The organism is Bradyrhizobium sp. STM 3562, assembly GCF_045571435.1.
In the GTDB taxonomy this organism is placed as follows: domain Bacteria; phylum Pseudomonadota; class Alphaproteobacteria; order Rhizobiales; family Xanthobacteraceae; genus Bradyrhizobium.
Map to the genome: position 1 here is coordinate 568,684 of NZ_CP120694.1, position 338,817 is coordinate 907,500.

The window sequence follows — 338,817 nt, forward strand, 5'->3', positions numbered from 1 at the left end:
GCTCCCGGTCACGCGTGCGCCGGCGCGTCGGAGTTCGCTTTCGAAGTCGATCGCAGCCAAGCAAAACTCCTAGGTTAGGATGAGATCAGGTTGAACTGGCGTGCTCGATTCACCTCTGCCCACTGGGGAGAGGTGGACCGAGTTCGCGAACGGTCTGATCTGGCCGAATTCATCCCTTCAGTCCGAATAGCGGATGCGCGGGTCGAACACGGCGTAGAGCATGTCGACCGTGAAGTTTGCCAACACGACCACGACGGCGATGAACATCACGAGATTCTGCACGATCGGATAGTCGCGCCAGCGGATCGCCTCGACCAGGAAGCGGGCGACGCCGGGAATGTTGAACACCGTCTCGGTGACGATGAGCCCGCCGATCAGGAATGCCGCCTCGATGCCGACCACGGTGATCACGGGCAGGATCGCATTCTTCAACGCATGATGGAAATTGACGGAAGCATCGGAGGCACCCTTGGCGCGCGCGGTGCGGATATAGTCCTGCCGCAACACCTCCAGCATCGAGGAACGGGTGATGCGCATGGTCAGGGCCGAACTGCGGAAGCCGACGGCCATGGCCGGGATGCAATAGGTCGCGAACAGCTCACCCCAGGTCTTGGGGTTGGGGTTGAAGATCGGGATGTCGCCGAACATTGCGACCGATGCGGTGAGGATCAGGAGCCCTAGCCAGAACGAGGGCAGCGACAATCCGCTCAGGCTGACCACGCGCAAGACGTAGTCGAGCCGCGACCCCTGCTTCACCGCGCTGATCACACCGAGCGGAATGCCGACGGACGCCGAAAACAACAGCGCCATCCCTGCGAGGCGCGCGGTGATCGGAATCCGTGGCAGGATTTCGTCCAGCGCGGGCTTTTCGGAGACGTAGGAATAGCCGAGGTCGCCATGCAGCAGCCCGCCGATCCAGTGCAGATATTGCAGGATCAACGGCTGGTCGACGCCGAGCTGACGCTCCAGCTCGACCTTGTCGGAGGGATCGACATAGCCGGCCGCGGCGAACAGGATGTCCACGATGTTGCCGGGAACGATCCGCAGCAGGAAGAAGATGACGATCGATATCCCGAGCAGGGTCACGAGCATCAACGCAAGGCGTCGCACGATGTAAGCGAACAATTGGGCCTACTCCTGTTGACCGATGGCGGCGGCGGGGAGGGTGGCTTCCTGTTTCAAATCAGCTCCGATCTTGATCCGTCATCCTGAGGAGGCCGCGAAGCGGTCGTCTCGAAGGGCGACGGCCCGGCTGCTGCAGCGGGGCCGTGCATCCTTCGAGGCTCGCTTCGCTCGCACCTCAGGATGACTGCGATGGCGCGCGCGTTGCGGCAATCGGCTCGTCATGCTCTGTGCCTTTGCCTGCCGCCGCTCACTTATCCAGCCACACGTCCTCGTAGCGGTAGCCGTTGTAGGAACTGTTCACCATCACGGTGACGCCCTTGACATAAGGCTGCCAGCAGGTGCCGGTGCGGGCGTAAAAGATGATCGGCCGTGCCACGTCCTCCTGCAGCTTCTTGTCGATCTCCCAGACCAGCTTCTTGCGCTTGTTGATGTCGGTCTCCTGCGACTGCACGTCGAACAGCTTCTCGATATCCTTGTTGCAGTAATTGGTGTAGTTGCGCTCGGAGCCGCAGGAATAGTTTTCGTAGAAGGACTGGTCGGGATCGTCGACGGCGTTGCCGGTGAGGTTCAGTCCCAGCGCGTAATCCTTGCGCGCGATCTTCGGGAACCAGTTGGCGGTCTCGACCACGTCGAGTTCGCCGTCGATGTAGATGCTCTTGAGCTGGTCGATCAGGATCACCGCAGGATCGCGATAGACCGGAATGTTGCGGGTGGAAACCCTGACCGCGAGATGCTTGTCCGGGCCGTAGCCGGCCTTCTGCATCAGCTTGCGCGCCTCTTCGCGGTTGGCGTTGATGTCGGGCCCGTAGCCCGGGATCTGCTCCATCATGTCCTTCGGCATCGACCACAGGCCGGCCGGGGCCGGCAGCATGGAACCGCCGACGTCGCCCTGGCCCTCGAACAGGATGTCGATGAACGCCTTGCGGTCCAGCGCCAGCGCCAGCGCGCGGCGAATATCGGGATTATCGAAGGGCGGGCTGGTCGAGTTGACGATGATGTTGGTCGAGACGTTGTTGGGCTCGACCTTGCAGACCGCGTTCGGCGCCTGCGACTTGACGTCCTTGAGCAGCGGGATCGATACCTCCGTCGGGAAGGTCATGTCGAATTTGCCGGCAACGAAGGCGAGGATCGCGGTCGAGCGGTTGGGGATGATGGTGAACTCGATGCCGTCGAGATGCGGCAGGCCCTTCTTCCAATAATCCGGGTTGCGCGTCAGCTTGATCGACTCATTGGCTTTGAATTCGACGAATTTGAACGGCCCGGTGCCGATCGGGTGCGTGCGCATTTCCGCCGGCGATACATGGCAGGGATAGATCGGCGTGTAGCCGGAGGCGAGCAACGCCAGCAACGAGGGTTGCGGCCGTTTGAGGTGGAAGGAGGCCTCATAGTCGCCGTTGGTGGTGACATCGTTGACCTGCTCGTACCAGGCCTTGCGCGGGTTCTGACGGAATTTCTGCGGCGACTTGCCCATCAGCATGTCGAAGGTGCATTTGACGTCGGCCGAGGTGAAGGGCTTGCCGTCATGCCATTTGACGCCCTGCCGCAATTTGAAGGTGAGCGTCTTGTTGTCCGCGCTCCATGCCCAGCTTTCGGCGAGGTCAGGAACGATGGAGTCCATGCTGTTCTGCGGTACGTCCTGCTTGTAGATGACGAGATTGTTGAAGACCGGCATGAACGGGACGTTGACCGAATAGGTCGCGCCCTCATGGATGGAGGCGCTGCCGGGGCTGTCGCGATGGTAGATCCGCAGGATACCGCCTTGCTTCGGCTCCTGCGCATGCACGCCTGCCGTCATCGCCAACAAGGACAAAGCCGCCGTGACGGCCAGCGTGCAGACGCTCCGCATGCATTCCTCCCTGAACTCTCAGCCTTTTTGGCAGGCCGATGAGGCCGCGACGATAGCCAGCGCCGCCTGCATAGGCAACCGGGTGAGGCGTGAGGTCACATCGGCAATTTGGATGAATGCAGATGCGTCCAGGTCACACTGAGCCAACGTGCATTGGTCCCGCCGGACGCGTAATCGTCTTCCACGATGTGCAATGCGATTATCCCGCAGTGCATCGTGCAGCGACATCACCCGCGCTCATGGCGGTGTCATTTTCTTTATGCGTTCTTTTTGATAGGTGCCGGGTTCCCCGGAGCCCTATCGGCTACGCCCCGGCCGCTTCCATCTCCGACATCAGGCCGCACGCTTTTGCTGAGGCATCGAGGCAAGCAGCGTGCGCAATGCGAGCACCGAGGGGGAAATCTCGCCGCGGCGCCAGACCAACGGCGTCGTGATCTGGGCCTGCGCTTTGGGGATCGCATGCCGCTGCACCTTGGCCTGCGGGATGACGTCAAGCACCGATTCCGGCATCAGCGCGATGCCGGCGCCGGCCGTCACGCAGGCGATGATGGCATGATAGGATGACAATTCCAGCACGCGGAAGGTCACAAGACTGTCACGACCGAGCCAGCGTTGCAGCACGCGCCGGTAGGCGCAACCTTCCGGAAACGCGATCAGGGAGGCCCCCTCGACGTCGCTTGCGCGCCTGATCGGCGGGTGATCCAGGCTGGAAATCAGCGTCAGCCGCTCGGCAAAGACCGGAAGATGTTCGAACGCCTTCGTCGGCGGGGATTCCGCGATGAAGGCCGCATCGAGCTGCCGCTCCGCGAGCTGCTTCAACAGGGCATCATTCGTGCCGGTGATGAGCTCGAGCCGCACGTCCTTGTAGCGGGCGTGAAAGCCGGCAAGGATCGGCGGCAGCCGGCTTGCCGTCGTGCTTTCCAGCGCGCCCAGCCTGAGCACGCCGCGCGGCTTCGTTCCGGAGACGACGTCGCGCGCCTCATCCGAGAGGCGGATCAGCCGGTCGGCATAGTCCAGCAGCAACTCGCCGGCGGGCGAGAGGTGCAGCCGCTGCTTGTCGCGATGAAACAGCTTCACGCCCATGGACGCCTCGAGCTGCTTGATCCGCGTGGTGACGGCGGAGGGTACGCGGTGCAGCTTGCTGGCAGCCCGGATCACGCCGCCCTCCTCGACGACGCTCTTGAACACTTGCAGGTCGGCGAAGTTCATCACGGCTCCATATTCTATTTTCACAAACAAGTTTGGTTAGAATTTTCAATATCATAGAATATATGCGTGCGCTAATCGAGGGGCATGACTGGAAAAAAGCTCGAGCCTTCCGCCGCGGCCGCCGCCCTGATCGGGCTCGTGGCGCTGGCCAGCGCCATGGGCATCGGGCGCTTCTCGCTGACGCCGATTCTGCCCCTGATGCAGCAGGACGCGGGGCTGACGCTGACCGCGGGCGGTTGGCTCGCCACGGGCAATTATGTCGGCTATCTCATCGGTGCGCTCATTTGCATTGTGCTGACGCCCGCACCCGCCTTCGCCATCCGTTGGGGTCTCTTGTGCGTCGGCCTGTTCACGCTCGCGATGGGGCTTTGCGACTCCGAGCCGGTGTGGCTTGCCTTGCGATTTCTGGCCGGTATCGCCAGCGCCTTCGTGCTGGTCGGCACGTCCGCCTGGGCGATGCCGATTCTCGCGCGCCACCGCCGGGAGGAATGGTCCGGTCACGTTTTCTCCGGCGTCGGGATCGGCATCGCCTTTGCCGGCCTGTTCGGTCTCGCGGCCGGCCTCGATGCGTGGGGCTCGCGCGCGACCTGGATCGCGCTCGGCGTGGTCGCGCTTGTGCTCGCGGGCCTGCTGTGGCGGAAGCTTGGTGCCGATATTGCGGCTCTATCGCGCCCCGCTGCAGAGCAACGTCCGGCGCTGCCGCGTCGGGCGCTTGTTGCCGCGGCCTGCTACGCCACCTTCGGCTTCGGCTACATCATCCCGGCGACGTTCCTGCCGGCCTTGGCGCGCGGTTATGTCGATGATCCCGCGATGTTTGGCTTGATCTGGCCGGTGTTCGGTCTGGCCGCCGCGGTTTCGACGATCGTCAGTGCCTGGCTGTTTCGTGGGCTCGCGCCGCGACAATTATGGGTCCGGGCGAAATGGGTGCTCGCCGCCGGCGTGCTGGCGCCCGCGCTGTGGCTGAACCTCTCGACCCTTTTGATCTCGGCCGTCTGCGTCGGCGGCACGTTTGTCGTCATAACCATGGCCGGCATCAAGGAAGCCTTGCGGCTTGGCGGCGCACCGGCCTCGCTTGCGGTCGGCGTCATGACCGCGGCGTTCGGCGCCGGCCAGATCGCGGGTCCTTTGACGGTGAGCCTGTTCGGCCGATCGGATCATGCCTTTGCCTGGGCCAGCGTGATCGCGGCGGCCATGCTGATCCTGGGAAATGTCGGGCTGTTGTTCCTTGGCCGGCCGAGCGGTGACGCGAAGGCGTGAGCCGCGGATGTCATTCCGGGGCGTTCGCATCGCGAGCGAACCCGGAATCTAGAGGTTGTGGCGCGAGATTCCGGGTTCCGCCCTGTCGGGCGGCCCCGGAATGACGGCGTCCTCGCTCACACGATCCGCGAGCTCTTGTTGCCCCAATAGCGGTCTCGCAGCAGCCTCTTGTAGAGTTTCCCGGTCGGCAGCCGCGGCAGCTCCTTCTCGAAATCGATCGAGCGCGGCACCTTCTGCCGCGCCAGCGACTGCTTGCAGAAGGCGATCAACTCTTCCTCGAGCTCGGCACAGGCGTTTATGCCCGGCATCGGCTGCACCACCGCCTTCACTTCCTCGCCGAGATCGGCATTGGGCACGCCGAACACCGCGGCGTCCGCGATCTTGGGATGAGTGATGAGCAAATTCTCGCATTCCTGCGGATAGATGTTCACCCCGCCCGAGATGATCATGAAGGTGCGGCGGTCGGTGAGATAGAGATAGCCATCGGCATCGACATAGCCGACATCGCCGACCGTGCTCATGGCCCCGTCCGGCGAGCGCGCTTCCCTGGTCTTTTCAGGATCGTTGAAATATTCGAACGGCGAGGCCGTCTTGAACCATACCGTGCCTTCCGTTCCCGTCGGGCATTCCCGCATATTTTCATCGAGAATATGCAATTCGCCGAGCAGCACCTTGCCGACCGTGCCCTTGTGCTTGAGCCATTCCGCGCTGTTGCAGGCGGTGAAGCCGAGGCCTTCCGTTGCGCCATAATATTCCTGGATGATCGGCCCCCACCATCGGATCATCTCCTCCTTGACCTGCACCGGGCAGGGCGCCGCGGCATGGATTGCGATCTCCAGGGTTGAGGTGTCGTAGCGCCGGCGCACCTGCTCCGGCAGTTTCAGCATGCGGGAGAACATCGTCGGCACCAACTGGCTGTGCGTCACGCCCCACCGCTCGACGAGTTCGAGGTAACGCTCGGGATCGAAGCTCTCCATGATGATCGCGGTGCCACCTGCCCGGATGGTCAGGTTGACGGCAGCCTGCGGCGCGGAATGATAGAGCGGCGCCGGGGACAGATAGATCATGCCTTCGCGGTACTGCCAGAGTTTCTCCAGAAAATCGAACAGCGGCAACTGCCGCGCTGGCGGCTGCTCTGGCAGGGGGCGCAGAATGCCCTTCGGCCGCCCTGTCGTGCCAGAGGAGTAAAGCATCGCCGTGCCGACGCATTCATCAGGGATTGGCGTTGCGGGCAGCGTCGCCGTCGCGGCTTCAAGGCCCACGATGCGCGCGCTTTCGCCGGCGCCGTCGGCGACGATGCAGAGCTCGATCCTCGGGCATTGCTTGATGGCCTCGCGCGCGACGTCGAGCTTTGCCCGCGACGTGATGAGGATGCGCGATTGGCTGTTGTCCAGAATATAGGCGAGCTCGCCCGCCGTGAGGTACGAGTTCACGCAGGTGAAATAGAGCCCGGACCGCTCGCCCGCGCCGCAGGCCTCGATGTAGCGGCTGTTGTTCTCCATGAAGATCGCATAGTGATCGTGGCGCTTGAGCCCGTGCTGGCGAAACAGATGCGCGAGCCGGTTGGCGCGCGCTTCGAGCTCCCGATAGGTCACGGCCTCGCCGGTGGATGCCATGATGAAGGCCGGTTGCAGCGGCCGCAGACGCGCATGCTTGCCGGTGTACATTCGCCTCGTTCCCCCTTTGCGTTTGCTCCCACAGAGATTTTTGTGTCGCTTTATTGTTTGAAGAACAATCTAGCGGAGCGATGTGGCCGCGTCATGTGTGAAGACGCCGTCTTCCGGTCGCAGGATGCGGGGCCCGCCCTTGCTGACGGCGCGTCATTCCGGGAGACGATGAGGCGGTTCCATACGCGGCCCCGAATGGCCGCCGACGCGAATAAATTCGCGCCACAAAACTCGCGTATGGAAATAGCCGACGAGCTGTCTTAGTCTTGACGGCTCGCGGGTCGGTCGCGGCATGTGAGCGAGGGGGGCGTTGCAAACGATGCTACCATCGAAGCCTTTCATCAAGACCCTGCCCGGCATGCTGCGGTTTGGCGCCTTGGGCGCGGCGGTCGTTTTGCTCGGCTGCGCGCTGGCGGGCTGCGAGCAAAAGCCCTCCGCCGCCGCAGCGGCGACACCGCCTCCATCGGTCACCGTCGCCCAGCCGGTCCAGCGCACGGTCACCGATTGGGATGAATTCACCGGCCGCTTCGAGGCGGTCGAGGAGGTGCAGGTGCGCCCCCGGGTCGGTGGCTATGTCACGAGCGTCCAATTCAAGGACGGCGACATGGTCCATGCCGGCGACCTGCTCTACGTCATCGACTCCCGTCCATTCGAGGCCGTCGCGGCCCAGGCGGACGGCCAGCTCGCGGACGCACGGGCGAAAGCCGAGCTTGCCAAACGTGAGCTCGACCGCGGATTGGTCCTGAATCAGACGCAGGCCGTGTCGGACCAGATCGTGGACCAGCGCCGGCAGGCGCTGCAGGCGGCGCATGCCGCGGAAATACAGGCCGAGGGCGCGCTCAAGGCCGCGCAGCTCAACGTCGAGTTCACCCATGTGCTGGCGCCGATCACGGGCCGGGTCAGCCGTCATCTCGTCAGCGTCGGCAACCTCGTGCAGGGCAGCGACACCGGCGCCTCGACGCTGCTGACCACCATCGTCTCGCTCGATCCCATCTACATCTATTTCGACATGGACGAGGCGACGTATCTGAAGAACAACAAGCTCTGGTTCGAGGGCAAGCGGCCGAGCTCGCGCGACACGCCCAATCCGGTGCAGGTGGCTCTCACCGGAGAGACCAAACCCTCGCATGAGGGGCACATGGATTTCGTCGATAACCGGCTCGACGTGTCCACCGGCACGCTGCGCGGCCGCGCGATCATCCCGAATCACGATCTGTCCGTTCTGCCGGGACAATTCGGCCGGGTGCGACTGATCGGCAGCTCGCCCTATCAGGCGCTGCTCATTCCGGATACCGCGATCGCGACCGATCAGTCGCGCAAGATCGTGTTCGTGGTGAAGGATGACGACACCGTCGACGCAAAACCGGTCGAGCTTGGTCCGCTCGATGCAGGCTTGCGTGTCATCCGCGACGGGCTCAAGCCCGAGGACCGCGTCATCGTCGATGGCATTCAGCGCGCCCGCGTCGGCGCCAAGGTCAGCCCGCATGCGGCCGCGAGCGATGGCGGCAAGAACGGCGGCAAGACATGAATCTCGGCCGCCTCTCCGTCGAACAGCCGATTCTCGCGATGGTGCTGTCCATCGTGCTCCTGATCGTGGGGGCGATCGCCTACACCACGCTGCCGGTCGCGGAATATCCGCAAGTCGTGCCGCCGACCGTGGTGGTGACCGCACAATATCCCGGCGCTTCGGCCCAGACCATTGCGGACACGGTCGCCGCTCCGATCGAGCAGCAAATCAACGGCGTGGAGGACATGCTCTACCTCTACAGCCAGGCCACCTCGAACGGCCAGCTCACCATCACCGTTACGTTCAAGCTCGGCACGGATCTCGATAAGGCACAGGTGCTGGTGCAGAACCGCGTCGCCATCGCCCAGCCGCAACTGCCGGAGGAAGTGCAGCGCAACGGCGTCGTCACGCGCAAGAACAGCCCGGACATTCTGATGGTCGTGTTCATGCTGTCGCCGGACGACACCTTCGACCAGCTCTATATCTCCAACTACGCGCTGTTGCAGGTGCGCGACCAGTTGCTTCGGCTTGACGGCATCGGCGACATCCAGATTTTCGGCGCACGCGATTATTCGATGCGGCTGTGGCTCGATCCCGACAAGATCGCAACGCTCGGCATGACCGCAGACGATGTGCTCGCCGCGATCCGCGCCCAGAACCTGCAGATCACCGGCGGCCAGCTCGCCAGTCCTCCTATCGCCGACCGCGCTTTCCAGCCCAACCTGACCTTCACCGGGCGGCTGAAGGATGTCGCGCAGTTCGAGGACATCGTCGTCAAGGCCGGCGAGGACGGCCGCACGGTGCGCTTACGCGACGTCGCGCGGGTCGAATTGGGCGCGCTGGACTATACCACCAACAGCTTTCTGCTGCGCAAATCCGCCGTCGCCATGCTGGTGACGCAGCGGCCGGGCTCGAACGCGCTTGCGACCGCCAAGGGCATTTCCGATGCGATGGCCCGCCTCAAGCAAAGCTTCCCGAAGGGGCTCGACTACAACATCGGCTACAACCCGACCGAGTTCATCGCCAAATCCGTGAGTGAGCTGATCAAGACCATCTACGAGGCGATGCTGCTCGTCGTCATCGTCGTGCTCGTGTTCCTGCAGGGGTGGCGGCCGGCGATCATCCCGATCGTGGCGATCCCGGTGTCGCTGGTCGGCACCTTCGCAGCGATGGCCGCGCTCGGCTTTGCCGTCAACAACCTCACTCTGTTCGGCCTGGTGTTGGCGGTCGGCATCGTCGTCGACGATGCCATCGTCGTGGTGGAAAACGTCGAACGCCATCTACGCGACGGCAAGAGCCGGCGCGATGCCGCCTTGCGCACCATGGAAGAGGTGGGCGGCGCGCTGGTCTCGATTGCGCTCGTGCTGTGCGCGGTCTTCGTGCCCACCGCGTTTTTGGGCGGCATATCCGGGCAGTTCTTCCAGCAATTCGCCGTCACCATCGCGGTCGCGACCGCGATCTCCTGTTTCTGCTCGCTGACACTGTCGCCGGCATTGGCCTCGCAGATTCTGGTGCCGCATGAGGAGAAGCGGCCGGCCGCGCGCTGGAACCTGCTCGGGCGGGCCTGGGAGAAATTCACGGCCGGCTTCAACCTCGTCTTCGACCGCCTGTCGCATGGTTACGGCAACGCCGCCGATTTCGTGATCCGGCACCGCATGGTCATGCTGCTAATCTATGTTGCGCTGATCGGCAGCGCCGGATGGCTGCTTGCCACCACGCCGCAAGGGTTCATTCCGGCACAGGACCGCGGCTATGTCATCGTCTCCGTGCAGTTGCCCGGCGCCGCTTCGCTGGCGCGCACCACCGAGGTCGTCCGCGAGATCGAGCGCATCGCGCTCGATGTGCCCGGCATTGTCCGCGTGCCGGCCTTTGCCGGCCTGTCAGGCGCGACACGCACGCAGGCGAGCAATTCTGCCGCGCTATTTCCGGTGTTCGACGAGCCGGAAGTGCGGATCAAGAAGGGGCTGACCGCCACCAAGATCACCGCGGAATTGCGCAAGCGGCTGGCGGCGATCGAGGGTGCGTTCATCATCGTCATTCCGCCGCCTTCGGTGCCCGGCATCGGCACCGGCGGCGGTTTTGCCATGCGTATCCAGGACCGCCAGGGTCGCGGTCCGCAACTTCTGGCCGCGGCAACCGACGAGCTCGTTGCGGCGGCGCGGAAAGTGCAGGGGCTGACGGCGGTCTTTTCGCCCTACACGGCGAACACGCCGCAGGTGTTCGTTAATATCGACCGCGTCAAGGCGCAGAAGCTCGGCGTGCCGATCCAGAACGTCACCGATGCGATCGAGACCTATTTCGGCTCGGCCTATGTCAACGACTTCAACCTGTTCGGGCGCACCTACCACGTCACAGCGCAGGCCGACTTGCGCTTCCGAAAAGAGACCGCCGATCTGGCGCGGTTGCGTACGCGCAACGCCGCCGGCGACATGGTGATGCTCGGCAGCGTGGTGGATTTCAAGGACGTCTCGGGGCCGGACCGCGTCGCGCGCTACAATCTCTATCCCGCGGCGGAAGTGCAGGGCGACACGCTGCCCGGCGTCAGCTCGGCGACCGCCATCAACATCATGAAGCGGCTCGCGGACGAAATGCTGCCGAGCGGCTTCGCCTATGAATGGACGGACCTCTCCTATCAGCAGGTCACCGGCGGCAATGCCGGCCTCTACGTATTCCCGATCTGCGTGCTGTTCGTTTACCTGGTGCTGGCCGCGCAGTATGGAAGTTGGAGCCTGCCGTTCGCCGTGATCCTGATCGTGCCGATGTGCCTGCTCGCCGCAACGCTTGGCGTGCGCATCATGGGGCAGGACGTGAACATCTTGACCCAGATCGGCTTCGTGGTGCTGGTCGGATTGGCCGCCAAGAACGCGATCCTGATCGTGGAGTTCGCGCGCGACATCGAGCGCGAGGGTCACAAGCGGCTCGATGCCGTGATCGAAGCATGCCGGTTGCGATTGCGGCCGATCCTGATGACCTCGTTCGCCTTCATCCTCGGCGTGCTGCCGCTGGTCGTCTCCACCGGAAGCGGATCGGAGATGCGACAGGCGGTCGGGGTCGCCGTGTTCTTCGGCATGCTGGGCGTGACGCTGTTCGGCCTGATCTTCACGCCGATCTTCTACATCGTCGTGCGCAATTTGGCCGACCGTAGCCAGCGCAAGGAGGCGGCGCCCGCTGCCTGAAGCGCTCTTTTCAATCCCCGCGGCTGCAATACTTTTGGCTGACGTGAAATGGGTGGGCAGGCGCGGGGTTCTTCAATATCATTGCGCAATAGAAACTGCTGGGAGGCTTGTATGAAATTGGGATTTTGGGCGGCTGTCGCCGGGTGTGTGGTGTTGCTCGCGCAGCCGGCCTCGGCGCAGGTGAAGATCGGTATCCTGAACGACCAGTCCGGCGTCTACGCTGATTATGGCGGCAAATATTCGCTGGAAGCCGCCCGAATGGCGATCGAGGATTTCGGCGGCGAAGTGCTGGGACAGAAGGTCGAGCTGGTCACGGCCGATCACCAGAACAAGCCGGATCTTGCGGTGGCCATTGCGCGGCGCTGGTATGATACCGAAGGCGTCGACATGATCACCGAGCTGACGACCTCCTCGGTCGCGCTCGCGGTGCAGGAGCTGTCGAAGGAGAAGAAGAAGATCGACATCGTGGTCGGCGCCGCGACCTCGCGCATCACCGGCGATGCTTGTACGCCCTACAGCTTCCACTGGGCTTACGACACCCGCGCGCTCGCGGTCGGCACCGGCGGCGCACTGGTGAAGGCGGGTGGCGATACCTGGTTCTTCCTGACTGCCGACTATGCGTTCGGCTACGCGCTCGAGAAGGACACCACCGACATCGTCACGCAGAATGGCGGCAAGGTGGTGGGCTCGGTTCGCGTTCCTCTCAACTCGTCCGACTTCTCCTCCTTCCTGCTGCAGGCGCAGAGCTCGAAGGCGAAAATCGTCGGTCTTGCCAATGCCGGCCTCGACACCACCAACTCCATCAAGCAGGCGGCGGAATTCGGCATCGTCAAGGGCGGCCAGAAGCTGGCGGGCCTGTTGATGACGATTTCGGAAGTCAATGGGCTCGGGCTCGATGCGGCGCAAGGCCTGGTCCTGACCGAAGGCTTCTACTGGGATCACGACGACCGCTCGCGCGCCTTCTCCGAGCGCTTCTTCAAGCGCACCGGGCACATGCCGAGCATGATCCATGCCGGCACCTATTCGGCAACGCTCAGCTATTTGAAGGCAGTGAAGGCCGCCGGCACCAAGGATTCCGATGCGGTCGCCAAGAAGCTGAAGGAGCTGCCGGTCGACGACGCCTTTGCCAAGGGCAAGGTGCTGGCCAATGGCCGCATGGTCCACGACATGTACCTGTTCGAGGTCAAGAAGCCCTCGGAGTCCAAGAAGCCGTGGGACTATTACAAGCTGATCTCGACAGTGCCGGGGGACCAGGCCTTCTTCACGGCCAAGGAGAGCGGCTGTCCGCTGACGAAGTAAGCTGTGTTGGTAGCCCAATTTGTGGTCGTCCTGGCAAAAGCCAGGACCCATAACCCCGGGCGGTCATAGATCAGGGAATGGTGGCCAAACACGTCATGGCCGGGCTTGTCCCGGCCATCTACGCCTCTCCTCCCCCGGAACGAAGACGTGGATGCCCGGGACAAGCCGGACAAGCCCGGGCATGACGGAGGAGCGCCGTAGCTGATGACCGCAGTTGCTGCTTGAAAACGTCACCCCTGCACCAATCGCCACACGATCGTGCCGAGCGACCCGAGCAGCAGCACGAAACAGGCAAGTGCCTGGATGAAGAAGCCCGGGCTGCGCCGTGCCACGGCCTGGGTATAGCCGATCATGTAGATGATGCGGCCAACGATCCAGGCCAGGCCGACCAAGGCGGCGCTCTTGTCGCCGACATAAACGGCAAACAGCCACAGCGATGGCAGGAAGATCGGCATCCATTCCAGCGCGTTCATCTGCACGCGAAACACGCGCTCGAAATCGGGATGGCCTGATATGGCCGGCAATTTGACACCGTATTTCGCACGCGCGCGGGCCACCGAAGCACTGGTGAAGAAGTAAAACAGGATCGCCAGGCACGTGACGAGTGCAGTGAAGTGATACATTGCTTATTACCTCTGACAGGGGGGCAAGATTCTGGAGCATGGGGTGTTGATCGAAACGAGCTCCCAACCAACACCGTCACCCTGAAGGAGGCGCACAAGCGCCGTCTCGAAGGGCGACGGTGTCGGTTGCACCAGCGGGGCGTTCATCCTTCGAGGCTTGCTTTGCGAGCACCTCCAGCGACAAACGGCAAGGCCGTTTGCGCGGGGATAACGGTTGAAACGCGGATTTCACATGATCCCCTAGTACCCCGTCAATTCGAGATAGCCCACTCCGGTGTGCGTGCCATGAAAGCTGATCGGGCCCTCCCAATAGGAAACGCTCGTGCCCATCCAGGCGCGCGGGTTGAGCGGGACCGTGTCGATCGCAAGCTGCAGCGTAGGAATCGCGATCTGCCATTGCACCGGCAGCCTGTGGCGATCGATCTCGACGATGTCTTTCGGCGTCATGGTGACGTCAGCGGGAGTGAGTTGCCGCTTGTCGCCCGCAGGCGAAACGAACGTTCCGGAGATGTAGTCGCGGCCATCCTTCTGCCGCATCCGGTAGAGCATCAGCTTCTCGCCCGAGGTCAGGTGCAGCGCGAACCAGTCCCACCCGGTTTGATCGGAGGCGAGCGGCTGACTGCTCCATTCCCGGTCCATCCAGGCCTGACCGGTGACGTCGACCGGCTTGTCGTCGATCGTGAGGCGGCCGGCCACCTTGAAGAACGGCTGGCTGTAGTAATAGGAGGCCTGCTCGCGATCTGATTTCTTGCTGTAGCCGGCATCGCCCTGCAGCACCAGCGGCCGGTCCGTCTCGAGCTGAAGAGCGTAGGAGAAATCCTTCGCGGTGGCGCGGAGCGTGAGCGGCGCAATGGTGTTGGGATCGGTGCGATCGGAGCCGCGCATCTCCCAGGAATCGATCCAGGCCCGGAATGGTTCTGTCTCGACGCCGGCCTGTCCGACCCCGCCGCGTGCGACGGTTTGGCTGAAGCGGTGGGTATCGGCGCGCGTCACTGCCGCATGCGCCATCCAGAGCTGCTGGTTCGCCCATCCCTCGCGTTGCGAGCCCGGCTGCAGCGCGTGGCGAAACAACGTCCATTGCAGGCCATAAGGCGTGCCGCCGCGATCTGCGAGATTGGCGGTCAGATACCACCACTCGATGCGGAAGTCAGGATGCGGGCCGTGATCGGCGGGAAACGAGAATGTCTTGCCCGGCGTGACCTGCGCAAAGCCCTTGGGATTCGAGCTAAGTCCCGCAAGACCCTGCGCAAGCGTGCGTTGAGGAGCAAGGGCGAGCATCCCAAGACTGCTTGCGACGGCGCGTCGCGTCAGTTTCGTTTCAGCGCTCATTGACAAACACCTTCACGAGACTTGCCGGCTGCATACGCGCGAGCCTTGCGACCGGCAACAGTGCTGCCGCCAGCGAAGCCGCCATCGCGACGCCCAGGAGCTTTATGAGCTGCAGCGGGAACACATGAAACGGCAGCCGCCAGCCGAACGCTTTGACGTTGACGATCGCTATCAAACACCAGGCCACCAACAAGCCGAGGGGCAGCGCCAGCACGGCGGTGATGAGTGCGACCGACAGCGTCTTGGTGAGTTCGATCCCGGCAAGCCGGCGGCGGGTGATGCCGACCGCCCAGAGCGGTGCAAGCTGCGGCAGGCGGGAATTGGCCAGCGTCAACAGGCTGGTCAGGAGCGCAATGCCGGCAACGCCAAGCGTGAACGTATTGAGCGCGGCGGTCACCGCAAAGGTCCGGTTGAAGATCCGCAAGGATTCGGCCTTCAATGCGGTCTGGTCCATGAGATTGCGGCCATCGAGGCCGAATCGATCCGATAAAGCGGAGATCAGCGCGGCCGTGCCGCCGGGCTTGACGCGCAGCGCAAGCCGCGTTCGCGGTGTTTGCGGAAAATGCGCCATCAGGGCGGCGGTATCCACGGCAAGCTGGCTCTTGGGGTTGCCATAGTCGGCATAGATGCCAACGACGCGAAGCTTCCAGTCTCCGGTCGGTGTTGGCACCTCGATCGTTTGGCCGAGGCTGAGATTGGCGCGCTCCGCCAGTTGCTCGCTGATGAAGGCCGCATCCGCATCGCGAAGCCGGCTCCAGGCGTTTGGAGAGGACTGCAACAGCGGCCAGTGCGCCTGATACGTCGCATCGTCGGGCAGGCCGAACACCTCCAGCGGCGCGCCGTTCAGTTGGGCGTCGGCGCGACCGCCCTGCAGCACGGCTTCGACCTCGGACCGTTCGCGCAGCCATGCCTTGATCGCCTCCGCTTGCGCGTCATCGGTGGCAGAGAGATAGATGTCGGCGGTCAGCCGTCCGTTGAGCCAGGTGACAAAGGTTCGGCTGAACGTCTCGACCATGGTGCCGACGCCGACATTGACAGCGAGCGCGAGCAGCAGTGCCATCAGCGCCAGCGACAGTCCCGAAAGCTGCTGGCGGCTATCGGCCCAGAACCATGCGACGAGCGCGCCGGCGGCGCTGCGCTCGCCGGCCGTCAGCGCCGCTTCAAGCAGGGCAGGCAGGATCAGCGCGGCGCCGAGCAGAAGTGCCGCGAGCACGCCAAATCCCGCGAGCAGCGAATTGCCGTACCACACCAGCCAGCCGGCACCGGCCAGAATGGCAAGGGCGGCCGCGCTCTGCAGAATCAGCCAGCGGCGCTGCGCCTGATGCCAGGCATAGGGCTGCGCCGCGGCAAGGATGGGAAGCCGAATCGCTTTGGCAAGGCTGGTGGCCGCCGCGACCAGCGCGCCGGCGATGCTGATCACGAGCCCTGCCAGCCACCATTCCGGCTTTAAGCTCAACTCGCCCGGAATATCCGCGCCGTAGAGCCCGCGCAGCGATGCCGCGACATCGGGCAGCAGCGCCGCTGCGATGAAATAGCCGCAGACAAGGCCGATGAGGCCCCCGATCAGCGCCAGTGACACGAGCTCAATCACCAGCACGGCGTTGAGCATGAGGCTCGAGGCGCCGCAGGCGCGCAAGGTGCGGAGCATCGGCAGCCGCTGCTCGAACGCGAGCCCGATCGCCGAATTGACGATGAACAGTCCGACCACGAAGGACAGCAGGCCGAATGCCGTGAGGTTTAAATGAAAGCTGTCGGTCAGGCGCTCGAGCTCGGTCTCGGCATCCGCCTGCACGAGGTGGAGCTGGTCGCCGACGACGCTTTCGAGCGCGAGCGCAGGGCCCTTCGGCTTGCCGACCAGCAGGCGCGAGAGCTGCCCCGGCTTGTTCAGCAGTTTTTGCGCGATCCCGATGTCGACCACCAGCACGTTACCGACGAGCTGCGGCTGCGCGTGCAGCGGCGGCAATGGTGCGCCGCCGCTGATGTCGGGCGTCGCCCCTTGGGAAAGGCCGAGATCGGATAGAGTCTCCGGCGCGACCAGGGTCTGCCCGGGCGGCGTGATGAAGGCCAGGAGGTCCTCGCGTCCAATCGTCGGGGCATTGCCGACTTCGGCCGGCAGGGTCACCGGCTCGATGCCGAGCAGACGATAGGAATGTCCCTCGATCTGCACGCGGCCCTCCAGCACCGGCGATACTTGCCATCCGGCGCGGCGCAGTTTTGCAAACAGCGCCTGCGGGAAGGTCCCGCCATTGCGTGCAACGAGCGCGGCAGTGCGTGCGCCGCCGAATACGGCTGCCGCGCGGTCGTAGGATTCGCGCGCCTGCTGGTTCAGCGCCTGCACGCCGCTCCAGAGCGCGGTCGCCGAGATCAAGCCGATCAGCAGTGTGGCGAGCTGCATCCTGTGCCGCCGCCAATGACTCAAGAGCACGGCGAGGATCCACAGCGCGCGCCTCATGCAACGACCCCGTTGTGCAGCGTGACCCGCCGGTCGAGCGTCGCGGCGAGCCGCAGGCTATGGGTCACCATCAGGAAGGCGCAGCCGGTGCGCGCGACCAAGTCACGCGCCAATGCCAGCACGTCATCGGCGGTGGCCTCGTCGAGATTGCCGGTCGGCTCGTCCGCAAGCAGCAGCACCGGCTTGATGGCCAGTGCCCGCCCGATCGCCACCCTTTGCTGCTGGCCGCCAGACAATTCCTCGGGGTAGCGCCTGAGCAGGTCGCGAAGTCCGAGCCGCTCGATCAGCTCGCTTTGCCAGGCCGGATCGTGGCGTCCGGCAAGCCGCGCCTGAAAGGCGAGATTATCGGCGACGTTCAGGCTCGGCACCAGATTGAACTGCTGGAACACCAGGCCCAGCCGGTCGCGTCGCAACGCGGCGCGGCCGGTGTCGGACAGTTTGGTGACGCAATCCTGGCCGATCCAGATTTCGCCGCCGTCGGCGGCATCGAGCCCCGCAATCAGATGGAGGAGCGTGCTCTTGCCGGAGCCGGACTCTCCCGTCAGCGCCACGCGCTCGCCGGCGGCGATCGCGAGATCGACCCCGCGCAGCACCGCGACCTCTTCGCCGGCCGAAGGATAGGATTTTGTCAGATTGCGAACGCTCAGCACGATGTCCTTGCCCGTTTGCGGTAGCGGGCGCGAGCGGAGCCCTTCACGATGGTTGCGGCACCATATAGCAAGGTCGGCCGTGGAGATCACGGCATCTGCCCGCGTCTGGTCATGTAATCCTGTCGTGTGGCCGGTTGCGCCGCACACGCCCTGATCACGAAGGCGAGGGTTGCGTTGCCGGCGATGCCGCCTGTAGCATCGGAACTCGCCGGCTCGAAGGGGCCAATCAAGAAACAAACCAAAGATACGACGGGGAGGGATCGCATGGCCGCGCAGCCGACGCCCAAGGAGCCGACATCAAAGGAGCCGACACCAAAGGGCGCCTGGAAGATCACCTTTCTGCTGTTCCTGTTCATGCTGGTGAATTTCGCGGACAAGATCGTGGTCGGCCTCGCCGGGGTGCCGATCATGACCGATCTGAAGCTCGAGCCTGAGCAGTTCGGGCTGCTCGGGTCCTCCTTCTTCTTCCTGTTCTCGATCTCGGCGATCGTGGTCGGCTTCATCGTCAATCGTGTCGAGACGCGCTGGGTATTGTTGGCGCTGGCGCTCATTTGGGCGTTGGCACAATTTCCCATGGTCGGAACCGTCGGCTTCGCGACGCTGCTGATCTGCCGCGTCATTCTCGGTGCGGGCGAGGGACCGGCATTCTCGGTGGCGGCGCATGCCGTCTACAAATGGTTCCCTGACGAGAAGCGGGGATTGCCGACCGCCATCCTCTCGCAAGGTTCGGCCTTCGGCGTGATCGTCGCGGTGCCCGCGTTGAACTGGGTGATTGTGAACTATAACTGGCATTACGCTTTCGGCGCGCTTGGCATCGCCGGGCTGTTGTGGGCGCTCGCTTGGCTGGTGCTGGGCAAGGAGGGACCGCTTGTCGAAGCCTCGAGCACGCAGGCCGCCGAGCCAAAAATACCTTACGCGCAACTGCTCACCTCGCGCACCTTCATCGGCTGCATCGCGGCGACCTTTGGGGCCTATTGGGCGCTGTCGCTGGGGCTCACCTGGTTCACGCCTTTCATCATCAAGGGGCTCGGCTACTCCCAGCAGCAGGCGGGTTTCATCTCGATCTTGCCGTGGATCTTCGGCGCAGCCATCGTGCTGCTCGCCGGCTGGCTCTCGCAGGTCCTGATGGCGCGGGGCGTCTCGACCCGCATCGCGCGCGGCGTGCTGGGCGCGGCACCGCTGGCAGCCGGCGGTGCAATCCTGGCGATAATGCCGCATGTGCAGGGAACGGGCCTGCAGATCGCACTGCTCGTGGTCGGCACCGGCCTGTGCGGCGCGATCTATGTGGTCTGCCCGCCGATGATCAGCGAGTTCACGCCGGCGTCGCAGCGCGGCGCCGCGATCGCGATTTACGGCGCGCTCTATACGCTCGCCGGCATCGTTGCGCCGGCGGTGATGGGCAGCGTGATCCAGCACTCCCCGACGTTGCTTGACGGTTATTTCACCGGCTTCACCATCAACGCCGTGATCATGGTCGTCTCCGGCCTGCTCGGCCTGCTCCTGCTCTGGCCCAACACCGAGCGTGCGCGGCTGGCGGGGCAGGCAGTCGCCACACATTCCCCCGTCGTTCCGGCCAAAGCCGGGACTCATCCGGCGTGATGTCGCGACAGGGGCGTGGTGAGCGGACCGCGGTCTTGATTTTGCGGCTCCCCGCCTCGCCCCTCCTCCTTCGTTTGGAGCCTACTGCGTCGTCCGTGAAAATGAGCCGAGGCCGTTGAGCGGGAATCGGTTTTTGGCGCCGGTTGCGGTTTTGAGATTGCAAGCTTTCGAGGGTTGAGGCCTCGAAAGCTTGCAATTTCGTTTTGGAGATTCCCTCGAATCGCCGGGCATGATTCCGTGGTCGCAGCGGAGGGGACCGATGCGACCGAAAAAGTCGGAACCGACAGCGGAAGGCGATCTGTTTCGCGCCAGGCTGGATCAGATCATCAATCTGAAGCACGAGCTGGTGCAGCTCGGCGCCAAGATCGACTGGGATTGGATCGATCGCGAGATCGCACCGCTCTACAGCGACAAGGGCCGGCCGGGCGTGGCGAGCCGCTTCCTGATCGGGCTGCTGCTGCTCAAGCACATCTACGGCTTGTCCGACGAAGGCGTCTGCGAGCGCTGGGTCTACGACCCGTATTTCCAGCACTTCACCGGCTTTGAATTTTTCCAGCATGAGTTCCCGCACGAGCGTTCCGGCCTCAGCCATTGGCGCAAGCGGCTTGGTAGCAAACTGGAGCTGTTGCTGGCCGAGAGCCTGAGGGTAGCGCATGAGACTGGCGCGTTGCGGACGCGCGATCTGAAGCGGGTGACGGTGGACACCACCGTTCAGCCCAAGGCCATCACCTTCCCGACCGACGCCAAGCTCGTCCATGCGGCGATCAAGGGCCTCAATCGGCTGGCACGCGCGCACGGCGTGCGGCTGCGGCAGTCCTATCTGCGTATCGCCAAGCGGGCGGCGATGATGGCCGGGCGCTATGCCCACGCCAAGCAGTTCAAGCGCCATCGTCGGCAGTTGCGCAGCTTGCGAACCTGGCTCGGCCGGCTTATCCGCGACATCCGCCGTAAGATCGGAGGTCAGTCGGAGCTTGAGGCTGCCTTCGAGCAGGCGCTTTTGCGCGCCGCGCAAATCCGCTCCCAGGAGCAGCGCCAGCGTGGCTGGAAGCTCTATTCCTTCCACGCGCCCGAGGTCGAATGCATCGGCAAGGGCAAGGCCTCGGCGCCTTATGAGTTCGGCGTCAAAGCCTCGATCGTGACCACTAACGCCCGCGCTCCGGGCGGCGGCCAGTTTGTGCTGCACGCCCAGGCGCTGCCGGGCAACCCATATGACGGCCACACGCTCGGTGACGTCATCGAGGCCACCGAGAAGCTCACCGGTTGCGCGATCGAGCGCGGCTATGTCGACAAGGGCTATCGCGGCCACAAAACCGAAAACCCGCGCCGCGTCTTCATCTCCGGCCAGAAGCGGGGCGTCTTCGGCGCAATCAAACGCGAACTCAAGCGCCGCTCAGCCATCGAGCCCGTGATCGGACACATGAAGACCGACGGTCAACTCGGCCGCTGCTATCTCAAGGGCCGCGAGGGCGATGCGGCCAACGTCATCCTCTCTGCCGTCGGCCACAATCTCCGCCTCGTCCTCGCCTGGCTTAGCCTTCTGCTACGCTTGATCTTGAACGCCTTGATGCGACTGCTCGCCGCCCCAACCGCGCTCAATTGGGCTTCTTAACGGACGACTACTGCAACTTTCTCTGCACGCCGCGCACCAGCTTTCCCGGCCGCGCGCCGGTGGGCGCTCCTGCGCGCTGCGTCACCACGCCGGAGACGATGGTGGCGTCATAACCGTCGACCTGCTGCAGCAGGCGCCGGCCGCGCATGGGGAGATCGTAATGCACCTTCGGCGGATGCAGGTGCAGGCGGTCGTAGTCGATCACATTGATGTCGGCCTTGTAGCCCGGCGCGATCAGGCCGCGGTCGTTGAGCCCGACCGAGAGCGCGGTCTTGCGCGACTGCGCTGCTACGACGAAGGGGATCGATAGTTTCTCGCCGCGTTTGCGGTCGCGCGTCCAGTGCGTCAGCAGATAAGTCGGAAAGCTCGCATCGCAGATGATCCCGCAATGCGCCCCGCCGTCGCTGAGGCCCGGCACGGATCGCGGATCGCACAGCATCTCGCGCGTCGCATCGAGATTGCCCTCGGCATAGTTGAGGAACGGCACATAGAGCATGCCGCGGCCGTCGTCGGAAAGCATGGCATCGTAGGCGAGCTCTTCCGGCCGCTTGCCGAGCTTGCGCGCCCGCGGTCCCAGCGCATTCTCCGGCGGCTGCTCGTAGTCAGGCGGATCGCCGAGCAGGAACATCTTGTCGTAGTTCGGCCGGAAGAACAGCGGGTCATCAGTTGCGCTTGGCGTCTCGCTGAGGATCGCCGCGCGCATCTCCGGCTGCTTTAGCCGCAGCAGCCGCTCCGCGAGCGGCAGATGCGCGATCGCCCTGTAGCTCGGATGGGTCTGGAACGGATTGCGCGACAACTCCAGCCCCAGCAGCAGCCCGACCGGACGGGCGGCGATCTGCGCGGTGACCGACAGTCCCCTCGTCGTTGCCGCATTGATCTCATCCAGCGTCTGGCGCCAGCGGCGCGGCGCCTTGTCGTTCTGGGTGACGGAGAAAGAGATCGGGCATTTGGTCCGCTCCGCGACCCGCAGCATCATCGGCAGATCTTCGTGGAGCGTGGAAGGGTCGAGCACGAATTGCAGCACGCTGCGGCCTCGTTCGTGCATGGCGCCGGCGATGGCGGTGAGCTCGTCCTCGCCCGCTTTCAAGGTCGGGGTGAAATCGCCGGTCGAGGTGCGGTGATTGAGCGTGCGCGAGGTGGAGAAGCCGAGCGCGCCGGCGCGCACCGCTTCGCCCGCGAGTTTCGCCATCGCCCCGTTGTCTTCCGCCGTGGAGGGATCGCGGCGTGCGCCGCGCTCGCCCATTACATAGACGCGAAGCGCCGCGTGCGGGAGCTGCGCGCCGATGTCGATGTCGAATGCGCGCCTCGACAGCCAATTCATATAGTCGGGAAAACTTTCCCACTCCCAGGGAATGCCGGCGCTCAGCACCGGCTCCGGAATGTCCTCGACGCCTTCCATCAACTGGATCAGCCGCTGGTGATCGTCCGGCCGGCACGGCGCGAAGCCGACGCCGCAATTGCCCATGATCGCCGTGGTGACGCCGTTCTGCGACGAGGGCGAGATGTCCTGGCTCCAGGTCACCTGGCCGTCATAATGGGTGTGAATGTCGACAAAGCCCGGCGTCACCAGCCTGCCGCGCGCGTCGATCTCTTCGGTGCCTTTGCTTGAGACCTTGCCGACCTCGGCGATGCGGCCGTCCTTGATCGCAATGTCGGCTTGGAATAATTCGGCGCCGGTTCCGTCGGCAATGGTGCCTCCGCGGATGACGAGGTCTGGATTGGCGGTCATGGCGTTCCGTCCTCGATGCTTGTTTTCGTTGGGCCGTATCATCGGCCCGCACCGGGGACTGTCAACCGCCGCGAACAGGCGTCAGCAATGCGTCAAGCGCCCTCAAGCGCTCGCCAGGCGCTGCTCGCGCTTGCGCTCGGTGAAGGGTGCGAGCACGACGGTGAGCACCATGAAGGCGGCGGAGAGGCCGAACACCCAGCGCGGCAGGCTCTGGTCCATGATCCAGCCGAACAGGAGCGGGCTCAGGATGCCGCTGAAATTGAACCCGGTGGAGACGATGCCGAAGGCGCGGCCTGCGGCGCCCGCCGGCGCGGCATTGCGGACCAGCATGTCGCGCGAGGGCGCGATCACACCGCCGAGAAAGCCCGCGGCGGTCATTGCGGCTGTCAGCACGGCCGGCGGCAGGGCCAGCATCGCGATCAGCAGCACGATTCCCGCATTGACGCCGAAACAGATCGCCGCAACCTGCCCGTGACGGTGGGTGTGATCGGCCAGAAAGCCGCCGGCGAGCACGCCGACGGCGCTCGCGCCGAGATAGGCGGTCAGGGCGACATTGGCGGTTGAAAATGCGGCGCCATAGCCGTTCATCAGCGCCACCACGCCGAAATTGCTGATGCCGGCATTGGAGAGGCCGAGCAGCATGAAGAAGATGGTCAGCACCATCAGGGCCGGCGTGACGATGTTCTGCTTCGATGCCGGGCCGCCGGCACCCCGCTGATGCTTCGCGCTCGCCTCGGGCACGCCGAACACGAGCAGCGCGAGCGCCACCATAGGGCCGATCGCACCCGAAACGATCAAGGCGCCGACGCCGCCCACGGACGTGACCAGCGCCGCAACGATCGCCGGCGCCACCGCGCCGCCGAGATAGCCGGCGAAAGTATGGACCGAAAAGGCACGGCCCATCCGCGCTTCGTCCATATGCGCCGACAGGATGGCGTAATCTGCTGGATGATAGACGCTATTGGCAAGGCCGAGCAGCACGGCGCATGCAATCAAGGCGGAATAGCTCAAGTGCAGCCCGATCAGGACCAGCGAAAGCCCGCCGAGGCAAAGGCCCAGCAGCAGGATTTTGCGCGCGCCAAAATGGTCGACCAGATAGCCGGTCGGCGCCTGCGTTAGCGCGGAGACGACCGCGAATATGGTCAGCGCGAAGCCGAGCTCGATATAACCGACGCCGAGCGTCGTTTTCAGGAACGGAAACAGCATCGGCAGCACCAGCATATGGAAGTGGCTGACCCAATGCGCCGCTGAAATCAGGGTGAGTGTACGCAGCCCAGTATCCGCCTTGCTTTGCTGCGGTGCGGCGAGAACGTCGGCCATTGCTGATGCAGGTTCCGTCTGTTTTCCAGGCAGCCAAACTATGGGCAGAGACGGTTATTTGTCCATGAACGGCGCCGCATGGCAGCTCCATCGCGCGCCAACACCGCCGTCATTCCGGGGCGCGCGCAATGCGCGCGAAGCCGGAAATCCAGAGATTATGGCGCGGAGATTTCGGGTTCGCGCTACGGCGCGTCCCGGAATGACGGAAAGCAGCTAATACGGCTCCTCGTCCGGGCCGTAGCGGTCTCGCTTTGGCGTGGCGATGTCGCCGTCTTGATAGAGTTCGTCCCACTCCGGAGGCGTTGGCTTCTTCTTTTTGTTTTTCTCCGCCTTCGTCGCGGGCTCGTCCTTTTTGCCGGCGCCGCCGGCCTTGTCGCCTGGCATGGTCAGGTCCCTTTCACGCCGCCATCACCGGCCCTCCGGCTTTCTTCCAGGCATCCATGCCACCGGCGATATGGGCGGTGTTGAGCAGGCCGGCCTGCTTGGCGGCGCACACCGCCATGGCCGAGCGTTCGCCGAAGGCGCAGAAGAACACGATGCGCCGGCCGGTCGCGGCCGCGACTTCGCGCAACATGCCGCCCGGTTTGAGACTCTCTTCGATCGAGGGGTAGGGCGCATGCAGCGCGCCGGCCAGCGTGCCATGTTTGGCGCGCTCGCCGCTCTCGCGCAGATCCACCAGGAGGATGTCGGGCCGGCCGAGGGTTTCGATCGCCTCGCGCGGAGAAAGCACCCGGCCCTCCTTGGCAAGATCCTCCTGGTGCCAGCCGACATGCATGTTGGCGGGCACGGCGACGTCCATCATCTTCGGGTTCGGCAGTTTCAGATTGTTCATCAGCTCGACATATTCATCGGCCGATCGCACCTGTAGCCGCGGATTGTAGCGCTTCTCCTCGCCGATGGTGGAGACGGTGTCGCCCTTGTAGTCATGCGCGGGATAGACCAGCGTCTCCTCTGGCAGCTTGAGCAGCCGGTTGAAGATGGAGTCGTATTGCTCCCGCGCGCTGCCGTTCTGGAAATCGGTGCGGCCGGTGCCGCGGATCAAAAGCGTGTCGCCGGTAAAGACGCGATCGCCCATCAGGAAACTGTAGGAGTCGTCGGTGTGGCCAGGCGTGTACATTACGTCGAGCGAAATGCCCTCGATCGTCACCTTGTCCCCATCGGCGACTCGCATCGACACCACGTCGGCCTTGCTCTGATCGCCCATGATGGTGATGCAGTGGGTGCGATCGCGCAGCTCGCCGAGGCCGGTGACGTGATCGGCATGCAGATGGGTATCGACGGCCTTGACCAGCTTGAGGTCGAGCTCGCGCAGAAGCTGGCAGTAGCGATCGGCCTTCTCCAGGACGGGATCGAGGATCATCGCCTCGCCGCCGGAGCGGCTTGCGATCAGGTAGCTGTAGGTTCCAGAGACGCTGTCGAAGAGCTGCCGAAAGATCATGGCCGGCCTCCCAAGAAAATGATTCTAAATATTAGCGCATGACGAGAAAAATTGTGTAGCGGCTTTCGGTCGCGATCAGGCTCAAGTGAGAGTGGCGTGAGGATTCCGGCTGTGGCGGCGCACCGTCATTCCGGGATGGTGCGGAAGCACCAGACCCGGAATCTCGAGATTCCGGGTTCGGCTCGGAGCCTGTCATCGTGCCGCGCTTGCGCGGGCCCGTTGGAGCCGCCCAGGAATAACGGCGGGAGCCTCACGGCCTCACCAGAGTATACCCGTTTTCGGTGAGCAGCAGTATCTGCGCGACCCCGACCTGGACCGGCGTGGCAGCGGGAATAATGTCAGGACGCTTGCCGGTTTCGCGCTCGATCGTCTCGACGGTATTGAGGCAGACGTCGAAGCGCACGCCTTGCGCGATCAGGCTTTCGACCAGCTTGCGGCTGGTACTTTCGCTGCGCAGCAAATCGATGCCCGGACCGAAGGCCACCACCTCGATGGCGACCTTGTCCGGATCGTAGAACTTCAGAAGGTTGTTGGCGACGCTGATCACGAGCGCCTGTTTTTTCGGGTCCTTGTCCGAGAGCTGCAGCACGAGCTTGTGCTCGGCAAATGGCTTGTCCTGCAACGGCGCCTGCTGGGCGCGCGCCGGCGGCGGGCTTGCCGGCGCCAATGCGACGAGCAGCGCGCAAATGATTAGCTGATGGCGCGAACGTCGTTTCATTGCTGGCCCACGATGCCCGGATTGCCGTCGATGCCCTTCAAGGTCACGCCGCTGCCGTGTGCGCTCAGTGTCTTGCCCGCGCGCAGATGGTTCGCGAAAACGTCCCACACGGGCTTGCCCGCTTGCGCATTCATCGAGGCCCAGCCCGCAACCTTGTAGCTTTTTTGAGCTTCGATCGCCCGGCCATTATCGAGCCTGAGCTCGGAAATGCGCTGGCCCACGCTTTGGGCGGGCGTGCAGACATAGGACAGGCCGCCGGTGCGAACCATGTCGCCGCCCTGCTGGTAGTAGGGATCGGGGTTGAAGAGATTGTCGCAGACGTCTTCGAGCACGGCCTTGATCTCGGCGCCGGTCATGCTCTGCACATAGGTTTCGGGATAGGTGATCGCGGTCTCGCCGAGCACATCTTCCATCGTCAATGCCTGGCCGGCGAGCGCCGTGGTGCCCCAACGAAAGCCCGGTGACAGCGCGATCTCGGCATCGAGCTCGCCGCGCAGCGCGTCGCAGATCAACTGGTCCATGGGGCCGGAGAAATTGCCGCGGCGGTAGAGCAGCCGGTCGGTCGTTGCGATCTTGTCGAACCAGGCCGCATGCGGCTCGCGCAGCTTGTCGATCAACGCGGTCATCGCCGGGTCGGGTTTCAACAGCTCCGAGAACACCGGCAGCAGCCGATAGCGCACGCCACTGACCTTGCCCTTGCCAAGCTCGAGATCGAGCACACCCAAGAACTTTCCGTTCGAGCCGGCATTGGTGACCAGCGTGGTGCCGCCGGCGTTCTTCACCGGGACCGGTTGCGGCACGGCGTCATGGGTGTGGCCACCAAGGATGACATCAATGCCCGTAACGCGGCTCGCGAGCTTCAAATCGACATCCATGCCGTTGTGCGACAGCAGGATCACAGCATCGACCTTCTCGCGTTCCCGCAAGTCGTTGACGAGCGTCGAGAGCTTGTCGTCGTGAATGCCGAAGGTCCAGTCCGGCGTGAAGCGCTTGGGGTGCGCGACCGGTACGTAGGGAAAAGCCTGGCCGATCACCGCCACGCGATAGCCGCCGAGCTCCTTGATCGTGGCAGGCTTGAAGACGCGGCGGGAGGCGGGATCGAACGCCTTGGCGTCGTTGAACGCGGCTTCTTCCGTGAGGAAAACGTTCTGGGCCAGGAACTCGCCCTTGAAGCGGGCGAGATTGTCGCGCAATACGGCCTCGCCATAGGTGAACTCCCAATGCCCGGTCATTGCCTCGATGCCGAGCAGGTTCGCCGCTTCCACCATGTCGGCGCCCTGCATGGCGTTGGCAAGTCCCGTGCCCTGCCAGAGGTCGCCGCCGTCCAGAAGCAGCGAACGCGCCTCGCCGACATCAGCGCGCAAGCGGTCGATCAGCGTCTTCAATTGCGCAAAGCCGCCGAGCTTGCCGAAGCGGGGCGCGGATTTCTCAAAATCGACACAGGTGAAGGCATAGGCGTCGGCACTATCTGGCTTGATGCCAAAGCGGTCGAGAAAGGCCCCGCCGACCAGATGTGGCGGCTGGCCGGCCATTGCCCCTAACCCGATATTGACGCTGGGCTCGCGAAAATAGACCGGCTTGAGCTGCGCATGGGTATCGGTGAGATGCAGGATGCGCGCGTTGCCGAAGCGCTCGAGGTCGTAAATGCTCGCCACGTCCGCCGCGCGCGCCAAGCGCGGAAGAGCGGACAGCGCCGCGGCACCCGACAGTTTAAGGAATTCCCGTCGGCGAATTGGCATCGCGCCTGATCTCCGCGCCCGCAAGAAGAGTCTGGAGCATGATCCGGAAAAGTGGACGCCGGTTTTCCGGAAAGATCATGCTCAAATGAAAATCCAGAGCGGGATGACGATTCAAAGAAGCGTGATCCCGCTCTAATGAATTTCGGCATCCTTCCAGCGTTGTTTCTCGCTGGTCGCCTGAAAGATCGAAGCCTTCGCCAGCGCCTCGGCTTCGTTGGCCGAGGCGGTTGCGGTATCGAAATCGCCTTTGTCAGCGGCCTGTTTGGCCGCCTTGAGCTTGGCTTCGGTCGTGATCCATTGATTGCGCAAGGCGCCTGCTTCTTTTTCCGCGGCTTCGGCCGCGGCATAGGCGGTCTTGAAATCGGCTTCCGAGGCCGCCCGCGCGGGCGCGGCAACGGCGGTCAGCAAGCATGCCGCGAGCACCGCGCCCCTGATGGCCGTCCGCGTCATGGCCTTGCTCCCGGACCGGCGACAGGCAGGCCGTTGCTGACATAAGAGAGGAAATATTCGAGGTCGCGATAGTCATCCGATTGCGGCTCCTCGGGAACGGCGCGGGTCTGGCTGTTGCAGGTCACGAAGCGGCGGCTGATCGTACCCATGCCGGCCCATTCGGAGCGGTAGATCGGCATGGCGTTGAGAATGCCGAGTGCGGGCGCCAGCGTCTCGGCGCGGAGGCGTTCGCCCGGGCTTTGCACATGGCAGCTCGCGCAGGAGAAGTTGAGCTGCCCGCGGCGGGTATAGAAATAGCGCTTGCCGTTCTCATAGGCCGCCAGTGCGCGCGGATCGTTCGGGATCTTGATGTCGAAAGGCTTGCCGCGCGAAGTGAAAGCCATGTAGGCGGTGAGCGAGGCCATATCGTCCTTCACATAAGAGAGCGGCGCTTCGCCATTGGCTTCGCGGCAGCGATTGAGCGCGAGCTCCAGCGTGATGACCTCGCCTTCCTTCGCATCGAAATAAGGATAGTTCTGGCGGATGCCGATGCCGCCGTTCTCAAAGCAATCGGCATAGCTCTTGCCGTTCTTGAACGGCTTCGAAAACATCTCCTTGCCGGCCTCGAGCGCGAATTCGTAAGGCGGGAATTCCTCCTTCTCCTGCCATTGCCGGCGCATGTCCTCATTCATCGAATAGGGACCGTTGACGAAATCCTCCTGCTTGACCTGCGGGAATCTCTTCACGAAATAGTCGCGGAACGCCCTGGCGTCGGCTGCGGGATCGATGGCATCGGCGGCGGGCGCCGCGCGCACGATCACGGCGAAGACGCCAAGCGCCAGCACGGCCGAAGCGAGCGAAATGGCAAAACGCGCGCGCATCCTATTGGATCTTGGCCGTGGTTGAGTCGCTCGTACCCTTGTTGTCGACCCAGCTAATCTTCAGCTCGTCGCCCTTGCTGGCGCCCTTGAAGGCGAACTTGATGTAGGGGTCTTTCGACACGGCAGGCCCCCAATTGGCGACGAAGACGGATTTGCCGTTGTGCTCGAAGGTCAGCCGCTGGATGAAATGCGCCGGAATGAGCTGGCCCTGTGCGTCCTTGACGAAGCCGGAATCCATCGGATGCTGGATCAGCGCCTGCACCTCGGTGGTCTCGCCATTGGCGGTCGCACGCACACGAATTGTCGATGCCATGGGATCCTCTGTTCTGCTCGTTAGCCGCCGCAACCGCCGACGGTGACCTTCACTTCCTTGGTCGCGCTGTAAAGCTTGCCGCCGGCTTCCACGACCGCGATCACATTGCTGGTCTGCTGCATCTTCAGGCGGTTGGCGACGACAGGCAGCGTGCCTTCCGGAATCTGATAGGAAGCGGCAAGCGCATTCGGGTTGCCGCTGACTAAAAACGAGATCGAGGTGACGTTTTCGAGCGTGGTGGTCACCGAGATCGGGACCACCGCGCCGTTCTCGGCAATCTCCGGCGCATCGAGCTTGACCTTGTCGGAAGCCTCGGCGCTCCTGCCGTAGAGGGCCTGGATCGCGTCCTTGTCGCCCTTCTGCTTGAAGGCATCTTCAGGGTATTTATCGTTCGCCGCCGCGAGCGCCGGCAGCGCGATCAGATTGCCCAATCCGGCCAGCGCGACAGCTCCCGCGCCCTGCAGGATCAGGCGTCGCGTCGCCGAAAACCGCTCAAAAGAAAAAGTCATCCTGGTCTCCAAATAGAGGCGCCGTCACAACGTCTCGAGAAAATCAACGATCGCGTCGATCTCCTGCTCGGTCAAAATCCGGTTCCGGCCGAACGGCGGCATCATGGTCTGCGGATTGCGCATGGTCTCGTCATTGAGGATCGCGACCAGCTCGTTCCGATCGGGATATTTGCTTTTGATGTCCTTCAACGCGGGTCCGATCGTGCCCGCAAGGTCGCCGCCCCTGATCTCGTGACAGGTCAGGCAATTGCCCTTGCCCCGGTCGAAGGCGAGCTTTTGTCCCTCGGCCGCACCCGATTGGGCTCGCGCGATGGCGGTCGGACCCGCCAGCAGCAGGAGCACGAGGGAGGCGGCAATCGCGGATTTTCGGCAGGACGGCGCGATCAAGGGCGGTTCCTAGGGGAGCGCTATGTCGATGATCTCTTTGGGAATATAGGCGGTGAAAAGCACAAAGGCGATTGTCTGGCAATGCCGGTGATAAATGAGGCGAAAAGAGGTTAAAATACTTTCGCACTGCACCCAGACAGGCTGACTGTCCATTGCGGGCGGGACTTGGGCTGGGCCTGGGCTGGGCTTTGGGCTGGTTCTGCGGATCAGGCCTTTATCGGAGCACGCCGTGGCGGACTATGTGGTGGAATTCGGCAAGGATGGCCGGCGGATCGAGGCGGACGGACGGCTGGATGCGGCGGCCTTCCATCGCAATCACGAGCCGATCTGGGCTGTGCTCGAGCAGTTCCTGGCGGGGAAGTCCGGCGATGTCCTGGAGGTCGGCAGCGGCACCGGGCAGCATGTGGTGCATTTCGCCCGGCATAGTCCTGGCATCACCTGGTGGCCGAGCGATCTCAACGAACAGCATTTGAAGAGCATCAGCGCGTGGCGCGCGCATGCGCAGGCGCCGAATATTCGCCCGCCGCTGCGGATCGATCTGTCCGATCCGGACTGGGTGCGGCTGATGCAGGCCGCCGGCGGTCCGCCCGAGGTGCTGGCGGTATTTTGCGCCAATGTGATCCACGTTGCACCCTGGCGCGTGGCGCAGGGCCTGTTCGCCGGGATGGCGAGCCTGCTGCGCGCCGACGGCCGGCTGTTTCTCTATGGACCGTTCAAGCGCGACGGCAAGCACACCGCGCTCTCCAACGCCGTGTTCGATACGTCCCTGCGCGAGGGCAATCCGGAATGGGGCGTCCGCGACATCGCCGATCTGGCCAAGCTTGCCGACAGCGCCGGCATTGCCTTGAGCGAGATCATTGAAATGCCCGCCAATAACCTGATCCTGGTGTTCGCGCGCGCTTAGCGCGTCACGCATTCGCCGAGCTTACCGCTGCCCTCGCGCGGGGCGAGGGAACGGCCCCGTTCGTCGTACGACTTACAGATGATGCCTTGCATCCGTCCGCAACGCATAGCCTCGGCCCGGCCGCGGCGGTTGATCGCTCACTTCCCGCTCTCCATAGTGGGTGCATGTGAATCGGGCCCGCACGGGCCGGAAGGGCCCCATGCTTGACGTGACCGCGCGCGAAGAGATCGACGACGACGTGCGGGCGCGTACGAACGTAGCCAGACTCGCTGCGGCGCAGGCGCTGACCGGCGCCAATTCCGCTGTCATCTTTGCCACGGGCTCGATCGTCGGAGCCACTCTCGCGCCCGACATGTCGCTCGCGACCGTTCCGATTTCGATGTACGTGCTGGGTTTGGCTGCCGGCACCCTGCCGACCGGCGCGATCTCGCGCGCCTACGGGCGCCGTGTCGCCTTCATCATCGGCACCGGCTGCGGCACGCTCACGGGCCTGATCGGCGCTTATGCGATTTTGCACGGCCTGTTCTGGCTGTTCTGCGGCGCGACCTTTCTCGGCGGTCTCTATGGTGCGGTGGCGCAATCCTACCGTTTCGCCGCCGCCGATGGCGCAAGCGCCGGGTTTCGGCCCAAAGCGGTGTCGCTGGTGATGGCGGGCGGAATCTTTGCAGGCGTACTCGGTCCGCAGCTCGTGCAATGGACCATGGACGTCTGGCCGCCTTATCTGTTCGCCTTCAGCTATCTGGTGCAGGCCGCCGTCGCGCTCCTCGCCATGGCAATCGTGGCCGGCGTCGATCTTCCGAAGCCCGCGGTGGCCGACATGCATGCGGGGCGTCCGCTCGCCAGCATCGTGCGCCAGCCGCGTTTCGTCGCGGCCGCGCTCTGCGGCATCATCGCCTATCCCATGATGAACCTCGTGATGACCTCGGCGCCGCTCGCCATGAAGCTCTGCGGCCTCACGGTGGGCGACTCCAATTTCGGCCTGCAGTGGCACATCGTCGCGATGTATGCACCGAGCTTCTTTACGGGCTCGCTGATCGCGCGCTTTGGCGCGCCGGTCGTGGTCGCGCTGGGGCTGGCCTTGGAGGCGGTGGCGGCGACCATCGGTCTTTCCGGCATCACGGCGATGCATTTCTGGGCGACATTGATGGTGCTGGGCCTGGGCTGGAATTTCGGCTTCGTCGGCGCCTCCGCGCTCGTGCTGGAGACGCACCGCCCGCAGGAGCGCAACAAGGTTCAGGCGTTCAACGATTTCCTGGTGTTCGGGACCATGGCAATCGGCTCGTTTTCATCGGGTGCATTGCTCGCCAATTACGGCTGGTCGGCCGTGAACCTGGTGGTCTACCCGCCGGTCGTACTCGGCCTCGTCGTGCTCGCGCTGACCTCGATCGCCAAGAGACGGCGGACGCGGCTCGAGGCGATCGACGAATTTCCCGAACCGAGCATCTGATGCCAACTGCTGACAGTTCGGCGGCAGTCGAAGCTTTGCTCTTTGCCGATCGGCTAGTTTTGGTCGTCATGGCCGCGCTTCGTCCCGGTAATCCATCTACTCCGTCATTCCGGAGCGATGCGGAGCATCGAACTCTGATGTGCAGTTGCACATCTGAGAATCTCGAGATTCCGGATCTGGTGCTGACACACCATCCCGGAATGGCGGTGCAACAATTGGAGACCGGTTGAGCCCGGTCGTGACGGCGTGGGTGGCAACGAGATTCGAAATGGACGCAACCAGCCAGATCTCCATCGACGAAACCTCTATCCGCTATGACGGCTGGCGCATCGTCGTGGTTTGCTTTCTGGTCGCGACCTTCGGCTGGGGCTTCGGCTTTTACGGCCAGAGCGTCTATCTCGCCGAATTGCATCGCGCGCGAGCCTGGCCGGCCTCGCTGATCTCGGGCGCGACCACCTTCTTCTATCTGTTCGGCGCGGTCATCGTCGCCTTCGTCGCCGAGGCGGTGCGCGCCTTCGGTCCGCGCAACTGTCTGTTGGCCGGCATCATGGCGATGGCCGTGGCTGTCATTGCGATCGGTCAGGTGACATCGCTCTGGCAGCTCTATGCCGCGAACGCCCTGCTTGCCTTCGGCTGGGCCGGCACTAGTCTGGCGATCATCACCAATACGCTGAGCCTCTGGTTCGACAAGCGGCGCGGCATGGCGATCAGCCTGGCGCTGAACGGTGCGAGTTTCGGTGGCATCGCCGGCGTGCCGCTCCTGGTGCTCCTGATCGGCGCTTTCGGCTTTTCCCGCGCGATGATGGTATCCGCGCTTGTCATGCTCGCCGTGCTGGTGCCGATCGTGTTTGGCCTTATCGGCCAGCCGCCGCTCGCGGGCACCGCAACGATGAATGCTGTGCGCGACGCACCCTCATCGGCGCAAATCCGCGCCCGGGCGTTGCGCGACATCGGCTTTCTCTCGATCGCCATCGCCTTTGCGCTGGTGCTGTTCGCACAAGTCGGGTTCATCGTGCATCTGATCTCGTTCCTTGATCCGGTGATCGGTCGGGAGTCGGCGGCGGTGGCGGTCGCGGTGCTGACCGCCATGGCCATGGCCGGTCGCATCCTGTTCTCGACCGTGATCGACCGCCTCAACCAGCGGCTGGCGTCGGCGCTATCGTTCCTGAGCCAGGCCGTCGCGCTCGCGATCGTCATCAATTCACGAAGCGAGATATTGCTGATCGCGGCCTGTGCGCTGTTCGGCTTCTCGGTCGGCAATCTGATCACGCTGCCGTCGCTGATCGTGCAGCGCGAATTCGACCCACGGGCGTTCGGCGTGCTCATCAGCCTTAGCACCGCAATCAACCAGGTCACCTATGCCTTCGGCCCCGGCGTGATCGGCCTCTTGCGCGATCTCTCCGGCAGCTACACGCTGCCGTTCTACGGCTGCATCGCACTGGAGGTGATCGCGGCCGGGCTGATCATGCTGCGCGGGGGAGGGGCGCCATTGCGAGCCGACGGGTCCGTGCAAAGCGCGGCCCGCCCCTGAAGGCTCTCGATTGCTTCGTCGCTTTCGCTCCTCGCAAAGACAGCGGAATGCTGGCGATGGGCCTAAGCAAGCTCCGACACTTCCCCCTCAGGCAGTCCGAACTCGAACGTGTTCAGCGTCATCGATACCAGCGTGTAATAGCCGCACAGGCCGATGATCTCGACCAGGCCGCGTTCGCCGAGCATGTCGATCGCGGCATCGTACAGCGACTTCGACAGCCCGTGGCCGTCATGCAGCGATTTTGCCACGTCATAAATCATCTGCGCCTTCGCATCGTCGAACTGCGGCGTCCGGCGATCACGGATGGCGTCGACAATGTCAGCCTTCAAGCCGCCCTTGAGCGCGAGACGCTTATGCGCCCACCATTCGTAATGCGCCGTAAAATGCCGCGCCGTGACCAGGATCGCGATCTCCGATAGCTTTGGCGGAAAGATCGTGTTGAAGCGCAGCATCTCGCCAAGTCGCGTGGCGTGGCGCGCCATCTCCGGGCTGCTCAGCCAGGCCAGCATCGGCGCCGGCGCCGCGCCGCGCTTGCCGGCGACCGCCTCGTCATGAGTAGCCTTCTGGTCCGGGCTCATTTCATCAGGCGAAATCAGCTTCAGCCTCATGTCCGTTTCCTCTGGTTCTTGTTGGGCCTGCAATCGATAGCGCCGATCGCTCCCTTTGGCCACGGCCGGAGTGACCCCGCTCCGGGGCAGCCCCCAGGGCTCGCTTCGCGGGCCCTGGGATGACACCCAGTGAATCAGATGTCAGAGACACACCACTAGCGCGGCGGCTCGGCCGTATGCGTGAGTCGCTTCATGTCGGTTAAACTGTCGCCGGTGCCCTCAATTCCCGAGGAGGGACGGACTTCGAATGAAATGCCGCCCGGAAGAACGTAGATCAGATCTGGACCGGCGCGGCGTGGTGTATCGTCCGTTGCCGAGCTGCCTGCTGCCTCCGAGGCGGGAAGTGTCTCGTCGACACGTCCGCGAGGATCGGTCTGAGGCGTGGGAGATGGCGGGTTTACTGCGCTTCCACCGGTGACGGTGCGAACACTCATACTCATACTACAACTCCAACAAGGGCCCGTAGGCATGCCAGTGCTCGCAATATGCGTGCCACTGTCACTGTTTTTCCGATCAAGGGCTTAGGGGCGGTGCGCTTGCGTGCTCAGGTGTTGCCGGGCAGAAACGGCCAGGCAAGATCTGCCTGCCTCGCCCAAACGATAAAGAAGAATTAACACTGGCGTCTTAGCCTGACTGCTCATGAGCGATCAGGTCATCCGCAGCGCGGCCGAGCCATTCGCAGCGCGAGCGGCGCTGCCCTGGCTGGTGGGCGCGGGCGTCTATGCTCTGGTGCTGGCGCTCGGCCCGCACCTGCTGAACGATCCGGACACCTATTCTCACATCGCGGTCGGGCGCTGGATCATCGCCCATCGCGCCGTGCCGGCGAGCGACCCATTTTCCTTTTCCATGCACGGTCAGCCCTGGGTCGCGTTCGAGTGGTTGTCGGAACTCCTGTACGCCGTGACTTACGCGCTCTCCGGCTGGCCCGGCGTGGTGGTGCTGGCGGCGGCGGCGATCGCCCTCGCCGTCGGTCTCTTGATGCGCTTTCTGCTGCGCGAGCTTCCGCCGACGCCTGCGCTGCTCCTTGTCGTCGCGGCGGTCGTCCTGTTGGCGCCGCACATGCTGGCCCGGCCGCATGTGCTGACGCTGCCGGTCATGGTGATCTGGGCGGCGGCGCTCGTGTCCTGCATGGACCGGCGTGCGCCTCCGCCCTATTGGGCGCTGCCGCTCCTGGTGCTATGGGCCAATCTGCACGGCAGCGTGGTGTTGGCGCTGGGGCTGATTGGGCCGGCCGGGCTCGAGGCCCTGCTGAACGAGAAGCGCAGCGAATGGCCGCGCGTGCTCTCGCGCTGGCTGCCGTTCACAGCCCTGGCCGTTGCGGCGTGCTGCCTCACGCCGTATGGACCGCAGCCGCTGCTGATGCCGCTGACGACGCTCAGCGCCGGCCATGCGCTCAATTATATCATGGAATGGCGGCCGCAGGAGTTCGGCCATTTCGGCGGTTTCGAGTTCCTGCTGCTGGCGGGCATCTTGGCGCTATCGCGTGGCGTGACGCTGCCGATAGTGCGGGTCATGGTGGTGCTGGGCCTGCTCCACTTCGCGCTGGCACAGGTGCGCAATGCGGACCTCTTGGCGATGCTGGCGCCGCTCTATCTGGCTGCGCCGCTGGCACGGCAGCTTGGCGCGCGGGCCGAAGACGACACGGTCGCCTCGGCGCGCGGCGTGAGCCTGATGGCCTTTGTGCCGATGATCTCGGGCCTGATGATCGCGGCAACGGGGCTCGCGCTGGTGCGCGACGTGCGCCCGGCGCTCAACAACACACCTGAGGCGGCTGTAGCCAATGCCGGTCTTGCCAAGGCAGGACCCGTGCTCAACGACTATGGGTTCGGTGGTTATTTGATCTTCGCCGGCATTCCTACGTTCATTGACGGCCGCAGCGAGTTGTATGGCGGTGCGTTCATCGCGCGCTACAATCGTGATGTGGCGCTAAGCGACCTGCGCGATTTTCTTGCGCTGCTCGACGAATACAAATTCAGAGCAACGCTGCTCACGCCGGAGACGCCGGCGGTCGCGCTGCTCGATCGCTTGCCGGAGTGGCAGCGCGTCTATAGCGACGACGTTGCGGTGGTGCACAAGCGGCGGGAATAATTCAGGCCGTGCCATAAGCGGCGTATTGCGCGCCGAGCGGCAGGTCGCCGAGACCGCGCTCGATACGGCGCGCGGGTGACGTCTCCCACGGCAGCAGCAGGAAATGGCGCGCGCCGATCTTACGCAAGCCGCCGGTGGCCAGCAGTTTCCGCACCTTGCCGGCGCCGAGCAAGGCCGCGTCGCGGTCGAATTCGCAGCGCGCGACCGCGAGCCGGGTCAGCGGATTGAGCGGATTGTGCTCGATGACGCAGACGAGTCCCCCGGGTCGCGTGACGCGGCGCATCTCGTGGATGAACTGCGTCCATTCTTCGGGCGCGACGTGGTGCAGGACGCAGATCGCGGTCACCAGATCGAAGCCGGCGTCGGCGAACGGAAAGCGGCGGCCGTCGAAGGCGCGGTAGTCGACGTCGCGGTTATCGGCGCGCGCCTGTGCGATGCTGTCTGCTGAGACGTCGATACCGCTGAGGCGCCCGACCATGCCGCGCAGCAGCGGGTGAAGGCTGCCGACGCCGCAGCCGACGTCGAGCATGGCGGGCTTGTCCTGCCCGAGGCGGTCCGCGATCAGCTCGCGCAGCAGGTCGGCCTTGGCGCGCATGAAGAAGCTGTGCGGCAGGCCGGAGAAATCGATCGAGGACTGGACGACGTCCCGGTAGTTGCTGCGGTAACCGTCGAAGAGCTCGGCCATATCAGGGGTGCGCCTACTCGTGTATGGCGCGGAGCGCGCCTTGCGCCGGCATCGACTGGCCGCTTTCGAAGCCGAGACGCGTCTGCACCACATAGAGCGGGCGCCGCTTCACCTCGGCATGGATGCGGCCGACATAAAGTCCGACGATGCCCGTCATCAGCATGTTGATGCCGCACAAGAGGGACATGATCACGATCGTCGAAGACCAGCCCGCGACCAGATGAGGGTCGTTGCTCATCCACAACACCATGACCCAGCCGCCGTAGAGCAGTGCCAGGCCTGACACCACGAGCCCGCACCAGATCGCGAGCCGCAACGGCGCGTCGGAAAAGCCGAGCGCAGCGCTCATGGCGAGCCGTGCCATCTTGAACAGCGGATATTTGGTTTCGCCGGCCTCGCGCGCGAGGCGATGGAACGCGACCTCGGTCTGCCGGAAGCCGAGCCAGGCGATCATGCCGCGCACGAAGCGGTCCTGCTCCGGCATCTGGCGCAGGGCGTCGAGCACCTTGCGGTCGATCAGGCGGAAGTCGCCGACGTCGGCCGGAATGGGGACCGAGGACATGCCTCCGAGCAGCCGATAGAAGAGATGCGCGGTCGTGCGCTTGAACGGGCTTTCGCCTGCGCGCGACAGCCTGCGCGCATAGACGACGTCAAAGCCTTCCTTCCACTTCGCGATGAGCTGGTCGACCACTTCCGGCGGGTCCTGCAGGTCGGCATCCATGACGATGATCGCTTCGCCCTGCGCCGCATCCATGCCGGCCGTGATGGCGATCTGGTGGCCGAAATTGCGCGACAGGCCGATATAGCGATAGCGGGGGTCCCGCTTGGCAAGCGCCTGCAGCACGATCGGTCCGGAATCGCGGCTGCCGTCGTCGACGAAGATCACCTCCGCGCCCTCCTGCAGCCGGGCGAGCATCAGGTCGAGCCGGCGCAGCAGGACCGGCAGCACGGCTTCCTCGTTGTACACGGGGATCACGATGCTGTAGCTGATCGTCGTGGGATCGGCCGCCATTCGAGAGGTCCACTTCCGCTGAAATCGCCGAAGTCTAGACCACCGATCGTTAAGGTGGCCTTGCCGCAATTTGTGAAAGGCGGCCCGGTCTCGAGTCGCTTGCAGCGATCACCGGTCCCACAGGGGATCGGGTGGCGCCGTCGCGCTTAGAGCAGTCGGGCCCAACCTCAGTCGTCATTGCGAGCGAAGCGAGGCAATCCAGACTTTCTCAGCGGGTGCAGGCTGGATTGCTCCGTCGCTTCGCTCCTCGCAATGACGCGCCTGATGAAGGCGCTCGTCCGGCTCTGCACTTGATCGTCGAATGCTCAAGGCGCGCGGCGGATCCTGTAGAGGACAAAGCGCGCGGACCTGTCCACTTCCTCAAGCAGGTCTGGCAGAGGGTTCACCACGGTCGGGCCTAACAGGTAAAGATAGTCGTAATCCCGATACCAGGTGCGGATGAAGGGCGGGGCGTCGGACGGTGCGAGCTGGCCCGCGGCGATCGCGCTCAAGAGGCGAAGCGGCACCGGCCCGCCATAGGGGATATCGAGCCGGCGCACGGCGGCGCGCGGCTGGATCGGTTGCTTGCCTGCCTCTGTGAAGACGTTCGGCACGAAGGCATTGGCGTAGTGGACCGCCAGCGTCGGCGCATAATACATCGGATATTGCGTGAGGTCGTTGAACGGCGGGTCTGCCTCCTCACCGCGGCTGCCGATCAGCACCATCGCGCCATGGTCGATCTTTCCAAAGGATTCGATGATCGCCGCGTAGTCCGCGCGATAGGACAGCCAGACCGCCAGCACCACGGCCAGATTGGCCAGCGTGATGCCGCTGGTGATCGTGAGGCCGGCCATCGTCGATCGTCGGTCGGGCAGCGACAGCGAGCAGAACGAGGGGAGGATCAAGGCCGCCGCGGGGATAAGGCGAAGGTCGGCAAATGACGTACCGAGCAGCTTGGACGGAATCGCGAGATAAAGCAGCGCGAAGCCGATCGCGAGCCAGATGCCGGCCGGTTCAAGCCTGAGAAAGCCGCGCTTGACCGCGACGTAGAGCGCGGCCGCCAGCGTCAGCGCAGTCGCCGCCGAAACCGTCATGTTGTAGCCGTTCATGATGCGAAACGGCCAGATCGGCTTGAATGCAAAAAACCAGGCGTTGCCCTCGCTTCCGATCGAGCCGGCAGTCGATCGCATAACGATTAACAATGCCAGCGCCGGTATCGCGAGGATCACGAGCCGCAGTGCGGCGTCGCGGTAACGCAGTTTCCGGTCGAAGCTGCGCCACAGCTCGTACAACCCAAGCGTTGCGCCATAGACGCCGAGCGCAAAGAAGTGCGCCGTAAACAGTGCCGTCACGAAAGCCGCATTGATCGCGAAACGTAGCGGCCATCGCCGCTCCGCCAGCATCAGGTAGGCGGCGATGCCCCAGAGCGCGATGCCGAGACCGCATTCGAAATTAACGAAGCCCCAACTGAACGGCAGGCAGTAGAGGAACATCAGTGCCGCGAAGCCTGCGAGATGGACGCGCCGCTTCACCGCCCATTCGAGTGCAAGTGCGCCGCTGATGATCGAGAGCTGGCTCAAGAGGAGAAACAGCCGCGCGGCACCTTCGACACTCATCACGCGCGCCAGCCGCGGGATCACCAGATCCATCGCCAGATTGGGATAAAGCGCCCAGGCCGCCTGGTAGTACGGATTGGCATTCGCCGTGCCGTCCCGGGTCAGAATGTACATGCGGGTGAGGTGATTGACGTAATCGACCATCGCCGGAATGGGCGTGAGCAGCGTCGGGAGAAGCGAGGAGGCGGTCAGGAGGGCGAAAACAACCATCGCCACGGACCGGACCGAGCCATACCGCGCCGGAGCCGTTACGCCCTGCCAAGCGCCCGAGACCATGTTACCGGATTGCTGCATCTGGCTTAATGCATGGCCGAGCGGACATCGGCTCGGGCGTGGTACAAGGTTATCAGCAAGATGCCCCCATTCTCGATCGTTCGCGCCGTGCAACCGGTCGAGAAGTCTAGGCGGCCTTCGTGAACGAAGAGGTAAGGGTGCCTGGTGGCATGCTTAACGAGGACCTAAGAAGGCTTGCTGCGAGTGATTTTCCGCCTCGAAATCGCGCAGCCCACGAGTCCTGATCGGAGTTCATTTCCATGGATATGCTGGTGAAATTGTATGACCTGCCGGACTCCGCTCAGAGCTTGAGCCGCCTTGCCGCTGCCGGAATATCGATCCGCCGCGCTTTGCCGCCAGAGAAACATAGGGTCCTTGACTGGGTCCGAAGCAGTTTCAGCCAGGTATGGGCCAGCGAGGCCGACGTTGCCTTTGCACGCGAGCCCGTGTCCTGCTTCGTCGCGATCCAGGCAAAGAGTTTGCTGGGCTTTGCGTGCCATGATGCGACATGCCGCAATTTTTTCGGTCCCACCGGCGTCGATGCGAACGCCCGCGGCAAGGGAATCGGCGCCGCGCTGCTGCTGGCGTGCCTCGAAGCCATGAGGCACCAGGGCTTCGGCTACGCCATTATCGGCGGCGTAGGTCCCGCCGATTTCTACGCGAAAACTGTCGGCGCTATTCCGATCGCGGGATCCGGGCCCGGCATCTATCGGGGGCTGCTTTGACGGATGTTGCTTGTAAGGTGGACGGGCCAGCCTAGGTGCATCATTGCTATCGAGGCTACCATAATGCGAACTCATGCGCTGCCAACCGTCACGCGTGCTGCCCTCGCCTTAGGCAGAAACGTGATGAGAAGGTCGACCGAGAACGCGCCCGCGCCATCTCTTGTTATCCCTGCCGGGGCCCGCGCTGCGCGAGCTACGAGGTAGGACCCGCATCGACGGGGCGGCGAAGCCGGCTACGCACGCTGAGCGTCTACGCTCTCTTCAATCGCGAAGCCCAGAACGGAAAAATAGAAAAAAGAATCAAAATCCCAAATTTTCAAACGAATCATTCATCGGTACTTTTTACCTCCCCCCTCTGATTCTGGGTCATTCCCTGAGCGACATTGCCGATCAAGTCTTACGCGCCGCAGATGCCATTATGAGCGCTGCTCCTGAGAACCTTGTCGCGAGTGTGAGAGACGCCCTACGATCGTTCCTCAGCTCCGACTTTGTAGTTGGTTCGGGCTCTATCCACGATGCATTTGGGAAATTGACGCCGACCTACCCAATTGTCATCTATCGTGCCAGTAATGAGCCCGCACCAGGGGCAGACGAACAGATCGCAATCTCTGCTGATCAGACGGCCGTGGTAATCGAGGTATGTAACGAGCTCAACGTCGATCGCTTGCGCAATGCCTATGCAAGAGTATCGCAAGCGAAGCAGCTCGGCAAAACGCCGGTGCCCGTGGGCGAAGCGCGCACCAACATAATTTTGGACCTCGTCCTTGCAGCCAAGTCGGCCGTCTCGCTCGATTCATTGGCGGACGAACTGTATCAGCTCAACATAGCGGATGCGGTGGACGCGAAGGTGCTGTCTGACGAGCGGCACAAGCGCGGACGGTGAAGTCGTGTGATTCTGGCGCCCCATGGCTGGCGCTAAGGTCGCGACGATGCTTCTCGCATCGCGCGGGTGACGGTGGCAACAAAGTGTGGTTCACCGGGAAAGAGCGCGAAGTAAGCCGTAAACCACTCGCGCAGGGAAGGCCGGCGTGACTGCGGCTGTACCTGTGGTTATGACCCGTGTGCGCTTTTGCGCAATTTTTTGCACACGGGGCCATGGGTGCGGCGGGCACCCGGTCTCCCTGCGCCCTCTGTTGTCGAGAGGGTCGAGGTTCGCAGCACAGCTCGGGCGCAGTGCGTCGCGGGAACGCGCACGCGCATCTTCATCGTTGTTTGAAAATTGAATCGAGAAATCGGGCAGACGCCCACACTCACCGGTCATCGCCCGGCTTGGCCGGGCGGATCCTGTCCGCCGCGGCCTCGCCGTGTAAGTCGAGCGTCTCTGGAATACTGGATCACCCGTCTCCGCGGGTGATGACAGCAGCCCGTGAGGCCCGTCCCGCCGGCTAAATCATCTGATTGGCGGCGCGTATTGGATCCCGCCGGCATTCCAGAGCTGGTTCAGGCCGCGCGGAATGTGCAACTTCGATTCCGCCCCGATGTTGCGGTCGTAGACCTCGCCGTAATTGCCGACGTGGCGGATGATGCGCACGGCCCAGTCCTTGGTGAGGCCGAGGTCTTCGCCGAAGCTGCCTTCAGTGCCGACCAGCCGCATCACATCAGGCTTCTTCGACTTCAGGGCCTCGTCGATGTTCTTCGAGGTGACGCCGAGCTCCTCGGCGTTGATCATGGCATAGAGCGTCCACTTGACGATCATCATCCAGTCGTCGTCGCGCTGGCGCACCACGGGCGCGAGCGGCTCCTTGGAGATGACGTCGGGCAGGATCATGTGATCGTTCGGCTTGGAGAGATTGAGCCGCAAGGCGTAGAGCTGGGAGACGTCGGCGGTCAACGTGTCGCACTGGCCGCTGTCATAGGCCTTGACCACATCGTCCAGCTTGTCGAACTTCATCTCCTGATATTTCATGTTGTTGACGTGGAAATAGTCGGCGAGGTTGAGCGCCGTCGTCGTGCCCGACTGCACGCAGACCTTGCTGCCGTTGAGGTCGAGCGCGGACTCGATGTTGCGCGAGCGCGGCAGCATGAAGCCCTGGCCGTCATAATAGGCGACTGCCGGGAAATAGAGGTCGTAATTCTCCTCGCGCGACATGTTCCAGGTGGAGTTGCGCGAGAGGATGTCCACCTTGCGGTTCTGCAGCTCCTTGAAGCGCTCATTGGCGTCGAGCGGGATGAACTTCGCCTTGCTCGGATCGTCGAAGATCGCGGATGCGACCGCGCGGCAGAAGTCCACGTCAAAGCCGGTCCAGTTGCCCTTCTCGTCGGGAATCGAGAAGCCAGGCAGGCCCTTGTTGACGCCGCAATAAACCTCGCCGCGGCGGATCGTGCGTTTCAGCGTGCGGGTATCGTAGATCTCATAAGCGGCGGCACCGGCCGCGACCAGGACGGCGACCGCGAGCCCGATCGTCAGGCCGCCTCGGAATGTGCGCTTCATTTGCCCCTCGCAGTATCAGGAGACGAAACAGCAGAAAACGGAAATGGAAGCCCGCGCCTTACAATTCGGGCTTCTGCCTGACGATGACCTTGGTGCCAACGGGCACGCGGTCGTAGAGATCGGTGACATCGGCATTGACAAGGCGGAAGCAGCCTGAGGAGATCTTGGTGCCGATGGTCCAGGGCTGATTGGTGCCATGGATGCGGTAGACGGTCGTGCCGAGATACATTGCCCGCGCGCCGAGCGGGTTGCCGGGCCCGCCGGCCATGAAGCGCGGCAGATAAGGCTGGCGCGCGATCATTTCCGGCGGCGGCGTCCAGTCCGGCCACTCCGCCTTCCTGGTGATGTTGAGCAGACCCTGCCACTGAAAGCCGTCGCGGCCGACGCCGATGCCGTAGCGCACCGCGCGTCCGCCGGGCTGCACCAGATACAGATGTCGCTCGGCCGTGGAGATGATGATGGTGCCAGGCGGTTCGGTGGTTCGATAATACACCACCTGCTTCTGCCACTCCGGATCGAGCTGATAGGAATCGTCCGCCACAAGTCCGGGCTGGTCGCCGGGATCGTTCTGCTGCTGCGCGAAGCCCGGTGCAGCCGAAACGACCAGGCCGAGCGCCGCGATCATCATCCAGCTCAAGTGACGAAACGTCGTCATCAAGGACTCTCCTTGTGGGATGCCAGCCAAATCAACGCAACCATCAAATCTCAGCGGCAGCTTGATGGCAAGTTGATGATGGTGCCCGCGCAGAGACCTCTCCAAGCCCTTGAATCTTTCGTGACAATTGTAACGCGCGGCGGGGCTTGCCCTGATGCGCTTAGTTCGCCCCCAGCCAGAGGTGCAGGATCAACGCGACCGTCGCGACCGCGCCGACCCCCGCCAGCCACAGCGCCACGAACCAGAGGAGCCGTCGCGCCAGCGGTGTGGTCGGGTGCTCCGGAGCCATCAGTGATAGCCGCTGTCCGGCTTCACCTTGCCGCGAAAGACCCAATAGGCCCACGCTGTATAGCCGAGGATCAGCGGAATCAGCACGGCGACGCCGACCAGCATGAAGAGCTGACTGTTCTCGGGCGCAGCCGCCTGCCAGATGGTGATGCTCTGCGGCACGATATAGGGGTACATGCTGATGCCCAGTCCCGCATAGGACAACAGGAATAAAAGGAGCGACAGCACGAAGGGTTGCCGGTCCTGCTTGTCGGCGAGGCTCTTCAGGAGAGCCACCGTTACGACGGCCACCGCCAGCGGCACCGGCGCGGTGAGGACGACATTGGGCCAGGTGAACCAGCGCTGCGCATAATGGATGGTCAAAAGCGGCGTCGCCAGGCTGACCGCGGCGATCGCGGCGAGCATGCCGAACAGAAGATACCAGCTAATGTGGTAGGCCTTCTCGCGCAGTTCGCCCTCCGTCTTCAGGATCAGCCAGGTCGCGCCCAGCAGCGCGTAGCCGACAACCAGCGACGCGCCGGTCAAGAGGCTGAACGGCGTCAGCCAGTCCCACCAGCCGCCGGCATATTGCCGCCCTTCGACATGCACCCCCTGCAGGATCGCGCCGAGCGCAACGCCCTGCGCCAATGCCGCTAGCCACGATCCGCCGCAGAAGGCGATGTCCCAGCGGTTGCTCTGGGAACGCGTGCGCCAGCGGAATTCGAAGGCGACGCCGCGAAAGATCAGGCCGATCAGCATGGCGATGATGGGTGTGTAGAGCGCGGGCAGCAGCACGGCATAGGCGAGCGGAAACGCTGCCATCAGCCCGCCGCCGCCGAGCACGAGCCAGGTCTCGTTGCCGTCCCACACCGGCGCCACGGTGTTGGTGATGACGTCGCGATCCGCCTTCGCCGGAAACAGCGGAAACAGGATGCCGAGCCCGAGATCGAACCCGTCCATCACCACATAGACAAACACCGCAAAAGCGATGATGAAGGCCCAGATGGTTGCGAGATCGACGGTCGCACTCATGACGCGCCGACCTCCGTAGGGATGCCCGCGGCTGGCGTGATGCCGGCGCTGCGGACCGGGCTCTCGGTGCCGGGCCCTTCTTCGCCCGGATGCGGCGGCTGCGCCATCAACCGCAACAGATAGAGAATGCCGGCCGCGTAGACCGCGAAGTAGACGATCACGAAGGCAAGCAGGGACGAGCCGACCGCGGGTACCGCCAGCGGCGAGACGGAGTCGGCGGTGCGCAACAGGCCGTAGATGGTGAACGGCTGGCGTCCGGTTTCGGTGGTGACCCAGCCTGCGATCACGGCGAGGAAGCCGGCGGGCCCCATCAGCAGCGCGAAGCGGTGCAAGAGCTGCGACTGGTACAGCCGCCCGCGCGAGCGCTCCCAGAGGCTGAGCAGGCCGAGGGCGAACATCAGAAAGCCGAGGCCCACCATGATGCGGAACGCCCAGAAGGTGATCGGCACCGGCGGCCAGTTCTCGCGCGGCACGGTGTCTAGTCCATCCATCGGCGCATCGGGGGAATGTTTGAGGATCAGCGATCCGAGCTTCGGAATATCGATGGCATACTTGACCTTGGCGGCCGCCTCATCCGGCAGACCGAAGAGATAGAGTGGCGCGCCGTCCTTATGGCTTTGGAAATGGCCCTCCATGGCCATGATCTTCACCGGCTGATGTTCCAGCGTGTTGAGGCCGTGTTGGTCCCCGGCCAGGATCTGGAGCGGCGCCACCAGTGTCGCCATCCACATCGCCATCGAGAACATCACCCGGGGACCCGCGAGATGCTGGTCGCGCAACAGGTGAAAGGCGCCGACAGCGCCGACCACCAGTGCCGTGGTGAGGTAGGCCGCCAGCACCATATGCACCAGGCGGTAGGGAAAGGACGGATTGAAGATCACCTTGAACCAGTCGGCCGCGACGAATTGGCCATCGGCGTTGACCGCAAATCCGCTGGGCGTCTGCATCCAGGAATTGGCGGAAAGAATCCAGAAGGCGGAGATCAGGGTGCCGATCGCCACCATCAGCGTCGCGAGGAAATGCAGCCTCGGCCCGACGCGCCTTAAGCCGAACAGCATGACGCCGAGAAAGCCCGCTTCGAGAAAGAACGCGGTGAGCACCTCATAGGCCATCAGCGGTCCGATCACGGGGCCGGTCCTGTCGGCAAAGACCGACCAGTTGGTCCCGAACTGGTAGGACATCACGATCCCGGACACGACGCCCATGCCGAAGGCGACGGCGAAGATCTTCAGCCAGTAATTGAACAGGTTGATGAAGACGTCGCGCCCGGTCCAAAGCCACAGCGCTTCCAGCACCGCAAGATAGCTCGCAAGCCCGATCGAGAAGGCGGGAAAGACGATGTGAAACGTCATGGTGAATGCAAATTGCGCACGGGCCAAAACAACTGCATCCAAGCCGAGCATGCACGCCACCATCGTTATTTGCGCGGCTGATTTATCACGCCTGCAGTGGCGAGGAAATTGGACGTTGCGTCCCACTTTGGCGGCAGCGTGCAAAATAAGAACGACCCGGGAGGGGGCATCCCGTCCGGGTCGTTGGAGGTCCTGGGAGGTTAAAGCGGTAAGCTAGCTGACGACTAAATCGATTGCGTACTGAAATAGCAGATCAATCTTTCAACGTGATTTCGCCGATTGTTTCAATTGCTTCGTCATCCTTCAATTTCATTAAGCCGCAAGGCTGTCGACGCCCGCGCCCCTCAAGAGATCGGCGAGCTGCTTGCGGGCGTAGAACATACGTGTCTTCACCGTGCTCTGAGGAATGCCGATGATCGCGCCCACCTCCTCCACGGACTTCTCGTGGTAGTAGACGAGATTGATGATCTCACGGTGCGCCGGCGACAGTTTAGCGACGCAGGCGCGCAGGATCTCGCTGGTGGTTGCGCGATCGAGCGAGGCTTCCGGCGTGTCGGCATCGTCGGCGATCTCGCGCACGTCGTCCTGATCGATGTCCTCGAAGCGCCGCTGGCGCAGGGAGGTCAGCGCCTTGAAGCGTGCGATCGACAGCAGCCAGGTGGATACCTGCGAGCGGCCCTCGAATTGGGCCGCCGTGCGCCAGACATCGAGGAACACCTGGCTGACCAAGTCTTCCGCCACGCTGGCATCGCGGACGATGCGCAGGATGAAACGATAAACCCTCACATTGTGCCGGGCGTAAAGGATGTGCATTGCGGTCCGGTTGCCATCGGCAATGCCCTCCAGCAGCATCTCGTCCGAGGCAGCCTGAGCGGCGTCGATGCTCTGGCGGGCTGCCGCGTTGATAGCGACGACGTTCTGCATGACACTCTCCCCATGTGCCGCCTATGCCGCGGCGCTTCCTTGGGAAGAAAGTGTTAATCAGGCAAAGTTTCCGGACGTCTGCACCGCAAGCTCAAAATGGTTTCGTCGGTAAGAGAATTGTTTCGTCGGACGCCCCGCGACGAAACATTCGGGACAAAATTGTGAATGTTTTCAATGCATGGAAAATTGCCGCGGGAGATCGAAACAGACCGAAACAGGAAGCTGTCGCTGTCGCGCAAGCCCGGGACCGATAGGCCCGAGGCGTGGCTTTGTGGAAGCTGACCTCGCCCCGCTCGCGGGGGAGAGGGCGCGCAGCGCGGAAGGCTACGCCTTCTCCTCGGTCGGCGAGAACAGGTAGCCGCCGCCGCGAATGGTGCGGATCACCGCGGGCTTGGTCGGGTCCGGTTCGATCTTGCGGCGGATGCGCATGATCCGCAGGTCAACGGCGCGGTCGAACGCCTCGCTGTCGCGGGCATTGGCGAGTTCCAAAAGCCGCTCTCGCGACAGCACCCGCTTGGGATTGGCGGCGAACACTTTCAGGAGTCCGAATTCGGATGCGGTGAGTGGATGCTCGTTGCCCTCCTCGTCGCGCAGGGCCTGTGCCTCGAGATCGAGCCATTTGGTGCCGAACCGCACCAACTGCTCTTTGCCGCTCTTGGCCGCCGCCGAGGCGTCCGCGGCGGCCTTGGGTGGTCCGCTCCGCCGCAGAACCGAGCGGATACGCGCCATCAATTCGCGCAGCTCGCAGGGTTTGGCGACGTAATCGTCGGCCCCCAGCTCGAGCCCGACCACGCGATCGATCGGGCTCGCAGTGGCGGTCAGCATGATGATCGGAATGTTGGAGCGGCTCTTGAGATCGCGGATGACGGACAATCCGTCCTCCTCGGGCATGTTGAGGTCGAGCACCACAAGGTCGGGTGCGCTGGTTTCGATCGCGCTGCGCAGGCTCTTGCCGCCGTCGCACAGCGTCACGGTGAAGCCGTGCATCTTGAGATAATCGCCGACCATCTCGCGCGCCGGCGCCTCGTCATCGACGATGATGATGTGCTGGCTCTGGCTCATGACATCTCGGTCGCAGGTAGAGTGATGGTGAAGGTTGATCCCTTGCCGGGACCGGCGCTGTTGGCGGTGACTTCGCCGCCATGCATGTCGATAATCCGCTTCACGATCGACAGCCCGAGCCCCGTCGAGCTTTCGCCCGCGGTGGGCTTGGCCGAAAGCCGCTGAAAGCGGCCGAACAGCCGCCCCAGATCTTCCGGCGACAATCCGGCCCCCTCGTCGGTCACCCGAATCGCCGTATTGTTGTCCTCGCGGGTCACGACGACCGAGATCTTGCCCCCGATCGGGCTGTATTTGATGGCGTTGGAGACCAGATTGTCGATCGATTCGCGAATGCGGTCGGTGTCGCACATGGTCAAGATGTTCGGCGGCGCGGATACCGTGATCGCCTGCTGCTTGTTGACGGCAAGCGGCTGGTTCGCTTCCACGACTTCGCCGACCAGGGCGGCAATATCGACCGGCTCGCGGCGGATGGTGATGTCGAAAGCATCGGCCATCGCGTCGGTGATCAAATGGTCGACCATCGAGGTCAACCGCTTGGTGGCATCGCGGACGTGCTCGATCTGAGCGGTGATGCTCTCGCGCGAGGCGCCGGTCGAGATCAGCTCGGTGAGCATTTCGGTGCGCCCGAGGATGACGCCGAGCGGATTCTTCAGGTCATGGGCCACCGTGCCCAGGATCTCGTTCTTGAAGGCATTGGCGCGCTGCAGCCGCAGCCACTGCGCCGAGAGCCGCCGGTTGGCCTGCATCAGCGCCCGCGTCCGCTGCGCGACGCGGTCCTCGAGCTGGGTATTGGCTTCGTGGAGCTGCTGATAGAGGATCACGTTGTCGAAGGCGATGGAGAGCCGGCTGCCGAAAATCTCCACCAACGAGCGGTCGGTTTCCGAGAGAGGGCGCTCGGCCTGCAGCAGCACGACGACTTCGCGCCCGCTTCCCGTGCGGATGTAGAGCACCGTGCGCTGATCGGCAAACTCGTGCTTGCGGCGCTTGAAGGCCGCCTCCACCATGGTCCGCAAATCCGGATCCAGCGATTTGGACCCGGCGGAGCCGATAAAGCGGCTGTAGCAGCCAGAGCCGGCCAGCACCGCAAAATCATCGCCGGCCTTGCTGCCGTCGTCGCGCAGCACGAGAATGCCGGCGCAGTCGACGTTGAGCAGCGATGCGAGCTGGGTCAGCACGCCCTCCGCCAGCCGCTGCATCGACTTGAAGTCGTAGAGCGTGGAGGCGGCATCGATGATGATCTCCAGCCCGCGCCGGGTCTGCACCATGCGCTCGAGCTGTTGATAGCTGCGCAGCGCCGCCGTCAGGGAGGTGAACAGCTTGTCGGCGGTAAGCTCGGTCTTCGCCTTGTAGTCGTTGATGTCGTACTGGACGATGACGCGCCGCTCCGGCGCCTGGCCCGGTTGGCCGGTGCGCAGGATGATGCGGACCGTCTCGTTCCTGATCTCGTTGCGGATGTACTCGACGAGCTCGAGCCCGGCGACGTCCGTCTCCATGATGACGTCCAGCAGCACCGCGGCAATATCGGGATGAGCCCGCATCAAGGCGCGCCCTTCGGCCGCGGAATAGGCGGAGAGGATTTCAAGCCCCTGGCCATTGAGGCTGTAGTCGGAGAGCGCAAAGCGGGTGCCCTCGTGCACGGCCTGATCATCGTCGATGACGGCGATCTTCCATTTGCGCGCGGACGTATCCTCCGGAGCGGCTCCGGTGTCGTCGATCAGGTGGAGGACATCGTCCTGTTCGGCCATTGCGCCCCGTCTGTTTCTTCTGTTGCCCCGCCACCCTTGGCGATCCGGGGCATGATAATGCGAAAAGTGGTGCCTTGTCCCGGTCTTGACTCCAGCATCATGCGGCCGCCGAGCTGCTGGGTCACGAGATTATAGACGATATGCAGCCCGAGTCCGGTGCCGCCCTCGTTGCGGCGGGTCGTAAAGAAGGGATCGAAGGCCTGGCGCTGCACTTCGGGGGTCATTCCGGCCCCGTCATCGGCAAAAATGATCTCGACATCGTCCGCCCCGCGCGGCCGCGCTGCTATCGAGATTGTTCCGGAACGGCCGTCGGCAAAGGCGTGATTGACAGCATTGAGGAACAGATTGGTTAAAATCTGGCCGTAAAAGCCGGGATAGCCGTCGATTACGAGGTTTTCCGGCACGTCGGTCTGAAGCGTGATCGGCGCCCGCTTCAGGACCGGCCGCAAGCTTGCGATGATCTGGTCCGTCGCCTCTCTGAGCGGGAACTGGCGGCGTTCCGCGTGTGAACGGTCAACCGCGACTTGTTTGAAGGACTGAATCAGCTCGCCGGCACGGTGAAGATTGGCGACCAACTGTTCGGAGGCGTCGCGCGAGGAGCGCACGAATTCCTCCAACTGGGAGCGACGCAACTGGCCCTCGCTCTTCAGCTCGGCCTCGAAGATTTGCGTTCGCCGCGCGAGGCTGGAAGCGACCGTGAGGCTGATGCCGATCGGGTTGTTGACCTCGTGGGCGACGCCGGCGACGAGCCCGCCCAATGCGGCCAGGCGCTCGGCATCGATCAGGTTCTGCTGCGCGGTGTTGAGCTCGAGCAGCGCGCTTTCGGCCCTTTCCTTGGAAGCACGCAGCTCGTCCTCGGCCTTGCGTTTGGCAATGGCGTTCTCGCGAAACACCTCCACCGCACGCGCCATGGCGCCAACCTCATCGCGCGCATTGATGCCCTGCACCTCGCGCTCGAAGTCGCCCATGGTGATGGCGCCCATCGCCGTCATGATTTGCTGCAGTGGCAGGCGGATCGAGAGCGCGATCAGAACGCCGGCGCTCAAGATGATGCCTAAGAAAATCACGGCGATCGACAATACGCGGCGCGAGATATCCGACAACGCGCGGTCGAAGGTCGCCTGCGCGCTCTGTTCACGTACGCGCATCCTGGCCGACAATTCATCGACCGCGCCGGTGGCCTCGGCCTGGGTCGCATCGATGGTGTTGCGCAGCAATTCTGTGCGGTTGGAGAGTTGCTCGGTCAGCTTGGAAAGCCCGTCGCGCAGCGCCGCCGTGCGCGCCTGCAACCGCTGCAGCGCCGTGCGCTGCTGGTCGTTATCGGCGAGGCCGCTCATGAGCGGAATGGTCTTTTCGATCGTATCGGTGTTGCGGCGGGCTTCTTCCGCAGATGCGGTTGCCAGCGACAGATAATAGGAATTGGCGGCGACCAGCATCGCCGTGAACGCCTCGCGGGATTTGCCGAGCGAGGGCCAGATCTGCGCGTCGCGATGACCGGTGGCGCCCTCGATCGCCGTATAGAGTCCCGCCATATCCTTGGCGGGCCCCAGCACCTGCTCCTCATAGGTCTTGGCGATCTTGGTCTGCACGGCGCGCAATTGGCCGAAGCCGTCGAGCAGGCGTTCGGTCGCGTGTTCGAGTTCGTCCACCGAGCCCGACAACATCGGATCGGTGGACGCGCGCGTCGTCAGCGTGCCGAGCACGGCCTCGCGCACCAAAAGGATCTCGGCGAAAAGTTCGGGGCTCGGTTGATTGATATAGCGGTGGATCAGGTTCTGCAGACGGCTGGTCTCGCTTTCCAGCCTCGCCAGGATCTTCTCGGACTCGCGCGCCTGCCGCACGTCCTTCCAGGCCGAGCCGAGTACGTTGGCCCCGTTCCAGATCATCACTGCGAGCACCAGCACGACCGCCGAGTTCAGCGCCGCGATCGACAGGATACGCCAGCGGATCGGGACCGCCCGCAACAGAGTGAGCATGCGCAGGCGGACCGCCGCGGCGATGCCAGACGACCGCTTCGCAGATTTGCTCCGCCGGGAGGTCGCCACCACCAGTTCACTCCACCTTGCGGCTGCGTGTCATGAGTTGTGAGATCATCTCGATCAGACCGCCCGTTCGGCTCGGCGCCTGGAGGTGGAATCGACCCGGTGGGCACCGTGGCGAAGCTCGCACACGGCATCGCTCGTGCGGGCGCGCGGATGGGCGCCCACGAGTGCAACAGCCCGCCAAAGCTCGGCGCGGTAGTCTGCCAACTTCCAATCCCTCATGATGATGTCGACAGAGGTGGGAAAAGGTTCAACGGTCTTTGCATCTAAAGGCAGGATCAGTCTATTGTGCCGACCCTTATAGGGCCGTCAATGGCCTGATGGATCATTGCTTTCTTGAATTTGCCCGACGCTACCGGCGCGCGAGATATTGCCAGAATACACGCCGAGGCGCTTAGTTGCGGGAGCAGTTATTGTGAATCTCCTCTTCAGATCGCTGCCGATCGCTTGCGCGGCCTTGGCGGCCGGCCTTGCTTCTCCGGCCTGCGCCGTCACCGAAATCCAGTGGTGGCATGCGATGTCCGGACAGCTCGGCCGGCAGGTGGAAAAGCTCGCCGCGGATTTCAATGCCTCGCAATCCGACTACCGGATCGTGCCGACCTATAAGGGCAATTACGCCGAGACCGTCACCGCCGCGGTTTTCGCGTTTCGCTCGAAGAGTCAGCCGGCGATCGTTCAGGTGAGCGAGATCGTCACCGCGACCATGATCGCCGCGCGCGGCGCGATCTATCCCGTCTATGAATTGATGCGGGACGAACATGAGGCGTTTCCGCCTTCCGTCTATCTTCCCGCTATTGCCAGCTACTACGCCGACGCGAGCGGCAACCTGCTGTCGTTTCCGTTCAACGCCTCGACCCCGATCCTCTATTACAACAAGAACATGTTCCGCGATGCCGGGCTCGACCCGCAAGCCGCGCCAAAGACCTGGCCCGAACTGGGAACGGATGCGAAGCGGCTGCGCGAGTGGGGCGCGCCTTGCGGCTTCACCACCTCCTGGCCCTCCTGGATCAATGTCGAGAATTTCTCCGCCTTCCACAATCTGCCGATTGCGACCCGCACCAACGGCTTCGGCGGCCTGGATGCGGTATTGATCTTCAACAATCCGCTTCTCGTGCGCCACATCGCGCAGCTTGCCGAATGGCAGAAAACCAAGGTGTTCGACTATGGCGGCCGCGCGCAATCGGCCGAGCCGCGCTTTCAGAGCGGTGAATGCGGCATCTTCCTGGGCTCTTCCGCAACGCGCGCCGACATCATCACCAATTCGAAGTTCGAGGTCGGCTACGGCATGCTGCCTTATTGGCCTGATGTCGAAGGCGCGCCGCAAAACACAATTATCGGGGGCGGTACCTTATGGGTGCTGCGCGACCGCCCGCGCGAGGAATACAAGGGCGTCGCAAAGTTCTTTGCGTTTCTGTCGCGGTCCGAAGTGCAGGCCGCCTGGCACCAGAACACGGGTTATTTGCCGATCACCCGTGCTGCCCTCGAGCTCACCCGCAACTCGGGCTTTTATGCGCGCAACCCGGGGGCGGCAATCTCGACCGAAGAGACCAGCTTGAAGCCGCCGACCGACAATTCGAAAGGCATCCGGCTCGGATCGTTCGTGCTGATCCGCGACGTGATCGAGGATGAGCTGGAACAGGCGTTCAGCGGGAAAAAGTCGGCGAAGGAGGCGCTCGATTCGGCGGTCGAGCGCGGCAATCGACTGCTCCGCCAGTTCGAACGCGCAAACCCGGATCGGTGAGGCTCGAGCCGAACAGGCGCACCTGAGATCATTCTGCTTATTTGGAGAGCAAAAGCGAGGCTCTGTATGCAGCTTTGCTGGGCGCTCAGTCCCGCGCGACCGAGTATTCGCCAATGAGATCAGATGTTTGGTGTCCGATCAGGCGACGGGTGCGCTTGGCACGAAGCTTGCGATCCCTTGCTCCAAACCAGCTCTCGAACATCGGAGCACCATGAAGCATCGCGCCTTTCGCAAATCCGTCTCGGATTTGCCGCGGGGCCAGGATCGAGGCTCGAAGATTTCGCTTTCCCTGGGGAGCTGGGGGAAGGGTGGGCGAGTATCGCAGCCGCGATACGCGTCCGGGTGGGGCATGTCTGGAGCGGCCCTGGCATGCCCCACCACGACCTGGCGCGCGCGATTTGAACCGGTGGCAAGCCCCCAGCACTCGCCTGGCATGAGCAATTTGGTCGTCTCCAATGTTCGGAGAGCCGTGCACGCGTTGCGTGATCGTGTCATTGTGATGCGAAAGGCCGCGAGCCGTCGAGCGGCAGGCGGCGAGCGCCGCCAGCGAGCTCGCGATGCGACGGTGCGGTGGGCAAGCAGGAGAAGAGGAGAAACATGGCTGATCCGCTTGACGAATACATCGACGCGGTCGCAAAGGCGCTGGCGCTGCCCCTCGAGGAGGCCTGGCGACCCGCGGTCAAGGCCAATCTCGAAGTTTCGCTAAGATTGGCGCGAATGGTCGACGAGTTCGCGCTGCCCGACGAGGCCGAGCCTGCCAGCATCTTCACCGCCTGATTCCGCAATGCCTGAAAACCTGAACCGACTATCGGCTGCGCAGATCGCCAAGGCCGTCATCGAGCGCAAGACGACCGCGCTGGCCGCAACCGAAGCGGCGCTTGCGCGCATCAAGCAGCATGACCCGATCCTCAATTCCTTCACCGACGTCACCGCCGAGCGCGCGCTGGAGAGAGCGCGCGCGGTCGACGCCGCGATCCTTTCGGGCGAAAAAATCGGCCCGCTCGCCGGCGTGCCCTTCGCGGTGAAGAATCTGTTCGACGTCAAAGGCCTTCCAACCCGTGCCGGCTCCAAGATCAACCGCGATCGCCCACCGGCGCCGCGCGATGCGACCTTGATCGAGCGGATGGAGGCCGCCGGCGCCGTGCTTGTCGGCGCGCTGAACATGGGCGAATACGCCTATGACTTCACGGGCGAGAATGTTCATGACGGCCCCTCGCGCAATCCGCACGATGTCACGCGGATGAGCGGCGGCTCCTCCGGCGGCTCGGGCAGCGCTGTCGGCGGGGCGCTGGTGCCGATCGCGCTCGGCTCCGACACCAATGGTTCGATCCGCGTGCCGTCCTCCTTCTGCGGGATTTTCGGGTTGAAGCCGACCTATGGCCGGCTGTCGCGGGCGCGCTCCTTTCCGTTTGTCGCGAGCCTCGACCATCTCGGTCCGCTTGCACGCAGCGTCACCGATCTCGCACTCGCCTATGATGCGATGCAAGGACCTGATCCCGACGATGCGGCCTGCGTCGCGCGCGGGATCGACGAGGTCGCACCGCTATTGTCGCAGGATATCGGCGATCTGCGCATCGCGCTGGCCGGCGGCTACTTCCAGAAGAACCTGTTTGCGGAGGCCGAGGAAGCGGTCGCCCGCGTTGCCAAAGCGCTGGGCGTCACGCGAACCGTCGAACTCCCCGAAGCCGCACGCGCCCGGGCGGCGGCTTACGTGATCTCTACGGTCGAAGGCGCCTCGCTTCATCTCGATAGGTTGCGCAAACGCCCCGATGATTTCGATTCCGCGGTACGCGACCGCCTGATCGCCGGCGCCATGGTGCCGGGATCTCTGGTCGAACGCGCGCAAAAATTCCGCCGCTGGTATCGCGCGCAAGTCGCCGAGCTGTTCAAAACCGTCGACGTCATCATTGCGCCGGCAACACCCTGCATCGCCCCAAAACTCGGTCAGGCGACCTTCGTGCTCGATGGCGTCGAACTGCCGGTGCGTGCCAATATCGGCATCCACACGCAGCCGATTTCCTTTATCGGGCTCCCGGTGGTCGCGGCGCCCATTCCGCTGGAGCCGATGCCGGTCGGCGTGCAGATCATCGCGCCGCCCTGGCGCGAAGATATCGCGCTGCGTGTGGCTTTTGCGCTGGAGACAAGCGGCGTCGCGCTGGCGCCGCAGCCAACGGGATTTTGAAACGCATGGAAATCGATCTGCCTGAGGTCGTCGCGGAAGTGACGGTGCAATTCGAGCGTTATGAGAAGGCGCTGGTCAACAACGACGTCGCAGTGCTCGGCGAATTGTTCCGCAACGACCCCCGCACCCTGCGCTACGGTATGGGCGAGAACCTCTATGGCTATGCCGAGATCAACGCATTCCGCGCGGCGCGCTCGCCGCTCGGGCTCATGCGCAAGACCGCGAAGACGCTGATCACAACCTACGGCCGGGACACCGCGGTGGCCTCGACGCTGTTCTATCGTGACAGCGCGCCGGGGAAGGTGGGTCGGCAGATGCAGACCTGGATCCGCTTCCCGGAAGGCTGGAGAATCGTCGCGGCTCATGTCAGCATCATCGACGAACCGAAGGTTACGACCATATGAGCCTTGACGATCTTCCGGCCAACAGTCCGTCGCGTCCGAAAGCCGCGCGCGCGACGGCGGTCTGGCGTGTCGATCGCACGTCCAGCGTGGCCGAGAAGATCACCCGGGCAGAAGAGCTGCGCTTGCAGCTTGCGGACGAGATCGTGCGCGGCACCTTGCGGCCGGGCGCGCCGCTCGATGAAACCGAGCTCGCGCGGCGCTTCAACGTGTCCCGCACGCCGGTACGCGAAGCGCTGCGCCAACTCGCAGCAAGCGGGCTGATTGAGGCGCGGGCCCATCGTGGCGCAGTGGTGGCGCGTCCCTCGATCGAACGTTTGACCGGAATGTTCGAAGCCATGGCGGAGCTGGAGGCGATCTGCGCGGGCCTCGCCGCCGAGCGCATGACGCCCACTGAGCGGCATGGTCTGGAAGCGGTTCACGAGGAATTGCGGGTCTTGAGCCATGCCGGCAACCCCGAGCGCTTTCACGAGGTCAATGAGCGCTTCCACAACACCATCTACGCCGGATCGCAAAACGCGTACATCGCCGAAATGACGCTCGCGACGCGGGTGCGGGTGCAGCCGTTCCGCCGCGCCCAGTTCCGCAATCTCGGACGGCTGGCCAAATCGCATGCCGAGCATGATCGTGTGGTCGTCGCGATCATGCGCGGCGACAAAGCGGGGGCCGCGGTCGCCATGCGCGCCCATATCGAGCTGGTCCGCGACGAATACGAGATCTACGCGGTGTCGGTGTAACCTCCTTCTCCGCCGTTCTTTCGCACCATTCTTTCACGGTCATTCCGGGGCGGTCCGAAGGATCGAACGCGGAATCTCGGGTTCCGGGTTCGATGCCGTCGTATCGCGCCGGAATGACGTGGAGAGAGGTAGACGTCTCTACACCGCCGCCGCTTCCGCCATGTATGCGCGCCAGCCGCCGAAGACGGAGATATCGCGGGCGCCGTCGAGCGCGGCGGATTCGACGAGAAAGCCCTTCACATTGCGTCCGTCGGCGAGCCTGACCGTGCCGATCGAGAGCGGCGGAGGGATCGCGGCGACGAACTTGCCGAAGCCGGCGGCCGATAGCGACCAGATCTCCAGCTCGATCGCAGTGCCCGCGCCGGCTTCCACGCGCAGCATGCCGGGCCGCGGCGGCACCGTCTCGAGCGCGTAGAGCTTATAGTCTGGCGCGGTAACGGCGGTCTCGACCAATCGCGCGCCGAATGCCTTCAGTTCCCCGTTCAGTCCCATGCCCGACATGTGCGCGCCGACCACCGCGATCGCGAGATCGTCGTGGGCCGCTGACGCCGGCAATGGCGCAAGCGGCGGCTGCGCCACGCTCTTCGCGCCGAGGGGGAGTTTGGTATCGGCATGAAAGATGCGCCCGATGCTGGCAAGCAATGCGTCGTGCCCGCCCGGCGCGAGCAGTGTCATGCCGAACGGTGCGCCGTCGGCTCTGAAGGAGGCCGGCACCGCCAGCGCGCAGAGATCGAGCAGATTGACAAAATTGGTATAGGTGCCGAGCCGGCTGTTGAGCAGGACCGGATCGGCCAGCACCTGCGCGGTCGAATAGACCGTTGGCGTGGTCGGCAGCACCATCGCGTCGAAATCGGCAAGGATACGTTCGGCGATCTTGCGCAGAGCCTGCAGGCGATACAATGCGGAAAATGTCTCGGCCGCGGTGAGCCGCGCGCCTGGGGCGACGATGTCCCGCGTCACCGGATGGATGGCATCAGGCGATGATGCCAGTAGATTGCGGATCGCGACATAGCGCTCCGCGACCCATGGTCCCTCATAGAGCAGCCGCGCGGTCTCGTAAAACGGCTCCATGTCGAATTCGACGAGCTCGGCGCCGAGCGCGGTGAAGCGCTTCAGCGCCTCTCGATAGGCCGCCTCCTGCGCCTTGTCGCCAAAGAAGATCAATTGCCCTTCGTGCGGTACGCCGAGGCGGAGATTGGCGGGCATTGTCGTGATGTCGCCGAGCGGCCGGTCGCGCGAGAACGGATCGGCGGCATCCGGGGCCGCCATCACCGCAAGCGCAGTGACCGCATCGTCGACCGTGAGCGAAAAGATCGAGACGCAGTCGAGCGTTCTGCAGGCCGGGATCACGCCGGCGGTCGAGATCATGCCGAGGCTCGGCTTCAAGCCGACGACATTGTTGAGCAGCGCCGGCACGCGGCCAGAGCCGGCGGTGTCGGTGCCGAGCGCAAGCGGTACCAGGCCCGCGGCGACGGCCACCGCCGATCCCGAGCTCGATCCGCCCGGCAAGAGATCGCCGCGCACCGGATTCTTCGGAATGCCATAAGGCGAGCGCACGCCGACGAGTCCGGTGGCGAACTGATCGAGATTGGTCTTGCCGATGATGATGGCGCCCGCCGCGCGCAGCCGCGCCACCGCGGTTGCGTCGCGGGTCGGCGAATAGGAGAAGGCCGGGCAGGCGGCGGTGGTCGGCAGGCCCAGCACGTCGATATTGTCCTTCACCGCGACGGGCACGCCGTAGAGCGGCAGCTCCGCGGCATCCTTGCCGGCCATCAGGCGTTCGGCCTCGGCGATCGCTTCCTTCTCGTCGCGCAGCGAGATGAAGATCGCGGGATCATCGTGCGCGCGGATACGGGCAAAGCTGCGCGCGACCGTTTGCGCAGGCGTGAGGTGGCCCGCGCGATGCGCGGCAACGATCGCAGCAACGGTTTCGGTCACGCAACACTCCGAAAGAGGCCGGGCGGCATTGCCATCGCTCTCGGCTGCCCGACTAAAACGCTCTCCGGCAAGCAAGGGATGTGCCATGTGTACAATGCGATCGCCGGGGCGGCTGCGAAAATTCCGCTTTGGCCTCAGATGCTTGGCCAGCGTTTACGGACGCAGCCTCGCCTGGGCGTCAGGCCACAGCCCTGCCATTGCTCATTCCGCAAGCAGCTTTACGTCGTCACCTTGCTGCTGCCCTGAGTGATCAGACGCGCCGCGCGCTGGTCGCGGACGTAGATCCAGAGCCAGCTCAGCGCGACGGCAAGCCGGTGCCGCAGGCCGATCAGGAAGTAGATGTGCGCGACGCCCCAGATCCACCAGGCAATCGCGCCGCGCAGCTTGATGCGGCCGAAATCGATCACCGCGAGCCGCTTGCCGATCTGCGCGAGGCTGCCGGCATGTTTGTAGTGGAATGCCCCCATCTTGTCGCCGCGCAAGCGCGCCTTGATCAGTTCGGCAACGTAGCGTCCCTCCTGCTTGGCGGCGGGCGCGATGCCGGGCACCGGCTTGCCGTCCCACGCATTGATGGTCACGGTGTCGCCAATGGCGAAGATCTCGGGATCACCGGGCACCGTGAGGTCGGGGTCGACTTGCACGCGTCCGGCACGGTCGGCCGGCGCCCCCAGCCATTCGGCGGCGGGCGAGGCGCGCACGCCGGCGGCCCAGATGATGGTCTTGGCTTTCAACTGCTGGCCGCCATAGACCACGCCGTCGCGTGTGCATTCGGTCACGGGCTGGTTCAGCACCACTTCGACGCCGATGCGCTCCAGCGACGCTTTCGCATAGGCCGATAGGTCGTCGGCAAAGCCGGCGAGCACGCGCGGCCCGGCTTCGATCAGCACGACGCGCGCCTTGCGCGTATCGATATTGCGGAAATCCCCCGGCAGCGTGTGCTGCGCGAGTTCGGCGATGGTGCCGGCAAGCTCGACACCGGTCGGGCCGGCGCCGACGATCACGAAGGTCAGGCGTGCCGCGCGCCGGTCCGGATCCGGCTCGCGTTCGGCGCGCTCGAACGCGACCAGGATGCGGCGTCGGATCGTGGTAGCGTCCTCGAGCGTTTTCAGGCCGGGCGCATAGGTCTCCCATTCGTCATGGCCGAAATAGGCGTGGCGCGCGCCGGTCGCGAGAACGAGCGTGTCGTACGGCACAGCGGCGCCGTCCTCGAGCAGCACGCGACGGTTAGCCGCATCCACGCCGCTGACGGTAGCGAACAATGTCGTGACCTCACGCCGCTCGTGCATGAGATAGCGTATCGGCCAGGCGATGTCCGAGGTCGCGAGCGAGGCGGTGGCGACCTGGTACAGCAGCGGTTGAAACAGATGGTGGTTGCGGCGGTCGATCATGGTGATCGCAACCGGCGCGCCCTTGAGCCGATAGGCCGTCTCCAGCCCGCCAAAACCGGCGCCGACGATGACCACCCGATGCGGATTTTGCGGTGTCGATGCCATGGCGATGGCCTTTAATCTGGGAGTTGCTGACTGCCTTTATTTAAGGACGCGCCGCCACCTTCGGTCCATGCCGGTTTTGCGAATTCACCCGACGAGCCCCGAGGAGGCATCGCCTCGCCCGCGGCGGCGCTGCACCGCATCGCAACCAGCACTATAATTCTTGCCATCGGCCGCTAGCACGAATTATGGTGCAGGCGGTGCTGAGCCGAAGGTGTAACACAAGACCTTCGCTTGGTGCTTGCTGCCGGAGCGAGATTTCGCGCACAAAACAACAAGGGATCCGCCGGCCAGCGGCAGACTGCCGCTCGCGATCAGGCGGGAGCCGGTGGTAGCTTGAGGTCCATAGAGGGAGGGGAAGTCACCATGAAAACGGCATTTTGGCTGGCGGGCGCGGCAGCGCTCCTGCTGGCGAGCCCGGCGCTGGCCGGCGATACCATCAAGATCGGCTTCGTCTCGACCTTCAGCGGTCCGACCGCCGTGATCGGCAACGATATGCGCAATTCCTTCGAGCTCGCGCTCGATCATCTGGGGCGCAAGATGGCCGGCAAGCCGGTCGAAGTCATCTACGAGGACGACCAGCAGAAGCCGGATGTCGGCAAACAGAAGACGGAAAAGCTGGTGCAGTCCGACAAGGTCGACTTCATCGCCGGCTACATCTGGTCGAACGTGCTGCTCGCCTCGCTGAAGAGCGCGGTCGACTCGCAGACCTTCCTGATCTCGGCCAATGCCGGGCCCTCGCAGCTCGCAGGCGAATTGTGTTCGCCTTATGTGTTCTCGACCTCCTGGCAGAACGACCAGACGCCCGCGGCCATGGGCCTCTACATGAATCAGAAGGGCGTGAAATCGGTCTTCCTGATCGGCCCGAACTACGCCGCCGGCAAGGACATGCTCGCCGGCGTGAAGAGCACCTTCAAGGGCGAGGTGGTCGGCGAGGAATATACGGTCTGGCCGAGCCAGCTCGACTTCTCCGCCGAACTGAGCAAAGCGCGCAACTCCAAGGCCGAATCGATCTTCGTGTTCTATCCCGGTGCATCGGGCGTGCAATTCCTCAACCAATATGTGCAGTCGGGTTTGAAGCAGCAGATACCGCTCTATACCGCCTTCACCATCGACGAATTGTCGCTGCCGCTGCAGAAGGACAACGCGTTGGGGGTGCCGGGCGCGCAGGAATGGGTCAACGATCTGCCCAATGAGCAGAACAAGCGCTTCGTCGAGGACTATCGCAAGAAATATCCGAACCTGCGCCCGACCTATTACGGCGCGCAGGCCTATGACGCGGCGCAGCTCATCAACAGCGCCGTGGTCGCGGTGAACGGCGACACCTCCAAGAAGGACGCCATGAAGGCGGAGATGGAGAAGGCAAACTTCAAGTCGCTGCGCGGCTCCTTCAAATACGGCAACAACCACATCCCGATCCAGAATTTCTACCTGCAGGACGTGGTCAAGGACGCCAATGGCGAATTGTCGCTGAAAACGGTCGCCACCATCGTCAAGGACGACCAGGACCGCTTCCACGACAAGTGTCCGATGAAGTGAGCACGGATTTTGCTTGGGGCCGTTTGCTAGCGCATGATGAGATTAGGTTCGGTTGGCTGCCCCGGACGTGCATTGACCTCTCCCCTTGGGAGAGGTGAGCAGAGCCGGCCGCTCGCACTGGTCCACCCCAAAGATCATCTCGCTCTGGAAACCGCGGCAGCGTGACATTCGCTGCCGTTTTCTTCAATTGGCATGTGAGCCGATGCTGCTGCTCGTCGAACAGATCCTGAATGGCCTGCAGTTCGGCCTCTTGCTCTTCCTGCTTGCGGCCGGATTGACGCTGGTGTTCGGCATCATGGACCTCGTCAATCTCGCCCATGGCTCGCTCTATATGATGGGCGCCTATTTCGCCGCGACCTTCGTCGCCTGGACCGGCAGTTTCGTGCTCGGCGCCGTGCTTGCGCTCGGCGCGACGCTCTTGCTCGGCATGGCGCTGGAATTTACCGCGCTGCGCCATCTCTATGGCCGCGATCATCTCGACCATGTGCTCGCAACCTTCGGCCTGATCCTGTTCTTCAATGAGGCGGTGCGGCTGATCTGGGGGCCGGCGGGGCTGGCGCTGCCACTGCCGCCCTGGCTGACCGTGCCGGTGCAGATCCTGCCCGGCATCTATTATCCCGCCTATCGGCTGGCCATCATCGTCGTCGCGCTCCTGGTGGCGCTCTTGCTCTATCTCGGCGTGATGCGCACCCGCATCGGCATGCTGATCCGCGCCGGCGCCTCCAATCGTGAGATGATCGGCGCGCTCGGCATCAACATCAAGCTGCTCTACACCCTGGTGTTCGGCCTGGGTGCGGCGCTCGCCGGCCTGGCAGGACTGATGCAGGCGCCAATTCTTACCGTGCAGATCGGCATGGGCGAGAACATCCTGATTCTCGCCTTCGTCGTCATCGTGATCGGCGGCATCGGCTCGATCCGCGGCGCGTTCCTGGCCGCGATCTTCGTTGGCCTGATCGATACGCTCGGGCGCGCCTTTCTGCCCAACCTGTTGCGCCAGGTGTTGAGCTCGGCCGCCGCGTCCACGGCCGCGCCGGCGCTGTCCTCGATGCTGATCTATCTGTTGATGGCGATCGTGCTGGTCCTGCGGCCGGAGGGGCTGTTCCCAGCCAGCCGCAGATGAAGTCCGCCCTCAATGTCCGTCACGCTATCTCGGTCCTGCTGGTCGCGGGACTCCTGCTGCTGCCGCTCTATTCGCACCTGACCGGCAACATCTTCGTGCTGACGCTGTTCACCCGCATCGTGATCCTGGCGCTGGCAGCGGCGAGCCTCAATCTGATCATGGGCTATGGCGGCATGATGAGCTTTGGCCATGCCGCCTATCTCGGCATCGGCGGTTATGCCGTGGGCATCCTGGCACAGGAGGGCATCGGCTCCGGCTTCGTGCAGTTTCCGGTGGCGCTCGCCGTCTCGGCCTTCTACGCCCTCGTCATCGGCGCGCTATCCTTGCGAACCCGCGGCGTCTATTTCATCATGATCACGCTCGCCTTTGCCCAGATGGCCTATTACGTCGCCTCGGGCCTTGCGCGCTATGGCGGCGACGATGGTCTCACCATCTACAAGCGCAGCGATTTCGCCGGCCTGATCAATCTCGGCAATCGCGTGCAGTTCTACTATCTCTGCCTCGCCTGCCTGCTCCTTGTGGTGTTCCTGATCTGGCGTATCGTCAATTCGCGCTTTGGGCTCGTTGTGCAGGGCTTGCGCTCCAACGAGCAGCGCATGCAGGCGATCGGCTTTCCCGGCACGCGCTACCGCCTGGTCTGCTTCGTCATCGCCGGAACCATGTGCGGGCTTGCCGGCGCGCTGCTCGCCAACAACACCGATTTCGTCAGTCCCGCCGTGATGTACTGGACCCGCTCGGGCGATCTCATGGTGATGGTCATCCTGGGCGGCATGGGCATGCTGTTCGGCCCCGTCATCGGCGCGGTGGCCTATCTCGTGCTGGAGGAGTTGCTGTCGCAGGTCACCGAATATTGGGCGCTGATCATGGGGCCGCTGCTCCTGTTGATCGTGCTGTTCGGCCGCGGCGGCATCATGGGCCTGCTCGGGAGGTTTTCGCGTGGCTGAACCGTTGCTCCGGGTCGACAAGCTAGTGCGCCGGTTCGGCGGCATCGTCGCCACCGATCATGTCACGCTGGAGGTGCCGCGCGGCGAATTGCATGCAATCATCGGCCCGAACGGCGCCGGCAAGACCACGCTGATCAGCCAGCTCACCGGGCATCTGATGCCGCATTCGGGCAGCATCCATCTTGCCGGTCGCGACATCTCGCGATTGCCCGCCTATCGCCGCAGCGCACTGGGGCTCGCGCGCTCGTTCCAGATCACCTGCCTGCTGGCCGACTTCACCGCCGCCGATAACGTCGCGCTCGCCGCGCAAGCGCGCGCCGGCCACTCGTTCCGCTTCTTCGGCGATGCGCGCAAGGAGCGCGGCTTACGCAAGGCTGCGATGAGCGCGCTGGAGCGCGTGGGCCTTGCGGATCGCGCCGGTGTGCTGGTGTCGCGCCTGAGCCATGGCGAGCAGCGCGAGCTCGAGCTTGCGGTGGCGCTCGCCACAAAGCCGCAACTGCTGCTCCTGGACGAGCCGATGGCCGGGCTCGGCGTCACCGAATCCGCCCGCATGGTGCGGCTGCTCTCGGATCTGCGGAAAGAGGTCACGATCGTTCTGGTCGAGCATGACATGGAAGCGGTGTTCGCGCTGGCCGACCGCATTTCGGTCCTGGTCTATGGCCGCGTGATCGCATCGGGCACGCCCGATGCCATCCGGCAGAACGAAGAGGTCAAGCGCGCCTATCTCGGCGATCAGCATGTGGTGGTCCGTCATGGCTGATGCCGCGCCGCTGCTCGAAATCGACTCGATCGAGACCTGTTACGGCTTGAGCCAGGTGCTGTTCGGCTTGTCGCTGTCCATCCGGCGCGGTGAGATGGTGTCGCTGATGGGCCGCAACGGCATGGGTAAGACCACCACCATCCGCTCGATCATGGGCCTGACGCCCGCGCGCGCGGGCGCGATCCGCTTCGCCGGCACCGAGGTCCGCAGCCTGCCGTCCTACAGGATCGCAAAGCTCGGCATCGGCCTCGTGCCCGAGGGGCGCCAGATTTTCCCCAACCTTACGGTGCGTGAAAACCTGGTCGCGGCGGCCGCCAATCGGCTGGGTAGCCCTGATCCCTGGAGCCTTGAAAAGATCCACGCGCTGTTTCCGCGCCTCGCCGAGCGTGGTTCCAACATGGGCAACCAGCTCTCCGGCGGCGAGCAGCAGATGCTTGCCATCGGCCGCGCGCTGATGACCAATCCGCATCTGTTGATCCTGGACGAGGCGACGGAGGGGCTGGCGCCGTTGATCCGCGAGGAAATCTGGAACTGCCTGTCCATGCTGAAAGCGCGCGGGCAGTCGATCCTGGTGATCGACAAGAACGTCGAGCACCTCAGTCGCATTTGCGACCGCCATTACATCATCGAGCGTGGCCGCACGGTGTGGAGCGGCACCTCGGCGCAACTCACGGCCAAGCCTGATCTGCAGCATCGCTATTTGGGTATTTGAGGCCGATATTTGCCTCATCGTCATTGTGGCCCATTGGCTCCTCGCAATGACGGGGAGGAGTATGGCGTAGAAATCGGCAGTGTGTACCGAACATCGACCGCTCTCCCCTTTTCAAAGCCAGCTTGCCTCGGCTAAGATCGCAACGCGGCGGCAGGGCGGCCGCGGAATGCAACATTCGGCGGCGGATGCGCTGGGTTCGGGATAATGTCAGGCATGGTTCATGGCTTGCGCTGGTCGCGCTTGCCATCAACTTTGCTTTGTCCTTCGGCCATATTCACGCCATCGCCGGACGAGGTTCGCCCGGCGTCGTCGTCGCGGCGCTCGCCTCGCCCGACCAGAGCAAGAAAGGCCACTCCGACGAGGGCCAGGCGGACTATCTCTGTCCGATCTGCATCGCGACCAGCGCGATCGCCAACGCGCTCGCCTCCTCGCCGCCTGCGATCCTGCTGCAACTGACCACGACGGCGGTCGATCGCACCATCGAACCTGTCCGATTTGTCGTAGAGCCGCAGCGCGCGGCCTTTCAATCGCGCGGCCCACCCACTTCCTGACGTCGCCGCTTCGTTTCCTGCTCTAGCACTGCGTGCTGGGCCACGCTGCTGGCAGCGGGGGCGGAGTTCCGTTCGTGCATATGGGTCCTGGCACATTTGAGCGCCGTTGGACCCGCTGAATTGGGGTCAGGAATCTCTTATGGGTCTCTCGTCTACGCATCTGCGCCGCAACGCTCTCGTTTCGGTGTCATCATTGGCCTTGCTCGCTGCCACGGGGACGGCAGCGCTGGCGCAAAACGACAACGCGTCTCAACCGCCGCCGACCGCCGCGACACCGCAGGCGCCGGCTGCTACGCCCGCGCCGTCCGCTTCGCCGTCGCCCGAAGCGCCGCGGCAGAATGCGGCCCCCGCGCCGGCGCAAACGCCAACGCCTGCCGCGCCGCAGCAAGCCGGTCGAGGCAATGTGCTGCCGGAAACGCGTGTCGCCGCTCCGGTGGAGCGGCGCCGTCCGCGCACCACGCCGCCGCCCCGGGTGGTCGCCACGCAGCCACCGGCCCCGGCGCCGACCCAGGCCCAGGTGGTGATGCAGCAAAACCGGGTCTTCGATTCCGGGCGCCAGACCATCTATGCGCCGGTCGGAACCGCACCCTACCGGATGAGCGAGCAGCAGATCGAGGCGCTGCCGCAGGGCGAGAACACTTCGCTCGATCGCGTGCTGTTGCAGACGCCGGGCGTGACGCAGGATTCAGCCGCGAGCGGCGATTTCCACATCCGCAACGAGCACGGCAATGTGCAGTACCGTGTTAACGGCATCATGCTGCCCGATGGCGTCGGCGCCTTCGGCCAAATTCTCGACACCGGCATCATCGGCAGCCTCGCGCTGATCACCGGCGCGCTGCCGGCGCAGTACGGTCTGCGCACCGCGGGCGTCGTCGACATCCAGACCAAGGCGAGCGCCTTCGACAATACCGGCAAGGTTTCCATCTATGGCGGTAGTCACGACACCATCACGCCCTACGCAGAATGGGGCGGCACGGTGGGCAACACCCAATACTTCGTCTCGGGGCGATATTTCGGCAGCAATCTCGGTCTGGAAAACCCGACGCCCTCCAACAATGCGATCCACGATCACACCGATCAGGGCAAGGGTTTTGCGTATGTCTCGACTGTGATCGACCCGACGCTGCGGCTGACCTACATCGGCGCCGCGGCCTACAGCCATTTCCAGATCCCGAACAATCCCGGGCAGACGCCACAGTTCACTGCTTTCGGCGTCTCCAATTTCAACTCGGCCAATCTCGACGAGACGCAGAACGAGTTCAATCAGTTCAACGTGCTCGCGCTGCAATATTCGAGTAACGGGCTGGATGTACAGGCCTCCTACTATAATCGCCTCAGCACGCTGCATTTCATGCCCGACGTGATCGGCGATCTCGTCTTCAACGGCGTCGCCTCCGACGTCTATCGCCGCAGCCTCACCAACGGCATCCAGACCGATGCGTCCTATCGGCTGACGGACGCCCACACGCTCCATGCAGGCTTCACGGTCAGCACCGAGAATGCGCTGGTGACCAATTCCTCGGTTCTGCTGCCGCTGGATGCCACGGGTTCGCCGATCGATGCGCCATTCAATGTGGTCGACCAGAGCGCCAAGACCGGCTTCCTGTTCGGCACCTATATCGCGGACGAATGGAAGATCACGAACCAGGTCACTCTGAACTACGGGCTGCGCTTCGACCAGATGATGCAGTACACCAATGCCAACCAGTTCAGCCCGCGGGTCAGCGTGACCTACACGCCGTGGGACGGCACCGTCTTCCACGCCGGCTACGCCCGCTATTTCACCCCGCCGCAGCTCGTGCTGGCGGCGCCGCCCAATCTGGCGCTCGTGCAGAACACCACGCAGCAGCCGGAGGTCAATCAGGCCGATCCGGTGCTCCCCGAACGCTCCCATGTCTTCGACGTCGGCGTCACGCAGAAGCTGATGCCCGGCCTCGAGATCGGCGTTGACGGCTACTACAAGATCGCAAAGGATCTCCTGGACGATGGCCAGTTCGGCGCCGCCTACGTGTTGACCGCATTCAATTACGAGAAGGGCAATAATTACGGCGTCGAGCTGACGGCGAAATATACCGACGGCCATTTCACCGCCTATAACAACCTGGCCTATGCGCGCCAGATCGCGACCAATGTGGTCTCCAATCAGTTTCTGTTCGGTGCGGACGAGCTGGCCTATATCGCGACGCATTATATCTATACCGATCACTCGCAATGGATTTCGGGATCGGCAGGCGCATCCTATAAATGGGATGACGGAACCCGTGTCTCGGTGGACCTGCTCTACGGCAGCGGTTTGCGCAGCGGCTTTGCCAACACCGACAGCGTGCCGTGGTATTCCCAGGTCAATCTCGGCATTTCGCACGAGTTCAAATGGCTCAACGACATGAAGCCGACAACTTTGCGGTTTGACGTCGTCAACCTGTTCGACACAAGCTATGTCATCCGGGATGGATCAGGCATCGGCGTGTTCGCCCCGCAATATGGGCCGCGGCGGGGATTTTTCTTCGGTATTTCACAAAAGCTTTGAGTGGGGGCAATGCAAACCACAACGGAAAACGAGAGGCAGATGCATCACCCTTCTCCTGAACCGGCGGCGGCTTCACGAAAGTTCGCTCGCATCGTCACGCTGATCATCGCGAGCGTTTCACCGCTCGCGATGTCGAGCGCCGCGCTGGCGCAAGGTGACGCCGCAAATCCCCTGCTGCCGCGGAATCTCTCGCCGTGGGGCATGTTCCTGAACGCGGACATCGTGGTGAAGGCGGTCATGATCGGGCTCGCCATCGCCTCGCTCGCGACCTGGACGATCTGGCTGGCCAAGAGCATCGAGCTGCGCGTTGCAAAAAGCCGCGCGCGGCGGCGGATGAAGATGCTGGAAAGCGGCCGGCATCTGACCGACGCCGTTCACGCGTGCAAGGGCGAGCGCGACGCGGTGGCCCAGTTGATCCTCTCGGTCGCCAAGGAAGCCGAACTCTCCGACGGCATCATCGATGACGGCTTCAAGGAGCGCGTCGCCTTGCGCCTCGATCGCGTCGAGGCGGCGATGATCCGGCAGGTCTCCCACGGCATCGGCATCCTCGCCACGATCGGCGCCACCGCGCCGTTCGTTGGCCTGTTCGGCACCGTGTGGGGGATCATGAACTCCTTCATCGGCATCTCGGAGGCCCACACCACCAATCTTGCGGTGGTGGCGCCCGGCATCGCCGAAGCCCTGCTGACCACGGCCATCGGGCTCGTCGCCGCGATTCCCGCGGTCGTGATCTACAACCATCTCGCCCGCGTCATCAGCGGCTACAAGACGCTGCTGACCGATGCTTCGGCGCAACTGCTGTTGATGATCAGCCGCGGCTATCGGATGACGGCGGCGACGCTGCCGCGGGCGGCGGAGTAGGGCCATGTCGCTGCGACTCGGTTCATCTTCGGGCGACGATTTCGAGGTCCAGCACGAGATCAACGTCACCCCGTTCATCGACGTCATCCTGGTGCTGCTCATCATCTTCATGGTGGCGGCGCCGCTTGCCACCGTCGATATCGGCGTCAATCTGCCGGCGAGCACCGCGCCGGAGCAGCCGCGCCCCGACAAGCCGGTGTTCGTCACCATCAAGCCGGACGCAACCATCGCGATCGGCGAAACGACCGTCACACGCGAGGAATTGGCGGGCGCGCTCGATACCGCGACCAACAGCCACAAGGATGAAACGATCTTCATCCGCGCCGACAAGGCGCTGAGCTATGGCGAGCTGATGGGCGTGATGAACGTCCTGCGCGACAACGGCTATCTCAAGCTCGCGCTGGTCGGGCTGGAAGCACCGGCGACCAAACCATGAATGCGTTCGCGCTGCATATTCCGGAACGGCCCGCCTTTTCCCGCTGGATACTCGCCGCGGCGGTGATCATCGCCGCGCATGCGGGGATCATCGCGTCCATCGCGCTGTGGTACGTGCACCAAGCGCCGGAACCGAATATCCTTCCGGCCATTGCCGTGTCGCTCGCGCCGGTCGATGCGAGTTCGCCCGAGATCCAGGACCAGGACATTGCGGTCGGTCCGACCATGCAGCAAGCCGAGGAGCAGCCGAAGGAGCAGCCCAAGGTCGAGGACAAGCCGATCGAGCCGGTGGTGCAGCCGCCGCCACCTCAACAGCAGGCTGAGGTCACGCTGCCGGCCGAGCAGCCCAAGGAAGTTGAAAAGCCGAAGCAGGAATATACACCGCCCGCGCCGGAGACGCGGGCGCCACCGAAGACCGAACATATCGGCCAGTTCAGTCAGGCCGCATCGAACAAGTACAACGCCCTGGTGTTTGGCCATCTACAGCGCTTCAAGCGCTATCCGGCAGCGGCGCACGGCGCCGCCGGCACCGCGGTGGTGCGCTTTGTCCTGGACCGGAGGGGCCAAGTGCTGAGGAGCGAGGTGACGAAATCATCCGGCAGCACCGTGCTGGATCAGGAGGCCATCGCCATTCTGCATCGCGCCAGCCCCTTCCCGGCATTTCCCGCTGCCAAGCCGGGCGAGCAGGACGTCTACATCGCGCCGGTGAATTTCGGGCACTGATTCGTGGCGTGCTGTGTTTCCGGTCGTCATGGCCGGGCTTGTCCCACGGCTGTCCGGTTTAGAATTTGTGGACAAGGGGCATGGCGTTGATTCTAGTCTGTTCTGGACGTCTGCAAGCGTTCCGGGACACGACAGGAGATCAGCGCCATGCCGCATCACAATACAGTATTCCGCGAGGTTCTGAAGCTCGTGCCGTGGCATCGGTTTGAAGCGCTTGTGGAAGGAGATGATGCGGATGCGCGCGTGCGGCGGCTGCCGACCAAGGTGCAGTTCCTGGCATTGCTGTACGGCCAACTTTCGGGGGCGGCGGGGCTGCGCGAGATTGTGACGGCTCTTTCGAGCCATGAGGCGCGGCTCTACCACCTTGGCGCAGCGCCGGTCCGGCGATCAACTTTGTCCGACGCCAACGCCAACCGGCCTTTCACGGTGTTTACCGGGCTGCTGGAGTTGATGATGAAGCAGGCCCACCGTGGCTTGCGCCGCAAGGTGGCCGAGGCGGTCTATCTGATCGATGCCACCAGCGTGCGGCTGAACAGATATAGTGCCGACTGGGCGCAGTTTTCGGCCGGCGTCTGCGGCGCCAAGGTGCATGTGATCTACGACGCCGACGCCGATCAGCCGATCTATGCGGCGGTCACCGCGGCCAATGTCAACGATATCACGGCAGCCCATCAGATGCCGGTCGAGCCGGGTGCGACCTATGTCTTCGATCTCGGCTATTACGACTATCTTTGGTGGGCCGCGCTTGATGCCGCCGGATGCCGGATCGTCACCCGCTTCAAATCCAATACGCCGCTGGACGTCATCGAGGAGCTTGCGGTCGTTCCCACCAGCAACATTCTCTCCGACCGTATCGGCTTCTTGCCCGCGCGCCAGGCCAAGAGCCGCCGCAATCCGATGCAGGATGCCGTGCGCGAGGTGCGGGTCAGGACCGACACCGGCAAGATCCTGCGCATCCTGTCGAACGATCTCGATGCCCCCGCCGAGGAAATCGCCGAGCTCTATCGCCGGCGCTGGGCCATCGAGCTGTTCTTCCGCTGGGTCAAGCAAACCTTGAAGATCACCCGCTTCGTCGGCACCTCCGAGAATGCGGTGCGCATCCAGATCGCCGTTGCTCTGATCGCCTTCCTGCTGCTACGTCTGGCTCAAGCTGCCCAAAAAGCCGTCCGAAGCCCGCTCGTCTTCGCCAGGTTGGTCCGCGCCAACCTCTTGCACCGCAGATCAATCCACAATCTGCTCGATCCGCCACCGATCCTTCAAGATCAGCAACAGATGAGCCTTGCTCTATGCTAACTCTCAACCGGACAGCCGTGGGCTTGTCCCGGCCATCCACGACTTCTTTCCGCATTCGGTTGGTAAAGACGTGGATGCCCGGGTCAAGCCCGGGCATGACGACGGAGAGAGGAGTGCAGGCCCTCAAAACATCTCGAAGTATTCCCTGTGCTCCCAGTCGGACACTTCCGCCTGGAAGCGCTCGATCTCCGCGTTCTTGATGTGGACGTAATAGTCCACGAACTCCGCGCCGAATGCATTGCGGAAGAAGCTGTCCTCCTGCAGCGCGAACACCGCCTCGCGCAGCGATTTCGGCAAGAACTCCGCCTTGGTCTCGTAGGGCGCGTCGGCGGAAGGAGGCGGGGTGAGCTTGCGGTCGACGCCGTCGAGGCCTGCGAGGATCTGCGAGGCCATGTAGAGATAGGGGTTGGCGGCGGGCTCGCCGATGCGGTTCTCCAGCCGCGTCGCGCCATCGCCGGGCGCGCCGAGCACGCGGATCATCACGCCGCGATTGTCGCGGCCCCAGATCGCGCGATCCGGCGCCAGCGAATAGGAGCGGTAACGCTTGTAGCCGTTGATGGTCGGCGTCGAGAACACGGTGGACGCGCGCGCATGCTGCAAGAGGCCTGCGAGATAGGAGCGACCGTAGGCGGACAGCGGCTCGCCGTCTTCCTTGGCCATGAAAGCGTTCTCGCCGCTGCCGCGTGCAGCGATCGACTGGTGCAGGTGCCAGCCGGACGCGAATACATTCGGCAGCTTGGGCCGGCACATGAAGGTGGCGTGATAGCCATGGCGGCGCGCGATCTGTTTCACGGCCGAGCGGAACAGCACCATGTTGTCCGCGGGTGCGAGGCCCTTTCTCGGCGCGAAGGTGAACTCGCACTGGCTCGGGCCGAACTCGACCTCCACCGAACGCAGCGGCAGCCCAAGCGCCATGACATCGCGCCGGATGATGTCCAGCGCCGGCTCCATCAGGTCGTAGCGCTGCTCGGTGAGATATTGGTAGCCATGCGAGAGCAGGCTGACGGACGGCGGCTGCCCCGGTTGGCCGGCGTCCTCGGGCGCCATGCGCGCGTCCTCGAGCTTGAAGAGGTGAAATTCGACCTCCAGCCCCGCGACAAAATCGTAGCCGCGCGCGCCCAACTGGTCGAGCACCCCGCGAAAGAGCTGGCGCGTCGCGAACGGGACCGGCCGCCCGTCGGCGAAATAGATGTCACACAACAGCCAGCCCGTGGCCGGCGCCCATGGTAGCACGCGGAACGTCGTGGGGTCGGGCACCATCAAGATGTCGGCGGCGCCTTCCATCTCCTTCATGCCGAAGCCGCCGCCGGACGTGAACACGGGAAACACCGTGCGGTGCGAGGTATCCTTCGCCAGCATGGTGGTGGTGATGCTGCAGCCGCTTTCCAGCGAAGCCAGCGCCTCCGCCGCGACCAGCGTCTTGCCGCGCAGGATACCGTGCTGGTCGGGAAAGGAGAGACGGATGGTCTCTAACTTTTGCTCCTCGACAATGCGGCGCAGCCGCGTCGCCGCTTCCTTCTGCTCGTCCGACCAGAGCGCGTGCCGCGCGACGAAAGTCACTCCGTTACTCCTTTGGTAATTTGACGGTGTTGCGTCTTCCGTCATTGCGAGGAGCGAAAGCGACGAGGCAATCCAGACTGAATCCGCGGAGAAAGTCTGGATTGCTTCGCTTCGCTCGCAATGACGGGGGAGGCATTTTCACTCCGCCGCCGAGAGATGGACCTTCGCCGCGATCTCTTCCGGCACCGGCGCTACCCATGGCGCGCCGCGGCGCCGTTTCACATCGACTTCCATCCAGAACGTCTCCCAGCCCTGCGTTGGCCCGATGCCGTCCATCGTGGCAGGGCCCTGGATGCTACGCGCGTTGCTCGCGTCCAGGAATAGCATCGGCGGCTCGCCGGAGGCGACCTTTTCGATCTCCTGCCGCAGCAGGCGGCGATATTGCACGATCGCCTTATCGCTCTGGCCGAGATGCTCCTTGGTGCGGTCCTGGATCGCTCCCATCGATTCCACCGCCCACTGGTCGTGCACGTTGATGTCGGTGCCCATGCCGGTATAGGTCGAACTCAACTGCTCCTGCGCATCGAAGCCGTAGTCGTTCGACCTGTTCTTGCGCGATTTGTAGTCCGGCAGCTCGTAGAGCTGGAGCCGCTGCTCGCGCATCTTCTTCTTGTCGACCGGTGTCGTGTAACTGGTGAAGATCGCATACCAGTAGCAGTTCTCGTCATCGATCGGCACGTGCCACTGCGTGATAGTCATCTCCGTGCTCATGGGAATGACGAAGCCATGCGGGAAGAGCTGGTTGGTGACACGCACATGCGTGCGCTCTGCATCGAGCTCGCGCAGCGCGATCAGGCGCAGCCCATATTCGGTCTGCTCGACGTTGATGATCGGGCGATCATATTCGCGCAGGATCTTGGTCATCGGCATGTCGCTGCCGGCGGAGGCGCCGCGAAACTGCTTGCCGTAAGCGGTCGAGGTGTCCTCATCCTCGAAGAAGCGGTGCAGATAGGAGGCGTGGCTCGGATCGATGCCGACTTCCAGCGCCTGCAGCCAGTTGCAGTTCATATGGCCCTTGAACGCGAAAGTGTGGCTGTCAGGCGCGACGAAGCAGTCGATCTCGGCAAAGGCCGGCGGTTCGCCTTCGCCGAGATAAGCCCAGAGAATGCCGCTCCTCTCCACCACGGGATAAGAGCGCTGCTTGATGTTTTTGCAGAGATTCGAGCCCTTCGGCTCGGCCGGCGTTTCCAGGCATTGGCCTGACGCATCGAACAGCCAGCCATGGAAGGCGCAGCGCAAGCCGCCATGCTCCAGCCGTCCGAAGGCGAGATCGGCGCCGCGATGCGCGCAATGGCGATCGATCAGGCCGCAGCGGCCCTGCTCGTCGCGAAACAGTACCAGGTTCTCGCCGAGCAGCTTGACCGGGCGCACGGGGCGCGCGCCCTGCAGTTCGTCCGCCAAGGCCGCGGGCTGCCAATACTTCCGCATCAGCCTGCCGCAGGGGTCTTTTGGCCCGGTGCGGGTGATCAGATCGTTCTGCTCCTGGCTCATCATGGCGCGTCACCTCTCACGGCTTGCGGCTTATAGTTCGTTTTTGTTCGCCTATTGAACGAATGGTCAAATTATGCCATGGATATGAACGGCAGCAAGCTCTTTTTGGCGGCGCCGAGAGATCGAAAATCATGCCGAAGCTGAAGCGCGAGGGGCGGGAAGAGCGCGCCACCGACTTTGTCGAGAGTCTGGATCGTGGCCTGCGCCTGCTGCAGGGCTTTGCCGCTTCACGTGAGCCGATGACCTTGAGCGATCTTGCCCGCTCCGCCGAGCTGCCGCGCGCCACCGCCCGCCGCATCCTGTTCACGCTGGAGCGCGGCGGCTATGTCGCCTCCGACGGCAAGCTCTTCACGCTGACGCCCCACATCCTGACGCTGGCTGCGTCGTACTTACGATCGAGCCAGCTCGCGACCGTGCTGCAGCCGGTGCTCGACCGCGTCGCGACCGGTGCGCAGGAGATCAGTTCGCTCGCCGTGCTCGATCGTGATGAGGTCGTGTTCATCGCGCGGGCGAGCCCTACGCGAGTGTTTTCCGGCGGCATCGATATCGGCTATCGCCTGCCGGCGTTCTGCACTTCGGTGGGGCGCGCGATGCTCGGCCAATTCGGCGATGATGAGCTCGCAAACCGGCTGCGCGCCATGCCGCGCCAGGCGATGACGCCGCAGACCGTCACCGATCCCGATCGGGTGCTGGCCTCGATCATCAGGGACCGCGCGCAAGGTTATTCGCTGGTCGACCGCGAGGCCGAGCCGCATTTCCGCTCGATCTCGGTCCCCGTGCGCCGCTATGACAACGTCATCATCGCCGCGATCAACATCGGCGCGCATGTCGATCGTATCTCGACCAAGGAGATGATCGAGCGCTTCCTGCCGCTGCTGCGTGAAGGCGCCGGGTCAGTCCGCTCGCAGTTGTTGTGATGCACGCGCAACGCTCTCCGCTGTCGTCCTGGTGAAAGCCAGGACCCATAACCACAGGCGGTAATTGTTCGCGAACGGCGTCTGCCAATGTGCCCCATGATAGTATCCGCGGTATGGGTCCCGGCTCGCGCTTCGCTTGGCCGGGACGACGGGTTTGGCGCTACACCGCCACCGTTCGCAGCCCGAACGCGCGGGCCTGGTTCTGCAGCACGGGCCGCACCGTATCGATCAGCTTCGCCGCTGCGGCATCGACGGAAAGCCCTGCGGTGTCGACCACGGCGGCGGCGCGGGCGTAGAGCGGCTCGCGGCTCCGCAGGATGTTGCGCAACTCCGCCATGGCCGAGCGATCGTCGGCCATGGGGCGCAAATCGCCTTGCTTGCGCACGCGGCCCATATGCTCTTCCGGCTCGGCCTTCAGCCAGACCGTGTAGAAGGACGACAGGATGAGGTCGAACGTCAGCGGCTCCGAAACGATGCCGCCGCCGGTCGCCAGCACCATCGGCTCGCTGCGCGCGAGCAGGTGCTGAAGCGCGGTCTGCTCCAGGCGGCGAAAGCCTTCCTGGCCGTAGAGCGCGATGATCTCGGCCACTGATAGGCCGTTCTCGCGCTCGATCTCCTTGTTCAGCTCGACAAAATTCCAGCCGATCTTCTTGGCGAGCATCCTGCCGAGGGTGGATTTGCCGGCGCCGCGCAGGCCGATCAGCGCGATGCCGGAGAACGACGGCCGGTGTGCCGCGCCGCTGCCGCCGGCGAGCACGTCCTTCGCCTGCGCGATCTGGCTGGGCGAGGCCTTGCGCAGGAGATCGCGGATCATCTGCCAGTCCGGCGCCGGATCGGCCGAGGGGATCAGGTCCTCCAGATGCGCGCCCATGGCGTTGGAGACGCGGCGCAACAGCACGATCGAGACATTGCCCTTGCCGCTTTCAAGCTGGGCGATATAGCGCTCCGAAATCCCTGAAACCTTGGCGAGCACCTTGCGCGACATGCCGCGCAGCGCGCGCATGGTGCGCACGCGCTGCCCGAGCTGCTCAAGGAAGGCTTTCTCCGGATCGGATTCGTCACTCATCGTCGGACTGGGACCGCAATTCAGGAAGGATAGTGCCGATAAGGATTGACAGCAAGCGCGGCGGGTGGCTTTCTCTATGCATTATAATTCAAGGCCGGGGAGGGACGTCATGGCACGCTTGGCCGCCTCAGAACACGACACCAGCTCTGGGTCTAGTTCGTCTGATTCGAACGGTTCCTACAATGCGGTGAGTTTTTTGCTCGACCGCAATATCGAGCAGGGGCGCGGCAACAAGCTCGCCTATACCGACACCGTTTCGGAATTGACTTACGGCGAGCTGCAGCGGCAGACGCGCAAGCTCGCCAATCTCCTGCGCCGGCTTTCCGTGCGCCGCGAAGAGCGCGTCGCCATGATCATGCTGGATACGATCGATTTCCCGATCGTGTTTCTTGGCGCGTTGCGGGCCGGCGTGGTGCCGGTGCCGCTCAATACGCTGCTGACGGCCGAGCAATATGCCTATGTGCTGGCGGATTGCCGGGCGCGCGTGCTGTTTGTGTCCGAGGCGCTCTATCCCGTGGTGAAGGATATCGTCGGCCGCATGCCGGACCTCGAGCATGTGGTCGTCTCCGGCAACAATGCCTTTGGCCACAAGAAGCTCTCCGAAGAGCTGGCGCGCGAAAGCGACAGCTTCGCCACGGTTGCCACCCATGCGGACGAGCCGGCGTTCTGGCTCTATTCCTCCGGCTCGACCGGGAGCCCCAAGGGCGTGCGGCACCTGCACGCCAATCTGGAGGCCACCGCGAGCACCTATGCAAAACAGGTGCTCGGTATTCGCGAGGACGATGTCTGCCTGTCCGCGGCAAAGCTGTTTTTCGCCTATGGCCTCGGCAACGCGCTGACCTTCCCGCTGTCGGTCGGCGCCACCACGGTCCTCAATCCTGAGCGGCCGACGCCGGCGCTCATGTTCAAGCTGATGAACAAATACAACCCGACCATCTTCTACGGCGTGCCGACGTTGTTCGCCGCAATGCTGCACGATGACTCGTTGAAGGACGAGCGTTGCGGCAGCCGCCTGCGCGTCTGCACCTCCGCCGGCGAGGCGCTGCCCGAATCTGTCGGCAATGCCTGGCGTGCGCGCTTTAACGTCGACATTCTCGACGGCGTCGGCTCGACCGAGCTGTTGCACATCTTTCTCTCCAACGCGCCCGGCGACATCAAATACGGCTCATCCGGCCGCCCGGTGCCCGGCTACAAGGTGCGATTGGTCAATGAAGCCGGAGAGGACGTCGCCGATGGCGAGGTCGGCGAGATGCTGGTGCACGCGCCCTCGGCCGGCGAGGGCTACTGGAATCAACGTCACAAGAGCCGCTCCACCTTCGAAGGCTATTGGACGCGCACCGGCGATAAATACATTCGCGATGCGGAGGGCCGTTACACCTTCTGCGGCCGCTCGGATGACATGTTCAAGGTCTCCGGCATCTGGGTCTCTCCCTTCGAGGTCGAAAGCGCGCTGATCACCCATCCCGCCGTGCTCGAAGCGGCCGTTGTGCCCGAGGCCGATCCGGAGGGACTGCTGAAACCCAAGGCCTTCATCGTGCTCCGCGCCGATGCCGCGCGTGATCGGCTCGACGAGGTGCTCAAGGAACACGTGAAGCAGAAGATCGGGGCTTGGAAATATCCGCGCTGGATCGAGGTGGTGGAGAGCCTGCCCAAGACGGCGACGGGGAAGATTCAAAGGTTCAAGCTGCGCGAACGCGCGTCCTAGTTCGTTCGTCATTCCGGGGCTCGCGGAGCGAGAACCCGGAATCTTGAGCGGCATACGACAATCTCGAGATTCCGGATCAGCTCGCTTTGCGAGCTGTCCGGAAATGACGGAGTGAGAGTGAGTGACGGAATGATCCTTCAACCCTCAGGCTTCCTGCGTATCGGCGATTCCGAGCTCGAATACCGCATGATCGGCCCTGCGCCCGATCAAGCGCCAACCATCGTCGTGCTGCACGAAGGTCTCGGCTCCGCCGCGCTGTGGGGCGATTTTCCGGCAAACCTGCAGGCCGCGACCGGCGCAGGCGTGTTCGTCTATTCGCGCGCGGGCTATGGCGCCTCGTCGCCGGTCAGCTTGCCGCGGCCGCTCGACTACATGCAGCGCGAAGCGCTGGAGGTCCTGCCGAAACTGCTCGACCAAATCGGCTTTCGCCGCGGGCTGCTCGTCGGCCATTCCGACGGCGCTTCGATCGCGGCGATCTATGCCGGCGGCGTACAGGATCACCGTCTGTCGGGGCTCGCGCTGATCGCGCCGCATTTCATGGTGGAGGACGTTTCGGTCGCCTCCATCGCCGAGATCAGGACATCCTATGAGACGACCGAACTGAGGACCAAACTGGCGCGCTGGCACAAGGACGTCGACAACGCTTTCTACGGCTGGAACGGCGCCTGGCTCGATCCGAAATTCCGTAACTGGGATATCTCGGACTATCTCGCCTATATCCGCGTGCCCGTCGCGATCGTGCAGGGCGAGGCCGACCAGTACGGCACTGTCAGGCAGATCGAGATTGCGCAAGAGGAATGCTACTGCCCGGTCGAGGTGACGCTCCTCGACGATGCCGGACATTCACCGCACCGCGAAGCGCCGGCGGCGACGGTCAGTGCGATCTCGGAATTTGCCAAGGCTGTCTTGCGGCCGGCGGGGAGCTCGCAGGGGCAGGCCGCCTAGCGCCTTACCTTGGACGGCTCGGTAATCCGCATTCGCTCAGATGAAAGAAAATGCATGTTCTGGCCGTACGGGCTGGACTTTTGCTATTTCATGCATTATATTGCATGCAACGATAACACCTGATCATTCTGCAAAGGGTGGCTCATGGCCGGGGAAGACCGCGTTCTCGCGAGCGGCGCGAAATACATCGATTTCCAGACCGATCCCTCCCGCTACCGGCACTGGAAGCTGGACGTGAACGGCGACATCGCGACGCTGACCATGGACGTCGACGAGGAGGGCGGCCTGTTCGAGGGTTACCAGCTCAAGCTCAACTCCTACGATCTCGGCGTCGACATCGAGCTTGCCGATGCCGTGCAGCGGCTGCGTTTCGAGCACCCGCAAGTGAAGGTCGTGGTGCTGCGCTCGGCCAAGAACCGCGTGTTCTGCGCCGGCGCCAACATCCGTATGCTCGCCGGCGCCACCCACGCGCACAAGGTGAACTTCTGCAAGTTCACCAATGAGACGCGCAACGGCATGGAAGACTCCTCGGAGAATTCCGGCCAGCGCTACATCACGGTGGTGAACGGCACCGCGGCGGGCGGCGGCTATGAGCTTGCCCTTGCAACCGATCACATCATCCTCGCCGATGACGGCTCGTCCTCGGTGGCACTGCCGGAAGTGCCCCTGCTGGCGGTGCTGCCCGGCACCGGCGGGCTCACCCGCGTCGTCGACAAGCGCAAGGTGCGCCGCGACCACGCCGACGTTTTCTGCACCATCGAGGAGGGCATCAAGGGCAAGCGTGCCGTCGCATGGCGGCTGGTTGACGAGATCGCGCCCAACAGCAAGCTGGAAGCCAAGATCGCCGAACGTGCCAAGGCGTTTGCCGAAGCCTCACCGCGTAGAGGCGATGGCAAGGGCGTCGCGCTGACGCCGCTCAAGCGCAGCATCGACGACAACAGCATCCGCTACGGTTTTGTCGCCGTCGATATCGATCGCGCTGCGCGCATGGCCACCATCTCGATCCAGGCTCCGGACGCAGGCCCGCCCCCGGACATCGACGGCATGCTCGCGCAAGGCGCTTCGTTCTGGCCGCTGCAGGTCGCGCGCGAGCTCGATGATGCGATCCTGCACCTGCGCGTCAACGAGCTCGAGATCGCGCTCATCGTCTTCAAGTCGCATGGCGATCCCGCCAATGTGCAGGCTTACGATGCCTTTCTCGAGACCAACAAGGCGCATTGGCTGGTCAACGAGATCAGGCATTTCTGGAAGCGCGTCCTGAAGCGCATCGACGTCACCTCGCGCACGCTGGTGACCCTGGTCGAGCCCGGCTCCTGCTTCGTCGGCACGCTTGCCGAACTCGTGTTCGCCGCCGACCGCTCCTACATGCTGATCGGCTCGCGCGAGGGCGATAACCGTCCGCCACCAGTGCTGCAACTGACCGCGCTCAATTTCGGCCCCTATCCCATGAGCCACGGATTGACGCGACTTGAATCGCGCTTCCAGGCCGATCCGTCCGATCTGACACGTGTGCGCGAAAGGATCGGCGAGGGGCTCGATGCCGAGCAGGCCGAAGAGCTCGGCCTCGTCACCTTCGCCCTCGACGACATCGATTGGGACGACGAGATCCGCGTGTTCCTGGAGGAGCGCGCGAGCTTCTCGCCCGACAGCCTCACCGGCATGGAAGCGAATTTGCGGTTCGCCGGACCTGAAACCATGGAATCGAAAATCTTCGCGCGCCTGACCGCCTGGCAGAACTGGATCTTCCAGCGTCCCAATGCGGTCGGCGAAGAGGGCGCGCTGCGGCGCTATGGCAGCGGCCAGAAGCCGCGGTTCGATATGACACGAGTGTAACTGTTTCCGTCATGCCCGGGCTTGACCCGGGCATCCACGCCTTGGATGGCCGTGGACAAACCCGGCCGTGACGGCGGAGAGAGACCAAGGAGCACGCCATGAACATGAACGTCATGAACGTCGATTACTCCACCAAGATTCCCAACAACGTGAATCTCGCGGCGGACCGCCAGGTGCTCAAAGCACTCGAGGGTTGGCATCCCGGCTATATCGATTGGTGGCACGACATGGGGCCGGACGGCTTCCAGCAGTCGCTGGTCTATTTGCGCACCGCCTATTCGGTCGATCCGCGCGGCTGGGCCAAGTTCGACTATGTGAAAATGCCCGACTATCGCTGGGGCATTCTGCTCGCGCCACAGGAAGAGAACCGCAAGATTCCCTTCGGCGAGCATTATGGCGAGCCGGCCTGGCAGGAGGTGCCGGGCGAACATCGCGCGATGCTGCGCCGGCTGATCGTGATCCAGGGCGACACCGAGCCGGCTTCGGTCGAGCAGCAGCGCCATCTGGGCAAGACCGCACCCTCGCTCTACGACATGCGCAACCTGTTCCAGGTCAATGTCGAGGAAGGCCGCCATCTCTGGGCGATGGTGTATCTGTTGCAGAAATATTTCGGCCGCGACGGGCGTGAGGAAGCCGACGAGTTGTTGCGGCGGCGTTCGGGCGATGCCGATTCACCGCGCATGCTTGGCGCCTTCAACGAGAAGACGCCGGACTGGCTGTCCTTCTTCATGTTCACCTACTTCACCGATCGCGACGGCAAGATGCAGTTGCATAGCCTCGCGCAATCCGGCTTCGATCCGTTGTCGCGCACCTGCCGCTTCATGCTGACGGAAGAGGCCCATCACATGTTCGTCGGCGAGACCGGCATCACCCGCGTGGTGCAGCGGACCTGCGACGCCATGAAGGCCGCCGGCATCGACGATCCGACCGACGTCAACAAGGTGCGTGCCCTCGGCGTCATCGATCTGCCGACCATCCAGAAGAAGCTGAACCTCCACTATTCGCTCTCGCTCGATCTGTTCGGCTCGGAGGTCTCGACCAACGCGGCGAATGCCTTCAACGCCGGCATCAAGGGGCGCTATCACGAGACCCAGATCCAGGACGACCATCAGCTTAAGAACGCGACCTATCCGGTGCTGAAGCTCATCGATGGCGAGATCAAGCGGGTCGACGAGCCGGCGCTGACCGCGCTCAACATGCGGCTGCGCGACGACTACACCCAGGACTGCGTCAAGGGCATGCTTCGCTGGAACAAGGTGATCGCGACCGCCGGCTATGACTACAGGCTGTCGCTGCCGCACACCGCCTTCCACCGCGCCATCGGCGAGTTCAAGGACGTGCACGCGACGCCGGAAGGCGTGCTGATCGACGATGCCACCTGGAACAAGCGCAAGCACGAATGGCTGCCGTCGCAAAGCGATGGCGACTTCATCGCCTCGCTGATGCAGCCGGTCACCGAGATCGGCCAGTTCGCGCCGTGGATTTCGCCGCCCAAGGTCGGCATCGACAACAAGCCGGGCGATTTCGAGTACGTGAAGATCGAGACGTGAAGATTAGAGCATGATCCGGAAAAGTGCGTAGCGGTTTTCCGACAAGACCATGCTCAATAAAAGAGCTAAAGCGCGATGACGATTCAACTCAATCTCGTCGCGCTTGAGTGTCGTCCCGGCCGAGCGAAGCGTGAGCCGGGACCACCGCGTTCTTGGGCGCGCCTATGAATCCCACCCGTTGCCCTTGATGCCCGCGCTGGCGAATGCCACGCCGCCGTCGACCGTGAGCGTGGTCCCCACCACATAATCGCCGGCGCGCGAGGCGAGATAGATCGCGGCCCCCGCCATGTCCTCATCCGTGCCGATGCGCCCTGCGGGCACGCGCCTTGCGACCTCTTCTTCATGATCGCGCGCGGCGCGGTTCAAGTCGGATGCGAACGGCCCCGGCGCGATTGCCGTGACCACGACATGGTCCTTGATCAGCTTCACCGCCATGCGCCGGGTCAGATGAATCAGCCCGGCCTTGCTCGCGGCATAGGAATAGGTCTCCAGCGGATTGACGAAGATGCCGTCGATGGAAGCGATGTTGATGACCTTGGCGGGGCGCTCGCGGATTGCGGCCGCGCGCAAGGGCGCGGCGAGCGCCTTGGTGAGAAAGAACGGCGTCTTGAGATTGAGGTTCATCACCTTGTCCCAGCCGCTTTCCGGGAATTCGTCGAAATCCGCGCCCCAGGCCGCGCCGGCATTGTTGACGAGAATGTCGAGCTTTGGTTCGCGCTTCTTGATCTCGGCGGCCAGCATGTCGATGCCTGCAAGCGTGGAGATATCGATCGGCAGCGCGATGCATTCTCCGGCAAACTGCGCCGAGAGTTCCTGTGCGGTCGCTTCGCAGGGCCCCGCCTTGCGCGCGGTGATGTAGACCTTCGCCGCATCCTGGGCGAGAAGACCCGCCGCGATCATCTTGCCGATGCCGCGCGAGCCGCCGGTTACCAGCGCGATGCGGCCGGCGAGCGAGAATAGATCCTTCAACATGGTGCCCTCCCTAGCTTCGCTTACGTGTCTGAGGCTGAGAGGCGAGTGAGTCAAGGCGCGCTCCGCCAATCAACGCGCACTCCGCTGTCGTCCCGGCGAAAGCCGGGACGACGAGATTATGCAGCTTGCTTGACGTAAAGGACGAAATCACGCCGCATCGACGCGGCGAAAGCCGTTCCACATCGCGGTGGCGGCGCCTGAGGTCAGCACCGGCAAGATCCGCGCGTCCTGGTAATTGCCGTTGAGCGAGATGCGCGGCAGCGCGGTGAGATGATCGGCGCTTTCCGGGAAGATCATGCCCGGCCGGGTCGTCACCGCGGTCCTGTAGCCGGCGGCGCGCGCCAGCGCGAATTCGCGCGCGCCCGCGGCGATCTTGTCGCCGTAGGGATAGGCGAGATGCAGGACCGGGCGCGCGAGCGCGCTTTCGATTCTGGCGCGGCTCGCGCTCAACTCATACCCGGCCACCGTCTCGCTTTGCTTGGCGAGATTGCAGTGGGTGATGGAATGAGCCCCGATCGTCACCAGCGGATCCTGCGCGAGCTGTCTCAGTTCGTCCCAGGACATGCAGAGATCGCGGCAAATCGCCGCGTCGTCGACGCCATGGCGCGCGCAGAGCGCTTCGATCTCGCGCCGCAGCTCCAGCTCGGCGAGGCTGCGCAGCCAGTCATGCAGCCGGTCGAACGCAGCCTGCTTGGCGGGCGCGGTCTCGGTGTCGAATCGGGTCGGCATACCCTCGATCGTCACCTCGACCGAGGAGGCCTTCGCGAGCACCATTTCCAGCGCGATCCACCACAGCCGCCCGCAGCCTTCGGCGAAATCGCTCGTGACATAAATCGTGAACGGGGCGTTGAACTCGCGCATCACGGGAAGCGCGAAATCACGGTTGTCGCGATAGCCGTCGTCGAAGCTGAAGCAGGCGAAGCGGTGGGAAAAGTTCCGGCATGCCAGGCGCTCATGCGCCTCGTCGATCGGAATGATCTCGACGGCTCGCGAATGGAGGTGCGCCAGCATCGCGCGCAGGAATTCGGGCGCAACTTCGAGATGGCGGTTGGGCGCAAATTCGCTCTCGCGCGGTGGCCGCACATGATGCAGCATGAAAATGGCGCCGACGCCGGAATAGATCGGCCGCAGCAAATGATGCATCCCGCTGAAATAGAGCGCACCGAGGCCGGCGCGGATCATGCTATTGCGGAACTGCTTCATTAATAATGATGACTGGCCGGTTGCAATGTGTTTCGGACGTTAGCGAAGAACCGCTGAACAAACTATTAGCCGGACCAGTCGCCGCAGTCCTCCTATGCGGGTTCGATTTCCGGTTTGACAGCCCTGCAACGGTTTGATTTCTCTCTGTTTCCCGGACTCTGTGGGATCTCGAATGCGCGGACTTTTCAGGTGGAGCGGCAAATGGTGGCCGGGCGTCGTGCCGCTCGTCTTGTTCTGGGCGGTTGCCGCCTGGAATAATACTGCGTCCGTCGAGGCGGACCTCGGCGGAAAAAGTGCGGCCGCGGTGAAGGACATCGTGCTCGACAAGACGCGGATTTCCGTCGACGGCCGCGATGTCACCTTCGGCGCGGACGCGTTTTCGGAAGACGGCCGCCATGGCGCCCTGATCGCCGTGGAGAGCGTGCCGGGCGTGCGGCTGGTCAATGACGAGAGCCGCCTGGTGCCGGAAGCAAAGCCCTTCGTCTGGTCGGCCCAGCGCGAGGTGGCCAAGATCACGCTGGCCGGCAACGCGCCATTGCCCTCGGTGCGAGCCAAGCTGATGGATGTGGCGCGCGACGAGGTGAAGGGCATCGAGATATCAGATCAGATGAATCTCGCGCGCGGGGCGCCAGTGCATTTCGAGGACGCGGCCGTGCTCCTGATCGGCCAGATCAGCAAGCTGAAAGACGGCAAGGTCGCGATCTCGGATTCAGGCGTGACGCTCTCCGGCATGGCGCGCGAGCTCGGCGGCAGGGAGGCGATCGCGGCGGCGTTGAAGAACCTGCCGCAGGGTTTCTCCGTCAGCGCCAACGACGTCAGGGCGCCGCCTTATGTGTTCCAGGCCAACAAGGACCCGGTTGCGGTCACGCTGACCCTCTCGGGCTATGTGCCCGACGAGAACGTCCATGCCGCAATTCTCGGCTCGGCGTCGCGAAAATTCTTCAGCGAGAAGGTGGTCGACAACCTCAAGACGAGCGTCGGCGCACCCTCCGGATTCGTCAACGCCGTGATCCCGGCGCTCGGCGTGCTGTCGCGCCTTTCCACCGGCACGCTGGTGGTTTCCGATCGCGAGGTGAAGATCTCGGGCGACGCGCTCTATGAAGCCGCCGCCGCCCAGATCAAGGCCGGCTTGCCGAAGGATTTCCCGAGGGATTTCCAGGTCCAGGCGGATATTTCGGTCAAGCCCGCCTCCGCGCCGGTCGATGCCACGGTCTGCCAGCAGTTGTTCAACGATCTCCTGTCCAAGGCCAAGGTCCGCTTCCTGACCGGGCGCGCCACGATCGATTCGGATTCCGCCGGCCTGCTCGATCACCTGATCGAAACTGCGCTGCGCTGCCCGAACGCCAATATCGAGATTGCCGGACATACCGATTCCGACGGCGAGGATGCCGCCAACCAGGCGCTTTCGGAAAGGCGAGCGCAGGCCGTGCTGGATTATTTCGTCAAGGCCGGGCTGCCGGCCGACCGGTTCACCGCCACCGGCTATGGCAGCAGTCAGCCGATTGCCTCCAACGACACCGATGATGGCCGGGCGCAGAACCGCCGCATCGAGTTTCTGGTGAGATAGGTCAATGGCTTACCTGATCGCCTTTCATTGGGGCTGGCTACTCGCCTCGCTACTTCTCGGGTTTGGCATGGGCTGGATCGCCGTGGTGAGCCGCGTCCGCCCCGTCTCCAGCCGTTGGATGCTGATCCTCTCGGCGCTGGCGGCGATCCTCGTTGCGCTGGCGCTTGCCCGCATCATCCCCGGCCGCTTCGGCTATTGGCTCGACCTGCTGCTCTTGATGTTCGTGCCCTACCTCGTCGGCTGCGCCATCGGCTCGCAGCTCCGCGACTGGGTCGTCCGGCGAACGATGCCGCCGGTGTAAGGCGCGGTCTCACCCACCTGTTTGAACTCGTCATGCCCGGCCTTGTGCCGGGCATCCACGTCTTGGTTCCAGCTTGAAGAAACGTAGATGGCCGGCCTTTTGGCTCGCCGAAGGGGCTTCGGCCCCGGAGGTGGGTCAACTCCGTCGATGACGATGATGCCGATCGATACGCTTGACGTAATACGTACGTGCGTATTATTGGGCTCATGCCAAAACCCTCGCTCCGAGATGCCATCCTCGATGCCGGCCTGAAGGCGATGTTCCGCAGCGGCTATAACGGCACCAGCGTGCGCGACATCACCGCGGCGGCAGGCGCGCCGCAGGGCTCCTTCACCAATCATTTCCGTTCCAAAGAGGCATTCGCTTCCGAAGTGCTCGACCGCTATTTCGCACACACGCGGACCCTGGTCGCCGCTGCGCTCGAAGACGTCTCGCTGACGCCGCGCCAGCGCTTGCGGCGTTATCTCGACATCATCACCGGCAGGCTGGAGCGCGACCACTTCGACCGCGGCTGCCTGATCGGCGACCTCAGCCTGGAAGCCTCAGGCGTGAGCGAATTGTTGCGCACGCAGCTTGCGCGGATCTTTCAGGAATGGCGCGCGCCATTCGCCGCCTGCATCGCCGAGGCACAGAAGGCCGGCGAGATCGTTTCGGACTTCGAGCCGGTCGACCTAGCCGAATTTCTGCTCGCGTCCTGGCAGGGTGCGATGCTGCGGATGAAAGTGGAGCGTACCGCCGCGCCGCTCGAACGCTTCAAACGGATCGTCTTCCAAACTGTCCTCAAGGAGCCGTCGCCATGAACTCCGATACGACCAAGTTTGACATGGCCTTGCCGAAGCTTCCCGTGCTCGATTCGGAAATGGCCTACCGGGAGGCCGGCAAGAGCGGCGCGCCCGTCGCGCTGTTTCTGCACGGCAATCCCACCTCATCCTACATCTGGCGCAATATCCTGCCGCTGGTGGCCCCGGTCGCGCATTGCATCGCGCCCGATTTGATCGGCTTCGGCCAATCCGGCAAGCCCGACATCGCTTATCGGTTCATTGACCATGTGCGCTATCTGGATGCGCTGATCGAGAAGCTCGGCATCCGCTCCGCCTACCTGGTGGCGCAGGATTGGGGCACTGCGCTCGCGTTCCACCTCGCCGCGCGCCGGCCGGATTTCGTGCGCGGGCTCGCCTTCATGGAGTTCATTCGCCCGATGCCGCGCTGGGCCGATTTCGATCCTGCCCACGGCGTGCGCGAACAGATCTTCCGCAAGTTCAGAACGGCAGGCGAGGGCGAGGCGATGATCCTGCAAGCCAATGCCTTCGTCGAGCGCGTCCTGCCGGGCGGGATGTTGCGCCAATTGAGCGATGAGGAGATGGCGGCCTACCGCGCGCCGTTCCCGACGCCCGAGAGCCGGCGCCCGACACTTGCTTTCCCCCGCGAATTGCCGATCGAGGGCGAGCCGGCCGATGTCTGGCAGGTGTTGGGATCGGCCCATGCGGCGCTCGCGGCCTCCACCTGTCCGAAGCTGCTCTTCGTCGGCGACCCCGGTGCGCTCGTATCGCCGGCGTATGGAGCCGCCTTTGCCGCTTCGTTGCAGAACTGCGCTTTGATGCCGTTAGGGCCGGGCCGGCACTTCCTGCAGGAGGATCATCCGGAGGCAATCGGCCGCTCGGTGGCGGGCTGGATCGCGGGGATCGAAGCGGCATCGTTCGCCGCCAAACAGGCCGCGTGAACGCCATGGCAGCGCCACTCACCTGGACAGACGACCTCGCGCGCCTCGATTGGGAGGAGCTTTCGGCGCTCTATCGCGCGGCGCCGCTCGGCGATAAACCGCCGGCCGATCTCGAGCTCGTCTTCACCAACAGCATGTTTCGCGTATTCGCCTTCGAATCCAGCCGCCTCGTCGGCGCCGGCCGCGCCTTGGCGGACGGACGGGATTGCGCCTATCTCTGCGACATCGCGGTGGCGCCGAGCCATCAGGGGCACGGTCTCGGCAAGGAGATTGTCGCGCGCCTGGTGCGGCTCGCGGCCGGTCACAAGAAGATCATCCTCTATGCCGTGCCAGGCAAGGAAGCCTTCTACGAACAGTTCGGCTTTCGGCGCATGAAAACTGCGATGGCGATCTTTGAGGACCCCGCCAAAGCCCATGCGAACGGGTATCTGGATCGTGCCTGAAACGGCCGTTGCGCCCTCGGGGCTCGGATATTCGTGGTCAATATGCCGCATCCTTACCACCGGATTCTTGCGGGTTCAGCGCCGCAGGTGGAAGGAATGCAGCGAAACTGTGCATTGTGCTGCCGTTAATCTCTCCTAAAATATTGAAACAGCGAGTTTTTATTCAGGGAGCCGATTTCACTCCGCGCCAAAACGCGCTACCAACTCTGCGGAAGTACGATCCGGACCCTGAAAGGGCTACATTAGCGCAAAGTTGATATCGGTTTTCCGGTAGGATCATGCTCAACCCAAAATTAGAGCGGGATGACCAAAAGTGATCGCGCTCTAACGAGACGCGGCGCTCGATGCCGGCTCGGCCGGAAGCCGGTGCTGCGCCATCCTGTTCGAGGTTTAGATGCTGGAAGCCATACGCAGGACGATCTCGTTTCTGCGCCAGAAGCAAATCCTGCACAGGCTGGGAGTTGCGATCAGCGTCACGGTCATTGGGATCGCGTGCTATGTGCTCTACCACATGCTGCGCGGGATCAATGTCGATGACGTCATGGAGGCCATCAGGGATACCGAGCCGCGGCAGATTGCGCTGGCCGCGCTGTTCGTCGCCGCCGGCTATTTCACGCTGACCTTCTATGATCTGTTCGCGGTGCGCGCGATCGGCCACAGCAACATTCCCTACCGCATCAACGCGCTTGCGGGCTTCACCAGCTATTCGATCGGTCACAATGTCGGAGCCAGCGTCTTCACCGGCGGCGCGGTGCGTTATCGCATCTATTCCGCCTGGGGGCTGAATGCGATCGATGTCGCCAAGATCTGCTTTCTGGCCGGCCTCACCTTCTGGCTCGGCAATGCCGCGGTGCTGGGACTGGGCATCGCCTATCACCCAGAGGCGGCCGCCAATATCGACCAGTTGCCGCCCTGGGTGAACCGCACGTTCGCGATTGCGATCATCTGCGCCCTGGTCGGGTACGTGGTCTGGGTCTCGACCCAGCCGCGCGCCGTCGGCCGGGGTCCATGGACGGTGGTGCTGCCCGGGGGCTCGCTGACGCTGTTGCAGATCGCGATCGGGATCGTCGATCTCTCGTTCTGCGCGCTCGCCATGTACGTGCTGGTGCCCGACGAGCCCAATCTCGGCTTCATCGTGGTTGCGGTGATCTTCGTCTCGGCCACGCTGTTGGGCTTCGCCAGCCATTCCCCCGGGGGACTCGGGGTGTTCGATGCCGCCATGCTGGTCGGCCTCTGGCAGATGGACCGAGAAGACCTCCTGGCCGGCATGCTGCTGTTCCGCCTGCTCTATTATATTGCTCCATTTGTCATATCTGTAATCTTGCTGACGTTTCGGGAGCTTATCCTGGGAGCCCGGTCGAAGCGCCTGCGTCAGGCAGCCGCGCGCGGTCTGGAGGCTCGCTTGGAGGCGGGACCCCCGCGCGAGGCAGCCTATGTGAGAGAGCGTGGCGATAGCGGAGCCTAACGAGGACTCAAGCGGAGAAGCCTTGCCGATGGCAGTCGAAGCGCCTCCTTCATCCTCCTCAATTTTTTCCCCCTGGCCTGATCGTTTGCGCCATTCGGCCATCGTGCTTCTGGTGGCGGGTCTCGCATTGTTGGTGCTGGTCGCCTTGGGCGAACTGTCGCCGCTGCGTGCCGGCGTGGTGTTCGCTCTCATGGCCGCGGCTGCGCTCGTGCCCTGGCGGTTGCACCATGCGGCGATCTCGCGCGAGGACAGAGGCGGCACGGTCCCCGTCGAGGCGCCGGCGGTTGCCGCCGTCGTCGCCGGCATGCCGGACCCCGCGGTGCTGCTCGACCGCGCCGGCCGCGTCATTCATCTCAATGCCGCCGCGGCGCAGCTTGCGCCGGCGCTGCGCAAGAACGAGCTCGCGCAATTCGCGCTGCGCTCGCCCGAGATCATCACCGCGCTGCGCGAGGCCATCGCGACTACCGAGCCGCGGCGCGCGACCTATCTGGACCACGTCCCCGTGGATCGCTGGATGGAGCTGATGATCACGCCGGTGCCGGTGCCCACCGCGTTCGGCGGCACCGAAAAATGCATGCTGATGACCTTCCATGACCAGACGCCGCTGCGCCGGGTCGAGGAGATGCGCGCCGATTTCGTCGCCAATGCCAGCCATGAATTGCGCACGCCGCTGGCCGCACTGTCCGGCTTCATCGACACGCTGCAGGGACCGGCCAAGGACGATCCGAAAGCGCGCGACCGCTTTCTCACCATCATGCACGCGCAGGCGACCCGCATGGCGCGGCTGATCGACGATCTGTTGTCGCTGTCGCGGGTCGAGCTGTCGGCGCATGTGCGGCCCGACACCCTGGTCGACCTCGTCCCCATCATCCGGCAGGTCGCCGACGGGCTCGAGCCCTTGGCGCGCGAGCGCCAGGTGGTGGTCGAGATCAACCTGCCGGAGACGCTCGTGATGATCGCGGGCGACCGCGAGGAGCTGCTCCGGCTGTTCGAAAACCTGATCGAGAACGCGCTGAAATATGGCGCCTCCGGCGGCAAGGTCATCGTCTCCTTGAGCTGGGCCGCAACGGGCGAGGGCGCGCCCGAAATTCGCGTCATGGTGCGCGATTTCGGCCCCGGCATCGCCCCCGAGCATCTGCCGCGGCTGACCGAGCGCTTCTACCGGGTAGATGTCGGCGACAGCCGCTCCCAGGGCGGAACCGGGCTTGGGCTGTCGCTCGTCAAACATATTCTTAATCGTCATCGGGGTCGGCTCTTGATCGAGAGCGTGCCCAAAAACGGGGCGACCTTCACCGCCTGTTTCCCTCAGCCAAAAAGCGCGCAATCGACGCAAAGCTGAGAAAAATCAATCGCTTGTGCTGTCATCCAACTGTCATCCAACTGTCGTAAAAGCGGTACCGACCGCTCTTAAAGGGGCGGCCGTGAGCGCGATCGGGCGCTAAGCGGCGCTTCGCTCACAACAGGGAGACCAGCATGAATTTCGTTAAAGCGATCGTCGCTGCCGGCCTCGTCGCCGCATCGACGTCGGCCTACGCAGCCGATATCACCGGCGCCGGTTCCAGCTTCATCTACCCGGTCCTGTCCAAGTGGGCTGATGCCTACAAAAAGGACACCGGCGGTGTGGTGAACTATCAGTCGATCGGATCGGGCGCCGGCATCAAGCAGGTCCAGGCCAAGACCGTGACCTTCGGCGCCACCGACGCTCCGTTGAAGTCGGATCAGCTCGAGAAGGATGGGCTCGCTCAGTGGCCGATGATCATGGGTGCCATCGTTCCGGTGGTGAACATCGAGGGCGTGAAGCCCGGCGACATCACGCTCGATGGCCAGACCCTTGCCGACATTTTCCAGGGCAAGATCACCAAGTGGGACGATCCGGCGATCAAGAAGCTCAATTCGAAGCTCAACCTTCCCTCGGCGGCGATTTCGGTCGTGCATCGTTCGGACGCCTCGGGCACGACCTTCAACTTCACCGACTATCTCTCGAAGGTCAGCGCGGATTGGAAGTCCAAGATCGGGTCCGGTACGGTCGTCGAATGGCCGGCGGGCGTCGGCGCCAAGGGCAACGAGGGCGTGTCGGCCAATGTCGGCCAGACCAAGAACTCGATCGGCTATGTCGAATATGCCTACGCCAAGCAGAACAAGCTGACCTACACCGGGTTGGTCAACAAGGCCGGCAAGCCGGTGCAGCCGACCAACGAAGGGTTCCAGGCTGCCGCTTCCAACGCCGACTGGGCGCATGCTCCGGGTTATTACCTGATCCTGACCGACCAGCCCGGCGAGAAGTCCTGGCCGATCGTGGCCTCGACCTTCATCCTGCTCCACAAGGATGCGGCGGATAAGGCGGCGACCCAGGACGCGCTCAAGTTCTTCAAGTTCTCGTTCGAGAAGGGCGCCAAGATGGCTGAAGAGCTCGACTACATCCCGATGCCGGAGTCGGTGATCAAGCAGATCGAGAAGACCTGGTCGTCCGAGATCAAGAGCTGAATTCTCTGACGCAAGGCGAAGTCTCCTCCCTCCCCCGCGACGGGGGAGGGGTTTGAGGCTTCCGAAGCACCAGGTCGGTTGTACGGCCAAGGCGTGTTGAAAGCCCGCCGTGGGGCCCCTTCCTCCGGGGGAGGCAGGCAAGAAGCGCGGGTCCTTGCGAATGCGACTGGGATGGCGCAACAAAAATTAGGGGATTGGCGTGGCAGAGATGGCCGTTGAAACCGACGTGAGCGACGCACTCGAAGCCGCCGGACCTTACGATCGCGCCAAGGCGCTCAGCGCCTTCAAGGTGGGCGATCTCACTTTCTACTGGATCACGCGCCTGAGCGCGATTTCGGTGCTGCTGATCCTCGGTGGCATCATCATCTCGCTGATTGTCGGCGCCTGGCCCGCGATGAAGGAATATGGCATCCCGTTCCTGTGGACGGAGCGCTGGGCGCCCTCGGCCGATCCGCCGATCCTCGGCGCGCTCTCGCCGATGTACGGCACGCTGGTCACCTCGTTCATCGCAATGCTGATCGCAATCCCCGTCGGGCTCGGGATTGCAATCTTCCTCACCGAGCTTTGCCCGCAATGGCTGCGACGGCCGATCGGCATCGCCATCGAACTGCTGGCCGGCATTCCCTCGATCATCTACGGCATGTGGGGCTTCTTCGTGCTGGGCCCGTTCCTGGCCTACACGTTCCAGCCGTTCATGATCGACACGTTCGGTTCGGTTCCCGTGCTGGGCGCGATCTTCGCCGGGCCGCCGTCCTATCTTTCGCTGTTCAATGCGTCGCTGATCCTGGCGATCATGGTGCTGCCCTTCATCACCGCGATCTCGGTTGACGTGTTCAAGACCGTGCCGCCGGTCCTGAAAGAGGCTGCCTACGGCGTTGGCTGCACCACCTGGGAAGTGGTGCGCAACGTGGTGATCCCCTATACGCGGGTCGGCGTCATTGGCGGCGTGATGCTGGCGCTCGGCCGCGCGCTTGGTGAGACCATGGCGGTCACCTTCATCATCGGCAACTCCTTCCGCATCTCCACTTCGATCTTTGCGCCGGGCACCACGATCTCGGCGGCGATCGCCTCCGAATTCGCCGAGAGCGACGGGCTGCATCAGTCCGCCCTGATCCTGCTCGGCCTTCTTCTGTTCGTGCTGACCTTCTTCGTGCTTGCGGCCGCGCGGCTCATGCTGCTGCGCCTGGAAAAGAAGGCGGGGAAATAACATGGGTGACGTCATCAATCCGATTTACGCGCGTCGCCGCCGCCGCGACATCATTGTCCGCGCGCTTTGCGTTGCCGCGGCGCTGTTCGGGGTCACCTGGCTGGCGCTGATCCTGATCACGCTGCTCTACAACGGCCTGACCGGGCTCAACCTGCAGGTCTTCACCCAGAGTACGCCGCCGCCCGGCTCGACCTCCGGCGGCCTGCTCAATGCCATCGTCGGCTCGGTCATCATGACCGTGATCGGGGTGGGCATCGGCGCTCCGCTCGGCCTGTTCGCGGGCACCTATCTCGCCGAATACGGCCGGCACGACCGCCTGACCTCGGTGATCCGTTTCATCAACGACATTCTGCTTTCCGCGCCCTCGATCATCATCGGCCTGTTCATCTATGGCGCGGTGGTGGTACCGATGGGCGGCTTTTCGGCGATCGCAGGCGCGCTCGCGCTCGCGGTGATCGTCATCCCCGTGGTGCTGCGCACCACCGAGGACATGCTGCTGCTCGTGCCCAACCCGCTGCGCGAGGCGGCATCCGCGCTCGGCCTGCCGCGCTCGCTGGTGATCAAGAAGATCGCCTATCGCGCCGCGCGCTCGGGGCTCATCACCGGCGTGCTGCTGGCGACCGCGCGCGTTGCCGGCGAAACCGCGCCGCTCCTGTTCACCGCGCTGTCGAACCAGTTCTTCAGCCTCGACCTGACCAAGACCATGGCCAACCTGCCGGTGACCATCAACAACTTCGTGCAGAGCCCCTACGACTATTGGAAGCAGCTCGCCTGGAGCGGGGCGCTGCTGATCACCCTGACCGTGCTCGCCTTGAACATTGGCGCGCGCATCCTTGGCGCCGAGAGGAGCGCAAAATGAACGATCTGTCCGTATCCGTGAGTACCAAGGCCAATCCGGCGGCCTCGGGGCATCTGCCGGAGGCTCCGGCGAAGGTGACGGCGCGCAATCTCAACTTCTACTACGGCGAGCACCACGCGCTGAAGAACATCAATCTGACGCTCGGCACCAACCGCGTCACTGCCTTCATCGGCCCGTCCGGCTGCGGCAAGTCCACGCTGCTGCGCATTTTCAACCGGATGTACGATCTCTATCCAGGACAGCGCGCCGCCGGTGAACTGAAGCTCGACGACACCGACATTCTCGATCCGAAGCTTGATCTCAATCTGCTGCGGGCGCGCGTCGGCATGGTGTTCCAGAAGCCGACGCCGTTCCCGATGACCATCTACGAGAACATCGCCTTCGGTATCCGCCTCTACGAGAAGCTGGCGAAGTCCGAGATGGACGACCGCGTCGAGAAGGCGCTGCGCGGCGGCGCGCTGTGGAACGAGGTCAAGGACAAGCTGAACGCCTCCGGCCTCAGCCTTTCCGGCGGCCAGCAGCAGCGGCTCTGCATTGCCCGCACCGTGGCGGTGCGCCCGGAAGTCATCCTGTTCGACGAACCGTGCTCGGCGCTGGACCCGATCTCGACCGCCAAGGTCGAGGAGCTGATCCAGGAATTGTCGGAGAATTACACCATCGCCATCGTCACCCACAACATGCAGCAGGCGGCGCGCGTCTCCGACAAGACCGCCTTCATGTATCTCGGCGAACTGATCGAGTTCGACGATACCAGCAAGATCTTCACGTCGCCGGGTGACCGCCGCACCCAGGACTACATCACCGGCCGCTTCGGCTGAGGAGAACGAATATGGGTTCCGAACATACAGCCAAGGCGTTCGACAGTGACCTGCAGGAGCTGACCCGTCTGGTTGCGGAGATGGGCGGCCTTGCCGAGCGCATGATCGTCGAGTCCGTGGATGCGCTGGTTCGCCACGACGTTGCGCTCGGCCAGCGCGTGGTCGCCGCCGATCTCGAGATCGACAACATGCAGCGCATGATCGAGGAGCGGGCGGTGCTCACCATCGCGCGGCGCCAGCCGATGGCGGTGGATCTGCGCGAGATCGTCGGCGCCATGCGGGTGGCGATCGATCTGGAGCGGATCGGCGACCTCGCCAAGAATATGGGCAAGCGCGTCGCGGCGCTGGAGAGCGATTTCCATCCGCTAAAGCTGATCCGCGGGCTCGAGCACATGACCGATCTGGTGCAGCAGCAGGTCAAGAGCGTGCTCGACGCCTATGCGGCCCACGACCTGCCGGCGGCGATGAGCGTGTGGAAGGGCGATGAGGAGGTCGACGCCATCTGCACCTCGCTGTTCCGCGAGCTCCTGACCTACATGATGGAGGACCCGCGCAACATCTCCTTCTGTATCCATCTGATGTTCTGCGCCAAAAACATCGAGCGGATCGGCGATCACGCGACCAACATCGCGGAAACGGTGTTCTACATGATCGAAGGTCAACAAATTCTCGACAAGCGCCCGAAGGGCGACACGACGGCCTTTGCCGTCCCGGGTAATTAGAGCACGATCCGAAAAAGTGGAAACCGCTTTTCGGATCAGATCATGCTGAAGCAAATGGAGAACTCCAAGCCATGAGCGCACGCATTCTGGTGGTGGAAGACGAGGAAGCGCTGACCACGCTGTTGCGCTATAATCTCGAGGCCGAAGGCTATGAAGTCGAAACGGTCGCACGCGGCGACGATGCCGACACGCGGCTGAAGGAGCGCGTCCCCGACCTGATCGTGCTGGACTGGATGCTGCCGGGCCTGTCGGGCATCGAACTGTGTCGGCGCTTGCGGGCGCGCCCCGAGACCAAGCAATTGCCGATCATCATGCTCACGGCGCGCGGCGAGGAGAGCGAGCGGGTGAGGGGCCTTGCGACCGGCGCCGACGACTACATCGTCAAGCCGTTCTCGGTGCCGGAACTGCTTGCCCGCGTGAAGGGCCTGCTCCGCCGCGCGAGCCCCGAGCGGCTAGCCACCGTGCTCGCCTACGGCGACATCGAGCTCGATCGCGAGAAGCGCCGCGTCGCCCGCTCGGGCCGGCCGATCGATCTCGGCCCGACTGAGTATCGCCTGCTCGAATTTTTCCTGGAGCATCCCGGCCGGGTGTTCTCGCGCGAGCAACTGCTCGACAGCGTCTGGGGCCGCGACATCTATATCGATGAGCGCACCGTCGACGTCCATATCGGCCGCCTGCGCAAACTGCTCAACCCCGGCCGCGAGCAGGATCCCATCCGCACCGTGCGCGGCGCCGGCTACGCGCTGGACGACCGCTTCGCGAAGGCGGAGTCGTAAGCGGTTCGGTAGTCGTCGCGGCGAGAGCGCTGCCAATCACTCGGCATCGTCCTGGCGAAAGCCAGGACCCATAATCACAGGCCCTTGTTGTCGCGATAGCTCAGCTCGTCGTGCCGCCGTGCGTGACAATGGCCGCCTGTGGTTATGGGTCCCGGCTCGGCGCTCGCTTTGCTCACTTGGCCGGGACGACAGCGGATACTTTGCCGCGACAGTCGTTACCTCGTCGGCTTATGCGCCGGCGTCCGCCGCCGGTCCGCCGCCGGCTGATAGGCGACGCGCGAGTGATGCGCGCAGTAGGGCAGGCCTGTAAGCGCCTTGCCGCCGCAGAAGAAGAAATCCGGGCTTGCGGGATCGCCAACCGGCCAGTGGCAGGTGGCCTCGTTCAATTCCAAGAGCGACAGGCGCTGGCTCATCGGCACGACGTTGTCGTAGGCGATGGGGTCGGGCTCGAGCTCCACCTCGAAGGCGTGGGCCAGCGCCGTGTTGCCGCGCGAGACCGGGCGCGACACCCGCATCATGTGCTGGGCCGGACGCGGCTTGCGCTGGCGCGGCGCAGCCGCCGCCGGGGCCTTGGCGCGGCCGGAGAGCCCAAGCCGATGCACTTTGCCGATCACAGCGTTGCGTGTCACGTTTCCGAGTTCTGCGGCGATCTGGCTGGCTGAAAGCCCGGCTTCCCAGAGCTTCTTTAGCTGTTCGACGCGCTCGTCTGACCAGGTCAATACTGTCATCGACTCCATCCTCCGCCTCACGCCGGCCGAACCTGTTCTTCCGGCGCTGCGATGCCCAATCCCAAAAACCCTTGCGGTCAGAATCCCTTAAGGCTCGCCGGGAGCGAAAAGCGCGCCCGGACGTGTACGCCAAACAGCCTAACTCTTGGGATCAAAACTGCCGCACGAGATGTCGTATCCGACGAAAAAGACGCTACAATATGCCGTGACTCCGGCGCAAGAGTCCGCAAGCGCCTTCCACATGTTCCGTGTTGTCAGAAACCCTTGTGCCATGCGGGATTCCTGCTGCATCCCACCGGAATCCTACGGAATCCCTGCGCTCGCATCAGGCGTGCTGATAAGGTTGACACTTATCCCCATGTGCATAAAATGCCCTCACGTGCCGCCCTGAAAAGGCGGCACGTTTCGTTTCCGGATCGGGTCGTTGATGCGACCATGTTAATTGCGCGCATCACGCCGGCCGCAACCCATCAGTGACTGCCAAGTGATCGTCATGACCAACAGCGCCGCGTCGCATCTGCTTCCCGTCTTCGCCAGGGTCGATCTCGCCTTCGAGCGAGGCGAGGGCGCATGGCTGATCGCAACCGACGGCGAGCGCTATCTCGATTTCACCTCGGGCGTCGCGGTGAATGCGCTCGGGCACGCGCACCCGCATCTCGTCAAGGCGCTGCAAGAGCAGGCGACGAAACTCTGGCACATGTCGAACCTGTTCAGGAGCCCGGACGGCGAGCGTCTCGCCGCTCGCCTCTGCGAGCAGAGCTTTGCGGATTATGTCTTCTTCTGCAATTCGGGCGCCGAGGCGATGGAAGGCGTGATCAAGGTCACGCGCAAGCATCACGCCGCCAAGGGGCATCCCGAGCGCTATCGTCTCGTCACCTTTGAGGGTGCATTCCACGGCCGCACGCTGGCGACGCTCGCCGCGACGGGCTCTGCCAAATATCTCGACGGCTTCGGTCCGCCGATGGACGGTTTTGATCAGGTGCCGCATGGCGACCTCGATGCCGTGAAAAAGGCGATCGGGCCGCATACGGCCGGAATCCTGATCGAGCCCATCCAGGGCGAGGGCGGCGTGCGCACCGCGCCCCATGCTTTCTTCAAGGGCTTGCGCGAACTCTGCGACACGCACGGCCTGCTGCTCGCATTCGACGAGGTGCAGACCGGCATGGGCCGCACCGGCGAGCTCTTCGCCTACAAGCGCCTCGGCGTGATCCCTGACGTGATGTCGCTTGCCAAGGCGCTCGGCGGCGGTTTTCCGATCGGCGCCGTGCTTGCGACCGCGGAGGCCGCGGCCGGCATGACGCCAGGCTCGCATGGCTCGACCTTTGGCGGCAATCCGCTCGCGGTCGCCGCGGCCGGCGCGGTGCTCGACGTCATGCTGCAGCCGGGCTTCTTCGAGCGCGTGCAAAGGATATCGTTGCTCTTGAAACAGAAGCTGGCCTCGGTGGTGGATCGCCACAAGAACATCATCTCGGAAGTGCGCGGCGAAGGCCTGCTGGTCGGCGTGAAGGCGGTGGTGCCCTCGGCCGATCTGGTGACGGCGTTGCGGGCGCAAAAACTGCTCACCGTCAGCGCCGGCGACAATGTGGTCCGCTTCCTGCCGCCCTTGATCGTGACCGAGGCGGAGATCGAACAATCCGTCGACATGCTCGAGCGCGCCTGCGTCGCGCTGTCGAGCGGTCCGTCGAAGCAGGCGGTAAGCCAATGAGCAAGCCGCGGCATTTCCTTGATATCAACGCGCTGCCGCTGGCGGAGTTGCGCCGCATGCTGGCCGCCGGCAACGCGATGAAGACGAAGCTGAAGGCGCACGAGAAGCCGCAAAAGCCGCTCGAAGGCAAGACACTCGCGATGATTTTCGAGCGGCCCTCGACGCGCACGCGGGTGTCGTTCGACGTCGGCATGCGCCAGCTCGGTGGTGAATCCATCATGCTGACAGGCGCGGAGATGCAGCTCGGCCGCGGCGAGACCATCGCCGATACCGCGCGCGTGCTGTCGCGCTATGTCGATGCCATCATGATCCGCATCCTCAATCACGAGGCGCTGCTGGAGCTTGCCGCCCACGCTACCGTCCCCGTGATCAACGGGCTGACGCGGCGCTCGCATCCCTGCCAGGTGATGGCGGACCTGATGACCTTCGAGGAACATCGCGGGCCGATCCAGGGCAAGACGGTCGCCTGGACCGGCGACGACAACAACGTGCTGGCCTCGTGGGCGCATGCGGCGGAACGCTTCAAGTTCACGCTCAATGTCGCCACCCCGCCGGAGCTCGCGCCGAAGAAGGCGATGCGTGACTGGATCAAGGCGACCAACGCCTCGATCGTGCTCGGCAACGATCCGGAAGAGGCCGTACGCGGCGCCGATTGTGTCGTCACCGACACCTGGGTGTCGATGGGCGACAAGGACGGCGAGCATCGTCACAATCTGCTCAAGCCCTATCAGGTCAACGCCAAGCTGATGTCGCTCGCCAAACCCGATGCGCTGTTCATGCACTGTCTGCCCGCGCATCGCGGCGAGGAGGTCACCGACGAGGTGATCGACGGGCCGCAGTCCGTGGTGTTCGACGAGGCCGAAAACCGCCTGCATGCGCAAAAGGGCATTTTGGCCTGGTGCTTCGACGCGGTGTAGACCCGCCGCAAGTACACTGTCGTCCCGGCGAAAGCCGGGACCCCCAGCGCGAGCGCTTGCGCTCGTCGCGATACTGCGTGATCTATCGAGAGAGCAGAATGGCAGACGCCTTTCTGCCGCAACTAAAGCCTGGGGTTATGGGTCCTGGCTTTCGCCAGGACGACGGCCCTGCTTGGGACGGCTGCTTGCCCGCGACCACAGGTCAACCCCTTTCGTTTCGCGCGTTCCGACCCCAGATAGAGCGCCATGACCTCTCAATCCCCCGACAGCAAAATCACTCGCGAGCCCCCCGTTCGGGCGCCATCCTCCGTTCCAGTCGACGACGCGATCCTGCCATTTGAGGTCGGCGCGCTCGATTTGCGCGGCCGGCTGAGCCGGCTCGGGCCGACGCTCGACGACATCCTGACCAAGCACGATTATCCCGCGCCCGTCGGCAAGCTGCTGGGCGAGGCGATCGTGCTGACGACGCTGCTCGGTTCATCGCTGAAATTCGACGGCCGCTTTATCCTGCAGACCCAGACCGACGGGCCGGTCTCCTTCATGGTGGTCGATTTCCAGGCGCCGGACCGTTTGCGCGCCTATGCGCGGTTCGATGCCGACCGGCTCACGCCGGGAGCGGATTCCGCTGCGCTGCTCGGGAAGGGCCATCTCGCCATGACCATCGACCAGGGTCCGGACATGAGCCGCTATCAGGGGCTGGTGGCGCTGCATGGCGGCAGCCTGGAAGATGCCGCGCATGAATATTTTCTGCGCTCGGAACAGATTCCGACGCGCGTGCGGCTCGCGGTGGGCGAGGAATGGCGCGGCGGCGATGGGCGCGCCACGCATCGCTGGCGCGCCGGCGGGTTGTTGATGCAGTTCCTGCCGAAGGCGCCGGAGCGTGCGCGCCAGGCCGATTTGCATCCGGGCGATGCGCCCGAAGGCACCGCCCCGCACGAAGTGAAGGAAGATGATGCCTGGATCGAGGGACAGTCGCTGATGGCGACGGTGGAGGACGTCGAGCTGATCGATCCCGATCTCTCCGGCGAGCGGCTGCTGTATCGCCTGTTTCACGAGCGCGGCGTACGGGTATTTTCGTCACAGCGGCTGCAGGCGCGATGCTCCTGCTCGCGCGACGCCGTCGCATCGATGCTGAAGAGCTTTGCGGCGAAAGACCGCGCCGAGATGGTGCAGGACGGCAAGGTCGAGGTGACCTGCGAGTTCTGCAGCTCGGTCTATCAATTCACGCCGCACGAAGCCGGCGTGGAAGAAGGCGCGGTGTAGAACCTCCGGTTTGCAAGATCGCTTGAACGACGTGAAACCCATCATTGCGGCTGCGCTGCTTTTGACCGGTTTCGCTACGCTCAACCGCTCCTACGAGGCGAGCTTGCCCGTCGCGTTAATCTGTCGCATGCCGGTGCGCTTGTGCCGTCGGGCAAATCACCTGCACTTCTTGGCGCGTCCCGCCTCGATGAAGAGGGCGTATCGCGATCGTCACGAAACGTGAGGCGGGATGCGGTGGCCGCTGATGTGTTGAAGACGAACGACACGTGAAGCGGACGGCGAAGTCGTGTGGTCCTGGCGCCCCAAGGCTGGCGCTAAATTGGCGAGGATGCATTCGCATCGCGCCGATGACGGTGACAACAAAGTCTGGCTCACCGGGGAGAGCGCGAAGTAAGCCGTAAAACCACTCGCGCAGGGAAGGCCGGAGTGTCTCCGCCTGTACCTGTGGTCAACGCGCGCTTCGCGCAATTTTTTGCGCGGAGACCCCGGGTGCGGCGGCCACCCGGCCTTCCCTGCGCCCTCTGATTTTCGGGAGGGGCCTCGATGATGCAAAACTCGCGCGAACTTCGCTGCGAGAACGCGGCTGCTTGGCAGCGGTCTTCGCGTGGCCCATCCTTCGAGACGCCGCGGAGCCTCATCGGGCCGCTCCTTACGCGGACCGGTTGGCGGCTCGTCAGGATGAGGTTCATGCGTGGCGCGCGGTTAGCCCTCATGGTGAGGAGGCGCGCAGCGCCGTCTCGAACCATGAGGCCCGGATGCGTTATGATGCCGGTGCAGGGATGCTAGTTCAACACCCGCCTGCTGTCGGGGCTGTCGAGCGAGAAGGTCGGCACGTCGATTTCGAAGCGCTCGCCGGTTTCACTGACCATCTGGTAGCGGCCGGTCATGAAGCCGGACGCGGTGGAGAGCGGGACGCCGCTGGTATATTCGAAGCGCTCGCCGGGTGCGAGCACGGGCTGTTCGCCGACAACACCTTCGCCGCGGACCTCCTGTTGCTTTCCGGAGGCGTCGGTGATGATCCAGTGCCGGGTGCGGAGCTGCACCGTCTCATCGCCGGTATTCGTGATCACGATGGTGTAGGACCAGAAATAGCGGGACTGCTCCACGGAGGAGCGTTCAGGCATGAAGTTCGGCTCGACGGTGACTTCGATTCGGCGGGTAACGGCGCGATACATGGTCTCATCATAGCCAAAACCCGCCACGGAACCAATCGTGCAGCTTGCGGAAAACGGCTAGGATCCTCAAATGCAAACCGCGCTTTGACCATAGTTCCGATTTATCCGGTGTGCGCTGGCCGTCCGGCGGCCTCGAACCCCGGTATCTGACCTGCGATTTGGCCTGCGGGCGACCGGATATATTATTCGTTTCATTGCGCCGGCGTGCTTTGCCGCCGGCCTGCCTGAACGGTGATTGATGGCATCCGTTGTCGACCGAGTGACCGGGCTACCCGTACCCGCTGCCGCGGAGGCGCCGGCGCGCGACGCCGCGGCCGTTGCGAGCTCGCGCTCGATTGCGCTGCCTGCGGTCGGCGAGCGCGAGCTGCGGCTCGACCTGTTTCGCGGACTCGCGCTGTGGCTGATCTTCGTCGATCATTTGCCGCCGAGCCTTTTGACCTGGCTCACCATCCGCAATTACGGCTTCTCCGACGCTACCGAGATCTTCATTTTCATCTCCGGCTACACCGCGGCCTTCGTCTATGGCCGCGCGCTGCTGGAGTCCGGCTTCATCGTCGCCACCGCCCGCATCCTGCGGCGCGCGTGGCAGATCTATGTCGCGCACGTCTTCCTCTTCACCATCTTCCTGGCGGAAATCTCCTACGTCGCAACCTCCTTCGAGAACCCGCTCTATTCGGAAGAAATGGGCATCATGGATTTTCTCAAGCAGCCCGATGTCACCATCATCCAGGCGCTGCTGCTGCGTTTTCGTCCCGTCAACATGGACGTGCTGCCGCTCTACATCGTGCTGATGCTGTCGCTGCCCTTGATCCTGGTGCTGATGCGCTGGAGGGCCGATCTGACACTGGCGCTGTCGGTGCTGCTCTACGCCGTCACCTGGGAATATGACCTTTCCTTCTCGGCCTATCCGAACGGGGTCTGGATGTTCAACCCGCTCGCCTGGCAATTGCTGTTCGTGTTCGGCGCCTGGTGTGCGCTCGGCGGAGCGCAGCGCATGTCGAGGATCCTGTCGTCGAACATCACCCTATGGGTTTGCATCGTCTATTTGATCGCGGCCTTCTTTGTGACGCTGACCTGGTACGTGCCGCAGCTTGGTCATGTGTTGCCGCGCTGGATCGAGCAATGGATGTATCCGATCGACAAGACCGATCTCGACGTGCTGCGTTTCGCGCATTTTCTGGCGCTGGCCGCGATCACGGTGCGCTTCTTGCCGCGCCACTGGTCGGGGCTGAAATCGCCCTGGCTGAAGCCCATGATCCTGTGCGGTCAGCATTCCCTGGAGATATTCTGTCTCGGTGTGTTCCTCGCTTTCGCTGGACACTTCATCCTGGCCGAAGGGGCCGGCGGTGCTGCGCTGCACGCGCTCATCAGCATTTGCGGGATCGTCATCATGTCGTGCGTGGCCTGGCTGATTTCATGGTACAAACACTCCGCCGACAAGAGCGCGAAAAAGGGCGCCCGCGGCAACGCCGATTTGGCGGGAGGGGGTTAATGCGATCGGGATTGATCCTGGGACTGGCTTTGTTCGCGTGCGTCGCGGTCGCACCGGCTGCGCGTGCCGAGGAAGCCGAAGCGTGCCAGGTGCCGGCTTCGCTGCTGTCGACCGAAAGCTCGCTGCCCAAGGTGGCGGACGCAGTCAGGAACAGCCGGCCGCTGGAGATTCTGGTCGTGGGCAGCCGCTCCTCGACGATCTCCGGCTCGCAGGATGCGGCCTACCCGGCACGCTTGCAGGCTGCGCTGAAGGACAAGCTTCCGGGCGCAACCGTTAACGTCTCGGTAGAGATCGCGCCGAAGCAGACCGCGGAAGAGGCCGCCGGCAGCTTTGTTAAGCTTCTGGAAGCAAAAAGCCCTACTTTGGTGGTCTGGCAGACGGGAACCGTGGATGCTATGCGATCGACGGATCCCGACGATTTTCGTGCCGCCGTCGGCAACGGCGTCACTGCGCTGCAAAATGCGGGAGCCGACGTGGTGCTGATGAACCTCCAATATAGTCCGCGCACCGAGACCATGATCTCGGGCTCGCCCTATCTGGACAATATCCGCGCGGTGGCACAGGAGCACGATATCCCGTTGTTTGACCGCTTCTCGATCATGCGCCAATGGAACGAGCAGGGCGATTTCGATCTCTACAGCGCCGTGCATGGCACTGACCTTGCCAAGCGCGTGCACGACTGTATCGGGCGCGCGCTGTCGAACTTCATTTTCGATGCGGCCCATCTCGGCCCGGCGCAGCAGAATTAGGACGTTCGTGTTGATGAGTTTGTTGCGTTCGCGTTCTTCCTGCCCTTTTTGCGTAACGGCATCGCTGTCGATCGCAACGCTCGCGGCGGCGCTCATGCTGTTTGCGCCGATCTCCGCGGGTGCTCAGGGTGTCCAGGCCGCGCCTTCGTCGCAACCGGCGGCGGCTTCTGACCATCCCGGCACGCCGGCGCCGGCGGACACGGGCAGTGCCGCAACGGCGGCAGCCGGCGACCAGGGCCAAGCCTCCCAGCAATCCGCGGCTGCGCAGAACAAGAGCCCCGACAAGAGCCTTGCCGCGAAAGCGCTCGACAAGGTCAAGCAGGTCGCAAAATCGGCCGGTGATATCTTCAGCCGCGTGCCCTGCCTGCCGCCGAAGGGCGGCGCCAAGCCGATGGGGACGTTGCCGCATGTGGCGGCCAAGCTGGCCTCAGGTAAGCCCGTCGTCATTATCGCCTTCGGCTCGTCCTCGACGGAGGGCTACGGCAGCAGCTCGCCCGAATATACCTACCCGAACCGCTTGGCGGCGCGGTTGCGCCGGCAATATCCGTCCGCGAATATCACCGTCATCAATGCGGGGCGCGGGGGCGAGGATGCGCCGGAAATGATGAAGCGGTTGCAGAGCTCGGTGATCGACCTGCATCCCGATCTCGTCATCTGGCAGGTCGGCACCAATGCCGTGCTGCGCAATCTCGATCCCGACGCTACAGCAAAGACGGTTGACGACGGGGTTGCGCGAATTCAGGCCGCCGGCAGCGACGTCGTGCTGGTCGATTTGCAATACTCACCGCGCGTCACCGAGCACCCGGAAAGCGCGAGCAAGATGATCCGCTTGCTCGACAAGGTCGCGCAGCTTCATCACATCGGCATCTTCCCGCGCTTTGAGGTGATGCGGGAGTGGCACGAGCAGCAGGCGTTGCCGATCGACAGTTTTGTCATCGCCGACGGCCTGCACATGAACGATTGGGGCTATGCCTGCTTCGCGCAACTGCTCGGCGACGACATCATCCACTCGGTCGGCCAGCTCAAGATCGGCGTCAACGTGCCCGCGACGGTGCAGACCTATCGGCCGATGTGACTTTGCGCGTTGAGTTGGTCACTGTTGTCCGGGCCGATCAACCCTCTGCCGTCGTCCCGGACAAACGAGCGAAGCGAGTGCAGATCCGGGACCCATAACCCAGGCGGCAGTTATTGGGCGAATTGGAACGACGAGCCATCGCAACAACTACCGCCTGGGTTATGAGTCCCCGCTTTCGCGGGGACGACAACGAGAGTGTGGGCGCGGGCTTACGCCTTCGCCAGCGCAGCGGTGACATCCTCGATCAGATCGTCCGGATGCTCGAGCCCCGCCGAGAAGCGGATGAAGCCCTCGCTGATGCCGAGCTCGGCGCGGGCTTCCGGTGAAAGCCGCTGATGGGTGGTGGTCGCGGGATGCGTGACCAGGCTCTTGGCATCGCCGAGATTGTTGGAGATGCGCGCGAGCTTGAGGCCATTGAGGAAGCGGAAAGCGCCCGCCTTGCCGCCCTTCACCTCGAAGCCGACCAGCGTCGAGCCTGCGCGCATCTGCTTCTTCACGAGCGCGGCCTGCGGATGATCCTCGCGCCCGGGATAGACCAGCCGCGCAATCTTCGGATGCTTGGCAAGTGTGTCGGTAACGCGCGCCGCATTGTCCGTCTGCGCGCGCACGCGCACTGCGAGCGTCTCGAGGCCCTTGAGCAGCACCCAGGCATTGAACGGCGAGATGGAAGGGCCGGTCTGCCGCATGAAATTGTGCAGATGCTCGTTCACGAACGCTTCCGAGGACAGGATCATGCCGCCGAGGCAGCGGCCCTGGCCGTCGATGTGCTTGGTCGCGGAATAGACCACGACGTCGGCCCCGAGCGCGAGTGGGCTCTGCCAGATCGGGGTCGCGAACACATTGTCGACGATCAGCCGGGCGCCGGCGGCGTGGGCGATCTCGGCGATCGCGGGAATGTCGAGCACGTCGAGCGTCGGATTGGTCGGGCTCTCCAGGAAGAAGCTCTTGGTGTTCGGCCGCACCGCGCGCTGCCAGTCGTCGAGGTCGAGGCCGTTGACCAGCGTCGACTGGATGCCATAGCGCGGCAGCAGATCCTCCACCACATAACGGCAGGAGCCGAACACCTGCTTGGAGGCCACCACGTGGTCGCCCGCCTTCAGCGGTGCCAGGATGGCGGTGGTCACCGCGGCCATGCCGGTCGCGGCGGCGCGCCCGGCTTCGGCACCCTCCAGCTCGATCATCCGACGCTCGAACATCGCAATGGTCGGGTTGGAATAGCGCGAATAGATGTAGCCGGGGTCCTCGCCCTTGAACCGCGCCTCGCACAGTTCCGCGGTCTCGTAGACATAGCCTTGGGTCAGGAACAGCCCTTCCGACGTCTCCCCGAATTCGGAGCGCAGCGTGCCGGAATGGACCAGGCGGGTCTCGGGACGAAGGTGGGCCGTGTGGGACGGAGCGGTAGACTTGGACATGTGACCTCCAACATGGCCATCCTTTCAAATGGCCATAAAAAAACCGGCCTGGGAAACTCCTCAGGGCCGGGATCACAACTGTCCCCGGCCTGTTTAGCGATTTATTTAACGTGGCTGCAAGCCGGCCGGCTCAAATCACCACGGGATAAGTCATGCTCTTATTCGCACCCGACCTTTCCGTCAAGGCGGGGTTCGGCTAACCGATAAAAGGCCTGCTTTTGAGGAATTATGGAGAAGAGGCTTACCGCGGGGAATCCCGACGTGTCGTTCACGCTTGCAAGAGACGCCAACGGCATCCTGCCCGACCGCATGATCGCGGCGATGGCGGATTCCGGCCTGATCCTGCCGGCCTATCCTTTTGTCGAAAGCCAAATCCAGCCGGCCAGCCTCGATCTGCGGCTCGGCGACATCGCCTACCGGGTGCGCGCCAGCTTCTTGCCCGGTCCCGGCGCCACGGTGGCCGAACGGATCGACGAATTGAAGCTGCATGAGTTCAGCCTCGCCGACGGCGCCGTGCTGGAGACGAACTGCGTCTACATCGTGCCGCTGATCGAGAGCCTGGCGCTGCCGCCGGAGATCGTCGCGGCTGCCAACCCGAAAAGCTCCACCGGGCGGCTCGACGTCTTCACGCGCGTGATCGCCGACGGCACGCGTCGCTTCGACATGATCGGCGCCGGCTATCACGGTCCGCTCTATGCCGAGATCAGCCCGAAGACGTTTCCGGTGCTGCTGCGCGAGGGCTCGCGGCTGTCGCAGGTGCGCTTCCGCACCGGTGATGCCATTCTGGATGCGGACGAGCTCGACGCGGTGCATGCGAAGGAACGGCTCGTCGATATCGATGACGCCGATCTCTCCGGCGGCGTTGCGCTGTCGGTCGATCTTTCCGGCGAGAATTCGGGCGGCTTCGTCGGCTACCGCGCCAAGCGCCACACCGGCGTGGTCGATGTCGATCGCCGCAGCGGCTATCCCGTCGAGGAGTTCTGGGAAGCGATCCCGGCGCGCTCCGATCGCAGCCTCATTCTCGATCCCGGCGAGTTCTATATTCTCGCCTCGAAAGAAGCCGTGCAGGTGCCGCCGGACTATGCCGCCGAGATGGTGCCGTTCGATCCGCTGGTCGGCGAGTTCCGGGTGCACTATGCCGGCTTCTTCGATCCCGGTTTCGGCTATGCCGGCGCCGGCGGGCAGGGCGCCCGCGCGGTGTTAGAGGTGCGTTCGCGCGAAGTGCCCTTCATCCTCGAGCATGGCCAGATCGTCGGCCGACTGGTCTATGAAAAAATGCTGGCGCGTCCCGATGCGCTCTACGGTCAGCGCATCGGTTCGAACTACCAGGCGCAGGGCCTGAAGCTTTCCAAACATTTTCGCCTGTAGCAGGGGCTACGGAGAGCCCTATGTACAAACCGCCTCGACGTTGTTGCCATCGGGGTCGATCAGGAACGCGGCGTAGTAGGTCGGGCTGTAATCGGCCCTGATTCCGGCCGCGCCATTGTCCCGGCCGCCCGCTTTCAGACCCTCGGCGTGGAACTTCTTGATCGCATCGTGGCTCGGCGCGCGGAACGCGATGTGGGCACCTTCGCTCTTCAGTCCCCTGTGCAGATAGAGCCATAGTGCCGGCTCGCCCTTCGGACCAAAGCCGGCGCCGTTCTCGTCCTTGGAACAAAGGATATAGCCGAGCGGCGCCAGCACCGCGGTGTAAAACCGGACGCTGGCATCGAGATTGCCAACTTTCAGACCGATATGGTCGTACATGCTTGTCTCCCAATGCTTGTTGTTGCGCGCACTCCGCGCGGCATGGAGACGAGCCTAATCAGCCGAGCCGCAGGCGTTCTTGGAAAATCTTGCGCATCCCGCGCGAGGCCTGTCGGAACTTGAGCGGCGGGACGCCGGCGGCGCGATGGAAGGTACGGACGAAGTTGGAGAGGTCGGCAAAGCCGACGTCATAGGCGATGTCGGTGACAGCCCGCTCTTCATCGGCCAGGAGCCGCGCGGCATGCCGCAGCCGTGAGCGCACCAGGTACTGATGCGGCGTAACGCCGAGCACGGACGAGAAGAGCCTTAAGAAATGGAAGGGGCTGACGCCGGCCTGCGCGGCGGAGTTCTCCAGCTCGATCTCCCGATGCGAGTTCGCGTCGATCCACAACGCTGTCTCGACCGCGCGGCGACGGTCCCGTGCGCTGATTCTTGCAGCTTTTCGCGTGCGTCCCGACACCACTTCGACGAAGCGGCTGGCGAAAATCTGCCCGGCCTCGTCGAGACCGATATCGCTTCTGCCTTCCGCGGCGGCCTGCGCGAACTCGCCGAGAACCATCAGCTCGGGTAGCGGCGGCGCGGCACCGACCTGCCAGGCATCGGCGTGGCCCCCGATCGCGTCCACGAGCTCGGGCTCCAGAAAGAACGACAGGCACTCGTCGCCGCAGACATGATCATGGGTGCAGAAAAATTCGGTGTCGGGATAGCCGACCAGTACGCTTCCCGTCACCAGCTCATGGGCGCGCCCACGGCTGCAATAGCCGAAGCTGCCCTTGCGTACATAGGAAATCGAATGGCGGCGGTGCTGCTCCACGAACGGCTTCTCGCCCGGAACCGCCGTGCAGCGGAAATCCGAGACCGTAATCGACCGGCGCTGGAGCAGCCTGGTGGAGCTCATGCCGTAAATCTAGTGAGGCAGCCGCAACGGGGCAATCGGTGGGGCACGTTCAGCAGGTCGCGCCGATGAGCGGGCTCCGTTCGCGCGGCGGGACTCGCATCACTTGGTCTCACCGGGATGCTTGGGAAGCAAAGCCAATGTCCTCATGAGGCGTTCGCGCCAGTCGGGGTGTTTGATGCTGATCATCTGAACTGCCAGCATCGCGCATTCGTCGCAGATCGCGACCGGTGGCGAGGCGACGAGCTGCATCACTTCGCTTTGCGTCTTGCCGCAGAATGAGCAGGCCGGGCCCGACATGGCTCCCCCGCTCTAGCCTTGGGAATGATGATCGGAGCCGTCCGAACTGGACCGGCCTGTCCACGGCTCGGAATTGTCTCGGTTCGATATCATCCTGGTCTCCCGTCGGAGCGCAAAGCCGATTGACCCGGCAAAGAGCATCAACAACGTCTCGTCTTTGATGGCAACAACGGGCAATGTACTTTCGGCCGCCGCAGCGCCGGACAATCCCATGCGGTACGTGAAGATAGCCATGCACCGCGCGTCCGCGCGATGCCGCCGGGGCTTTATTTCGGCCGCTGGTTAACGTAGGTTGGAGACCTTCATGTGGCGACGCAAAGCCTGTGATCGACGCGCGAAGTCGACATAAGTGATTGATTTTGCGGGCGTAGTTCAATGGTAGAACGGCAGCTTCCCAAGCTGCATACGAGGGTTCGATTCCCTTCGCCCGCTCCAGCCTTTCTCTCCCTTTCGATCAGGAGCTTACGCCTAACAGGGTTGATTTGCCCGCTGTTGCGCGGACCAGTCATGCAATGTTCGTGCAAGGCAGGGCGAGGTTTCGACTTCCGCGCGCTGGATGCAGGCAGTCACTCCGGATGCCACTTTCGCGGCCAAGCAGTCTCCCCGTAGCGACACAAGGTATCCGACCAGATTTGGCGCGCTCGCGACCGTGCCGTACAGACTGCCGCCGTCCGCCATCACTGTAGCGCGGTCAGGGCCGCTGAGGCGCTTCGGCTGCGGTGGTGCCGGCTCGTAGGTCACCAAAACAAGAGGATGGGTTGATCACCGCGACCGCAAAGGGCTGCCGTCTCCCGCGACGGTGATGGTCCCACAAGAAAAGATATATTTTATATATGACGATGTCGGAAAGCAAATTCGGGCGCCTGCTGATGCTCAAGATTGCACTCGCCGGCGTCGTCCTCGCTTGCTTCGTCAGCGCCATGACGCTGCATTCTCTGAACAGGAAGAATCCGGCGATCTTCAAGGCCATTCACCTCATCGTCTTCACATGCATCGTCGCCATCGTGGTCCTGGCCAAGGCGATGTTCTACGCCTAGCGAAGCGGCTTGCTGTGCCGTGGCGAAGCGATGCGAAGAGCGAACGCCGGTTCAACACCTTGCTTCATCGCCTGACATGCAGGCTGAACCGATCGAGCAGGGGGATGGCTGTGAATGAACCAGCACAGCATCCGGTCAGAGCAAAGCCCGGAGAACTTGCAAAACATACAGGCGACGCGTATCTTTAGCCCTCTGGACACTTATGTTGCGCCGCTAAATCGATGGCGTCGGCGGGATGTTTCATGCGACTGACGAACTTTACCGATTTCGCGCTACGGCTGCTGATGTATGCGGCAGCCCACGAAGACCGGCTGATCACCATCGAAGAGGCGTCCGAGGTCTACAACATCTCGCGCGCGCATCTGATGAAGATCACAAACACCCTGACCAGGGCAGGCTTTTTGAAAGCGGTGCGTGGACGCTCCGGCGGGCTGACGCTGGCGAAGCCGCCGCGCAAGATCCGGCTTGGCGACGTGGTCCGAACGACAGAGCCTGATTTCGCTCTGGTCGAATGCTTCGCCAGCGGCAATCAATGCCTCATCACGCGGAGCTGCCGGCTCCGCGGCATCCTGCACGAGGGCCTCGATGCGTTCAATGCAGTCCTCGACAAGTACACGCTCGCCGACCTGATGCTGGGGCCGAAGGATTTTGGTGTGCGGCCTGCGGCGTGATCGGCAAGGCGGAACGCGCGGTCAGGCGGCCGAGCGCAGACGGCGTCTTGACGCAACCGGCCGCGGCTCGGCTTGCCGCGACCGCCGTCCAATCGCCAAGCAGTCCCTTGTCTCCCCTCGAAAACAACGCCCGGCATTTGATATCCTAAACGTTTCGCCCGGATGACAGCGCTCAAAATCCTCGCGGATCAGCGACTCGAAATGGGCTCGCTCGGCCGGCTTCAGATAGTCGCGCTGGGCTCCCGGCGGGGGTAGCGATTCTGCTCGGCCTTCCAGCCGGAACGGAATGGTCATGGTTGACCTCTTGCCGATAAGATGAATTATAAATGTTTCTTTGTTGAAATGCCTCGACAAGGAGAAATGCGATGATCGAGAGCTGCCAAAACGCCGAACCTTCAACATCGTCCGAACGCGCCATAGAGTTCGGCGACAACACATTCCTGGTCGATGCTGTGCTGATCGGCGAGCTTCTGCACATACCTGCACCACGGGTGCCGGCTTTGATGCGCGAAGGCAAAATCACGAGCGCCTGCGAACGCGGCGTCGATGAGCATGCCGGAGAATTCCGCCTGACCTTTTTCTACCGGAACCGCCGCGCGCGGCTGGCGACTGATCCGACGGGCCGCATCCTTCGCAAATCGGTTATCGACTTCGGCGATCAGCCCCTTCCCGATGCGCTCCACCGGCCCGGCGACTGATTTGGGCATGAACTGGCAGCCCATAGCATTCGCTCCCTTCGCTCGGGATCTCGAGCTTGCCGTTATTGATGCGGAGGGGCCGCACGCGCTGGTGTTTCCGTGCCGTCGCATTCTTCGTGGCTGGATCAAGTCGGAGACCGACGAACAGATCGATGTTCACCCGACGCATTGGCGGGAGTGGACCCATCCTGCGTCAGCGGATCTTTCGTTCGTCTCGACGTTTGAGCGCGGCAGCAAGCTTTAATTCTTCATCTGCCAGCAGGCGCTTTAGGGTACCACGCTTCTTCTCGTCGGTCTCGGATCCCAGCAGCCTGGCAAATTGCGCGATGTTCGCCTTGCAATTGCCAGGTCCATCGCTTACGCCCGCTATTCCTTTCCGCGGCAAACTTACCCGCGAGCGACGAAAACAAGACTTAAGCGCGGAGCTGACGGTTCTATTCCCGCTCCAAGTCTGACCGTTCAAGGACCCTTGATATAGCCTTGGACTTCCACGATCCGCCCATCGCGCACGCGCATCAGGTTGACGCCGCGCACGGAGTCCAGGCGATCCGGCCCCCAGATCAGCCGCCACCGGATTTCGCCGCGGTCGCCGCGGGCGATGATGCTTTCCGGTTCGAAATGGACGCCTGAGGTGGTCGCAATTCGTGTCCAGAGGTCGACGCAGGCATCCTTGCCTTCGTGCCGCGAGCCGTCGGGCGCGGGCTGCGTATTTTCGATGATGCAGTCGTCGGCGACCAGCTCGGCCAGCGCCGCGGGATCGTGAGTTATGAAAACCTGGTTGAAGCGGCGTAAAACCGCCTCCGTCTGCCTGCTCTCAGCGTCGTTGAAGCTAGCCCGTGCCATTACTATCTCCGTTGCCACGCAGTCTTGCGACCGGCATATCGCGTTTTGCTGATTAATATGCGATTTGGTACAAAAAATTGGTCACATGCTCGTGTACTGGAATGATCCGCCGCGGTGATGTCGCGGCAGATCGGCGGTTGGCCTCGCCGCACCGTGAAGGTCAGCGCCGTTCGCTGGCTTCAGCTCCATGCCGTGGCGCTGCTCCAACCGCCGGGCGAGGGTAGCGCTCACGAAGCTGCGATTTCCTGGCCGGCTTGCATGGACACGCGCAGCTTTATGGAGGCAAGATGCCAAACCTGAGGCTGAGCTGACGCCGCATTGAGGACATCGAAATAGCGGGGACATCCATGTGATTTGAGCGACCGATGAATGATCCCACACCAGGACAGGATCGAATTCGCGACGCTGCCTCAGGCGACAATCCAGCCGATGAAGCGGCGCGTGCTGGTCGTCTCAACTTACTAACGGCTGGTCTCACCTTGCTCGCCGCCGGCGTCTGCCTGTTCCTGGCCTGGAAGGCGGTTTCCAGCCTGCTCGTCATTTTCGCAGGCGTGCTGTTCGCATCGTTCCTGGATGCCTGCGCCCTCGCGCTTGCTCCCGTCCTTCCGGTCAATCGTCCCTGGCGGCTGACGCTGGTCGTCCTGCTGTTGACGGCGCTTCTTGCCTTCGCCCTCGTATGGGGAGCGGGCAAGCTGCCCGAGCAGACGCGTCTTCTCCTGAAAGTCATGGATACGCAGCTCGACGTGTTACAGGCGCATCTGCTGTCGTTCGGCGTGGACCTGTTCGGCCCCGAAGGCGGCCGCGACTTCACGCGCTGGTTCTTTTCCGATCAGGGCAGGTTCTTCAGTCACGCACAAATGGTGATCGGGACCGCATCGAATTTTCTGACGGATGCTCTCGTCATCCTCTTCCTCGGCATCCTCTTCGCCTTCGATCCCGCAAGCTACCGCGAAAGCCTGGTCCTGCTCATACGGCGGCCGTACCGCGCCCGCGTGCGGGACGTGATGAACGAGATGGGGAACGTCCTGCGCCTGTGGTTCGTCGGACAGGTGATCCGCATCGTTCTCATGACCCTGTGCGTGTGGCCAATCCTCTATCTGATCGGGCTACCGGGTCCCTTCGTGCTCGGGCTGCAAGCGGGCCTCTCGAATTTCATTCCCTATCTGGGGCCGATCGTCGCCGCGGTCCCGATTGGCCTGGTGGCGATGCCTCTCGGTCTTTCAGTGATGGTCTGGGCGGTCGGCATCTATACGGCGGTGCAGTCGCTCGAAGGTTATGTGATCGGCCCGCTGATCCAGCGTCAGGCGGTCGAGCTTCCGCCGGCCTGGACGCTGGTGGCCATCGTGCTGCTGGGTGCCTTGTTCGGCGTCATGGGAATTGCGCTTGCCATGCCGCTGGTCGCGATCGGCCGCGTCGCCGTTCTTCGATTCTATGTCGAGGACTGCCTCGGGGACAGGCTGGGCGCGCCCGTGGAGGGCATGCCGGTGAAGTCGGGCGGCATCGCATGGACGCTTTGGCCGGGCCGCCACCAGAGATAGGAGTCCGGGACGTGGAGCCTTTCAGCGTTGCGAAAGCGTCCGGTTTGAGATGTGATTGGGTGGCCCATGAGCGACCTTGATGTGCATCGGAATGAGACCGCGTCCTCGACCCATTCGGGCTTGATCAAGCTGCTGTGGCGGCAGCTTCCCTTCATTGTCGCGCTGGTGCTTGCGATCGCGGGCGTCGCCTACACGAATATCTCGCACCAGCCGCTGGTCGGCTATTGGGAGTTTCTGGCGCTTGCCATCGGCGTGGTCTGCGTCGTGACCAAATGGCCAGAGCTCCACAGCAGAGACGCGCGCTTTCACCTGATCTGGACCCAGGCCGTTCATTGGGTAGCGGTCCTCATCGCCATGAACATCGTGCTGGTGTCGCGCGTCCAGCAATTGTTGCCGACCCCCGCGACCAGCCTGGTGCTTCTGACCCTGCTTGCGCTCGGCACGGTCCTGGCGGGCGTCAGCCTGCTCTCGCTTCGAATCTGCTTTCTCGGCATTGCCATGGCGGTCACGGTGCCGGCCATTTCCTGGCTGCAGCAATCCGTCATTTTCTTCGTGCTGGCGGCGGTCTTGCTGATCGGGCTTGGCCTTGCCTTTTGGCTGAGCCAGGGCGACGACCGCGCTTCGACGCCGCCGAACTGATGGCAACGGATCATCTCAGAACGATCCAAACACCGAGCCGAGAAGCATCACCGCGACAAGGCCGATGATCGGTCCGACAATGCCGACGATGACGATATCGCGGTAAGCTTCGCGATGGCTCGATCCGCAGACGGCGAGCAATGTGATCACCGCGCCATTGTGCGGGAGGCTGTCGAGCGTTCCGGCGCCGATCACGGCCACGCGATGCAACAGGGCAGGCGACATGCCGATGTCCGCCGCGCGCTCGAGATAGGTTCGCGCCAGCGCGTCGAGCGCGATGGTCAGGCCGCCCGACGCCGAGCCGGTCAGTGCCGCCAGCAGGTTGGTCGAGATTGCGAGCGACACCAAGGGGCCGCCTTCGATCCCCAGCACCGCGTCGCGCACGACCGCAAAGGCCGGCACCGCCGCCACTACGGCGCCGAACCCGACCAGGCTCGCCACGCTCATGGCGGGAAGCACCGATGCATTCGCGCCCGCGTCGATCGACTCGCGGATCGTGGGCAGGCGGCGATAGTTGATCGCGAGCACCGTCACAATCGCACAGGCCAGGGCCGTCACCACCGACCAGACGCCCCCGATGGCCGCAAGCGACGTCTCGCCCCAGCGGGCCTCGGCAAGAAAGGACGTATCAAGCCACGGCAGCACCAGTGTCGACATCAAGAGATTGACCGACACCACCACGAGGATCGGCAGTGCCGCCGGCAGAATGCTCAGCGATGCCTCGCTCGGCTTGCCGCGCGTGATCTCCGGCGGGTCAAATTCGCGCGCCGTCGTGGCGCGCTCGCGGAGCTGCAGGTCGGTCGCCAGCCGTTCGCCTGAAGGCGGTTCGCCATCCCCGAATCCCTCGCGCCCCTGAGCGCGCGCTTCTTCCCGGCCAAGCCACCAGACTCCGAAGCCGAGCATGATCAGCGAGGCGATAATGCCAAGCCCGGGCGCCGCGAACGGCGTGGTCCCGAAGAACGGCATCGGGATCGCGTTCTGGATCGACGGCGTTCCTGGAAGCGCCGACATGGTGAAGGTGGATGTGCCCAGCACGATGGCCGCGGGCATCAGGCGCCTCGGAATGCCGGCGGACCGAAACAGCTCTTGCGCCATCGGGGCAAGCACGAAGAAGGCGACGAACAGGCTGACGCCGCCATAGGTCACGAATGCGCCGGCAAGCACCACCGCAAGCACGGTGCGCCGCGTACCGAGCCGTTCCGTGACATAGCGCCCGATCACCGCGACCGAGCCGCTGTCCTCCATCAGCTTGCCGAACAGCGCGCCGAGCAGGAACAGCGGAAAGAATTGGGCGACGAAGCCGGCGGCGCTGGCCATGAAGGTCTGCGTCAGGTGCGCGAGCAGCGGTTCTCCAGAGAAAAGCGCGGCGATCATGCCCGCGAGCGGCGCCAGGATCAGCACACTCCAGCCGCGATAGGAGAGCCAGATCAGAAGGCCGAGACCGATCAGGATGCCAACCAGGCCAAAGGCGATCATGGGTTCAGCACTCTTGCAGGAGAATATCGAGATCGGCGGTCGATCGCGTCCCGACGTCCGCGGCGTGATGGTCGAGGAATTGATCGGCGCTGCGGCGTCCGACGTCCTTGAGCATGGAAACAAAGGCCCATTCCGCATTCAGCTTCGATGACGCGCCGAACACGGCGAGCTTGTCGGTCCAGATCCGATGGATGCGCATCTCTGCCCAGCGCGCGCCTTCGCCGTGACCGGGATCGGCGACCTGCCGAAGCAGCGCGATCATCCGCAGTTCCTTCATCAGTGGTGAATTGAACGAGATTTCGTTGAGCCGATTGAGCACGTCGTGCGCGGTGCGCGGGACATCGGTCCGCTCGCGCGGATTGATCTGCACCAGGATGGTGTCATGCGCGTCGCTTTCGCGCACCAGCGGCGTGATGGTCGGATTGCCGGCATAGCCGCCATCCCAGTAATACTCGCCCTCGATCTCGACGGCCTGGAACATGGTCGGCAAGCACGCCGACGCCAGAAGCACGTCGGCGGAGATCTCGGCATTGCGGAAAATGCGTCCGCGGCCCGTTCGCACGCTGGTGGCGGTGACGAAGAGCTTTATCGGCGAGCGGATCAGGCGATCAAAATCGATACTCTCGGCGAGAATGCCGCGGAGCGGGTTGAGATCGAGCGGATTGAGATGATAGGGCGAGAACAGCCGCGTCATCAAATCGAACGCCAGATAGGCCGGCGAGTTTTCGAGCGACCACCGGCCGAACAGCCGATCCACCGGCGAACGCTGCAACGGGCTGAATGCCGCCGCGCGCGAGACCCTGCGCCAATATGCGTCGAGCGCTGCCCTTGCGCCCGCCGCGCCGCCAGCGGTCCAGCCATCGGCGAGCACGGCGGCATTCATCGCGCCGGCCGATGTCCCCGAAATGGCTTCGATGCGAAGCCAGGGCTCCTCAAGCAGGCGGTCGAGCACGCCCCAGGTGAAGGCGCCGTGTGAGCCGCCGCCCTGCAGCGCAAGATCGATCAGAACCGGAGGCCGTGTCGTGGCATGGCCACTCTCCTGCGACATCGCAATTCTCCGCGGGACCCTTGTCGGCCATCTTGCGCGCCCGGCTTGTTCCTCTTGCGCGGGCCGTCCGCCATCGATCGGACGTCGTAAGTGTAACCGGATTTGCCGGGGCGGCGGAGACGCGTAGCTGCAGTTCCTCCTGATCCCGGCGGCGAGCTTGCCGGCGTATCGTTCGCAATCCCTGTGACGCGCGGATGTCGGCGCCGGTGAGCGACATCATAGGACAGCATTGCTCACTGATTGAATCGAATAAGTGCACTCATCTCCTAATTGTGAATGTGCGTGGCGGCAATTGGCGAAGTCGCTGCCGTGGCCCGTGTTAACTTCGCCGCGCGAAGGGCACGGAGGTTGTTGTTCGGGGGGAGCCAATCAGGGGAAGCAAATCGAAATCGTCACGGGAGCGTAGACATGTCAGACCTTGTTGCGATTGTGTACCCGTCCGAAGCCAAGGCCGAAGAAGTTCGGCAGAAACTGCTCAAGCTGCAGCGCGAATATCTGATCTCGATCGGTGACGCCGTCATCGCGGTGAAGACGGATGCGGATTCCGTCAAGCTCAATCAGATGGTCAACACGACCGCGATGGGCGCCGCCACGGGAAGCTTCTGGGGCCTGTTGGTCGGATTGTTGTTCATGAATCCGCTCATTGGCGTCGCTCTTGGCGCTGCGGGCGGCGCAATCGGCGGCGCGCTCACCGATTTCGGCATCCAGGATCAATTCATGAAGGAACTTGCATCCAGCGTGAAGCCGGGAGATGCGGTTCTGTTCGTGCTGATCAAGCAAATGACCGCAGACAAGGTGTTGAACGAAATCAAGGATGACGGGGGCGTGGTGCTGAAGACGTCGCTCGACGAGAAGAAAGAGCAGATGCTTCGCGACACGCTTGCGAAAGCGGCCGGACCCGCTGCTTCCCCTTCGGCAGCGGCCTGAAAATCTCGCTTCGCGCCGGCGCCCGGGAGCTTGAGACTTTCGGGCGGGGATGGCGCGTTGCGCTCCGCGTGGACGCGGTGCGGCGGGCGCGCGGCCGCCCGCTGATGCGCGGACAGCCGCTCGCTTCTCCGCCTCACGCGCTCTGCGGCACCTGATCCAAAAAGCCGGTGATGCTCTGGATGCGGCCGTCCTTCAGCACGGCGAAGTCGGTTCCCTTGATCGGGCTATCGACGCCGTCGGGTCCGAGCCCCCAACAAAAGCGCAAGCGATCGCCATAACCGTTCGGCTCCCCGATCAGCTTGAACCTGAACTCCGGAAAGCGCTGCTGAACGCCCGCGATCAGCGCGTCGACGCCCTCATGCCCCTCGCCGCTCATCAAGGGATCGACGTAAGTGGCGTCAGCCGTCCAGGTGGTCGCCAGCATCTCCCGCCTGCGGCTCGGCGTCCGCTCGTTCCAAAGCTCGATATAGCCCTTCGCGATGTTGTTGATGTCGGTCATTCGGTCCTCCTTCTGACATAGCCGATGCAACGGCGAGACCGACTATCGAAGCTTAAGCCCAGCAAATCGATTACCCCGGAGGTCATGCGTTTGGATCGGGTGACTTGGCCTCCCATGAGCCTGGTTCCATGCCCTGCCATGCGTTGTCTCTGCACCGGATCATGGAACTGGCGTCCGGCGCCTCGAATTATCGCGCGGGCAGTTACCGGAGGATCAGACATGAGATTGGCAGTTGCATTGGCCGCGACCGCCTGCATCGCGCTTGCAGCCCCAGCGGCAATGGCAGACGACGCGCAGGTCGGTGTCGGTGTGACACCCCCGGATCCCGGCGTGACGGTCGGCGAGTCGCATGATCGCGACCGCACCACCGTAATTAAACGGGAAGACGAACCGGGCGAGCGGACGACCATCATCAAAAAGGAGCATGAGGAGCCCGACCGGAAGGTGATCATTCACGAGCACGATCACGATTAAGGCGCAGGCAAGCCGCCCCGCCGGTCGTTTCTTCGAATGCAAAGAAAAAGCCCTGGAGCGAGACTCCGGGGCTTTTTTTTGCCGTGTTGTTCTGCACAACCTCCCGCTGTCCTGGAAATGGTCGCACCGGAATGTTCCGGCGAACGTGGTTGCGATCCCTGCGCTGGCGCAGCGCTTTGGGGAACCGCTAACTCGTTCCTTTTTCGGGACGTTTGAATGGCTGAGTGCAGCGCGCGTGCAACACCCGATTTGAATTTCCTTTGGCGAGATGGGCCCGCCTAGACAAAACCGCGAAGTCGCATGACGCTAGCCTCAATTTTGCATCACTGAAGACGAAAAGATTCGGCTTCAACTCAAATCGTGAACCGGGGCAGGGACATGAAAATTGTGACGGGGTTGCTTGCGGCCGTTCTCTTGCTGGCGGCCATGGGGGCAAGCCATGCGGCGGTCCGTATCGCTGATGACCGCGGGGGGCGCATTGGAACTTACGTCGACAGGTATCAGGACCTGCGGTCCTCGGGTGAGACCGTGGTCATTGACGGTCTCTGCGCCTCCGCTTGCACCATCGTGCTCGGCGCCATTCCCCACGACAGGATTTGCGTCACCTCCCACGCGACACTGGGCTTCCACGCGGCCTGGGACTTCGGTTCCGGCGGCCGGGCGATCACCAACCCCGAAGCCACCCAGATGCTCTACTCCATGTATCCGACGCAGATCCGGCGCTGGATTGCCCGCCGCGGCGGGCTGACGCCGCGGATGATTTTCCTGCGCGGCCGGGAACTGCAGACCATGTACCGGCCCTGCTACATGGATGCGCAGGCCGCGTCGGGCAGGGCGGTACCGGCGCCGGCACCGGCGACGCCTGCAGCGCTGCGCTCGAACTCCCTCTCTCGCTACTGACTCCTGCTCGCGACCAGATCATGATCCGATTGGACGAAATCGGATCATGATCTCATCCTCTTGCTCGAGCATGATCTGCGCGCAAGCGCGTCGTGTTTGTTAGCTGACGCAGCCATTTCCACGCGACGCTAACGCGGCCCTCCGGCTCTGGAGCATGCCTTAAAGTGATCGGCGTCGCTTCAAGCAGCGCTTGCCGTCTCGGCGGGCGGGGCCTATGTCCTCGCCATGGCCCTGCCACTTTCCAGCCCCGATGAGCTCCCCGCCGCGCTGTCCGCCCGCCGAGGCGGGCGTCTTGCGGTGGTTGCGGGCGGCGCAATTGCCGTCCTTGTTCTCGTTGCCGCGCTGGCGCTGTGGTTCCGCTATGGGACCGCGGTGTTCTTCGAGACAATCGCGGCCGGTATCGCCGGCTGTTTCTGAGCGGGGTTCAGGGGAAAATTCAAGATGGATCGGACAAAGCGCCCGCTGGTGATTGCCTCCGCCTTCGGCGGAAGCCTCGTGATCGGACTTCTTTTGATGTTCTGGGCCCTTGGGGGCGTTCGCGGCGTGGCCACGCCGGTTGCGATCGGCGGCCCCTTCCAGTTGACCGACCAGAGCGGCGCGACCGTGACCGAAAAGAGCCTGCAGGGCCGCCCCTCCCTGATCTTCTTCGGCTTCACCCATTGTCCCGACGTCTGCCCCACCTCGCTGTTTGAGATTTCCGAGGTGCTGCGCGCCATGGGCAAGGACGCCGACCGGGTTAACGCCTATTTCATCTCGGTCGATCCCGAGCGCGACAACGTCCAGGCCATGAAGGACTACCTGTCGAGCTTCGATCCGCACCTCAAGGGCCTCACCGGCGAGCCGCAGGCAGTGGCGAAGGTCACCTCCGAATACCGCGTCTACGCCAAAAAGGTCCCGCTCAAGGACGGCGATTACACCATGGATCACACCGCGCTGGTCTATCTGATGGACCGCGACGGCAAGTTCGTCGGCCCCTTCAACCTGAAGCGGACGCCGGAAGAGGCGGCCGCCGACCTGAAGCGCTATCTTTAGCGATCTTTTTAGCCCGTTGCCCGGGTACAAACGGCGCTCGAATTAGCCGCAAGGCAGGTCTATAAGCCCACCCCAACCGCAATGTTTTTGGCCAATCCTGGTGCAGACCGCTCCTTTATCCCCTCGAGCACTAGCTGCCAGCCGGCCTAGCCGGTGGGCGGTGCTGACCGTGTTGGCCTTGCTCCTGTCCGGCGGGGCCCAGGCCGCCCAGCCCGCGCCGGCCACGACACCGCCCAAGCCTGGAACCGCGGCCGCGCCCCAAGCCGTGCCCGGCTTCTGGGACCCGCGGCGTCGCCCGGAGCGGCCCGACCTGTCCCGCATCTCGGTGATCCGCTTTCTGACCGAAACCGACTATCCGCCGTTCAACTTCACCGGGGCCGACGGCAATCCCGCCGGCTTCAATGTCGATCTCGCCCGCTCGCTGTGCGAGGAGATCAAAGTCACCTGCACCATCCAGATGCGGCGGTTCGACACCCTGCTTGACGCGCTCGCCAGCAACCGGGGCGACGCCATCATCGCCTCCATCGCGGTCACGCCGGAGACGCGCGCCCGGGTCGACTTCACCGATCCCTATTACCGCGCGCCGGCGCGCTTCGTCTCGCGCAAGGATCAGGTGCTGTCGGAAATCCGCCCCGAATATCTCGAGGGCCGGAAGGTTGGCGTCGTCGCCGGCACGGCGCACGAAGCCTATCTGAAGGCGATGTTCACCGACGCCGAACTGCACACCTATCCGAACGACGAGGCGCTGCGCGCGGGCTTGCGGCGCGGCGAGGTCGATTTCATCTTCGGCGACGCCATCTCGCTCGCCTTCTGGATCAACGGCACTGATTCCGCCGATTGCTGCGCGTTTTCGGGCGGTCCCTTCGTCGAAAGCCGCTATTTCGGCGAGGGCATCGGCATTGCGGTGCGCAAGGGCAACGATCTGCTCAGGCAGGCGTTGAACTGGGCGCTATTCCGGGTCTGGGAGAAAGGCCGCTACACCGACCTGTGGCTGCGCTATTTTTCGATCAGCCCGTTTTAGATTCTTTCACCGTCATTCCGGGGCGCGCCGTAGTCTTGTAGGGTGGGCAAATCAAAGTGTGCCCACCACACCCGGAAATGGTGGGCACGGCGCAAATGCGCCTTTGCCCACCCTACAAATTCGGGCTGACTGAAAGTTACACCGTCATTCCGGGGGCGCGTCGAAGACGCGAGCCCGGAATCTGGAGATTCCGGGGTTCGATGCTGGCGCATCGCCCCGGAATGCTACAGGCCGTCATTTTGCATTTTGGCGCGGAACGGCTAATTTCCGCGGCCTTTGGAGAACCGTACTCAAAATGTCCACGATCGATCTTGCCGCCCCAATCAGCGCGGGTGACCTGCGCGCGGTTGCCGAACAATCCACCGCCTGGCCGTTCGAACAGGCGAAAGCGATTGTCGCGCGGCTGAAAAAGACGCCGAAGGACGAGGTGCTGTTCGAGACCGGCTATGGTCCCTCCGGCCTGCCGCATATCGGCACGTTCGGCGAGGTCGCGCGTACCACCATGGTGCGCCACGCCTTCCGCGTGCTCACCGAGGACAAGATCAAGACGCGCCTGCTCGCGTTCTCCGATGACATGGACGGCCTGCGCAAGGTGCCGGACAATGTGCCGAACAAGGAGATGCTGGAGAAGAATCTCGGCAAGCCGTTGACGCGCGTGCCCGATCCGTTCGGCACTCATGCCAGCTTCGGCGCGCACAACAATGCACGGCTGCGCGCATTCCTCGATCAGTTCGGCTTCGACTACGAGTTCGCGAGCTCGACCGATTACTACACCTCGGGCCGCTTCGACGCGGCGCTGCTGCGCATGCTGGAGCGGATCGACAAGGTGATGGCGATCATGCTGCCGTCATTGCGCGAGGAGCGCGCGGCGAGCTATTCGCCGTTCCTGCCGATCTGCCCGCGCACCGGCGCGGTGCTTTACGTGCCGATCATCGCGCATGATGCGAAGGCCGGCACCATCTCCTACGACGATCCGGAGACCAAGGAGCGCGTTACGCTGCCGGTGACCGGCGGGCATTGCAAGCTGCAATGGAAGCCGGACTGGGCGATGCGCTGGTACGCGCTCGGTGTCGACTATGAAATGGCCGGCAAGGACCTGATCGACTCGGTCAAGCTGTCGGGCAAGATCTGCGGTGCGCTCGGCGGCACGCCGCCGGAGGGTTTCAACTACGAGCTGTTCCTGGACGAGAAGGGCCAGAAGATCTCGAAGTCGAAGGGCAATGGCCTGACGATCGAGGAATGGCTGCGCTATGCGCCGCCGGAATCCCTGTCGCTGTTCATGTATCGCGAGCCGAAGGCGGCGAAGCGGCTCTATTTCGACGTCATCCCGCGCAATGTCGATGAGTATTACCAGTTCCTGGAGGCCTTTCCCAAGCAGGAGGTGAAGCAACGGCTCGGCAATCCGGTCTGGCACATCCATGCCGGTCGTCCGCCCAAGGCGGATATGCCCGTCACTTTCCAGCTCCTGCTGACGCTGGTGTCGTCCTCGAATGCGGAGAATGCGGAGACGCTGTGGGGCTTCATCGGCCGTTATCGCCCGGGCGTGACGCCGCAGACGCATCCCAGGCTCGATGCCATGGTGGGCTATGCCATCAACTACTATCGCGACTTCGTCGCACCCGCGAAGAAGTTCCGCGAGCCGACCGAGAGCGAGCGCGCAGCATTGCAGGACCTGCGCGATGCGCTGTCGAACCTGCCGGCAGACTCGTCCGCGGAAGACATCCAGAACGTCGTCTACGAGATCGGCCGTCGCGAGCCGTTCCTCGATCCCGTGAAAAAGGGCAAGGACGGCCGGCCCGGCGTGTCGCTCGACTGGTTCAACATGCTCTACCAGGTGCTGCTCGGCCAGGAGAAGGGCCCGCGCTTCGGCTCCTTTGTCGCTGTCTACGGGATTGGCAACGCCGTCAACATGATCGACGGCGCACTGGCAAGATCGGCGTAATTCACTCCGCCGTCGTCCCGGCCAAGCGACTTGTCCGCCGTAGCTCGAAGAGCGAAGGCGGAAGCGCGAGCCGGGACGACCACGTTAGGACTACGATACTGCCGGCATGCCTCCGCTCGCCGCGCGCGTCAGCGTGAGCAGCATGCGCAATAGCGGCGTCGGCACGCCGTGCCGCTCGCCGAGCGCGACAACGGCGCCCGTGAGCGCTTCCACCTCCAGCGGTCGTCCCGCGACGCGATCGAAATACATCGAGGAGCCGGCGTCCGGCGGAATGGCGAGCAAGCGCGCGATCGATTGCGCCGGCTCGTCCGCGGCGAGTTGCGCGCCGTCGGCCCGCCCGACGGCGGCAGCCTCTTCAAGCAGCGCCAGGCACAGCGATTGCACGTCCTCGCGCCGAAACACCGCATTGCGCTGCACGGCGAGCGCTGAGACAGGGTTGGCCACCGCGTTCACCAGGAGCTTCCGCCACGCCAGCGTTTTGAAGTCGCCGCTGCAGAGCACTCGCATCGACGTGCCGTCCAGGAGCGCGGCGAACGATTGGCCGGCGGCATCGTCGCTGACCGCGAAATCGTAATCGCCGCCGCGCCGGTACCGGACACGGTCAGGCGCGAGCCGCTCGCCATTGTAATAGACGATGGTCGGAACGACGGTCGCATCGCCGACGAAGGGCGCGAGACGCTCGGCATGGCCGATGCCGTTCTGCAACGCCGCAACCCGTGTCCTCTCGCCGCAAAGTCGCGTCAGCCACGCACCGCTCGCTGCCGTGTCCTGCGTCTTGGTGCACAAGAGGACCCAGTCCACCGGTCTCGCCAGGGCCGGATCGGTCAGCGTGGAGATGGGTACCTCGATGCCGCCCTCCGGTCGCTCGACAGTCAAGCGCTCGATCGGATGCCTGACGCAGGCGATGATGTCATAGCGATCGACCACGCTGAGCACGCCGGCGATGACGCCGCCGATGCTGCCGAGACCGACGATGGCAATGCTCTTACGCTCGATATTGGCAACGTTTGGCGGCATGAAACCATCCTCGCTGGAAGATTAATCGAAGTCGCGCCGCGGACTGAAACTGCAAAGCGAGATGGGCGATCTGCGGCAATTTCAACGGCCCGCTGTCCGGACTGAGCTACAATACCGCCACAAGGATAGTCGTCCACCGGCTCATTTGAACCGGCAAAGGAGGCGACAGCCATATCAACAGGAGAGGACGCCATGCAGTTCAGGGTTTCGCCGCAGACGCTTGCCGATTGCAGCGCCGAGGAGTGGCAGGCGCGGGTCGATCTGGCGGCGGCGCATCGGCTCGCCTTTATCCACGGCTTCAGTGAGGGGATCTTCAATCATCTCACACTGGTCGTGCCGGGCCGCAGCGACCGCTATTATCAGATCCCGTTCGGCATGCATTGGTCGGAGGTCACGGCGTCCTCCTTCATGGAGGTCGGCATCGAGGACGGCCAGGTCAAGCGCGGCGAGGGCGATGTCGAGCGCTCCTGCTATTGCATTCATGCGCCGATCCACAAGGCCCTGCCGCAGGCCAAGGCCGTGTTCCACACCCACATGCCCTTTGCGAGCGCGCTGACGCGGCTGGAGGACCCGCGCATCAAGGAGATCGGGCAGACCGAAGTCGGGATGATGGGTCAGATCGCGTATGACGACGCCTACGCGGGCCCGGCCTTCGAGCCCGAAGAAGGCGAGCGTCTGGCGAAAGTGATCGGCGACAAGACCGTGCTGTTCATGGCCAATCACGGCATCAGCACCATCGGCGAGACGGTCGCGGAAGCCTATGACCGGCTCTATTACATCGAGCGCGCGGCGCAGGTTCAGATCTACGCGATGTGGACCGGCGAGAAGCTGAAGAAGCTTCCCGAGCAGGTGATCGAGAAGACCAGGCGGACTTTTGCCGGCGAGCGACGATACAATCCAGGACCGGCGCAGCGGCATTTCGACGCCCTCAAGCGCATGCTGGACCGCAAGGAGCCGGACTACGCCTCTTGAAGACCGGCGGCGCCGCCGGCTGGCGCGATCGACGTTTTGCCTCTCGAGCTGGGCGCGTCTCTTGACGTGTGGCCCAGTTCGCTCGGCGCTTAACTCGCCGGATTGACTTGCGCGTGCGCGGCTGCCACGCGCAAGCGGGGCCGCCGAGACCCGTCACTCCCTCCACACACACCGGCATTCCGATTTCGCGGGAGCGTCCCGAACGCCGCCCCTTGAGTTGTGCCGAGGCCGTCGATACGGTCGAAAATCACCAACAGATTCAGGCGAGAGGCTCCGGCAGAGCTCGTGGTCAAAATTTATAAGATTTGTTCCGTTTCGGCCTGGCGCGAGGCCGAGGCAAGCGGGGTGTACCGGGGAAGCGCCGACGATGCGCGTGACGGTTTCATTCACTTCTCCACCGCCGCCCAGGTCGCCGAGACCGCGCGAAAACATTTTGCCGGGCAGAAGGACCTGTTGCTGGTCGAGGTCGATGGCGATGCTCTGGGTGCTGCGCTGCGCTGGGAGCGTTCGCGCAATGACGAGCTGTTTCCGCATCTCTATGGCGAGCTCCGGCTTGGCGCGGTCCGCGGCGTCCGCGAGCTGCCCGCGCGGGCGGACGGCTCTCACGCAATACCGGAGCTCGAGCCGTGATCCGCGCCTTCGATGCCTTCTCACTGCCGCTGCTCCGCTGGTTCGATCCGGAAGATGCCCATCGCCTGGCGATCCAGGGCTTGAAACTGCTGCCGCCGACGCGGCCGCGCACTGACGATCCGAAGCTCGCCGTGCGCGCTTTCGGCCTCAATTTCCCCAATCCGATCGGGATAGCCGCGGGCTTCGACAAGAACGCCGAGGCGCCGGATGCGCTGTTGCGGCTCGGTTTCGGCTTCGTCGAGGTCGGCACGGTGACGCCGAAGCCGCAGGACGGCAACCCGCGGCCACGGCTGTTCCGGCTCGATCGCGACGAAGCCGTGATCAACCGCATGGGCTTCAACAATGATGGCGCGCCGGCGGTGCTGCGCCGGCTTGCTTCGCGCGCCCATCACGGAGGCATTGTCGGGGTCAATGTCGGGGCCAACAAGGATTCACCCGATCGTGTCGCCGATTATGTGCGCCTGATCGAGACCTTCGCGCCGGTCGCAAGCTATTTCACCATCAACGTCTCTTCGCCCAATACGCCGGGCCTGCGCAATCTGCAGCAGGCGGCGATCCTCGACGACCTGCTTGCGCGGGTGATCGACGCGCGCGAGCGCGTGCGGCAGAAGGCGGGCGACACCCCGGTGCTCCTGAAGATCGCGCCGGATTTGAGCCTCGCCCAGCTTGACGAGGTGGTTCAGGTCGCGCGCTCGCGCCGCGTCGACGGCATGATCGTGGCCAACACCACGGTGGCGCGGCCGAAGAGCCTGCGCGACAAGGCGCGCGGGGAGGAGATCGGCGGCTTGTCCGGCCGGCCGCTGTTCCGCCTGTCGACGCGCATGGTCGCGGAAACCTATGTGCGTGCGGAAGGCGCGTTTCCGCTGATCGGGGTGGGTGGCATCGATTCCGGCGGCGCGGCGCTGACCAAGATCCGCGCCGGCGCCAGCCTGATCCAGCTTTATTCCTCGCTGATCTACAAGGGCCTCGGCCTGATCGACGACATCAAGAACGATCTCGCCGCGACGCTGCTGCGCACCGGGCGCGACTCGCTCGCCGAAATCGTCGGCGCCGACGCCGCGACGATCACCGCCGAGGACTGGCCGGTGTAGGGCTTGTCTTCCCTTCATCGTCTCTCGCGCAGGCGGGGTATCCAGTGCGCAGCGCTTTTTCAGCTCAATCGCAACGTTCTGGAATACTGGATCGTCCGCTTTCGCGGACGATGACGGCGGCGCATAAGGAGCGGCCCGTAGGATGGGTAGCTACCCACCCTACGGGCGCTGAACCCGTCCTATGACGGCTTGAAGGATGCCTTCAGCAGCGCCGGATAGCGCAGCGCTTCCAGGCCGCCGCGTGCGGCGTAAAACGCGAGCAGCGCGCACCACAGGCCGGCATTGCCGTAACCACGCAATGCGAGCCACGTGCCAAGAAAGATCACCAGCGAGGCCAGCATCAAATTGCGCATGTCGCGCGCCCAGGTCGCGCCGATATAGACTCCGTCAAAGGCGAAGGCGAAAACGGCGAACAGCGGCGAGGCAATGACGAAGACGAGATAGTCGCGCGCCATGCTGCGGACACCCGGGCTCGCACTCATCATGTCGATCAGCGCCGGGCCGAACAGCACGAATACGACCATCACGACCAGCGCAAACGCAAATCCCCATGATACGACCAGCCGCGTTGCCGTGGAGAAGGCGCCCTTGTCCCGCGCGCCGAACGCCTGTCCGCAGAGTTGTTCGGCGGCATTGGCGAGACCGTCGAGGAAGAAGGCGCTCATCAAGAGAAAGTTGTTCAACACCGAATTGGCCGCGAGCGTGACGTCGCCGGCGCGGGCGCCTTGGGCGGTGAAAAACAGGAAAGCGGTGATCAGCGAGGCAGTGCGCAGCATGATGTCCCGGTTGACGGCGAGCATGCGCATCAGCTTGTCGCGATCGAACAGCATCTTGCTCGGCACGGTGAGCCGCCCACGCATCAGGCGCCGCGCAACCAGAATCCCGAGCAGCAGGCCGGAGCCCTCCGCGATGACCGCGGCCAGCGCAGCGCCCGCGATGCCGAAATTGAATCCGAGAACCAACAGCGCGGTCGCCGCCATGTTGACCAAGTTTATGACGATCTGCACCGCCAGCGCCAGCCTGGCGCGGGCCTGTCCGACCAGCCAGCCGAGCACGACGTAATTGCCGAGCGCCAGCGGCGAGGACCAGATGCGAACGCTGAAATAAGTTCTTGCGGCATCCGTTACGTCGCGGCTGCCGCCCATAGCATCCAGCAGCAGGGCCGCGAGCGGCACCTGCAGCGCGATCAATGCTGACCCAATCAAAGCTGCCAGAACAAGACCGCGAGCGAACAGCGCCGGCAGTTCCTCGATTTCGCCTGATCCCAGCGACTGCGCCGTGAAGGCGACCGTGGACAGGCGCAGGAATGCGAACAGCCAGAACATGCAGTCGAAGATGACCGAGGCCATCGCCACCCCGCCGAGCAGTGCGGGCTCGCCGAGCCTGCCGATCGCGGTGGTCGAGACGATGCCGATCAGCGGCGTCGTCAAATTGGCCAGCATCGAGGGTCCCGCGATGGCAAAGACCCGCGCGGTGGTGACCTTGGTCGACAGATGTAGCTGACGCAGTTCCACCGCCCCGCGCGCCCTCTACAGCTCGACGGTCAAGCCGTCATGGGCGGCCGCGTGCGTGAGCGCATCGAGACGGGCGAGCATGTCGTCGCTCATATGTGTGAGGAGCAGCCGCTTCGGCCTGATCTCTTGGAGATGCGCCTCCAGGGCCTTGAGGCTGAGATGGTTCTTGACGGCCTTCTCGTAAGTATAAGCTTCCGCGATGAACAGGTCCGCATCGCGCGCCAGCGGAATCAGCGTGTTGGTCCATTCGGTGTCCGCGCTATAGGCGATCACGCGGCCCTCCGCCTCGATCCGGTAGCCGAGAAACGGCCCGCCGGATTCGCCATGCACCACCGGAAATGGCGTCACGGTGACCCCGCCGAAGGCGCGCGTTTGGTCCGGGCTCAAGGCGACCAGAGAAAGCTCGAACTTCTGCTTTGTCTTCGAGGAGTTTTCGAACAGCGCTTCCATCACCTGCGTCAGGCGCATCTCGAGGCCTTGCGGACCCGCGATCACGAGCGGGCGCGTCCGCCGCGAGAACTGCGCATCGAGCAGAAAGAACGGCAGCCCGGCAAAATGATCGCCGTGGAAATGGGTAATCAGGATCAGGTGGATCGCTTCACGCGAGACGCCGGCGCGCTTGAGCGCCGGCAGCGACGAGGCGCCGCAATCGATCAGGAAGTTGACCGCCTCGCCCGTGACATGAAAGCAGGTGTTGTTGCGGCCGCCCGAGCCGAAGGCGTCGCCGCAGCCGATGAACTGCAGTTGCACGGGCTTGTCCGCCTAGTAGCGACGGCGCGGCGGCGAGGAGAAGATGCGCGACAGCAGCCAGATCGGCACCACGACCACAGCGCCGAGCAGGAAATAGCGCCACAGCCAGTTGACGGCGTCAAAGCCGAGGTCCCACAGCCGGCGAAACAGCAGGCGAATGCTCTCGATGATGTTCCAGGGATCGAAGCCGATCGCGGCCAGGACCACGCCGACCAGGATCGACAGCAGAATCAGCCGGAACGCGACGTTGAGCGGCGAGCCGCCCAGAAAACGGGACAGGCCGTCAGGAGCTGCCGGCAATTCCCTGCTGTCGTGTGACATCTTCATCTCCCGCGGATTCGCGCCGCGCATTTTACTATGGCGACACGCAGATGGGGAACCCTTAAAGCCGCGTCAACGGTTTTCGGATGTTACCAAAACTTTATTTGTCTCGTCGGCTTTGAGCATGCGCTCCAGCGTTTCCAGCCGGTCGGCCTCGCGCGGCGGCTTGTCCCAGCGCAGGCGGTTGATGCGGGGAAATCGCATGGCGACGCCCGATTTGTGCCGCGAGGATCGCTGCAGACCCTCGAAGGCGACCTCCAGCACCAGGCCCTGGTCGGGTTCATGAACGACATGGCGGACGGGGCCGAATTTTTCTTTGGTGTTGCGGCGGACAAAGCGGTCGATCTGCAGGAGCTCCTCGTCGGTGAAGCCGAAATAGGCCTTGCCGACCGGCACAAGCTCGTCGCCGCTTTCGCCTGCAGTCCAGACCCCAAAGGTGTAGTCCGAATAATAGGAGGAGCGCTTGCCGTGGCCGCGCTGGGCGTACATCAGCACGGCGTCGATGATATGCGGGTCGCGCTTCCATTTCCACCATTGCCCCCTGGGGCGGCCGGGCAGATAGGGTGCATCGCGCCGCTTGAGCATCACGCCTTCGACGGCATCCGCGTCCTCGCCCGCGCCGGCCGACACGGGATGGGCGCGCGCGAGGCGAAGCGCGTACCAGCTATCGAAGGCGATGGTCGGCGACAAATCGACGCGAGCATCATTCAGCCGCCGGACGAAACTCTCCAGCCGCTCGCGCCGCTCGGCGAACGGCAATTCGCGCAAATCGTTCTCGTCATCGCCAAGCAGGTCGTAGGCGCGCAGATGGATCGGATAATCCTTGGTTAGTTTCGGCGAGACCACTTTGCGGTTGACGCGCTGTTGCAGCACGTTGAAGCTCTGCACGCGGCCCCCGCGCATCACCAGCAGCTCGCCATCGATGGCCCCCGGCAGATGCAGCGAGGGCAACAGATCCGGAAAACTCTTGGTGATGTCCTCGCCGGTGCGCGAATAGAGCCGCGCCACGCAGTGGCCGTGCGTGTCGCGGCCGGTGACCGCCTGCACGCGGATGCCATCCCATTTCCATTCCGCGATGTAGTCGGCGGGATCGAGACCGGCGAAATCCTCATCCTCGATGGCATGCGCCAGCATCACCGGGCGGAAGGGCGCGGGATCGCGGTTGACCGGCTTATCGCCGCGGCCCTCGAGCCAGGCGAACAGGTCGAGATAGGGCGGCGACAGCCCCGGCCAGATCAGCTCGATTTCATGCGGATCCCTGTCGCCAAGATTGGCGGCCGCGGTCTTGGCAAGCCGCGCCGAGATGCCGATGCGCATCGCGCCGGTGACCAGTTTCAACAAGGCCCAGCGGCCGGTCTCGTCCAACTCGTCCAGCCAGCGCGCAAGCTGCGCCGGCAGCTCCAGCTTGCCGAGCGTGCGCAAGGTGGTGACGACATCGGTGAGCGTCGGCGGCGGCGGATTGTTGTGGCCCGCGTTCGCGGACAAGAGCGCCGATTTCGGCCACATCAGCGCCACCGTCTCGGAGAGGTCGCCGACGTAATCGTAGGACAGGCCGAACAGCACGGGATCAGTGCGCGCGGCGATCAGGTCGCGAATCAGGCCGGGCTTCGCATGCTTGAATGACAAGGCGCCCGTCAGCGCCGCCAGCGCATAGCCGCGATCGGGATCGCCGACCTCACGGAAATAGGCGGTGATGAGCCGCAGCTTGTTGTTGCGCCCGGGCTCATAGGCGAGGCGATCGAGCAGCTCTGCGAAGCGATTCATGCCTCGATATCCTGGGCTTCGGTCAGCGTTTCGCTCTCTTCCTCATCGCCATAGCCGACGAGATCTAGCGGCCGCGCCGCGAGCCCCTTCGTCCTGCACCAATGCACCAGCGCGTCTTCCTGGCCGTGGGTGACCCAGACCTCACCCGCGCCGGTCGCGGCAATGGTCGCGGTCAGTCCGTCCCAATCGGCGTGATCGGAAATCACGAGTGGCAGCTCGACGCCGCGCTGGCGTGCGCGGGCACGCACCCGCATCCAGCCCGAGGCGAAGGCAGTGACCGGATCGGGAAAGCGCCGCGTCCAGATGTCCGAGGTGGCGGTCGGCGGCGCCAGCGTGATCGTGCCGGCAAGCTCGGCCTTCTTCATGCCGCGCACCGGGCGCAGCTCGCCGAGGCGCACGCCCCGGCTTTCATAATAGCGCGTGATCTTGTCCATCGCGCCATGCAGATAGATCGGCGCGTCGTAACCGGCCTCGCGCAACAGTGCGATCACGCGCTGCGCCTTGCCGAGCGAATAGGCGCCGACCAGATGGGCGCGCTCCGGAAACAGCGCGACCGAAGCCAGGAGCTTCTTCACCTCTTCCGCCGCATCGCCATGGCAAAACACCGGCAGGCCGAAGGTTGCTTCGGTGATGAACACGTCGCAAGGCACCAGCTCGAACGGCGCGCAGGTCGGATCGCGGGCGTCCTTGTAATCGCCGGATGCGACGATGCAGAGATTCCCGCAGGAGACGGCGATCTGCGCCGAGCCCAGCACATGGCCGGCGGGATGGAATTTGATCCTGACGTCGCCGAGCGTGATCTCTTCGCCATAGGCCATGGCCTGTGTCGAACGAGCAAAATTATCGCCATAGCGCAGCCGCATCATGTCGAGCGTTTCCTGTGTCGCCAGCACCGCGCCATGGCCGGCGCGGGCGTGGTCGGAATGGCCGTGGGTAACCACGGCCCGCTCCACCGGACGCACGGGGTCGATGTAAAAGCCTCCGGGCTTGCAGCAAAGGCCGGCGGGAGTTGGCAGCAGGATGTCTTCCGGACGCATGCTTTCCATATAGGCCCGGCTGCGACCTATTATCAGGTGTCACGCGCGGGCTTGACCCGCGCATCCATCTTTCTAGAAAAGTCTCTTTTGATCGATGGATTTGCCGGATTAAGCCCGGCCATGACGAGCTTGGTTCCCGAGAGATGCCCGTGCGCCTGTTCCTGTCCTCCGGCGATCTGATTGCCGACCGCCGCTTCGAATTCGCGCGCGACCTGCAACTGAAGGGCGACTTGCCGGCTGCGGCCGATCTGCTCGAACAGGCAATCGAGCTCGCGCCAAACTTCGCCACCGCCTGGTTCACCCTGGGCGAAATCCGCCAGCGGCTTGGCGAGCATGACAAAGCGATTGCCGCGTTCCGCAAGGTGCGCGAGTCCGATCCGGACGACCGCCACGGTGCCTCCATCCGGCTGATGCGGCTGGGCGCGGAAGAACTGTCGGCGATGCCGCGCGGCTATGTGCAGGCGCTGTTCGATCAATACGCACCGCGCTTCGAGGCCGCGCTGCTTGGGGATCTCAACTATCGCGCCCCGCAGCTCCTGTTCAAGGCGGTGGTCGCGGTGCGCGCGGCCGCGCGCAAACCCGCCCTCTTCGAGCGCGCCATCGATCTCGGCTGCGGCACGGGCCTGGCGGCGGCAGCGTTTGCCGAGCAGGTCGATCATTTCATCGGCATCGATCTGTCGCCCGGCATGATCGCGCAGGCCCGCGCCACCGCCCTGTACGAACAGCTCGAGGTCGAGGACATGGTCGCGGGCTTGCGCAGTAAGCCGGACGCCAGCGCCGATCTCGTGCTGGCCGCGGACGCCTTTGTCTATGTGGCTGATCTCGCGCCGGTGCTGAGCGAGGTTCAGCGCGTGCTCGCCTCGGGCGGTCTGCTGGCCTTCACCGCCGAGACCCATGGCGGCGAGGGGGTCGTGATTGGCGAGGGTCTGCGTTATGCCCATGCCGCGGAGTATCTGCGGGCGGCGATCGCGGCCGCCGGCCTCGAAGTTATCCATCTCCAAGAAGCGAGCCCGCGCACCGAGAACGATAAGCCGGTGCGGGGCCTGGTGGTCGTTGCCGCGAAGATGTGAACCCATCTCGATCTTCAACGGCAAGGAGGAGCATATCTCGGACAAGTCGACGGAGTGAGGATTCCCTCTCGCCGCGAGCGCGCCATCACTCTCGACGAAACGGCGCAGACTGCATACGTTCTCCCCCGTGCCGCCCCGCGCCCAACCAGCCGTCGTCGACCCTGCGGCCGCGCTATTGCCCGACCGTTTCCAAAAATGGTTCGCGGCGCGCGGCTGGTCGCCGCGTGCGCATCAGCTCGCACTGTTGGAAAAGGCGCGCGATAACCGCTCGGCGCTCTTGATCGCGCCGACCGGCGCCGGCAAGACGCTGGCTGGATTTTTGCCGACCTTGGTTGAACTAAGCGCGGCGCCGCTTGTCCGGTCACCTCTCCCCTTGTGGGAGAGGTCGACGCCCGAAGGGCGGCGGGTGAGGAGTGAGCCCCAGGCACCCGAGGCCATGGCTTACCCTCCTTCTCAGCCCTCACTCGCAAGTGGGGAGGGAGCCGCTGGGCGTGCGACCCCAGCCCTCGTTTCCACCGGCCGCGGCGTGAAACGCACGGGCGGTCTCCACACCCTCTACATCTCGCCCTTGAAAGCGCTCGCCGTCGACATCGCGCGCAACCTGGAAACACCGATCGCGGAGATGAGCCTGCCGGTGAAGGTCGAAACCCGCACCGGCGATACGCCGCTGTCGCGGCGCCAGCGTCAGCGTCGCTATCCGCCGGACATTCTGCTCACCACGCCCGAGCAGGTGGCGCTGCTGCTGGCCTCCGACGACGCGCCCTATCTCTTCGGCTCGCTCAAGCGCATCGTGCTTGACGAATTGCACGCGCTCGTCACCTCCAAGCGCGGCGATCTGTTGTCGCTCGGCCTGTCGCGGCTGTGGCGGCTTGCGCCTGATCTGCGCGCGATCGGTCTGTCGGCGACGGTCGCAGAGCCAGAGGAGCTCGCGCGCTTTTTGGTGCCGCAGGTGGGCGGCACAAGCGCAGCGGCCGACATCGTGGTGGCCGGCGGCGCGGCGCCGCCCGTCGTCGAGATGCTCGATACAAGCGAACGCCTGCCCTGGGCCGGCCACAGCGCGCGCCACGCGCTTGGCGAGGTCTACGAGCTGATCAAGGCCAACACCACGACGCTCGTCTTCGTCAACACGCGCAGCCAGGCCGAGATGCTGTTTCAGGATCTCTGGCGCATGAACGATGATGGGCTCGCGGTCGCGCTGCATCACGGCTCGCTCGATGTCGCGCAGCGCCGCAAGGTCGAGGACGCGATGGCGGCGGGGAAATTGCGCGCCGTGGTCTGCACCTCCTCGCTCGATCTCGGCGTCGACTGGGGCGATGTCGATCTGGTCATCAATATCGGCGCGCCGAAGGGGGCTTCCCGCCTGATGCAGCGGATCGGCCGCGCCAATCATCGCTTCGATGAGCCCTCGCGCGCGGTGCTGGTGCCGGCTAATCGGTTCGAGGTGTTGGAATGCAGCGTGGCGATCGACGCCATAGCGGAGAATGCGCAGGATACGCCGCCCTTGCGAACCGGCGCGCTGGACGTGCTGGCACAGCATGTGCTGGGCCGCGCCTGCGGCGAGCCGTTTCTCTCCGATGAGCTCTATGACGAGGTGCGCACGGCGGCGCCTTACACGAGCCTCTCGCGGGCCGATTTCGACGACGTCGTCGATTTCGTCGCCACCGGCGGTTATGCGCTCAAGACCTATGAGCGCTTTGCCCGCATCAAGCAGGACAAGCAGGGACACTGGCGCGTTGCCAATCCGGCGGTGCGGCAAACCTATCGCCTCAACGTCGGCACCATCGTCCAGGATCCGATGCTGAAGGTGCGCCTGGTGCGCTCGCGTGCCGGCGGGTCCGGACTGACGGGCGCGATCGCGCGGGGCGGGCGCATGCTCGGCGAAATCGAGGAGGATTTCATCGATGGTCTCGTCGTCGGCGACACTTTCGTGTTCGCCGGCGAGGTGGTGCGCTACGAGGCTTTGACCGAGGACCAGGTGTATGTGTCGCGCGCCCATGACAGGGATGCCAAGGTGCCTTCCTACATGGGAGGCAAATTCCCGCTCTCGACCTATCTTGCCGAGCGCGTGCGCAAGTTGCTCGATAGCGGACGCGCCTGGGGCGCCTTGCCTGAGCAAGTGCGGGATTGGCTCGTCCTGCAGCGGGAATTTTCGCGCGTGCCCGCGTTGCGAGAGCTTTTGGTCGAAACCTTCCCGCGTGCGAACAAGCACTATCTCGTCTGCTATCCCTTCGAAGGCCGGCTCGCGCACCAGACGCTCGGCATGCTCCTGACGCGCCGGCTCGAGCGCGCCCGCGCCCGCCCGCTCGGCTTCGTCGCCAATGAATATGCGGTCGCGATCTGGGGCCTCGGCGACCTCTCCTTCATGGTGCGCCAGGGCATGCTCGATCTCGACGCGCTGTTCGATCCGGACATGCTGGGCGATGATCTCGAGGCGTGGCTCGCCGAATCGGCGTTGATGAAACGTACCTTTCGCAATTGCGCGATCATTTCCGGCCTGATCGCGCGCCGGCATACCGGCGAAGAGAAGAAAAAGCGGCAGGTCCTGTTCTCCACCGACCTCGTCTACGACGTGCTGCGCAAGCACCAGCCCGACCACGTGCTGCTGCGCGCCGCCCGCGCCGATGCCGCGACCGGTCTGCTCGACCTGCGCCGTCTGTCCGACATGCTCGCGCGTATCCATGGGCGCATCACCCACCGGGAACTCGACCACGTCTCCCCGCTCGCCGTGCCCGTGCTGCTGGAAATCGGGCGCGAGTCGGTTTATGGCGAGGCATCGGATGAGTTGTTGGCGGAAGCCGCCGACGATCTCATCAGGGAAGCGATGTCGTAAGAATGGGACTATTGTTGCTCCAGCCGATGAGGTCGTCATGCCCGGGCTTGTCCCGGGCATCCACGTCTTTCTTGCCACTGGCGAGGCGTGGATGGCCGGGACAGGCCCGGCCATGACGGAGAACTTGGCTCTATCCGTCAACTTTCGAAGCGTGTTGGATGTCGCGGGCGTCTCGCTCCACGCCGATCTCTCCGGCGCGCTGTTCTGGGAGGAGCAGCGGCTGCTCGTCGTCTCCGACCTGCATCTGGAAAAAGGCTCGAGCTTCGCCGCTCGCGGCACGCTGCTGCCCCCTTACGACACCGCGGCGACGCTCGGCCGGCTATCGTCGGTGATCGCGAGGCACGATCCGCGGATGGTAATCGCGCTCGGTGACAGCTTTCATGATCGCAACGCCCATGAGCGCCTCGCGGGCAGCGACCGTGACGCAATCGGCGCGCTACAGGCGGGTCGCGACTGGATCTGGATTTCCGGCAACCACGATCCGGCCATCCCGTCCGAACTCGGCGGCGAGGTCGCGGGCGAAATCGCGATCGGTCCGATCACCTTCCGCCATGAGCCGACCGGTGCGTTCGGCGAAATCGCCGGCCATCTGCATCCCAAAGCGCGTGTCTCGACCCGCGGCCGTTCGTTCGAGCGGCGCTGCTTTGCCTCCGACGGCGAGCGCGCGGTCATGCCAGCGTTCGGCGCCTATGCCGGTGGCCTGAGCATTCGCGATGAAGCGTTTGCGAAGATCTTCCCCGCCGCGGGCTTTATCGCGCATCTGCTCGGCGACCGCCGCGTCCACAGCATCGCCGCTGCACGGTGTTACTGAATGGCTAGGCCGCTTTCGCCTGCACCTCGTCGCAGAACTCGGCGAGCCGGTCCGCAAGCCGCAGCGTGGCGGGGCTGGCGTTGGGCGAGGCCATCAACGCGACCTCGGTCTTCTCGATCGGCTTGAAGCCTTCCCTTCCCGTGAGCACGCGATGATCGGCCTGGATCGCTATCTCCGACATGATGCTCAGCCCCATGCCGGCGGCAACGGCCGCTTGAATGCCGGCAAGACTCGAGGACGTATAAGCCATGTGCCAAGAGCGCCCGGCGCTTTCCAGCGCATGGATCGCGCGGGCCCGGTAAAGGCAACCGGCGGGAAAGCCGATCAGCGGTACCGAGCCTGAGCCGATATCGCAGGGATGGTGCTTGCTCGTCACCCAGTGCACGCGCTCCGGCCACACGGCGATGCCGCCTTTTTCGCCGGCGACACGCTTGAACAGCGCGAGATCAAGCTCGCCGCGGTCGAGATCGCGCTTTAAGTAGATGCTCTGGTCGGCGCGGACGTCGAGCCGCAGCGTCGGATGGCTGCGCGCAAACGCCGCCAGCAATTTCGCCAGCCGATAGGCGGCAAAATCCTCGGGGATGCCCAGCCTGATCGCGCCTTCCTCCGCTGGCCGCGCCACGACATCGCGCGCTTCTTCCGCGAGCGACAGCAGCCGCCGCGCATAGGAGAGCAACTTCTCGCCGGCTTCCGTGGGCGTCACGTCCTTGCCGTTGCGGTGAAGCAGCGGCTGACCGATGTCCTCCTCCAGCCGCTTGATCTGCTGGCTGACCGTGGACTGGGTGCGGTGAACGCGCTCGCTGGCCCGGGTGAAGCCGCCGGCTTCGACCACCGAGACGAAACTGCGCAGCAATTCGAGATCGAGCATTTCGGACTCCATTAAGAAATCCACTGGAGTCCAGTTAATGATTTAATTTCCAAATAGCAAGGGACGCCCTAGATCAATGGCGCGAAAGGAGAGTTTCCATGCTCGCGCCGTCCGTTCCCGCCCCGACCACCGCCACCAGAAACCGCCTCAACACGCTTCCGCTAGCTATTGGCCTGTTCTGCCTGCTGTGGAGCTTCGCCTTCGTCGCCGGCAAGATCGGCGTCACCGATTGCCCGCCGCTGATTCTTTTGACCGCACGCTTCTCGCTTGCGGGCATCCTGATCCTCGGCTTTTTTGGCCTGCGCGGCGAGGCCTGGCAGCTTGGCTGGCGCGAGGCTGCCATGTTTGCCGTGCTCGGCGTCGCCAACAACGCGCTTTATCTCGGTCTCGGCTATACCGGGCTGAAATATATCTCGGCCGGGCTCGGCGGCCTGATCGTCTCGGCCAATCCGGTGTTCACGGCGGCGTTGGCGGCGCTGTTCCTTGGCGAGGCGCTGACATGGCGCAAGGTCGCCGGCCTGCTGCTCGGCATCGCCGGCGTCGCGCTGATCGTCTGGCATCGCATGTCGATCGGCACCGACAGCCCGCACGGCATCCTCTTCACGTTGGCCTCGCTCGCGTCCATCGTTGCCGGCACCATCCTGTTCAAGGTGTTCGCGCCGAAGGGAAGCCTTTGGATCGGCAATGGCATCCAGAATCTCGCGGCCGGCATCGTGCTGGCCCCGTTCGCGCTCGCTTTTGCCGATGTCCATGAGATCGTGCCCAGCGCGCGGCTTGTCGGGGCCTTTGCCTTCCTGGTGCTGGGCGGCTCGATCCTGGCCTATGTGCTGTGGTTCCATCTCTTGAAGGTTTGCGGGGCGACTGCTGCCAGCGCCTATCACTTCCTGATGCCGCCGCTCGGCATGCTGTTCGCCTGGATCGTGCTCGGCGAGCATGTCGCCCTCCAGGACCTGCTCGGCATTGTCCCGGTTGCGCTCGGTATCTATCTCGTGACCCGTCCGGCTGCGGCGGCTAGCGTTCAAGCAAAGAGGAGCTGATCATGAGCTTGTCCATCACCCTGGTCGGCGGTCCGACCGCGCTGCTCGACATCGACGGGTTCCGGATCGTGACCGATCCCACCTTCGACGCCCCTGGCGCCTATCAACTGCCGCATGTGAAGCTGGAGAAGCTGTCAGGGCCTGCGCTGAGCGCCGAATCCATCGGCGAGGTCGATGCCGTGCTGCTCAGCCACGACCAGCATTCGGATAATCTCGATCGTTCGGGCAAGGATTTTCTGGCCAAGGCGCGCCGCGTGCTGACCACTGAAGCCGGCGCAAAACGGCTCGGCAATCACGCCGAGGGGCTGGCGCCGTGGGCGACCACCGAGCTGACGGCCAAGAACGGCGTGTCGCTGACGGTGACCGCGACGCCGGCGCGGCACGGCCCCGCTGGAATCGAGCCGCTGTCCGGCGACGTGATCGGCTTCGTCATCAGCCGCCGGGGCGGCCGCCCGATCTATATCAGCGGCGATACCGTCTGGTTCGACGGTGTGGCCGAAGTGGCGCGGCGCTTCAATGCTTCGGTGGTGCTGCCGTTTGCGGGCGCCGCGCAAACCCGCGGTCCGTTCCATCTCACCATGGACACCAACGATACGATCGAGACCGCCCGCGCGTTTCCCGACGCGATGATCGTGCCGGTGCACACCGACGGCTGGGCTCACTTCCGCCAAAGCGCCGCGGATTTGCGCGCAACGTTCGACGTACTGGGTTTTGGGAAGCGGTTGAAGCTGCTGGAGCCGGGCGTGAGGACGGTGATCGAGGAATAGTGTTCGCTCTCACTCCTTCGCAAACACCAGCGAGGCGATCCACCCCGTCATCAGCGCCATTGCCGCGGTGACCAGGCCGTAGATGAATCCGTTCTGCCGCGCGCTGGTGGCGACGAACTGTTCGAAGCCGACCTTGACGATCTCGAAGGCCGTCTCGGTATGCGTCACCAGCGCGCCGTCGGAGAACAGTTTTATCTCGATATCGTAGGTCCCGATCGGCACCTGCGCGGGCAGCGGAATGCCGCTACGGAACAAGGTCGGCGTGATGAAGGTGACCGCGGATGTATCCTCGCGATAGAGCCCGCGCTGGCGCTGCAGCCGCACGAAGGCGCGGCGGAAGGGATCGTTCGGCACCACGTCGGCAAAGTCGGGGCCGATGCGCTGGGTGAGCAGCACGTTGGTGAGCCCGAGCTGCTGGCGCCGCTGCACGTCGGTTGAGGCGATATCGTCGAACGGGCGATTGGCGAACAGCGCGAGATAGGCCGGCACTTTGACGAACTGGCGATAGTCGGTGTTCATCCAGATGCCGAAGCGCCGCTCCTTGCGGCGGGTCATCATGTCGGCGCGTGGGCCGCTGACGGTCACCACCAGGTCATAATTGATGGCGCCAGCGGGCGTCGCGGCATCCTTTTCCACCGCGCCGAACAGCACGAGCTCTTCGCCGGAATAGTTCGGCGTCACGGTGACGCGGTGGTTGGAGACCGAGACAATCAGCCGCTCGGCGCGCGCCTGCACCGCGGCGGACATCGCCATGCAAATCGCGCCAATTGTGATGAGACGGCGCGCGCTCATTCCGTCACCCCGATTTCCCTGATGGTGTAGAGCTCGCCGGGCCGGATCACGAGTTCGACCGCAAAGCGGATGCCGACCGCGAGGATCAGCAGTCCGAGTAAGAGGCGCAGTTGCTCGCTGCGGATTTTCTGCCCTGCGCGTGCGCCGAATTGCGCGCCGGTGACGCCGCCGACCATCAGGATCAGCGCCAGCACCGCGTCGACCAGATGATTGGTCATCGCGTGCAGCATGGTCGCAAACAGCATGGTGACGAGCGTGAGCACCATCGAGGTGCCGATCACGGTCGTGGTCGGCACCCGCAACAGGTAGATCATGATCGGCACCAGGATGAAGCCCCCGCCGATCCCCATCACCGCACCGAGGAAGCCGATGATCATCCCGATCACGACGACGGGAATCACCGACAGATAGATCTTGGAGCGCTTGAAGCGCAGCTTCAGCGGCAGCGCGTGCACCCAGTTGTGGCTGCGGCGCGGCGCGACCACGCCGCGGCGCACGCGCATGATCGCACGCATGCCCTCCCAGAACATCAAGGCGCCGACCGTGGTGAGCAGCGCGACATAGGACAGCGCGATGGTGAGGTCGAGCTGGCCGAGCGAGCGCAGGTAAGTGAAGGTGAAGACGCCGAGCGTCGTACCGATGCTGCCGCCGACGAGCAGCACGGCCGCCAGCATGGGATCGATGGCGCGGCGGCGCCAATAGGCGATCGCGCCGGAAAAGGACGAGGCGGCGATGTGGCTGGCGACGGACGCGACAGCCACCGCCGGCGCGATGCCGATGAAGATGAGCAGCGGCGTCATCAGGAAGCCGCCGCCGATGCCGAACATGCCCGAGACGAAGCCGACCGCCGCACCCATCGCCAGGATGAGGAAGATGTTGACCGGGATGTCGGCAATCGGCAGGTAAAGCTGCATCGCGCGGTCGCCTGGTGACTGCGCCGCAAGGCGAGCCTTCCGCCGCTTACGGCACGGATTCCTGATCGGGCTTCCCCGGCCGCAAGGTCCGCAATCCCCGCGCGCAAGGAGGCGGGCGGTGCACCTTGAGGCCGCACTCTTGCATAGCCGAAATCGCTTCCAAGCGGGACAGGAGAATCCGCTGCCTGCGGCGTTTTTCCGCCGCAGGGAACGGATCGAATCAGCGCGATGCGCGCTTGATCACCGCCGGCTTGGCGGTTGCGGTGGACTTCGCGGCGGCAGGAGCCGGCGCGGCATCCCAGCCGCCCGGCGGGGTCGGCACATTCACCGCATCGTCCGGCTGCGGCTCGGCCGCAAACGTCTGGACCGCGAGCTTGGCGGCCGCGAGCGACTGCGCATCCAGCCGCTTGGCGACGTCGTCGCGCTTGTGGCCGGCATCGGCGTCGCCCTGCGCCGCCGCCAGGCTGAACCACTTGAAGGATTCTGCGAGGTTCTGGTCGACGCCAATGCCGCGGGCATAGAGAATGCCGAGATTGAACTGGCTGTCGGCGACGCCGTGCTCGGCCGCCTTGCGGAACCATTGCGCCGCGCTCTTGTAGTTGGGGCCTTTGCCGCCGCCGTCCGCGTCCAGCACCGCGAGATTATGCATCGCCTTGGCATTGCCGCGCTCAGCGGCCTGCACGTAATAGCGCCGCGCGATGTCGGCGTCCTTGGTCACGCCCAGCCCTTTTTCGTAGAGCGTGCCGAGCCTGAAAACCGCTGGAATGAGACCGGCCTGCGCGGCGCGATCGTACCATTTCGCGGCCTCCTGGTAGTTCGAGGCGACGCCTTTGCCCTCGGCAAACCGCACGGCCACCTCATAGGCCGCGCTCGGATCGCCGCTGAGCGCGGCTTGCCGCAGCACGGGGCCGCCGATCGTATCAGGCAGATGCTCGCTCGGCGGGATCGCGATCATGCCGAGCTTGCGGCCTGTTGCCGGGGGCTGCGCCGTCGGAATGCTTCCGGTGATATCGGGATCCGGCGCCGATGCGGCGCTGGCAGCGGGGCCTCGCGGAATCTCGACCGACGCGGCCGGCCCGCTTGCGGGCGGCGCGGCAGTGTTGAAGGACTGCCGGCCGATCGGCGTCGGCGATGTCATTTGCGGGGTGACCTGCTCCGGTGCGGACGCGGCCGGCTTCGCGGCGTTGTCCGCGGGGATCTGTGCCGGCGCCGGCTGCTCGCTCGCGCTCTCGCTGGTCGGCAATTGCGACTGCAGCACGCTGCCGCCGTCGAGCAGCGTCATGCCCATCTTGAAAGTGCCGAGGACGATCACCACGACGCTCGCGGCCACCAGCAGCGAGCGGATCTTCGAGGTGATGCTCGAGGGCTCGTTCTTCGCGGCATCGCCGTTTGCGGTCTTGGCGGCCTTGCCGTTCGACCGCCCCTTCTCGGGAGCGGCCTGGGCTGCGGCGGCGGCTTGGGCGGCGCGGCGCGCGGCCGCGATGAAACTCGACGATGATACCGGCTGCTTTGGCGGCGCCGGAATTTCGCTGATCGCATTCTCGGATGCGGCAATGCGCTCGGAGGGCGAGGCGGCGCGGCCGCTCGGCCGGGTGCCCGGCTCGAGCGGATGGTCGGGCGGCAGCTCCGGCGCAATCGGCCCGCGCGAGGGCCCCTGGGTGTGCGGCAGCAGGATCTCGCTGATCGCAAGCGGCGGCGCCGGGGGGACGACGGCGGCAGGCGGCGCTGCCACAGCGGGCGTCGCGGCGTGAAAATCGCGCGGCGCGGCAACGAAGGCGGCCTGTGCCGCGGCGGGATTGGGCAATTCGGGCTTTGGCTGCGGCGGCATGGCCGCGCGCGGCGCAGGCACGTCCGGCGCGAGGGGCGGAGCGACAGGGGATGCAACCGGCGGCGGCGGCGCGCTGCGCGCGGTGCGCAGATCGCTTTCGATCGTGGTGAGACGGTCGACCACATGGCCGAGCGCGTTATGCACGGCGTCCAGCGAGTCCTGGGTGTGACGGCTGGTTTCGTTCTGGTTGAAGCGGATGTCGGACAGTTCGCGCTTGACGAGGTCGGCGAGCCCGCCGTCCTGCGGCTCGGCGGTGCGTTGCGTGCTGTCGGCCAGCCGCACGAAGGCTGCATGCTGGCGTTCGAGATGGCCCAGAATGTCGTGCAGCGCATCCTCGACGCGCGACAGATTGGCACCGCCGCCACGCTGCTCGCTGGACGCCTCGATGCGCTCCAACAGATACGACACGCGCTGTTCGAGGTGGGCGAAAGTGGCGGCATTGTCATTGCCGACCTGCAGGCGGTCGATGCGGTCGGACAGCGCGCGCAGCGCGTCTTCTAGCTGCGCGGAGCGATCATCGAAGACCGGCCGCTCGCGCTCGCGGCTTTCCAGCGCGGAGGTGAGCGCGGCGATGCGCTGCTCGAGCGCGGCAAAGGAATCTCCGTAGTCGGCGCCGCGGGTGATCTGATCGACCTTGACGGACAATAGCCGCACGTCCTCGGCGAGGCGCGCCAGCGCGTCGGTGGAGGCGACGTTGGAGACGATGCCGCGCAGCGCCGCGATCGCGCTTTCGAGCTGCTGCACCGTGCTCGGATCGTCATTGGCGCGCAGGATCGTATCGAGCTTGGCGCCGAGATTGTGGATCGCCTCGTCGTAGCCGCGGAGCTGCTCGGCCGGCATCAGCGAGCGCAAGACCTCGCGGATTTCAGCGAGCGCGCGCTCGATATTGTTGAGCGCGTTTGCGTCGGCCGTGCTTTGGCGGTTGTCGTCGATGCGGCGGGACAGCGAGCGGATCTCGCCTTCCAGCTTGTCGATCGCGCGCCGCGGCATCGCTTCCAGAATGGCGTTGCGGATCTCCGCAAGCTCGCTGCGGAAGGCGGCGATCGATTGCTCGATCCCGCTTGGACGCTGCAGCGCCTCGATCTGGCTCGTGATCTGGATCAGGTGCCGCTCGAGCGACGAAAAATCCGGCCCGCTTGGCGCAGGGGCTGGCGGTGCCGGAGCTTGCGGCGCGATCGGCGGCGCCTGCCGCGGCGGCTTGACGCGTGCTGCCGTCGGCGGTGCATCGAGCTCGCTCTGGCGCGCGGCGATTTCCGCGATCGCGGAATCGAACGAGGAGGGCGAGAGCGGCGGGGAGCTGCGATAGACCTGTGCCGCGGCCCGCTCGACGGCTTCGGTCTGGCGCTCCCGCTCCTCGCGAGCATGCTTTGGCGCTTGCGCGCTGGAAATCTGCGCGAGCCGCGCATCCAGCCGCGAGATCGCGTCGTTGAGCTGGCGCGCGACGCCGCCCTGTTCGCGCGCTGGATCGCTGCGGCGGGGCGCCTGCGAAATCTGCTCGATCTGCCGCGTGATCGAATCGAGCCTCTGATGGATGTCGGCAACGTCCCGGCTGAGTTGTGGCCGCGGCTCGGCAGCGCTGCGGAAATTCGGCGGGGTCGTCTCGCCAAGCGTCGAACTGAGCCAGTCGTTGAGCGTCATGCCGGCACGCCGCGCCGCGGCTTCGGCCCTCTCGCGGACGGATGGATCGATGCCGTCAACACTCCACACGCGCGAATTCATGCTACCGTCCGGTTTCGACTCCGGCGCTCCCACCCGGCGCCTCCAGCCTCCCCACGCGTCCCAGAAGAAAGACAATCGAATTCCGCGCGGGTCGTCTGCCTCAGCAGCCCACTTTTTCCGCTTACGGTAAATAACGGGTTAAGGACTGCGGCTTAGGGCGGAAAAGTTATCCGGCTCAGTCGGATAGGGCGCAAAAAAGCGTTCTATTGCTTGCCGTCGCGCTGGACCTCGCCGATCGGCGTGACGTTGCCGGCGCCGGCCGTGGGCTGCAGCGTTTGCAGCGCCTCTTCGCACCATTCCACCACCGCCCGTTCATGGCGCAGGCCCAGATGGAGCGCGAGCAGCTTGCCGGTGTCGTCAAGCGACTCCGCACCGTTGGGAAAGCGTTTCTTGAGCACGCGTTCGTAGCGGGAGAGACGATCGCGGTGATGCTCCAGCCGCGCCATCAGGTCGGCGCGCATCGGCTCCATGTCGACGGCATCGAGCGCGCAGAGCCGCACCAGCATGTCGTCCTTGATCGACGGCGGGCTCGAGGGGCGCGCCGCCCAGTGCCGCAGCGCAGCTCGGCCCTCCGGAGTCAGGGTGTAGACCAGCTTGTTGGGCTTGCCCGACTGCACGACTTCGCGAGCCTGAACGTGGCCGCGTTCGCGCAAGCGCGTCAGCTCGCGATAGATCTGCTGGTGGTCGGCCTTCCAGAAGAACCCGATCGACGAATCGAAGGTCTTGGCGAGCTCGTATCCCGTCATCGGGCGTTCCGTCAGGCAGACCAGGATTGCATCGCCGAGCGCCACCAGAGCCTTCCTTGATTTCCCGCCATCCGCAGCCGTATTGACTTTATGCATACAGTTGCATATGCGTCAATGTGCATAAAATAAAATCCGTGGAGGGCAGCGCCAAGCTGACGCGCCTCCGCGCTCCTCTTTTGTACCGCCAGCGCAACGCCTGCGAAGCTCAGGAGACGTCCGTGACGATGACCGCGCTCGAAAAATGGTACGCCTTCACCAAATCGCACGATCGCGCGGCGTTGTGGGAGTTGCTCCATCCCGACGCGGTGTTCGAAAGCCCGATCGTCCACACGCCGCAGCGCGGGCGCGACATCACCTTCAAGTATCTATCGAGCGCAATGCAGGTGCTGGGCGGCCCCGGCTTCGCTTACGTCGACGAATGGCGCAACGCGAGCGGGGTGGTGCTTGAATTCGAGACGGTGATCGACGGCATCAAGATCAACGGCGTCGATATCATCGGCTTCGCCGATGATGACCGGATCGCCCATTTCAAGGTCATGGCGCGGCCGCTCAAGGCCATCAACCTGCTCCACCAGCTCATGGGGGAGCAATTGGCTAGGCCGTGAGACGACAAGCCGCGAGACCATTTGACCCGCGTCGTCGCAAAGCCGTGTCTTGATCTTGTATCTTGGTCCTTCGCGACAGGTTAAGGTCCAGTGGGCACAATGAGCGAGCGCCGCGCCGCGAGATAGTCCTTAAACACAGGCCGAGAGGCCCGCCGGGAGATCAAGAAATGCCCATCTACAAAGCCCCCGTGGAAGACGTGAGTTTTTTGCTCAACGATGTCTTCCAGATCGACCGTTACGACAATCTGCCCGGCTTCTCCGATGCGTCCGCCGACGTGCGTGAGGCCATCCTCTCGGAGGCCGCCAAGCTCGCGGAGGAGGTGCTGCAGCCGCTGAACCGTGTCGGCGATCTCGAAGGCTGCAAACGCCACGACGACGGCAGCGTCACCACGCCGAAGGGATTCAAGGAAGCCTATAAGCAGGTCGCCGAAGGCGGCTGGCTCGGGCTTTCCGCGCCGACCGAATATGGCGGGCAAGGTCTGCCCGTGACGCTCTCGCAGGCCGTCAACGAGTTCCAGATCTCCGCCAACATGGCCTTCTCCATGTATGGCGGCCTCACCATGGGCGCGACCGCCGCGCTTTTGGTGCACGGTTCGCCCGAGCAGAAGCAGACCTATGTGCCGAAGATGATCGCGGGGCAGTGGACCGGCACCATGAACCTGACCGAGCCGCATTGCGGCACCGACCTTGGCATGTTGCGCACCAAGGCGGTCCCGCAAGCTGACGGCAGCTACAAGATCACGGGGACGAAGATCTTCATCTCGGCCGGCGAACACGACCTGACCGAGAACATCATCCATCTCGTGCTCGCGCGCATCGAGGGCGCGCCCGCCGGCATCAAGGGCATCTCGCTGTTCGTGGTGCCGAAATTCCTGGTCAATGCCGACGGCTCGCTCGGCGCGCGCAATGGCGTTGTCTGCGGCTCCATCGAGCACAAGATGGGTATCCATGGCAATTCCACCTGCGTGATGAATTACGACAACGCCACCGGCTGGCTGGTCGGGGCGGAGAACAAGGGCATGCAGGCCATGTTCGTGATGATGAACGAGGCCCGGCTCGGCGTCGGCGTGCAGGGGCTCGCGCAGTCCGAAGTCGCCTACCAGAATGCGGCGGCCTATGCGCGCGAGCGGTTGCAGGGCCGCGCGCTGACGGGCGCGAAGGCGCCGGACAAGCCGGCCGATCCGATCATCGTGCATCCGGATGTCCGCCGTACGCTGCTCACCATCCGCGCCTTCAACGAGGCGGCGCGCGCCATGGTGGTGTGGACCGGGCTCAAGAGCGACGTTGCGCATCGCTCGGAAGACGCCAGGGACCGCCAGGCGGCCGATGATCACATGGGCCTGATGACGCCGGTGCTGAAAGGCTTTCTCACCGATACCGGGTTCGCCAACACGGTCATGGCGCAGCAGATGTATGGCGGCCATGGCTATATCGCCGAGCAGGGCATGGAGCAGTTCGTGCGCGATGCGCGCATCGCCATGATCTATGAGGGCGCCAACGGCATCCAGGCGCTCGACCTGATCGGCCGCAAGCTGCCGCGCGACGGCGGCCGCGCGGTGATGGCGTTCTTTGCGGAGGTCGGCGGCTTTGCCAGGGAGCACAGCGCGGATGAGAGCATGAAGCCCTACGTCGCGCCTCTGAGTACCGCGCTTACCCATCTGCAGCAGGCCACGACCTGGCTGATGCAGAATGCGTTGACGAAGCCGGACAATGCGGGTGCCGCCGCCACCGATTACCTGCATCTGTTCGGCCTCGTCACGCTCGGCTACATGTGGGCGCGGATGGTGAAGGTGGCGCTGGACAAGATTGCCGCCTCCGGCTCCACGCCCCATCTCTCGACCAAGCTGGTGACCGGCCGCTTCTTCATGGAGCGGATGCTGCCGGAAACCGCAGCCCACCTCGCGCGCATCGAGAGCGGCTGTACGACGGTCATGGAATTGCCGGCGGAAGCGTTCTGATGGAAGGTCATCTTCCGCCGCTCGGCTCAATCCGCTATTATATGATGAACATCATTTCGGGAGAGCGTTATGCCTGAGGCCTATATCTACGATCACGTTCGCACCCCGCGCGGCCGCGGCAAGCCGGACGGCGCGCTGCACGAAGTCACCGCGCTGCGGCTCGCCACCGTGCCGCTGCAGGCGCTGAAGGAGCGCAACAATCTGCCGGAGGACGCGGTCGATGACGTCGTCCTCGGCGTGGTCGATCCGGTCGGCGAAGCCGGTTCGGACATCGCGCGCTTCGCCGCGCTGAAGGCTGGCCTGGGCGAGGCGGTGCCGGGCGTGCAGATCAGCCGGTTCTGCGCTTCGGGCCTGGATGCAGTGAACTTCGCCGCGGCCCAGATCATGAGCGGCCAGCACGAGCTCGTGATCGGCGGCGGCGCCGAATCCATGAGCCGCGTCGGTATTGGCGCCTCCGGTGGCGCCTGGCCGATGGACCCTTCCATTGCCGTGCCCGCTTATTTCATGCCGCAGGGCGTCTCCGCCGATCTGATCGCCACGAAGTACGGCTTCTCGCGTGATGACGTCGATGCCTATGCGGTGCAGAGCCAGCAGCGCGCCGGCAAAGCCTGGGACGAAGGCCGCTTCAACAAGTCCGTGGTGCCGGTCAAGGACATCAACGGCCTGACCATCCTGGCCAAGGATGAACACATGCGCCCGAACACGACCATGCAGTCGCTGGCGCAGCTCAAGCCGTCCTTCGTGGAAGTCGGACAGATGGGCGGCTTCGATGCGGTCGCGATCCAGTCGCACCCGGAGGTCGAGCGCATCAACTATGTGCACCACGCCGGCAACTCGTCAGGGATCGTCGACGGTGCCGGCGCCGTGCTGCTCGGCAGCAAGGAAGCGGGCGCGAAATACGGCTTGAAGGCGCGCGCCAAGATCCGCGCCTTCGCCAATATCGGCTCGGAGCCCGCGATGATGCTGACCGGTCCGGTCGACGTCACCAACAAGCTGTTCGAGCGCTCCGGCATGAAGAAGTCGGACATCGATCTGTTCGAGCTCAACGAGGCCTTCGCTTCGGTGGTGCTGCGCTACATCCAGGCGTTCGAGATCGACAATGACAGGATCAACGTCAATGGCGGCGCGATCGCGCTCGGCCATCCGTTGGGGGCCACCGGCGCGATGATTCTGGGCACCGTGCTTGACGAGCTCGAGCGCTCCAACAAGGTCACTGCGCTGGTGACGCTCTGCATCGGCGGCGGCATGGGCACCGCCACGATCATCGAGCGAGTCTGACTGCCGTAGGGTGGGCAAAGCGAAGCGTGCCCACCACCGGCGTTCGGAAGAAAAAAGGTGGGCACGGCGCAACGCGCCTTTGCCCACCCTACAATCGAGACAACGCCGCGCCTATCCTGGCGCCGGCATCGAGGGAACAACACATGGCCTTCAAGAATTTCAAAGTCGAACTAGATGCCGACGGCATTGCGCTGGTCACCTGGGACATTCCGGGACGTTCGATGAACGTGCTGGACGAGACCACGGTCACCGAGCTCGAGCAGATCGTGAAAGAGACCACCGCCGACGCCGCCGTGAAGGGCGTCGTCATCACCTCCGGCAAGGAGGCGCTCTCCGCCGGCGCCGATCTCTCGATGCTGGAAGGCATGAGCCGGGCTTACGCGCAAGTGCTGAAAGAGAAGGGCGAGGTCGCGGCCAACCAGGTCCTGTTCGATCAGAGTCGCCGCTTCTCGCTGGTGTTCCGCTCGATCGAAACGTCGGGCAAGCCGTGGGTCGCCGCGATCAACGGCCTCGCGCTCGGCGGCGGCTTCGAGCTGACGCTTGCCTGCCACCATCGGGTTGCGGCCGAGAATCCGAAGACGCGGCTTGGCTTGCCGGAGATCAAGGTCGGCCTGTTCCCCGGCGCCGGCGGCACCCAGCGCGTGCCGCGCATCGTCTCGCCGCAAGATGCGATGACGATCCTGCTCAAGGGTGAGGCCATGGATCTTGCGCGCGCCAAGGCCTTGAGGCTGGTCGATGCCATCGTGCCGCCGGGTGATCTCATCAAGGCGGCGAAGGACTGGATCAAGGGCGGCGGCAAGGCGGTCGCGCCCTGGGACGAGAAGGGGTTCAAGCTGCCCGGCGGCCCGGTGTTTTCGAAGATGGGCATGATGATGTTCCCGGCCGGCAACGCCATCTACCGCCGCGAGACCTACGACAACTATCCCGCCGCCCGCGCTGTGATGAGCTGCGTCTATGAGGGCCTGCAGCTACCGATGGACGCGGCGCTGCGGGTGGAGTCGCGCTATTTCGCGAACATCCTGCGCTCCAAGGAAGCGCAGGCCATGATCCGCAGCCTGTTCCTGTCGATGCAGGAACTGAACAAGGGTGCGCGACGTCCGCAAAACGTGCCGCCGACGAAAGTGAAAAAGCTCGCCGTCATCGGCGCCGGTTTCATGGGCGCGAGTGTCGGCTACGTCTCGGCGCGCGCCGGCATCGAGGTCGTGCTGATCGACCGCGACCAGGAGAGCGCCGACAAGGGCAAGGCGCACGCGAGGGGCGTGTTCGATGATCTCATCAAGAAGGGCCGCGCCAAGGAAAGCGATCGCGACGCGACGCTGGCGCGCATCACCGCAACGGCGGATTATGCGGCGATCAAGGATTGCGACCTCGTCATCGAGGCGGTGTTCGAGGACCGCAAGGTCAAGTCGGACACTTATGCCAAGGCGCAGCCGCTGTTGAAGGAGGGCGCGATCTTCGCCTCCAACACCTCGACCTTGCCGATCAATTCGCTCGCCGAGGAGTTCAAGGATCAGGGCAAGTTCATCGGCATCCATTTCTTCTCGCCGGTCGAGAAGATGATGCTGGTGGAGATCATCCTTGGTAAGAACACCGGCGATCTCGCGCTCGCGACCGCGCTCGACTATGTCAGGCAGATCGGCAAGACGCCAATTGTCGTCAACGACTCCCGCGGCTTCTTCGCCAACCGCTGCGTGCTGCGCTACATTTCGGAAGGAAACGAGATGTTCCTCGAGGGCGTGCCGCCGGCGATGATCGAGAATTGCGCCAAGATGGCGGGCATGCCGGTCGGTCCCCTGTCGCTGTCGGATGAAGTCGCGCTCGATCTCGGTCTCAAGATCATGAAGGCCACGGAGGCCGATCTTGGTCCCAACGCCATCGATCAGGCGCACAAGAAGCTGATGGTCGAGCTGGTGGAGAAGCAGGGCCGCCTGGGACGCAAGAACGGCAAGGGCTTTTACGATTATCCCGAGAAGGGCAAGGGCCAGAAGAGCCTCTGGCCCGGGCTTTCGGAGTTGCAGCCGAAGCATCTCGATCCTGACGCGCTCGATGTCGAGGAACTGAAGCAGCGCTTCTTGGTGGTGCAGGCGGTGGAGGCCGCGCGCACGGTCGAGGATCACGTGATCGTCGATCCGCGCGAGGCCGACGTCGGATCGATCCTCGGCTTCGGCTTTGCCCCGTTCACCGGCGGCACGCTGTCCTATATCGATTTCATGGGCACCAAAAAATTCGTCGAGCTCTGCCACAGGCTCGCCGCCAAATACGGCCCGCACTTCACCCCGCCGAAGCTTCTCGAGGAGATGGCGGCGAAGGGCGAAACTTTCTATGGCCGTTTCCCGCCGTAGAAGCAGGCGGCATAGGACGATCTTGGGAAGGCATGCTGCCCCAAAAGAAAAAGGCCGGACGCTGGTCCGGCCTTTGTTGTTTCCCGCGGAACTTCTCAGGCCGCCTTGGCGAGCCCTTCCTTCGTCAAGGCTTCCTGCACCTTCGGGCGAGCGGCGATGCGCCCCTTAAAGGCCATCAGGTTCGGCAGACCCGAGAGATCGACGTTCAGCCGCTCGGCCCAGGCCAGCATCACGAATAGATAGCCGTCGGCGACGGTGAACTCCTTGCCCATCAGGTAGTCTCGCCCCGAGAGCTGGCTCTCGATATATTTGAACTTGGTCATCAGCCGGTCCTTGAAGAAGGACTTGGTGTCGTCGGGCAAGACCGGTGAGAACAGCGGGCTGAAGTTCTTGTGCAGCTCTGTCGTAATGAAGTTCAGCCATTCCTGCAGTTTATAGCGCTCGGCGGTACCGCGGGCGGGCGCCAGGTTCTTGCCCTTGGCCTGATCGGCGATCATCTGCACGATGACCGGCCCTTCGGTCACAATCTCGCCGGAGGACAGCGCCAGGGCAGGGACCTGGCCCTTGGGGTTGATCTTCAAGTAATCGTCGCCGTTTTCCAGCTTCTTGGCGCGGACGTCGACCTTCACCAGATCGTAAGGCAGACCTGCTTCCAGGAGTGCGATATGGGGCGACAGCGAGCAGGCGCCGGGTGAGTAGTAGAGCTTCATGGCGGGTTTCCTCCTGTTAAAACCTTTGGGAGTGCCGGGACGATGACTACATGCAGTTGCATGGAATAGTCAAGATTGATGCAGATGCATCGAGTGCTGTACACTGCGCAAAAGGATATGAACGAACCGATGAAGCGCAAACCATCAACTGAGGCGACCGCCGCCTGGATCCGCCTGATGCGGGTGCAGAGCCGCGTGCTGGACGCCGTCGAGCAGGATTTGAAGAAGGCGGGTTTCCCGCCGCTCGCCTGGTATGATGCGTTGCTCGAACTGTCGCGTGCGCCCTCGGGCGAGTTGCGCCCGGTCGAATTGGAGCGGCAGATGCTGATCCCGCAATATTCGACCTCGCGGCTGATCGATCGGCTGGTGGAGGAGGGGCTCGCCGTGCGGCGTGAGTGCAAGGTCGACAAGCGCGGCCAGTTCGTGGAGATTACCGAGGCCGGGCGCGAGCTGCAGAAACGGATGTGGGGCGCCTATTCGGCCGCGATCGAGAAACATGTCGGTTCGAAACTGTCGGATGCGGATGCCATGAAGCTTTGCGGCCTGCTCGACCGGCTCGGTTGCTCCTGCGGAGAGATGGCCTTGCCCGCGATAGGCGAGGGCGCGTCCGCGCGATGAGTTTGATTAGAAAGATTGTCGTCCGCGAAGACAAGCCTTCGCGGACATTCCCGACACCGTGCGCATCGATCGAAGCGCCCTTGACCCGGACATAGCATGGCGCGAGACCAGATCGACATGACGCCGCTGCACTCACGCGACGAACTCGTCGCGTGGCTGGAAGCTGGCGTGAAATCTCCTTCCGAATTCAAGATCGGCACCGAGCACGAGAAGACGCCGTTCACGCTCGAAGGCCACCGTCCCGTGCCTTACGAGGGCGCGCGCGGCATCGGCGCGCTGCTCGAGGGCATGCAGCTCCTGCTCGGCTGGGAGCCGATCGTGGAGCAGGGCAACATCATCGGGCTCTATGACGTGACCGGCGGCGGCGCGATTTCGCTGGAGCCGGGCGGACAATTCGAACTGTCGGGTGCGCCGGTCGAGACCGTGCACCAGACGCAGGCGGAGCTGATGGCGCATCTGGCGCAGGTGCGCGAGATCGCAACGCCCTTGGGCATCGGCTTTCTCGGCCTCGGCATGACCCCGTCCTGGGCGCGCTCGGAGATCCCGGTCATGCCCAAAGGCCGCTACAAGATCATGACCGGGTACATGCCCAAGGTCGGCCAATACGGCATCGACATGATGTACCGGACCTGTACGGTCCAGACCAATCTCGATTTTTCTTCCGAAGCCGACATGGTCAAAAAGCTGCGGGTGTCGCTGGCGCTGCAGCCGGTCGCGACCGCGCTGTTTGCCAACTCGCCTTTCACCGAAGGCCGGCCCAACGGCTTTCTCTCCTTCCGCTCCGAGATCTGGCGTCATACCGACGGTGCACGCTCCGGCATGTTGCCTTGGGCGTTCGAGGACGGCATGGGCTTCGAGCGTTGGGTCGATTACGCGCTGGACGTGCCGATGTATTTCGTCAAGCGCGGCGAGGCTTATATCGACGTCTCCGGCACCTCGTTCCGCGATTTCTTCGTGGGCAAGAATGCAGCGCTGCCCGGCGAGCGGCCGACGCTGTCGGACTGGGCCAACCATCTCTCGACGATTTTCCCGGAAGTGCGGCTGAAGCGTTATCTGGAAATGCGCGGCGCGGACGGGGCGCCCTGGGTCCGGCTGCCGGCCCTGCCGGCATTCTGGGTCGGGCTGCTCTATGACGACACCAGCCTTGATGCGGCCTGGGACATCGCCAAGAGCTGGAGCGCCGAGGAGCGCCAATCGCTGCGCGACCAGGTGCCGCGGCTCGGCTTCAAGGCGAAGATCGGGGATCGCTATCTGTTCGAGATCGCCAAGGAATGCCTCGTGCTCGCGCATGCGGGCTTGCGCCGTCGCAATCGCGTGGACCACGTCGGCCGCGACGAGAGCCGTCATCTCGAACCGCTCGACCGCATCATCGATTGCGGCCACACGCCGGCCGAAGAGCTGCTCGACAAGTTCAACGGCCCCTGGCGCGGCTCGGTCGAGCCGGCCTATGAGGAGTGTGCGTTTTAGGTAAAGGCGGCCGCGATCCGCAATTGACGCCATAATTCGGGGCGCGCCTCGAAGAGGCGAACCTCAGATGCGCAACTTTGCCCCCGTTCATGCGCCGTACAGGTTCATGGCGATCAAATGGCGGATCGACTGAATTTGAGGCGAGGGCCCATCTCGACCCGTCGCCCTTCGAGGTTCGCGGAGCCTGTCATCGGGCCGCGCTTTGCGTGGACCCGGTGGCGAGCACCTCGCGGTGACGGTGATGGTAAGGAACGCGCTTCGGTCCAAGGCGATCATGGTCTAAAACACGCTGGCGCGTTCAATAACTCGGAAGTAAATCGCGTATGGGGATCCGCCATTGGCTCGGGGCGTGGGTGGTGACGCTCGCCTGTTTGGCGGCGACGGTCGAGGCGTGGCCCGTGGTCGCGCAGGCCAATTTCGATCGGCCGGGCGGCGACTACGTCAGCCTGCCAATTCCCTCCGGCGATCCCGCCGATTGCGCAATGCTCTGCGAGCGCGATCGGCGCTGCCGGGCCTGGAGCTTCAATTATCCCAACGATGTCACGCCCGGCGCGGTGTGCTGGCTGAAAAACAGCGTGCCGCCGCGGGTGGCCGATGATTGCTGCGTGTCGGGCGTACGGGGCGCCGGGGTGGTCGAGCCGCGCAACCGTTCGATGGAGACCTCGATCGATCGCGCCGGCGGGGATTATCGCACCTTCGAAATGAAGAGCGGCGATGGCGAGGAGGCCTGCCATGCCGCCTGCACCGCCGACAAGCAATGCCGCGCCTGGACCTTTGCGAGGCCCGGCTATGTCGGCAAGCAAGCCCATTGCTTCCTGAAAAAAGAAATCAAGCCGCCGCGGCGTAGGGCGGGGTTTTATTCGGGGGTGGTGAGGTAACTCCACTGTCGTCCCCGGCGAAGGCCGGGACCCATAACCCCAGGATAAAGTTCTTGCGAAGCCTGGAGCCGCATCTCTGCACCACAACAGCCGCCTGTGGTTATGGGCCGCGCTTTCGCGGGGACGACACGGAGCAAGATTAGACGCCGTCCACCTCCACCACGGTCAGCTCCGGCCATAGCGCCTTCCAGCGCTGTGCCTTCGCGGCATAGTTGGCGGCGGAAAAATTCGGCGTGTGGTTGGGCCGCACGATGAGACCCGCGATCTCATCAAAGCCGTTAGGCGCGTACACCTCATAGCCATCCGCGGTGTGCCGGATGCCGATTTGCGTGTTCTTGGTGAGAAAGCGATCGATGCCCTCGCACGAACAGGCGAGCGGCTGGTAGGGCCGGCCGTGCTTTTGCGGATACCACAGGTGCACCCGCGCCTGGTTGCGCACCTCGATCGCAGTGTCTTGCACGCCGAGACGATCCTGCAGCTTGCGGATCACCGCGTCCTCAGCCTCCCAGGACGTGTCGGGATCGAAATAGAAGACGTCGTAATCGAGAATGCCGTGATCGACCGGCCGTCCCGTCAGCACATTCCACAGCGTCTGCGTCAGGCAGCCTGAGACCAGCCAGGCATCGGGCAGCGCGAGCGCAGCAAGCTCGCGCAGGATGTGCCCGTTGATGGGATTTTGTAAGGCTGCGGCGAGGAATTCGTCTTGCGTCATCGCAGATTGTAGGGTGGGCAAAGGCGCGTCCGCGCCGTGCCCACCAACCTCACTCAACCACCTGGCAAGATGGTGGGCACGCTTCCGCCTTCGCTCTTCGAGCTACGGCGGACAAGTCGCTTTGCCCACCCTACGATCTACAAGATCTCAATTGATCGAGGTGAAAAACCGCGCCAGGCGGAAGCCGGAGAGCCAGGTCCACATCGGCTGATGGCGGATGCCGAGATCCCAGGAGCCGACCACCGCGTCGGCGCGCCCGACCAGATTGTCCACCGGCAACAGCCCGACGCCGCCATCGCGCACCGGCACGCGGCTATCGGCCGAATTGTCGCGGTTGTCGCCGAGCACGAACAGATGTCCTGAAGGCACGGTGACCTCGGGCGTGTTGTCGAGGCGGCCGTTGTCGCGCAGCTTGAAGATCTCGTGGCTGACGCCATTCGGCAGCGTCTCGACATAGCGGTAGGCGGGCTCCTTGCCGCCATCATCATCTTCCGCTTCGCCGATGCCATCAGGCTTCAGCGAGGCCGGGTGGTCGTTGATGAAGAGCTGACCCTGGCGCATCTGAATGCGGTCGCCGGGCAGGCCCACGACGCGCTTGACCCAGGCCTGCGAGGTATCGCCGGGCCAACGGAACACCACGACGTCGCCGCGCTTGGGCATTTCGCCGAACAGCCGCTTGCTCTCGGGCAGGTTGATCTGCATCGGCAGCGAGGCGGTGCCGTAGCCATAGGGGAATTTCGAGGCGAGCAGCGCATCGCCGATCATCAGCGTCGGCTCCATCGAGCCCGACGGCACGTAGAACGGCTCGGCAATGGCGCCCTTGGCCAGGAACACCGCCAGCACGATGCCGACGAGTTGCACCGCCTGGCCGCGCCAAGTGTTGCCCTTGGAAGTATTGCCCTTGGACGCGCCGTTCTTCGACACGTTGCTCTTTGCGCTATCCTCGCCGTCGGTGGACAGTTTTTCCACGCTCATCGGCCGGTACCTCCAACTGTAATACGATCCATTCTCAGCGTCGGCTGGCCGACGCCGACCGGCACGCCCTGGCCGTTCTTGCCGCAGGTGCCGATCCCGGTGTCGAGCGACAGATCGTTGCCGATCATCGAGATACGGTGCAGGTCCGTCGGCCCGTTGCCGATCAGCATCGCGCCTTTCAACGGCGCGCCGATCTTGCCGTTCTCGATCTTGTAGGCCTCGGTGCACTGAAACACGTATTTGCCCGAGGTGATGTCGACCTGGCCGCCACCGAAATTGGCGGCATAGACGCCGTTCTTTACCGAGGCGATGATCTCCGCCGGATCGCGATTCCCCGCGAGCATGCAAGTGTTGGTCATACGCGGCATCGGCACATGGGCATAGCCCTGGCGACGGCCATTGCCGGTCGGCTTCATGTTCATCAGCCGCGCGTTCTGCCGGTCCTGCATGTAACCGACCAGAATGCCGTCCTCGATCAGCACGGTACGGTTGGTCGGCGTGCCCTCGTCGTCGATCGACAGCGAACCGCGGCGCGAGGCGATGGTGCCGTCGTCGACCACGGTGACGCCCTTGGCCGCGACCTGCTGGCCCATCAGGCCGGCGAAAGCCGAGGTCTTCTTGCGGTTGAAGTCGCCTTCCAGCCCATGGCCGACCGCCTCGTGCAGCATGACGCCGGGCCAGCCCGCGCCGAGCACGACGTCCATCTCGCCCGCCGGCGCCGGCACAGATTCCAGGTTGATCAGCGCCTCGCGCAGCGCGCCGTCGGCGGCCTCGCGCCAGGACTTGGTTTCGATGAAGCGCGCATAGGGTTCGCGGCCGCCATAGCCTTTGCTGCCGCTCTCCTGCCGGTCGCCTTGACCGGCCACCACGGAAATGTTGACCCGCACCAGGGGACGGATGTCGCGATAGCTCTCGCCATCGGGCCGCAGGATTTCCACCACCTGCCAGGTCGCACCTAAGCTGACCGTGACCTGGCGCACCCGCGGATCCTTGTCGCGGATATAGGCGTCGATCTCGCCGAGCAGCTTCACCTTGGTCTCGAAATTGGGCGCATCCAGCGGATTGTCGTCGCCATAGAGCCGCACATTCGTATGCGCCGGCGCCGCCGCGAAGCTGCCCGAATAGCCGCCGCGGACCGCTGCGACCGCGTCGGCAGCGCGAATCAGCGCAGGGATCGAGACGTCGGAGGAATGCGCATAGCCGACCGCATCGTCCTTCACCGCGCGCAGGCCGAAGCCCTGGCTGGTGTCGTAGGTCGCCTGCTTCAGCCGGCCATTGTCGAACATCAAGGCTTCGGTCTGGCTGTATTCCAGGAACAGCTCGCCGTCGTCGGACCCGGCAAGCCCGCGCGCGACCTCATGGCGGACGGTGTCGCGGTCCAGATTGGCGCGGTCGATCAGGGAGCTTGTGGCGGGGCTGCTCATGCGGACTCCGGCGGGGTTATTCGTACAATCGTCATTCGTACAATCGTCCCGGCGCAAGCCGGGACCCATCACCACAGGACCGCATTCTAGACGGCAACTCGCGGACCCGTCGTCTTACAACGGCGTAATCCTGATCCTGGGATTTATGGGTTCCGGCTTGCGCCGGAACGACCAGAGTAAACATAGGCATTGGCGGACAAAAAGGGAGATGATCTCCCTAGGGCAACTTGTCGTACCCCTCGGCGAGCCCATTCAGGCTAAGCGGGAAGCCAATGCCCTCTTCCGGGGTCTCGAAGATGATGAATGTCGCCGTTTTCGCCGTTTTGAGCTGATTGAGCAGCTTGTCGTCCATCACGACCTCGGCAACGCAGCCGTTGGGCAGGCAGCGGACAAAACCGGCGCGGCCGACGTCGACATTGTCGAGTTTCAAACCCAGTCCTGAAGGCAACAGCACCCCGAGCGGCGCCACCACCCGCATCAGCCGGCTCTTCTGGTCGGCGGTCTTCAGCACGATCACGGTCAAACCGGCATTGGAGCGGTCTTCGGCCACGACGCTCTGGATCAGCGCGCATTGTTCATTCTGCGCGCCGGGCGGGGTATCGCAGCGGATCTGCCAGTCGCCATGCACCGAGCGCACCGCGCCCTGCGCATTCGCGCTGGCGGTCAAGCCAAGCAGCGAGAGTGCGGCGAGGGCCGCGCAGGCAAGCCGGCGGATGCTTGCGACGCCGCCTTTGAAAAAGTGTTGCGAAGGCCCCATCCGGGTCGATCCCTTCAGATTTTAATGGCTTTGTTGCCCCGCGCCGCCGACAGATACAGCAATAACGGCGCCTTGAAGGCGGTGGCCACCGGCCGATTCCCGAAGCTCCTTCACGCGAATCAGCGCGTCATCGAGGAGCAACTGATTGTGGGTACAACGGGTGAAACATCTGTCAAGCACAGAAGCTGCAGGAACGCGCGTTTTCGGCTCGTTTTCACGCTGAAATGTGGCCGGGCGCTGCGAGCCGCAGGGCCGGATCGGCAAATCGGGGCGCGCTGGCATATGCCCCCTACGACTGCATTGCGATGCCTCAAAAATTATGATTTGAAATGATTGATTTCGGCGTTCTAACGATCTGGCCTGGGTATCCCTTGCAGGTGCGACCCTCGGCCGTTTGTCAGAGGGCGGATCGTTAAAGCACCCTGCGGCAGACGGGGTGATTTGGGGATGATTTCGAAGGGAGCGGAGCGACATGAAGATGTCGAAGGGCCGGGTGGGCCGGGGCGTGCTCGCGTTGGTGGTGGCGGGTGCGGCGTTGGTCGCCAGCAGGGCGGCATTCGCCGAGTTGGGACAACCATCGCCGTGGGAGTGGTCCCTGCAGCCTGCGGGCTCGCCGGTGATGGACCAGATCCACTGGTTCCATGGCGTGCTTCTGACCATCATCACCTGCATTACGCTGTTCGTGCTGGCGCTCCTGATCGCCGTCATGGTGAAGTTCAACGCCAGGTCCAATCCGGTCCCCTCGCGGACCACGCACAACACCTTGATCGAGGTGGCCTGGACCCTGATCCCGGTCCTGATCCTGGTCAGCATCGCGGTGCCGTCGTTCCGCCTGCTGTTCCTGCAGCTCGATATCCCCAAGGCTGATTTGACGGTGAAGGCGACCGGCAAGCAGTGGTATTGGAGCTATGCCTATCCCGATAACGGCAAGTTCGAATTCGATTCGCTGATGGCGCAGGACAAGCAGCCACGTCTGCTCGGCGTCGACAATGAGATGGTGGTGCCGGTCAACAAGGTGATCCGGGTGCAGACCACCGGCGCCGACGTCATCCATTCCTTCGCGGTGCCCGCCTTCGGCATCAAGATCGACGCCATTCCCGGCCGCCTGAACGAGACCTGGTTCAAGGCCGAGAAGACCGGCATGTATTATGGGCAATGCTCCGAGCTCTGCGGCAAGGATCACGCCTTCATGCCGATCGCAGTGAGAGTGGTGAGCGATCAGGAATTCGCGGCCTGGGTCGAGGACGCGAAGAAGAAGTTTGCGAGCGCAAAGACCAACACCTACGCTTCGGCGGCGGACGCGGCGCAGTAGAGCGCCGCGATCGAACTTAGGGCGACAAGGGCCTGACAAAGGTCCGACCAGGGGACAGCAAGGCTAGGATTTCAAGATGGCAACGAACGTAGCGACGCATGACGATCACGCCCATGACCATCCGACGGGATGGCGGCGCTGGCTGTTCTCGACCAACCACAAGGACATCGGCACGATGTACCTCGTGTTCGCGGTCATCGCGGGCATCATCGGCGCGGCCATGTCGATCGCGATCCGCGCCGAGCTGATGTATCCTGGCGTGCAGATCTTCCACGAGACCCACACCTACAATGTGTTCGTGACCTCGCACGGCCTGATCATGATCTTCTTCATGGTCATGCCGGCCATGATCGGCGGCTTCGGCAACTGGTTCGTGCCGCTGATGATCGGGGCGCCGGACATGGCGTTCCCGCGCATGAACAACATCTCGTTCTGGCTGCTGCCGGCCTCTTTCTCTCTGTTGCTGATTTCGAGCTTCGTCGAAGGCGAGCCGGGCGCCAACGGCGTCGGCGCGGGCTGGACCATGTATGCGCCGCTATCGACTTCGGGCCATCCGGGGCCGGCGGTCGATTTCGCGATCCTGTCGCTGCATCTGGCCGGCGCGTCCTCGATCCTGGGCGCCATCAACTTCATCACCACGATCTTCAACATGCGCGCACCGGGCATGACGCTGCACAAGATGCCGCTGTTCGTGTGGTCGATCCTGGTGACGGTGTTCCTGCTGCTGTTGTCGCTGCCGGTGCTGGCGGGCGCCATCACCATGCTGCTCACCGACCGCAATTTCGGCACCACCTTCTTCTCGGCCGACGGCGGCGGCGATCCCGTGCTGTTCCAGCACCTGTTCTGGTTCTTCGGCCACCCCGAGGTGTACATCCTGATCCTGCCGGGCTTCGGCATGATCAGCCAGATCGTCTCGACCTTCTCGCGCAAGCCGGTGTTCGGCTATCTCGGCATGGCCTACGCGATGGTCGCGATCGGCGGCATCGGCTTCGTGGTGTGGGCGCACCACATGTACACGGTCGGCATGAGCTCGGCGACGCAGGCCTATTTCGTCGCCGCGACGATGGTCATTGCGGTGCCCACCGGCGTGAAGATCTTCTCCTGGATCGCCACGATGTGGGGCGGCTCGATCGAGTTCCGCGCGCCGATGCTGTGGGCGATCGGCTTCATCTTCCTGTTCACGGTCGGCGGCGTCACCGGCGTCGTGCTCGCCAATGCCGGCGTCGACCGCGTGCTGCAGGATACCTATTACGTGGTGGCGCACTTCCACTACGTGCTCTCGCTCGGCGCGGTGTTCGCGATCTTCGCCGGCTGGTACTATTGGTTCCCGAAAATGTCGGGCTACATGTACAACGAGACTATCGCGAAGGCGCATTTCTGGGTCACCTTCATCGGCGTCAACATGGTGTTCTTCCCGCAGCACTTCCTCGGGCTGTCGGGCATGCCGCGCCGCTATGTCGACTATCCGGATGCGTTCGCCGGCTGGAACTTCATTTCCTCGATCGGCTCCTATATCTCCGGCTTCGGCGTCCTGATCTTCATCTACGGCGTGATCGACGCCTTCCTGCGCAAGCAGCAGGCCGCCAATAACCCGTGGGGGGCCGGCGCCACCACCCTGGAATGGACGCTGTCGTCGCCGCCTCCGTTCCACCAGTTCGAAGTGCTGCCGCGCGTGCAGTAAGGTCAAAGCTTAGCGCGGCGCCGTCAAACGGCGCCGTGCCGTTTAAAGGAAGCGAGTTCTCTCTTGTCCGTTGTCGATCAGAACACGATCGCTCTCGCGCCCCGGATCTCCGAGGCCGAGGTTTCCGATTACATCGCGCTGCTCAAACCGCGGGTGATGTCGCTCGTGATCTTCACGGCGCTGGTCGGGCTCGTGATGGCGCCCGGCCATTTCCACCCCGTGCTGGCCTTCACCTCGTTGCTCTGCATCGCGGTCGGCGCCGGCGCCTCGGGCGCGCTCAACATGGCGTTTGAGGGCGATCTTGACGCCAAGATGACGCGGACCGCCAACCGGCCGATTCCGCGCGGGCGCATCACGCGCGCGGAAGCGACCGCCTTCGGCATGACGCTGGCCTTCTTCTCGGTGCTGACGCTCGGCATCCTGGTGAACTGGTACGCGGGCGCCCTGCTCGCCTTCACCATCTTCTTCTATGTCGTGATCTACACGCTGGGCCTGAAACGGCGCACCGCGCAGAACATCGTGATCGGCGGCGCCGCCGGCTCGCTGCCGCCGGTGGTGGCCTGGGTCGCGGCGACCGGCTCGCTCTCGGTCGAGCCGCTGCTTCTGTTCCTGATCATCTTCTTCTGGACGCCCCCGCATTTCTGGGCGCTTGCGCTGTTCCGCTCCGACGACTACGCGCGCGCCGGCGTGCCGATGCTGCCCGTCGTCGCCGGTCCCGACGTGACGCGGCTGCAGATCCTGCTCTACACGGTTGTGCTGGTCGTGGTCGCCGCTGCGCCCTGGCCCCTCGGCTATTTCGACGCAATCTACGGCGTGACCTCGCTCGTGCTGGGCGCCGTGATGCTGGCGCTGGCGGTCAATGTCTATCGCCGCCGCGAGCGCGGCGAATCGCTGCGCGCGACGCGAAAGCTGTTCGCGTTCTCGATCCTTTATCTGTTTGCGCTGTTCGCGACCCTGCTTCTCGAGGTCGTCGTTCGCGCCGTGCTGCCTGTCGTCTGGTAGGGGGCGCATGCCACAATGTCCGACGAGCGGCCGCCAGATGATGGTATCGTCCTCACCGAGGCGCAGAAGCGCAGCCGTCGGAACAGATCGATTGCGACCGCGCTCGCGCTCGGGATCCTGGTGCTGTTGTTTTTCGCGGTCACGCTCGTCAAGGGGCCGGCCGTGCTGAACAGGCCGTTGTGACCGCTATGGAGAGCCAGCCCACCAAGAGAACCAAGCCAGGCCGGCGGCTCAGCCGGGACGCACTGGTCGCGTCGATCGCGGGCTTTGTGGTGGTGCTGATGGTCGGCGCGTCCTATGCGGCGGTGCCGTTCTACAACTGGTTCTGCCGCACCACGGGCTTCAACGGCACCACGCAGGTCGCCAAATCGGCGCCGATCTCAAAGCCGCTGGCGCGGACCGTCGCGGTGCGTTTCGATTCCAACGTCGCGGGTGGATTGCCCTGGAAGTTCGAGCCGGAAAAGACCGAGATCGACGTCCATATCGGCGAGGTCGTGACCGTCTATTACACCGTCACCAACCAGTCCGCGCGGACCACGACCGGGCAGGCGGCCTATAATGTGACCCCGCTGACGGTCGGTGCCTATTTCCAGAAGATCAACTGCTTCTGCTTCACCGAGCAGACATTTGCCCCGGGCGAGAAGCGCGAGATGGCGGTGGTCTTCTATGTCGATCCGTCGATCGTCGAGGACCACGAAAACGACGGCCTGAACACCATCACGCTGTCCTACACCTTCTATCCCGTGCGCGAGCCGGCCGACCAGCCGATCGCTGCCGGAGAGCCGGACAAGCGCGCGCGACCGCCGGGATAGGCAGTGCAAAGGATTTGATTTTTGAAGTGAATATGTGCCGAATGAAACGGCATTGTTAAGGGAGAAAGACGACAAAATGGCTACGGCGCAAGTCAAGCATCACGATTACCACTTGGTGAATCCGAGCCCGTGGCCTGTGGTCGGCTCGCTCTCCGCTTTCATCATGGCGCTCGGCGCGATCGCCTGGATGCATCACATGTTCTCCGCGGCGCCGATCGTGTTCGGCGTCGGCACCATCGGCGTGCTCTACACCATGGCGAGCTGGTGGGGCGACGTCATCAACGAGGCCGAGCACAGGGGCGATCATACCCGCGTCGTGCAGATCAGCCACCGCTACGGCATGATCCTGTTCATCGCCTCGGAGGTGATGTTCTTCGTCGCCTGGTTCTGGGCCTTCTTCAACTCCGCGCTGTTTCCGGCCGATGCCGTCCATGCCACGCGCGACGCCATCTTCGGCTGTGGCCCGGGCACTGAGCCCGGTGCCTGCGCGGTGCCCGGCACCTGGCCGCCCAAGGGCATCGAGGCCTTCAATCCCTGGCACTTACCGCTTCTGAACACGTTGATCCTGCTGACCTCGGGCACCACCGTCACCTGGGCGCATCACGCGCTGCTCGAGAACGATCGGCAGGGCCTGAAATACGGGCTGATCCTGACCATCCTGCTGGGCGCGAGCTTCACCTGCGTGCAGGCCTGGGAATATGCCCATGCCGCTTTCGGCTTCTCAGGCAACGTCTATGGCGCCACCTTCTTCATGGCGACCGGTTTCCACGGCTTCCATGTGCTGGTCGGCACCATCTTCCTGATCGTCTGCCTGGTGCGCGCCTATCTCGGCCATTTCAACCCGAAGCAGCACCTCGGTTTCGAATTCGCCGCCTGGTACTGGCATTTCGTCGACGTGGTCTGGCTGTTCCTGTTCGTCTGCATCTACGTCTGGGGCACCGGCGGCGGCCGGATCGGCGTGGCCGGCGAGTAGATCAGGCTCGGATGTGCTACAAGGGGCGGCCGCGCGGCCGCCCTTTTTGTTTTCGAAAGCGCGTCCGCATGTTCGGTCCACCTCTTCCCGGCGAGGAGAGTCGGATTGCTCCTGGCGATGCGAAGCATCGTCCAGTGCAATCCGGGTGAGGGGCGCAGGTCTCACGAGGGACCGCAATCCCTCACCCGGATCGCATCGGTCGATGCGATCCGACCTCTCCCTCCGGAAGAGGTGAGCCGAGTTCGCGGATAGCTCAGTGCGTTTCCTGCTAAAGCTGCTCTCAGATCTCAGATGAACGAACTTACCGGCACGCCCCACGAACAACCCACCGTCTGGCAGAGCGCGCTGCGCGGCATCGCCTGCCGCTGCCCGCGTTGCGGCAGGGGCAAGCTGTTCGCGGGTTTCCTCACGCTGCGCCCGCATTGCGAGAATTGCGGGCTCGACTACGCCTTCATCGACAGCGGCGACGGGCCTGCCGTCTTCATCATCATGCTCGCGGGCGCCATTGTGGTGGCTTGCGCGCTGATCGTGGAGGTGAAATACCAGCCGCCGTTCTGGGTGCATGCGGCGCTCTGGCTGCCGCTGATCCTGGTGACCACCCTGCTGCCGTTGCGCTCCATGAAATCGCTTCTGATCGCGCTGCAATTCCACCACAAGGCGGCCGAAGGCCGGCTGATCGAACGCACGCCGAAATGACGGCGCGTTCCTTGCGGCGGCCGGGCGCCGGCTTTGCCGTCTTCACGCTGCTCATGGTGGCTGTGTTCGTCGGCCTCGGGATCTGGCAGTTGCAGCGCCGGGTCGAAAAGCATGCGCTGATCGCAGCCTTAACCGGGCGCGTTGCGGCGCCGCCGGTGCCATTGCCGCAAGCCTCGCAATGGCACGCGCTGAGTGCGGACCGTGACGAATTCCGCCGCGTCACCTTCACTGCTGCTTACGCGCGCGCGCCTGACGCCATGGTCTATTCCTCCGGCTCCGCCGTGCGCGAGGACATTTCCGGCCCCGGCACCTGGGCGTTCCTGCCGGCGCGCCTGCCATCCGGCGAAATGGTGGTGGTCAATGCCGGCTTCGTCCCGAATACGATGCAGGATCGCGACGTGCAGGACCGCGCGGTGACAAAGCTGGTCACGGGCCAGCCGGTGACGCTCTCAGGCTATTTGCGCTTTCCCGAAGCCCCCGGCCTGTTCACGCCGGCGGAAAACCGCGACAAGCGCCTGTGGTTCGTCCGCGACCATCTCGCGATGGCAAGCCGGCTCGGCTGGGGTACGGTGGCGCCGTTCTACATCGACCTGGAAACGCCGGTGCCGGCGAACGGCATTCCGAAGCCTGGCCCGCTCACGCCGCACCTGCGTGACGACCACATGCAATACGCCATTACCTGGTTTTCGCTCGCGGCCATGGTGCTGATCGCGTTCGCCGTCTGGCTGCGCGGCCGGCGGGGCATCGAGAATCGATAGGACGGATCAGCGAGCACGCGCCCCGCGCGCCGGTGCGGCATACGCCCGGGCGGTCCCATTGCGTCAGGAAACGAGGGAAAAACGGCGTTTGGTGACCTCGCGCCGCCATCGCATACTCGGTCCTTGGCTCGCTTCCGGAATTTTTGCCCATGGACAGTCTGCAACCCCGCACCGCCCTCATCGTTGTCGATGTCCAGCGCGCGTTCGACGAATGGGAAGCGGCAGGCCGCCGGCGCAACAATCCTGCCGCCGTCGCGCGCATCGCCGACCTCTTGCGGGCTTTCAGGAATCGCGCTGCGCCGGTTTTCCACATTCGCCACGAAGGCACGCACCCGAGATCGTCGTTCCTGCCTGGCAGCACCGGCTATGCCGTCAAGGATGAGGCGCGCGAACTCCCCGGCGAGCCCGTCATCGTGAAGCGCGTGAACAGCGCTTTCATCGGCACGGACCTCGAGAGCCGCCTTCGCGCGGCTGGTATTACGACCCTGGTCATCTGCGGCGCCACCACCAATCATTGCGTCGAGACCACGACGCGGATGGCGGGCAATCTCGGCTTTCACGCAAGGCTCGTCCGCGATGCGACCTGGACCTTCGACCGCGTCGGTCCCGATGGCGACGCGCATTCGGCGGAGGACATCCATGCAATGACCCTGGCCAACCTCAATGGCGAGTTCGCGCAGATCGTAACCACTGCCGAGGCCATCGCCGCGCTGGCGTGAGGCCTTTAACGTTATCTGCGGCCCGGGATGAGGTCGGGATAGGCGACAACCAGGTAGACCCTCATGGTGAGGAGCGCGGTAAGCCGCGCGTCTCGAACCAAGCAGTCCCGCGCCGGTGCCGCGGCGAGAGCGCCAATAGGCCACGGGATGCCAACAAGCCGTTTCCTCTTCTCGCCAAAACGCATTAATGTGCGACCCCACCTTGCCCAAGCGCAAATGGAATTTGAGTAAAATCAAGCACTTAATGCCCCGGCCGAGGGGCTGGAGACGACTTTGCCGCGCTATATTTCCACCCGGGGGGAGGCTCCGGGGCTAGGCTTCTGCGACGTGATGCTGGCCGGGCTCGCCCGCGACGGCGGCCTATATGTGCCCGAAAGCTGGCCGCAGCTTCAGCCCGAGGCCATCGCGTCCTTCTTCGGCCGGCCCTATTGGGAAGTCGCCGTCGAGGTGATTCGCCCGTTCACGGGCGGCGAGATTTCCGATGCCGATCTCGGCCGCATGGCGAACGAGGCCTATGCTACTTTCCGCCACCCCGCGGTGGTGCCGCTGAAGCAGATGGCGCCGCATCTGTTCCTGCTCGAACTGTTCCACGGCCCGACGCTCGCGTTCAAGGACGTGGCCATGCAGCTCATCTCGCGGCTGATGGACCACGTGCTCGCCCAGCGCGGCCAACGCACCACGATCGCGGTCGCGACATCCGGCGACACCGGCGGCGCCGCGGTGGAAGCATTCGCCAATCTGGAAAATGTCGATCTTATCGTGCTGTTTCCGCACGGCCGCATCTCCGAGGTGCAGCGGCGGATGATGACGACGACCGCCGCCAGTAACGTCCATGCGCTCGCGATCGAAGGCACGTTTGACGACTGCCAGGCGATCGTGAAGGCCATGTTCAACCACCATCGGTTCCGCGATCAGGTGGCGCTGTCGGCCGTCAACTCCATCAACTGGGCGCGGATCGTCGCCCAGGTCGTGTATTATTTCACGTCCGCGGTCGCGCTCGGCGCGCCGGCCCGCGCCGTCAGTTTCACCGTGCCGACCGGCAATTTCGGCGACATCTTTGCGGGCTATGTCGCCAAGCGCATGGGGCTGCCGGTGCGCACCCTGCGCATCGCAGCCAACATCAACGACATCCTGGCGCGCACGCTGAAGACGGGCATTTATGAGGTCCGCGAGGTGCACGCGACGGCCTCGCCCTCGATGGACATCCAGGTGTCCTCGAATTTCGAGCGGCTGCTGTTCGAGGCGAGCCGGCGCGATGCGCACCTCGTGCGCCGCCTGATGGAGCAGCTCAAGCAGTCGGGACGTTTCGTGCTTCCCGATGCCATGCTAGCCGCCATCCGCGAAGAGTTCGATGCCGGCCGCGCCGACGAGACCGAGACCTCGGCCGCGATCCGCGCCGCCTGGCGCGAGGCCGGCGAACTCGTCGATCCCCACACCGCGGTGGCGCTTGCGGTCGCGGAGCGCGACAGTTCCGAATCCGCGATCCCCACCATCGTGCTGTCGACCGCGCATCCAGCCAAATTTCCCGATGCGGTCGAGGCCGCCTGCGGGGTACGGCCGCAATTGCCGGCCTGGCTCGACGGGTTGATGACGAGGAGCGAGCAAGTCACGATCATGAAAAACGACCAGGCCGAGGTCGAGCGCTTCGTTCGCTCGGTGAGCCGCGCCGCCAAACAAGGGGCCGACACGCAAGGAGTCACCGGATGAGCGTTGAAGTCACAAAACTCCCCTCCGGCCTCACGGTCGTGACCGACACCATGCCGCAGGTGGAAACCGCGGCGCTTGGCGTGTGGGCCGGGGTCGGCGGTCGCGACGAGAAGCCGAACGAGCACGGCATCTCGCATCTGCTGGAGCACATGGCCTTCAAAGGCACCACGCGGCGCAGCGCGCGCGAGATCGTGGAAGAGATCGAGGCGGTGGGCGGCGATCTCAATGCCGGCACCTCGACCGAGACCACCGCCTATTATGCGCGGGTGATGAAGGCCGACGTGCCGCTCGCCCTCGACGTGCTCGCCGACATCCTCGCCAACCCCTCCTTCGTGCCGGACGAATTGGAGCGCGAGAAGAACGTCATCGTGCAGGAGATCGGCGCCGCGCAGGATACGCCCGACGACGTGGTCTTCGAGCATCTCAACGAGCTCTGCTATCCCGATCAGCCGATGGGGCGATCGCTGCTGGGTACGGCGAAGACGCTGAGGCAGTTCGACCGCGACATGTTGCGCGGCTATCTCGCCACCCACTATCGCGCGCCCGATATGGTGGTCGCCGCCGCTGGCGCGGTTGATCACAAGCAGGTGGTCGCGGATGTCGAAGCCCGCTTTGCAAGCTTCGATCCGACGCCGGCGCCGAAGCCCGAGCCTGCGATGTTCGGCAAGGGCGGCTCGCGCGTGGTGCATCGCGACCTCGAGCAGGCGCATCTGACGCTGGCGCTGGAAGGCGTGCCGCAGACCGATCTGTCGCTGTTTTCGCTGCAGGTCTTCACCAATGCGCTCGGCGGCGGCATGTCGTCGCGACTGTTCCAGGAGGTGCGCGAGAAGCGCGGTCTGTGCTACTCGATCTACACCTTCCACGCGCCCTATACCGACACCGGCTTCTTCGGTCTCTACACCGGCACCGATCCGGCCGATGCGCCGGAGATGATGGAGGTGGTGGTCGATGTCATCAACGAGGCGGTGGAAACCTTGACCGAGCCCGAGGTCGCCCGCGCCAAGGCGCAGATGAAAGCCGGACTGCTGATGGCGCTGGAGAGCTGTTCGGCGCGCGCCGAGCAGCTTGCGCGGCATGTCCTGGCCTATGGCCGACCGCAAACTCTGGAAGAGCTGATCGGGCGCATCGACGCGGTCAGCGTCGAATCGACGCGAGACGCCGCGCGTGCCCTGCTGGCGCGCAGTCACCCGGCCGTGGTCGCGCTCGGCAGCGGCAGGGGTCTGGACACGGCGGTCAATTTTGCGGAAGGATTGGTGAGATCGAAGGCGAGGGCGCGGCTGCATTGAGGCGCGTTCGCTTCGGAGGGCATCACAATGGCGCTGTTCCGATTGCCAACCGGCGGACCACCCGCGCTAGCCCCGCGGGGCAATGGTCTGCTGTTGCGCATGCCACAGATGTCCGACTACCTGCAGTGGGCGCATTTACGGGACATCAGCCGCGACTATCTCACGCCGTGGGAGCCGATCTGGCCCTCCGACGACCTTACCCGTTCCGGGTTTCGGCGGCGGCTGCGCCGCTATGCCGAGGACATCGCCGCGGATCGTTCCTATCCCTTCCTCATTTTCCGAGAGTTGGACGGCGCGATGATCGGCGGGATCACGGTCGCCAATGTGCGGCGCGGGATCGTGCAGGCGGGCACCATCGGCTATTGGGTCGGCCAGCCGCATGCCCATCGCGGCTATATGACGGCGGCCCTGCGCGTGCTGTTGCCGACGCTGTTCGGGGAGCTCAATTTGCACCGGGTCGAGGCCGCCTGCATTCCTTCCAACGTTGCCTCGGTTCGCGTGCTGGAGAAATGCGGCTTTTCCCGCGAGGGCTTGGCGCGGCGCTATCTCTGCATCAACGGCGTGTGGCAGGATCATCTGCTGTTCGGCCTGTTGAGCGACGACTTCCGCGGCTAGGGAATGGCGGGCCGATCGAGGCGAAGAACGAAGTTCTTCCCTCTCCGCAAGCGGGGCGAGGCCGATGGAGTTCGCGGGCGAAACGAATTTCAATTGCAAGTACCGACGATTGAACGATGGTCAGCGCCTTGGGTTCGCCGTGATCACGCTGATATAACTTTCGCGGGAACCGACGACCTGATGCACTCGAAAATCATCGATCATGGGTAAAATCTCTCTCAGAATCACCAGCAGCGCGATCGTGCTTGCGATCGGCATCGCGGTTTGCGCAACGCCGGCGGCGTCGCAGTCGCTGACCGATCGTTTCAAGAGCCTCTTCGGTGGCAAGTCGGACGAGCCCGCGCAACAGCCGCCGATCGTCGACCCTAGCCAGGACCAGCAACCCGATCTGAATTGTCCGCCGGTGACAATTCGCTCTGGCGCCTCGACCTATGCAGTGGCGGCGCCAGGCAAGCAGCCGATCGGCAATGACGTGCGCTTCCAGGCCACCATCACCAAGACCGCGCGCGAATGCATCAAGAACGGCGGCGACATCACCGCGCGTATCGGGATTCAGGGCCGTGTCATCGTCGGTCCATCCGGGGCGCCGCCGACGGTCGAGATTCCAATGCGCATCGCCGTGGTGCAGGGCGGCGTCAGCGAGAAGGTGATCGCCACCAAGGCCTACCGCACCACCGTGGAATTGGGTGAGCAGGACAGCGTGCCGTTCAGCCTGGTCGCGGACGATCTGGTCTATCCGGTCCCGCCGGGTGCCACGGGGGACAATTACGTCTTCTACATCGGCTTCGACCCGCAGGCGCTGGCGCCCGAGCCGAAGCCGAGGTCGGCGAAACGGAAGAGGTGAGGCGCGCGCTGTGCGGTCATCGTCCGCGAAAGCGGACGATGACGTATTCCAGAGGCGATCGTCGTTTCCTTGAGAACGCGCGGCTTACCGGCTCACTTGGTCGAGCCGGGCGATGACAGTGAGACAAAAGCAAAAGCCGGCGCGATCATCTCGCGCCGGCTTTGGCAACTCTTGGGAATAGGAGCTGGCTCAGTTCAGCTTCTGCCGAACCTCCGCAATGCCCTTGCTCAGGAGATCGTCGGCGAGCTGGCCCTTCACCGTCTGCGACAGGATGTTGGATGCTGCGGCGACCGCCGCTTCCGCTGCCGCGGCGCGGACGTCGGCCAGCGCCTGGGCTTCCGCGAGGGCGATCTTGCCTTCGGCCGCCTTGGTGCGGCGCGCGACAAAGTCTTCCATCTTGGCTTTCGCCTCGGCCGCGATGCGCTCGGCTTCCGCCTTTGCGCTGGCGACGATGTCCTGGGCCTCGGCTTCCGCGCTGGCGCGACGGGCCTTGTAATCCGCCAGCACCTTGGCCGCTTCTTCCTTCAGCCGCCGCGCATCGTCCAGCTCGGCCTTGATGCGCTCGCCGCGATGGTCGAGCGCCTTCAGGACGGTCTTGTGCACGCCGACATAGGCGAACAAGCCCATCAGGATCACGAAGGCAACGGCAACCCAGAATTCCGGATCGGAGAACATCTGGTCTTATCCCTTCAACGATGCGTCGACCGCGGAGTCGATCGCCTTTTTGTCGGGCGCGATCCCCGTCAGCCGCTGCACGATGCTCGTGGCCGCATCCGCCGCGATGCCGCGGACATTGCGCATTGCCGAGGCGCGGGTCGCGGCGATGGTCTTCTCCGCATCCGCGAGCTTGTGCGCCAGCCGCTCTTCGAGGGTCTTGCGCTCGGCCTCGGACTGCGCGTTGAGCTTCTCGCGGGTTTCGTTGCTGATCGCCTGCGCGCGCGAACGGGCGCCCGCAAGCTCGGCCTCGTAGGCCTTCATCGCGGCATCCGACTCGTCCCGGCATTTCTGGGCTTCGGCGAGATCACCGTCAATCTTGTTCTGCCGTGCGTCGAGCACGCTGCCGACGCGCGGCAGCGCGATGCGCGACACAACCACGTAAAGCGCGACGAAGGCGATCGCCAGCGACACCAGTTGCGAAGCAAAGGTGCTGCTCTGGAACGGCGGGAACGGACGTGCGCCGCCGTCGGCTTCGGTGTGGGCGGTTGCGCCCTTGGCCTCGCCATGACCTTCAGCCATGGGCTACTCCTTCAAGGCTTGGCCGATCCTTACAGTGCGAACAGCAGCAACAACGCGATCAGCAGCGAAAAGATGCCGAGCGCTTCGGTCACCGCGAAACCGAAGATCAGGTTGCCGAACTGGCCCTGGGCAGCCGACGGGTTGCGCACGGCGGCGGCGAGATAGTTGCCGAAAATGATGCCCACGCCGGCGCCAGCGCCACCGAGGCCCATGCAGGCAAGACCAGCGCCAATGTACTTCGCGGCAATCGGATCCATGAAACGAACTCCTTCCAGAGGTTTGATGAGATGGGCCGGATCAGTGGCCCGGATGGATAGCATCGTTGAGATAGATGCAGGTGAGGATGGCGAAGACGTAGGCCTGCAGGAACGCAATCAGCAGCTCGAGTGCGGTCAGGGCCACCGTCAGTCCGAGCGGCAGAACGGCGCCAAGCCAGCCAAGAAAGCCGAAGGCGCCGAGCGTGGCAACGAAGCTTGCAAACACCTTAAGCGTGATGTGACCCGCCAGCATGTTGGCAAACAGTCGCACGCTGTGCGAGACCGGGCGTACGAAAAACGAGAAGACTTCGATCGCGACGACCAGCGGCAGGATGTAGATCGGAACGCCGCTCGGCACGAAGATCTTCAGGAACTTCAAGCCGTTCTTGTAGAAGCCGTAGATCACGACCGTGAAGAACACAAGCAGCGCCAGCGCGGCGGTGACGATGATGTGGCTGGCAATCGTGAATGCGTAGGGGATGATGCCGACGAGGTTGGAAACGGCGAGCAGCATGAAGATCGAAAACACCAGCGGGAAGAACCGCATGCCTTCGCGCCCGGCCGTCGAGCGGATGGTGTTGGCGACGAATTCGTAGCACAGCTCCGCCATCGACTGGAGGCGGCCCGGCACGAGCTGCCGCTGCGAGACGCCGCCGATCATCAACAGCGAGATGATCGCGACCGCGCCGAACATGTAGGCCGAGGAATTGGTGAACGCGATCTCCTGATTGCCGATATGGCCGATCGTGAAGATCTTTTCGATATGGAACTGTTCGATCGGATCGATCATCCGCGCGGAGTCTCTTGCTGCGCCGGCGAGGCCGACGTTTTGGAATTCACTTCGCCGACTGCCGTCGTCAACGGTCGGTTCTTTCCGGGGGCGCGCTCGCCGATCTCACCACATTGACCACGCCGGCCACAAAGCCAAGCAGGAAGAACACGATGAGCCCGAAAGGCGACGTCGACAGCAGGCGGTCGATACCCCAGCCAATCGCCGCCCCAACAAGGACACTGGCGATCAACTCCGACGAAAGCCGAAGACCGCGCGCCATGGCCGATGCCCTGGCCGCTCCGTCTCCGCTTTCGCTGGCGGGTTGGTCGGTCCTGATTTTGCGGGTGTCACGGACTTCGGACAACCGCTGGTCGAGACTTCCGAGCCTTGCGGAAAGCGCAGCCTCGTCAGGCGATTTATCGCGACTTCCATCTCTGCTGCCGTCCGTGCCTTCCGCCATGTGTGGAGACCCGCACGATGTTGCAGGAAACAGAAATTACGCCCCGTCACCCTCCAAAGCCGCGCGGACCATACTGACGGCACCTACCCGAGTCAAGATTACGTGTTCATTGCTTAGTGCATTGATTCGCCTGCAATTCTCGGGTCAGCATCACGGCCATCGTGATGTCGATGCCGCACCGCCGATGTGGAGGCATGTTTGCGCGGCCGACCCGTTCCGGCGCGCGGAAATCCCGCGCAGCGACGAGGTCATGACGCGTCCAACCGGATCATGGTCTGGAACCCGCCGCGGCCTGCCGTATCGGTTGATTTCGAAGCGCCCCGGCTGCTTGCGCCTGTTCACCGGGTCTGTTGGGATGATGAGCGAAACGCGCAAAGCCGCAGGGAGCCAAAATGTCGCGCCGGGTCGACTATTATTTCTCGCTGTCATCGCCCTGGGCCTATGTCGGCCACAAGGCCTTTCGCGACGTGGTTGCGACTTATGGTCTTGAGGTGAATCACAAGCCGGTATTGCTGGTCGACCTGTTCTCGCAGACCGGTGGACTGCCACTGGTCAAGCGGCATCCGGTGCGCCAGCGCTACCGCATGGTGGAGCTGCAGCGCTGGCGCGACAAGCGCGGCTTGAACTTCAATCTGCAGCCAAGATACTCCCCGTTCAATGCACGGCTGGCGGATGGGCTCGTCATCGCCGCAATCGAGGCCGGCCACGATCCCGACCCGTTGCTGCGGCGTGCTTTCCCGGCCGTGTGGGAGGATGAACTCGATCTGGCCGATCCCGATACCCTCGCTGGGATCGCCGATCGTGTCGGATTGCCAGGCCGGCAACTGGTCGAGCACTCAAGCTCGGATGCGATCAGTGCGGCCTATGAGAAGAACCGCCAGGACGCGATCGCGGCCGACGTGTTCGGCTCGCCGGCCTATGTGCTCGACGGCGAGGTGTTTTGGGGACAGGATCGTATCGAACTGCTTGCGGATGCGTTGAAATCCGGACGCCGGCCCTATAGCTCTCAAGTCTAGAGTGTGTTCCGGCAGATGCCGGAAGACGATGCGCGATCAACGGAGCGGCACGCGCGTCTCGCGAGGCGGAGCAATCGACATGAGCCCGATCACGTCACCCCATTTCCTGACGAGCCTGACGGTGATGGCTTTTTCGGTGGTCGGCCTGGGCGCCGCAGTGGCGGAGCCGGGACCCGATACCGAGAACGGTCGCTATACGCTGTCGCAGACCGCCGACGGATTCATTCGCCTCGATACCCGAACCGGCGCGGTCTCCACCTGCGGCAACAACGGCAATGGCTGGGCCTGCTATGAGGTGCCGGACGAGCGCAAGGCGATGGACGAGGCGATCGGCCGGCTCCAGGCCGAGAATGAAAAGCTGAAGGCGGAGCTCGCCTCGCGCGAGCCCGCCCCATCCGCCAAGACCGAGGAGGCGCTGCCGAAATCCGACAAGCAGGTCACGCCCAAGGCGGAAGGCGAGCGGAAGATCGAAATTCCGCTGCCGAGCGACGCGGACGTCGACCGCGTGATGTCGTTTCTGGAGCGTGCCTGGCGGCGGCTCGTCGACATGGCCAACCAGATGCAACGGGATGCTTCGGGAAAGATTTGAGATGCGAAGGATGTAGGCTGGGCAGAGGCGCATCGCGCCGTGCCCGCCAAATCCATTCTTGAACAAGCTGGTGGGTACGCTTCGCTTTGCCCGCCCTACATCTCCATCGAGAGTCGATCGTGACGCCCCACAAATCCACATCGCGCACTCCGCCACCGGTCGTCACCGCAAACAGCATCGTCACCTCACGGCTCGAGGTGCAAACGACCGGCACGGGATTTTTCGATATCACGACGGAGGTCGCAGCCTTCCTGCGCGAGGCCGGCGCAAGAGAGGGAACAGCAACCCTGTTCATCCGCCACACCTCGGCCTCGCTGACCATTCAGGAAAACGCCGATCCGTCCGTGCTCGACGACCTCGCCACGGCGCTCGATCGGCTCGCGCCGGCGAATGCCGGATGGACACACGACACGGAAGGCCCCGACGACATGCCGGGCCACGTCAAGACCATGCTGACATCGGTCTCGCTCACGATTCCCGTGCTTGCCGGCAAGCTCGCGCTCGGCACCTGGCAGGCGATCTATCTGGTCGAGCATCGCAGCGCTCCGCATCGGCGCCAGATCGTGCTGCAGTTTTCCGGTCAGGTGGGCTGACAAAAACGGCCGCGGGATGATCCCGCGGCCGGTCTTTTGATCGACACCCGTCTCGTGTGTCAGGTCTTGGTTATATCGACATCCTTGGTCTCGGGCAGGAAGAGGAAGCCGATGATCAGGCTCATCACGGCGACACCGACCGGATACCAGAGACCGGAATAGATGTTCCCGGTCGCGGCGACGATCGCGAACACCGTGGCCGGCAGGAAGCCGCCGAACCAGCCGTTGCCGATATGGTAGGGCAGCGACATGCCGCTGTAGCGGATGCGGCTCGGGAACAGCTCGACCAGCCAGGCCGCGATCGGCGCGTAGACCAGCGTCACGTAGATCACCAGGATCCAGAGCAGCACCGTCGTCATGACGTAGTTGATCTCGTTGGGATCCGCGGTCGCCGGATAGCCGTGGCTCTTGATCGCCGCGGCCAGCGACTTGGCGAAGTCAGCCGCGGTTGCCGTCAGCGTGGTATCGCCAACCTTGACCTGGGCCGGCGTGCCTTTCGGCGCGTCTTGGTTGGTGTAGTTCACCGACAGGTTCACCAGCGCCGATTTGGCGATGTCGCAACCGGTGGTGAATTTTTCCGTACCCGTTGCCTTGAACTGGAACGAGCATTCGCCGGGATCGGCGATCACGGTCACAGGCGCCGAGGCCAGCGCCGCTTCGAGGCGCGGGTTGGCGAAGTGGGTGATTCCCTTGAAGATCGGGAAATAGGTCACGGCCGCGAGCAGGAAGCCCGCCAGGATGATGGGCTTGCGGCCGATCTTGTCCGAGAGCCAGCCGAACAGAACGAAGAAGGGCGTGCCGAGCGCGAGCGCAACCACGATCATGATCTGCGCGGGCACGCCGGGCACCTTGAGCGTCTGGGTCAGGAAGAACAGCGCATAGAACTGTCCGCCGTACCACACCACCGCCTCGCCGGCCGTGGCGCCGAGCAGCGCCAGGATGGCGATCTTGGCGTTCGTCCATTCGCCGAAAGCTTCGGTCAGCGGACGCTTCGACGTCTTGCCCTCATCCTTCATCCGCTGGAACACCGGCGATTCGCTGAGGCTCAGCCGGATCCAGATCGACACGATCAGCAGGAGGCCGGACGCGAGGAAGGGAATGCGCCAGCCCCAGCTCCCGAAGGAATCCTCGCCCATCGCGGTCCGGATGCCGAGGATCAGCAGCAGCGCCATGAACAGGCCGAGCGTTGCCGTGGTCTGGATCCAGGAGGTGTAGTAACCGCGCTTGTTCTTGGGCGCGTGCTCGGCGACGTAGGTCGCCGCGCCGCCATACTCGCCGCCGAGCGCCAGGCCCTGCACGAGGCGCAGCGCGATCAGCACGATCGGCGCGGCAAGGCCCCAGGTCTGATAGCCCGGCAACAGGCCGATGAAGAAGGTTCCGACGCCCATCAGGGTCATCGTGATCAGGAAGGTGTATTTGCGGCCGATCATGTCGCCGAGGCGGCCGAAGATCAGCGCGCCGAACGGACGGACCGCAAAGCCCGCCGCAAAGGCGAGCAGCGCGAAGATGAACCCGACGGCCGGTGGCACGTTGGAGAAGAAGTATTTCGCCAGGAAGGCACCCAGCGTACCGTAGATGTAGAAGTCGTACCACTCGAAGACGGTACCGAGCGAGGAAGCGAAAATAACCTTTCGCTCTTCAGCCGTCATTCCTCCCGAGCGGACGCTGCCGCCCGCGGTCGCAGTTATCGTCATGCTTCGCTCCCCGAAAAAGTTAAGTGCAGTATTGCTCCCCATGCGCCAATGCCGGCGTTCGCCCTGGGGCTTGTCCTCACGGTAACATCGCGCGGAAACCCAGCCCATAAGACTTTAGACTTTTGGCCATGACCCGGCCGCTCCGCGCGCGGCTTTGCTGTGGATGAGCTGCCGCCCGCCTGCTGCGTCGCACAAGGCCGTAATTAACTGCTTTTCATCAGAGGCTTATTGTGGGCTTGCATGCGAAATACCAACTAAAGAATATAGCGAGGCGAGAATTCGAAGGAGTGGGCCTCGGACCGCAAGAGGCCGTCTTTGCAACGAGCGCCCAGACAGATGACGTCCAGAAAACATAATCACGTCCAGAAAACATAATGGCAGCATCCCCAACCCGTCTTGTCATCGCCGACGATCATCCGTTGTTCCGCGCCGCGCTTCGGCAGGCGGTTGCGAGCGTGGTCGCATCGGCGCGGATCGACGAGGCGGGATCGTTCGAGGATCTCACTGCGCTGCTCGAACAGGATGCCGACGTCGACCTCATCCTGCTCGATCTGAGCATGCCGGGCATTTCCGGCTTTTCCGGCCTGATCTATTTGCGTGCGCAATATCCGGCTATTCCGGTGGTCATCGTCTCCGCGAGCGACGACGTCGCCACCATCCGTCGCTCGCTGGATTTCGGCGCCTCCGGATTCATTCCCAAACGGTTCGGGGTCGAAACCCTGCGCGATGCCATCCTCAAGGTGATGGAGGGCGACGTCTGGGTGCCGCCGGACACCGATTTGTCGGCGGCCGCCGATCCCGAGATGACGCGGCTGCGTGATCGCCTGGTGACGCTGACGCCGCAGCAGGTGCGGGTCTTGATGATGTTGTCCGAGGGCCTGCTCAACAAGCAGATCGCCTATGAGCTCGGCGTCTCCGAGGCGACCATCAAGGCGCATGTCTCGGCGATCCTGCAAAAGCTCGGCGTCGAGAGCCGGACCCAAGCCGTGATCGCCGCGGCCAAGATCGCCGGCAGCCAATGGCGCCAGGGCACGCCGTCGGAGCAGTAGCTATACCCAAGCTCTGTCATTCCGGGATGGTGCGCAGCACCGGACCCGGACTCTGGAAATTCCGGGTTCGATGCTTTGCATCGCCCCGGAATGACGGAGCGTAGGTCACATCGCGGTCGCTTTCTGTTGCGTCTACTCCGCCGCAATCATCTGCTGGATGCGCCATTGCCCGAGCAAGGCGCGGAGCGAGGCCGGCTTGACCGGCTTGTTCAGCACCGCGATCCGTTCCTCGCGCGCGGCGGCGCGGACGTGGGGGCTGCGGTCGGCCGTGATCAGGATGGCGGGGATCGACTCGCCGAAGCGGCGGCGCATCTCGCGGATCGCGGCGACGCCGTTGCCGCGATCGAGATGATAGTCGACCAGAAGACCGGTCACGCTGCGGCCCGCCTTCTCGATGGCTTCGATGGCGGCCTCCGGATCGGCCACCGCGATCACCTCGGCGCTCCAGGCGGTGAGCAGCGTTTTCATGCCGTCCAGAATCGCAGGATCGTTCTCGATGCAGGCGATCAGGGCGCCGCTCATCGGCGTCTTGACGAGCGGGGTGGCGCTCGTGACCGCCGCGGTGTGATTGACCGCCTTGGCGACCGGCGCGGTCACTGAAAACATCGAGCCGCCGCCCGCATTGGCGTCGAGCGCGATGCCGTGCTTGAGCACGCGCGCCAGCCGTTCGACGATGGACAATCCAAGTCCGAGGCCGCGCGCGATCCGCGCGCCCTGTTCGAGGCGATGAAATTCCTTGAAGATCTCGCCGCGCTTGAGCGGGGGAATGCCCACCCCGGTATCGTAGACGCAGATCTTGAGGGAGTCGCCGCGCCGCCGGCACCCGACCAGCACGCGGCCATGGGGGGTGTATTTGATCGCGTTGGAGATGAGATTCTGCAGCAGGCGGCGCAGCAGCAGGCGATCGGATTCGACCGGCAGCGAGCAGGGCACGAAGCTCAGCTTCAATCCTTTGGCGCGCGCGATCGGAGCAAACTCGATTTCCAGCGAGCGCATCAGGTCGCCGATCTTGAAGCTCGAGATCGAGGGTGTCATCGCGCCGGCATCCAGCCGCGAAATGTCGAGCAGCGCGCTTAAGATCTCCTCGATCGCCTCCAGGGAATCGTCGATGTTCTCGACCAGGCGCGCGGTCTCGCCGCCGCTCTGGCGCTCGACCAGGCTCGTGACGTAGAGCCGCGCGGCATTCAGCGGCTGCAGGATGTCATGGCTCGCCGCCGCCAGGAACCGCGTCTTCGAAATGTTGGCATCCTCCGCCGCGCTCTTGGCGAGCGCGAGCTCGGAATTGAGCCGCGTCAGCTCCTCGGTGCGCTCGCGTACGCGCCTTTCCAGCGTCGCGTTGGCGCGCTCCAGCGCCTCCGCCGCTTCGAAGGACGGGGTGACGTCGGTGAATGTGATGACGAGCCCGCCATCGGGCATGCGGTTGGAGCGCACCTCGACGACCATGTGGCGGTCGGGAAGGCGCTCCAGGTGCGGTTGGCCCTCCGCGGTATAGGCAGCAAGCCGTTGTTCGATGAAGGTCTCGCCGTCGTCGACGTCGGGCGGGTTGATCTCCGCCATGAAGGCAAGGATCTCGCGCAAGGGAATGCCGATCTGCTCCAGATGCGGCGGCAGGCCGAGGATCTCGCCAAACTGGCGATTGGAGCAGATCAGATGCAGGTCCGCGTCGAACACGGCAATCCCCTGCCGCACGTGGTCCAGCGCGGCCTGCATGATCTCTCGGTTGAAGTGGAATGCGGCATGGGAGTCGTCGAGCAGTTTCAGCGCGGCCTTGGCGGAGACGGTGCGCTTCTTCAGCAGCAGCGACATGACGAGGCGCGAGGACGCCGCCCCGATCGAGGAGGCGATCAGGTGTTCGGCATGCTGCAGCAGTTCGAAATCAGCGGGCGCGGCCGGATCGAGCCGCATATGTCGGGTCAGGGCAAAAGCCTCGAACGACTGACGGGCGCGTTCGGTGCCGACATATTGCGCCACCGTGTTCCTGATGTCCTGCACGGTGACAGTGGTGCGCCAGCGGCGGAAGCTCGGCGCCATTGGCGCCAGTTCGCTGGGCACGAACAGGTCGGCTTGCAGCCGTTCGATCGAGGAGGGCTGGCGCCAGAGCGAGAGCACGACAAAGGTCAGCACATTGAGCGAAAGGCTCCAGAGTATGCCATGCATCAGCGGCGGCAGGTCGGTGCCGAGCAGCGCCTGGGGCCGCAACGCCTCGATGCCGAACGGGCCGTGCTGCAACAAAAGGATGCCCGCCGTGCTGGTGTCGAGGAAGCTCGGCAGAAACAGCGTGTAGATCCACACGGCGCAGCCGACCAGCATGCCGCCGATGGCGCCGCGCGCGGTGCCGCGTCGCCAGATCAGGCCGCCGAAAAAGGCCGGCGCAAGCTGGGCGATGGCCGCGAACGACAACAGCCCGATGGCGGCGAGATGCGTGTGGCCGAGCGCACGGTAATAGAGATAGGCCATCGCCATGATGGCGAAGATCGCAAAGCGCCGCACCTTCAAGAGGAAGTCGCCGAAATCGGCGGCGGCGCGCGAGCGCGGCGCACGCTGCAACACCAGCGGCACCACCATGTCGTTCGACACCATGATCGACAGTGCCACGCATTCCACGATCACCATCGCGGTTCCGGCCGATAGTCCTCCGACGAAGACCCCGATGGACAGCAGCGAGGCGTTGCCCTCGATCGGCAGCGCCAGCACGTAGACGTCGCTATCGACCGCGCCGAAGGGGAACGTGATCAGGCCCGCCAGCGCGATCGGGATGACGAACAGGTTGATGGCGAGGAGGTAGAGCGGAAACAGCCAGCGCGCGCGCCGGACCTCGGCGTCGCTGGAATTTTCCACCACGCTGACATGGAACTGCCGCGGCAGCAGCATGATCGCGCAGAACGACAGAAGCGTGGTGATCAGGAAATTGCCGATCGAGGGCACGTAGTCGATCGCGCGCACCGCCTCCGGCGTCTTCATGGCGCGTTCGATGAGCTCGAGAGGGGTAAACATCCAGAAGGTCACGAAGGCGCCGGCGGCGAGAAAGGCGACCAGCTTGACGATGGATTCAGTCGCGACCGCCAGCATCAGGCCGTGCTGATGTTCGGTGGCATCGGTCTGCCGCGTGCCGAACAGCACGGCAAAGGTGGCCATCGCCAGCGTCACCAGGAGTGGGATGTCGCCGAGAATCGGAATCCGCGAAATGAAGTGGTCTTCGCTCAGGATGGTCTCGAGCGAGGACGCCACGGCCTTGAGCTGCAGCGCGATGTAGGGAACCGATCCGATGATGGCGATCAGGGCCACGGTGACGGCGACCGCCTGGCTCTTGCCGTAGCGCGCGCCGATGAAATCGGCGATTGACGTGATGTTCTGGCCCTTGGCGAGCTGGATGACGCGGCGCAGGAGCGGCGTGAACAGCGCGATCATCAGCACCGGGCCGACATAGATCGCGAGGAAATCGATGCTGGTGCGGGTGGCCGAGCCGACCGAGCCGAAATAGGTCCAGGAGGTGCAATAGATCGCGAGCGACAGCGGATAGATCAGCCCGCTGGCGCGGCCGCGCTGATCCGCCGACAGCCGGTCGCCATAGCTTGCGACCAGGAACAGAAACCCGATGTAGCCGAAGGCGGCTGCGATGACGCCCCAGTCGTGCAACATCGCTGGTTAGTCCTCCTCTCAAGCGACTTCGGCTGGGCCGAGCTTCCTCCCGCTGTCATCGCCCGGCTTGGCCCGGACGATCCAGTACGCCGAGACGCCGCAGGCTCATCGTCGGCGCTTCCGAGTACTGGATGCCCCGCGAGGGCCTGTCACCAGAGGCGAGACCCGGTGGCGGGGCACGACGGAAAGAGGTGCGGGTCCGTCATACCGAAATCTGAGGAAATGTAGCCCCTTGAGATGCCGCAGGCGACAGCAATTCCTGAATTATTTCAGGAACAAGCATCATCGTTAAAGGCCAGCCCCGGGGGAGGGGCGCCCGACTTGCCGCTATTCCGCCGCCAGCGACTTCTGGTTCAACGGCAGGCCGAGCCGTTCCCAGACCTGGAGCAGGCTTTCGGCGAGCTGATCGATCAGGCCGTCGTCGTGATAGGGCGACGGGGTGATCCGCAGCCGTTCCGTGCCCTTGGCGACAGTGGGATAATTGATCGGCTGAATGTAGATGCCGTGCTCTTCCAGCAGGATGTCGGAGGCCATCTTGCAGCGTTCGGGGTCGCCCACGAACAGCGGCACGATATGGGTCTGGCTCGACATCACGGGCAGGCCGGCGGCGGAAAGGATCGCCTTGACCCGGGCGGCGCGGTCCTGGTGGCGCTCGCGTTCCCAGTTCGAGGTCTTCAGGTGCCGGATCGCGGCGGTCGCGGCGGAACAGATCGCCGGCGGCAGCGCCGTGGTGAAGATGAAGCCCGGCGCATAGGAGCGGACCGCGTCGATGATCTCGCCCTTGGCGGCGATATATCCCCCGAGGCACCCGAACGCCTTGGCCAGCGTGCCTTCCAGGATGTCGATCCGGTCCATGACACCGTCACGTTCGGCGATGCCGCCGCCGCGCGGGCCGTACATGCCGACCGCATGGACCTCGTCAACATAGGTCATGGCATTGTAGCGCTCGGCGAGGTCGCAGATCTTCGCCAGCGGCGCAACATCGCCGTCCATCGAATACAGGCTCTCGCAGGCGATCAGCTTCGGGCGTTTCTCGCCCGCCGCCTGCAGGAGTTCCTCAAGATGCGCGAGGTCGCTGTGGCGGAACACCACCCGCTCGCAGCCCGACTGGCGGATGCCCTCGATCATCGAATTGTGGTTGAGCGCGTCCGACAGGATCAGGCAGTTGGGGATCAGCTTGCCGATGGTCGCGATCCCGGTCTGGTTGGAGACGTAGCCCGAGGTGAACAGGAGCGCCGCTTCCTTGCCATGGAGATCGGCGAGTTCCGCCTCGAGCTGCACCAGCGGGTGATGGGTGCCGGCGATATTGCGGGTGCCCCCCGCGCCGGTGCCGAAACGCGTCGCGGTCTCGACCATCGCGCCGACCACCTTCGGATGCTGGCCCATGCCGAGATAGTCGTTGGAGCACCAGATCACGACATTGCGCGCGCCCTTGGGCGAATGCCAGATCGCATGCGGGAAGCGGCCGGCGATGCGCTCGAGGTCGGCAAAAACCCGGTAACGCCGTTCATCATGGAGGCGACCGAGGGCGGCACTGAAAAACTGGTTATAGTCCATCGCAAGACCTGGAGCGGGAGCTGAAGACCGGGCGGGTTCAGACCCATTTTTAGAGCGTTTCCAGCTTTGCTGTCGAGAGCCGGAATTGCCTACGAGATAGGGCGAATTGTCCATCAGATGACGCATTCGCGGGTGGGAGTCTTATAAGAAAGCCCGATCACCGGGTTGATGCGGATCAATCCCGCGTGAGACGCGCGGCCGGTCACCCCTCGCGCCTCAAGTCGTCCTGAAACGCAGCACGCCGTCGCTTTCCTGCGCCGTCAGGCGCCCCTCCACCAGCATGTAATTGACGTGGGCGATCAGTTCACCGGCGGCAAACCCCATCTGGTGCGCGTCCAGCACATGCTTATGGAACACCACCGGGACCAGCTCGGCGGAGGTCTGCGGGACGTCCCGGCAGGCTTCGGCGATCAGCCGGCAGCGCTCCTCGTGATGATCGGCGAGCTGCTTGATGCGGGTCTTCAAGCCGTAAAACGGCACGCCATGGCCGGGCAGGACCATGGCGTCGTAGGGCAGGGTCGTGGTGAGGCTGGCCAGCGACGCCAGATATTCGCCGAGCGAGTTCTGGTCCGGCTCGACCGCCCAGACGCTGACATTGGGCGAGATCTTGCTCAGGACCTGGTCGGCCGAGAGAAACAGCTTGTCGGCGGCGCAGTACAACATCACCTGGTCGAGGGCGTGACCGCCTCCGGTGATCACCTTGAAGCGGCGGCTTCCGATCGTCACCTCGTCGCCATGCGAGATCCGCCGGTAGGACGCCGGCAGCACGGAGACGCGCTTCAGATACTCCTGGCCGCGGCCGAGCAATTGGTCGGTCAGACTCTCGTCCATGCCGTGGCGGCGGAAGAACAGCCGCTGCGCATTGCGCCGCTCCTCGGTGCCGCGGTTCTGGTGATAGACCGACTGCAGATACTCCACCTGCGACATCTGCAGCGGGCAGCCGAAGCGTTCGACGATCCAGCCCGCCAGCCCGACATGGTCGGGATGCGAATGGGTGACGATGAGCCGCGTGACCTTCACGTGGCGAAGCGGGCCATCGAACAGCGCGGTCCAGGCCGCGATCGATTCCTCATTGCCGAAGCCGGAATCGACCATCGCAAAACCGTCGCCGTCGGCGATCAGGTAAATGTTCACATGGTTGAGGCGGAACGGCAGCTTGAGCCGCACCCACAGCACGCCCGGCATCACCTCCACGACCTGATCCGGTCCAGGGTGCGCTTCCCAGGGGTATCTTAGTGCCTCGGCCGAGGATTGAATCTTGTCGGTCTTGGAATGCATCACATCGACTTACCCGTACAAGCAGTACGGCGCCAGCCGAAAAGCTGTCGCGTACTGAGCGATATTGCCGCCGCGCGCAATATTGCGGGAAAATCTGTGCGGAAGCCGTCCTCGCATGGCTGTCATTCCGGGTTCGCGACTTTGTCGTGCCCCGGAATGACTGTGCTCTTAAGCCGCCCGGATATTGCCGAGGAAGGCGTCGATCTCCGCGCGCAGCATGTCGGCCTCGCGGCGAAGCGCGGCGGAGGCGTCCAGCACCTGGCCCGCCGCCGCACCGGCTTCCGCGGACGCGGTGGAGACGCCGACGATGTTGCTGGAGACCTCGCTGGTGCCGCCGGCCGCGTGCTGGATGTTGCGGGCGATCTCGCGGGTCGCCGCGCCCTGTTCCTCGATCGCGGACGCAATCGCGGTCGTGACCTCGTTGATCTTGCCGATGGTCCCGCCGATCTTGCGGATCGCGCCGACCGCTGACGTCGTCACCTGCTGCATGCTGGCGATCTGGGCGCGGATCTCGTCGGTTGCCTTCGCGGTCTGGCTCGCGAGGTTCTTCACCTCGGCGGCAACCACGGCAAAGCCGCGGCCGGCCTCCCCGGCGCGCGCCGCTTCGATGGTGGCGTTGAGCGCCAGCAGATTGGTCTGAGACGCGATCACCTGGATCAGATCGACCACCACGCTGATGCGGCTGGCATTGTCGGCCAGCCCCTGCACGGTCGAATCGGTCGCGGTGGCCTCGTCCACCGCCTTGCGGGCGATCTCGGCCGACGTGACCACCTGGCGGCTGATCTCGGCGATCGAGGAGGACAATTCTTCGGTCCCGGCGGACACGGTCTGCACATTGACCGAGGTTTCCTCGGCCGCGGACGCCACCGCGTTCACCAGCGCGCTCGATTGGTCCGCGCTACTCGCCATGCTCTGCGCCGTCGCCTGCATGGAATTGGCCGCGTCCTGCAGATTGTCGAGCGCGCCGCGCACCGTCGCCTCGAATTCGGCAATGCGCGCTTCCATGCGCGAGGCGCGTTCCGCCTTGGCGAGGCGGTCCTTGTCCTGGTCGGCGGAGAGCGTGCGCGCCTCGATCATGCTCTGGCGAAATACCTGCAGCGCGTCCGCCATCGACGCGATCTCATCGTTCTGGTGGCTGTGATAGATCGCCGAATCGAGATCGCCAGCGGACAGGCGCTGCATCGAGCGTTGCAGATCGCCGATCCGCCGCAGGATGTTGCGCCCGACATAGAACCAGACGAACAGCACCGAGCCGAACAGGGTCGCCGCCCCGAGCCCGAGCATCACGGTGGTGGAGAGCGAAATCTCCTGCCGCGCCTGCAAGGTCGAGGCATTGGTCTCTGCTCGCACGTCATCGACGAGCTGCTGCACGCTTATGCCGAGCCCGACATTGAGCTTGCGCGTCTCGTCCAGCACGGTCTGGCCGTAGTCCTCGGAATCGAGCTCCTTCTGCCGCACCTTGAACACGCCGGTCTTGCCCTGGCCGAGCGCCAGTAGTTTCTCCGCCGCCTCCTTCAGCGTCTTGGTCCCGCCGGTGTCCGGCAGGAGCTCGAGATTGGCGCGGACCTTGTCCTGCGTCGCCTTGAACTCCTTCTGGATGTCATCCAGCGTGTCGCTGCTGTTCGCCGACAGCGCGGCGCCCATATCGGAGGCGGCGAGATTGCCGCTGCCCACGACGTTGCCGAGCTGCTCCACCGTGCGCGAGGCCTGCGTCGCGTCATCGACGGAAATTTCGGCGGCGCTGAGAATGGCGTTGGTCTGGGCCTGCGCATCCAGCATCACGGGACCCGCGGCGGCGACGAAGGCGGCTTGCGCGCGGCGCAGCGCATCGTAGGTCTTGTTGTGCTGGGCGCTCGCATCGAGCCGCTCGCGCGCGGCCGAGCCGAGGCTCGCGGTGGCCTCATTGATGTTCTTGACCGTCTGGCGCAGCTCATCGACCACGGCCTTGTCGGCGCCGAGTTCGATGATCTCGCCAAGCTTGTCCATGGTCAGCTTCTGGATTTCAGCGAGCTTCCTGGTGTGCTCCTGCAGCGCGTCCTCGTTTTGCGAGGCCAGCAGCGCCGGTCCCTGCGCGGCCAGCGTCGCGCTTTGCGCCTGAAGCTGCAGGCTCGCGGCAAGCCGCGGAATGTCGCGCCCGGAGAAGTCTTCCATGATGCCGCCCAGATGCCGGAACACCAGCGCCGCGCCCGCGGAGATGAGGATCGCCATGCCGGCGATGACGGCGAAAGCGGCGAACAGACTGCCCCTGACGCCAAGGCGCGGTCGCAGCACGCGAAAAAATTTGCCGATCCCCGATCGTAACGCCATGCCCAATGCCCCGAGCTAGCTACTTGAAGACGAACAAGGGCGCAGTATTGCGTCACCCGGTTAATAAACTCGGGAATTTTGCATCGTTTTGCTCGCTTCTTGAGCAACAAACGCAAAAGAGGCCGGCAAGCTGCCGGCCTCTTTCCGATTCGTTAATGAGCCGCCGCTCAGTACCGGGCCGCGACGGGGGCACCCCAGTTGAAGCGGTAGTTGACGCCGGCCTTCACCGTGTGGTCGTCGGTGGTGAAGCTGCCGACTCCCACCAGTCCCACCGGCGCGGTGAAGCGGGCATCGCCGAAGTTGTAGTACTGGTATTCGATGTTGGCCGACCAGTTGGGCGCGAACATGTATTCGAGACCGGCGCCGACCGTCCAGCCGTTGGTGTGGTCGCCGCTGGTGGCAAACGCAACCGGAATGCCGCCGAACGTCACGCTCTCGTTGTTGTCGGAATAGGCGTAGCCGCCCTTCACGTAGAGAAGGCCTGGACCCCAGCTATAGCCGACGCGGCCGGTGATTGAGCCGAGCCCGCGCTGCTTGTTGGTATAGGCGAGACCGCCCGGGAACACCGCGCCGACATTGCCGGACAGCCAGCTATACTGGCCCTGGAGGCCGACCACGAAGACCGGGCTGAGCTGCCAGTCGTAGCCGAGCTGCACGCCGCCGAGGAAGCGGCCGTTCGAGTTGTTGCCGGTCGACAGGCCGGAGAAATTATTGTCGCTCGAGAAGGCGCCGCCGATGTGGCCGCCGATATAGAAGCCGGTCCAGTTGTAGATCGGCGCCGGCACATAGGCGGGAGCCTTTTGGTAATAGGGCGCGCGGGCGCCGAGGTCGGCGGCAAGTGCTGGCGCGGCCGCGCCGACGGCTGCGAGCGCCACAGTGGCCAGGAATACTTTCTTCATTTTGGTCTCCGAACAAAACACGCGAAGAGACGCCGCCTGCGGGCGCCATCGATGGAGGCCAGATAGACTGCTTTTGAATAAAATGCTGTCACCGCCGGAACACACCGGCTCCTGATCTAACCTATTGTAAGATAAACAATTTCTTGTGATTAATGGACCCCTAACGAAGGCTGAAGAAACCGTTAAAGGTGAGAAGTGCTGTCCCTCTCCGGAACAATTCGGTTAAGGCTTGGTGAGCGCTATTCGGCTGCGAGAATCGCAACGCCCGCGCCGCCGTCACATCGCTCCGGCGCCTGCTCGCCCTTGGCGGCGCAGAAGCGAGATACGGCACGCCCGCCGAAATAAAGCGTGCCGCCATAAAGATTGCCCAGCACCACGCCATCGAACACATAGGGCAGGTCATCCTGCCGCAGGGTCATGCGCGCGCCCTCGCGGCTCCAATGCCCGGAGAGGGTGGGTTGAATCGAAAGTCCGCTCGAGACATCGCGTCCGTCTTCGCGGTAGCTGCCGCCCGGTCCCATGTGCCAGGTGAACACGTTATCCGGAAAGGCATCGGGAATGATTGCGGTCCAGACCGTGCCTGGCTGATCCTGAATTGCTTCGCGCGAAAACGTTGCGGTCGCGGCGAGACTTAAGAGTCCGACACACAAGACCAGCCGGTTGAATAGAGGCCGGATCATGCTTGCTGGTCGAGCCGGCGGCGCACCTCGTCGCGCATGCCCTCGCGGAATTGGGCGCGGCGCGCCGGGCGCTCCTTCTCCGGCACGTCCCAGCGGTCGAATACGTTGAAATTCTCCAGGATCGGGTAGCGATCGCTGGCCATCGCGAGGATGCGCAAGAGCTCCGCCGCCGATCCGCTCGGCCCGCCCACCTCCCATCGGAGGATGGTGTCCGTGCGCCCCGCCGGCAGACCGCACAGTCTGGCCATGTCGGCAAGGGAGAGCTCCCGGCCGATCGCCTCGCCGAGATCCTTGCGGAGTTGTTTGAACTCAGAGCCGGTCACAGTGCGGGTCCCGCGCGCGAAAGATGCTGCGCCATTTTATGGCGCACGCAGGTTTCGCGATTGATAAGGCGAGATGATGATGTGCCGCACGGTGCCTCGTGCGCGGCCAGATACCGTCACTCGGTCTTGCCGACATAAGGGCATCCGCCTTCGGCGAGCGGCCGGAACGCCTGGTCGCCGGGGACGGTCGCAAGATATTCGTACACGTCCCACTTGCCCTTGGATTCCTCCGGCTTCTTGATCCGCATCAGGTACATGTCGTGGACCATGCGGCCGTCCTCACGCACCACGCCGCCTTGCGCGAAGAAGTCATTGACCGGCGTCTTGCGCATCTGCGCGATCACCGTGGCCGCATCGACCGAGTTGGTCGCGGCAACAGCCTTGAAATAGTGCCGCAGCGCCGAGTTGACCCCGGCCTGATACGCCGTCGGCATGGCGCCATGTCGCTTGAAGAACTCCTCGCCGAAAGCGCGGGTCTCGGGCGTGCGGTCCCAGTAGAAGGAATCGGTGAACAGAAGGTCGTGCGCGTGCGCAAGGCCGAGCGCCGGAACGTCGGTCAACGTGACCTGCAGCGCCACCACCTGCATGCTCTGGCGGATGTTGAACTCGTCGGCCTGCGCCACCGCGTTACGGAAATCCGAGCCCGCATTCGCAAGCGCCAGGATCTTGGCGCCGGAGGATTGCGCCTGCAGCAGGAAGGAGGAAAAATCCGCGGTGTCGAACGGATGCCGCACGGCACCCAGCACCTTGCCGCCGGACGCTGTGACCGCCTTGCTCGCATCCCGCTCCAACGCCTGGCCGAAGGCATAGTCCGCGGTGAGGAAAAACCAGGGCGTGCCGCCGCGTGCGACCACGGCCTTGGCGGTCGCGTGGGAGGAGCCGTAAGTGTCGTAGGTCCAGTGCACGCTGGTCGGCGAGCATTGCTTGCCGGTGAGATCGGACGATCCGGAGCCCGAGATCAGAAACAGCTTCTTGCGCTCGCGCGTCACGTTCTGGATCGCGAGTGCCACCGCCGAGTTGACGCCTTCGGCGACGACGTCGACGCCTTTGTTGTCGATCCAGTTGCGCACGATGGCGGTGGCGACGTCAGGCTTGTTCTGGTGATCGGCGGAAATGATCTCGATCCGCCGGCCGGCGACGGTGCCGCCGATTTCCTCCGCGGCCATCTGCGCGGCCACCACGGAGCCGGTGCCGTTGCCGTCCGCATATTGGCCGCTCATGTCGGTGATGATGCCGACACGCAACACGCCATCTTCCGCGCGGGCGGCGCCTGCGCTCAGCAAGGCCGCCGCACCGAGCGCAATCAGCAATCTGCAAGGCGAAACTGAAGTCCTGGTCATTTCCAATCCCGAATTATTGAATTTGTCGGGAATGTGATGGCAGGAACTGCGGGTGTGCGGCAACACCCGCTTGGGCATGGCCATCTGTCCCATGGGCGGGTCTGAAGCACGCGGGCATCGGGCGGAACGATGGGGTCATCGGATGGGCGCAGCGCGTGAGCCGCCGGGGTATCGCGCAATCCCCGGCGGCCCCTGCCAACCACTTCCAATCGCCCTGCCCCAACGGTCAGAAGCGATGGCCAGCATTGGCTACACGGTATCTGGAGAAGCGCCAGGATCAAGCCGTGCGGATTACGGGTGTTCCGCGCGCAGAGGCGCAGGATTCGCATTCGGGCCGGCAATGTCTTAGCCTCCAAGGTGATGCGTATGCGTCAGGCAGATTGTTCTCGCCGATCGGTTGGATCATCTTGCCCGCTTGATCGTTTTGCTGCGCACACGCTCCGTCGACGGACGTCAGCCGCTCACCGCCTCGGTGACATGCCATGCATATGCGCTCCTCATGGATCAGATGTGCCGTGCAGCTAGGTTTGGCGGCCGCGCTGACGTTTGTATCCGCGCCACTTCGTGCCGGCGCGGAGGAAGACAAGCCTGCGGTACCCGGCGAGGCGAGCAAGGCCGCCGAGACACCTTCGCCCGGAGCTAGCGAGCCGTTTCCGGCGCGGGCGGCCGTGCGTGCGATGATCGAGAAGGAAACGGCGACAACCGAATTGCCGGCCGACATTGCCGAGGCCGTGGTCTTCGTCGAAAGCGGCTATGATCCAGGCGTGATCGGCCGTCTCGGCGAGGTCGGCCTGATGCAGGTGCGGCCCGAGACCGCCGCCATGCTTGGCTTCCAGGGCACCACGGCCGAACTCGCCGAGCCCGAGATCAACATCCATTACGGCGTTGCTTATCTCGCGCAGGCCTGGCGGCTCGCGCAAGGCGATCTGTGCCGCGCCCTGATGAAATACCGCGCCGGCCATGGCGAGGAAGCGATGACGGCGCGCTCCGTCACCTACTGCAACCGGGCGCGCAACCGGCTCATTGCCATGAATTCCCCGTTCGCCACCCCAGGAGCCGTTGTCGCAGTGACGGCGGCTTCAACGCCGGCGAGCGCGCCGGCCACGGCGAAGGCGGAAGCGCCGAGAGTGGTCCGCCCGACCGATGCCTACGCGGTCTACAAGCACGGAACAGAGGCGGCGAGCCGCGCCTTCTGGGCCATGCACGAAGCGCGCATCCGAGCGATCAACGCCGGCATCGAAGCCAAATGGCGGCGCGTGGCGTCGCGATGAGCAGATCCGTTCACATTTCGACACATGGCGTTTGATCCCGCAGATGGACGACGACTAAGATGTTCCGGAGCTATCGAGGCGTTCTTTGAGGCTACGACCGAATAACCAGAAAGATGAGCGAGGGAGCGGGAAAAGCTCCGATCGTTTTCGGGAGACGCGACATGGCCATCCATTTCAACCACACGATCTTGTCCGCTCACGACAGTAAGGCCTCGGCGAAATTTCTGGCCGAGATGCTGAATCTTCCAGCCCCGAAGCAATGGGGACCATTTCAGATGGTCGTCACCGAAAACGGGGCCAATCTCGACTACATGGAGACCGGCGGCGAGATCACGCCGCAGCATTACGCGTTCCTGGTGAGTGAAGCCGAATTCGACGAGATTTTCGGCCGGATTCGGGACCGAAAGCTTTCCTACTGGGCCGATCCCGCGCGGAGGCAACCAGGTGAGATCAATCACCACGACGGCGGACGCGGTGTCTACTTCGAGGACCTGAACGGCCACTTCCTTGAAATCATCACCCGCCCGTACGGGAGCGGCGATGGAATCCATAAGTCCCGGCTCGCCGTCAAATAGGTGAACACCGTCGCGACGGATGATGGTTTATGTGGATGTTGCGTGAAAGCGAGAAGGGCCGGTATGGGGTTGTCTAAGGTCGCCGCTTTCGGGCTCATGGTTGCAGCGCCAAACTTAATGTCAGCGTCGTTGGCGCGGGCCGCCGCTTCTGATTGCTCAATGTCCGTGACACTGGCGGATTGGGGCGAGAATTCGACCGGCTACATCGACCTCACGTCCGGGCAAAGTTGCCAGTTTCCAATCAGGATGCGTGGCACCGTGAGCAACTCGGCCATTTCACAAAAGCCGGCACACGGCAAGTTAAAGAGGCTCAATACATCCACGTTCGAATACAGCGCCAAGGCCAGGTACAAGGGAAGCGATACGTTTGCCATCAAAGCAACGGGGCAGGGGCCGACGGCTTCCGGCACGTCGATCATTACCGTGTACGCGACGATCAAATAGCGTTACTCACGTCGGTTGCGTGGAGTCTTGCGGCGGAGCCCGGAACAGCTCGCGCCAAGGCAAGACAGGTGGCCAGAGGTTCCGTGCAGGCTCACCCCTTCCACCCGGCCTTGCGCAAACCGTCGACGAGGTGGGCGTGGTCTTCCGGCCGAAACCACGGGGCTCTGTTGCGGACGTACATGTCGAATGCCCCCGGTGCGCGCGAAATGGCCTTCTCCAATTCGTCCGCCGCTTCCGCTGCGCGGCCAAGCTGGCCGAGAGCCGCCGCGGACCAGCGATAGATCATCGGGAAATCGGGATAGGTCCGGATCAGCCGTTTTGCTGCTTCGACCGAGGCCCCGTAGTCGCCGCTCAAATACAGTCCGGATGCTCTGTGCAGCAAGCGGACCGCCAGATAGGGGTCGCGGGGATCGAGCCTGAGACATGCCTCGAGCGCCGCGACTCCGTCCTTGGGCCTGCCCGCGAAGATCAGCGTGGCGCCTCTGTGACCATGCGCGATCGCGAGATTTGGGCTCATCGAGAGGGCCCGTTCGATCTCCGCCAACGCATCGTCGGCCTCGCCGCGCGCCTGCAGGGCCCAGCCGAGGCATGAGCGGGCTTCCGCATCCGCGCCATCGAGCGCGACCGCCCGGCGGGCCAGCGTTTCGGCCGAGCGTTGCGCGTCTCGCAGGTCCATCTTCTGGTAGAGCGCGGCCGCCTGTAGCTGGTAGAGCGCCAGGGCGCTGTAGCTGCCGCCGAAGGTCGGATCGAGTCCGATCGCCTGTCTGAAGAATTTCTCCGCGGTATCGTCGTCGTCCGCGGTGGCTTTGCTTAAGTGCCACAGGCCGCGCTGATAGGCTGCCCAGGCATCGAGGCTTCCCGGCGGCTTGCGCATCGCGCGTCGAAGCTCAGCGTCTGCGATGGCGGGGGCCAGCGCTGTGGTCAGCGCTTCCGTAAGCTCGTCTTGCACGGCGAAAACATCGGCGAGATCGCGGTCGTAGCGCTCGGCCCACACGTGAGTGCTGGTCGCCGCTTCTATGAGCTGCGCAGTCACACGGATCCGCTTGCCGGCCTTGCGCACGCTACCTTCAAGCACATAGCGGACGCCGAGCTCGCGCCCGACCTGCCTCACATCGACCGCTCGGCCCTTGTAGGTGAAGGACGAGTTCCTGGCGATGACGAACAACGAGGGATAGCGCGATAGCGCAGTGATCACATCTTCGGCGATTCCGTCGGAGACGAATTCCTGCTCGGGGTCGCCGCTCATGTTGGTGAGCGGCAGCACGGCGACGGAGGGTTTGTCGGGCAAGGCGAGCGCCGGCCTCTCGGTTTTGGGCGCCGCAGTCCGCCGGCCGCCATCGATGACGATGCGGTAAACGTGGACGGGGCGGGCGATATTCTTCAAAATCTGCTCGCCCGCTTCCTCGACGTCAAAATTCACCTTATCGCGTGCGTGATTCAACACCGACTGGGAGATGCATATGCCGCCGGGCTCGGCGATGCTCTCGAGCCGCGCCGCGATGTTGACGCCGTCCCCGAAGATGTCGTGGGCCTCGACGATGATGTCCCCGATGTTGAGGCCAACGCGGAAGAGAATGCGCCTGTCTTCCGCATCGTCGGTCGCCAGTTCGTTGATGCGGGACTGAAACTGCATGGCGGCCCGGACCGCCTCGACCGCGCTGGGAAACTCCGCGAGGAACCCATCCCCGGTGCACTTCACGATCCGGCCGCCGTGCTCGGCGATCGCGGGCTCGACGCCGCGCGCGAGAAGCCCGGTCAGCTTGGTGTGCGTGGCCTCTTCGTCGTCGTGCATGAGCCGGGAATAGCCAGCCACGTCGGCGGCCAAGATCGCCGACAACCTGCGCTCGACTCGGACTGGTCGGTCTTGCACCATGGCCCGCGATCCAACGGCCGGCGATCCAACCCACTGGAAGTGTACATGGATCGCGCCGCAGCGCCAACACGGCAATTGCCGGTCACGGGAAAAGCTCGGACCGCTGGGGGGTCGTGCGGCCCACAGGCAGCACGAAACTCACCAAAACTAAGTGCAATGTTCTCTATTGGACCGAATGCGAAATCCAGACGGCGTTCTGACTCTCGGCTCGCCGGGTAAGACCGGAAGCTGGCAACGGACGTTCCGCACGGCCCTGCCAAGTTTCGCATTGGCCCGTGGACAAGAAGCCAGGATCTTGCGGAAAGCCTGGTGCTGCCGGACAGGATTGAACTGTCGACCTCTCCCTTACCAAGGGAGTGCTCTACCACTGAGCTACGGCAGCATGTCTGCTTAAAGAGAATCGGCTCCAGATCCGCCGACCGACGGCCGGATGTCTGCCACAAGCCCCCCGCATGTGCAAGCGCGGCGCACGGCTGGCGGCCGGCAAAAACGCCGCTTCCGCCGGCGCGGCTGCGGCCGTTTTAGGTCGCGGGTTCCCGATTTCCGTGCCTTGCGGCAAAAAATCAGGATGTCACGAAAGCCAAACTTTTCGTCCATGGTATGGGCGGGAGGTCAGGCCTTATGATCCCCTCGGCGAGAGGTCCATAGGCAAACAGGCCGCGATGACGGGCGAAAAGGACAAGGACGGACAGAGGCAGGCCGCGGGCGGCGAGGGTGCGCGGCAGGAGCGGCTGAAGCTCAAGCTGCGGGAAAATCTGAAGCGGCGAAAAAGCCAGGCGAAGGAGCGCGCGCGAACGGCCGATGCGCCATCAGGGAGCCATCAAGCCTCCCCAGATGGGGAGGTTGGCAAGCGCGGCACCTGACGGCAATTTGCGCGCGCTAAAGGGGAAGCGGGATGGCGGACAACGGGTCGGTCAATCGAACTGGAGACGGCGGCCCGGTGGCGGCGCTGTTTCCGCGTCATGAGCAGACGTTTCCGGCGCTGACCGCGCAGGAAATCGCGCGGATGCGCCGCTTCGGCGCGGTCAGGGTCTATAAAGACGGCGAGCGGCTATTCGAGACCGGCAAGCCCGGACCCGGCATGTTCGTGATCCTCTCCGGCCATGTCGCGATCACCCAGCGCGACGGGTTTGGCCATGTCACCCCCGTGATCGAGCAGGGGCCCGGGCAGTTCCTCGCCGAAGTCGGCCAGCTTTCCGGGCGTGCCGCCCTGGTCGACGGTCACGCCGAAGGCGATGTCGAGACGCTGCTGATTCCGCCGGCGAATTTGCGGGCACTGCTGGTGGCGGAAGCCGATCTCGGCGAGCGCATCATGCGGGCGCTGATCCTGCGCCGGGTCAACCTGATCCAGGGTGGGGTGGGCGGTCCCGTGCTGATCGGGCCGTCCAATTCCCCTGCTGTTGCGCATCTGCAGAACTTTCTCGCCCGCAACGGCTATCCGCATCATCTGCTCGACGCCGAACACGATAGCGATGCGGCCGAGGTGATAGCGCGCTACTCGCCCTCGCCCTCGGACTGGCCGCTGGTCGTCATCGCCGACGGCACGGTGCTGCGCAATCCCAGCGAAAACGCGCTGGCGCGCGCGATCGGCATGATCGGCGGTCCGCGCGGCGACAAGATCTATGACGTCGCCATCGTCGGCTGCGGCCCGGCCGGGCTTGCGACCGCGGTCTATGCGGCGTCCGAAGGCCTGACGGTTGCGGTGCTGGATTCGCGCGCGTTCGGCGGCCAGGCCGGCGCGAGCGCCCGCATCGAGAATTATCTCGGCTTTCCCACCGGCATTTCCGGCCAGGCGCTGGCCGGGCGCGCCTTCACCCAGGCGCAGAAATTCGGCGCCGACATCATGATCCCGATGAGCGTGCGTTCGCTCGATTGTTCGCGCAACGACGGCTCGTTTGCGCTGTCGCTGGATTGCGGCGATACCTTGCGGGCGCGTTCGATCGTGGTCGCGAGCGGCGCGCGCTATCGCCGGCCGCGAATCGAGAATCTGGCGAAGTTCGAGGGACGCGGCGTCTGGTATTGGGCCTCTCCCGTCGAAGCGAGGCTCTGCGCCGAGCAGGAGGTGGTGCTGGTCGGCGGCGGCAATTCGGCCGGCCAGGCTGCGGTGTTTCTGTCGGGCCATGCGCGAAAGGTGCTGATGATCATTCGCGGCGGCGGTCTCGGCGCCAGCATGTCGCGCTATCTGATCGAGCGCATCGAGGCGACGCCGAACATCGAATTGATGTTCAATGCCGAGGTGGTCGCCCTCGAAGGCAGCGAGGACGGTTCGCTCGAGCGCATCCGCTGGAAGAGCCGCTTGTCGAGCGACGAGATTACGGAAGATATCCGCAACCTCTTTCTGTTCGTCGGCGCCGATCCTGCGACCTCCTGGCTCGACGGCTGCGGTGTCACGCTCGACCGCGGCGGCTTTGTCGTGACCGGCGCGCAGTCCGAACTCAACCAGGGCAAATTGGTGCCGCAGCTCGAGACCTCGGTCCCCGGCGTGTTCGCGGTCGGCGACGTGCGCTCGGGTTCCGTCAAACGCGTCGGCGGCGCGATCGGCGAGGGCGCGCAGGTGGTGGCGGCTTTGCACGGCTTTTTAGGCGACGTCGCGAAACCGGCACTCTAGATCATGGTCCGATTAGACGGAATCGGATCATGATCTCATCTCGTTGTTTGAGCATGATCTTTTCGGAAAGCCGGTTTCCACTTTTCCGGATCATGGCTTACTGCGCGATGAGTTTTGGCGGCGTCGGTGCCGACCGCGGACTCGCTTCACCTCTCCCACAGGGAGAGGTCGGATCGCATCGAAAGATGCGATCCGGGTGAGGGGTTACGGTCCGTCGAGAGAGCTGCGGCCCCTCACCCGGATTGCTCTGGACGATGCTTCGCATCGCCAGTTGCAATCCGACCTCTCCCCGCTGGGGAGAGGTGAAGCGCCCAGGCAACGAGCTGAACCTGATCCCATCGCGTCTAGCGGACACAATTTCACCGCCTCACCCGGCTCTGTTCTTTTTTCTCAGAGCATGATCTCCTCGGAAAAGCCGAGACCGGCTTTGTTTTGCGCCAACACGGTTTCGGGTCCGGATCATGCTTCAAGACGCCAAGCCCGGCTCAGGAAAAATGGGAGGAATTGCAATGGCCGACGTCATCGTGACCTACAAGACGCCGAAAGATCCCGCTGCCTTCGACAAATATTATGCGGAGACCCACATTCCGATCGCCAAGAAAATGCCGGGACTGCGCAAGTATCAGATCAGCCGCGGGCCGGTGGTCAGCCCGGCCGGGCCCTCGGGCATTCATCTGATCGCCACGCTGACCTTCGACAATATGGATGCCGTCAAGGCCGCTTTCGGCAGCCCGGAAGGAAAGGCCGCCGCATCGGACGTTGCGAATTTCGCGACCGGCGGCGCCGACATTGTGTTCTACGACACGCGCGAGGTGTAAGCGCGCCGCATCCCTTTGACCAGGTCCCAAACGCCGCCTGGATCAACATACGATAGCTGTTCTTGCCGCTCCGCATCTTGCGGCGCATCAAGGAACGGGGTACGCGGCCCATTAAATCGCCGCAAAGGTGGGAGCTTTTGGGCTCTCACCTTTCCCTATACTTCCCGGCCAGTTTCAGGACATTCGTATGGATCGCATTCGCATCGTCGGCGGCAAGCAGCTCAACGGCACCATTCCGATTTCGGGAGCGAAGAATGCCGCGCTGCCGCTGATGATCGCTGCGCTTCTGACCGAGGACACGCTGGTCCTCGACAATGTCCCGCGGCTTGCGGATGTCGCGCTCCTGCAGCGCATTCTCGGCAATCACGGCGTCGATATCACTGCGGTCGGCAAGCGCGTGGGTGACCGCGAATATCAGGGCCAGACCTTGCGCATCTCCGCAGCCAACATCATCGACACCACCGCGCCCTACGAGCTGGTGTCGCGCATGCGCGCGAGCTTTTGGGTGGTCGCGCCGCTCGTGGCGCGGATGCGGGAGGCACGGGTCTCGCTGCCAGGCGGCTGTGCCATCGGCACGCGGCCCGTCGACCTCCTGATGATGGCGCTGGAGCGGCTGGGCGCGCAGCTCTCGATCGACGGCGGCTATGTGATCGCGAAGGCCCCCGGCGGGCTGCGCGGCGCGACAATCGAATTTCCCAAGGTGACGGTCGGCGGCACCCATGTCGCCGTCATGGCGGCGGCGCTCGCGAAGGGCACCAGCGTGATCTCCAACGCCGCCTGCGAGCCGGAGATTGCCGATCTCGCTGCTTGTCTGAACAAGATGGGCGCGCGCATTGCAGGCGCCGGCACGCCGCGCATCACCATCGAAGGCGTCGAGGCCCTGCACGGCGCGCAGCACACCGTGCTTTCGGACCGGATCGAGGCCGGCACCTATGCCATTGCCGTGGCAACGACCGGCGGCGACGTGCAGCTTGCGGGCGCGCAGGCCGAGCTCTTGCAGTCCCCGCTCGAGGTGCTGCGCCAGACCGGCGCGGAGATTTCGGTCAATGCCGAGGGCATCCGCGTCGTCCGCAACGGCGCCGGCATCCGCCCGGTGAGCGTCTCGACCGCGCCGTTCCCCGGCTTTCCCACCGATCTGCAGGCGCAGCTCATGGCGCTGATGATCTGCGCGCAAGGCTCGTCCGAGATCACCGAGACCATCTTCGAGAACCGCTTCATGCATGTGCAGGAACTGGCGCGGTTCGGTGCGCGTATTAATCTCGACGGCGAGACCGCCAGGATCGAAGGCATCGCGCGTCTGCGCGGCGCCCCCGTGATGGCGACCGATCTGCGCGCCTCGGTGTCGCTGGTGATCGCCGGTCTTGCCGCCGAGGGCGAGACCATGGTCAATCGCGTCTATCACCTCGATCGCGGCTTCGAGCGGCTCGAGGAAAAATTGAAGGGATGCGGCGCCTCGATCAGCCGCATCAGCGATTAGGGCATGATCCGGGGACGTGTGCAGCCGTCTCCGAAGAAGACCATGCCCGGAGCATGAACGGATTCTCATGGGAGCGATACCGTGTCTCCCCAGCTCAAGCTGATCGCGCTGGATGAAGACGATCTCGCCGTCATCTCGGCGCATGTGCAGGATGCGCGCGTGCAGCTTTCCGACATCATCTGGCGCCAGGGCGAAAAACGGCTGGTGATCGGCATGAGCCGGCTGGATTGGGACCAGACGCTGGAGGGCGAAACCGCGCCGCGTCGCCTGGTCGCCGCGTTGCGTTTCGACCGGGTGCTGGCCTGCAAGTCGCGCAATATCGATCTTGCCGCACCCGGCGCTGTGCTCGACCTGATTGGGATCGAGTTTCACCCCGCTGAGCCGCCCTCGGGCTGCGCGCTGCTCTTGTTTGCCGACGGCAAGGCGCTGCGGCTCGAGCTCGAATGCCTGGAATGCGAGCTGACCGACCTCGGTGCCGATGATCTCGGCACCAGCGCGATAGGGGAGGGTGGGCTGTAGGGCGGATCTTTGCTGTCGTCCCGGGCAAAGCGCGACCCGGGATCCATACCGCGGAATCCATCCGCCGAGGTGCGGTGGTCGACGTCCTTCGCCAAACGAAGGCCGGTGGTTATGGGTCCCGGCTTTTCGCCGGGACGACGACGGTCTTTAGAGCCCGCCGAGGGTTGACGCGGCGCACCCGCCGCGCCATTGAGCGGAGGGTTATTTGACCGAATCCCGCCCGGAAAGCCGCAAAATGCCCATCAGACTGGATCGCAGCAGCGCCGATTTCGACCAGCGATTTCGCGAATTCCTCGCCGCCAAGCGCGAGGTCTCCGCCGACGTCGAAGCGGCCGCGCGCGCCATCGTCACCGATGTCGCCGCGCGCGGTGACGCCGCGCTGATCGAGGCGACGAAGAAATTCGACCGGCTCGATCTCGATGCCGGCGGCTTGCGCGTGACCGCTGCCGAGATCGAGGCCGCCGTGAAGGCCTGCGATCCGGCCACGCTGGACGCGCTCAAATTCGCCCGCGACCGCATCGAGGTCTTTCATTCGCGGCAACTGCCGAAGGACGAGCGCTTTACCGATGCCGTCGGCGTCGAACTCGGCTGGCGCTGGAGCGCGATCGAATCGGCCGGGCTCTATGTTCCCGGCGGCACCGCCGCCTATCCGTCCTCGGTGCTGATGAATGCAGTGCCGGCCAAGGTTGCGGGCGTGTCGCGCCTCGTGATGGTGGTGCCGGCGCCGGGCGGCAAGCTCAACCCGCTGGTGCTGGCGGCCGCGCATCTTGGCGGGGTTTCCGAAATCTACCGCGTCGGCGGCGCGCAGGCGATCGCGGCGCTCGCCTATGGCACCGCGACGATTGCACCTGTGGCGAAGATCGTCGGGCCCGGCAACGCCTATGTCGCCGCGGCGAAACGGCTGGTGTTCGGCAAGGTCGGCATCGACATGATCGCCGGTCCCTCCGAGGTCCTGATCGTCGCCGACGACACCGGCAATGCGGACTGGATCGCCGCCGATCTCCTGGCGCAGGCCGAGCATGACGAAAGCGCGCAGTCGATCCTGATCACCTGCTCGCGGCAGCTTGCCGATGACGTCGCGCGCGCGGTGGAGGCGCAGCTTGCGACCCTGCCGCGCGCAAAAATCGCGGGCCGCTCCTGGGAGGACTTTGGCGCCATTATCCTGGTGAGCAATCTCGCCGATGTGGTGCCGCTGGCGGACGCGATTGCGGCCGAGCATCTGGAGATCATGACCGCGGATCCGGAAGGGTTTGCCGCGAGCATTCGCAACGCGGGCGCGATCTTCTTAGGGCTCCATACGCCGGAGGCGATCGGCGATTACGTCGGCGGCTCCAACCATGTGCTCCCCACGGCGCGCTCGGCGCGCTTCTCCTCGGGGCTTTCCGTGCTCGATTTCATGAAGCGGACCTCGCTTCTGAAATGCGGCCCGGACCAGTTGCGCGCCCTGGGGCCGGCGGCGATGACGCTGGGCGAGGCCGAGGGGCTTCACGCGCATGCGCGCTCGGTTGGCTTGCGTCTCAATCTGCCATGAACCCGTCATGACCACGTCGACGCCCAAGGACGATTCCAAAAATTGCGTCGTCGCGGTGACGCTCGATGAGGAATCGATCGGGCGTTCGGGCCCCGACATCGAGCATGAGCGCGCGATCGCGATCTACGACCTGATCGAGCAGAACCTGTTCGCGCCCGACGGCGCTGAGGGCAAGGGGCCGTTCAAGCTGCATATCGGCATCACCGGCAACCGGTTGATGTTCGACATCCGCCAGGTGGACGATACGCCCGTCGTGGCGCATCTGCTGTCGCTGACGCCGTTCCGCCGCATCGTCAAAGATTATTTCATGATCTGCGACAGCTACTATCAGGCGATCCGCACCGCGACGCCGGACAAGATCGAGGCCATCGACATGGGCCGTCGCGGCATCCATGACGAGGGCTCGCGCACGCTGCAGGAGCGCTTGAAGGGCAAGGTGCGCATCGATTTCGAGACCGCGCGGCGGCTGTTCACGCTGATCACCGTGCTGCATTGGAAGGGATAACCTTCGATGGCGCCGCCGCGCGCGCGCAATCCGCAGTCCGTCTTGTTCGCATGCGGGCAGAACAGCGTGCGTTCGCCGATGGCCGCGAGCCTGTTGCACCAGATGTTCCCGCAGGCGATTTACGTCCGCTCCGCCGGCGTCAAGAAGGGCGAGCTCGATCCGTTCGCGGTCGCCGTGATGGCCGAGCTGGATCAGGATATCTCGGGTCACAAGCCCATGACCTTCGAGGAGCTGGAGGACTGGGAAGGGCTCAATTTCGACCTCATCATCACGCTCTCGCCCGAGGCGCATCACAGGGCGCTGGAGCTGACGCGCACGCTCGCCGCCGATGTCGAATATTGGCCGACGCAGGATCCGACCGGCGCGGAAGGCAGTCGCGAGCAGAAGCTCGCCGCCTATCGCGAGGTGATGGATTCGCTGCTCGCGCGCATTCGCAAGCGCTTTGCGCGGGGCGGGCCGGCGAACTTGTAGGTTTTCTCTCTTCCCGCAAGCGGGGCGAGCTGAGTTGCGTCCGCGCTGGCGCTCGTAACAACGCCGTCACAGACAGCGGGCAAACGCTTCTTAAGCCAGCAAGCAGCCTGATTCGCGCCCGAGCTTGCCGGGTTGTGAATCCCGCCCCCTTCCGATACGGTCCGCGCGCAATCCTCCTCGAGCTCAATCCCCGCACAGCACAATCCGAGAATGCTTGGCCGTCCCAAACTCGTTCTTGCTTCCGGTTCGCCGCGGCGCCTGGCGCTGCTCAATCAGGCTGGCATCGAGCCGGATGCCCTGCGTCCCGCCGATGTCGACGAGACGCCGCGGCGGGGCGAGCTGCCGCGCGCCTGCGCCAATCGCCTGGCGCGGGCGAAGGCGGAGGCGGCGCTGAAATCGGTGCAGCTCGATGACGAGCTGCGCGGCTCGTTCGTCCTCGCGGCCGACACCGTGGTGGCGGTCGGCCGCCGCATCCTGCCGAAGGCGAATCTGGTGGACGAGGCCGCGCAATGCCTGCGGCTGCTCTCGGGGCGCAACCACCGCGTCTATACCGCGATCTGCCTGGTGACGCCGCGGGAGGGGTTCCGCCAGCGCCTGGTTGAAACCCGCGTGCGCTTCAAGCGGTTGAGCGAGGAGGACATCCAGGCCTATATCGGGAGCGGCGAATGGCGCGGCAAAGCCGGCGGCTATGCCGTGCAGGGGATCGCCGGTTCCTTCGTGGTCAAGATGGTCGGTTCCTACTCCAATGTGGTCGGACTGCCGCTCTATGAATCCGTTACTCTGCTCGCCGGGGAAGGCTTCCCGATCCGCTTCGGCTGGCTCAACACCGCAGCCGTCTGACGTGGAAGGCGGCGCCAAGGGCCGCGCCAAGGCGCGGCCGTGCCCGATCTGCGGCAAGCCCGCCCAAGAGGCCACCCGCCCGTTCTGCTCCAAACGCTGCCGGGACGTCGACCTGAACCGCTGGCTGTCCGGCGCCTATGTCGTGCCCGGCGCCCCCAGTGAGGACGAGGGCGGGGAATAGAGGTGATTTCCCAATAATTTAGGAGAAAAGCAGAGCCGGGCTGCGCCATTTCGGGGGAAAACAAGGAAGCGAGGCGGCGCCTCGCGAAGCCGAAGGCGCAGCGAGGTTTACAGACCCGGCGCGGGCCACTATAAGCGGCCCGCTCGGTGGCCCTCCTTCTTCTCCTTGGGCCCGTTCGAGACGCCCAGGTAGCTCAGTTGGTAGAGCATGCGACTGAAAATCGCAGTGTCGGTGGTTCGATTCCGCCCCTGGGCACCATTCCCCCGCTCAGTCGAACCCGATCTGCGCGCCCGCTGATCAAAGGCGCGAAGGACCGCTTGGGCTCCGGCACATTTCCAGTAATATAACCGGAAACGCCAGGCCGATCCGCAGCAGGAGATATGACCACAAAATCCCAGCGTAAGGCCACCCGTGCGCATCGTCGCCGCGCGGCCGCGCGAGGCCTTGTGCGGGTCGAGGTTCAGACGGCAAAGAAAGATGCCAGCCTTATCCGCGCATTGGCTGAGACGTTGCGTGGCCAGACCGAGCAAGCCGACGCGCTTCGATCCACGCTGGCCAACGCGCTGTTGCATCCCGAGGTCAAGACTGCATTCGACGTCTTTGGCTCGGATCTTCCCGATGAGGCCTTCGCCGGCGTTTTTGACCAGCCGCGCCAGGGGGAGTGGCGCGAGGTTGACTTGTGAAATTCCTGCTCGATACGAATGTGATTTCCGAGATACGCAAGCGCGACCGATCTCACCCGAATGTTGCGCTTTGGGTCAGCCGTACCCCTGTCGAGGAAATCGGGACAAGTGTCCTCGTGCTTGCCGAAATCCGGCGCGGCATCGAATTGAAACGGCGGCGCGACCCGCAGCAGGCGAAAGCTCTCGATCTATGGTTTTCGCAAATGCGGACGCGCCTTGTGGATCGCGTCCTGCCCGTCGACGAAGCGGTCGCCGAATCGTGGGCGCTGCTCGGTGTTCCGAATCCCTTGCCCCTGATCGACGGACTTCTTTGCAGCGACGGCCAAGGTGCACGGATTGACGCTCGTTACCCGCAATATCGCAGATATTGCCGCGACCGGTGTGTCGCTGCTCGATCCGTTTTCCGGATGACGATGGCGAGTCCTTTCAACGCACGTAACCCGCAGGGTGTCCTGTAGGATCGCTGAGGGGTGACGGGCGACGCCGCGCTAACCCGCCCGGCCCGCACTCAATAAAGTGCTTCCACCAGATCGGCGCTTATCGGCAATTTATCGGCCACGCCAATTATCGAGAGCCGCCTTCATAGACTCGCGGATGATACGGTAGAACTCCGCCATCTCTTCCAGCCGTGCGCGGGCTGGTCCGGCGTCGGCAACGGCTCTCCCCGTTTGCAGCAGACTCGACAACGCCTCCAGCATCCGCTCCTGCTCGACGAGCATGCCTTCGTAATTGTCGGACGCATCGTACAAGACGCGCTTGCTGCCGCGCTCGCCCTGGCAGCGGACCAGGCGGTACTTTTCCAGGAGCCGCGCGGCCACGCTGGCGCTGCTCTTGCTCATTTCGAGGTCGGCGGCAATGCGATCGAGCCCCATCGGCTCGGCGCTGAGCAGCAGATAAGCGTAGAGCCGCGCGGCCGTCTGCGGCACACCCCAGGCCATCATGAGGCGGGCCACATCTTCGATGAAGCGCCGCTTGAGTTCCGTCTGCTTCTTATTTGACATGTTCGAGATGTATCGAATATTCTGATCATAAGCAACGATCCTAAACCGCGCCGGCAGAGATGCCGGCACGAACAGGAGGCGGCGATGAAGACCTCACTCATGATGGCAGCTCTGGTCATCGTGCTCACGCTGCTCTATCTCGCCCTTGCTGTCGTAGGCGCCGGCGGCCTGGGCGTCTTTCTCGCACGTCCACAATTCGTGGCGCTCGCGGTCGTCACCCTCGCCCTTGCCGTCGCGGGGCTCGCCAGCCAGGCCGGCATCAGGCGCGGGATGCGCGAAGATCGCGGCAATCGCTGGGTGCTTGCGGTCTTCACGGTGATCGGCCTGCTCCACGGCTATCTTCCCGCCTACACGGACCGGATCGGCTTTTGGACCTTCGGCGGTGATGGCGTTCGCTGGTTCGGCCTGGTGCTCTTCGTCGCGGGCGGCGTGCTGCGTTTATGGCCGGTCTTCGTGCTCGGCCGCCGCTTCAGCGGCCTGGTCGCAATTCAGCCCGGACATTCGCTGGTCACCAGCGGCATCTACAGCAGGATCCGTCACCCGAGCTATCTGGGCGCGCTGGTGTTCATGATTGGCTGGGCGCTGGTTTTCCGCTCGGGAGTCGGCATCCTGCTCACGGCGGTCATGCTCGTGCCGCTCCTCGCCCGCATCGTCTCGGAAGAGCGGTTGTTGCAGTCCCAATTCGGTGCCGAATACGACGCCTTTCGTGCACGCACCTGGCGCCTGGTCCCGTTCGTTTACTGAAAGCGCTCGTCCGGCGGATGCGCTAATCGGTCAGCGGGATTTCATTCACCTCGCACCAGTCGCGCAGGGCCTTCGCGATCGCTTTCGCCTCGAAATCATACCACTTCTCGCGAACGCCTCGGCGATTGAGCAGGGCCTTGAAGCTCTGATAAGCGCCCCTCCCGCCGAAGATGGATCTGACCTCATCGACATCATCGGGCAGGAGCTCGCGGGCGAAGTCGAACGCCAGTTGGCTGCCCAAATCAAGCTTCCGCCGGTCCGGCAGGGTGATGTACTTGTCCTCGTCGTCGATGTCGTCGGGCAGTTCCTCGTCGGGCGTGGCGATCTCCTCGAGATCGGACCGATAACAGATCTTGCCCGTCTCCTTGCATAAAACCATCTCGCACGTACCGGGCGGGCCGGCCATGCCGAAGAGTTCATAGGCGTCGAGCAGTTCCTTGAAGTTGACGGGCATTTGCCAAGACCCTCAAGTCTCTTGTGGGTGGGCGGCTCTCAGATCGTGTCCGGCCGCTCATGATATCAAGCGAAGCTATCGCCTGTCCGTAACTTGCATTATTCCCGCGAGAGCGCTCACGCGGCGAGCGGATTGAGCCACGTGAGCCCCGGAAATCGCGCGAAGTCGCCATCAGTGGAGCACAGCGTGAGCCCGTGCTCGATGGCTAGCGCCGCGAGATGTGCATCCGGTACGAGATTGCCATAAACGCCCGGCAGCGCCAGGAGCTTTGCGAGCACGTCGGCGTGGCGGTCGGTCGGCTCGGGCGCCCACGCCGTTTCCGCCGATAACCAACTTGATACCTGCTCCCACGCCGCGGCCATGGTCAAAGGACTGCGAAACGCCCTTGGGTTCGTTGCAATGCGCAGGAATGCGAGCAGGCTCGACCAGGGGAGCCCGACCGGGGCCGCCCCGTTCAGCTTCTCGTCGAGCCAATCGCGGCTTTGCGCGTGAAGATCAGATGCGGAGTTGCAGGCGTAGAGAAGGATGTTGGCATCGACAAGGATCACTTGAAGCCTTCGCCTTCGAGATGCGCCAGTGCCTCAGCCACGTTGTCGATATTGATGAGAGGTTTGCCCATATCGAATACGCGGGTGCGCAACGCTTTGCGTCTTTGCGGTGCTGCGCTCATGTCCCGCAGGCCGCGCCGCAGCGCTTCATTGACGAGCTCGCGGAAATTTACATCGCGTTCCCGACGGAGGCGCTTGAGCTGCACCGCTACGTCGTCGTCGATGGTCAATGTTGTCCTCATGCATCAAGACATATAAGAATTGATGCTTTGATGTCAATCATGAGACGGAGCTTAGAACGCGGTGGGCGCGCCTAGGCGGGGATTCTCATTCATATTGAAGTCGGACACGAAAGCTGGTTTCGCCCCGTCGGGCCCACCGGTTCAATTTTCCTGCTGCCGCTGCGACTGGCGCCACCTGCAAGGCGCCGAAACGGCTTGCGCCTAAACCTGAAATTTACCGAGCAGAATCAGGCCGATCAGTATCGTCCAGATTGCCGAGGAAAAATAAATCGCTTTGCGAACACCCCAAATCAGTCGCATCTTTCCGCCCGTTCCGCTGCCGATGAAGAGGGGCGTTACGCGTCGTCACGAACGTGGTGCGGAATGCGGTGGACGCTGAGGTGCCGTGAGACGAGCGGCACTGATGCGGACGGCGAAGTCGTGTGGTTCTGGCGCGCCCATGCAGGCGCCAAGTTGGCGACGATGCTTAGGCGTCGCGCCGATGACGGTGGCAACAAGCTCGGTTCACCGGGGAGAGCGCGAAGTAAGCCGTAAAACCACTGCGCAGGGAAGGCCGGTGTGTATCCGCCTGTACCTGTGGTCACGCGCCCTTTGCGCAAGTTTCTTGGCGCGAGGGCCCCGGGTGCAGCGGCCACCCGGCCTTCCCTGCGCCCTCTTTATTTCTGGAGGGACAAGGACGATGCAAGCCTCGGGCGCGAAGCGCGTCGCGAGAATGCCGGTGCCTGGATTGCATGCTGGAGTGGGCCATTCTCAGGTGGTCGCGATCGAGCTGAGCTGCCTGAATAGCCGCGGTCGTCCGTTTAACTCCCATCTGCGAGGTTTTGTGAAGAGGGACGTTGTGGGGCAAGCAGCGGTCGATCGGAAACTGCGAGAGGCGGTCGAACATTATGACGCGGGCCGGGCGGAGCAAGCCGGTGCGCTCTGCGCCGACATTCTCGACCTGCATCCGGACCACGTCCCGGCGCTGCACCTCTCCGCCGTCATCGCTTTCGTCAGCGATCGCGCGGCCGAGGGCGCAAAGCTGCTCGCCCGCGTCTTCAGTCTCGCGCCCGACCATGCGCCGGCGCTTGCCACGCTCGGCGATGCGCTGGCGGTGAAAGGCGAGCAGGAGGGCGCGGCGGCGGCGTTCGAGCGCGCTGTGCTGATGCAGCCGCAGGATGCAGGCCTGCACGCCAAGCTCGGCGCGTCCTTATGCGACCTGTCGCGCTTTGAGGAAGCCGAAGGCAGTTTGCGTCGCGCGCTTGCGCTCGATCCCGAACTGACCCGCGCAGGTTTCAATCTCGCCGTCGCGCTCGCCGGCCAAGGCCGGTTCTCCGAGGCCGAGCAAGCCTACCGCGCCGTACTCGCGCGCGATCCACTCTACCGCGGCGCCTGGCTCAATCTCGGCAACGTTCTCTCCGATCAGAATAAGCTCGAGGAGGCGGTTGCCGCCTATCGCCGGGCGCTATCGGCCGATCCCGGCGATGCCGGCCTGGAGCGCAATCTCGGCGCGGCGCTCTATCAGCAAGGCCGGCTCGAGGACGCGATCGGCCATTACCGCCGCGCGATCGAGCTGGCGCCGGACGATGTCGACGCGCTGCGGCTGCTCGGCCTGACGCTGCATGAGGCGGGACGGCTAGAAGAGGCGGCGCAGGTCTATCGGCAGACGGCTCTCGATCCCGGCGACCACGTCATCCTGAGCAACCTTGCGGCCTGTCTTTGCGAGCTCGGTGAGCTCGACGAGGCCATGATGGCGGTCGAGCTCGCGATCGCACTCAAGCCCGACTATGCAATGGCGCACACCAATCGCGGCATCATCCTGGAGGCGAGGGGCGATATCGACGCAGCGGTCGCCGCGCATCGGCGCGCCATCGAGGTCGACCCCGCCTATGCCAAGGGCCACGCCAATCTGGCGGTTTCGCTGCGCAGCGCGGGCGAGCTCGATGAGGCGCTCCGGGTCTCGCATGTGGCGATTACGCTCGATCCGGATCAGCCGCTGGCGCGATATAATCATGCGCATTTCCTCCTGATGAACGGCGACCTCAGGAACGGCTTCGAAGAGTTTCAGTGGGGCCGTAAATGCAAGCTGTGGTCTCACCACTATCCCGCGTTCAGCGAGGCGGAATGGCAGGGCGAGCCGCTCGACGGCCGCACGCTTTTGTTGTTCTCCGAATATGGGCTGGGCGACGCGCTGCAGCTCGTGCGCTACCTGCCGATCGTGATGGCGATGGGCGGTCCGGTCGTGCTGCAGGTCCAGCCCGCGCTGGTGCCGCTGTTGCGCGACATGCGAGGTGTGACCGTCGTCTCCCGCGGCGAGGCGCTGCCGCCATTCGATCTGCAACTGCCGCTAATGGATCTGCCGCGCGTGTTCGGCACGGAGCTCGACACGATCCCGGCCGCCGTGCCCTATCTGCATCCCGATGCGGACAGGCTTGCCAAGTGGCGCCAGGCGCTTGGCTGCTCGGCGTCGTTGAAAGTCGGCGTGGTCTGGGCCGGCAATCCGCTGCACAAGGGCGATCGGCAGCGTTCGCTGCCGGCGGATGTGCTGCTGCCGCGGCTGGTGACGCCGGGCGTGCAGCTCTTCAGCCTGCAGAAGGAGACGCGCCCCGCGGATGCGCCGGCCATGGCGGCGCTTGGCGGCGATGTTGTTGATCTCGCGCCGGCGCTTGACGATTTCGCCGATACCGCGGCCGCGGTCGCGGCGCTCGATCTCGTCATCGCCGTCGATACGTCGGTTGCGCATCTCGCGGGCGCGCTCGGCCGCCCGGTCTGGCTGCTGCTGCCCTATGCGCTCGATTGGCGTTGGCTGCGGGACCGCGAGGATAGCCCCTGGTATCCGACCATGCGGCTCTTCCGCCAGGAGAGGCCGCGGGCGTGGGAGGGCGTCATCGCGCGCGCCTCCGCCGACCTCGCTCGGGTCGCGGCCGGCGAGCGTCAATTGTTGTGGCCGCCGTCCTCGAGATCCTGAGGGCGCGGCATCGATTTGGAAGAGTATGCAAGAAAGGCTAAGGAGGGCTCATCCCTCAGCGATACGGGTCCTGCCTGATTGTCGGCGCGGACTGCCTGACGCGCCGTATCGTGATCGGCGAGCCGTCGGATTCGAATTGCAGTTGATAGGTCTTGCCGGCTTCGTCGGTGGCCGAGCAGGAGATGCTGGAGACCTGTCCGGCCGCGAAATTGCCGACCTGCTTGCACAGGCCCGAAGAGGACTGCACCACCGGCACCGGCAGCCCATCGACCTTCGGCCGTTCCTTGGATTTCAGCAGCATGCGGTCGATCGCCAGCAGGTAAAGATTTGCCTGCGTGCGGTGGCCGTTCTCGCCGGAGAACGAGATCACGTGGCTCTCGTCGGCGGGATCATCGAGCGGCACGGTAAAATCAGCGCGCCCCTTCTCGCTATGAAAATAGGCGACGGTCTTGCACGTGAAATCGTGCCCGCCGATTTTCAGCGTGCTGCACGAGCCGGACATGAGCGCGTAAAGATCGATGTCCGGGTCGACTTCATCGGGCAACGACTGAGCAAAGGATGTCGTAACAAAGCAAATGCTCGCGATCGCCAAAGCCCGCCGGCAGAGGACCGCGACGATGCCGCTGCGAGTGGGCCGAAGCTTGAACAAGCGCAGTCCAATACGCTTATCAGTCATGTATGGATCAAATACCCCACCTACCGCCCGTACCACCCCGCCCGGGGACCGCGGGCAAATCATGCCTTCAATAGCACGACTTTGGGCAAATCCGGGACAGTAATCATGATCCTTCCCCGTTTACGCCGCTTCTCTCATCGACGGCGCAAGGGAGAGGTAAGTCTCGGTAATCTCTTCCAAAATGTGCCCGCGCAAGGGCGAATTCCTCACTCCGTCCAGGCCCGGCGTCGTCGGCAGGGGTATCGCTCAGCCCGTGCGCGCCCGCCGTCCCTCGATCGGATAGGCCGGATCGTTGTAGCCGGGCGTCGAGGGATGGCCTGTCACCACGAGGCGATCGATCAGCGCCTCGTCGTCCGCCGTGAAACTGTAATCGAGCGCGCGGATGTAGTCGTCCCATTGCTGTTCGGTGCGCGGGCCGGCGATCACCGAGTTCACGAATGCCGAGTTCAGCACCCAGGCGACTGCGAATTGGCCGGCGGTGATGCCTTTGCCCTCCGCGTGCTGCTTGATCTCCTGCGCGAGCTTCAAGGATTCCGGCCGCCATTCCGTCTGCATCATGCGGGTATCGTTGCGCCCCGCGCGCGTGTCCTTGTCGGGCGCGGCGTCAGGCTTGTATTTGCCGGTCAACACGCCGCGCGCGAGCGGGCTATAGGCCACGATGCCGAGCCCGTAATAGCCGCAGGCCGGAAAGTGCTCCACCTCCGGCATGCGGTTCATCGCGTTGTAATAGGGCTGGCTTGCGACGGGGCGGTCGATGCCGAGCCGGTCGCAGATGTTGCAGATTTCGGCGACGCGCCAGGCGCGATAGTTGGAGACGCCGAAATAGCGCACCTTGCCGGCGCGCATGAGTTCGCCCATCGCCCGCACGGTCTCTTCCAGCGGCGTCGCGTGATCTTCCTTATGCAGGTAGTAGATGTCGATATAGTCGGTGCCGAGCCGCTTGAGGCTCTCGTCCGCCGCCTGCAACACCCAGCGCCGCGACAGTCCCCCACGATTTGGATCGTCGCCCATGGGGTTGGCGAGCTTGGTGGCGAGGACCCAGCCTTGCCGGTTATTGGCGATGGCGCGGCCGACCACGTCTTCGGAAGCGCCCTTGTTGTAGGCATCCGCCGTGTCGATGAAGTTGACGCCGGCCTCGCGCGCCTTCGCGATGATCCGCTGCGATGTTGCCTCGTCCGTGGGCCCGCCGAACATCATGGTGCCCAGGCAAATCGGCGAAACCTTCAGGCCGCTGCGGCCGAGCTGGCGGTATTGCATGAGATATCCTCACAACTGCTGAACGGCAGCATAACGGCGCGGCACCGTTGTTGCGAGTGCGCCCCAGGCAGGGCCGCCATTCCGGGGCGGTGCGAAGCACCGAACCCGGAATCTCGAGGTTCCGGGCTCGATGCTTGCGCATCGCCCCGGAACGACGCCCGTACCCTTCACTCGCTCTTCAAAACCTTGAACACGCCATTGGCCGTGGCGATGCAACGGTCATCGACCGTGACCTCCGTCCGGATGAAGATCAGGCTGCGGGTCGAGCGCACCACGCGGGGCCGGGAGATCAGGATTTCGCCGATCTTGCCGGCCTCGACAAAATGCACGTCGAGTTGCACCGTGGCGAGCATCGGCTTGCCGGTGACAAAGCGCGCGGTCATGCCGCAGGTGCGATCGGCAAACGTCATCAGCACGCCGCCCTGCACGAGGCCGCGGCGGTTGTGATGCTTGTCTTCGGTGTGGAGCGCGTATTCATACTCGCCGTCGACGACGCGTTGCCAAAGCGGGCCGACGAGCTGGATGAATCCGGTTGCTTCGACAAGGGACCAGCCGTCGGATTTGAGTTTTGCCGCGACGGCCCTCTCGGTCATTTCGAATTTCCGTTCCCCAGATCTCAGTGCGGTCGTTTCATCGAATGCCGGACTGATGTAGTCAAGCGCCATGAGACCGTTCACTGATACCACGCGGCGGAATATCGCCGCACTCTGTGCCGCGTTCGCGCGAACGGCGCCGGTCGATTCCGCTCCCGCGTTGAAGCGCGCCGCCGTCGTGATCGCGCTCACGGGCGCGAATGAGGCGAGCCAAACGAGCTTCCTGCTGACGCGTCGCGCCGCGGGTCTGCGGGCGCATCGCGCGCAATGGGCATTGCCGGGCGGGCGGTGCGATGCCGGCGAGACGCCGATCGAGGCGGGCCTGCGCGAACTTGATGAAGAGCTCGGGCTGACGCTGACGGCTGATGCGGTGCTTGGCCTGCTCGATGATTATCCGACCCGCTCCGGCTATCTGATCACGCCGGTGGTGGTGTGGGCGGATGGCGGGCAGGCGATCTCGCCGAATGCGCAGGAGGTCGCCTCCGTGCACGAGATTGCCCTTGATACCATCGAGCGCGCGGACGCTTTCGATTTCGTCACCATCCCCGAAAGCACGCGGCGGGTGATCCGCTTTCACTACGAAGGCCGGCTGATCCATGCTCCGACCGCGGCCATGATCTATCAATTCCGCGAGCTGCTGGCCGGGCGCCAGACCCGGGTTGCCGAGCTGGAACAGCCGGTGTTTGCCTGGAAGTAGCCTTGGTTTGCGCTACAACCGATGGCCATGCATCACCGAATGATTCGCTTCCGCCTTTTGACCGCCGCGCTCGCTCTGCCTCTGTTGGCCGTTCCGGCCTTTGCAGTTGACTCCGGGTCCCTCCCGCCGACTGTCGCCGGCGCCATGGCGCAGACGGTCCCGCCTGAGGTCATCCTGGACTATCGCCGCAAGCTCAAGGAATATCTCGAGGCGCGCAACGCCTTTGAGCAGGAGGCGGACGCCTATTGGAACCTGATCGCCGAGAAGCGCCGTGGTCGCAATGCCAAGCGGCGCGATCATCAAGAGATCACGCTTGACGATTACGTGCCGACCCAGCCGCCGGTTTATACCGGTCCGAAGCGGCCGGTGAACCCCGCGCCGGAGATCGAGCCGGAGGCACCGGAGCGTCCGCGCAAACAGCTTCCTGTCATCGCTGACCTGCTGAGAGCGGCGTCCGAGTATTTCCAATGGGCGCCGCAGCGGCCCACCACCGAGATCGAGTTCAAGCGCGCCTATGCCCGCTTCGCCTCGGCCTCGGGGCTCACGCGCGAGCAGGCGGTGCGGGTCTATGCCTTCGAAACCGGCGGCGACGGCAAGCATGACTCGCAGTCGGGCCTGATCCACGGCTCGCGCGCGGTATCGACCGCGATCGGCTACAACCAGTTGCTCACGACCAACACCGTCGAACTCCTGGCCGAGCAGGGCCCCGGCTTCATCAAGGCCTTGGCGCAGAAGGCCGCCAATCTGTCCGGTCCCGCGCGGCAAGCGATGGACCACAAGCTTGCGGTGCTGAAGAAGATGGTGGCCTTGGCGCGCTCGGTGCCGGATGATTGGTCGGCGCATGCGAAGATCGGCGATAGCCCGCAGGGCTGGGCGCTGCATGCGATGGTGCTGGACATCGATGTCGGCCCGATGCTGCAGACCCACAAGCTTTTGACCTCGGTGATCTTCGCGCGCGAGAAAGGCTATATGCGTCCGCTCACGGCCGCCGAACTCGAAATGATGAATCTCACGGGCGACGGCACCGGGTTCGACATGGTGACCATGCCGCAAGCCATGCGAGAACAGGTGCCGACCTCGAATTTCTTCCAACGGAGCGGCTATGAGCGCAACCCGGTGGCGGTCCGCCACAACACGGTGGCAAAATTGCTAGCGGTTACCGATGCGCGAATGGACGCCAACAGCAAACAAGCCGGCGCAAAGGAATTGGCCGCGGCGTTCTAGTATCTCCGTCGTGCGGTCCGGAACACTCAATCCGATCCGAACATGAAGGTGCCGTCGCTTTCCAGATACGGTCCCCTGCGCATATAGAGCTCCCCATTCTGGCCGATGAAGAACAGCGTGCCTTTCGGCACCTTCCTCGCGCCCTTGAAGAGCAGGCCCGCGTTGTTGGTGCCCATCTTGTAGGTGAGCAGCTTGCCGTCCTTGCTATAGGCGTAACCCGTGTCGTGCTTGAGCTCCCATGGCGCTGGCGCTGAGGCTTGCGCCCACGCCGCCGCTACAGTTGCGCTCAACACGATGGCGCCAAGAAATGCCTCTGTCGCAAATCGCATCATGGTCGTTCTCCGTCCCCGAAGTTGGGCCGGCCTTGAACAAATCGCGAACGTTGTTGTGGCATCAACACGACGCGATGATCACAGGCGGTCATGGCCACGTATCACCTATCGCGTATGAGTTTGTGATTTCCCGTTGGTTGTCTCGCGACTATCTTCCGCATTTCCGTTAAGGCAATTCGACAAAAGCAGATGATAGGGATGATTCGAATGAACCACGTCATAAGAATTTCCGGAGGGGCTTTGTTGGCGCTATCGACGCTGGTTGCCGCGGCCAAGGCCGACGAATTGTTCAAGCTCGCCAACAATCAGAGGATCTCGTGCAGCCGAGGCCTTGCCCCCGGAAAGCTCAATACCGCCACCTGCAAGTCCTACACCTATATCTTCAACACCAGGACGTCGGAATATTATCGCTGCCAGGTTTCGCTCGCGCTGACGCGCGACAACAAGGAAGTCATCAACGTGCAGACCGACGGCAGTTGCAGCAAGAAGCCGCGGATTTTCGAGACCGATTCCCATTACGCATTCGACGCCACCGAGACCGAGCCGCCGAACACCAATTCGTTTTTCGGCCAGGGCGGCTACTCGATCTGGGCCGCCGACACCACGCAGCAGAAGGTGCGCGGCTGCATCACGATTTCATCCGGGCTCGGCTCCGACATCTCGAAATGCCTGGATATGACGTTCCAGTGAGGGGCGGATCGCGGACGGTCGATCCGCGCGCGTTCACCTCTCCCCGCAAGCGGCAACGCAATCGCATATACGGATCTCGCTGCAGCTCGGTGCGCCTTATCTGGTCGGTTAGCCCACAAATTCGTCATGCCCGGCCTTGTGCCGGGCATTTACGTCTTGGTTCGCGCGAGAGAAAGGCGTGGATGGCCGGGTCAAGCCCGGCCATGACGATGCGGAAACATCGGCGCAAAAATCCGGCGGCGCCATATGCGATAGCCCTGCCGCAAGCGGGGAGAGGGAGCACCCCGTTCTTCGTTTTCAAGCCGGGCAGCGACGCTCAATGTCCCATCCGCGCCGAGGCGGGATGGCCGGGGACCTGGAAACGCTTGCCGGTATCGGTGACCTTGGTGCCGTTGACCTTCAGGATGGAAAAATCGTTGCTCAGGAAGTTGCCGGCCAAGAGGTATTTGCCATCCGGCGTGAACACGACGGCCTCCGGCAATCCGCCGACCTCGATGTCCTGGGTCTTGGTCACCTTCTTGCCGTCGATCTTCAGGATCGAGAGGCTGCCGTCCTTGTGATAGAAGAACGCTTTCTTCATGTTGGAGCCACGCAGGATGGCGGCGACCGCGAGATCGCCCTGGGGGCTCATTGCAAGCCCTTCAGGCCCGTCGCCAACCACGACGCGGTCGATGATGCGCGGCGGATTGGCTTCGAGGTCGACCACGCTCGTGGTGTCGACGCTGCCGTCGGAGGAGCCTGCGCCGCCATTGTCCGATGTCAGCGCGAGCTTGCCGTTGGGCGACACCACGACGTTATAGGGCCATTGTCCGGTCGGCAGGTCGATCTTGCTGTAGGTCACCTTGCCATTGGCGATATCGAGCACCGACAGCTTGTGCGCGGGAAAGCGCGTCGCCAGCGCCCGCTTGCCGTCGGGTGTGAACACGACATGCGAGACGCTGTCCGGCATCTGTACCGTATCGGTGACCTTGACGTCGGTGCCGTTGACCGAAAGCACGCTGATGGAGTTGTCGGCGCGGTTGGCGACCAGCGCCATCTTGCCGTCCGGGCTGAAGCTCAGGCCCGAGGACTGCTTGCCGCCGGTGATGGTCGCGGCGAGCTTCGGTGGGTTCGCCTTGAGGTCGATGACATAGATCTTGTTGTCCGGCACCTGTTTCAGCGCCTCGCCGTCCTTGACGACGTCGACGGAGTCGGCGACCAGCGCAACCGAGCCTGAGGGGTCGATATCGACATTGACCGGCGGTCCGACCACCGAGTTCTTCAACGGCAGGCTCGCGACAATTTTTGGGCTCTCCGGACTGGCGAGGTCGACGATCAGCACCTGGTCCTTGCCGGGCGCTGAGAGGATCGGCTTGCCGTCGTCATCCCACACCGTCTTCTCGTCGAGCCCGACGATCATGAAGGGTTTTGCAAGAGCTGAGGTCAGCAGGCTGGAGCCGCAGAGCAGCATCGCGGCTGAAAATGATACGCGGACAAAGCGATTGAATTGCATTATGGCATTCTCCCGGATGGCCGGCATTCTTGGAGGCCGGCTTTCGCGCGCGCCAGACTACGCGGTGAAGCCCGCTCTTGCTAGTAGCGAAAGCGAAGTGAGGCCGCGTCATTCGAACGGCTTGACCCGGCGTGCCCGTTAAGCGAATGGCATGCGCGTCCGATAAGCAGAAACGACAAGGGAGTTCGCGATGGATCGGCTCAAGGGCAAGGTGGCACTGGTGGTGGGCGCCGGCTCGATCGGCCCGGGCTGGGGCAACGGCAAGGCGACTGCGGTTACCTTTGCGCGCGAGGGCGCGCTGGTGCTTTGCGTCGACCGCAACGCCGCGGCAGCCGAGGAGACCGCCAAAATCATCGCCGGCGAAGGGGGCCGGGCGAGCGCGTTCACCGCCGACGTCTCCCGCGCCAGCGAGGTCGAGGCGATGGTTGCCGCCTGTCTCAAGGCTTACGGCCGTATCGACGTGCTGCACAACAATGTCGGCATCGCGGAAATGGGCAGCGTGGTCGATGTGACCGAGGCGGAATGGGACCGGGTCTTCGCGATCAATCTGAAGAGCGCCTATCTCGCCATGAAGCACGTGATCCCGGTCATGGTCGCCCAGGGCGGCGGCTCCATCATCAACATTTCATCGATCGCCTCGATCCGCCATGTCGGCATCTCCTATGTCAGCTACGGCACCAGCAAGGCGGCGATGAACCAGATGACGCGCACCACCGCGGTCGAGTTCGCGAGCAAGCATGTCCGCGTCAACGCCATTTTGCCGGGCCTGATGAAGACGCCGATGGTCGAGCATTCCGCCGGGCTCGCGCAGAGCTATGCGAAGGGCGATGTGGACGCGATGTGGCGCGCCCGCGACGCGCAGGTACCGATGGGCCACATGGGCGACGCCTGGGACGTCGCCAATGCCGCGCTGTTCCTGGCCTCCGACGAGTCCCGCTATATCACCGGCATCGAGCTCGTGGTCGACGGCGGCCTGACCTGCAGGGCGTGAATCCTCGTCAGCCGTGCGCGCCAAGCTCGGCCCGGTCGAGTTCCTCCTCGATCTGATGGAAGGCGTCGTCGCCGATCGCCTCCGATTCCCGCAGGCGCAAGATCGCGTCCCGCGCGGCTGCGATCGCACGCCGTCGAACCGGATCGGCCGGCAGTTCGCCCGTCGCAAGGCCGCCATTGGGATCGCCGTCGGCCTGCAGCAGGAGGCCGCGATATTCGAGCCGCAAAAGCTCGGCTTCCTCGGAAGGATCGCCCTCGATCTCCTCGAGCGCCGCGCGATAGGCCGCGCCGCGCGCGTAGGCCACTTCGCCCGCCATGAAATCATCTTCCTTCAACCGCAGCGCCAGAATGAGCGGCCGCAGCGTCAGGCCCTGAATGATCAGCGATCCCAGCACGACGGCAAAGGCGGTCAGCAGGATCAGATCGCGATAGGGGAAGCCTTCCGGCAGCGCGAAGGCCGCCGCGAGCGTGACAATGCCGCGCATTCCGCACCAGGAGACGATGATGCCGCCCTTCAGTGTCGGCAGCCTGAAGCTTCTGCCCGCGCGGAGCCAGCCTTGCGCGACCAGCGTGCGCACGCTCGTGCCGTAGATTGAGATCCAGACAATGCGGGCGAGAACCACTGCCGCGAGCGCCGAAGCTGCAATTTCAGAATATTGCAGCCGCACCGCATCGTCGAGCCGCGTCCAGATCGGGCGGAGCTGCATGCCAATCAGAATGAAGGCCAGCACGTTGAGGATGAACACCGCGGTTTCCCAGACCGCATACGTCGGCACGCGCAAACGCGCAGGCGTCCGCGCAGGTGCGGTGCGGGCGAGCACGATAGCGTAGACGACAATGGTCAAAATGCCCGATAGCCCGAGATGCTCGGCCACGATCCAGACCGTGAACACGCCGACGAATTGCAGAATGATCGCGCTCGGCGCATCGTCAAAGCGGGGCAGGAGCAGAAACCAAAGTCTGCCGCAGAGATAGCCGGCGGCAACGCTGCCAAGCAGGCCCAGCGCGACCGATGACCCAAACTCGCTCCAGCTCAGATGCTCCATGGCGAAAGCGGTCACGGCAATCCGATAGATCAGGAGCGCGCTGGCATCATTGAGCAGGCTCTCGCCTTCGAGGATCTTCATCAGCCGGTAGGGCAGCTTGACCTGGCGCAGGATGGCGGTTGCGGCCGCCGCATCCGGCGGCGCGACGATGGCGCCGAGCGCGACCGCGGCCGGCCAGGGCATATCTGGCAGCCACCAGCGCACCAGCACGGCGACGGCTGCGGTGGTGACACCCACGGCCGCGACGACCAGCGTCGAGATCGGCAGCCAATTGCGGCGCAGGTCCCGCAACGAGGTGTCGTAGGCGGCATCCATCAGCACCGGCGCGACGAACAGAGCCAATGCGAGCTTAGGCTCCAGTGTCCAGGAGGGACTCGCAGGCACGAAGGCGAGCAGCGCACCGCCGGCCGCGAGGAATGTCGGGTAGGGCACGCGCGCCCGCCGCGCGAGCGCCGACAACACCACCGCGCCGAGCAGCAATGCGATGATCCATTCGAATGTCGTCAAGCAAAATACCCCGGGATCTGCGACCTTGCAGCAGCGACGCGGCAATCTACATCAAAATTCGCATGTATAATGGCGCTGCCGTCGAGCGGCCTGGCTCGACAATATCGCATTCGCGGACGATTCGATGCGGCTTGGGATGAGAGCTTGGATCCTGATTGCGGCGCTTGTCGCGCTGCCGTGCGCTGCCGGGTTCCGGACCGCGCTTGCGACAGGAACGGAAGCGGAGAAAGTGCCGCCGGTCGATCCGGCGCCTTGCCTGGCGGCGATAAGCGGACATGACGAGGACAGGATCATGGTCGCCTGCGGCGCCCTGATCGACAACGACAAGACCGCGAAGGCCGACCGTCTCAAGGCCCTGATCGCGCGCGGTGAGGTGTTTGCGCGCAAGGATCAGACCGATCGCGCGATCGCCGACTACGACGCCGTGCTCCAGCTCGATCCGACGCTGGCCGATATTTTCAATGTCCGCGGCGAGCTGTGGTGGAAAAAGGGCGACCGGCCCAAGGCCGTCTCCGATTTCGCCGCCGCGCTCAAGCTCAATCCGGATCACCCTGCGGCAAGAGCCAATTACAAGCGGCTGGCCCGGGAGCTGGAGCGTTTGGGGGCGCAGATGGCGGTCGCGGGCAAGCCGAGCTTCAATTGCCGAAGCGCCCACCGTCCCGTTGAAAGGGCGATCTGCGCCAGTCCCGATCTCGCCGATCTTGATCGGCAGATCGATGCCTTGAACAGCAAGCTGGTGCGCGAGGCATCGGCCGAGAACCCGCGCGCGGCCCGCGAGCTACAGCGGCAGCAGGCGGACTTTATCGCACAGCGCAATATGGCCTTCGGCCGTCCCGGTTACGACCTGCAGAGGGCGTTGCGGGAGCGGCTGGATCATTTGCTCGCGATCGAGCGGTAACGCAAGCTTGGTCCGCGCATGTCGCTCAGCTCTGGTTACGCGAGAAGTGGACGCTCGCCCTGCAAGTCCAACTGGACCGAGTGACGCGCGGACATTTCCGCCGTTAGCCGAACGGAGCATTCCTTTTCGACTTGAATTGTTCGCTCGCCGCGTGACAATGCCCGCAAAATCGCCAAGCCTGCGCATGCGTCACGGGCTTGACCGGGGCATCCACGCCTTTCTTGCTTCTTGGCAAAGGCGTGGATGGCCGGGACAAGCCCGGCCATGACGAAAGGAGAGGCCGGGAGGAAGACGTCATGAACGTTCAGGGAAAGAGCCGCTATCACGAGGTCTATGCCCGCTCGCTTGCCGATCCGGAAGCGTTTTGGGCGGAAGCGGCACAGGATATCGACTGGATCGAGCCCGCGAAGAAGATCTTTGATCCCACTGTGGGCACCTATGGCCGCTGGTTCGCGGGCGCGGTGGTCAATACCTGCTACAACGCGCTCGACCGTCACGTCGCGCATGGACGTGCCGATCAGGCGGCGTTGATCCATGATTCCCCGCTCACCAATTCCATCACCAGATTTACCTATGCCGAGCTCCTCAAGGAGGTGCAGACGCTCGCCGCGGTGATGTCCGATTTCGGCGTCGCCAAAGGCGACCGCGTCATCCTTTATATGCCGATGGTGCCGGAAGCGGTGGTGGCGATGCTGGCCTGCGCCCGCATCGGTGCAGTGCACAGTGTCGTGTTCGGCGGCTTTGCGGCCAAAGAGCTGGCGACCCGCATCGACGATGCCAGACCAAAGCTGATCTTCTCGGCAAGCTGCGGCGTCGAGCTTGGCCGCATCGTGCAATACAAGCCGCTTCTGGATGAGGCGATCAAGATCGCATCCGCGCAGCCGGAAGCCTGCATCATCCTGCAGCGGCCGCAGTCGACCTGCGATCTCACGGCCGGTCGCGACTATGATTGGGCCAGCCTGCGCCGCAAGGCGCTTCTTGCGGGCAAGTCTGCGCCTTGTGTTCCCGTGCTTGCGACCGATCCGCTCTACATCCTCTACACATCAGGCACGACCGGCGTGCCGAAGGGTGTGGTGCGCGACAATGGCGGGCATCTGGTCGCGGTGAAATGGTCGATGTTCAACCTTTATGGCGTCAATCCCGGCGAAGTCTGGTGGTGCGGCTCCGATATCGGCTGGGTGGTCGGCCATTCCTACATCGTCTATGGCCCGCTATTCCACGGTGCGACCTCGATCATGTATGAGGGCAAGCCGGTCGGCACGCCGGATGCCGGCGCATTCTGGCGCGTGATCAGCGAGCACAAGGCGGTTGCCTTCTTCACCGCGCCGACGGCCTTTCGGGCCATCAAGAAGGAGGATCCCGAGGGCAGGCTGATCAAGCAATATGACCTGACGCGCTTCCGCACGCTCTTCCTTGCCGGCGAGCGCGCCGATCCGCCGACCGTCGAGTGGGCGGAGGCGCAACTGAAGGTGCCCGTGATCGATCATTGGTGGCAAACGGAAACCGGCTGGTGCATCGCCGGCAATCCGGTCGGCCTGGGTATGCTGCCAGTGAAGCATGGCTCGCCGACTGTGCCGATGCCGGGTTATCAGGTCGACGTCGTGGACGAAGCGTCCAAGCCTGTGCCCGCGGGCACCATGGGCTCCATCGTGATCAAGCTGCCGATGCCGCCGGCCTGCCTGCCGACGCTGTGGCAGCAGGATGCGCGTTTCAAGGACTCTTATCTGTCCGAATTTCCCGGCTACTACAAAACCTCCGATGCCGGCTTCAAGGACGAGGACGGCTATGTCTGGGTGATGGGCCGCACCGACGACATCATCAATGTCGCCGGCCACAGACTGTCGACCGGCGGCATGGAGGAGATTCTGGCCTCTCACCCCGATGTCGCCGAATGCGCCGTGCTCGGCATCAAGGACGCCATCAAGGGCGAGGTGCCGTGCGGTTTTCTGGTGCTGAAAGCGGGCGTGACGCGCGCGCCGGATGAGATCGAAAAGGAGATCGTGGCCCTGGTGCGCGAGAAGCTGGGGCCGGTGGCGGCATTCAAGCTCGCCATCACGGTGGGTCGTCTGCCGAAGACGCGTTCAGGCAAAATCCTGCGCGGCACCATCAAGAAGATCGCCGACGGCGAACCCTGGACGATGCCGGCCACCATCGAGGAGCCCAAGGTGCTCGACGAAATCGGCGCTGCGCTAAAGGGCAGGGTGTGATTTTCGCTGCGTCATTCCGGCGCGTCGCTCCAGCGACGAACCCGGAATCTCGCGCCGCAATCTCGAGATTCCGGGTTCGCGCGCGAGCGCGCGCCCCGGAATGACGGAGGGACTTACAAATTCCCCAATCTGCGCTACTGAGGGCAGGCCAAAGACAGGGAATTTGTATGCGACTAAAGAAGTCCGGATGTGTGATCGCCCTCACTCTCATCGCCCTCTCGCTCAGCGCCTGTGCTTCGCGTTATGATGCACCGATGTCGGCGGGCCTCAGCGAGGACGATGACACCTATTGCCGGGCCAATGGCGGCCCCGCCGGTTCGCCGCAATATGTCGGCTGCCGAAAGGACCGCGACGTCCAGCGCAGCAATGCGATCACGCGCGCCGACAAGAAGCAGCGCGATCTCGGCGAATGGATGATGAATCATCCGAATTAGAGCATGATCCGGACCCGGAAGGGCGCGTCAGCGCAAAGTGGAGACTGGCTTTCTCTTAGCTAGCAAACGCGAAGCGTTTGCGCGGAGATCATGCTCTCAAACAAACAGATGAGATCATGGGTTCTGGATCATGATCTCATCGTAACCGACGCGGGAGGCCTTCATGAACGAAGACGTCTTCAACGAGAGCTTACGCAGATTTCTGAAAAAGGTCGGCATCACCTCGCAGCGCGAGATGGAAAAGGCGGTGCGCGAAGCCATCGCGAGCGGTCGCCTCAAAGGTCATGAAAAGCTGCCGGCCAAAATGGTGTTGACGCTCGGCGGCATCAATCTCACTCACGAGATCTCCGAGGAGATTGAGCTGGGCTAGTGACACGCTCTGCCGTGCCCCGCAAAGGCGGGGCATGACAGAGTGGTGGCTTCCTATCGCATTTCGAACGCCACTCATTCGCACTGGCACGTGTTGTTGCGGGCCTGCAACATCGCGGCGCATTGCGGCGCCGTTTGACTGAGATCAAATCCTTCAACCCCCCAGACCTGCTCTGAAACCGTGTCGCGCAAATCCTGCGCCGACACGGCTTATGGGGACTGAAATGAAGAGAATAATGCTGGGCGCGTCGTCGCTGCTGGTCATTGCCGGGGCGCTCACCGGGGCGGGGCTGACGGCGCAGGCTGCCGACCTGCCGGTCTATAAGAAGGCGCCGCCGATTGTTGAGCCCTGGAATCCCTGGATGATTCGCGTTCGTGCGCTTGGGGTGATTCCCGATGCATCGGGCAGTAACGTCCATGTGCTCGGCGTGCCCACGCTGTCATCGCCCAGCTCCGGCCTTTCGATCAGCGATGCGGTCGTGCCGGAACTCGACATCAGCTACTTCTTCACCAAGAACATCGCGGCCGAACTCATCCTCGGCGCGACCAAGCACCACGTCACCGGCACCGGGAGCTTGCAGGGGCTGGATGTCGGCAAGTCCTGGCTGCTGCCGCCGACGCTTACGTTGCAGTATCACTTCACGGATCTGGGGCCGTTCAAGCCCTATATCGGCGCCGGCGTGAACTATACCTGGTTCTTCAGCCAGACCGCAGCGAACGTGCCGTGGAACGGACTCGCGGTGACCCAATTCCACATCAGCAACGCCTTCGGTGCGGCCGTGCAGGTCGGCTTCGACTATATGTTCGACCGCCATTGGGGCCTGAACTTCGACGTCAAAAAGCTGTTCCTGCAGCCGAATTACTCGGCGACGGTTAGCGGCGCCATCCCCGTCTCGGGTCGTGCGAATATCGATCCGTGGCTGGTGGCTGGCGGCGTGACTTACAAGTTCTAAAGCATGATCCGGAAAACTGCGTGCGGCTTTCCCTTAGCTAACAAACGCGAAGCGCTTGCGCCGAGATCATGCTCAAAACAAAGGTTGGAGCGCGGATGGCGCGCTCCAAAGAACGGCCCCGGGGGCATCGCCGGGATGCCCGGGAAGGACGAGGCCGGTTTCCAAAGCCGCGCTCTATGGGAATAGGAGCGCGGTTTTGTTTGGCCTGTCATCACCCGCGAAGGCGGGTGATCCACTATTCCAGAGAGGCCAGTGATCGAGCCGAGAGGCCGCGGTGTATTGGATGCCTCGCCGTGCGGGGGCATGACCGCAAAAAGTACGGCTGATTGCCCCTTACTCTTCCTCGTCCTGCTTCTTGCCGCCCAGCGTCTTCAACTTGGCGAACACCGCATCGACGTTGAGATCGTCGCTCTTCTTCTCGGCGCCCTCGAACTCCGGCTCCTTGCGGGTCGTCTCGGAGGCTGGCAGCAGGGTGGCGCCGGCATAAGCCGCATCCGCCGGCTTCTCCTTGGCGGCGCGCTGCACCTCGAAATCGAGCTCGAGCTGCGAGCACAGGCCGAGCGTGACCGGGTCCATCGGGGTCAGGGTCGAGGCATTCCAATGGGTGCGGTCACGCACGCTCTGGATCGTGCTCTTGGTGGTGCCGACCAGACGCATGATCTGCGCGTCCTTCAGCTCGGGGTGGTTGCGGACCAGCCAGAGGATCGCGCTCGGCCGCTCATGGCGGCGCGACACCGGCGTGTAACGGGGGCCCTTGCGCTTGGCCTGGGGCGGCAGGACCACCTTGCTTTCCTGCAGTTTCAGGCGGTAGTTCGGGTCCCTCTCGCCCTTTTCGATCTCCTCGCGGGTCAACTGGCCATTGGAAATCGGGTCCATGCCCTTGATGCCCTGGGCGGCGTCGCCGTCGGCAATGGCGCGCACTTCCAGGGGGTGCATCTTGGTGAAATCGGCGACCTGGTCGAAGGTCAACGCGGTATTATCGAGCAACCAGACAGCAGTCGCCTTGGGCATCAGAGGGGCGTTGCTCATGGCAAATCTCCTTTGTGCTTCGCCCACCTGTTGCGCAGGCGAAGCCGGTGGTCATCAACGATGACGGGAATTATCCCCTATATAGGGCCGATCGGCCCCATGGCGCAATGGGCCAAGCGCTAGGACGCGTCCTCGCGGCTAGCTTTTTGATTGCGCAAGATCTTTTCCAAAAACCGCTACCCATTTTTCCGGATCAACCGTGACAAATTGCCTTGACAGCGCCCGAAAGCAGTCCCAAGTCGTAGGCCGTGTCGACCGTCCCTGGCCCGCCGGTGAGGGGTGATTCGGTCCCGAGATCGCTCCCATGCCAGCCAAACCAGACCTGAAAATCGTGCTTTGCTCGCCACGGGGCTTCTGCGCCGGAGTCGTACGGGCGATTGATACCGTGGAACGGGCCCTGACCATCTACGGCGCCCCGGTCTATGTGCGCCACGAGATCGTTCACAACAAATACGTCGTGGACGGCCTCAAGAAGAAGGGCGCCATTTTCGTCGAGGAACTCGCTGAAATCCCCGACAATACCAATGCACCTGTGGTGTTTTCGGCCCATGGCGTGCCGAAATCGGTTCCCGCCGAGGCGCAGGAGCGCAATTTCTTTTCGTTGGACGCCACCTGCCCGCTGGTCACCAAGGTGCACCGCGAGGCGGCGATCCACTTCAAGCGCGGCCGCGAGATCCTTCTGATCGGCCACTCCCATCATCCGGAGGTGGTCGGCACGCTCGGCCAGTTGCCGCCGGGCGCGGTGACCCTGATCGAGACCGCTGAAGATGCCCAGACTTTCACCCCGAAGGACCCCGACAATCTCGCCTTCGTGACCCAGACCACGCTCTCGATCGACGACACCGCCGATATCGTCGCGATCCTCAAGGGGCGTTTCCCGAACATTTCCGGGCCGCACAAGGAAGACATCTGCTACGCCACCACCAATCGCCAGCTTGCGGTGAAGAAGGTGGCGCCGGTCGTGGATGCACTGATCGTGGTCGGCGCGCCCAATTCGTCGAACTCGCAGCGCCTGCGCGAGGTCGCCGAACGCGAGGGCTGCCCGATTGCGGTCCTGGCCCAGCGCGCCAGCGATATCGACTGGAAGCGTTTTGACGGCATCAAGAGCCTCGGAATCACCGCGGGCGCCTCCGCGCCGGAGGTTATCGTCGAGGAGATCATGGACGCCTTCGCCGAGCGCTACCAATTGCACGTGGAGACGGTGTCGGCCGCGGAAGAAAACGAATTCTTTCCGCTGCCGCGTTCGGTGCGGCCCGACGCGGCGTAAACCACATGGCGGTCTATACCGACGTCGCCGCCGACGAGCTTGCCGGATTCTTGAGCCAATACGATCTCGGCGATCTCCTGTCCTATAAGGGGATCGCCGAGGGCGTGGAGAATTCCAACTTCCTGCTGCACACCTCCAAGGGCTCGTTCATCCTGACGCTCTATGAAAAGCGCGTCGCGCGAGGTGACCTGCCGTTCTTTCTCGGCCTGATGACGCATCTCGCCGCCCACGGCATCAATTGCCCGCAGCCGGTGACGAACAGAGGCGGCGAGGCGCTCAGCGAACTCGCGGGCAGGCCTGCGGCGATCATCACCTTTCTGGAAGGCATCTGGCCGCGCAAGCCGAACGCGAGCCATTGCGCCGGCGTCGGCCAGGCGCTCGCGAAAATGCATCTGGCGGGCCGCGATTTTGCGATATCCCGGGCGAATGCGCTGTCGGTCGCGGGCTGGCGGCCGCTGTTCGATGCGGCCAAGGCGCGCGCCGACGAGGTGCAGCCCGGCCTGCGCGACTTCCTCTCCGCCGAGCTCGATTTTCTCGACAGCGGCGTGTGGCCGAGCAATCTACCAGAAGGCGTCATTCACGCCGACCTGTTTCCGGACAACGCCTTCTTCCTTGGCGATCAGCTCTCCGGCATCATCGATTTCACCTTCGCTTGCAACGACATCCTCGCCTATGACGTGGCGATCTGCCTGAACGCCTGGTGCTTCGAGGCCGATCATTCCTTCAACGTCACCAAGGCGCGCGCCTTCCTGTCGGCCTATGGCCGCGAGCGCAAGTTGACCGATGCCGAGCAGGACGCGTTGCCGCTGCTCGCGCGGGGGGCGGCGATCCGCTTTCTTTTGACGCGGCTGGTCGACTGGCTGAACGTGCCGCCCGGCGCGCTGGTCAAGCCCAAGGATCCGCTCGAATATGTCCGCAAGCTGCGCTTCCATCAGAGCGTGAATAGCGTGCGCGATTACGGACTCGCGGCGGGGCTGGTGGCGTGAGCGTGCTGCCCAAGGTCACCGTCTATACCGACGGCGCCTGCTCCGGTAACCCGGGGCCGGGCGGCTGGGGCGCGATCCTGCGGTTCGGCGAAGTCGAGAAGGAGTTGAAAGGCGGCGAGCTCCACACCACCAACAATCGCATGGAGCTGATGGCGGCGATCTCGGCGCTGGAGGCTTTGAAAAAACCCTGCGAGGTCGAGCTCTACACCGACAGCCAATATGTGCGCCAAGGCATCACCGGCTGGATCCATGGCTGGAAGCGCAACGGCTGGCGTACCGCAGACAAGAAACCCGTTAAGAACGTCGAGCTATGGCAGCGGCTCGATGCCGCGCTCAAGCCGCATCAGGTGCACTGGCACTGGGTCAAGGGCCATGCCGGCCACGACGAGAACGAGCGCGCCGACCAACTCGCCCGCGACGGCATCGCCATGGCGCGCATGCAGCAGCGGGTGAGGGAGTAGGCGCGGTGTTCGCGCTACGTCCGTCAGGGCCGGGCTTGTCCCGGCCATCCGCGCCTTTGATGCAACTCGGAGGCAAGACGTGGATGCCCGGGTCAAGCCCGGGCATGACGTCCCTTGAGGTCGCAGGCCTCGTTCGCGCTTACAGTTGCGCCAGCAGCGTGTCGCCGCCGGAGACTTCGACCTTGCCGGGGGCGGGTTCGAGGTTGAGCTTCTTCACCACGCCGTCTTCGACCAGCATGGAATAACGCTTGGAGCGGATGCCCAGCCCGTTGGCGGAGGCATCGAGCTCCATGCCGATGGCCTTGGTGAAATCGGCGTTGCCGTCGGCGAGGAAGACGGCTTCATCGCGCTGGTCGGTGTCGCGCTTCCAGGCATTCATGACGAAGGCGTCGTTGACGGAGACGATGGCGATGGCATCGACGCCCTTGTTCTTGATCGCATAGGCGTTCAGGAAAATGCTCGGCAGGTGCATCTTGTGGCAGGTGCCGGTGTAGGCGCCGGGCACCGCGAACAGGGCCACCTTCTTGCCCTTGAAAACATCGTCGGTGGTTTTGACCTGGATGCCGTCCGCCGTCATGACGCGGAATTGGGCTTGCGGCAACTTGTCGCCAACTTGAATGGTCATCGTCATCTCTCCTTCTTGGGGCGGCGGAGTTTTAATGTATTTTGGGCGATGAGGAAATCACTTCGGGCGCGTGACTCGGGCTCCGTCATTCCGGGGCGCTCGCAAAGCGAGCGAACCCGGAATCTAGATGTTGTGGCGCGAGTTTCCGGGTTCGGTGCGGAGCCTGTCATCGGGCCGCGTTCGCGCGGACCCGTTGGCGCCCGCCCCGGAATAACGGAATAAAGGGCGGCACTCACGCCGCCGCAGCCGCGCTCTTCTCCTCGCGCAACTGCCGGCGCAGGATCTTGCCGACGTTGGTCTTGGGCAGATTGGTCCTGAACTCGATGTGCTTGGGCACCTTGTAGTTCGTCAGTTGCGAGTGGCAGAACTCGACGATGTCCTCCGCAGTGACGTTCGGGTCCTTCTTCACCACGAAAGCCTTCACCGCCTCGCCCGATTTCTCGTCGGGGATGCCGATCACCGCGCATTCCAGAACGCCCGGGTGGCTGGCGATCACTTCCTCGATCTCGTTCGGATAGACGTTGAAGCCCGAGACCAGGATCATGTCCTTCTTGCGGTCGACGATCTTGACGAAGCCGTCGGGCCCCATCACGCCGATATCGCCGGTGCGGAAATAGCCGTCCGCGGTCATCACCTTGGCGGTCTCGTCCGGCCGGTTCCAGTAGCCCGACATCACCTGCGGTCCCCTGGCGCAGATTTCGCCCGCCTGCCCAAGTGGCACCTCGTTGCCATCATCGTCGCGGATCGAGATAGAGGTCGAAGGCACGGGAATGCCGATCGAGCCGTTGAACTCGGTCGCCGTCGCCGGATTGCAGGTGAGCGTCGGCGAAGTCTCCGACAGGCCGTAGCCTTCGGCAATTGGACAGCCGGTGATCTTCTTCCACTGCTCGGCCACCGGGCGTTGCACCGCCATGCCGCCGCCGTTCGAGATCTTCAGCTTGGAGAAATCGACCTTGGCGAAATCGGGATGGTGCATCAGCCCGTTATAGAGCGTGTTCACGGCCGGGAAGCTGTTGACCTGGTACTTCATCAACTCCTTGATGAAGCCGCCGATATCGCGCGGATTGGGAATGAGCAGATTGGCGCCGCCGGCGCGCAATGCCAGGAGATAGCAGGCTGTCAGCGCGAAGATGTGGTAGAGCGGCAGCGCGCAGACGACGAGGAGCTGCTCGATCTGCGGCGGCCGGCTAAGCGCCGGCTGCAGCCACGCATCGTTCTGCAGCACATTGGCGACGACGTTGCGGTGGAGCAGTGTCGCTCCCTTCGAAACGCCCGTCGTGCCGCCGGTATATTGCAGGAAGGCGACGTCGTCGGGGCCGATCTTGGCTTTGGAGAAGGGCAGGTTGCGCCCCGCGGCGAGCGCATCGTTGAAAGGGACGGCCGCCGGAATCGAAAAGGCCGGCACCATCTTCTTCACCCGCCGCACCACCAGGTTGACGATGACGCCCTTGAAGCCGAGCAGGTCGCCCATGCTGGCGACGATCACGTGCTTGACCTCCGTCTGCGGCAGCACCTGCTGCACCGTGCGCGCGAAATTCTCCAGCACGATGATGGCTTCGGCGCCGGAATCCTTGAGCTGGTGCTCGAGCTCGCGCGGGGTGTAGAGCGGATTGACGTTGACGACGGCGAAGCCGGCGCGCAGCACGGCCGCGATCGCAACTGGATATTGCAGCACGTTGGGCATCATGAGCGCGACACGGGCGCCCTTGGCCAGGCCCTTGCTCTGCAAATAGGCGGCGAGCGAGGCCGACATCTCGTCGAGATCGCGGTAGCTGATCGACTTGTCCATGCAGATGAAGGCCCTGCGGTCCGCGAACTTCGCAAAGCTTTCTTCCAGGAGATCGACCAGTGAGGCGTACTGGCTGGGGTCGATATCGGCGGGCACGCCGGGTGGGTATTGCTTGAGCCAGATCCGCTCCATGGCCTTCCCTTCTGATTGATAGGCTCACTCCGGCATCTTCGACGCGGAGCGCCCGTTTTAGCGCAGTATTGGGCCATGGCGGAGCCCATGGCAAGCCGCCGGGGAACTTACGCGGATTTTCGCTTGATGCCTTGATTTAAGCCCTTGCGCGGCCGGGCGCACACGCTGTCGCAGCCGCGCCGGAGAGCGCTCAGCTCGCCGGCTTGCCGTCGGACGAGGAGCCCTTCGGCGCGGGTTTCGATTCGCCCGTTACCGCCTTGGGCTTGGCCGCCACCGATTTCGGCTTGGCCGGCTTGGCCGCCGTGCTGCCGTCGTTCGCCGCAGGCTTGTCGGATGCGGGCTTGGCGTTTGCGTGCTTGATGGCGGCGGGTTTCGTGGCCGTCTTCGGTTCGGTCTTCGCGTCCTTGCCTGTGGACTTGGAATCCTTGCCGGTGGCCTTGGCGTCGGCCTTTGGTTCAACGGCGGCATCCGGCTTGGTCGCCGCGACCCGCGACTTCTTGTTCTTGCCGCCGTTGCCCTTGACCGCGTGCTTGGGATTCTGGCTGTCGGCGTCGGCCGCCACGGCGGCGATCAGGTCCGCGCCGCTCCGGGTCGGGCCAGTGTAGACCACAACCGGCTCTGTCGCGTCGGCTGGTGCGGCTATCAAAGCCGCCACGTTGGCGACCTGCTGCTGCTGCAGCCCCGAAGTATAGAACATCAGGTTGGAGTCGCCGCTGCCGGGCGCTGCGCTGTTGCTCGCGACCGTGTCGTCCTCGTCGCTGGCCGGCTTGTGACGCTTGCCGCTGCACATTTCGTCGCGCAGGTTGGGCGGCGAGGTGTCCACCGGCACGAGGTCCTCGACCTTGCCGAGCGAGGGGCGCAGCCAGGCGAGCGAGTTGGAGGCAAAGCCGCGCTCCAGCATCTGCGCGGCGCGCACCGCGCGCATCTGGCCCGAGGAGGCGCCCAGCACCACCGCGATCAACCGCTTGCCGTTGCGTGTCGCGGAGGCCACGAGATTATAGCCGGAGGCACAGATGAATCCGGTCTTGAAGCCGTCGGCGCCGGGATAGCGGCCGATCAGCTTATTGAAATTTTGTGTGATCCTGTGGCCGAAGCGGATCGCCGGAATGTGCACGAAATATTCGTATTCCGGCAGGTCGTGCAGGAACGCGCGCGCCAGGATTCCGAGGTCGCGCGCCGAGGTGATCTGGCCATCGGCGGGCAAGCCGTTCGGGTTGACGTAGCTCGTCTGCGTCATGCCAAGTTTTCGCGCGGCCTCGTTCATCATTGCGCAGAAATCGTCGATCGAGCCGCCCACGCCCTCGGCGAGAACGACGGCCATGTCGTTCGCCGACTTCACCAGCATCATCTTCAGCGCGTTGTCGACGGTGACCTGGGTGCCCGGCCTGAAGCCCATTTTCGACGGCGATTGCGAGGCTGCCGTCGGCGACACCGTCAGCAGCGTATCGAGCGTGATCTTGCCGTCCTTGACCGCCTTCAGCGTGACATAAGCCGTCATGATCTTGGTGACGGAGGCCGGGTACCACGGCATCGTCGCGTTCTCGGCCTCCAGCACCTTTCCGGTATCGGCCTCGATCAGCAGATGCGCTTCGGCGTAGGCGAGCCGCGGCGCGATCAACGCGAGCACGGCCGCGAGGAGGATGCCGCTCAGCGATGCCTTGCGAAGCCAAATACGAAAGAGCGAGGTGCGAAGAAGAGGCACTATCCGATTCCGGTCCTTTGAGACCCGCTCTTGAATCCTTGAGGAGAAGAGAAGGTCCCGGATGTGACGTTCGGGTTTCAAGCGTGTCCGGCGCCGGCGGGCACAGCGATGCAAACCTATACCGGCTCGGCCGTCCAGAACAGAGGCTAGGGCGACTAATTCAACGCCGAAGCGGGCCGAATTTCGGCCAACGACTTAAGCCTGCACAGCGGCCGCGTCGCTTTCGGGTTTTTGTGTGCCGGGCTGTGCGCCCTGCAGCATGAATTGCGCCCGCGCGAGTTCCGCAAAACGGCCGCCTTTCGCGACAAGTTCATCGAAAGTTCCGCTTTCGATCACGCGTCCGTTTTCGAACAGGAGAATGCGTGTGGCATGGCGGATCGTGGAGAGCCGGTGCGCGATCACGAAGGTGGTGCGGCCCTTCATCACTTCATCGAGAGCGGCGTTGACCTTGGCCTCGGTTACCGCGTCGAGCGCGGATGTCGCCTCGTCCAGGATCAGGATCGGCGGGTCTTTCAGCAGGGCCCGTGCGATCGACAGCCGCTGCCGCTCGCCGCCGGACAGCAGCCGTCCGCGCTCGCCGACATTGGTGTCGAAGCCGTGCCCGGCCCGCTCGATGAACTCCAGCGCCTGGGCGCGTGCGGCCGCCTTGCGCAGGTCCTCCTCGGTCGCATCCGGCCTGCCGACACGCAAGTTGTCGGCGATCGAGCGATTGAACAGCAGCGCCTCCTGGAACACCACGCCGATGTTTCGTCGCAGCGCCGCCAGCTTCAACCCGCGCACGTCCATGCCGTCGATCTTGATGAAGCCGGATTGCGGATCGAACGCACGATGCAATAGCGCGATCGCGGTGGATTTGCCGGCGCCGGTCGGGCCGACCAGCGCGATGGTCTGGCCGGGCAGCGCGCTGAATGAAAGGTCCGCAACGGCCGATCGCTTGCCGTCGTAGGAAAACGTGACGTCATGGAATTCGACGAGGCCTGCAAGCCGCCCGACATCGATCGCGTCGGCGCGGTCGTGCACCGCCGGCACCTGGTCCAGCACCTTGAAGAATTCCTGCAGCTTGGGCGCCTCCATGAACAAATTGTTGATGAAGGCGACCACCTGCTCGAGCTTCTGGATCAGGATGGTGGCGAAGGAAACGAACATCACGATCTCGCCGACGGAGGTGAGACCCTGTTGGTGCAGCGCGATGCCGAGCGTGAAGATCGCCAGCACGGTGAGGGTGGTGGAGGCCTTGGTGATGATGGTGACCAGCGCCCACCACGACAGCACCGGCATCTGCGCCGACAGCAAATTGTCGGCGAGGAAGCGCAGGCCCTGCACCTCGGCCTCGACCCGCACGAAGCTTTGCACCAGCGCGATGTTGCCGATGGCATCGGAGGCGCGCGCCGAGAGGTCGCTATAGTGCTCCTCGACCTGGCTCTGCATGCCGTAGGTCTTGCGCACCACGAAGGTGGTGATCGCCGTGAAGACGATGCAGAGCAGGAACAGAAGAATGGCAAGCCGCCAGTTGACGACCAGCGACAGCGGCAACAGCACGATCACCGAGAGGATGGCGGCAAAATGCTCGCGGAAGAAGCCGAGCCACAGCCGCCACAGCGCATCGGTGCCGTTGACCATGACCTTCATCAACCGGCCAGAATGGGTGCCGGTATGGAAGGTCAGCGGCAACTGCAGAATATGTTCGAAATAGCTTGATAGCACCGCCTGGCGCTGGCGATGCGCGAGGCGGTCGGCATGCAAGGCCACCGCCGCGCCTGCGGTCATCGTGAACAGCCCGAATGCCACCCAGGCTCCCAGCAGAGGCCATGCGGATTGAGCCGTTGTGCTTGAGAGCACGTCGACGATGCGGCCGAACAGCACCGGTTCGGCGAACTGCGCCGCCGCAAGGATCAGATTGGCCACGGCCAGGATGATGGCGAGCCGCGTCTCCTTGCCGAGCAGTTCGAGCACGCGGGTGTAAAGGCGAAACAGAGACATGCCGTCAAGATTCGAAAGCCTGCCCGGAAAAGGGCCGTGCTCGCATTCTAATCAAGGATTGCATGGTAGCGGTAGCTCAATTGATCAATCGGATGCGGGCCGGCGGCAGAAAGCTGTCGTCGAAGACGTCCGCTGCCGAAGGCCGTCTGCGAAACTTAAAATCCTCGCCAATTTGGTCGATTGCCCGTTCGAAGCGCGCCGCGTCGATGCCGCCGATGCCATTGCGTTTGACCTCGGTGGTCAGGATGTTGTCGGCGATCACGGTGCGCAGCCGCTCAAGTTCGAGGTCGCGCTGGCCGCCATCCATGCGGGCGACGACCTCGTCCACGGCGCGCTCCGGCTCGTTGATAGTGAGGTGGATGCCACCGATTACCGCGCGCACAAAGGCTTTGACCGCATCGGGCCTGGTCGCCGCGAAGGCCGGGTTGACGATGATGGCGAAACCATAGGCGTCGCAGCCATAGTCGGCATAGCGCAGCACGGCGAGGTCGGTTGCGGGAACGCCGCGGTCGCGCAGGTTGACGGCGGAGAGATAGGAGAAGCCGGCCACCGCATCGACTTGTCCCGCGGAGAGGATCGGCTCGCGCACCGCCGCGCTCATCCGGTACACTTTCACGTTGGCCGGCCTGATGCCGTTCTGGCGCGCGAGCGCCGGCCACAGATGGAACGACAAGTCGGTTTCGGCCGTTCCGAGCGTCTTGCCCTCGACGTCGGCGAGCGTGCGAATGCCGCGGCTTTTGCGCGCGACGATCGCGTAGGGCGCCTGGTTGAACAGCACGAACACCGCCTTGATCGGCGGCGCGTCGGCCTTGCCGTGGAAGCGAATGAGTTCGTTGATGTCGACCAGCGCGAACTCGCTGCTCCCTGAAGCCACACGCGCGATCGCCTCCGGCGAGGCGCTCGCAAAATTGAAGCTGACGGCAAGGTCTTCCGCGCTAAACAAACCGCCGCTTGAGGCTGCGACGAAAGGTGCCATGCTGGCATCGAGCGGACGGTCGAAGCTAAGCTGAACGGAGGTCTGCGGCTTTTTGTCCTCGGCGGCTTGCTCGGCTGCATGGGCCGTGATCAGGCCTGTGGAGGCGAGGGTCATGAGACCCATCAGCAGGCCTAGAAAGCCGTGAAATGCGTCTGTTCGGCTCGTGCCCATGTTGTTTACACCGGAGAGGCCGACGGCAGTGTCGAGAAGAACGCGAGGACAGCATTCTGCCGCACCGAATGTGAACGCTTCATGAGCAGGCGATGTCACGTTTTCGCAATTGGCCGCTTGGCGGCGGCGCGGCCGCGCGGGAACCCGTCGCCATCGCGATGATCTTGTCATGGTCCGGTCGAATACGGTGACCGTACTTGTACGGTTTTGCCCGCATCAAACCAGGCGTAAAAGCAGGAAGCGGATATCCGCGGGTAAAACGGCTTCCTCCCCTTCGTGATCCGCCGGTTGCAGTTCATGCGGCTGGCGGATTTTTCTGTCTTTTAATGCTTCTTGATGCTCCGCGTTAACACGCCGGCCATCGCTTTCGACTATCTTGTGTGCCATGAGCGATTCGATCGAACGGCTCTATCAGGCGGTGCTCGCCGCCAAGCATCTGGACCCCGCGAGGTCGCGCACCGCGCGGCTGTTTCAGCGCGGCCCGTCCAAGATGGCCAAGAAAGTGGCCGAGGAGGCCATCGAGGTCGCGATCGATTCCATTCACGGCGACGCGGAGGCTGTGATCCGCGAAAGCGCCGATCTGCTCTATAATCTCGCCGTGCTGTGGGCGGCGGCGGGCGTCCGGCCCGCCGACGTCTGGCGGGAGATGGAACGACGCGAAAATCTGCTCGGCATTGCCGAGAAGATGCCGAAATCGCCGCTCAAACTGCCCAAGCCGGTGTCGCCCAGGGTCACGAGGCGGCCGATCGTCGCGCTGGAAGGCCGCAATCTGCGCAAGCGGCATTAGAGCGCGATAAACCGTCATCGTGCTCTAGCGTTTTGATCGAGCATGATCTTTTTGCGAAAACCGGCATCCACCTTGCGCTGACGCGGCCTTTCGGGTCCGCGTCACGCGCCAGTGTCACGATCAAATTCTTCCATCTTGCCATGGACAAATTCGTCCCATGGTGGTTCATCGCACCATGCTCAGACGTATCTATGACTGGTGTATCGACGCCGCGCACAAGCCCTATGCGCTGTGGATCATGGCGAGCGTGGCCTTCGCGGAAAGTTCCTTCTTTCCGGTGCCGCCGGATGTGATGCTGATCCCGATGTCGCTGGCGCGGCCGCAGCGCGCCTGGCTCTATGCGTCGGTCTGTACCGCGGCCTCGGTGCTCGGCGGCATGCTCGGCTATGCCATCGGCGCACTGCTTTACGACTCGCTCGGTCATTGGCTGATCGAGTTCTATCACCTCTCCGACAAGGTCGAAGCCTTCCGCGCATCCTACGCGGAATGGGGCGCCTTGATCATCATCGGCAAGGGCCTGACCCCGATCCCCTACAAGCTCGTGACCATCACTTCGGGCTTTGCCGGCTTCAACATCTGGCTGTTCGTGGTGTGCTCGATCATCGCCCGCGGTGGACGCTTCTTCGTCGCCGCGGTGCTGCTCAATCGCTATGGCGACTGGATCCGGGTCAGGATCGAAAAGCATCTCACCTTCTGGGTGCTGCTGGGCGCCGCGGTGCTGGTGCTCGGCTTCGTCATTGTCTATTGGCTGCTCTAAAAGGCGGCCGCCGATCGCTTTGCCGGTGTGCCGGCTTTCGGTTACGGTCGGCGCAATGATTGCTGGTTCTGGCCGTTTTGGGCGCTGCATTTGAGAAGCTTGGGCGCCATTGTCGTCTTGTCGATGCTGAGCATGGGCGGTCCGGCCCGTTCGCAGAATGCGCCGGCGCAGCCGGGCCTCGGCCTGCAGGAGCCGGGCGCTCCGACGATCTCTCCGCAGCCGCAGAGCGAGCCGGCGCCGCCGATGCCTAAAGAGAATCCCGGCCTGATCGACGAGATGGGCAAGCTGTTCGACAAGGTCGTGCCGAACATCAAGAGCCCCAGCGAGACCATCAATGATCTGAATGCCCGCGCCAAAGACGTCGCCAAAGGCGCAGGCGATGTGCTGTCGCGCTTCACAGGTCCCGGCTCGATGGTCTCGGGGCGCGTGGTCTGCCCTGTTGCGGCCAATGGCACGCCGGATTGCAAGCTCGGCGCCGACAAGCTCTGCCAGGCCAAGGGATTTAAGGAAGGCAAGAGCCTGAGCACCGATGCCGCGCAGACCTGTTCAGCCAAGGTCCTGATCCCGGGCCGCACCCGCAAACCCGACGACTGCCGCACCGATGGTTACGTGACGAGCGCGCTTTGCCAGTAGGTCGTTCTCTGGTGCGCTGGTTGCCCTGAGCGAGCGTCTTCTCCTTCTCACGTGCGGGGCGAGTTGGACGGAGGGCGCTGCTCCATCGCCTGAATACAGATGACGACGCTCCGATTACCGCTCTTCGGCAGTTGCGCTGTTGGCATGATGTCTGGCATCTTTACAGTGGAAAGACATCCCGTGTCCCGGAATAAGCAAAAGGATCTTTCGCGCATGTCCATGCCCGCCTTGTTCAAGGGCCGCCTCTCGATTCCCGTGATCGGTTCGCCGCTGTTCATCATTTCCGTGCCCGATCTCGTGATCGCGCAGTGCAAGGCCGGCGTGGTCGGCTCGTTTCCCGCGCTGAATGCGCGGCCTGCCGCGCAGCTCGACGAGTGGCTCGCACGCATCAAGGAGGAACTCGCGGCGTACGATCGGGCGCATCCGGACGCGCCCTCGGCGCCGTTCGCGGTCAACCAGATCGTCCACAAATCCAACAACCGGCTCGAGCATGACCTTGCGCTTTGCGAGAAGCACAAGGTGCCGATGATCATCTCCTCGCTCGGCGCGCGCGAGGAGCTCAATCAGGCGGTGCATGGCTGGGGCGGCATCGTCTTCCACGACGTGATCAACCAGAAATTTGCCCGCAAGGCGATCGAGAAGGGCGCCGACGGGCTGATCCTGGTCGCGGCGGGCGCCGGCGGTCATGCCGGCACCATTTCGCCCTTTGCCTTCGTCGCCGAGACGCGGCAGTGGTTCGACGGGCCGATTGCGCTCTCAGGGGCGATCGCCACCGGCAAGGCCATTCGCGCCGCGCGCATTCTCGGCGCCGACTTCGCCTATATCGGCTCGGCCTTCATCGCCACCGAGGAGGCCAATGCGGTGGATCGCTACAAGGAGATGATCACCAGCTCGGGCGCCGAAGACATCGTCTATTCCAACCTGTTCACCGGCGTGCACGGCAATTACCTGAAGCCGTCGATCGTGGCCGCCGGTATGGATCCGGAAAACCTGCCGACTTCCGACCCCTCCAAGATGAGCTTTGGCACCGATGCCTCCGGCGAGCGGGCGAAGCCAAAGGCCTGGAAGGAGATCTGGGGATCGGGCCAAGGCGTCGGCTCGATCGGCAAGATCGTTCCCGCCGCCGAGTTGATCGCGCGCTTCAAGAAGGAATACGACGAGGCGGTCGATCCGCCACTTTAAGGGTGGGTGGGCGGCCGAGCTTTTTTCACAATTCCGCCTTATGGGATCCGCCGAATCTTAAATGTTCATTAACCATGACGGGTCGATTCTTAACCATTCACTAAGGATGGCGAGTCGACAGTCATGGACGCTATTGCGGAGCCCGTAACCCAGCCGGTTCGCCTGCGAGGCCGCTCCTATCTGGCATTTGTTTTCACGCCGGTCGTCCCGATCGTCGACTGGCTCACCGAGCTCGACGCGACGCTGTCCCGCTCGCCCGGCTTCTTCGTCGGCAAGCCGGTGGTGCTGGACCTCTCCGCCGTGGAGCTCAGCCGTTCCGCGATCGCCCATCTCATCGTCAGCTTGGAAAAGAAGAATATCCGTATTCTCGGCATCGAGGGGGTCGATCCGTCGCTGCTGTCGCCGACCATGCCGCCGGTCCTGAGCGGCGGCCGGGTCTGCGAGATCGCGCAGGTCGAGCCGGAGAAGCCTGAAGTGAGGCCGCAGGTGGCTTCGCTGCTGCTCGACAGCCCGGTCCGCTCCGGTCAATCGGTCGTATTTCCGGAAGGCGACATTACCGTGCTCGGATCGGTCGGGTCGGGCGCCGAGCTCGTGGCCGGCGGCTCCATCCATGTCTATGGGACGCTGCGCGGCCGCGCCATGGCGGGCGTCAACGGCAATCCTCACGCGCGCATCTTTTGCCAGAGGATCGAGGCCGAGCTGCTGGCGATCGATGGCTACTACCAGACCGCGGAAGAATTGGACGAGGCCTTGCGCAACCGTCCTGCGCAGGCCTGGCTTGACGGCGGGGTCATGCGGATCACGCCGCTTACTTGATGACTGACAGTAAAAGGAGGTTGGCAATGGCCAAAGTGCTTGTGGTGACGTCGGGCAAGGGCGGCGTCGGAAAGACCACGTCCACGGCGGCGATCGGCGCCGCGCTTGCGCAGAGCGGGCAGAAGGTCGTCGTGGTGGATTTCGACGTCGGCCTGCGCAACCTCGACCTCGTGCTGGGGGCCGAGCGGCGGGTGGTCTTCGATCTCATCAATGTCGTGCAGGGGGTCGCAAAACTCAGTCAGGCGCTGATCCGTGACAAGCGGCTGGAGAATCTCTGGCTGCTGCCCGCGTCGCAAACGCGGGACAAGGACGCGCTCACCGACGAAGGCGTGGGGCGGGTGATCGACGAACTTCGGCAAAGCTTCGACTGGGTGATCTGCGACAGTCCGGCCGGCATCGAGCGCGGCGCCACCCTTGCCATGCGCTATGCGGACGAGGCGGTCATCGTCACCAATCCCGAGGTGTCGTCGGTGCGCGATTCCGACCGCATCATCGGCATGCTCGATTCCAAGACCGTGAAGGCCGAGAAGGGCGAGCGGGTGACCAAGCACATCCTGATCACCCGCTTCGATGCGGCCCGCGCCGCGCGCGGCGAAATGCTTGCGATCGAGGATGTGCTGGAAATCTTGGCCACCCCGCTGCTCGGCATCATCCCCGAGAGCCAGGACGTCTTGCGCGCATCCAATGTCGGCTGCCCCGTTGTCCTGAACGGCCCGTCGACCAGCGCGGCGCGGGCCTACATGGATGCGACCAAGCGGCTGTTGGGCGAGACGGTCACCATGAAGGTGCCGGCCGAGCGCAAGGGTCTGATGAAGCTTCTGCTACGACGGAGGGCTGCATGAGCATGGGTTTCCTGCGGTTGTTTTCCAGCCGCAACTCTTCGACCGCAGCGGTGGCGCGTGAGCGGCTGCAGATCCTGCTTGCGCATGAACGCGGCCTGGTCGGTCAGCCCGATCTGTTGGTGCGCCTGCGCGAAGAAATTCTCGCGGTGGTCTCGCGGCATGTTACGCTCGATCCGGACAAGGTCGTGGTTCGGATGGAAAAAGGAAAACATGTCTCGACGCTGGAAGTGGATATCGAACTGCCGAACGAGCCGTTGCGCGCGGCGAGCTGAGCGCGCGCCTGACGTGGCCAGATTTGTGATGGCGGCCTGATCGATGGAAGCCATCTATCGCGTCGAAGGCAATCGCGTCCTCGTCAGTCCCCATGCCGCCGGTCCCTGGAATCCGCGCATGCAGCACGGCTCGGCGCCCGCCTCGCTCGCGGTGTGGGCGGCCGAGCGGACTGCTGCGCCCGTCGAGATGCGCGTTGCGCGCGTGACCATCGATTTGATGCGGCCGGTGCCGTTGTCGCCCTTGACGCTGCAAACGGATGTGTTGCGCGAGGGCCGCAAGATCCAGCTTTGCGCGGTCAGGCTGCTGGCGGAGGACACGCTTGTGGTGGCCGCGACCGTGCTCAAGATCAAGGCGCAGCCGCAGCCGTTGCCGCCTGATCTTGGAGAGGCCAAGGTCGAACTCCCGGGGCCGGCCGAGTCGCCGGAAGATCCCGCGCGATTCTCCAGCAGCCCGTTCGTAACCGGCATGTCGCTGCGCGCCGCGCGCGGCCGGTTCGGCGTGCCGGGGAAGGCGGCGATCTGGTACCGCGTCGACCGGCCGCTGGTCGAAGGTTTCTCGGTGTCGCAGGCCGTGCGCGCGGTCGCCGCCGCCGATTTCGCCAACGGCACCTCGAGCGTGCTCGATTTTCGCGAATGGACCTTTCTCAACGCCGACCTCACTGTCAGCATGGCGCGGCAGCCAGTCGGCGAGTGGATCCTGCTCGATGGCGAATCCTGGATCGGTCCCGACGGCGCCGGTCTCGCCATGGCCCGCCTCGCCGACGAGCAGGGCTATTTCGGCCGTGCCGTGCAGAGCCTGGTGATCGAGAAGCGGTAGCACACCACATTCTCCGTCATACCCCGCCACCGGGTCGGCGCAAAGCGCCGCCCGATGACAGGCTCCGGCGGGGCAAACAGTAAGCCGCAGCCTCTCGACTCAAATGTTGATGTCTCTGGAATACTGAATCGCCCGGTCAAGCCGGGCGATGACCACCGAGAATCTACCCCACCATCCGCTCACGCCCCGCCCAAAAACTCGCGCGCAGCACTTTCTTGTCGACCTTGCCGACGCCGGTCATCGGGAGCTTGTCGACGAACTCGATCCGCTTCGGCGCATGCGCCGAGCCCTTGCGCGCTTTGACGAGGCTGATCAGCTCGTCCGCATTGGGGCGTGTGCCCTCGCGCGGCACGACGACCGCGGTGACCGCCTCGCCCCATTTGTCGTCGGGCACGCCGATCACCGCGACCATCGCAACGTCGTCATGCTGGGAGAGCACGTCCTCGACCTCGCGCGGGAAGATATTGAAGCCGCCGGAGACGATCATGTCCTTCTTACGGTCGAGGATGTACATGTAGCCGCGCTCGTCGGCCGTGGCGATGTCGCCCGTGTGCAGCCAGCCGTTCTTCAGCGTCTCCGCAGTGGTCTCCGGCCGCTTCCAATATTCGGCCATCACATGCGGGGCGCGGACGCAGATTTCGCCTGGCTCGCCAGGCTTCACCTCACGGTCGTCATCGTCGAGAATCCTGACGTCGCATGCGGCGATCGGGAAACCGCAGGAAAGAAACAGCTCGGGCCGCTTCGGATCATGATCGGCCTTGCGCAGCACCGACACCGGATAGCATTCGGTCTGGCCATAGAGCTGCGAGAACACCGGCCCGATCCGCTGCAAAGCTTCCGATAGCCGCGACGGCGACATCGCGGAGGCGCCATACAGCACGAGTTCGAGCGAGGAGAGGTCGGTCTTGTCGAGCGCGGGGTGATCGAGCAGCACATAGATCATGGTCGGCACGAACAGCGTGAAATTGATGCGCTCGCGCGCGATGGTCTCGAGCACCGCTTCGGGATCGAACCCCCTGAGCATATGCACGGTGCCGCCGCGCATCAGCGTCGGCAGCACCTTTGTGCCCGCGACGTGGCTGATCGGAGCAACGGTCAGATAGCGCGCCGCTTCGGGGATCTCGAAATCGGCCAGGATCGCGCCGGCAAATCCGCCATATTCGCGATGACGACGCAGCGCGCCCTTCGATTTCCCCGTCGTGCCGCCGGTGTAATTGAGGCTGGCGACATCGTCAGGGTTGGCAAGGCATCGCGCGCTGGCGCTGCCCCCCTGTTCGATTGCCTGCAGGAGGTCAATCCCGTAATCGGCCGGTCCGAGCGTGAACACGGTCCTGATGCCGCTTGCCTTGGCGGCGAGCTCGCCGCCGCGGTCGCGAAAGGCCGCCGCATCGACCACCAGCATCTGCGCTTCGGAATCGTCGATCTGAAACAATTGGTCTTCCAGCGAGGCCAGCGGATGCAGCCATGTGATCGCGAGCCTCGCCAGTTGCGCGGCGACGCCGGCGCACCAGGTGTCGGCGCGGTTGGCGGTCAGAAACGCCACGCGCGCACCCGGCGGCAACCCTAGCCTTGTGAAGACGGCTTGAACGCGGCCGATCAGGTCGGTCGCGCCTTGATAGCTGATCGATCCGCCCGGCCAGCTAAAGGCGTTGCGGGACGGGTAGCGTGCCAGCGCCCGCAGCGTCTGCTCGCCGACGGTCGGAAACGCGTAGAGTGGGTTGCTCATCAAGAATGTCCTCCCTGCCTCTTTGGTCGTTACCGCCCCGTCATTCCGGGGCGCGCGTGAGCGCGAACCCGGAAATCTCGAGATTTTCGGGTTCGGTGCTTGCGCACCGCCCCGGAATGACGGTGGTCGACTTTGTGCCCGGCCTTCGAACGTGCCAGAATTGGCCGCAACGGTAGCATTCCTGTTCAAGCCGGAAAAACAAATTTGCCGCTGGCTCCGCTGCACCACGATCCGCTCTCGCGTTTTCGCGCGCGCTTGAGCCTGCCGCTGATCGCCGCGCCGATGTTTCTGGTCTCGGGCGTCGAATTGGTCGTGGCGGCCTGCCGCAACGGCGTGATCGGCGCTTTTCCAACCGTGAATTGCCGCACGCCCGAGCAGCTCGACGCATGGCTTGGCGAGATCGAGACCCGCCTGCACCGCCGTGAGGATGCAGAAGGAAAGCCCGCCGCTCCCGTCTGCCCGAACCTGATCGTGCACCGCTCCAACACGCGGCTGGACAATGATCTCGCCGTGCTGCTGCGATACAAGCCTGAACTCGTCATCACCTCGGTCGGCTCGCCCGCGCCCGTGCTTGGGCCGTTGCATGATGCCGGCGCCTTGGTCTTTGCCGACGTCGCGTCCATCCGCCATGCCGAGCGCGCGTTGGAAGCCGGCGCGGACGGGCTGGTGCTGCTCTCGGCCGGCGCCGGCGGCCAGACCGGCTGGCTCAATCCGTTCGCCTTTGTGCGCGCGGTGCGGGCGTTTTTCGACGGCCCGCTCGTGCTCGCCGGCGGCATCAGCGACGGCCACGCGCTGCGCGCCGCGCAAGCGCTGTCTTGCGATCTTGCCTATATGGGCACCAGGTTCATCGCCACGCGCGAGAGCATGGCCGACGAGCGCTACAAGGCGATGCTGGTGCAAAGCAGTGCCGACGATATTCTGCTCACCAGCGCTTTTACCGGCCTGCAGACCAACATGCTGAAGCCGTCGATCGTCGCCGCGGGCCTCGATCCCGATAATTTGCCTGCGCACGGCGCGATCGAGATCGGCAGGGATATCGATGTTGAAAATCGCCAAAAGCGCTGGCGCGACATCTGGAGCGCCGGGCACGCGACCTCGGGCGTGACGGATGTGCTGCCGGTCGATGAGCTCATTGCTCGGACGCTCGCTGAATATCGCACGAGCCAGTCCCGGGATTTTCGCGCCTGAATTGCCGCGCCAACCCGTTTTAACCTTAACGCGGCATTAACCAGCCCGCCCCGACAATCCTCCCGAACGCCCGCGCCCGTCGGTCGGCGCTCGGGACGAGAAGAGGGATGCGCGATGGGACCGGAAAGCCTTGTTGCCAAGACGCCTGCCACGCTCGACGAGCTCAGGATTCGCGTCTTCCATGCGCTACAGCGCCATCCGCTGTGCCGCAGCGTGCGCTTCGACGTCCTCAAGACGCCCCGCACCAGGAAAGGCAGCAACTGGACCGTGAGCCTGCATTCGGTCGAGCCGCGCGCGCTGTTCGAGGCCTCCGATATCGTCGCCGATATCCAGGACGCCTATGAGCTGGCCGCCGTCGCCTGACGGGCCGGCCGTTCGGGCTTCGAGGGGTCTCATGTGTGCCTTTGCCGCAACGATGGCCCGTTTAAGCCTTAATTAATGCTCACTTTTTCGTCAGAAGACGGTCGATTGCCGACCGGGACGGAGACTTGTTTGACCAAGGCCATCACACTCCTCGCCCTGACCTGCTGCCTGGTGGTCGGGGCTGCAGCCGCCAGCATCCTGGCCCGCGACAGCATTCCCGAGGCTGGGCTCGCCGCTTCCGTGCCTGACCTGAAGGCGGTGGTCGCCAACCGCGAGGCCAAACAGGACAAGCTGACGGTCGTCGCCTCGCTGCCGCAGGAGCCCGCCGCTCCGGCGGAGACGGCAAGCCAGACCGAACCGTTGCGGCAGGCCTATGCCTCCACCAGCGATGCCGATATCGAGGCGGCCAAGGCGGTGGCGATGCTGCCCGCCGTGGCGCCGGCGTCGGAGCCCGCCTCGGCCGCAACGCCGTCCGAGCCGCCCGCGCCGCCCAAGCCAAAGGTTGCGAGCCATCCGCGGCCGGAGAAATACGCGCTGCTGTCCGACACCCAGATCGCCGGCATCAAGGCGCGCTTAAGACTGACGCCCGACCAGGAATATTATTGGCCCGGTGTCGAGCAAGCGCTGCACGCCCTTGCCCGCAAGATCGAAGCCGCGCGGCGCGTCAATCCGAATGCGAATGCCGGCTCGATCGATCCGGATTCGACCGAAGTGCAGCAATTGAAGTCGGCGGCGATGCCGCTGCTGTTCCAGTTGCGCGAAGACCAGAAGGACGAAGTGCGCAAACTCGCCCGCGTCATCGGCCTCGAAAAAGTAGCCGCCGCGATTTGACGCGTTGGTAGCCCGCGCGAACTGCCCGTTCGTCCCGGCCTTTCACCCCAACCCGCAGCCCCAACCCGCAGTCTTGGCCGGGGCGACATCTGCATCTTCGACAGCAGGCTTTGATGCCCCATGATCATGGGATCGTGATCGGGAGGGCGGGACGTCAGCCGTTGCCGGAACATCGGGAAAGTTGGAACGTTTGCCCGCGAGCAACGAGGAGGCGGCCATGCGCGCTTCGACTGCTTTCGTCGCGGGGATCGGAACGGTAGGTTTTGCCATTATCGGCGGCCTCGGCGGCGGGTTTTGGATCGCCAATGTCATGAATCCGCACGCGCCGAAATACGGCGTGGAAGCGGCCACTCTCGATCGGCGTGCGCCGCCGATGCCGGCGTCCGCTCCGCTGGCTCATGTCGGCGCGAGCTTGGCCTTCATCGATCCGGCGGTCGACGGCAGGGGGCCGGCGCAGGATCGCCGGGCCGATCGCGGCAATGCCACGCCGGCTCCGGCCCAAGCGGCGGAGGCGAAGGCGTCAGCCGATCAGTCAGCAAGGCCCGCCGAGGCGGCGCCAATGAAGCAGGCTACGCAAGAGGCGCAGCCGCCCGAGGCGGCGACGGCGAAGTCGGTTTCCGCACCTGAAGACGCCTATGCCAAGGCGGGCGATACCGATCTGAAGCGTCAGACCGATCGGCGGCACAGCGAGCGGGCGCAGCGTTGGGCGCATCGTCATCGCCGCGACCAGCAGGACCAGGATAGTTTCGATCAACAGGCGGGGAACGGTCGCGGCGACGGCGACTGGACCTATTCCGATCGCCGTTATCGGTCCCGCTATCGCGACGCCGAGCGCGGGCCGGGATATTACGACGAGTCCCCGCGCGTCTATGCCCCGCAGATGAGGATGTTCGATTCGGATGATTGAGGGCGAGTGTGTGCCCTAGCACCCGGAACCGCTCTTGCGACGCCGACCGACACGAAGGGGCGGCAGCTAAGCCACGCCGGAGGATGCGGTGAGCGAAAGCGAAACCCGTTCTGGAGGTTGAGGCAATCGCTACAATTTAAATCATCTCCGAGAGAGCTCGAGCCCATAATTTTCACGCGCGGCCGCTACCACTGAATACCTCTCTCCTCTCGCCCTAGGGCGAAAATGCCTGACGAGACCACGCAATGACGATGTTCTATTCCCTGATCCGCGACGTGCAGGATGCAACGACCTCCGGTTCGACCAAACGGCAACTCAAGGCGCTGACGCGCATCACCGATCTGTTTCTGGCCGGCTCGGCGCGCTATTCCAAGCGGCAGATCGAGCTGTTCGACGAGGTCTTCAAGGTCCTGGTCGAGGTCATCGAACTGAGGACCCGGATCAAGCTCGCCCGCCGCTTTGCCACGGACTCGAATGCGCCGCCGGCGCTGGTGCGCGCCTTCGCTTTGGACGAATCGGTCGCGGTCGCGGCTCCCGTGCTCACGGAATCGACCGCGCTCAGCGAGTCGGATCTGATCGCGAGTGCAAGCACCCAGAGCCAGGGACATCTCTACGCGATTGCGCAGCGCGAGACGATCAGCGAAGCGATCACCGATGTCCTGATCGAGCGCGGCGAGCCCAAGGTGGTCCACGCCGTCGCCAGGAACGAAGGCGCCCGCATCTCGGACAACGGTTTTCGCGCGCTGGTCGTGCGCTCCGGTCATGACCAGCAGCTTGCGGCGCATGTGGGTGCGCGGCGCGACATCCCGCGCCATCATCTGCTGAAGCTTCTCGAAACCGCCTCCGCCTCGGTGTGCAGCAAGATCATCGCGGCCAATCCGAAACTGGCCGACGTCGTTCATGGCGCCGTGACGGAGGTGATCGACGACATCAACGTCGAGGTGCGCAGGAAGTCTCAGGATCATGTCAAGGCCAAGCACCGGGTCAAGCGGCTCACCGATTGGAAGGAGCTGCGGGAAGCCGACGTCCACGCCGCCGCGCGCGCGCAGGATTTTGAAAAGACCGTGACGATGCTGTCGGCGCTCGCCGGCTGTCACATCGAGATGGTCGAGCGGGCCGTGCTCAACGAGAATCCGGGCGCGATCCAGGTGATCGCGAAAGCCGCCGGCTGCTCCTGGGCCACCGCGAAGGCGCTGCTCTTGATGACGGTCGCCGAGCGGCGCCTCTCCAAACTGGATGTCGAACGCGCGCGCGAAAATTTCGAACGGCTCGAACAGCGCACCGCGCAGCGTGTGCTCGAGTTCTATGAGGCGCGCCGCAACCTGTTCACCGAAGCCAACCCGCCGCTCGCCGCCCAGGAGGCCGCCAGCCTGCAGGCGATGCTGCGGTAGCTGCGTGACTGTACGATTGGTGCGGCCGTAGCCGCGCCGGCCGTTTGGCAACTGCCGTCGTCGCGACAAGCGAGCTCCCGGCAACGCGCAGCGTTGTCCGGCGCGAGCGCAGATCCGGGACTCATGACCACAGGCCGTTGTGGTCGCGAAGGTCCGCGGTATGGGTCCTGGCTTTCGCCAGGACGACGAATCTGTGGATACAAGTTGCGAGACGGTTCGAGCTGGCTTGCCCAGCCCAAGCCTTGGCGAAGGCTGGTGCCCCTGGCCGGAATCGAACCAGCACTCCTTGCGGAACTCGATTTTGAGTCGAGCGCGTCTACCAGTTCCGCCACAGGGGCCTTCGGCGAGCCTCGGCCAAGGGGCCTGTGTCGCGAAGCGGCCGGACTATAGCCAGCGGCCCGGCCGGGTCAACCCGCGCCGATGTGATTGCCGCCGCCTCGACAGCGATCTTTTCCGGAGATAGGAGGCTCCTAATCGGACTCTGGAGGGGGAGAGGCAAAGGTGACATCCACGGCCATGGCCTCACAGGCACGTTTTGAGGCAAGTCCGGCACTGACGGCGGCGCTGCTGGTGCTAATCGTCGCGGCTGCGACGATTGCCGGCGCCTGGTTCTTTCAGCTCGTGCTGGACATCCAGCCCTGCCCGCTCTGCCTGGAGCAGCGCTATGCCTATTATGGCATTATTCCGCTGTCGGCGCTCGTTGCCTTCGCCGCGGCCAAGGGCGCGCCGCGGCCACTGCTGATCGCGGGGCTCGTCGTCATCGCGCTGGCGGCAGCCGGCAATTCCCTCTTCGGCATCTATCACGCCGGCGTCGAATGGAAATTCTGGCAGGGCCCGACCGATTGCACCGGCCCCTTGGTCGATTTCGGCAAGGCCGGCAGCCTGCTCGATCAGCTCGACAAGGTGAAGGTGATCCGCTGCGACGAGGTGCAGTGGCGCTTTCTGGGGATCTCGCTTGCCGGCTACAACGCGCTGATCTCGGCGCTGATGGCCGCGATCGCCGCCTGGGGCATTGCCAGGTCCGCCAAGCGCTAGTCATCGACATCATCCTGCGGCCGTCCGAACAGATGGACGATGCCGGGGATGGCGATGGTGACGAACACGAAGCGCGACAAATGATGCGCGCCGACGAAAATCGGGTCGATGTGCAGCGTGAGCGCCAGGGCGAGCATGGCGTCCATCGCACCTGGTGCGAAGGCAACGATGAGATCGGCGGGCCGCACATTGGTGGTTGCGACGATCAGGCCGACAAACAGCGCCGAGACCAGGATAGCGATCGCAAACGAGCCGAGCGCGGCGTTGATATGGCCGAGCAGCACCTTGATCTTCATGCGCGCGAAGCGGCTGCCGATCAATGCGCCGATGCCGACCAGGGCGACGCTGCGCACCCAGTTCGGCAGGCCGCCTTCGATCCAGCCCGCGCCATGCAGCACGCTGGAGGCGATCATGGCGCCGAACATCCAGCTCGCCGGAAACTTGATCAGGCGAAACACCAGCGCCAGCGCGAGCGAGGGGGCCAGCAGCGCCAACAGCCCGAGCGGCGAGGCAGGCGGGGTGAGAAGCGCGGGCGCGGCGGCGGGCGCCGCTCCGGTCAAGGCCAGCAGCATCGGCAGCGCCGCGGTCAGGATGATCACACGCATGGTCTGCACCACCGCGATCGCCGGCAGGTCGGCGCCGCGCTCGACCGCCAGGATCGTGATCTGGGACAGCGCGCCGGGGCTTCCGGCAAGAAAGGCCGAGGTGCGGTCCCAGCCGTGAATGCGCTGCAGATAGAGACTGGAGCCAAAGGTCGAGCAGAAGGTCGCGAGCGCGAGCAGCGCGATGGTCATCGGATAGGCGCTGACATGCTGGATCAATTGCCGCGACACCACCGAACCCAGCGAGATGCCGAGCAGCACCAAGAGCGTCTGGGTGACATGCGGTGGCAGGCTGAGCGGACGTCCTGCCAAGGCCGCGGCGCCCACCGCGATCATTGAGCCGGAAATCAGTCCGCCCGGCAGGTTTGCCCACAAAAACAGCAGGCCGCCGGCGGCGCCAATGGCGAGCGTTTCGACCGCGCTGAACAATTTGGCGCGGCTGGGAAGGACGAGGTTGAAGGAGGCGGTGATCTGCTTCACGCCGCCTTCATCGCAAATTCGCCTTCTTGAGACAATTGCGCTGACGCAGGTGCAGCAATGCAGAGCGTTCGATGGCTGTCACCCTCCCCCTCAGAAGCCGGTGCGGGGAGGGTGACACGGAATTGTCACGTCTCGACCGTCACGTCCGAACGGTCATGCGCGAAGCGTTGCTTGCAGCGTGACTTGAACCGCTATTTGGTCTTTTCGCCGGCCTTCGCATTCTTGATGCATTCGGACCGGAATTTCTTGCGCTCCTTGCCGTGCAAGCCCTTCTCGTCGGCCTGCTTGGAGCATTCGAGCGATTCGGCCGAGCGCGCCTTGCTGGTTTTCTTCTCGGTCGAAGCCGGCGCCGCGGCGGTGTCGCTCTTGGCGGCGGGCGCGGTTGTGGACTGCGCGAAGGCGGGGCCGGCAAGCAGCAGCGAGGCGAGAGCGGCAGTGGCGAAAAGCGAAGAAAGCTTCATGGGTGCACCTGTGCGAGTGGAGAAAGGCACGCAACCTCGCGCTGTAATGCTGAACCGCCGATGAATAAGGGCGCATCGCCCGGCACTATATTTTGCGGGCGCAAACAGAACGCGCCTTTGTCATCGGCCTGCCTGACGTTAGGATGCAGTCCCTTTAGCCAGTTGCCAGGGAGAAGCTTAGGATGACTTTTCAAGCAAAATTATTGGTTGCGATCGCGGGCGCCGGTTTGGCCGCGCTGGCCGTGACCGCGCCTGCGCAGGCGCTGACCATGCAGGAGTGCAGTGCGAAGTACAAAGCCGCCAAGGACGCCGGCACGCTGGGTGGCCAGAAGTGGAATGACTTCCGCAAGGCGCAATGCGGCGCCGATGCAAGTCCGGCCGCCGCGACTGCGCCTGCGGCCGCTCCAGCGCCTGCACCTGCGAAGGAGGCCAAGGAGGCCGCGCCTGCAGCCGCGCCCGCTGCGCCCTCGGGCCCCGCCGTCTTCCCGAACGCGATCGATCCGAAATATGCCAAGGAGACTCCGGGCAAGGCGCGCCTGCACACTTGCGTCGACCAGTACAATGCCAACAAGGCCAGCAACGGCAATGGCGGCCTGAAATGGATCCAGAAGGGCGGCGGCTACTACAGCGAGTGCAACAAGCACCTGAAGGGCGCGGCCTGACGCCCTCGATGATGCGGCCGGATCGAGTGGTCCGGCCGCGAGCCTTGCTCTTCAGCCGACGGGACCGAGACCTGATCGGGACCACGACGATACGTTGACGGCAATTGTGCCGCGAATCCGGACCGCCCCCGCAATCATCTGAATGTGCGCAAGGATTGCGCAGCCGCCGCTGGCAGTCGCACCGCGGGCAGGTTATAGGGGCGCATCGTGCAAATGAGTCCTGTCTCTTGATACTCTCCGCGATGCAAAGCGTGCTGGGGCTCGCGTCGGGGGCGCTGGTCGGATTTTCGCTGGGCCTGGTCGGCGGCGGCGGATCGATCCTGGCGGTGCCGCTGATGGTCTATGTGGTCGGCGTGCCCGAGCCCCACATGGCGATCGGTACCAGCGCGATCGCGGTGGCCATGAACGCTGCGTTCAATCTCTTCAACCACTCCCGCGGCGGCACCGTGGTGTGGCCGGTGGCGCTGGTGTTTGCCGTCGCCGGCATGGTCGGGGCGCTCGCCGGCTCGACGCTGGGCAAGATGCTCGAGGGACAGAAACTGCTGGCGTTGTTCGCGCTGGTCATGCTTGTCATCGCGATGCTGATGCTGAAGACGCGCGCGCGGATCGGCGTGAGCGACGTCAAGATGAGCCGTGCCAACCTGCCGGCGATCATCTCGCTTGGCGCGGCCACCGGCACCCTGTCCGGCTTCTTCGGCATCGGCGGCGGCTTTCTCATCGTGCCGGCGCTGATGCTGGCGACGGGCATGCCGATCATGAATGCGGTGTCGTCGTCGCTGGTCGCCGTGACCACGTTCGGTCTCACCACCGCGGCGAGCTATGCCTGGTCGGGTCTGGTCGCATGGCGCCTGGCGGGCCTGTTCATCCTGGGCGGGGTTGGCGGCGGTCTCGCCGGGACGCGCGCTGCGCGCCATCTCTCGGGGCGGCGAGGGGCGCTGAATATTCTGTTTGCTGCGGTGGTGATAGCGGTGGCGCTGTATATGTTGGCGCGCACGTTGTTGCCACAGTGAAGATTAGAGGCGGGCCAAGCGGGGCGCTATCACATGACTGGATTGATCGAGGAAGCCGGACTGACACTGAGCCGGCGCAAAATGCTGGGCGTGCTTGGCGGCGGGGCGGCGATGCTCGGCGCGCTACCCCCTTCGGCACAGGCGCAATTGCGCCGTGCCGAGCCGAATGAAGCTGCGGTGCTGCGTGATCCGGACGTTCCCGTCGCCGGCAACGTCAATGGCGATATCTCGATCGTCGAATGGTTCGACTATCAATGTCCCTATTGCCGCAAGCTCGAACCCGAGCTGCGCCAGGTGGTCGAGGACGACGGCAAAGTGCGCCTGGTCTGGAAGGACTGGCCGATTCTCGGACCGGTCTCGGTCATCGCCGCGAAGATGGTGCTGGCCTGCAAGTATCAGGACAAATACAACAAGGCCCATGATGCGCTGCTCGGCGTCAACTCCAAGCTGACGGAGCCGCGGATCGATGAGGTGCTCGCCGGCGCCGGGATCGACGTCGACCGCGCCAAGCGCGATCTCGCCGCCAATGAAAAGGCGATCGTTGCCATTCTCACCCGCAACAACGAGCAGGCCGAAGGCCTGGGCTTCAAGGGCACGCCCTCGTTCATCGTCGGCAAATTCCGGGTCCCGGGCGTGCTCACGATGGATCAATTCGCACAGGTGATCGCGGATGCGCGCAAGGCCAAGGCTGGCAACTAACACAATCGCCGAGCTGAGCGGATCGAGAGGACGCGCGGCAAGCCCCGGCGCAATGACGGGCCTGGGTACGCATCCGGCTTTGCAACTTGATCAGCGGATGACTAAAGCGCGATGGGGATTAGGTCGAATCGCCGCGCTTTAGATTCTTCTTTGAGCATGATCTTTTCGGAAAACCGCTTCACACTTTTCCGGGTCATGCTCTAACGTACACGCGTTGCGTCGAGGCTATTTCGACGAGATCCGGACCCAATCATCGCGCGCGCGTGCCTTTAGCGAGTGCCAGTCACTGGCGACGACATCCCAGTTCACGATGGTGCGATTGGTTTCCGCAACCTGGCCATTGGCCACACTCGACGTCTGCATCGAATCGTAGACATATACGCCCAAAGCCAACAAGACGGCGCCGAGAATCATTCCAAGAATGGTCTGCATGGTGCCAATCCTCCGTGTGCCGGCAACTAACGCCGTCCCCGCTGGATGGTTCCGCCGATGGTTCCCGCATCCGATAGCTGTACTGTCGTCAGCGGCGCGTCACCTCATCGGCTTCGAATAGGCTCGCAGAAACATCAGGAAACGTTCAACCACCGCAGAATCTCTGCATTGACCTCGCGCGGATAGCAGTGGCTCAAATCCTCGATCTCGCGATAGGTGACGTTGGCGCCGGCAGCGGCGAGCGCATCGCGCGCATGCCGCGCCACCTCGACCGGAAACATCCAGTCAAGCCTGCCGTGCACGAGATGGATCGGCAGGCCGCGCAACCGCTCCGCGTCGGCCATGGCCGCCATCAACGGGTGGAAGGTGGCAGAGACGGGAGCCAGATGCGTGAACGGCGAGGCGCTATCGAGGCCGGTGACATAGCAGAACGTGCCGCCGTCGCTCATGCCGGTGAGCAACAGCCGCGTGGGATCGACGTTCCAGCGGCTGCGCACCGTCTCCAGGATACGCATCAGGTTCGGCGTGTCGGTGTCGGCTCCGCTCAATGCCCAGGTGGATCCCGTGGCGGTCGGAGCTATCAGCATGGCACCAAAGCTGCGCGCGTCGCGCAGCCAGCTCCAGAGAAAGGCGCGGCCATTGCCGCTGCCGCCGTGCAGCGCCACCACCAGCGGCCAGGCGCGGCTTGTTGTGTAATATTCCGGCACATATAACGAAAATCCGCCGCGGCTGCCCGGCTCGTTGTGGTCGTGAACAATCCCGGTGGTTTGGGCGGCAGGCTCGGCGAGCCGCGCCAGCAGGTCGGCATCCTCGCACACGCCGGGATCGAGGAAGAATTCGTTGATCGGCGGAAATTTCGCCGCCAGCGGATAGAGCGCCTCCTGTGCCTGCGGCGCATAGCGCAAGGCGCGGAACGCCATCGCCAGATCGCCATTGCCGTGCTGGACCGCGCGCAAGAGAGCGAAGGCGGAAAGCGCCGCATCGCTTCCCGCCTCGAGCGCGGCGCGAACGCCGGCGAAGCGGTCGGGCCATTCGGAAAGCTGCGAGCGCGCGGCCTGCAACGTGTCCTCCGGCGCACCGACCATTTCCATGACGCGGTCGAAGTCCGGCGGGTGCAGATGGCGCGCAACGAAGGAGAGCGCTTCCAGCGACTGCAGCAATGGCGGCAGCAAGGCCAGGATATCGTCCACCACGGCCTCGCTCATGGCGCCTTCCTGTCGCTCGCGTTAATGCAGTCGCGGCGCCTTCAGCAGCTTGGCGCGGTCGGTCGAGGCCAGCACCACGTCGAAGGTGACGCCTTCATGATGCACGGTCAGCGGCACGTCGACCCCCGCCGGCCCGAGCGCCCAGAGCTTGCGATAGAACGCCGCCTGGCTCGAGATTCGCTCGCCATTGATCGCCAGGATCACATCACCGGCCTTGAGCTCGGCGTGCGCCGCGGGCGCATTGCTGGAAATGCCGATCACGACGACCTTGTTGTCGATCTCGGTCGTGTACATGCCGAGCCAGGGGCGCGCGGGGCGGTTGACCCGGCCGAATTTGCGCAAGTCCTCGAGCACGGGATTGAGCAGGTCGATCGGCACGATCATGTTGACATGCTCGGCCTTGCCTTCGCGCTCGCGTTCGAGCTGGAGCGAGCCGATGCCGATCAGCTCGCCACTCGCCGAAATCAACCCGGTACCACCCCAGTTCGGATGCGCCGGATAGGTGAAGATGGCTTCGTCGAGCAGATATTCCCAATAGCCGGCGAATTCCTGCTTCGCGATGATTTGGCTGGCAACCGACCGTGTCCGCCCACCGGCGCCGCCCACCACGACACTGTCGCCGACGCGCGTCGCGGCCGAGGAGCCCAGCGGCAAGGGCTCGAGCTCGAGAGAGCCGAGCGCCTGCACCAGCCCGAACCCGGTGACGGCATCGAAACCGAGCGCGTGACCTTCCACGACGCGCCCGTCGCCACGATGCAGCCAGACGGACTCGGCCTCGGTAATGAGATAGCCAATGGTCAGCACGAGGCCGTCGTCGATCACAACGCCGTTGCCGGCGCGCTCAGTGCCCAGAGTTTCCGCGCTGAAGGCGTCCGGCGGAATGATGGAATGCAGGCCGACGATCGAGGACAGCACACGATCGAGATCGAAACTGTAGTCGCCGGGATGTGGCTGATAGGCGGATGGCACTCGCCATTCTGTCAAAGAGGGCATCGCGGCTCTCCTGTTCGCGGCGCGAGGTTCGCGCAAACGGTCGGCCGAGCATCACCCATCGGACTCGGCGGCGGCCGGAGCGGCAATTGGAGTTAATGTAGCACCATTGTCGCCGCGCGCACCAGTTCTGTCCAGCCATTGCAAACGTGATCGATCCATCATGGTCGGTTCGAGCCGTTTCGGTCACAGACGACGCCTGTCTTGAACCGCGGCCGCGGTATTATTCGTCGCGGTGCCTGGATCGGTTGCATTTGTGCGGCGCCACTCGCTGCGAGGGTGTGGATCCGGAATTGGGCGCGAGCTTCGGCCGCACTCCTCCGCCCCTTGAAGCGGCGCGACCGTCGGCAGCCATCGGTTCCGATCATCGGGCGCTCCGCGATGACGCGATGATTGGGTCGCGGCGGCAAGTTCCAGCTTTCCTTGACCGGGGAATCGCTTTAGGTGGCGCCGATAATGCACGGACAAGCGCTCAGGCCCAATTCACCGAACGTTCCGTTGAACACGATGGGACGGCTCAAACGGCTGCACGCCGCGGTGCGATTCGCACTGCCGCAGCGGCATGCCATCATCCTCATTGTCGCGCTGGTGCTCGCGGTTGCCGCCATCAACGCCTTCGAGCCGCTGGTGCTGAAGTCGGTGTTCGACCAGTTGACCGAAATGCGGCAAGCCGCGGCGATCATGGCCGGCGTGCTGCTTCTTCTCGCTTTCGCCGTTACGCGAGAGGCGATGGATGGCTTCGCCAATTGGCTCACCTGGCGCACCCGCATCGGCCTGCAATACGCGCTGCTCGAGGCGACCATGGGCAAATTGCACCGGATGCCGCTCCGCATCCAGCGCAGCGAAGGCATCGGCGCCATCATGACCAGGCTCGACCGCAGCATCCAGGGCTTCACCAGCGCTGTGACCCTGATCCTGTTCAACATCATGCCGTCGGTCATCTTTCTGGTCATTGCGATCGCGATCATGCTGCGGCTGGAGTGGCGCCTTGCCCTGCTCGTGCTCGCCTTCGCCCCGTTGCCGGCCTTCATTGCCGGCTATGCCGGGCCCGAGCAGATGCAGCGCGAGCGGACGCTGCTCGATCGCTGGGCGCAGATCTACTCGCGGTTCAACGAAGTGCTGTCCGGTATCGTAATCGTGCGCAGCTTCGCGATGGAGGATGCGGAAAAGGCGCGCTTTCTGCGCGACGTCGCCGCCGCCAACAAGGTCGTCATCCGCGGCGTCGCGACCGATGCGGGTTACGCATCGGCGAGCAATCTCGTGGTCGCGCTGGCGCGGCTTGGTGGGCTGGCGCTCGGCGCCTATTTCGTCGTCCAGGCCGAGATCACGGTCGGCACGGTGGTTGCGTTTCTCGGCTATATCGGCGGATTGTTCGGCCCGGTGCAGGGCCTGAGCGGCGTCTACTCGAACCTGCGCAAGGCTTCGGTGTCGCTGGACGAGATCTTCGGCATCCTCAATGTACAGGAGCATCTCGGCGATTCCCCCGATGCGGCCGACATTCCCGATGTCAAAGGCGAGGTGAGCTTCGAGAAGGTGCATTTCCACTACGAACAGCCGCAGCGTCCCCTGCTGAACGGCGTGACGCTGCATGCCAGGCCCGGAGAAACCATCGCCATCGTCGGTCCCAGCGGCGCCGGCAAGACCACGCTGATGGCGCTCCTGATGCGGTTCTATGATCCGCTGGAAGGGCGCATCGCCATCGACGGGCGCTGCTTGCGGAGCATCAAGCAGAGCTCGCTGCGGCGGCATATCGGCGTGGTGCTGCAGGACCCGCTGTTGTTCAACGACACCATCAAGGCCAATGTCGCCTACGGCCGGCCCGAGGCGACGATCGAACAGATCGAAGCGGCGGCAAAGGCGGCCTACGCGCACGATTTCATCATGCGCCTGCCGGACGGCTATGACACGGTGGTCGGCGAGCGCGGCGCCTTGCTGTCGGTCGGCGAACGCCAGCGCATCACCATTGCACGGGCGCTGCTCAAAAACCCGCCGATCCTGATCCTGGATGAGGCGACCTCGGCGCTGGACGCGGAATCCGAGGAGGCCGTGCAGCATGCGCTCGAAAACCTCATCGCGCCGCGTACGACCTTCGTCATCGCGCACCGCCTGTCCACCGTGGTCAACGCCGACCGCATCATCGTGCTAAAGGAGGGGCAGATCATCGAAAGCGGCCGCCATGGCGAATTGATGCGGCAGAACGGCTACTACGCCTCGCTGGTGCGTCGCCAGCACCGCGGCTTGATCGAGAACGACATCGACGCCTCCGCCGTGCCCTCCGTGCCGGGCTAGACCGGGCGCCAGGCTCGCGACCTCACCCTCGCGCCCGGCAGCAGGACTGCCTCCGGAACCCGGAACCCAAGCTGCGCGTTCTTCTTGGCTTGCGCCTGAAGTCCGGCACAGAGGGGGAATCCATGAGCCTGCTCAGCGATGCCCAGGGCATGCGGTCTGACGCGCATGCGACCGCGTCTTCGCGTCTTCGCCGCTTTTGCCGGAGCGCGGGGGGCTATTGGAGGGGCGGGGGTTCGGGACAAGCCTGGCTGCTCACGGTGAGCTTGACCGTGGTCGTGTTCGCAAGCCTCGGCATCACCTACGGCATCAATCTCTGGAACAGGCATTTCTACGACGCGCTCGAAGCCCGGAATGGTCCGGTCGCGCTGCATCAGGCTCTGCTGTTTCCGCTTCTGGTCGGACTTTACCTCGTGCTTTGCGTGTTCGCGATGTGGGCGCGCATGACCATGCAGCGGACCTGGCGCGCCTTCATCAATGAGCATCTGCTCACGCGCTGGCTCGCCGATAGCCGTTTCTACAAGCTCGAGCTGATCGGCGGCGACCACAAGAACCCCGAACACCGCATCAATGACGATCTGCGCATTGCGACCGAAATGCCGGTCGATTTCGTCACCGGCTTCGTCACCTCGCTGCTGTCGGCCTTAACTTTCATCGTGGTGCTTTACACGGTTGGCGGCGCCCTCTCGCTCGAGATCGGCGGTCGTTCGCTGACAATCCCGGCATTCCTGGTGGTCGCGGCCGTGGCCTATGCGCTGGTCGCGAACGGATCGATGCTGGCAATCGCGTTCCGGTTCATTCCGCTGACCGAGCAGAAGAACCAGGCCGAGGCCGAATATCGCTACGCCTTGACCCGGGTGCGCGAGAACGCCGAAAGCATCGCGCTGCTTGGCGGCGGGCAGGCCGAGCAGGCCAGCTTGAGCCAAAATTTCGGAAACGTGGTCGCGCGCTGGCGCGACCTGATGGTGCAGCACATGCGCGCCGTGATCGTCTCGCAGGGCAGCGAGCAGCTATGCGGCGTGGTCCCGATCCTGCTGTGCACGCCGCGTTATTTCGACGGCTCGATGAGCCTGGGTGCGATCATGCAGGTGGCCTCCGCCTTCACCATCGTGCAGGGCGCGATGAGCTGGTTCATGGAGAACTACACCAGGCTCGCCGATTGGACCGCGTCCGCTCGTCGTGTCGGCGCGCTGCTGCTGGCGATTGATGTGATCGAGGCGGGCGAGACGGCGGGCACCGGCCGCATCGAGTGCAGCCGGGATGGCGAGGGGCCGCTGCATCTTCGTGAGCTCGGCGTGTTCCTGGAGGACGGCCGGCCGATCGTGCGGCGCGCCAATGTCGTGATCGGCCGCGGCGAGCGCGTCCTGATCACCGGTGAATCCGGCACCGGCAAGAGCTCGCTGGTGCGCGCCATTGCCGGTTGCTGGCCATGGGGCCGTGGGCGGGTCGCGCTCGGCGCGGGCGCGCGCGTGCTGGTGGTGCCGCAGCGTCCCTACGTGCCGGCCGGCAGCCTGCGTGATGCCGTGACTTATCCCCTGCGACGGGCGGAGATCGGCCGCGAACACGCTGCCCGCGCACTCGCGGCCGCGGGCCTCGGCCAATTCCTGCCGCAACTTGACGATGTCGCGGCGTGGGACAAGATCCTGTCGGAAGGCGAGAAGCAACGGCTTTCGATCGCGCGCCTCTTGCTGCACCGGCCCGATGTCATCGCGCTCGATGAAGCCACCTCCGCGCTGCATGTCGAGGGTCAGGCCGAGTTGATGGCGGCGATCGCGCGCGAGCTGCCGGGCGCGACCATCATCAGCGTCGGCCATCGTCCCGAGCTCGAAGCCTTTCACGACCGCAAGCTGTCGCTTGCGCGCAAGGTCGACGGCGCCGTCATCGTCGCCGATGCGCCGATCCGGCGGGCCGCCTCGGCCGCTGATGCGCGCCGGGCCGCGCGCGGCTAAGCGCACACAAAAGCGATTGCCTGGACGGGGCTCGTCAAAAAGACAATTGTGCGCGGGCCCATAAGCTTGCCATATTGGTCAAGAAGACCGATGCGCGCGGAGCGCATCGTGCCGCGCGATAACAAGCGCGATGATAAAGAGATGATAAAGAAGAGGGAACCGCCAATGTCATCTGCTCGCTCCAACCCGGCCGGTCAGCCTTACCGCGGCGTCTTTCCGGTCGCGCCGACCATCTTCGACGAGCGCGGAGCCCTCGACCTCGATGGGCAGCGTCGTTGCATCGACTTCATGATCGATGCCGGCTCGCACGGCATCTGCATCCTGGCCAATTTCTCCGAGCAGTTCGTGCTGACCGATGCCGAGCGCGAGACCGTGATGCATGCGGTGCTCGAACATGTCGCCGGTCGCGTGCCGGTGATCGTGACCACCAGCCACTTCAGCTCGGCGGTCTGCGCCGCCCGCAGCCGCCAGGCCGAGGAGGCGGGGGCAGCGATGGTGATGGTGATGCCGCCCTATCACGGCGCGACCTTTCGCGTGGACGAGAAGAGCATTTTCGAATTCTTCCAGGTCGTAGCCGAAGCGATCCGCATTCCGGTCATGATTCAGGATGCCCCGGTCGCCGGCACGCCGCTCTCGGTGGCGCTGCTGGCGCGGCTCGCCAAGGAATTCGCCAACATCAGCTATTTCAAGATCGAGGTGCCGATGGCCGCCAGCAAGCTGCGCAGCCTGATCGAGGCCGGCGGCAGCGCGATCCAAGGCCCCTGGGACGGCGAAGAGGCGATCACGCTGATGGCTGATCTCGATGCCGGCGCAACCGGCGCCATGACTGGCGGCGGCTATCCCGATGGCATCAGGCAGATCATCGATCCCTATTTCGCCGGACGTCGCGACGAGGCGAAGGCGGCCTATGCGCGCTGGCTGCCGCTGATCAATTATGAAAACCGCCAATGCGGCCTGCGTGCCGCCAAGGTGTTGATGCACGAAGGCGGCATCATCCGCTCGGACTGCGTGCGCCATCCACTGCAGCCGCTGCCCCCCGTTTTCCGGTCAGGACTGATCGAGCTCGCGCGCGACCTCGATGCGCTGGCGTTGCGATGGGGACGGTGACTATCTGTCCACTGACTGAATCGGGCGTTGAAGCCGGTTCACCTCTCCCCAGCGCGGAGAGGTCGGATTGCTCCTGGCGATGCCACCGGGTCGCGCGAACGCGCGCCCGATGACAGGCTCCGCATCGGCCAGTGCAATCCGGGTGAGGGGCCGCAGGTCTCTCAAAAGACCGTAACCCCTCACCCGGATCACATCTTTCGATGCGATGGTGAAGCCCGCAGGCGGCGCCGATTGAATCAAGCCTCATCTCGCTCTAGTGCAGATGCCTCAGCTTGTCGGGGTTGCGCATGACGTAGATCGCGGCGATCTTTCCATCCTCGATCTCCAGCGCGGTGGTCTGAAGCTCGCCGTCGGCCTCCAGCGTGACGAAGCCGGGAAGCCCATTGACGAAGACAACGCGGACAAGTTTCGAGCCATTCTTCCGGAACTGGGCCGCGAGGGATTCGTGCAGCGTCATCACGGCATCGAAACCGGCAATCGGCTCCAGGGCTGCCGAGCGCTTGCCGCCGCCATCCGCATGGACGCTGACGTCGGCCGCCAGCATTGCGCCGAGCGCGTTCATATCGCCGCTCCGCGAGGCGACGAAGAACGCCTCGGCGAACTCGAGGCCACGCTGCTTTTCCATCGCGAAGCGCGGTCGGGCCTCGCGGACATGGGTGCGTGCGCGGGCGGCGAGCTGGCGGCAGGCCGCCGGGTCGCGTTGAATGGTCGTTGCGACTTCGTCAAAGCCCAGGCCAAACACATCGTGAAGCAGAAAGGCGGCGCGCTCCAGCGGCGAAAGACGTTCAAGCGCCAGCATCAGCGGCAAGGTCACGTCCTGGTCCGGCTCGTCCTCGACGACGGGATCGGGCAGCCAGGGGCCGAGATAAGTCTCGCGCCGCCGTCGCGCCGATTTGAGCTGATCGAGGCAAAGCCGTGTGACGGTGCGGCGCAGGAAGGCTTCCGGCTCCTGCACCTCGCTGCGCTCGGCCCCCATCCAGCGAATGAAGGCCTCCTGCACCACGTCTTCCGCGTCGGCCATCGAGCCGAGCATGCGATAGGCGACGCGCATGAGCTTTGGACGCAGCGGGTTGAAGCTCGCCGCTGCGTCCTCGGATCCGACGTTCGCCATCACGCGGCCGCGGCCTTCCCCATGGTCTTTGCGGCCTCCGGCTCGACCCACAGGCCGAAACCCACGGCGAGGCGGTTCCAGCCATTGATGACATTAATCATCAGCGTGAGCTTCACCTGCTCCTCCTGCGTGAACTGCGCCTTCAAGGCCTGATAGGCACCATCGCGTGGGTGTTCCTCGGAGAGCCGCGTCAGGGCGTCGGTCCAGCCGAGCGCGGCACGCTCGCGATCCGAATAGCAGGGGGCTTCGCGCCAGGCCGAGAGCAGATAGATGCGCTGCTCGGTCTCGCCGTTCGCGCGGGCTTCGGCGGTATGCATGTTGAGGCAGTTGGCGCAGCCGTTGATGTGGGAGGCGCGGATCTTCACGAGCTCGATCAGGCTCGGTTCAAGGCTGGAGGCGACGGCAAGCGACGTGCTCATCCAGCTCTTCATGAGCGCAGGCGCGGCGGCAAACGGATCTAGTGTTGTGACTCTAACGCTTGTTTCGCACGGGCGACTTTTTCGAGGATTTCGCCTGCGGACTTGGTCCAGATGAAGGGCTTTGGATCGGCATTGTGGTTTTCCAGGTATTCCATGATCGCGCTTTTCAGTTCGGCGACATTCTCGAAGGTGCCGCGGCGGATGCGGTTTCGAGTGATCTCGGCAAAGAAGCGCTCCACCATGTTGAGCCAAGAGGCCGAGGTCGGAGTGAAGTGCAAATGGAAGCGTGGATGCGCCTTGAGCCAACGCTTTACGGCCGGCGTTTTGTGGGTCGCATAGTTGTCAACGACCAGATGCAGGTCGAGGCCGGGCGGGGTCTGCTGGTCGATCAGCCTGAGAAAGCGAAGGAACTCACGATGCCGATGGCGTGGCATGCACGTCCCGATCACCTTGCCGTCCAGCATGCTGAGTGCCGCGAACAAGGTCGTAGTGCCGTTGCGCTTGTAGTCGTGGGTCATGGTGCCGGCGCGGCCCTTCTTCATGGGCAGACCGGGCTGGGTACGATCGAGAGCCTGGATTTGGCTCTTTTCATCGACGCAGAGGACCAGCGCCTTGTCCGGCGGATTGAGATAGAGCCCGACCACGTCTTCCACCTTGGCAGCGAAGTTCCTGTCGCGCGAGACTTTGAAGGTGTCGACGAGATGCGGTTTCAGTTCGTGCGCATGCCAGATACGCTGGACGCTGCTGTAGGAGAGGCCCACCGCCTTCGCCATGCTGCGCACGCTCCAATGGGTCGCATTTGGCGGCTTCTCGTGCAGCGTCATGTGCACAACCTGCTTGATCTTTTCGGGCGACAACGGTTTGACGCGCGATGGCCGGGTCGCGTCCTTCAGCAGCCCGTCCACGCCTTTCGCCAAGTAGCGCTGACGCCAGCGGCGCACGGTCAGCAGGCTCTTGCCAACCGCCGCCGCAATCGCCTCCGCCGTCAGTCCATCGCTTGCCAGCAACACGATCCGTGCTCTCCAAACCACCTTCTGCGGCGTGTTCCGGCCCCGGACCAGCCGCTCCAGTCGCTCACGATCGGTCGCGCCGACCGCAATCTGTTCGATCTTCCTCATCGGCGCAGACTTGCAGGTTCGCGCCGATTTGTGAATCGTCTGTCAGTGACGGAACACTAGTGTTGTGACTCTGACAATCCATTCCGTCATTCCGGGCACAGCCCGCAGGGCTGAACCCGGAATCCAGAGGTTGTGGCGCGAGATCCCGGGTTCTCGCTTCGCGAGCCCCGGAGTGACACCGAGTGAATCAGATGTCAGAGACACAACACTAGTTTAGCAGTCATGGTATTCTTCCTTTGGTTGGTTACGACACCATGACGAGGTAGAATTCCCGCGTGTGACATGTTCGGCGATTTTTTTGATCTCGATCGCGTGGTCTAGCCGATGGAGACGATTCGAATAGATGCTGCGATTGCAGCCCGTACATCACAGGCCACTTCGAGCCGGCGAGTCTCGCGGACGCGTCTTTGGCGGGAGGCGAGGCGGGAATTGAGAACGCGCGAGCCGTCACCCGCGCCATAACGCGCTGCCGCGCAACGCTTACGGATCCAGCTCCGTATCCCAGTACAGATAGTCTAGCCAGCTATCGTGCAGATAGTTCGGCGGAAACAGCCGGCCGTTGCGATGGAGCTGGTGCACGGTGGGCGCGTAGGGCACCTGTTTCGGAAACATCTTTGCCTGCTGCGGCGTCAGATTGCCCTTTTTCAAATTACAGGGCGAGCAGGCGGCCACCACATTTTCCCAGGTCGTCTGGCCGCCTTTGGAGCGCGGGATGATGTGGTCGAAAGTCAAATCCTCGGGCGAGCCGCAATATTGGCAGTTGAAGCGGTCGCGCAGGAAAACGTTGAAACGGGTGAAGGCGGGGTGGGTGGTCGGCTTGACGAAGGATTTGAGCGAGACGACGCTCGGGATCTGCATTTCGAAGGAGGGACTTCGCACCGCCTTCTCGTAATGCGCCACGATATTGACGCGGTCGAGGAACACCGCCTTGATCGCGTCCTGCCACGACCAAAGCGACAGCGGATAGTAACTCAGCGGCCGGAAATCCGCGTTCAACACCAGCACCGGCCAACCGCCTTGTGAGACATGTGCGTTCAAATAACGCTCCTGACCCCCAGAGATCGGCTGCGAAGCAGCATGTACTGACATACTACAGGCAGCGTGACGGGATTGTGAAGAGCTTAGAAGAGCTTATCCCGCAAGCACGTTCCGCGTGGGACGCGCAGCAGGAAGCGGCGGAAACGGGCGAATCAGGGGCTGTGGAGCCTTTGGGTTGGTACTTTAGTGCAGCCCGCTTGTTGGTCCGATCTGCGCGCCCCGTGCGAAAATGCGGCTAATTCGGGGCGAGCTCAGTTCCAGCCGGATTCCCACGCCACCTCTGGATTCCGGGCTGGCTCGCTCGCGCGAGCGCCTCGAAATGACGTGCCCAGGGGCAGCTTATGCCCGTGGCAATAGTCCCTCCTCGATCGCCTTGATCTGCAGCGCCAGAAATTTCGAGTTGATCCGGCATTGCGCGAGGCTGCCGGCAATGAAGTAAAGCCCCGGCTGCCTGGTGCGCGTATACATGTTGCGGAGTTCCTCAGCCTGGCCAAAGCCCCAGATCGGGCCGACCCGGTCGGCGACGTCCTCGCCAAACAGCTTCCGCACCAGAAATTCCTGGCCCTTGTAGCCCGTCGAGAGCACGATCAAATCGGCGGCAATGATGTCGCCGTTCTTCAGCCGCGCGCCCTCGGCGATAAAGCCGTCGATGTCGGCAAACTGCACCAGGCTGATCGCACCGCTGGCGACGAGGTCGGAGCAGCCGACGTTGAAATAGTAGCCGCCGCCGCGGCTGAGATATTTGAACTGCCAGCCGGTGCCGTCTTCCCCGAAGTCGAGCTTGAAGCCGATGCGCGCGAGCCGGTCGAGCAAATCCTGGTCGAACTTCTTGGATTGCTCCGTCAGCATCTGATGGCTGCGCCTGGCGAGCTTGAGCGGCATCGAGGCCGCGATCAGGTCGTTGTCTTCCAGCGTCCCTTCACTATAGGCGGCATAAGCGAGCTGGGCCGAGGGCTCGATATTGGTGATGAGCGTCGGGCTGCGCTGCACCAGCGTGACCGCGGCGCCGCTGGAGTAAAGGTCCTGCGCGATATCGTGTCCGCTATTGCCGGTACCGATGATGATGGCGCGCTTGCCGCTCCAATCCTCGCCGTCCTCGTATTGGCTGGAATGCACGAGCCTGCCTGCGAAATTCTTCAGGCTCGGAATGTCGGGCAGGTTGGGAATGCCGGACACACCGGTCGCCATCACAACGTGGCGTGGATGCATCTGGCGCGTCGTGCCATCGGCCCGGCGCAGCGTGACGTCCCAGCGCTCTCGCGCTTCATCATAAGTGCCTCCGAGGAATTCGGTGCCGGTCCAGAAATTCAGCTCCATCGCATCGACATAAGCTGCGAACCAGTTGGCGAGCTTGTCCTTGGGGATGTAGGTCGGCCAGTTCGGCGGAAACGGCATGTAGGGGAGGTGATTGACGTGCACCTGGTTGTGCAGCGTCAGCGCGTGATAGCGCCTGCGCCAATTGTCGCCGATGCGCGGCCAGCGATCGACGATCAGCGCGTCGACCTTTAGCTGCTTCAGCCGCGCGGCGATTGCGAGCCCTGCCTGTCCGCCGCCGACCACGAGCACGGCTGGATCGCGATCAGCATAAGACGCTGATGCCCGGCGTTGGTCGAGCCAATTGGGTCCGCGAAAATCGCGCGAATAGGCCTGCCCGCGCGGCCGCGTCCTGTCCAGTTGCTCCTCAAAACCTTTCAGTTCCTCCAGCGCGGTGAGAAGCGTCCATGCCTTCAGCCGATTGCCATCGCCTGCATCCGGGACCAGCCGCAGAACGCCGTGGCCGCGGCCGACCTTGGTTTCAAACTTGAAGATCGCCTCAACGGTGCTGGTGCCGGCGCGCGTGACCCAGCGCGGGGCGGCGCGGTCCGGATCGATCTGGAACATTGCCGGAGCTGCGCGAGCGGCCAATGGCCTTAATTGTTTCAGGATAGCGTCGGCGCCGTTGAGGGTCTGGATGTTCCAGCTCAGCGCGAGCACGTCGCGCCAATAGCTCTCGCCGCAAAACAGCGGTTCCAGGCTGCCATCCGGGCTCGCGAGCGAGGCTTCAAACGCCGCAAGCCAATCGCGTGCGGCAACCGAGACGTCGTCGGTCCTGTCGAGCATTGCGCGTTTCCTTCGGCCGTCTTGGTCCGCGGCCTCATCGCAAGGCTATACAATTTGCGAGCGCGCAGAAAGCGTCTCACCCAAGAAGCGACAGCATATGGCCTTGATCGGGCGGAATACGTCCCGAAAGCGTATCGAGATAAATCCGCTGCACGGCGGCGCGCCCCCGGCCTTCGACGACCGTGAGCCATTGCTCGAGCTTCGGTGCAAAGCCGATCCAGGCGGCGCCAAACCTTTGTTCGATGCCGCCCGGGCCCCATTCCGTGGCGCGCTTGCGGATCTGGTCGGGGGCGAAGAACCAGGCCGGCTTCGCGCCGGGCAGTTCCGGCTCGTCCGCGACGCTTGCGCGGTGGGTGAGGCCGATGCGGCCGGAATATTTGATGTGGTCACCGAAATGGCGATGCAGTTTGCCGCGCAAGTCGCTGTTGCCCGCCATGTCGACGAACGCCGTCGGCGCATCCGCTCGCAGCGAACTCACCTGGTCGTAGGTCACGACCTCGTCATAACAGCCGAGCGAAGCGACGAAGCTTGCATTCAGTGCGGAAGTCAGCCCGATCACCCTGATGCCTGGCCGCCCCGCATGCAAGAGATGCGCTAGTCCGAACGCGGTCTTGCTGGACGCCGAGGACAGGATCACGCTTTGCGCGCCGAAGAACTCGTTCTCGGCGAGAAAATCGTCGACCAGAAACGACAGCATGAACAGCGGCCGCAGCAATGCCTGATAGTCGCCCTGTCGTCCCCCGTAAGCGGGGTCACCACTTACGCGCGCATAGGCGTTGTAGACCGGCGCCACGCCTTGGCGATGCGCGGCCGCATCGCGCAAACCGCGTTTGCTCACGTCGGATGCTTCGATTAAGAGATGGGTTGCCATCGGGTAATAGCCGAACAGGCGCTCGCCAACGGCCACGGCCGGATGCTTCGACGCGATCACCTCGCCAAAGCCCCAAACCGGGATGTTGCCAAAACCGTCCGGGGCCGGGAATAGCTGCCAATATTTCAGCTCATCGCCCACGACGGCATAGGTGATGTTGTTGGCGGTGAAGGCGAAGCGCTCGACCTTCACCAGCAGCGCCTCGCTGGGCAGGTGTGCCTGATCGGGCAGTTGCGTCTCGATGAGCTTGCTTTGCTTGAGATCGTCACGGGCAACGACAAAGGCGGTGCAATTCATGATCAGGACCCCGGCTGCTTGCGCGCCGAGATCTTTGCTTTGGTCGGGGGGCCCTTTGCAACTGCAACATTGTTTGAAAAATTGTTCGCTTTTGTCTCGCCCGCGATGATGCCTTCGCGCTTCTTCACGGCCCGATAATAACTCCACCACAAATGCGCCGCGGCGCCCCGCAGGGGGCGCCAGGGTTCCGCCAGCGGCGCCATCTGCTTCTCGCTCGGTCGTTCCTGCAAGCCGAGACCGATTTTCATCGCCTCCTGCACGGCCAAGTCGCCGGCCGGCCAGGCATCGCCGTGGCCGAGGCAGAACAGCAAATAGACGTCGGCGGTCCACGGGCCGATGCCGGGCAGCGCGGTGAGCGTGTGGTGGGCGGCGTCGGCGTCCTCCTCCGCCAGCACGTCGAGATTTAAGCGCTCTTCCGCCAGTTCGCGCGCGATGTGCTTGAGCGTCTTGATCTTGGCCGCCGAGAGGCCGAGCCGGCCCAGGCGGTCGGCCCGGGCGCGGCGGAACGCGTCATGGTGAAACGGATCGAAGGCGGCGATGAGCCGGCCCCAGATCGCCGCGGCGCTCGCGGTCGAAAGCTGCTGCCCGCAAACGATGTGCGCGAGCCCCACAAAGCCCGGCTCGCGCCGCCGCAGCGATGGCATGCCCGCGATCTCGAGCACCGGCTTGAGGCGCGGGTCGAGCTTGAGCAGGTTCTCGATGGCTTCCTCGAGATCGGTTTGGCTGTTGAGGTGGATGGTCATCGCTGATGCCGGTTGCTCGCCTGTCATGCGCGGGCTTGACCCGCGCATCCATCATCGTAACAGACTCTTCGAATGATGGATTGCCGGGTCAAGCCCGGCAATGACGAAAGATGCCACCCGTTTTCCGATTTGCCCCGAGCCCGAACGGCTATCTTCACCTCGGCCACGCCTATTCGGCGCTCTTGAACTTCGGCCTCGCGCAGCAATCGGGCGGCCGTTTTCTGCTGCGGATCGAGGATATCGACCTCATGCGCTGCCGGGCGGAGTTCGAGACGGCAATCTATGAGGATCTGGCCTGGCTTGGCATCAATTGGCAGCAGCCGGTCCGGCGCCAATTCGAACACCTCGCCGACTACGGCAACGCGCTCGAACAGCTCTCCGCGGAAGGCTTGGTCTATCCAAGCTTTGAGAGCCGCGCCGAGGTCGCGCGGCTCGTGGCTCAGTGCGACCGAAGCGGTCCCTGGCCGCGCGATCCCGACGGAGCGCCGCTTTATCCGGGGACCGCGAAACAGCTCTCTGCCGGGGAGCGCGCGCGGCTGATGGAATCTGGCGCGCCATACGCGCTGCGGCTGGACATGGCCGCGGCGTTGGCGCGGGCGGGCCAGCTTTTCTGGACCGAACAGGGCGAGGGGCCCGCGGGCGAGACCGGCCGGATCCAAGCCCGCCCCGAGGCCTGGGGCGACGTCATTCTGGCGCGCAAGGAGACGCCGACCAGCTATCACCTTTCGGTTGTGATCGACGATGCCTTGCAGGCGGTGACCGAGGTGGTCCGCGGTCAAGACCTGTTCCACGCCACCAGCGTGCACGTGTTGCTGCAGCGATTGCTCGGCCTGCCGCAGCCGCGATATCGCCATCATCGCCTCATTCTGGACGAAGCCGGGCACAAGCTGTCGAAATCAACCAGGGCCACGGGCTTGCGCGAATTGCGTGCGGCGGGTGCCACGCCGGCCGATATCCGGCGCCTGCTCGATTTGCCCTGATCAATGGCTCGTTAAGGCTTGGGTCAGGACAACCCAAACGTCTCCGTGACTCCTGCGGCCTTGCCGTGCGATGCTGTTTTCGGGGGCGGGGTCCACGGCAATCATGGCGTCAAGGTCGCGCGTTAAGCGCAGCAAGAAGCAATCGGCAGGCAAGCGCGTTCCCGCAGGCCGGCCGCGCCCTCGCGCCCAAAGAAAGTCCAAGGCAAAGGCCAAGGTCGCCGAGGCCAAGCTCGCGAAGCCCAGGGTCAAAGCAGAGCCCACCCCTGGTGTGATCGAGGCGGCGCTGGCCGCCTTTGCCCATGAAGTGCGCACGCCGCTGACCGGCATTCTCGCGATCAGCGATCTCCTGGCTACTTCCGACCTCGGCGAGCGCGAGCGGCGCTGGGTGGACACCATCAAGGCCGGCGCCGAGCATCTTTCGGCCCTCGCGACCTTGTTCGTCGATGCCGCCAAGCCCGGCCACGCCAGGGCGGCGCTCCGCGACGATTTGTTCGACGTCAGGACGCTGGCGCGCATTGCCGGCGACGCCCTTGCCGGGCGCGCCGCGGCCAAGGGGCTGCAGCCGGAGGTAGAGATTGCCGAAGACCTGCCCTCGCTCGTGGTCGGCGATCCGGTGCGGCTGCGTGCCGCCCTTGAGAACCTGATCGACAACGCGGTGAAGTTCACCGAGCGGGGCGGCGTCGCCCTCAAGGTGAGTGTCGCGCGGCGCGGCAAGGACAGGATCGCGATCGCTTTCGTCGTCTCCGACAGCGGCATCGGCGTGACGCTGAAGGAGATCAAGCGCCTGTTCCGGCCGTTCTCGCAAGCCAATGTCAGCATCGCCGCGCGTTTCGGCGGCGCGGGCCTCGGCCTGTCTTCGGTGAGGCAGATCGCGCGCGCGATGGGCGGCGATGTCGCGGTCTCGCCGCGCCGGGGCGGCGGCACCACTTTCACGCTCACGGTGACGCTCAAATCCGCCCAACAGGCGCAGGCCACGCGCGCAGGCGAGGCGGAGGGCGCGCTGCCGCAAGGCGGCCATGCGCTGCGGATCCTGAGCGTCGAGGACAATCCGTTCGGGCGCGTCGTGCTCAACACCATCCTCACCGAGCTCGGACATCAGGCGGAATTCATCGGTCGGGGGGAGGATGCGATTGCGCGGGTCGAGCAGGGCGCCTTCGACGCCGTGCTGATGGACATGGTGCTTCCCGGCATTGACGGGATCGAGGCGATCAGGCGAATCCGCAGGCTTGCGCCGCCTCATGGGCGCATCCCCATCGTCGGGGTGTCCGGCCGCGGTGAGGACGAGGCGGCGTCGCGCGCGGCCGGCGCCGACGCCTTTCTGCTCAAGCCTGTGTCCCCGCGGGCGTTAGCGACTGCGCTGCTTGAAGCGACACGCCATGGGGCAGGCGCGACTTGATGATGGCCGCGTTGAGCTCGCCGCCATAGACGAAGATCGCGGCTATGAAATACAGGAACACCAGCGCGATGATCACGGACGCGAGCCCCGCATACATCGTGACATAGTTGTTGGCAAAGCGCGCCAGATATTGGCCGAAGCCTATCCCCGACACCAGCGAGGCCACCAGCGTGAAGACGATGCCGGGCAGGATCTGCAAAAATCTTCTCCGCCCGGCCGGAAGCCAGGCGTGCAGGATGAACAGCGCCACCGTCAGCGCGACGATGGTGATGCCGTAGCGGAGGACGTTCAGAAGCTGTTCGTTGGTCTCCACGATCAAGGGAATGTACCGCCGCGCGGCCTCGATGATCAGCGGCCCGAGCACGATCAGGAAGGCCATCGCCAGGGCCGTGAACGCGGCCACCAGCGTGTAGCCGATCGATTCCAGCCGCAGCCAGTACCAGCGGCGCGGCTCGACCACCGCATAGGCGCGGTTGAGGCCGACCCGCAGCGCCTCGACGCCGTTGGAGGCAAAATACACCGCAAGCACTGCGCCGACGGTGAGGATATCGCCGCGCGTGGTGCTCAGCACATCATGAATCTGGTCCGACAGCGCGTCGGCGACCTGGTGCGGCCAGGTCTGCAGCAGGAGCTGCATCGCCTGGTCGGCGAGCTGTTTGGAGCCGAAGAAGAAGCCGGCCAGCGAGGTCAGCACGATCAGGAAAGGAAACAGCGCCATCAGGCTCGAGAGTGCAATATGGCTTGCGATCGCCCACCCGTCGTCGGCGAGGAAGGTGTAGAACGCATCCATGACGACATGGAAGACGTAGCGAAGCTGCTTCACAATGCACCTTGTCCCGGCGACGGCGGCTGCAGCTACCATCTGATATTACGCGGCAAAAAGCCAGATCGTTGCATCAAAACCGCGCGCGGGGGGTGATGGCGCAGGCGTCATGCGGGTGTTATGTAGCCGCGATGGCCACCTTTCTAAGCAAGTTCATCCTCCCCGTCGCACTCGCTGCCGTGGCGCTGGTTCTGCTGCTCGGTCTCGTCAACATGATGCGGGGCGGTTCGCCGAATACGTCGCAGCGCCTGATGCGCCTGCGCGTGCTGCTGCAATTCGTCGCGATCGTCATCGCCATGCTCGCGGTTTGGGTGATGGGGCATCAATGAGAGGGAGTTGAGACCATGGTCGTGCTCAATCGCATCTACACGCGCACCGGCGACGACGGCACCACCGCGCTTGGCAGTGGCGAGCGCCGTCCGAAATTCGATCTACGCGTTTCAGCCTATGGAACCGTCGACGAGACCAATGCCGCCATCGGCGTGGCGCGGCTGCATCTGAAGGACATGGCTGAGCTCGATGCCATGTTGGGGCTGATCCAGAACGACCTGTTCGATCTGGGCGCCGATCTCTCGGTGCCGCAGCGCGAGGGCAAGGCGGAGCGCTTGCGCGTGGTATCGAGCCAGGTCGAGCGCCTGGAGCGCGATATCGACAGCCTCAACGCGAAGCTCGCGCCGCTCACCTCCTTCGTGCTGCCGGGTGGCACGGCAGGCGCGGCTTATCTGCATCTGGCGCGCACAATATGCCGCCGGGCGGAACGCATAATGGTGGAACTTGCGGCCAAGCCGGAGGAGCCGGTCAGCGACGCGGCGATCCAGTATATGAACCGGCTGTCGGATTTTCTGTTTGTCGCCAGCCGCGCAGCGAATAATAACGGTGCAGGTGATGTGCTTTGGATACCCGGTCAGAACCGGTAGAGGTGGCCGTTCGGGGCGATTTTTGCCGCCTCGCGCGTTGACCGGGATGAATGGGACCTTTAGGTTCCGCGCCGAGAGATCAAACCCTTGAATTAGCCTTAAGCGAAAGAGGATCGATGAAGGTTCTGGTGCCGGTGAAGCGGGTGGTCGATTACAACGTCAAGGTCCGCGTCAAGAGCGACGGATCGGGCGTCGAACTCGCGAACGTCAAAATGTCGATGAATCCGTTCGACGAAATCGCGGTCGAGGAAGCGTTGCGGCTGAAAGAGGCCGGCAAGGCGACCGAGGTCGTCGTCGTCTCGATCGGACCGGCGCAGGCGTCCGAGACCATCCGCACCGGGCTCGCCATGGGGGCCGACCGCGGCATCCTGGTCAAGGCCGAGGGCACCGTCGAACCGCTGGCGGTCGCGAAAATCCTGAAGAAGGTTGCTGAGGAAGAGCAGCCGGGCCTGATCATTCTCGGCAAGCAGGCGATCGATGACGACTCGAACCAGACCGGCCAGATGCTGGCCGCGCTGCTCGGCTGGTCGCAGGCGACCTTCGCCTCCAAGCTCGAGGTCGAAGGCTCTGATTTCAAGGTGACGCGCGAGGTCGATGGCGGCCTGCAGACGGTCAAGCTGAAGGGCCCGGCGATCGTCACCACGGATTTGCGGCTGAACGAGCCGCGCTACGCCTCGCTGCCCAACATCATGAAGGCGAAGAAGAAGCCGATCGCGGAGAAGAACGCGTCCGACTACGGCGTCGATCTTAGCCTCCATCTCGAAATCCTGAAAACCGCGGAACCACCGGGTCGCAAGGCAGGCGTCAAGGTCAAGGACGTCGCCGAGCTGGTGTCGAAACTGAAGAATGAAGCCGGGGTTCTCTAAATGACGACGTTGCTGATTGCCGAACACGACAACGCATCGCTAAAGGATGCGACCAACAAGGCGCTGACGGCTGCAAGCCAGCTCGGCGCCGATGTCGAGGTGCTGGTGGCCGGCCAGAATGCCAAGGGCGCGGCGGAGGCCGCCGCAAAGCTTTCCGGCGTGAAGAAAGTGCTGCTCGCCGAGGGCGAGACTTACGCCCACGATCTCGCCGAGCCTCTGGCCGCGCTGATCGTGTCGCTCGCGCCTTCCTACGACGCTCTCGTCGCCCCCGCGACCTCGCGCTTCAAGAACGTGATGCCGCGCGTCGCGGCGCTGCTCGACGTCATGCAGGTGTCGGAGATCATCAAGGTGGTGTCGCCGGATACCTTCGAGCGGCCCATCTATGCCGGTAACGCAATCCAGACCGTGAAGTCGAAGGACGCCAAGAAGGTCATCACCGTGCGCACCTCGACCTTCGCCGCAACCGGCGAGGGCGGCAGCGCCCCAATCGAGAACGTCTCCGCGGCGGCCGATCCCGGCCTTTCCAGCTTTGTCGGCGAGGAAGTCGCGAAAAGCGACCGGCCCGAGCTGACCTCGGCCAAGATCATCGTCTCCGGCGGCCGCGCCATGCAGAGCCGGGAGAATTTTGCCAAGTACATCGAGCCGCTGGCGGACAAGCTGGGCGCCGGTGTCGGCGCCTCACGCGCCGCGGTCGACGCCGGCTACGCGCCCAACGACTGGCAGGTCGGCCAGACCGGCAAGGTGGTGGCGCCGGAGCTCTACGTCGCTGTCGGCATTTCCGGCGCGATCCAGCATCTCGCCGGCATGAAGGACTCCAAGGTGATCGTGGCGATCAACAAGGACGAGGACGCGCCGATCTTTCAGGTCGCCGATTACGGCCTGGTCGCCGATCTCTACCAGGCGGTTCCTGAACTGACCTCGGAGCTCGGTAAGCTCGGCAAGTGAATTAGGGACCACCGGCCGGATGCAAAAATCCGGCCGGTGTTGTTTTATGGAGCATGATCGGGACCCGGAGAACCGCGTTGGACCGCGAGGGGACTCTGGTTTTCCCAAACCTGATGCGCAATCAAGACCTAGAGCGCGACGTAGATTCCGCCTAATCTTATTGCGCCCTAGAGGGCAGGCGCGGTGAGCGCGCCGTTCCGGTGGATGAGAAAATGGCTGTGATCAAGAAGGTCGGCGTGATCGGTGCGGGCCAGATGGGCAATGGCATCGCTCACGTCGCGGCGCTCGCAGGCTTTGACGTGGTGCTCAACGACGTTTCGGCCGATCGGCTGAAGTCGGGCATGGCGACCATCAACGGCAATCTGTCCCGGCAGGTCGCCAAGCAGGTGATCGGCGAGGATGCCAAGGCCAAGGCAATCGCCCGCATCACGCTGACCGGAACGCTGGACGATCTCGCCGATTGCGATCTGGTGATCGAGACCGCGGTCGAGAAGGAGGAGGTCAAGCGCAAGATCTTTCACGATCTCTGCGCCATCTTAAAGCCCGAGGCGGTGATCGCCTCCGACACCTCCTCGATCTCGATCACCCGGCTTGCTTCGACCACCGATCGGCCCGAGCGCTTCATCGGCATTCATTTCATGAATCCGGTGCCGCTGATGGAATTGGTGGAGCTGATTCGCGGCATCGCCACCGATGATTCCACCTTCGAGGCCGCCAAGGAGTTCGTCGCAAAGCTCGGCAAGCAGGTCGCGGTATCGGAGGATTTCCCCGCCTTCATCGTCAACCGCATCCTGATGCCGATGATCAATGAGGCGATCTACACCCTCTATGAGGGGGTCGGGAATGTCGAAGCGATCGATGCGGCCATGAAGCTGGGGGCGCATCATCCGATGGGGCCGCTGGAACTGGCGGATTTCATTGGGCTGGATACCTGCCTCTCGATCATGCAGGTGCTGCATGAGGGGCTCGCGGACTCCAAGTACCGGCCCTGTCCGCTGCTCGTGAAATATGTCGAGGCCGGCTGGTTGGGGCGCAAAACCCAGCGCGGCTTTTACGATTACCGCGGCCCCAAGCCGGTCCCGACGCGATAAGCCGTCGAAAGGGAGTCGGCGGGACGAAGTCGGCAGGATGGGTAGCGCGGAAAGCGAAACCCATCGCGTGGTAGATTGCTGATGGGTTTCGCTCCGCTCTGCTCGTCCTACAAACCTCTCCAATCTCCATCCTTCATTAACGATCCGCGCGTAGGTTGCCCCCGCAAAAGGGGTATTTGCGTATGGATCTGGTGAGCATGGTCAGCGACGTCATGGTCGCCAAGGCAGGGGCGCTGCAGACGCAGGTCGCCACCACCTTGCTGAAGCAGAATCTCGATGCGCAGAAATCGACGGTCCTGACCCTGCTTGGCGCCGATCAGCAGCCCTCGCTGGCAAATGTCGGCGCCGGAATCGGCGGCAATCTCAACATTTCGGTCTAGGGAAGGCGCACCAAACCCAACTCCGTCACCTCTTGAGGTGCCGTCGCGAAGCGGCGGCCTCGAAGGATGACGGAGCCTAAAGCCCTGCCGCGGCCGGCGCGATCGCCGCCGTAATCAGCTTGATCGCGTCGTCGCTGTTCCATTCGGCGGGGCCATTGATGGTCGCGATTTCGCAGCCTTTGGGATCGACCAACACCGAGGTCGGCATGCCCAGCGCCCGACCTATCGCCTTAAGATCCTGAAATACCTTGGCTTTCTCGTTACTATAATTGCCGAGCCGGGTCAGGTTGGCGTCTTTCAGGAAGTTTTTCGGCTTGTCGGGATCGCGGGTGTCGATGTTGATCGCGACCACCTGGAAATTGGGGCCGCCAAGCTTCTCCTGAAGACCGTTCAGCGCGGGCATTTCCCGTCGGCAGGGGACGCACCAGGTGGCCCAGAGGTTCAGCAGCACCGTCTTGCCGCGCCAGTCGGAGAGCTTTTTCGCCTTGCCCTCGGCATCTTCAAAGGCGAGGTCCGGCAGCTTCAATGGGCTGGTTGCGACGTTGAGCGCCGCCACCTCGCCATGCACCAGCGGGGCGATCCTCTTCGCGGTGTCGACGGCGCCGCGGCAGGTGGGATCGCCCGCCGCATGGCGCAGGCTGCCGAACCCGTAAAGGGCGGCAAACCCGATGCCGCCGCCGATCAGGACCGCCGCAATCGCCAGCGGAATGCGGCGCGCGGGCCTCGCCGGCGCCGTTGTGGGATGTTCGGGCATATCGTTTGTCATTCTGTATCGGATACGGCTATGCAGGGGCCGACGTTACGCGCCCTTACAGCATGATCCGGAAAAGCGGATGCCGGTTTTCCGAAACGATCGTGCTTCAACAAGCGGTGCGGGCGCGGCGCAACGGCGCCAGATTTCGACGAATGGCAGGGCATTGAGCAGCAAATCATGAGCAACAAGATGTGGGGTGGCCGGTTCTCCGAACGCCCCGATGCGATCATGGAGGAAATCAACGTCTCCATCGACGTCGACCGGCACCTTTACGCCCAGGATATCGCCGCGTCCAAGGCGCATGCGGCCATGCTCGCCGCCCAAGGCATCATCACAGGCTCTGATGCAAAAAATATAGCCAGGGGTCTAGACACGATTTTGTCAGACATCGGCAAGGGCGCCTTCGACTTCAAGCGCGCGCTCGAGGACATTCACATGAATGTCGAGAGCAGGCTTGCCGAACTGATCGGGCCCGCGGCGGGCCGGCTGCACACCGCGCGCTCGCGCAACGACCAGGTCGCCACCGATTTCCGCCTCTATGTCCGCGACACCATCGACGAGATCGATGCGGCGCTGCTCGCGTTCCAGAGCGCGCTGGTGGCGCGCGCCAGCGAACATGCGGCAACCGTCATGCCGGGGTTCACCCATCTGCAGACCGCGCAGCCGGTGACCTTCGGCCATCATCTGCTCGCCTATGTCGAAATGGCCGGGCGCGATCGCGGCCGCTTTGCCGATGCGCGCAAGCGTCTCAACGAGTCCCCGCTCGGCGCCGCGGCGCTCGCCGGCACCTCCTTTCCGATCGACCGCGCAGCCACCGCGAAAGCGCTGGGGTTCGACCGGCCCATGGCCAATTCGCTGGATGCAGTCTCCGACCGCGATTTCGTGCTGGAAACCCTGTCGGCCGCGGCGATCACCGCGGTGCATCTGTCGCGCTTTGCCGAGGAAATCGTGATCTGGACCTCGCCCCTGGTCGGCCTGGTGCGGCTCTCCGACAAGTTCACCACCGGCTCCTCCATCATGCCGCAGAAGCGCAATCCGGACGCGGCGGAACTGGTGCGCGCCAAGACCGGTCGGGTGATCGGGGCGCTGACCGGGCTGCTCATCGTGATGAAGGGGCTGCCGCTCGCCTATCAGAAGGACATGCAGGAGGATAAGGAGGGCGCGATGGAGGCCTTTGCGGCGCTGTCGCTCGCCATCCGCGCCATGACCGGCATGGTCGCCGACCTCGTCCCGGACGAGGCCAGGATGAAGGCGGCCGCCGGCGAGGGCTATGCCACCGCGACCGATCTCGCCGACTGGCTGGTGCGAACGCTGAAAATGCCGTTCCGCGATGCCCATCACGTCACCGGGCGCATCGTCGCGAGGGCGGCGCAAGACGGCGTCGCGCTGCATGAGCTGCCGCTGGCGGCGATGCAGGAGATCGAGCCCAAGATCACCGCCGACGTGCTGAAGGTCCTTTCGGTGGAATCATCGGTGAAAAGCCGCACCTCCTATGGTGGTACCGCGCCGAAAAACGTGCTCTCCCAGGCCAAGGCCTGGGCGAGGCGGCTGGAAAAGCAGCGAAAATAGGGCTGGGTCGGCGAATCTCGCTGCAATTTCATGGTGATTGAGCTCTCGCCAGACCGAAGCAATCTTTGTATGGTGCGCCGCGCATTGGGGATTTCGCTGTGAATCGCAATTTTCGCCCGAGAGTTTCGGGATGGGCCGTCCTGTTCGTGAGCGTGGCTGCGCTGACACTGGCGGGTTGCGGCCGCAAGGGTCCGCTGGAATTGCCGCCGACCGCCTCGTCGGCTTCCACGGCCAATCCCCCGCCGGCCACCGACACCGAGCAGGAGGCCGCGAACCGGCCCAGCGTGTTCAATCCGACCTATGGCACGGAAGCCGGGCCGACCGCCCCCAGAGGCAGCAAAAAAGCTTTCATCCTCGACCCGCTTCTGGGTAACTGAGAAGCCATGAACCATTTTGATTATCGCAACGGCGTGCTGCACGCCGAGGCGGTGAACCTCGCTGAGCTCGCCTCAAGCGTGGGGACACCGTTTTATTGCTATTCGACCGCGACGCTGGAGCGGCATTACCGCGTGTTCACCGAGGCATTTGCAGGCGAAAAGGCGCTCGTCTGCTACGCCATGAAGGCGAACTCCAACCAGTCGGTGCTGCGCACGCTCGCGAGGCTAGGGGCTGGCGCCGATGTGGTCTCGGGCGGCGAATTGAAGCGGGCGCTGGCCGCCGGTATCCCGCCGCACAAGATCGTGTTCTCCGGCGTCGGCAAGACCGAGGCCGAGTTGCGCGCCGCGCTCGCCGCCGACATTCTCTGCATCAACATCGAGTCCGAGCCCGAGTTGGAATTGCTGTCGCGGCTTGCCGTGGAGACCGGGCGAACTGCGCGCATCTCGGTGCGCGTAAACCCGGACGTCGATGCCGGTACTCATGCCAAGATATCCACCGGCAAGTCCGAAAACAAATTTGGCATCCCGCTCACCCATGCGCGGGCGGTCTATGCGCGGGCCGCGAAGCTGCCGGGCATCGAGGTGCGAGGTGCCGACATGCATATCGGCAGCCAGATCACCGATCTCACAAACATGGAGACGGCGTTTCGCCTGCTCGTTGAATTCGTGCAGACGCTGCGTGCGGACGGCCACGATATCTCGCATATCGATTTCGGCGGCGGCCTCGGCATTCCCTACCACCTGGACCGTGCGGTGCCGCCGGAGCCCCATGCCTACGCCGCGATGGTCAAGCGCATCGCGCATAATCTCGGCTGCACGCTCTTGTTCGAGCCGGGCCGGCTGATCGTCGGCAATGCCGGCATCCTGGTCGCGCGCGTCATCTATGTGAAGCATGGGGAGGCGAAAAACTTCGTCATCATCGATGCCGCGATGAACGACATGATCCGGCCGACGCTGTACGAGGCGCATCACGATATTTTGCCGGTGCTTGAGGCTGCAGCGGGCGCGAAGACGATCGTGGCCGATGTGGTCGGACCAGTCTGCGAAAGCGGCGACTATCTCGCGCTCGATCGCAACCTTCCCGAGCCCAAGGCCGGGGATCTCCTGGCGATCATGACCTCCGGCGCCTATGGCGCCGTGCAATCCGGCACCTACAACACGCGCGCCCTGGTGCCCGAAGTGCTGGTGAAAGGCGACCAATACGCCATCGTGCGCCCGCGCGTCGATGTTGATGCGCTGATTGCCCTGGACAAGCCGGCGCCGTGGCTGTGAAGCGGCGGTGGTGAAGCAGATTCGGTGTCGTCCTGGCGAAAGCCGGGACCCATAACCCCAGGCTGGAGTTGTGGCGCGAATCTCTCTCCTCCGTTATGCCCGGGCTTGTCCCGGGTATCCACGCGCTTGCTCATTGTAGGCTGCAAAGACGTGGATGGCCGGGACAAGCCAGGACAAGCCCGGCCATGACATGTGGCTTGGTCATTGTCATCTTATGACGGCTCGCGGCTATGGGTCCCGGCTCTGCGGCCGGGACGACAGCTTACTTCGCGGCCACGCCCTTCGCGCCCACCACAACGCCCGCCGCCTTCTCGATCGGCTTGATCGCCGCGGTGAAATCGGATTCCGCGCCCTCCTCGCGGATCACGACTTCCCATAGCCGCCCAACCGCTTCGGCGACCTCCATCCTAAGTCCCAACGACTTCATCTCCTCCAGCGCCAGTCGCACGTCCTTCACCATCAAGCCGGTTGCAAAACCGAAATCGAAGCTGCGCGGCAGCACCGAGCGCGGAAACTTGTCGCGGCTTGCGGTGTTGAGGCCCGATCCTGCGTTGATGACGTCGATCATCACCTTCGGATCGAGCCCGGCCTTTACGCCCATCACCACGGCTTCCGATGTCGCCACCATCGCGGTGGCCGAGAGAAAATTATTGGCGAGCTTCATCGTCTGCCCGGAGCCGGGTTTCTCGCCGATGAAGAACACCTTCCCAATCACCTCCAACGCGCCTCTCACCGTCTCGAACTCCGCGCGCGGCCCCGAGACCATGACCGCCAGCGTTCCTTTCTCGGCGCCGGCGACGCCGCCGGAGACGGGGCTGTCGATCTGCACGATGTTGCGCCCACGGAGTAAATCGTGAATGTGCAGTGCCATCTGCGAGCCGACGGTGGAGAGATCGACGAAGCGCCTCACGCGCTTGCCTTCGATCACGCCGGCAGCACCGGTTGCGACATCGAGCGAGGCTTGCAGCGAGGGCAGGCTCGCCATCACGGTCTCGGTGCGATCGGCGATCTCTTTCGGCGATGAGGCGGCCTCGGCGCCGAGCGCGCGCAGCGCTTCGACCGGTTCCTTGCGCGAATCGAACACGATCAAGTGATGCCCGGCCTCGATCAGCCGGCGGGCCATGGGGAAGCCCATCTTCCCCAGCCCGACGAATCCGATATCCATTGGGCAGCCTCAAGCCTTGTCGATTTCGGCAAACACTTCGCGCGCGATGCGGAAACTGTCGACGGCCGCCGGCATGCCGCCGTAAATCGCGACCTGCATCAGGATCTCGCGAATCTCCTCTCGCGTGACGCCGTTGGTGAGCGCGCCCTTCAGATGCGCGCGCAATTCATGCGGCCGGTTGAGGATCGAGATCATGGCGATGTTGAGCATGCTGCGCGTCTTGCGCGGCAGCTCCTCGCGTCCCCAGACCGCGCCCCAGCAGTATTCGGTGAGCAGCTCCTGGAACGGCTTGTTGAAGCCGTCGGCGGTCTTAAGCGTGTTGTTGACATGGGCCTCGCCGAGCACGGCTTTGCGAATTTCCAGGCCTTTGTCGTAAGTTTTCTGGTCCATGAGCGTTCCTCGAGGCGTCACATTGGGCCGCCGACCTTAAGTGGTCGCTCAAGGCTAGTCACGCCTACGTGTTATGCGTGGATTCGGGGCTGATCCCCGGGGAGGAACGGGTGCCTCACTGCTGCCGTTGTGTTAAGATGTTGTGCCGGCAACCTCGGAGAATTTCTTGAGCGGTGTCACGCCCGACCCGCTGGAGCCGTCGCGAAACAGCGACGCCTTGGCGCGGCTGAAGCTAGATCAGGCCCTGCAGCGGGCCAAATGCGCGATCGCCTGGGAACGTGCTTGGCCGCCTTTGGCGCGGCTTCTGACCGTGATCGGGCTGTTCCTGGTGGTATCTTGGTCAGGACTCTGGCTGGGCCTGCCGACGCTCGCGCGCGCCATCGGCTTTGGCCTGTTCGCGGTGCTGGCGCTCGCCGCATTGTGGCCAATGGTCTGGCTTCGCTGGCCTAGCCGCGAGCAGGCGCTGACCCGGCTCGATCGCGGCTCCGGCATCCGCCACCGTCCCGCAACCGCGCTCACCGACACCCTCAGCACGCAGGATCCGGTATCGCTAGCCCTCTGGCAGGCCCAGCGCGAGCGCACGCTCGCTGCGATCAAGCGCATCCGTGCCGGCCTGCCGTCGCCGCGGCTGGCGCTGCAGGATCCCTGGGCGCTGCGCGCGCTGGTCATCGTTCTCCTGGTTGCGACCTATGTGGCCGCGGGCGATGAACGCATGATGCGGCTCGGCGCGGCGTTCGACTGGAACGGGGTGCTTGCGCCGTCCAACATCCGCGTCGATGCCTGGGTCAATCCGCCGCAATACACGGGCAAGCCGCCCATCATTCTCTCGGCTGCAAACAAGGAGGCCGCGGCGCTGCCCGCCTCGGGTCCGCTGTCGGTTCCGGCCGGCAGCACGCTGATCGTGCGTTCGTCGGGCGGCACGCTCGACGTCATCACGGGCGGCGCCATCGCCGAGGCGACGCCGAAAGAACAAGCTCCGCAGGGCACCAACGAGAAACATTACGCGATCGCCGGTGACGGCAGCGTGCATGTCCGTGCGCCCTCCGGTCAGCCGCAATGGCGCTTTGCCGCCATTCCCGACCGCCCGCCCACCATTTCGCTCGCCAAGGATCCGGAACGCCAGGCGCGCGGCGCGCTGCAGCTCTCCTACAAGCTCGAAGACGATTACGGCGTCACCGAAGCGCAGGCCCATTTCGCCGCGCGAGCGGGCGAGGGCGACCAAAGCGCATCCGACAAGGGCACCGCGGACAAGAGCGCGTCGCCGCCGCGGCCGCTGTTCCAGCCGCCGCAATTCGCGCTGAGCCTGCCCAATGCGCGGACTCGCAATGGCGTTGGCCAGACGGTGAAGGATCTGAGCGAGGATCCATACGCGGGCGCCGATGTCACGCTGACGCTCTCGGCCAAGGACGAGGCCGGCAATGAGGCGCACAGCGAGCCCTTCAACATGCGCCTGCCGGAGCGGCTGTTCACCAAGCCCTTGGCGCGGGCACTGATCGAGCAGCGCCGCGTCCTCGCGCTCGATGCCAATAAGAACTCCGAGGTCTACGCGGCGCTGGATGCGCTGATGATCGCGCCGGAATTGTTCATGGCCAATGAGACCGGGCATTATCTCGGGCTCTACAACGTGACGCACCAGCTCGAGGCGGCGCGAACCGACGATGCCTTGCGCGGGGTCGTGGCGAGCCTGTGGGCGCTCGCGGTGTCGATCGAGGACGGCGACATCACCGACGTCGACAAGGCGCTCCGCGCGGCGCAGGACGCGCTCAAGCAGGCGCTCGATCGCGGCGCCACCGACGAGGAGATCAAGAAGCTCACCGAGAATCTGCGCCAGGCGCTGGACAACTACATGCGCCAGCTCGCCGAGCAGTTCCGCAACAATCCGCAGGCACTCGCACGCCCGCTCGATCCCAACACCAAGGTCCTGCGCCAACAGGATCTCAACAACATGATCGAGCGCATGGAGCGGCTATCGCGCCAGGGCGATAAGGAAGGCGCTAGGCAATTGCTGGAGCAGCTCCAGGAGATGCTGGAGAACCTGCAGATGGCGCAGCCGGGACAATCCGGCGACAGCGACATGGAGCAGGCGCTCAATGAGCTCGGCGACATGATCCGCAAGCAGCAGCAACTGCGCGACAAGACCTTCAAGCAGGGCCAGGATTCGCGGCGCGACCGCATGCGCGGCAAGCAGCAGGGCGATCAGAGCATGGGCGACCTGCAGCAGGATCAGGAAAACCTGCGCGACCGCCTGAAGAAGCTGCAGGACGAGCTCGCCAAGCGCGGCCTCGGACAGCAGATGCAGCGCGGCGAGAAGGGCAGCCGCGGCCAGCAGCAGCAGGGCCAGCGCGGCGATCAAGGCGGCGATCAGCAGGGCGATGACCAGCAGGCCGACCAGGGCGATAGCGGCAATGGTCTCGGCGATGCCGACACCGCCATGGGCGATGCCTCGGGTCAGCTCGGTGACGGCAATGCCGACGGCGCGGTCGAGTCGCAGGGGCGTGCGCTGGATGCCTTGCGCAAGGGCGCCCAGAGCCTTGCCGAGGCGATGCAGCAGGGCGATGGCGACGGCCAGAACGGTGGGCCCGGCGACCGCGTCGGGCGGCAGCAGGGCGGCGGCAACCAGACCGACCCGCTCGGTCGTCCGCTGCGCGGGCGCGAGTATGGCGACGAACTATCCAAGATGGTGCCCGGCGAGATCGACGTGCAGCGGGCACGCAAGATCATCGAAGAACTACGCCGTCGCCTCGGCGATCCCTCGCGGCCGCAGCTCGAGCTCGACTACATCGAGCGACTGTTGAAGGATAATTGAGGGCGGTCTGGCGGCGCTCGAGCTGCACCTCTTCTCTTGTGAGAGAGGCAGAGGCCGCCTTTCGGCGGCATTGGGAGCGCAAGCGAAGCAATCCATTTTCGCCGGGACGACGAGAGACACTTGCTCGCAATGATGGCCTGGTTGAAGACGCTCGTCCGATTCTGCAACTCGATCGCCGGATGCTCACGCCTCGCACACCTACTGAAACGCCACCTCCGCAAAGCTGCGCAGCTTGCGCGAGTGCAGGCGCTCCGACTCCTGGTGTTTGAGCCGCTCCAGCGCCTTCAACCCGATTTCGAGATGCTGGCCGACGCGTCGCCGGTAGAACTCGCTGGCCATGCCGGCGAGCTTGATCTCGCCGTGCAGCGGCTTGTCGGAGACGCACAGCAAGGTGCCGTAGGGCACGCGGAAACGATAGCCGTTGGCCGCGATCGCCGCCGACTCCATGTCGAGCGCGATCGCGCGCGATTGCGACATCCGCCGGATCACCGAAGGCCCGCTGATTTCCCAATTGCGATTGTCGACGCTCGCCACCGTTCCGGTGCGCATCAGCCGCTTGAGCTCGAAGCCCGAAAGCCCCGTGACTTCGCCGACCGCTTCCTCGAGCGCCACCTGCATCTCGGCCAGGGCCGGGATCGGCACCCACAGCGGCAGTTCATGATCGAGCACATGGTCCTCGCGCACGTAGCCATGGGCGAGGACGTAATCTCCGAGCCTCTGGGTGTTCCGCAGGCCCGCGCAATGGCCCAGCATCAGCCAGGCGTGGGGCCGCAGCACCGCGACATGGTCGGTGACGTTCCGGGCGTTGGAGGGGCCCGTCCCGATATTGATCAGGGTGATGCCGCGATAGCCGGGCTCGACGAGATGATAGGCCGGCATTTGCGGCGCCCGCTCGGGAGCACTCCCGCTCGTGCCGCCGCCGAGGCGCGCGCTGCGCGTGATCACGTTGCCGGGACCAACGAAGGCATCGGGACCGATCTGGCCTGAGCTCAGCCGCTGCAGGCAGAGCTGCACGAAGGCGTCGACATAGAACTGGTAGTTCGTGAAGATCACGAAGTTCTGGAAATGCTCCGGGTCGGTGCCGGTGTAGTGATAAAGCCGCCGCAACGAGTAGTCGACGCGCGCCGCGCGAAACAAGGCCAGCGGCTCCGGGGCGCCGGGTGGCAGATCGAGCGTGCCGTCGGCGATCGCGTCATCCATGGCTGCGAGATTGGGCGTATCGAACAGGTCGCGCAAGGATCGCGTCGCGACCGAGCTGTCGCCGGTGGTGAGCGCCGCCTCGATGTTGATGTCGCGGCGATAGGCGAAATGAATCGGGATCGGCTCGCTGGACTCTCCGACCTCGACCGGCACGCGGTGATTTTCGATCAACAGCCTGATCTGCTCGGTGAGATAGGCGCGAAAAATATCCGGCCGCGTCACGCTGGTCTCATGCACGCCGGGTCCCGCGACGAACCCGTAAGAGAGCCGTGAATCGAGCCGCGCGTAAGTGGAGGTGGTGACGCGCACGAACGGATAGTTGGCGCGCACCCGCGTGGTGAGCGCATCGCCGTTGACATAGGCCTCGAAGCGATCCCGCAGGAATTGCGTGTTGCGCTCGTAGATTTCCTCGAGGCGGCCGACGGCAGCGCCGGCATCGGTGAACGCCTCCGTCGCGACCGGCGGCGGGGTCAGGATGGTCGGCGCGGGATTGATCTTGTCCAAGGCCGGTTCGCTCTGGGTCTCATCGTTGCAGGTCAGACTATAATAGGCCCCGCGCTCTTCATTTCCAGATGCATCCGGCTTCGGCCGGTGCCGGACTGGCACCGGACGCGTCCTGGCGAGGCTATCTCGGGGAACGCGCCGGCGGCGCCGGGGAGGCAAATTGACCGGCATTGTGCTCGTTCGCTACTGTGCCGCGGCTGCAGACAGGGGGCCCGGCCATGGAGCGCATCACCGCAACTCTCGACAAGGACCTGGTCCAGGAGCTCGATCGCTTTCAGAAGGAGCGCGGCTACCAGAATCGCTCGGAAGCGCTGCGCGATCTGATCCGCGCGGGCCTGCAGGTGGGCGCGCATGGCCATGAAAGCGGCGCCTGCGTCGGTGCGCTGGTCTATGTCTATGACCATGAGGTTCGCGCGCTCGCCAAACGGTTGACCACGGCTCAGCACGATCATCATGACCTTTCGGTCGCGACCATGCATGTTCATCTTGACCACAACTCCTGTCTGGAGGTCGCCGTGCTGCGCGGCTCCTCCGCCGAGGTCCGTCATTTCTCCGAGCATGTCATCGCCGAACGCGGGGTTCGCCACGGACGGCTGGTGGTTATCCCGGTGGCGCTGGAGGCGGAGGCGCACGCGCATGGCGGCGGCAAGCCGCACGTCCATCCTCATGCGCATGTTCGTCATACCGGAGCGAAGGCGAAATCCGCGCGCTAGCGTGCGGCGGAGGCGCTCGCGGTCTGGTACAGCGGGCGATAATGGCCTATGGATCGCCATATTCCTTTGCTGCATAGTGGCGGCGTGAACGGGAACGACTCCTTGGCGGCGAAAGTCATGTTGGCACGGGCCTTGGTGCAGCGCTGCGGAGCCTGTCTCGCGCTCGCTGCGCTCATGCTGCAGCTCGTGCTGTCGTTCGCGCACTTTCATACCCAGGATCTGGCCTTCGCAAAGCGTGGCGAGGCGGCTGTTGCGGGCGTTGGGCACCTCGCATCACAGCAGAAAGCCACGAAGCGGCTTCCGTCGCGGCTTGCCGATGACGACGACCATTGCACGATCTGCTTCTCCAGCTTCCTGCTGTCGAATTCGTCGATGCCGGATGCGCCGGCGAATCCTCCCTTGCCCGAATTCGCGGAGCTCGATCGTTCGGTCATTTCCGTTTTCGAGATCCCATTGCGGCCGCGCCGTGCGGCTTTTCTGTCGCGCGCGCCGCCGGTCTTGCGCGACTGGGTCGAGGTCGCCCGCTCATCCTGATTGAAGGCCGAGGGCCGATGTCCCTCGCCGTCGTCTGCACGATGATGCCGCGGCGATGCGCGGGCGTCGCTGGCGTCCCGCAGTTGCGCGACGAAGGCGTACGCCTCACCACGCAAAGCTTCCGCGCATCCGAGATCACGCCGTCCGCCGCCCGCGGGCGCTTCAAACCGATTTCCCGATCCGGCAGACGGGCCATGACAAAACGCACCTCTTACGGCTTCTGCGCCATTCTCCTGCTTTCCTCGTTCATCACGGGCGCGCAGGCGCATCCCCACGTCTGGGTCACCTTCCACAGCGAAGTGCTCTACGCGGCCGACGGCACCATGACCGGCGTTCGCCACGACTGGACCTTCGATGACATGTTTTCCGCCTTTGCGCTGCAGGGCATCCAGCACGCCAAGAAGGGCCAGTACACGCGGGAGGAGCTGGCCTCTCTCGCCCAGACCAACGTGGAGTCGCTGAAGGAGTATGGCTACTTCACCTTTGCCCGCGCCGACGGCAAGAAGCTGAAGTTCTCGGATCCCGTCGACTATTGGCTCGACTACAAGAACGCCGCCCTCACGCTGCATTTCACGCTGCCTTTGAAGGCGGCTCCCGCGGCGAAATCCGTGCAAATCGAGGTCTACGATCCCACGATCTTCGTCGATTTCGAATTCGCCAAGGACAAGCCGGTTTCCTTGACCGGCGCGCCGCAATGCATTCTGACCTATGATTTGCCGCACCAGCCGACACCGGCCGAACAGGCGCGGCTCAGTCAGCTCGACAACGAGCCGCTCGATGCCTCCAGCACCTATGGAGAAATCTTCGCCAACAAGATGCTGGTGAAATGCCCATGACCAGATCGAGTGCTGCAAAGCTGACGGCGATGGCGGCAGTGTTCGCGATCTGCGCAATTCATGCGGTGTCCGCGCAGGGGGCACCATTCGGAGCCCCTCATCCGGCCGCTGCCACATCGGTCTCCGGACTCACAGGCTGGATCTTTGCGCAACAGGCAGCCTTCTACCGGTCGCTATCGGGCCTGATCAGGGCGGCCAAGGCGGACGGCGCCGCGATGTGGTGGCTGTTCGGCGTCTCCTTTGTCTACGGCGTATTCCACGCCCTCGGGCCGGGGCATGGCAAGGCTGTGATCTCTTCTTACCTCGTCGCCAACGCGGAGACCTGGCGCCGCGGCGTCGTGCTGTCATTTGCGTCGGCAGGCATTCAATCGGTCGTCGCCATCATCATCGTGGCGATTGCCGCAGCGCTTCTCGGCGCGACCGCCAAGGCGATCGGACTGACGGTCCATCTCGTCGAGATCGCGAGCTACGGCCTTGTCATCCTGATCGGCCTGCGCCTGCTCTACGTCAAGGGCCGCGGCTTTCTCATCGCCTGCCGCGAACTGGCCTGGCGGCAAACGCCGGTCCTTGCCTTCGCTCCGGCTCAAGGCGGCAAGCCGCTTCAGCTAACGGGCCAGCGGCTTGACGGCCAGCGGCCTGGCGCAATCGCCATCCGTGGCGGGCAATGCCAGGTCGAGGGATGCACCGGCCACGTGCACGGCTTCCATTGCGATCACGATGATCATCACGCGTCCGCCTGGAGCCACGCTCATGGGCCCGAGCCGGCGGATCTCGCCGGCGCAGGCGGCTGGCGACGCGGCCTGTCCGCCGTGGTCGCGGTCGGGCTGCGGCCATGTTCAGGGGCGATCATCGTCCTCATCTTTGCGCTGGCGCAGGACCTGTTCTGGACCGGTGTCGGCGCGACGCTGATCATGGGACTGGGCACCGCGATCACCGTTGCCATGATCGCAACGCTCGCCGTCAGCGCGCGGCATCTCGCAGGCCGCGTGGCGACGGCGCGGGCCGGGCTCGGCATGCTCGCGATGAGAGCGGTCGAGGTCGGCGCCGCGGCGCTGATCGTCGGCTTCGGCGCGCTGCTGCTGGCCGGCTATATGGCGAGCGAGCAGCTCTGGATGTTCACGGGGTAGAGCATGATCCGGAAAAGTGGAAACCGGTTTTCCGAAAAGATCATGCTCAAACAAAAAGCTCCACTCATGCGGACACTGAAACGACGCGCAGATTGTTGGTCGTTCCCACCTGCCCGAACGGAATGCCGGCGACGACCACCAGCAAATCGCGCTCTTGGGCGAACTCTTCCTCGATCGCGAGCTCGGTCGCATGCGCGACCATTTCCTCGTAGCTCTGCACGTCGTCGGAGAGCACGCTGTGAGCGCCCCAAAGCAGGCACAGCCGCCGGCAGATCTCGGGGTTCGGAGTAATCGCCAGGATCGGCAGGCTCGGCCGCTTGCGTGCGACGCGTGCGGCCGTGGTCCCGCTCGAGGTGTAGGCCACGATCGCGGTCGCATGGACGGCGGAAGCGAGATCGGCCGCGGCGGCGGCAACCGCGTGCGGCGGGGTCTGCTCTTCGCCCGGCTGCGCCGCCTCGATGATCGATCGGTACATCTTGTGCCGCTCCGTGCTCTTGATGATGCGGTCCATCATCTCGACCGCCTCGCGCGGATAGCGGCCGGTCGCCGACTCCGCCGAGAGCATCACCGCGTCCGCGCCGTCGTAGATGGCGGTCGCCACATCGGACGCCTCCGCGCGCGTCGGGGTGGGCGCGGCGACCATCGAATCGAGCATCTGTGTGGCGACGATCACAGGCTTCACCGCCAGCCTGCAGGCGCGCACCAGCTCCTTTTGGCGGCCGGGCACGTCCTCATGCGGGATTTCGACGCCGAGATCGCCGCGCGCCACCATGACGGCGTCCGAGAGGCCGATGATATCGTCGATCCGCTCCAGCGCCGCCGGTTTTTCGATTTTCGCCATCAGCCCGGCGCGTCCGGCGATCAGCGCGCGGGCCTCGATGAGGTCCGACGGCTTCTGCACGAAGGACAGGGCCACCCAGTCCACGCCGAGCCGCAGGCCGAATTCGAGGTCGGTGCGGTCCTTCGCTGTGAGCGGCGAGAGATCAAGCACCGTTCCGGGCAGATTGACGCCCTTGTGATTGGAGATGGTGCCGCCGACGACCACCTTGGCTTCGATGAAATCATTGCCGAGCCCCGTGACCCGCACGCGAACCCGCCCGTCATCGATCAGGAGATCGTGGTTGGGCGCCACGGCCGCGAAGATTTCGGGATGCGGCAGCGGGATTGCCGCGCGGTCGCCTTCTGATCCCGACAACACGAAGCGGATGGTTTCGCCTGATACGACGCTGATCTTGCCATCGCGCAAGGTGCCGACGCGGATTTTCGGGCCCTGCAGGTCCATCAGGATGCCGATCGGCCGCCTGCGCTTCTGCTCCAGCGCACGGATCGCGGCATGCACTCTGGCGTGGTCGTCCTGAGTCCCGTGACTGAAGTTCAGGCGGAATGTATCGACGCCGGCGAGAAACAGCGCTTCCAGCATATCGGGAGAGGCGCTGGCAGGACCGACGGTCGCGACAATTTTGGCCCGTCGATGACGACGCATGATCACTTCGTCCTTTCTGCGCCGGCTGCAACCAGCACGGCACGCACATCGTTCATATTCACAAGCGTTGGTCCGGTCCGGACAAGATCGCTGAGATAATCGAAAAACGTGACGCTGTCATGCTCGACAAGAACCCGGCCGGCATCGCCTCCGCCGGCGCGGGTCCTCGCCCTGGCCACTCAAAGCGCCAACCCTGTCTTCGTTCCACCGATTTGAGCCAGGGCTGGGCCCGGGCGAGCCCGCGCAGGATCGCCCGATCAGACGTTGGAGCCGTGGATCGCGTCGATCACGGCGTCGGTTACCTCTTTGGTCGTGGCCGTTCCGCCGATGTCGGGCGTCAGCACACCGGCCGCGCAGACCTTCTCGACCGCCGTCATCAGCCGCGCCCCGGCTTCCTTCTCGCCGAGATGCTCCAGCATCTGCACCGCCGTCCAGAATGTCGCGACCGGATTGGCGATGCCCTTGCCGGTGATGTCGAAGGCCGAGCCGTGAATCGGCTCGAACATCGAGGGGAAGCGGCGCTCCGGATCGATATTGCCGGTCGGCGCAACGCCGAGGCTGCCGGCGAGCGCACCGGCGAGGTCGGACAGGATGTCGGCGTGCAGGTTGGTTGCGACGATCGTGTCGAGGCTTTTGGGGCTCAGCGTCATGCGAACCGTCATGGCGTCGACCAGCATCTTGTCCCAGGTCACGTCGGGAAAGCCTTGCGCGACCTCGGCCGCGATCTCGTCCCACATCACCATGCCGTGGCGCTGCGCGTTCGACTTGGTCACCACGGTCAGCAGCTTGCGCGGGCGGGACTGCGCAAGCTGGAAGGCGTAGCGCATGATCCGCGTCACCCCGACGCGGGTGAAGATGGCGACCTCGGTGCCGACCTCTTCGGGCAGGCCCCTATGCGCCCGCCCGCCGGCGCCGGCATATTCGCCCTCGGAATTCTCGCGCACGATCACCCAGTCGAGATCGCCGACGCCGACATTGCGCAGCGGCGAGGCGACACCGGGCAGGATCTTGGTCGGCCGTACATTGGCGTACTGGTCAAAACCCTGGCAGATCGGCAGCCGCAGGCCCCAGAGCGTGATGTGATCGGGCACATCGGGCGCCCCGACGGCACCGAAATAGATCGCGTCGAATTTCTTCAGTTCGGCAAGGCCGTCGGCCGGCATCATGACGCCGTGCTTCTTGTAGTAATCGGAGCCCCAATCGAAGGTCTTGACGTTGAAGGCGATGGCGCCATCGCGCCTGGCCAGCGCCTCCAGCACGCGGATGCCGGAGGAGATCACCTCGGGCCCGATCCCATCGGCGGGAATGGCTGCAATCGAATAGGTGCGCATGGGAATGCTCCGTGAGAGGGATGTTTCCGTTGAAAGCGGATCTTAATGCGTTTGAGCGGCCGGCTCGGTCCGTCCGCTTTGCGAGCGCGAGAGCAGAAGGGTAAGAACGGCCGAGAGTACCAGCAAGGCGCCGACGAAATAGAGGCCGCCGACGAAGCTGCCGGTCCGGTCCTTGATCCAGCCGATCATGGCGGGCCCGACGAAGCCGCCGAGATTGCCGATCGAATTGATGGTGGCGATGCCGGCTGCCGCGGCCGGGCCCGACAGGAATAGGGTCGGCACGCTCCAGAGCGGCGGCTTTGACGAGCTGATGCCGATATTGACCAGCGTCAGCGCAGCCAGCACGGCGGCGACGCCCGTCGCCATGCCGGCAAAGCTGAGCCCGACCGCGGAGAGCAGGCAGGCAAGCACAACGTGCCAGGTGCGCTCGCCGGTGCGGTCCGAATGTCTCGCCCAGACGATCATGGCGACGACAGCGACCGTCGGCGGGACGGCATTGAGAAAGCCCACCTCCAGCGCCGAGAGTCCAAACTGTTTGATGATCTGCGGCGCCCAAACGCCGAGGGTATAAAGGCCCGCGGAGGTGCCGAAATAGACCAGGGCGAGCGCAAGGACGCGCAGATCGGCAAGCCCCGCCCACAGGCTGTGGCTCGCGGTGGCAGCCTTGTCCGTGTTCTCCGCATTCATGGTCCTGACCAGCCAGTTGCGCTCCTCGTCACCGAGCCATTTCGCCTGCTCCGGACGGTCGGTGAGAAAGCCGAGGACGACGAGCCCGAGCAGGACGGCCGGCAGCGCCTCCAGCACGAACAGCCATTGCCAGCCCTTGAAGCCCAGCCACCCGTCGATCTGAAGCAGCGCGCCCGAGAGCGGCGAGCCCAGCACGGTCGAGAGCGGTGCCGCAGCCATGAATAACGCGGTCACTGCGGCGCGCTGCCGCGCCGGAAACCAGTAGGACAGGTAGAGAATGATGCCCGGAAAGAAGCCGGCCTCGGCGGCTCCGAGCAGGAAGCGCAACACGTAGAAGCTCGTCGCTCCTTGCACGAACGCCATCGCGGCCGAAACCAATCCCCAACTGATCATGACCCGCGCGATCCAGATGCGGGCGCCGACCTTGTGCAGGATCACGTTGGAGGGGACCTCGAACAGGAAATAGCCCCAGAAGAATATGCCCGCGCCGAAACCGAAGACCGCCGGCGAGAAGCCGAGATCCTTGTTCATCGTCAGCGCGGCGAAACCGATATTGACGCGGTCGATGAAGGCGACGAAGTAGAGCAGCATAATGAAAGGGACAATGCGCAGAGTGATCTTGCGCAGCACGCGCGTCTCGAGCTCGCCCGCCACTTGGGCCTCCTTGAACCCTCGTTATTGGTCTTCTTTATTGATCTCGGCGGACAATCCGTTCGCGCCGCGGCTCAAAGCCTAGGCGGCGGCACCGCGACAATGCAATTGCCCCCGGTTTATACAAAAAAATGATATAATCGCGCGTTACTCGGGGGAGGACATCGGCCATGGAATTGCATCAACTGCGCTGCTTTGTGGCGGCCGCCGAGCAATTGCACTTCGGCAGGGCGGCGCAACACCTGCAGATCCTGCCCTCCGCCCTTGGCCGCCAGATCAGGTTGCTGGAAGAGGATCTGGGGACGCGGCTGTTTGCCAGAACGACGCGCGCCGTTTCGTTGACCGACGATGGCGCGGCGCTGCTTCGTGACGCCCGCGCCATCCTGACGCGGGTCGAAGCAGTCGAGCAGAATCTCCGCAATCGTTCCCGCGCAAGGGGAGCGCGCCGCCTCAGGGTCGGCGCGATCGATAGCGCTGCGGCGGGCCTGCTGCCGCCGCTGCTGCACGATTTCCGCGTGAAGCATCCCGAGGTGGCAGTGCAGCTTCTCGAAGAGAAAACGGTCCGGCTGCTCCCAAAAATCCTTTCCGGCGCCCTCGATCTCGCCTTTGTGCGTCCGCCCGGCAGGCCGGACAAGCGGCTCGAATTGCGGCCGCTGCTGATGGAGACGGCGGTGGTGGCGCTTCCGCAAAGGCACGCGCTGGCCGGCCGCAAGTCGATCTCGCTTGCCGAAATCGCCGATCAGCCCCTGATCGTCCCGGACCGGCGCTCGCGCCCCCACAGCCACGACCTGACAATGAAGCTGTTTGAGGAGGCCGGCCTGCAGCCGCGCGTCGTCCAGGTCGCCGACGAGAAACAGACCATCGTCAATCTGGTCGCGGCCCGGCTGGGCGTAGCCATCGTTCCGCGCTGGACATCGCGGATGGCGATCGCGGGCGTGCGTTTCGTGCCGCTCAAGCTCAGGCAGGCCGAGCCTGCCGGCAGATTGCCGCTGGCCGCTGCATGGCTGCGCGGCTCGCGCGATCCTGTTCGCGATTCCATTGTCGCGATCCTGGAAGCGCGGCTGAGAAAATACGCAAGAGAAGCTTGATGGCGGCCAGCCTGGTGCCCTTGCCCGCCGCGTGCGGGCAACGCGTCAGATTTTGGGAAACGTCCCGCTGATCTTCGTTGCCAGGATCTTGTCGATCCGACGCCCATCGAGATCGACGACCTCGATCCGCCACCCCTCGAGATCGAAGGAATAACCGACGTCAGGCAGCGTTCCGGATTGCTGCAGGACCAGGCCGGCGACCGTATGATAGCCGCGGTGCGGCGGGACGGGCACCGATAACAGCTCCGCGAATTCGTCGACCGGCATCCATCCGGCGACCAGAAACGAGCCGTCGGCGCGCGCCACGTAGGCAGGTTCAGGCGGCCCCTCTTCGGAATGAAAGGCGCCGACGATGGCTTCGAGGATGTCGGTGGCCGTGACAACGCCCTCGAACGCACCGTATTCGTCATGCACCAGACCGATATGCACCGCCGAAGCCTTCAAGATCGCAAGCACGTCGCGGGCGTCGGCGGATGCCGGAATGATCGGCGCTTCGCGCACGAGGGCGCGAAAGTCGGGTACTTCCTCGCGCAGATAGGCGACCAGCATATCCTTTGCCTGCAGGATGCCGATGGGGCGATCGCGATCGCCGTCGGTGACCGGCAGGCGCGAATGCGGGCTCTTCGCGAGGGCTTCGCGGATCACCTTCGGATCGTCTTTGAGGTCGATCTCATCGACATCGGTGCGAGGTGTCATGACGGCGCCCACGGGGCGGTCGCCGAGCCGCATCACGCCCGCGATCATCTCCTTTTCTCCGGGCTCCAGCACGCCCGCACTCTCCGCTTCCCTCACCACGTGATGGATCTCGTCTTCGGAAATCTTCTCTTCGGCTGCGCCGCTCCTGCCGAGTATCGTCAGGACCGCCTTTCCAGAGACGTCGAGCAGGGCCACGAGCGGCAGTGAGATCCTCGCCAGAAAATCCATTGCAGGGGCGACCTTGACGGCGACAGCTTCTGGATCGCGCAGCGCCACCTGCTTCGGAACGAGCTCGCCGACGATCAGCGTCGCGTAGGTGATGATGGTCACGACAAGGCCGATCCCAAGCACGTCCGATATCGATTTCGACAGGCCGAGCTCGACGAAGCGCTCGGTCAGGCGCTGACCAAGCGTGGTTCCCGAAAACGCGCCCGACAGGACGCCGACCAGCGTAATCCCGATCTGTACAGTGGACAGGAATTTTCCTGCATCCGAAGCAAGCCTGAGCGCGGTTTCAGCGCCGCGAACGCGCTTTTGCGCGAGGATTTCGAGCCGCGCGGGGCGGGAGGAGACGATCGCCAATTCGGACATCGACAACAAACCGTTGACGACGATCAGGACAACGACGATGGCGAGTTCAAGAAGCAACATTTTGAGTGTACCGGACTTGCCGCGGTTCAATGCGCGGACTGCGCCTTATATAAGCAAGCTCGGCTTTGGTTGCCCGATCCTCGTTCTGTTCCCGCGCTGTTGCACTGGATTCTTCGCGTCAAATTGACACAGCCCAGGCCATCGCACGATGCCGGCGCGGACGCACAATGACGGCGTGCGCTGTTCGAAAATGAATCGAGAAAGCAACAACGGACGTCGTCCCGGGCAAGCGAGCGACAGCGAGGGCGATCCGGGACCCAGGACGACCCAATTCGAGGGCTATCCCTTCCGCGCAAACGGCGCCCGCCCGGGCGGCGCGTTGGATGAACGGGGACACGCAGATCGGTCAATTCGCCAATCGACTTGAGCTATCGAGCCTGGACAGCTCCTTGGCCGTCTCGATGATCATATCCACGCGCCGTTGCAGCTTGTTCTGCAGGTCGGGAATGTTGACCTTGTCGGTCACACGATAGGCGTTACCCACCCGCTCGACATAACCCTGCTTGATCATCTCCTGCAGACGCCGAAGCACCGTGGCGCGTGGAATCTTCAGCGCCTGCGCGACCGTGCTCGCGCGCACCGGCGAGCACATGACGGTGCGCAGAAAGACATAGATGCCGATCGTCCTGAATGTGGCGCTGTCGCTGTATTTGGTAAACTCGGCGCCGTAGTCATCGTTCATGGTTCTGATCAGGCCGAGATACAGGCGACAGAGAAGCATTCGTTCGCGCGCGAAGGCGAGGCGACGCGACGGCTGGATGTCATCGAGAAGGATGAAATCCTCGCCTGTCTCGGCGTGGGTTGCGCGGACTGCCATGGCCATACTCCATGCGGAGGAGTCCCTGAGCGCTCGTGTCGTGCAGCAGCGTCAGCAATTCAACACTGCCGGCGACATGAGCGCGGCATCATTGAACGCCAGAGAGCTTGACGCCGCAATCGTCTCGGTTCTCAAATTATTCGTCAGCAATGCTGTCCCAGTTGTCGGTTCACAACGCGGCCTGAACAGCGCACGACATTGCCGAGGTCGCAAGAAGAGGATAACTTAGGTTAAGCGCTTTCTTGGCGAGAAGCAGGAGCATGGCCATGCTGACGCTGAAGATCTTGGCGAGCCTTTTACAATTGCACGGGCCGGGCGCGACGATCCAAAGCGATCATCAGGGCATCGACGCGCTGCTGAACAGCATGCGCGACTCCGAGCAAGGTGTTGCCTCTGACAAGGCCGAACCGACCCAGGTCTATTTCAGGCGTGGCGGCTTCATCCGTGGGCCGCACGCGGGTGGCTTCCGCCGGGGCGGATACTATCCGGGCGCCGGCGCGTTCCGCAGAGGGTTTGCCCGAGGCTACTAGCGCATCGTCCGGAAAACTGTGCAGCGGCTTTCCGAAAAGATCATGCTCAAACAGAAGCTCGAGCAGCGCGACGCTTCAACGCGGTCTCATCGCTCCAGATCGCGCGTCGGTTCTTCGAGCGTGTCCGGGTGATCGGTATGTCGGCCATTGATGCAGATGCCGTCGCGTTTCAAGACCGGCCGATTTCGCAGTTGCTGGTCAAGGTGGTAACGAGATGCAACATCGATTGCTCCTATTGCTACTGGTTCCGCGATGCGGCGGTTTATGCCAAGCCCAAGCTCCTGAGCGAGGAGGTAGCGCAGCAGTTGCTGCTGCGGATCGAAGAGCACCTCACCAGATACTCTTTTCACGATTTTCCCATCGTTCTGCACGGGGGCGAGCCCTTGCTGTGGGGAACCACGAATTTCCACCGCTTTGCCGGGGCCTGCGCATCCATTTCATCGCGAACGGGAACCGAAATGCCCATCGCGGTCACCACGAACGGCGTGTTGATCGATGATGAATGGCTGGACTGTTTCGAGGCGCACAACATTTCGGTAGCGATCAGTCTGGATGGACCGGCGCATATTCACGACGCTCACCGCCGGACATTTCAGGGCACGGGGACGCACGCCGCCGTCGAACGTGCGGCTCGCATGCTCGTGTCTCGCGACATCGGCGTAAGCGCGCTGGCGGTCTGCAATCCTGCTTATCCGCCGAGCCAATATGTCGAGTTCTTCGCCGAGCACGGAATTGCGTATTACGATATCATGATCCCCGATGCCACGGTAGATGAGAAGCCGCCATCGATCGCCGCGTTCTACAACGGCCTGTTCGACTTGTGGCTGGAGGCAAACCGCAGCAAGCCGACGGTCAATATCCGAATCATTTCGGATATGATCGCCGCCATGCTCGCCAACAATTCGCCGACCGAGGGCGTCGGCTACAGGCCTGTCGAGCTTTGCACGATCATGACCGACGGCACCGTGGAAGCCCACGACGTGCTGCGGATTGCGGGGGACGGGCTCACGCAGACGACATTCAACATCTTCGAGCATGCGATCGACGAGGTGAGGAACGAGCCAACTTGGAAGGTCGCGCGGGATGCCTCGATCAATCTGTGCGAGAAATGCCGGCAGTGCAAATTCATGAATGCCTGTGGCGGCGGCTATCTTCCGCACCGCTTTTCGAGGAAGAACGGCTACGATAATCCTTCCGTCTATTGCGACGACCTCTACGCCATGTTCGAAAATGTGCAGTCGGTGCTGGAGAGGCATCTTTACGTCAGCAAGCCGGGCGGGGAGCGCGTCAACGTGCGCGACGCGCTGGCGCGCGCCTGACGGACACGCGCCCAACACCCCGCGTCATTGCGAGCGAAGCGAAGCAATCCAGACTTTCTCCGCGGATGCAGTCCGGATCGCTTTGCCGCTTTCGCGCTTCGCAATGCCGAGCCTGGTCGTAGGCGCTCGCTCGGCTCTGCAACCTGACCGGTGGACTCTAAGCTAACTTCCGGTGCTCGCGTAGGATTCGCCGGGGTGCCTTCCTGCCCGTTGCGGCAGGAGTAGGATGCAGCCAACGATGAACATGGCGATGACAGCGGAGGCGACCGGCCGGCTGAGCGCGAGGCCACCGTGGTCGATGGGTTTGTCAAGGAAGTCGCCAACGGTTGCGCCAAGCGGTCGCGTCAAGATGAAAGCGGCCCAGAACAAGGTCACCCGCGAGATGTTGGTCCAGAAATATGCCGCTGCCAGAACGGCCAGCCCCGCTCCAAACAACAGCGCGCCGCCTTCATAGCCGAGGCCGGTCGTATCGGCTGCCCAATCTCCCAACGCCGTTCCCAGAGTCTGGGAAAATGTGATGGCGGCCCAGTAAAACGCTTCGACTCTCGGCCGGCTCACCGTTGCAACCGAGATCGAACCCTCGACAAAATACCAAAGCGCCAGCGTCGCCAGCAGCAGGGCCAACAGCAGCGACGAGCCTCCTGTGTAGCCGATCCCCAACGACCGGTCGGCGAAATCAGCCATGGTCGCGCCAAAGGTGGTGGAAGCAACGATCGTCGCCCAATAGAGGAACGGATGGAAGCGTTTCGCCAGAATCTGCGCCACCACCAGGGCGATGAGCGCGGCAAGAAAAATCGCCGTCCCCGTCAAGTACCCCCAGTCCAGGGTCATCGTCACCGAGTCCCCGCCGGTTTCGCCGAGGGTGGTGGCGGCAATCTTGATGATCCAGAAGACCAGCGTGACCTCAGGAACCTTTGTGAAAGCGTCGCGTGGATCGTGGGATTTGAAAGCTGTCATGGCATTGCATCACGTCGTTAAAGGGGAATGGGTCGAGTGGTTTCCAACCAAGGCCGCGCGAGGCGTTAAGCGTTTCAGCGCCAAGCTTTCGCCGGGCGGAATGCGCGTTCAATCCGGGTGACGCCCCTCCTTCCTGTTTTCGAGCACCTTGCCGGTGCGGGCATCGACGCCGACTTCTTGCGTGGTCGATCCATGCTTGATGTCGAAAGAGTAGCGCAGGCCGCTGCCACCCTTCTCCCATTCAAGCTCTTCGTCCGTTATCCTGCCGGGGTGGGCCTTGAGAGCAATGGCTCGCGCTTGTGCGATCCCGATCTTGGCCTGCTTTGCCAGCTTCTCGCCGGTGTAAGCCCAAGCGGGCAGCGTGCCGAACATGAGGCCTGCTGCGAGGCTCACCATGGCCGAAGACATTCTTCTCATCTCTAGCTCCTTTCTTGCCCCCTCACGAATCTAGGGCCGGCGATTGGTGCCAGGTCCCGTCAGGACTTCTCGACCGTGTCCATCGCCGACAAGAGTTCGGTGATGGCCTGCTTGCACGTGGCCGAATCCGGCGTTGCTGCACGCAACGCGTCGAGCGCCCGATCAATCGCCTTGTCGACGATGTGCCACTCGACCGCGGCGCGCGGCTTCAGGGCGGCTTCCGCATCGTCCCATTGCACCTCGAGATCCTTGATCCGCGTCTTGGCGCCCGTCAGATCGCCCTTGTCGATCAGGGCTGCGACGTCGATGACGATGGCGCGGAACGGCGAGAGGTCGCCGAGCTTCGACGACATTGCGGCCTCGGCGAGCGGCACGAACGAGATTGTCTCACCTGCACGCATATGCGGCTCGCCCCAAGCGACCGTCATTACGCCGATGGCCGAGGCCAGGATCAGTCTGTTCATTTAAAATCTCCTCATTGCGGCCCGTGCGTGATCGCCAGGGCTTCTGGTGGATGTGCAAGATGCGGAAATCACTGCGCGAGATCGGCGCGCTCGGTGCGCTCACCTTCGAAAGTGACCCAGGCGACCAGCGCGATGATGATGGTGAGGAATGCGAGGCTGGTGTGCACCGTGCCGAGGCCGACGCCGCCATAATGTCGCGATTGCGACAGCAGGTCCCCGAGCGAGGCTCCCAGTGGCCGGGTGAGAATGTAGGCCAGCCAGAAGGTGAGAACCGGATTGGAGCCGAGCGTATAGAAAACGGCGACGAACGCGATCAGCACGCCGAACACGATCACACCGAGCCGGAATCCAAGCCCGAGCGCTTCAGTGGCGAGGTCGCCCGCCGCCGTGCCGAGTGCGAAGGTAAAGAGAATGGCGGCCCAATAAAACAGCTCGCGGCGCGAGGTCACGATGGTGCGGATCGACAGCGTGCGCTCGACGGCGAACCAGATCGCGAATGTCGCGGCCAGCGCGCAGGCGAAAAAGGCCGTACTCACATAAAGGCTGACCTCAAGCTTATCTGTCAGGAGATCGGTGATCTGGGTGCCGACAATGCTGACCAGAACCACGGTCAGCCAGTAGATCCATGGAACGTAGCGGCGGGTGCGGAGCTGCAGGATCAGCGCCGCGAGCAGCAGGGAAGCCATGCATCCCATCGTCAGGTTTGCCCCAAGACCCACATGCACCGCGAGATAATCGGCGCCGGTCTCGCCGGCCGTCGTTGAGAGCACCTTGATGGCCCAGAAGATCAGAGTGACCTCTGGAGCCTTGTTCAGCATCGGCGATAGGCGGATTTGCCAGGTGGTGGACACGTAGTTCTCCCGGAAAGCAAATGAGCGTCAGATGTCGCCAAATCACGGCCGACTTAGGCGCGACTTAGAGTGAGATGAGCTTCGGCTGACGCGAGGCCGGCCGCGGACTCGGTTCACTTCTCGCCGGCGGGGAGAGGTGAACGGCCGTGCAACTAGCTGAACCTAATCTCGTCATGCGGTAACGCGAGATTTTGCGGAACTGCTCAAACGAGCGTGTTCCCCGCAGCGCGCGGTGCGCGACGGCGTCCTAAGTCTGCGCTAAGTCTCGCGCATGAGAACGGGGCGCTCCGCCGCCCGTGTCCGGACGAGGATCAAGAGGATGCGAGTTCTGCTGATCGAGGACGACAGGATGATCGGCACGGCCGTGCAGCAGGCGCTCAAGGATGCGGCCTACGCGGTCGACTGGGTGACGGACGGTGAGACCGCCATCCATGCGGCGGAGAGCGAGACGTACGAGCTTGCTCTGCTCGACCTCGGGCTGCCGAAGACCGATGGCCGCGACGTGCTTCGGCATTTGCGTGCGCTCGGCCGTAGGCTACCCGTCATCATCGTGACCGCGCGCGATGGCATCGACGAGCGGATCGAGGGGCTCGATCTCGGCGCCGATGACTATCTGATCAAACCGTTCGCGATGCGGGAGTTGCTGGCGCGGATGCGCGCCGTGCTCCGCCGCGAAGGCAGCGGTGCTTCGCCGGTCCTGAGCAATGGCAAGCTCAGCCTCGATCCGGCTACCCGCGAAGCCTCTTTCGCCGGCGAGAGCGCAGTGCTCACCGCGCGCGAGTTCGCGCTGCTGCAGGCGCTGTTGGCGCGGCCGGGCACGATCCTGTCGCGCAGCGAACTCGAACAGCGGATCTATGGCTGGAACGAGGAAGTCGAGAGCAACGCGATCGAGTTCCTGATCCACACCATCCGCAAGAAGCTCGGGGCTGCGGCGATCCGCAACGTGCGTGGGGTCGGCTGGATGGTGGACCGCTCGTCATGATCAGGTCGCTGCGCGGACGCCTGTTCATCGGGCTGACCGCAATCATCATCCTGACGGGCGCCATCGGCGTCATGTTCGTCTACCAATGGGCATTCGGCGAGGCCATGGAGCTGCAGGATTCGGTCCTGATCCAGCTCGCGAGCGTCGCTCAAAGCGGCAGTTTTTCCGGCGGCCAGCCGCTGCAGGGCGTTGAGCAGGATACCGACGTCTGGCTGATCGAGCTGGGAAAGACGCCGCGCGGCCCAGCCGACGATCGTCAGCTCTTCGGCTTGAAGGACGGCCTGCAAATCGCGACCCGCAAGGGGCAGCCGATCCGGGTCCTGTTGCAGACGCGCTCGGACGGAAGCCGGTTCGCTGTCGCGCAACCGACCGCGGTTCGCGACGAGACCGCGCGCGACATGGCCTTTCGCACGCTGCTGCCGATCGCCGCGCTGATCCCATGTCTGATGCTGGTTACCGCGCTGGTCATCGCGCACTCGCTGCGGCCGATGGTGCGGCTGGCGGGCGATCTCGACGCGAGGCGCGCCGACGATCTCACGCCGCTGCCGCTCTTGGGTACGCCGAGCGAATTGCATCCGTTCATCAACTCCATCAACGGATTGCTGGCGCGAATACGCTCCTTGATGGATCAGCAGCGGCGGTTTGTTGCCGATGCCGCACATGAATTGCGGACGCCGATTACGGCGCTCAGCCTGCAGGCGGAGAACCTCGATTCGGTGGACATTCCCGAGGCCGCGCGGGACCGCCTTGCCGCGCTCCGGCAGGGCATGCAGCGCACCAAGCATCTGCTCGAGCAGTTGCTTGCGCTGGCTCGACAGGAAGCTCCCCTCGCGGAAGCCGGCGAAATGCCGCTGCTCGCGCTGGACGGCGCCACCAAGGAGGTCGTCGCTGACTTGCTCCCGCATGCATTTGATCGCGGGATAGATCTCGGCTTCCAGCTTGTTGAACCAGTCGCGGTACGCGCCGAGCCTGTGATGCTCACGACGATGGTCCGCAATCTGCTCGATAATGCGCTGCGCGTCACGCCGCGTTCGGGAAACATCGATGTCGGCGTGTATCGAGAGGGAGAGATGGCCGTCCTGCAAATCGAGGACACGGGACCCGGTATCGCATCCTCCGATTTGGAACGGATCTTCGAGCCCTTCTTTCGCGGCTCCTGTCCGCAAGGAGAAGGCAGCGGCCTTGGCTTATCGATCGTGAACCGTGTGGTGGAGAGGCTGGGCGGCACCATCGGGCTGGAAAACATCGGTGGAACCGACCGCTCGGGCCTTCGCGTGACGGTCCGTCTGCCGCTTGCGGTCGATCCCTCAAAGGAAGTCTCCCGCGGGATGTAGATGCCCTGCGGGGAATGCCGGACTGCTCCGGCTGAACCTGTTGGTCAGCGCGCGCGTTGCGCAGTTTTTTGCGCGGTAGCCATGGGTGCAGCCAGCATCCGGCATTCCCTGCGCCCTCTGATTTTCGAAGAGGGGGAGTGTTGAAGCAAAACTCGGGCGAATTGAGGCGAGACTGCGAACACATGCCTCTCCCTCCATCGTCATTGCGAGGAGCGAAGCGACGGAGCAATCCAGACTGCATCCGCGGAGAGAGTCTGGATTGCTTCGCTGACGCTCGCAATGACGGAGGGCGCCGTTTGAAATTTGAATTTGGAAATGCTGTCGTTAGTACGAAAGTCATCGGGCCTTGCTCGTTATGGCCGGCTTGTGCCGGGCATCCACGTCTTTCTTCATTCGGAGGCAAGAACGTGGACGGCCAGGACAAGCCCGGCCATGGCGGATCACGCCTCCGTACTTGCCGCTACCCCTTCCGCGCGGCCAGCGCGTCCGCCACGGCGGTGCGGATATCCGCTACCGAAAACGGTTTTGTGACCACGTCATGAACGATGGCGTTGAGGTTGGAGGCGCGCTCGCGCTGGTCGGCAAAGCCGGTCATCAACAAGACGGTCAGGCGCGGAAAGTCGCGCGCCGCCGACAGCGCCAGCGCGATTCCGTCCATGACCGGCATCTGGATGTCGGTGAGCAGGAGATCGAAGGCGCCGTCCTCCTGTGTCAGAATCTCCAGCGCCTCGGCGCCGTCCTGCGCGGTCACGGTCTCGTGACCGTCCATGGCGATCGCCCGCGCCACCAGCGTGCGCATGGAATCTTCGTCATCGGCAATCAGGACGCGCGACATCGGAGACAATCTCACCAGCGAAAATGCGATTGCCCCGCATTATACACTTCCGCCGGCAATGTCTCGCTTGTTGAAGAAGCGGATGTCGATGCTGCGTCCTTCCGCGGGCGGCGATGCCAGGCGCGACTTGAAGGGCGCGCGTTCGCCGGGCTTCAGCACCGTCTGGTCCAGCACTGTGTTCCAGGCATAGATTTCCGCTCCTTGCGCATCGCGCACGGAAAAGCGCAGCCGGGGCAGGTCGACGCTCTTGCGGGTCTCGCCCACGATGGTGCCTTCGATCACCAGCACTGCCTTACCTTCAACCGTCTCCGTCGTGACCTTGACATCCTTGAACTGCACACCGCGCAGGTTCACCCCAAGGCCGGCCATCCGGTAGAAGCCGGCGGTTTGCGGCATCAGCCGCACCACGTCGGCCCGCCAGATCACCAGGGCAGCCGCGAGGGCCCCCATGGCGGCGCAGGCGGTGCTTGGCTTTAGGAGCATCCTGCCGACGCGCCCCCGCGGCGCCAAATGCGGCAAAAGCTTGCGGAACCAGGGCTGACGGCCGCCATCTTGCCCTTCCTCCGCCTCATGGCTCGCCATAGTTTGCCAATCGGCTTCATCTATGTGAGACGAGAAGTTGCGGTCGGACGGGAAGTCGCCCGCAATGGATGGGCTCTCGACATGCGGGGGCTCTTCGCCGGCTTCTCCGCGCGCCATGGCCTCCCATTCGGCCGCGGCATCGGTGTCGTTCGTCGGGCTGGCTCCAGCCATCATAGGCGCGACCGGCTCGACCGCATCTTCGGGGCGCGCCAGCCAGACTTCCTTGCAGCGGGAGCAGCGGACCATGCGGCCGGTGGCGCCCAATGTGGACGGATCGATCGCGTAAGAAGTTGTACAATGGGGACAGACGATGTGCATGAAGCAGGATTCTCAGCTTACCCTGCAGCAATGCTACAAGGCGACCGTTAACGAACCGGAAACCATAGCCGAAGCAAAACCGCTTCGCGGCACGCGTTTTATGCGCGGTTTACCGGTTCCATCCGGGTCCCCCATCGAACGGAGCTAGGCTTGGTTCGGTTCGAAAATGTCGGATTGCGTTACGGGCTTGGACCGGAGATTTTGCGCGACCTCAGTTTCGCCATCCCGGCGCATTCCTTCCAGTTCCTCACCGGCCCCTCCGGCGCGGGCAAGACGTCCTTATTGAAGCTCTTGTTCCTGTCGCTGCGGCCGACGCGCGGCCTTGTCAATCTGTTCGGCCATGACGTCTCGCTCCTGGGCAAGGACGGCGTCGCGAACCTGCGCAAACGGATCGGCATCGTGCTGCAGGACTTTCGCCTGCTCGATCACATGACGACGTATGAGAACGTCGCGCTGCCGTTTCGCGTGATGGGGCGCGACGAATCGAGCTACCGCAAGGAGGTCATCGATCTGCTCAAATGGGTCGGATTGGGCGAGCGGATGGACGCGTTGCCGCCGATCCTCTCGGGCGGCGAGAAGCAGCGTGCGGCGATCGCCCGCGCCGTGATCTCCCGTCCGCAGCTTTTGCTGGCGGACGAGCCGACCGGCAACGTCGATCCGACGCTGGGACGGCGGCTGCTCAGGTTGTTTATCGAATTGAACAAGTCGGGCACCGCGGTGGTCATCGCCACCCACGACATCACGCTGATGGACCAATATGACGCAAGGCGGCTGGTGCTGCACCAGGGCCGTCTGCATATTTACGAGTAGGCCATGAGCAGGGTTGAGCAGCACGGACCTCTGGTGGACCTCGGCAACGAGCGTCCGCAGTTGCCGGCGCGCGCCCGCAACCTGTCGCCGATCGTGCCGCGGGCTTCGATCGCCGGGCGCGCTTTGGTCGCCGTGGTCGCCATCATGACCTTCCTCGCTTCGCTGACGACAGGTGCCGTGCTGCTGGTGAGCGCCTCGGCCGCCGAGTGGCAGTCCGACGTCGGCAGCGAGATCACCGTTCAGGTGCGGCCGCAAACCGGGCGCGATCTCGAGCGCGACACGGCGGCGGCCGCGGCGGCGATGCGCGCGCAATCGGGCATCCTCGAGGTCCGTCCCTTCACCAGGGATGAATCGGCAAAGCTGCTGGAGCCGTGGCTGGGCAGCGGGCTGGCGCTGGACGATCTCCCGGTGCCGCGCCTCATCGTCGGGCGCGTGCAGCCTGGCAGCGCGCTCGATCTGGCCGGCTTGCGCAAGGCGGTGACGCAGGCTACCCCCACCGCCACCGTGGACGATCACCGCGCCTGGATCGAGCGGATGCGCTCGATGAGCGGCGCCACGGTGTTTGCGGGGCTCGGCATTCTGGCGCTGGTGATCGTCGCGACCATCATCTCGGTATCCTTCGCGACACGCGGCGCGATGGCCGCCAACCGTCCGATCGTGGAGGTGCTGCATTTCGTGGGCGCCGGCGACCGCTACATCGCGGACCGCTTCTTCTGGCATTTTCTGCTGCTCGGGCTCGAAGGCGGCCTGATCGGCGGCGGCCTCGCCATGCTCGCGTTTGGCTTTTCCGAATCGATCGCCACCTGGTTCTCCGGCACGCCGGTCGGTGACCAGTTCGCGGCGCTGCTCGGCACGTTCTCGTTGCGGCCATCGGGCTATCTCGCGCTGGCCGTGCAAGCGGTGCTGATCGCGGCGATCACCGCCTGGGCCTCGCGCCGGACGCTGTTTGCCACGCTGGACGAGATCGAGTGACGTGGGCGTGACGCGGCGGACTCCACTTCGCCCAAAAAGCTTTCTAACATGACCCGGCGAAGAGGACGTTAACCATCATATGAGCACGCCCGACGACAAGCCGCATGCGCCCGCGCGCCGGGGACGAGGCCGGCTGCGCAGGACCATCGTCGCGGTGTTGGGTTTTGCCGTCGTTGCTGTCGCGGCCGGCTTTGGCGGCTTCCTGGCGCAGCTCCGCGGCACCGAGATCGCACCCCACCACAAGGCGGATGGCATCGTGGTGCTGACCGGCGGGAGCTCGCGGGTATCCGACGCGATGGAGCTGCTGGCCGCAGGCTACGGCAAAAGGCTGCTGATCTCCGGCGTGCATCCCTCGAGCGGAGCCAATGACATCTCGCGCTCGCTTCCCGAAGGCCAGTCCTACCTGGGATGCTGCGTCGATCTCGACCGCTCCGCCGTCAACACCCGCAGCAACGCGGCGGAGACGCGGCGCTGGGCGCATGAGCGCGGATTCAAATCGTTGATCGTGGTGACGTCGAACTACCACATGCCGCGTGCGATCGTTGAGTTGTCGCACGCGATGCCCGACATCGAGCTCATCCCTTTCGCGGTGGTCAGCGACAAATGGCGCGAAGAACCATGGTGGTCCGGTGGTGCGACCCTGCGACTGGTGTTATCGGAGTATGTGAAATATCTCGCTGCTGAGTTGAGGGTGCGTCTGGCCGATCTCGACATCGAGTTGAACTTCGATGCGCCGGAAGCTCCCGCGACTTTAGGCCCGCCGCGCCGGCCGGCGACGGCTCAGGCGAACTAATTTGGCGAACTAATTTAAGGTCTTCGATGGTTGCGATTTTCCTGCGTTCGCTCCTCTTCAACATCCTGTTCTATCCGGTCTTCCTGTTCTGGGCCGTGATTGCGGTGCCAACGCTCGTGCTGCCACGCGCAGCCCTGCTGCGTGTCGCAAACTGGTGGGCACAGACCAATATCGTCCTGATGCGCGTCATCTGCGGCATCAAGGTCGAGTTCAGGGGCGCCGAGAAGATTCCGAACGGGCCGCTGCTCGTCGCCTCCAAGCACCAGTCGATGTGGGAGACCATTTCGCTGCTTCACTTGTTCGAGGCGCCGTTCTTCGTGCTCAAGCGCGAGCTGCTGTGGATTCCGATCTTCGGCCTGTTCCTGAAAAAGGCGAACATGATCGCGATCGACCGCCGCGCCGGCGGGCGTGCACTGCTGGCGATGGTGCGTCGCGCGGTGCAGGAGGTTCGTCACGGCCGCCAGCTTGTGATCTTCCCCGAAGGCACGCGCACCGCGCCCGGCGCGGTGCCACATTACAAGCCCGGCGTGGGCCAGATCTATGTCGAGTGCGGCGTGCCGTGCCTGCCGGTTGCGCTCAATTCGGGCTTGTTCTGGCCGCGCCGCACCTTCATGCGTTATCCGGGAACGCTGGTGGTCGAGTTTCTCGACCCTCTGCCGCCGGGGTTGCCGCGCGAGGAATTTCTCGAGCGCCTGCGGACCGCGATCGAACAAACGACCGAGCGACTCGTCGCGGCCGGCCGCGCCGAGCAGACGCGGTTGTTCGGCCGCGCGTCGACGACGGTCAAGGCGTGACGCTTTTCTCGCCATCCGGCGCGGCATGCAGCGGATGCGACTCATGCAGCATCAGCGCGAGCTGATGCAGCGCGCCGTCGCGAAAACCTTCCGCTTCGATGGCCTTCACCGTCGATAGGACGTAGTCGCGGTTGTTGCCGGATTGGCCGTGCCCTTGCAGCACGTGGCGAAGCTGCTCGGCCGGCGTCAGCCGACCGGCATACTGCACATGGCCGCGATCGACGACGTAAACAAGCGCGCTCACGCGCTGCCGCGCGTCGTCCTCCAGCCACACCGAACGCGTGACCTCGCGGTAGACCGACGTGACCTGCTCGCGCGCGCGCAGATAGGCGATGGTCTCCGCGCGCCTGTTGGCGTCGACCCGGAAAGCGATGCCGCGGCACGCCCCGCCGCGGTCAAGGCCGAGCACCAATCCGGGTCTCTCCGGCGTGCCCCGATGCACGAAGGAATAGACGCACAGCGCGCGGTGCTCGCCGATCAGCCGTGCCGGAACCCGCTCGAGATAGTCGAAGCCCGGTCGCCACATCAGCGAACCGTAGCCGAACACCCAGAGGTCGCCTTTGGAAGAGTCCGTATCGGAAAGGGTCATTGCCGCCATTGCGGTTAACGGCTAGCAGAATTTGGCGAATGATCAAAATGGCCCGGCTTGGCCGTGCCGATCTGTCTCCGCTTTATTGACAAAATTGCTGCTCAAAGGGGTCGGCCCATGTCTGATATTACGCTTGCGCCGCGCCAGCGCCCGCTTTGGCCGCTTTTCGTTGCTCCCGTTCTGCTTCTGATCGCCGCCATCGGCTGGAGCGTATTCTGGTTTTACGCCGCCTCCCAGGTCGGTGTGAAGGCCGATGCCTGGCGCGCGCAGGAGGCAAGATCCGGCCGGGTCTACGACTGCGCGCGACGTTCGATCGCAGGCTTCCCATTCCGTCTCGAAGTCCGCTGCAACGACGTGACCGTGTCACTGATCTCGCAGACGGCCGGCCAGCCGTCGCAAACCCCGGTTACGGCAAAGCTTGGCGAGATACTCGCGGTCGCGCAGATCTACGATCCGAAACTCGTGATCGCCGAGTTCACTGCGCCGGCAAAGATCTTTGAGCAAGGTACGCAGCAGCCGACTTACATCGTCAACTGGAGCAAGGGACGCAGCAGCGTGGTTGGCCTGCCGGCGACGCCCCAGCGCGCTTCAATCGTGTTCGACGATGCCGCGATCGATCGCCTCGAAGGGACCGTGCAAGTCCCGTTTGCCAGCGCCAAGCATATCGAGCTGCACGGCCGCATCGCGCAGGGCTCGCCGACCGATCATCCCGATATCGAAAGTGTGGTGGAGATCAACCAGGGCAGTATCCAGGGGGTGCATCCGCTCCTCGCGCAGCCTTTCGATGCCGATGTGCGGGCGATGGTGAGTGGCCTGAAGGATTTCGCGCCCAAGCCGTGGCCGGAGCGCTTTCGCGAGATCCAGGCCGCGGGCGGCCATATCGAAATTCTGCAATCGCGCGTCCAGCAGGGCGATGTGATTGCAGTCGCGGCCGGCAATCTGGGTCTTTCGGCCAATGGCCGGCTCGATGGCGAATTGCAGATGACGGTCGCGGGGATCGAGAAAGTGATCCCGGCGCTGGGAATCGACAAGATGCTGGAGCAAGGCGTGCCGCAAGCAACGCTGGACCGTGTCGCGCCTGGCGTGAAGAGCCAGGACATCAATAATCTCTTCGGTGCGCTCGATCGCGCTATTCCTGGCCTCGGCAAAGTTGTGAAGCAGAACGCGAACGTCGGTGTCGCCGCCGGTATCAATGCGCTCGGCACCGAAGCTCAGCTCGAAGGCAAGAAGGCGCGGGCCTTTCCCCTGCGCTTCGTCGACGGTGCGGTGTTCTTAGGACCCTTGAAAGTCGCCGATATCCCGCCGCTATTTTGAAGTTCGAGCATCATTTCACGTCCTCGCGAGCGGTAATTTCCGAAGCTTGTAGCGCACTCGCGCAAGCGTGATGGCTGCTCCTCTTTTGGTCGGGAATGAGAGCGCCCAACTGTAGGTCTAGTTCTCAGACGGCCCGAACCCTCCGTTGTGGGCCGTGACAGGAGGAGAGCGATGGCTGGTTTCAAGTTATTCGGCGCGGCGGTGCTTTTCTCCGCGCTGTTTGCCACACAGGCGTTTGCGCAGGCCGCAGTTCAGGAACCCGGTGCTTTTGCATTCTATCATCCCAACGCCGACGTTCTCAATGCGGGGCGATCGGCGCCGCGCGATGCGCTGGCCTTTTACCCTCCGCGTCCTGACATAGGTGGCTCGAGGCTGGAGGTGCGGCCGCATCGGATGCATCACAGGCCCTTCGGCAGAGCCTACTGAAGTTTCGAAGTCCTCCCTGCGGGCGTCATGACGCCCAACATCTTTCCCGTGTGTTGCTCCAACCGACAGGGCTCGGCCAATCCCTGGTTGGGCCCTCCTTTTTAGTCCGGCTTCTTCTGGAGCTGCGGGTGCGGACGCCCGAAGTCGGGCGCAGCGGAATCTTGCCCGATTTCGACAATGCCGCGGCGGATGGCGCGGGTGCGGGTGAAGTGCTCGAACAACGCCTCGCCGTCGCCGCGCCGGATCGCCCGCGTCAGCTTGGAGAGGTCCTCGTTGAACGTGCCGAGCATCTCCAATACGGCGTCCTTGTTAGCCAGGAAAACGTCGCGCCACATGGTGGGATCGGACGCGGCGATGCGGGTGAAATCGCGAAAACCGCCGGCAGAAAACTTGATCACCTCCGACGACGTCACCTGCGCGAGCTCGTCGGCCGTGCCGACGATGGTGTACGCGATCAGGTGCGGCAGATGGCTCGTGATCGCCAGCACGAGATCATGATGCTCCGGCGTCATGGCTTCGACCTTGGCGCCCATCGCGGCCCAGAACGCGCGCAAGCGATCGACTGCGCCTGCGTCGGTACCCTCCGGCGGCGTCAGGATGCACCAGCGATTGATGAACAGTTCGGCGAAGCCTGAATCGGGCCCTGAATGTTCGGTGCCGGCCACGGGATGCGCCGGGACGAAGTGCACGTGCTTCGGCAGATGCGGCGCCATGTCCTTGACCACAGCGCCTTTCACCGAGCCGACATCCGAGACGATCGCGTCTGGCTTGAGGTATGCGGCAATCTCCTGCGCAACCGCGCCGCAGGCACCGACGGGAATGCAGAGGATGACGAGATCGGCATCCCTGACCGCTTCCACGTTGGTGTCGACCACGCGGTCGACGACGCCGAGTTCGGCGACCCGCGCGCGTGTCTTTTCCGAGCGCGCGGTCGTGACGATCTCGCCCGCCAACCCTTGCGCCCGCGCGGCGCGCGCGATCGATCCGCCGATCAGGCCGAAACCGATCAGCGCAAGCCGCGCAAATTGCGGTGCGACGCCGTTCACTTGCCGCCCACGAAGTCGCGCAAGCCTTCGACGACGAGGCGGTTGGCCTCCTCGGTGCCGATGGTCATGCGCAAGGCGTGCGGCAGCTTGTAGTTATTCAGCGCGCGCAGCACCAGCCCCCGCTTGGTGAGAAACGCGTCAGCATCGGCCGCGGTCTTGCCCTTCTCGGCCGGGAAATGGATCAGCACGAAATTGGCGACGCTTGGCGTCACCTTCAATCCGAGCTTGCCGATCTCCTCCGTCAGCCAGTTGCGCCATTTCTCTGTGTGCGCCTTCGACATTTCCAGATGCGCGGTGTCCTCGATCGCGGCCACCGCCGCGAGCATCGCGGGCGTCGAGACATTAAAGGGTCCGCGAATCCGATTGACGGCATCCACGATGTGTTCCGGTCCGAACATCCAGCCGACCCGCAGCGCGGCGAGACCGTGGATCTTCGAGAAGGTGTGGGTCATCACGGTGTTCTCCGTGGTCGCCACGAGTTCAAGGCCGCGCTCGTAATCGTTGCGCGACACGTAATCGGAATAGGCCGCGTCGAGCACCAGCAGCACATGCGAGGGCAGGCCGGCGCGCAGCCGCTTGACCTCGTCGAACGGCAGATAGGTCCCGGTCGGATTGTTCGGGTTGGCGAGCCACACCATCTTGGTGCGCGGCGTCACCGCTTTGAGAATAGCATCGACATCGGCGGTAAACTCGGTCTCGGGCGCGACCACATTCTTCGCGCCGTTCGCCATGGTCGCGATCGGATAGACGAGAAAGCCGTGTGTCGTGGAAATCGCCTCGTCGCCCTGGCTCAGATAGGTGTGCGCCAGCAGGTTCAGAATTTCGTCCGAACCGGCGCCGCAGATGATGCGGTTGGGGTCGAGCCCGAACGCGCGGCCGATCGCCTCGCGCAAGACCCTGGACGTGCCTTCCGGATAGTCCTCCAGATGCGCCGCCGCATCCTTGTAAGCCTCGATCGCCTTGGGCGAGGGGCCAAACGGTGTTTCGTTGGCCGAAAGCTTGAACACCTTGCGGCCCGGTTCCGGCACCGGGCTCTTGCCGGGCGTATAGGGCGCAATATCGAGAATGCCGGGATTCGGCACGGGGCGGGACATCTTCAACTCCGGAATTGGCGAGGCGGCTATTTGGCCGATCCGCTTGGAGGGACCGTATAGCGCGTTGCGTGGCTGCCGACGAGAGCCGTTGAGCGCACCGAGGCGCCGGCCTCGATGAGCGCCAGCTTGATCTTTTCCAACCGGTTGGCTCCGGCGATCGAGACCAAGAGCGCCGCACCGTCGAAAGCCGTATCGGGCACGGCGACGATCTCGGCCAGCGGCGACAGCGCGTGCGCGACCTCGGCATTCCAGCCCGAGACGCGCACGCTCCAGGTTTCGACTTCGGTCACCATGGCGCTGTCGGCCACGCGCGAGACCACGAACACGGGCAGTGCCGCCGGGTGGTCGGCACGCTCGACAAAGGGCAGCCGCGCGATGATCTTCGGGGCGCCATCCGCTTCCAGCGTCGTCCACCACGGGGTGCGGCTGGAGACCGCGGAAACCAGCGCCAGGTCGCCTTTCGATCTGGCGACTGCCTCGACCGCGGCAGCGGCGCTGAAATGCGCGACATAGGGAACGGTGAAGCCGAAATGGAAGCGTGCGGAATCCCGCATCGCGGATTCACCGAGCGACACGTCGGCATGCACGGAAAACGGCGCCTGCACATAGGTGAAGGTCGAGATGATCACGCGCCAGATGCTCTCGACGGTGTCGAGCGGCAGGATGCCGCGATGGCGCTGGACCAGGCGGCGCATCATGTCGGCTTCGCGTGCGGGGCGAAAGGCAGAACCGACCTCCTGGGTCTGCTTGACCTGGATCAGCCGGTCGATGATGTCGCCGCGCTGCATGAGGAGCCGGTGCATGCCTTCGTCGATGCGATCGATCTCCTCGCGCAGCTCGGCGAGCGAAGGCGGGGCGGGTGGACGCTGGGACATGATTGAATGCCTTGGGAGCCGGATCGGCTGAGTCCGACCGGCACGCTGGGGATTGATTAGGAAAGACGGCCGACGAAAGCAAAGAGAAACGTCAAATCGGCAGGTCCCTCGCCCGCAGCTCTCACCTGCGTTAGCCACGCCCTTTGGCTTGACGAGGCGGCCGTGGCGGACTAATTTTGTACCGTTCCGTGGTCATTTGAGCCGGCCGGCTTGCAGCCACGTTAAACAACTCGCTAAACAGGCCGGGGAGAGATGGATCCCGGCCGAACCTTTGTTCAGGCCGGGTTTTTTGTGGCCTGATTTCAGCGCTGGCTTCTGCGCCATCGCAAACGAGGTCAGTGCAAGATGGCAAGCGTAAAGTCCAGACCGAGTCCCGCGAAAATTCCTGCGAAAACTCCGTCGGTCAGCGCAGACGAGCGGTCGCATGAGGTGGACCATCCGAGTTCGCCCCTCGCGCAGTTCGGCGCCGATCAGCCGCTCAAGCTCGACTGCGGGCTCGATCTGTCGCCGTTCCAGATCGCCTATCAGACCTATGGCAAGCTCAACGCCGATCGCTCCAACGCCATTCTGGTCTGCCACGCGCTGACGGGCGACCAGCATGTCGCCAATGTGCACCCGGTCACCGGCAAGCCGGGCTGGTGGGAAACGATGGTGGGACCGGGCCGGCCGCTCGACACCAATCACTATTTCATCATCTGCTCCAACGTGATCGGCGGCTGCATGGGGTCGACCGGACCTGCCTCGATCAATTCCTTGACCGGGAAGGTCTGGGGGCTGGACTTTCCGATCATCACCATTCCCGACATGGTGCGGGCGCAGGCGATGCTGCTCGATCGCCTCGGCATCGAGACGCTGTTCTGCGTGGTCGGCGGCTCGATGGGCGGCATGCAGGCGCTGCAATGGACCGCGGCCTATCCTGAGCGCGTGTTCTCCGCGCTTGCGATCGCCTGCTCGACGCGCCATTCCGCGCAGAACATCGCCTTCCACGAGCTGGGCCGACAGGCGGTCATGGCCGATCCGGATTGGCATGGCGGCCGTTATGCCGACCTTGGCAGCCATCCCCATCGCGGCCTCGCAGTCGCGCGCATGGCTGCGCACATCACCTATCTTTCGGACGCCGCGCTGCATCGCAAGTTCGGCCGGCGCATGCAGGATCGCGAGCTCCCGACCTTCTCGTTCGACGCGGATTTCCAGGTCGAAAGCTATTTGCGCTACCAGGGCTCGTCCTTTGTCGAGCGCTTTGACGCCAACAGCTATCTCTATCTGACGCGAGCGATGGATTATTTCGACATCGCGGCCGATCATGATGGCGTGCTGGCGGAAGCCTTTCGCGGCATCAAGACCCGCTTCTGCGTGGTGTCGTTCACCAGCGACTGGCTGTTTCCGACCTCGGAGTCGCGGGCGCTGGTGCACGCGCTCAATGCCTCCAGCGCGCGCGTGTCGTTTGCGGAAATCGAGACCGACCGCGGGCACGACGCCTTCCTGCTCGACGTGCCCGAATTTTTCGACATCTCCCGTGCCTTCCTGCAATCGGCGGGCAAGGCGCGGGGGCTCAACAATGGAAGCTGATCATGTCCGTGCAGGAAGCCTTGCCGCTGAATGGCGCGGCAGCAAGATCGCCCGGTCGGCATCGTGGCGATCACCTTCTGGTGGCTGGGCTGATCGAGCCCGGCTCAAACGTGCTTGACGTCGGCTGCGGCGATGGCGATCTCTTGCAGCTTCTGGAGAGCCGCGGCATTGACGGCCGCGGCATCGAGCTCTCGCGCGAGGGTGTGAACCGCTGCGTCGCGAAGGGCCTCGCCGTGGTGCAGGGCGACGCCGACACCGACCTCGTCAATTACCCCGATGACGCCTTCGATTATGTGATCCTGTCGCAGACGCTGCAGGCAACACGGCAGCCGAAGGCGGTGCTGGAAAACCTGCTCCGGATCGGCCGCCGCGCCATCGTCACCTTTCCAAATTTCGGCTTCTGGAAGATGCGGCTGCAGCTTCTGATCGGCGGGCACATGCCGCGTACCGAAAACCTGCCCGCCACCTGGTATGATACGCCCAACATTCACTTCTGCACCATCAAGGATTTCGTGCAGCTTTGTGACGAGATCGGAGTCAAGATGGAGCGGTCCTGGGCCCTCGACATTTACGGCCGGCCGCTGCGGCTCAAGCTGCCCTGGTGGTTCTGGAATATGTTCGGCGAGCAGGGCGTGTTTCTGCTGAGTAGGGCAGGGAAGCATAAATAAATAGACGCCGTCATTCCGGGGCGCCTCGAAGAGGCCAACCCGGAATCTCGCGCCGCAAGCTCTGGATTTTCGGGTTCGCGCTTGCGCGCGCCCCGGAATGACGAGGGCTACTCCGCCACCAACGACCGCGGGTCACGCGGCGACCAGCGGCCCGCCTCCACCAGCGCGATGAAGCGTTCGACCATTGCGTTGAACAGCGCCGGCTCCTCGAGATTGAGCACGTGGCCGGATTTTGGGAAAAACGTCAGTCCGGCCGCCGGCAAATGCCTCTTCAGGAAGAGGCTCGGCTCGACGCAATTGTCGTCCTCATCGCCGCAGATGATGAGCGCCGGCGTCGCCACCTTCTTGATCGCCTCGGTCATCGTGTAGATCGAGGGACGGCCGCCCTGAAAACCGCGCATGGTGTTGGCGGAACCCTTGGCATCATGACGCGCCAGCGCTGCATAGAAATCCGCGTGTCCGCGCGGATCCTTCACCAGGAAAGGAATCCGCCCCGGCGCCTCGCGCGTCACTTCGGCAACCTTCACCGAGCCGAGAGTCTCGAACTGCTCGGCCGTGGCGCGGCATTGCGCGCGAAAGCTTTCGAGGTTCTCGAGGCTCGAGCCTGAGCCGACGCCGGCGAGCGTCATCGAGAGCGCGCGCTGCGGCGAATGAAGCGCGATCTGCAGCGACGAGTAGGAGCCCATGGAAAGCCCCACCAGGTGCGCCTTCTCGATTCCGAGATGATCGAGCACGGCAAGTGCGTCGGTATAAAAATGCTTATAGCTGTAGACCTCGGGCGAAGGCGGCACGTCGGAGGGCGTGTAGCCGCGCGCGGAATAGGCAATGCAGCGGTGACCGCGCGAAAAGTAGCGCATCTGCGGCTCCCAATTGGTGTGGTCGGCCGCGAACTCATGCAGGAAGAGGATCGGCGTCCCGCTGCCTACCTCTTCGAAATACAGACGGACGTTATCCTTCGTGAGGGCATGGGGCATGGGCGTTTCCTTGTTGTTTTGGCCGAAGGTAAAAAATCGCAGTTAATGCGGCCGGCAGCAATGCGGTCGCTGCAACGCAGGCATCAAATCATCGCGGAAATTCGCAAAACATGGTTTCTGCATCGCGGCATGCGTCATGTTCTTGCCACATCCGGATTCTCATACGGCCCACGCGCGTCGGCCTATCGCGGATGGCCGGCACGGAAATGGGGGTGCTAACCAGGGAATGAGTATGGTTGCGTTTTCTGCGTTCGGCCGGTCGCTTGTTGCGCTGGCTTTCTGTTCGGCGGCGTTCGCCGTTTCTTCTTCTCCCGCTTCGGCAAGATCTCATCACGGCTCAAGGCACTATGCGCAGTCGCGCCATGCGAGCCACCACTTCGCGAAGCGGCATGTCCACCACCACCGCACTTACGCTCGTGCTTCGCGCTCGGAGCGCGGTGACGCGCAAATGGGATCGGATGGCTTCGATGTGACGCAAGCCGGCGCGGCCTCGAGCGGCGTTGCAATGTCGGGTGGGTTCAGCGGTTCGAGCCTGATTGCCGAGGCCCGCCGTTATCTCGGCGGCAATCCCACGGGGCGCGGCAGCCTGTGGTGCGCGCGTTTCCTGAACATGGTGCTGGAGCGGACCGGCCATCGCGGCACCGGTTCGGATCTTGCCGCCTCCTTCGCCCATTACGGCCAGCGGGTGTCCGGTCCCGAAGTCGGCGCGATTGCGGTGATGAGCCGGCGCGGCGGCGGCCATGTCGGCATCATCACCGGCATCGACGCGAAGGGAAATCCGATCATGATTTCCGGCAACAACGGCCATCGCGTGCGCGAGGCCCCGGTCTCGCGCGGCCGCATCTACGCCTATGTGATGCCGAACTGATCCGACATGCTGGAGCGCGATGAGATCAGGTTGGATCGTCATCGCGCTTCGCGAATCGAGGGGGCGCCCGTCCGGCCTCCGCCCTCATTGCGAGCCAGCGGGTCCGCGCGAAGCGCGGCCCGATGACGGGCTCCGCGAAAGCAATCCAGACTTTCTCCGCAGATGCAGTCTGGACTGCGTCGTCGCTTCGCTCCTCGCAGTGACGGAGCCGGTTGAAGGCGCCTCCGGCTCTGCAACTTGATCGGCGGATGCTCCAGCGCGTTCGAATTGTAGGGTGGGCAAAGGCGCTGCGCCGTGCCCACCATTTCTGCCGAATCGTGAAATCGCCTAGTCGTGGCGGGCGGGCAGCGTGAAGGTTTCGAGAGAGGCCAACTGACCATCCGTTTGCAAACGGGGGCGGTCTGAGGCGGTCCATCATTCAAGCTTCTGATGTGAACAGCAGCGAATCGGGCCCGGTTGGCCGCCGGTGTTGGGGACCCCAAGCGTCCGTTGTTAGACCAGGCGACGCCTTGTAGATTGGAGCGACACCTTAGGGATTGGAAACATGGCGCTCAAGCGGATGGACAACGTAGGAATCGTCGTCGAAGACCTCGGAGGGACGATTGATTTCTTTCGCGAACTCGGCCTCGAGCTCGAAGGGCGGGCCACGATCGAAGGAGAATGGGCCGGACGTGTCACTGGACTGGGCGATCAGCGTGTCGAGATTGCCATGATGCGCACACCGGATGGCCACAGCCGGCTCGAGCTCTCCCGTTTTCTTACGCCGCCTGTCGTCGCAGATCACCGGAATGCCCCGGTCAACGCCCTGGGCTACCTCCGCGTCATGTTCGCCGTGGACGACATCGACGAGACGCTTGAAAGGCTCCGCACGCGCGGCGCGCAGCTCGTCGGCGAAGTAGTCCAGTATAAAGACGCGTATCGGCTCTGCTACGTCCGTGGGCCTGAAGGGCTTCTCATCGGACTCGCCCAAGAACTGGGCTGAGCGCAACGGGTCTGCTCCGGGTCATTCGCGCTGTTTTGGCCCGTACCCCAGAAAGTCTGCTGATCCTCCGACAGCGGAGGAATAGCAGACGTCCGTCAACGGCCGCTTGGGGCCAACAACGGACATGGTTACGTGGCTTGGCTGCGATCGGGTCATACACCACGCTCGTGCGCCAGTTCAAGCGTCACGAGCCGTGCCAGCAACGTTGCCGGATAAATTTGGCCGATGATCGCCTCGATGTTGGCAAGGCTGCGTGCATACGGATGCAGGGGCGCAATGTCACCATAGCCGGTGGTCGTTAGGGTTGCGAAACTGAAGTAGATGAGGTTGCCGGCGATGGCGAAGTCGCCGTGATGCGTCGAAATATTCGTGAACGCATTCGGTACCGCCAAGGCGACGAAGCCGTAAAAGGCTACGAATGTCAGCCCGATGATGAGATAGAGCAGGACTGCGCCGACGACCCGGTGATACGTGATCCGCCCGGGCCAGAATACTGCGCGCGCCACCACGATGCTGAGCACCAGACCTGCGATCAGCCACGCACTCGAGTCGAGATAGAGGTCGGTGCGCGGGGACCAGTCGACGTCCATCAGCGCGGCCGCGACCACGAGCCCGATCGCGACGGCGATCGGGGCAGCTACGAGGAAGTTCCGCGAATACAGAAAGACGGCGGGCAGGAGCACCAAGCCGAAGAAGTATCCGAAGTGCTGCCCGGTCACCGCACCTGCGGCTTGCATCGGGCCGATCACAAACAGAAGGACCGAGAGCAACAGTGTCAGCACCGTCAGGAGGGGATCCCTGAGACGCGCGTGGAGGCGATCAAAGTGCGTGAGCATCCCTCAGCCTTCGGCCGTTCATTGCCCTTTCGGCGGCAACACGTAGAGCGTCATAGCGAAGACGGCATAGACCAGGATGAGCAGCGCGCCGATGAACCAAGCCGAACGCCCGCCGTTGGTAATGAATGCCGCAACAAGCGTGGCAACGAAGACCATTACCACCGCGCCAGGCCAGAATTGCAGGTCCATCGGCGTCGGCCCAACGACGTAGCTGAGAAGCACGAGCACCGGGCCGACGAAGAGCGCGATCTGGACCGCGCTGCCAAGCGCGATCCCAACACTCAGGTCGAGGCGGTTCTTGCGCGCCGCTGACAGCGCCACGGTCATTTCGGCGGCGCCGCCGACGAGTGCGACAACGACAAACCCGACGAAGGCAGGGCTCATCCCCAATACCTTTGCGGCCTCCTGCACCGACTCGACGAAAATCTCACTCACCAGAGCGACGAGCAATGTGACAACGGCGAGTGTACCGAGGGCCAGGCCGATCGGCCACGACAGTTCGTCGGCCTCGGCCTGCTCCGCGCCAGCGAAGATTTCGCGATGTGTCTTAAGGGAGAACAGCAAGCCCAGTCCATATCCGACGATGAGCAGCACCGCCAAGCCGGCGCTGAGCTTCTGGGTCATCACCGCCCCTGCCGCAAAGTCGGTCCTGGCGATCGCCGAAGGACTCACGAGCGCAACGGCGGCGAGCAGGAGCAAGCCAGCGTTCAGCCGCGCGCTGGCACGGTTGTATTCCTGGACGTGGTACTTGAGGCCGCCAACAAGAAAGGACGCGCCGAGCATGAAAAGCGCGTTGGTCACGATGGCGCCGGCTACGGATCCCTTCACCAGGGTGTACTGCCCAGCATGGAGCGCCGCAATAGCGATGACCAGCTCGGTCAGGTTTCCCAGGGTTGCGTTGAGCAGGCCGCCGACGGCATCGCCGGTCCTTTCCGCAACGGATTCGGTGGCATGACTGAGCAAGGCTGCAAGCGGCACGATCGCGAGAACTGAAAGAAGGAACAGCAGGGTGTGCGCGTCAGGGATGATTTCCGCGGCCAACAAAACCACAGGCACGAGGACCAGCAACCAGAGCATGCGGTTGTGGCGGAGCTCGATGAGCAAAGGTTTCATGATCCACCTGCTCCAGCTTTCAGAAACCGACGACCCGCGACCATAGTTCCAATTGAGGTGCGGCCAATCGTTGATATGGATCAATACGACCGCGCGTCGTCTATCAATGCGCACCCGACTCGCACGAACCTATCTTCCCGAGGCATCGAGCGGATACTGCCCTTTCGCGCAGATTACTGATTGCGGGCCGCCGATCCGGTGCGTCCGCGCGGCGACCAAGCCGCCGGAGCTGACGTGGGTTTCCGCAAAAGGTCGTCAGGAAGATCGCGTCGGACGGCCGAGGATCGGTGCGGTTGGCTGCTCTACCATTGATCAAGATCAAGGTCGTGACTTGGCGGGATGTCGCCGCCGTGCCTCTGTCTTGAGACGGAGTCGCGAGCGACCGAATACGCCTTGGCGGCAGCTCTTTCCGAACTCCCGATGTCCGAGTTGGGTCAAAATGCGAAGAACTCGGCGTGAGCACATCCAGTCCGCTATGGCCCGCTGGGCGGACTTCAATGACACGTGTCGCCACTTCGCTGATTTGATAGAGCCGGACGCTCCGCTATTCGTGGACAAGAATGTTGACCAAGCGACCGAGCGGATCGCGAACGTAAAAGCGGCGCACGTGCCAGGGCTCGCTTGTTGGCCCGTACTCTATGTCGGCTCCGAAGGCACGAACGCGCCGCAGGGCCTCGTCCAGGTCGTCGACCTCGACAGAAAGCTCCGGCACCGCTGTTCCTGATCCGCCTTCGCTGGCGATGCTGATTTGAGGCGCCATTTTGGTGGGCGCCGCCAACGTCACGATCCAACCCTGATCCATCACAACTTCAAGGCCGAGAACCTCGGCATAGAATTGCGTGACCTTCGAGACATCGGCTGCGGCCAAGTTGGTGACAATGCGTTTGACTTGCATTTTTGCCTCTTACCAGACTCGTGTGAGCTTTCCATGTCCGGAGACGGGTGGCTTGTCGTTTCCGGGTGTTGCCCGAGAAGCAGACTGTTCAGTAGCCGTCCAGACTTCGCGTTCGAGCCCACAGGAGCCGTTGGGTCCCGCTCGACCGATCTGCGCGATGGTTGACCAGTGCACCCGCAAGACAGCCTTTTCGCCAGCCGCCGGAATCTGCATCCGCTCGCATCAATTCGGCCGCGGCCGCGCGCCGATGAGGCCGCGCTGTGGCTCCGCATCGTGGATAGGCGATTCGCCCGACGGGCAAGAGCAGTTGAAATCTTTCTGCCTTGCTTCGCCTCGTGCTCTCTCCGCGCCTCAAAAACCACGTGCGCGAAAAATCGAATTTCGCGTTTCCATTCAAGCCGATTTGGGTCGTCCAGCCCTCAACGTAAAAATATCTGTTTTTCAGAAATCGTGCATGCTTGCATCGTCCGGGCCCGGGAAAGAGGGGCGTCTCGCGAACGTCACGAAACGTTGGGCTTGGGATGCGGTGGACGCGAGAGCGTCGTGCGCGTGCGTGGTTGCAGGGCGGCTTTGTCGTGAGCGATCGAACGGCGCGCGGGACGAGCGGCGCTAAAAGCGTCTCCATCAGAAATTCGGCGGGCTATGCGAGAAATTCCGCCGCGTGCGTTCTGGCGGAGGGGTTCGCGGACGGCGAAGTCGTGTGGTCCTGGCGCGCCCATGCAGGCGTCAAGTCTTGCGAGCTTTGCGTTGAGCCCAACCGGGCGGAGATGCGCAAGACAATCGCGGGGCGACGGTGGCAACAAGCTGGTTCACCGGGGAGAGCGCGAAGTAAGCCGTAAACCACCGCGCAGGGAAGGCCGGTTGCTACCGCCTGTACCTGTGGTCACCGCGCCTCGCGCAAATTTCTTTGCGCGGGGGCCCCGGGTGCATGCGGCCACCCGGCCTTCCCTGTACCCTCTTCTATCGAGGGTAATCGAGATGCAAAGCTCGGGCGCACCGCGCCGCGAGGATGTGAAATCATGCCTCTGCTCGTCATTGCGAGGAGCAACGCGACGAAGCAATCCAGAGTCGCGCGCGTGGTTCTGGATTGCGTCGCGGAGCCTGTCATCGGGCCGCGCTTCGCGCGGACCCGTTGGCTCGCAATGACGGAGGAGGCGTGATTTCCGCTGTGTCCGCCAAAGCGAGAACGCTTCCCTCAGACCAGCCTCGGTTCGTCCAACTCAATGCGGTCACCCACCCCTATCGTGCCTGCCGAGACCACCTCGGCATAGATGCCGCATTCGTTGTGACCGAGCTCTCGCATGAGCGTGGCGGGGATCTCCAAATCGCGCGCGCCCGTCTCCGGATCGACATTGGTCGCGGCGCAGCGGGTGATGCATTTGACGACCTTCAACCGGGCCTCGCCAATAGCGAGCGTTTGGCGGACGAGGCTCAGCTCATGCCAGGCCGGCCAACCCCGCAGGTAGAGGTTGGCGCGGAAGCGCAAGGGATTGACCTTGGCGCCGACCATGGTCTCGATCGCGGCAACGCTGCCGAGATTGATGATCGAGACGACCTTCCTGGCGACATCGGAGAAGCTGTGTCCGCCGCCCGACAGCAGTTTCGGCGGCCCCTTCAGTTCGCGCTGAAAGTCCTGCGCGAAATAGCTTTCGATGGTGGCGCGGCCCTGTTCGGTCTCAAGATCGCCGCGCGCGACCACGTCGTCGCCTTTGCGAATGCTGAGAAGGTTGGTTGCATCATCGAACTGGCTGCGCAGCGTCGCCAGCCGCTCGTCGCGCATCAGCATCAAGTACTGGGTCTTGGGTCGCCAGGCCGGCGCGGCGGGGTCGAAACCGGAAGGCCCGTTCTCGATGGCATAGCGGCGGTCGGCCGGAAGGGTCTGGCCCACGGCCAGGCTGACCTTCTCCAAAGCCTCTGGGGTGAGGCCCTTCACCGGGTAGCGGTAGATACCGCTGATTGCGGCGGGGGGTGTATCAGGCATTCGATTTCCTTCGGATTCCTGGCCGATTTCTGTCCGAGGCCAAAGCTGCGCACGATTTTGTGAAGCCGCCTCTTCCGTTCGGGATAGGCCCTTCCCACATTTGCCGCAAGCTGGCGGAAACGTCGGCGATACCTCCGCTCGGTCCGTTGACGAAGGTCAACACCGACAGCGGAAAACCCAATGAAGATGCCAAGTCCGTGCTTTCGAGGCGGGGGTGGCAGGCTTGAGGGAATGACCGATGAATATCGAAAAATATACCGAGCGCGCACGGGGCTTCATCCAGTCCGCGCAGGCGCTGGCCATGCGCGATGGCCACCAGCAGTTTTCGCCGTTGCACCTGTTGAAAGTGCTGCTGGACGATTCCGAGGGGCTCGCGGGCGGGCTGATCGACCGCGCCGGCGGCAATTCGCGCGCCATCCTGAAGGCCACCGAGGACGCGCTCAACAAGCTGCCAAAAGTTTCCGGAAGTGGCGCCGGCCAGGTCTATCTGTCACCGGACTTGGCGCGGGCTTTCGATGCCGCCGAGAAGGCGGCCGAGAAAGCCGGCGACAGTTTTGTCACGGTGGAGCGTTTGTTGCTGGGGCTTGCGCTGGAGAAGAACAGCGAAGCCGGCACCATCCTGGCCAAAGGCGGGGTGACGCCGCAAAAGCTCAATGCGGCGATCGAATCCTTACGCAAGGGCCGCACCGCGGATTCCGCCACGGCCGAAAATGCCTACGACGCACTGAAGAAATATGCGCGCGACCTGACGCAGGCGGCGCGCGACGGCAAGCTCGATCCGGTGATCGGGCGCGACGAGGAAATCCGCCGCACGATCCAAGTTCTGTCCCGCCGCACCAAGAACAACCCGGTGCTGATCGGCGAGCCCGGCGTCGGCAAGACCGCCATCGTCGAGGGTCTGGCGCTGCGCATTGTCAATGGCGACGTGCCGGACAGCCTGAAGGACAAGCGGCTGCTTGCGCTCGACCTCGGCGCGATGATCGCCGGCGCCAAATACCGCGGCGAATTCGAGGAGCGGCTGAAGGCCGTGCTGCAGGAGGTCACTTCCTCCGAGGGCACCTACATCCTGTTCATCGACGAGATGCACACGCTGATCGGCGCCGGCAAGGCTGACGGCGCGATGGACGCGTCGAACCTGCTCAAGCCGGCGCTGGCGCGTGGCGAGCTGCACTGCATCGGCGCCACCACGCTCGACGAATACCAGAAGCACGTCGAGAAGGATGCGGCGCTGGCGCGGCGCTTCCAGCCGATCTATGTCAACGAGCCGACGGTCGAGGACACGGTCTCGATCCTGCGCGGCCTCAAGGACAAATACGAACAGCACCACGGCGTGCGGATCGCCGATTCCGCGCTCGTGGCCGCCGCCACGCTGTCCAACCGCTACATCACCAACCGTTTCCTGCCCGACAAGGCGATCGACCTGGTCGATGAGGCCGCGGCGCGGCTGAAGATGCAGGTCGATTCCAAGCCGGAAGAGCTGGATTCGCTGGATCGCGAGATCATTCGCTTGAAGATCGAGCAGGAGGCGCTGAAGAAGGAAACCGATCGCGGCTCCAAGACCCGGCTGCAGGCGCTCGAGAAGGAGCTCGCCGATCTCGAGGAGAGGTCGGCGGCGCTGACCCAGCGCTGGAGCGCGGAGAAGAACAAGCTGTCGAACGCGCAGAAGCTGAAAAGCGAGCTGGATGCGTTGCGGGTTGAACTCGCCAACGCCCAGCGTCGCGGCGAATTCCAGCGCGCCGGCGAACTGGCTTATGGCAAGATTCCGGAGATCGAGAAGAAGCTCGCCGAGATCGAAGCCAAGGAGAACAGCGGCGAGATGATGGAGGAGGCCGTCACCGCCAACCATGTCGCGCAGGTGGTGTCGCGCTGGACCGGCGTGCCCGTCGACAAGATGCTGGAAGGTGAGAAGGACAAACTCCTGAAGATGGAGGATGTGCTGAGCCAGCGCGTCGTCGGCCAGGCCGAGGCCGTGCATGCCGTCGCCACCGCCGTGCGGCGCTCGCGTGCAGGTCTGCAGGATCCGAACCGGCCCATGGGCTCGTTCATGTTCCTGGGCCCCACCGGCGTCGGTAAGACCGAGTTGACCAAGGCGCTTGCCGAATTCCTCTTCAACGACGAGACCGCGATGGTCCGTCTCGACATGTCCGAATACATGGAGAAGCACTCGGTGGCGCGGCTCATCGGGGCGCCTCCGGGCTATGTCGGCTATGAGGAGGGCGGCTCGCTGACGGAAGCGGTGCGCCGGCGCCCCTATCAGGTCGTGCTGTTCGACGAGATCGAAAAGGCACATCCTGATGTCTTCAACGTGCTGCTGCAGGTGCTCGACGATGGCCGCCTGACTGACGGTCAGGGCCGCACCGTGGATTTCCGCAACACGCTGATCATCATGACCTCGAATCTCGGCTCCGAGTTCCTGGTCAATCAGCCTGAGGGCGAGGACACCTCGCTGGTGCGGGAGCAGGTGATGGGCATGGTGCGTGCGCATTTCCGTCCCGAGTTCCTCAATCGCGTCGATGAGATCATTCTGTTCCATCGCCTGCAGAGGAGCGAGATGGGCCGCATCGTCGAGATCCAGTTCGCGCGGCTGCAGAAGCTGCTGGAGGATCGCAAGATCACGCTCACGCTGGACGCCGCCGCGCGCGACTGGCTCGCGACCAAGGGCTGGGATCCGGCCTATGGCGCGCGCCCGCTGAAGCGGGTGATTCAGCGCTACGTACAGGATCCGCTCGCGGAGATGATCCTCGCCGGCGAGGTCAAGGACGGCGACAAGGTCGTGATTTCGGCCGAGGGCAATGTGCTGACCTTCAACGGCAAGGCGCCGCGAACGGCGGAGATCGCCCAATTCGAGGCGCCGCTACCGAAGCGCAAGCTGAACTAGCCGAGCGGAACGAACGGCAAATTCAAGGGCGCGGCTTTGGAGCCGCGCCCTTTCATCCGTCTTGAGATTAGCCCTCATTGGCGGTTGGCACGCCGCCAGGCTCGTCACCGTCGTCTTCGGCCGCCTGAAGCTCCGACAGGATATCGACGAGTTCGCCGACGCGGCCGCTTGGAAGTGGCCTGCCGGTATTCATCAAGGGCTCGTCATTGGCGATCCAGGCCTGAGCCTCTGCCAGCTCGTCGACGGTCGCGCCGGTTCCAATGATTTGTGAAATCACGACATCATTGGCGTCGGCGCCGCCGACCGCCTTGATCGCGTCTTCGCGCGTGATACGTCGCATGGCATCTCCCCCTTCTGTCAGCGCGATCCCGTCCGCCGCCGGCGGACGGGACTACGCAAGGTCAGCGGATTCGGCCTTAGCGGTTCGCAGTGAGCCGGGGCGGGTGCTGGGACATGATCCAGAGCTCGACCGCGGCGAGAATCGCCACCAAGGCTCCGACAATCACATGAACCGTCATCGGCGTGGTCGATCCCTGGAACCCGAGCACCCAAGGTGAAATCAGGGTCCACAGACCGACGATCAGGTTGAGCCATTCTTCCCAAACCGCGAAGGCGGACAGTGCCGCAATCGCCAGCACCACGATCACGATACCGGCGATGGTGGCGTTCTGGGACATGTTCCCGGCCTCAAAGGCGAAGATCCAGGGTGAGAAGAACAGGAACGCGCCGAGGATCAGGTTCGCAACGTCGCAAATCTTTGCGTTTGACCAGCTCTCCATGGCAGCCTCCATTGAAGCTCGAAGGTCTTTCTCCGACGGGTTTCAACCTGCGGACTACCGGGCAGTTCCGATCTGGGCTGCCAAATTTTATGAAACCGGCTCGGGAGCACCCGGGTTTTGCCTGTGTCCGCCGTCGGAAGCTGCAGCCGATATCGCAGCGACGCGGAGCCTCTTGCAAAATCCGGCCAAGATAAACCGGTCCGAGGTCGCCCTCCATCGTTGCGCCGCAGCAGGACGCGATCAAACGAAAGGATGCGGCCATGAGCAGGGATCTCGACCAGAACCTTATCAATCATAACAAGCCGGTGTTTGATTATCTCCACCCGCGGATCTATGTGGTCGCGATCGGGCTGGTCGCGTGGTTTGCGATGGCGGCCTGGATCTTCTTCGACCACCAGTTCGGCAAGCCCGACGACATGTCGCTGCCGCTCGCGATGGTCAGCGTCCTGCTCCTGTTCGCCGTCCTCTTGCCCTGGGCGCTGTCCCTGGTCTGGAAACGGCACCCCAGGCCGAATGACCGCCATCCCCCGGACACGACGTTCCGAGATTGGAGACTCGGCGATTTCGCCGTCTGGGACAGCCAGCTCCACAGCACGCACGCAGCCATCGACATGCTGCTGCCGCTGGCGGCCGTCGCATTCGGCCTCACCGCGATCGGTATCGTCTTCCTGATTTGCGCAAGCCTTGCGAGCTAGGTCAGCTCGAGATCGCCACCGCTGCTCAGCGGTTCGTCAACTGTGGCGGGCCGCTCGTGGCATCCGAGATACGCGACACCGCGCCGCCGCGTCCGCTCATCATGCTGTCGAGCCGGTCGCGCTCCTTCTCGAAACCCGCCATCATCGCGCCTTCCAGAGCGCGGCCGCGCGGCAGCTTGACGCGCATCGGATCGACGAAACGGCCGTTGACCAGGATCTCGTAGTGGACATGGGCGCCGGTCGACATGCCGGTTGACCCGACGAAGCCGATCACCTGGCCCTGGCGGACGCGTTTGCCGACTTCCATCCCCTTGGCGAACGCCGACATGTGGCCATAGGCGGTCTCGTAACCGTTGTTATGCTTGAGGCGGATGTACTTGCCGTAGCCGCCTTCCCAGCCGATCTTCTCGACGACGCCGTTGCCGGCGGCAAAGATCGGGGTGCCGTAGGCCGTGGCCCAATCGACGCCGGTATGCATCTTGACGTAGCCGAGGATCGGATGGCGGCGGCCGCCGAAGCCGGAGCGCATGATCGCGTCGTTCACGGGCTTGCGCACCAGGAACTTCTTCGCGCTCTTGCCGGTCTCGTCATAGTAGTCGACGACGCCATCGTCGGGGGTCTGGAAGCGATAGTATTTCTTGGTTTCGCCGCCCACGGTCAGGGAAGCGAACAGCACCTCGTTCTTCTCGCTGCTCGCCCCTTCGTCTTCGCCGGCATAGAACACGTCGAAGGAATCGCCGGGCTGCACCCTGCGCTGGAAGTCGACGTCGTAGGAATAAATGCGGATCATGTCATCGATGACCGGCATCGGCACCTTGTTGCGCAGCGCGGTCTCGTAAATGCTCTGGTAGAGCCGCACGCCGCTGCCGTCGTCATCGTCATCGTCACTGCTGCTGGAATTGTCCGCCGTGTCGGTGACGGTGTTCATGCTCTGCACGTCGACCGCGACGTACTTGCCGAGATCCGACAGCGCGACGTCCGCTTCGACCATGGTATCGTTGGCGATGATCACGCGATACGGCTGCAGCCGCGCGCCGGGAGCGGCGCTTGCGGGGGCCATCAGGATGCGCAGTTTCTCGCCTTCCTTGATGCCGCCCTCGCGGCCGCGGGCGCCGAGCAAGGCGGTGATCGCCTTGATGTCGTCCGGAGTGGCGCCCTGATCGCGCAGGATGGAGCCGACACTGTCGCCCTTCTTGACCAGGTGGACACGCTCGCCGGTCGGATTGCCGCCGGTCACCTGGTCCTTGGTCTTCGGCAGCAGCGTTACATTCTCCGGCACCACCCGGGTCTCGAAGCCGGCATAGGGATCGGGCGCCGGCCCCTCGCTGGCGTAGGCCATCTTGATGTCGGACTGCGTGGCGCCTGTTGCATCAGCGGTCGCATTGGCAAGCGCATAGCGCACGCCGGCGGCGCCATTGCCGTGCCAGTTGGCGGCATCGCGCACCCGCATCAGGATCTCGTCCAGCGGCACGCCTGCGGCGATCTTGGCTTTCGGCAGCACCGTGCCGAGGTCCTTGGTAACGAACGAGACCTCGGCGTCGGGTTCGGCGGCGTCCGCATTATTAGCGTTGTCAGAGGCGGTCTGCCCGTCGCTACCGACGTCGGCGAGCATGCGCTGGGCGTTGAAAGGCGGGATTTTGGCGCTCAGATCGCTGGTCGTCATCGACAGATTGCCGGAAACCCGCACGAATGGCCGTACCCGGATCACCTCGCGATTGCCGACCTTCGTGACCATCGAGACCCGCAGCAGGCTCCGCGCCGCGGTGGCTTCGCCGGGCGGGGGCAAGCGGTCGGCTTTGTGCAGGCTCACTGTGCGATCATTGGCGCCGAACGCGCCGCGCAGCGCACTTTCGACCCGCTCCGGCACCCGGGCGAAGGTCGTTTCGCCGTCGAGGGAGGCAAAAACGGCGCCGCCGATGAGGGCCGCGCCGCAAAGACCGGTCAGGATCGTACCGCTGAACCATTGGACGGAAACACGACGACGATCGATGACGGCGGCTTCCGACCCGTCAACGGAAAGCGGCGGCTCATGGCCGAGGTCGATGACCCCGACATCGCGCCCATAGCCGCCCCCGCGTGACGTTCGTTGGTTCAACCCAGCGTCCCCCAAACTCCACCGATCGCATGCTGGGAGATCTCTGTCCGGCCGGGATCTCGATTTGCTCCCCGCAAGAGCAATTCGGCGATCTGGCGTGCTGCAAATGTTGTCCGGAAATCGATGGCCCGGAGCTTGATGCTTGGGCCGGCCGGATTCGCGGACAACGATGCTGCTTAGATCTCTCGATGTTTCTCGGTCATCAGGATCAGGAACCGGCGACGGGTCATGGCGATCGCCCGCTCCCAAGAAGAAAACCGCCGGCAGCCCCCACTGGCATCCGACGATTCAGTGCTTAACTATACGCCAGATCGTCGCAGGATTGTGGCTCAAGTACGGCGCAAGCCCCGCAAAAATCAGGGCTTCTTTGCGTCGCAAAATAAGTTCGCATGATGCGACGATTTGTTGACATTACCCGTTGACAACCCCGATCGGGCGGGGTTATAGACCGCCCCACTGAGCGCGGCGCTGTTTTGGCCCTCGGCCAAGACCGGTTCTCGCGCCTCTTGAAACTCCTCATTTCGATGAGTGAATCAACAGCCGATAAGTTAGTCGGTTGCGATTTGGCGTCGAACGAGAGTTTCGAAAACTCCCCTTAGGGTGGGAGAGGGATTTTCGGGTCCCGGGCTGTTTGACAAGTAAAGATGAAGAAAGAGAAACGTGGACGGCGGAGTCCTTGCGGGTCTCGAAGATAAGGAAGCTTCGGCTTCCCTCGTTCGAGACTGGACGAAAGACTTCGGCGGTCGACGTTTCGAAAGGTAACACCATGGTCTTTTGCGCTGTGAAGCGCGGATGATCGAAGGTGGGACCTCGTCAAACGTTGTGATCAGCCGGTTCAAAGTTTCAAGTCCAACTTGAGAGTTTGATCCTGGCTCAGAGCGAACGCTGGCGGCAGGCTTAACACATGCAAGTCGAGCGGGCGTAGCAATACGTCAGCGGCAGACGGGTGAGTAACGCGTGGGAACGTACCTTTTGGTTCGGAACAACCCAGGGAAACTTGGGCTAATACCGGATAAGCCCTTACGGGGAAAGATTTATCGCCGAAAGATCGGCCCGCGTCTGATTAGCTAGTTGGTGAGGTAATGGCTCACCAAGGCGACGATCAGTAGCTGGTCTGAGAGGATGATCAGCCACATTGGGACTGAGACACGGCCCAAACTCCTACGGGAGGCAGCAGTGGGGAATATTGGACAATGGGCGCAAGCCTGATCCAGCCATGCCGCGTGAGTGATGAAGGCCCTAGGGTTGTAAAGCTCTTTTGTGCGGGAAGATAATGACGGTACCGCAAGAATAAGCCCCGGCTAACTTCGTGCCAGCAGCCGCGGTAATACGAAGGGGGCTAGCGTTGCTCGGAATCACTGGGCGTAAAGGGTGCGTAGGCGGGTCTTTAAGTCAGGGGTGAAATCCTGGAGCTCAACTCCAGAACTGCCTTTGATACTGAAGATCTTGAGTTCGGGAGAGGTGAGTGGAACTGCGAGTGTAGAGGTGAAATTCGTAGATATTCGCAAGAACACCAGTGGCGAAGGCGGCTCACTGGCCCGATACTGACGCTGAGGCACGAAAGCGTGGGGAGCAAACAGGATTAGATACCCTGGTAGTCCACGCCGTAAACGATGAATGCCAGCCGTTAGTGGGTTTACTCACTAGTGGCGCAGCTAACGCTTTAAGCATTCCGCCTGGGGAGTACGGTCGCAAGATTAAAACTCAAAGGAATTGACGGGGGCCCGCACAAGCGGTGGAGCATGTGGTTTAATTCGACGCAACGCGCAGAACCTTACCAGCCCTTGACATCCCGGTCGCGGACTCCAGAGACGGAGTTCTTCAGTTCGGCTGGACCGGAGACAGGTGCTGCATGGCTGTCGTCAGCTCGTGTCGTGAGATGTTGGGTTAAGTCCCGCAACGAGCGCAACCCCCGTCCTTAGTTGCTACCATTTAGTTGAGCACTCTAAGGAGACTGCCGGTGATAAGCCGCGAGGAAGGTGGGGATGACGTCAAGTCCTCATGGCCCTTACGGGCTGGGCTACACACGTGCTACAATGGCGGTGACAGTGGGATGCGAAGGCGCAAGCCCTAGCAAATCTCAAAAAGCCGTCTCAGTTCGGATTGGGCTCTGCAACTCGAGCCCATGAAGTTGGAATCGCTAGTAATCGTGGATCAGCACGCCACGGTGAATACGTTCCCGGGCCTTGTACACACCGCCCGTCACACCATGGGAGTTGGCTTTACCTGAAGACGGTGCGCTAACCGCAAGGAGGCAGCCGGCCACGGTAGGGTCAGCGACTGGGGTGAAGTCGTAACAAGGTAGCCGTAGGGGAACCTGCGGCTGGATCACCTCCTTTCTAAGGATGATCCTTTCAGATCAGCTCACGCAGATCTATCGGATCGTTTTAGAAACATTCAGGGGCCATCGATCGCCAGATTGATGAGCTCCATAGGCGGGATTTCGCCGTCTTCGTTTCTCTTTCTTCGCGGACGAACACGCGCCAGGGGCTGCGCTGTGCGACGCGTCTGGCGCAAGTCGGATGCGAGCCAGGGCGAGCCTCGAACCCTTGATTGGGAGAGCGTTGGGGCTTGTAGCTCAGTTGGTTAGAGCGCGCGCTTGATAAGCGTGAGGTCGGAAGTTCAAGTCTTCCCAGGCCCACCATTTCATCGAGCGCATGCGTCTCTACTCAGCCTGTAGCATTCGTCTTCTGGTTACGGGGCCATAGCTCAGCTGGGAGAGCGCGTGCTTTGCAAGCATGAGGTCGTCGGTTCGATCCCGTCTGGCTCCACCAGATGAAGTCGAAGATCGACGCTGCAGTCATCGTCATCAAGTCGTCCGCGAAACATCAATTCGCACACGTTATCCGCAACCGGATGCGTTGTGCGTGATTTCTGACATCGTAAAGAGGAGATCGATCCGAGTTGGATCGTGCAAGCAATTGCGCGGCCCTTCACTATCTCCGGATCATTTCGGCGCTCGGCCATCGCGAGATGTTCGAGTTGTAAATGATCTCGTTAGCGAAGCCTGACCGCCTCGCTATCGGTTCGATCTTACGAAGCAAGCTGGTCTTTCTAGTCAATGTCCGGCTGCGCAAGTCTTCCTTCGGGAGAGCGTGCGCGGCATACATTCTGCCGAGTGTGTGGACATTGATAATGAGAGCAATCAAGTGCCTTAAGGGTGTTCGGTGGATGCCTTGGCGCTGAGAGGCGACGAAGGACGTGCTACGCTGCGATAAGCCGTGGGGAGCTGCGAAGAAGCTTTGATCCACGGATTTCCGAATGGGGAAACCCACCTTCGATAGCCGGAACTCCAAGACCTCAAGGTTTTGGGGCTTGACCAGACATGATCGGGACCGAGGCCTCGCAAGAGGTTTTGGATTTCCGGTTATCAAGCGAAGGTATGAGACTTCCGAATAAAATAGGAGGTTTCAAGCGAACCCAGGGAACTGAAACATCTAAGTACCTGGAGGAAAGGACATCAACAGAGACTCCGCTAGTAGTGGCGAGCGAACGCGGACCAGGCCAGTGACACATCAGAGACAACCAGAACCTGTCAGGAAAGCA

At 63.9% G+C, this 338,817-nt stretch carries 319 protein-coding genes, 6 tRNA genes, 2 rRNA genes and 2 riboswitches (2 of these 329 cut by a window edge); of the genes, 186 read left to right on the forward strand and 141 right to left on the reverse strand.

Annotation, left to right across the window (positions count from 1 at the left end; all coding sequences use genetic code 11):
* From P6U23_RS02625 to P6U23_RS02640, 4 genes are all read right to left on the reverse strand, one after another.
* Positions 1–60 carry the 5' end (the start) of an ABC transporter permease gene (locus tag P6U23_RS02625; protein ID WP_407178052.1) on the reverse strand. The gene continues 834 nt to the left of window position 1, outside the view, so the window shows 60 of its 894 coding nt (coding positions 1–60); it begins with the start codon at positions 58–60; the stop codon falls past the left edge of the window.
* Positions 61–177: 117 nt separating this feature from the next.
* Entirely contained in the window at positions 178–1,125 is a 948-nt protein-coding gene (locus P6U23_RS02630; protein WP_407178053.1) for an ABC transporter permease, read from the reverse strand.
* A gap of 247 nt (positions 1,126–1,372) precedes the next feature.
* The gene (locus tag P6U23_RS02635; RefSeq protein WP_407178054.1) at positions 1,373–2,971 is read right to left on the reverse strand and encodes an ABC transporter substrate-binding protein; all 1,599 of its coding nucleotides are present in this window, start codon (positions 2,969–2,971) and stop codon (positions 1,373–1,375) included.
* A 333-nt stretch (positions 2,972–3,304) separates the two neighbouring features.
* On the reverse strand, positions 3,305–4,180 hold the full coding sequence (locus P6U23_RS02640) for a LysR substrate-binding domain-containing protein (RefSeq protein ID WP_407178055.1): 876 nt from the start codon (positions 4,178–4,180) through the stop codon (positions 3,305–3,307).
* An 84-nt stretch (positions 4,181–4,264) separates the two neighbouring features.
* On the opposite strand from P6U23_RS02640, the gene P6U23_RS02645 reads away from it, so the two are divergent.
* Entirely contained in the window at positions 4,265–5,437 is a 1,173-nt protein-coding gene (locus P6U23_RS02645; protein WP_407178056.1) for a YbfB/YjiJ family MFS transporter, read from the forward strand.
* A gap of 116 nt (positions 5,438–5,553) precedes the next feature.
* On the opposite strand, the gene P6U23_RS02650 is transcribed toward P6U23_RS02645, so the two are convergent.
* Positions 5,554–7,104 carry an AMP-binding protein gene (locus P6U23_RS02650; protein ID WP_407178057.1) on the reverse strand — a complete coding sequence of 517 codons (1,551 nt, stop codon included), beginning with the start codon at positions 7,102–7,104 and terminating at the stop codon, positions 5,554–5,556.
* Positions 7,105–7,462: 358 nt separating this feature from the next.
* On the opposite strand from P6U23_RS02650, the gene P6U23_RS02655 reads away from it, so the two are divergent.
* From P6U23_RS02655 to P6U23_RS02665, 3 genes are all read left to right on the forward strand, one after another.
* Entirely contained in the window at positions 7,463–8,632 is a 1,170-nt protein-coding gene (locus P6U23_RS02655; protein WP_407181761.1) for an efflux RND transporter periplasmic adaptor subunit, read from the forward strand.
* Positions 8,629–11,787 (forward strand): efflux RND transporter permease subunit, encoded by a 3,159-nt coding sequence (locus P6U23_RS02660; protein ID WP_407178058.1) that lies wholly within the window; start codon positions 8,629–8,631, stop codon positions 11,785–11,787. The genes P6U23_RS02655 and P6U23_RS02660 overlap by 4 nt, the downstream gene beginning before the upstream one ends.
* Positions 11,788–11,898: 111 nt before the next feature.
* Positions 11,899–13,086: an ABC transporter substrate-binding protein gene (locus tag P6U23_RS02665; protein WP_407178059.1), complete on the forward strand. Its 1,188-nt coding sequence runs from the start codon at positions 11,899–11,901 to the stop codon at positions 13,084–13,086.
* 230 nt (positions 13,087–13,316) lie between these two features.
* Here the strand turns inward: P6U23_RS02665 and P6U23_RS02670 are convergent, their stop codons facing one another.
* The 4 genes from P6U23_RS02670 to P6U23_RS02685 form a co-directional block, all read right to left on the reverse strand.
* Positions 13,317–13,709 carry an MAPEG family protein gene (locus P6U23_RS02670; RefSeq protein WP_407178060.1) on the reverse strand — a complete coding sequence of 131 codons (393 nt, stop codon included), beginning with the start codon at positions 13,707–13,709 and terminating at the stop codon, positions 13,317–13,319.
* A 240-nt stretch (positions 13,710–13,949) separates the two neighbouring features.
* Positions 13,950–15,038 carry a lipocalin-like domain-containing protein gene (locus P6U23_RS02675; protein ID WP_407178061.1) on the reverse strand — a complete coding sequence of 363 codons (1,089 nt, stop codon included), beginning with the start codon at positions 15,036–15,038 and terminating at the stop codon, positions 13,950–13,952.
* Positions 15,028–17,490 carry an ABC transporter permease gene (locus tag P6U23_RS02680; RefSeq protein WP_407178062.1) on the reverse strand — a complete coding sequence of 821 codons (2,463 nt, stop codon included), beginning with the start codon at positions 17,488–17,490 and terminating at the stop codon, positions 15,028–15,030. The genes P6U23_RS02675 and P6U23_RS02680 overlap by 11 nt, the downstream gene beginning before the upstream one ends.
* A complete protein-coding gene (locus P6U23_RS02685) occupies positions 17,487–18,140 on the reverse strand; it encodes an ABC transporter ATP-binding protein (protein WP_407178063.1) in 654 nt (217 codons plus the stop codon). Before P6U23_RS02685 ends, P6U23_RS02680 begins: the two co-directional genes overlap by 4 nt.
* 264 nt (positions 18,141–18,404) lie before the next feature.
* Here P6U23_RS02685 and P6U23_RS02690 point away from each other — a divergent pair, with 264 nt between their 5' ends.
* On the forward strand, positions 18,405–19,739 hold the full coding sequence (locus tag P6U23_RS02690; protein ID WP_407178064.1) for an MFS transporter: 1,335 nt from the start codon (positions 18,405–18,407) through the stop codon (positions 19,737–19,739).
* A 259-nt stretch (positions 19,740–19,998) separates the two neighbouring features.
* Positions 19,999–21,348, forward strand: coding sequence for an IS5 family transposase (locus P6U23_RS02695; RefSeq protein WP_407178065.1), 1,350 nt, complete (start codon positions 19,999–20,001; stop codon positions 21,346–21,348).
* A 7-nt stretch (positions 21,349–21,355) separates the two neighbouring features.
* Here the strand turns inward: P6U23_RS02695 and P6U23_RS02700 are convergent, their stop codons facing one another.
* The 11 genes from P6U23_RS02700 to soxX all read right to left on the reverse strand — a co-directional run bounded on the left by P6U23_RS02700 (position 21,356) and on the right by soxX (position 30,781).
* Positions 21,356–23,077 carry an amidohydrolase family protein gene (locus P6U23_RS02700; RefSeq protein WP_407178066.1) on the reverse strand — a complete coding sequence of 574 codons (1,722 nt, stop codon included), beginning with the start codon at positions 23,075–23,077 and terminating at the stop codon, positions 21,356–21,358.
* Between the two features lie 102 nt (positions 23,078–23,179).
* Positions 23,180–24,397, reverse strand: a complete 1,218-nt coding sequence (locus tag P6U23_RS02705; RefSeq protein ID WP_407178067.1) for an MFS transporter — start codon at positions 24,395–24,397, stop codon at positions 23,180–23,182.
* A 213-nt stretch (positions 24,398–24,610) separates the two neighbouring features.
* Positions 24,611–24,781, reverse strand: a complete 171-nt coding sequence (locus P6U23_RS02710) for a hypothetical protein (RefSeq protein ID WP_407178068.1) — start codon at positions 24,779–24,781, stop codon at positions 24,611–24,613.
* A gap of 13 nt (positions 24,782–24,794) precedes the next feature.
* Positions 24,795–25,835: an MBL fold metallo-hydrolase gene (locus tag P6U23_RS02715; RefSeq protein ID WP_407178069.1), complete on the reverse strand. Its 1,041-nt coding sequence runs from the start codon at positions 25,833–25,835 to the stop codon at positions 24,795–24,797.
* Positions 25,836–26,085: 250 nt separating this feature from the next.
* Positions 26,086–26,553, reverse strand: coding sequence for a hypothetical protein (locus P6U23_RS02720; RefSeq protein ID WP_407178070.1), 468 nt, complete (start codon positions 26,551–26,553; stop codon positions 26,086–26,088).
* Positions 26,550–28,292 carry a thiosulfohydrolase SoxB gene (gene soxB / locus P6U23_RS02725; RefSeq protein ID WP_407178071.1) on the reverse strand — a complete coding sequence of 581 codons (1,743 nt, stop codon included), beginning with the start codon at positions 28,290–28,292 and terminating at the stop codon, positions 26,550–26,552. The genes P6U23_RS02720 and soxB overlap by 4 nt, the downstream gene beginning before the upstream one ends.
* 132 nt (positions 28,293–28,424) lie before the next feature.
* Positions 28,425–28,742, reverse strand: coding sequence for a hypothetical protein (locus P6U23_RS02730; protein ID WP_407178072.1), 318 nt, complete (start codon positions 28,740–28,742; stop codon positions 28,425–28,427).
* Positions 28,739–29,602, reverse strand: a complete 864-nt coding sequence (gene soxA, locus P6U23_RS02735; protein WP_407178073.1) for a sulfur oxidation c-type cytochrome SoxA — start codon at positions 29,600–29,602, stop codon at positions 28,739–28,741. Before soxA ends, P6U23_RS02730 begins: the two co-directional genes overlap by 4 nt.
* A 1-nt stretch (position 29,603) precedes the next feature.
* Positions 29,604–29,915 carry a thiosulfate oxidation carrier complex protein SoxZ gene (soxZ, locus tag P6U23_RS02740; protein ID WP_407178074.1) on the reverse strand — a complete coding sequence of 104 codons (312 nt, stop codon included), beginning with the start codon at positions 29,913–29,915 and terminating at the stop codon, positions 29,604–29,606.
* A 20-nt stretch (positions 29,916–29,935) separates the two neighbouring features.
* Positions 29,936–30,424, reverse strand: a complete 489-nt coding sequence (gene soxY / locus P6U23_RS02745; RefSeq protein ID WP_407178075.1) for a thiosulfate oxidation carrier protein SoxY — start codon at positions 30,422–30,424, stop codon at positions 29,936–29,938.
* A gap of 24 nt (positions 30,425–30,448) precedes the next feature.
* Positions 30,449–30,781, reverse strand: coding sequence for a sulfur oxidation c-type cytochrome SoxX (soxX, locus tag P6U23_RS02750; RefSeq protein ID WP_407181762.1), 333 nt, complete (start codon positions 30,779–30,781; stop codon positions 30,449–30,451).
* Between the two features lie 259 nt (positions 30,782–31,040).
* Here soxX and P6U23_RS02755 point away from each other — a divergent pair, with 259 nt between their 5' ends.
* The 3 genes from P6U23_RS02755 to P6U23_RS02765 all read left to right on the forward strand — a co-directional run bounded on the left by P6U23_RS02755 (position 31,041) and on the right by P6U23_RS02765 (position 34,693).
* The gene (locus P6U23_RS02755; RefSeq protein ID WP_407178076.1) at positions 31,041–31,715 is read left to right on the forward strand and encodes a DUF938 domain-containing protein; all 675 of its coding nucleotides are present in this window, start codon (positions 31,041–31,043) and stop codon (positions 31,713–31,715) included.
* A gap of 199 nt (positions 31,716–31,914) precedes the next feature.
* The gene (locus tag P6U23_RS02760; protein WP_407178077.1) at positions 31,915–33,162 is read left to right on the forward strand and encodes an MFS transporter; all 1,248 of its coding nucleotides are present in this window, start codon (positions 31,915–31,917) and stop codon (positions 33,160–33,162) included.
* Between the two features lie 268 nt (positions 33,163–33,430).
* Positions 33,431–34,693: an MFS transporter gene (locus P6U23_RS02765; protein WP_407178078.1), complete on the forward strand. Its 1,263-nt coding sequence runs from the start codon at positions 33,431–33,433 to the stop codon at positions 34,691–34,693.
* A 62-nt stretch (positions 34,694–34,755) separates the two neighbouring features.
* Here P6U23_RS02765 and P6U23_RS02770 read toward each other — a convergent pair whose 3' ends face one another.
* Positions 34,756–35,301 carry a carboxymuconolactone decarboxylase family protein gene (locus P6U23_RS02770; RefSeq protein WP_407178079.1) on the reverse strand — a complete coding sequence of 182 codons (546 nt, stop codon included), beginning with the start codon at positions 35,299–35,301 and terminating at the stop codon, positions 34,756–34,758.
* 639 nt (positions 35,302–35,940) lie between these two features.
* Between P6U23_RS02770 and P6U23_RS02775 the strand changes: the two genes are divergently transcribed.
* Entirely contained in the window at positions 35,941–37,389 is a 1,449-nt protein-coding gene (locus P6U23_RS02775; protein ID WP_407178080.1) for a hypothetical protein, read from the forward strand.
* Position 37,390: 1 nt separating this feature from the next.
* On the opposite strand, the gene P6U23_RS02780 is transcribed toward P6U23_RS02775, so the two are convergent.
* From P6U23_RS02780 to P6U23_RS02790, 3 genes are all read right to left on the reverse strand, one after another.
* Positions 37,391–38,074: a class I SAM-dependent methyltransferase gene (locus tag P6U23_RS02780; protein ID WP_407178081.1), complete on the reverse strand. Its 684-nt coding sequence runs from the start codon at positions 38,072–38,074 to the stop codon at positions 37,391–37,393.
* A gap of 13 nt (positions 38,075–38,087) precedes the next feature.
* Positions 38,088–39,086, reverse strand: coding sequence for a glycosyltransferase family 2 protein (locus P6U23_RS02785; protein WP_407178082.1), 999 nt, complete (start codon positions 39,084–39,086; stop codon positions 38,088–38,090).
* Positions 39,087–39,391: 305 nt separating this feature from the next.
* On the reverse strand, positions 39,392–40,975 hold the full coding sequence (locus P6U23_RS02790; protein ID WP_407178083.1) for a hypothetical protein: 1,584 nt from the start codon (positions 40,973–40,975) through the stop codon (positions 39,392–39,394).
* A gap of 239 nt (positions 40,976–41,214) precedes the next feature.
* On the opposite strand from P6U23_RS02790, the gene P6U23_RS02795 reads away from it, so the two are divergent.
* Entirely contained in the window at positions 41,215–41,679 is a 465-nt protein-coding gene (locus tag P6U23_RS02795) for a GNAT family N-acetyltransferase (protein WP_407178084.1), read from the forward strand.
* Positions 41,680–42,097: 418 nt separating this feature from the next.
* A complete protein-coding gene (locus P6U23_RS02800; protein ID WP_407178085.1) occupies positions 42,098–42,562 on the forward strand; it encodes a DUF6602 domain-containing protein in 465 nt (154 codons plus the stop codon).
* 507 nt (positions 42,563–43,069) lie between these two features.
* On the opposite strand, the gene P6U23_RS02805 is transcribed toward P6U23_RS02800, so the two are convergent.
* The 9 genes from P6U23_RS02805 to P6U23_RS02845 all read right to left on the reverse strand — a co-directional run bounded on the left by P6U23_RS02805 (position 43,070) and on the right by P6U23_RS02845 (position 53,123).
* Positions 43,070–44,110: an amino acid ABC transporter substrate-binding protein gene (locus P6U23_RS02805; RefSeq protein ID WP_407178086.1), complete on the reverse strand. Its 1,041-nt coding sequence runs from the start codon at positions 44,108–44,110 to the stop codon at positions 43,070–43,072.
* 58 nt (positions 44,111–44,168) lie between these two features.
* The gene (locus P6U23_RS02810; RefSeq protein ID WP_407178087.1) at positions 44,169–44,765 is read right to left on the reverse strand and encodes a L,D-transpeptidase; all 597 of its coding nucleotides are present in this window, start codon (positions 44,763–44,765) and stop codon (positions 44,169–44,171) included.
* Positions 44,766–44,925: 160 nt separating this feature from the next.
* Complete coding sequence (locus P6U23_RS02815; RefSeq protein ID WP_407178088.1) at positions 44,926–45,054, reverse strand: DUF2474 domain-containing protein; 129 nt, start codon at positions 45,052–45,054, stop codon at positions 44,926–44,928.
* Positions 45,054–46,064 carry a cytochrome d ubiquinol oxidase subunit II gene (cydB, locus tag P6U23_RS02820; protein WP_407178089.1) on the reverse strand — a complete coding sequence of 337 codons (1,011 nt, stop codon included), beginning with the start codon at positions 46,062–46,064 and terminating at the stop codon, positions 45,054–45,056. The genes P6U23_RS02815 and cydB overlap by 1 nt, the downstream gene beginning before the upstream one ends.
* Complete coding sequence (locus P6U23_RS02825; RefSeq protein WP_407178090.1) at positions 46,061–47,467, reverse strand: cytochrome ubiquinol oxidase subunit I; 1,407 nt, start codon at positions 47,465–47,467, stop codon at positions 46,061–46,063. The genes cydB and P6U23_RS02825 overlap by 4 nt, the downstream gene beginning before the upstream one ends.
* Before the next feature lie 261 nt (positions 47,468–47,728).
* Positions 47,729–48,340, reverse strand: a complete 612-nt coding sequence (locus tag P6U23_RS02830) for a sigma-70 family RNA polymerase sigma factor (RefSeq protein ID WP_407178091.1) — start codon at positions 48,338–48,340, stop codon at positions 47,729–47,731.
* Positions 48,341–48,664: 324 nt separating this feature from the next.
* A complete protein-coding gene (locus P6U23_RS02835; protein ID WP_407178092.1) occupies positions 48,665–49,402 on the reverse strand; it encodes a response regulator in 738 nt (245 codons plus the stop codon).
* Entirely contained in the window at positions 49,399–51,147 is a 1,749-nt protein-coding gene (locus tag P6U23_RS02840; protein ID WP_407178093.1) for a DUF3369 domain-containing protein, read from the reverse strand. The genes P6U23_RS02835 and P6U23_RS02840 overlap by 4 nt, the downstream gene beginning before the upstream one ends.
* Positions 51,117–53,123 (reverse strand): ATP-binding protein, encoded by a 2,007-nt coding sequence (locus P6U23_RS02845; RefSeq protein WP_407181763.1) that lies wholly within the window; start codon positions 53,121–53,123, stop codon positions 51,117–51,119. Before P6U23_RS02845 ends, P6U23_RS02840 begins: the two co-directional genes overlap by 31 nt.
* A 481-nt stretch (positions 53,124–53,604) precedes the next feature.
* Between P6U23_RS02845 and ugpB the strand changes: the two genes are divergently transcribed.
* From ugpB to P6U23_RS02870, 5 genes are all read left to right on the forward strand, one after another.
* Positions 53,605–54,930: a sn-glycerol-3-phosphate ABC transporter substrate-binding protein UgpB gene (gene ugpB / locus P6U23_RS02850; RefSeq protein ID WP_407178094.1), complete on the forward strand. Its 1,326-nt coding sequence runs from the start codon at positions 53,605–53,607 to the stop codon at positions 54,928–54,930.
* A gap of 597 nt (positions 54,931–55,527) precedes the next feature.
* On the forward strand, positions 55,528–55,707 hold the full coding sequence (locus P6U23_RS02855; RefSeq protein ID WP_407178095.1) for a DUF4089 domain-containing protein: 180 nt from the start codon (positions 55,528–55,530) through the stop codon (positions 55,705–55,707).
* Positions 55,708–55,714: 7 nt separating this feature from the next.
* Positions 55,715–57,112, forward strand: coding sequence for an AtzE family amidohydrolase (locus tag P6U23_RS02860; protein WP_407178096.1), 1,398 nt, complete (start codon positions 55,715–55,717; stop codon positions 57,110–57,112).
* 5 nt (positions 57,113–57,117) lie between these two features.
* A complete protein-coding gene (hpxZ, locus tag P6U23_RS02865; protein WP_407178097.1) occupies positions 57,118–57,516 on the forward strand; it encodes an oxalurate catabolism protein HpxZ in 399 nt (132 codons plus the stop codon).
* The gene (locus tag P6U23_RS02870; protein WP_407178098.1) at positions 57,513–58,250 is read left to right on the forward strand and encodes a GntR family transcriptional regulator; all 738 of its coding nucleotides are present in this window, start codon (positions 57,513–57,515) and stop codon (positions 58,248–58,250) included. Before hpxZ ends, P6U23_RS02870 begins: the two co-directional genes overlap by 4 nt.
* Before the next feature lie 138 nt (positions 58,251–58,388).
* Here the strand turns inward: P6U23_RS02870 and atzF are convergent, their stop codons facing one another.
* Positions 58,389–60,188 carry an allophanate hydrolase gene (gene atzF, locus P6U23_RS02875; RefSeq protein WP_407178099.1) on the reverse strand — a complete coding sequence of 600 codons (1,800 nt, stop codon included), beginning with the start codon at positions 60,186–60,188 and terminating at the stop codon, positions 58,389–58,391.
* Positions 60,189–60,406: 218 nt separating this feature from the next.
* Positions 60,407–61,681: an NAD(P)/FAD-dependent oxidoreductase gene (locus P6U23_RS02880; RefSeq protein ID WP_407178100.1), complete on the reverse strand. Its 1,275-nt coding sequence runs from the start codon at positions 61,679–61,681 to the stop codon at positions 60,407–60,409.
* 363 nt (positions 61,682–62,044) lie between these two features.
* Between P6U23_RS02880 and P6U23_RS02885 the strand changes: the two genes are divergently transcribed.
* The 11 genes from P6U23_RS02885 (at position 62,045) to P6U23_RS02935 (ending at position 73,143) form a co-directional block, all read left to right on the forward strand.
* Positions 62,045–63,217, forward strand: coding sequence for an ABC transporter substrate-binding protein (locus tag P6U23_RS02885; RefSeq protein ID WP_407178101.1), 1,173 nt, complete (start codon positions 62,045–62,047; stop codon positions 63,215–63,217).
* Positions 63,218–63,419: 202 nt separating this feature from the next.
* Positions 63,420–64,337, forward strand: coding sequence for a branched-chain amino acid ABC transporter permease (locus P6U23_RS02890; RefSeq protein ID WP_407178102.1), 918 nt, complete (start codon positions 63,420–63,422; stop codon positions 64,335–64,337).
* Positions 64,334–65,281, forward strand: a complete 948-nt coding sequence (locus P6U23_RS02895) for a branched-chain amino acid ABC transporter permease (protein ID WP_407178103.1) — start codon at positions 64,334–64,336, stop codon at positions 65,279–65,281. Before P6U23_RS02890 ends, P6U23_RS02895 begins: the two co-directional genes overlap by 4 nt.
* Positions 65,274–66,041: an ABC transporter ATP-binding protein gene (locus P6U23_RS02900; protein ID WP_407178104.1), complete on the forward strand. Its 768-nt coding sequence runs from the start codon at positions 65,274–65,276 to the stop codon at positions 66,039–66,041. The genes P6U23_RS02895 and P6U23_RS02900 overlap by 8 nt, the downstream gene beginning before the upstream one ends.
* Positions 66,034–66,753, forward strand: coding sequence for an ABC transporter ATP-binding protein (locus P6U23_RS02905; RefSeq protein WP_407178105.1), 720 nt, complete (start codon positions 66,034–66,036; stop codon positions 66,751–66,753). The genes P6U23_RS02900 and P6U23_RS02905 overlap by 8 nt, the downstream gene beginning before the upstream one ends.
* A 185-nt stretch (positions 66,754–66,938) precedes the next feature.
* Positions 66,939–67,304, forward strand: coding sequence for a DUF2946 family protein (locus P6U23_RS02910; RefSeq protein WP_407178106.1), 366 nt, complete (start codon positions 66,939–66,941; stop codon positions 67,302–67,304).
* A gap of 139 nt (positions 67,305–67,443) precedes the next feature.
* Positions 67,444–69,831 carry a TonB-dependent receptor gene (locus P6U23_RS02915; RefSeq protein WP_407178107.1) on the forward strand — a complete coding sequence of 796 codons (2,388 nt, stop codon included), beginning with the start codon at positions 67,444–67,446 and terminating at the stop codon, positions 69,829–69,831.
* 39 nt (positions 69,832–69,870) lie between these two features.
* A complete protein-coding gene (gene exbB, locus P6U23_RS02920; RefSeq protein WP_407178108.1) occupies positions 69,871–70,692 on the forward strand; it encodes a tonB-system energizer ExbB in 822 nt (273 codons plus the stop codon).
* Between the two features lie 4 nt (positions 70,693–70,696).
* Complete coding sequence (gene exbD, locus P6U23_RS02925) at positions 70,697–71,128, forward strand: TonB system transport protein ExbD (protein ID WP_407178109.1); 432 nt, start codon at positions 70,697–70,699, stop codon at positions 71,126–71,128.
* Positions 71,125–71,850 (forward strand): energy transducer TonB, encoded by a 726-nt coding sequence (locus P6U23_RS02930; protein WP_407178110.1) that lies wholly within the window; start codon positions 71,125–71,127, stop codon positions 71,848–71,850. Before exbD ends, P6U23_RS02930 begins: the two co-directional genes overlap by 4 nt.
* A gap of 147 nt (positions 71,851–71,997) precedes the next feature.
* Positions 71,998–73,143, forward strand: coding sequence for an IS4 family transposase (locus P6U23_RS02935; protein WP_407178111.1), 1,146 nt, complete (start codon positions 71,998–72,000; stop codon positions 73,141–73,143).
* A 123-nt stretch (positions 73,144–73,266) separates the two neighbouring features.
* Here the strand turns inward: P6U23_RS02935 and P6U23_RS02940 are convergent, their stop codons facing one another.
* Complete coding sequence (locus P6U23_RS02940) at positions 73,267–74,703, reverse strand: glutamine synthetase family protein (protein ID WP_407178112.1); 1,437 nt, start codon at positions 74,701–74,703, stop codon at positions 73,267–73,269.
* A gap of 138 nt (positions 74,704–74,841) precedes the next feature.
* On the reverse strand, positions 74,842–76,197 hold the full coding sequence (locus P6U23_RS02945; RefSeq protein WP_407178113.1) for a Rieske 2Fe-2S domain-containing protein: 1,356 nt from the start codon (positions 76,195–76,197) through the stop codon (positions 74,842–74,844).
* Positions 76,198–76,325: 128 nt separating this feature from the next.
* Here P6U23_RS02945 and P6U23_RS02950 point away from each other — a divergent pair, with 128 nt between their 5' ends.
* Complete coding sequence (locus P6U23_RS02950; protein ID WP_407178114.1) at positions 76,326–77,111, forward strand: IclR family transcriptional regulator C-terminal domain-containing protein; 786 nt, start codon at positions 76,326–76,328, stop codon at positions 77,109–77,111.
* Positions 77,112–77,271: 160 nt separating this feature from the next.
* On the opposite strand, the gene P6U23_RS02955 is transcribed toward P6U23_RS02950, so the two are convergent.
* A complete protein-coding gene (locus P6U23_RS02955) occupies positions 77,272–78,177 on the reverse strand; it encodes a helix-turn-helix transcriptional regulator (RefSeq protein WP_407178115.1) in 906 nt (301 codons plus the stop codon).
* Positions 78,178–78,286: 109 nt separating this feature from the next.
* On the opposite strand from P6U23_RS02955, the gene P6U23_RS02960 reads away from it, so the two are divergent.
* From P6U23_RS02960 to boxB, 4 genes are all read left to right on the forward strand, one after another.
* Positions 78,287–79,882 carry a benzoate-CoA ligase family protein gene (locus tag P6U23_RS02960; RefSeq protein ID WP_407178116.1) on the forward strand — a complete coding sequence of 532 codons (1,596 nt, stop codon included), beginning with the start codon at positions 78,287–78,289 and terminating at the stop codon, positions 79,880–79,882.
* 129 nt (positions 79,883–80,011) lie between these two features.
* On the forward strand, positions 80,012–80,827 hold the full coding sequence (locus P6U23_RS02965; RefSeq protein WP_407178117.1) for an alpha/beta fold hydrolase: 816 nt from the start codon (positions 80,012–80,014) through the stop codon (positions 80,825–80,827).
* A 144-nt stretch (positions 80,828–80,971) separates the two neighbouring features.
* The gene (gene boxC, locus P6U23_RS02970; protein WP_407178118.1) at positions 80,972–82,660 is read left to right on the forward strand and encodes a 2,3-epoxybenzoyl-CoA dihydrolase; all 1,689 of its coding nucleotides are present in this window, start codon (positions 80,972–80,974) and stop codon (positions 82,658–82,660) included.
* Between the two features lie 98 nt (positions 82,661–82,758).
* A complete protein-coding gene (gene boxB, locus P6U23_RS02975) occupies positions 82,759–84,210 on the forward strand; it encodes a benzoyl-CoA 2,3-epoxidase subunit BoxB (protein ID WP_407178119.1) in 1,452 nt (483 codons plus the stop codon).
* Positions 84,211–84,372: 162 nt separating this feature from the next.
* Here the strand turns inward: boxB and P6U23_RS02980 are convergent, their stop codons facing one another.
* Together P6U23_RS02980 and P6U23_RS02985 are read right to left on the reverse strand one after the other, a co-directional pair.
* Positions 84,373–85,182, reverse strand: a complete 810-nt coding sequence (locus tag P6U23_RS02980; protein ID WP_407178120.1) for an SDR family oxidoreductase — start codon at positions 85,180–85,182, stop codon at positions 84,373–84,375.
* A gap of 147 nt (positions 85,183–85,329) precedes the next feature.
* Positions 85,330–86,385, reverse strand: coding sequence for a polysaccharide deacetylase family protein (locus P6U23_RS02985; protein ID WP_407178121.1), 1,056 nt, complete (start codon positions 86,383–86,385; stop codon positions 85,330–85,332).
* A gap of 172 nt (positions 86,386–86,557) precedes the next feature.
* Here P6U23_RS02985 and P6U23_RS02990 point away from each other — a divergent pair, with 172 nt between their 5' ends.
* The 13 genes from P6U23_RS02990 (at position 86,558) to phoB (ending at position 98,747) form a co-directional block, all read left to right on the forward strand.
* A complete protein-coding gene (locus P6U23_RS02990; protein ID WP_407178122.1) occupies positions 86,558–87,952 on the forward strand; it encodes an OmpA family protein in 1,395 nt (464 codons plus the stop codon).
* Between the two features lie 4 nt (positions 87,953–87,956).
* Entirely contained in the window at positions 87,957–88,253 is a 297-nt protein-coding gene (locus P6U23_RS02995) for a hypothetical protein (protein WP_407178123.1), read from the forward strand.
* 206 nt (positions 88,254–88,459) lie between these two features.
* Positions 88,460–89,053, forward strand: a complete 594-nt coding sequence (locus P6U23_RS03000; RefSeq protein WP_407181764.1) for a TetR family transcriptional regulator C-terminal domain-containing protein — start codon at positions 88,460–88,462, stop codon at positions 89,051–89,053.
* On the forward strand, positions 89,050–89,973 hold the full coding sequence (locus tag P6U23_RS03005) for a haloalkane dehalogenase (RefSeq protein ID WP_407178124.1): 924 nt from the start codon (positions 89,050–89,052) through the stop codon (positions 89,971–89,973). The genes P6U23_RS03000 and P6U23_RS03005 overlap by 4 nt, the downstream gene beginning before the upstream one ends.
* Before the next feature lie 5 nt (positions 89,974–89,978).
* The gene (locus tag P6U23_RS03010) at positions 89,979–90,416 is read left to right on the forward strand and encodes a GNAT family N-acetyltransferase (protein ID WP_407178125.1); all 438 of its coding nucleotides are present in this window, start codon (positions 89,979–89,981) and stop codon (positions 90,414–90,416) included.
* A 394-nt stretch (positions 90,417–90,810) separates the two neighbouring features.
* A complete protein-coding gene (locus P6U23_RS03015) occupies positions 90,811–91,881 on the forward strand; it encodes a UPF0104 family protein (RefSeq protein WP_407178126.1) in 1,071 nt (356 codons plus the stop codon).
* A 28-nt stretch (positions 91,882–91,909) separates the two neighbouring features.
* The gene (locus tag P6U23_RS03020; RefSeq protein ID WP_407178127.1) at positions 91,910–93,220 is read left to right on the forward strand and encodes an ATP-binding protein; all 1,311 of its coding nucleotides are present in this window, start codon (positions 91,910–91,912) and stop codon (positions 93,218–93,220) included.
* Positions 93,221–93,354: 134 nt separating this feature from the next.
* Positions 93,355–94,365 (forward strand): phosphate ABC transporter substrate-binding protein PstS, encoded by a 1,011-nt coding sequence (pstS, locus tag P6U23_RS03025; protein ID WP_407178128.1) that lies wholly within the window; start codon positions 93,355–93,357, stop codon positions 94,363–94,365.
* Positions 94,366–94,573: 208 nt separating this feature from the next.
* Positions 94,574–95,572: a phosphate ABC transporter permease subunit PstC gene (gene pstC / locus P6U23_RS03030; protein ID WP_407178129.1), complete on the forward strand. Its 999-nt coding sequence runs from the start codon at positions 94,574–94,576 to the stop codon at positions 95,570–95,572.
* A 13-nt stretch (positions 95,573–95,585) separates the two neighbouring features.
* Positions 95,586–96,431, forward strand: coding sequence for a phosphate ABC transporter permease PstA (pstA, locus tag P6U23_RS03035; RefSeq protein WP_407181765.1), 846 nt, complete (start codon positions 95,586–95,588; stop codon positions 96,429–96,431).
* Complete coding sequence (gene pstB / locus P6U23_RS03040; RefSeq protein WP_407178130.1) at positions 96,428–97,249, forward strand: phosphate ABC transporter ATP-binding protein PstB; 822 nt, start codon at positions 96,428–96,430, stop codon at positions 97,247–97,249. The genes pstA and pstB overlap by 4 nt, the downstream gene beginning before the upstream one ends.
* A gap of 11 nt (positions 97,250–97,260) precedes the next feature.
* Positions 97,261–97,971, forward strand: coding sequence for a phosphate signaling complex protein PhoU (gene phoU, locus P6U23_RS03045; protein WP_407178131.1), 711 nt, complete (start codon positions 97,261–97,263; stop codon positions 97,969–97,971).
* A gap of 71 nt (positions 97,972–98,042) precedes the next feature.
* Positions 98,043–98,747 carry a phosphate regulon transcriptional regulator PhoB gene (gene phoB / locus P6U23_RS03050; protein ID WP_024510164.1) on the forward strand — a complete coding sequence of 235 codons (705 nt, stop codon included), beginning with the start codon at positions 98,043–98,045 and terminating at the stop codon, positions 98,745–98,747.
* Between the two features lie 215 nt (positions 98,748–98,962).
* Here the strand turns inward: phoB and P6U23_RS03055 are convergent, their stop codons facing one another.
* Positions 98,963–99,475, reverse strand: coding sequence for a GcrA family cell cycle regulator (locus P6U23_RS03055; RefSeq protein WP_407178132.1), 513 nt, complete (start codon positions 99,473–99,475; stop codon positions 98,963–98,965).
* Positions 99,476–99,968: 493 nt separating this feature from the next.
* On the opposite strand from P6U23_RS03055, the gene P6U23_RS03060 reads away from it, so the two are divergent.
* The 3 genes from P6U23_RS03060 (at position 99,969) to P6U23_RS03070 (ending at position 103,360) form a co-directional block, all read left to right on the forward strand.
* On the forward strand, positions 99,969–101,180 hold the full coding sequence (locus P6U23_RS03060; RefSeq protein WP_407178133.1) for an aspartate aminotransferase family protein: 1,212 nt from the start codon (positions 99,969–99,971) through the stop codon (positions 101,178–101,180).
* The gene (argF, locus tag P6U23_RS03065) at positions 101,177–102,097 is read left to right on the forward strand and encodes an ornithine carbamoyltransferase (RefSeq protein WP_407178134.1); all 921 of its coding nucleotides are present in this window, start codon (positions 101,177–101,179) and stop codon (positions 102,095–102,097) included. Before P6U23_RS03060 ends, argF begins: the two co-directional genes overlap by 4 nt.
* Positions 102,098–102,343: 246 nt before the next feature.
* On the forward strand, positions 102,344–103,360 hold the full coding sequence (locus P6U23_RS03070; protein ID WP_407178135.1) for an Hsp33 family molecular chaperone: 1,017 nt from the start codon (positions 102,344–102,346) through the stop codon (positions 103,358–103,360).
* A 782-nt stretch (positions 103,361–104,142) separates the two neighbouring features.
* Here P6U23_RS03070 and apaG read toward each other — a convergent pair.
* Positions 104,143–104,535, reverse strand: a complete 393-nt coding sequence (gene apaG / locus P6U23_RS03075; protein ID WP_024510159.1) for a Co2+/Mg2+ efflux protein ApaG — start codon at positions 104,533–104,535, stop codon at positions 104,143–104,145.
* A gap of 238 nt (positions 104,536–104,773) precedes the next feature.
* Between apaG and P6U23_RS03080 the strand changes: the two genes are divergently transcribed.
* The 3 genes from P6U23_RS03080 to P6U23_RS03090 are packed head-to-tail and all read left to right on the forward strand — an operon-like array spanning position 104,774 to position 107,851.
* Positions 104,774–106,027 (forward strand): OpgC domain-containing protein, encoded by a 1,254-nt coding sequence (locus P6U23_RS03080; protein ID WP_407178136.1) that lies wholly within the window; start codon positions 104,774–104,776, stop codon positions 106,025–106,027.
* Positions 106,027–106,776 carry an SGNH/GDSL hydrolase family protein gene (locus P6U23_RS03085; RefSeq protein ID WP_407178137.1) on the forward strand — a complete coding sequence of 250 codons (750 nt, stop codon included), beginning with the start codon at positions 106,027–106,029 and terminating at the stop codon, positions 106,774–106,776. The genes P6U23_RS03080 and P6U23_RS03085 overlap by 1 nt, the downstream gene beginning before the upstream one ends.
* Before the next feature lie 13 nt (positions 106,777–106,789).
* On the forward strand, positions 106,790–107,851 hold the full coding sequence (locus tag P6U23_RS03090; protein ID WP_407178138.1) for an SGNH/GDSL hydrolase family protein: 1,062 nt from the start codon (positions 106,790–106,792) through the stop codon (positions 107,849–107,851).
* 209 nt (positions 107,852–108,060) lie between these two features.
* Here the strand turns inward: P6U23_RS03090 and P6U23_RS03095 are convergent, their stop codons facing one another.
* Positions 108,061–109,263: an O-succinylhomoserine sulfhydrylase gene (locus tag P6U23_RS03095; RefSeq protein ID WP_407178139.1), complete on the reverse strand. Its 1,203-nt coding sequence runs from the start codon at positions 109,261–109,263 to the stop codon at positions 108,061–108,063.
* 72 nt (positions 109,264–109,335) lie between these two features.
* A riboswitch (SAM riboswitch) is annotated at positions 109,336–109,415 on the reverse strand.
* 109 nt (positions 109,416–109,524) lie between these two features.
* Here P6U23_RS03095 and P6U23_RS03100 point away from each other — a divergent pair.
* Positions 109,525–110,631, forward strand: a complete 1,107-nt coding sequence (locus tag P6U23_RS03100; protein ID WP_407181766.1) for a 2'-deoxycytidine 5'-triphosphate deaminase — start codon at positions 109,525–109,527, stop codon at positions 110,629–110,631.
* An 18-nt stretch (positions 110,632–110,649) separates the two neighbouring features.
* On the opposite strand, the gene P6U23_RS03105 is transcribed toward P6U23_RS03100, so the two are convergent.
* The 3 genes from P6U23_RS03105 to P6U23_RS03115 form a co-directional block, all read right to left on the reverse strand.
* Positions 110,650–111,009 (reverse strand): VOC family protein, encoded by a 360-nt coding sequence (locus tag P6U23_RS03105; protein ID WP_407178140.1) that lies wholly within the window; start codon positions 111,007–111,009, stop codon positions 110,650–110,652.
* A 58-nt stretch (positions 111,010–111,067) separates the two neighbouring features.
* The gene (locus P6U23_RS03110) at positions 111,068–111,907 is read right to left on the reverse strand and encodes a helix-turn-helix transcriptional regulator (protein ID WP_407178141.1); all 840 of its coding nucleotides are present in this window, start codon (positions 111,905–111,907) and stop codon (positions 111,068–111,070) included.
* A gap of 99 nt (positions 111,908–112,006) precedes the next feature.
* Positions 112,007–112,156 carry a hypothetical protein gene (locus tag P6U23_RS03115; RefSeq protein WP_407178142.1) on the reverse strand — a complete coding sequence of 50 codons (150 nt, stop codon included), beginning with the start codon at positions 112,154–112,156 and terminating at the stop codon, positions 112,007–112,009.
* 409 nt (positions 112,157–112,565) lie between these two features.
* Here P6U23_RS03115 and P6U23_RS03120 point away from each other — a divergent pair.
* From P6U23_RS03120 to P6U23_RS03140, 5 genes are all read left to right on the forward strand, one after another.
* Positions 112,566–112,639, forward strand: a tRNA-Gly gene (locus tag P6U23_RS03120).
* Between the two features lie 398 nt (positions 112,640–113,037).
* Positions 113,038–113,241, forward strand: coding sequence for a hypothetical protein (locus P6U23_RS03125; RefSeq protein ID WP_407178143.1), 204 nt, complete (start codon positions 113,038–113,040; stop codon positions 113,239–113,241).
* 242 nt (positions 113,242–113,483) lie between these two features.
* The gene (locus P6U23_RS03130) at positions 113,484–113,912 is read left to right on the forward strand and encodes an Rrf2 family transcriptional regulator (protein ID WP_407178144.1); all 429 of its coding nucleotides are present in this window, start codon (positions 113,484–113,486) and stop codon (positions 113,910–113,912) included.
* Positions 113,913–114,277: 365 nt separating this feature from the next.
* Entirely contained in the window at positions 114,278–114,610 is a 333-nt protein-coding gene (locus P6U23_RS03135) for a DUF6522 family protein (RefSeq protein ID WP_407178145.1), read from the forward strand.
* Positions 114,611–114,617: 7 nt separating this feature from the next.
* Positions 114,618–114,854, forward strand: coding sequence for a hypothetical protein (locus P6U23_RS03140; protein ID WP_407178146.1), 237 nt, complete (start codon positions 114,618–114,620; stop codon positions 114,852–114,854).
* Between the two features lie 215 nt (positions 114,855–115,069).
* On the opposite strand, the gene P6U23_RS03145 is transcribed toward P6U23_RS03140, so the two are convergent.
* A complete protein-coding gene (locus tag P6U23_RS03145) occupies positions 115,070–115,453 on the reverse strand; it encodes a nuclear transport factor 2 family protein (RefSeq protein ID WP_407178147.1) in 384 nt (127 codons plus the stop codon).
* A gap of 365 nt (positions 115,454–115,818) precedes the next feature.
* On the opposite strand from P6U23_RS03145, the gene P6U23_RS03150 reads away from it, so the two are divergent.
* Together P6U23_RS03150 and P6U23_RS03155 are read left to right on the forward strand one after the other, a co-directional pair.
* Entirely contained in the window at positions 115,819–116,991 is a 1,173-nt protein-coding gene (locus P6U23_RS03150; RefSeq protein WP_407178148.1) for an AI-2E family transporter, read from the forward strand.
* Positions 116,992–117,057: 66 nt separating this feature from the next.
* On the forward strand, positions 117,058–117,630 hold the full coding sequence (locus P6U23_RS03155) for a hypothetical protein (RefSeq protein ID WP_407178149.1): 573 nt from the start codon (positions 117,058–117,060) through the stop codon (positions 117,628–117,630).
* Between the two features lie 15 nt (positions 117,631–117,645).
* Here the strand turns inward: P6U23_RS03155 and P6U23_RS03160 are convergent, their stop codons facing one another.
* Both P6U23_RS03160 and P6U23_RS03165 read right to left on the reverse strand, forming a co-directional pair.
* Positions 117,646–119,106: a GntP family permease gene (locus tag P6U23_RS03160; RefSeq protein WP_407178150.1), complete on the reverse strand. Its 1,461-nt coding sequence runs from the start codon at positions 119,104–119,106 to the stop codon at positions 117,646–117,648.
* A 4-nt stretch (positions 119,107–119,110) separates the two neighbouring features.
* Entirely contained in the window at positions 119,111–120,154 is a 1,044-nt protein-coding gene (locus tag P6U23_RS03165) for a patatin-like phospholipase family protein (protein ID WP_407178151.1), read from the reverse strand.
* A 408-nt stretch (positions 120,155–120,562) separates the two neighbouring features.
* On the opposite strand from P6U23_RS03165, the gene P6U23_RS03170 reads away from it, so the two are divergent.
* Positions 120,563–121,081 (forward strand): DUF1269 domain-containing protein, encoded by a 519-nt coding sequence (locus P6U23_RS03170; protein ID WP_407181767.1) that lies wholly within the window; start codon positions 120,563–120,565, stop codon positions 121,079–121,081.
* 133 nt (positions 121,082–121,214) lie between these two features.
* Here the strand turns inward: P6U23_RS03170 and P6U23_RS03175 are convergent, their stop codons facing one another.
* Positions 121,215–121,580 (reverse strand): nuclear transport factor 2 family protein, encoded by a 366-nt coding sequence (locus tag P6U23_RS03175; protein WP_407178152.1) that lies wholly within the window; start codon positions 121,578–121,580, stop codon positions 121,215–121,217.
* A 219-nt stretch (positions 121,581–121,799) separates the two neighbouring features.
* On the opposite strand from P6U23_RS03175, the gene P6U23_RS03180 reads away from it, so the two are divergent.
* From P6U23_RS03180 to P6U23_RS03205, 6 genes are all read left to right on the forward strand, one after another.
* Positions 121,800–122,054 carry a hypothetical protein gene (locus P6U23_RS03180; protein ID WP_407178153.1) on the forward strand — a complete coding sequence of 85 codons (255 nt, stop codon included), beginning with the start codon at positions 121,800–121,802 and terminating at the stop codon, positions 122,052–122,054.
* A 378-nt stretch (positions 122,055–122,432) separates the two neighbouring features.
* On the forward strand, positions 122,433–122,954 hold the full coding sequence (locus P6U23_RS03185; RefSeq protein ID WP_407178154.1) for a hypothetical protein: 522 nt from the start codon (positions 122,433–122,435) through the stop codon (positions 122,952–122,954).
* 225 nt (positions 122,955–123,179) lie between these two features.
* Complete coding sequence (locus tag P6U23_RS03190) at positions 123,180–123,371, forward strand: hypothetical protein (RefSeq protein ID WP_407178155.1); 192 nt, start codon at positions 123,180–123,182, stop codon at positions 123,369–123,371.
* Between the two features lie 24 nt (positions 123,372–123,395).
* On the forward strand, positions 123,396–123,986 hold the full coding sequence (locus tag P6U23_RS03195; protein WP_407178156.1) for an SCO family protein: 591 nt from the start codon (positions 123,396–123,398) through the stop codon (positions 123,984–123,986).
* 160 nt (positions 123,987–124,146) lie between these two features.
* On the forward strand, positions 124,147–125,007 hold the full coding sequence (locus tag P6U23_RS03200) for a transporter substrate-binding domain-containing protein (protein WP_407178157.1): 861 nt from the start codon (positions 124,147–124,149) through the stop codon (positions 125,005–125,007).
* Positions 125,008–125,302: 295 nt separating this feature from the next.
* The gene (locus P6U23_RS03205; RefSeq protein ID WP_407178158.1) at positions 125,303–126,949 is read left to right on the forward strand and encodes a lysine--tRNA ligase; all 1,647 of its coding nucleotides are present in this window, start codon (positions 125,303–125,305) and stop codon (positions 126,947–126,949) included.
* 90 nt (positions 126,950–127,039) lie between these two features.
* Here the strand turns inward: P6U23_RS03205 and P6U23_RS03210 are convergent, their stop codons facing one another.
* Entirely contained in the window at positions 127,040–127,966 is a 927-nt protein-coding gene (locus tag P6U23_RS03210) for a 2-dehydropantoate 2-reductase (RefSeq protein ID WP_407178159.1), read from the reverse strand.
* 192 nt (positions 127,967–128,158) lie between these two features.
* Here P6U23_RS03210 and P6U23_RS03215 point away from each other — a divergent pair, with 192 nt between their 5' ends.
* From P6U23_RS03215 to P6U23_RS03225, 3 genes are all read left to right on the forward strand, one after another.
* A complete protein-coding gene (locus P6U23_RS03215) occupies positions 128,159–128,938 on the forward strand; it encodes a class II aldolase/adducin family protein (RefSeq protein ID WP_407178160.1) in 780 nt (259 codons plus the stop codon).
* 285 nt (positions 128,939–129,223) lie between these two features.
* A complete protein-coding gene (locus P6U23_RS03220) occupies positions 129,224–129,568 on the forward strand; it encodes a DUF952 domain-containing protein (RefSeq protein ID WP_407178161.1) in 345 nt (114 codons plus the stop codon).
* Positions 129,565–130,659 (forward strand): quinone-dependent dihydroorotate dehydrogenase, encoded by a 1,095-nt coding sequence (locus tag P6U23_RS03225; protein WP_407178162.1) that lies wholly within the window; start codon positions 129,565–129,567, stop codon positions 130,657–130,659. The genes P6U23_RS03220 and P6U23_RS03225 overlap by 4 nt, the downstream gene beginning before the upstream one ends.
* Before the next feature lie 179 nt (positions 130,660–130,838).
* Here the strand turns inward: P6U23_RS03225 and P6U23_RS03230 are convergent, their stop codons facing one another.
* The 5 genes from P6U23_RS03230 to P6U23_RS03250 form a co-directional block, all read right to left on the reverse strand.
* Positions 130,839–132,101 carry an MATE family efflux transporter gene (locus P6U23_RS03230; protein WP_407181768.1) on the reverse strand — a complete coding sequence of 421 codons (1,263 nt, stop codon included), beginning with the start codon at positions 132,099–132,101 and terminating at the stop codon, positions 130,839–130,841.
* Positions 132,102–132,188: 87 nt separating this feature from the next.
* On the reverse strand, positions 132,189–132,923 hold the full coding sequence (locus tag P6U23_RS03235) for an MBL fold metallo-hydrolase (protein ID WP_407178163.1): 735 nt from the start codon (positions 132,921–132,923) through the stop codon (positions 132,189–132,191).
* Positions 132,924–132,935: 12 nt separating this feature from the next.
* The gene (locus P6U23_RS03240) at positions 132,936–133,244 is read right to left on the reverse strand and encodes a DUF6460 domain-containing protein (RefSeq protein WP_407178164.1); all 309 of its coding nucleotides are present in this window, start codon (positions 133,242–133,244) and stop codon (positions 132,936–132,938) included.
* 72 nt (positions 133,245–133,316) lie between these two features.
* Positions 133,317–135,008 (reverse strand): ATP-dependent DNA ligase, encoded by a 1,692-nt coding sequence (locus P6U23_RS03245; protein WP_407178165.1) that lies wholly within the window; start codon positions 135,006–135,008, stop codon positions 133,317–133,319.
* Entirely contained in the window at positions 135,005–136,045 is a 1,041-nt protein-coding gene (locus P6U23_RS03250) for a ligase-associated DNA damage response exonuclease (RefSeq protein ID WP_407178166.1), read from the reverse strand. Before P6U23_RS03250 ends, P6U23_RS03245 begins: the two co-directional genes overlap by 4 nt.
* Positions 136,046–136,188: 143 nt before the next feature.
* On the opposite strand from P6U23_RS03250, the gene P6U23_RS03255 reads away from it, so the two are divergent.
* The 3 genes from P6U23_RS03255 to pdeM all read left to right on the forward strand — a co-directional run bounded on the left by P6U23_RS03255 (position 136,189) and on the right by pdeM (position 140,756).
* Positions 136,189–137,115, forward strand: a complete 927-nt coding sequence (locus tag P6U23_RS03255; protein WP_407178167.1) for a methyltransferase domain-containing protein — start codon at positions 136,189–136,191, stop codon at positions 137,113–137,115.
* Positions 137,116–137,242: 127 nt separating this feature from the next.
* On the forward strand, positions 137,243–139,945 hold the full coding sequence (locus P6U23_RS03260) for a ligase-associated DNA damage response DEXH box helicase (RefSeq protein ID WP_407178168.1): 2,703 nt from the start codon (positions 137,243–137,245) through the stop codon (positions 139,943–139,945).
* Between the two features lie 112 nt (positions 139,946–140,057).
* A complete protein-coding gene (gene pdeM, locus P6U23_RS03265; protein ID WP_407181769.1) occupies positions 140,058–140,756 on the forward strand; it encodes a ligase-associated DNA damage response endonuclease PdeM in 699 nt (232 codons plus the stop codon).
* Positions 140,757–140,760: 4 nt separating this feature from the next.
* Here pdeM and P6U23_RS03270 read toward each other — a convergent pair whose 3' ends face one another.
* Positions 140,761–141,624, reverse strand: a complete 864-nt coding sequence (locus tag P6U23_RS03270; RefSeq protein WP_407181770.1) for a LysR substrate-binding domain-containing protein — start codon at positions 141,622–141,624, stop codon at positions 140,761–140,763.
* Between the two features lie 98 nt (positions 141,625–141,722).
* Here P6U23_RS03270 and P6U23_RS03275 point away from each other — a divergent pair, with 98 nt between their 5' ends.
* Together P6U23_RS03275 and P6U23_RS03280 are read left to right on the forward strand one after the other, a co-directional pair.
* Positions 141,723–142,661 carry a DMT family transporter gene (locus P6U23_RS03275; protein ID WP_407178169.1) on the forward strand — a complete coding sequence of 313 codons (939 nt, stop codon included), beginning with the start codon at positions 141,723–141,725 and terminating at the stop codon, positions 142,659–142,661.
* A 2-nt stretch (positions 142,662–142,663) separates the two neighbouring features.
* Positions 142,664–143,428: an MBL fold metallo-hydrolase gene (locus P6U23_RS03280; RefSeq protein WP_407178170.1), complete on the forward strand. Its 765-nt coding sequence runs from the start codon at positions 142,664–142,666 to the stop codon at positions 143,426–143,428.
* A 9-nt stretch (positions 143,429–143,437) separates the two neighbouring features.
* On the opposite strand, the gene P6U23_RS03285 is transcribed toward P6U23_RS03280, so the two are convergent.
* The 4 genes from P6U23_RS03285 to P6U23_RS03300 form a co-directional block, all read right to left on the reverse strand.
* Positions 143,438–144,220 carry a TIGR02186 family protein gene (locus P6U23_RS03285; RefSeq protein ID WP_407178171.1) on the reverse strand — a complete coding sequence of 261 codons (783 nt, stop codon included), beginning with the start codon at positions 144,218–144,220 and terminating at the stop codon, positions 143,438–143,440.
* The gene (locus P6U23_RS03290) at positions 144,217–145,134 is read right to left on the reverse strand and encodes a sulfite exporter TauE/SafE family protein (RefSeq protein ID WP_407178172.1); all 918 of its coding nucleotides are present in this window, start codon (positions 145,132–145,134) and stop codon (positions 144,217–144,219) included. Before P6U23_RS03290 ends, P6U23_RS03285 begins: the two co-directional genes overlap by 4 nt.
* A gap of 220 nt (positions 145,135–145,354) precedes the next feature.
* Complete coding sequence (locus tag P6U23_RS03295) at positions 145,355–148,681, reverse strand: hypothetical protein (protein ID WP_407178173.1); 3,327 nt, start codon at positions 148,679–148,681, stop codon at positions 145,355–145,357.
* A 203-nt stretch (positions 148,682–148,884) separates the two neighbouring features.
* Positions 148,885–149,472, reverse strand: a complete 588-nt coding sequence (locus tag P6U23_RS03300; RefSeq protein WP_407178174.1) for a PadR family transcriptional regulator — start codon at positions 149,470–149,472, stop codon at positions 148,885–148,887.
* 179 nt (positions 149,473–149,651) lie between these two features.
* On the opposite strand from P6U23_RS03300, the gene P6U23_RS03305 reads away from it, so the two are divergent.
* The 4 genes from P6U23_RS03305 (at position 149,652) to P6U23_RS03320 (ending at position 155,610) form a co-directional block, all read left to right on the forward strand.
* On the forward strand, positions 149,652–150,032 hold the full coding sequence (locus P6U23_RS03305; protein ID WP_407181771.1) for a nuclear transport factor 2 family protein: 381 nt from the start codon (positions 149,652–149,654) through the stop codon (positions 150,030–150,032).
* Between the two features lie 167 nt (positions 150,033–150,199).
* Positions 150,200–151,990: an acyl-CoA dehydrogenase C-terminal domain-containing protein gene (locus tag P6U23_RS03310; RefSeq protein ID WP_407178175.1), complete on the forward strand. Its 1,791-nt coding sequence runs from the start codon at positions 150,200–150,202 to the stop codon at positions 151,988–151,990.
* A 69-nt stretch (positions 151,991–152,059) separates the two neighbouring features.
* Entirely contained in the window at positions 152,060–153,268 is a 1,209-nt protein-coding gene (locus tag P6U23_RS03315) for an acetyl-CoA C-acetyltransferase (protein WP_407178176.1), read from the forward strand.
* 143 nt (positions 153,269–153,411) lie between these two features.
* On the forward strand, positions 153,412–155,610 hold the full coding sequence (locus P6U23_RS03320; RefSeq protein ID WP_407178177.1) for a 3-hydroxyacyl-CoA dehydrogenase NAD-binding domain-containing protein: 2,199 nt from the start codon (positions 153,412–153,414) through the stop codon (positions 155,608–155,610).
* Between the two features lie 95 nt (positions 155,611–155,705).
* On the opposite strand, the gene gstA is transcribed toward P6U23_RS03320, so the two are convergent.
* Positions 155,706–156,320, reverse strand: coding sequence for a glutathione transferase GstA (gene gstA / locus P6U23_RS03325; RefSeq protein ID WP_407178178.1), 615 nt, complete (start codon positions 156,318–156,320; stop codon positions 155,706–155,708).
* A gap of 129 nt (positions 156,321–156,449) precedes the next feature.
* Between gstA and P6U23_RS03330 the strand changes: the two genes are divergently transcribed.
* The 3 genes from P6U23_RS03330 (at position 156,450) to P6U23_RS03340 (ending at position 159,283) form a co-directional block, all read left to right on the forward strand.
* Positions 156,450–156,938: a MarR family winged helix-turn-helix transcriptional regulator gene (locus P6U23_RS03330; RefSeq protein WP_407178179.1), complete on the forward strand. Its 489-nt coding sequence runs from the start codon at positions 156,450–156,452 to the stop codon at positions 156,936–156,938.
* 96 nt (positions 156,939–157,034) lie between these two features.
* The gene (locus tag P6U23_RS03335) at positions 157,035–158,405 is read left to right on the forward strand and encodes a glutamate--cysteine ligase (protein ID WP_407178180.1); all 1,371 of its coding nucleotides are present in this window, start codon (positions 157,035–157,037) and stop codon (positions 158,403–158,405) included.
* A gap of 323 nt (positions 158,406–158,728) precedes the next feature.
* On the forward strand, positions 158,729–159,283 hold the full coding sequence (locus P6U23_RS03340; protein ID WP_407178181.1) for a PAN domain-containing protein: 555 nt from the start codon (positions 158,729–158,731) through the stop codon (positions 159,281–159,283).
* Positions 159,284–159,422: 139 nt separating this feature from the next.
* Here the strand turns inward: P6U23_RS03340 and P6U23_RS03345 are convergent, their stop codons facing one another.
* The 4 genes from P6U23_RS03345 to P6U23_RS03360 form a co-directional block, all read right to left on the reverse strand.
* Positions 159,423–159,995 carry a nucleotidyltransferase family protein gene (locus P6U23_RS03345; protein ID WP_407178182.1) on the reverse strand — a complete coding sequence of 191 codons (573 nt, stop codon included), beginning with the start codon at positions 159,993–159,995 and terminating at the stop codon, positions 159,423–159,425.
* 147 nt (positions 159,996–160,142) lie between these two features.
* Positions 160,143–160,970, reverse strand: a complete 828-nt coding sequence (lepB, locus tag P6U23_RS03350; protein ID WP_407178183.1) for a signal peptidase I — start codon at positions 160,968–160,970, stop codon at positions 160,143–160,145.
* A complete protein-coding gene (gene tldD / locus P6U23_RS03355; protein ID WP_407178184.1) occupies positions 160,967–162,394 on the reverse strand; it encodes a metalloprotease TldD in 1,428 nt (475 codons plus the stop codon). Before tldD ends, lepB begins: the two co-directional genes overlap by 4 nt.
* A gap of 217 nt (positions 162,395–162,611) precedes the next feature.
* Complete coding sequence (locus P6U23_RS03360) at positions 162,612–163,151, reverse strand: invasion associated locus B family protein (RefSeq protein WP_407178185.1); 540 nt, start codon at positions 163,149–163,151, stop codon at positions 162,612–162,614.
* Between the two features lie 472 nt (positions 163,152–163,623).
* Between P6U23_RS03360 and coxB the strand changes: the two genes are divergently transcribed.
* The 13 genes from coxB (at position 163,624) to P6U23_RS03425 (ending at position 175,556) form a co-directional block, all read left to right on the forward strand.
* A complete protein-coding gene (gene coxB, locus P6U23_RS03365) occupies positions 163,624–164,463 on the forward strand; it encodes a cytochrome c oxidase subunit II (protein ID WP_407178186.1) in 840 nt (279 codons plus the stop codon).
* A gap of 76 nt (positions 164,464–164,539) precedes the next feature.
* The gene (gene ctaD / locus P6U23_RS03370) at positions 164,540–166,144 is read left to right on the forward strand and encodes a cytochrome c oxidase subunit I (protein ID WP_407178187.1); all 1,605 of its coding nucleotides are present in this window, start codon (positions 164,540–164,542) and stop codon (positions 166,142–166,144) included.
* Positions 166,145–166,207: 63 nt separating this feature from the next.
* The gene (locus tag P6U23_RS03375; protein WP_407178188.1) at positions 166,208–167,146 is read left to right on the forward strand and encodes a heme o synthase; all 939 of its coding nucleotides are present in this window, start codon (positions 166,208–166,210) and stop codon (positions 167,144–167,146) included.
* A 15-nt stretch (positions 167,147–167,161) separates the two neighbouring features.
* Positions 167,162–167,329 (forward strand): CoxF protein, encoded by a 168-nt coding sequence (locus tag P6U23_RS03380; protein WP_407178189.1) that lies wholly within the window; start codon positions 167,162–167,164, stop codon positions 167,327–167,329.
* 5 nt (positions 167,330–167,334) lie between these two features.
* Complete coding sequence (locus P6U23_RS03385; RefSeq protein ID WP_407178190.1) at positions 167,335–167,958, forward strand: cytochrome c oxidase assembly protein; 624 nt, start codon at positions 167,335–167,337, stop codon at positions 167,956–167,958.
* A 76-nt stretch (positions 167,959–168,034) separates the two neighbouring features.
* Complete coding sequence (locus P6U23_RS03390) at positions 168,035–168,931, forward strand: cytochrome c oxidase subunit 3 (RefSeq protein WP_407178191.1); 897 nt, start codon at positions 168,035–168,037, stop codon at positions 168,929–168,931.
* Positions 168,932–169,222: 291 nt separating this feature from the next.
* Positions 169,223–169,627: a DUF983 domain-containing protein gene (locus tag P6U23_RS03395; protein ID WP_407178192.1), complete on the forward strand. Its 405-nt coding sequence runs from the start codon at positions 169,223–169,225 to the stop codon at positions 169,625–169,627.
* Positions 169,624–170,385 carry an SURF1 family protein gene (locus P6U23_RS03400; protein WP_407178193.1) on the forward strand — a complete coding sequence of 254 codons (762 nt, stop codon included), beginning with the start codon at positions 169,624–169,626 and terminating at the stop codon, positions 170,383–170,385. Before P6U23_RS03395 ends, P6U23_RS03400 begins: the two co-directional genes overlap by 4 nt.
* A gap of 149 nt (positions 170,386–170,534) precedes the next feature.
* Positions 170,535–171,104, forward strand: coding sequence for a cysteine hydrolase family protein (locus P6U23_RS03405; protein ID WP_407178194.1), 570 nt, complete (start codon positions 170,535–170,537; stop codon positions 171,102–171,104).
* Positions 171,105–171,377: 273 nt separating this feature from the next.
* The gene (thrC, locus tag P6U23_RS03410; protein WP_407178195.1) at positions 171,378–172,811 is read left to right on the forward strand and encodes a threonine synthase; all 1,434 of its coding nucleotides are present in this window, start codon (positions 171,378–171,380) and stop codon (positions 172,809–172,811) included.
* Positions 172,808–174,097: a M16 family metallopeptidase gene (locus tag P6U23_RS03415; protein WP_407178196.1), complete on the forward strand. Its 1,290-nt coding sequence runs from the start codon at positions 172,808–172,810 to the stop codon at positions 174,095–174,097. The genes thrC and P6U23_RS03415 overlap by 4 nt, the downstream gene beginning before the upstream one ends.
* A gap of 27 nt (positions 174,098–174,124) precedes the next feature.
* Positions 174,125–174,712 carry a GNAT family N-acetyltransferase gene (locus tag P6U23_RS03420; RefSeq protein ID WP_407178197.1) on the forward strand — a complete coding sequence of 196 codons (588 nt, stop codon included), beginning with the start codon at positions 174,125–174,127 and terminating at the stop codon, positions 174,710–174,712.
* A gap of 202 nt (positions 174,713–174,914) precedes the next feature.
* Positions 174,915–175,556, forward strand: coding sequence for a hypothetical protein (locus tag P6U23_RS03425; RefSeq protein WP_407178198.1), 642 nt, complete (start codon positions 174,915–174,917; stop codon positions 175,554–175,556).
* Between the two features lie 189 nt (positions 175,557–175,745).
* Here the strand turns inward: P6U23_RS03425 and P6U23_RS03430 are convergent, their stop codons facing one another.
* The 5 genes from P6U23_RS03430 to P6U23_RS03450 form a co-directional block, all read right to left on the reverse strand.
* Positions 175,746–176,231, reverse strand: a complete 486-nt coding sequence (locus P6U23_RS03430) for an ATP F0F1 synthase subunit B (protein WP_407178199.1) — start codon at positions 176,229–176,231, stop codon at positions 175,746–175,748.
* A 6-nt stretch (positions 176,232–176,237) separates the two neighbouring features.
* On the reverse strand, positions 176,238–176,792 hold the full coding sequence (locus tag P6U23_RS03435) for a F0F1 ATP synthase subunit B' (protein WP_407178200.1): 555 nt from the start codon (positions 176,790–176,792) through the stop codon (positions 176,238–176,240).
* Positions 176,793–176,821: 29 nt separating this feature from the next.
* A complete protein-coding gene (locus P6U23_RS03440; RefSeq protein ID WP_024510090.1) occupies positions 176,822–177,049 on the reverse strand; it encodes a F0F1 ATP synthase subunit C in 228 nt (75 codons plus the stop codon).
* Between the two features lie 40 nt (positions 177,050–177,089).
* Complete coding sequence (locus P6U23_RS03445; RefSeq protein WP_407178201.1) at positions 177,090–177,839, reverse strand: F0F1 ATP synthase subunit A; 750 nt, start codon at positions 177,837–177,839, stop codon at positions 177,090–177,092.
* 67 nt (positions 177,840–177,906) lie between these two features.
* The gene (locus P6U23_RS03450) at positions 177,907–178,281 is read right to left on the reverse strand and encodes an AtpZ/AtpI family protein (protein WP_407178202.1); all 375 of its coding nucleotides are present in this window, start codon (positions 178,279–178,281) and stop codon (positions 177,907–177,909) included.
* A gap of 392 nt (positions 178,282–178,673) precedes the next feature.
* On the opposite strand from P6U23_RS03450, the gene P6U23_RS03455 reads away from it, so the two are divergent.
* The 3 genes from P6U23_RS03455 to P6U23_RS03465 all read left to right on the forward strand — a co-directional run bounded on the left by P6U23_RS03455 (position 178,674) and on the right by P6U23_RS03465 (position 180,479).
* On the forward strand, positions 178,674–179,297 hold the full coding sequence (locus tag P6U23_RS03455; RefSeq protein WP_407178203.1) for a 2-hydroxychromene-2-carboxylate isomerase: 624 nt from the start codon (positions 178,674–178,676) through the stop codon (positions 179,295–179,297).
* Positions 179,298–179,376: 79 nt separating this feature from the next.
* Entirely contained in the window at positions 179,377–179,886 is a 510-nt protein-coding gene (locus P6U23_RS03460) for a hypothetical protein (RefSeq protein ID WP_407178204.1), read from the forward strand.
* 119 nt (positions 179,887–180,005) lie between these two features.
* On the forward strand, positions 180,006–180,479 hold the full coding sequence (locus P6U23_RS03465) for a secondary thiamine-phosphate synthase enzyme YjbQ (RefSeq protein WP_407178205.1): 474 nt from the start codon (positions 180,006–180,008) through the stop codon (positions 180,477–180,479).
* Between the two features lie 59 nt (positions 180,480–180,538).
* On the opposite strand, the gene P6U23_RS03470 is transcribed toward P6U23_RS03465, so the two are convergent.
* Complete coding sequence (locus P6U23_RS03470; protein WP_407178206.1) at positions 180,539–182,173, reverse strand: MFS transporter; 1,635 nt, start codon at positions 182,171–182,173, stop codon at positions 180,539–180,541.
* A 374-nt stretch (positions 182,174–182,547) separates the two neighbouring features.
* Between P6U23_RS03470 and P6U23_RS03475 the strand changes: the two genes are divergently transcribed.
* A complete protein-coding gene (locus tag P6U23_RS03475) occupies positions 182,548–183,222 on the forward strand; it encodes a response regulator (RefSeq protein WP_407178207.1) in 675 nt (224 codons plus the stop codon).
* Between the two features lie 132 nt (positions 183,223–183,354).
* On the opposite strand, the gene P6U23_RS03480 is transcribed toward P6U23_RS03475, so the two are convergent.
* From P6U23_RS03480 to P6U23_RS03515, 8 genes are all read right to left on the reverse strand, one after another.
* Positions 183,355–186,861, reverse strand: a complete 3,507-nt coding sequence (locus P6U23_RS03480; RefSeq protein ID WP_407178208.1) for a NahK/ErcS family hybrid sensor histidine kinase/response regulator — start codon at positions 186,859–186,861, stop codon at positions 183,355–183,357.
* Positions 186,862–187,188: 327 nt separating this feature from the next.
* Positions 187,189–188,418 (reverse strand): 5-aminolevulinate synthase, encoded by a 1,230-nt coding sequence (gene hemA, locus P6U23_RS03485; protein WP_407178209.1) that lies wholly within the window; start codon positions 188,416–188,418, stop codon positions 187,189–187,191.
* 216 nt (positions 188,419–188,634) lie between these two features.
* The gene (locus tag P6U23_RS03490) at positions 188,635–189,696 is read right to left on the reverse strand and encodes an MBL fold metallo-hydrolase (protein ID WP_407178210.1); all 1,062 of its coding nucleotides are present in this window, start codon (positions 189,694–189,696) and stop codon (positions 188,635–188,637) included.
* Positions 189,697–189,864: 168 nt separating this feature from the next.
* Positions 189,865–192,003 carry a methyl-accepting chemotaxis protein gene (locus P6U23_RS03495; protein ID WP_407178211.1) on the reverse strand — a complete coding sequence of 713 codons (2,139 nt, stop codon included), beginning with the start codon at positions 192,001–192,003 and terminating at the stop codon, positions 189,865–189,867.
* Between the two features lie 167 nt (positions 192,004–192,170).
* The gene (locus P6U23_RS03500) at positions 192,171–192,902 is read right to left on the reverse strand and encodes an outer membrane protein (protein ID WP_407178212.1); all 732 of its coding nucleotides are present in this window, start codon (positions 192,900–192,902) and stop codon (positions 192,171–192,173) included.
* A 239-nt stretch (positions 192,903–193,141) separates the two neighbouring features.
* Positions 193,142–193,582: a hypothetical protein gene (locus tag P6U23_RS03505; RefSeq protein WP_407178213.1), complete on the reverse strand. Its 441-nt coding sequence runs from the start codon at positions 193,580–193,582 to the stop codon at positions 193,142–193,144.
* Positions 193,579–193,905, reverse strand: coding sequence for a helix-turn-helix domain-containing protein (locus P6U23_RS03510; RefSeq protein WP_407178214.1), 327 nt, complete (start codon positions 193,903–193,905; stop codon positions 193,579–193,581). Before P6U23_RS03510 ends, P6U23_RS03505 begins: the two co-directional genes overlap by 4 nt.
* A gap of 116 nt (positions 193,906–194,021) precedes the next feature.
* A complete protein-coding gene (locus P6U23_RS03515) occupies positions 194,022–195,245 on the reverse strand; it encodes an ABC transporter substrate-binding protein (protein WP_407178215.1) in 1,224 nt (407 codons plus the stop codon).
* 515 nt (positions 195,246–195,760) lie between these two features.
* On the opposite strand from P6U23_RS03515, the gene P6U23_RS03520 reads away from it, so the two are divergent.
* From P6U23_RS03520 to P6U23_RS03530, 3 genes are all read left to right on the forward strand, one after another.
* The gene (locus P6U23_RS03520) at positions 195,761–196,516 is read left to right on the forward strand and encodes a transglycosylase SLT domain-containing protein (RefSeq protein ID WP_407178216.1); all 756 of its coding nucleotides are present in this window, start codon (positions 195,761–195,763) and stop codon (positions 196,514–196,516) included.
* 161 nt (positions 196,517–196,677) lie between these two features.
* Positions 196,678–197,091 (forward strand): VOC family protein, encoded by a 414-nt coding sequence (locus P6U23_RS03525; protein ID WP_407178217.1) that lies wholly within the window; start codon positions 196,678–196,680, stop codon positions 197,089–197,091.
* Positions 197,092–197,250: 159 nt separating this feature from the next.
* Positions 197,251–197,535, forward strand: coding sequence for a hypothetical protein (locus P6U23_RS03530; RefSeq protein ID WP_407178218.1), 285 nt, complete (start codon positions 197,251–197,253; stop codon positions 197,533–197,535).
* A gap of 91 nt (positions 197,536–197,626) precedes the next feature.
* Here P6U23_RS03530 and P6U23_RS03535 read toward each other — a convergent pair whose 3' ends face one another.
* Entirely contained in the window at positions 197,627–199,372 is a 1,746-nt protein-coding gene (locus P6U23_RS03535) for an adenylate/guanylate cyclase domain-containing protein (RefSeq protein ID WP_407178219.1), read from the reverse strand.
* 343 nt (positions 199,373–199,715) lie between these two features.
* Positions 199,716–199,790 (reverse strand) — tRNA-Thr (locus P6U23_RS03540).
* A gap of 280 nt (positions 199,791–200,070) precedes the next feature.
* On the opposite strand from P6U23_RS03540, the gene P6U23_RS03545 reads away from it, so the two are divergent.
* From P6U23_RS03545 to P6U23_RS03605, 13 genes are all read left to right on the forward strand, one after another.
* On the forward strand, positions 200,071–200,271 hold the full coding sequence (locus P6U23_RS03545; protein WP_407178220.1) for a hypothetical protein: 201 nt from the start codon (positions 200,071–200,073) through the stop codon (positions 200,269–200,271).
* A 32-nt stretch (positions 200,272–200,303) separates the two neighbouring features.
* Positions 200,304–202,016: an FAD-dependent oxidoreductase gene (locus P6U23_RS03550; protein ID WP_407178221.1), complete on the forward strand. Its 1,713-nt coding sequence runs from the start codon at positions 200,304–200,306 to the stop codon at positions 202,014–202,016.
* A 509-nt stretch (positions 202,017–202,525) separates the two neighbouring features.
* Positions 202,526–202,834, forward strand: a complete 309-nt coding sequence (locus P6U23_RS03555; protein ID WP_407178222.1) for an EthD family reductase — start codon at positions 202,526–202,528, stop codon at positions 202,832–202,834.
* A gap of 187 nt (positions 202,835–203,021) precedes the next feature.
* The gene (gene murA / locus P6U23_RS03560; protein ID WP_407178223.1) at positions 203,022–204,311 is read left to right on the forward strand and encodes a UDP-N-acetylglucosamine 1-carboxyvinyltransferase; all 1,290 of its coding nucleotides are present in this window, start codon (positions 203,022–203,024) and stop codon (positions 204,309–204,311) included.
* A gap of 81 nt (positions 204,312–204,392) precedes the next feature.
* Entirely contained in the window at positions 204,393–204,830 is a 438-nt protein-coding gene (locus P6U23_RS03565; RefSeq protein ID WP_407178224.1) for a DUF2948 family protein, read from the forward strand.
* Between the two features lie 235 nt (positions 204,831–205,065).
* Positions 205,066–206,361: a histidinol dehydrogenase gene (gene hisD / locus P6U23_RS03570; protein WP_407178225.1), complete on the forward strand. Its 1,296-nt coding sequence runs from the start codon at positions 205,066–205,068 to the stop codon at positions 206,359–206,361.
* Between the two features lie 7 nt (positions 206,362–206,368).
* Positions 206,369–206,866: a UPF0262 family protein gene (locus tag P6U23_RS03575; RefSeq protein WP_407178226.1), complete on the forward strand. Its 498-nt coding sequence runs from the start codon at positions 206,369–206,371 to the stop codon at positions 206,864–206,866.
* A gap of 6 nt (positions 206,867–206,872) precedes the next feature.
* A complete protein-coding gene (locus P6U23_RS03580; protein ID WP_407178227.1) occupies positions 206,873–207,337 on the forward strand; it encodes a low molecular weight phosphatase family protein in 465 nt (154 codons plus the stop codon).
* Between the two features lie 210 nt (positions 207,338–207,547).
* Positions 207,548–208,177, forward strand: a complete 630-nt coding sequence (locus tag P6U23_RS03585) for a Maf-like protein (RefSeq protein WP_024510064.1) — start codon at positions 207,548–207,550, stop codon at positions 208,175–208,177.
* A 1-nt stretch (position 208,178) separates the two neighbouring features.
* Positions 208,179–208,358, forward strand: a complete 180-nt coding sequence (gene yacG, locus P6U23_RS03590; protein ID WP_407178228.1) for a DNA gyrase inhibitor YacG — start codon at positions 208,179–208,181, stop codon at positions 208,356–208,358.
* 182 nt (positions 208,359–208,540) lie between these two features.
* Positions 208,541–208,616 (forward strand) — tRNA-Phe (locus P6U23_RS03595).
* 188 nt (positions 208,617–208,804) lie between these two features.
* On the forward strand, positions 208,805–209,041 hold the full coding sequence (locus tag P6U23_RS03600; protein ID WP_407178229.1) for a hypothetical protein: 237 nt from the start codon (positions 208,805–208,807) through the stop codon (positions 209,039–209,041).
* On the forward strand, positions 209,038–209,499 hold the full coding sequence (locus P6U23_RS03605) for a PIN domain-containing protein (protein WP_407178230.1): 462 nt from the start codon (positions 209,038–209,040) through the stop codon (positions 209,497–209,499). Before P6U23_RS03600 ends, P6U23_RS03605 begins: the two co-directional genes overlap by 4 nt.
* Positions 209,500–209,589: 90 nt before the next feature.
* On the opposite strand, the gene P6U23_RS03610 is transcribed toward P6U23_RS03605, so the two are convergent.
* Positions 209,590–210,042 carry a GbsR/MarR family transcriptional regulator gene (locus tag P6U23_RS03610; RefSeq protein WP_407178231.1) on the reverse strand — a complete coding sequence of 151 codons (453 nt, stop codon included), beginning with the start codon at positions 210,040–210,042 and terminating at the stop codon, positions 209,590–209,592.
* 84 nt (positions 210,043–210,126) lie between these two features.
* Between P6U23_RS03610 and P6U23_RS03615 the strand changes: the two genes are divergently transcribed.
* Positions 210,127–210,786, forward strand: a complete 660-nt coding sequence (locus tag P6U23_RS03615; RefSeq protein ID WP_407178232.1) for a methyltransferase family protein — start codon at positions 210,127–210,129, stop codon at positions 210,784–210,786.
* Positions 210,787–210,808: 22 nt separating this feature from the next.
* Here the strand turns inward: P6U23_RS03615 and P6U23_RS03620 are convergent, their stop codons facing one another.
* The 3 genes from P6U23_RS03620 to P6U23_RS03630 all read right to left on the reverse strand — a co-directional run bounded on the left by P6U23_RS03620 (position 210,809) and on the right by P6U23_RS03630 (position 212,018).
* The gene (locus tag P6U23_RS03620) at positions 210,809–211,240 is read right to left on the reverse strand and encodes a hypothetical protein (RefSeq protein WP_407178233.1); all 432 of its coding nucleotides are present in this window, start codon (positions 211,238–211,240) and stop codon (positions 210,809–210,811) included.
* A 116-nt stretch (positions 211,241–211,356) separates the two neighbouring features.
* Positions 211,357–211,788: a TA system VapC family ribonuclease toxin gene (locus tag P6U23_RS03625; RefSeq protein ID WP_407178234.1), complete on the reverse strand. Its 432-nt coding sequence runs from the start codon at positions 211,786–211,788 to the stop codon at positions 211,357–211,359.
* Positions 211,785–212,018, reverse strand: coding sequence for a hypothetical protein (locus P6U23_RS03630; RefSeq protein WP_407178235.1), 234 nt, complete (start codon positions 212,016–212,018; stop codon positions 211,785–211,787). The genes P6U23_RS03625 and P6U23_RS03630 overlap by 4 nt, the downstream gene beginning before the upstream one ends.
* Before the next feature lie 835 nt (positions 212,019–212,853).
* Here P6U23_RS03630 and P6U23_RS03635 point away from each other — a divergent pair.
* Entirely contained in the window at positions 212,854–214,977 is a 2,124-nt protein-coding gene (locus tag P6U23_RS03635) for a tetratricopeptide repeat protein (RefSeq protein ID WP_407178236.1), read from the forward strand.
* Between the two features lie 55 nt (positions 214,978–215,032).
* Here P6U23_RS03635 and P6U23_RS03640 read toward each other — a convergent pair whose 3' ends face one another.
* From P6U23_RS03640 to P6U23_RS03650, 3 genes are all read right to left on the reverse strand, one after another.
* Complete coding sequence (locus P6U23_RS03640; protein WP_407178237.1) at positions 215,033–215,653, reverse strand: hypothetical protein; 621 nt, start codon at positions 215,651–215,653, stop codon at positions 215,033–215,035.
* Between the two features lie 246 nt (positions 215,654–215,899).
* Positions 215,900–216,910: an aldo/keto reductase gene (locus P6U23_RS03645; protein WP_407178238.1), complete on the reverse strand. Its 1,011-nt coding sequence runs from the start codon at positions 216,908–216,910 to the stop codon at positions 215,900–215,902.
* Positions 216,911–217,077: 167 nt separating this feature from the next.
* The gene (locus P6U23_RS03650) at positions 217,078–217,503 is read right to left on the reverse strand and encodes a PaaI family thioesterase (RefSeq protein ID WP_407178239.1); all 426 of its coding nucleotides are present in this window, start codon (positions 217,501–217,503) and stop codon (positions 217,078–217,080) included.
* 70 nt (positions 217,504–217,573) lie between these two features.
* Between P6U23_RS03650 and P6U23_RS03655 the strand changes: the two genes are divergently transcribed.
* Positions 217,574–218,200, forward strand: coding sequence for an NUDIX hydrolase (locus P6U23_RS03655; RefSeq protein WP_407178240.1), 627 nt, complete (start codon positions 217,574–217,576; stop codon positions 218,198–218,200).
* 27 nt (positions 218,201–218,227) lie between these two features.
* Entirely contained in the window at positions 218,228–219,424 is a 1,197-nt protein-coding gene (locus P6U23_RS03660; protein ID WP_407178241.1) for a hypothetical protein, read from the forward strand.
* A 26-nt stretch (positions 219,425–219,450) separates the two neighbouring features.
* Here the strand turns inward: P6U23_RS03660 and P6U23_RS03665 are convergent, their stop codons facing one another.
* Positions 219,451–219,753: a hypothetical protein gene (locus P6U23_RS03665; protein WP_407181772.1), complete on the reverse strand. Its 303-nt coding sequence runs from the start codon at positions 219,751–219,753 to the stop codon at positions 219,451–219,453.
* Between the two features lie 210 nt (positions 219,754–219,963).
* On the opposite strand from P6U23_RS03665, the gene P6U23_RS03670 reads away from it, so the two are divergent.
* The gene (locus tag P6U23_RS03670) at positions 219,964–220,446 is read left to right on the forward strand and encodes a hypothetical protein (RefSeq protein ID WP_407178242.1); all 483 of its coding nucleotides are present in this window, start codon (positions 219,964–219,966) and stop codon (positions 220,444–220,446) included.
* A 316-nt stretch (positions 220,447–220,762) separates the two neighbouring features.
* Here P6U23_RS03670 and P6U23_RS03675 read toward each other — a convergent pair whose 3' ends face one another.
* Entirely contained in the window at positions 220,763–221,938 is a 1,176-nt protein-coding gene (locus P6U23_RS03675; protein WP_407178243.1) for a YncE family protein, read from the reverse strand.
* A 190-nt stretch (positions 221,939–222,128) separates the two neighbouring features.
* Here P6U23_RS03675 and P6U23_RS03680 point away from each other — a divergent pair, with 190 nt between their 5' ends.
* The gene (locus P6U23_RS03680; protein WP_407178244.1) at positions 222,129–222,929 is read left to right on the forward strand and encodes an SDR family NAD(P)-dependent oxidoreductase; all 801 of its coding nucleotides are present in this window, start codon (positions 222,129–222,131) and stop codon (positions 222,927–222,929) included.
* Positions 222,930–222,936: 7 nt separating this feature from the next.
* On the opposite strand, the gene P6U23_RS03685 is transcribed toward P6U23_RS03680, so the two are convergent.
* Positions 222,937–224,481 (reverse strand): cation:proton antiporter, encoded by a 1,545-nt coding sequence (locus P6U23_RS03685; RefSeq protein ID WP_407178245.1) that lies wholly within the window; start codon positions 224,479–224,481, stop codon positions 222,937–222,939.
* A gap of 136 nt (positions 224,482–224,617) precedes the next feature.
* On the opposite strand from P6U23_RS03685, the gene P6U23_RS03690 reads away from it, so the two are divergent.
* From P6U23_RS03690 to P6U23_RS03710, 5 genes are all read left to right on the forward strand, one after another.
* Complete coding sequence (locus tag P6U23_RS03690; RefSeq protein ID WP_407178246.1) at positions 224,618–225,379, forward strand: hypothetical protein; 762 nt, start codon at positions 224,618–224,620, stop codon at positions 225,377–225,379.
* A 296-nt stretch (positions 225,380–225,675) separates the two neighbouring features.
* A complete protein-coding gene (locus P6U23_RS03695; RefSeq protein ID WP_407178247.1) occupies positions 225,676–227,586 on the forward strand; it encodes a propionyl-CoA synthetase in 1,911 nt (636 codons plus the stop codon).
* A gap of 167 nt (positions 227,587–227,753) precedes the next feature.
* Entirely contained in the window at positions 227,754–228,020 is a 267-nt protein-coding gene (locus tag P6U23_RS03700) for a hypothetical protein (protein ID WP_407178248.1), read from the forward strand.
* 163 nt (positions 228,021–228,183) lie between these two features.
* Positions 228,184–228,390 (forward strand): DUF6494 family protein, encoded by a 207-nt coding sequence (locus tag P6U23_RS03705; RefSeq protein WP_024505925.1) that lies wholly within the window; start codon positions 228,184–228,186, stop codon positions 228,388–228,390.
* 223 nt (positions 228,391–228,613) lie between these two features.
* A complete protein-coding gene (locus P6U23_RS03710; protein ID WP_407178249.1) occupies positions 228,614–229,342 on the forward strand; it encodes an OmpW/AlkL family protein in 729 nt (242 codons plus the stop codon).
* A 333-nt stretch (positions 229,343–229,675) separates the two neighbouring features.
* Here the strand turns inward: P6U23_RS03710 and P6U23_RS03715 are convergent, their stop codons facing one another.
* Complete coding sequence (locus P6U23_RS03715; RefSeq protein WP_407178250.1) at positions 229,676–230,371, reverse strand: DUF1013 domain-containing protein; 696 nt, start codon at positions 230,369–230,371, stop codon at positions 229,676–229,678.
* 304 nt (positions 230,372–230,675) lie between these two features.
* Between P6U23_RS03715 and ispH the strand changes: the two genes are divergently transcribed.
* From ispH to rnhA, 3 genes are read left to right on the forward strand one after another with little or no spacing between them, the layout of a single operon-like run.
* Complete coding sequence (gene ispH, locus P6U23_RS03720; protein ID WP_407178251.1) at positions 230,676–231,638, forward strand: 4-hydroxy-3-methylbut-2-enyl diphosphate reductase; 963 nt, start codon at positions 230,676–230,678, stop codon at positions 231,636–231,638.
* A gap of 5 nt (positions 231,639–231,643) precedes the next feature.
* Entirely contained in the window at positions 231,644–232,624 is a 981-nt protein-coding gene (locus P6U23_RS03725) for a homoserine kinase (RefSeq protein ID WP_407178252.1), read from the forward strand.
* Positions 232,621–233,085 carry a ribonuclease HI gene (rnhA, locus tag P6U23_RS03730; RefSeq protein WP_407178253.1) on the forward strand — a complete coding sequence of 155 codons (465 nt, stop codon included), beginning with the start codon at positions 232,621–232,623 and terminating at the stop codon, positions 233,083–233,085. Before P6U23_RS03725 ends, rnhA begins: the two co-directional genes overlap by 4 nt.
* 139 nt (positions 233,086–233,224) lie before the next feature.
* Here the strand turns inward: rnhA and P6U23_RS03735 are convergent, their stop codons facing one another.
* The 6 genes from P6U23_RS03735 to P6U23_RS03760 all read right to left on the reverse strand — a co-directional run bounded on the left by P6U23_RS03735 (position 233,225) and on the right by P6U23_RS03760 (position 240,847).
* A complete protein-coding gene (locus tag P6U23_RS03735; RefSeq protein WP_407178254.1) occupies positions 233,225–233,710 on the reverse strand; it encodes a peroxiredoxin in 486 nt (161 codons plus the stop codon).
* Between the two features lie 232 nt (positions 233,711–233,942).
* Positions 233,943–235,631 (reverse strand): long-chain fatty acid--CoA ligase, encoded by a 1,689-nt coding sequence (locus tag P6U23_RS03740; protein ID WP_407178255.1) that lies wholly within the window; start codon positions 235,629–235,631, stop codon positions 233,943–233,945.
* 190 nt (positions 235,632–235,821) lie between these two features.
* Complete coding sequence (locus P6U23_RS03745) at positions 235,822–237,333, reverse strand: serine hydrolase (protein WP_407178256.1); 1,512 nt, start codon at positions 237,331–237,333, stop codon at positions 235,822–235,824.
* Between the two features lie 195 nt (positions 237,334–237,528).
* Positions 237,529–239,313 (reverse strand): glucan ABC transporter ATP-binding protein/ permease, encoded by a 1,785-nt coding sequence (locus tag P6U23_RS03750; protein WP_407178257.1) that lies wholly within the window; start codon positions 239,311–239,313, stop codon positions 237,529–237,531.
* Positions 239,314–239,389: 76 nt separating this feature from the next.
* Entirely contained in the window at positions 239,390–240,403 is a 1,014-nt protein-coding gene (locus P6U23_RS03755; protein WP_407178258.1) for an ABC transporter substrate-binding protein, read from the reverse strand.
* Between the two features lie 273 nt (positions 240,404–240,676).
* Complete coding sequence (locus tag P6U23_RS03760) at positions 240,677–240,847, reverse strand: hypothetical protein (protein WP_407178259.1); 171 nt, start codon at positions 240,845–240,847, stop codon at positions 240,677–240,679.
* On the opposite strand from P6U23_RS03760, the gene hisE reads away from it, so the two are divergent.
* The 8 genes from hisE (at position 240,846) to P6U23_RS03800 (ending at position 246,566) form a co-directional block, all read left to right on the forward strand.
* Positions 240,846–241,247 (forward strand): phosphoribosyl-ATP diphosphatase, encoded by a 402-nt coding sequence (gene hisE, locus P6U23_RS03765; RefSeq protein WP_407178260.1) that lies wholly within the window; start codon positions 240,846–240,848, stop codon positions 241,245–241,247. The two genes, P6U23_RS03760 and hisE, sit on opposite strands and share 2 nt — an antisense overlap.
* Before the next feature lie 157 nt (positions 241,248–241,404).
* Complete coding sequence (locus P6U23_RS03770; RefSeq protein ID WP_407178261.1) at positions 241,405–242,004, forward strand: YqaA family protein; 600 nt, start codon at positions 241,405–241,407, stop codon at positions 242,002–242,004.
* A gap of 132 nt (positions 242,005–242,136) precedes the next feature.
* Positions 242,137–242,637 (forward strand): hypothetical protein, encoded by a 501-nt coding sequence (locus P6U23_RS03775; protein ID WP_407178262.1) that lies wholly within the window; start codon positions 242,137–242,139, stop codon positions 242,635–242,637.
* Between the two features lie 213 nt (positions 242,638–242,850).
* Positions 242,851–243,819 carry an NAD(P)H-dependent flavin oxidoreductase gene (locus P6U23_RS03780; protein ID WP_407178263.1) on the forward strand — a complete coding sequence of 323 codons (969 nt, stop codon included), beginning with the start codon at positions 242,851–242,853 and terminating at the stop codon, positions 243,817–243,819.
* A gap of 123 nt (positions 243,820–243,942) precedes the next feature.
* Positions 243,943–244,635 (forward strand): septum site-determining protein MinC, encoded by a 693-nt coding sequence (gene minC / locus P6U23_RS03785; protein ID WP_407178264.1) that lies wholly within the window; start codon positions 243,943–243,945, stop codon positions 244,633–244,635.
* Positions 244,636–244,661: 26 nt separating this feature from the next.
* Positions 244,662–245,477, forward strand: coding sequence for a septum site-determining protein MinD (minD, locus tag P6U23_RS03790; protein ID WP_407178265.1), 816 nt, complete (start codon positions 244,662–244,664; stop codon positions 245,475–245,477).
* The gene (gene minE / locus P6U23_RS03795; protein ID WP_024505942.1) at positions 245,474–245,749 is read left to right on the forward strand and encodes a cell division topological specificity factor MinE; all 276 of its coding nucleotides are present in this window, start codon (positions 245,474–245,476) and stop codon (positions 245,747–245,749) included. Before minD ends, minE begins: the two co-directional genes overlap by 4 nt.
* Positions 245,750–245,792: 43 nt before the next feature.
* Positions 245,793–246,566 (forward strand): thioesterase family protein, encoded by a 774-nt coding sequence (locus P6U23_RS03800; RefSeq protein WP_407178266.1) that lies wholly within the window; start codon positions 245,793–245,795, stop codon positions 246,564–246,566.
* A gap of 163 nt (positions 246,567–246,729) precedes the next feature.
* Here P6U23_RS03800 and P6U23_RS03805 read toward each other — a convergent pair whose 3' ends face one another.
* The gene (locus P6U23_RS03805) at positions 246,730–248,292 is read right to left on the reverse strand and encodes an AMP-binding protein (RefSeq protein WP_407178267.1); all 1,563 of its coding nucleotides are present in this window, start codon (positions 248,290–248,292) and stop codon (positions 246,730–246,732) included.
* Positions 248,293–248,496: 204 nt separating this feature from the next.
* Here P6U23_RS03805 and P6U23_RS03810 point away from each other — a divergent pair, with 204 nt between their 5' ends.
* The 5 genes from P6U23_RS03810 (at position 248,497) to P6U23_RS03830 (ending at position 252,972) form a co-directional block, all read left to right on the forward strand.
* A complete protein-coding gene (locus tag P6U23_RS03810) occupies positions 248,497–249,480 on the forward strand; it encodes an NAD(P)H-dependent flavin oxidoreductase (RefSeq protein ID WP_407178268.1) in 984 nt (327 codons plus the stop codon).
* Positions 249,481–249,594: 114 nt separating this feature from the next.
* Positions 249,595–249,843 (forward strand): hypothetical protein, encoded by a 249-nt coding sequence (locus P6U23_RS03815; RefSeq protein WP_407178269.1) that lies wholly within the window; start codon positions 249,595–249,597, stop codon positions 249,841–249,843.
* A 129-nt stretch (positions 249,844–249,972) separates the two neighbouring features.
* Positions 249,973–250,674, forward strand: coding sequence for a hypothetical protein (locus P6U23_RS03820; protein WP_407178270.1), 702 nt, complete (start codon positions 249,973–249,975; stop codon positions 250,672–250,674).
* Positions 250,675–250,891: 217 nt separating this feature from the next.
* Positions 250,892–251,581, forward strand: a complete 690-nt coding sequence (locus tag P6U23_RS03825) for a hypothetical protein (RefSeq protein WP_407178271.1) — start codon at positions 250,892–250,894, stop codon at positions 251,579–251,581.
* A gap of 245 nt (positions 251,582–251,826) precedes the next feature.
* A complete protein-coding gene (locus P6U23_RS03830; RefSeq protein ID WP_407178272.1) occupies positions 251,827–252,972 on the forward strand; it encodes a DUF2336 domain-containing protein in 1,146 nt (381 codons plus the stop codon).
* A gap of 253 nt (positions 252,973–253,225) precedes the next feature.
* Here the strand turns inward: P6U23_RS03830 and P6U23_RS03835 are convergent.
* Positions 253,226–253,310, reverse strand: a tRNA-Leu gene (locus tag P6U23_RS03835).
* A gap of 178 nt (positions 253,311–253,488) precedes the next feature.
* Between P6U23_RS03835 and P6U23_RS03840 the strand changes: the two genes are divergently transcribed.
* Positions 253,489–254,007 carry a disulfide bond formation protein B gene (locus tag P6U23_RS03840; protein ID WP_407181773.1) on the forward strand — a complete coding sequence of 173 codons (519 nt, stop codon included), beginning with the start codon at positions 253,489–253,491 and terminating at the stop codon, positions 254,005–254,007.
* On the opposite strand, the gene P6U23_RS03845 is transcribed toward P6U23_RS03840, so the two are convergent.
* Both P6U23_RS03845 and P6U23_RS03850 read right to left on the reverse strand, forming a co-directional pair.
* The gene (locus P6U23_RS03845; RefSeq protein ID WP_407178273.1) at positions 254,004–255,089 is read right to left on the reverse strand and encodes an AbrB family transcriptional regulator; all 1,086 of its coding nucleotides are present in this window, start codon (positions 255,087–255,089) and stop codon (positions 254,004–254,006) included. The two genes, P6U23_RS03840 and P6U23_RS03845, sit on opposite strands and share 4 nt — an antisense overlap.
* Positions 255,090–255,280: 191 nt before the next feature.
* On the reverse strand, positions 255,281–255,550 hold the full coding sequence (locus P6U23_RS03850; RefSeq protein WP_407178274.1) for a PsiF family protein: 270 nt from the start codon (positions 255,548–255,550) through the stop codon (positions 255,281–255,283).
* A 182-nt stretch (positions 255,551–255,732) separates the two neighbouring features.
* Between P6U23_RS03850 and P6U23_RS03855 the strand changes: the two genes are divergently transcribed.
* The 3 genes from P6U23_RS03855 to P6U23_RS03865 all read left to right on the forward strand — a co-directional run bounded on the left by P6U23_RS03855 (position 255,733) and on the right by P6U23_RS03865 (position 257,921).
* Complete coding sequence (locus P6U23_RS03855; RefSeq protein WP_407178275.1) at positions 255,733–256,212, forward strand: hypothetical protein; 480 nt, start codon at positions 255,733–255,735, stop codon at positions 256,210–256,212.
* A 230-nt stretch (positions 256,213–256,442) separates the two neighbouring features.
* On the forward strand, positions 256,443–257,222 hold the full coding sequence (locus P6U23_RS03860) for a sulfite exporter TauE/SafE family protein (RefSeq protein WP_407181774.1): 780 nt from the start codon (positions 256,443–256,445) through the stop codon (positions 257,220–257,222).
* A gap of 33 nt (positions 257,223–257,255) precedes the next feature.
* Positions 257,256–257,921 (forward strand): DsbA family protein, encoded by a 666-nt coding sequence (locus P6U23_RS03865; RefSeq protein ID WP_407178276.1) that lies wholly within the window; start codon positions 257,256–257,258, stop codon positions 257,919–257,921.
* 225 nt (positions 257,922–258,146) lie between these two features.
* Here the strand turns inward: P6U23_RS03865 and P6U23_RS03870 are convergent, their stop codons facing one another.
* From P6U23_RS03870 to P6U23_RS03880, 3 genes are all read right to left on the reverse strand, one after another.
* On the reverse strand, positions 258,147–258,353 hold the full coding sequence (locus tag P6U23_RS03870; protein WP_407178277.1) for a hypothetical protein: 207 nt from the start codon (positions 258,351–258,353) through the stop codon (positions 258,147–258,149).
* 134 nt (positions 258,354–258,487) lie between these two features.
* Positions 258,488–259,558, reverse strand: a complete 1,071-nt coding sequence (locus P6U23_RS03875; protein ID WP_407178278.1) for a phospholipase — start codon at positions 259,556–259,558, stop codon at positions 258,488–258,490.
* Positions 259,559–259,579: 21 nt separating this feature from the next.
* On the reverse strand, positions 259,580–260,551 hold the full coding sequence (locus P6U23_RS03880; RefSeq protein WP_407178279.1) for a S1C family serine protease: 972 nt from the start codon (positions 260,549–260,551) through the stop codon (positions 259,580–259,582).
* A gap of 453 nt (positions 260,552–261,004) precedes the next feature.
* On the opposite strand from P6U23_RS03880, the gene P6U23_RS03885 reads away from it, so the two are divergent.
* From P6U23_RS03885 to P6U23_RS03895, 3 genes are all read left to right on the forward strand, one after another.
* Positions 261,005–262,837 carry an ABC transporter ATP-binding protein gene (locus tag P6U23_RS03885; protein WP_407178280.1) on the forward strand — a complete coding sequence of 611 codons (1,833 nt, stop codon included), beginning with the start codon at positions 261,005–261,007 and terminating at the stop codon, positions 262,835–262,837.
* Positions 262,838–262,959: 122 nt separating this feature from the next.
* The gene (locus P6U23_RS03890; RefSeq protein WP_407178281.1) at positions 262,960–264,783 is read left to right on the forward strand and encodes an ABC transporter ATP-binding protein/permease; all 1,824 of its coding nucleotides are present in this window, start codon (positions 262,960–262,962) and stop codon (positions 264,781–264,783) included.
* Positions 264,784–264,948: 165 nt separating this feature from the next.
* Positions 264,949–265,890, forward strand: a complete 942-nt coding sequence (locus tag P6U23_RS03895) for a dihydrodipicolinate synthase family protein (RefSeq protein ID WP_407178282.1) — start codon at positions 264,949–264,951, stop codon at positions 265,888–265,890.
* A 253-nt stretch (positions 265,891–266,143) separates the two neighbouring features.
* Here the strand turns inward: P6U23_RS03895 and P6U23_RS03900 are convergent, their stop codons facing one another.
* The 7 genes from P6U23_RS03900 to P6U23_RS03930 form a co-directional block, all read right to left on the reverse strand.
* Positions 266,144–267,001 (reverse strand): sigma-70 family RNA polymerase sigma factor, encoded by an 858-nt coding sequence (locus P6U23_RS03900; protein WP_407178283.1) that lies wholly within the window; start codon positions 266,999–267,001, stop codon positions 266,144–266,146.
* Positions 267,001–267,420 carry a carboxymuconolactone decarboxylase family protein gene (locus P6U23_RS03905; RefSeq protein ID WP_407178284.1) on the reverse strand — a complete coding sequence of 140 codons (420 nt, stop codon included), beginning with the start codon at positions 267,418–267,420 and terminating at the stop codon, positions 267,001–267,003. The genes P6U23_RS03900 and P6U23_RS03905 overlap by 1 nt, the downstream gene beginning before the upstream one ends.
* 38 nt (positions 267,421–267,458) lie before the next feature.
* Positions 267,459–268,538 carry an IS630 family transposase gene (locus P6U23_RS03910; RefSeq protein ID WP_407174502.1) on the reverse strand — a complete coding sequence of 360 codons (1,080 nt, stop codon included), beginning with the start codon at positions 268,536–268,538 and terminating at the stop codon, positions 267,459–267,461.
* Between the two features lie 480 nt (positions 268,539–269,018).
* Complete coding sequence (locus tag P6U23_RS03915; protein WP_407178285.1) at positions 269,019–269,576, reverse strand: HNH endonuclease; 558 nt, start codon at positions 269,574–269,576, stop codon at positions 269,019–269,021.
* 339 nt (positions 269,577–269,915) lie between these two features.
* Positions 269,916–271,676, reverse strand: coding sequence for a flavin-containing monooxygenase (locus tag P6U23_RS03920; protein ID WP_407178286.1), 1,761 nt, complete (start codon positions 271,674–271,676; stop codon positions 269,916–269,918).
* A 76-nt stretch (positions 271,677–271,752) separates the two neighbouring features.
* Positions 271,753–272,844 (reverse strand): DUF2855 family protein, encoded by a 1,092-nt coding sequence (locus P6U23_RS03925; RefSeq protein WP_407178287.1) that lies wholly within the window; start codon positions 272,842–272,844, stop codon positions 271,753–271,755.
* A 2-nt stretch (positions 272,845–272,846) separates the two neighbouring features.
* Positions 272,847–273,587, reverse strand: a complete 741-nt coding sequence (locus P6U23_RS03930; RefSeq protein ID WP_407181775.1) for a DNA-3-methyladenine glycosylase family protein — start codon at positions 273,585–273,587, stop codon at positions 272,847–272,849.
* 110 nt (positions 273,588–273,697) lie between these two features.
* On the opposite strand from P6U23_RS03930, the gene gluQRS reads away from it, so the two are divergent.
* Complete coding sequence (gene gluQRS, locus P6U23_RS03935; RefSeq protein WP_407178288.1) at positions 273,698–274,567, forward strand: tRNA glutamyl-Q(34) synthetase GluQRS; 870 nt, start codon at positions 273,698–273,700, stop codon at positions 274,565–274,567.
* A 103-nt stretch (positions 274,568–274,670) separates the two neighbouring features.
* Positions 274,671–275,963: an ATP-binding protein gene (locus P6U23_RS03940; RefSeq protein ID WP_407178289.1), complete on the forward strand. Its 1,293-nt coding sequence runs from the start codon at positions 274,671–274,673 to the stop codon at positions 275,961–275,963.
* Here P6U23_RS03940 and P6U23_RS03945 read toward each other — a convergent pair.
* Positions 275,890–276,825 (reverse strand): YihY/virulence factor BrkB family protein, encoded by a 936-nt coding sequence (locus P6U23_RS03945; protein ID WP_407178290.1) that lies wholly within the window; start codon positions 276,823–276,825, stop codon positions 275,890–275,892. The genes P6U23_RS03940 and P6U23_RS03945 overlap by 74 nt on opposite strands.
* A gap of 92 nt (positions 276,826–276,917) precedes the next feature.
* Between P6U23_RS03945 and P6U23_RS03950 the strand changes: the two genes are divergently transcribed.
* The 6 genes from P6U23_RS03950 to P6U23_RS03975 all read left to right on the forward strand — a co-directional run bounded on the left by P6U23_RS03950 (position 276,918) and on the right by P6U23_RS03975 (position 280,985).
* Positions 276,918–277,115, forward strand: coding sequence for a twin transmembrane helix small protein (locus P6U23_RS03950; RefSeq protein ID WP_407178291.1), 198 nt, complete (start codon positions 276,918–276,920; stop codon positions 277,113–277,115).
* A 15-nt stretch (positions 277,116–277,130) separates the two neighbouring features.
* Complete coding sequence (locus P6U23_RS03955; RefSeq protein WP_407178292.1) at positions 277,131–277,703, forward strand: cob(I)yrinic acid a,c-diamide adenosyltransferase; 573 nt, start codon at positions 277,131–277,133, stop codon at positions 277,701–277,703.
* Positions 277,704–277,819: 116 nt separating this feature from the next.
* On the forward strand, positions 277,820–278,569 hold the full coding sequence (locus P6U23_RS03960; RefSeq protein ID WP_024505973.1) for an electron transfer flavoprotein subunit beta/FixA family protein: 750 nt from the start codon (positions 277,820–277,822) through the stop codon (positions 278,567–278,569).
* Complete coding sequence (locus P6U23_RS03965; protein WP_407178293.1) at positions 278,570–279,514, forward strand: electron transfer flavoprotein subunit alpha/FixB family protein; 945 nt, start codon at positions 278,570–278,572, stop codon at positions 279,512–279,514.
* Between the two features lie 212 nt (positions 279,515–279,726).
* On the forward strand, positions 279,727–280,605 hold the full coding sequence (locus P6U23_RS03970) for a 3-hydroxybutyryl-CoA dehydrogenase (RefSeq protein ID WP_407178294.1): 879 nt from the start codon (positions 279,727–279,729) through the stop codon (positions 280,603–280,605).
* A 182-nt stretch (positions 280,606–280,787) separates the two neighbouring features.
* Complete coding sequence (locus P6U23_RS03975) at positions 280,788–280,985, forward strand: putative motility protein (protein WP_407178295.1); 198 nt, start codon at positions 280,788–280,790, stop codon at positions 280,983–280,985.
* 76 nt (positions 280,986–281,061) lie between these two features.
* On the opposite strand, the gene tlpA is transcribed toward P6U23_RS03975, so the two are convergent.
* Entirely contained in the window at positions 281,062–281,751 is a 690-nt protein-coding gene (tlpA, locus tag P6U23_RS03980) for a thiol:disulfide interchange protein TlpA (RefSeq protein ID WP_407178296.1), read from the reverse strand.
* A 165-nt stretch (positions 281,752–281,916) separates the two neighbouring features.
* On the opposite strand from tlpA, the gene argH reads away from it, so the two are divergent.
* The 3 genes from argH to lysA all read left to right on the forward strand — a co-directional run bounded on the left by argH (position 281,917) and on the right by lysA (position 284,957).
* Entirely contained in the window at positions 281,917–283,308 is a 1,392-nt protein-coding gene (argH, locus tag P6U23_RS03985; protein WP_407178297.1) for an argininosuccinate lyase, read from the forward strand.
* Between the two features lie 98 nt (positions 283,309–283,406).
* Positions 283,407–283,685: an LPS translocon maturation chaperone LptM gene (gene lptM, locus P6U23_RS03990; RefSeq protein WP_407178298.1), complete on the forward strand. Its 279-nt coding sequence runs from the start codon at positions 283,407–283,409 to the stop codon at positions 283,683–283,685.
* 6 nt (positions 283,686–283,691) lie between these two features.
* Positions 283,692–284,957, forward strand: a complete 1,266-nt coding sequence (lysA, locus tag P6U23_RS03995; protein WP_407178299.1) for a diaminopimelate decarboxylase — start codon at positions 283,692–283,694, stop codon at positions 284,955–284,957.
* A 262-nt stretch (positions 284,958–285,219) separates the two neighbouring features.
* Here lysA and P6U23_RS04000 read toward each other — a convergent pair whose 3' ends face one another.
* The gene (locus P6U23_RS04000) at positions 285,220–286,122 is read right to left on the reverse strand and encodes an NAD(P)-dependent oxidoreductase (protein ID WP_407178300.1); all 903 of its coding nucleotides are present in this window, start codon (positions 286,120–286,122) and stop codon (positions 285,220–285,222) included.
* A 9-nt stretch (positions 286,123–286,131) separates the two neighbouring features.
* Positions 286,132–286,512 carry a carboxymuconolactone decarboxylase family protein gene (locus tag P6U23_RS04005; RefSeq protein ID WP_407178301.1) on the reverse strand — a complete coding sequence of 127 codons (381 nt, stop codon included), beginning with the start codon at positions 286,510–286,512 and terminating at the stop codon, positions 286,132–286,134.
* A 166-nt stretch (positions 286,513–286,678) separates the two neighbouring features.
* Here P6U23_RS04005 and P6U23_RS04010 point away from each other — a divergent pair, with 166 nt between their 5' ends.
* Complete coding sequence (locus P6U23_RS04010; protein ID WP_407178302.1) at positions 286,679–289,318, forward strand: TIGR02302 family protein; 2,640 nt, start codon at positions 286,679–286,681, stop codon at positions 289,316–289,318.
* 198 nt (positions 289,319–289,516) lie between these two features.
* Here the strand turns inward: P6U23_RS04010 and P6U23_RS04015 are convergent, their stop codons facing one another.
* On the reverse strand, positions 289,517–290,995 hold the full coding sequence (locus tag P6U23_RS04015) for an AMP nucleosidase (protein WP_407181776.1): 1,479 nt from the start codon (positions 290,993–290,995) through the stop codon (positions 289,517–289,519).
* Positions 290,996–291,240: 245 nt separating this feature from the next.
* Here P6U23_RS04015 and nikR point away from each other — a divergent pair, with 245 nt between their 5' ends.
* The 4 genes from nikR to P6U23_RS04035 all read left to right on the forward strand — a co-directional run bounded on the left by nikR (position 291,241) and on the right by P6U23_RS04035 (position 294,232).
* A complete protein-coding gene (gene nikR, locus P6U23_RS04020; protein ID WP_407178303.1) occupies positions 291,241–291,735 on the forward strand; it encodes a nickel-responsive transcriptional regulator NikR in 495 nt (164 codons plus the stop codon).
* A gap of 117 nt (positions 291,736–291,852) precedes the next feature.
* Positions 291,853–292,269, forward strand: a complete 417-nt coding sequence (locus tag P6U23_RS04025) for a DUF2946 family protein (protein WP_407178304.1) — start codon at positions 291,853–291,855, stop codon at positions 292,267–292,269.
* Positions 292,270–292,463: 194 nt separating this feature from the next.
* The gene (locus tag P6U23_RS04030; protein WP_407181777.1) at positions 292,464–293,105 is read left to right on the forward strand and encodes a DUF1007 family protein; all 642 of its coding nucleotides are present in this window, start codon (positions 292,464–292,466) and stop codon (positions 293,103–293,105) included.
* Complete coding sequence (locus tag P6U23_RS04035; RefSeq protein ID WP_407178305.1) at positions 293,102–294,232, forward strand: nickel/cobalt transporter; 1,131 nt, start codon at positions 293,102–293,104, stop codon at positions 294,230–294,232. Before P6U23_RS04030 ends, P6U23_RS04035 begins: the two co-directional genes overlap by 4 nt.
* 64 nt (positions 294,233–294,296) lie before the next feature.
* Here the strand turns inward: P6U23_RS04035 and pyk are convergent, their stop codons facing one another.
* From pyk to P6U23_RS04050, 3 genes are all read right to left on the reverse strand, one after another.
* Complete coding sequence (gene pyk, locus P6U23_RS04040; RefSeq protein ID WP_407178306.1) at positions 294,297–295,715, reverse strand: pyruvate kinase; 1,419 nt, start codon at positions 295,713–295,715, stop codon at positions 294,297–294,299.
* Between the two features lie 257 nt (positions 295,716–295,972).
* Entirely contained in the window at positions 295,973–297,046 is a 1,074-nt protein-coding gene (locus P6U23_RS04045) for a tartrate dehydrogenase (RefSeq protein WP_407178307.1), read from the reverse strand.
* A gap of 42 nt (positions 297,047–297,088) precedes the next feature.
* Complete coding sequence (locus P6U23_RS04050; RefSeq protein WP_407178308.1) at positions 297,089–298,387, reverse strand: MFS transporter; 1,299 nt, start codon at positions 298,385–298,387, stop codon at positions 297,089–297,091.
* A 167-nt stretch (positions 298,388–298,554) separates the two neighbouring features.
* Between P6U23_RS04050 and P6U23_RS04055 the strand changes: the two genes are divergently transcribed.
* Complete coding sequence (locus tag P6U23_RS04055; protein WP_407178309.1) at positions 298,555–299,472, forward strand: LysR family transcriptional regulator; 918 nt, start codon at positions 298,555–298,557, stop codon at positions 299,470–299,472.
* Between the two features lie 45 nt (positions 299,473–299,517).
* On the opposite strand, the gene P6U23_RS04060 is transcribed toward P6U23_RS04055, so the two are convergent.
* Both P6U23_RS04060 and P6U23_RS04065 read right to left on the reverse strand, forming a co-directional pair.
* Positions 299,518–300,819, reverse strand: coding sequence for a hemolysin family protein (locus P6U23_RS04060; protein WP_407178310.1), 1,302 nt, complete (start codon positions 300,817–300,819; stop codon positions 299,518–299,520).
* 346 nt (positions 300,820–301,165) lie between these two features.
* A complete protein-coding gene (locus P6U23_RS04065; RefSeq protein WP_407178311.1) occupies positions 301,166–301,636 on the reverse strand; it encodes a helix-turn-helix domain-containing protein in 471 nt (156 codons plus the stop codon).
* Positions 301,637–301,902: 266 nt separating this feature from the next.
* Here P6U23_RS04065 and P6U23_RS04070 point away from each other — a divergent pair, with 266 nt between their 5' ends.
* Entirely contained in the window at positions 301,903–302,166 is a 264-nt protein-coding gene (locus tag P6U23_RS04070; protein ID WP_407178312.1) for a hypothetical protein, read from the forward strand.
* Positions 302,167–302,303: 137 nt separating this feature from the next.
* Positions 302,304–303,485, forward strand: a complete 1,182-nt coding sequence (locus P6U23_RS04075; RefSeq protein ID WP_407178313.1) for a radical SAM protein — start codon at positions 302,304–302,306, stop codon at positions 303,483–303,485.
* Positions 303,486–303,647: 162 nt separating this feature from the next.
* On the opposite strand, the gene P6U23_RS04080 is transcribed toward P6U23_RS04075, so the two are convergent.
* The 4 genes from P6U23_RS04080 to P6U23_RS04095 form a co-directional block, all read right to left on the reverse strand.
* A complete protein-coding gene (locus tag P6U23_RS04080; protein ID WP_407178314.1) occupies positions 303,648–304,442 on the reverse strand; it encodes a hypothetical protein in 795 nt (264 codons plus the stop codon).
* 108 nt (positions 304,443–304,550) lie between these two features.
* A complete protein-coding gene (locus P6U23_RS04085; RefSeq protein ID WP_407178315.1) occupies positions 304,551–304,814 on the reverse strand; it encodes a PepSY domain-containing protein in 264 nt (87 codons plus the stop codon).
* 104 nt (positions 304,815–304,918) lie between these two features.
* Entirely contained in the window at positions 304,919–305,323 is a 405-nt protein-coding gene (locus P6U23_RS04090; RefSeq protein ID WP_407178316.1) for a hypothetical protein, read from the reverse strand.
* A gap of 68 nt (positions 305,324–305,391) precedes the next feature.
* The gene (locus P6U23_RS04095; RefSeq protein ID WP_407181778.1) at positions 305,392–306,141 is read right to left on the reverse strand and encodes a hypothetical protein; all 750 of its coding nucleotides are present in this window, start codon (positions 306,139–306,141) and stop codon (positions 305,392–305,394) included.
* A 352-nt stretch (positions 306,142–306,493) separates the two neighbouring features.
* Between P6U23_RS04095 and P6U23_RS04100 the strand changes: the two genes are divergently transcribed.
* Both P6U23_RS04100 and P6U23_RS04105 read left to right on the forward strand, forming a co-directional pair.
* Positions 306,494–307,156: a response regulator gene (locus P6U23_RS04100; RefSeq protein WP_407178317.1), complete on the forward strand. Its 663-nt coding sequence runs from the start codon at positions 306,494–306,496 to the stop codon at positions 307,154–307,156.
* Entirely contained in the window at positions 307,153–308,490 is a 1,338-nt protein-coding gene (locus P6U23_RS04105; RefSeq protein WP_407178318.1) for an ATP-binding protein, read from the forward strand. Before P6U23_RS04100 ends, P6U23_RS04105 begins: the two co-directional genes overlap by 4 nt.
* Before the next feature lie 460 nt (positions 308,491–308,950).
* On the opposite strand, the gene P6U23_RS04110 is transcribed toward P6U23_RS04105, so the two are convergent.
* Both P6U23_RS04110 and P6U23_RS04115 read right to left on the reverse strand, forming a co-directional pair.
* On the reverse strand, positions 308,951–309,325 hold the full coding sequence (locus P6U23_RS04110; RefSeq protein WP_407178319.1) for a response regulator: 375 nt from the start codon (positions 309,323–309,325) through the stop codon (positions 308,951–308,953).
* A 39-nt stretch (positions 309,326–309,364) separates the two neighbouring features.
* Positions 309,365–310,225 (reverse strand): MJ0042-type zinc finger domain-containing protein, encoded by an 861-nt coding sequence (locus P6U23_RS04115; RefSeq protein ID WP_407178320.1) that lies wholly within the window; start codon positions 310,223–310,225, stop codon positions 309,365–309,367.
* A 150-nt stretch (positions 310,226–310,375) separates the two neighbouring features.
* On the opposite strand from P6U23_RS04115, the gene ftsE reads away from it, so the two are divergent.
* From ftsE to P6U23_RS04135, 4 genes are all read left to right on the forward strand, one after another.
* Entirely contained in the window at positions 310,376–311,035 is a 660-nt protein-coding gene (ftsE, locus tag P6U23_RS04120; RefSeq protein ID WP_407178321.1) for a cell division ATP-binding protein FtsE, read from the forward strand.
* 3 nt (positions 311,036–311,038) lie between these two features.
* A complete protein-coding gene (locus tag P6U23_RS04125; RefSeq protein WP_407178322.1) occupies positions 311,039–312,007 on the forward strand; it encodes a cell division protein FtsX in 969 nt (322 codons plus the stop codon).
* A gap of 79 nt (positions 312,008–312,086) precedes the next feature.
* On the forward strand, positions 312,087–312,800 hold the full coding sequence (locus P6U23_RS04130) for a YdcF family protein (protein ID WP_407178323.1): 714 nt from the start codon (positions 312,087–312,089) through the stop codon (positions 312,798–312,800).
* 26 nt (positions 312,801–312,826) lie between these two features.
* Positions 312,827–313,594 carry a lysophospholipid acyltransferase family protein gene (locus P6U23_RS04135; RefSeq protein WP_407178324.1) on the forward strand — a complete coding sequence of 256 codons (768 nt, stop codon included), beginning with the start codon at positions 312,827–312,829 and terminating at the stop codon, positions 313,592–313,594.
* Here the strand turns inward: P6U23_RS04135 and P6U23_RS04140 are convergent.
* Positions 313,584–314,183 carry a gamma-glutamylcyclotransferase gene (locus P6U23_RS04140; RefSeq protein WP_407178325.1) on the reverse strand — a complete coding sequence of 200 codons (600 nt, stop codon included), beginning with the start codon at positions 314,181–314,183 and terminating at the stop codon, positions 313,584–313,586. The two genes, P6U23_RS04135 and P6U23_RS04140, sit on opposite strands and share 11 nt — an antisense overlap.
* Positions 314,184–314,300: 117 nt before the next feature.
* Between P6U23_RS04140 and P6U23_RS04145 the strand changes: the two genes are divergently transcribed.
* On the forward strand, positions 314,301–315,497 hold the full coding sequence (locus P6U23_RS04145; protein ID WP_407178326.1) for a DUF2125 domain-containing protein: 1,197 nt from the start codon (positions 314,301–314,303) through the stop codon (positions 315,495–315,497).
* A gap of 171 nt (positions 315,498–315,668) precedes the next feature.
* Positions 315,669–315,923, forward strand: a complete 255-nt coding sequence (locus P6U23_RS04150) for a hypothetical protein (protein WP_407178327.1) — start codon at positions 315,669–315,671, stop codon at positions 315,921–315,923.
* A gap of 101 nt (positions 315,924–316,024) precedes the next feature.
* Here the strand turns inward: P6U23_RS04150 and P6U23_RS04155 are convergent, their stop codons facing one another.
* From P6U23_RS04155 to P6U23_RS04165, 3 genes are read right to left on the reverse strand one after another with little or no spacing between them, the layout of a single operon-like run.
* Positions 316,025–316,969 carry a prephenate/arogenate dehydrogenase family protein gene (locus tag P6U23_RS04155; protein ID WP_407178328.1) on the reverse strand — a complete coding sequence of 315 codons (945 nt, stop codon included), beginning with the start codon at positions 316,967–316,969 and terminating at the stop codon, positions 316,025–316,027.
* The gene (gene hisC, locus P6U23_RS04160) at positions 316,966–318,063 is read right to left on the reverse strand and encodes a histidinol-phosphate transaminase (RefSeq protein WP_407178329.1); all 1,098 of its coding nucleotides are present in this window, start codon (positions 318,061–318,063) and stop codon (positions 316,966–316,968) included. Before hisC ends, P6U23_RS04155 begins: the two co-directional genes overlap by 4 nt.
* Before the next feature lie 26 nt (positions 318,064–318,089).
* Positions 318,090–318,938: a chorismate mutase gene (locus P6U23_RS04165; protein WP_407178330.1), complete on the reverse strand. Its 849-nt coding sequence runs from the start codon at positions 318,936–318,938 to the stop codon at positions 318,090–318,092.
* 178 nt (positions 318,939–319,116) lie between these two features.
* Positions 319,117–319,196: riboswitch (SAM riboswitch) on the forward strand.
* Between the two features lie 87 nt (positions 319,197–319,283).
* On the opposite strand from P6U23_RS04165, the gene P6U23_RS04170 reads away from it, so the two are divergent.
* Positions 319,284–320,507: a homoserine O-acetyltransferase gene (locus tag P6U23_RS04170; RefSeq protein ID WP_407178331.1), complete on the forward strand. Its 1,224-nt coding sequence runs from the start codon at positions 319,284–319,286 to the stop codon at positions 320,505–320,507.
* Positions 320,508–320,509: 2 nt separating this feature from the next.
* Entirely contained in the window at positions 320,510–321,175 is a 666-nt protein-coding gene (metW, locus tag P6U23_RS04175) for a methionine biosynthesis protein MetW (protein WP_407178332.1), read from the forward strand.
* Between the two features lie 107 nt (positions 321,176–321,282).
* Here the strand turns inward: metW and P6U23_RS04180 are convergent, their stop codons facing one another.
* Positions 321,283–322,149 carry an alpha/beta fold hydrolase gene (locus P6U23_RS04180; protein WP_407178333.1) on the reverse strand — a complete coding sequence of 289 codons (867 nt, stop codon included), beginning with the start codon at positions 322,147–322,149 and terminating at the stop codon, positions 321,283–321,285.
* Between the two features lie 232 nt (positions 322,150–322,381).
* Between P6U23_RS04180 and P6U23_RS04185 the strand changes: the two genes are divergently transcribed.
* Both P6U23_RS04185 and P6U23_RS04190 read left to right on the forward strand, forming a co-directional pair.
* Positions 322,382–323,017 (forward strand): TIGR02594 family protein, encoded by a 636-nt coding sequence (locus tag P6U23_RS04185; RefSeq protein ID WP_407178334.1) that lies wholly within the window; start codon positions 322,382–322,384, stop codon positions 323,015–323,017.
* 544 nt (positions 323,018–323,561) lie between these two features.
* Complete coding sequence (locus P6U23_RS04190; protein ID WP_407178335.1) at positions 323,562–323,999, forward strand: VOC family protein; 438 nt, start codon at positions 323,562–323,564, stop codon at positions 323,997–323,999.
* Between the two features lie 152 nt (positions 324,000–324,151).
* Here P6U23_RS04190 and P6U23_RS04195 read toward each other — a convergent pair whose 3' ends face one another.
* The 4 genes from P6U23_RS04195 to P6U23_RS04210 form a co-directional block, all read right to left on the reverse strand.
* Positions 324,152–324,835, reverse strand: a complete 684-nt coding sequence (locus P6U23_RS04195) for an ion channel (protein WP_407178336.1) — start codon at positions 324,833–324,835, stop codon at positions 324,152–324,154.
* Between the two features lie 18 nt (positions 324,836–324,853).
* Complete coding sequence (gene cax / locus P6U23_RS04200) at positions 324,854–325,948, reverse strand: calcium/proton exchanger (protein WP_407178337.1); 1,095 nt, start codon at positions 325,946–325,948, stop codon at positions 324,854–324,856.
* A gap of 544 nt (positions 325,949–326,492) precedes the next feature.
* Positions 326,493–326,843, reverse strand: a complete 351-nt coding sequence (locus P6U23_RS04205) for a VOC family protein (RefSeq protein ID WP_407178338.1) — start codon at positions 326,841–326,843, stop codon at positions 326,493–326,495.
* A gap of 1,195 nt (positions 326,844–328,038) precedes the next feature.
* Positions 328,039–328,824 carry an MOSC domain-containing protein gene (locus P6U23_RS04210; RefSeq protein WP_407178339.1) on the reverse strand — a complete coding sequence of 262 codons (786 nt, stop codon included), beginning with the start codon at positions 328,822–328,824 and terminating at the stop codon, positions 328,039–328,041.
* Positions 328,825–329,062: 238 nt separating this feature from the next.
* Between P6U23_RS04210 and clpB the strand changes: the two genes are divergently transcribed.
* The gene (gene clpB / locus P6U23_RS04215; protein WP_407178340.1) at positions 329,063–331,702 is read left to right on the forward strand and encodes an ATP-dependent chaperone ClpB; all 2,640 of its coding nucleotides are present in this window, start codon (positions 329,063–329,065) and stop codon (positions 331,700–331,702) included.
* A 67-nt stretch (positions 331,703–331,769) separates the two neighbouring features.
* On the opposite strand, the gene P6U23_RS04220 is transcribed toward clpB, so the two are convergent.
* Positions 331,770–332,042, reverse strand: a complete 273-nt coding sequence (locus tag P6U23_RS04220) for a hypothetical protein (RefSeq protein WP_407178341.1) — start codon at positions 332,040–332,042, stop codon at positions 331,770–331,772.
* Between the two features lie 76 nt (positions 332,043–332,118).
* Complete coding sequence (locus P6U23_RS04225; protein ID WP_407178342.1) at positions 332,119–332,481, reverse strand: SPW repeat protein; 363 nt, start codon at positions 332,479–332,481, stop codon at positions 332,119–332,121.
* 260 nt (positions 332,482–332,741) lie between these two features.
* Here P6U23_RS04225 and P6U23_RS04230 point away from each other — a divergent pair, with 260 nt between their 5' ends.
* Complete coding sequence (locus P6U23_RS04230; RefSeq protein WP_407178343.1) at positions 332,742–333,176, forward strand: hypothetical protein; 435 nt, start codon at positions 332,742–332,744, stop codon at positions 333,174–333,176.
* A 25-nt stretch (positions 333,177–333,201) separates the two neighbouring features.
* Here P6U23_RS04230 and P6U23_RS04235 read toward each other — a convergent pair whose 3' ends face one another.
* Positions 333,202–335,271 carry a peptidoglycan DD-metalloendopeptidase family protein gene (locus tag P6U23_RS04235; RefSeq protein ID WP_407178344.1) on the reverse strand — a complete coding sequence of 690 codons (2,070 nt, stop codon included), beginning with the start codon at positions 335,269–335,271 and terminating at the stop codon, positions 333,202–333,204.
* 850 nt (positions 335,272–336,121) lie between these two features.
* Here P6U23_RS04235 and P6U23_RS04240 point away from each other — a divergent pair.
* The 4 genes from P6U23_RS04240 to P6U23_RS04255 form a co-directional block, all read left to right on the forward strand.
* Positions 336,122–337,610, forward strand: a 16S ribosomal RNA gene (locus tag P6U23_RS04240).
* Positions 337,611–337,838: 228 nt separating this feature from the next.
* Positions 337,839–337,915: transfer RNA gene (locus P6U23_RS04245), tRNA-Ile, on the forward strand.
* A 54-nt stretch (positions 337,916–337,969) separates the two neighbouring features.
* Positions 337,970–338,045: transfer RNA gene (locus P6U23_RS04250), tRNA-Ala, on the forward strand.
* A gap of 369 nt (positions 338,046–338,414) precedes the next feature.
* Positions 338,415–338,817: ribosomal RNA gene (locus P6U23_RS04255) — 23S ribosomal RNA — on the forward strand (it continues 2,443 nt past the right edge of the window).
* Together the 16S and 23S rRNA genes with 2 tRNA genes alongside form the textbook arrangement of a ribosomal RNA operon.

Bases quoted from the DNA above. Each gene is read 5' to 3' on its own strand.
- P6U23_RS03970 (WP_407178294.1), top strand. From the start codon at position 279,727: ATGGCTGTGATCAAGAAGGTCGGCGTGATCGGTGCGGGCCAGATGGGC.
- P6U23_RS02860 (WP_407178096.1), top strand. From the start codon at position 55,715: ATGCCTGAAAACCTGAACCGACTATCGGCTGCGCAGATCGCCAAGGCC.
- P6U23_RS02790 (WP_407178083.1), bottom strand. From the start codon at position 40,975: ATGCAGCAATCCGGTAACATGGTCTCGGGCGCTTGGCAGGGCGTAACG.
- P6U23_RS02640 (WP_407178055.1), bottom strand. From the start codon at position 4,180: ATGAACTTCGCCGACCTGCAAGTGTTCAAGAGCGTCGTCGAGGAGGGC.
- P6U23_RS03650 (WP_407178239.1), bottom strand. From the start codon at position 217,503: ATGACCGAGAGGGCCGTCGCGGCAAAACTCAAATCCGACGGCTGGTCC.
- argH (WP_407178297.1), top strand. From the start codon at position 281,917: ATGAGCAACAAGATGTGGGGTGGCCGGTTCTCCGAACGCCCCGATGCG.
- P6U23_RS03455 (WP_407178203.1), top strand. From the start codon at position 178,674: ATGTCGCGCCGGGTCGACTATTATTTCTCGCTGTCATCGCCCTGGGCC.
- P6U23_RS03910 (WP_407174502.1), bottom strand. From the start codon at position 268,538: ATGAGGAAGATCGAACAGATTGCGGTCGGCGCGACCGATCGTGAGCGA.
- P6U23_RS04055 (WP_407178309.1), top strand. From the start codon at position 298,555: ATGGAATTGCATCAACTGCGCTGCTTTGTGGCGGCCGCCGAGCAATTG.
- P6U23_RS03885 (WP_407178280.1), top strand. From the start codon at position 261,005: ATGCACGGACAAGCGCTCAGGCCCAATTCACCGAACGTTCCGTTGAAC.
- P6U23_RS02720 (WP_407178070.1), bottom strand. From the start codon at position 26,553: ATGAAACGACGTTCGCGCCATCAGCTAATCATTTGCGCGCTGCTCGTC.
- P6U23_RS03660 (WP_407178241.1), top strand. From the start codon at position 218,228: ATGCATCACCGAATGATTCGCTTCCGCCTTTTGACCGCCGCGCTCGCT.
- P6U23_RS03955 (WP_407178292.1), top strand. From the start codon at position 277,131: ATGGTCGTGCTCAATCGCATCTACACGCGCACCGGCGACGACGGCACC.
- P6U23_RS03020 (WP_407178127.1), top strand. From the start codon at position 91,910: ATGGCAGTCGAAGCGCCTCCTTCATCCTCCTCAATTTTTTCCCCCTGG.
- P6U23_RS02905 (WP_407178105.1), top strand. From the start codon at position 66,034: ATGGCTGATGCCGCGCCGCTGCTCGAAATCGACTCGATCGAGACCTGT.
- P6U23_RS03800 (WP_407178266.1), top strand. From the start codon at position 245,793: ATGGAAGCCATCTATCGCGTCGAAGGCAATCGCGTCCTCGTCAGTCCC.
- P6U23_RS03000 (WP_407181764.1), top strand. From the start codon at position 88,460: ATGCCAAAACCCTCGCTCCGAGATGCCATCCTCGATGCCGGCCTGAAG.
- P6U23_RS04060 (WP_407178310.1), bottom strand. From the start codon at position 300,819: ATGTTGCTTCTTGAACTCGCCATCGTCGTTGTCCTGATCGTCGTCAAC.
- P6U23_RS03780 (WP_407178263.1), top strand. From the start codon at position 242,851: ATGTCCATGCCCGCCTTGTTCAAGGGCCGCCTCTCGATTCCCGTGATC.
- P6U23_RS03415 (WP_407178196.1), top strand. From the start codon at position 172,808: ATGAGCGTTGAAGTCACAAAACTCCCCTCCGGCCTCACGGTCGTGACC.
- P6U23_RS02680 (WP_407178062.1), bottom strand. From the start codon at position 17,490: ATGAGGCGCGCGCTGTGGATCCTCGCCGTGCTCTTGAGTCATTGGCGG.
- P6U23_RS02805 (WP_407178086.1), bottom strand. From the start codon at position 44,110: ATGAAGCGCACATTCCGAGGCGGCCTGACGATCGGGCTCGCGGTCGCC.
- P6U23_RS03755 (WP_407178258.1), bottom strand. From the start codon at position 240,403: ATGACCCTCGCCTCCACAGGCCTGATCACGGCCCATGCAGCCGAGCAA.
- hisC (WP_407178329.1), bottom strand. From the start codon at position 318,063: ATGTCCCGCCCCGTGCCGAATCCCGGCATTCTCGATATTGCGCCCTAT.
- P6U23_RS03585 (WP_024510064.1), top strand. From the start codon at position 207,548: ATGCTTGGCCGTCCCAAACTCGTTCTTGCTTCCGGTTCGCCGCGGCGC.
- phoB (WP_024510164.1), top strand. From the start codon at position 98,043: ATGAGCGCACGCATTCTGGTGGTGGAAGACGAGGAAGCGCTGACCACG.
- P6U23_RS03865 (WP_407178276.1), top strand. From the start codon at position 257,256: ATGACTGGATTGATCGAGGAAGCCGGACTGACACTGAGCCGGCGCAAA.
- P6U23_RS03165 (WP_407178151.1), bottom strand. From the start codon at position 120,154: ATGTCGCAGGAGAGTGGCCATGCCACGACACGGCCTCCGGTTCTGATC.
- P6U23_RS03435 (WP_407178200.1), bottom strand. From the start codon at position 176,792: ATGGCTGAAGGTCATGGCGAGGCCAAGGGCGCAACCGCCCACACCGAA.
- P6U23_RS03280 (WP_407178170.1), top strand. From the start codon at position 142,664: ATGAGCTTGTCCATCACCCTGGTCGGCGGTCCGACCGCGCTGCTCGAC.
- metW (WP_407178332.1), top strand. From the start codon at position 320,510: ATGTCCGTGCAGGAAGCCTTGCCGCTGAATGGCGCGGCAGCAAGATCG.
- P6U23_RS03390 (WP_407178191.1), top strand. From the start codon at position 168,035: ATGGCTACGGCGCAAGTCAAGCATCACGATTACCACTTGGTGAATCCG.
- P6U23_RS03085 (WP_407178137.1), top strand. From the start codon at position 106,027: ATGCGATCGGGATTGATCCTGGGACTGGCTTTGTTCGCGTGCGTCGCG.
- P6U23_RS03060 (WP_407178133.1), top strand. From the start codon at position 99,969: ATGACCAACAGCGCCGCGTCGCATCTGCTTCCCGTCTTCGCCAGGGTC.
- P6U23_RS03870 (WP_407178277.1), bottom strand. From the start codon at position 258,353: ATGCAGACCATTCTTGGAATGATTCTCGGCGCCGTCTTGTTGGCTTTG.
- P6U23_RS04085 (WP_407178315.1), bottom strand. From the start codon at position 304,814: ATGTTCGGCACGCTGCCCGCTTGGGCTTACACCGGCGAGAAGCTGGCA.
- P6U23_RS03210 (WP_407178159.1), bottom strand. From the start codon at position 127,966: ATGCCGCCAAACGTTGCCAATATCGAGCGTAAGAGCATTGCCATCGTC.
- P6U23_RS03255 (WP_407178167.1), top strand. From the start codon at position 136,189: ATGCCCGTGCGCCTGTTCCTGTCCTCCGGCGATCTGATTGCCGACCGC.
- P6U23_RS02660 (WP_407178058.1), top strand. From the start codon at position 8,629: ATGAATCTCGGCCGCCTCTCCGTCGAACAGCCGATTCTCGCGATGGTG.
- minE (WP_024505942.1), top strand. From the start codon at position 245,474: ATGAGCATGGGTTTCCTGCGGTTGTTTTCCAGCCGCAACTCTTCGACC.
- P6U23_RS03130 (WP_407178144.1), top strand. From the start codon at position 113,484: ATGCGACTGACGAACTTTACCGATTTCGCGCTACGGCTGCTGATGTAT.
- ispH (WP_407178251.1), top strand. From the start codon at position 230,676: ATGCCAGCCAAACCAGACCTGAAAATCGTGCTTTGCTCGCCACGGGGC.
- P6U23_RS04075 (WP_407178313.1), top strand. From the start codon at position 302,304: ATGTCGGCCATTGATGCAGATGCCGTCGCGTTTCAAGACCGGCCGATT.
- P6U23_RS03395 (WP_407178192.1), top strand. From the start codon at position 169,223: ATGAACGAACTTACCGGCACGCCCCACGAACAACCCACCGTCTGGCAG.
- P6U23_RS03690 (WP_407178246.1), top strand. From the start codon at position 224,618: ATGAGAGCTTGGATCCTGATTGCGGCGCTTGTCGCGCTGCCGTGCGCT.
- P6U23_RS02770 (WP_407178079.1), bottom strand. From the start codon at position 35,301: ATGAGGCTGAAGCTGATTTCGCCTGATGAAATGAGCCCGGACCAGAAG.
- P6U23_RS02710 (WP_407178068.1), bottom strand. From the start codon at position 24,781: ATGCCAGGCGACAAGGCCGGCGGCGCCGGCAAAAAGGACGAGCCCGCG.
- P6U23_RS03850 (WP_407178274.1), bottom strand. From the start codon at position 255,550: ATGAAGCTTTCTTCGCTTTTCGCCACTGCCGCTCTCGCCTCGCTGCTG.
- P6U23_RS03405 (WP_407178194.1), top strand. From the start codon at position 170,535: ATGGACAGTCTGCAACCCCGCACCGCCCTCATCGTTGTCGATGTCCAG.
- P6U23_RS03080 (WP_407178136.1), top strand. From the start codon at position 104,774: ATGGCATCCGTTGTCGACCGAGTGACCGGGCTACCCGTACCCGCTGCC.
- P6U23_RS03950 (WP_407178291.1), top strand. From the start codon at position 276,918: ATGGCCACCTTTCTAAGCAAGTTCATCCTCCCCGTCGCACTCGCTGCC.
- P6U23_RS04100 (WP_407178317.1), top strand. From the start codon at position 306,494: ATGCGAGTTCTGCTGATCGAGGACGACAGGATGATCGGCACGGCCGTG.
- P6U23_RS03315 (WP_407178176.1), top strand. From the start codon at position 152,060: ATGCCTGAGGCCTATATCTACGATCACGTTCGCACCCCGCGCGGCCGC.
- hemA (WP_407178209.1), bottom strand. From the start codon at position 188,418: ATGGACTATAACCAGTTTTTCAGTGCCGCCCTCGGTCGCCTCCATGAT.
- P6U23_RS02785 (WP_407178082.1), bottom strand. From the start codon at position 39,086: ATGGCGGCCGATCCCACGACGATCAGCTACAGCATCGTGATCCCCGTG.
- P6U23_RS03940 (WP_407178289.1), top strand. From the start codon at position 274,671: ATGGCGTCAAGGTCGCGCGTTAAGCGCAGCAAGAAGCAATCGGCAGGC.
- pdeM (WP_407181769.1), top strand. From the start codon at position 140,058: ATGACGGAGAACTTGGCTCTATCCGTCAACTTTCGAAGCGTGTTGGAT.
- hpxZ (WP_407178097.1), top strand. From the start codon at position 57,118: ATGGAAATCGATCTGCCTGAGGTCGTCGCGGAAGTGACGGTGCAATTC.
- P6U23_RS02695 (WP_407178065.1), top strand. From the start codon at position 19,999: ATGCGACCGAAAAAGTCGGAACCGACAGCGGAAGGCGATCTGTTTCGC.
- P6U23_RS03445 (WP_407178201.1), bottom strand. From the start codon at position 177,839: ATGATCGATCCGATCGAACAGTTCCATATCGAAAAGATCTTCACGATC.
- P6U23_RS03965 (WP_407178293.1), top strand. From the start codon at position 278,570: ATGACGACGTTGCTGATTGCCGAACACGACAACGCATCGCTAAAGGAT.
- P6U23_RS03195 (WP_407178156.1), top strand. From the start codon at position 123,396: ATGGATCGGACAAAGCGCCCGCTGGTGATTGCCTCCGCCTTCGGCGGA.
- P6U23_RS03945 (WP_407178290.1), bottom strand. From the start codon at position 276,825: ATGGTAGCTGCAGCCGCCGTCGCCGGGACAAGGTGCATTGTGAAGCAG.
- P6U23_RS02825 (WP_407178090.1), bottom strand. From the start codon at position 47,467: ATGCTCGGCTTGGATGCAGTTGTTTTGGCCCGTGCGCAATTTGCATTC.
- P6U23_RS03305 (WP_407181771.1), top strand. From the start codon at position 149,652: ATGACCGCGCTCGAAAAATGGTACGCCTTCACCAAATCGCACGATCGC.
- P6U23_RS02890 (WP_407178102.1), top strand. From the start codon at position 63,420: ATGCTGCTGCTCGTCGAACAGATCCTGAATGGCCTGCAGTTCGGCCTC.
- P6U23_RS04225 (WP_407178342.1), bottom strand. From the start codon at position 332,481: ATGGAGAGCTGGTCAAACGCAAAGATTTGCGACGTTGCGAACCTGATC.
- P6U23_RS03645 (WP_407178238.1), bottom strand. From the start codon at position 216,910: ATGCAATACCGCCAGCTCGGCCGCAGCGGCCTGAAGGTTTCGCCGATT.
- P6U23_RS04065 (WP_407178311.1), bottom strand. From the start codon at position 301,636: ATGGCAGTCCGCGCAACCCACGCCGAGACAGGCGAGGATTTCATCCTT.
- P6U23_RS04190 (WP_407178335.1), top strand. From the start codon at position 323,562: ATGGCGCTCAAGCGGATGGACAACGTAGGAATCGTCGTCGAAGACCTC.
- P6U23_RS02950 (WP_407178114.1), top strand. From the start codon at position 76,326: ATGCCGAAGCTGAAGCGCGAGGGGCGGGAAGAGCGCGCCACCGACTTT.
- P6U23_RS02705 (WP_407178067.1), bottom strand. From the start codon at position 24,397: ATGGCCGACGTTCTCGCCGCACCGCAGCAAAGCAAGGCGGATACTGGG.
- P6U23_RS02675 (WP_407178061.1), bottom strand. From the start codon at position 15,038: ATGAGCGCTGAAACGAAACTGACGCGACGCGCCGTCGCAAGCAGTCTT.
- P6U23_RS03710 (WP_407178249.1), top strand. From the start codon at position 228,614: ATGAAGAGAATAATGCTGGGCGCGTCGTCGCTGCTGGTCATTGCCGGG.
- P6U23_RS03875 (WP_407178278.1), bottom strand. From the start codon at position 259,558: ATGAGCGAGGCCGTGGTGGACGATATCCTGGCCTTGCTGCCGCCATTG.
- P6U23_RS03840 (WP_407181773.1), top strand. From the start codon at position 253,489: ATGGCCTCACAGGCACGTTTTGAGGCAAGTCCGGCACTGACGGCGGCG.
- P6U23_RS04205 (WP_407178338.1), bottom strand. From the start codon at position 326,843: ATGCAAGTCAAACGCATTGTCACCAACTTGGCCGCAGCCGATGTCTCG.
- P6U23_RS04145 (WP_407178326.1), top strand. From the start codon at position 314,301: ATGTCTGATATTACGCTTGCGCCGCGCCAGCGCCCGCTTTGGCCGCTT.
- P6U23_RS03500 (WP_407178212.1), bottom strand. From the start codon at position 192,902: ATGAAGAAAGTATTCCTGGCCACTGTGGCGCTCGCAGCCGTCGGCGCG.
- P6U23_RS04230 (WP_407178343.1), top strand. From the start codon at position 332,742: ATGAGCAGGGATCTCGACCAGAACCTTATCAATCATAACAAGCCGGTG.
- boxB (WP_407178119.1), top strand. From the start codon at position 82,759: ATGAACATGAACGTCATGAACGTCGATTACTCCACCAAGATTCCCAAC.
- P6U23_RS03900 (WP_407178283.1), bottom strand. From the start codon at position 267,001: ATGGCGAACGTCGGATCCGAGGACGCAGCGGCGAGCTTCAACCCGCTG.
- P6U23_RS02830 (WP_407178091.1), bottom strand. From the start codon at position 48,340: ATGCAGAACGTCGTCGCTATCAACGCGGCAGCCCGCCAGAGCATCGAC.
- P6U23_RS03495 (WP_407178211.1), bottom strand. From the start codon at position 192,003: ATGGCGTTACGATCGGGGATCGGCAAATTTTTTCGCGTGCTGCGACCG.
- P6U23_RS02955 (WP_407178115.1), bottom strand. From the start codon at position 78,177: ATGAGTGACGAATCCGATCCGGAGAAAGCCTTCCTTGAGCAGCTCGGG.
- P6U23_RS02800 (WP_407178085.1), top strand. From the start codon at position 42,098: ATGAGCGCTGCTCCTGAGAACCTTGTCGCGAGTGTGAGAGACGCCCTA.
- P6U23_RS03095 (WP_407178139.1), bottom strand. From the start codon at position 109,263: ATGTCCAAGTCTACCGCTCCGTCCCACACGGCCCACCTTCGTCCCGAG.
- P6U23_RS02795 (WP_407178084.1), top strand. From the start codon at position 41,215: ATGGATATGCTGGTGAAATTGTATGACCTGCCGGACTCCGCTCAGAGC.
- P6U23_RS03555 (WP_407178222.1), top strand. From the start codon at position 202,526: ATGGCCGACGTCATCGTGACCTACAAGACGCCGAAAGATCCCGCTGCC.
- P6U23_RS03425 (WP_407178198.1), top strand. From the start codon at position 174,915: ATGGGTAAAATCTCTCTCAGAATCACCAGCAGCGCGATCGTGCTTGCG.
- P6U23_RS04195 (WP_407178336.1), bottom strand. From the start codon at position 324,835: ATGCTCACGCACTTTGATCGCCTCCACGCGCGTCTCAGGGATCCCCTC.
- P6U23_RS03185 (WP_407178154.1), top strand. From the start codon at position 122,433: ATGAAAATTGTGACGGGGTTGCTTGCGGCCGTTCTCTTGCTGGCGGCC.
- P6U23_RS03825 (WP_407178271.1), top strand. From the start codon at position 250,892: ATGCGCGCTTCGACTGCTTTCGTCGCGGGGATCGGAACGGTAGGTTTT.
- P6U23_RS03890 (WP_407178281.1), top strand. From the start codon at position 262,960: ATGAGCCTGCTCAGCGATGCCCAGGGCATGCGGTCTGACGCGCATGCG.
- P6U23_RS03615 (WP_407178232.1), top strand. From the start codon at position 210,127: ATGAAGACCTCACTCATGATGGCAGCTCTGGTCATCGTGCTCACGCTG.
- P6U23_RS03275 (WP_407178169.1), top strand. From the start codon at position 141,723: ATGCTCGCGCCGTCCGTTCCCGCCCCGACCACCGCCACCAGAAACCGC.
- P6U23_RS03110 (WP_407178141.1), bottom strand. From the start codon at position 111,907: ATGAGCTCCACCAGGCTGCTCCAGCGCCGGTCGATTACGGTCTCGGAT.
- P6U23_RS03920 (WP_407178286.1), bottom strand. From the start codon at position 271,676: ATGCTCGACAGGACCGACGACGTCTCGGTTGCCGCACGCGATTGGCTT.
- minC (WP_407178264.1), top strand. From the start codon at position 243,943: ATGGACGCTATTGCGGAGCCCGTAACCCAGCCGGTTCGCCTGCGAGGC.
- P6U23_RS02665 (WP_407178059.1), top strand. From the start codon at position 11,899: ATGAAATTGGGATTTTGGGCGGCTGTCGCCGGGTGTGTGGTGTTGCTC.
- P6U23_RS04035 (WP_407178305.1), top strand. From the start codon at position 293,102: ATGACCAGATCGAGTGCTGCAAAGCTGACGGCGATGGCGGCAGTGTTC.
- P6U23_RS03380 (WP_407178189.1), top strand. From the start codon at position 167,162: ATGTCCGACGAGCGGCCGCCAGATGATGGTATCGTCCTCACCGAGGCG.
- ctaD (WP_407178187.1), top strand. From the start codon at position 164,540: ATGGCAACGAACGTAGCGACGCATGACGATCACGCCCATGACCATCCG.
- P6U23_RS02985 (WP_407178121.1), bottom strand. From the start codon at position 86,385: ATGAAGCAGTTCCGCAATAGCATGATCCGCGCCGGCCTCGGTGCGCTC.
- P6U23_RS03145 (WP_407178147.1), bottom strand. From the start codon at position 115,453: ATGGCACGGGCTAGCTTCAACGACGCTGAGAGCAGGCAGACGGAGGCG.
- P6U23_RS03575 (WP_407178226.1), top strand. From the start codon at position 206,369: ATGACCACGTCGACGCCCAAGGACGATTCCAAAAATTGCGTCGTCGCG.
- P6U23_RS03475 (WP_407178207.1), top strand. From the start codon at position 182,548: ATGGCAGCATCCCCAACCCGTCTTGTCATCGCCGACGATCATCCGTTG.
- P6U23_RS03530 (WP_407178218.1), top strand. From the start codon at position 197,251: ATGTCCGTGACACTGGCGGATTGGGGCGAGAATTCGACCGGCTACATC.
- P6U23_RS03385 (WP_407178190.1), top strand. From the start codon at position 167,335: ATGGAGAGCCAGCCCACCAAGAGAACCAAGCCAGGCCGGCGGCTCAGC.
- P6U23_RS03715 (WP_407178250.1), bottom strand. From the start codon at position 230,371: ATGAGCAACGCCCCTCTGATGCCCAAGGCGACTGCTGTCTGGTTGCTC.
- P6U23_RS03640 (WP_407178237.1), bottom strand. From the start codon at position 215,653: ATGACTGATAAGCGTATTGGACTGCGCTTGTTCAAGCTTCGGCCCACT.
- P6U23_RS02645 (WP_407178056.1), top strand. From the start codon at position 4,265: ATGACTGGAAAAAAGCTCGAGCCTTCCGCCGCGGCCGCCGCCCTGATC.
- P6U23_RS03700 (WP_407178248.1), top strand. From the start codon at position 227,754: ATGCGACTAAAGAAGTCCGGATGTGTGATCGCCCTCACTCTCATCGCC.
- P6U23_RS04210 (WP_407178339.1), bottom strand. From the start codon at position 328,824: ATGCCTGATACACCCCCCGCCGCAATCAGCGGTATCTACCGCTACCCG.
- P6U23_RS02945 (WP_407178113.1), bottom strand. From the start codon at position 76,197: ATGATGAGCCAGGAGCAGAACGATCTGATCACCCGCACCGGGCCAAAA.
- P6U23_RS03270 (WP_407181770.1), bottom strand. From the start codon at position 141,624: ATGCTCGATCTCGAATTGCTGCGCAGTTTCGTCTCGGTGGTCGAAGCC.
- P6U23_RS03360 (WP_407178185.1), bottom strand. From the start codon at position 163,151: ATGGGGCCTTCGCAACACTTTTTCAAAGGCGGCGTCGCAAGCATCCGC.
- P6U23_RS03055 (WP_407178132.1), bottom strand. From the start codon at position 99,475: ATGACAGTATTGACCTGGTCAGACGAGCGCGTCGAACAGCTAAAGAAG.
- P6U23_RS04220 (WP_407178341.1), bottom strand. From the start codon at position 332,042: ATGCGACGTATCACGCGCGAAGACGCGATCAAGGCGGTCGGCGGCGCC.
- coxB (WP_407178186.1), top strand. From the start codon at position 163,624: ATGAAGATGTCGAAGGGCCGGGTGGGCCGGGGCGTGCTCGCGTTGGTG.
- soxY (WP_407178075.1), bottom strand. From the start codon at position 30,424: ATGACTTTTTCTTTTGAGCGGTTTTCGGCGACGCGACGCCTGATCCTG.
- pyk (WP_407178306.1), bottom strand. From the start codon at position 295,715: ATGCGTCGTCATCGACGGGCCAAAATTGTCGCGACCGTCGGTCCTGCC.
- P6U23_RS04115 (WP_407178320.1), bottom strand. From the start codon at position 310,225: ATGCACATCGTCTGTCCCCATTGTACAACTTCTTACGCGATCGATCCG.
- P6U23_RS02915 (WP_407178107.1), top strand. From the start codon at position 67,444: ATGGGTCTCTCGTCTACGCATCTGCGCCGCAACGCTCTCGTTTCGGTG.
- P6U23_RS03815 (WP_407178269.1), top strand. From the start codon at position 249,595: ATGGGACCGGAAAGCCTTGTTGCCAAGACGCCTGCCACGCTCGACGAG.
- P6U23_RS03960 (WP_024505973.1), top strand. From the start codon at position 277,820: ATGAAGGTTCTGGTGCCGGTGAAGCGGGTGGTCGATTACAACGTCAAG.
- P6U23_RS03480 (WP_407178208.1), bottom strand. From the start codon at position 186,861: ATGTTGCACGACTGGGGCGTCATCGCAGCCGCCTTCGGCTACATCGGG.
- soxZ (WP_407178074.1), bottom strand. From the start codon at position 29,915: ATGGCATCGACAATTCGTGTGCGTGCGACCGCCAATGGCGAGACCACC.
- P6U23_RS03460 (WP_407178204.1), top strand. From the start codon at position 179,377: ATGAGCCCGATCACGTCACCCCATTTCCTGACGAGCCTGACGGTGATG.
- P6U23_RS03005 (WP_407178124.1), top strand. From the start codon at position 89,050: ATGAACTCCGATACGACCAAGTTTGACATGGCCTTGCCGAAGCTTCCC.
- P6U23_RS03160 (WP_407178150.1), bottom strand. From the start codon at position 119,106: ATGATCGCCTTTGGCCTGGTTGGCATCCTGATCGGTCTCGGCCTTCTG.
- P6U23_RS03770 (WP_407178261.1), top strand. From the start codon at position 241,405: ATGGTGGTTCATCGCACCATGCTCAGACGTATCTATGACTGGTGTATC.
- P6U23_RS03115 (WP_407178142.1), bottom strand. From the start codon at position 112,156: ATGCAGCTCGTCGCCTCGCCACCGGTCGCGATCTGCGACGAATGCGCG.
- P6U23_RS02765 (WP_407178078.1), top strand. From the start codon at position 33,431: ATGGACGCAACCAGCCAGATCTCCATCGACGAAACCTCTATCCGCTAT.
- hisE (WP_407178260.1), top strand. From the start codon at position 240,846: ATGAGCGATTCGATCGAACGGCTCTATCAGGCGGTGCTCGCCGCCAAG.
- phoU (WP_407178131.1), top strand. From the start codon at position 97,261: ATGGGTTCCGAACATACAGCCAAGGCGTTCGACAGTGACCTGCAGGAG.
- P6U23_RS03740 (WP_407178255.1), bottom strand. From the start codon at position 235,631: ATGGAGCGGATCTGGCTCAAGCAATACCCACCCGGCGTGCCCGCCGAT.
- P6U23_RS04150 (WP_407178327.1), top strand. From the start codon at position 315,669: ATGGCTGGTTTCAAGTTATTCGGCGCGGCGGTGCTTTTCTCCGCGCTG.
- P6U23_RS04070 (WP_407178312.1), top strand. From the start codon at position 301,903: ATGCTGACGCTGAAGATCTTGGCGAGCCTTTTACAATTGCACGGGCCG.
- P6U23_RS04105 (WP_407178318.1), top strand. From the start codon at position 307,153: ATGATCAGGTCGCTGCGCGGACGCCTGTTCATCGGGCTGACCGCAATC.
- P6U23_RS02700 (WP_407178066.1), bottom strand. From the start codon at position 23,077: ATGACCGCCAATCCAGACCTCGTCATCCGCGGAGGCACCATTGCCGAC.
- P6U23_RS02775 (WP_407178080.1), top strand. From the start codon at position 35,941: ATGAGCGATCAGGTCATCCGCAGCGCGGCCGAGCCATTCGCAGCGCGA.
- P6U23_RS03215 (WP_407178160.1), top strand. From the start codon at position 128,159: ATGCAGTTCAGGGTTTCGCCGCAGACGCTTGCCGATTGCAGCGCCGAG.
- P6U23_RS03180 (WP_407178153.1), top strand. From the start codon at position 121,800: ATGAGATTGGCAGTTGCATTGGCCGCGACCGCCTGCATCGCGCTTGCA.
- P6U23_RS04005 (WP_407178301.1), bottom strand. From the start codon at position 286,512: ATGGACCAGAAAACTTACGACAAAGGCCTGGAAATTCGCAAAGCCGTG.
- P6U23_RS03170 (WP_407181767.1), top strand. From the start codon at position 120,563: ATGTCAGACCTTGTTGCGATTGTGTACCCGTCCGAAGCCAAGGCCGAA.
- P6U23_RS03125 (WP_407178143.1), top strand. From the start codon at position 113,038: ATGACGATGTCGGAAAGCAAATTCGGGCGCCTGCTGATGCTCAAGATT.
- P6U23_RS03735 (WP_407178254.1), bottom strand. From the start codon at position 233,710: ATGACCATTCAAGTTGGCGACAAGTTGCCGCAAGCCCAATTCCGCGTC.
- P6U23_RS03340 (WP_407178181.1), top strand. From the start codon at position 158,729: ATGGGGATCCGCCATTGGCTCGGGGCGTGGGTGGTGACGCTCGCCTGT.
- tlpA (WP_407178296.1), bottom strand. From the start codon at position 281,751: ATGACAAACGATATGCCCGAACATCCCACAACGGCGCCGGCGAGGCCC.
- P6U23_RS04125 (WP_407178322.1), top strand. From the start codon at position 311,039: ATGAGCAGGGTTGAGCAGCACGGACCTCTGGTGGACCTCGGCAACGAG.
- P6U23_RS04165 (WP_407178330.1), bottom strand. From the start codon at position 318,938: ATGTCCCAGCGTCCACCCGCCCCGCCTTCGCTCGCCGAGCTGCGCGAG.
- soxB (WP_407178071.1), bottom strand. From the start codon at position 28,292: ATGCCAATTCGCCGACGGGAATTCCTTAAACTGTCGGGTGCCGCGGCG.
- cydB (WP_407178089.1), bottom strand. From the start codon at position 46,064: ATGAGTGCGACCGTCGATCTCGCAACCATCTGGGCCTTCATCATCGCT.
- P6U23_RS03750 (WP_407178257.1), bottom strand. From the start codon at position 239,313: ATGTCTCTGTTTCGCCTTTACACCCGCGTGCTCGAACTGCTCGGCAAG.
- nikR (WP_407178303.1), top strand. From the start codon at position 291,241: ATGGAGCGCATCACCGCAACTCTCGACAAGGACCTGGTCCAGGAGCTC.
- P6U23_RS04130 (WP_407178323.1), top strand. From the start codon at position 312,087: ATGAGCACGCCCGACGACAAGCCGCATGCGCCCGCGCGCCGGGGACGA.
- P6U23_RS04170 (WP_407178331.1), top strand. From the start codon at position 319,284: ATGGCAAGCGTAAAGTCCAGACCGAGTCCCGCGAAAATTCCTGCGAAA.
- P6U23_RS02730 (WP_407178072.1), bottom strand. From the start codon at position 28,742: ATGACGCGGACGGCCATCAGGGGCGCGGTGCTCGCGGCATGCTTGCTG.
- P6U23_RS02965 (WP_407178117.1), top strand. From the start codon at position 80,012: ATGATCCTTCAACCCTCAGGCTTCCTGCGTATCGGCGATTCCGAGCTC.
- P6U23_RS03515 (WP_407178215.1), bottom strand. From the start codon at position 195,245: ATGACCAGGACTTCAGTTTCGCCTTGCAGATTGCTGATTGCGCTCGGT.
- P6U23_RS04000 (WP_407178300.1), bottom strand. From the start codon at position 286,122: ATGGATATCGGATTCGTCGGGCTGGGGAAGATGGGCTTCCCCATGGCC.
- P6U23_RS03240 (WP_407178164.1), bottom strand. From the start codon at position 133,244: ATGTCACACGACAGCAGGGAATTGCCGGCAGCTCCTGACGGCCTGTCC.
- P6U23_RS03975 (WP_407178295.1), top strand. From the start codon at position 280,788: ATGGATCTGGTGAGCATGGTCAGCGACGTCATGGTCGCCAAGGCAGGG.
- P6U23_RS02980 (WP_407178120.1), bottom strand. From the start codon at position 85,182: ATGTTGAAGGATCTATTCTCGCTCGCCGGCCGCATCGCGCTGGTAACC.
- boxC (WP_407178118.1), top strand. From the start codon at position 80,972: ATGGCCGGGGAAGACCGCGTTCTCGCGAGCGGCGCGAAATACATCGAT.
- P6U23_RS03655 (WP_407178240.1), top strand. From the start codon at position 217,574: ATGAGACCGTTCACTGATACCACGCGGCGGAATATCGCCGCACTCTGT.
- apaG (WP_024510159.1), bottom strand. From the start codon at position 104,535: ATGTATCGCGCCGTTACCCGCCGAATCGAAGTCACCGTCGAGCCGAAC.
- P6U23_RS02760 (WP_407178077.1), top strand. From the start codon at position 31,915: ATGCTTGACGTGACCGCGCGCGAAGAGATCGACGACGACGTGCGGGCG.
- exbD (WP_407178109.1), top strand. From the start codon at position 70,697: ATGTCGCTGCGACTCGGTTCATCTTCGGGCGACGATTTCGAGGTCCAG.
- cax (WP_407178337.1), bottom strand. From the start codon at position 325,948: ATGAAACCTTTGCTCATCGAGCTCCGCCACAACCGCATGCTCTGGTTG.
- P6U23_RS02885 (WP_407178101.1), top strand. From the start codon at position 62,045: ATGAAAACGGCATTTTGGCTGGCGGGCGCGGCAGCGCTCCTGCTGGCG.
- pstB (WP_407178130.1), top strand. From the start codon at position 96,428: ATGAACGATCTGTCCGTATCCGTGAGTACCAAGGCCAATCCGGCGGCC.
- P6U23_RS02780 (WP_407178081.1), bottom strand. From the start codon at position 38,074: ATGGCCGAGCTCTTCGACGGTTACCGCAGCAACTACCGGGACGTCGTC.
- P6U23_RS04025 (WP_407178304.1), top strand. From the start codon at position 291,853: ATGTTGGCACGGGCCTTGGTGCAGCGCTGCGGAGCCTGTCTCGCGCTC.
- P6U23_RS03400 (WP_407178193.1), top strand. From the start codon at position 169,624: ATGACGGCGCGTTCCTTGCGGCGGCCGGGCGCCGGCTTTGCCGTCTTC.
- P6U23_RS03310 (WP_407178175.1), top strand. From the start codon at position 150,200: ATGCCCATCTACAAAGCCCCCGTGGAAGACGTGAGTTTTTTGCTCAAC.
- P6U23_RS02995 (WP_407178123.1), top strand. From the start codon at position 87,957: ATGGCTTACCTGATCGCCTTTCATTGGGGCTGGCTACTCGCCTCGCTA.
- P6U23_RS03930 (WP_407181775.1), bottom strand. From the start codon at position 273,587: ATGACCATCCACCTCAACAGCCAAACCGATCTCGAGGAAGCCATCGAG.
- P6U23_RS04140 (WP_407178325.1), bottom strand. From the start codon at position 314,183: ATGACCCTTTCCGATACGGACTCTTCCAAAGGCGACCTCTGGGTGTTC.
- pstC (WP_407178129.1), top strand. From the start codon at position 94,574: ATGGCCGTTGAAACCGACGTGAGCGACGCACTCGAAGCCGCCGGACCT.
- P6U23_RS03430 (WP_407178199.1), bottom strand. From the start codon at position 176,231: ATGTTCTCCGATCCGGAATTCTGGGTTGCCGTTGCCTTCGTGATCCTG.
- P6U23_RS03925 (WP_407178287.1), bottom strand. From the start codon at position 272,844: ATGAATTGCACCGCCTTTGTCGTTGCCCGTGACGATCTCAAGCAAAGC.
- P6U23_RS02810 (WP_407178087.1), bottom strand. From the start codon at position 44,765: ATGACGACGTTTCGTCACTTGAGCTGGATGATGATCGCGGCGCTCGGC.
- P6U23_RS03670 (WP_407178242.1), top strand. From the start codon at position 219,964: ATGAACCACGTCATAAGAATTTCCGGAGGGGCTTTGTTGGCGCTATCG.
- P6U23_RS03345 (WP_407178182.1), bottom strand. From the start codon at position 159,995: ATGACGCAAGACGAATTCCTCGCCGCAGCCTTACAAAATCCCATCAAC.
- lepB (WP_407178183.1), bottom strand. From the start codon at position 160,970: ATGAGCGTGGAAAAACTGTCCACCGACGGCGAGGATAGCGCAAAGAGC.
- P6U23_RS03545 (WP_407178220.1), top strand. From the start codon at position 200,071: ATGACGGGCGAAAAGGACAAGGACGGACAGAGGCAGGCCGCGGGCGGC.
- P6U23_RS03250 (WP_407178166.1), bottom strand. From the start codon at position 136,045: ATGCGTCCGGAAGACATCCTGCTGCCAACTCCCGCCGGCCTTTGCTGC.
- P6U23_RS03505 (WP_407178213.1), bottom strand. From the start codon at position 193,582: ATGATCCGGCCTCTATTCAACCGGCTGGTCTTGTGTGTCGGACTCTTA.
- P6U23_RS03290 (WP_407178172.1), bottom strand. From the start codon at position 145,134: ATGCAGCTTTACCTGCCGATTGCCGACATCCCGGTCAACATCTTCCTC.
- P6U23_RS02990 (WP_407178122.1), top strand. From the start codon at position 86,558: ATGCGCGGACTTTTCAGGTGGAGCGGCAAATGGTGGCCGGGCGTCGTG.
- argF (WP_407178134.1), top strand. From the start codon at position 101,177: ATGAGCAAGCCGCGGCATTTCCTTGATATCAACGCGCTGCCGCTGGCG.
- P6U23_RS02845 (WP_407181763.1), bottom strand. From the start codon at position 53,123: ATGCTCACTCTGTTGCGGGCGGTCCCGATCCGCTGGCGTATCCTGTCG.
- gluQRS (WP_407178288.1), top strand. From the start codon at position 273,698: ATGCCACCCGTTTTCCGATTTGCCCCGAGCCCGAACGGCTATCTTCAC.
- P6U23_RS02815 (WP_407178088.1), bottom strand. From the start codon at position 45,054: ATGGCTCCGGAGCACCCGACCACACCGCTGGCGCGACGGCTCCTCTGG.
- P6U23_RS02895 (WP_407178103.1), top strand. From the start codon at position 64,334: ATGAAGTCCGCCCTCAATGTCCGTCACGCTATCTCGGTCCTGCTGGTC.
- P6U23_RS03470 (WP_407178206.1), bottom strand. From the start codon at position 182,173: ATGACGATAACTGCGACCGCGGGCGGCAGCGTCCGCTCGGGAGGAATG.
- P6U23_RS03725 (WP_407178252.1), top strand. From the start codon at position 231,644: ATGGCGGTCTATACCGACGTCGCCGCCGACGAGCTTGCCGGATTCTTG.
- lysA (WP_407178299.1), top strand. From the start codon at position 283,692: ATGAACCATTTTGATTATCGCAACGGCGTGCTGCACGCCGAGGCGGTG.
- P6U23_RS03420 (WP_407178197.1), top strand. From the start codon at position 174,125: ATGGCGCTGTTCCGATTGCCAACCGGCGGACCACCCGCGCTAGCCCCG.
- P6U23_RS04185 (WP_407178334.1), top strand. From the start codon at position 322,382: ATGGTTGCGTTTTCTGCGTTCGGCCGGTCGCTTGTTGCGCTGGCTTTC.
- P6U23_RS03150 (WP_407178148.1), top strand. From the start codon at position 115,819: ATGAATGATCCCACACCAGGACAGGATCGAATTCGCGACGCTGCCTCA.
- P6U23_RS03680 (WP_407178244.1), top strand. From the start codon at position 222,129: ATGGATCGGCTCAAGGGCAAGGTGGCACTGGTGGTGGGCGCCGGCTCG.
- P6U23_RS02855 (WP_407178095.1), top strand. From the start codon at position 55,528: ATGGCTGATCCGCTTGACGAATACATCGACGCGGTCGCAAAGGCGCTG.
- P6U23_RS03805 (WP_407178267.1), bottom strand. From the start codon at position 248,292: ATGAGCAACCCACTCTACGCGTTTCCGACCGTCGGCGAGCAGACGCTG.
- P6U23_RS04110 (WP_407178319.1), bottom strand. From the start codon at position 309,325: ATGTCGCGCGTCCTGATTGCCGATGACGAAGATTCCATGCGCACGCTG.
- P6U23_RS03440 (WP_024510090.1), bottom strand. From the start codon at position 177,049: ATGGATCCGATTGCCGCGAAGTACATTGGCGCTGGTCTTGCCTGCATG.
- P6U23_RS03880 (WP_407178279.1), bottom strand. From the start codon at position 260,551: ATGCCCTCTTTGACAGAATGGCGAGTGCCATCCGCCTATCAGCCACAT.
- P6U23_RS03830 (WP_407178272.1), top strand. From the start codon at position 251,827: ATGACGATGTTCTATTCCCTGATCCGCGACGTGCAGGATGCAACGACC.
- P6U23_RS02880 (WP_407178100.1), bottom strand. From the start codon at position 61,681: ATGGCATCGACACCGCAAAATCCGCATCGGGTGGTCATCGTCGGCGCC.
- P6U23_RS03335 (WP_407178180.1), top strand. From the start codon at position 157,035: ATGGCGCGAGACCAGATCGACATGACGCCGCTGCACTCACGCGACGAA.
- P6U23_RS03105 (WP_407178140.1), bottom strand. From the start codon at position 111,009: ATGTACGACCATATCGGTCTGAAAGTTGGCAATCTCGATGCCAGCGTC.
- P6U23_RS04080 (WP_407178314.1), bottom strand. From the start codon at position 304,442: ATGACAGCTTTCAAATCCCACGATCCACGCGACGCTTTCACAAAGGTT.
- soxA (WP_407178073.1), bottom strand. From the start codon at position 29,602: ATGCGCGCGCGTTTTGCCATTTCGCTCGCTTCGGCCGTGCTGGCGCTT.
- P6U23_RS04030 (WP_407181777.1), top strand. From the start codon at position 292,464: ATGACAAAACGCACCTCTTACGGCTTCTGCGCCATTCTCCTGCTTTCC.
- P6U23_RS03155 (WP_407178149.1), top strand. From the start codon at position 117,058: ATGAGCGACCTTGATGTGCATCGGAATGAGACCGCGTCCTCGACCCAT.
- P6U23_RS03295 (WP_407178173.1), bottom strand. From the start codon at position 148,681: ATGAATTCGCGCGTGTGGAGTGTTGACGGCATCGATCCATCCGTCCGC.
- P6U23_RS03775 (WP_407178262.1), top strand. From the start codon at position 242,137: ATGGGCGGTCCGGCCCGTTCGCAGAATGCGCCGGCGCAGCCGGGCCTC.
- P6U23_RS03205 (WP_407178158.1), top strand. From the start codon at position 125,303: ATGTCCACGATCGATCTTGCCGCCCCAATCAGCGCGGGTGACCTGCGC.
- P6U23_RS03070 (WP_407178135.1), top strand. From the start codon at position 102,344: ATGACCTCTCAATCCCCCGACAGCAAAATCACTCGCGAGCCCCCCGTT.
- P6U23_RS03610 (WP_407178231.1), bottom strand. From the start codon at position 210,042: ATGTCAAATAAGAAGCAGACGGAACTCAAGCGGCGCTTCATCGAAGAT.
- P6U23_RS02910 (WP_407178106.1), top strand. From the start codon at position 66,939: ATGCGCTGGGTTCGGGATAATGTCAGGCATGGTTCATGGCTTGCGCTG.
- gstA (WP_407178178.1), bottom strand. From the start codon at position 156,320: ATGAAGCTCTACTACTCACCCGGCGCCTGCTCGCTGTCGCCCCATATC.
- P6U23_RS04090 (WP_407178316.1), bottom strand. From the start codon at position 305,323: ATGAACAGACTGATCCTGGCCTCGGCCATCGGCGTAATGACGGTCGCT.
- P6U23_RS04180 (WP_407178333.1), bottom strand. From the start codon at position 322,149: ATGCCCCATGCCCTCACGAAGGATAACGTCCGTCTGTATTTCGAAGAG.
- P6U23_RS03705 (WP_024505925.1), top strand. From the start codon at position 228,184: ATGAACGAAGACGTCTTCAACGAGAGCTTACGCAGATTTCTGAAAAAG.
- P6U23_RS03090 (WP_407178138.1), top strand. From the start codon at position 106,790: ATGAGTTTGTTGCGTTCGCGTTCTTCCTGCCCTTTTTGCGTAACGGCA.
- minD (WP_407178265.1), top strand. From the start codon at position 244,662: ATGGCCAAAGTGCTTGTGGTGACGTCGGGCAAGGGCGGCGTCGGAAAG.
- P6U23_RS03245 (WP_407178165.1), bottom strand. From the start codon at position 135,008: ATGAATCGCTTCGCAGAGCTGCTCGATCGCCTCGCCTATGAGCCCGGG.
- P6U23_RS03490 (WP_407178210.1), bottom strand. From the start codon at position 189,696: ATGCATTCCAAGACCGACAAGATTCAATCCTCGGCCGAGGCACTAAGA.
- P6U23_RS03135 (WP_407178145.1), top strand. From the start codon at position 114,278: ATGATCGAGAGCTGCCAAAACGCCGAACCTTCAACATCGTCCGAACGC.
- P6U23_RS03675 (WP_407178243.1), bottom strand. From the start codon at position 221,938: ATGCAATTCAATCGCTTTGTCCGCGTATCATTTTCAGCCGCGATGCTG.
- P6U23_RS02835 (WP_407178092.1), bottom strand. From the start codon at position 49,402: ATGAGCCAGAGCCAGCACATCATCATCGTCGATGACGAGGCGCCGGCG.
- P6U23_RS03525 (WP_407178217.1), top strand. From the start codon at position 196,678: ATGGCCATCCATTTCAACCACACGATCTTGTCCGCTCACGACAGTAAG.
- P6U23_RS02930 (WP_407178110.1), top strand. From the start codon at position 71,125: ATGAATGCGTTCGCGCTGCATATTCCGGAACGGCCCGCCTTTTCCCGC.
- P6U23_RS02635 (WP_407178054.1), bottom strand. From the start codon at position 2,971: ATGCGGAGCGTCTGCACGCTGGCCGTCACGGCGGCTTTGTCCTTGTTG.
- exbB (WP_407178108.1), top strand. From the start codon at position 69,871: ATGCATCACCCTTCTCCTGAACCGGCGGCGGCTTCACGAAAGTTCGCT.
- P6U23_RS03855 (WP_407178275.1), top strand. From the start codon at position 255,733: ATGACTTTTCAAGCAAAATTATTGGTTGCGATCGCGGGCGCCGGTTTG.
- P6U23_RS03330 (WP_407178179.1), top strand. From the start codon at position 156,450: ATGAAGCGCAAACCATCAACTGAGGCGACCGCCGCCTGGATCCGCCTG.
- P6U23_RS03320 (WP_407178177.1), top strand. From the start codon at position 153,412: ATGGCCTTCAAGAATTTCAAAGTCGAACTAGATGCCGACGGCATTGCG.
- P6U23_RS03695 (WP_407178247.1), top strand. From the start codon at position 225,676: ATGAACGTTCAGGGAAAGAGCCGCTATCACGAGGTCTATGCCCGCTCG.
- P6U23_RS02715 (WP_407178069.1), bottom strand. From the start codon at position 25,835: ATGATCTTTCGGCAGCTCTTCGACAGCGTCTCTGGAACCTACAGCTAC.
- P6U23_RS03285 (WP_407178171.1), bottom strand. From the start codon at position 144,220: ATGAGCGCGCGCCGTCTCATCACAATTGGCGCGATTTGCATGGCGATG.
- P6U23_RS03905 (WP_407178284.1), bottom strand. From the start codon at position 267,420: ATGAGCACGTCGCTTGCCGTCGCCTCCAGCCTTGAACCGAGCCTGATC.
- P6U23_RS03175 (WP_407178152.1), bottom strand. From the start codon at position 121,580: ATGACCGACATCAACAACATCGCGAAGGGCTATATCGAGCTTTGGAAC.
- P6U23_RS03550 (WP_407178221.1), top strand. From the start codon at position 200,304: ATGGCGGACAACGGGTCGGTCAATCGAACTGGAGACGGCGGCCCGGTG.
- P6U23_RS03140 (WP_407178146.1), top strand. From the start codon at position 114,618: ATGAACTGGCAGCCCATAGCATTCGCTCCCTTCGCTCGGGATCTCGAG.
- P6U23_RS03450 (WP_407178202.1), bottom strand. From the start codon at position 178,281: ATGGCGGAAGGCACGGACGGCAGCAGAGATGGAAGTCGCGATAAATCG.
- P6U23_RS02935 (WP_407178111.1), top strand. From the start codon at position 71,998: ATGCCGCATCACAATACAGTATTCCGCGAGGTTCTGAAGCTCGTGCCG.
- P6U23_RS02870 (WP_407178098.1), top strand. From the start codon at position 57,513: ATGAGCCTTGACGATCTTCCGGCCAACAGTCCGTCGCGTCCGAAAGCC.
- P6U23_RS03230 (WP_407181768.1), bottom strand. From the start codon at position 132,101: ATGCTGGCCAATTTGACGACGCCGCTGATCGGCATCGTCTCGACCACC.
- P6U23_RS03760 (WP_407178259.1), bottom strand. From the start codon at position 240,847: ATGGCACACAAGATAGTCGAAAGCGATGGCCGGCGTGTTAACGCGGAG.
- P6U23_RS02960 (WP_407178116.1), top strand. From the start codon at position 78,287: ATGGCACGCTTGGCCGCCTCAGAACACGACACCAGCTCTGGGTCTAGT.
- P6U23_RS02650 (WP_407178057.1), bottom strand. From the start codon at position 7,104: ATGTACACCGGCAAGCATGCGCGTCTGCGGCCGCTGCAACCGGCCTTC.
- P6U23_RS03895 (WP_407178282.1), top strand. From the start codon at position 264,949: ATGTCATCTGCTCGCTCCAACCCGGCCGGTCAGCCTTACCGCGGCGTC.
- P6U23_RS03010 (WP_407178125.1), top strand. From the start codon at position 89,979: ATGGCAGCGCCACTCACCTGGACAGACGACCTCGCGCGCCTCGATTGG.
- hisD (WP_407178225.1), top strand. From the start codon at position 205,066: ATGCCCATCAGACTGGATCGCAGCAGCGCCGATTTCGACCAGCGATTT.
- P6U23_RS03620 (WP_407178233.1), bottom strand. From the start codon at position 211,240: ATGCCCGTCAACTTCAAGGAACTGCTCGACGCCTATGAACTCTTCGGC.
- murA (WP_407178223.1), top strand. From the start codon at position 203,022: ATGGATCGCATTCGCATCGTCGGCGGCAAGCAGCTCAACGGCACCATT.
- P6U23_RS03665 (WP_407181772.1), bottom strand. From the start codon at position 219,753: ATGCGATTTGCGACAGAGGCATTTCTTGGCGCCATCGTGTTGAGCGCA.
- P6U23_RS02670 (WP_407178060.1), bottom strand. From the start codon at position 13,709: ATGTATCACTTCACTGCACTCGTCACGTGCCTGGCGATCCTGTTTTAC.
- pstS (WP_407178128.1), top strand. From the start codon at position 93,355: ATGAATTTCGTTAAAGCGATCGTCGCTGCCGGCCTCGTCGCCGCATCG.
- P6U23_RS04135 (WP_407178324.1), top strand. From the start codon at position 312,827: ATGGTTGCGATTTTCCTGCGTTCGCTCCTCTTCAACATCCTGTTCTAT.
- P6U23_RS03015 (WP_407178126.1), top strand. From the start codon at position 90,811: ATGCTGGAAGCCATACGCAGGACGATCTCGTTTCTGCGCCAGAAGCAA.
- P6U23_RS03190 (WP_407178155.1), top strand. From the start codon at position 123,180: ATGGCCCTGCCACTTTCCAGCCCCGATGAGCTCCCCGCCGCGCTGTCC.
- clpB (WP_407178340.1), top strand. From the start codon at position 329,063: ATGAATATCGAAAAATATACCGAGCGCGCACGGGGCTTCATCCAGTCC.
- tldD (WP_407178184.1), bottom strand. From the start codon at position 162,394: ATGAGCAGCCCCGCCACAAGCTCCCTGATCGACCGCGCCAATCTGGAC.
- P6U23_RS02840 (WP_407178093.1), bottom strand. From the start codon at position 51,147: ATGGCCGAACAGGACGATGTCCTCCACCTGATCGACGACACCGGAGCC.
- P6U23_RS04045 (WP_407178307.1), bottom strand. From the start codon at position 297,046: ATGCGCACCTATTCGATTGCAGCCATTCCCGCCGATGGGATCGGGCCC.
- P6U23_RS02655 (WP_407181761.1), top strand. From the start codon at position 7,463: ATGCTGCGGTTTGGCGCCTTGGGCGCGGCGGTCGTTTTGCTCGGCTGC.
- P6U23_RS03580 (WP_407178227.1), top strand. From the start codon at position 206,873: ATGGCGCCGCCGCGCGCGCGCAATCCGCAGTCCGTCTTGTTCGCATGC.
- P6U23_RS04095 (WP_407181778.1), bottom strand. From the start codon at position 306,141: ATGCTGAACAAGGCTCCAGAGGTCACTCTGATCTTCTGGGCCATCAAG.
- P6U23_RS02690 (WP_407178064.1), top strand. From the start codon at position 18,405: ATGGCCGCGCAGCCGACGCCCAAGGAGCCGACATCAAAGGAGCCGACA.